Source organism: Pseudomonas sp. LBUM1663 (assembly GCF_059695905.1).
Genome location: NZ_CP166792.1, coordinates 4,174,036 through 4,635,408 on the forward strand (window position 1 = coordinate 4,174,036; position 461,373 = coordinate 4,635,408).

Genomic DNA, 461,373 nt, shown 5'->3' on the forward strand with positions numbered 1-461,373 from the left:
CGATTTCCCTGAGGTTCTCGCAGATGCTCTGGATGTGCGCGATGGCCGCCTTGCGCGCCTGCTCCGGCATGCGGCCGGTCACGGCGTTGTAGAGCCGGGCGTGCTGACGGTCGATCTGACGTTTCTGCGGTGCGCGGTGGTAGAGGTTGTTGACCGAGGCAAACACGGTGTTGAGCAGCAAGTCGGTCAGCGAGCGCAAGGTTTGCACCAGCACCGGGTTGTGCGAAGCCTCGCAGATCGCCAAGTGAAAAGCATGATCGAGCCGGGCGTGTTCGCTCGCTTCCATCGAGAGCGAGTGGGCATCGAGCAACGCTTCATAGCTGCGGGTGATGAGGACAAAATCCGCCTCGGTGCCGCGCAATGCGGCCAGGCGAGCGGACTCTCCCTCATGCAGGCTGCGCACCTCGAACAAATCGTAAAGTGTGCGCGGTTGTGAGCTGAACAAATGCATCAGCGGCGATGCGGCACCGTGGCCCGACAGTTCAGCGACAAAGGATCCCTTGCCCTGCTCCGTCTTGATAATCCCCCGGGCGCGCAACAACTTCAGGCCCTCGCGTAGCGCTGTGCGCGAGACGCCGAGCTTTTCGGTCAGGCGCCGTTCCGAAGGCAACAATTGCCCGGTCTTGAGGACCCCGTCGACGATCAGGCGTTCTATACGCTCACAGACCACGTCTGCGACTTGGGGATTACAGGTCACTTTCGCACGCTCCATCTAACCTCCCACTGGTATGACCAGCCTCACCGATAAAACCCGACACGTTCGAATACAACCCTAAGCTTATGTTTAGACGGTTATTTTTCTCAGAAGCGTGGAAATACCTCCTGAAGAACTGGTTCGACCACTCAAACAACACATGGACAGTAGGACGCGTCAGGCCAATGATGCAAGTGAGCTTTCAACGCAAACAGACCTCTAATAAAAACAACGGAGGGTCGTGAACCGCCTATGAACATCCTCTACGATGAACGCGTCGACGGCGTTCTGCCTGATGTCGACAGAGCGGCCCTGCTCCAGGCACTGCGCGCTCGCTTGCCAGACCTGGAAGTCCTGCATCAGCGCGAAGAACTCAAACCGTATGAATGCGACGGACTTTCCGCCTACCGCACCACGCCGATGCTGGTAGTGCTGCCGCGCCATATCGACGAAGTCCAAGGCGTGCTCAAACTTTGCCATGAGTTTCATGTGCCGGTGGTCGCTCGCGGTGCCGGCACCGGTTTGTCCGGCGGTGCATTACCACTGGAGAAAGGCGTGCTGCTGGTGATGGCGCGTTTCAACAACATTCTGCACATCGACCCCGCCGCACGCACGGCGCGGGTTCAGCCGGGCGTGCGCAACCTGGCGATTTCCCAGGCAGCAGCGCCGTTCGGCTTGTATTACGCGCCGGACCCTTCCTCGCAGATCGCCTGTTCCATCGGCGGCAACGTGGCCGAAAACGCCGGTGGCGTGCATTGCCTGAAATATGGGCTGACCGTGCACAACCTGCTCAAGGTCGACATCCTCACCGTTGATGGCGAACACCTGACCCTTGGCTCCGAAGCGCTCGACTCGCCCGGGTTTGATCTGCTGGCGTTGTTTACCGGTTCCGAAGGCATGCTGGGGGTGATCACCGAAGTCACGGTCAAACTCCTGCCGAAACCGCAGACGACCAAGGTGCTGCTGGCGGCGTTCGACTCCGTCGAAAAGGCGGGTCGTGCAGTCGGCGACATTATTGCCGCCGGCATCATTCCGGGTGGCCTGGAAATGATGGACAACCTGGCCATTCGCGCCGCCGAAGACTTTATCCACGCCGGTTATCCGGTCGACGCCGAAGCCATTCTGCTCTGCGAACTCGATGGCGTTGAAGCCGACGTCCACGATGACTGCGACCGTGTGCGTCAGGTGCTGGAACAGGCCGGAGCGACCGAAGTCCGCCAGGCTAAGGATGAGGCGGAACGCGTGCGTTTCTGGGCCGGGCGCAAGAATGCGTTCCCGGCGGTAGGCCGCCTCTCGCCGGATTATTACTGCATGGACGGGACGATCCCGCGCCGCGAGCTGCCCGGCGTGCTGCACGCGATTGCTGCGCTGTCGGCCGAATACGACCTGCGGGTGGCCAACGTTTTCCATGCCGGTGACGGCAACATGCACCCGCTGATTCTGTTCGACGCCAACCAACCCGGCGAACTCGATCGCGCCGAAGCCCTGGGCGGCAAGATCCTCGAATTGTGCGTGAAAGTCGGCGGCAGCATCACCGGCGAACACGGAGTCGGCCGCGAGAAAATCAATCAGATGTGCGCGCAGTTCAACAGCGATGAGCTGACCCTGTTTCATGCGGTCAAAGCCGCGTTCGATCCGGGCGGCCTGCTCAATCCGGGCAAGAATATTCCAACCTTGCATCGCTGCGCCGAATTCGGCGCGATGCACGTTCACATGGGTCAGATGCCCTTCCCTGAACTGGAGCGTTTCTGATGCGCAGCGAACACGATATCGATGACAGCGGCGCGCTACTGGACCAGGTTAACCAGGCCCTGCAAAACGCCACGCCGCTGCGCATCCAGGGCGCCAACAGCAAAGCGTTTCTGGGCCGTATCGCGGCGGGTGAAGTGCTCGACACTCGCAGCCACCGCGGCATCGTCAGCTACGACCCGACCGAGCTGGTGATTACCGCACGCTGCGGCACGCCGTTGGCAGAACTGGCCGACGTATTGGACGCGGCGCAGCAGATGCTGCCGTGCGAACCGCCCTCCTTCGGTGACGGCGCCACCGTGGGCGGGATGATTGCCAGTGGGCTGTCCGGGCCGCGACGTCCGTGGTCAGGCTCGGTCAGGGACTTCGTCCTGGGGACACGGGTCATCACCGGCCACGGCAAGCATTTGCGCTTCGGCGGCGAAGTCATGAAAAACGTCGCCGGCTACGACTTGTCGCGCTTGATGGCCGGCAGTTATGGCTCGCTTGGCGTGATCACCGAAGTCTCGCTGAAAGTGCTGCCGAAACCTCGGCAAGCGTTAAGCATCAGCCTGGAAATGGACAGCGATCGCGCCTTGCTGCGCCTCGCCGAATGGGGGCAGCAACCGCTGCCGATCAGCGCCGCGTGTCACGACGGTCAGCGCCTGCACTTGCGCCTTGAAGGAGGCGAAGGCTCGGTGGCGGCGGCGCACGACCGCTTGGGTGGCGAAGTGCTGGAGGCTTCGTACTGGGCGGATCTCAACGAACATCGATTGAGCTTCTTTGATGAAGACCAGCCGCTCTGGCGCCTGTCCGTCCCGCACAACACGCCTCGACTGTCCCTGCCCGGCCTGCAAATGATCGACTGGGGCGGCGCCCAGCGCTGGCTCAAATCCGATGCCGAAGCGGCGTTCATCCGCTCGATCGTCGCGGAAGTCGGCGGGCATGTGACCTGCTATAGCCACGGCCTGATCGACAGCCCGTTCCATCCGCTGCCCGCAGCACTGATGCGCTACCACCGCAACTTGAAGGACCAACTCGATCCACGGGGCCTCTTCAACCCCGGCCGCCTGTACGCGGAGCTTTGACTCATGCAGACCACCTTGAGCGAACAGGCCCGCCAACTGCCCCGCGCCGAAGAAGCCGAAAGCATCCTGCGCACGTGCGTGCACTGCGGTTTCTGCAACGCCACCTGCCCGACCTATCAACTGCTCGGCGACGAACTGGACGGGCCGCGTGGGCGTATCTACCTGATCAAGCAAGTGCTGGAAGGCAACGAAGTCACCCAAAAGACCCAACAGCATTTGGATCGCTGCCTGTCCTGCCGTAATTGTGAAACCACTTGCCCCTCGGGCGTCGACTATCACAACTTGCTCGACATTGGCCGCGCGGTGGTCGATGCGGCCGTGCCGCGCTCGCTGGACCAGCGCTTGTTGCGTGAAGGCTTGCGCAGCGTGGTGCCCAGTCCGGGGTTGTTCAAAGCGCTGGTCAGCAGCGGTCAGGTGTTCCGTGCGCTGCTGCCCAACTCGCTGCAAGCCAAGTTGCCTCGCCACGTGTACCCGGCCAGACAACGCCCGGTCGCCCGCCACGCCCGGCAGGTGCTGATGCTCGAAGGCTGCGTGCAGCCGAGCCTGTCGCCGAACACTAACGCGGCCGCCGCGCGCGTCCTGGATAGACTGGGGATCAGCGTGACACCGGCGCGCGAGGCCGGTTGCTGCGGCGCGGTCGATTACCATCTGGACGCGCAGGCGGCCGGCCTTGATCGCGCCCGCCGCAACATCGACGCGTGGTGGCCGCGCATTGAGCAAGGGGCCGAAGCCATTGTGCAAACCGCCAGCGGTTGCGGCGCCTTTATCAAAGACTACGGCCACCTGCTCAGCACCGATCCGGCGTATGCCGAGAAGGCCAGAAAGGTCAGCGCACTGGCCAGGGATCTGGTTGAAGTGTTGCGCGAGGAGCCGCTGGACACGCTCGGCATTCACAGCGACCAGCGCCTGGCCTTCCATTGTCCCTGCACCTTGCAGCACGCACAGAAACTAGGCGGTGCGGTTGAAGCGCTGCTGACGCGACTGGGTTTCAACCTCACGTTCGTTCCCGACGGTCACCTGTGTTGCGGCTCTGCGGGCACCTATTCGCTGACCCAACCGGAGCTGTCCCGGCAACTGCGCGACAACAAACTCAATGCGCTGGAAAGCGGTCATCCCGAAGTCATTGTCACGGCCAATATCGGCTGTCAGTCCCACCTCGACGGTGCCGGTCGAACCCCTGTCCGGCACTGGATCGAACTGGTCGAAGCCGCGTTGCCCTCATCGAGCCCTGGAGTATTCCCATGAAAAGCAAAGCCGTCCTCAGCCAGATCGAAGTCAGCCGGATTCTCAGCGCCGCACGCAACGAAGCCCAGAACAATCAATGGGCCGTGACCATCGTGATTGTCGACGACGGCGGCCATCCCCTGGCGCTGGAGCGCCTCGACGGGTGCGCCCCGATCGGCGCCTACATCGCCACCGAAAAGGCCCGCACCTCGGCCCTTGGCCGGCGTGAATCGAAAGGCTATGAAGATATGGTCAACGGGGGACGGCACGCGTTTTTGTCTGCGCCGTTGCTGACCTCGCTTGAGGGGGGTGTGCCGATCATTGTCGATGGCCAGGTGATCGGCGCGGTCGGCGTGTCCGGCGTGAAGGCCGAGCAGGATGCACAAGTGGCCAAGGCCGGTGCGCAGTGCCTGAACTGAGCTTCAATGCCGCAGAACCTGCAGGAGCGAGCTTGCTCGCGATAGCGATCTATATCCAACACAAATGTTGTCTGACAGTCCGCTATCGCGAGCAAGGAACTGCGGTGGCCGAGGCTGGCTGGCAGCAGGCTTCACCCTGTTTTTTCACTTACGCGCCAACTTGTACCGCACACACTCTTCATAAAAACTCTGCCGGACGTCCGCCGGCTTGTAGCGCGACTTGCTGTCGTAGGTCTGCTCGGTGATGCCCATCGCCATCATGCGCATCCACGCCTTGCTGAATTTGTAGGCCTGTATCTTCTGCCGGGCGGCATACAGGGAGACTCCGGCCAGCTTGAGTTCCTGGGCCCTCGCCGCCGTGCCCGCCCCCCAGCTGCACATGTACCGTTCATTGGACGCCAGCTCCTTGGCATGGGCAGAGGCCGCAACGCTGGCCAGGGCAAACGAGATCATCGTGACAAATACACTTCGCAATTGCATTCCGCCTAACCACCTGAAAATGAAGTGATTTTGGCGACAACCTGAACGCTTCGGGGCCAGCAAAATGCCTCTTTTTCACCCCCTGCGACAGCATCGCGGTCGCCTTTGCGCTTTCCGTGGTAATGCCTGCACCCAGACATGAATCAGCCAGACACTGGCGGTCATGGTTTAAGATCCGTTTGAAGCGTCCTCCGGACTCGACATCCACTTCATGCGCTTAAACCTGAAGGTTCGTATGCCCTCCTCGCTACCATTGCCGGTTCTATGCCCCCGCCTGCCCGCCCGCACGTGGCTGCGGTCACTGCTGTTACTGAGCGCCATCCTGCCAGGCATCGCCAGTGCTGAGCCAAGACCCGACAACATGGTCTACCTGCACACGATTGATCCGACCATCGAGCAAGACATTCGCTACGCCAGCGCCCACAACTTCACCGGACACTCGCTCGACGGATACGCCGCTGCCGAGTGCCTGCTGTCGCTGGACACCGCCCAGGCCCTCGCCCGGGTGCAACAGGCACTTCAAAAGCAAGGCTACGGCTTGAAGGTGTTCGATTGCTATCGACCCAGCCGGGCGGTGGCCGATATGGGCCGCTTCGCGACTGAGCCGGGTGATCCGCGCAAAGCCGAGTTCTATCCGCGCGTGGACAAACAGGACTTCTGGCGCCTGGGTTATGTGGCGCGGGTGTCGAATCACTCCAGAGGCTCAACCGTGGACCTGACGCTCATCGGTCCCAAGTCACTGCCCGCCGACACCTGGACACCCAAGGCCGCGCAAGTCGATTGCACCGCGCCTTATGCCCAGCGCTGGCACGACGGCGCACTCGACATGGGCACCGGGTACGATTGCTTCGATGAGCGTGCGCATACCGCCAACCCGACGATCAATGCCACTGCAAAAGAAAACCGTCAGCGACTTAGCAGCGCCATGGAGAAAGAGGGATTTGCCGGTTACTCGAAAGAGTGGTGGCACTTCACTTTCGGTGGAGACGGAACGCCCAAGAACGTGATGGATTTTCCCATCACGCCGCTGAGTCCCAGCGAGGTGCTGGACACCAGCCGCCAACTGATTGTGGTCACCACAAAAAACTGGGGCGACATTCAGGGCATCGCCCAGCGCTATGAACGCGACGGGGCAAACTTTCGAAAAGTCGGTGGCGGGTTTTCGGTGGTGGTCGGCAAGAACGGGTTGGCGTGGGGTAAGGGTTTGGGCAACGTTGAGCATGGTGAAGGACCGGTCAAACGTGAAGGTGATGGGAAAGCACCTGCGGGGATCTTCAAACTCGGCACTGCGTTTGGCTACGACAAGACCGCCGAGACAAAGCTGCCTTATCTCGCGCTGAACTCGACCACTGAATGCGTGGATGACAGCAAATCCGAACGTTACAACGAACTGGTCGACGGCGCGGCGATAGCCAAGGACTGGAACAGCTCCGAGCAGATGCGCAAAGAGGATGGGTATCGCAAAGGGATCTTTATCGAGCACAACACGCCAGCGTCACCGGGTGACGGCTCATGCATCTTTTTCCATATCTGGCGGGGGCCTGCCTCGCCTACGTTGGGGTGTACGGCAATGGATCAGGGGGATATTTCGCAGTTGTTCGAGTGGCTGGATCCTCGTGAATCTCCGGTGTTGGTGCAGATGCCTGAGGGGGAATATGAGCAATGGCGCGAGCGATGGGAGTTGCCGCCGCGTTGATCGAATGCGGGATAACCACGTTCCAGCGGGGTATCACAGAGGCCCTGTAGCAGCTGCCGAGCCTGCGAGGCTGCGTTCGGCTGCGCAGCAGTCGTAAAATCAGACGACGCGGTGTTTCAGGAAGACCGCAACCTCAGGTTTTACAACTGCTTCGCAGCCGAACGCAGCCTCGCAGGCTTCGCCAGCTGCTACAAGTTCAGCGTTGTTGATGAGGGAGGTTGTTATGCCTTGGTCAGCCCTGCTTCAAATCAAGGCAGTAGGTGTAATACCCCGGATCGCGGACGTAACCCAATGATTCATACAACCGCTGCGCCGCAAAATTATCCGTGGCCGTTTCCAGCACCATGCCCTTGGCGCCGGTCGACAGCGCAAAGGCCCGGGCAGCGTTCATCAGCAACCTGCCCACACCCTGCCCCCGAGCCTCGGGAGCGGTGAACAGGTCGCTGAGCAGCCAGGTGCGGTGGGCGTCAATGGAGGAGAACGTCGGGTACAGCTGGACGAACCCCAGCGCATCACCGGAAAGGTCAGATGCGAAAAAGATCACGGATTCATCCCGATCGATGCGTTCAGCGATGAAATCCCGGGACTGCTGCAAGTTCGAGGGCTGGCCGTAGAAGCCTCGATAAGCGTCGAAGAGGTGGGCGATTGTGTCGATGTGCGTTGCCTCAACACGCAAGACTTGAACGGCCATGCCTGGGGTCTCCGTAGGGGCTACTTTGGTTGCGCCACCGTGCGCAAATAAGGTTTTACCGTCTTGAAACCCTCCGGGTATTTCTTCTTCGCGTCCTCATCGGACACAGAAGTCGGGATGATCACGTCCTCACCCGGACGCCAGTTTACCGGCGTGGCAACGGTGTGCTTGGCGTTCAGTTGCAGTGCATCGAGCAGACGCAGTACCTCATCAAAGTTGCGCCCGGCACTCATCGGGTAGATGAGCATCGCCTTGACCTTTTTGTCCGGCCCGATGATGAACACGGAACGCACGGTGGCGTTGTCCACGGCCGTGCGCGCGCCGCCGCTGGCATTCGGGTGGATCATGTCGTAGAGCTTGGCCACCACCAGGTTTTCGTCGCCGATCATGGGGTAGTTGACTGCATGCCCCTGGGTTTCTTCGATGTCCTTGGCCCAGCTCGCATGGTTACTGACGGGGTCGACGCTGAGCCCGACCACCTTGGTGTTGCGTTTGTCGAATTCCGGCTTGAGCCCAGCCATGTAACCGAGTTCAGTGGTGCACACCGGGGTGAAGTCCTTGGGATGCGAGAACAGGATCGCCCACTTGTCGCCAATCCACTCATGGAAATGCAGCGTGCCCTCGGTGCTTTCGACGGTAAAGTCCGGTGCTTCGTCGCCAATGCGGATGGTCATGATCGTTCTCCTGATTGTGAGTTCTTGGGGAAGCCGTCGGAACGCGAGTCGCTGTTCCAACGGCATTCGGGATCTGTGTTGAACCGGTCAACGCGGATCAGTATAGGAGACGCTTCAAGACCTGCCGGTAACCGGTACATTCACTTTGTAAGTCGTTGATTCAGGCCTTTGAAGGCTGCTCAGGCAACACCGCCAGCGCTGATGTTCTCGCCAGCAGGTAGTAGAGAATGCCCGGCACCACCAGCCCCACGATCCAGGAAATATCCACTCCGCCGAGCTGCGCGACCATTGGCCCGGAGTAGAAATGCGTGTCGACGAAAGGCAACTGGATCAACACGCCGACGACATACACGCTGATCCCACGCACATTCCAGCGACCATAACGACCCGCCGGATCGGACAACGCCGCAATGTCGTAGCGCTCCTTGTTGATGAAGTAGTAATCCACCAGGTTGATCGCGCTCCACGGCGTGAAAAAGGTCAGCAGAAACAGGATGAAGTACTTGAAGGAGTTGAGGAACGAGTACTGCCCGAGCAACGCCAACGTGGTGGACGCCGCGACAATCACCAGCACAAACACCATGCGCTGGCGGGCGGTGATCTCGAGACGGCTGCGAAAGCCACTGATGATTGTGGCCACGCACATGAAGCTGCCATACGCGTTGAGCGTCGACACGGTGACCTTGCCGAACACCACGCTCAGGTACAGCAGCGAGGCCATCACCCCGGTACTGCCCAGGCCGACAATGGTTGCCACCTCATGACCGCGGAAATTCGCGCCCGCCAAGGCGGCGGCGAACACGCCCAGCACCATGGACGCCTGGGCGCCGAGCACAGTGCCCAGGCCCACGGCCGCGAAGGTCTTCCAGGACGAGGTGTTGCTCGGCAAGTAGCGTGAATAGTCGGCCACGTAAGGGCCAAAGGCGATTTGCCAGGACGCGGACAGCGACACGGCCAGCAGGAATGTGCTCCAGCCGAAGTGACGGTTTTCCAGCAACAGGCCGATATCGTTGAGCGTCATCAGCCGGGTAAACAGGTAGGCAAAGGCAATGATGCCCAGCACGCTGGCCACCCGTCCGACCAGGTGAATGACCCGATAGCCGAAGATCGTCAGGAACGCGATGCAGGCGGCGAAAATCAGGATGCCGGCGCTATCGCTGACATGAATCAACTGGGCAATGGCCTGCCCCGACAGGACCGCGCCGGTGGCGCTGAAGCCGAGGTACATCAGGCACACCAGGACAATCGGGATGGCGGCCCCATAGACGCCGAACTGCACACGACTGGAGATCATCTGCGGCAGCCCGAGTTTCGGCCCCTGGGCGGCGTGCAAGGCAACGACCGCACCGCCGAGCAACTGCCCGATCAGCAAGCCGATGAGTGACCAGAACACGTCACCGCCCAGCACCACGGCGAGCGCGCCGGTGACGATGGCCGTGATCTGCAGGTTGGCGCCGAGCCACAGGGTGAACTGGCTGTAGAGGCTGCCGTGACGCTCGGCCTCGGGGATGTAATCGATTGAACGGGTCTCGATCAGGGGACTTCGTTGTTGGGTCATTGCGGTGTTCTCTTGTTATGGGTAGACGCCAATGTCCGGCGGTTAAACGCGATCCCCATGTGGGAGGGAGCCTTTGTGGCGAGGGGGCTTGCCCCCGCTGGGTCGCAAAGCGGCCCCAAAGATGGGACTGCTGCGCAGTCCAACGGGGGCAAGCCCCCTCGCCACAAAGGCTCACTCCCACAAGGATTGGGGCAGTCAGTTGCTTTTATTGTTGTTGAGTCATGGCGACTTGAGCCGGCCGCTGTTCAAGCCCCACAAACGGCGCCTTCGCCCACACGACCTTGCCTCCGACCATCGTCAGCACCACGTTATTGCGCGCCAATTCTTCCTCGGGCACTTGCATGAAGTTTTTGTCCAGCACGATGAGGTCAGCAAACTTGCCCACTTCCACCGAGCCGACCACCGCGTCCAGTTTCAGCTGTTCGGCGGCGTTGATGGTGATGGTGCGCAGCACCTCCGTGCGCGACAGCGCCGGGTCGGCATTCAGCCGGCCAGCGTACTTGGGGCCGTAGCTGTGGGGGTTTTGCGGGTCGCCTGAGCGGGTGACGCCCACCTTCAGCGCGAGGAACTCGTCGAGCGGGTCGACGGGCCAGTCGCTGCCATATGCCACTCGACCGCCAGCACGGGCGATGCTGCCCGACGGCTCCATGCGGGCGAAACGCTGGACGCCCAGGTGATCGCTGGTGCCATCGACCGTGGATGGCGCCTGCTGGGCCCACTGGAAGGACATGTTGGCGGTCACGTCGAGTGCCTTGAAGCGTGAGTAATCGGCAGGGTCCACGGACTCGTTGTGAGTAATGGCCGGGCGAAAACCATTGCCGGGTAATTGCTGGCGCACGTATTCGATGCCGTTCAGTGAGTCGCGCACTGCCCGGTCGCCGGTGGCGTGCAGGTGCGGGTCGAGGCCGGCCTGCACGGCTTGCAACAGCAACGGCTTGAGCACTTGCGGCGGGAAGTACAGCTCACCGACGTTGGTGCCGGGAGTCCATTTCGGCGCCTTTTCGGTGCCGGCATTGCGCAGGTACGGCGTCAGCATGGCCCCCGTATCTGCCGGCGCATTGATGATGCCGTCCATGAACAATTTGACGTGGCGCATGCTCACGCCCGGCGCGGGTTTGGCTTCTCCCTGATCGTAAGTCGTGGCCAATGCCTTGGCGTCGGCGATGGTTTTTGTCGGATCCGCAGCAGCGGCGGCCGGGTCCAGTTTGATCGCCAGCAAGGCCCGGGCGGTCAGCTCGCCCGACTGTTGCAGGCTGGTGAATGCCTTGCCATTTTCGGGCCCGGACAAGGCATCGAAGAAACTGGTGATGCCTTGCTGGCGCATCGCGTCGAGTGCCGCGCGGGTCTGGTTGAGTTTCTCTGCATCGGTGGCGGGCGGCACCACGGCGGCCATGGTATCGGCCGCGCCGTCTTCGCAGATGCCGTTGGGGTTGCCGGCGCTGTCGCGCACGTATTTGCCATCGCTCGGATTGGCGGTGTGCTTGTTGATGCCGGCCACGGCCAGGCCGCGGGAATTGGTCAGCACGGTATGGAAGTCGGTGGAGCGGACCTGGATCGGACGCTGGGTCTTGAGCGCATCCAGCGTCGATTTGTCCGGGTCGCCGTCGAGTCCGTCCATGCCCATGCGGTCCCAGCTGCCCACTTCGAGCCAGACATCGGGGCCTTTGTCCTTGTCGGCGTCCAGGCACGCTTGAATGGTTTCCTGGAACACCTTGCGCGTCATTGTCTGGTATTTCAGGTCGCACAAGGTCATGGCGCGGCCACCGTCCCCCGGGTGCATGTGCGCATCGATGAAGCCCGGCATCAGCATGCGCCCGGCCAGATCGATCAATTGGGTCTGCTTGCCGATGTACGAGGCCACCCCTTCATCGCTGCCGACATAGACGATCTTCCCGCCCGTCACGGCAATCGCCTGCTGCACGGAGTTCTGGCCATCGACGGTGTAGATGTAGCCGTTGCGCATCACCATTTCAGCGGGCGTCGAGCCCTGGGTCTGACACCCCACCAGCGCCATGGAAGAAAGTGCCGTAGTGGTCGCAATCGCGATAAACAGCCTGGAAAATTTCAACTGCCTTACCTCTGTTTTTATAGTTTTGGAAGTGGCCCGGGCAGACTGCCGTTCAAGCCCCTGATATGCAGGGCCTACCCTATAGAGCGCGGCAGTCGGAGGGACCTCCACAAATGAGGAGGGGCAACACAAATAGCCCAGCAACAAATCCCCCCTGTGGGAGCGAGCCTTTAGTTGGGGAGATTTGTGGAGTTAATCGCGGCGCGTTGCGTCTCGCAGGACGGAGCCCAGCTCCACCTTGCTTTTCACGCCAAGCTGCAAGTAGCAATTGCGCAGATACGTGCGCACGGTCGCCGGGCTCAAGGTCAGGATTTTCGCGATCTCTTTGTAGGAATGACCGGCCGCAAACAGCATCGCCGCCGTCCGCTCCCGTGGCGCGAGCACTGCTGCGCGTGACTGCGCTTCGAGCGAGAGAATCACATGCTCCGCGTTCGGGCTCAGTGTCAGCGCACAGCGGCCCAGACGCATCACACACGGGGCTTTTTGCAGTTGGGTAATCACCTCGGCCGGCAGCATCGAACCGCTCCACCCGGGCAACTCGCGCTGAATGGCGGCGCACAGGCTTGCGCCGACGTACAACAGACTGCCGTCCAAACGCGCCACGCCGAAGTCGGTCGCGCCGTTGCCGGTGTCGATGCGGATCATGTCTTGCACCTGGAACCGCCACAGTTGCAACAGGTGGTCGCAGAAGGCTGAAAACAACGCGGCCTCGCTGTCGTTGAACGCCGGAGCATCAATGCCGCGGTAGAGACAGACGAAAAACATCAAACCGCTTTCCGGCAACTCGAAGGTGATGCACATCGGGTGGTAGAGGTCGTGGCGCCGAGCGAAGGCGTCCACGGCTTCATCGGGGTCGGTGAACCCGCTGTCGCGCACGACCGCACCGGGTTGACTCAAAGTGTCATGGGAGAACTTGTCGCGACCTGCGCTCTTGTGCCATTCGGCGGCGAACGATTCGGGCAGGTTGATACGCCCGTGCATCCAGCTTTTAGGCGGTGCGTTGGCTGCTGATGCGGACATCTCGCCCCACCACGCCGACGCAAAGGGCACCAGTTGGCGGAACGCTTGCAGGCCTTCGGCGATGAACTGCGAGGCGCCCCGTTCCCGAGCCAGCCGCCCCAGATGGAGCACGCAACGATTGAACGCCTTGAGCGTCGCCATCGACGGCGTTGCGCCGACTTCATCACCCTCCTCCATCGTTTTGATCCTGTTCGCTGTACGACGTATTTTTTCGAAGATGCCATAGGTGCAGGTGCAGCGCCATTGGCTTCTTCCAAGCCTGCCATTGATGCCTGATCCGGCAACAGTGTTTGTCCAGCGGGCCGCTATTTGAGGGCGCGTTAACCCCCTAGCATCGTCTCTACCCGGTGAGCCAATGGAGTCCGTCTCCATCGGCTCACGCCGGGTCAATCAAGACGAAGAGGTGAACGACATGAAAGGTTTAAAAATTGCGCTGTTCCTGGCGCTGGGCGGTATAGGCGCACAGGCCTTTGCAGACGACAGCTCGTCTACGGCCGAAGCCAGTAAAACGCCGGTTGAAAGCTACTCCTACGGCACCAAACTGGACATCAAGAAAATCATCACCGTGACAGAGATTGCGGACGAGTGCGGACCGGTCCCGGCCCGAATGACCTATGAAGATTCCCAAGGTCAACGCCATGTCCTTCAGTACCAGGTCATGGGTACCGGATGTTCAAATGGTTGATGCCTGCGCAGATGATGGAGGGTCGACACTCCACACCTGCAACGTCATCTTTTTTTCGCTGAGCCGACGATTTTTTCATCCGCAGCCAGTACGTCCGGAATGGAGTGTTTGAGAAACTCCACCCAGGTCTTTATTTTTGCATCGACGAACTTTCGTGACGGATAGATCGCATACAGATTCAGCGCTTCAAGGTGGTGCCCGGGCAATACGCGCACCAAAGTGCCGGCTCGCAGGCCATCGACTGCGGACGCGATGGGTTGGATACCAATCCCCATGCCATTGGTAATCGCGACAGTCATGCCATCGGCGGTGTTGATGTGAAAGGGCGAAAGCGGAACGTTGATGGTCTCCACGCCGTCCGGCCCCTCCAATACCCAGTTCTCAACCGGCATCACCGTATTCACGATTTTCAGACAGTCATGTGTGGCGAGCTCGGCCGGGGATTCCGGTTGTCCGCGTTTTTTCAAGTACGCCGGCGAGGCGCAGAGAATGCTGTAGGTGATGCCGAGTCGCTGCGCGACAAAACCTGAATCGGGCAAGTCCCTGGCTAGCACAATCGACATGTCGTAGCCCTCCTCCAGCAAATCCGGCAATCGATTGGTCAGGGTCAAATCAAACATGACCGTCGGGTGCAGCTCTCTGTACTTGGCAACGGCATCGATCACGTAGTGATTGCCGATGGCAGCCATCGCATGAATCTTCAGGCGGCCCACAGGCTGGGTGTTCGCGGTGCCCGCTTCCTCGTCGGCCTCCCGCACCTCTTCAAGAATCCTCTCGCAACGTTCCAGGTAACGCAGGCCGGCTTCGGTCAGCGCCAGGCGGCGGGTCGTGCGGTTGATCAGCCGTATGCGAAGCCTGGCTTCCAGGCTGGAAACCGCTTTGGAAACGTTGGTCGTGGTGGTGTCCAATACCTCCGCCGCCGCCGTAAAGCTGCCGCTCTGGGCCACCGCCACGAAAAACCGCAGGGTCTGGAACACGTCCATCGTTTTCACCTCGGGGGATGGAAAAGGGGCGGCCTTGGAGGGTAATGCCGATCAGTTAAGGCGCGAGACCTGTGGGAGCGAGCTTGCTCGCTCCCACAAGGATTGCGGCGTTCAACGCCTCGTTTGATCGGCACTACTCGACAAGAGCGCCCCGTCATCATCGGTTACTTCTTGCGCGGAATAAATCCTGGGACACCGGTTTCCACCACTGAGTTGAATCGAATCCTGGTGGTGATGTCGTTCTGAATTTCAACCATGGCCCGTTGCGGCAAGGTCGAAATATCGAAGTTTTCCCGGATATGACTCGGTGTCGCAGACGTGGTCAGGAACGCCACTCCACGCTGCACCGACCAGGCCAACGCCACTTGCGCGGGGGTCTTCTGCACACGCTGGGCAATCTGGGTGATCACCGGGTCTTGCAGGACATTAGGCTCCATGCCGTGGCCCAGCGGCGCAAACGCAAGCACGATAATCCCATGCTGTTTGCAGAACTCGAGCAGTTCCCATTCCGGCAGATACGGGTGGGCCTCGACTTGCACCACGGCCGGTTTGATCCGCGCCACTTCGACTATTTCCTGCAGTTTTTCCAGGGTGATATCCGACAAGCCGATGGCCTTGCAGCGGCCTTCATCCACCAGGCGCTCCATTGCCCTCCAAGTCTCGATGAGCGTGACGCCGTCGTCGTAGATCACGTGCCCTTCGGCATCCCTTGGGTCCTGGTTATCGCCGGGTTGAAAGGCAAAAGGCGTATGGATCAGGTAGCAATCGATGTAGTCCACCTGGAGGCGCCGGCAACTGGCCTCGAACGCCGGTTCGACGCGCTCGGGACGGTGGTTGGTGTTCCACAGTTTGGTGGTGACGAAGAGGTCTTCGCGGCGGACTTTTCCGGCGTCCAGCATTTCCTTGAAGGCCACGCCGACCTGTTCTTCATTTCGATAACGCTCGGCGCAATCGAAATGGCGAAAGCCCGCTTCCAGCGCGTCCTTGACCGCTTGGGTGGTGACGCTGAGGTCGCGAAACAGGGTGCCAAATCCCACGGCCGGCATTTCAACGGAGCCGTGGTTCAGCGCAAATTTCGTGTCGCGAAGGTCATCGGTAAAGTGTTCGTAAGTCATGTCTGTACTCCAATCTCTGGCTATTGATACGAAGGTTTCGCTGCTTCGCGACTGGCAACGCGCTGCTCGAACGCGCCGACAGAATTACCGCCAAGCGCCACGTACAGCTGCACGGTGTCGAGGTATTGCGCGGTCTTCACGCGGATCTGGCCGAGTAACGCCTGCTCGTAGGCACGCTCGGCTTCCAGCACCTGGAGGATGCTGTTCTCGCCTTGCGCATAGGCTTGCTGGTTCAAGCGCAAACTGGTGTCAGCGGCGCGCAACGCGTCTTCCTGCGCCCGATTTTGCTCAGCGCCGTGGTTGATCGCTTGCAACGAGTCCGCGACCTGACCGAACGACTGAATGACGGTCTGCTGGTAGCCGGCGAGCGTCGCCTTGTAGCCGTCGACCGCCGCCTGACGTTCAGCCTTGAGCGTTCCGCCATCGAACAGCGGCCCTGCAATCCCCGCCGCGAAGCCCCAAAGCGCGGCGCCGCCATTGCCTGATGCGGCTTGCGCCAGCGACGCGGACAGCGTGACGCGGGGGTAAAGATTGGCGGTGGCGATGCCGACTGCCGCGCTGGCCATGTGCAGTTCGGCCTCGGCTTGCAGGACGTCCGGTCGACCGTGGGCCATTTCCGACGGCAAGCTGACGGGCACGTTCGCCGGCAATACGAACTCGGCAAAATCGAAGTCCGGCGCGCTCCAGTCACCCGGGCCTTTGCCCGTCAGAATCGACAACGCGTGACGTGCGGCATCGCGCTGCTGAGCGAGGGGCGGCAGCAGCGTGCGGTCCTGGGCAAGCCGGGTTTCGGCCAGGGAAACGTCGATCTGCGTGGTGGTGCCGCTGGTGTGGGCCATGCGCACGAGGTCGAGGTTCTTCGCGTCATTGGCCAGCAGCTTCTCGACGGCCGCGATCTGCGCGTTGGCGGAAGCCACCAACAACGCCTGGCTGGCGACATCGCCGGTCAGGGTCAGGTACGCCGCTTCGTAACGATGTTTCTGCAGCGCGGTGAACGCTTCTTGCTGTTCGATCACACGTTTGTTGCCGCCGAATACATCAAGGTCAAAACCGACCCGCGGCCCGATGGCATAGAAGTTAGAAGTGGCAGGCTCCTTGGCGTTGTGTACCCGTTGGCGACCTGCCGTCGCGCCAAAATCGACTTGCGGATACAGCGCCCCTTCCGCCGCGGCCACTGAAGACGCGGCTTGCCGGATCGTTGCGTCCGCCGCCACGAGTTCAAGATTGCCCTCGATGGCGCGACGCACCACGTTATTGAGCTTCTGCGACTGGAAGGCTGTCCACCAGTCACCGCGGACCTTTTTACCCAAGTCGATGCGTTGTTCGCCGGGCGTGTTGCCGCCCTGGCCGAGGCGTTGCTCGGCCTGTTGATCGTAATGCTGCGACAGGCTCGGTGGCTGCATTTGATAGTCAGGGCCGACGGTGCAGGCAGTCAGGAACGCCAACGCCGATACCGCACCGAAGGTGGTTTTGAACAGTTGTCTGTTGATGAAGCGTGCAGAGGATTTCATTGGGCAAACTCCACGAAAACTAGTTAGTCGGAACGGGCTTGCGAAGAAAGACAACCAGTGGGCTCACCACCAGCATCGCCACCATCAGAATCTTGAATTGGTCGACCACCGCGATAAACGCCGCCTGGTGGGTGATCATTTCGTTGAGCCCCGCCAGTGCTGGCAGGGACATCGGCCCGACGCGGTACGGCGTCAGGTTGCTGACCAGCGCCAGGTGCATCGCTTGCGTGTTGTTGAAGAAATACAACTGCACAATCGCCACGCCCAACGTGCTGCCGTACACACGGGACAGATTGAACAAACCGGTGCCTTCGGGGCGTAACGTCGGGTCAAGCGTGCTGAACGCGACCTTGGTCAGCGACGGCATCAGGATGCCGATGCCAATGCCCTGGACCGCACCGGCCACCGCCACCGGCGACCAATCCATCAACGGCGAATAACCGAGCATCAGCCAGTTGGCATAAATCACCACGCCAACGCCTGCCGCCACGAACAGCCGACGGTCGAAACGCTCGGGCACACGGTTCATCAGCAGGAACGCGCCGACCAGCCCGATACCACGGGGGATGGTCAGGGAACCGGTGGTGTCCGGCGGATAGCCGAGAATCTCGTCGAGCATTGGCGAGGTCAGGGCCATGGTCGACAGCAGCACGAAGCCGACGGCGAAAAAGATGATCGTCGACAGCACGAAGTTGCGGTCGCTGAACAAGCGCTTGTTGAGGAAATGCACTTTCGCGGTCAGCACGTGCACCGCAAAAAGGTAGAACCCCAATGCGCAGCCGATTGCTTCCAGCCAGATTTCGGTCGAGGCAAACCAGTCCAGGCGTTCACCGCGGTCGAGCAGCATTTGCAGGCTGATCAACCCCAGCGTGAAGCTGCCGAAGCCGAAGAAATCGAACGTCGGCCGCTTTTCGGCTTTCTTCTCATTCAGCAACAGCGCCATCACGAGGAAGATGAAGGCCGACAGCGGAAGGCTGATGTAGAAGATCGGGCGCCAGTCGTAATGCTCGCCGATCCACCCGCCGATGCTCGGGCCGCTGACGATGCCGAACAGCACGATGGCCGTCCAGGTGGCGCCAAATTTTGCACGTTTCTCAAGGGGCAATGTCTCCAGAGAAATCGCCATCGACAGCGGCGCCAACACGCCACTCGCCAGGCCCTGGATAATGCGCGCTCCGACGAATTCCAGCGGGGTCGTTGCCTGGGTGGCAAGCAGCAAGCCAAGGACAAAGAAAGCCAACGCCGTTTGATAAACCCGCTTCAGGCCAAAACGCCCGGCGAGCCATTGCGCAACCGGCATGGTGATGGCGCTCGCCGCCAGGTACGAGGTGAAGATCCAGCCCGCCTGGTCGTCGGTCATCGACAAGCTGCCCTGAATCAACCTGAGTACGGCATTCGGAAGCGGCAGGTTTGCCGACTGCATATACGTCGCGAGCAGCGCGGCGAACCTTAACGTTCCCGCACCTTGAGGTCCGGCAAGGTTGGCGTTCATCAGAAGTTACCTGCGGTCAACAGCGCCTTGAGCGGATGCCACCACGGCGTGCGGTAGCCGGTATCGACCTTGACTGTGGCGCTGGTGCCCGAGAACAGCGGCAATGCAGGATCGGTCTCATCGAGTTCGAGCCGCACCGGTACGCGCTGCACCACCTTGACCCAATTGCCGGTCGCATTTTCCGGCGGCAGCAGGGCGAAGTCCGACCCGGCACCCGGGCTCATGCTGGTCACGTGGGCTTTGAAAACGTGGTCGGGATACGTATCGATACTGACCGTCGCTGCCTGGCCGGGGCGCATGTGGGTGACGTCAGTTTCGCGGAAGTTGGCTTCCACCCAGATCTCGCGATCCGAAAGCAGGGCAAAGGCTGGCGCGCCGTTGTTGACGTAATTGCCGACCTGCAAATCGTCGACCTTGGCGACGATGCCGTCATCCGGCGCATACACCGTCGCGTAGGAAAGGTAGAGCTGCGCTTCGTCGAGCTGAGCCTTGGCTTCACGAACCGTCGGGTGGGTATCGGCGTCGATGTTCGGATTGCCATTCAGCGCAACAACGGTACTGGCGATCTGTTGTTCAACCGACGCAATCCGTTGCCGGGCCACTTTGAGGTCGGTGTCGGCGCGTTCATAAATGGCGCGCGAGACGAACTCGGTCGCGACCAGCGCCTTCTTGCGGGCGAACTCCCGTTGATCGAAATCGGCCGACTCTTTGGCCGATTGCAGCTCCGCCTGCTGCTGCCGGTAGCTGGCCTTGAGCCCATCGATACGCAGGCGCGCCACGCTCAGCTGCGCTTCTGCACGGTTGACGGCGATCTGCAACGGTTTCGGATCAATGCGGAACAGCACCTGGCCCTTGTGAACCTGCTGATTGTCTTCGACCGCAATCTCGACCACTTGCCCGGAAATCCGTGCGTTGATCGATGCTTTCGCCACCCGGGCGTAGGCGTTATCGGTGGAGATAATGGCGGCGCCGGCCTGATAACGAGCGAAGCCGACCGCGGCGAAAATCAGCGGCAAACCGACAATAAGGAACGGCCGCAGTTTCTGTTTGAACGGTTTTTTGATGGGCGTTTCGCCAAGGTTCGGTGCGGGGTGCTCGAAGCTCTGCGAAGCCGGGATGTCGAACTGTTTAGTCATGATCGAATACACCTTTAACCGGGACATCGGGCCGGCGAAAAGTGCGGCGGCCCCGACGTCAATAGTTGCTGTGAGGAATCAAGCCCGAGCACGGACGGGAGGATCGCTCCGCCGCACCTGTTTCGTCGCCGCAACACTCAGTTCGAGTTCCGCTTCAACAAACCGTAAACCAAGGAATTTCTGGTTCCTTAATTTTGTGCGATGGTGTAAGAATATCCCCACACAAACCCTCCATCAAGGTTTTTATACGACATGGCACAAAAAAAAATCACCGAAGGAAAAGGCCGCGGCCGCCCCCGCGCCTACGACCCGCAAACAGCCCTGCAGCAAGCGCTTGGTGTGTTTTGGAGCACCGGCTATTCCGGCGCGTCGCTGGACAGCATCGCCACCGCAGCGGGCATGAATCGCCCCAGCCTCTATGCGGCATTCGGCGACAAACACGCGCTCTACATAAAAGCGCTTGAGCAATATTGGGAATTTGCCGCCGCGGCGATGCACGAGGCGCTGACGGACAACACCCTGCCCTTGCGCGATGCATTGATGCGTTTTTACGAAGGGCAGTTGTCGATTTACTTCTCGGGCGACGGCCAACCGCGCGGCTGCTTCGCGATCGGCACGGCGACCACCGAAGCGGTCGAGGATCCGGAAATTCGCGAAGTACTGTCGGACCGGCTCAGCAGACTCGATGCCGATCTGGAAACGCGTCTGCGCACGGCCATCGATTCCGGCGAGCTCAAAGGCGATGTCGACGCCGCCGCCCTCGCCGTCCTCGCGTCCTCTCTGCTGCACAGCATTTCGATCCGCGCGCGGGCAGGCAAATCCCGAGAGGAATTGACGGAGCTGGCACGCAATGCGGTCGGTGTGATGTGCGGTGCGTGACGGACTCGAAGACATTCTGGCTGAACAGCTGGCGGTGATTTTTTGCGGCATTAACCCGGGCATGACGGCCGCCGCTCAAGGCCACCATTTTGCCGGAAGAGGCAATCGTTTCTGGCGCACGCTGCATCTTGCGGGCTTCACGCCTGAGGAGGTGCGCCCGGAAAACGACCGGACGATCTTGAACTTTCACTGCGGACTGACGGCCGTGGTGGATAGGCCCACGGCGCGTGCGGATCAGTTGTCCCTGGATGAATTCACCGCCGCCGCGGCGAGTTTTGAACAGAAGATCGCTCGTTATGCGCCGCGTTACGTCGCGTTTCTCGGTAAAGCGGCGTATGCCGCGTTATCCGGCCAGCGCGACATTGCCTGGGGGCTTCAATCAAAAACCTTTGGCAATGCCCAGGTCTGGGTCCTGCCTAACCCGAGTGGGCGAAATCTCGCGTTCAGCCTGGATCAACTGGTTGTCGCGTACCGCCAACTTTGGTCGGCAGTGAATTAGCCGGCACCGAGGGCTCCCTCGGCAAGGCCCGGCCTGATTCACCCGGCGTCGATCAACAAAACTTGCGTTCGGCGGCCGTAGGCTAAGCTTAGAGCAGCTTATTGCACACGATGCTCGCGTCTGCAGGTTTGGGGTTGTTCTGGAGAGCGTCTGCAACAGCTATTTCAGACAGGCCCAACCTATTCACGCAGGACTACGTGATGACCGAGCCCCTTCTCAGTTTTGATCAACTCAAGCGTGCTGCCGCCTCCGGCGAAATTGATACTGTTCTTGTTTGCATGGTCGATATGCAAGGCCGACTGGTCGGCAAGCGATTCCAGGTCGAGTTTTTCATCGACAGCGGCCACGAAGAAACCCACTGCTGCAACTACCTGCTGGCCGACGACATCGACATGGAACCCGTGCCGGGTTACGCCGCCGCCAGTTGGAGCAAAGGCTACGGCGACTTCGTCCTCAAACCCGACATGTCCACTTTGCGGCGGGTGCCTTGGCTGGAATGCACGGCGCTGGTGCTGTGTGATGTGCTCGATCATCACCATCGGCGCGACCTGCCGCACAGCCCGCGGGCGATTCTGAAAAAGCAGATCGAGCGACTTCGCGAACGCGGCTACACCGGCATGTTCGCCTCGGAACTTGAGTTCTATCTGTTCGACGAAAGCTACGAGGCCATCCACGAGCGCAACTACCACAAGCCAAAAACCGCCGGCCATTACATTGAGGATTACAACATCCTCCAGACCACCCGCGAAGAGCCAGTGCTGCGGGCGATTCGCAAGCATCTGCAGGCGTCCGGCATTCCCGTGGAAAACTCCAAGGGTGAATGGGGCCCGGGCCAGGAAGAAATCAACATTCGTTACGCCGATGCGCTGACCATGGCCGACCACCACGTCATCATCAAGCACGCCTGCAAAGAGATCGCGCAGCTACAAGGCAAGGCGATCACGTTCATGGCCAAGTGGCGGTATGACGCCGCCGGGTCCAGCAGCCACATTCACAATTCGCTGTGGGACAAGAACGCGAAGAAGCCGCTGTTCTTTGACGCCAAGGCCGAGTTCGGCATGTCGAAACTGATGCGCGCCTGGGTGGCCGGGCAGCTTAAATATGCCAACGACATCACCTGCTTTCTCGCGCCTTACATCAACTCCTACAAGCGTTTTCAGGCCGGCACCTTTGCGCCGACGCGGGCGGTCTGGAGTCGCGACAATCGCACCGCAGGCTTTCGACTGTGCGCGGAAAGCAGCAAATCCATCCGCATCGAATGCCGCATCGGCGGTGCCGACCTCAACCCTTATCTGGCCTTCGCCGCACTGATCGCCGCGGGCCTGGCCGGTATCGACGAAAAGCTTACCCTCACCCCACCCTTTGAAGGCGATGCCTACGTCGACGAGCACTTGCCTGAAGTATCGAAGACCTTGCGTGAAGCCTGCGCCGCGCTCCAGGGGTCGACGATGTTGCGCGAAGCCTTCGGTGATGAAGTGATCGATCACTACGTGCACACCGCCGAATGGGAGCAGAAAGAGTACGACCGGCGGATCACCGACTGGGAATTACAGCGCGGTTTCGAGCGCTATTGAGACCGCCATCATGACAGCAACGATTCAACTCATTTCACCGGTCGATGGCCGGGTCTATGCCGAACGTCGCTGTGCCGATCCTGCGCAGATCGAGCAGGCGCTGGCGGCTGCCGCAACGGCCCAGGCGTCATGGAAACGCCGACCGCTGAGCGAGCGTGCCGCTTTTTGCAATGCTGCGGTGGACGCGATGCTGGCCATGAAGGACGAAATCGTCCCGGAACTGGCCTGGCAGATGGGCCGCCCAGTACGCTTCGGCGCAGGCGAACTGCGCGGTTTCGAAGAGCGTGCCCGGCACATGATCGCCATTGCGCCTGAAGCGTTGGCAGCGGTTGAACCCACGCCTGTCGACGGTTTCCGCCGCTGTATCAAGCGCGAGCCGATGGGTACGGTGCTGGTCGTCGCACCGTGGAATTACCCCTATCTGACAGCCGTGAACACGATCATTCCGGCACTGATGGCCGGCAACAGCGTTATCCTCAAACACGCTTCGCAAACGCTGCTGGTGGGTGAACGGTTCGCCGAAGCGTTTCGCCGCGCCCATCTGCCCGAAGGCCTGTTTCATAACCTGCTGCTCAATCATGACCAGACCGCCGCAATCATTGCCTCTGGCCGTGTGCAACAGGTGAACTTCACTGGTTCGGTCGGCGGTGGCAGAACGATGGAAAGCGCAGCGTCAGGCCACTTCCTCGGCCTGGGCCTGGAACTCGGCGGCAAAGACCCGGCCTACGTTCGCGCAGACGCCAACCTCGACCACGCGGTGGAAAACCTGGTGGACGGCAGCTTCTTCAACTCCGGGCAAAGCTGCTGCGCCATCGAGCGCATCTATGTCGATGAAAAAATCTACCCGGCGTTTGTCGAGCGATTCGTCGCGCTGACGAATCAATACGTGCTGGGTAGTCCACTGGACGAAGCCACCACACTCGGCCCGATGGTGAACCCGGGCGCCGCTGAATTCGTGCGCGGACAGATCGCCGATGCGCTGGCCAAGGGCGCAAAGGCCCTGATCGATCCGAAGGCCTTTCCCTTCGACGCACCGGGCAGCGCCTACCTCGCGCCCCAAGTGCTGGTCGATGTCAGCCATCAGATGTCGGTGATGCGCGAAGAAAGTTTTGGCCCAGTGGTCGGCATCATGCCGGTGACCGGCGATGACCACGCCATTACCTTGATGAACGACAGCGAGTTCGGCCTCAGCGCGTCCATCTGGACCCAAGACCTCGCCGCCGCTGAACGCCTGGGCAACGTGATCGACACCGGCACCGTGTTCATGAACCGTTGCGATTACCTCGACCCGGCCCTCGCCTGGACCGGCGTGAAAAACAGCGGTCGCGGCGTGACACTTTCGCGCCTGGGTTACGAGCATCTGACCCGAGCAAAATCCTTCCATTTGCGCCATGAGATCTGAGCCATGAGCCTGACCGGGAACTGGAACTACCCCACGAGCATTCGCTTCGGTGTCGGCCGCATCAGCGAGCTGGCCGAGGTCTGTCGCAGCCAGGGTATCCAGCGACCGCTGCTGGTCACCGACAGCGGCCTGGGGCGCGCGCCGATCACCACGGCGGCTTTGGATTCCTTGCGTGATGCCGGCCTTGGCGTCGCGCTGTTTTGCGACCTCAAGCCCAATCCCGTCGAAGCCAACCTCGCGGGCGGGCTCGATGCCTGGCGCGCCGGCAAACACGATGGCGTGGTCGCCTTCGGCGGTGGCAGCGGCCTGGACATGGGCAAGTTGATCGCCTTCATGAGCGGCCAGACCCGGCCGGTCTGGGATTTCGAAGACATCGGCGACTACTGGACACGCGCTGACGAAAGCCAAATCGCCCCGGTCATCGCGGTGCCGACAACGGCAGGCACCGGTTCAGAAGTCGGCCGCGCGGCGGTGATTATCGATGAACGCACCCACACCAAACGCATCATCTTCCACCCGAAGATGATGCCGCGCGTGGTCATCAGCGACCCGGCCCTGACCGTCGGCATGCCGGCAAAAGTCACCGCTGGCACGGGCATGGATGCGTTGGCGCATTGCCTGGAATCCTACTGTGCCCCAGGTTTTCACCCCATGGCCGACGGCATCGCGGTGGAAGGCATGCGCCTGGTGGCCAACGCCTTGGTGCGGGCCGTCCACACCCCGTCTGACCTCGATGCGCGCGCGCAAATGCTAGCCGCCGCCGCGATGGGCGCCACGGCATTCCAGAAAGGCCTGGGCGGCATGCACGCCCTCTCACATCCGGTGGGCGCGCTGTACGACACCCATCACGGCATGACCAACGCCACCTTCATGCCTTACGTATTGCAATTCAATCGCTCGGCCATCGAAGAACGCATCACGCGCCTGGCGGCTTATTTGCGTCTGCCGTCGCCCGGCTTCGACAGCTTCCTGGCCTTCATCCTCAAACTGCGCAAGGACATCGGCGTGCCGCACACATTGGAGGACCTGGGCGTGGATGATCGCCAGGCCGATCTGATTGCGGACATGGCCATTGTCGACCCCTCTGCCGGCGGCAACCCGCTGCCATTGACCCGGGAAGGCGCGGCAAACATTTTCGCGGCGGCGTATCACGGCCGCATTTAGAGCAGTTGTCTGTCCAGACATAGGGCATGGACAGGGTGTACCGGTTGGAAAAGGAGCAGTACGACAAGGGGTTGAAAGCCAGCCCATCCGGGACCCGGATGGATGCGTATCAAAACCTGAAGGGGCACACAACATGAATCCAGCAAGTCAGCCCGGCACAAGCGCGCCGCACGACGATGACGTCAAGGTGCTGCACAGCATGGGCTACGCCCAGCAGCTCTCGCGACGCATGGGCGTTTTCTCCAACTTTGCCATCTCCTTTTCGATCATCTGCATCCTCTCGGGTGGCATCAACTCACTCGCCCAAGGCACTTCGGGTGCGGGCGGCGCGTCCATCGGCATCGGCTGGCCGATCGGTTGCCTGATCTCCGGGGTGTTTGCCATGGCCATGGCGCAGATTTCCTCAGCCTACCCCACCGCTGGCGGCCTCTATCATTGGGGCTCGATACTCGGTAACCGCTTCACCGGCTGGCTGACGGCCTGGTTCAACCTGTTGGGGCTGGTGACCGTGCTCGGCGCGATCAACGTCGGCACCTACTACTTCTTTTTCGGCGCCTTCGGACCGGCACTGGGCATGGAAGACACCATCACGACACGGATGATTTTCCTGGCGATCCTCACCGGTCTGCAGGCCTTGTGTAACCACCTGGGCATTGGCCTGACCGCGAAACTCACCGACTTCTCGGGGTACCTGATCTTCGCCACGGCACTGGCGCTGACCATCGTCTGCCTGATCTCGGCGCCCAGTTATGAATTCGCCCGGTTATGGACCTTCGGCAACTACTCCGGCGAAGCGGGCGGCAGCGTCTGGCCGCAGGTTTCCAACGGCTGGATCTTCATGCTCGGCCTGCTCTTGCCGATCTATACCATCACCGGCTATGACGCCTCCGCGCACACCTCCGAAGAAACCCGCAATGCCGCCATGTCCGTGCCGCGCGGCATGGTCATGTCGGTGGTCTGGTCGCTGCTGTTCGGCTGGGTCATGCTCTGCTCGTTTGTGCTGATGCTGCCGAGCATGGACGAAGCGGCGAAGCATGGCTGGACCGTGTTCTTCTGGGCGATGGACACGCAAGTGAACCCGACTGTAAAAACGGCGCTGTACGTGGCCATTTTCATCTCGCAATTCCTCTGCGGACTGGCGACCGTGACCTCGGTGTCACGCATGATCTTCGCCTTCTCCCGCGACGGCGGCCTGCCCTTCTCCAAAGCGCTGGCCTCAGTCTCGCCAACCCTGCGCAGCCCGGTGGCCGCAATCTGGACCGGCGCCACCCTCGCGGTATTGTTCGTCTGGGGATCGTCGGTGATCTCGGTCGGTGAAACGCCGGTCTATACGATCGTGGTCTCCTGCACGGTGATCTTCCTGTTCTTCTCTTTCATCATTCCCATCGTGCTCGGCCTGTTTGCCTACGGCACGTCGAAATGGCCGACCATGGGACCGTGGAACATGGGACGCTTCTGGTACACCGTGTTCGCCCTCCTCTCAATCCTTTCGATGGTCATCATCTTCGTCATCGGCATCCAGCCACCGAACGATTGGGCGCTGTACATCACCATCGGTTTTCTGGTGCTGACGGCCATCGTCTGGTTCGGTTTTGAAGCCCGACGTTTCCAGGGACCGCCGATAGGCGACGTGATCATCAGGCGTCAGGCTGAAATTGCTGCAGCGGAAGAGGCGCTAAACAAACGCGCCGGAGGCTGACCCAGCGCCATAAAAAAACGGGACGCCAAGCGTCCCGTTCTTGTGAAAACAAATAGCACAAACAACAAACAACCTGTGGCGAGGGAGCTCGCTCCCGCTGGCCTGCGCAGCAGGCCCATCTTTTGGGGCCGCTTCGCTGCCCAACGGGAGCAAGCTCCCTCGCCACATGACAGCGGTTAAACAGAAGGCTCAACCTTATCCAACACCCGATTCGCCGCAACCTCCGCCACCATGATGCTGTTTGAAATGCCCAGCAAGGCATAACGCGACTCACCCTCCAAATGATCCACCAACTGATGGACCATCACATCGACCGACGCCAGCGTCTCGACCAAAAAAACCGCCAGAGTTTCGGCCGTGGCTTCTGGGTCCACGGTAAACAGCTTGCTGGATGTACGCGGGGTGGCTTTGATATCGGCGTTTGATGGGAAGTGAAAATCGAGGGCGCGTTCGGCGGCGTCGTTGAGTTTTTTTGAATCGGGTTCGTAGGGGGAAACTGGATCGGTGTCTGGTGGGTTTGGTGTGGCCTTAAACATATTTCTGTCTCCATATGGAGCCATCACCGAACGCTGCTAAACGTAAGGTGGCAGCTGTGTGCAGGTTAGCAGACCGGCGGAGACGAAATCCGGCGCGCCCGAGGGCGCCCTGCGCACAGCTACCATAAAGTGCAGGCATGAAATGACCCGACTGTCTGGATGCAGATACGCTTCGTCACGACGGGCTGCTAAACCCGATCACTGAAGGGCAGTGACACGAACCAAGTTACCGAGCGGCCCAAAAGCGCACAAGCCGGCGGATTCTGGTGCAGTCGTAGGCAACGGCGCAAGGTTTTGTAGCTTTCAGGACGTAACGTTCAGGGTGTTTAAACATGCGCCCTCAAGAGTTGTTGAAAAAGCTGATGCGCGTTTCCTACAGGCGGTGAAAGCTTCGAAAAAACTCAGGAAGCCATTGCCGTATTTACAAGATGACCGTCGCAAGTGTGATAGCAACGTGGTCTCTTGAATCAGTCTGCTATCGGCCCAGAGTGTGTAAAAACGCAGGTGCCGTTTTGAAGTCTGCGTTGCTACGTAAAATCTGCCAGTGCTGGGTTAATCAGCAGACCTGAAATTTGCGTAGGAACGCGATTTTCGTTCTGGTTCTGGCCGTTAAACTTGCTCTAAAACGTTTTTACACAGCCTCGGCCAAAAGCAGACTGTCGTTACGGGCCCTTGGGACGGAGATTTTGAGCTACTCTCTCCGACACTAGCTTTAGGTAAGCTTGAACACTGCCAGAGAAGGCATCTCCAGGAGTGGCGCATTTAATCAATTCTTTCACCGCGCCCTCTTCTTCCAAAGCAGTCCACTGGCAGCAACACATCATGTTAGCGGGCTCGATATGACGTACTGCATAAGTTCACAGGAAGTGGTAAATGCGATCCGCACAATGAGCACAACGCGTATCGGCATTGATGGAATAGATGGCGCGGGCAAGTCAACGCTGGCCCGAGAAGTCTCTGAAGCCCTTGGACTTCCTTGTATAAGCCTCGACTCCTTCCTTGAGAAAGATATGAAAGGGTATGTTGAGCACATCGACTACCTGAAGCTTAAGGCTACGCTGGAGAAGTTTGAAGGCTATGTAGTGGAAGGTGTTTGCCTGCGCCAGGTGTTGCGGCGAATTCAACTGGCACCCGCAGCAAACATCTATATCAAGCGAGTGCAGCATGGAGTCTGGTCAGATGAGGCCAATCTAGATATCAGCGAACCAGTCGATGTCGTTCTGGCTAGAGAAAGAGAACTCGCCAGTCTGTTTTCGATTAGTCTGGTAAGTAATCTCGGGTTGGCAGAAGAGGTCATTCGGTATCACGCTGAATTTCGTCCGCATAATCACGCTGACGTAACCTATGCTGCCGCGCATTAGCAATTCACTGCTGGGACGACGATTCGGAAAGGAAACAGAATTTTATACTCCTTGGTTTAAACGTCTGTTTTTTGACCTATTGCTGGCCGTAACGAGAGGCAGAAAGCGCCCCGTAGCTGCCGGCAACCGGCAAAAAACAGCCGCAGTGCCGTATGCTAAGAGGCAAATGGTGCAAGCGCTTTGACTTCAGCAGGACGTTGATGGGATATAGCCCTCCGGCGGGTAACCCCTCCCAATCTGTCTGCACGTCTCAGTTCGATCATCCCGGTGGCGTCGCTGATACACTATTCCTACAGCAGCCCTTTGGGCAGCCAATGAGTTGGGCCGAGAAATGGATATCAAAGAGTTTTGCCTCGCTCATCGATTCGATATGAGCAAATGCGCAGTAGCATCAGGTGGTGGCAGCTTCGAGTTGACGGATCTGAAAACTTCGCCTGTCGAATTCTTGAGCTTGGCGGAAGACGATTTTGAACGTGGCGGTTTGTCAGCCCTTGTCAATGCAACGACTAATATTAAACGTGCGATTGTCTGTCAGCTTGACCAGTTGTTGATCTCGTTTGGTTATCCGTCATTCAGATGGAATGTGCCGAAAAAAATAGAGAAGTTGAGAGCACTCGGCTTATTGGCGCCGAGTCTTTTGCGTAAAGCAGTTAGCATGCGGAATATTCTTGAACACGAATACGAAACTCCTGAGCTTAAAATAGTTGAGGAGGCGTTGGATATCGCGAGTCTATTTGTAATGTCTGCTTCTGCTATGTTCATTCCTTTTGAAGATGTGTTGGAGTTTTCGCTGCCAAACGGTCCTGCCGAGGGTAGCCCTGTAACGCATATCACGGCTGGATTAAACCGAGAGTCTCGAGGTGTTTTCTATATTGTCTATGCATATGAGCCCGGCGGATATGGTGGACTATGCGTTGGTCAATGTGAAATTCAATCAGGTCACGTGCTTTTCGAGTCAATGGTCAAGCTTTCCGCATCTCTGATGCTTCGATACAAGGTCAATCAAGCTCTTAAGGATTTTGACGCCGCCTACGCTAAGCTATGAATATTCGTTAACTTTTATTAGCGAAGGGATAAATTATTTGCCGTAAAACTAACGGCTGTGAGGGGCAGAAAACGACCCTTAGCTGCCGCTCATGAAGTCGTGTCCCAATAGAAATGGATGTACTCATCTTCATACTCCGCGAACAGCGAAACGATGAATTCCGTTTTCATTGAGTACATCAATAGGGCTCCCACGAAGCCCGTCGACTCATGCAGCGGTTGTTGGAGCGGGGCGATCAATTCGATCGCCTGATCTGCAACCATCTGATTGAAAACTGCTTCAGAGATTTCCTCAAACTGAGCGTCGGAAACGTATCCTGGGAAATAACTTTCTCCTCCCAGCCGCCAATCCATCCATTCCGCGAAAAGCCAGAAACTTAATCCGTTCTCCCCTTGCCGCTTGGGGGCACGAGTTATCCTGATGCACTGCTGAGATTCCTCAATTCGAAAAGCCATTCCTGGATAAACGACGTAATAGAGACCGGGACAACGATTGTGCGCTGTCCAAAAAGTCAGTTGTTCACTGGAGAGCTGATCAAAGTCGTTTCTGTCGAACATGGAAGAACCTAATGTTTACACCGTGCCAATGGCAAGAGCGCCAAATAGTAGCAAAAAGCTAGCGATAGTGTTTTTTGGGAACTGTCCGCTTTTGGCCGGTAGCAGCTGGTCGCGCTGACCGCTTGTTGTTGACGGAGACAGGCATTGACGTAAAATCGCAACCCCCAAAAAACGGCGTGCATGGCGAGAAGGAGCTTCGATGCAACGGGTGATGATTGTTGGTCAGCCTGGGTCGGGCAAAAGCACTTTGGCTCGTCAGCTTGGCCAGCGCACGGGTTTGCCGGTCGTTCATATCGACACTATCCACTGGCAGCCAGGGTGGGTCGAACGAAGCTGGGACGAGAAGACGCACCTTTGTCGCGAGGTTGAGGCCCGTGATCGCTGGATATTCGAAGGTGGCCATTCAGCCACTTGGGATAATAGGATCGCCCGCGCAGATCTCTTGATATGGATTGATCGTTCTGCGACGCTTCGATTCTGGCGCGTACTGCTCAGAACGCTGCTCCAGCGCGGTCGGTCTCGGCCTGACTTGCCGGAGAACTGCCCCGAACTGCTGGCGAATCTGCCAGAGTTTTTTAGATTCATGTGGCGGACGAACAAATCAGCGCGAGTAAAGATGCAGCAACTCGTGGCGACTGCGCCATCAGCTTGCCGCGTCGTCTTTCTGCGGTCTAATCGGGATTCCAGGGTTTTTCTCACGAACATTGGATATTTGACTGACCATGCTCCGCGTGATTGATCGACGGTTTAATGCTGCAATACGGAAACTGCCGGTTGCGAGCGGCTGCTATTGGCCCAGAGTGTGTAAAAACGCTTCGCCAAAATTGAAGTGTGCGCGTCTACGTTAAATCTGAAATTTATCGGCACGTCAGCAGATGTGGATTTCGCGTAGAAGCGCGATTTTCACTCCGGTTTTGAGTACCTGTCGCGCTCAAAAACGTTTTTACACAGCCTCGGCCGATTGCAGCCTGTCGCTCCATGCAAGGAGCGGCACGCAGCGGATGGCGAAGCTAGTCGTTGTGAGGGCGTTCGATGGAAGGGTAAGCATACTGCGCGTAATCAAAGTTCTGAAATGGGTCTTCCGACGCGCTGATTTGCTCCCAGTTGAACTCATATCTCTGCTCCTGCGGCCAGTCCGATGGAAAACCAACCCGAAGCAGTCCTCCAATGGCGGGCTCCATTCCATCATCTCCGTCGTATGTGTAGCACGCACCATCTAGCCCGAGAGTCTTGCCACCAGGAGAATAGTCTTCGTCGTGAAATTGTGCAGAGAGTAGAGCGCTCAAGCCACAGAATGCATCGATCAGTGCGTCAAAGGTTGCAAGCTTGAAGTTCTCGTGCCGATTGTGCTTGGACTTGTTGTAAGCCTGATACCAAGGCAGCGGTGCACCTTGGCTCCAACCATGAAATGGCTTTCTAACTCCCATAGAGCCTTGCCATGTGGGAACCCGAATTTCGTACGAGGACAAGCGGTGTGAGAAATCTATGAGGCGGTACTGTTGCATTGTCAGGTTGCCCTGAGCAGCTGCGTACTCGTTGTCTAGGAAGATCGCTGTCAGGTTCGCCTCAACCTCCACACAAGCTCTCATCAGCAGTTGCTGAATTCGGTGAGAATACGTTTCTATATTTTTGTCACTCGGCTCAACGTAGGCGAAGAGATTAAGTACATCCTCTTGGAGAAGCAGGAAGGCTCGGACGTAGTGGCGCGGATCGGTGGCATAGCGTTTGTGCAACAGATACATCCATCGCCCACCTTCAGAATAACTTCCATCGGCGAACTGCCGAGATGTGCGGCGGTACGGTTTCGTGATTGCCATTCGTTATACCTGTCTACTATTAGGCGACATGCCATGTCGCGTTGGCTTGTCGTATAACGCTCCTTGTCGTCCTACTTGTCTAGTGACGCTACCCATTTGCCATTTTTCTGTGCATCGTCCGCTTCTGGCCGATTTTTGTCGTTCGTATCAGGCAGAAAAATCGGCCAGAAGCAGTGTGGCCAGTCAGGCAGATCCCGCCCCTGAACAGTACGTCGCTAAAAAACTCATGGGCGGTTTACACAAAAAAGTAGAAGTCGCCCCTTCCCTACCTCGGCATCTGGTAGAAAAAAGAGGAACGGGATACCGCTTCACTCCTCAACCCATCCATACAACCCCAACCGCCGATCCCGATGCAAATCATTACGCGCACTAATCCGCTTATTCCGCGCCTCAGCGAGGTTAAGTGTCGCCAGCAAAATCTGCTCTCCCCCCTGCTCCGCCGGCCCAGCCAACGGGTAACCATCCGCATCAACAATCACCGACCCCTGCACCCAACCAACCCCACGCTCATGCCCATGCCGATCACACGCGGCAATGAACATCCGGTTCACCGACGCATTGGCCTGAACCCGCACTACCTCGGCCGGGCGCTCGGTTGGCGGCCTCGGCCCATCGGGCCAATTGACGGGAGCGCAAAGCAACTCTGCGCCGGCCAGTGCGGGCAGGCGCACCCATTCCGGAAACTCCAGGTCGTAGCAGATCAGCATGCCGATCCGTCCATGGACCGTTTCGACCACCGGTGGCGCGTCGTTGCCGGGGCTGAAGATTTCGCTTTCCGCGTCCCACAGGTGTGCCTTGCGATACACGGCGCGCAGGCCTTGGGGATCGATCATCGCCGCGCTGTTGGCCAGTTCATCGCCTTGCAGTCGCTCGCAGAATCCGCCCACTACAACGACGTTCAATTCCTTCGCCAACGCCGTCCACAGGCGCAGGGTTGGCCCGTCGGTTGTTTCGGACAAACACAACGCTTCGTCACGGTCAGCAAACAGGTAACCGCTCTGCACCAGTTCGGGCAGCACCACCACTTGCGCGCCTTGCAACGCCGCCGAGCGAATCGCACGTTCTGTCAGCGTCCGGTTGTAAGCGGGGTCGCCTATTTTCGGTGCCACCTGGCAGCAGGCGACCACAGTGTTTTTTGCGTTGTTCAACGTCCCTCCTCCACTGGCTGATGAGCCATGGCAACAATGTCGCTCTCGGTGATCGAGTCGATGATTCGGCGTTCGTATTCAAGGTCGATCGAACGGCTGAGGAGGTAGTACGTTAGGCCGGAAACCACCAAGCCGACCAGCCAGGCGATGTCCACGCCTTCGAGCATGCGCGCCAGCGGGCCGACGAACACCTCTTTGCCAGCGGCGGCATCGAAGATGTAGAAGAACGGCACCATCGCGGCAAATCCGATCAGGTACGAGACGATCCCGCGGAATTGCCAAGCGCCGTAGATGCCCTTCGGTGTGAAGAAATGCGGGATCGCATAGCGGCCTTTGCGCACGAAAAAGTAGTCGACCAGATTGACCGCGGTCCAGGGCACGAGGAAGTACAACAGCAGCACGAGGAAGGTGTTCAACAACGCGATGCCATCGCCTTTGATCGAGAGCACGCAGGTCAACAGGATGAGGCTGATCGCGGAGATCGACATGACCCGGGCGCGAGGTGTTGGCGTGATCTTTTTGATCGAGTCGACGCCTGTCAAAAGCGTCAGCATGGCGCTGTAGGTGTTGAGCGCGATGATTGGCAGAAAACCGGCCACCGAGACGATGACCAGCACATTGCCCAGGCCCGGGATCATCGATGATCCGACCTGGTTAAGCGCCACCAGCGCATCCGCCGCTTTCAACTGCTGTGCGAGCCAGGCGCCGAGGCCAATCATCCAGCCGCCCGACAACGATGCGCCGATGAACACGGCGGCGATCAGTTTTGGCCGGCTGGTGTTTTTCGGAAGGTAACGGGAATAGTCGGAGACATACGGCGCGTAGGAGATGTTGTAGCTCGCGCCGATGGCAAACAGCGTGGCGAAGGCAACCCAGCTGAAACCCAGATCGGTCGCCGGTGCCCCGCCTTCCTGGCCTGCGCCGAACATCAGGGCGATGGTGACCAGCGCATACAGCGGCAAGGTCGCCAGCAATGCCCATTTGAAGGCTTTGTGCATCAGGTCGTGGCCGTAAATCGACAGCAGCGCGCCGATCAACACCACGGCAATGGCGACGATGGTCGGGTCGACGCCGAAGACGTGTTCGAGGCCGTTCATGATCAGCGAGATGTTCACCACGTTGAAGCCGACGAACACAAACATCGTCGCCATCAAGGCCAGGATCACTCCGCGATACCCGAACTGGGCACGGGACTGGATCATTTGCGGCAGGCCCATTTCGGGGCCTTGCGAACCGTGGAAGGCCATGAAGATGGTGCCGAACATGATCCCGAGCGCACCGGCCAGCATCGTCCACAGCGCCGACAAGCCGAGGCTTGGGCCGACAAAACCGATGGAGATGGTAAAGAAGTGGAAGTTGCCTAAAAACCAGAAAGGCCCCTGGCTGCTGAGCTTGGCGTGACGTTCGTTTTCCGGAATGTAATCGATCGAGTGGCCTTCGATGGCCAACCCGCCATTCGCCTCAAGGGCGTGCGCAGAATGAGGAGACCCAGACATACGATTGTTCCTATGCGGTTGATTGTTGTTTTTATGGGCAAAGCGCCGGTTTCATTGCAATGTAGGGCCTGGATCAGGGCTATAAAATATCGCAGGCACACTGTTTACATAGATCTGCGTCTATGTGAGTGAACATTGAGGGGCACCCATGCTGGGCACTGTATCGGAACTGGATCTGCGCTTGATCCGGGTCTTCTTGACCGTCGTTGAGGCGGGCGGCATCTCGGCTGCGCAAACCGCGCTTAACACCACTCAGCCGACCATCAGTGCGCAACTGGCGACGCTGGAAGCGAGGGTGGGATTTCGCCTGTGCGAGCGCGGGCGCGGTGGATTTTCGGTGACGCCCAAGGGCGGCCAGTTTGTCGAGGCGGCCCGCCGATTGCTGGCGGCGGCCGAAGGTTTCCGGGTTGAGGTCCAGCACATCAACCGTAAAGTGTCGGGCAACATCAACATCGGTTTGCTCGGCCAGATCGATCCCGTTGCCAACAAGAAAATTGCCCTCGCCATTGCGCGGTTAAGGGCCCGCCATGAAGGTCTGTATTTCCACTTCACGGAACTGTCGTCGTCGCTGCTGGAAGAGAAAATCATCAATAGCCATATCGATCTGGCGATCGGTTACTTCTGGCACCGCTTGCCCAACATCGATTACTTCCCGTTGTTCCAGGAAACCCAGATCGCCTATTGCGCCCCTGCTCACCCGCTGTTTGAGCACGTGGGCGAGCTGACCCGGGATGACGTCCGCGATTACGACTGGGTATGGCCCAGCCACCCCTTGCCGGAAATGCCCGCGCCCACTTCGATCGAACGCCTGACCGTGCTCACCGACAGCATGGACGGCGCCGCACTGCTCATTCTGTCAGGCCAGCACCTGGGCTTTCTGCCGCAGCACTATGCGGCGAAGCATGAACAGCTGGGGCAGTTGCATCCGCTGAATCCCGAGCTGCTGCGCTATGAGGTGGGGTTTCATGCGGCGGTTCGGCATTCGGCGCGGCAACGGGATTTGGTGAGCGCGTTCCTGAACGAGCTGATCGATGTTTTCGGTTCTTAGAGGTGTATTTTGCTGGCCGGGATAACGTCGATCCGCGCCACAGACCCGGTCAGGTGGGCCAGATCCTTGTTGTGCTCGGCGATGATGTCGTCGGCAGTCATATTGCCGTTGTCGACAGTGGAATGAGCGTCGGCAGCAAGCACCACGTCGTAGCCCAATGTCAGGGCCTGGCGAACGGTGGCGTTGACGCAATAGTCGGTTTGCAGGCCGCAGATAATCAGGCGATCAACCTCCCGCTTTTGCAGCAATTGACGCAGGCTGGTCTGGTAGAACGAATCAGGTGTGGTTTTGCGCACCCGCAGGTCTTGCGATGACGTTTCCAGTCCGTCGGCCAGTTGCCAGCCTTTGGAGTCGTGTTTCAGCAGGTCGCCCTCCTCGTGCTGGATGAAGATGACCGGTATCTCGGCTTCTCGGGCCTTGGCGCTCAGGCCGTTGATGTTCTCAATGACGCGTTTGATCTCAAAGCATTCGTACTCGCCAGCGCACAGGGCGTGCTGGACGTCGATGATCAGCAGTGCAGTCGGCATGATTCCTTCCTTGAAAAGTCGGTGGGCCAGGGGACAGAAAATAGATCTGTCCCCTTTGAAAAACAACCCTCAATAACCGAGCGACAACCCGGTGTTACGCCGTGGGTCGTTTGCGCCGTAGAAGCGGTTCTTGCCCACCGGTTTGCCTTCCAGCGAAGGCGCGCCCACCAGGATCGCCGCCACATGGTTGGCATCCTGCGGCCCGGCAAACTTGTGGCCCCAGCTTTCGAGCATCTTCACCGTGTCTGGACTGGTGGTGAAGGTCTCCAGGTTGGTCTCTTCCGGCAGCCATTGCTGGTGGAAACGCGGTGCATCAACGGCTTCCTGGATGTTCATGCCGTAGTCGATCACGTTGAGCATGGTCAGCAAGGTGGCGGTGATGATGCGACTGCCGCCCGGAGTGCCGACGACCATGACCACTTTGCCGTCCTTGGTGACGATGGTCGGGCTCATGGACGACAGCGGTGCCTTGCCGGGCGCGATGGCGTTGGCTTCGCCTTGCACCAGGCCGTACATATTGGGCACGCCGATTTTCGAGGTGAAATCGTCCATTTCGTCGTTGAGGATGACCCCGGTTTTGCTGGCCATTACACCGGCGCCGAACCAGTCGTTGAGGGTGTAGGTCACCGACACCGCGTTGCCCCATTTATCGACGATGGAGTAATGCGTGGTGTTGCTGCCTTCATGGGGCGCTACGCCGGGTTTGAGTTCGCTCGAGATGGCGGCCTTCTTCGGATCAATCGCGGCACGGATTTTGGTCGCGTAGTTTTTATCCAGCAGGTGGGCGATCGGATTTTTCACGAAGTCCGGGTCGCCGAGGTAGCTGTTGCGGTCCACATAGGCATGGCGCATCGCTTCGATCTGGTAATGCATACCCTGGGCCGAGTGGTAGCCCAGGTCTTTCATCGGGTAGCCTTCGAGAATGTTCATGATCTCGCAGATCACCACACCACCGGAGCTGGGCGGCGGTGCCGACACTACGTGATAACCCCGGTAGTCACACTCGATCGGCGCCAGTTCGCGGGTCTTGTATTTGTCGAGGTCGGCCTGGGTGATGATGCCCTTGTTGGCCTGGCTGGAGGTGACGATGGCGTCGGCCACCCAGCCTTTGTAGAAACCGTCTTCACCCTTCTCAGAAATTTCCCGCAGGGTTTTGGCCAGATCCTTCTGCACCAGTTTTTGCCCGACCTGCATCGGCTCGCCATTACTCAGGAAGATCGAGCCGGAATCCTTGATGTCCTTCTTGAACACGTCGGTGGCGTATTCCAGCAATTCGACATCGCCCTGCTCCAGCACAAAACCGTCTTCGGCGAGCTTGATTGCCGGGGCGATCACTTCCTTACGGGGCTTGGTCCCGTATTTCTTCAGTGCCAGTTCCATACCGGACACGGTACCGGGCACACCAACGGCCAGGTGGCCACGGGTGCTCAGGTCCGGTACGACGTTGCCCTCTTTGTCGAGGTACATATCTGCTGTCGCGGCCAGCGGCGCTTTTTCGCGGAAATCGAGGAAGGTCTTGCGCCCGTCCGCCAGTTGAACGGTCATGAATCCACCGCCCCCCAGGTTACCCGCAGCGGGATAAACCACCGCCAGCGCATAACCCACGGCAACAGCGGCATCGACGGCGTTGCCACCGTTCTTGAGCACATCGACGCCCACATGGGAGGCCAGATGCTGGGCCGTGACGACCATGCCGTTTTCGGCCGCGACCGGGGCCACGGAGGCAGCGTAAGCACTGAGGCAGCTGAGCGCCAATGAGGTCGCAATCAGCGATTTGGCAAAAGGTTCGAACTTCATGAGTCGGTCTCTTTTTGTTTTTAGGCTGTGTTTAAAAACGGAGAAAACGCTTCAAAGCAGACGCAAGTATGGCCGGGATTGCGTTTTGCGCCTCCTCGCCGAGGCAGTATGCTTGGCCACTGTTCAGCCCTTCTGCGGAGTTCGCCGGCATGACTCACACCTTCACCACCCTGGCGTCTCCGGTCGGCGAGTTGAAGCTGGTTGCGAAAGATTCAAGACTGGCTGCCATCCTCTGGGAAAACGACAAACCGAACCGCGTAAGGCTCGGGCCGATGAGCGAAGCCCCGGACAATCCGATCCTCATACGCGCCGTTCAACAGTTGCAGGAATACTTTGCCGGCACGCGTAATCGCTTCGAGCTCGAATTGGATTTTACCGGGACGGACTTTCAGAAAAAGGTGTGGCAGGCACTGCTGAGCATTCCGTTTGGGGAGACGCGCAGTTACAGCCAGATCGCCGAGCAGATTGGCAACCCGAGTGCGGTGCGGGCGGTGGGCGCGGCGAATGGCAAGAACCCGATTTCGATTGTTGCGCCGTGCCATCGGGTGATTGGGGCGTCGGGGAAGTTAACGGGGTTCGCGGGTGGGCTTGAGGCGAAGGAACGGTTGTTGACGCTGGAGGGTTGCGAGTGGTCCGGGGCTAGCCGGACGGGCGAGCTGTTTTAAGCTGACTGCCCCCCGATCTCTGTGGCGAGGGAGCTTGCTCCCGCTCCAGTGCGCAGCGCTGGCAAAAATGTGCGATGAAGCCAATATTTTGGGGCCGCTTCGCAGCCCAGCGCGAGCAAGCTCGCTCGCCACAGGGTTCCAGGGGGGTGCAGGGTGCAGGGTTCAGATCTCAGGCCGCGGCGAAGATGTTTTTCATCGCCGCATATTGCAGCAGCATGACGGTCTTCGCATCGCAGATCTCACCGCGATAAAACGCATCGAGCGCCTCGTCGAAGCTCCACTCCAGCACTTCCAGTTCTTCAGTCTCTTCTTCCAGCCCACCGCCCTCGCTGACTTTCGACGCCGCGTCATATTCTGCGATGAAGAAGTGCAGTTTTTCGGTGACCGAGCCTGGGCTCATGTAGGCCTCGAACACCTTTTGCACGTGGTGAACGCGATAACCGGTCTCCTCTTCGGCTTCAGCGCGGATGCGTTCTTCAGGATCAGCGCCCTCAAGCAATCCGGCCGCGACCTCGATCAGCAAACCATCATGGCCGTTGACGAACACCGGCAGCCGAAACTGACGCGTCAGCACGACAGTTCTTTTCTCGCGATTGAACAACAGAATGGCCGCGCCATTGCCACGGTCGTACACCTCGCGCGTCTGACGCTGCCAGTCGCCGTTGTTACGCTGATAGTCGAAGGTGATTTTCTTCAGCAGATACCAGTCGTGGGACAACACCTGGGTTTCGATGATGTTGACCCGTTCGGCTGTGTTCGCCATCACAACGCATCCTTTTTTCGTCAGAGATCGCCATGGTAGGCGAAAACGGAAAAGCCCGGCATCTCTGCCGGGCTTCTTTTTACGGCTGGCTGGCGACTTCAGGCGCCGCGAGCCCTTCCCCGTGGGACGAGAGCCGCGTGCCGTTGATCAACGGTCCATAACGACGGCTGAACTCCCAGTTGTAGGGCACTCGGTCTTTGTTTACACCATTGTCCCAGTTCACCGACCAAGTCATCAGGCCCTTGATCGAAAGCCCCTTGGCGTCGAGACGCTTGAAGGCATTCACCACTGCCACCGGGTCGACCACATAACCGGTGGCAGCCGCGTCGACGTTGGCGGGCAGGCCGATCACGAACTTGTCCGCAGGGATCCTGGTGAACCCGCGAGTGCCGCTCACCAGGCTTTCGGTCAGGTAAAACAGGAAGTCCTCTTTCATTGCGTCGTTGTTCTGGGCAATCCACGCGCCATTGCCGTTATTGGCTTCCGGCACCCAGATTCCGTCGCCGCCCTGGTTGTAATACTGCGGGGCGATGAAGTCGTAATAGCCTTCCAGGGCCTGGAGGTAGCCGACGTACTTGCCGGCAGTGGTCAGGTACGGGAACTCCGGCGCCATGCTGATGATGAAGTGTTTGCCTTCACCAGCGTAATGGTTTTTGACCAGTTTCAGCGCGGCAGGCAGGACGGTCTTGTTGTCGGCGAAATCAATCGCACTCTGTTCAAGATCGATGTCCAGTCCATCGAAGCCGTAGGTTTCCACCAGACGGATGATTTCGTTGGCCAGCGGCTGTTCGTTGCCTTTGTGCAGCTCGATGTGCGCATCGGCGCCCCCGAGGGAAATCAGCACCGCCCGGCCCTGGCTGTTCAGCACGCCGACCTGGCGACGGAACTCGGCGTCGGACAGGTTGTACGGCTTGAAGGTCGGGATGCCGTTGCCCTTCATGAAGGCCACGGCCACCACGTTGTAATCCTTGGGCACATCCTGCAGCGCGATGTTGCCGAACTGGCCGCGCTGGTAACCGTCGCTCGGGCCGGCAGGCCAGTTGTGCCAGAAGCCCATGAGGATCTTTTTGCCGGCAATGCTTGGCATCAACGAAGCGGCGTCGGCGAGTGGCGATTTCAGTAGCGTAAAGTCGAAAGTAGACATGTTCTATTCCTTGAACGTGTGGGGTTTGAACACCGCAGGCTTACTTGAAGTCCACGTCGAACGCTTGGTAGAAGGCATTGCCGGTGTTGGCCACGATCCACATCAGCACGATGACGTGATGGCCTTTTTTGTTGCCCGGCAATTTCACTTCGTGGTTGACCTTGGCCTTCATTTCGGCGGAATGGCTGTAGTACGGGACCTGGGTATAGAAGTCGTCGAAGAACGATTTCGGCTCCAGTTGCGCACGGTTGATGCGCTGTTTGGGGTTCCAGCCATCCTTGGTGATGAACCAGCTGTAGCCACGGGTGACATGGGGCGCGGTGTATTCCCAGGTGACCTTGAAGGTCTGGCCCGGATCGACGTTCAACAAAGGCCAGGTGAATGGGCGGCCGAGCTTGAGGCTCATTTCCTCGTTGGTGAAGTTGATGCAGTCACGGGCATCCGTCTTGCCACCACTGAGGATGTAGCCATCGGCGGGAGGCGTGACACTGTCGCTGTCGGTTTGATACGGCGCCGCAAACGGCCCCGCCGCCAGCGACGGGAAGTTCTTGCCGCCTTCCATTTCATTGAGTTGCCAGTTACCCAGCAACCCCAGCTCTACGGCGACCGCACCGCGGCTGGAGGGGGATGTGACACGACCGTGTCGAAGTTGAGGTTGAGTCTGTGGTTGGTTCATTTTTTTCACTCCGTTGATTTGAGACCTCTCCTTCCTGAGGAGAGGCCTCCAACCTAACGGAGCTGTTTTTTTTGTCCATCTGCCCATTTGTGCCCCGAATGAACCTGCCTTCGCGGATCACTCGCAAATACTGGATATAAAACCAGTATTCTGATTCAAGTCCTACGTCCTGTGTAGCAAAAGGATTACAACGCAAGGCAGCAATCGGGGCCATCGCGCCCTCTAAGGAAGCTGCGCCTTATATTCCTTTTGGTATTGGTCGGCCAGGGCCTCTTTCTGCTTGTCGTCGAGCAGCTTGCCGGCCATCTGGAAGAACTTCTGCTCTTCCTCCTTCAAGTGGTGATGGACCTTGTCGGACAGCTTCTTGGCGATCGCCAGCCAGGCCGGGCTGGACATGTCCGTCTCATCCAGTTCTTCCATCATTTCGTCCATCTCATGGTGTTCGGAGATGGCGTGGCGACTGAGATCGACACCGTTGTCGAACTCCATCAGCGGGATGTAGAAATGGCGCTCTTCGGCGGTTTCGTGGGCCTGGAGTTCGGCCTTGAGCTGTTTGTAAGCCTCGACCCGCTCCGGGGTGTCGCCGCTGGTCTTGATGAGCGCTTTGGCATAGGTGCGCTGGCGGTCGTGACTTTCACGCAGGGCTTCAAAAATATTCACGGGTGATCCTCATTGGCCGCGTTCTGGAAGGACGCTATTCAAGCTAGACATCCGGGCGCGAGCGAGGGTTCCACTCAAGGGGCTGGAACAACCGCCGGGGCACAGGTTAGGCTTGCGGGCGTTGTTCCCTCATGGCCATAAGGATTGAGCTGATGAAACTGCGAATCGAAGAGTCACAAAACCCCACCGAAGACGAGGAACAGGCGATCTTGCTGCCTTTGCGCCTCTATAACGCCTCAAAAGCCGGCGCCTCGAAGCCGGAGCCTATTGCCTGGCTGGTCCGCGACGAACACGACGAGATTCTCGGCGGTCTGTATGGCCGGTTTTTTTATCAGTGGTTGCACCTTGAGTTGTTGTCGGTGCCGGAGCAAGCCCGGGGACAGGACATAGGCACGAAGTTGATGCAAATGGCCGAAGACCTGGCGCGGAAGAAGGAATGCGCGGGGATCTGGCTCGACACCTTCGATTTCCAGGCGCCGGAGTTCTACAAGAAACTGGGCTATAGCGAGTTTGGGCAGATTGTCGACTACCCGCCGGGGCATAAGCGTTTCTTTTTCCAGAAGCGCCTGATCAACGACGTATAACCTGCTCATATGATCCACACCCTCCACCTGTGGGAGCTAGCCTGCTAGCGATAACGTTGGGTCAGTCGACATCTCTGTTGAATGATTAACCGCTATCGCCAGCAGGCTAGCTCCCACAGGTGGACGGTGTGGGTCAACGCCTCAGATCAGAGGCAGGTTGCCAGCGCCGCCAGGCGGCGCTTGGCCACAAAGTCATCTTGCTGCGCGTAGTAACTCAGCACGGTGCCTGACGCATCGGTGGTCACGTCGACAAAGGACTCCGCAGAACGCGTGTAAACAGTGGACCCACCCTTCTCGCCCGGCTGCAAATACGCGCCGGCATCGACACCGAACACCGCCTCGTCCTGCCAGGAAAACTGCACGCACTGGGCGACTACTTTTTCCGGTTTGTCCGAGTTCAGGGTTTTGTAAGGGGCTTTGGTGCGGGCATCGTTCATCACCGAGCCGGCGCATCCCGCCAGCAACGTCACGGCCAGCGCCACCATCAGAATTCGCATTGTGTTCGCTCATCAAGAAAAAGCGGACTGTATCACCGTGGCACGGCGTATCGTTCTGCTTTACTTCATTTAAACCGCGACACCGCGTGACGATTCGCGCACCCTGTCGCGCCATTAACGTCGCATCGCCCGTTTTTTCCGGGCTCATTTTTCTGGAAAGGTCATGACACCCAACGCCGAGTATTACAAACCGACCGCCGAATACGCTGACAAGCTGATCAGCCAGATCGGCCAGACGCCGTCCTGGATCGCCAAGCGCATTGGCGTCACCGACAAACGAATCCGGTACATCCTCGACGGCGAACGCACCGTCAAAGGCGAAACCACGCCGATCCAGATGACCTACCCCGAGCAGTTTGCCCTCGAGTGCCTGGCCGCTGCGGCCAAAGCCAGCAAGAAGCAATCTTCGTAACCCCAGCCTCAAGGAGCGACCATGGCGGCAACCGAACAGCAACACGAGCAGGCGCTGAAGAAGTTTCTCGATGAGCGCCCCGAACTGCGCCACGAACTCGACAACCTCAATCCGCTGTTGGCTCAGGCCAAGGGCGAGACCGCGGCGCAATACCGTGACGAGCGCTTGCATGAGGCCTTCGAAGCCGAGGCCGAGCGTCTGGGTCTGTTTGCCTGGGAGCTGACATTGCAATTGACCGCCGCGACGGCCGAGGACTATCAGGCCCAACGCATGGAAGTGCACAAGGAAGTGGCAGAGATGGCCGGTATGGACTGGCTGGAGTATTGCGAGTTATATGGATTGAGCAAGTGACCCTGACGGTCGCTGCCTGAGGACGACTACCGCCGATGCTGCCATCCCTCTCGACTTCTCGCGCCAGTCCGGGCCATCTTCAAATCCAGAAATGGCGCGGACGCATCGGCATGGTGCTGGTGGCCGCGCTCTCGGTGCTCGCCGGCATGACCGACGCCATCGGTTTCATGGCCAGCGGCGACTTTGTCTCCTTCATGAGCGGCAACACCACCCGCCTCGCCGTTGCGATCAGTGACGGTGATTTCGGACTGACCCTGCGTCTGTTGATCCTCGTCACCACGTTTATCGTCGGCAACGCCTTGGGCATTGTCGTCAGCCGCCTCGGTGGCCGCCGGGCGCTGCCCTTGCTGCTGTGCATCGCGATGCTGCTCTGCGGCGCCGCGGCCTGGCCTTATGACGAACAATTGCCGGCGCTGCTGGCGGCAATCATCGCCATGGGCATGCTCAACGCGGCAGTGGAAGAAGTGAACGGCCTGCCGGTCGGCCTCACTTACGTCACCGGCGCCTTGTCGCGCTTCGGGCGCGGGCTGGGGCGCTGGATGCTTGGTGAGCGGCGTAATGGCTGGCGCGTTCAGTTGATTCCCTGGACCGGAATGTTTGCCGGTGCCGTGCTGGGCGCGGCGCTGGAACATCACCTTGGGCTCAAGGCGTTGTTTGTCAGTGGGTTGCTGGCGGGCGCGATTGGATTGCTGTCGCTGAAGATTCCGCGGCGGTGGCAGTTGGGCTATATGCCTCGTTAAGTCTTGTATTGACTGTTGGGGCCCCATCGCGGGCAAGCCCGCTCCCACAGGTTATCTGGTGACGCACAGATCCCTGTGGGAGCGGCCTTGCCCGCGATGGGGCCGGCACAGATAACATCGATTTAGCCGCCCCGCCGATAAAGCTTTATCATGACCGCAGTTCTGCTGATCGAGTCCGTCATGAAGTTCGCCATCGCGCTGTTTTCCGCCGCCCATGCGCCCTCCTCGCGCCGTGCCTTGCTGTTTGCCCAGGCAGCGCTGGCCGGCGGGCATGAGATTGTCCGGTTGTTTTTCTATCAGGACGGCGTCTACAACGCTTCCAGCAGCGTGGTCACGCCCCAGGATGAGCAGGACCTGCCCAAGCAATGGCGCGCCTTCGTCTCCGAGCATCAACTGGATGGCGTCGTATGCATCGCCGCCGCCCTGCGCCGTGGTGTGTTGAACGAAGAAGAAGCAGGACGCTATCAGCGTGACGCCGTTGCCGTGGGCGCGCCGTGGGAATTGTCCGGCCTCGGCCAGTTGCATGACGCGGTGCAAGACGCTGACCGCCTGATCTGTTTCGGAGGCGCGTGAGATGGCTAAATCCTTGTTGATTATCAGCCGTCAGGCCCCGTGGTCCGGGCCGAGCGCTCGGGAAGCGCTGGACATCGTGCTGGCCGGCGGCGCGTTCGACCTGCCGATCGGCCTGCTGTTTCTCGATGACGGGGTGTTCCAGCTCGCCGCGAAACAGGACGCCAAAGCTCTGCAACAGAAAGACCTGAGCGCCAACCTGCAAGCGTTGCCGATGTTCGGTGTGGAAGACCTGTTTGTCTGTGGCGACAGCGCTGCCGAACGGGGCCTGGACCTCGACGGTCGGTCGCTTGAAGAAGCCCGGGTGGTGACCGCCCAGGAAATCACAGCGCTTATTGACCGTTACGACCAGGTGATTACCCTCTGATGTCGACTTTGCATGTGTTGTCTCACTCCCCATTCGGCGATGACCGCCTGACCAGTTGCCTGCGCGTGATCGGCACGAACGATGCGCTGTTGCTGACCGGTGACGCGGTGTATGCGTTGCAGCCAGGCACCGCGCCGTTCAACGCGCTGAACGCTCGCCCGTTGAATCTGTTCGTACTGGCCGAAGACGCCCAGGCTCGTGCGCTGGCGATTCCTGACGCGGCCAGGGCCATTGATTACCCCGCCTTTGTCGAGCTGTCGATTCACTACGACAAGGTGAACAGTTGGCTATGAATTCCATGACGGTCGGCGCACGCGCCATCGAGCTGGACAAGGACGGTTTCCTGGTCGAACTGAGTGACTGGTCGAACGAGGTGGCCACCGCCCTCGCCGCCGCCGAAGACATCGAGTTGAGCCCCGAGCACTGGGAAATCCTCGAATTGCTGCGCAGCTTCTACGCCGAATTTCAGCTGTCCCCGGCCACCCGTCCGCTGATCAAATACACCGCGTTGAAGCTTGGCCCGGAAAAAGGCAACAGCCTGCACCTCAACCGACTGTTCAAAGGCACCCCTGCCAAACTCGCCGCGAAACTGGCGGGCCTGCCCAAACCGACGAATTGCTTATGACCGATTACCCAGCGCTGACCCTCCAAACGCCCGCCGAACACCCGTTCGCCCAGTTCGTGCGGATCCTCGGCAAGGGCAAGCGTGGCGCCCGAGACCTGACCCGGGCCGAAGCGCGAGAAGCCATGGGCATGGTGCTCGACGACAAGGTCGAGGACACCCAACTCGGCGCGTTTCTGATGCTGTTGCGGCACAAGGAAGAAAGCGCCGAGGAAATGGCCGGCTTCACCGAAGCCCTGCGTGAACGTTTGAACCCGCCAGCCCTGGCGGTGGACCTGGATTGGCCGACGTATGCCGGCAAGAAGCGTCACCTGCCGTGGTACCTGCTGGCGGCCAAATGCCTGGCGCAGAACGGTGTGCGCATCTTCATGCATGGCGGCGGCGCGCACACGGCCGGCCGGCTGTATAGCGAGCAATTGCTGGACGGCATGAACATACCGTTGTGCCGCGATTGGCAACAGGTCGGCTCGGCGCTGGATAACGGTGGCCTGGCGTTCATGCCGCTGGTGGATTGGGCACCGCAGCTGCAGCGCATGATCGACCTGCGCAACACCTTGGGTCTGCGCTCGCCGATTCACTCCCTCACCCGCATCCTCAACCCGCTGGGCGCTCGCTGCGGCCTGCAAAGCATTTTCCATCCCGGCTATCAGGCGGTGCATCGCGATGCCAGCGGCTTGCTCGGCGACACCGCGATTGTGGTCAAGGGCGACGGTGGTGAAATCGAGATCAACCCAGACGCCGACAGTCACCTGTACGGTACCACCGGCGGCGAAAGCTGGGACGAGGAATGGCCGCAGCTATCGAGCCAACGCCATGTCAAACCCGCCGCGCTCGATCCTGAACATTTGAAAGCTGTCTGGCGCGGTGACGTAGTCGACAGCTACCCGCAAATGGCCTTGATCTCGACCATGGCCCTCGCGCTGCGTGGCCTCGGTCAGACCCGCGAACAGGCCTTCGAAACGGCTCAGCAGTATTGGGACGCACGGGACAGATCGATTTAACCGATCATAACCCTCGAACCTTTGCGCTATTTTATCGAACCTATGCGAATAGACTCCTCTCCAACGCTTATCGGTTGAGGAGTCTTGAACATGGGTTTGTTAGTTGAAGGTCGCTGGCACGACCAGTGGTACGAAAGCAGCAAGGACGGTGCGTTCCAGCGCGAACAGGCGCAACGTCGCAACTGGCTGACCGCCGACGGCAAGCCCGGCCCGACAGGCGTCGGTGGGTTTGCAGCCGAGGCTGGCCGCTATCACCTTTATGTGTCCCTCGCCTGCCCATGGGCGCATCGCACGCTGATCCTGCGCAAACTCAAAGGCCTTGAAAGCCTGATCGACGTCTCGGTGGTCAGCTGGTTGATGCTGGAAAACGGCTGGACCTTCGACCAGAACCTGGGCTCGACCGGCGACAAGCTCGATCATTTCGATTTCATGCACCAGCGCTACACCGCCGATACCGCCGATTACACCGGTCGTGTCACCGTTCCGGTGCTCTGGGACAAACAGCAAAACCGCATCGTCAACAATGAATCGGCGGAGATCATCCGCATGTTCAACGGCGCCTTCGATGACCTGACCGGCAATGACCTGGATTTCTACCCGGCGCCACTGCGCGGCGAGATCGATGCGTTGAATGAGCGAATTTATCCGGCAGTGAACAACGGCGTTTATCGCGCCGGGTTTGCCACGTCACAGCAAGCTTATGAAGAAGCGTTTGATGATGTGTTTGCCGAACTGGATCGATTGGAGCAGTTGCTGGGCGCCAATCGCTACCTGGCCGGCGAGTACCTGACCGAAGCGGATATTCGGCTGTTCACCACGTTGATTCGCTTTGATGCGGTGTATCACGGCCACTTCAAGTGCAACCTGCGGCGGATTGCCGATTATCCGAATCTGTCGAACTGGCTGCGGGAGATTTATCAGTGGCCGGGGATTGCCGAGACGGTGGATTTTCAGCACATCAAGCATCACTACTACGGCAGTCACAAGACCATCAACCCGACGGGCGTTGTGCCGAAAGGACCGGTGCAGGATTTCACAGCAACCCATGATCGGGCGCGGTTGAACGGGAAAGGGGTTTGGCGCAGGGCCTGAGGTTTGTGCCGTTTTTGAGGCCCCCAATCGCTAGCAGGCTAGCTCCCACACTGGATTTGTGTGGTTCTCAAATCCCCTGTGGGAGCTAGCCTGCTAGCGATGGGAACGACTCGGTCTGATTAGACCTGCGCCTGAGCCCCTTCAAACCACGCCAGTTTCTCGCGCAATTGCACCACTTCCCCAACGATCACCAGCGTCGGCGCATGCACTTCATGCTCCGCCACCAGTCGAGGAAGATCAGCCAGCGTGCCGGTAAACACCCGCTGATTGACCGTGGTGCCCTGCTGGATCAACGCCGCCGGGGTATCGGCCCCGCGACCGTGCTTGATCAACTGCTCGCAGATGATCGGCAAGCCCACCAGCCCCATGTAAAACACCAGGGTTTGTGCCGGCGCGACCAGATCGGCCCACGGCAAATCGGTGGAGCCGTCCTTCAAGTGGCCGGTGACAAATCGCACCGACTGCGCGTAATCGCGATGAGTCAGCGGAATCCCGGCATACGCCGCGCACCCGCTGGCGGCGGTGATACCCGGCACGACCTGGAACGGGATGCCATGGGCCGCCAGTTCTTCGATCTCTTCACCGCCGCGACCGAAGATGAACGGATCACCGCCCTTCAATCGCACAACCCGTTTGCCTTGCTTGGCCAGGTCCACCAATTGCTGATTGATCTGGTCCTGCGGCACGGCGTGATCGGCGCGACGCTTGCCGACGTAGACCCGCTCGGCATCGCGACGGCACAAATCGAGAATCGCCGGGGCGACCAGGCGGTCGTAGAGCACCACATCGGCTTGCTGCATCAGGCGCAAGGCACGGAAGGTCAGCAAGTCGGGATCACCGGGGCCCGCGCCCACCAAATACACTTCACCGGTGGCGACCGGCGCTTCGCCATTGATCTTTGCCAGCATCAAGCGTTCGGCTTCAGCGCCCTGCCCGGCCAGTTGCCGGTCGGCAATCGGGCCCTGGAACACATCTTCCCAGAATGCCCGACGCTGCTGCACATCCGGGAACAGGCGTTTGACCTGGCTGCGAAAACGCGCCGCCAGACCGGCCAGTTGACCGTAGGTGGAAGGAATCCAGGTTTCCAGTTTGGCGCGGATCAGCCGCGCCAGCACCGGCGCGTCGCCGCCGCTGGACACCGCAATAATCAACGGAGAACGATCGACGATCGCCGGGAAGATCACGCTGCACAAGGCGGGCGCATCCACCACATTGACCGGCACGCAACGCCGATGGGCGTCGGCGGAGACTTGCGCGTTCAGCGGTTCGTCGTCGGTGGCGGCAATGATCAGCCCGCAACCGTCCATGTCCGCTTCGACGTAACCCCGTACCAGGCACTCACCACCGCTGCCGACAACCAGTTCGCGCAGTTGCGGTTCGATTTCAGGTGCGACCACCCGCAGCAGCGCACCGGCTTCGGCCAGCAGGCGGGATTTGCGCAACGCAATCTCCCCCCCACCAACGACCAACACACGACTGCCGCGAAGGTTATGAAACAGCGGCAGATAGTCCATTTAGCCGATGACCTCGAGGCCACCCATGTACGGTTTCAGCACTTCAGGCACACGGATCGAGCCGTCGGCCTGCTGGTAGTTTTCCAGCACTGCCACCAGGGTACGACCGACCGCAAGACCCGAACCGTTCAGGGTGTGAACCAGTTCAGGCTTGCCGGTTTCCGGGTTGCGGAAACGCGCTTGCATACGACGGGCCTGGAAGTCGCCGCAGTTGGAGCACGACGAAATCTCGCGGTACTTGTCCTGGCTCGGGATCCACACTTCCAGGTCGTAAGTCTTGACCGCGCTGAAACCCATGTCGCCGGTGCACAGTGCAATCGTGCGATAAGGCAGTTCCAGCAGTTGCAGAACTTTCTCGGCGTTGGCCGTCAGGCCTTCCAGCGCGTCCATCGAGGTCGACGGCTCAACGATCTGGACCATCTCGACTTTGTCGAACTGGTGCTGACGGATCATCCCGCGGGTATCGCGACCCGAAGCACCGGCTTCACTGCGGAAGCACGGGGTGTGGGCGACGAACTTGATCGGCAGCAGTTTCGAATCGACGATTTCGCCAGCGACGATGTTGGTCAGCGACACTTCAGCGGTCGGGATCAGGTACAGATCGGCTTCGCCTTCACGGCTGATCTTGAACAGGTCTTCTTCGAACTTCGGCAGCTGACCGGTGCCTTGCAGCGCTGGAGCCTGGACCAGGTACGGCGTGTAAGCCTCTTCGTAACCGTGTTCGCTGGTGTGCAGGTTGATCATGAACTGCGCCAGGGCGCGGTGCATGCGAGCGATCGGGCCGCGCAACAGGGCGAAACGGGCGCCGGACAGCTTGGCGGCGGTTTCGAAGTCCAGCCAGCCGAACTTCTCGCCCAGGGCCACGTGGTCCTGAACCGGGAAATCGAACGCGGTCGGGTTGCCCCAGCGACGCACTTCAACGTTGCCGTCTTCATCGGCGCCGATCGGCACGGATTCGTGTGGCAGGTTCGGGATGCCGAGCAGGATCGAGTCCAGGTCAGTCTGGATCTGGTCCAGTTCAACCTTGCCGGCACTCAATTCGTTCGCCATGCGCTCGACGTCAGCCATCAACGGCGCGATGTCTTCGCCGCGCTGCTTGGCCTGACCGATGGATTTGGAGCGCGCATTACGTTCAGCCTGCAGTGCTTCGGTGCGGGTCTGGACGGTCTTGCGCTGTTCTTCCAGCGCTTCGATGCGCGCAACATCCAGCGTGTAGCCACGGGATGCCAGGCGGTCCGCTACGTCCTGAAGGTTGCTACGTAACAGTTTGGAATCGAGCATGTCGGTCTCTCGTTATCAAAGTTTGGTCAAGGACAGGCCAGCCCAGGTCGCGAGCAGCCCGCCGAATACGCTGATGGCAGCATAGCCCAGGGCCAGCGGCATTTGCCCGGTTTCGAGCAGGCGCACCGTATCCAGTGAAAAGGATGAAAAAGTCGTCAGCCCCCCGAGGAAGCCGACCATCAACCCGGCGCGCACCTCGATCGGCACCTCCGGGCGTATCAAAAACAGACCGTATAGAACGCCGATCAGCAAACAGCCGACGATATTAACGGCCAGCGTCGCGGTATAGAAGTGCCGCGGCCAATTAGCGTTGACCCAATTACCGGTGGCAAAACGCAACAGAGTCCCGGCGACACCGCCAACGGAGACCGCAATGACTAAAGGAATCACTTATTTTCTCCGCTGCCGGGGACTTAGACGGTCAAGTTGTGCGAGGTGATTGAGCTTTTCGCCGATCTTCAGCTCCAGGCCACGGGGCACGGGCTGATAGAACGGTTGCGGCTCGAGCTCTTCCGGGAAATAGTCTTCGCCGGCGGCGTAAGCATCCGGCTCATCGTGGGCGTAACGGTATTCATCGCCGTAACCCAATTGCTTCATCAGCTTGGTCGGTGCGTTGCGCAAGTGCAGCGGCACTTCCAGCGAACCGTGTTCGGTGGCGCTGCGCATGGCAGCCTTGAACCCCATGTACACCGCGTTGCTTTTCGGCGCGCAAGCCAGATAGGTGATGGCCTGGGCCACCGCCAATTCACCTTCGGGACTGCCGAGGCGCTCCTGCACTTCCCACGCCGCCAGGCACAGGCTCAGGGCACGCGGGTCGGCGTTACCGATGTCTTCGCTGGCCATGCGCACCACGCGCCGGGCCAGGTACAGCGGATCGCAACCACCGTCGATCATCCGCGCGAACCAGTACAACGCGCCGTCGGGATTGGAGCCGCGCACCGATTTATGCAGTGCGGAAATCTGGTCGTAGAACGCTTCGCCGCCCTTGTCGAAACGCCGACGGGTATCACCGAGCAGACTTTGCAGCAGATCGACACCGATCTCGCTGTTGTCTTCCGCCAGGTCCGAGGCGTTTTCCAACAGATTCAGCAGACGCCGGCCATCGCCATCCGCGGCGGACAAGAGCATCTCGAAGCCTTCATCGCTGAGGGTCAACTGCCGCTTGCCCAGGCCACGCTCTTCGGTCAGCGCCCGGTGCACCAGTTTGCGCAGGGCCGCTTCGTCGAGGCTCTTGAGCACGTAAACGCGTGCCCGGGAGAGCAACGCGTTGTTGAGTTCGAACGAAGGGTTTTCCGTAGTCGCGCCGATGAAAATCAGCGTGCCGTCTTCGACGTATGGCAGGAACGCATCCTGCTGAGACTTGTTGAAGCGATGCACTTCATCGACGAACAGGATGGTCCGCTTGCCGTACTGCCCGGCTTGCTGCTTGGCGATTTCCACCGCCTGACGGATTTCCTTCACGCCAGCCAGTACCGCCGAGACCGTTTCGAAGTGCGCATCCGAGACTTCCGCCAGCAACCGCGCCAGGGTGGTCTTGCCCACGCCCGGCGGGCCCCAGAAAATCATCGAGTGCAGGGCACCCTGCTCCAGGGCTTCGCGCAAAGGCTTGCCGCGAGCGAGCAGGTGTTCCTGACCGACGTACTCGTCCAGATTGGCAGCGCGCAAACGGGCGGCCAAGGGCTGAGCTATCGGGGCACTGCGAAACAGGTCCATCACGTATTGTTAAAACCTCACTTATTGCGCAGTACTCATGCCTGGCGAAAATCCTGTGGCAAGAGCGGCTAACTGTGGCGAGGGGGCTTGCCCCGTTGGGTCGCGAAGCGGCCCCAAAATCAGCATCGCGGTCTATCAGTTACACCGCATGCAATATTTTACGACTGCTTCGCAGCCGAACGGGGGCAAGCCCCCTCGCCACACAAGCCCGTTCCCACGGGTTTTAGTCTTACTCTTGGATCACGTCGGCACCCTTGGGGATGTCGAACTTGAACTTGGACGCCGGGATCGGCTCGTTGGCCTTCACGCCGGTGAACAGGATGTTGGTGCGCTGACCGACGCTGTCGATCAGTTGCATGTCATTGACCAAGCCATTGCGGAACGACAGACGCAGGCTGTCGAACAGGGTGTCCTTGGTTTTCGGCTTCAAGGTGAAGTCGATCACGCCGCCAGCTTCCTTGGCGCTGATGTCGAAGCTCTGGCTGATCTTGGACACGTCGCCGGACAGCAGCAGCGCCGGGGTCTGGGTCAGGCGCTGGTCAAGGGTCTTGATGGTGACCTGCTCCAGGTCCGGGTCCCACAGGGACACCTTCTTGCCATCGGAAACCATCAATTGCTCTTGCGGTGCGTCGGTATGCCAGTAGAACAGGCCAGGACGCTGCAGGGACATTTGCCCGGCCGTTTCCTGCAACTGAGTACCGCTGCCATCCAGCGTCAGCTGAGAGAAACGCGCAGTCAGCGTCTTGGATGTTTCCAGCAATTGGGTCAGACGCGCCACGTCCTTGTCATCGGCGTGGGCCGAGAGCGTGGTCAAAGCCAGTACCGGCAGCAACAGCATGCGGATAAGACGCATGGGAGTCCTCATAACATTCGTGGGAGTTCGGGCGGCGCCTGTCGCGACGCCCTTTCAAATCAAATCAGTCGCGTACCGGGCCAGGCGCCAGGACTTCACGCGAACCGTTGGTATTCATGGACGTCACGACCCCGGCCATTTCCATGGCTTCGATCATGCGTGCGGCGCGGTTGTAACCGATTTTCAGCTTGCGCTGGACCGCAGAGATGGACGCACGACGGCTTTCCAGTACGAACTGCACCGCTTCGTCGTAGAGCGCATCGGATTCGCTGTCTTCGTCGCCACCGCCACTGCCGCCGTCGAAACCGCTACCGGCCTCTTCTACACCGGCCAGGATCTCGTCGTTGTATTCCGGTGCACCGCGCAGTTTCCAGGCTTCAACCACCCGGTGAACCTCGTCATCGGACACGAACGCACCGTGGACACGGATCGGCAGGCTGGTGCCCGGCGGCATGTAGAGCATGTCACCGTGGCCCAGCAGTTGTTCGGCACCGCCCTGGTCGATGATGGTCCGGGAGTCGATCTTGCTCGACACCTGGAACGCCATGCGCGTCGGAATGTTGGCCTTGATCAGACCGGTGATCACGTCAACCGACGGACGCTGGGTCGCGAGGATCAAGTGGATACCGGCCGCACGGGCCTTCTGCGCGATACGGGCGATCAGTTCTTCAACCTTCTTGCCGACGATCATCATCATGTCGGCGAATTCGTCGACGACCACGACGATAGTCGGCAGCTTGGTCAGCAGCGGCGCTTCGTCGTGAATGCTTTCGCGCTTGTACAAAGGGTCGGTCAGCGGCGTGCCGGCGTCTTGGGCTTCCTTGACCTTGGCGTTGAAGCCCGACAGGTTTCGAACGCCCATCTTCGCCATCAATTTGTAGCGACGCTCCATTTCCGCCACGCTCCAGCGCAAGGCGTTGGCCGCGTCCTTCATGTCGGTCACGACCGGGCACAGCAAGTGCGGAATGCCTTCGTAGATCGACAGCTCGAGCATTTTCGGGTCGATCATGATCAGCTTGGCGTCTTCCGGGCCGGACTTGAACAGGATCGACAGGATCATCGCGTTCACGCCCACCGACTTACCGGAGCCGGTCGTACCGGCCACCAGCAAGTGCGGCATTTTCGCCAGGTCGGTGATGACCGGCTTGCCGCCGATGTCGTGGCCCAGGGCCAAAGTAACCGGCGACTTGAAGTTGTCGTACTCGGGGGTCGACAGCACTTCGGAGAAGCGCACGATCTGGCGGTCTTCGTTGGGAATCTCGATACCGACGGTGGTCTTGCCCGGAATCACTTCCACCACGCGCACGCTGGTAACGGCCAGGGAACGTGCCAGGTCTTTCGCCAGGTTGGAGATGCGGCTGACCTTGACGCCGGCCGCAGGCTGGATTTCGTAACGGGTAATCACCGGGCCCGGGTGGATCGAATCCACCGAGACTTCGACGCCGAATTCCTTGAGCTTGATTTCCAGCAAGTGGCCAACCGCAGCCAGGGATTCAGGCGAGTAATTGAGTTGTTTCTTTTCTGCCGGGTCGAGAATCGAGATCGGCGGCAAGGTGCCTTCGACGGCACTGTCGACGAACAACGGCGCCTGTTTCTCTTTTTCCACGCGTTTGCTGGGCGCCGATGGCTTCGGCGGCGCAGGGGCAATCACCGGCGGCACCTGCTTCTCGCGGTCCGACATGTGTTTGCTCAGGGCCTGCTCACGTTCGATCAGGCGTTCCTTGACCTTGGCTTGCTCGCGTTTGTCGGTGACGGTCGGCGCGACCACGTCATGCACGCGGTCGTCGACTTCACGCAGCTGCGCCACCAGTTGTTTGCGCTCGACACGGGCGCTCCACCAGCGATTGGCCGCGCCCTGGAACAGTTCGAACAGGTCGAGGGTGATCTTGCCGGTAACGTCCATCACCTTGAACCACGACAGGTCGGTGAACACCGTCAGGCCGAACAGGAACAGCGCGATGAACAACAGCGTGCTGCCCTGGATGTTCAGCGCGTTCCTGGCCAGGTCGCCAAGGCTTTCGCCCAACGCACCGCCAGCACCGGCCGGCAGACCGGTCGCCGCATGGAAATGGATATGCGCGAGGGCCGCGCCCGACAGCACCAGAAACACCAGGCCGATCAGGCGCCAGGAGAACAGCCAGCCGCTCCACTGCCACTGTTCGTGGCGCTGACGGAAGATCTGATAGGCCTTGATCGCCAGCAACAGCGGGAAGATGTAGGCGAAGTAACCCAGCACCATGAACAGGATATCGGCGCTGTAGGAGCCGACCGGCCCGCCGAAGTTCTGTACGTCGTCGATCTTGCTGTTATGGCTCCAGCCCGGATCGTCCTTGCCATAGGTCAACAAGGCCATCATCAGGAACAGGCACAGGCCGCCGATGGCGATCAATGCACCTTCCTTGAGCCGGTAGTGCAAGTGCTGGCGCCAGAGTGGAACGACGACTGTTTTGGGTGCTGCGGTGGATTTCTTCAAAACGCTTCTTTTCCTGCGCCCTGGGCGCGTCCATCTGTTGAATGACTATAAAAAACTGCCCAATCCAGGCAGGTAAAAAAGTTAACACGCGCAACTGGGACTACTTTTAACATTGCGCCCCGGTTTTTTTAAACACGGTACGCACAGCTTATTTTGTTTCAACCACTGTTACAGACGGCATTGTACGGGTTTGTTCGCCCGATGCCATGCTTGAAGCCCTTCGGTGTAGCATAGCCAAAAGCACGTTACGCGCGTTTCAATTTGAGCATGCATTCTCTTTTGTGACAAAGGCTTATGAGGTGTTTTTATGAGCGAACCGAAGCATTCCCGCCTGATCATTCTGGGTTCCGGCCCTGCCGGATACAGCGCAGCCGTTTATGCCGCCCGCGCCAACCTCAAACCCGTTGTCATTACCGGCATACAGGCAGGTGGCCAGCTGACCACGACCGTCGAAGTCGATAACTGGCCCGGCGACGTTGAAGGCCTCACCGGCCCGGTGCTGATGGAACGCATGCAAAAACACGCCGAGCGCTTTGCCACCGAGATCGTTTACGACCACATCCATACCGCCAAGTTGCAACAACGCCCGTTCGAGCTGATCGGTGATGGCGACACTTACACCTGCGACGCCCTGATTATCGCGACCGGCGCTTCCGCGCAGTACCTGGGGTTGCCTTCGGAAGAAGCCTTTGCCGGCCGAGGGGTTTCGGCCTGCGCCACGTGCGACGGATTTTTTTATCGCAATCAAGTGGTCGCGGTGGTCGGCGGCGGCAACACCGCGGTTGAAGAAGCGCTGTACTTGTCGAACATCGCCAAGGAAGTCCACCTGATTCACCGGCGCGACAAGTTGCGCTCGGAGAAGATGCTCCAGGACAAACTCTTCGAAAAGGCCGCCAACGGAAATATCCGCCTGCACTGGAACCAGAATCTCGATGAAGTGATGGGTGATGCCAGTGGCGTGACCGGCGCCCGCCTGCGCGACAGCCACACGGGCGAAACCCGTGAATTGGCGCTGGCCGGCGTGTTCATCGCCATCGGCCACAAGCCCAACACCGACCTGTTCGAAGGCCAGCTGAAAATGCGTGACGGCTATCTGCTGGTCAGGGGCGGCAGCGAAGGCGATGCCACGGCCACCGAGATCCCGGGGGTGTTCGCCGCCGGCGACGTGGCCGATCACGTCTACCGCCAGGCCGTAACCTCCGCCGGGGCTGGCTGCATGGCCGCGCTGGACGCCGAGAAATACCTCGACGACATTCCCACCGTTTGACGGCACACTTACGGCGGGCCCTCCAGCCCGCCACCGCCCTCCCCTTCTGCAAGCCCGGATGCCATGCTGACTTGGTTACAACGCAACACCCTGACGTTTCCGCCGTTGGAAAAAGCCATGCGCGACCCCAACGGTTTGTTGGCCGCGGGCGGCGATCTATCCGCCGATCGTCTGATTCAGGCTTATCGCCACGGCTGCTTTCCATGGTTCTCTGAGGGACAGCCGATTCTGTGGTGGTCGCCGGATCCACGCACCGTATTATTTCCCGACGAACTGCATGTTTCGCGAAGCCTGAATAAATTGCTGCGCCAGCAACGCTATCAAGTGACTTTCGATCAGGATTTTGCCTCCGTCATCAGCGCCTGCGCCGCCCCTCGCGATTACGCCGACGGCACCTGGATCACTGACGCGATGCAGACGGCTTACCTCGAACTGCATCGACGTGGCTACGCGCATTCCGTGGAGGTTTGGGATGATGGCGTGCTGGTCGGCGGGCTCTATGGTCTGGCGATGGGTCAGCTGTTTTTCGGCGAGTCCATGTTCAGCCGCGCCGACAATGCCTCGAAATATGGCTTTGCCACGCTGGTGCGACACCTGAAAGACTCAGGCTTTGTGCTGATCGACTGCCAGATGCCGACCGACCATCTGCACAGCCTCGGCGCCCGAGCGATTCCTCGGCGCAATTTCGCCAACTTTCTCGCGCAACATCTCGATCAACCCAGCAGCGCCACCTGGGTTTGCTGAGCGACTTTTGCCCGTGTGGCTTACACTTAATCCAAAGCTTATTCCCGAGGGTTGATCATGACCGAGTTGGCGCGTTTGAAGTTTTATGCCACTCAGCCCCACTCTTGCAGCTATCTGCCCGAGGAGCAGGCCACGACCCTGTTCCTCGACCCTAGTCAGCCCATGGATGTGCATGTCTACGCAGACCTGTCTGAAATGGGTTTCCGTCGCAGCGGCGATCATCTTTACCGGCCTCATTGCCAGAATTGCAATGCGTGCGTCCCGGCGCGCATCCCTGTGGCGCAATTTACGCCCAACCGTCAGCAGAAACGCATTTTCAAACGTAACACCGACCTGCAAGTGCGCCCGGCCCGGCCGAAGTTCAGCGAAGAGTATTTCGATCTCTATCAGCGTTACATCGAACAGCGTCATGCTGATGGCGACATGTACCCACCGAGTCGCGACCAGTTTTCGACGTTCCTGGTGCGTGACCTGCCGTTCTCGCGATTCTACGAATTTCGACTCGAGGGCCGGCTACTGGCAGTAGCCGTTACCGACTTGCTGCCGAACGGTCTGTCGGCGGTCTACACCTTCTACGAGCCCGATGAAGAACGTCGCAGCCTGGGTCGCTACGCGATCCTCTGGCAAATCGCCGAGGCCAAGCGCCTTGGATTGGAAGCGGTCTACCTCGGCTACTGGATCAAAAACTGCAAAAAGATGAGCTACAAGACGCAATATCGCCCCATCGAACTGCTGATTAATCAGCGCTGGGTCATCCTGAACTAGAACCCCTTGGCTTAAACCCCATTTTTCGGGCACAATGCACGCCGCTTTTGCCTGGCGCAGTTGCACCGGGCCATTCATTGGACACCGAGGGCTTTACTGCATGTCGAAAGAAGACAGCTTCGAAATGGAAGGCACTGTCGTCGACACCCTGCCCAACACCATGTTTCGTGTGGAGTTGGAAAATGGGCACGTCGTAACCGCGCATATCTCCGGCAAGATGCGCAAGAACTACATTCGTATTCTTACCGGTGACAAAGTGCGCGTCGAGCTGACGCCCTATGACTTGAGCAAAGGGCGCATCACTTACCGCGCTCGCTAATCAAGTCAATACAAAACGCCCGGTTTATGCCGGGCGTTTTTGTTTGTCTGCGATTTGGTGGGTTTTTGGGTTTTGGGTGTATATCCGTTGCTGCGGTAACGGCTGAATATGGTTTCGCTCTTACAGCGAGTCCCTTTTTCAAACGCCGGAGTGCCGGCCCAGCAAAAAGGAACAAAAAGGCTTTGCCCCGGCGTACGGCACTTCGCTAAAGCTCAGTGTTCCCTCACTACGGTCTCCATCAGGGGACATCGCCTACGGTCTGCTTCGCTACGACCTCCTCTCGATGTGTTCGGCTTCGCCGAACGGCGATACGCGCCTAATCCCCTGATGAACACCTACGCTCGGCCTGCCGAAGGGGCAAAAGGTCAAAAACAAGATCAACGGCGTTTTTCAAGGGCCAAAGCCAAAGCAACCTGACACCTGTAGGAGCGAGCCTCCTCGCGATGGCGACGTGTCAGACAAAGCAATGTCGATTGAAGGCTCACTCCCAAAAAAACAGATCGGCATACGGCTTTTGCTTTTCACCACTCATCAGGCCGAGCGTTAGCTCGCCTTCAGCTTTTGATCTTGATCCACCCGCCCCTTCGGGAGGCTGAGTGGAGGTGTTCATCCGGGGAGTGGCGCGCAGCGCCGTTCGACGCAGTCGAACACGCTGCATGTAGGTCGTTGCGAAGCAGACCGGAGGGCAGTGTGCCCGGATGGATACCGGAGTGAAGGTACGCCGAGCCTAGGCGAGGGGCTGGACGTTCGGGGCGAGCCTTTTTTTGCTTACTTTTTTGGCGTTTGAAAAAAAAGTGGGTCGCCGTAAGGGCGAAACCCTAAGTCGCCGTTACCGCAGAAACGGATATGTACAAAAACACAAAAACCCAGACAGCAAAAAGGCGCCCGAGGGCGCCTTTCGCTTTACAACAGATCAACAACCGTCAGGCCATTTCAGCCGTGGTTTCGAACTCGAAGGTCAGCTCGCCGTCCTTGAGGTCGATGTGTACCACACCGCCATGGTCGGCCAGTTCGCCAAAGAGGATCTCTTCCGCCAGCGGACGCTTGATCTTGTCCTGGATCAAACGCGCCATTGGCCGAGCACCCATTGCCGAGTCGTAGCCACCGGCTGCCAGCCAGCTTCGCGCAGCGTCGGTCACTTCCAGCTGCACGCGCTTGTCTTCCAGCTGCGCCTGAAGCTCGGTAAGGAACTTGTCCACCACGCTTTTGATGACCTCATGGCTGAGGCGACCAAACTGGATAATGGTGTCCAGACGGTTGCGGAACTCCGGCGTGAAGCTTTTCTTGATCACTTCCATCGCATCGGACGAATGGTCCTGATGGGTGAAACCGATCGAAGCACGCGCCGCTGTTTCGGCACCGGCGTTGGTCGTCATGATGACGATCACGTTACGGAAATCCGCCTTGCGCCCGTTGTTATCGGTCAGCGTACCGTGGTCCATGACCTGCAACAGCAGGTTGAAGACTTCCGGATGCGCCTTCTCGATCTCATCGAGCAACAGCACGCAGTGAGGCTGCTTGGTGATGGCTTCGGTCAGCAGGCCGCCCTGATCGAACCCGACATAGCCTGGAGGCGCACCGATCAGACGCGAGACAGTGTGGCGCTCCATGTACTCGGACATGTCGAAACGAACCAGTTCGATGCCCAACGCCTTGGCCAGCTGACGCGCCGCTTCGGTTTTACCGACACCGGTCGGCCCTGCAAACAGGAACGAACCGACTGGCTTGTCAGGCGACTTGAGCCCGGCACGGGACAGTTTGATCGCGGTCGACAGCGAGTCGATCGCAGCATCCTGGCCAAATACCGTCAGCTTCAGGTCACGCTCAAGGTTACGCAGCAGCTCTTTGTCGGAGCTGGTGACGTGCTTAGGCGGAATCCGCGCGATTTTCGCGACGATGTCCTCGACTTGAGGCACTTCGATGCGTTTCACGCGCTTCTCGATTGGCTGCAGACGCTGATAGGCGCCCGCCTCGTCGATGACGTCGATGGCCTTGTCCGGCATGTGCCGGTCATTGATATAACGCGAGGCCAGCTCAGCGGCGGCACGCAACGCTTCATCGCTGTATTCAATGTTGTGGTGCGCTTCGAAACGCCCTTTCAGGCCGCGCAGGATGCCAATGGTGTCTTCCACCGAAGGCTCCGACACATCGACCTTCTGGAAGCGCCGGGCCAAGGCACGGTCCTTCTCGAAGATCCCGCGGAATTCCTGGAACGTGGTCGATCCGATGCAACGGATATCGCCCGACGACAGCAACGGCTTGAGCAGGTTCGAGGCATCCATGACGCCACCGGACGCGGCACCCGCACCAATGATGGTGTGAATCTCGTCGATGAACAGGATCGCCTGCGGACGTTTTTTCAGCTCATTGAGCAACGCCTTGAAGCGCTTCTCGAAATCGCCACGGTATTTGGTCCCCGCCAGCAAGGCCCCCAGATCGAGGGAATAGACCACGCTGTTGGCCAGTAAGTCCGGCACCTGGTTGTCGACAATGCGTTTGGCCAGGCCTTCGGCAATCGCGGTTTTACCCACGCCCGCCTCGCCCACCAGCAGCGGATTGTTTTTGCGACGACGCGCCAGGATCTGCGCGACACGCTCGACTTCCAGCTCACGGCCTACCAACGGATCGATACGACCCTGACGCGCGAGTTCGTTGAGGTTACTGGCATAAGCATCCAGAGGATTGCCTGAAGAAGAAGACTCACCGCCCTCGTCGTCCTGCATATCTTGCTCACCTTCAGAGTGATCGCCATGCCCCGGCACTTTGGAAATACCATGGGCGATGTAGTTGACGACATCGATGCGCGCAACGCTCTGCTGTTTCAGCAGGAACACTGCCTGACTCTCTTGCTCACTGAAGATGGCGACCAGCACGTTAGCACCAGTCACTTCGCGTTTGCCCGAGCTCTGTACGTGGAAAACAGCACGTTGCAGGACACGCTGGAAGCCCAGGGTTGGCTGGGTTTCGCGATCCTCGTCATGAACGGGGATCAAGGGCGTGGTGGAGTCGATGAACTCCTGCAGATCGTGCTTGAGTTTGTCGAGGTTTGCGCCGCAGGCACGCAAAACGGTGGCGGCAGCCTCATTGTCCAATAGGGCCAGCAGGAGGTGTTCGACGGTCATGAATTCATGACGCTTCGATCTAGCCTCCTTGAAGGCAAGATTGAGGGTGACTTCGAGCTCGCGGTTTAACATAGCTTCACCTCATACCCAAGTGGTCGGCGATTAACCGTCCTTCTCGATTTCACAGAGTAGCGGATGCTGGCTTTCCCTGGCGTACTGGTTGACCTGCATGGCCTTAGTCTCGGCGATGTCGCGGGTAAACACTCCACATACTGCCCGTCCTTCTGTGTGGACGGCCAGCATGACCTTGGTCGCCAACTCTCGATTCAGGTTAAAAAACACCTCGAGCACTTCGACGACGAAATCCATCGGTGTGTAGTCATCATTGAACAAAACCACCTTGTACATCGGTGGCGCCTGTAAAGCAGGCTTTGCTTCCTGAACAGCAATGCCTGCGGAATCGTCCTCGTGTGTCCCCGGGTGATCTTTTTGGAGAGCCGGGCGATCCTGATTGAATGTTAGTCGAATCTGGCTGATTGCATGCATGGAAAGAAAGGTTCGTCAGTTGTGCAAATACAGTGGTGGGGGCGGCTATGGACGATTTCAACTCCGACCGCCCGGTCACCTTGACTATCGGCAAAACGGTGTTACAACCAATAGAGCCCACAGTGGGTAAAAAAGGTCCGCGGAGTCAATCTTATTTCGAGATTCGACTGCGGATGTACTGGATGATACTCCAGTGATGGAGTCTGTTGCAGAGGGATATGGGTATGTCAGTCGGTAAGGTGAAATGGTTCAACAATGCCAAGGGGTTCGGTTTCATTAACACCGATGCCAGAGAAGGTCGCGACGAAGACGGTCATCTTATTGATTTCTTTGCCCACTATTCGGCCATTGAAATGGACGGATACAAGACTCTCAAGGCCGGGCAAATTGTAAGCTTCGATATTGTCCAGGGCCCGAAAGGGTTGCACGCAGTGAAGATTGGCTCTGTCGCTTCCGTTGACGAACAGACCGCGCCTGCTACCAAACAAGAAACAGTGTCGAGCTGACACGACCGATCATCCAGTCATAAAAAAACCGCCCGACTCAATCACTGAATCGGGCGGTTTTTGTCGTGCGTGAACTCGTTTACATGTGCGAGATGAGCGCATCACCAAACGCCGAAGAAGACAGCAGTTTCGCGCCTTCCATCAGACGGTGGAAATCATAGGTCACAGTCTTGGCGGAAATCGCGCCGTTGGTGCCCTTGATGATCAGGTCTGCCGCTTCGGTCCAGCCCATGTGACGCAGCATCATCTCTGCGGACAGGATCAGGGAACCCGGGTTGACCTGGTCCTTGCCGGCGTACTTCGGCGCAGTACCGTGGGTCGCCTCGAACATGGCAATGGTGTCGGACAGGTTGGCACCCGGTGCGATACCGATACCACCCACTTCTGCCGCCAGGGCATCAGAGAGATAGTCGCCGTTCAGGTTCAGGGTCGCGATCACATCGTATTCGGCCGGGCGCAGCAGGATCTGCTGGAGCATGGCGTCGGCGATGGCGTCCTTGACGATGACGTTCTTGCCGGTTTTCGGGTTCTTGAACTGCATCCACGGACCGCCGTCGAGCAGGGTCGCGCCGAATTCTTCAGCGGCCACTTCGTAGGCCCATTCCTTGAAGGCACCTTCGGTGAACTTCATGATGTTGCCTTTGTGCACGATGGTCAGCGAGTCGCGGTCGTTGTCGACCACATACTGCAACGCCTTGCGCGCCAGACGCTTGGTGCCTTGCAGGGAAACCGGCTTGATGCCGATACCGCAGTTTTCGTCGAAACGAATCTTGGTGACGCCCATTTCATCTTTGAGGAACTTGATGACCTTGGTCGCTTCCGGCGAACCGGCTTTCCATTCGATACCGGCGTAGATGTCTTCCGAGTTCTCGCGGAAGATCGTCATATCAACGTCGCCTGGCTTCTTGACCGGGCTAGGCACGCCTTCGAACCAGCGCACCGGGCGCAGGCACACATAAAGGTCGAGTTGCTGACGCAGGGCCACGTTCAGGGAACGGATGCCGCCACCGACCGGGGTGGTCAGAGGGCCCTTGATGGAAACCACGTAATCCTTGACCGCGTCCAGGGTTTCCTGAGGCAGCCAGGTGTCCTGATCGTAAACCTGAGTCGCTTTTTCCCCGGCGTAGACTTCCATCCAGGAAATTTTGCGCTCGCCGCCGTAAGCCTTCTTAACAGCAGCATCGACAACCTTGATCATGACCGGGCTGATATCAACGCCAATACCATCGCCTTCGATGAAGGGGATGATCGGGTTGTTAGGAACATTGAGAGAATGGTCCGCGTTGACGGTGATTTTGTCGCCGACTGCTGGAACCTGAATCTTCTTGTATCCCATGCTGAACTCCATTGTTTGGATTGAACATCTGGCTTCGTTCGAGCGTACCCCAGTTAAATCGGCACGCAAACCCTATGTTCCAACCATCTGCCGCAAAGCTGCACAGTTCGCGACGTACAAGCCTGAAAGCAAAGGGAAAAGCGCCAAACTCAAGCACGGTGCAAGACTCTACGCCCCCCTCGCCCCTGCGACCTTTAGACCAATGGACGAGAATCGTTGCATATGAACCATCGGCAGATTGCCAGCTACCTATGTATAATGCCGCCCGCTGACCACAGAGTCACGACGGCCAACCTTTCTACTACAAGGCTTTGGGCCCGAAAAAGCAGGACTGTTACCGCAGTCCACCCGCTTGACGCTCGACCGATGCACCCAACATCACCGCAAAGAAACCTCGACATTCGGCTCATGGATGACTTTGAACGAACGCGCTTACCCGGCGCCCCTCGAGTTTCTGCGCACGCTTTAGCAAAGAAGAGAGAGTTAATCCGAATATGCCCACCCGCTCGAAGATCATCTATACCTTCACCGACGAAGCTCCCGCCCTCGCCACCTATTCACTGTTGCCTATCGTAGAAGCGTTCACCGCTTCGGCTGATATCGCCGTGGAAACCCGCGATATCTCTCTTGCAGGGCGCATCCTGGCCAGCTTCCCCGAGCAATTGGGTGACAAAGCCGTAGCCGACCACCTCGCCGAACTGGGCGACCTGGCCGTTACGCCTGAAGCCAACATCATCAAATTGCCGAACATCAGCGCCTCGGTTCCGCAACTGCAAGCCGCGATCAAAGAGCTGCAGGCCCAGGGCTTCGCCCTGCCGGACTACCCGGAAACCGTGACCACCGACGCCGACAAGCTTGCCAAGTCGCGTTACGACAAGATCAAGGGCAGCGCCGTGAACCCGGTTCTGCGCGAAGGCAACTCCGATCGTCGTGCACCGCTGTCGGTCAAGAACTACGCGCGCAAGCACCCGCACAAAATGGGCGCCTGGGCTGCGGACTCCAAATCCCACGTCGCGCACATGAGCACCGGCGATTTCTACGGCAGCGAAAAAGCTGCCCTGATCGACGCCGCTGACGCCGTCAAAATCGAACTGATCGCTCAAGACGGCACCACCACCGTCCTGAAAGAAAAAACCACCGTGCAAGCCGGTGAGATCCTCGATTGCGCGGTCATGAGCAAAAACGCTCTGCGCAGCTTCATTGCTGCCGAGATCGAAGACGCTAAAGCCAAAGGCGTGCTGCTGTCGGTTCACCTCAAAGCCACCATGATGAAGGTCTCCGACCCGATCATGTTCGGCCAGATCGTTGCCGAGTTCTATAAAGACGCACTGGCCAAGCACGCTGACGTGCTGGCACAGATCGGCTTCAACCTGAACAACGGCATCGGCGACCTGTACGCTCGCATCAAAGCCCTGCCAGCTGAGCAGCAAGCTGCGATTGAAGCGGACATCCAGGCGGTCTACGCCGCTCGTCCGTCGTTGGCCATGGTCAACTCCGACAAAGGCATCACCAACCTGCACGTGCCGAGCGACGTTATCGTCGACGCCTCGATGCCGGCCATGATCCGTGACTCCGGCAAGATGTGGGGCACCGACGGCCAGCTGCACGACACCAAGGCAGTGATCCCGGATCGCTGCTACGCCACCATCTACCAGGCGGTGATCGAAGACTGCAAGCTGCACGGCGCTTTCGATCCAACCACCATGGGCAGCGTGCCAAACGTTGGTCTGATGGCGAAAAAAGCCGAAGAGTACGGGTCCCACGACAAGACCTTCCAGATCAAGGCAAACGGCGTAGTTCGGGTTTCCGACGGCGCTGGCCGCACCCTGCTGGAACAGTCTGTTGAAGCCGGCGACATCTTCCGCATGTGCCAGACCAAAGACGCGCCGATCCAGGACTGGGTCAAACTGGCTGTCAACCGTGCCCGTGCAAGCGCAACCCCGGCTATTTTCTGGCTGGACCCGATGCGCGCCCACGACGGCGTGGTGATCGAGAAAGTTCAGGCCTACCTGAAGGATCACGACACCGCCGGCCTGGACATCCAGATCATGGCGCCTGTCGACGCGATGAAGTTCACCCTGCAGCGCACCCGCGAAGGCAAGGACACCATCTCGGTGACCGGCAACGTACTGCGCGACTACCTGACCGACCTGTTCCCGATCATGGAACTGGGCACCAGCGCCAAGATGCTGTCGATCGTCCCGCTGATGAATGGCGGCGGTCTGTTCGAAACCGGCGCTGGTGGTTCGGCACCGAAACACGTTCAGCAGCTGCTGGAAGAAAACTTCCTGCGCTGGGACTCACTGGGCGAGTTCCTGGCCCTGGCCGCCTCCCTCGAGCATCTGGGTGTTACTTACAACAACCCGAAAGCGCTGGTGCTGGCCAAGACCCTGGATCAGGCCACTGGCCAGTTCCTGGACAACAACAAGTCGCCATCGCGCAAAGTCGGCAACATCGACAACCGCGGCAGCCACTTCTACCTGGCGCTGTACTGGGCTCAGGCCCTGGCCGCCCAGACCGAAGACGCTGCACTGCAAGCGCAGTTCGGCCAACTGGCCAAGACCTTGACCGAGAACGAAGCAACCATCGTTGCCGAGCTCAACGCCGTTCAGGGCAAGCCAGTGGACATCGGCGGTTACTACCACGCCAATGCCGAGCTGATCAGCAAGGCCATGCGCCCAAGCAACACCTTCAACGCCGCGATCGCTGCGCTGGTTTAAGGTTGTAAGGATGCAAAGCAGCCCCGGCCCCGTGCCGGGGTTTCTGCTTTTGAAGACAATGCAAAAACCCTGTGGGAGCTGGCCTGCCGGCGATTGCGATTAGTCAGTCACCATCAGTGTTGAATGATAAGCCGCTATCGCTGGCAGGCCAGCTCCCACAGGGATAGAGTTTCAACCTTTGGGATTTGAGGAACCTTCATGGACTGGAAACCCCACATCACCGTCGCCACCATCGTCGAAGACAACGGCCGCTTCCTGATGGTCGAAGAATCCAAGGGCGGACGAACGGTGCTCAACCAGCCCGCCGGCCACCTCGACCCGGACGAAACCCTGATCGAAGCCGCCGTACGTGAAACTCTGGAAGAAACCGGCTGGGACGTCGAACCGACCGGCGTGGTGGGTATTTACCTTTACACCGCCCCGAGCAACGGCGTGACTTACCAGCGCGTCTGCTTCACCGCCAAACCGCTCAAACATCACCCCGATTATCAGCTGGACGACGGTATTGTCGGCGCCAAATGGCTAACCCGTGACGAACTGCTGGCACAGCGCGCAAACTGGCGCAGTGAGCTGATCATCCGCTGTATCGATGATTATCTGGACGGCAAACACTTCGGTCTCGAACTGATCCGCCCTTCTCTTTAGCCTTGCGGGCTTCGGCCTGTTAGAATCGCGTCCTTTTTCAAGACACTCATTGAATCCCTATGCGTGATCCAGCCCCTTCTGACACACAAAAGAAGCGCGTCATTGTCGGCATGTCCGGCGGCGTGGACTCTTCCGTTTCCGCTCTCCTGCTGATCGAGCAGGGTTATGAGGTGGAAGGCCTGTTCATGAAGAACTGGGAAGAAGACGATGGAACGGAATACTGCACCGCCATGGACGACCTGGCGGACGCTCAGGCCGTGTGCGACAAGATTGGCATCAAGCTGCACACCGCCAACTTCGCCGCCGAGTACTGGGACAACGTGTTCGAGCACTTCCTGGCCGAATACAAGGCCGGTCGCACGCCGAACCCGGACATCCTCTGCAACCGCGAGATCAAGTTCAAGGCGTTCCTTGACTACGCCATGGTGCTCGGCGCCGACCTGATTGCCACCGGCCATTACGTGCGCCGCCGCGACATCGATGGCCGTACCGAACTGCTCAAGGGCCTGGATCCGAACAAGGACCAGAGTTACTTCCTGCACGCCGTCGGCGGTGAACAGATCGCCAAGACCCTGTTCCCGGTCGGCGAGCTGGAAAAACCCGAAGTACGCGCGATTGCCGAGAAACACGAACTCGCCACCGCGAAGAAAAAGGATTCCACGGGGATCTGCTTTATCGGCGAACGCCGCTTTAGCGATTTCCTCAAGCAGTATCTGCCGGCCCAACCGGGCGAGATCAAGACCACCGAAGGTGAAGTCATCGGCCGTCACCACGGCTTGATGTACCACACCATCGGCCAGCGTCAGGGCCTGGGCATCGGTGGCTTGAAAGACGCCGGCGATGAGCCGTGGTACGTGCTGATCAAGGACCTTGAACACAACGAGCTGATCGTCGGCCAGGGCAATGACCATCCGTACCTGTTCTCCCGCGCCCTGCTCGCCTCGGACATCTATTGGGTCAACCCGATCGATCTGACCGAGCCGCGCAAGTTGACCGCCAAGGTTCGTTATCGCCAAAGCGATCAACCCTGCACGCTGGAAAAAACCGCCACTGGCTATCGCGCAACCTTCGATGACCCGCAGCGCGCGGTCACCCCGGGCCAGTCCGTGGTGTTCTATGACGGTGAAATCTGCCTGGGCGGCGGCGTGATTGAAGTCGCAGAGCCATGGAGCAGCAAGGCATGAACCCCACTCAGGAGCAACTGACGGCGCTGGGCGGCGTGTTTCTCGCCGCCGTCCTCGTCGACAAGATTGCCAAGACCGGCCAGACCACCGAAGCCGGCCTGACCTGCATGCTCGGCAGCCTGCTGATCCGCGACCCTAAGGACACCCTGGAAGTGTACGGCGGCGACGACCTCAATCTGCGTGAAGGCTATCGCGCATTGATCGGCGCTCTGGAACGCGACCCGAGCACCCTGCAGCGCGAACCGCTGCGCTACGCCCTGGCCATGCTGGGCCTGGAGCGTCAGCTAGCCAAGCGCAACGACATGCTCGATGTGATCGGCAAGCGTTTGCCGCAGATTCAATCCCAGGTCGAACACTTCGGCCCGGCCCACGAAAACGTGATTGCGGCCTGCGGTGCGTTGTACCAAGACACCCTGAGCACCTTGCGCCAACGGATTCAGGTCCACGGCGACATGCGCAACCTGCAGCAACCAAGCAACGCCTCGAAAATCCGCGCCCTGTTGCTGGCCGGGATTCGTTCGGCGCGCCTGTGGCGGCAGTTGGGCGGTCATCGCTGGCAGCTGGTGATCAGCCGTCGCAAGTTGCTCAAAGAGCTTTACCCGCTGATGCGCAGCAGCTGAACCGCGCCCGCAACACTGATTCAGATCTGTAACGCGTAATACGCCGGTCAGTTGGCAACGGACCGGCGGATTTTTTCATGTATGATACGCGCCCCATTTCGTTGCCCGACTGTCCGAGAACACCCCATGCAGCTTTCTTCGCTCACTGCGGTTTCCCCTGTTGACGGCCGCTACGCCGGCAAAACCCAGGCCCTGCGCCCAATTTTCAGCGAGTACGGCCTGATCCGTGCTCGCGTTCTGGTTGAAGTGCGCTGGCTCCAGCGCCTGGCCGCTCACCCAGGCATCAGCGAAGTGCCGGCGTTCTCTGCCGAAGCCAACGCGGTGCTGAACACGCTGGCGGACAACTTCGCTCTGGAGCACGCCGAGCGTGTCAAAGAGATCGAGCGCACCACCAACCACGACGTCAAAGCCATTGAGTACCTGCTCAAGGAACAAGCGGCCAAGCTGCCGGAACTGGCCAAAGTCAGCGAGTTCATCCACTTTGCCTGCACCAGCGAGGACATCAACAACCTGTCCCACGCCCTGATGCTGCGCGAAGGCCGTGATGACGTGATGCTGCCGCTGATGCGCCAGACCTGCGACGCCATCCGCGAACTGGCCATCCGCTTCGCTGACGTTCCAATGCTGTCGCGCACCCACGGTCAACCGGCCTCGCCGACCACCCTGGGCAAAGAACTGGCGAACGTGGTTTACCGTCTTGAGCGTCAAATTGCTCAGGTCGCTGCCGTTCCGCTGCTGGGCAAGATCAACGGTGCTGTCGGCAACTACAACGCTCACATCTCTGCCTACCCGGAAATCGACTGGGAAGAAAACGCCCGCGCCTTCATCGAAGACGAGTTGGGCCTGGGCTTCAACCCGTACACCACGCAGATCGAACCGCACGACTACATCGCCGAGCTGTTCGACGCGATCGCGCGCTTCAACACCATCCTGATCGACTTCGACCGCGACATCTGGGGCTACATCTCCCTGGGTTATTTCAAGCAGCGCACTATCGCTGGCGAAATCGGTTCGTCGACCATGCCGCACAAGGTCAACCCGATCGACTTCGAAAACTCCGAAGGCAACCTCGGTATCGCCAACGCATTGTTCCAGCACCTGGCGAGCAAACTGCCGATCTCCCGCTGGCAGCGCGACCTGACCGACTCCACCGTTCTGCGCAACCTCGGTGTCGGCTTCGCCCACAGCGTGATCGCTTACGAAGCCAGCCTCAAGGGCATCAGCAAACTGGAGCTCAACGCCCAGAAGATTGCGGCTGACCTGGACGCGTGCTGGGAAGTGTTGGCCGAGCCGATCCAGACCGTGATGCGCCGCTACAACATCGAAAACCCGTATGAAAAGCTGAAAGAGTTGACGCGTGGCAAGGGCATCAGCCCTGAAGCACTGCAAACTTTCATCGACGGTCTGGACATGCCAGCCGCCGCCAAGGCCGAGCTGAAATTGCTCACCCCGGCGAACTACATCGGTAACGCTGTAGAGCAAGCCAAACGCATCTGATCGACCGCTTTACCCTTTTGAGACGCCCGGCAGCGCCGGGCGTTTTTATTCCCGTCTGAAAAGTACTTTTTTTCAATAGGTTACACATGAATCCTGACATTCCTCTTCAACTTCTGGGCGGCATCACGGCGCGCGAATTCCTGCGTGACTACTGGCAGAAAAAGCCGCTGCTGATCCGCCAGGCGATCCCTGATTTCGAAAGCCCGATCGATCCAGACGAACTGGCCGGCCTGGCGCTGGAAGAAGAAGTTGAATCGCGCCTGGTGATCGAGCACGGCGAGCGTCCTTGGGAAATGCGCCGCGGCCCGTTCGCCGAAGACGAATTCAGCAAGTTGCCGGAAACCGAGTGGACTCTGCTGGTTCAAGCGGTCGACCAGTTCGTGCCGGAAGTCGGCGAGTTGCTGGAGCAATTCCGCTTCCTGCCGAGCTGGCGCGTCGACGACGTGATGATCAGCTTCGCCGCCCCGGGTGGCAGCGTCGGTCCGCACTTCGATAACTACGATGTGTTCCTGCTGCAAGGTCACGGCAAGCGCAACTGGAAGATCGGCCAGATGTGCGACTCCGAGAGCAAGCTGCTGCCACACGCGGATCTGCGCATCCTCGCCGACTTCGAAGCCACTGATGAGTGGATTCTGGAACCGGGCGACATGCTCTACCTGCCGCCGCGCCTGGCCCATTGTGGCGTTGCGGTTGATGACTGCATGACCTATTCGGTCGGCTTCCGCGCCCCGAGCGCCTCTGAAGTGCTGACTCACTTCACCGACTTCCTCAGCCAGTTCCTGACCGATGAAGAGCGCTACACCGATGCCGACGCCCTGCCGGCGGTCGATCCACACCAGATTCAGCACGACGCCCTCGATCGCCTGAAAGCGTTGCTGGCCGAGCACATGAGCGATGAGCGCCTGCTGCTGACCTGGTTCGGCCAGTACATGACCGAGCCGCGCTACCCGGAACTGGTGGTCGGCCCGGAAGAAGTCGAAGAAGAAGACTTCCTCGCCAGCCTCGAACAAGGCGCTGTGCTGATCCGCAACCCGAGCGCGCGCATAGCCTGGTCTGAAGTCGATGATGACCTGCTGCTGTTCGCCAGCGGCCAGAGCCGTTACCTGCCGGGCAAACTGCGGGAGCTGCTGAAATTGATCTGCGCCGCCGACGCCCTGCACACCGACAACCTCGGTGACTGGCTGAACGACGAAGACGGCCGCGGCCTGCTGTGCGAGCTGGTCAAGCAGGGCAGCCTGGGGTTTGCTGATGAATAAAATCCACGTTCGTGTCGCAGACTGGCAAAAGGACAACGCCGAGATCCGGCGCATTCGTGAGACGGTGTTCATTGCCGAGCAATCCGTTCCGCCTGAGCTGGAATGGGATGCCGATGACGCAACGGCGGTGCATTTCCTGGCCTTCGAAGGCGACTTTCCGATTGGCACCGCCCGCCTGCTGCCCGATGGGCATATCGGCCGGGTATCAGTGCTCAAAGACTGGCGCGGTTTGAAAGTCGGCGATGCGCTGATGCAAGCGGTGATCGGTGAAGCCGAGAAGCGTGGGTTGAAGCAGCAGATGCTGAGCGCACAGGTCCAGGCCACGGCGTTCTATCAGCGCCTGGGCTTCAGCCTGGTCAGTGAGGAGTTCCTGGAAGCCGGGATTCCGCATGTGGACATGGTGCGTCACTCGGCCTGACACCTGTGGCGAGGGAGCTTGCTCCCGCTGGGCTGCGCAGCAGACCCAAAATTTTGGGGCCGCTTCGCGCCCCAGCGGGAGCAAGCTCCCTCGCCACAAAGGCTCACAATACCACCACAAAACGCCCCGCCATCCCCGGATGCCGGGGCGTTTTGCTGTCTACGATTCAACTTGCCCCACGCCGGGCCGACAAACTGGCAATATCAACACTTCAAGATGTCGGAGATAACGGATATGTCCCTACGCACCCTGCTCACCACGCTGCTGCTGACGTGCAGTTTTTCGTCCATGGCGGCCACCGAGATCGTGCCCCTGAACTACCGTACCAGTGCCGATATGTTGCCGATGGCACAGGATTTCATCGGCAAGGATGGCCAGGTCAGTGCTTACGGCAACCAGCTGATCGTCAATGCGGATCAACGCAAGATCGACGAACTTAAGGCTCTTGTTACCCAACTCGACGTGGCTGCCAAGCGCCTGCTGATCACCGTCGACACCAACGAAAATAACTTCCAGGGCGACCAGGGTTATTCGGTGAACGGCGCCAAGCCAAGCCAGACGCGCATCATCAATCGCAGCACCGACAGCCGCGATGGCGGCATCCAGCAAATTCAGGCCAGCGAAGGCGCACCGGCGCTGATTCAAGTCGGCCAGAGCGTGCCGCTCACCAGCAGCCAGACCGATTCCTACGGCGATCTGCGCAGCCAGACTGAATACCGCAACGTCACCCAGGGGTTCTACGTCACCGCCAGCGTCACCGGCGACATCGTCCACCTGTCGATCAGTACTAACCGTGACCGTATGAGCCAGGAACGTCCCGATGTAGTGAATGTGCAAAGTACCGACACAACTGTCACGGGGCGTCTGGGCGAGTGGATCACCCTGGCGGGCGTGAACCGCCAGACTCAGGCCGATAAACAGGGCCTGACCCGCAGCTACTCGACTCAGGGCCGGGATGACATGACGTTGCGGGTGAAAGTCGATACTTTGGACTAAACCACCGAAAACTGACTGATTAGTCGTATTAGACCAAAGATGTAGTGCCTGAAAAAAAGCACTACAAAACGTTTGACGATCGAAAAAAGCAAGGGCATGATGGCCTCGCTCCCGCTAATCAGGGGCCCTGGCAAGGGCCTTCGAGGCGCTGCTCGCAGCTACCCCGCGAGCCGCTTCGTGTCTGTACCGCCCACAAGGTGTGTTTGACGAGGTTGCCGACTGGAACGAAGTTGTCCCGAGGGACGGAAGCGTAATTAGGTAACCCGGCTCCACACTGAAGTTCGTACCAAGGCCCACGACGCCCGAATGCGCTCGCCAGTTCGCCCTTACCTGCTCACTTCCCCTCGAGCCCATCGTTCATCCCGTCGCCATCCCCGCCGAATCCGACTTGACCACCTAAGCTTCTGGTCAGCGAGCAGCCTTTTACGCACCTTTGAATTGCGTAACCGGCATGAGCAGGAATTTTCCACCCCAGACCTATGCGACGAGGTTTATCTCCATGGCACTGACACGCGAACAGCAAATTGCAGCCCTCGAAAAAGATTGGGCTGAAAACCCACGCTGGAAAGGCGTGACACGCGCTTACTCCGCTGCTGACGTCGTCCGCCTGCGTGGCTCGGTTCAACCTGAGCACACCTTTGCAAAACTGGGCGCCGAGAAGCTGTGGAACCTGGTCACCCAGGGCGCCAAGCCATCCTTCCGTCCTGATAAAGATTTCGTCAACTGCATGGGCGCCCTGACCGGCGGCCAGGCTGTACAACAAGTCAAAGCCGGTATCCAGGCAATCTACCTGTCGGGCTGGCAAGTGGCTGCGGACAACAACTCCGCCGAATCGATGTACCCGGACCAGTCGCTGTACCCGGTGGACTCGGTTCCAACCGTGGTCAAGCGCATCAACAACTCGTTCCGTCGTGCCGACCAGATCCAGTGGAAAGCCGGCAAAGGCCCGGGCGACGAAGGCTACATCGACTACTTCGCTCCAATCGTAGCTGACGCTGAAGCCGGTTTCGGTGGCGTTCTGAACGCTTACGAGCTGATGAAGAGCATGATCGAAGCAGGCGCCGCCGGCGTTCACTTCGAAGACCAACTGGCTTCCGTGAAAAAATGCGGCCACATGGGCGGCAAGGTACTGGTTCCTACCCAGGAAGCTGTACAGAAGCTGACCGCTGCCCGTCTGGCAGCTGACGTTGCCGGCACACCGACCATCATTTTGGCTCGTACCGACGCTAACGCGGCTGACCTGCTGACTTCCGATTGCGACCCATACGACCAGCCGTTCGTGACTGGCGAACGTACCCAGGAAGGCTTCTACAAAGTACGCGCAGGCTTGGACCAGGCGATCGCTCGCGGCCTGGCTTACGCTCCGTATGCCGACCTGATCTGGTGCGAAACCGCCAAGCCGGATCTGGACGAAGCTCGTCGCTTCGCTGAAGCGATCAAAAAGGAATACCCGGACCAACTGCTGTCGTACAACTGCTCGCCTTCCTTCAACTGGAAGAAAAACCTGGACGACGCGACCATTGCCAAGTTCCAGCGCGAACTGTCCGCCATGGGTTACAAGCACCAGTTCATCACCCTGGCCGGCATTCACAACATGTGGCACAGCATGTTCAACTTGGCGCACGACTACGCCCGCAACGACATGACTGCCTACGTGAAACTGCAAGAGCAAGAGTTCGCTGACGCTTCGAAAGGCTACACCTTCGTGGCTCACCAGCAGGAAGTGGGCACCGGCTACTTCGACGACATGACCACCGTGATTCAAGGTGGCTCGTCTTCGGTGACCGCGCTGACCGGTTCGACTGAAGAAGAACAGTTCCACTGATACTGAGTACACGGCCGTTGCGGATCGAGTAAAAAGCTAACCGCAACGTCGCACATCTGACGCCCCGACTGGTTCGGGGCGTTTTTTTGCCCGCGATTTCATCCCCACCACAGAACCCTGTGGGAGCCGGGCTTGCCCGCGATGACGGTGTGCCAGCCAACATCTGTGAACCTGACACACCGCCATCGCGGGCAAGCGCGGCTCCCACAGGGAACGAGTCAACCCAAAAATTGTGGGAAAAACATTGATCCAGAGCGGTACCGCGAGCAAAAAACCGAGGTAAAACGTGAATCGCCGCTACTTGCAGTAACAGCTATATAAGGCAACTTCCCACTCCTCTACCCGTTAAACAGTTTAAAAACCGCGCCAAATAATATTGATTATCATTTAGCCGCAACTATGTTCGTTACATCACCGACAAAACAATATTGATGAAAACCCGGCTAATGCCCGCAACGCATGGGCTGCGGGCCTTGGGAGGTGCGCCATGTCCTTATTCCTATAAATAATTTCGCTATAGGAATTTTACTTGCTGAGTGTTGTGCCATAAAATCAGCGGGATTGATTGCTGCGACATATCGTCACTGCTTTGTTTCTTTTCAAGCTCAGAGACCTTTGCTCTCTGTTAAGGATTACCAGCATGCCCGAAGCGACAGGACTCATGGCCCACAACTGGGGCTTTGCCATTTTCCTTCTGGGCGTCGTCGGCCTTTGCGCCTTCATGCTCGGCGTCTCCAGCCTCCTCGGGTCAAAAGCCTGGGGTCGCAGCAAAAACGAACCGTTCGAGTCCGGCATGCTACCTACAGGTGGCGCCCGCTTGCGGCTCTCAGCCAAATTCTATCTGGTCGCGATGCTCTTCGTGATCTTCGATATCGAAGCCCTCTTTCTCTTTGCCTGGTCTGTGTCCGTCCGCGAAAGCGGCTGGACCGGATTCGTCGAAGCTCTCGTTTTCATAGCAATTCTGTTGGCAGGTCTTGTCTACCTGTTCCGAGTGGGCGCCCTTGACTGGGCTCCGGAAGCTCGTCGCAAGCGGCAGGCGAAGCTGAAACAATGAGGCTTTGGCAATGCAATACAATCTCACCAGGATCGACCCCGATGCTCCTAACGAGCAGTATCCGATTGGCGAACGGGAAACCGTTTCCGATCCGTTAGAAGATCAAGTCCACAAAAACATCTTCATGGGCAAGCTCGAAGACGTGCTTAACGGCACAGTCAACTGGGGGCGGAAGAACTCCCTGTGGCCGTATAACTTCGGTCTTTCGTGCTGCTACGTGGAAATGACCACCGCCTTCACGGCGCCCCACGACATCGCACGCTTCGGCGCCGAGGTTATCCGGGCATCGCCGCGCCAGGCGGATTTCATGGTTATCGCCGGTACCTGCTTCATCAAGATGGCGCCGATCATTCAGCGTCTCTACGAGCAAATGCTCGAACCTAAATGGGTTATCTCCATGGGTTCGTGCGCCAACTCCGGTGGCATGTACGACATCTACTCCGTCGTTCAAGGGGTGGACAAGTTCCTCCCCGTGGACGTCTACGTGCCTGGCTGCCCGCCCCGCCCTGAAGCTTTTCTGCAAGGCTTGATGCTCTTGCAAGAGTCGATTGGACAGGAGCGTCGCCCACTTTCCTGGGTCGTCGGCGATCAAGGCGTATACCGCGCCGAGATGCCTTCGCAAAAGGAACAGCGCCGCGAACAGCGAATCGCAGTCACCAACCTGCGCAGCCCCGACGAAGTCTGATCCAGATCTGCTTCTTTTATAGAACGAGAAACTGGCTTCATTCTTTACGTTGACCGAAAGCGATAAATAACCATGACTACAGGCAGTGCTCTGTACATCCCGCCTTATAAGGCAGACGACCAGGATGTGGTCGTCGAACTGAACAACCGTTTTGGCCCCGAGGCGTTCACCGCCCAGCCTACCCGCACCGGCATGCCGGTGCTTTGGGTTGCCCGCGCCAAACTCGTCGAAGTCCTGACCTTCCTGCGCAACCTGCCCAAGCCGTACGTCATGCTCTATGACCTGCACGGCGTGGACGAGCGTCTGCGCACCAAACGTCAAGGGCTGCCAAGCGGCGCCGACTTCACTGTGTTCTATCACTTGATGTCGATCGAACGTAATAGTGACGTCATGATCAAGGTCGCCTTGTCCGAGAGCGACCTTAGCGTGCCGACCGTGACCGGTATCTGGCCAAACGCCAACTGGTACGAGCGTGAAGTGTGGGACATGTACGGCATCAATTTCGCCGGCCACCCGCACCTGACCCGCATCATGATGCCGCCGACCTGGGAAGGTCACCCGCTGCGCAAGGACTTCCCGGCCCGAGCCACCGAGTTCGACCCGTTCAGCCTGACGCTGGCCAAGCAACAGCTTGAGGAAGAAGCCGCGCGCTTCAAGCCTGAAGACTGGGGCATGAAGCGTTCCGGTGCGAACGAGGACTACATGTTCCTCAACCTCGGTCCCAACCACCCTTCCGCACACGGTGCGTTCCGCATCATCCTGCAGCTGGACGGTGAAGAGATCGTCGACTGCGTGCCGGACGTCGGTTACCACCACCGTGGTGCCGAGAAAATGGCCGAGCGTCAGTCCTGGCACAGTTTCATCCCGTACACCGATCGTATCGACTACCTCGGCGGCGTGATGAACAACCTGCCCTACGTGCTCTCGGTCGAGAAGCTGGCCGGCATCAAGGTGCCCGAGAAAGTCGACGTCATCCGCATCATGATGGCCGAGTTCTTCCGGATCACCAGCCACCTGCTGTTCCTGGGGACTTACATCCAGGACGTCGGCGCCATGACCCCGGTGTTCTTCACGTTCACCGACCGTCAGAAGGCGTACACGGTGATCGAAGCCATTACCGGTTTCCGTCTGCACCCGGCCTGGTACCGCATCGGCGGCGTCGCGCACGACCTGCCGCGCGGCTGGGAAAAACTGGTGAAAGATTTCGTCGAGTGGATGCCAAAGCGTCTGGACGAATACCAGAAAGCCGCCCTGGACAACAGCATCCTCAAAGGCCGGACCATCGGCGTCGCCTCCTACAACACCAAGGAAGCCTTCGAATGGGGCGTCACCGGTGCAGGCTTGCGTTCGACCGGTTGCGACTTCGACCTGCGTAAAGCGCGCCCATACTCCGGTTACGAAAACTTCGAATTCGAAGTGCCGCTGGCCGTCAATGGCGATGCCTACGATCGTTGCATCGTGCGCGTCGAAGAAATGCGCCAGAGCATCAAGATCATCGAGCAGTGCATGCGCAACATGCCGGAAGGCCCGTACAAGGCGGATCACCCGCTGACCACGCCGCCGCCGAAAGAGCGCACGCTGCAGCACATCGAGACCCTGATCACGCACTTCCTGCAAGTTTCGTGGGGCCCGGTCATGCCGGCCAACGAATCCTTCCAGATGATCGAAGCGACCAAGGGCATCAACAGTTATTACCTGACGAGCGATGGCGGCACCATGAGCTACCGCACCCGGATTCGCACCCCAAGCTTCCCGCACCTGCAGCAGATCCCTTCGGTGATCAAAGGCAGCATGGTCGCGGACTTGATCGCGTACCTGGGTAGTATCGATTTCGTTATGGCCGACGTGGACCGCTAAGCATGAATAGCACGCTTATCCAGACAGACCGTTTCACCTTGAGTGAAACCGAGCGCTCGGCCATCGAGCACGAGCTGCATCACTACGAAGACCCGCGCGCGGCGTCGATCGAAGCCCTGAAGATCGTCCAGAAGGAACGTGGCTGGGTGCCTGACGGCGCGCTCTACGCCATCGGCGAAATCCTCGGCATCCCGGCGAGTGACGTTGAAGGGGTGGCGACGTTCTATAGCCAGATCTTCCGTCAGCCGGTTGGCCGCCACATCATTCGCGTCTGCGACAGCATGGTCTGCTACATCGGCGGCCATGAATCGGTCGTCAGCGAAATCCAGAGCAATCTGGGCATCGGCGTGGGTCAGACCACCGCCGACGGTCGTTTCACCCTGCTGCCGGTCTGCTGCCTCGGCAACTGCGACAAGGCGCCGGCGTTGATGATCGACGACGACACTTTCGGTGATGTGCAGCCTGCCAGCGTTGCCAAATTGCTCGAGGGCTACGTATGACCCTGACTTCCTTCGGTCCTGCCAACCGCATCAAGCGTTCGGCCGAGACTCACCCGCTGACCTGGCGTCTGCGTGACGACGGCGAAGCTGTCTGGCTCGACGAATACCAGGCCAAGAACGGCTACGCGGCTGCGCGCAAAGCGTTCGCCGACATGGCTCAGGACGACATCGTCCAGACCGTGAAAGACGCCGGCCTCAAAGGTCGCGGCGGTGCAGGCTTCCCCACGGGCGTTAAGTGGGGCCTGATGCCCAAAGACGAATCCATCAACATCCGCTACCTGCTGTGCAACGCGGACGAGATGGAACCGAACACCTGGAAAGACCGCATGCTGATGGAGCAACTGCCCCATCTGCTGATCGAAGGCATGCTAATCAGTGCTCGCGCGCTGAAAACCTACCGTGGCTACATCTTCCTGCGTGGCGAATACACCACCGCCGCCAAGCACCTGAACCGTGCCGTGGAAGAAGCCAAGGCAGCGGGCCTGCTGGGCAAGAACATCCTGGGCAGCGGCTTCGATTTCGAGCTGTTCGTCCACACCGGTGCCGGGCGTTACATCTGCGGTGAAGAAACCGCACTGATCAACTCCCTCGAAGGTCGTCGCGCCAACCCGCGCTCCAAGCCGCCCTTCCCTGCCGCCGTTGGCGTATGGGGCAAGCCGACGTGCGTGAACAACGTTGAAACCCTGTGCAACGTGCCGGCGATCATTGCCGACGGCGTGGACTGGTACAAATCGTTGGCGCGCGAAGGCAGCGAAGACATGGGCACCAAGCTCATGGGCTTCTCCGGCAAGGTCAAGAACCCGGGCCTGTGGGAATTGCCGTTCGGCGTCACCGGCCGCGAGTTGTTCGAAGACTACGCCGGCGGCATGCGCGACGGTTACACGCTCAAGTGCTGGCAGCCAGGTGGCGCCGGTACCGGCTTCCTGTTGCCGGAACACCTCGACGCACAAATGTATGCCGGCGGCATCGCCAAAGTGGGCACCCGCATGGGTACCGGACTGGCTATGGCGGTGGACGACAGCGTCAACATGGTGTCCCTGCTGCGCAACATGGAAGAGTTCTTCTCCCGTGAGTCGTGCGGTTTCTGCACCCCGTGCCGTGATGGTCTGCCGTGGAGCGTCAAGCTGCTGCGTGCGATCGAGAACGGTGAAGGGCAAGCCGGCGATATCGAGACCCTGCTGGGTCTGGTCGGTTTCCTCGGCCCGGGCAAGACCTTCTGTGCTCACGCACCGGGCGCCGTGGAGCCGTTGGGCAGCGCAATCAAATACTTCCGCCATGAGTTCGAAGCCGGCATCGCGCCTACCAGCGCCGTCGTCCCGCCTCTGGCAAGGCCGATCGTAGTCGGCGCGTAAACGCTTAAAGAAGCGAAGGGTCCGTGCCCTTCGCTTTGTCGTGTGATGACGCCGTAAACGGCTGTGTTGATTCACGCGAATAACAAGATTCCATTAGCCACGCCCGCTGACACCGGGCCAACGAAGAACTTTGAACCATGGCCACTATCCACGTAGACGGCAAAGAGCTCGAAGTCGATGGGGCAGACAACCTGTTACAGGCATGTCTGTCGCTAGGCCTCGATATCCCTTATTTCTGCTGGCACCCCGCCCTTGGCAGCGTTGGCGCTTGCCGCCAGTGCGCGGTCAAGCAGTACACCGACGCCAACGACACCCGTGGTCGGATCGTCATGTCCTGCATGACCCCCGCCACCGACGGCAGCTGGATCTCCATCGAAGACGAAGAAGCGAAAGTGTTTCGCGCCAGCGTCGTCGAATGGCTGATGACCAACCACCCTCACGACTGCCCGGTCTGTGAAGAAGGCGGTCACTGCCACCTGCAAGACATGACGGTAATGACCGGCCACAACGAGCGCCGTTATCGCTTCACCAAGCGCACTCACCAAAACCAGCAACTGGGCCCGTTCATTTCCCACGAAATGAACCGCTGCATCGCTTGCTACCGTTGCGTGCGTTTCTATAAGGACTACGCCGGCGGCACCGACCTCGGTGTATTCGGCGCCCACGACAACGTGTACTTCGGTCGCGTTGAAGACGGCACCCTGGAAAGCGAGTTCTCCGGCAACCTCACCGAGGTCTGCCCGACCGGTGTGTTCACCGACAAGACTCACTCCGAGCGCTACAACCGCAAGTGGGACATGCAGTTCTCGCCGAGCATCTGCCATGGCTGCTCCAGCGGTTGCAACATCTCCCCGGGCGAGCGTTATGGTGAACTGCGTCGTATCGAAAACCGTTTCAACGGTTCGGTAAACCAGTACTTCCTGTGCGACCGTGGCCGTTTCGGCTACGGCTACGTCAACCGCGAAGATCGCCCGCGTCAGCCTTTGCTGGCCAACGGCGCCAAGCTGAGCGTCGACGAAGCGCTGGATAAAGCCGCTGACCTGCTGCGCGGTCGCAACATTGTCGGTATCGGTTCGCCCCGTGCCAGCCTTGAAAGCAACTATGCGTTGCGCGAACTGGTCGGCGCCGAGCACTTCTACTCCGGTATCGAAGCCGCCGAGCTGGAACGCATTCGTCTGGTCATGCAGGTGTTGAAAGACAGCCCGCTGCCGATCCCGAACATGCGCGACATCGAAGACCACGATGCGATCTTCGTCTTGGGTGAAGACCTGACCCAGACCGCGGCCCGTATGGCGCTGTCCCTGCGTCAATCGGTCAAAGGCAAGGCCGAAGACATGGCCGATGCCATGCGCGTTCAGCCTTGGCTCGACGCTGCAGTGAAGAACATCGGTCAGCACGCGCTGAACCCGCTGTTCATCGCCAGCCTGGCTGAAACCAAGCTCGACGATATCGCTGAAGAATGCGTTCACGCAGCACCGGACGACCTGGCCCGCATCGGTTTCGCCGTGGCCCACGCGCTCGACGCCAGCGCCCCAGCGGTTGAAGGCCTCGACGCTGAAGCCCTCGAACTGGCCAAGCGCATTGCCGACGCCCTGCTCGCCGCCAAGCGTCCGCTGATCATTGCCGGCACTTCCCTGGGCTCCAAAGCCCTGATCGAAGCCGCCGCCAACATCGCCAAAGCGTTGAAGCTGCGCGAGAAGAACGGTTCCATCAGCCTGATCGTGCCAGAGGCCAACAGCCTTGGCCTGGCCATGCTCGGTGGCAATTCGGTCGACGAAGCGCTGCAAGCGGTGATCGACGGTAAAGCCGACGCCATCGTCGTGCTGGAAAACGATCTGTACACCCGCACCGACAAAGCCAAGGTCGATGCCGCACTGAACGCCGCGAAAGTGGTGATCGTGGCGGACCATCAGAAGACCTCCACCAGCGATCGCGCGCACCTGGTTCTGCCAGCCGCCAGCTTCGCTGAAGGCGACGGCACGTTGGTCAGCCAGGAAGGCCGTGCTCAACGCTTCTTTCAGGTCTTCGACCCGACTTACCTCGACGCTAGCATCCTGGTTCACGAAGGCTGGCGCTGGCTGCATGCCCTGCGCTCCACCCTGTTGAACCAGCCGATCGACTGGACCCAACTGGACCACGTCACCGCAGCCGTCGCCGCCAGCACGCCGCAACTGGCGCGCATCGTCGACGCTGCGCCGTCCGCCGCGTTCCGTATCAAAGGCCTGAAACTGGCGCGCGAACCGCTGCGTTACTCCGGTCGTACCGCCATGCGCGCTGACATCAGCGTGCACGAACCGCGTACTTCCCAGGATAACGACACCGCGTTCTCGTTCTCCATGGAAGGTTACTCGGGTTCGGTCGAACCGCGTCAGCAAGTGCCATTCGCCTGGTCTCCGGGCTGGAACTCGCCGCAAGCCTGGAACAAGTTCCAGGACGAAGTCGGTGGTCACATCCGCGCTGGCGACCCGGGCACCCGCCTGATCGAAAGCACCGGTGACTCGCTGAACTGGTTCGCTGCTGTTCCGCGTGCGTTCAACCCGGCACCTGGCACCTGGCAGGTCGTGCCGTTCTTCCACCTGTTCGGCAGCGAAGAGAACTCTTCGAAAGCCGCTCCGGTTCAGGAACGCATTCCGGCCGCTTACGTCGCTTTGGCCAAATCCGAAGCCGATCGCCTGGGCGTCAATGACGGCGCCCTGCTGAGCTTGAGCGTTGCTGGCCAGACCTTGCATCTGCCGTTGCGCATCAGCGAAGAGCTGGGTGCCGGTCTGGTCGCATTGCCGGCCGGTATCGCCGGCATTCCGCCAGCGATCTTTGGCAAATCCGTTGACGGTCTGCAGGAGGCAGCTCAATGACCTGGTTCACGCCTGAAGTGATTGACGTGATCATCGCGGTCCTCAAGGCCATCGTGATTCTGCTCGCCGTGGTGGTGTGCGGCGCGCTGCTGAGCTGGGTCGAGCGTCGTCTGCTCGCCCTCTGGCAGGACCGTTACGGTCCGAACCGCGTCGGCCCGTTCGGCGCGTTCCAGATCGCGGCCGACATGATCAAGATGTTCTTCAAGGAAGACTGGACCCCGCCGTTCGCCGACAAGGTGATCTTCACCCTGGCACCGGTCGTGGCCATGAGCGCCTTGCTGATTGCCTTCGCGATCATCCCGATCACCCCGACCTGGGGTGTGGCGGACATCAACATCGGCATCCTGTTCTTCTTCGCCATGGCCGGTCTGTCGGTCTACGCGGTGCTGTTCGCCGGCTGGTCCAGTAACAACAAGTTCGCCTTGCTGGGCAGCTTGCGGGCCTCGGCACAAACCGTGTCATACGAAGTGTTCATGGGCCTGTCGCTGATGGGCATCGTGATCCAGGTCGGCTCGTTCAACATGCGTGACATCGTTGAATATCAGGCGCAGAACCTGTGGTTCGTGATTCCGCAGATCTTCGGCTTCCTGACCTTCTTCATTGCCGGCGTCGCCGTGACTCACCGTCACCCGTTCGACCAGCCGGAAGCGGAGCAGGAACTGGCCGACGGTTACCACATTGAATACGCCGGCATGAAATGGGGCATGTTCTTCGTCGGCGAGTACATCGGCATCGTGTTGATTTCGGCGCTGCTGGTGACCTTGTTCTTCGGTGGCTGGCACGGCCCGTTCGGCATTCTGCCGCAGATCCCGTTCATCTGGTTCGCGCTCAAAACCGCGTTCTTCATCATGTTCTTCATCCTGCTGCGCGCCTCGATCCCGCGCCCACGGTATGACCAAGTGATGGATTTCAGCTGGAAGTTCTGCCTGCCGCTGACCCTCGTCAACATGCTGGTGACCGCTGCGATCGTGTTGCTCAACACGCCCGCCGTCGCGGCTCAGTGAGGATAGAGAATCATGAAGTACATTTTTGACATCGTGCATGGCTTCTTCACCCAGCTTCGCAGCCTGGTGATGATCTTCGGCCATGCCTTCCGCAAGCGCGACACGCTGCAGTACCCGGAAGAAGCCGTGTACCTGCCGCCGCGCTTCCGTGGCCGTATCGTCCTGACCCGTGACCCGGATGGCGAAGAGCGTTGTGTAGCCTGCAACCTGTGCGCCGTGGCGTGCCCGGTTGGCTGCATCTCGCTGCAGAAAGCTGAAACCGAAGACGGTCGCTGGTACCCGGACTTCTTCCGCATCAACTTCTCGCGCTGCATTTTCTGCGGCCTCTGCGAGGAAGCCTGCCCGACCACCGCGATCCAGCTGACACCGGATTTCGAGATGGCCGAGTTCAAACGTCAGGACCTGGTGTACGAGAAAGAAGATCTGCTGATCTCCGGCCCCGGCAAAAACCCTGATTACAACTTCTATCGTGTTGCAGGTATGGCGATTGCCGGGAAGCCCAAAGGCTCCGCGCAGAATGAAGCCCAGCCGATCAACGTGAAGAGCTTGCTGCCTTAAGGAAGAAAGATGGAATTCGCTTTCTATTTCGCATCGGGTATCGCTGTGGTGTCCACGCTTCGCGTGATCACCAACACCAACCCTGTGCACGCCCTGCTCTACCTGATTATTTCGCTGATCGCCGTGGCCATGACGTTCTTCGCCCTCGGCGCACCGTTTGCCGGTGTGCTGGAAGTGATCGCCTACGCTGGCGCCATCATGGTGCTGTTCGTGTTCGTGGTGATGATGCTGAACCTGGGCCCGGCCTCGGTTCAGCAAGAGCGCGTCTGGCTCAAGCCCGGCATCTGGCTCGGCCCCGTCGCCCTCGGCACCCTGCTGCTGGTTGAACTGCTGTACGTACTGTTCAGCCACTCCAGCGGTCAGGCCATCGGCCACACCACCGTAGACGCCAAGGCCGTGGGCATCAGCCTGTTCGGCCCGTACCTGCTGGTGGTCGAACTCGCCTCGATGCTGCTGCTCGCCGCAGCCGTCACGGCGTTCCACTTGGGCCGCAACGAAGCCAAGGAGCAATGACGATGCCTGCTATCCCTCTGGAGCATGGTCTGGCGGTCGCCGGCATCCTGTTCTGCCTCGGTCTGGTCGGCCTGATGGTCCGCCGCAACATTCTCTTCGTGCTGATGAGCCTGGAGATCATGATGAATGCCTCCGCTTTGGCCTTCATCGTCGCCGGTAGCCGCTGGGGTCAGCCGGATGGACAGATCATGTTCATCCTGGTGATCAGCCTGGCAGCCGCCGAGGCCAGTATTGGCCTGGCGATTCTGTTGCAGCTGTATCGCCGCTTCCACACTCTCGATATCGACGCTGCCAGCGAGATGCGCGGATGAATCTTCTCTATCTGACTTTCGTATTCCCTCTCATAGGTTTCCTGCTGCTGTCGTTCTCACGCGGCCGCTTTTCGGAAAACCTGTCGGCGCTGATTGGCGTCGGTTCCATCGGCTTGTCTGCCATCGTCACGGCCTACGTGATCTGGCAATTCAACGTCGCCCCGCCTGAAGGCGGTCACTACACGCAAGTGTTGTGGCAGTGGATGGCGGTGGAAGGCTTCACGCCGAACTTCGCGCTGTACCTGGATGGTCTGTCCGTGACCATGCTCGGCGTGGTCGTCGGCGTCGGCTTCCTGATCCACCTGTTCGCGTCCTGGTACATGCGCGGTGAAGCCGGTTACTCGCGCTTCTTCGCCTACACCAACCTGTTTATCGCCAGCATGCTGTTCCTGGTCCTGGGCGATAACCTGTTGTTCCTGTACTTCGGCTGGGAAGGCGTGGGCCTGTGCTCGTACCTGTTGATCGGTTTCTACTACAGCAACCGCAACAACGGTAACGCGGCACTCAAAGCCTTTATCGTCACCCGTATCGGCGACGTGTTCATGGCGATCGGCCTGTTCATCCTGTTCCAACAGTTGGGCACGCTGAACATCCAGGAACTGCTGGTGCTGGCACCGCAGAAATTCCAGGCCGGCGACTTCTGGATGGTCATGGCCACCCTGATGCTGCTGGGCGGCGCTGTCGGTAAATCCGCGCAACTGCCGCTGCAAACCTGGCTTGCGGACGCGATGGCCGGTCCTACACCGGTTTCGGCACTGATCCACGCCGCGACCATGGTGACCGCCGGTGTCTACCTGATTGCCCGTACCCACGGCCTGTTTGCGTTGGCGCCGGACATCCTGCACCTCGTTGGCATTGTCGGCGGCGTGACCCTGGTACTCGCCGGTTTTGCCGCACTGGTTCAGACCGACATCAAACGTATCCTCGCCTACTCGACCATGAGCCAGATTGGCTACATGTTCCTGGCATTGGGCGTTGGTGCATGGGATGGCGCGATCTTCCACCTGATGACCCACGCCTTCTTCAAGGCACTGCTGTTCCTTGCGTCTGGTGCGGTGATCGTTGCCTGCCACCACGAGCAGAACATCTTCAAGATGGGCGGCCTGTGGAAGAAACTGCCGCTGGCCTACGCCAGCTTCATCGTAGGCGGTGCGGCCCTGTCGGCCCTGCCATTGGTGACCGCTGGCTTCTACTCCAAGGACGAAATCCTCTGGGAAGCGTTCGCCAGCGGCAACCACGGTCTGCTCTACGCCGGCCTGGTCGGTGCGTTCATGACGTCGCTGTACACCTTCCGCCTGATCTTCATCGCGTTCCACGGTGAAGCGAAGACCGAAGCCCACGCCGGTCACGGCATCGCTCACTGGCTGCCACTGTCGGTGCTGATCGTACTGTCGACCTTCGTCGGCGCAATGATCGTTCCTCCGCTGCACGGCGTGCTGCCGCAAAGCGTTGGTCATGCCGGCGGCGAAGCCAAGCACAGTCTGGAAATCGCTTCGGGCGCCATCGCCCTGGCCGGTATCCTGCTGGCCGCGATGCTGTTCCTCGGCAAGCGTCGTTTCGTCACTGCAATCGCCAACAGCGGCATCGGCCGCTTCCTTTCGGCCTGGTGGTTCGCTGCCTGGGGCTTCGACTGGATCTACGACAAACTGTTCGTCAAGCCATACCTTGCGATCAGCCACGCACTGCGCAGAGACCCGCTCGACCAGACCATCGGTCTGATCCCGCGTATGGCCAAAGGCGGTCATACCGCCCTGAGCCGTACCGAAACCGGTCAACTGCGTTGGTACGCGGCATCGATGGCAGCCGGCTCCGTGCTGGTCATCGGCGCCATCGTGCTGGTAGCGGTCTGATATGAACCTTGCGAACTTGCGAAAGGAATTGAGCCCGTCATGATTCTGCCTTGGCTAATCCTGATCCCCTTCATCGGCGGCCTGCTGTGCTGGATGGGTGAGCGCTTCGGCGCTACCCTCCCCCGCTGGATTGCGCTGTTGACCATGACCCTGGAACTCGCGCTCGGCCTCTGGCTGTGGGCCCACGGTAATTATTCATTTGCTCCGGCGCCTGGCGCCGATCCGACCTGGGCGCTTGAGTTCAAGCACATCTGGATCGAGCGCTTCGGCATCAGCGTGCACCTGGCCCTCGATGGCCTGTCGCTGCTGATGATCCTGCTGACCGGTCTGCTGGGTATCCTCTCGGTACTCTGCTCGTGGAAAGAGATCCAGCGTCACGTTGGCTTCTTCCACTTGAACCTGATGTGGATCCTGGGCGGTGTCGTCGGCGTGTTCCTCGCCCTCGACCTGTTCATGTTCTTCTTCTTCTGGGAAATGATGCTGGTGCCGATGTACTTCCTCATCGCGCTCTGGGGTCACAGTTCTTCGGACGGCAAGAAGACCCGGATCTACGCGGCGACCAAGTTCTTCATCTTCACTCAGGCGTCCGGCCTGATCATGCTGGTGGCGATCCTAGGCCTGGTACTGGTCAACTTCAACAGCACCGGCGTGATCACGTTCAACTACGCCGACCTGCTGAAAACCAAGATGTCGCTCACCACCGAGTACATCCTGATGCTCGGCTTCTTCATCGCCTTCGCGGTGAAGCTGCCTGTCGTACCGTTCCACTCCTGGTTGCCTGATGCTCACGCCCAGGCGCCAACAGCGGGTTCGGTCGACCTGGCCGGTATCTTGTTGAAGACGGCGGCTTACGGTCTGCTGCGTTTCGCCCTGCCGCTGTTCCCGAATGCCTCGGCCGAGTTTGCGCCGATCGCCATGACCCTCGGTTTGATCGGGATCTTCTACGGTGCGTTCCTGGCCTTTGCACAAACCGACATCAAGCGTCTGATCGCCTACTCCTCCGTTTCCCACATGGGTTTCGTGTTGATCGGCATCTACTCCGGCAGCCAACTGGCGCTGCAGGGTGCAGTGATGCAGATGCTGGCGCACGGTCTGTCGGCCGCGGCACTCTTTATCCTCAGCGGTCAGCTGTACGAACGCACCCACACCCGCGACATGCGTGAAATGGGTGGCCTGTGGTCGAAGATCGCTTACCTGCCGGCCATCAGCCTGTTCTTTGCCGCCGCGTCCCTGGGCTTGCCGGGCACCGGTAACTTCGTCGGTGAGTTCCTGATCCTGATCGGCACGTTCCCGGCCGCCCCATGGATCACCATCATCGCTACGTCCGGTCTGGTGTTCGGTTCGGTCTACTCGCTGATCATGATCCACCGTGCCTACTTCGGCCCGTCCAAATCGGACGCGGTGCTGCATGGCATGGATGGTCGCGAACTGATCATGGTGGTCGGTCTGGCGGCACTGCTGATTTACATCGGCGTGTACCCGCAACCGTTCCTCGACACCTCTGCCGCGACGATGCATGGCGTGCAGCAGTGGCTCGGCACCGCCTTCACTCAACTCGCTTCGGCCCGGTAAGAGCGCTATGGAATTCACGACTCAACACTTTATCGCGCTTGCGCCGTTGTTGATCACCAGCGCCACGATCATCGTGGTGATGCTGGCGATTGCCTGGCGCCGCAACCACTCGCAGACCTTCCTGATTTCCGTGGCGGGTCTGAACCTGGCGTTGCTGTCGATCCTGCCAGCCCTGAAAGTCGCGCCTCTGGCCGTGACTCCGTTGCTGCAGATCGACACCTTCGCCTGCTTGTACATGGCGCTGATCCTGGTCGCCACCCTCGCCTGTGTGACCCTCGCCCACGCCTACCTCGGCGATGGCGGTTCGGGTTACCCGGGCAACCGTGAAGAACTTTACCTGCTGATCCTGATGGCCGCCGCCGGTGGCCTGGTGCTGGTCAGCGCGCAGCACCTGGCCGGGTTGTTCATCGGTCTGGAACTGCTCTCGGTACCGGTCTACGGTCTGGTGGCTTATGCCTTCTTCAACAAGCGTTCGCTGGAAGCCGGTATCAAGTACATGGTGCTGTCGGCCGCCGGTTCCGCGTTCCTGTTGTTTGGTATGGCCCTGCTCTACGCCGACTCCGGCAGCCTGAGCTTCGTCGGTATCGGCCAGGCGCTGGCGGCCACCGGTCTGCCAAGCTCGCTGGCGCAACTGGGCCTGGGCATGATGCTGATCGGTCTGGCGTTCAAGCTGTCGCTGGTACCGTTCCACCTCTGGACCCCGGACGTTTACGAAGGTGCTCCGGCACCGGTGGCCGCGTTCCTGGCCACCGCGTCGAAAGTCGCTGTGTTTGCGGTGATGGTGCGTCTGTTCCAGATCTCGCCTGCGGCAAGCAGCGGTGTCCTGAGCGACGTACTGACCATCATCGCAATCGCGTCGATCCTGTTCGGTAACCTGCTGGCACTGACCCAGAGCAACCTCAAGCGTCTGCTGGGCTACTCGTCCATCGCTCACTTCGGTTACCTGCTGATCGCCCTGGTGGCGAGCAAGGGTCTGGCCGTGGAAGCCATCGGCGTGTACCTGGTCACCTACGTCATCACCAGCCTCGGCGCGTTCGGCGTGATCACGCTGATGTCCTCGCCGTACAACGGCCGTGACGCCGATGCCCTGTACGAATACCGCGGCCTGTTCTGGCGCCGTCCGTACCTGACCGCCGTGCTGACCGTGATGATGCTGTCCCTGGCCGGTATCCCGCTCACCGCCGGCTTCATCGGCAAGTTCTACATCATCGCCACCGGTGTCGAGTCGCACCAATGGTGGCTGGTCGGTTCCCTGGTACTGGGCAGCGCCATCGGCGTCTTCTACTACCTGCGCGTGATGGTCACCCTGTACCTGATCGAACCGAACCTGCGTCGCCACGATGCGCAACTGCACTGGGAACAACGTGCAGGCGGCGTAATGCTGCTGGCGATCGCGCTGGTCGCGTTCTTCCTTGGCGTCTACCCACAACCGCTGCTGACTCTGGTTCAGCAGGCAGGTCTGGCGGGCTGATCGCTTAGCGATACTCGGTAGAAAACAGAAACGGCACCTTCGGGTGCCGTTTTTGCGTTTTGGGGTACAAAGTCAAAAGATCGCAGCCTCGTTTCACTCGACAGCTCCTACATTGGAATGCGTTCCTGTAGGAGCTGTCGAGTGAAACGAGGCTGCGATCTTTTGATCTTCAATGCCCCTCTCCTCCCCAACATCCAGAATCCCCTCGCGGACAAATCAGCCGCGTCCTACATCCCTATCCTGCTTCCGACCTTAATGTAATGACTTGACCGAATTGGCAGGCACAGACGCCTTGACCGATTCGATTATCGAGACAAAACTATACGTAGGTAGCGTACAGAACATGGATGCTCTTTTTATCGAATTACGTATGTTTCAGAAACATCGAGAGGAGTACCTGGATGACGATCTGTTTCGCAGCTTTCAGCTGGAGTTGTTGAGGAATCCGGAAGCGGGCGATCTCATTGAGGGCACCGGTAGGCTGCGCAAAATCCGCTTCTGCGATCAACGACGAGGCAAGGGCAAGCGCAGCGGATTGCGGGTGATTTATTACTGGTGGTCAGGCTTCGATCAATTCTGGCTGTTCACCGTGTACGACAAAAATGAGCTAGATGACCTGTCGCCCTATCAGAAAAAAATGTTCAGACAAGCGCTGGAAAGAGAAATCAATACGAGATCCCACTATGAAACGTGACATTTTTTCCGAACTAATGGATGGCCTCGAAGCCCTTGCGGATGAGCGCCAAGGCAAAATCACTTTGCGAACCCACAAGGTTCAGTTGCCAAAACTGGTGCCCATCACTGCCGAGGAAGTGGTAGCCATCCGCCAACAGCTCAACCTCTCCCGGTCTGTGTTCGCCATGTATCTGCGCACCAACACTCGAACCCTCGAGAACTGGGAACAGGGACGGGCGACGCCCAATGCTCAAGCCACGACACTGATCCGTCTGGTTGAGCGTTTTCCGCAGACGATCGAACAGCTCGCGGCCCTGACCTGAATGCTCAGGGCTGTTACTCCAACCACATAACGAAATTGTAATTCCCGCATCACCTTGGCGTTATCCGCAGCTTGCAACGATGTCACCCGGCGACCATGCCGGCGGGCCTTCTCCGCCGAACAATAAAACCCACGCCGAAGCACGTTCCCGTTCTGCCGAACCCAAGGAGTGATTGATGGTTAACAATACAAAAATGTCGATGGCCGCTTTAGCGGTGGTGGTCGGCTCCGTGCCGTCCATGGTGATGGCGGATGATAAAGCCGAAGGGTTTATCGAGGGCAGCAGCCTGACGGTGCTCAACCGGAACTTCTACTTCAACCGTGATTACCGCAACGGCCAGTCCAGCCCCACCGGCAATGGTTATTCCGAAGCCTGGGCCCATGCGGTGATCAGCAAGTTCGAATCCGGGTTTACCCAAGGCACCGTCGGCGTCGGTGTCGATGCGTTTGCGATGATCGGCTTGAAGCTCGACACCGGTGACGGGCGCAACGGTGGCCGTAGTTCGTTTGATGTGCTGCCAGTCAACAGTGATGGCGAGGCGCGGGACGAGTACACCAAGGTGGGTGGCGCAGCCAAAGTGCGAGCCTTCGATACGGTCGTCAAGGTCGGTGACGTGTTCCCGGCCAACCCGGTGGTGGCGGCAGGTGACTCACGATTGCTGCCGGAGAGCTTTCGCGGTGTAACGGCAGTCAACACCAGCATCGACGGTCTGTCGGTTCAGGGCGGCCGGTTGCATGCGATGAGCCAGCCAGTGTCCAGCGACATGCGCGAGAACTTCGCCACGTTTTATGCCGGCCCAGTCAATTCGCCATGGATCGCTTACGGAGGCGGCGACTATGTACTGAACAAAAATCTCAGTTTCAGCCTGTACTCCAGCCGCCTCAAGGATGCCTGGAATCAGTACTACGCCGGCACTGCCTGGACCTATCCGCTATCGGATGACCTGTCGCTGTTTGGCGGCCTGAACTATTACAAGGCTGTCGACGAAGGCAAACAATTGCTCGGCGAGTTCGACAACAACATCTGGAGCGGCCGGGTCGGGGTGAAACTCGGCGCGCACTCTGTTGCTCTTTCGCACCAGCGCAACAACGGCAACGACGACTTCGATTACCTGCGTCAATCCGACTCGATCTTCCTCGACAACTCCATCCAGTACAGCGACTTCAACTCGCCCCAGGAACGTTCGTGGATGGTCCGATACGACCTCGACATGACCACTTACGGCGTGCCGGGGCTTTCGTTCATGACTCGTTACGCCCGAGGCACCGACGCCGATTACTCCAACGCCAACGCCGTGTACATGCGCCGCGATGCTGACGGTAACCCACTGACCGACCAAAAGCGCTGGGAGCGTGATGTCGAAGTCAAATACGTGGTGCAGAGCGGCTCGTTGAAAGACATGTCGCTGCGTTTGCGCCAGGCCACGACGCGCGCCACAGCGTTTGAATCGGATCTGGATGAAGTGCGGGTGATTGTCGAGTACCCGTTGGCGATTCTCTGAGTTAATTCTTCATACCCATTCACCTTTAGAAGCTCCTTGCTCCTTTGGTAAGAGGTGAATCCTTTGGCGTCCTTCGGGGCGCCTTTTTTCGCCCGCTGATTAACCGATTTTATGGCGAGGGAGCTTGGTCCCGCTCGGCGGCGCAGCCATCGCAAAACCGGCCAACCGAATCATTCAGGTTTCAGAACTGCTGCGCAACCCAGCGGGAGTCATCCGCACTCGACTCTATCAGCAAATAGTGCCTCGCCGGCTGGGCCAGGGCGTACTCAAACCCCTGCTTTGCACGTTGTTCCTGCTGTACGTGCTTGGCGCGATTGCCATACAACTGATAGCCACGCCGATTATCGTCGGCATGGTCGCCATCGCCTCGGTCATCACAACGTCGCCGCTTGCGCAATGCCAAGCAGCGTATTGCGGTTTGCGACGACTACGCCGCAGTGGGCTTTGCAGATGCGCGATATTAGAATGTCATCACTTTAGAGCTGTAAATCAAAAGGAATGAATCGTGGTCGTACTGATAGGACTGGTGGCGTTGCTTGGATTGCTGTCTTTGGTGGTGGCGGTTGTCGGGCTGATAGCGCCGACTGTTTTCAAGAGCAAAAAAACCGGCAAGGTCCCGACACGATGGACCTTGTTCATGGGTGGGTTGGGCTTCATGCTTCTTGCCTCTGCTCTTGTTGATTACCTCAACTCCAAAACTCAAGGCTTCGAGTACGTGGCAACTGTTGAAGCAGACGCCAACCGTTCCGCGAACTCCATGGGTTTGACCGTCAATGAGTTCCATGACGCGTTCAACGACGCTATAGGCCGATACAACAAGGAATTCAAAACTGCCGACTTTGAAGTTCAAACGGGTGGGGCCACCGACACGTTCTCGCATGTATTCAGCCAGGACCTGACGATGATGGGAACCTTCGATAAAAATGACGGCAACGTGGACATGGTGATCCTTAACATCTCACCAAATGAGGAGCAATTACTTCAGATATTTTCTGTTCTTCTTGCGGCCACTGAAGCACTCAACCCTGGCATCCCAGTGGATCAGAACAAAAAAATGGTCATGGACGTTTTCCATGAGTCTGTTACGAATTTCGACGCTAAAGAACCAGCCGAGCGCAAGGTAGGCGACCTTAATTACTCAGCGACGACGACTCGTTACACAGGAATGATGTTTTCTATCGTAAAGAGCAGCAAAAACTGAGTCATCTAGAACACTAAACCGCGACCCTCAACAGGTCGCGGTTATTTCGGGTGCTTCAACAGAGGATGTGTGGCGTCAGCTACCACTGTTTCGGCAGACACCCGCCACGCTGTATTTGAGGGTGTTGAGCTGTCCTTTCGAATCTTCATAGGTCATTGCGGAGGGGACGACAGCGCAGGCTGGTTGCGGCTTCACAACGCTGACAACTTTCACGACATCCAGCTTCATGCCGTATTCATAGTCCTTCACTACCGGCGCCGCTTTGCCTTGGCTCGCGGCGTATTGCTCCATGGCTTTGGCGTTGGCGCTGAACGCGCGCCCGAAGGTTCGGTCGCCGCCACCTTCGGCCAGTGCATTCAGAGACACTGCCATGCCCCCGGCAAACGCGAGCAACTTGAAAACGTCCATATCCATATCCTTTCAGTTCGGACTAATGAAAAAGCCCGGCATCGGCGTTCGATGACAGGCTTGGTGTGATGCGGCACGCTTATAGATCTTTGGTTTTTTCGTCTTTCTTTTCGTTGACGACGACTGGATCGCGAGCTTGTTCCTTGGCGACGAACAGCTCAACGGAGCGGTCGTTGGCGGTCATCATTCTGTCGAAGGTGCGGTCACCGCCGCCTTCGGCCATAGCCAGAGAAGACATCACCAGAGCTGCTGCAACGGCACCGATTTGGGCAAGTTTCATGTTTGATTCCTCGTTTAAATAGCTGACGGGATCAAGGTAACAAGCCGAACCTTTCGTGACGGTGGCGTGGAAATTACATATCCGTTATGTGCCAAAAAAACGGTGGGAGCGAGCCTGCTCGCGAAAGCGGAGTCAACATCAGTGTCGGCTGACAGATTTGCTATCGCTAGCAGGCTAGCTCCCACAGGGAGATCACCTATTCTGCTGGCGCTGTGTCTTCGTCTCGGCGATGGGCGAGCTGATACAGTGCCGGCAAGATCAGCAGCGTCAGGATGGTCGAGGACAGGATCCCGCCAATCACCACCGTCGCCAACGGTCTCTGCACTTCCGCGCCAGTACCGGTCGCCAGCGCCATCGGAATGAAGCCCAGGGACGCCACCAGCGCCGTCATCAACACCGGGCGCAGACGTGTCAGCGCGCCTACGTTGATCGCCTCAGACAGCGAACGCCCCTCCTCCCGCAGGTTGCGGATGAACGCGATCATCACCAGCCCGTTGAGCACCGCGACCCCCGACAGTGCGATGAAGCCCACGCCTGCCGAGATCGACAGCGGAATGTCCCGCAGCCACAACGCCATGACACCGCCGGTCAATGCAAACGGAATCCCGGTGAACACCAGCAAGCCGTCCTTGAGGTTGTTGAACATCATGAACAGCAACCCAAACACCAGGAGCAACGCCACCGGCACCACGATCTGCAGGCGCTTGGCCGCCGATTGCAGTTGTTCGAACTGCCCGCCCCAATGGGTCCAGTAACCCGCAGGGACCTGCACCTCTCGCTCGATCACCTCGCCCGCTTCTTCGACGAACGAACCGATATCGCGCCCGCGCACGTTGGCGCTGACGATCACCAGGCGCTTGCCGTTTTCGCGGCTGACCTGATTCGGCCCCAGCACCAGATCAAGGCTGGCGACTTCTTTCAAAGCAATAAAACCAATCTGATCAGCCGCGCCATTGAGCAGTGCCGGTACCGGAATCAACAGCGCCGACAGACCTTCGATGTCCTTGCGCATGGCATCAGACAACCGCACCACCATGTCAAAACGCCGGTCGCCCTCATACAACGTGCCGGCCTGACGCCCACCCACCGCGACGGCAATGGTGTCCTGCACATCGCCGACGTTGAGCCCGTAACGCGCCGCCTTGTCGCGGTCGATGTTGATGGTCAGCACCGGCAGGCCGGTGGTTTGTTCGACTTTGACCTCAGAAGCGCCATTGACCTTCTGCATGGCGGCGGCAATCTTCGCCGCTGTGGCGTTGAGCACGTCCATGTCATCGCCGAACACCTTGACCGCGACGTCGCTGCGCACGCCAGAGATCAGCTCGTTGAAGCGCAATTGAATCGGCTGCGACAGCTCGTAGTTGCTACCCGGCAACGTCGCGGCGGCCTGTTGCAGTTCCGCCATCAGGGTTTCCCGGGACTTGCCCGGGTCCGGCCATTGCTCTTTTGGCTTGAGCATCACGTAGCTGTCGGAGATGTTCGGCGGCATCGGGTCGGAGGCGATTTCCGCAGTGCCGGTGCGGGCGAACACGCGCTCGACTTCCGGCACTTTGCCTAGGATCAGCGTTTCCAGACGCTGCTGCATGTCCACCGATTGCGTGAGGCTGGTGCCCGGCACGCGCAAGGCTTGCAGGGCAAAATCGCCCTCGCTGAGACTCGGCACGAACTCGCTGCCCATGCGGCTGGTCAGCACACCGCTGAGCACAATCACGCCCAACGCCCCCCCCACCGCCACTGCCCGATGGCTCATCACCCACGCCAGCGCCGGCGCATACACCCGGCGCGCACCGCGCATCACCATGCCCTCTTCTTCCTTGACCTTGCCGGTGACGAACAGCGCAATCGCGGCAGGAACAAAGGTCACCGACAGCAGCATTGCGCCGAGCAACGCAATCACCACAGTGAACGCCATCGGGTGGAACATTTTCCCTTCGACGCCGCTCAGGGCAAAGATCGGCAGGTACACGACCATGATGATCAACTGGCCGAAAATAAGCGGTCGCCGAGCCTCTTTGGCCGCCGCAAACACTTCATGGAAACGCTCGGAACGGGTCAGCAAACGCCCGTGATGCTGCTGCGCATGGGCTAGCCGTCGCAGGGTGTTTTCGACAATCACCACCGCGCCGTCGACGATGATGCCGAAGTCGAGTGCGCCCAGGCTCATCAGGTTGGCGCTGACCTTGTTGCTGTACATGCCGGTGAAGGTGAACAGCATCGACAGCGGAATCACCATCGCGGTAATCAATGCCGCGCGGATGTTGCCGAGGAACAGGAACAGGATCGCAATGACCAGAATCGCACCTTCAATCAAGTTCTTCTTCACCGTGGCGATCGCCTTGTCCACCAGGTGCGTGCGGTCATACACGGGAACGGCGATCACGCCTTTGGGCAAGGAGCGGTTGATCTGCTCGAGTTTGACGGCCACTGCCCGGGAAACTGACCGGCTGTTTTCGCCAATCAACATGAACACCGTACCGAGCACGACTTCGCGACCGTTTTCAGTGGCGGCACCGGTACGCAGCTCGCGGCCGATGTCCACGACCGCGACGTCCTTCACCCGGATCGGCGTGCCATCGACGTTGGCCATGACGATATTGGCAATGTCCTCGGTGCTCGCCACCTGACCCGGCGCACGAATCAGCAATTGCTCGCCACTACGTTCGATGTAACCGGCACCGACGTTGGCATTGTTGCGTTCCAGCGCCGTCACCAGATCGGTCAGCGTCAGCTTGTAGGCGGCCAGCCGCTTAGGGTCGGGAGCGATCTGATATTCCTTGGCAAAGCCACCGATGGTGTTGATCTCGGCCACACCGGGGACGTTGCGCAATTGCGGCTTGATGATCCAGTCCTGAATCACCCGCAGGTCGGTCGGCGTATAGGCCGTTCCGTCGTCCTTGAGCGCACCTTCCTGCGCCTCCACCGTCCACAGGAAAATCTCGCCAAGCCCCGTGGAAATCGGCCCCATCAGCGCTTCCGCCCCCTCGGGCAATTGCTCCTTGGCGATCTGCAAACGCTCGTTGACCAATTGCCGGGCGAAGAACAGATCGGTGCCGTCCTTGAAGATCACCGTGACCTGCGACAGCCCCGAACGCGACAGCGAACGGGTCTGCTCCAGCATCGGCAAACCGGCCATCGCGGTTTCAATCGGGAAGGTGATGCGCTGCTCGGTTTCCAGCGGCGAGAACCCGGCCGCGCCGGTGTTGATTTGCACCTGGACGTTAGTGATGTCCGGCACGGCGTCGATCGGCAGCTTTTGGTAACTGGCGATGCCGAGGCCGGCCATGAGGAGAACGGCGAGCAGCACGATGATGCGCTGCTCGATGGCAAACTGAATCAGGCGTTCAAACATGAGAACCTTCCGGTCGAGGGTGACGGATCAGTGGGAGCTTTCAGCGTGCCTCTTCAATGAGAGTGCTCGGCCGAGGCTTTGCCCAATTCCGATTTGAGGACAAAGCTGCCGGCACTGGCGACTTGTACGCCCGGTTCCAGCCCTTGGGTGACTTCCACCAAACCGGCCGCGCGACTGCCCAGTTCCACGGGTTGCGCCTTGAAGCCGTCGTCGGTGCGCACGAATACCGTGGGTTTGTCCTCGACGGTCTGGATCGCGATTTCAGGTACGGCGACCTTGGCCTGGCGACTGTCGGTAGCAACCAGCGCGGTAACGAACAGACCGGGGCGCCACGAGCCTTGCGGATTTTCCAGAGTCACGCGAACAGTTGCAGTGCGGGTCTGTTCACCGAGCAAACTGCCGACGTAGGCCACGGTGCCGACGACTTCGGCATTGAGTTCCGGGGCGCTGACGGTGACCGGTTTGCCCACCTGCACCTTGGTCAGATCCTTGGGCGAAACGCCGAACGTCACCCACACCCGCGACAGGTCGGAGAGTGTAAAAGCCGCCGTGGTTTCATCGACCACCTCCCCCGGCGTCAGGTGTTTCTCCACCACCACGCCGTCGAACGGCGCGCGCAGTTCATAGCGATTGCCGCCGGTGGCGACCACGCTGCCACTGAGCACGCTGATTTTTTGCCGGGCATTGGTCAGGGCTATTTCGGCTTCTTCCAATGCCTGGCGTGCCTGAAGGAAATCCTGCTCGGCGGAGATCTTGTCCTGCCACAGCTTTTTCTCGCGTTCGTAGGTGGTGCGCGCCAGGGTCAGGCGACGCTGTGCGGCAGCCTGTTCGCTGCGCTGATCGGAGATCTGCTGACTGGCGATCACCGCCAGCAACTGGCCTTTCTTAACCGACTGCCCAAGATTGACCGACACCGACTCGACCACGCCGGGGACGCGCGGTACCACGTGCGCGGTGCGGTCTTCGTCAAAGCGCACTTCGCCGGGGAACGGCAAGCCGAGGCTGATGTTCTGCGCCCGCGCTTCAGCCAGTTGAATGCCCGCCGCGGTGATCTGTTCGGCGCTCAGTTCCAAGAGCCCTTCTTCTGTATGTTCACCGTCGGCTGCTGCGCCTTCTTCAGCGTGATTGGCGTGTTCCGCCGCTTCATCGGCGTGAGCGTCGATGGACGCACTGCCCGGCCACATCGAGCCAATACCAATGCCCAGCGCCAATGTCGCCGCAGCAACAACGATCAATTTTTTTTCCATGGAAACTCCTCTGCGCCATGCCATCGCGCAGTGATCTAAAAGATGAAATTCAAGGGCTGACGGTGAGGTCGCCGAAGATGCGTTCGATGCGTACTCGCGCGTCCGTCGCCTCGCTGACGGCCTGGATGTATTGGCTGCGCGCGCTGATCAGGGTGCGCTGGGCATCGAGCACGTCGAGGAATCCGAACTTGCCCATTTCGAAGCCGCGCGTGGCGCTGTCGACCGCACTTTGCGCGGCGGGCAGGATCGTCTGGTTGAACGCTTCGACTTCGCCGTTGGCGGTCTGCCATTGCTCAAGGGTGGTCTGGATTTCCGTGCGCAAACGCAGCTCGGTGGCGTTGCGCAGATCCCGCGCCTGATCGCTGCGCCGGGCTGCCGCCAGCACATTGCCCTGATTGCGGTTGAACAGCGGAATCGGCATCGACAGCCCGACCACATTGACCCGCTCGCGCTCGGTTTCGCTGTATTGGCTGCCAATGCTCACGGTCAGGTCGGGAATGCGTTGCGACTTTTCCAGACCCAATGAGGCTTCGCGCTGATTGATCTGCAATTTGGCCAGACGCAGTTCGGCGGTCTCGTTCAGGCGCTCAAGCAATCGGGTCGGCGGTGGCACGGTGAGCATGCTTTGCGTGGCCGCTTGCACGGTGGTCGAGGCTGGCAACGGTGAACCCATGACCTGCGCCAATTGCTGATAGGCGTTGGCCTGATCGCGTTCGGCGCGGCTCACTTCCAGGCGCACTTCGGATAGTTGCACTTGCGCACGGGTGCCTTCGACCGGCGATGATTTACCGGCCTCGATGCGTCCTTGGGCGACGCGCAAACCGTGTTCGGCGAGTTGCAGCGACTGGCGGGACAACTGCAAACGTTGTTGTGCGGTCCCAGCGCTGTTGAACGCCTGAATCACATCGGCACGCAAGGCATTGCGCTTGCGCTCCCATTCGATCCCGGCGGCGTCCTGCGCACGGCTGGCAACGTCGATCCGTGCGCCACGTTTGCCACCCAGTTCGATCGGTTGGCTGAGCTTCACCGTGGTGGTTCGCGAATTGCGACGGGTGTCTTCGGCCTCCCACGACACTTCGGGGTTGGGGATCAGACCGGCCTGTTTGCGATCACCCTCGGCGATGCCGATTTCCCACTGCGCAGCCGCCAGATCCGGGTTACCGGCGAATGCCGTTTGCAGGGCTTGATCGAGGGTCAGGGTCGATGCATGCACCAGACCCGTGCCGGCCAGCAACACAACGCTGGCCGTCACTCTCCTCGCTGTTTTTTTCAGGCGTGATCGCGCCGTCAGTTCTTTTAAACCGGGCAATGGAAGACTTCCTTTATTCAAGAATCTTTGATGCCGCCACGGTAGGGTTTTGAACTTATCGACAAGGTGACTGGAACATTACAAATCCGTTATCAACGGATCGTGGAAGTTGTTTTGATCTAGGATGCGAAGTGCGCAAGGCGATATAGCAATACATCGAAACAAATACACGGTAGTTATCTGCCGAACAGCACTTGCCTGAATGCGGCGCATGGGCATTCGGGCTTGCCTGCTGCGACAGGCTGTCGCAGATCGCCATTCTCAGGGCTCAAGACCAGGCATTTCAGTTGACTCTGTAGCCACTACAGCCTTTACCTTGCACGCCATCACACAGGGAAAGCTCTGTAGTAAACCAGGAACTCACAACCTCTAGTCGTTATTAAAACCCGTCCGGAAGCCCCTACAAAAACAACAACTTTCCCGACCACATTAATTAAATATCCATTAAATAAAAGTGGTGATAGATCATGCGAATCCTTGTCGTCGAGGACGAGCTTAAAGCTGCCGAATACTTGTATCAGGGACTGACGGAAAGTGGTTATGTCGTTGACCACGCGACCACCGGCGCCGATGGACTGCATCTGGCGCAACAGCAGGTGTATGACCTGGTGATTCTGGATGTGAATCTGCCGAAACTCGATGGCTGGGGCGTGCTGGAACAATTGCGTCGCACCCATTCCACCCGAGTGATGATGCTCACCGCACGCGGGCGTCTGGCCGACAAGATTCGTGGTCTGGATCTGGGCGCCGATGATTATCTGGTCAAGCCATTCGAGTTTCCGGAATTGCTGGCGCGGGTGCGTAGCGTGATGCGGCGCAGCGAAAATATCCCGGTGCCGCAAGTGCTGAGAGTCGCCGATCTGGAACTTGATCCGGGCCGTCACCGCGCGTTTCGAGGCGAGCAGCGCATCGACCTGACCACCAAGGAATTTGCCCTGCTGCATCTGCTGATGCGCCAGTCAGGCGATGTGCTTACCCGCACCCAGATCATTTCGCTGGTGTGGGACATGAATTTCGACTGCGACACCAACGTGGTCGAAGTGTCGATCCGGCGTTTGCGCGCCAAGATCGACGACCCGTTCGACAGCAAACTGATCCATACCCTGCGCGGCGTCGGCTATGTGCTGGAGGCGCGGGAATGAAGCCGGCCAGCCTGTCGATGCGGCTGGGGCTGACGGTCAGTATTCTCGGCGCGCTGCTGGTGGTGTTCCTGGCGATCCTGGCGTACTTCGCCCTGACCCATGAGCTGAACGCGTTATCCAAAGGCAGTCTGGAAAAGAAGATGGAGCAGGTTGAACACAGCCTGACGCTGTACACCGACACCGGGGAAATCAGCACGAAACCGCACATCCTGCTTGATCAGGTCATGGGGCATGACAACCTCACGCTAACGATTTACGACTACAGCAACCTGCGCACACCCCTGCTCAAATCCGGCACCGGCATGGCCGATCCACGACTTGAATTGAAGGCGGTGCGGGCAGTCAGCAACGAGTTGACCTACGCCACCAGCACTGACGCCGAGGGGGCGAAATTCCTCACGGCGTCCAGGCTGATCAGCCTCAAGGACGGCACCCGCGTCCCGGTGCTGCTATCGATGGACAACGCCCACGATGAGGCCTTGCTCAGCGCCTACCTGCGCTCGACCCTGATTGCCTTGCCGTTGCTGTTGATCTTTATCGGACTGACGGCCTGGGGCGCGGTCCAGCGTGGTCTGGCGCCGATGCGTGAATTTCGCAAAGTGGCGGCGATGGTCTCGACCCAGGATCTGGATCATCGGCTGTCGGTGGTGAACATGCCCCAGGAGCTGAGCGAACTGGCGCAGGGCATCAACTTCATGCTGCACCGCCTCGACGCCGGTGTGCAGCAGCTGTCGCAGTTCTCTGATGATCTGGCGCATGAGCTGCGTACCCCGATCAGCAATTTGATGGGCAAGGCGCAAGTGACGTTGTCCCGCGAACGCAGCGTGGATGAGTACAAGGACGTGCTGGTTTGCTGCACTGAAGAGCTGGAGCGCGTGGCGCGGATTGTCTCGGACATGCTGTTTCTGGCACAGGTCAGTCACCCGTCAGCGCTCGCGCCGTTCGAGTCGGTTGCCTTGGAAGAAGAAGCCTGGAAAGTCGCCGAGATGTTTTCCCTGTCGGCGCAGGACAAGCAGATCCAGCTGAACGTGGTCGGCAATGCGCGGGTGATGGGTGACCGGTTGATGATTCAACGGGCGATCTCGAATTTGCTGTCCAACGCGCTGCGCCATTGCCCGGTCGGGAAAACCGTGACGCTGCTGATTGAGCGCGGCGCGAGCCAGGCGTCGTTGCTGGTCAGCAACCCTGGCGCGGGGATTGAGGCACAGCATCTGCCGCACCTGTTTGATCGTTTCTACCGGGTCGACAGCAGCCGCTCGCGTTCGCAAGGCAGCACCGGGCTGGGGTTGGCGATAGTGCGGTCGATCATGAGCCTGCATCAGGGGGTGGCCGAGGTGAAGAGCTTGCCGGGTGCGATGACGGTGTTTCGGTTGGGATTTCCTGCGGTTGAGGGACTGGCGCGCTGAGCCGGTCACACAGGCTGTGAACACCGCAGATCATTGTGGGGGTAAGCCTGTTCGCGATAGCAATGGATCAGGCGCCAAAAAAAAAACGGCACCTCTCGGTGCCGTTCTGACTCACACGATCCAGCTATTTATTTACGCGCCGCCTCCCACGATTTCAGCAGTTCGGCGTAGTTCACGGTTTCGCCTTTAGGCTTCTCGTTCGCCAGTTTCGGCTTCGGTGCACCCGGCTGATCGAACCAGTACTGAGCATCGCGCTCGGGGTTCATTTTCGGTGCGCAGGTGGCTTGCGCCTTCGAGCGTTCCAGGCGCGTCATGATCGCGTCCTGATCCTTGGCCAGGCCATCCAGCGCCTGTTGCGGAGTCTTCTCGCCGCTGGCCGCTTCCGCGATGTGGCTCCACCACAGTTGAGCCAACCGTGGATAGTCCGGCACGTTGGTCCCGGTCGGGGTCCATTGCACGCGGGCCGGGCTGCGATAGAACTCGACCAGACCACCGAGTTTCGGTGCCAGGTCGGTCATGGCTTGCGAGTTGATGTCCGACTCACGAATCGGCGTCAGGCCGACGATGGTTTTCTTCAGCGACACGGTTTTCGACGTGACGAATTGCGCATAGAGCCAGGCCGCCAGTTTCTGCTTCTCAGGCGTGGACTTCATGAACGTCCAGGAACCCACGTCCTGATACCCGAGCTTCATGCCCTCTTCCCAGTACGGTCCGCGGGGTGATGGCGCCATGCGCCATTTCGGCGTGCCGTCAGCGTTCATTACCGGCAAGCCCGGTTTGGTCATGTCGGCGGTGAACGCGGTGTACCAGAAGATCTGCTGGGCGATGTTGCCTTGGGACGGCACCGGGCCGGATTCAGAGAAAGTCATGCCAGCTGCTTCCGGTGGCGCGTAGGCTTTGAGCCAGTCGACGTACTTCTGTGTTGCGTAGACCGCCGCAGGGCCGTTGGTGTCGCCGCCACGGGTCACGCTGGAACCGACTGGGTGGCAGTCCTCGACGCGGATGCCCCACTCGTCCACCGGCAAACCGTTGGGAATACCTTTGTCGCCGGCACCGGCCATGGAGAACCAGGCATCGGTGAAGCGCCAGCCGAGGGACGGGTCTTTCTTGCCGTAGTCCATGTGTCCGTAGACACGCTTGCCGTCGATTTCCTTGACGTCTTCGCTGAAGAACTTGGCGATGTCCTCATAAGCCGACCAGTTCACCGGCACGCCCAACTCATAGCCGTACTTTTCCTTGAACTTGGCTTTGAGCTCCGGCCGTTCGAACCAGTCGGCGCGGAACCAGTACAGGTTGGCGAACTGTTGGTCAGGCAATTGGTAGATCTTGCCGTCCGGTGCGGTGGTGAACGAAATGCCGATGAAGTCCTTGATGTCCAGGGTTGGCGAGGTGAAGTTCTTGCCTTCGTTGGCCATCAGGTCGGTGATCGATTCGGTCTTGCCGTAGCGAAAGTGCGTCCCGATCAGGTCCGAGTCGTTGACCCAGCCGTCATAGATGTTCTTGTCTGATTGCATCTGGGTCTGCAGCTTTTCCACCACGTCGCCTTCCTGCAGCAAGTCGTGGGTCAGCTTGATCCCGGTGATTTCGGTGAAGGCCTTGGCCAGCGTTTTGGATTCATATTCGTGGGTCGCGATGGTTTCTGAAACCACCTTGATGCTCATCCCGCGAAACGGCTCGGCTGCCTTGATGAACCACTTCAGCTCTTCGAGCTGCTGCTCTGGCGTAAGCGTGGACGGTTTGAATTCGCTGCCGATCCATTTCTTCGCGGCGTCTTCGTAGGCATCGGCCCAGGCCGAAGCGCTCAGACCGCTGAGTGCCAGCATGGCTGCCAATGAAATGCTATGTCGCAGCTTATTGTTTTTGTCGAACATAGAGACCTCCTGTTTGGTTTTCGGAGCAACATTGCCGATCGATTTCGACTAGCCCCAACGCATCACAGCCAACAGCCACACCAGGGACAACGCGAACGCAACCCAGATGCTCCAGTCGGTGACGCCGATTACCAGCAAATGCAGGTAGGCGCTGCCGAGAAGACCGATAAACAGCCGATCGCCACGGGTGGTGGCAATCGGCAAGAAACCACGCCGAGGGACACTCGGCGAACGTAACTCCCAGGTCGTCATGCCCGCCAGGATCAGGCCAATGACAATGAAGAATGCCGCAGTGGGGACCGTCCAGCTCATCCATTCCATCATCAGCTCCTCAGACCCGGCCCAGGGCAAAGCCCTTGGCCACGTGGTTGCGAACAAACCAGATCACCAGCATGCCCGGCAGAATGGTCAACACCCCCGCTGCCGCCAGCACGCCCCAGTCGATACCCGACGCCGAGACCGTGCGGGTCATCACCGCCGCAATCGGTTTGGCGTTCACCGATGTCAGCGTCCGCGCCAGCAGCAGTTCGACCCAGGAAAACATGAAGCAGAAGAACGCTGTGACACCGATCCCGGAGCCGATCAGCGGGACAAAAATCTTCACGAAGAACTTGGGGAAACTGTAGCCGTCAATGTAAGCGGTCTCGTCGATTTCTTTCGGAACGCCGGACATGAAGCCTTCCAGAATCCACACCGCCAACGGCACGTTGAACAGGCAATGAGCCAGCGCGACGGCGATGTGCGTGTCGAACAGACCAATCGAGGAATACAGCTGGAAGAACGGCAACAGGAACACCGCCGGCGGCGCCATGCGGTTGGTCAGCAGCCAGAAAAACAGGTGCTTGTCACCGAGAAAGCGGTAGCGCGAGAACGCGTAAGCCGCCGGCAACGCCACGCTTAGGGAAATGATCGTGTTCAGGCTCACGTAATACAGCGAGTTGAGGTAACCGTTGTACCAACTCGGATCGGTGAAGATCACCTTGTAGTTGGCGAAGGTGAAATCCTGGGGAAACAGCGTCAGACCGCCGAGGATTTCGGTGTTGCTCTTGAAGGACATGTTCAGCAGCCAGTAGATCGGCACCAGCAGGAACAGGATGTAGATCAACAAAGGAATCAGCTTTCTCTTGCTCATGGCGGACCTCAGCGGTTGGCGTCAGAGTGAGTCATGGCCGTATAGAACAGCCAGGACACCAACAGGATGATCAGGAAGTACACCAGCGAGAAAGCCGCCGCCGGACCGAGGTCGAATTGCCCTACAGCCATCTGGGTCAAGGTCTGACTCAAGAAGGTCGTGGCATTCCCCGGCCCACCGCCCGTGAGTACGAACGGCTCGGTGTAGATCATGAAACTGTCCATGAAGCGCAGCATCACTGCGATCAACAGCACACTCTTGAGCTTGGGCAACTGGATATGTCGGAAAACCGCCCAGGCCGACGCCCGATCAATCCGCGCCGCCTGGTAGTACACGTCCGGAATCGCTCGCAACCCGGAGAAACACAACAGCGCCACCAGCGAGGTCCAGTGCCAGACATCCATCACCAGCACCGTGACCCAGGCGTCCATGGTGTTGGCCGCGTAGTTGTAGTTGATGCCCATGGCCTTGAGGCTGGCACCGAGCAGACCGATGTCCGCCCGACCGAAAATCTGCCAAATCGTCCCGACCACGTTCCACGGGATCAGCAGCGGAATCGCCAGGATAATCAGCACCAGCGACGACCAGCGGCCCTTGGTCGGCATGGTCAGGGCAATGGCGATGCCCAGCGGGATTTCGATCAGCAGCACGCAGGCGGAATAGATGAATTGCCGCAGCAGCGAGTCGTGCAGGCGTGGATCAAGCAGCACCTGTTTGTACCAGTCGGCACCGACGAAGTAGCGGCTGGACTGATCGAAGATGTCCTGCACCGAGTAGTTGACCACGGTCATCATCGGGATCACCGCACTGAACGCCACCAGCAGAAACACCGGCAACACCAGCCACCAGGCCTTGTTGTTCTGCACCTTGTTCATGGCTGCACCTCCAGCAGGTAGTCGTCGGCATAGACCATCAACCACTGCGCCGGGAAACTGATCCAGGCGGTTCCCTCGGGCACCGGTTTGTCTTCGGCCAGGCGCACTTTCAACGGGGCGCCGTCGAGGTTCAGGGTCATGATCTTGTAGGTGCCAAGGTCTTCGACGTGTATGACGTGTGCCTGCATCGCGTCATCGAACGGCTCGTCCCACACATGCACGAACTCGGGACGGATGCCGACCTTCAGGGTTTTCCACTCGGACTCGGCGATGCGTTTCTGTTGCGCGTCGGACAAAGGCAGGTGCGTCGACGCAAACCCGACACCGCCCGGTTGTGGCTGGACCTCGATCAGGTTCATTCCCGGACTGCCGATGAAGTAACCGACAAAGGTGTGGGTCGGCCGCTCGAACAATTCGCGCGGGGTGCCAAATTGCACGATCTGGCCGCCGTACATCACCGCGATCTTGTCGGCGAAGGTCGATGCTTCGAGCTGATCGTGGGTGACGTAGACCATGGTGATGTTGAACTGCTCGTGGATCTGCTTGAGCTTGCGCCGCAGCTTCCACTTCAGGTGCGGGTCAATCACCGTCAGCGGTTCATCAAAGAGGATGGCCGAGACGTCGTCGCGGACCAGTCCTCGGCCCATGGAGACTTTCTGTTTTTCGTCGGCGGTGAGGTTGCGTGCCTTTTTGCTCAACAGCGCCTGGAGGTCAAGGACCTCGGCAATTTCCTGCACCTTGCTGTGAATTTTCGCCTCGGCCATGCCCTGATTGCGCAGGGGGAAGGCCAGGTTGTCGAACACCGTCATGGTGTCGTACACCACCGGAAACTGGAAAACCTGAGCGATGTTGCGCTTCTCGGGGGTCAAGTCGTTGACCACTTTACTGTCGAACAGCACCTGGCCCTGAGACGGGCTGAGCAACCCGGAAATGATGTTGAGCAATGTCGACTTGCCGCAGCCCGAAGGCCCGAGCAAGGCATAAGCACCGCCCTGCTCCCAAACGTGGTCCATCTCGCGGATCGCGTAATCCTCGGGGCCGGTCGGCGTACTGGTGTAGCTGTGGGCGAGGTTCTGCAAACGGATTTCGGCCATCAGGCAACCCTCGCGATACGGCGACCGGGCGCCTGGACCAACCGTCCCTGCGCATCGAACACAAACAGTTTATGGGTCGGGATATAGATTCGGATCGGCGCGTCGACGTCGTATTCGTGGACGCCAGGCAAGTGCAGCACCAACAGAAAATGTTCATTGCGCACGTGCAGGAAAGTTTCCGAGCCGCTGATCTCGGCCACCTCGACGGTCACCGCGAGTTCGAGGTCATCGTCGTTGCTCGGCACCAGCGAGATATGACTCGGGCGCACGCCGAAGCGGAATTCACCCTCGCCGACCGGGCGCAAATCGACGTTCAACGGAAAGTGCACGAAATTGGCAAAGCTCACTTCGTTGCCGGCAATCCGCCCCGGCATCAGGTTGATTGGCGGTTCAGAGAACAGTTCCGCCGCCAGCACCGTCTGCGGTTGGTGATAGACCTCGGAGGATTTGCCGCTCTGGATCACCCGGCCTTCGTGAAGAATGGTGGTGGTGCCGCCCAGGGCCAGCGCTTCGTTGGGTTCGGTGGTGGCGTAGATGGCGATGGTGTGCCGGGCCTTGAACAGCTCGCGCATTTCCTGGCGCAGCTCTTCGCGCAACTTGTAGTCGAGGTTGACCAGCGGCTCGTCGAACAGGATCAGTTCGGCATCTTTGACCAGCGCCCGGGCCATTGCGGTGCGCTGTTGCTGACCGCCGGAGAGCTCCAGCGGATAGCGCTGAAGAAACTTCTCGATGCGCAGCATCTTCGCGGTTTCCAGCACTTTGCTCTGGATCAGTTCATTGGAGACACCGCCTTGGCGCAAGGGCGAGGCGATGTTCTCGAACACGGTCATGGTCGGGTAATTGATGAACTGCTGATAGACCATCGACACGTTGCGCAAACGCACCGGGCGCTGCGTGACGTCGACACCGTTCATCAGGATCCGGCCACTGTCGGGCTTGTCCAGGCCCGCCATCAGGCGCATGAGACTGGTTTTACCGGATAGCGTGCGCCCGAGTAAAACGTTGAAGGATCCGGGTTCAAAACTAAGGCACGCATCGTCGATCCAGGTCTGGCCCTCGACGGTGCGGCTGACGTGCTCCAGGGTTAATGACATGGCTCGGCCTTTTTTATTATTTGGAGTCAAGCGACCCAGGCAGTAGAGCGAGTTTCATGCCAGAAAATGTAAGCTGTTGAACTGCCTTGAAAATCTTCGCAACCGCGACAAAACCACTTTCGTTGCTGAACAGAAATGAACAACAGCGACTGAACAATTGAACAGTCCAGCCGTTGACAATGAACAATAGTGAACAACACTCTACGGATGCTTTTGTGACACGATTATCCAAATTCACCACGAACCTGTAGCAGCTGGCGTAGCCTGCGTCCGGCGACGCAGTCGTCGTGAAATCAGGCGACGCGGTGTGTCAGGATGACCGCACATGCAGGTTTTACGACGGCTTCGCCGCCGAACGCAGGCTACGCCAGCTGCTACATGAATCGCGCTGCACATAACAAAAATAATAATGCTCAGAGATCGACTGCCATGGCCGTACCCGCCTCGCCGCTCTCCCACGACGCCATCATCCAGGACTCCTGGTCCCGTTGCCGTGCGTTCGGCCTTGATCATCAAAGTGCACCGGCCTTCGATCAGCTGCCCGCCGAAGGCATCGCCCAGTTGCTGGAGAGCCAGCATGCCCTGGTGCAAACCACCCATCAGGAAGTCCTGCCGTATTACGAAAACATCCTGAGCAATTCCAACTGCCTGATCATGCTTGCCGACAATCAGGGCCAGGTGCTGACGTCCTGGGGCACCCAGCGCTTTATCGAGCCGAGCCTGACCCGTGGTTTCAGCGCCGGCGCCAGCTGGATGGAACGTTGCAGCGGCACCAATGCGATCGGCACCGCGCTGGCTTGCGAGCAGGCGGTGCACATCGAACACGATGAACATTTCCTCAAGGCCAACCGCTTCATGACCGGTTCCGCCGCGCCGATTTTCGATGCCGAGCGCAAGGTGATCGCGGTGCTGGACGTATCCAGCGACAGCTACCTGCCGCCGTCTCACACCCTCGGCATGGTCAAGATGATGAGCCAGACCGTGGAAAACCGGCTGATCCTCAACCTCTTTCACGGCCAGCATTTTCAACTGACCTTCAACACCGGCCTGAACAACCTCGACAGCCAATGGGCCGGTTTGCTGATCTTCGATGAAACCGGCCAGGTGCTGTCGGCTAACCGCCGGGCTGACAATCTGCTGGGCATCAGCTTGTCGCGGGTCAGTGTCGAGAGCCTGTTCAAGGTCTCGCTGCTGGAACTGCTGAACCAGCCCGATGGCTTGCCCTTCGCCCTGCAAGCCTCCGGGCGTAACCGTTTTCAGTGCCTGTTGAAACGGCCGAAACAGGTGCCGATTCAGGCTCGCCTGTTTTCTGAAACCAAGCGCGTAGAACCTGCTGTTGCCGCGCCCGCTACGATCAGCCTCAATACCCTGCATTTCGGTGACAGTCGCGTGGAAAAAGCCGTGCGCCAGGCCGAGCGTTTGCTGGAGAAAGACATTCCGCTGTTGATCCACGGTGAAACCGGGGTCGGCAAGGAAGTCTTCGTCAAAGCCCTGCATCAAGCCAGCTCTCGGAGCAAACAGCCGTTCATCGCCGTCAACTGTGCAGCGATCCCCGCCGAACTGGTAGAATCCGAGCTGTTTGGCTACGAGAAAGGAGCGTTCACCGGCGCCAATCAGAAAGGCAGCATCGGACTGATCCGCAAGGCCGACAAAGGCACCCTGTTCCTGGATGAAATCGGCGACATGCCACTTCCGACCCAGGCCCGTCTTTTAAGGGTTTTGCAGGAACGTTGCGTGCAACCGGTGGGCAGTAGTGAATTGTTCCCGGTGGACATCCGCATCATCTCGGCGACCAACCGCTCGTTGCGTGAGCAGGTGCAGTTGGGGCGGTTTCGCGAAGACCTTTATTACCGCATCGGCGGTTTGACCCTGGAGTTGCCGCCGCTGCGGGAACGCAGTGACAAACAGGCGCTGTTCAAACGTTTATGGGAACAGCATCGCGAGCCATCGCAGTGGGCCGGGTTGAGCCGTGAGGTGATGGAGTTGTTCGGCCGTCATCCGTGGCCGGGGAATTTAAGGCAGGTCAGCAGCGTGATGCAGGTGGCGCTGGCCATGGCCGAAGAACAACCGGTGCGGCCGGAGCATTTGCCGGATGATTTTTTTGTCGATCTGGAGCTGGAGCCGGTGGATTCGCCGGAGCCACTGGCGGTGGATTTGAATGACGCCGAGGATTTGAACCGGTTGTTGCAGGCGGCTGGGGGGAATATCTCGCACCTCGCCCGCAGGCTTGGGGTTAGCCGCAATACTCTTTACAAGCGATTGCGCCAATCGGACAGCTGACTGCTGCGCAGTCAATCGCCAGCAAGCCGGCTCCTACAGGATTGTGTCGTTCGACAATTTTGTATACGACGCCATCCTTGTAGGAGCCGGCTTGCTGGCGATGACGTCAACCCAAACACCGCGCCTCTTAAGCCAGCCCCAAGAAACAAAAACCCGCACAAGGCGGGTTTTGTTTTGTAGCAATCACAGCAATCAGTCAGCCAACCGCCAGGTCGTGCCGCCCTTCCCGTCTTCCAGCACCACGCCCATGGCGGTGAGCTGGTCGCGGATACGGTCGGATTCCGCCCAGTCTTTGCCGGCACGTGCCGCCAAACGCGCAGCAATCAGCGCATCAACCTCTGCCGCATCCACACGCCCTTCAGCGCCAGCCTGCAAGAAGTCATCGGCCTCAAGCTGCAACACGCCCAGCACACTTGCCAGTTCTTTCAAGCGAGCCGCCAGACCCGCCGCTGCATCGAGATCGCTCTCGCGCAGACGGTTGATCTCGCGCACCATCTCGAACAGCACCGCGCAGGCTTCCGGCGTGCCGAAGTCGTCGTTCATCACCTGGGTGAAACGCTCGACAAAGGCTTCGCCGCCGGCCGGCGCCACGTTCGGCAGGCCTTTCAACGCATGGTAGAAACGTTCGAGTGCGCCCTTGGCGTCCTTGAGGTTGTCTTCCGAGTAGTTGATCGCGCTGCGGTAGTGGCTCGATACCAGCAGGTAACGCACGACTTCCGGGTGGTACTTTTCCAGCACGTCGCGGATGGTGAAGAAGTTGTTCAAGGACTTGGACATCTTCTCGCCATTGATGCGAATCATGCCGCAATGCATCCACGCGTTGGCGTAGGTCTTGCCGGTGGCCGCTTCGCTCTGGGCGATTTCGTTTTCGTGGTGCGGGAACTCGAGGTCGCTGCCGCCGCCATGAATATCGAAGGTCTCGCCCAGGCAGCAGGTCGACATCACCGAGCATTCGATGTGCCAGCCCGGACGACCGTCGCCCCACGGCGAAGGCCAGCTCGGCTCGCCCGGCTTGGCGCCCTTCCACAGCACGAAGTCCAGCGGGTCCTGTTTCGACTCGTCGACTTCGATCCGCGCGCCAATGCGCAGGTCTTCGATTTTCTTGCGCGACAGCTTGCCGTAGCCCATGAACTTGGCGACGCGGTAGTACACGTCGCCATTGCCCGGGGCGTAGGCGTAGCCCTTGTCGATCAGGGTCTGGATCATGCTCTGCATGCCAGCGATGTGATCGGTGGCCCGCGGTTCCATGTCCGGCTTGAGGATGTTGAGGCGTGCCTCGTCCTCGTGCATCGCGGTGATCATGCGCTCGGTCAGCACGTCGAACGGCTCGCCGTTCTCCTTCGCCCGATTGATGATCTTGTCTTCAATGTCGGTGATGTTGCGTACATACGTCAGGTTATAACCGCTGAACCGCAACCAGCGGGTCACCAGGTCAAACGCGACCATGCTGCGGCCGTGGCCAATGTGGCAGTAGTCGTACACGGTCATCCCGCAGACGTACATGCGCACATTGTTGCCATCCAGCGGCTTGAAGACTTCTTTGCTCTTGGTGAGCGTGTTGTAGATCGATAGCACTTTAGATTCCTTGAATCACTGGCCCCACGAATCACGCAAGGTCACGGTACGGTTGAATACCGGATGACCGGGTTTCGAGTCCTTGATATCCGCGCAGAAGTAACCTTCGCGCTCGAACTGGAAACGGTCTTCCGGCTGTGCATTGCCAAGCGAAGGCTCAGCACGACAACCGGTGAGGACTTGCAGCGAGTCAGGGTTGATGTTGTCCAGGAAGCTGGCGCTGTCTTCGGCCTTTTCAGGGTTCGCAGAGCGGAACAGGCGATCGTACAGACGCACTTCACACTCGACGCTGGCCGCGGCCGGCACCCAGTGCACCACGCCTTTGACCTTGCGGCCTTCAGGGTTCTTGCCCAGGGTTTCCGGGTCGTAGGAGCAACGCAGTTCGACGATGTTGCCATCGGCGTCCTTGATCGCTTCGTCGGCACGGATCACGTAGCTGCCGCGCAGACGCACTTCACCGTTCGGCTCCAGGCGCTTGTAGCCTTTTGGCGGCTCTTCCATGAAGTCATCGTGGTCGATGTAGATTTCACGGGCGAACGGCAGCTTGCGCACGCCCAGTTCTTCTTTCTGCGGATGACGCGGCAGTTCGAGGTTCTCGACCTGGTCTTCCGGGTAGTTGGTGATCACCACCTTCAACGGACGCAGCACGCACATGGCGCGCGGAGCGTTCTGGTCCAGATCCTGACGGATGCTGAACTCGAGCATGCCGAAATCGACGACGCCGTCAGAACGGTTGGTGCCGACCATGTCGCAGAAATTGCGGATCGACGCCGGGGTGTAGCCGCGACGGCGGAAGCCCGACAGTGTCGACATGCGCGGGTCATCCCAGCCAAACACGTGCTTTTCGTCGACCAGTTGCTTGAGCTTGCGCTTGCTGGTGATGGTGTAGTTCAGGTTCAGGCGGCTGAATTCGTACTGACGCGGGTGCGCCGGTACCGGCAGGCTGTCGAGGAACCATTCGTACAGCGGACGGTGGCTTTCGAACTCCAGGGTGCAGATGGAGTGGGTGATGCCTTCGATGGCGTCCGACTGACCGTGGGTGAAGTCGTAGTTCGGGTAGATGCACCACTTGTCACCGGTCTGGTGGTGGTGGGCATGGCGGATGCGGTACATGATCGGGTCGCGCAGGTTCATGTTCGGCGAGGCCATGTCGATCTTGGCTCGCAGCACACGTGCGCCGTCCGGGAACTCGCCGGCACGCATGCGGGCGAACCAGTCGAGGTTTTCTTCCACGGAGCGATCACGGAACGGGCTGTTCTTGCCCGGCTCGGTCAGGGTGCCGCGGTATTCCTTGGCCTGTTCCGGGCTCAGGTCATCGACGTAAGCCTTGCCGGCCTTGATCAGCTCGACGGCCCAGTCGTGCAACTGGTCGAAATACTGCGAGGCATAGCGCACTTCGCCGGACCATTCAAAGCCCAGCCATTTGACGTCGCTTTCGATCGCGTCGATGTATTCCTGGTCTTCCTTGGCCGGGTTGGTGTCGTCGAAACGCAGGTGCGTGACGCCGCCAAATTCCTGGGCCAGGCCGAAGTTCACGCAAATCGACTTGGCGTGACCGATGTGCAGGTAACCGTTGGGCTCAGGCGGGAAACGGGTGACGATCTGCGTGTGCTTACCCGAGTCCAGGTCCGCCTGGATGATCGGGCGCAGGAAATTGACCGGCACGGCAGGGCCGGTCTTGGAATTCGAGGTAGGGTCGACAGTGGGCTTGCTCATAGGATCCTTGAACGTACAAGTGCGCGGCCAGTTGGCCAAATCAAAGCGGCTGTTAAAACAAAGGGGCTTATCATAGCCGATGCCGTCAAGTCGCTGACAGAGCAGGCCCGAAAACGGCTGCATTTAATCGGATGCAAATGAAAAACAGCCTCGAAATTCGCGCCCGGCACGCTAAACTGCGCACCTTGGCCGAATTTGGCCGGACCGGTTGAGGGCTTCAACGCCCCGAAACCCACGAATTATTAGAAAGAGTACCGATCATGACCCAAGTCAAACTGACCACCAACCATGGCGACATCGTCCTGGAACTGAACGCCGAGAAAGCCCCGACTACCGTGGCCAACTTCATCGAGTACGTCAAAGCCGGTCACTACGAAAACACCGTTTTCCACCGCGTCATCGGTAACTTCATGATCCAGGGCGGCGGTTTCGAGCCAGGCATGAAAGAAAAGAAAGACAAGCGCCCAAGCATCCAGAACGAAGCCGACAACGGCCTGCCGAACGACAAGTACACCGTCGCCATGGCCCGCACCATGGAACCGCATTCGGCTTCCGCCCAGTTCTTTATCAACGTGGCTGACAACAGCTTCCTGAACCACAGCGCCAAGACCACTCAGGGCTGGGGCTACGCCGTGTTCGCCAAAGTGGTTGAAGGCACCGACGTGGTCGACAAGATCAAAGGTGTTTCCACCACCATGAAAGGCGGCCACCAGGACGTACCGGCAGAAGACGTGATCATCGAGAAAGCCGAGATCATCGAAGCGTGATACTGCTGATTTCAGACTTGCATCTGGAAGAGGAGCGCCCGGACATCACCCGGGCGTTTCTGGATTTGCTCGCCGGACGCGCCCGCTCGGCGAGTGCGCTGTACATTCTGGGCGACTTTTTCGAGGCGTGGATTGGCGACGATGCCATGACGCCTTTCCAGCGTTCCATCTGCCAGGCCCTGCGCGCCCTTAGCGACAGAGGCACGGCCATATTTCTGATGCACGGCAATCGCGACTTCATGCTCGGCCAGGCCTTTTGCAAACAGGCCGGCTGCACGTTATTGAAGGACCCGAGTGTCGTGCAGTTCAACGGCGAACCGGTGCTATTAATGCACGGCGACAGCCTCTGCACCCGCGACGAGGCTTATATGAAGCTGCGTCGCTACCTGCGCAACCCGATCACCCTGTTCATCCTGCGGCACCTGCCCTTGCGCACGCGCCATAAACTGGCGCGCAAGCTGCGCAGCGAAAGCCGGGCGCAGACGCGGATGAAGGCCAATGACATTGTCGATGTCACGCCGGAAGAAGTGCCGCGGATCATGCAGGAATACGGCGTGAAGACCTTGATCCATGGGCACACCCATCGCCCGGCTATTCACAAATTGCAGATTGGCGAACAAGCAGCCAAACGCATTGTGCTGGGGGATTGGGACCGTCAGGGCTGGGCGTTGCAGGTGGATGAGCAAGGGTTTGCCCTCGCCCCCTTCGACTTCGCCCCGCCGCCACAACTCGCAGCCCCCACGATCTAACTGCCGGACACAAGAACCTGTGGGAGCGGGCTTGCCCGCTCCCACAGGGTTTTGTGGTTGGCTTAATGGCCGGAGGCCGCCGGCCCCGCCTTCGCCGCAAACGGCGGTTTTGCCAGCCACACAATCACGATCAAGCCCATGAATGCCCACCCCAGCAACGTGAAGTAATCCACGGTGGACAGCATGTAGGCCTGACTGGTCAGCACATGATCCAGCTGCGCATACGCCGGATTGCTCGGTCCACCCAGCGCATTCAGTGCCTCGCGGGTCGCGGGCTCATAAGTGCTGATGCTTTCACTCATATAGGCATGGTGCTGATCCGCCCGACGAATCCAGATCCACGTGGTCAGCGATGCCGCAAAACTACCGCCCAAGGTCCGCAGAAACGTTGCCAGGCCCGCGCCATCGGCGATCTGGCTCGGTGGCAGGTCGGACATCAGGATGCTCAAGGTCGGCATAAAGAACAGCGCCACGCCAATGCCCATGAACAGCTGCACCAGCGCGATGTGCTGGAAGTCCACTTCGTTGGTGAACCCGGCGCGCATGAAGCAGCTCAGGCCAATTGCCAGAAACGCCAGGCCGGCCAACAGCCGCAGGTCGAACTTGTGCGCATACTTGCCGACAAACGGCGACATCAGCACCGGCAGAATCCCGATTGGCGCCACCGCCAGCCCCGCCCACGTCGCCGTATACCCCATCTGGGTTTGCAGCCATTGCGGCAGGATCAGGTTGATGCCGAAGAACCCGGCGTAACCCAACACCAGCACAATGGTGCCGATGCGGAAGTTGCGGTAAGCGAACAGCCGCAGGTTGACCACCGGGTGCTTGTCGGTCATTTCCCAGATCACGAACACCGCCAGCGCGATCACTGAAATCGCCGCGCCGATGAGGATGAAGTTCGACTCGAACCAATCAAGGTCATTGCCCTTGTCGAGGATCACCTGCAACGCCCCGACACCAATGATCAGCGTGATCAAACCCACGTAATCCATCGGCTGGCGGCTGGTTTCCACCGGACGCGCCTTGAGTTGCTGGCGTACCACCATCACCGCAAAGATGCCGATCGGCACGTTGATAAAGAAGATCCATGGCCAGCTATAACTGTCGGTAATCCAGCCTCCGAGGATCGGGCCGGCAATCGGCGCCACCACCGTGACCATCGCCAGCAACGCCAGCGCCATGCCGCGCCTGGCGGGTGGATAGACCGCGATCAGCAGCGTCTGGGTCATTGGGTACAACGGCCCCGCCACCAGGCCTTGCAACACCCGGAAGCCAATCAGCTCGGGCATCGAGGTCGAGATACCGCAAAGAAACGAGGCGATCACGAACAGGATGGTCGCCCAGAGAAACAGCTTTACCTCACCGAAACGGCGGCTGAGCCAGCCGGTCAGTGGCAGCGCAATCGCATTGCTTACTGCAAACGAAGTGATCACCCAGGTGCCCTGCTCCGAACTCACGCCCAGGTTGCCGGAAATCGTCGGCAGCGCCACGTTGGCGATGGTGGTGTCGAGCACCTGCATAAAGGTCGCCAGCGACAGGCCGATGGTGCTGAGCAGCAGGCTGGGCGGCGTGAAAGACGCGTTATTGCTCATTGTGAATCCCTTGAAGCCTGATTGGCGCGGCGCCTGTTACAGACGCAGCTGACCTTGTGTGCGAGCCTTGTGGCGAGGGAGCTTGCTCCCGCTCGGCTGCGAAGCAGTCGTAAAGCTTTTGGGGTCGCTTCGCGACCCAGCGGGAGCAAGCTCCCTCGCCGCAAAGGCTCGCTCCCACAGGGTCGGTGTCAGCGCTGCACGGTTTTGCTGACCGCCGCGCTGTTGTCGTGGATCAACTGAGTGATCATCGCGTCGGCCTCGGCCAACTGACGGTCGTAGACGTTGGTGCTGAACGAAGCCTTCTGCGGCGGCTGTTGCGCCAGCACCGGGCCGCTCTGGTCGTGCAGGTTCACATCGACCTGAGTCGACAGGCCAACCCGCAACGGGTGCTTGGCCAGTTCTTCGGCGTTGATGTGAATCCGCACGGGCACCCGTTGCACGATCTTGATCCAGTTACCGGTGGCGTTCTGCGCCGGCAGCAAGGCAAACGCGCTGCCGGTACCGGCGCCGAGGCTGTCGATGGTGCCGCTGAATTTAACGTCGCTGCCGTACAAGTCGGCCTCGATGTCCACCGGTTGACCGATGCGCATGTCACGCAGCTGGGTTTCCTTGAAGTTGGCATCAATCCACAGCTGATCCAGCGGAATAACCGCCATCAACGCGGTGCCCGGCTGGACGCGCTGGCCCAGTTGCACGGAACGTTTGGCGACATACCCGGTGACCGGCGCGATCAAGGTGCTGCGGGAATTGTTCAGATAGGCCTGACGCAACTGCGCGGCTGCCGCCATCACGTCCGGGTGCGACGAGACCACGGTGTCATCCACCAGCGCGCTGGTAGTTTTCAGTTGCTGTTTGGCGTTGGCCAAGGCGTTTTGCGCCGAGGTCAGGTCGTCGCGGGCGTGGGACAGTTCTTCCTGGGAGATCGCGCCGCCAGCGGCGAGGTTTTTCCGACGATTGAAGTTGTCCTGAGCCTTTTGTACTTCAGCCTGCTGGGCGTTTACCTGGGCTTTCATGCCATCGACGTTGCTGTACAAGCCACGCACCTGGCGCACAGTGCGGGCCAGGTTGGCCTGGGCACTTTGCAGACCGACCTGGGCGTCGTTCGGGTCGAAGTTGATCAGCACCTGGCCTTCATGGACCAGGTCGCCATCATCCGCGCCAATGCTGACCACGGTGCCGGTGACCAGCGGAGTGATTTCCACCACGTTGCCGTTCACATAAGCGTCGTCGGTGCTTTCGTTCCAGCGCCCGTAGAACTCGTGATACCCCCAGACGCCGACACCGGCGAGGATCACCACGATCGCGAGCACCACCAGCATGATTTTGCGTTTGCGCGGGTTGCTGGTGTCTTGAGCGTTGTCAGGGGTTTGTGTGTTTTCTGCAGTGGCCATGACCAATACCTTGAATTAATTGTGCTGCGTGGCTGGGAGTGCGTTGGCTGCGGTCAGGGTTTCGCCCTGGAAGCCGCCGCCCAGCGCCTGCATCAGTTGGATCGACAGGTCGATCTGCTCGGCATTCAAGTTGGCCAGCTGACGCTGGGCCTGGAGCAATTGCTGCTCGATGCTGAGCACGTCCAGGTAGTTACCGATGCCGGAACCGTACCGCTGGACCACGGTGTTGTAAGAATCCTGGGCAATGTCGGTGGCGTGTTGCTGCGCCCCGATCTGCCGGCCGATGTCGCGCAACTGGTTGATGGTGTCACTGACATCACCCAGGGCTTTCACCAGGCTTTTGTTGTACTGCGCCACCGCCAGGTCGTAATCGGCGTCGCGGGAATCGAGGTCGGCGCGCAGGCGGCCGCCGTCGAAAATCGGCACGGAGATCGTCGGCGCCACGTTGAAGAAGCGGCTCGCCGAACCGAACATCGCATCCCCCAGCAACGACTCGGCACCGGCTGCTGCGCTCAGGTTGAGGTTGGGGTAGAACTGGGTCTTGCCGGCGGCGATGTTCTTGCTCGCGGCCTCGACCCGCCAGCGTGCAGCCACCAGGTCTGGGCGGCGACCGAGCAACTCGGCGGGCAACACCGATGGCAACGCCACGGCGCTGGCTTGCAGGATCTTCGGCCGGGCGATTTCATTGCCGCGATCCGGGCCTTTGCCGAGCAACACCGCCAAAGCGATTTTTGCGCTTTGCAGGCGTTTTTCGGCGTCGATCAGGCTCGCTTCGGAACTGGCTTCCAGGCTTTCGGTTTGCTGGAATTGGTATTGGCTGTCGATCCCCGAGCTCAGGCGACGTTGGCTCAGGTCGAGCATTTGCTGGGTGCGTTTGAGGTCTTCATTGGCCAAGTCATAGACGATGTGCGCCTGACCCAGGTCGCTGTAGGCCCGGGCGACGTCGGCGGACAAGGTCAACTGCGCGGCCTGCTGATCGACTTCCGCCGCACGGGCCTCGCCCAATGCCGCCTCCCACGCATCACGCTGACCGCCCCAGAGGTCGAAGTTGTAATTGAAACTGGCACCGATATTACGCACGGTTGAGTACGCATCACCCTCGCCCCTCGGATCTTGATCGCGGGCCAGGCGCGAACGGCTGACACCGGCGCTGGCATCGAGGGTCGGCATCCGCGCGGCATCGGCGGCGTAGGCGGCGGCGCTGGCCTGGTGGGCGCGAGCGTCGGCGATCTGCATGTCAGGGCTGTCGTGCAGCGCTTCGCGGATCAAGCCGTCGAGTTGCGGATCGCCAAGGCTTTTCCACCAATCGCTTTTTGGCCAGGCCGCAGGCGACAAGGTCACGCCGCTCAGGGATTGCCCGGCCTTGAGGGATTTCGCATCGAGGCTTTTACCTTCAGTGGTCAGGCCGCTGTAACTGGCGCAACCGGCCAAGGTCATGGCCGCCAGCAGCAGGCTCAGGCCGGCACGCAGGGTTTTACTGCTCATTGGTCACCTACCCGCAGCAAGGTGATCGAGTCACCGGCCGCTACCAGCATTTTCTTGAGGATCTGTTCCAGGGTTTTCAGTTCTTCCGGGGTAATCGCGCCGGCCAGTTCATTCATGGCGTCGGCGCCGATTTCCGGCAGGCGGTCAGTCAATTGCTGGCCTTGCTCGGTGAGCACCAGTTGCACCTGACGGCGATCGGCTTCGGAACGTTGGCGGGCGAGAAAACCTTTCTGTTCCAGACGGTCGAGCATGCGGGTCATCGAACCGCTGTCCAGCGACAGATGCCGGCACAGCTCGGCCGGCGTATCGACACCGAACTGGGCCATGATGATCAGCACTTTGAACTGCGCGGCGGTGATGCCGTGAGGTTCCATGTGCGTGTCGATGATCCGGTCCTTGAGCAGCGCAGCGCGCCCAAGCAGGAGGCCGAGATGGCAAGTGTGGAATGCGTCTGGGGTGAAATGTTTCATCTGACCACCAATTAGCTGCCTAGGCAGAGAATGTATGACGAGATGTTACTGCCTAGGCAGCGAATGTCAACGTAATAGTTAGGTTGCTTGCTATTTGGCTGATAAATGGCGATGGATTTGCGGTGACGCATCTGACGCCATCGCGAGCAAGCTCGCTCCCACAGGGATCACACTGAACCTTGTGGGAGCGAGCTTGCTCGCGATTGGGCCGACTCGGTCTTTTTGAAGGAACGCGGGCTTAGAAATCCCGCTTGTAGAAGATGTCCAGCGAACTGGCCACGCCGCCGGCGGCTTCGAGGTAGACCTTCTTGCTCAGTTTGTAGCGCAAGGCGATGGTGTTGGCCGGCTCGAACACGCCCACGCCATAACGCAGGCTGAGCTTCTCGGAGATATTGCCGCTGGCCACGACGCTGGTGGTGTTGCCGCTGCCCTGGGTGTCGAGCTGGAAGTCCTGAATCCCCAGATCGTTGGCCAGTTTGCCGGTCACCCCGGAACTGCCCATCAAACCCAACCCGAGCGCCGCCTGGGCCAGCATGTTGTTGTCTTCGCCGTTGCTGCTCAGCGGACGCCCCAGCACCAGATAGGACAAGGCCTGCTCCTGGCTCATGGCCGGCTCGGAGAAGATCTGCGTGGTCGGCTGTTCGGCGCTGCCGCTGAGGCGAATGCCGGCGATCACGTCGTCGGTCTGGCGAATGGCTTCGATGTCCAGGTACGGCTGGTCAATCGGCCCGGCGAACAGCAGCCGCGCACGGCGCACCGTCAGCCGCTGACCATAAGCCCGGTAGCGCCCGTCGTTGAGCCAGAGCTCGCCGCGGGTGTCCATGTTGTCGCCGATGTGCACGTGCCCTTGCAGGTTGGCGGTCAGGCCAAACCCGGCAAAGCTGAGTTTGTCTTCACCCACCACCACATCGATGTCCATTTTCATGGCCAGCGGCGGTTTGCCCTCTTCGGTCTGCTGGCCGACGATCACCGTGTCATCGGAGACCTTGACCGTCGACGGCGGCAACTCGCGCACGGTGATCTCGCCCTTGGGCACCTGCACTTTACCGGCGATCGCCAGTTGGTCGTCCTTCATCGAGATCTTCAGGTCCGGCGCCACTTCCAGCTTGGCGTAGGGTTCGACAGTGACGGGCAATTGCGAGCCCTTGAGCGTCAGGTCCACCACCAGCGCCTGACCCCAGGCGATGTGGCCGTTGAGACTGCCCTGCCCGCTCTTGCCGCTTTTCCAGCCGCCGCTCAACTGAACCGTTTCGCCGGCGATCTGCGCTTGTAGCTGCAAGCCCTGCAACTCCATCGGCAATTCAGGTCCGGACACTTCGCCATCGCTGAGCAGCAGATTGCCGTTCACCTGCGGCGCCAGCAGATCGCCGGAGAGCGTGCCGCTGCCGTTCAAACGTCCGGTGAGTTTCTCGACCATCGGCACAAACGGCCGCGCCACCGACAGATCCAGGCCACTGAGACGGAACGAGCCAGTGAGCGGTTTGTTTTTCGGCAGTGGATTGATTTGTGCCTGCAGCATCAGCTCGCCGAGTTTGCCGCCGACGAAATTGAGGTCGGTGTCGATGCGTTTGGGCGTGAGTTTGCTGGTGAGTTTCAGGGTCTGGTACGGGAAGTCCAGCCACTGATCCTTTTCCTTCATGCGCAACGTGCCGCCGCTGGCATCGACGCTGATCTGGCCGTTCGGGCCGCTAGCCGGCAGGTCCAGTTGCAGGTCGGCGTTGAGTTTTCCCTTCCAGGCAAAATCCTTCGGCAACCATTGCGCGAGGCTTTCAATCGGGAATTGCTTGAGGTGATAACGCAGCTTCGGTTCCGGCATCAGACGCTGGTCTTCGCCGCACAGACTGGCAGCGCCGGACATCCAGCAATGGGCGCCGAAATTGATCTTACCGTCCGCCAGCCGTTCAAGCTTCGCCGGGCCTTGCAGCTTCCAGTCCTGGCCGCCGGCCTGGATATCACCGCTGGCCAGTCGTCCGCGCCAGTTGCCCTTGTCCAGCGCACCGTCAAGGCCGAGCGCCAGTTTCAGCTTCGGTCCTTGCAGGTCGAGGGCGAGTTTCTGGTTCTTGATATCGCCCTGGCCGCTGGCAGTCAGCGTGCCCAGTGACGTATCTCCGGCCTGGATGCCGCTGCCCTTGAGGTCGATTTTCGCCCGTTGCGCGCCGTCGAGGGTCGCGTCCAGGTTCAGGCTTTGCAGGCGATTGTCTTCGAAGGCCAGTTGCGTGCCTTGCAGCCCGAGCTTGCCTTGCGGTGCCTTGAGCGTGCCGGCGACATCGATGCGACCGTTGAGCTGCCCGCGCAGTTGCGGCCAGAGCTGGGCTAGGCGTGGCAGCTTGATGTCGATCTGGCCGGCGAGCTTCTGTTGCAGGCTGCCCTTGCCGTTGATGATGTTGTCACCAAGGCGGATTTGCAGCGCGTTGAGGTTCCATTGCTCGCCGCCGCCGTCGGCCTTGGCCTGGATCACCGCCGGTTGCCCGCGCAGTTTGCCTTTCAGGTCCAGGTCGGCACTCAGGCTGAGCTTCTCATTCTTCATTTCGCCTGTGCTGCGCAACGGCCCGGCCAACGTGCCCGGCAACTCCGCGACCCAATACGCCGGGTTGATCGCCGAGAGGTCGAGCGCGGTGTCCCAGGCAATGCCATCAGCAAACTGCAGGTTCAGATGCCCCACGGCCTTGCCCTGCCCGGCTTCGAGTTGAATCTGTTGCAGATAGATTTTCGTCAGGTCGCCGCTGAACGGGCTTTCGAGGCTGAACGCACCGGCGGGACCGTCGAGTGCCGATGTGAAGTGACCGATGTATTTTCCATCGGTGTAGGAAACTTCACCGTTGAAGCTGCGTAACGCCACTTCGGGTTCGTCGATCATTGGATAAAGGCTATGCCACGGAAAATCCAGCCAGTCGATCTTCGCATCGGCGCTCAGGCCTTTGCGCCAGTCGAGGTTGCCGGTGAGTTTCAGGCTTTGCTTGTCGTTGGCGGTCAGGTCGAGGGCGGCAATCTGCGCGCCGTTGAGGTCGACCTTGCCTTGCAGCAACAACGCAATCGGGCCTTTTTCCGCGGGCAGCGTGGCTTTGCCGAGCAACTGGTAACCGCTTTTCAGGTCGCCGTCGCCGGTGAGTTCCAGCTGATTGAGTTGCAAGGTGTCCGGCAGGTCGGCGCTGGGTTTGAAACTGTCGGCGGTGATCCGTACTTTCGCCGGAAGGTTGTCCACCAACGGTTGCAATTCGCCGGTCAGTTGCCCGTTCAAGTAACCGCTGCTGTCGGCTTTCAGGTTCAGGGTTTTCAGCAGGTCGCCGTCCACCTTCAGCGCCAGGCTCCAAGGCTCGGGGGCCGGCAGGGTCAACGTGCCTTGGGCCTTGAGCGGCCAGTTGCCGCTGGGTTGCAGCAGGCCTGAAAGGTTCAAGCTCAAATCGTCACGCTGCAACTTCACCGAGTCGAGCTGCATGCCCTGTGCGGTCCAGTGCGCGGCCAGTTGCAAGCCTTTGAGTTCTTCGCTTCCGTTAAACAGCAGGCTGCCGACCTGGACGTCGCCCAACTCGATGGCCAACGGTAACTTCAGCTCCGGGAGCTCGATATCGCCGCTGCTGTCTTCATCGCTACCCGGTGGAAATTGCAGGCTGACTTGATCGACCTTCAATTGCTCGATGCACAAGGTCATTCGCGTCAGGCACAGCGGCGACCAGGCGAATATCGGTTGGCTCAGCTCAACCCGACTGGTGTCCTGCTGCCACAACAGATGATCGGCACTCCACTGCCCGCCCAATCGACCCTGGAAATTCTCCACGGTCAGGCCCGGCACCAGGCCGAGCGCCCAACGGCTGCCCGTCGCTGTGCCCAGCACCGTGGTCACAGCCAGTACAACCAGCATCAGCAGCGCCAGAATCGTCAGCAGCGTTATTTTCAAACCACGCTTCACAGCTCGGGCCCCATGGAAAAGTGCAGTCGAATGCCGCCGTCGTCGTCCATCGCGTGGGCCAGGTCGAGGCGAATCGGCCCCACCGGGGAAACCCAGCGCACGCCGATGCCCACGCCGGTCTTGAGGTTCGGCAGTTCGAGTGTATTAAAGGAGTTGCCCTGGTCAACGAAGGTCGCAACCCGCCATTTTTCGGCGACGGAGTACTGATATTCGACGCTGCCGGCAACCATGTAGCGGCCACCGATGCGGTCGCCCTCGGAGTTCTCCGGGGACAGGCTTTGATAGTCATAGCCGCGCACGCTCTGATCGCCACCGGCGAAAAAGCGCAACGACGGCGGTATTGAATTGTAGCCGTTGGTGGCGCTGCCGCCGACCTGCACCCGACCGAGGAAACGGTGCTTGTCGAAGACCGTGGTCAAGCCTTTGACCAGCGCGGTGCCGTAGACGAGGTTGTTGTCCGAACCCAAGCCTTCCTTGGCCACTTTGGTCTCGAATTCCAGACGATAGCCGTTGTGCGGGTCGATGCGGTTGTCGCTTTTCAAGTAGGAATAATTGACGCCGGGCATCAGCAATGTGCTGAGTCCCGAATCATCGCCGAGCCGGTATTCCTCGCGTTGCCACTTGAGCGACACCACCCGCTGCCAACCGCTGGGCAACTTGCTGTGCCATTCGGGGCCGAGGGTCAGGAGTTTGCTGAGAGAGTCCTTATCGGCGATTTCTTCGTTTTGATAACCGCCGGCGAAGCGCAATTTGTCGGTCAGCGGCGGGTCCAGAGGGATGTCGTAGAACACCCCGACGTTCTGCCGTGGCGCCGAGATTTCGGTCTCCCAGCCATAGCTGTGCCCCTGCGGATTGACCCAGTGCCGTGTCCAGTTGGCCTTGATCCGGGGGCCGACGTCGGTGGAATACCCCAGCCCCAGGCCCATGGTCCGTGGCTTGCGGGTTTCGAGCTTGACGTCGACCGGGATCACATCGTTCTTCGACGCCGTGGGTGCCGCATCCACCCGCACGCTTTCGAAATAGCCGCTCGATTGCATCGCCTGATTAAGCTCGGCGATCAGTTCGGAGTCGTAGGGTGCGCCTTCCTTGAACGGCACCATGCGCCGCAGCAAGTCTTCGTCGAATGGCGTGTCGCCCTCGAAACTGACCTTGCCCAGGGCGTAACGCGGGCCGCTTTCATAGACCAGGTCGATGTCGGCGACGCCGGCGCGGGGGTCCACCGACAACGTCTGATGAGTAAAGTGGCCGCTGAAGAAGCCATAGCGCGAGGCCTGGTTCTGGATCAGTTTCTTGGCGTCTTCATACCGGCCATGGTTCAGCACCGCGCCGGTTGTCAGCGCAGCGCTTTTGGGGACACGAAACGCTTTGAGGGAGGCCGCCTGGCCGTCGATGCGAATTGTGACGTTGCGCAAATGCACCGGCTCGCCGGGATCAATGTTGAGTATCAGGCGCGGCGCCTTGCCGCCCTTCACGTCGCTGTCGATCTGCGGCTGGTAGTAGCCCAAGGCCTGGGCGGCCTTGCGCGCCTGTTCTTCGGCGCCACGACTGAAGCGCAGCAAGGCTTCTTCGTCACGGTCGCCGAGGCTGCCGATATAGCCCTCTATATTGGCTTTCAGTTCATCGTTGGACGGTTTGATCCGCACATCCAATTCACTTTGCGCCAGTGCCGCGCAGCTGGTAAACAGCATCAGCACGCCACTGGTAAATCTTCCTGGAAACTTCATAGGCGCGGATGCTATCACGAGCTTGGGAGCGTGATAGAGCCTGGCGTGGCGTGAAAGTTCTACGGTTATGCCGTTGCTGTTTGTAACACCTGGGGATTGGCGTGGAAAAACACGTGTTCGCGGATCGGTCCGACGGCGACCTCCCCAATTTCCTCATAGCCCTGACGCTTGTAAAACTCCAGATAACGCGGATTCCCGGTATCAAGGATCACGCCCTGGGAGGTTTCATCCACGGCGCACCAGTTATGCACCGCTTGCAGCAGTTGCTCGCCGAAGTGCTTGCCCTGGAACTGCGGATGAATCCCCAACAAAGGCAGGACGTGCACCGAATCGGACGGCACGCAGGCCGCAACAGCGGCGTGGTAATCGAGGTAACGGCGGGTGCAACGAAAACCGGTGCTGAGCACCATGCGCAAACGCCAGGCCCAGCTTTCAGTGATGCCCAGGCGACGTTGTGGCGGGGCGATCAACGCGATGCCGATCAGGCGGTCATTGACCAGCAGGCCGATGGCCGGCAGATCCTGAAGAAAGTGTTGCTTGACCAGTTCGCGCACCGTCGCCCGCACACGGTGTTCATAGCCGGGACGTTCGGCCTCGAACAGATAGCCGAAGGTCGGTTCGTGCCTGTAAGCGTGGTAAAGCAGGGAGCGCGCTTCATGGGCGTAGCCGCTGTCGAGCATGTGGATATCGGCAATGGCGGTCGAGGTTTCGGGCATAACGATAGATCTCCCCGGGGCGCCACTCAAAATGGCGGCGCTCTTATTGGTACGAGCCTTTGGGTGGTAATACAGTTCCCCCACAGGTATAGACCAAGGCGGGCTCTTCATCGACTGCATGGGCCTCTTCGCGGGCAAGCCCGCTCCCACAGGGTTCTTGAGCGAACACAAAATTTGTGAACGCCACTGAACCTGTGGGAGCGTGGCTTGCCCGCGAAGATGCCCCTGACTGCCAATACAGATCTGACAGAACACAGCGAATCCCCTGCCTCAACACTGGCCCGATTCCTACAGGTCAGCTAGCATCGCCCTTTTGCCAGGACTGCCGACCATGAAGATCGTCTCCTTCAACATCAACGGGCTGCGCGCTCGCCCGCATCAGCTGGCGGCGCTGATCGACAAGCACCAGCCAGACGTGATCGGGCTGCAGGAAACCAAGGTTCACGACGACCAATTCCCGCTGGCCGAGGTTCAGGCGCTGGGTTATCACGTGTATTTCCACGGGCAGAAAGGTCATTACGGCGTCGCCCTGCTCTCGCGCAAAGAACCGATTGCATTGCATAAAGGGTTCGCCACCGACGACGAAGACGCCCAGCGGCGCTTTATCTGGGGCACGTTCGCCGACGCCAATGGCGTGCCGGTGACCATCATGAACGGCTATTTCCCACAGGGCGAAAGCCGCGATCACCCGACCAAGTTCCCGGCCAAGGAGCGTTTCTACGGCGACCTGCAGCAGTTGCTGGAAAGCCAGTTCAGCAATGAACAGCCGGTGGTGGTGATGGGCGACGTGAACATTTCCCCGGAGGACTGCGACATCGGCATCGGCCCGGACAACATGAAACGCTGGCTGAAAACCGGCAAATGCAGCTTCCTGCCGGAAGAACGCGAGTGGATGGCCCGCTTGAAGAACTGGGGTCTGGTGGACAGTTTCCGTCACTTGAACCCGGACGTGGCCGACCGTTTCAGCTGGTTTGACTACCGCAGCCGCGGCTTCGAAGACGAACCCAAGCGTGGGCTGCGGATTGACTTGATCATGGCATCCCATGGGTTGTTGCCGCGGGTGAAGGATGCAGGCGTGGATTACGAACTGCGCGGGATGGAAAAACCGTCGGATCACGCGCCGATCTGGCTTGAGTTGAGCTGATCCTCTCGACTTCGACATAAATAAACTGTGGGAGCGAGACTGTGGTGAGGGGATTTAGCGAAACGTCGCACCGCCCCGTTCGGCTGCGAAGCGGCCCTGAACCTGTAATTACGGTCTCTCAGAAGAACCGCATTCACCGGTTTTACGACTGCTTCGCAGCCGAACGGGGCGGTGCGACGTTTCGATAAATCCCCTCGCCACAGTTCGCTCCCACATTTGGTAACTGTCATCTTTTAGAAATCTTACTGACTTATTCTCCCGGCACTTCCTTTGGCCAAACAAGGTGCCGGCATGACGCTGCGCATATCGTTTCTGTTGATGCTGTGCGCCTGTTTGCCGTTGACGGCGTCGGCGGGCGATTTGCCGACACCCGAAAACGGTCCGGTCCTGCGCATCCAGGGTTCCAACACCATCGGCGCCGCATTGGGCCCGGCGCTGGTCGAAGGCCTGATGCGTGAGCAGGGCCTGCTCAAGGTCCACAGTGAAATCCCGGATACAGCCAACGAACAACGCATCGTCGGTGAAACCATACAGGGACGCCGGGTAGTGGTGGAAGTCGCGGCCCATGGTTCCAGCACCGGTTTCAGCGCCCTGAAAACCGCGTCCGCCGATCTCGCCGCCTCCTCGCGCCCGATCAAGGACAGCGAACGGGCAGACCTCAAGTCGTTGGGTGACCTCAAAAGCCCCGGCGCCGAGCAGGTCATTGCCATCGATGGACTGGCGATCATCCTTCATCCGCAAAATCCGCTGAACCAACTCGACACCGAACAACTGGCGCGAATTTTCAGCGGTGAGGCAAAAACCTGGGAAGAACTCGGCGGCAGTGGCGGGACGATTCACCTGTATGCGCGGGATGATCAATCGGGCACCTACGACACCTTCAAGGAATTGGTCCTCAGTCGCCGTGGGAAAACACTCCATAGCGCCGCGAAACGCTTCGAATCCAGCGAGCAATTGTCCGACGCCGTCAGCCAGGATCCGCAAGGTATCGGCTTTATCGGCTTGCCTTACGTGCGCCAGGCCAAAGCCGTGGCGATTGCTGATGGCCAATCCCAGGCCATGTTGCCGCTCAACAGCCTGATTGCCACGGAGGATTACCCGCTGTCCCGGCGGCTGTTCTTTTACCTGCCGCCCACCGGGAAAAATCCATGGGCGCAAGCGCTGGTGGCCTTCGCGCAAAGCAGCAAAGGCCAGACGATTGTCGCGGGCAACGGTTTTGTCGCGCAGACCGTGCAGGCCATGAGCGTCACGCCGAACGCCTTGATGCCCGAGGGTTATCAGGCCCTCAGCCGCCACGCCCAGCGGTTGTCGGTGAATTTCCGTTTCGAGGAAGGCAGCGCGACGCTGGACAACAAGGCCCGACAAGACTTGTCACGGGTGCTCGACTATATAAAGCAGCGCGGCAAAACCAATCGGCAGGTGACGCTGGTGGGGTTTGGTGATGCCAAGAGCGATCCGGCGCGTGCCGATCTGTTATCGAAGCTGCGGGCCATGGCGGTGCGGCGGGAACTGGTGAAAAGCGGCGTGGTGTTTCGCGAGATCCGCGGCTTTGGCGCCGAGATGCCGGTGGCGGCGAATAGCGCGGATGAGGGGCGGATCAAGAATCGGCGGGTTGAGGTTTGGGTGTATTGAGTCAGATGTTGCGGTGTTGAATGAGTCGACGCCTTCGCGGGCAAGCCCGGCTCCCACAGGATCGCACTGAACCTGTGGGAGCGGGCTTGCCCGCGAAGAACGATGACGCAGTCTTACTGCCCGCTACGCATCATCTCTTTCGGCACGTACTTGCCGATCTCGAATTTACCGATCGCCGCGCGGTGCACTTCGTCCGGGCCGTCGGCCAGGCGCAAGGTGCGTTGCATGGCGTACATGTAGGCCAGCGGGAAATCGTTGGAAACCCCTGCCCCGCCATGCATCTGGATGGCCCGGTCGATCACCCGCAACGCCACGTTCGGCGCGACGACTTTGATCTGCGCAATCTCGCTCTTCGCCACCTTGTTACCGACGGTGTCCATCATGTACGCCGCTTTCAGCGTCAGCAGGCGTGCCATGTCGATTTCCATCCGCGAGTCGGCGATCTTGTCGATGTTGCCGCCCAGGCGCGCCAGCGGTTTACCGAACGCGGTACGGTTCACCGCACGTTTGCACATCAACTCCAGCGCACGTTCGGCCATGCCGATCGAGCGCATGCAGTGGTGAATCCGGCCTGGGCCAAGGCGACCCTGGGCGATTTCAAAGCCGCGTCCTTCGCCCAGCAGGACGTTTTCATACGGCACGCGAACGTTTTCAAACAGCACTTCGGCGTGGCCGTGAGGCGCGTCGTCGTAGCCGAACACCGGCAGCGGACGAACGATCTTCACGCCAGGGGCATCCACCGGCACCAGGATCATCGAGTGCTGGGCGTGGCGCGGCGCGTCAGGATTGCTCAGGCCCATGAAGATCAGAATCTTGCAGCGCGGGTCGCAGGCGCCTGAGGTCCACCATTTCTTGCCGTTGATCACCCACTCATCGCCGTCACGCACAGCGCGGGCAGCCATGTTGGTGGCGTCGGACGAAGCGACGTCCGGTTCGGTCATGGCGAACGCCGAGCGGATCTCCCCACGCAGCAGCGGTTCGAGCCAGCGTTGCTTTTGCTCTTCGTTGGCGTAACGCACCAGCACTTCCATGTTGCCGGTGTCCGGTGCGGAGCAGTTGAAGGGCTCAGGGCCGAGCAGCGAGCGGCCCATGATTTCCGCCAATGGCGCGTATTCGAGGTTGGTCAGGCCGGCACCGAGCTCGGACTCAGGCAGAAACAGATTCCACAGCCCTTCAGCCTTGGCCTTGAGTTTGAGCTCTTCCATGATCGCGGTCGGCTGCCAGCGATCGCCTTCGGCGACCTGGCGCTCGAACACCGCTTCGGCGGGGTAAACGTAGGTGTCCATGAACGCGGTCACGCGCTCACGCAGTTCCTGAACCTTGGGCGAATAAGCGAAATCCATGAGCAGATACCTTCTTGTGGAGAGGTTGTTTAGGTCATGCAATCGATGCTAGAACAGCGTTGATAATTTACCTAGCCTATTCTCGGCGTGTATTAACATTCATCACCGATATATGATCGGCTGATTGAGAACCAACAATAAGAGTGCAGCGCAATGAATCTGAGCAAGGTCGACCTCAACCTTTTCATCGTCTTCGACGCGATCTACACCGAAGCCAACCTGACCCGTGCCGGGCAGATTGTCGGCATTACTCAGCCAGCCGTCTCGAACGCTCTGGCCCGCCTGCGCGAGACCTTCAACGACCCGTTGTTCGTGCGCACCGCGCAAGGCATGGTGCCGACGCCGATGGCGCAGAACATCATCGGGCCGGTGCGTAACGCCCTCTCTCTACTGCGAGTGTCGGTGCAGGAAAGCCGGATTTTCAACCCGCTGCAAGCGGTCAAGACGTATCGCATCAGCATGACCGACCTGACCGAAGCGGTAATCCTGCCGCCGCTGTTCCAGCGCCTGCGCCGCCTGGCGCCGACGGTGATCATCGAAAGTTTTCTGTCCAAGCGACGCGAGACCACCAAGGAACTGGCGGCCGGGCGTCTGGACTTCGCAGTGGATGCGCCGCTCAACACCGACCCTCAGGTGCGTCACGTCAAGTTGATGGAAGACCGTTACGTCTGTGCGATGCGCAAGGGCCATCCGCTGGCGGGCAAAGAGAAATTCACCCTCGATGATTATCTGTCGCTGACCCACATCCATATCTCCAGCCGCCGCAGCGGTCTGGGGCATGTCGACCTGGCCCTGGGAAAAATGGGCATCCAGCGCAAGATCGCCCTGCGCTCCCAGCATTACCTGATGGCGTCCCAGGTGTTGCAGCAGACCGACATGGTCATGACCGTGCCGGAACGCTTCGCCCGTCGTCATGACCTATATTCGGTGAACCTGCCGGTCAACGACGTGCCGCCGGTGGAAACTCACCTCTACTGGCACGAAAGCACTGACCAGGACCCGGCCAACCGCTGGATGCGCGAACAGATGATCGAGTTGTGCCAGCAAGTGACGGCGCATGAGAAGAAGCTCGATAAGGTGTAAGACTTGCTACCGCGTTATCGTTCATCGCGAGCAGGCTCGCTCCCACAGGGATCTGCGCCGTACTGTAGGAGCGAGGCTTGCCCGCGAAGAGGCCGGTGATATCAATGAAGATCCATGCCCCTTGACGTAAACGTCAACCTGCCATTAGCTTAGCGCCATGACCTTCTTCGAGCGCTTCCATGAGCAGCCAGACCTATAGCATTTCCGACCTCGCCCGCGAGCTCGACATCACCACGCGAGCCATTCGTTTTTATGAAGAGCAAGGCTTGCTCAGTCCTGAACGCCGTGGCCAGGAACGCGTGTATACGCCCCGTGACAAGGTCAGCCTGAAGCTGATCCTGCGGGGCAAGCGCATTGGCTTCTCCCTGGCCGAGTGCCGCGAGCTGATCGAGCTCTACGACCCCACCGGCGGCAATCAGAAACAGCTGCAAACCATGTTGAACAAGATCGCCGAGCGCCGCGAACAGCTGGAGCAGCAGATGCTCGACATCGAGCAGATGAAGCTTGAACTGGACACGGCGCAGGAGCGCTGCACCCAGGCGCTGGAGCAGACGATCAAGAGCCAGGAAGTGGTTCAGTAAGTCAACACAGTCCCCTATGGGAGCAACTGTGGCGAGGGGATTTATCCCCGTTCGGCTGCGAAGCAGTCGTAAAAATCTATGTTGCAGCAGAAATTTCCAGGGCCGCTTCGCAGCCCAACGGGGATAAATCCCCTCGCCACAGCCCGCTCCCACAGGGTTTTCTGAACACTCAGACAATCAGCACAGGTCGATTCCCATGTCCCTACCCTCTCATGTACGCCTGGTCGAAGTCGGCCCTCGCGACGGTCTGCAAAACGAAGCCCAACCCATCAGCGTTGCGGACAAGGTGCAACTGGTCGACGCGCTGACCGCTGCGGGCCTTGGCTATATAGAAGTCGGCAGTTTCGTTTCGCCCAAGTGGGTGCCGCAAATGGCTGGCTCCGCCGACGTCTTTGCGCAGATCCAGCGCAAACCGGGTGTGACCTATGGCGCACTCGCCCCCAACCTGCGCGGGTTTGAGGATGCAATCGCGGCCGGGGTCAAGGAAGTTGCGGTGTTCGCTGCGGCCTCCGAAGCGTTTTCCCAACGCAACATCAATTGCTCGATCAGCGAAAGCCTGGCGCGCTTCGTGCCGATCATGGATGCCGCCAGACAACACGGCGTCAGCGTGCGCGGTTACGTGTCCTGCGTGTTGGGTTGCCCTTACGAAGGTCACGTCGCGCCCGAACAAGTCGCCCGCGTCGCCCGCGAGCTCTACGCCATGGGCTGCTACGAAGTCTCCCTGGGCGACACCATCGGCACGGGCACCGCCGGCGCGACCCGCAAGATGTTCGACGTGGTTTCAGCCTTGGTGCCGCGTGAAAAACTGGCCGGGCACTTCCACGACACCTATGGCCAGGCCATGGCCAACATCTACGCCAGCCTGCTGGAAGGTATCGCGGTTTTCGACAGCTCCATCGCCGGCCTCGGGGGCTGCCCTTACGCCAAGGGCGCCAGCGGTAACGTCGCCACCGAAGACGTGGTTTACCTGCTCAACGGCCTGGGTATAGAGACCGGCATTGACCTGGACGCTCTGATTTTGGCCGGCCAGCAGATTTGCTCCGTGCTGGGGCGACCGACCGGCTCGCGCGTGGCCAAGGCTCGCAGCGCGCAGTGACGCGTGCGGGTGTTACCGCTGTGTCTGAAACGTGGGGCACAAGCGAGTAACACGGAAACAAATTGTCTGGTTTTGTCTGAAAGAAAAATCCGGTGAAAACATAAATATTTGATTTATAAGGATTTTTTAAAGTTGGCACGGCTTCTGCTATCTCTACTGCATAACAAGAACAAAAAAAGCGGCAAACCTAATAAAAATAAGACGTAACGACTCTGACATAACAAAAACAACACGGCAGAGACGCAGCTAACAGATTTTTTTGGAGAGGATGTGCTTTTCAGGGTGCTTTTCGGAGCAACCCGCAACCGGGCAGAGAATAATAAAACTACCTTCAGGTAGCTCCCGAACTGGTTGGATCGCTCAGCGAAAAAGCAGATCAGCGCTCAAAAAAATACGTTTGCTCTTGATCCCGGATGGGGATCGACAAAAAACAGCGGTAAAGGGTCACGGTCACTAAAAACAACAACAGACCGCCCCTCAATAATAAAAAAAGAGCACGCGCAACGACAAAATTAAAGGGGAGCTTCGGCTCCCCTTTGTGCTTTCTGCGATTCAGGTTTTCACCACCGCCCTTGTGGGAGCCAGCCTGCTGGCGATTGCGGTGGTTCAGACACTCCGCTATCGCCAGCAGGCTGGCTCCTACAAGGGAAATTTGTCAGACCTGCTTTTCTCGCAGCTCCTCGATACTGATCTCGCGCATCCGGAATTTCTGGATCTTGCCGGTCACGGTCATCGGAAACTCTTCCACGAACTTGAAGTAACGCGGCGTCTTGAAGTGCGCGATGCGTTCCTTGCACCAGGTTTGCAGCTCTTGTTCGGTGGCGCTGTGGCCCGGGTGGAATTTGATCCAGGCGACAATCTCTTCGCCATAGCGCGAACACGGGATCCCGATGACTTGTACGTCTGCCACCGCCGGATGGGTAAAGAAGAACTCTTCCAACTCACGCGGGTAAACGTTCTCACCGCCGCGGATGATCATGTCCTTGTTGCGCCCGGCAATGCACACGTAGCCCTCGTCGTTCATGCTCGCCAGATCGCCGGTATGCATCCAGCCCGCCTGATCGATGGCTTCTGCGGTGCCTTGCGGGTTGTTCCAGTAACCGAGCATCACGCTGTAACCGCGGGTGCAGAGTTCGCCGATTGTGCCACGCGGCGCCAGGTTGCCCGATTCGTCGATGATCTTGCTTTCCAGCTGCGGCTGAGTCCGGCCGACGGTGGTGACGCGCAGTTCCAGCTCGTCTGAAGGACCGGTCTGCAACGACACCGGACTGGTTTCCGTCATGCCGTAGGCAATCTGTACTTCGCTCATGTGCATTTCACTGATGACCCGGCGCATGACCTCGATCGGACAGGTCGCCCCGGCCATGATCCCGGTGCGCAGGCTCGACAGGTCGAACTCGGCGCGTTTGGGTTGATCGAGCATGGCGATGAACATGGTCGGCACGCCGTAGAGCGCGGTGGCTTTTTCTTCAGCCACCGTGGTCAGGGTCAGGAGCGGATCGAACGCATCGTTGGGGTAAATCATGGCGCTGCCGTGGGTGATGCAGCCAAGGTTGCCCATGACCATGCCGAAGCAGTGATACAACGGCACCGGGATCACCAGGCGGTCATTGGCCGTCAGCCCGAGGCTTTCGCCGACCATGTAACCATTGTTGAGAATGTTGTAGTGACTGAGGGTCGCGCCTTTCGGGAAACCGGTGGTGCCGGAGGTGTACTGGATATTTACCGCCTGATCGAAATGCAGGCTGTCCTGGCGTTCACGCAATTGTTCGGCGGACACGCTGGCGGCGAGATCGCCCAGTTGCGACCACGGCAGAAAGCCCGACGGGGGTTGTGCATCCAGACTGATGACGCCGCGCAAATCTGGCAGGCGTTCGCTCTGCAGCTTTCCGATGGATTGCTCCGCCAGCTCCGGCACCATGCCTTGCAGCATCCCGTGGTAGTCGGAGGTCTTGAAAGCGCCGGCGCAGACCAGCCATTGGCAGCCTGATTGCTTCAACACGTATTCGAGTTCGGAGCTGCGGTAGGCCGGGTTGATGTTGACCAGGATCACACCGATTTTGGCGCTGGCAAACTGGCTGATGCACCACTGCGCGCAATTCGGTGCCCAGATACCGAGGCGATCACCGGCCTGCAAGCCGAGCGCCAACAGGGCTCTGGCGTGCAGGTCAACGGCGTCGGCGAGTTGCTGCCAGGTGTAGCGCAACTGCTGATGGCGCACGACCAGCGCCTCCCCGTTCGGATATTGCGCGACCGTGTTGTCGAAAGCCTGACCGATGGTGATCGCCAGCAAGGCTTTGTCCTGGGAACCACGGGTATAGCTGCGCTGCGGGCTTGCACTGGGTTGATCCATGACGACCCCTATTGTCTTTATTAGTGGGTGTTACGGCGGCTCCCACCGCGGTGGTTCGCCTTCTATGAACTGGCTCTACTCTCGCTCAAGTTGACGTTAACGTAAAGGGTGATTGACAGCCATTCGTCACAGGCTTACGTTAACGTAAAGGTGAGAGCTGAACCGCTGCCCTCCCCGCCCTACAAAAAAGCCAAAAGGTGACCCATGAGCTACCCATCCCTGAACTTTGCCCTCGGTGAAACCATCGACATGCTGCGCGATCAGGTTCAGTCCTTCGTCGCCAAAGAGATCGCCCCGCGCGCTGCTCAGATCGACATCGACAACCTGTTCCCGGCTGACCTGTGGCGCAAATTCGGCGACATGGGCCTGCTGGGCATTACTGTCGCGGAAGAATACGGCGGTGCTGGCCTGGGCTACCTGGCCCACGTGGTCGCCATGGAAGAAATCAGCCGTGGCTCCGCGTCGGTCGCCTTGTCCTACGGCGCGCACTCCAACCTCTGCGTCAACCAGATCAACCGCAACGGCAATCACGAACAAAAAACCAAGTACCTGCCGAAGCTGATCAGCGGCGAACACATCGGTGCCCTGGCCATGAGCGAACCGAATGCCGGTTCCGACGTGGTCTCGATGAAGCTACGTGCCGACAAACGTGGCGATCACTACGTGCTCAACGGCAGCAAAACCTGGATCACCAACGGTCCCGACGCCAACACATACGTGATCTACGCCAAGACCGACCTGGAAAAAGGCCCCCACGGCATTACCGCGTTCATCGTCGAACGTGATTCGAAAGGCTTCAGCCGCAGCAACAAATTCGACAAGCTCGGCATGCGCGGCTCCAACACCTGCGAGCTGTTCTTCGATGACGTCGAAGTGCCGGAAGAAAATATCCTCGGCGTGCTCAACGGCGGCGTGAAAGTGCTGATGAGCGGCCTCGACTATGAACGCGTCGTGCTGTCCGGCGGCCCGACCGGGATCATGCAGGCCTGCATGGACCTGATCGTTCCCTACATCCACGACCGCAAGCAGTTCGGCCAAAGTATCGGTGAGTTCCAGCTGATCCAGGGCAAAGTCGCCGACATGTACACCCAACTCAACGCCAGCCGCGCTTATCTGTATGCCGTGGCCCAGGCCTGCGAACGTGGCGAGACTACGCGCAAGGACGCCGCCGGCGTGATCCTCTACAGCGCCGAACGCGCCACGCAAATGGCCCTCGACGCGATCCAGATTCTCGGTGGCAACGGCTACATCAACGAATTTCCGGCCGGCCGCCTGCTGCGTGACGCCAAGCTGTACGAAATCGGCGCCGGCACCAGTGAGATCCGTCGCATGCTGATCGGTCGCGAACTGTTCAACGAAACCCGCTAAACGGAGCTGTCCATGGCTATCCTGCATACCCAGCTCAACCCCCGTTCGGCGGAGTTCGCGGCCAACAGCGCGGCGATGCTCAAACAAGTCGACGCGTTGCACACCCTGCTCACCCAAGTGCAGCAAGGTGGCGGCCCGAAGGCGCAAGAGCGCCACACCTCGCGGGGCAAACTGCTGCCTCGTGAACGGATCAATCGCCTGCTCGATCCGGGCTCACCGTTTCTGGAAATCAGCCAACTGGCGGCCTACGCGGTCTACGGCGAAGACGTTCCGGCGGCGGGCGTGATTGCCGGGATCGGCCGTGTCGAAGGCGTCGAGTGCATGATCGTCGCCAACGACGCCACCGTGAAAGGTGGCTCGTATTACCCGCTGACGGTGAAAAAACACCTGCGTGCCCAGACCATCGCCCAGCAGAATCGCCTGCCGTGCATCTATCTGGTGGATTCGGGCGGCGCCAACTTGCCGCGTCAGGATGAAGTGTTTCCAGACCGCGAGCACTTTGGACGGATCTTCTTCAACCAGGCCAACATGAGCGCCATGGGCATCCCGCAGATTGCCGTGGTGATGGGTTCCTGCACCGCCGGTGGCGCTTATGTGCCAGCGATGGCCGACGAAGCGATCATGGTGCGCCAGCAGGCCACCATTTTCCTCGCTGGCCCGCCGTTGGTGAAAGCCGCGACGGGTGAAGTGGTCAGCGCCGAAGACCTCGGCGGGGCCGATGTGCATTGCAAGATTTCCGGTGTTGCCGACCACTACGCCGAGAGCGACGAACACGCGCTGGCCATTGCGCGGCGCAGCGTCGCCAACCTCAATTGGCGCAAGCTCGGCGAACTGCAGCAGCGCACACCCATCGCCCCGCTCTACGCCAGCGATGAGCTGTACGGCGTGGTCTCGGCCGACGCGAAGCAACCGTTCGATGTGCGCGAGGTGATCTCGCGGCTGGTGGACGGTTCGGTGTTCGACGAATTCAAGGCGCTGTTCGGGACCACGCTGGTGTGCGGCTTCGCGCATCTGCACGGTTACCCGATTGCGATCCTCGCCAACAACGGCATCCTGTTCGCCGAAGCCGCGCAAAAAGGCGCGCACTTTATCGAACTGGCCTGCCAGCGCGGCATCCCGCTGCTGTTCCTGCAAAACATCACCGGTTTCATGGTCGGCCAGAAATACGAGGCCGGCGGCATCGCCAAGCACGGCGCGAAACTGGTGACCGCCGTGGCGTGTGCCAAGGTGCCGAAATTCACCGTGATCATTGGCGGCAGTTTTGGCGCCGGCAACTACGGCATGTGCGGTCGGGCCTACGATCCGCGCTTCCTGTGGATGTGGCCGAACGCACGCATCGGCGTGATGGGCGCCGAGCAAGCGGCAGGCGTGTTGGTGCAGGTCAAGCGCGAGCAGGCCGAGCGCAGTGGCCAGGGTTTCAGCGCCGAGCAGGAAGCCGAGATCAAGCAGCCGATCCTCGATCAATACGAAGAACAGGGCCACCCTTATTACTCCAGCGCACGGCTGTGGGACGACGGCGTTATCGACCCGGCGCAGACCCGCGACGTGCTCGCCCTGGCCTTGTCCGCGTCGCTGAACGCGCCAATCGAACCGAGCCGCTTCGGCGTGTTCCGGATGTGATCGGGAGAAAACCATGAGCGACTTCAACACCCTCGAACTGCTGACCGACCCACGAGGTTTTGCGACCCTGTGGCTCAGCCGTGAAGAAAAGAACAACGCGTTCAACGCCGAGATGATCCGCGAATTGATCCTCGCCCTGGACAAGGTGTCGACCGATGCCAGCCTGCGGTTTCTGCTAGTGCGCGGTCGCGGCAAGCATTTCAGCGCCGGAGCAGACCTGGCATGGATGCAGCAATCGGCCGAGCTCGATTACCACACCAACCTCGACGACGCCCGTGAACTGGCGGAATTGATGTACAACCTCGCCAAGCTGAAAATCCCGACCCTGGCCGTGGTGCAGGGCGCGGCCTATGGTGGCGCGCTGGGCCTGATCAGTTGCTGCGACATGGCGATTGGCGCCGATGACGCGCAGTTCTGCCTGTCGGAAGTGCGCATCGGCCTGGCGCCGGCGGTGATCAGCCCGTTTGTAGTGCAAGCCATCGGCGAGCGCGCGGCACGCCGTTATGCCCTGACGGCTGAACGTTTCGGCGGGCAACGGGCGCGGGAAATCGGCCTGTTGTCGGAGAGCTATCCGGTCGCTGAGCTGGAACAGAACGTGGAGAAGTGGATCGACAACCTGCTGCTCAACAGCCCGGCCGCCATGCGCGTCAGCAAGGACTTGCTGCGTGAAGTCGGCAACGGTGCGCTGACCCCGGCGCTTCGCCGTTACACCGAGAATGCCATCGCACGCATCCGCGTCAGCCCCGAAGGCCAGGAAGGTCTGCGGGCCTTTCTGCAAAAACGTCCGCCGAGCTGGCAAGCACCGACCACCCCCAAGGAGCCGCGTTGATGAGCGCACCTGTGATTACCTCTCTGCTGGTGGCCAACCGCGGCGAAATCGCCTGCCGGGTGATGCGCACCGCCAAGGCGTTGGGCCTGACCACCGTGGCCGTGCACAGCGCCACTGACCGTGACGCCCGGCACAGCCGCGAAGCGGATATCCGCGTCGACCTCGGCGGCAGCAAAGCCGCTGACAGCTATCTGCAAATCGATAAATTGATCGCAGCGGCCAAGGCCAGCGGCGCCCAGGCGATTCACCCCGGTTATGGCTTTTTGTCCGAGAACGCCGGGTTCGCCCGCGCCATTGAAGACGCCGGCCTGATCTTCCTCGGCCCGCCCGCCTCGGCCATTGACGCGATGGGCAGCAAGTCCGCCGCCAAAGCCTTGATGGAAACCGCCGGCGTGCCCCTGGTGCCCGGTTATCACGGCGAAGCCCAGGATTTCGACACCTTCCGCGACGCCTGCGAACGCATCGGTTATCCGGTGTTGCTCAAGGCGACAGCAGGCGGCGGTGGCAAAGGCATGAAAGTGGTTGAGGACGTCAGCCAGTTGGCCGAAGCCCTCGCCTCGGCGCAACGTGAAGCGAAATCCTCGTTTGGCGATTCGCGGATGCTGGTGGAGAAATACCTGCTCAAACCGCGTCATGTGGAAATTCAGGTATTCGCCGATCAGCACGGCAACTGCCTGTACCTCAACGAACGTGACTGCTCGATACAGCGTCGCCATCAGAAAGTCGTCGAAGAGGCGCCCGCTCCCGGTTTGAGTCCGGAACTGCGCCGTGCCATGGGCGAAGCCGCCGTGCGTTCGGCACAGGCCATCGGCTATGTCGGCGCCGGCACCGTGGAGTTTTTGCTGGATTCGCGCGGCGAATTTTTCTTCATGGAGATGAACACGCGTCTGCAGGTCGAACACCCGGTCACCGAAGCGACCACTGGCCTCGACCTGGTGGCCTGGCAGATTCGCGTGGCGCGCGGTGAAGCGCTGCCGATGACCCAGGCCGAAGTCCCGCTGATCGGCCATGCGATTGAAGTGCGGCTGTATGCCGAGGACCCGAGCCATGACTTCCTGCCGGCCACCGGGCGCCTGGCGTTGTATCGCGAATCGGCCGAAGGTCCGGGACGTCGGGTCGACAGCGGTGTGGAAGAAGGCGATGAGATTTCGCCGTTCTACGACCCGATGCTCGGCAAGTTGATTGCCTGGGGCGAGGACCGTGAACAAGCGCGGCTGCGCTTGTTGAGCATGCTGGATGAGTTTGCGATCGGCGGACTCAAGACCAACATCAACTTCCTGCGTCGGATCATCGGCCATCCGGCGTTTGCGGCGGCAGAACTGGATACCGGGTTTATTCCGCGATATCAGGAGCAATTACTGCCAGCGCCTTCGGACCTCAGTGATGAGTTCTGGCAAGCCGCCGCTCAGGCGTTTGCACAGGGCCAGCCGGGTTCTCCGCGCGCTGATGACCTGAGCTCGCCTTGGGCTGTGGGCAATGGTTTCCGTGCGGGATTGCCGAGGGAAATCACCCTTCACCTCAGTTGCGAAGGACAGGACCGGGCGCTGACGTTGGGTAACATTGACGCCCATACCGCACAGCTCAAGGGCGAACAGTTACTGACCGAGCACAACGGCGTGCGCCGCCAGCACCGGGTCATTCGCCGAGGCGAGGTTGTGTATCTGCAGTGGGAAGGGGAATTGCGCCGCCTAGAGGCCTACGACCCGATCAGCGCCGTCGAAGCCAGTCACAGCCATCAGGGTGGGCTCACTGCCCCCATGAACGGCAGCATCGTGCGCGTATTGGTCGAGGCAGGGCAAACGGTTGAAGCTGGCGCGCAACTGGTGGTGCTGGAAGCGATGAAGATGGAACACAGCATTCGCGCGCCCCATGCCGGGGTGATCAAGGCGTTGTACTGCCAGGAAGGCGAGATGGTCAGCGAAGGCAGTGCGTTGGTCGAACTGGAAGAGGCGTGAAATGAAGATCGGTCCTACGCGTTGCGAGGACCGATCTGATTAGAATTTGGCCGTTGCCTGAACCACCACGCCGAGGATTCGACACTCTTCGGTGAAAAGGGCTTTCGGATATGTCGGATTGAGCGGGACCAGGTAACGCTGCCCGCCCTCTTCGATCAGCTTGCGAAAAATCGCTTCAACGCTGTCCGCCCATTGCGCGATCACCAGCTTTCCGGGTTCCGGCACAATGGCCGGGTCCACCAGGATCATCATGCCTTCGGCAATACTGATTCCGCTGGGCGCGGTCATCGCGTCGCCGACCACCTCGAGCCAGAACGCCTCGCCCTGAGCGTGGTAATCGGTCAGTTCGAAACGCGGCTTGCCGTAGACCGTTAGCTCGCCTTCACGCACTTGCGCAGGCTCGCGCCAGTCACTGACCGGGTAACGGAAGTACGGGTTGTACTTTTGCGTCAGGGACATCTCGTCGTCCTGCAGCAGTAAGGGCTCCCGAATCACCATCGCCACTTCCAGAAAATCCATCCCGAGCGCCCGCAAGACACGATTCATGTCTTCGATGCTCGGCTGACGGCGTTTATTCAGCCAGTGACCTACGCCACCCTGGGACATCCCGAGGCGATCGGCGAGTACTTCCTGAGTGACTTTCAGCTCACTCATCTTGGCTTTGACCAACTCAATCCATTTATCCATAGGCGGCACGATACGTGGCGGACTCCGGGCAACAAAACACAAATTGTAGTATTTAAATTCTCGTCACAAATACAGTTCGTACTAGGATTGGTTCACGGATCTGAATCTATCACGGAGCTTGCCATCGCCATGACGTTACCCCGCAATGACCTGTCGGATATGCAAATGGACACCACCCTCACCTCGCCCAAAGGCAACGCCGCCGCGCAAAAAGCCTTGGACTATTACTTGAAACCAACTGTGTCAGAAGCGGTGGTCGAGGAGCGATTTTTTGATGTGAACCCTGCGGTCAGCGGTGAAGAAGCGCTGGTGCATGCGTCGGATCTGTTGCGCTGTGCTGCAGCAACCGCTTTCGAGTCGGCCAGCAACCTGCACGGCGCAAGTCGGGACCTGGCCTTTTCGACGGTGCATATGATCGACATGGCCAAGGCGATGATTGATCGCTCTTTACAGGGGCAGCGCGTTTGAGTCGTACGCACTTTCGAGGAAGACGGGAAAGAATTTTCCAATCGAGCAGATAAAATCATTTGACTTGCAAACGAGAATGATTATTATTGCATGCAGCTGGTCGCGAGATCAGTCGATGGACCAAGAGACCTTAGGTCGGTCTCCTGGACTATCTCCTCATCAGGCTAATCACGGTTTTTGACCCGGCTTTTTGCCGGGTCTTTTTTTGCCAGTTATTCTGGCTTTGGCTTCAGGCTAATGAAGTCTTTAGTGTTGCGAATTCGATTGGCGCGGATGATATCAAAAGAATATCCATTGGCAAGAGAAGCCCGGCAGCATTGGCCCAAACTAATGAAAAATAGCACTTGAGAATCAATCACACAGTCTCTAAGCTGCGTCTGCGTCAAGGAAGACGCCCCCCCTTTTGCCCCACAATTTCCCCCGGTTTTTCCCTTCCCAGCGTGTAAAGTAGCAGCCATAAAAATCATATTCAGGAATCGACTATGACCGTGGCTAAATCCTCTTTCGACATCAGCGCAAATTTCGACAGCGGCAACATTGAAGTGCTGGACATCAGCAATCCACTTCAAGCCCTGCTGGCCATCAAACCCGACACCCGCAGCCAACATTTCCAGTGGTTCCATTTCAAGGCCAGCGGTCTGCACGTCGGCCAGGAGCACTGGTTTCGTCTGAACAATGCCAGCAAATCCTCGTACAACAAGGCCTGGGACGGTTATCAGGCGGTGGCGTCCTACGACCACGTCAACTGGTTCCGCGTACCGACCATCTTCGAAGGCGACTGCCTGCGCTTCAGCCTCGAAGCCACGGCCACCCACGCTTGGTTTGCCTACTTCGAACCCTACAGCCGTGGCCGTCACGACTGGTTGATCGAACAGGCGCTGACCAAGGCTGGCACCGAACTGCTCGCCACCGGCAAAAGCGTGGAAGGTCGTGACATCCAGTTACTGCGTAAAGGCAGCGGCGCCGAAGGTCAGCGCAAAGTCTGGATGATTGCCCAGCAACACCCCGGCGAACACATGGCTGAGTGGTTCATGGAAGGCGTGATCGAACGCCTGGAAAAGCACGACGACCCGGTACTGAACAAACTGCTGGCCAGCGCCGACCTGTATTTGGTGCCAAACATGAACCCGGACGGCGCCTTCCACGGTCACCTGCGCACCAACGCCATGGGTCAGGACCTGAATCGCGCCTGGCAGAGCGCCAGCCAGGACATCAGCCCGGAAGTGCTGTTCGTTCAGCAGCAAATGGAAAAGCACGGTGTCGACTTGTTCCTCGACATCCATGGCGATGAAGAAATCCCCTACGTGTTCACCGCCGGTTGCGAAGGCAATCCAGGCTATACGCCGCGGATCGAAAAACTCGAGACTCACTTCCGCGATCATCTGAAACATCTGACCAAGGACTTCCAGACCAAGCATGGCTACACCCGCGACGAACCGGGCAAAGCCAACATGACGCTGGCCTGCAACAGTGTCGGTCAGAAATTCGACTGCCTGTCGCTGACCCTGGAGATGCCCTTCAAGGACAACAACGACGCGCCGAATGCCTTGACCGGTTGGTCAGGCAAGCGCTCCAAGCAGTTGGGCAAGGACGTGCTGACGACCGTTGCCGATATGATCGATACCCTGCGCTGATCACCTCGATGGCTGCATGCCCGGCATGCAGCCATGACGCCTTCAGCCGCGATCCTTCCCGCGCAACATGCTGTCCAGCACCTCATCGCGCCGCACCCAACCGTGAAACAACGCTGCCGCCAGATGCAGCAACACGGTCAGAAACAGCAAGTACGCCAGATACCCGTGAGCCTTGCGCAAAAATGCAAACATCTGCGCATTCGCGGGCAGGATCGATGGCAACTGAAACGAATTGCTGAGCATCACCGGATCCCCGGCCGCTGAAATCATCGCCCAGCCCAGCAGCGGCAAAATGAACATCAAGACGTACAACAAGACATGCGAAGCCTTCACCGCCAGTGCCTGCCAACCGGGCAAATCCGCCGGCAACGGTGGTTGCCGAGTGGAAAAGCGAACGACCAGGCGCACGATCACCAGTAGCAGAATCGCAATCCCCAACGGTTTGTGCAGATGGATCAGCCATTCGTGCCGCTCGGACACCGAGGCCACCATGCCCGCGCCGATAAACAACATCGCGATGATCATCAACGCCATCAGCCAATGCAGCAGCCGCGCCAATGGCGCGAAATGGTTCGGTTGAGCACTCATTGATGAGCCTCCTGTTTAGCGTTGGCGGCAGGCAACTGTTTGACTTCACTGGTGCGACGCAGATAGGAACTGGCGTACCCCGCCGAGCGAGCGGCGAGCAATGGGTCGTCGGAGCCTTCGATACCGGCCGGCAACACGAGCGGGTCGTAGTTGATGTCACGGCACTCGCCATCGAGTTGCGGTTGCGTGCGTTCAAGCACCAAGGTGCCGGCATTCACCACTTTGCGCCCGTCAGGCCAGGCCTTGCTGGCGTCGTTGACCGGATCACCGGTGTTCGCCAGGGTGATGTTCAACTGCCAACGCAGCGGCCCGGCAGACAAACGCTGAACCAGGTCTTTTTCAAGGAAGTCAGCCCCTTCAGGCGCCGTGGCACCTGCCGCATCCTGGGCAATCGGCGTCATGCTCCAACGCGCCGCTTGGCGCTGACCGGCCGCGTTCACCAGGTAAAACGCGTTGACGCTGTTGTACGTCTCCGTCGCATAGCTGGCCGAAGGCTTGGCCGTCTTGATCCAGGCCAGGAATGGCGCGGCTTCCGGGTGAGCACCAAAGAACGCCGGTACCGCCGCCGGATTGGGCTTGCCGGTGGCCGGATCCGGCGATTGCGCTTGCTGCAATTGATAGAACGCTTCAGGCGTACCCACCGGGAACACCGGCATGCTGTTCATCCCGGTGCGCCATTGCTGGCCGTTAGCCTGAGTAAAACGCAACGCCATGCTGCGGATCGGCACGCTAATGTCAGGCGCATAAGGACTGCCCGCAGGCAAGGCAAAACGCCCGACCACCGGAGTCTGTGGCTCATTGAAGACCTGGGCACTGGAATAAGTGCGCGCCTCGCCACTGCTTTCAAAATGCCCGATCACGCACACGCCCTTGGCATGGTTACGGCGAAACCCCGGGTGCACCCCGTTGTTTTTTTCCAGCACATTGATCAATGCTTTCGGCGTCAGGCGTTGTGGGTCGAGTGTTCCGTTGACGTAGGCAAAGGCACCGGCCAGCGCCGCGACGACCACGGCAATACCGCCGAGGCGCAACGTCAGGCTTGCGGCACTCAGCGGTGGCCGGGTGGGCGGTGATGAGCGATCTACCATGAATGACTCCAGGGCCATCGGCCACAAGTGAGAGGAACCAAGCAGACGTACCCCACGACGCTTTATTCCATCACCCGGTATTTATTTTTCCGGGCGTGGAATAACCTCAAGTGCCGGGCGTCTCCCTAGTCCACAGCGTAGTGACTAGTCAGAACTTCATGAACGATATCGACGAACAACTCAGAGAAATCATTCCCAGGTTGCGACGGTTTGCCGTGTCGTTGACGCGCAATCCCAGCAGCGCGGACGATCTGGTGCAATCGAGCCTGGAGCGCGCCCTGTCGAGTTGGGGCGACAAACGCCCCGAGGGCGACTTGCGCGCCTGGCTGTTTTCGATCCTTTACCGGCAGTTTCTCGACGCTCATCGACGTTCCCGGCGTTATGCGCGGATGCTCGAATTCTTTACCGGCCGTGACGATGCCCAGCCCTCGGTAGAGCGCACCGTGATTGCTCAATCCACCCTGCAAGCCTTCGATCAGCTCACCACCGAACAGCGCGCGCTGCTGCTCTGGGTGTCGGTGGAAGGTTTGAGTTATAAAGAGGTCGCCGAGATTCTCGACGTCCCGACCGGCACCGTGATGTCCCGCCTGTCCCGCGCCCGTCAGGCCCTGCGCCAACTCAGCGACGGCGAAATCACCAGCCCTTCTCTGCGGATACTCAAATGATCAGCATGCCCCCGAGCGAACGCGACCTGCACGCCTACGTCGATCATCAACTCAATGACGCCGACCGACGCCTGGTCGAGACTTACCTGGCCAGCAACCCTCAAGCCGCCGCGCAAGCGCGCGCCTGGCAGCAAGACGCCCAGCAACTGCGCGCGGCCATGAGCGGCGCGTTGCACTATACGGCCAACCCCGACCTCGACCCGGCGCTGATTCGCCAGCGGGTCAAACGCCAGTCCCGCCGCCATCTAGCCAGCGCGGCGGTGCTCTTGATTGCGGTCAGCGTCGGCGGATTGAGCGGCTGGCAGGCGAGGGAAATGACGCTGGTCGGCGCGCCACCACCAATGACTGATGCGATGCAGGCTTACCGTTTGATCGCCCAGCAAGGCATCCTGCCGGCGGACTACAAGGTCAGCGACGACGGCGACATGCAGGGTTGGCTCGACCGTTATTTCTCTCACGCCAATCGCCTGCCGGACTTGTCGGACTCGGGATACAAACCGGTCAGCGGCCGCTTGCTCAGCACCGAGCAAGGGCCGGCGGCGATGGTGGTTTACGAAGACCAGGGCGGGCACAAGATCAGCTTCTACGTGCGACCACCAGGACCGAAAAACAACCTGCTGCCTCGGGGCAGTCGCAGCGATGGCGAGTTGCAGGCCGAGTATTGGTCCGGCGCCGGCTACAACTATGCGATGGTCAGCCCGAGCGAAACGCCAGCGGCGCAGATGCTCAAGCAGACCACCCAGTTCTGATCACACTAACCATCCCCTGTGGGAGCGGGCTTGCCCGCGATAGCGGTTGCACATTCAACAATGATGGTGACTGATCCAACGCTATCGCGGGCAAGCCCGCTCCCACAGGGACATGCGGTGGAGTGTGGGTTGTGGTCAGCCCTGCCCGAATACTTGCGAAGGCCTTCGCAGCAGCGGATCAAACGGATTGATCCGCGGCCCGATCAGCGCCGCCTCGCGCTTGAGCATCTCCACCACCGTCGGCAAACGATCTGGTCCCAGGCGATCACTCACCGTGGCCACGCTCAATGCCGCCACCGCTCGTCCTTCCCGATCCAGAATCGGCACCGCGACACCGGCCATGCCTTGCAGCACACCGGTGTTGCGCCCGGCGTAACCCAACATGCGCACATTCTCGACTTCCGAACGCAGGAACACTTCGTCGTACAGGTGGAAATCCTTGAGCCGCGGCAAGTTGTAATGGATCACCGTATCGCGCTCCTCCTCCGGCAAAAACGCCAGAATCGCCAGACTGCCCTGGCCGACGCCAAGCGCCACCCGCCCACCGATATCGCCAGTAAAGGTGCGGATTGGAAACGGCCCTTCACTGCGGTCCAGGCAGATCGCATCAAACCCGCTGCGCGCCAGTAAAAACAACGAATCCCCCAACGAAGCCGAGAGTCGCAGCAACGACGGTCGCACCAGTTCGCGTAGATTTCCGGTGTTGCCGGCCCGAGCCGCCAACGCAAAAAAATCCAGGCTCAGACGATAGCGTTTGCTGCGAGCGTCCTGCTCGACCATGCCTTCGTCCATCAGGCTGCGCAACAAACGGTGCGTGGTCGGTTGCGACAGGCCGATACGCTGCGCCAGTTGGGTCACACGCTCCCCACCCTCGACGGTGTCGCCCAGGCTTCGCAACACGGCAAACAGTCTGGACACAGCCCCGACACCGACTTCATTTTTGTTTTCATTCCGCTCAGTGGAATCAGGCATGTAGTTTCTCGATAATAAATTTACTCACCGAATGAAATTCAAAATAGTCATCGCTTCAGTGAAATTGGCCATTGAGCCCATCCTATTCTTCGTCCTACTCTGCGTCCAGACAGGGGCGATTCGAACAACAGCGGCAGCCGACTGAAGTCGAGCGCCAACGCACCCAGCAACACCTTTCGTATCTGCCCATACAAAAAAGCGCGCCTTCGGGCGACGCATAACAATCTCAGGTGGAGCGCAGTCATGGCTTTTGTGCAACTTGAAGGACTCGGCAAACGTTACGGCGAGATCGACGCCGTCGTCGCCACCGACCTCTCGGTCGAAAAAGGCGAATTCGTGTCCCTGCTCGGCCCCTCCGGCTGCGGCAAAACCACCACCCTGCAAATGATCGCCGGCTTCGTTGAAGTCAGCAGCGGACGCATCCTGCTCGACGGTCGCGACATCACCCACGCCAAACCCGCCAGCCGAGGCTTGGGCGTGGTGTTCCAGAGTTACGCGCTGTTCCCGCACATGACCGTCAAAGACAACGTCGCCTTCGGCCTGCGGATGCGCAAAGTGCCCGGTGCCGAGTTGCAGCAACGGGTGGATCGGGTGTTGAAGCTGGTGCGCCTCAATCAGCACGCCGAACGGTACCCACGAGAACTCTCCGGCGGCCAGCGTCAGCGCGTCGCGCTGGCCCGAGCCCTGGTGATCGAGCCGCCCGTGCTGCTGCTCGATGAGCCGCTGTCCAACCTCGACGCCAACCTGCGCGAAGAGATGCAATTCGAGATCCGCCGCATCCAGCGTGAAGTCGGGATTACCACGCTGATGGTCACCCACGATCAGTCCGAAGCGCTGTCCATCAGCGACCGCGTAGTGGTGATGCAAGCCGGGCGCATCACCCAGATCGACGCGCCTTACACCCTTTATGAACACCCGCGCACCGAGTTCATTTCCGGGTTCGTCGGCAAAGCCAATTTGCTGCCCGGCGAGCGTGATGGCGCGGGCGTGGTCCAGGTGCAAAGGAGCGGTGAACTGACCCTGAGTCTGCGCCCGGAAAAAATTGATCTGCGGGAGCAAGGCCAAGGTCGGCTGCAAGGTCAGATAGTCAGCCGTTTCTTCCTCGGCAGCCAATGGTTGTACGGCGTCTCAACGACCTTGGGCGAACTCAGTGTGGTGCGCCGCAACGACGGCTCGGCACCACTGACAGAAGGCACGGCGGTCGGCCTCGATTGGGACGCGACGTTGCTGCGGATACTGACCGTGGATGAGGTGCCAGCATGAGTACGCTTGCCGCCATTCGCCAGGGACGTCAGGGTTACTGGCTGTCAGCGCCGGCCCTGGCGTTGTACCTCGGGCTGCTGATCATCCCGCTGCTGTTGACCCTGGTGCTGTCGTTCAACGTCTTCGACTACAGCTCGGGGATCAACGGCGATGCCTTCACCCTCGACCATTACAGCAGCTTGCTGGGCGATCCGTACTTCTACGAAATCTTCCTGCGCACGATGTGGATCAGCGCCCTGACCACCCTGCTCTGCGTGGTGATCGGCGTGCCCGAGGCCTACATCCTCAGCCGCATGGGCGCACCCTGGCGCTCGATCTTCCTGATTCTGATCCTCACGCCGCTGCTGATTTCAGTGGTGGTGCGTGCCTTCGGCTGGAGCCTGCTGCTGGGTGCTGACGGGCTGGTCAACCAGACCCTGCAAGCCTTCGGTGGCTCGCCGATGAAGTTGCTGTACACACCGTTCGCGGTGGTGATTGCGCTGGTCCACGTGATGCTGCCGTTCATGATCATCCCGGTCTGGACCTCGCTGCAGAAACTCGACCCCGCCGCCGAACAGGCTGCGCTGTCGCTGGGCGCCAGCCACTTCACCGTGATGCGCCAAGTGGTGTTGCCGCAGATCATGCCCGGCGTGCTCTCGGGCACCTTGATTGTGTTTGGTCTGGCCGCCAGTTCGTTCGCCATTCCCGGCCTACTCGGCGGACGTCGCTTGAAGATGGTCGCGACGTTGATCTACGACCAGTACCTGTCGGAGCTCAACTGGCCGATGGGCGCAGCCATCGCGGTCGCGCTGCTGTTGCTCAACCTGCTGATCATGCTGTCGTGGAACCGGATGATCGAAGGCCGCTACAAGAAGTCATTGGGATAACTCGTCATGTCCAAGAACGGTCCTTTCGCCCTGCTGTTCCATGCCCTGGTGGTGCTGTTCATGCTCGCGCCGCTGGTGGTGGTGTGCCTCGTGGCTTTCACCCCGGAAAACACCCTGAGCCTGCCGACCACCGAGTTTTCATTGCGCTGGTTCCGTGCGGTGTTCGAGCGTGCCGACTTTGTCGATGCGTTCTACAACAGCCTGATCCTGGCGTTCTGCGCGGCCAGTATTGCCACGCTGATTGCGGTGCCGGCGGCGCTGGCGATTACGCGCTTCGAGTTCCCCGGACGGGACTTTCTCAATGGCCTGTTTCTGTCGCCGATCATCATTCCGCACTTGGTACTGGGCGTGGCATTACTGCGGTTGTTTGCGTTGATGGGCGTCAACGGCAGCTTCGCCTGGCTGATCTTCGCCCACGTGCTGGTGATCACGCCGTATGTGTTGCGCCTGGTATTGGCGTCGGCCATTGGCCTGGACCGCAGCGCCGAACACGCTGCGCAGTCGTTGGGTGCCGGGCGCTTCACGCTGTTTCGGGAAATCACCTTGCCGATGATTCTGCCGGGGGTCGCCGGGGGTTGGCTGCTGGCGTTCATCAACAGTTTTGACGAGGTCACGCTGTCGATCTTCGTCACCTCGCCGGCCACGCAAACCCTGCCGGTGCGCATGTACGTCTACGCCACCGAATCCATCGACCCGATGATGGCGGCGGTGTCGGCACTGGTGATCGGGCTGACTGCGCTGACCATGATTCTGCTCGATCGGGTGTATGGCCTGGATCGGGTTCTGGTGGGTAAACAATGAGGGCGCCATGGCTGTGCTGAAACGACTGGCCGAAGGCGATCGCCCGGCTGTGGAATTTACCCTGGACGGCGAACCGGCCAGCGGCCTGCTCGGCGATACCTTGCTGACCGCCGTGCTGACTTGCAGCGAACACCTGCGTGGCAGCGACTTCAGCGCCGAACCCCGCGCCGGCTTCTGCCTGATGGGCGCCTGTCAGGACTGTTGGGTCCGCCTGGGCGACGGCCGCCGCGTGCGGGCCTGCTCGACGCTGCTCGAAGCTGGCCAACAAATAAGCCGCGAACCGGGACGCACCCTATGAACACACATTCCACCTGCAAAAACCGTATTCCCTGTGGGAGCGAGCCTGCTCGCGATAGCGGTCTGTCAGTCAACCTCTCTGCTGAATGGGCCGCCGTCCTCGCGAGCAGGCCCGCTCCCACAGGGGGATGGGTATGAAGGCTGTGGTCATTATCGGCGCAGGGCCGGCCGGGATTCGTGCGGCGCAGACGTTGGTGGCGCATGGTGTTCGTCCGGTGCTGCTGGACGAAGCGGCGCGCGGTGGCGGGCAGATTTATCGGCGCCAGCCGGAGAATTTCAAGCGCTCGGCGGTCAAGCTCTATGGCTTCGAAGCGCGCAAGGCCAGTGGGTTGCATCAAACGATCGACGCGCTGCGCGGGCAGCTCGACTACCGGCCCGAGACCCTGGTGTGGAACGCCGAAGACGATGCGCTGGACACCTTGCATGAGGGCCGTGCCGCGCGACTGGAATTCTCCCGCGTGATCGTCGCCACAGGTGCCACCGACCGGATTCTGCCGGTGTCAGGCTGGACGCTGCCGGGTGTCTACAGCCTCGGCGCGGCGCAGATCGCGCTCAAATTCCAGGGCTGCGCCATCGGTGAGCGCGTGGTGTTCGCCGGCAGCGGCCCGTTGCTGTACTTGGTGGCGTTCCAATACGCCAAGGCCGGCGCGAAGGTCGTCGCGGTGCTCGACAGTTCGCCCTTCAGCGCTCAGGCCCGCGCCCTGCCCGGCCTGCTGTCGCAACCGGCCACACTCGCCAAAGGCATTTATTACCGCAGCTGGCTGACCGCCCACGGCATCCCGGTGCATCAGGGCGCAACCCTGAAACGCGTCAACGGAGAACAGCGCGTGCAATCAGTGGAGTGGTCCAACGCCAAAGGCGAACATCTGCTCGATTGCGACGCCGTTGCCTTCGCCCATGGCCTGCGCAGTGAAACCCAACTCGCCGATTTGCTCGGCTGTGAATTCGCCTGGAACCCACTCAACCGCACCTGGCTACCGCAACGTGACCACACCGGTCGCAGCAGTGTCGCCGAGGTTTATCTGGCCGGTGACGGTGCCGGCATCATGGGCGCCGACGCCGCTGAAATGGCGGGTGAACGCGCGGCGTTGGCGTTGCTCGAAGACATCGGCTACCTGATTCCGCCACAACGTCCCGACCACCTTGAACGATCCCTGCAACGCATCGGCGAATTCCGCAACGGACTGGAACGAGCCTTCGCCTTTCCCGAGCACTGGGCCAGCGAAACCGCCGATGAGGTGGTCGTCTGCCGCTGCGAAGAAGTGCTGGCCGGCGACATCCGCCAGGTGGTGCGCGAAGGTCACTGGGAAATCAATCGGGTCAAGGCGCATTGCCGCATTGGCATGGGTCGCTGCCAGGGCCGGATGTGCGGCGCCGCCGCAGCGGAAATCATCGCCTGCGAAAGCCGGCGCCCGGTCTCGGAAATCGGTCGCTTGCGGGCGCAGGCGCCGATCAAGCCACTGCCGTTTGGCCTGGAGGTCGAGCCATGATCGAAGTCGATGCAGTGATCATTGGCGGCGGCATTGTCGGGGCCTCGGCCGCGCTGTTCCTGAGCAAGGCCGGCCGTCGTGTTGCACTGCTGGAGCGCGACTTTTGCGGCTCGCACTCCAGCGGCGTGAACTACGGCGGCGTGCGGCGCCAGGGGCGTCCGCTGTCGCAATTACCGCTGTCGCAACGGGCCCACGAACTCTGGGCACAGTTGCCGCAACTGATCGGCATCGACGGCGAATATCAACGCAGCGGTCATTTGAAACTGGCCCGCAGCCTCAACGATCTGCACGCCTTGCAGCACTACGCCGTCAGCAGCCAGGGCTTCGGACTCGATTTGCAGCTGCTCGACCGCAGTGAGTTGCGCGCGCGTTTTCCATGGGTCGGCGACGTCGCGGCCGGTGCATCGTTTTGCCCCGACGACGGCCACGCCAACCCGCGCCTGGTGTCCCCCGCCTTCGCTCAAACGGCCCGGCGGCACGGCGCCCAGGTCCACGAACAATGTGCCGTAACGGGGGTGGAACACGACGGTCAGCGCTTTCGCGTCAGCACGCAAACAGGCCTCGAATTGCACGCGCCCTGGCTGCTGAACTGCGCCGGGGCCTGGGCCGGAACCCTGGCCGCACAGTTTGGCGAAGCGGTGCCGATGCACGCCGGCCACCCGGCGATGCTGGTCACCGAGCCGTTGCCATTGGTGATGAATGCCAGCACCGGCGTCGAGGGGGGCGGCATCTATGCGCGTCAGGTTGCACGCGGCAATTGCGTGCTCGGCGGCGGCCAGGGTTTTGCCCTCGATGGCGCTCGCGCCCGCCCCGGCCAACACGCCGTGATCGAGATCCTGCGCCAGGCCGTCGAGCTCTACCCGTTTCTTGAAGGCGCCCAGGCGATTCGTACCTGGAGCGGCACCGAAGGTTATCTGCCCGACCGCCAACCGGTGATCGGTCATAGCAGCACTCAACCCGGTCTGTTGCACGCCTTCGGCTTTGCCGGTGCGGGTTTCCAGATCGGCCCGGCGGTGGGCCAGGCGCTCACCGAGATCATCTGCAGCGGCGCCTCAAAGACGCCGCTGGATGCGTTTTCCATCACCCGGTTTCACTCCATCTCCGTTGCTTGATAGAGGAAGGTCGCGCCAATGAATAACGTCAAACGCACTACACTGCTTGGTTTTTCCTGCCTGGGAGCCCTGCTCGCCACCGCCCAGGCCCAAGCTGAACCGACGCTTTATCTGGGCATGAACGGCGGGACCATGGAGCGGCTCTACGCCGACAAGGTGCTGCCGGTTTTCGAGAAAGCCAACAACGTCAAAGTGGTGATCGTGCCGGGGACTTCCGCCGATATCCTGGCCAAGGTCCAGGCCAGCAAAGGCAACCCGCAGATGCACGTGATGTTCCTCGATGACGGCATCATGTACCGCGCCATCGCCATGGGGTTGTGCGACAAGCTCGAAGTCAGCGCACCGCTGGCGCAGATTCCGGCCAAGGGCCGCATCAAGGATCAAGCGGTGGCGGTCAGCCTTGGCGTGACCGGGCTGGCGTACAACACGCGGCTGTTCAAGGAGAAAGGCTGGGCTGCGCCGACCTCGTGGATGGACATGGCCGACCCGCGCTTCAAGGACAAACTGGTGTTCCAGTCGATGGCCTCGTCAACGTTCGGCCTGCATGGATTCTTGATGTTCAACCGGATTCAGGGCGGCAGTGAAACCGACGTCGAGCCGGGCTTCAAGGCCTGGCCGAACACCGTCGGACGCAACGTGCTGGAATACATTCCGAGTTCGGCGAAGATTTCCGAAATGCTCCAGACCGACGAAGCCGCGCTGTTCCCGCTGACACCGACCCAAGTCACCGCGCTGAAACTCAAAGGCATGCCGGTGGAATATGCACAGCCCAAGGAAGGCTCCGTGGTGCTCAACGTTGCCGAGTGCGCCATTGCCAACAACACTCAACCGGAACTGGCGCAGAAACTCGCTGCGTTTTTGCTGACGCCTGAAGCTCAGGCCGCCGCACTTGAGGATGGCGACCAGATCCCGTCCAACCCGAATACGCCGACCACCGACAAGACGCGCGGTCAGGTCGAGGCGATGAAGCAGTACCTGACCACCGCAATTGCCATTGACTGGGATCAGGTCAACGAACAGCGCCCGGCGTGGAATGCGCGGTGGAATCGGAGTATCGAGCGGTAGTCACTGCCCCCTTATATCGAACAAGCACCGCAAAAACTGTGGCGAGGGAGCTTGCTCCCGCTCGACTGCGAAGCAGTCCCAAAACCATTCACCTCGGTGTTTCAGATAAACCGTGGTGAATGGTTTTGGGACTGCTTCGCAGCCCAGCGGGAGCAAGCTCCCTCGCCACAATAGATGGGCATGCCCCTTAGAACCCGACATCGAGGATCACGTTGTCCAGATAAGTCCCGGCCGGCGGTGTGGTCTGGTCGGTGTAGATTTTTGCGTTGTAGTTGAACACCTGACTGCCTGTGCCCAAGCCATTGCCAGGGTTTACTTCCGCGTCGGAACTGGCCCGGCGCGCGCTGCCGACACTGCCCCAGCGGGTGGTGCCGGCACTTTTAAAAATGTCGTAGGCCAGGTAATTGGCGCCGGAGATCATCCGTCGGCGCCCGCCGACACCCGCCGCATGCTGGCCGTCGTCCAGCCCCACGGTATAGGCGCTGCCCTTGGTGCAAGCCAGGTTGATGGTCTGGCCGGTGACAGCGGTGAAGGCGCTGACCACCGGCGCACTGCCGAAACTGATGTTCGGTGCGGTGATGGTGCAGTCGCTGGCCACGGTCATGTTGACGGTTAACGTCGCGGTGCCACTGCCAATGTCGCGCCCCAGACAGATGCTGCCAGCACCGATGCCGGCGCAATAATTCCAGTTCCAGAAAATACTCAGGGTCTCGCTGTAGACGCCCGCCGCCACGTTGCTGCCGAGGGTTGTTCGTAAATAAACAGGCACGGTTTTCGGCACCACACTGCCCAGCAGACCCAGCGCATCGATGATGCCATTGCGGGCGAAATCGAATGCCACGGCCCGGGTGATCGGATAGCTGGTGCTGTTGTCGGCGTACAACGTGTAGCCAATAACGTCCCCGGTGGGCCCCAGCAAGCCGGATTGCGTCGACGTGACGGTCGCGTAGAAATGGTCATTATTGGTCAACAACGAAAGCAGTGAGCCGGAGCAACTCAACCCAGCATTGACGGTGGAACTGGATTGAGCGGTGGTGCGCACCGCAATCGAACTCTGAGATCCGAACCCCGCCGCTGTGGTGCTGACCACGGAGCACAGCGCCCACGCGCAACCCGGCAGCCAGAGCGCCAGCAACATCAGCCATTTCATTGGCACACCAACGGACCGATCAATGGGATCTGATCCTGATTCAAGTCCACGGCGAACTGCACCTGGCAGGTCTTTCCATCCGCCAGTGTCACCTGCAAGCTGTTTTGCTTCTGAAGGTTTTCCAGGTACACCAGGCCGTCCCAACCGACCACAGTTTGTGCGCCGCTCTGCGCGTGCACAACGTTGCTGCCCAAGGGCAATTCCTGTTGCTGCGCATCCACCAGCACGAGGCTCGCAGCGATCACCTTGGTGAGTGGAAACTCCAGCAGATAACCGCTGCCCCGGCGTACCGCGATCCGCTGCTCGACATTGGGGCTGCGCACGTTGGCCGGCAAATTCAGCGGATCGATTTCGTATTTGCCACGGTAATAGGCGCTGCTCCACGGCACCAGCAAGTGACCGTTGCGATCCGTCTGGCCCACCTGCTGGTTTTCGTAGCGCACGGGAATGTCCGCGTAACCCTCGGTGCTGACCACCACAAAAGCGTCGTCGATACGGTTGGCTGCGAATACCTGACGGTCCATCCAGACCAGCGAACCACTGGCATCGGCCCATCGGGTTTCGGCGTCACTGTTGCCGTAGACACCCGCCTGCAACTGCACCGATTGCAGGCGCCAGGTCAGGTCGGCTTGACGATAATCCGGGCCGTCACCCTGGGCGTAACCGAGGTTGAAGCCCACCCCGCCTTCGGTGGGAACCGCGCGACTGTAGTTGACCCGCTGCTGGTGTTGCCCGGTCTTGCTGCGTTCGCTGCTGATGGCCAGGCTGCCACGCAGATCGAACGGGATCACCAGTTGCGCCTGCACCGCCCAGTTGCTGTCACCGATTTCGCGGTTCGCCGACAAGTAGAAACTGCTGTTGCGCCACAAGGGTTTGCTCCAGGTCAGATTGAGCAGCCGGGTGCGCGAATCATCCGCCGCACGCACGTCGAAATAGCCGACACCGAGGCTGCCCCAGGTGTCGAGGTTGAGGCTCAGGGTCGCTTGCTCGCTGCGTGTGCTCAGGGTTGTGTAAGGGCTGTCGACCACGGTCAGGTCGGCGTAGTGGTCGCGACGTTGCAGACGTTGCCAGGAAAAGCTGTAGCGCTGGCTGCTGTACTGATAGCCGAGGCTCAATTGCCGGCCGCTTTCGCCTTCGAAACGGCTTTGGCTGAGCGCGGTATTGAGCACCCCGAAATTGCCCAGTCGCAGGTTGCCGCCCACGCCGCCAAGGCTCAGGGAATCCGAAGCTTCGGCGTGGCTTTCCAGGGTGAGGTTATCGCTCAAGCCATAACGCAGGCTGCCGGACGTGACACCGGGACCGTAGCTGAAATCCCGTATCCCGTAGTCCCGACGCAAAGTGCCCGCCGCCACGGAATAATCACTCAAGCCTTTTTGCAGCAAGCTGCTGGTGACGTAGAACGGCACCGTGGTCGAGACCTGTCGACCCAGTGCATCCGTCGTCACCACGACCGCTTCACCGGCGCCGTTGATGAACGGGATGTTGGTCAATGTGTAGGGCCCGGGTTGCAGTTCGGCGCTGCTGGATTTGTAGCCGTTGATGAACAGGTCCACCGAGGACGGCACCGCCGCTTCGCCGGCAAATTGCGGCAACGGATAGGTCACCAGGTCCGGGCGCACGCCGAAGTCGCGGGACACCTGCACGCCGCCCAGGCGCACCGAATTGCTCCAGGGCAAGGCACCGCTGACCAGGTCGCCGGCCTCATAGGTCAGCAATCGCTCGTCATCGGAGTAACGCCAGGTGGTGTCGTAACGCAGGTAACCATTGTTCAGCGTACTCACCGCCGTCCCCGACAATGTGCGGCGGTATTGCCCGGTGTTGGACAGCGTGCCCCAACTGTCGAACAGCCGCACTTCGTTCCACGCCGCGAGGTAGTTGCCGGCGTCATCGGTGTCGTTGAGGTACAGGTCATAGTTGAGCAAGGCACCGAAACTGCTCAGGGCCGGGGTTCGCGGATAGGCCTGGCGGTTGCCGACGAACTGCTCCGGCAGCCAGTCCGGCGGCACTTCGAGCAGCAGCCGTTGAGCGCCACTGTCGTACTCGCTGCGCAGGCCCTTGAGGCTGTCGAGGTCGACTTCGGTGCCGGTGTTTTCAGGCAACCTGATGCCGCTGTCGCGCAATGCGCTGGCCGGTAGAAACAACCGTCCGCCCCGCTGTTCCACCGCTACGACTCGTCCGGTATTCATCTGATTGACCACCAATTCCAGGAACAACTGTGCATCGGCCACAGCCTCCATGCCACTGGGCGGGGGCGGTAGATCACCCGCCTCGGCTTGCGGGGCGAGCACCAGCCAGTACGCGCAGCTCACTGCCCACAACGGCCGCTGGAAACTGCGAGCCAGGCGTTGGCTCATTCGCGCATTAGGTCCGTCTATGGACAGATCCCTCCATTGCCCCAACACCTGTGGCGAGGGGGCTTGCCCCCGTTGGAGTGCGAAGCGCTCCTGGAACTGCCACCGTGATCAGTCAGGGAAAAACTATTGGCTGTTTTGGGGCTGCTACGCAGCCCAACGGGGCGATGCGGCGGTCCGACAAGCCCCCTCGCCACAACAGCCCATGATGACCATCCTCAACGTGCGGGCGTGATGCTCTGAACCTGCGGTGCGCCATTGATCCGCACCTGCAACGCCGGATTGGCGGCCATCGGTCCCGGTGCCGGCCAGCGCATGATTGCGCCGGGCAGCACGTAACCCAGCAGGCCGTCCACCAGCGGTTGGGTCTGGCTGCCTTGCTTGAGCGCCACGTCGGTCAACCGCGCATGCACCGCGCCCTGATTGCGCACTTCGACATAGGGCCGACCGTCCACCGCCACCGTGCGCCAGCTCAGATCGGGCAAGCCGACGCCTTTGGGATCACGTTGGCGGCTGGTGTCTTCCTTGCTCCACAGCCCGGCGCCATAGGCGAACAACGGCACCGAATACCGCATCTGAAAACGAATCGCCGCAGCGGTCTTGCCGTCTTCGGAAGCGGGGGTTTTAGCCGAGGGAATTTCATCGATGATGATGCGGTAAGCCAGTTCCTGTCCCGGTGGAATCTCCCGGGTGCGGGTCAGGCGCACGAGTTGTTTCTGACCGGGTTCAATCTTCGCCACGGGCGGACTGCCGATCACATCGCGCTGATTCTGATACTGATCGTTGAAGCCGCTCTGGCTCCAGGCGAACACCCGGATTTGCAGGTTGGCCGTCTCATTGCCCCGATTTTCCAGCCACAAGGCACTGGCCTGTTGATCGGCTTCCAGCACCGGGTCGATCGGCCAGATCAGCACCGAACTGGCGGCCTGCACCTTGACCACCCCCAGCAACACCATCGCCAACACCGCACAACGCATGACCGAATGCCGCTGCGAAGGTGAACTCATAGGCCTGCTCCTTATTCATAAAGACGCGTTACCACGACAGCTGCACTTGCAGCACATCGCTGTACGTCCCACCAGGCTGATTGCCCGGTAATTGCAACCGTCCATAAATCGGCAGGCTGATGTTGTTGGCATCGGTGTAAGCCACGGCGACACTCTGGCCGATCCCCAGACTCTGGCTGAATGCCGCATCGCGAAACAGCTGGTACGCCACGCGGTTACTGCCGGTCGTGAGCTGCATATGCCGCCCGCTGCTGTTGTACTGGCCGCCATCGACACTCATGTTCATCGTCACCCCCGGTGTGCATTGCAACTGCACACCAGCGCTCAAGGCCACCTGCACCGTGTCGGTGGCCAGGGCTGACTGGCTGCCGAAGTTCAGGCTGCCGTAATTCGATACGCCACCCACCACCAGGCAACCGGCCGTGACCGTAGCGCTGACCTGAAAGCTCTGGCTGGTCACCGCCGCCAGCGGCAACGGCACGCTTCCCGCACACAGCAGGATCAGCGCTACATAGCCGTGTTTTTGGGTCATCGCTCTAGAACGTCAGTTCGACGGCAACGGTGTCGGTGTACGTCCCGGCCGGCAGCCCGGCCTTGCCGACGGCTTTACCGTAGAGGTTCACGGTCTGCGCCACACCGGTGCTGGTCGCGAGATTGATCACCCCGTCGATGGCCAGAATCTGCGAATGCCCGGAGTCGGTGTACAGGTCATACGGCACGAAGTTGCCACTGCCGTCCGCCAGGGCCCGGGTACCGCCGGCAGACAGACCGTCATGGGCGCCCGCCCGGACCTTCACCGCCGGCGTGGTGCCGCTGGAACACAGGATCGACAACGCCCCGCCACCGCCGCCCAGCACTTGCGCATTGGCGGTGGTGAACAGACTGTTGTCAGTGCCGAAATTCAGTGCACCGAAGTTCAGGCCGCTGGTACCGCCGGCACCGTTGACCTGACAGCTGTTGGTCAGGATCAGGCTGGACGTGATCTGGCCAGTGACCGTGGTGGCGGCATGGGCACTGGACGCCAGTGTCAGGCCGAGCAGCGACAAACCTATCCTTGATACAAACATGTGCATGGTGTCCGTCCTCTACGGGGTTACCAATCGAGCGTCACCGTCAGGGTGTCGGTATAGACGCCGGTCGGTAGCGCACGGGTATTCGCCACCACCGAGCCAAATACCGGGATCGGTATCCGGGCCCCGCTGGTGACAGCGAAATTGTGTTGCTGGCCGATGCTGTAGCGCTGGTTTCCGGAAGCATCGATGAACAACTGATAAGGGATGGTCTGGCTGCCGTTGCTCAGGCGTCGGGTCGTACCATCGCCATGGGCGCCGCCATCGATGGTGACGGTGAACCCGGTCACCGAAGGATTGCAGACGACGTTCAGCCTGCCGGTGCCGTCGTTGCCCAGGCTGGCGTTGATCGGGCGATTCCAGGTCGGACCTTGCTGGCCGAAATCAAGCGTGCCGAAATCGCTGGCCGCACTGCCCGGGTCGGCACCATTGGTGACTTCACAACCGGAGGTAATGGTCAGGCGCGCATGAATCTGCCCGCCGACCGCCGCTTGCGCGTCTTCGACCAGCAGAACCAGCAAGCTCGCGGCGATCACCGTCCAGTGCCTGTTTGTCATGGCGCCAACCCACTCCTCGCTACCAAATCACCGTCACTTTCACCACGTCTGAATAGCGGCTGACACGGGGAATCTCCGCCAGCGGTTCGATACGGGCAAACAAGGGCAAATCCACGGAGCCGGAATCCGGTACACGGCCACTCACCGGGACATTCACCGCCAGCGGGATCAAACGCGCAGGGTCCTGATAGAGCCGATAAGGAATGGGTTTGCTGCCGGCGGAACCCGCCATGTAACGCACGTCACCGACGCCACCGTGCAGGCCGCCGTCGACGCGTAATTGATAAGGGGTGTCGGGGTTGCATTCGAGCCTTGGCAGTCGCTCATTCATCAGCGCCGCGCCCAGTGGTCCGGCGGGATCATCCAGCCGCGCCGTGCTGCCGAAGTCGAGCACGCCCAGTTGCTCGATCCCGGCGCTGTGTTGCTGCCCGACCACTCGGCAACCACGCTGCACGTCGATGCGCACGTCGACCTGAAAGTCTGCAGCGAACACTTGCGCACTGAGCGCCACACCCGTAACAGCCAACACCAGAATTCCTTTCACGGCCCCATTCCTTGTGTGGGGTGGCTACTAGACATCAGGGTAGCAATGCAACGGAATTTCGCCAGCCGCTCATCGCCAATGAACACCCTCCACGTGCGCTTTTTACAGGAATGTGTAAGAAAATCACCGATATAACCGGCTTAAAAAGCTCTACAAGCCGCAGAATCATGTCGAGATTTGGCCGTCAGGGTGCCGTGGTTTTTATGTTGCCGCACCGGCCTCTTCGCGAGCAGGCTGGCTCCCACATTGTCCAGGCATCCGGTCATCTGTGGGAGCGGGCTTGCTCGCGAAGGCGGTCTCACAGGCAACCTGCCTTTCCCGCTATCATGTCGCCCATTTCCAGGCGCCCGCGCCCTCCCCTCGATCAATAGCGAACCCGCCCATGGATACCCTCGCCCAACTGCGCGCCGGCCAACTGACAGGCATCACCCGTCTGGATCTGGCCTGCGGCCTGACTGAATTTCCGCGAGAAATCTTCGACCTGGCGGACTCGCTGGAAGTGCTCAACCTCAGCGGCAACGCCTTGAGCCGCCTGCCCGATGACCTGCATCGCCTGACCCGTTTGCGCGTGCTGTTTTGCTCGGACAACCGGTTCACCGAATTGCCCGCGTGCCTCGGCCGATGCACCGCATTGACGATGATCGGTTTCAAGGCCAATGCCATCGAGACGGTACCCGCCGCTGCCCTACCGCCGTTGCTGCGTTGGCTGATCCTGACCGATAACCGCCTGCGTGAACTGCCCGCCGAGTTGGGTCAACGCCCACATCTACAAAAACTCATGCTCGCCGGCAATCGCTTGCAGCGCCTGCCCGAAAGCCTGAGCCAATGCCATCGACTCGAACTGATCCGCATCGCCGCCAATCAACTGACCGAACTGCCCGAGTGGCTGCTGACCCTGCCAAGCCTGACCTGGCTAGCGTATTCCGGTAACCCGCTGGAAACTGAGGCCGATGCGGCAGCCCTGGATGCCACGGCGAGTATTGCGTGGTCCGGGCTGCGCCTGGAGCAACAACTGGGCGAAGGTGCTTCGGGAGTGATTCATCGGGCGGCGTGGGAGCGACCGGGCCAACCGGCCACCCAGGTTGCGGTCAAACTCTACAAAGGCGAAATGACCAGCGACGGTTCACCGCTGCACGAGATGAACGCCTGCATCACCGCCGGTCTTCATCCCAATCTGATCCGGGTCGAAGGCCCAATCGTCGGGCATCCCGAACAGCAGGCCGGGCTGGTGATGCAGTTGATAGACCCAAGTTATCGCAACCTGGCCGGGCTGCCGAGCCTGGCGTCCTGTACCCGTGACGTCTATGCCGATGGCACCCATTTCAGTGCGGACGTAGCACTGCGCATGGCCCGCGGCATCGCCTCGGTGGCCGAGCATCTGCACCACCAGGGCATCACCCACGGTGATCTCTACGGCCACAATATTTTGTGCAACGAACACGGTGATTGCCTGTTGGGGGACTTTGGCGCGGCGTCTTTCCATGCGACGTGCGACAGCCTTGAAAGCCGTGCGCTGCAACGGATCGAAGTGCGCGCTTTCGGGGTGTTGCTGGGGGAATTGCTGGAGCGGATCGACTCGGGGTTGAGTGATGAGAGGCGTGTGCAGCTGGAGGCATTGCAACAGCGCTGCGGCCAGCCACAGGTGCTGGCGCGGCCGGGGTTCAGTGAGATAGGACAGGCGTTAGCCGCGTTCAACTGAGCTAAAGGCAAGTACAAAACCTGTGGCGAGGGAGCTTGCTCCCGCTGGACGGCGCAGCCGTCCCAAAAACGACGGATGCTGCGCACCCGAGCGGGAGCAAGCTCCCTCGCCACAAATAGACTCACAACCGGTTCGGCTTAACCCGCCAACCCAACAAACATATCCTGCACATCATCATGGTTATCGAGGCCTTCCAGGAACGCCTCGACTTCAGCCATCTGCTCGTCGCTCAAACCGCTCACCGGGTTTTTCGGCTGGTAACCCAACTTGGCCGACAACACGGTAAAACCTTGTTCAGGCAGCGCCTTCTGAACGGCGTCCAGGTCCGCAGGCTCGGTCAGGAACAGGGTGGTGCCCTCTTCCTCACCAGGTTCGAAATCCTGGGCACCGGCTTCGATCGCGGCCATTTCCGGATCGGCGTCAGGGCTGTCCGGGGAGGCTTCGATCATGCCCACATGGTTGAAGTCCCACGATACCGACCCGGAAGCGCCCAATTGGCCCTTGCGGAAGGCCACGCGGATTTCAGCGACGGTACGGTTGATGTTGTCGGTCACGCATTCAACGATCAGCGGCACCTGATGCGGCGCGAAGCCTTCGTAGGTCACGCGATGGTACTGCACGGTTTCGCCCAACAGGCCCGCGCCTTTCTTGATCGCGCGATCCAGGGTTTCCTTGGGCATCGAGGCTTTTTTCGCTTGTTCGACCACCAGACGCAGGTGTGCGTTAGTGGCGGTATCGGCACCGTTTCGGGCAGCAATGGTGATTTCTTTCACCAGTTTGCCGAAGATCTTGCCCTTGGCGTTAGATGCCGCTTCTTTGTGTTTAACCTTCCACTGTGCGCCCATTACTCACTCTCTTATCTGTGGCGCCGAGACATCTATTGGCCGACGCTTTGCGCAAGTTTATACGGCCTAAAGTTGGCAATCGACCAAAAATTCCACCCCGGCTCTCCGGCATGACCAATCGACATATTCACCAGCAGTTGTAGGGCGATTCTGAAAAGTCGATTTGCGGTGACTATAAAGGGCCGTGGTTTCGTACCCTCTGCGCCCATATTCCATGGCAGAAGCGCGTTCGATGCACAACGACAAGGAAAGTCCCTACACCCTGACCCTCCTGGACAGTGGATTGACTCTGCAAGTGTTGCAGTTCAGTGGCCGAGAAAGTCTCAACCAGCCCTATCGTTTCGAGATCGAAGTAATCGGCCTGGCACCCGCCATGAACCTCGAGCGGTTGCTGCATCAACCGGCGTTCCTGAGCCTGATGGATGACACCGGCATTCACGGCCTCTTGCACAGCGCCAGTCGCGAGTATCGTGGCCCGCACCGAATCGACTACCACCTGGTGCTGGTGCCTTGGCTGCAACAACTGGACCGGCACCCTTGCCGTAGGGTCTTTCATCAACTCGGCGTGCCCGCCCTCCTGCGCCAGTTGCTCACCGAAAACGCGATCCCCGATGACAGCTTCCGTTTTGAACTGCCCAGCGGACGCTATCCGGTGCGACCGTTCTGCATTCAGTTTGATGAGAGCGACTTGGCGTTCCTGCAACGGCTCTGCGAAGAAGAAGGCATCCACTATCACTTCGAACATCAGCGCGACGGCCATGTGCTGGTGTTGGCGGATGACAGCCTGAGCTTTCCCCAGGAACCGCTGCTGATGCCTTTTCACAGCGAGACGGCCGATCCCGCCAACGTGCCGGTGATCACTGAGTTGTTCCAGCGCCACGCCTCGCCTGCGCCGCAACAGCTCCAGCGTGAGCAATCGAGTCGTCGATCACTGGAACGGCTGCGCTGCCGGCATCGGCAGATTCAGGGGCAAAGCAATCACAGTGATTTGCGCGGCGGATGCATCGTGCAAGTGTCGGAACATCCCATCGCGAACTTCAACGATCAATGGCTGCTGACCGAGATCCGGCATCAGGGCCGACAGCCGTCGATTCTCGCCGAGGACTCCACCGACAAGGTCCGCCGTTACAGCAATCAATTCAGCGCCATCCCGTGGTCCACGGTGTTCCGGCCAGCGCTCACACAGGCAAGACCGAGCATTGCGGGTTATCAGAAGGCGCGAGTGCTGGGCCCTGTCGGGCAACCGGCGGTGCTGGATACTCAAGGGCGGATTGAGGTCCGGTTGTGGCCCACGGAGCAAGCCGACGACGAGGAGTCCACCGGCCTCTGGCTACCCGTGGCCCTCGCCGCGCCTGACGGTCGGATCGATCCGTCCAGGCTGCCGCTCGCTGGCACCGACGTGCTCATCAGTTTTCTCGACAGCGACCCGGATCGCCCGGTGTTGTGTGCGACGGCGAGCAACCCGCCAGCGCCTCGACTCGCTCGACAGCCACGCAGCGATGGCCGCCTGTTGCTGGACTGGCTGGTCAATCGTCCAGACTGATCAGCCCTTGTCAGCCTTGCCAGCCGCCGCCGCGAACCTGGCCAGGCGCACATCCAGGTGGCCTCGACCTTGACCTCGGCAAACGCCGGAAAGAACTCGTCGAGGCTGTGTTTCAACAAACCGGCATAGGGTGACGGTTGATCGAACACCGGCAACATTCGTCCGCCGTAGGCAAAGGTGTAGCCACCCTTGCCGAGCATGATTCGACCGTCCGGGGTGTTGTGGTAGTAGTGCACGAAAATCCGCGAGTCGAGCACCGTGACGCCGCTGGTCAAACCGATTTCGTCGAGCAGATCGGGCCGGGGTTCGGTGATCAGCATGTCGCTGGAAACGATCGCCACGCTGCGCTCGAACTGTGAGAAACCGCGGGCCATCCAGGCGTTCATGGCCAGCACCACCCGGTCGGCGAGAATGGTGCCATTGCTGCCGCAGATTGCACGCTTCTGTGAGCGCTACCCCGGCATCAGCGTAACAATCGAAACCGGCAACACCGACGAATCGCTGTTTCGCCTGTTCAACTATCAGGCCGACCTGGCGTTGCTCGGCCGGGATGTGAGTGACGAGCGTCTGATCTCACTGCCGCTGCGCAATGAACCGATGGTGGCTTTCGTTTCACGCAATCATCCGTGGGCGGATCGCGACTCGATTTGCCTGGCGGATTTGCACAAGATACCGCTGGTGCTGCGGGAGATCGGTTCGGTGACGCGCCAGACACTAGAAGAGGAAATGGCCCGGGCCGGGTTTTCCATTCGCCCGGCGATTCAGGTTGAAGGTCGGGAAGCGGCGCGTGAGGCGGTGGTCGTGGGGATGGGGGTGGGCGTGGTGTCCGCCGCCGAGTTTGGCGCGGATTCGCGGGTGTGTGCGTAGCCGATTACCGACTGCACACGGCGATTGACCGAGACGCTGGTGTGCCTGTGCGAGCAGAGTTCGCGGCGGGTGGTGGCGACGTTTCTGGAGATGGTTCGCGAGAATCTGGTGTAGACAGGGCCGGCCCTTTCGCGGGCAAGCCACGCTCCCACACTGGATCTCCAGCGTTCAAAAAACCCTGTGGGAGCGTGCGGTGCGGCGGTCCGACTTGCCCGCGATAGCCGCCCCGCGGTCTACCTGACCGGCGCCAACTCGAAAAACGCCCGAATCAAACGCAAATCCCGCCGCCGTTCCATGCACCCGATCATGTGCCGGTTAACCAACCCTTCACCCAGAATCGGTACCGCCGCCACCCTCGGGTCATGACTGACCTCCACCGACGACACCACGCCAACCCCCAACTCGGCCGCCACGGCCTCGGTCACCGCCTCGCGACTGTCCAGCTCCAGCAACACCCTGGGATTGACCGACGCCGTTGCGCACGCCTCATCGAACGTCCGTCGAGTAATCGAACTCGGTTCACGCAACACCATGATCACTTGGTCCAGCTCCTTGAGCTTCACGCCCTTGGAGCCCTTGGCCCAAGGATGGCTTTGCGGCACCAGCGCGCAAATCCGTGATTCACTCAACGCTTGCAGATGCAGGCCTTTGCGCGGCTCTACCTCGGTCAACACTGCTACGTCGGCATGCTCGGACAACAACGCCGCGAGCGTCTCCTGAGCATTGCCCAAGCGCAAGTTCACCGTGATCCCCGGATACAGCGCCCGCAGGCTGGCAAGCATCGGCATGACCATGTGCGGGCCGTCCGCCGCCACTTCCAGGCGCCCGGTCAGCAATTGACGATTCGCTTCCAGCAGCACTTTCGCTTCTTCGGCCAGGCCGAACATTGCCCGGGTGATCGCCGCCAGTTTGGTGCCCTCCTCTGTCAGCTCCACTCGTCGCGCAGTGCGGCGCAGCAAGGTGATTTGGTAGTGCTCCTCCAAAGACTTGATGTGCCCGGTGACCGCCGGCTGGCTGATGAACAACCGCTCGGCCGCACGGGTGAAGCTGCCTTCGCGGGCCACGGCGTCGAAGGCCCGAAGCTGGAACAGGTTCATGAATAACTCTCACTGATGGCTGGCATAACAACAAACAATTTGATTGATAGAACCCGAAATTGCAATTTATGTCCCGTAGCTTCATCCCACAGAGAGCTTTTGCGAGGACACAAGAATGAGCACTGCCGAGCCAATCCTGCTCACCCCCGGCCCACTGACCACATCGGCCCGCACCCGTCAGGCGATGATGGCCGACTGGGGTTCATGGGATGACCGCTTCAATCAACTGACCGCCAGCCTGCGCGAGCAATTGCTGGCAATCCTCAACGGCGGCGACAGCCACCACTGCGTGCCCTTGCAAGGCAGCGGCACGTTCGCGGTTGAAGCGGCCATCGGCACGCTGGTGCCCCGCGACGGCAAAGTGCTGGTGCTGATCAACGGCGCCTACGGCAAACGCCTGGCGAAAATCTGCGAAGTGCTCGGGCGCTCCTTCAGCACCTTCGAAACCGCCGAAGACGAACCGACCACCACCGCCGACGTCGACCGTCTGCTGCACGCCGACGCCAGCATTACCCACGTTGCGCTGATTCACTGCGAAACCAGCACCGGCATCCTCAACCCGCTGCCGGAAATTGCCCATGTGATTGCGCAGCACGGCAAACGCCTGATCATCGACGCCATGAGTTCCTTCGGCGCACTGCCGATCGACGCACAACAGGTGCCGTTTGACGCACTGATCGCCGCCTCGGGTAAATGCCTGGAAGGCGTGCCGGGCATGGGTTTTGTCTTCGCTCGCAAAGACGCCCTGGCCAACGCGGCCGGCAACTCGCACTCCCTGGCGATGGATTTGTACGACCAGCACACCTACATGGCCAAGACCGGACAATGGCGCTTCACGCCGCCGACCCATGTGGTCGCCGCGCTGCACGAAGCCCTGCTGCAATACAACGAAGAAGGTGGTTTGCCGGCGCGGCATCAGCGCTATGCCGACAACTGCCAGGTGCTGCTCGATGACATGGCCAAACTCGGCTTGCGCAGCTTCCTGCCCGCCGCGATCCAGGCGCCGATCATCGTGACGTTCCACGCGCCGAAAGATCCGCGCTACCAGTTCAAGGAGTTCTACGAACGCGTCAAGGCCAAGGGTTTCATCCTCTACCCCGGCAAATTGACCCAGGTCGAAACCTTCCGCGTCGGCTGCATCGGGCACGTCAACCAGGCCGAGATGCACGCAGCGGTAGCGGCAGTCGCCGAAGTACTGCGCGAGATGGAAGTGTTAGAGATCTGACCCACACCGCATTCCCCTGTGGGAGCGAGCCTGCTCGCGATGAGGCCCGACCAGTCGACATCGATATTGAATGACAGTCCGCTATCGCGAGCAGGCTCACTCCCACAAAGAGCCGATTTCCTAAATTGCCAGCTATCACAGGATTCTGATCACCATGAACTACAGCAACCCAACCAAACTCCAGGCCGCCATCCTCGACTGGGCCGGCACCGTGGTCGACTTCGGCTCTTTCGCACCGACGCAGATTTTTGTCGAGGCCTTCGCCGAGTTCGACGTCCAGGTCTCCATCGAAGAGGCCCGCGGGCCGATGGGCATGGGCAAGTGGGACCACATTCGCACCCTGTGCGATCAGCCGGAAGTCGCCGAGCGTTATCGTGCCGTGTTCGGTCGCACGCCGACTGACGATGACGTCACCGCCATCTACAAGCGTTTCATGCCGCTGCAGATCGAGAAAATCGCCGAGCACTCGGCGCTTATTCCGGGCGCACTGGACACCATTGCCAACCTGCGTCAGCAAGGGATCAAGATCGGTTCCTGCTCCGGCTACCCGAAACAGGTCATGGACAAGGTGGTCGAACTGGCCGCCACCAACGGCTACGTCGCCGATCACGTGGTCGCCACCGACGAAGTGCCTAACGGCCGCCCATGGCCGGCCCAGGCGCTGGCCAACGTGATAGCGCTGGGCATCGACGACGTCGCGGCCTGCGTGAAGATCGATGACACCGTGCCGGGCATTCTCGAAGGGCGTCGTGCCGGCATGTGGACCGTGGCGCTGATCTGCTCAGGCAACGCGTTGGGTCTGGACTACGAAGGTTTCCGCGCCCTGGGCAGCGAGCAACTCGACAGTGAACGCCAACGTATCCACGCGATGTTCGAAGGTTCGCGGCCGCACTACATGATCGACACCATCACCGACTTGCCGGAAGTGATCGCCGACATCAACAAGCGTCTGGCCAAGGGGGAAATGCCGCAAAGCAGTTAATAACGTTTCTTGCTCCATAAAAAAGCGCCAGCTCCGTTTCGGAACTAGTGCTTTTTTTTGAGCGATCACTTGAGCCAGAGCATTGAACGTCCAAATAGCCACAGGCAAATCCACCAAAGCGGATTACAGTTAAAGAACACCGTCGAACAAGAACGGTGGGCTTTAGACCAGACCTGTGAGGAACACCGTATGCCCTGGAAGAACTCCGAATCACGCTACAGCACTGTATCGATTACGCTGCATTGGTTGATGCTGGTTTTGCTGGCACTGGTTTACGCCTGTATCGAATTTCGTGGGGTCTTTCCCAAAGGCAGCGGTGGCCGGACGCTGATCACCGAATCGCACTTCATGCTCGGCTTGACGGTGTTTGTCTTGGTTTGGCTGCGGCTGTTCGCTCGCAGCCTGGGCCCGGCTCCACAGATCTTCCCGGCCTCACCCCGCTGGCAGACCGCACTGGCCAGACTGATGCACTGGGCGCTGTACATTTTCATGATCGCGATGCCGATACTCGGCTGGCTGGTGACCAGCGCCAAGGGGCATCAGGTGATGTTTTATGGCTTTGACCTACCGTTGCTGATCCCGGAGAACAAGACGCTGGCCAAGCAAATCGAGGGCTGGCATGAGCTCGGTGGCACTATCGGTTACTGGCTGATCGGCCTGCACGCGGTGGCGGGGATTTATCACCACTATGTGGTGCGCGATAACACGCTGCTGCGGATGATGCCCAAGCGTGGGTGAACGGTAAGCAACCTTGTGGCGAGGGAGCTTGCTCCCGCTGGGCTGCGAAGCGGCCCCAATACCTGCGCCCGCATCCGGCCTGGCACAGCGCGTTCAACGGTTTTACGCCTGCTTCGCAGTCGAGCGGGAGCAAGCTCCCTCGCCACAAAAGCATTCGGTGTGTTTTATAGTGTTGAACTGAACCCCCGACGGCCCTGCAAGCCGCCAGTGTGGACGAAGATCAGGCGCGAGCCCTTTTCAAATGTTCCAGCCTCGACCTGCTGCTTGAGCATCAGTAAAGCCTTGCCGGTGTACAACGGTTCGAGGGGAATATCCGAAGCCTGTTCGACCTGGTCGATGAAACTGAGCAGCAGCGGATCGACCTTGGCAAAGCCGCCTCGACTGGCGTCGAACAGTTCGTAAGCCGCTTCCTGCACACCTGCCTCTCGGACAATCGATTCAACCTGCTGCGCCACACCATGATCGTCGGGCACTGCGAGCGCGCCATAGACCGGGTGTTCGCCCGCCTCCGCCAGCGCCAGGCCGGCCAGGGTCGTGCCGGTTCCGCAAGCCAGCCACCAACCGTCGTAATCACTCCAGCCCAAGTCGCCGAGCTGATCGAGGACCATCGCCTTCAACTGCCTGCAACCCCGCGCCCCCCGCAGACCGCCGCCCCCTTCAGGCACCGGATACAGGTCGGGATATTGCGCCTGCCAGGGCAGCCAGAAATCCGCTTCGTGCCGCGCTCGATAACCGCCATAACCCAACCAGTGCACCTGCATACCGAACGCTTGCAAGTCCCTCACCGTCGGCGTTTCCTGCGGATGACCGCGCAGCAGGCCGACCGTTTTGAAATCGAAACGCTTGCCGGCGGCGGCCAGTGCATGCAGATGATTGGAGTGGGCACCGCCGAGGCTGATGATGCCTTGGGCGCCGATCCGGTCAGCGGCGTTGAGGTGTTCGATGAGTTTGAACCACTTGTTGCCGCTGATCAGCGGGTCGATCTGGTCGAGACGCAGGATGGCGACTTCAATGCCGGCGGAGGTGAGCCAGTCGAGGTGAAGGAGTTGAAGCGGGGCCTGGAGTAGCCAGTCGTTGGGAGGGAGAAGCATCGATGCCAGCTCAGGGTGAAGAGTCGGCATCTTAGCAGCCAATTTGTGGCGAGGGAGCTTGCTCCCGTTCGGCGGCGCAGCCGTCGTAAACCCATTCAACGCAGTGATCCTGGAAAACTGCGGCGTTTGGGAGGGGCTGCTACGCAGCCCAGCGGGAGCAAGCTCCCTCGCCACAGGAATTGAGTTGCTTACAACTCAGCAGCCAACCGCGATCCTTGGTTGATCGCCCGCTTGGCATCCAGTTCCGCCGCCACGTCCGCGCCACCAATCAAATGCACGTTCTGCCCAGCAGCCACCAAACCATCCTGCAATTCACGCAGCGGATCCTGCCCGGCGCAAATCACGATGTTGTCCACCGGCAGCACCTGCGGCTCACCGGTTTCGCCGATGCGAATGTGCAGGCCTTCATCATCAATCTTCAAGTATTCGACACTGTTGAGCATCTGCACCTGCTTGTTCTTCAGACCGGTGCGATGAATCCAGCCCGTGGTTTTGCCCAAGCCGTCGCCGACCTTGGATTTCTTGCGTTGCAGCAGAAACACCTCACGCGCCGGTGCATGGGGTTCAGCCTTGATGCCGGCGACACCGCCGCGCGCTTCCAGATGTGTGTCGATGCCCCACTCTTTCCAGAACGCTTCACGGTCCAGACTGGTGGCCACGCCTTGGTGAACCAGGAATTCCGATACGTCGAAACCGATCCCGCCCGCGCCAATCACCGCCACACGCTTGCCTACCGGTTTGCGCTCGAGAATCACGTCCAGATAGCTCAGCACCTTGGCGTTTTCAACGCCCGGAATCGCCGGGGTTCTCGGGGCGATGCCGGTGGCCAGGATGATTTCGTCGTAACCGCCCTCAACCAGTTTCGCCACGTCGACACGGGTGTTCAGGCACACCTCGACGTTGGTGGTTTGCAGTTTGCGGTTGAAATAGCGCAGGGTTTCGAAAAACTCTTCCTTGCCCGGTACACGCTTGGCAATGTTGAACTGGCCGCCAATCTCGCTGGCCGAATCAAATAGCGTCACCGAGTGCCCACGCTCGGCCGCCACAGTGGCTGCGGACAGGCCCGCAGGACCGGCACCGACCACCGCGATTTTCTTGATCTGCTGCACCGGCAGGTAGTTGAGCTCGGTTTCATGGCAAGCACGCGGGTTCACCAGGCAACTGGTCAACTTGCCGCCGAAGGTGTGGTCCAGGCACGCCTGATTGCAACCGATGCAGGTGTTGATTTCGTCGCCACGACCGGCGGCCGCCTTGTTGACGAAGTCCGGGTCGGCGAGGAATGGCCGCGCCATGGACACCATGTCGGCATCGCCTTCGGCCAGAATCTGCTCGGCCACTTCCGGGGTGTTGATGCGGTTGGTGGTGATCAACGGAATGCTCACCGAACCACGCAGCTTGGCCGTGACTTTGCTGAACGCGGCACGCGGCACTTTGGTGGCGATGGTCGGGATCCGCGCTTCGTGCCAGCCGATGCCGGTGTTGATGATGGTCGCGCCGGCCTGCTCGATGGCTTTGGCCAGGGTCACGATTTCTTCCCAGCTGCTGCCGCCTTCCACCAGATCGAGCATCGACAGGCGGAAGATGATGATGAAGTTCGGGCCTACCGCTTCACGAACACGGCGGACGATTTCCACCGGCAGGCGCATACGGTTTTCGTAGCTGCCACCCCATCGGTCAGTGCGATGGTTGGTGTGGGCGGCGAGGAACTGGTTAATGAAATAACCTTCCGAACCCATGATCTCGACGCCGTCGTACTCGGCTTTTTGCGCCAGTGTCGAGCAAGTGACGAAATCGCTGATCTGCTTCTCGATGCCTTCCTCGTCCAGCTCTTTAGGCTTGAACGGGTTGATCGGCGCCTGAATGGCACTCGGCGCGACCTGTTTCGGGCTGTAGGCATAACGACCGGCGTGGAGGATCTGCATGCAGATCTTGCCGCCCGCCTCGTGCACCGCGCGGGTCACGATCTGGTGCTTGAGCGCTTCTTCCTCGGTGGTCAGTTTGGCCGCGCCGGAATACACCCCACCCTCATCGTTCGGGCCAATGCCACCGGTGACCATCAGGCCAACGCCGCCGCGAGCACGCTCGGCGAAGTACGCCGCCATGCGTTCGAAACCGCCGGGCTTTTCCTCAAGACCGGTGTGCATCGAACCCATCAGGGTGCGGTTGCGCAGCGTGGTAAAACCCAGGTCCAGCGGGGCCAACAGGTGCGGGTAATGAGCGGCGGCCATTTGTAACTCCACATCGAGCGATCACGGAAAATATGCAGGAGCTCTTCGGCCCCCGTCAGTCATGTTGGACAGACTAAGAGTCGCGCCCTTGTCACTCAATGACCGAAACTGACAACTTATTGATCCAAATGTGCACCGCCCCTTGGCAAGCGTCGGCATGGGCCCTACCCTAGGCGCGAACCCTGCACACGGCCGTTGACTGTTTTCCATGCGCAAACTTCTGTACCTGACTTTCTCCATGGCATTGATTGCCGCCCTCACGACCTACGCCATGTGGGCCGCGGACCGTCCGGTGGGTCATTACCTGTCGGACCTGCGCATCCATCTCGCGGTCGATCAAGGCACACCCGCCGATCGCGGCAATCTGCTGGGCATCCAGCCCGAACTGTTTCCCACCGACTATCAAAGCCCCGAACGCCTGCACCGCAAGCTCGCCGCCTATTTGCAGCAGGCTCAGGACCAGGGCTTGCTGAATGAAAAGACCATCGTCGTGCTGCCCGAACATATCGGCACCTGGCTGATGGTCAGCGGCGAGAAAGATGAGCTGTACCAGGCGACCACTCTCGAAGAAGCCATGAACTGGCTGGCGGTGAGCAATCCTGTGCAGTTCGTCCGTGCGTTGATCAGCGCCAAGGGCGGCAGTCGTCTCGACGACGCTCACTTGCGGATGAAGGCCAAAGGCATGGCCAAGGATTATCAGGCATTGTTCGGGGGGCTGGCGAAGGCGTTCAACGTGACCCTGGTGGCAGGCACTATCGTGTTGCCCGAACCGAGCATCATCGACGGCACGCTGAAAGTCGGCCGCGGTGCGTTGTACAACAGCAGCGTGGTGTTCGGTCGCGACGGTTTGCCGATCGGCCAGCCGCAACGCCAGATGCATCCGGTGTTTGCTGACCATGACGTCATCGAGGCCAATGGCGAGCATACGCTCAACGTTGTCGACACACCGGCCGGACGCTTGGGCGTACTGATCGGCAGCGACAGCTGGTACCCGGACAACTACCGCAAACTCGACGCTCAGGGCGCCCATTTGGTGGCTGTTCCCGCGTATGTCGCCGGCCGCGACACCTGGGACAAACCGTGGCGGGGTTACAAGGGGCTGTCGACGCCCAGCTCGGTCAGCCTCAAGGCCGGTGAACTCAGTGAAGGCCAAGCCTGGCATCGTTTGACACTGACCGGCCAGCCGCCCAGCAGCCAGGCCATTGCCGGCATGAGCGTGTTCCTGCGCGGCCAGTTCTGGGACAAGGGCAGCGCGGGTCAGAGTTTTCTCAGCAACAACGGGCAGCAGTTCGCCGACGGCAACGCCCGTGGCGCGCGTTTACTGAACCTCTGGTTGTAACCCATGAAACCGCTGCCGATGCGCCTTGGGGATCTGTCGGTGGGCTTTGTTCACAGCCTGGCCGACGCCGTGCGCAGCCATGGTGTGGACCCGCAACCGCTGCTTGAGCAATACGGCCTCGATGCCGCGCGCCTGGCCGAAGCGGGGGCCCGGCTGTCGATCCCGCGCTACATGCGCCTGGGCCACGGAGCCATTCAACTGACCGATGACCCGGCACTGGGTTTGCGTATGGGCCAGCTCAGTCGACTGAGTCAGGCCGGTCTGGCCGGAGTCACCGCCGCCCAGGCGCCGACAGTTCGAGAAGCGGCGCGCTGCCTGATTCGTTTTGAAGCCTTGTATGGCTCCAACTACCGTGGTCAATCGAGCTTTCAGGAAGACGCTCAGGGCGCATGGCTGCGGTTCTATTCCATCAGCCCTTACAACGCCTACAACCGCTTCGTGGTGGATTCGATCATCGCCGGGTGGCTGCAGCAATTGTCCAGCGTGAGCCCTGCCCCGCTTCGCGCCGAACGGATCGAGATTGAGTTTGCCGAACCGGATTATCGTGAAGCGTATGCCGCGCTGGGTGACTGTCCGATTCAGTTCGGCGCCGAACAGAATCAACTGCGCCTGAGTCTGGCCAGCCTCGCCCAACGCAACCCGGAACACTGCCCGAGTACCTGGCGACACTTGCTGCAACTCTGTGAACGGGAACTGGAGCAACTGACACGCACCCGCAGCCTGCGTGAACGCATCACTCAGTTGCTGGGGCCGTTACTCAATGGTGGCCGGGAACCCGACCTGGAAGAAGTGGCGGCACGCCTGAAGCTGCCGACCTGGACCTTGCGTCGTAAACTCGCCGAAGAAGGAACGCAATTTCGCGCCATTCTCAATGACACGCGCCGCGACCTGGCCATGACCTACATTCGCGACACGGAACTGGCGTTCGGTGAAATCGCCTACCTGCTGGGTTTTGCCTCAGCCGAAGCTTTTCAACGCGCCTTCAAACGCTGGAACGGCCAGACACCCGGCGAGTTTCGCCGCAGCCATCGCCAATCCGCGTGAAGCTTAAAGCTCTGTAGCGTCTTCCGCTGGCTCCAATGGGTCCAGTTCAAACGCCTGATACTCGAGCAGCTCTTCTTGATAATCGTCCATCGTGAAATCCCCCTACCGCTCGTTTAAAAAATGCCTGAATAAATGACCAACGCCCCGAGCATAAAGTGCCCGTGTGAAAGAAAAATGACGCGGGCGTACCGCTCAGCGGCTACTTATAAAACGTAGCAGGCGGTCAGGAATCTATCACAGGATTTTTTCGATAGTGGCTGCAGGACTACAGCTCGGGTTGACGCGGATCAATCTAAAAGCCATTTCGGGAACGGTGTCATCTGACACGGTCCCGAAATGTATACCGATTACTGGCTGGCAGCAGGCATGGCCGGAATAGGCTCGCTCGGTGGCGGCAGGCTGGATTGCGGCGGTGGCGTAACGGTTTCCGGGGACGGAGCCGGTTCCGGGTTTTCAACCGGGGTGATCGGCGCTGTTTCAGGTGGCGGTGCGACGGGCTCCGAGGCAGCGGGGGCTGGAGCAGGTTCAGCCGCAGGCGCTGGCGCGGGCTCCGCAGCCGGTGCCGGCGTTGGGGCCAAAGGCGCCGGAGCAGCCTTGGCTTCAGGCATGCCCAGGTCGGTCTTGGGTTTCTCGGGGATGTGTGCAGCTTTTTTCGCTTCCGGCGGCAGGAACAACTCCACCAGCGCAAAGAAACGCTCGTAGAACTTGGCCGACGAGACGGTTTCACTGGCAACCTTGACCATCGAATCGTCGGAGGAACCGATCGGCATCGACACCGAACCCAGCACACCCACGCCCACACTGGCAGAGTTGTTGGTTTTCTTCAGCGCATAACGGTCCTGCAGGGCGTTGGCGAACATGGTCGCATGATGGCCCTCACTGCCATCATCGGCACAGACCACACTGAAGCTGATCTCCATGTGGGTCTCGCCGGTCTGCTGGAAGCTTTTGTGTCCGCTGACCAGTTTCGGGTCGGCGCTGGTGATGATATAGCCCTGGCTCAGCAACGCCCGACGGGCGGCTTCGCAGGTCTGCGCATCCGTCACCGGGTAATTGCGCGAAAACGTCCCGGAGTCATCGAAGTTCTCATGCTCGTAGATGGGGGCTTTCTTCGACGAGCAGCCGGCAACTGCGGCCAGCAACAGCACCAGCCCGGCAACACGCATGGGAATTGATTTAAACATTGAACATCCTGAGGGAAACGGTCCGGGGCGTATTGTGCAACAGATCGATGCTTAGCGGAGCATCGATTAGTGTCTTAAAACATTTACAAGTCTACTGACTGTCAGTTACGGGAAAAAGTCCCGTTCCGGGCAAGGTTTAAAGACCCGTGTGGAAGTGGATCCAGCCTCGAAATCCCACGCATAAAAAAACCCCGGCCTTTCGGCCGGGGTCTTTGTGGGGCGGGCAACTCAGTCAAGCATCAGAAACGCTTGATCTCGGCCTGGCTTTCCAGCTGTTTGCGGTAGGCCGCAAAGTCCTGCTGGCCAATGCGCGAGGCGAGGAAGCGACGGTACTGGGCCTTCTCTTCTTCGGTCGGCGCGGCGGCTTCGTTCACGCCGTTCAGGCGCACGATCACCAGGCTACCATCAGCCAAGGTCACGCTGCTGAAGGTCGGCTTGTCCTTGGCGACAGGTTTTGGCATGCGGAACAGCGCTTGTAGCACGGTTGGGTCAATCCCTTCCTGAGCGCGAGTAGCCGCTTCAGTCACTTTCCAGTTCTGACCGTCGATCGCCTTGTTCAGCGGGGTCTTGCCATCGCGCAGGCTGGCGATCAACTCCTCAGCCTTGGTCTTGGCGGCAGCACTGGCGTGTTCCTTGGCCAACTGCGCACGAATGCTGGCATTGACGCTTTCCAGCGGAAGTTGCGCAGGCTTCAAGTGTTCCTTGGCGCGCAGCACGATCACGGTTTCCGGGTCCAGCTCGATGGCGGTGCTGTTGGCACCTTCATCCAGCACTTCAGGACTGAATGCCGCGGTGACCACGGCACGGTTAGCCGACACACCTTCGCCACCCTCGCGGCCGAACGGCTTGGAGGTGTGGACAGTCAGCTTCAGGTCTTGCGCCGGCTGGGCCAGATCGGAGGACTCGAACGAGGAGTCTTCCAGTTGCTTGGTCGCCTCGACAAAGCGCTGCTCGACCTGCTGGGTTTTCAGCTCGCGGGTCAGCTTGTCTTTCAGGCTGGCCAGTGTCGGCACTTCCGGTGCTTCAACGCCCAACAGTTTGATCAGGTGGAAACCGAAGTCAGTGCGAACCGGTGCCGACACTTGATCCTTGGCCAACGCATACAGCGCGGTTTCGAATGCCGGGTCGTAGACGCCAGGGCCTGCGTAGCCCAGGTCACCGCCGTTGTTCGCCGAACCCGGGTCCTGGGAGAATTCCTTGGCCAGCGCCTCGAATTTCTCGCCTTTGGCCAGACGCGCCTGAATGTCTTCGATCTTGGCCTTGGCTTGCGCCTCGGTCACTTTATCGTTCACTTCGATCAGAATGTGCGCAGCCCGACGTTGCTCGGACAGGTTCGCGATTTCTTTCTGATACGCCGCCTGCAGGTCTTCGTCCTTGACAGCAACCTGATCAAAGAAGGAAGACTTCTTCAATTCAAGGTAATCGATAATCACCTGATCCGGCGTCATGAATTCCTTGGCATGTTCGTCGTAGTAGGCCTTGACCTCATCGTCGGTCAGCTTCACCGCTGCCGGGTCAACCTTGACGTTCAGGGAAGCGAAATCGCGGGTCTGTTTTTCCAGACGGGCAAACGCCAGAACCTGTGCGTCGGTGACGAAACCGCTACCCGCCAGACCAGCGCGCAGCTGACCGATCAGCATTTCCTGAGCCAGCATCTGGCGGAATTGCATGCGGCTGTAGCCGAGTTGACGAATCACCTGATCGAAGCGCTCAGGACTGAACTTGCCATCCACCTGGAATTCAGGCGTTTGCAAGATCACTTGGTCCAATGCCGCTTCGGAGAAAGCGAATTTCGAGTTTTCTGCGCCTTGCAGCAGCAACTTGCGGTCGATCAGGCCTTTGAGGGCCGATTCGCGCAGCATTTTTTCATCGAGCAAGGAAGCATCGAAATCCTTGCCCAGCTGTTGCATGAGCTGACGGCGTTGCATATCGACCGCCTGGCTCAGCTCGTTCTGGCTGATTTCTTCGCCGTTGACCTTGGCCGCATCATTACGATGGGTAGTGGCCTGAAAAATGGCGTCGAAACCGGTCAAAGCCATCAGTGCAACGATGACCCCGATAATAGTCTTGGCAATCCAGCCTTGTGAATTGTCCCTGATATTCTGCAGCATGCGTCCCCCAGAAACGGTTGAACTTCAAAATTAGGCAACCGTGGAGCGTGGGTAGAATCCGGATAGAAGAAAGGCGCATCCGAGGATGCGCCTTCTCGTAACTGGCGGAGCGGACCAAGGGTTCGAACTTGCGACCCTCGGTGTCTCGGACCGGCAACTTGCCGACTGGACTACCGCTCCGCTGCCAGGTCAGGCATGACCCCGACCCGGATAGGCAAAAACCTGAAATGAACTTAGTTGACAGCTTCTTTCAGTGCTTTGCCGGCTTTAAAACCTGGTTTTTTGGCTGCTGCGATTTCCAGCGTCTTACCGGTCTGTGGGTTACGACCAATGCGAGCTGGACGATCGGTAACGGAGAAGGTACCGAAACCAACCAGAACAACAGAGTCGCCAGCCTTGAGAGCGCCAGTGACGGATTCGATTACAGCGTCCAGCGCACGGCCAGCAGCAGCTTTCGGGATATCAGCGGATGCAGCGATAGCATCAATCAGTTCCGACTTGTTCACTCTAAGTCCCCTTATATCTATTTGAGTATGATTCTAAGTTTTTTGGTGAAAGCAAAAACGAGTGCTGAATGGCCTACAGACACTTAAGAGCCGCTTTATAACAAGGGCTCTAAAAAGCTGTCAACAAGCCACTCAGGTAAATGCGTACTAATGCGTGCTAATTCTTTCCTTAGAGTCAGACTCGCGTTTTTCATCCTTTGCAACTATCTCTGGAACCACATCAGGCAGCGGCTCCGGCGCGTATTGCAGCGCAATTTGCAGGACCTCGTCAATCCATTTAACCGGTTTAATCTGCAGATCTTGCTTGATATTGTCAGGAATTTCCTTCAGATCGCGCACGTTCTCTTCAGGAATGATCACGGTCTTGATCCCGCCACGGTGAGCAGCCAGCAGTTTTTCCTTCAAACCACCAATCGCCAACACCTGGCCACGCAGGGTGATTTCGCCTGTCATGGCGACGTCCGCACGCACTGGAATCCCGGTCAATGCCGACACCAGGGCCGTGCACATGCCTACGCCGGCGCTAGGGCCGTCTTTCGGGGTCGCCCCTTCCGGCATGTGGATGTGCGTGTCGCGCTTCTCGTGGAAGTCCAGGGGAATCCCCAGGCTCTTCGCACGGCTGCGCACTACGGTCAGCGCGGCAGTGATCGATTCGACCATCACATCCCCCAGCGAACCGGTCTTGATCAATTGGCCTTTACCCGGCACGACAGCGGCTTCGATGGTCAGCAATTCGCCACCCACCTGAGTCCAGGCCAACCCGGTGACCTGACCGATCTGATCCTGCGATTCGGCCAGACCGTAGCGGAATTTGCGCACACCCAGGAAGTGTTCCAGCATCTCGGCAGTAACCTTCACCGAGAAACGTTTTTCCATCGCGTGCTCTTTGACCGCCTTGCGGCAAACCTTGGCAATCTGGCGTTCCAGCCCACGCACACCGGCTTCGCGGGTGTAGTAGCGGATGATGTCGCGGATCGCTTCGGCGTCGAATTCCAGCTCGCCTTTCTTCAAGCCGTTGGCTGTAATCTGCTTTGGCGAGAGGTATTTGACGGCGATGTTGATCTTTTCGTCTTCGGTGTAGCCCGGCAGACGAATCACTTCCATCCGGTCGAGCAGCGCCGGCGGAATGTTCATGGAGTTCGAGGTGCAAAGGAACATCACATCGGACAAGTCGTAGTCGACTTCCAGATAGTGATCGTTGAAGTTGTGGTTCTGCTCGGGATCGAGCACTTCCAGCAACGCCGACGCCGGATCGCCACGCATGTCGCTGCCCATTTTGTCGATTTCATCGAGCAGGAACAGCGGGTTGCGGACGCCCACCTTTGTCATCTTTTGAATCAATCTTCCTGGCATCGAACCGATGTAAGTCCGGCGATGACCACGGATTTCCGCTTCGTCACGCACGCCACCGAGGGCCATACGGACGAATTTGCGGTTGGTGGCGTGAGCGATCGACTCTGCCAGAGAGGTTTTACCCACCCCTGGAGGACCGACCAGGCACAACACCGGACCGCGAATTTTCTTCACGCGCTTTTGTACGGCGAGGTATTCGAGGATCCGCTCTTTGACTTCTTCCAGACCGTAGTGGTCTGCATCGAGAATGTCTTCTGCGCGCGCAAGGTCCAGGCGCACTTTGCTCTGGGCCTTCCACGGCACCTGAACCAGCCAGTCGATGTACGAACGCACCACGGTTGCTTCCGCAGACATTGGCGACATTTGTTTCAGCTTGTTCAGTTCACCCTGGGCCTTGGCCAACGCATCTTTCGGCAGGCCGGCGGCATCGATGCGCTTTTTCAGCTCTTCGATTTCGTTGTGGCCTTCGTCGCTGTCGCCGAGCTCTTTCTGAATGGCCTTCATCTGCTCATTCAGGTAGTACTCGCGCTGGCTGCGCTCCATTTGTTTCTTGACGCGACCGCGAATGCGTTTTTCGACTTGCAGCAGGTCGATCTCGGCATCCAGCAACGCCAGAACGTGCTCGACCCGGGCCGACAAATCAATGATTTCGAGGATTTCCTGCTTCTGCTCGATCTTCAGGGCCATGTGGGCGGCCATGGTGTCGACCAGGCGACCTGGCTCGTCGATGCTGTTGAGCGACGAGAGGACTTCCGCCGGGACTTTCTTGCCCAGCTGCACATATTGCTCGAACTGAGCCAGCAGGCTGCGGACGAACACTTCCGACTCGCGCTCAGGCGCGTCGACTTCGTCGATCAGCGAGACTTCGGCACGGCAGTGGCCGTCCACTTCGCTGAAGCGCTCTACGGCGCCCCGCTGCTCGCCTTCGACCAAAACCTTGACCGTGCCATCAGGCAGCTTGAGCAGCTGCAGAACGGTCGCAATTGTACCTACGCGATAAAGTGCATCTTCACCGGGATCGTCATCAGCAGGGTTTCTCTGAGCCAGCAGAAGGATCTGCTTGTCGCCCGTCATCGCAGCCTCGAGGGCTTCGATGGATTTCTCGCGCCCCACGAACAGCGGGATAACCATGTGCGGATAAACCACAACATCACGCAATGGCAGGAGAGGCAATTCGATGGTTGTTTTCATGATTTCGCCTCTACGGCGGCCATATGGCCGTAAACAGATGGAAGTAAGCTTGAAACCAAGATGGGGGCTGCTTTGAAAAAAAACAAGCGCAAAGAGGGTGTTAAAAACGCTTTAAAAGAAAAGGGGCCCGAAGGCCCCTTCTTTATTCCAGCTGCCTGACGCTTAAGCGTCTGGCGCAGCTTTGGCAGCCGGCTCACTGTTTTCGTAGATATACAGTGGCTTGGACTTGCCTTCTATAACGCTTTCGTCGATCACTACTTTACTCACCTCGGACTGCGAGGGGATTTCATACATCGTGTCGAGCAATACACCTTCGAGAATCGAACGCAGTCCACGGGCACCGGTCTTGCGTTCCAGGGCACGTTTGGCGACCGATTTCAGCGCGTCGGCCCGGAATTCCAGGTCCACACCTTCCATCTCGAACAGCTTGGCATACTGCTTGGTCAGCGCATTTTTCGGCTCGGTGAGAATCTGCATCAATGCAGCTTCATCAAGCTCGTCCAGCGTGGCAAGTACCGGAAGACGACCGACGAACTCCGGAATCAGACCGAACTTGACCAGATCGTCAGGCTCGACTTCACGCAGGGATTCACCGACTTTCTTGCCTTCTTCCTTGCTGCGCACTTCTGCGTTGAAGCCGATGCCGCCCTTGGTGGAACGGTTTTGAATAACCTTTTCCAGACCGGAGAACGCACCACCGCAGATGAACAGGATGTTACGGGTGTCGACCTGAAGGAATTCCTGCTGCGGATGCTTGCGGCCACCTTGCGGCGGAACGGAAGCGACCGTGCCTTCGATCAACTTGAGCAGGGCCTGCTGCACGCCTTCACCGGAAACGTCCCGGGTGATCGACGGGTTATCAGACTTGCGCGAGATCTTGTCGATCTCATCGATATAGACAATGCCCATCTGGGCTTTTTCTACATCGTAATCGCATTTCTGCAGCAGCTTCTGAATGATGTTCTCGACATCTTCACCCACGTAACCCGCCTCAGTGAGGGTGGTTGCGTCGGCGATGGTGAACGGAACGTTCAGCAAGCGGGCCAGTGTTTCGGCAAGCAGGGTTTTACCCGAGCCTGTCGGGCCGATCAGCAAGATGTTGCTCTTGCCGAGTTCGACGTCGTCATTCTTTTTGTCACGCTGGTTCAGACGCTTGTAGTGGTTGTACACCGCTACGGCCAGAACCTTTTTCGCACGCTCCTGACCAATCACGTACTGATCAAGGATGCCGCTGATTTCTTTAGGCGAAGGCAATTTATGCGCGCTGCTTTCGGCCTGGGCTTCCTGCACCTCCTCTCGGATGATGTCATTGCACAGGTCGACGCACTCGTCGCAGATAAAGACCGAGGGGCCGGCAATCAATTTGCGCACTTCATGCTGGCTTTTGCCACAGAAGGAGCAATAGAGCAGCTTGCCGTTGTCCTCGCCGTTGCGGGTGTCAGTCATTCGTTCGATCCAAATCCGATAGGCTTGCAACACAAGATGAAGGCTATTGCGGGCTTTTTCAAGCCCGCTAGTGATCAGACCAGCCGACCAAGCCTATTTTGAGCTGCTTATTTTAAGCTGGGCGCTGGGCGATCACTTCATCGATCAACCCGTACTCACGCGCGGCTTCTGCACTCATGAAGTTATCGCGGTTGGTGTCGCGCTCGATTTCTTCAAGAGTGTGGCCGCTGTGCTTGGCCATCAGCGTGTTGAGACGCTCACGAATGAAGAGAATTTCCTTGGCATGGATTTCGATATCCGACGCCTGCCCCTGGAAACCGCCCAGTGGCTGGTGAATCATCACGCGCGAATTCGGCAGGCAATAACGCTTGCCGGCAGCACCGGCGGTTAGAAGAAACGCGCCCATGCTGCACGCCTGACCGATGCAGGTGGTCGATACGTTGGGTTTGATGAACTGCATGGTGTCGTAGATCGACATGCCCGCTGTCACCGAACCGCCCGGGGAGTTGATATAGAGATGGATGTCCTTGTCCGGGTTTTCCGCTTCAAGGAACAGCAGTTGCGCACAAATCAGGTTGGCCATGTAGTCCTCTACCGGGCCAACCAGAAAAATCACTCGTTCCTTGAGAAGGCGCGAGTAGATGTCATAGGCGCGCTCGCCACGAGCAGACTGCTCGACAACCATCGGGACCAGGCCGCCAGCGGCCTGGATATCAGAGTTCTGCTGAATATACGAATTACGGAACATGCTCTGCAGTCACTCCCAAATAGTTATGTCTTGAATACGCATAAGCCAGCACGAAGGCTGGCTTATGGTGTGTGCTTCTTACCGCAAAAACGATCAGTCGGCTTGTGGAGCTTCTACCGGCTTGACTGCTTCTTCGTAAGAGACCGATTTGTCGGTCACGCTAGCTTTCTGCAGAACAGTATCCACAACTTGTTCTTCCAGCACAACCGAACGAACTTCGTTCAGTTGCTGGTCGTTCTTGTAGTACCAGGACACAACCTGCTCAGGCTCTTGGTAGGCCGAAGCCATTTCCTGAATCATTTCACGAACACGGGCTTCGTCAGGCTTGAGGTCGAATTGCTTGACCACTTCAGCCACGATCAGACCCAGTACAACGCGGCGCTTGGCTTGTTCTTCGAACAGCTCGGCCGGCAGTTGGTCAGGCTTGATGTTGCCGCCGAACTGCTGAACAGCCTGCACGCGCAGACGGTCAACTTCGTTGGACAGCAGCGCCTTAGGCACTTCGATCGGGTTGGTGGCCAGCAGACCGTCCATTACCTGATTCTTGACCTTGGATTTGATCGCCTGACGCAGTTCGCGCTCCATGTTCTTGCGAACTTCGGTGCGGAAGCCTTCCAGGCCCGATTCCTTGATGCCGAATTGAGCGAAGAATTCTTCGTTCAGCTCTGGCAGTTTTGGCTCGGAAACAGTGTTCACGGTCACGGTGAACTCAGCGGTTTTGCCAGCCAGGTCGAGGTTCTGATAGTCCTCTGGGAAGGTCAGGTTCAGAACGCGTTCTTCGCCGGCTTTAGCGCCAACCAGACCGTCTTCGAAACCAGGGATCATGCGGCCGGAACCCAGCACCAGCTGAGTACCTTTGGCAGAACCGCCAGCGAACACTTCACCGTCAACCTTGCCAACAAAATCGATGTTCAGCTGGTCGTCGTTCTGAGCAGCGCGATCGGCCACTTCGAAACGGGTGTTCTGCTTGCGCAGCACGTCCAGCATCTTGTCCAGATCGGCGTCAGCCACGTCAGCGCTCAGGCGCTCTACGGTGATGCCGTCGAAGCCAGCAACGGTGAACTCAGGGAACACTTCGAAAACTGCAACGTATTCCAGATCTTTGCCAGCTTCCATCGATTTAGGCTCGATCGAAGGAGCGCCAGCCGGGTTCAGCTTCTGCTCGACAACAGCTTCGTAGAACGAAGACTGGATCACATCACCTACAGCTTCCTGACGCGCATCAGCACCGAAACGGCGCTTGATTTCGCTCATTGGCACTTTGCCTGGACGGAAGCCAGCAATCTTGGCCTTTTGGGCAGTCTGCTGCAGACGCTTGTTGACCTGAGTCTCGATGCGCTCAGCCGGCACGGTGATGCTCATGCGGCGCTCAAGAGCAGAAGTATTTTCAACAGAAACTTGCATGGATATTCCTCGTTGCACAGACGTTAGCCGGCCGTTTCCGACCCCAGAATCAAGGGCATGCATTCTAGTGGGTCAAACTCAAGAAGTCACCCTACTGAAAACGGGTAAAAAAGCAGCAGGCAATTTATAGGCGGGGACAAACGGTTGTGCCTCGCCCTGTTAGCAAATACAGCCAGTCACGCCAAGGCTCTGCACCAATCCTTCTATATAGAAGAAGTGGCCAATCATCTCCCTGACAGCCGGTCTTGCGAGCAAGGCCGGCGGGCGGCGCGGCATCATCGAGAAACATAAATACGACGAAACACCCCACCCCTGCGACCCAGGACATGCAGCCGCTTAACACTCGAACCGCTAAAACAAAAAAGGCGCCAGACTGTTAAATCTGGCGCCTCTCGAAATATGGGGTGGACGAAGGGGATCGAACCCTCGACAACGGGAGTCACAATCCCGTGCTCTACCAACTGAGCTACGCCCACCATATTGCTTTGCAAAGAAGCCAATCAACTCCCCTGCTGTGCCCCAACCAGGCCAACCGGCTTGAGTGAAGCTTTATTTGGTGCGGATGAAGAGACTCGAACTCTTACACCTTGCGGCGCTGGAACCTAAATCCAGTGTGTCTACCAATTCCACCACATCCGCGTTTGAAGCTGTTAAAGCAAAGGCGCCAGACTGTTAATCTGGCGCCTTTCGAAATATGGGGTGGACGAAGGGGATCGAACCCTCGACAACGGGAGTCACAATCCCGTGCTCTACCAACTGAGCTACGCCCACCATATTGCGCTACTTGTGCCAAAGCTGCCTAATGGCGCACCCGGCAGGACTCGAACCTGCGACCATCCGCTTAGAAGGCGGATGCTCTATCCAGCTGAGCTACGGGCGCCTTATTAATCTGTACTCTTGGAGGACTACAAACTAAGAGCTTTCCAGTCTCACAGAACCGTAATTCCGCTTGACCTTCTCATCCAGTGCTAGGCTGTGCCCGACAAGTGCGACGAATAGTATAGAGCGCCCCTAAGGCCGTCAAATGCTTTTTATAAAAAATTCATTTAATTAAAGGGCTTAGAGGAATTTGCAGACCAAGCGCCTTTGCCCTCACCTCATGACATGCGAGAATGCGTTCTCTTTTTTCCCCCTCTCGATGGTTAATCACGCGCAATGACTGCACAACTAATCGACGGCAAATCGATCGCCGCCAGCCTGCGCCAGCAGATCGCCAAACGAGTCACCGAGCGTCGCGAGCAAGGCCTGCGCACACCGGGCCTCGCGGTGATCCTGGTCGGCAGCGATCCCGCCTCTCAGGTTTATGTCTCGCACAAGCGTAAAGACTGTGAAGAGGTCGGCTTCATTTCCCAAGCCTACGACCTGCCTTCCGAAACCACTCAAGAAGCACTGACCGACCTGATCGATCGCCTGAACGACGACCCGGCGATTGACGGCGTTCTGCTTCAGCTTCCTTTACCTGAACACCTGGATGCCTCCAAGTTGCTGGAGCGCATTCGTCCAGATAAAGACGTCGACGGTTTTCACCCTTATAACGTCGGCCGCCTGGCCCAGCGCATCCCGTTGCTGCGTCCGTGCACCCCGAAAGGCATCATGACCCTGCTGGAAAGCACCGGTGCCGACCTTTACGGGATGGACGCCGTGGTCGTCGGAGCCTCCAACATTGTTGGCCGTCCGATGGCGATGGAATTGCTGCTCGCCGGCTGCACCGTGACCGTCACCCACCGCTTCACCAAGGATCTGGCCGGCCACGTCGGCCGCGCCGACCTGGTCGTCGTCGCCGCCGGCAAGCCGGGCCTGGTCAAAGGTGAGTGGATCAAGGAAGGCGCGATCGTGATCGACGTCGGCATCAATCGCCAGGAAGACGGCAAACTGGTCGGTGACGTGATCTACGAAACCGCCCTGCCCCGCGCTGGCTGGATCACACCGGTACCGGGTGGTGTCGGCCCGATGACGCGTGCCTGCCTGCTGGAAAACACGCTGTACGCGGCAGAAACACTGCACAGCTGAGTGCCTGCTTCGACATAAGCGATGAACAAAAAAACCCCGCCAATGGCGGGGTTCTTTTTGCCTGAAGTGAAAGATCGACCATCCGCCGGAAAATGACTTTTTTTTCACGTTCCCACGGACTTTTACCTCCTCCCTGAACAACCATCGACAGTTATTCAGCCATACTCCAGAATGTCGCGCTTTTACGAAATAACCCGTTACATAACGGCTTATCAACACCATATGAGTCTGCCAGCGTGAAAATCCGTCTTTCCATCCTGAGCCTATTTTTTGCATTTACAGGGACGTTCCTCACGCCAACGGTCAATGCCGCTGAAACCACCGCGGCACCCCGAGACACGAAACAACTCAAGCTCGCTTCCGGCAGTTCTTTGCTGCTGGATATGCAGACCAACAAAGTCATTTATGCCAGCAACCCCGATGTGGTTGTCCCCATCGCGTCGGTCAGCAAATTGATGACCGGTCTGATTGTGGTCGAAGCCAGGCAGAACATGGACGAGTACATCAATATCAACATCAGCGACACGCCAGAAATGAAAGGCGTGTTTTCCCGGGTCAAACTCAAAAGTGAATTGCCGCGCAGGGAAATGCTGCTGATCGCCCTGATGTCCTCGGAAAACCGTGCAGCCGCGAGCCTGGCCCATCATTATCCGGGTGGCTACGTCGCATTCATTGCCGCGATGAACGCCAAGGCCAAGGCATTGGGCATGACCAGCACCCACTTCGTCGAGCCGACGGGCCTGTCCCCTCGAAACGTCTCCACGGCCCGCGACCTGAGCAAATTGCTGATCGCCGCCCACAAATACCCGTTGCTGACCGAGCTGAGCACCACCAAGGAAAAAACCGTTACGTTCCGCAAACCCAACTACAGCCTGGGTTTCCGCAATACCGATCATTTGGTCGGCAAGCCGAACTGGGACATCAAGCTGACCAAGACCGGGTTCACCAACGAAGCCGGTCACTGCCTGGTATTGGTGACCAGCATGGGCAATCGCCAGGTGGCGCTGGTAATCCTCGACGCCTTCGGCAAGTACACGCATTTTGCCGATGCCACCCGCATTCGCAGCTGGGTCGAAACCGGCAAAGGCGCAGATGTACCTTCAGTAGCCTTGCAGTACAAGTCGGACAAGAACCTCAAGCACCGTCAGAGCGGTGTTGTTGAAGCTTCAAAATAAGTCAGTGGCAACAAAAACAAAGCCCCGATCATTCGGGGCTTTTTTTCGTGTGGCATTAATCGTTCGGCAAAGGCATCTGATCATCATCGGGAATGCCATCCCCAGCGCTTGGATCTCTCATGCCGTGGGGATGCTCCGTCGGCACCACCATTGGACGCGCCAATGGATCCCTTAACGGATCGTTCGGATCCATCACCGGATCAATGCCCTCTTCGGGCGTTGTGGGGACACTGTCCGGACGTTTGTCGTTGAAACTCGAATCAGTAGACATACGCACCTCACCAAGGGTTAGGGTTTCAGATCAGCGAGTGGGTCGTAGGGCTTCGCCGGAACCTTGGGATTGTCGCCCGGCTTTACATCCCTGGGCGCCTTGGCAGGTCCGATGGGATCGACCTGAGGATCGGCGAGGTCCGGCGAATCGGGGTCGAAACCCAACTCGTCGCCCGAAGAATGTTCGGTTGAATGCGGGCCGTCAGGGGTATTGGACTGTGCCATGTGGCGCCTCCTGGAATCTGGCCCGGAGAAACCAGGCCTTATCCCTTAGAGGCCAAGTGTGCCCCGCGGTGCCGGGCACATGACGAACGGAAACCTATTGCGCGGTCAGCGCTTTCTTCGCACGTGCAGCGGCCTGTTCCTGACCGGCCTGGCCAAGATCGCTCGCCGCCTTCAGCCAACGCGGCTGATCGACGTTGGCAGGTATCTGATTAGGCTTCTGAATCAATACAGCCCAGCCGCCGGCATCTTTGAAAGAGGACTCAAACGAACTGAAGCTCATCAAATTCCGGCGGTTCATGCCGGCGCGCAGCAACACCGTCTGCTTCTGACGGTTGTACCCGGCAAGAATGGCGTAACGTGGTTCAGCCCAGAGCGCCGTGCCTTCAGTGAAGCGCACCATCACCGGATAGCCGGCCGCGACCTGGGTTAACAGTGCCGGCAAATGGCTGTCGAGGGGATAAACCACCATCCCGTACTCACGAGCAAGGTTTTGCATGTTCTGCTGCAACTGAGCTTCGGCGCCCGGCAAGTGCAAGGGTTTTTCGAGCAGCCCGGGCGTAATCACGACGCCCTGCTGTGCCAGCATGCTGGCCAGTACCTGTGGTCCGCTCTGATAGTCCTGGCCACGGTAGAACGTGCCGCTGAGTTCGACACGTTCCGGCAGCCGCTTGATCTCCGGTGCCACACTCCCCGCGCATCCTGCCAAAACTGCGACGCAACCCACCATCAGCGCCGCCGCTCGAATCCGAGAAAATACCCGCACGATCATCACTCTCTTGTTAAGACGCCAGGCAATACGCTCCCGGCTTGGCCGTCGATCATAGGACGCCACGCTACGTCGGTATAGCCTTAACCCGCAGTTGAGTGCATTCAATAGAGCGAACTGGTTGATGACAGCCGACCTTTGGTCAATAGCCTGAAACACAGCAACGACTAGACTGTCATTTGCAAAGAGTGTGCGCCCGATGCAGGGCAAAGAGGAGGCACTGATGAGCCTGACAATGACAATCGTGATGCTGATTTCCGGCTGGCTGGCCGTGGCCGCCGCCATGTTGTGGGGCGTTTTGCGGATAACCCGTCGGCACCATCACCACCCCGCTCAATCGTCGCCTGTGGCCAAGACCGATAAACCACCGGTACGTCACGCGACCGCGCACTGATCTTTTCGGATTCGCAAACAAAAACGGCCGCCTGGGCTCTTTTGAGCGCAGGCGGCCGTTTCGTTTTTGCGGGTTAAGCTTCAGCCGCTATTTTCTTCTGCTTGGCCCGACGCGACATCATGTTCAAGCCCTCGATGGTCGCCGAGAAGGCCATAGCCGCATAGACGTAGCCTTTAGGCACGTGAGCACCGAAACCTTCAGCGATCAGCGTCATGCCGATCATGATCAGGAAGCCCAGCGCCAGCATCACCACCGTCGGGTTGTCGTTGATGAACTTGGCCAGAGGATCAGCCGCCAGCAACATCACCAGCACCGACACCACCACGGCGATGATCATGATCGGCAAATGCTCGGTCATGCCCACAGCGGTAATGATGCTGTCGATGGAAAACACCATGTCCAGCATCAGGATCTGACCGATCGCAGCGGCGAAGCCCAGGGTCACGGTCGAGGTGGCCGACATCGGATCATTCGGTGCCGGGTCCATGCTGTGATGGATCTCGGTGGTCGCCTTCCACAACAGGAACAGGCCACCGGCGATCAGGATCATGTCCTTCCAGGAGAACGCGTGGCCGAGAATATCAATCACCGGCTCCGTCAACTGGACGATGAACGCGATGGTGCTCAGCAGGCCCAGTCGCAGAATCAGCGCCATGCCGATACCGATGCGGCGTGCTTTCTGCCGATGCTGCTCGGGCAGCTTGTTGGTCAAGATCGAAATGAAGATCAGGTTATCGATGCCGAGCACGATTTCCATGACGATCAACGTGGCCAGGGCGACCCAGGCGGTGGGGCTTGCAGCGAGTTCTAAAAGGTATTCCATGGGTCAGTCCTGACTCGTTTGAACGGTTTAGATGTCCTGGGACGAAGATTCGGTTTTCTTCTTATCTTCGGCCGATGGTTCTTTTTTGCTGATCAGGCCGCCGGTGGCATCGCTGATCGCCGCTTCGGCGGCTTTGTGGGTGTCGTCGATCGCCTGTTTGGCGGTTTCGGCAGCCTTGCCCATCAATTGCTGAGCGCTTTTCTCGGCCTGGTCGCAACCGGCCAGTACCAGTAAAGACGCAATCAGCAGTGCCGTGGTTTTAAGCTTCATGATGCTTTCCTCGATAGAACAAAACGGGTCGAAACGGTGGCCCGTTGATAGCGAGGCATTCTAGGGAGGCAAACACTTCAGGAAAATTCGTATTTTTAGCGGTTATACTTCGGTTTTTACGAACTGTAGGCCGTCATGCTTAATTATCGGCAATTGCATTACTTCTGGGTGGTGGCCAAGACAGGCAGCATCGTGCGCGCCTGCGAGCAGCTGAACCTGACACCCCAAACCATCAGCGGGCAGATTTCCCTACTCGAACACACCTATGGCATCGAGCTGTTCCGGCGGGTCGGTCGGCAGCTTGAGCTGACGGAGGCCGGGCGTCAGACCCTGCCCTACGCCGAGCAGATGTTTCAACTGGGCGGCGAACTGGAATTGATGCTGCGGGCGCAACCCAACGAACAGCAGATCCTGTTCCGGGTGGGCGTCGCCGATGTGGTGCCCAAATCCATCGTCTATCGCCTGATCGCGCCGACCATGGAATTGAGCGAGCCGCTGCGCATCACCTGCCGCGAAGACAAACTCGAACGGCTTCTCGCCGATCTGGCGATCCAGCGTCTAGACCTGGTGATCTCCGACAGCCCGATGCCTTCGCACCTGGACATAAAGGGTTACAGCCAGAAACTCGGAGAATGCGGGATCAGCTTCTTCGCCACCGCCGAACTGGCAGCGCAGTACGGCCAGGATTTCCCACGCAGCCTGCACGGCGCACCGCTATTGATTCCCGGGCCGGAGACCGTGGTGCGCAGCCGCTTGCAGCGCTGGTTTGCCGAGCAGCAGATCCAGCCGCGCATTGTCGGTGAGTTCGACGACAGCGCGCTGATGCAGGCTTTCGGTCAATCGGGCAGCGGGATTTTCATCGGCCCGAGCGTGATTGCCGACGAGGTGAAACGCCAATACGGCGTGGAGTTGATTGGCCAGACCGACGCCGTGACGGAGTCGTTCTACGCCATTTCAGTGGAACGCAAGGTCAAGCACCCCGGCATTGTGGCGATTACCGAAGGTGCCCGACGCGAGCTGTTCACCGAGGTGTGAAGGGTCAGGCGCAGATTTCGCGCGGCTTCATGGTCATCAGCGCCATGGCCAGGAGAATCGAAACCAGGATAAACGCGGCTGCGGCAAAACCCAGCCCGCCCAGGCCAACGCTGTCGATCACGCGTCCGCCGACCATCGCACCCAGGCCGATGCCGAGGTTGGCGCCGGCGATGTTCAGCGACGCGGCAAAGGCCGGTGCCTCGGGCGCAGCCTTCATCAATCGCACATGGCTGACCAGGAACAACGCCGCCTGAGTCACGCCCCAGATCCCCATCGCCGCCGCCAGACCGAGTGGCGAATGAATGTTCGGCACCAACGCCACCATGCCGGCGATCATGAACGTGCAGAACATCATCGAAGCCATCAGCGGATGACGATCCACCGCGCGGCCGCCCAACGAGTTGCCGATCAGACCGACCGCGCCGAAGCCCATCAGGCACCAGCCGACCACCGTGCCGTTGAAACCGGCGAGACGCTCAAGGATGTCCGCCAGGTAGGTGTAAGCGGTGAACATGCCGCTGAACACCAGGATCGACAGCAGCACATGGCCCAGCATCAACGGGCTGCGCAGGATCTTGAACTGCGAACGGAAGCTCACCTGATGCTGATGCAGATTGGTTTTCGGCAGGTAGATAAACAGCAGCAACGCCTTCGCAAACGCGATCACCGCCAGAATGCCAAAGGCACTGCGCCAGCCGAACGCATCAGAGATCAGCGTGCCGACCGGAATGCCGAACACCGTGGCGCAGACAATACCGAAACCGATCTTGGCGATCGCCCGCCCCGCGTAATCCGGCCCGACGATGTCCACGGCGGTTTCACTGGCCAGCGCCCAGAACACCGGCAGCCCCAACGCGGGGATCAGCCGGGCAATGGCCATCACCCAGATGTTCGGCGCAAACGCCGCGAGGGTGTTGGCCAGGCCGAACATGATCAGCACCGAGATGAACAGCTTGCGCCGCTCGAACCTTGCGAAGTACGCGGTCAGAAACGGCCCGAACGCGGCGACGGTGAAGGCGAACAGGGTCACCAGCAAACCCGCTTGGGGGATGCTGACTTCAAGGTCTCGGGCAATCGCCGGCAACAGGCCGACGATGATGAACTCCGTGGTCAGCACGGTAAATCCGGCGGCCGACAACAGAAGGATGGGCAACAGCATGCAGAACTCCAGAAAACGACGACACCAGCGATAGCCCGAAGGCCCACTGGCATGACTTGAAAATGAGGATGCGCAATCTTAACAGAGTGTTTCCGATGAGGGTTGCACGAACCTGCCGATCTCGTTGATCACGCGGGCGGCAGATCGTCACAGGTCTGAAGGATGAAGACCACGCTGTGATAAAGTCCGCGCCCTGCGATACGTACACCCTGTTCATCGGCCATTCGCTGGCATTGATGTCGCGACACCCCGCACCTAATAATCAGAGATGCCGTTTTATGACTGCTCCATCCCCCTCGCTATTGCAACGCTTGAAAAGCCTGAGCCTGGTCTCGCAAATCATCATCGGCCTGATCGCCGGGATTGCCCTGGCGCTGATCGCGCCGGACGTGGCGAAGTCCACAGCATTTATCGGCAAGGTCTTCGTCTCGGCACTCAAAGCCGTCGCGCCGATTCTGGTGTTCGTGCTGGTCATGGCCTCGATCGCCAACCACAAGCACGGCCAGGAAACCCACATCCGGCCGATTCTGTTTTTGTACCTGCTGGGCACGTTTGCCGCTGCGGTGGTCGCGGTCGTTGCCAGCATGATGTTTCCGTCCAGTCTGGTGCTGTCCACCCATGACGTCGCTGTCACCGCACCGGGCGGCATCAGCGAAGTGTTGCAAAGTCTGCTGCTCAGCGTGGTCGACAACCCGGTCAGCGCGCTGATGAACGCCAACTTCATCGGCATTCTGGCCTGGGCGATTGGCATGGGCGTTGCGATTCGCCATGCCGGTGATACCACTCGCGAGGTACTCGGCGACCTGTCCAATGGCGTGACCCTGATCGTGCGCCTGGTGATTCGTTTCGCGCCGCTGGGGATCTTCGGCCTCGTCGCGTCGACCCTGGCCACGTCCGGCTTCGGTGCATTGATCGGCTACGTGCATCTGCTGGCCGTGCTGCTGGGCTGCATGCTGTTTGTGGCGCTGGTGATGAACCCGGTGATTGTGTTCTGGAAACTGCGACGCAACCCGTATCCGCTGGTGCTGACCTGCCTGCGGGAAAGCGGCATCACGGCGTTTTTCACCCGCAGTTCGGCGGCGAATATTCCGGTGAATCTGGAATTGAGCAAGCGCCTGGGCCTGCATGAGGACACTTACTCGGTATCGATTCCGCTCGGCGCCACCATCAACATGGCCGGCGCGGCGATCACCATCACCGTGCTGACCCTGGCGGCCGTGCATACCTTGGGCATCGCCGTGGACATCCCGACGGCCATTCTGCTCAGTGTGGTGGCGGCAATTTGTGCGTGTGGCGCTTCGGGCGTGGCCGGCGGTTCGTTGTTGCTGATTCCGCTGGCGTGCAGCCTGTTCGGCATTCCAAGTGAAATCGCCATGCAGGTGGTGGCGGTGGGCTTCATTATTGGGGTGTTGCAGGATTCTGCGGAGACTGCGCTGAACTCGTCTACGGACGTGCTGTTCACCGCCGCGGCTTGCCTGGGTGAAGAAGAGAAAGCCCAACGTCTGGCATAACACTTCACCCTGTGGGAGCGAGCCTGCTCGCGATGAGGCCATACCAGTCGACATCAATGTCGAATGTAGGATCGCCATCGCGAGCAGGCTCGCTCACACAGGATTTGTGGTGTAGTCGCACAATGTTTACGCATGAAAAAGCCCCCGCAACCTCAGGCTGCGGGGGCTTTTTTGTACCTAAGCGGTTTAGAACGCGCCCATGTAGTCGCGCTTGCCCACTTCCACGCCGTTGTGACGCAGCAGTGCGTAAGCGGTGGTGACGTGGAAGAAGAACTGCGGCAGGCCGTAGGTCAGCAAGTAAGCCTGGCCACTGAAGCGCTTCTCTTTAGGGGTGCCTGGACGCGTCACGATCTCGATGCCTTCCTTGCCATCGATCTGCTCAGGCTTGATCTCGCCGATGTAAGCCAGAACCTTGGCGATCAAGGCTTGCAGTTCAGCGAAGGTGGTTTCGGTGTCGTCGTACTTCGGCACTTCGATTTCGGCCAGGCGCGAGGAAACGCCTTTGGCGAAATCAACGGCGATCTGCACCTGACGCACCAGCGGGAACATGTCCGGGTACAGCCGGGCTTGCAGGAACGCGTTGGGGTCGATGTTCTTGGCGGAGGCGTGGGCTTCGGCCTTGTTCAGAACGTCGCTCAGGGCGTTGAGCATTTGTTGGAAAACAGGAACCGAAGCGGCATACAGGGAAATAGTCATGGCAGTCTCGTGTGGTGACAGGGGGAAACGTGGGGCGATTATAGCGATGCGCGGTCCCAGGTGAAGCGATAGATAGTGTCGGGCGGGCCAGGATGACAACGACCGTTATCGGCATCGGCACCGACGATCGACCACTGTGCACGCGAGGTCTCACCCAGCTCATGGGCAGCCTGGGGATTGAAGCACTGGCTGAGCAATTCATCCGGCACCAACGCGTATGACTGACGGTGTTCGCGCAACCATTGCGCCGCTTGCTCGACCGTGGAACGGGTCATTCCGAAATGAACGATCGGCTGTCGGGCAAACAACCAATGGCCCTCGCGCCAGTTGACCAACACCAGGTCCGCGCCTTGGGTCATCTGCGCTGCTTGCACCATCAGTGCCTTGTGAGGATTGGGTCCGTCCTTGACCGGCTCGATAAAACCGCGGGCGAACCACAGCGTGAACCAGGCCACGGCCACCACCTGAAATACCCGCCAACCGCGTGGGCGCTGGCTGAACCAGCGCTTTAACAGCCACGGAATCAGCGGCGCAGCGATCAGCACCAGCCCCGGCAGCGCCGGATAGATGTACAACTTGCGCTTGCCGCTGCTCAGGCAGAAAAACAGCACGACCAGCACGACCCACCCCAGCAACACCAGCACTCGTCCATCGCGCTTGCGCAGTTGCCGGCTCCAGGCGGGCACCAGCCATGGCAACGCGAGCACCAGCGGCAGCCAATATTGCGGGATGACGTTGACGAAGAAATACCAGAACGGTTCTCGATGATCCCAGGCTGCCGCATAGCGCCCCGCTGTCTGGCGCAGAAGAATTTCCCGCGCATAGGCGACTTCGTCAGCGGCGCCATTGAATACGATGGACACCGCCAAGGGCAGCAACCAGATCGCGATGGCGCCAAGCACCACCAAAAAACCCAGGCACCACTTGCGCGCCGCGCCCGGCATGGCCACCACACCGGGCCAGCCTTTGCGCACTGCGTAGGCATACGGAATCAACATCAATGCCGGGACGAAGCCGACCCCTTTGGTGATCACACCAATCCCCATGGCCGCGCACCCAACGTAAAACCAACGCCAGGCCGGCCCAAGCAGCAGATGACGCACCAGGCCGTACAGCCCCAGCGAGGTAAACAGAATCAGAAAACTGTCGATCTGACCGGTCCGCAAAATGCTGTACGTCTGATACGTCGCCAGGTACAGGAGCGCTGCCGTCCTCCCGGCACGCTGATTCCATAGCCTTCGGCCCAAGTCGTAGAGCATGGCCGTGACCGATGTGGCAGACAAAAGCCCCGGAATATATAGGGCAAGGGCGGGGATGCCGGTGATCCAGGTGAAAAGCGCAACCGTCCACATGAAAATCGGTGGTTTATCGCCGTATATCTCTGCGGCACGGTGGGGAATTAACCATGAACCGTTGTTGAGCATCTCCAGCGCAACGCCGAGGAATCGCTCCTCATCGACATTCTGCGGCTGACGCAGGCCGAGTCCTGCGCCGACCAGTAAAAGAGCAAGCAACATCAGTCCCAGACATTCAACGCTGGGTGACAGGGTTCGGCGCACGGGTCAGTCCTTCAAGGTTTTGCTGCGGGCAATCAATTGCAGGTTGCGCAAATACACGATGGAGCCAAATGCCTGACCGGCGATGAACACCGGATCCTGTCGGTAAATGGCATAAGCGAACAACAGCGCACTGCCGACGATGCTCAGATACCAGAAGCTCACCGGTATCACGCTGCGTTTTTTGTATTCGCTGTACAGCCACTGCAGGACAAAGCGTCCGGTAAAGGCGATCTGGCCACTGAAACCGACCACCAGCCACAGGGTCTCGCGGGACAGGTTCATCCTTCCATCTCCTGCGCATGGGTGTTCAGTCGCGTGCGCTTGATCAGCCACCAGACGCCGACCAGATCGAGAATTCCCACCAAGGCGCGGTCGATGTTGCCGTATTTGGAGACCCCGGCTGTGCGCGGTCGATGATTGACCGGGTGGGTGATCATGCGGCCGTTGTGGCGCTGGATCAGCGCAGGAATGAAGCGGTGCATATGGTCGAAGTACGGCAAGCGCAGAAACGCGGCCCGCTGGATCAGTTTCAACCCGCAACCCGTGTCGGGTGTCTGGTCCTTGAGCATGCGGCTGCGCAGCCCGTTGGCAAACCGCGAGGCCCAGCGCTTGCTAGCACTATCGCGGCGGTTGACCCGGTGCCCGGCGACCAATTGAAGGTCGACGATGCCCAGCTCACTGCGCACCAACGCCAGCATGCCGGGAATATCCGCGGGGTCGTTTTGACCGTCGCCATCGAGCGTGGCCAGCCATTGGCCCCGGGCGGCGAGCGCCGCATGGTAGAGCGAAGTGCTCTGCCCCAGCGAACGCTCATGGCGCAGGATGCGCAACGTGCTCAAGCCACTGTATTTGCTCTGTCGCAGTTCCTGCAAAGTGGCGTCAGTACTGCCGTCGTCCACGACGATGATTTCATACGCCTCATCGGCCAGTGCGATACGGATTTCTTCGAGCAGCGATTTGAGATTGTTCGCTTCGTTCTTTGCCGGGATCAGCACGGATACAAATATGTCTTGGTTCATAGAGGCCCCTATTACCCTTGATTTTTATGATCGAGGGCCAACATTTCATCTCTGATAAAAGTGGCGATACCACTTCACGAATTCCGCGACGCCGGTTTCAACCGTCACTTGCGGACGGAAATCGACCCACTGTGCCAATGCCGACACGTCCGCCCAGGTCTTGACCACGTCGCCCGCCTGGAGCGGCAGAAAGTTGCGCCGGGCCTGAATCCCTAACGTCGACTCAAGGCAGCCGACGAAGTCCAGCAGCGCCACCGGCATGCCGCGGCCGATGTTGTAAATCCGGTTGACACCCTCGCCAGGGCGGTCCGGCAACGGCGGTCGTGGGCGCAGGCGCGCAATGCTTTCGACGATGTCGTCGATGTAGGTGAAGTCGCGCGACATCTGGCCCTGGTTGTAAAGGTCGACTGGTTTGTCGTTGAGGATCGCGTGGGTGAATTTGAACAGCGCCATGTCGGGGCGCCCCCAAGGTCCGTAAACGGTAAAAAACCGCAGGCCGCTGGCCTTGAGTCCATACAGGTGGCAATAGCTGTGAGCCATCAGCTCATTCGCGCGTTTGCTGGCGGCATACAGCGAAATCGGGTGATCGACGGCATCTTCCACGCTAAAAGGCATTTTGCTGTTGGTGCCGTACACCGAGCTGCTCGACGCATAAATCAGATGCTTGGGGCGATAATGTCGGCAGGCTTCCAGCACATTCAGAAAACCCACCAGGTTCGATTGCGCATAAACGTCCGGGCTGTCCAGCGAGTAGCGAACGCCGGCCTGGGCAGCCAGATGGATGACCTCGGTGAAAGCGTGATCCTTGAACAAGGTTATCAAGGCTGGCTTGTCGACAATGTCCAGCACCTTGAAATGAAAACCGGACAAGGCGCTCAGCTCCTTGAGCCGTGCGTGCTTGAGTTCCACGCTGTAGTAGTCGTTGAGATTATCGATGCCGACCACATCAATACCTTGCTCACACAGGCGCTTGACCGTGTGAAAGCCGATGAATCCTGCGGCGCCGGTGACTAGAACGGTCATAGCGGGGCCACGCCGATGAGCGCATTATTGCGGGTCGATACCAACATCAGCTTCATGCCTTGCTCCAGGGTGAAATCGTTAAGGCCAGGGACGTCGTCGGTACGCCATGGCGTTGCGCCGGCCATGTGCGACAGTGGTCCGCAGCCATGCACACGGTGCCCGCCAGATTGTAAAAATAGCGTTATGGTTTGATGTTGGTTTTATGACCATTTCATAGCTGGAGCGACGAATTCAGTTGCCATTGGCGCACGCCGATTTAAAGTGCATGCCGGCAGGAGAAGAATATGAAACCGGGAAAGGACGCAGAACAATGAGCATTGAGCAAGAGACGACCTTCGACGAGCCGCGCCTCAACAGCACGGAAATCCGCATTCTGGGCTCGTTGATCGAGAAGCAGGCCACCAGCCCGGAAACCTATCCGTTGACCCTCAATGCGCTGGTGATTGCCTGCAATCAGAAAACCAGTCGCGAACCGGTGATGAACCTGACACAAGGCCAGGTAGGCCAAAGCCTGCGCGCCCTTGAAGGTCGCGGCTTTACCAAACTGGTGATGGGCAGCCGTGCCGATCGCTGGGAGCATAAGGTCGACAAGGCGCTTGAACTGGTGCCGGCCCAGGTGATTCTGGCGGGATTGCTGTTTCTGCGAGGCCCGCAGACGGTCAATGAACTGCTGACCCGCAGCGGCCGCATGCATGATTTTGAAGACGCCGAACAGGTGGTGCATCAACTGGAACGGTTGATTGCTCGCGGACTGGCGCTGCTGATTCCCCGTCAAGCCGGGCAGCGCGAAGACCGTTATATGCATGCGTTGGGTGATCCGGCGGATATCGAAGTCATCCTCGCTGCCCGGCAAAACCCGCCCGAACGCGGTGCCGGTAGCGGCGTATCCGTAGAGCGGATCGAAGAGCTTGAGGCGCGAATTGCCGCACTCGAAGAACGACTGGCACGCCTCGAGTAACCAATACGATCCCTGTAGCAGCTGTCGAGCCTTCCACATGGCAAGCTCGGCAGCTGCTACAACATCTGCGCCATGCCTGTAAGGTTATTCGCCATCCCAGTAATCCACGCCGTCGCCGGGTCGGGCGATGGCGACGAAGCCTGAGGCATTGCCTTCGGCGTCGACCTTGAAGTCGTCCATCACCACGTATTTGCCGGAATCCGGGTACTCGCAAATCTCCGGCGATTGCTGGGTGCTGACCGCCAGGTAGCGAAGTTCGCCCTTGCTGTTGTTGATGATCTGGTGCGCCGCTTCAGGACCGCCCGGCGGGCAGGCGATCACGTCACCGGCGCGGATCGGAAAACGCTCGGCACCGAGGCGCACCTCCCCTTCCCCGGCCACGACGTAAAACATCTCCTCGTTGACCCGATGACTGTGAAAAGGGCTGCCACGCATGCCTGGTTCGAGCACGTACAACCGATAACCGAGCTTTTTCGACCCCAACTGCTGGCCGACGCGGGCCATTCTCTGTTGGTAGCGGCCGGCTGTTTCACCGGTGGGCGCCAGGGCTTCGGGCAACGGTTCGAGTTCGACCTGATTCAGGTTGAGAATGGGGGGATGCATGGGACCTCGGGCAGGGTTTATTGGTTGGGGCGGCAAGTCTTTGCTTGTTGGCGGGGAGTATAGGCAGGGAAATGTGCGGCAACTGATCGGGCTTGCCTGGGGACTGAGTTGCGCCCATCGCGCGCAGGCTCGCTCCCACAGTTTTTTTTGTCGGACATAAAATGTATGTACGACACCGACCCACTGTAGGAGCGAGCCTGCTCGCGATGAGGCCAGTACAGCCAACCAATAACTTGAAGGATCAACCGCGAGCAAACTCCACCGCTTTCTTGAACTGCTCATCCGTCGGCCGCACGCCTGTGTACAGGACAAACTGCTCCAGCGCCTGGATCGCGATCACTTCCAGCCCGGTAATAACGCGTTTGCCCTCGGCGCGGCCGCGCACGATCAGCGGTGTTTCCGAGGGAATTGCCACCACATCGAAGACAGTCTCGGCAGCAGCGATGGTTTCAGCGTCGAACGCCAGTTGATCGGCCTCAGGGCCGCCGCTCATGCCGATCGGCGTGACGTTGATCAACATCTGCGGACGCTGAGTGCCCAGTTCCGCTTGCCACTGGTAGCCCAGTGATTCAGCCAACACCCGACCCGCGCGCTCGTTACGGGCCACGATCAAGCCGTTTTGATAGCCGCCATCGCGCAAGGCACTGGCCACGGCTTTCGCCATGCCGCCGCTGCCGCGCAGGGCAAAGGTCGATTCCTTAGGCACCTGATGGGTTTCAAGCAGCTGGGCGATGGCGATGTAATCGGTGTTGTAGGCCTTGAGGTGGCCATGGGTGTTGACGATGGTATTGATCGATTGAATGGCCGCCGCCGACGCGTCCAGCTCATCGACCAGCGCAATGCAGGCCTCCTTGAACGGCATCGACACGCCGCAGCCACGAATGCCCAGTGCACGAATGCCGCCAACGGCACCCGGCAGATCCTGACTGCTGAACGCCTTGTAGTAAAAATTCAGGCCTAACTGTTCATACAGATGATTGTGAAACCGCAGGCCGAAGTTGCCGGGGCGCCCGGAAAGCGACATGCACAGCTGGGTGTCTCGGTTGGGGTTCATCTGCATGAAACATCTCCTTCATAAGCACTTTCAGATGGACGGGATTAGCCATTCCATCGTGGTCTGATCGATTATTACGGCGTGCCTGAGCAGGTTCGCCGGGGCCGTAAAGAAGTCGGTACAGACCTTACACAAAATTTACCCAGCGGCTGTGCTGATTTTCAAAAAAACGCTGTCTTAGAGGTATCCCCGCGACAATCCTTGGGTCTATTGCAGACACAAGCGCCGGGTCGAAGAACCGAGGAATTATCATGATCCGTAAAATCCCCACAGTTGCCTTGCTGCTCGGAGCTCTTGCTATCACAGGGCAGGCAGAGGCTGGCGGCGGTCACGGTTGGCAGGGTCCAGCGGTATTTGGCGCGATCGTTGGTTCGGCAATCGTCGGCTCGGCCATCATCAACAGCAACCGGCCTGTCTACGTACAGCAACCGGTCTACGCCCAGCCGCAGCCGGTTTACATACAACAGCCGCCACCGGTTTATTACCAGCCTGCGCCGGTCTACGTGCAGCAACCGGTCTACTACGCGCCACCGCCGGTTTACTATGGTCCGCCTCGTGGTTATTACGGTCCACCACGCGGCTACTACGGCCCTCCCCACGGTTATGGCCGCTGGTAACAGACTCATCAGGCCCCGCCTTATCAGCGGGGCTTTTTTGTGACCGTTCGTCGGCTAAGGTCTGGGAAAATCGCGTCAAGGTCGCTGTCGGGACAGTGTGGGCGGTTCAAGTTGGCAAGATTGACTCGCCCGCCCTTCCCCCGTATCGGGAAAAACGGTCATATTTATGTCATGCCAGGTCCGCAAGCTTGGACCTGTCCGTAAACAACAGGTTGATAAAAACAAGGACGACCTCATGCCCACGCAAAACCCGCACCGCATTGTCGGCTTGTGCACTTCCAGCAAGGTGTACAACGCTTTGACCGAACTCAAGCACCTGGAAGGCCATCGCAGCGCCAAGTTTCTTTCGCTGCTGGCAGAAAACCTGGTGCGCAAAGGCCTGCTCAACGAGCAGGAAGTGGTCCATATGCTTGACCTGGTGGTCGACTAGCCCAACCCTCACTGGTGTCAATGACGACTATCGAAAGCGTTGATTGTCCGTTCGAGTGGCAGGTCCGTAAGGTAGCTCCATCGATTGATGGAGGTATTTATGTCCCAGGTTCAAATCATGTCTGTAATCGGCAGCGCCGTTCCCGCACCGCTCAGAGAGCTAGGATTGCTCGCCTGTTGGTATCTGGTGCAGGACGGCGAACCGATCAGCGGACCGCTCACCTCGCTACCGGCCGCCAAGGCACTGTCGCAAAAAATCGGCCAGGGGCAGTTCAGCGCTTAAGGCAGCTGAACCCTTGGTTTGGTTTCGATGAAGATCGCCCAGCTCGACATGAATAGCGCCGCGATCAGCGGCCCGATGACAAAGCCGTTGAGGCCGAAAATCGCCAGGCCGCCCAGGGTCGAGATGAGGATCAGATAGTCCGGCATCTTCGTGTCTTTGCCCACCAGGATCGGGCGCAGCACGTTATCCACCAGGCCGATAACAAAAACCCCGAACAACCCCAGCACCACGCCCTGCCAGATTGACCCGGTGAACAGGAAGAATGCAGCCACCGGCGCCCAGACAATCCCCGCCCCCACCGCTGGCAAAAGCGATAGAAACGCCATCAAGACTGCCCAGAGCAACGCGCTCGGGATGTCCAGAAACCAGAAAATCAAACCACCCAATGCGCCCTGTGTGATCGCCACCAGCAGGTTGCCCTTTACGGTCGCCCGAACCACGCGGTTGAACTTGAGCTGCAAGCGGCGTTTCTGGTGTTCCTGCAGCGGTATGGCAGAGCGAACTTTACGGGCCAGTTCCGCGCCGTCTCGCAGGAAGAAGAACAGCAGGTAGAGCATGATGAAGAAGCCGACTACAAAGTCGAACGTGCCCTGACCGAAACTGAAGACCTGCGTGGCGACAAATTCATTGCCCGTCACCGCACTCTTGATGATTTTCTCCCGCAGCCCGTCCAGCTCGCCAAGCCCGGCCCGATCCAGCAAATGCTGGAAGTACGGCGGCAGGCTGTGTTTGAAATGCGTCACATACCCCGCGATGTCCAGTTCGCCGCTTTCGATGCTTTTGTAAAGCGAGGCCCCTTCCTGGACCAGCAAGATACTGAGGATGATCACCGGCAGGATCGCGATCACCAGGCAGATGCTCAGGGTGAGCAGTGACGTCAGGTTGCGCTGCCAGCCGAACTTCAATTGAATCCGGCGTTGCAGCGGCGCGAACAGAATCCCGAGGATCACCGCCCAGAACACCGCGCCGTAGAACGGCAGCAAAATCCAGATAAACGCAGCGGTGACCACCCCGAGTAAAATCACCAGCGATTTGTTGTGTACCGTCTCTTCGTTCATGTCCGATCCATGTCAGTGCTCAGGGGTGATGCTCTTGTATTGAAGAGCCGTGCTGATGCTTAGTCCGCCAAGGTTCGCGCGAGTGCCATCCGTTTGTTCATCAAGCATAGATCCAGATCAATTAACCCCGCGGGCAAGGCGATTACTCTCTCGGACTTTTGCGATCGACACCGCCATGACGCTCCTTGCTCCAGAACTGCTCGCCCCTGCCGGCACCTTGAAAAACATGCGATACGCCTTCGCCTACGGTGCCGATGCGGTCTACGCCGGCCAGCCGCGTTACAGCCTGCGGGTGCGCAACAACGAATTCGATCACGCCAATCTCGCGCTCGGCATCAAAGAGGCTCAGGCGCAGGGCAAACGTTTCTACGTGGTGGTAAACATTGCGCCGCACAACGCCAAGCTCAAGACCTTCCTCAACGACCTGGCACCGGTGATTGCGATGGCGCCGGACGCGCTGATCATGTCCGACCCGGGCCTGATCATGCTGGTTCGCCGGCACTTCCCGCAGATGCCGATCCACTTGTCGGTGCAGGCCAATACGGTGAACTGGGCCAGTGTCGAGTTCTGGCAGCTACAGGGCTTGAGCCGGATCATCCTTTCTCGGGAACTGTCGCTGGAAGAAATCGCCGAGATCCGCCAGCAAGTCCCGGCGATGGAGCTGGAAGTGTTCGTCCATGGTGCGTTGTGCATGGCCTATTCCGGCCGCTGCCTGTTATCGGGTTACATGAACAAGCGCGATGCCAATCAGGGCAGCTGCACCAACGCCTGTCGCTGGAAATACTCGGCCATTCAGGCCACGGAGAATCAGCTTGGTGAAATCGTTCAGCAATTCCAGCCTCAACCGACCCTGGGCATCGGCGCGCCGACCGATCAGGTTCTCCTGTTGCAGGAAGCCAATCGCCCGGACGAATTGATGCCGGCCTTCGAAGACGAGCACGGCACCTACATCATGAACGCCAAGGACCTGCGCGCCGTGCAGCACGTCGGGCGACTGACACAGATGGGCGTGCACTCACTGAAGATCGAAGGCCGGACCAAATCGCACTTCTATTGCGCACGTACCACGCAGGTCTATCGCCGCGCGATTGATGATGCCGTGGCCGGTCGCGAGTTTGATCGCGGCTTGATGACGGATCTGGAATCCCTGGCCCAGCGCGGCTACACGGAAGGTTTCCTGCGTCGGCATGTGCATGACGAATACCAGAACTATCAGCACGGCAGCTCGGTATCAGAGCGCCAGCAGTTTGTTGGCGAGTTGACCGGTGAACGTCGTGATCGCCTGGCGCAAGTGAAGGTAAAGAACCGGTTTAGCCTGGGCGATCACATGGAACTGATGACGCCCCAGGGTAATTTCCACTTCGATCTGCATCAGTTGCAGAATGGCAAAGGCGAGCCGATCGACGTGGCGCCGGGTGACGGGCACACGGTGTATGTGCCGATCCCGGATGCGGTGGATTTGCGGTTCGGGTTGTTGATGCGGGATGTGGGCCTTACACAATAACCAGGATTTCTGTGGAAGCGAGCCTGCTCGCGATGACGGACTTTCAGCCAACTGCATCGTTCAGTGTGGAACGGCTATCGTGAGCAAGCTCGCTCCCACCGGTAATCGGTTAAGCGAACTCCTCACGCAACATCGCCACAAACGCTTCCCGCGCCGGGTGAACCCCGGCGTTTTCATGCCAGTAAAACAGGTTGTCGATAGCCGTCAGCTCAGGGAACTCAAACCCCGCGCACCCCGCCCCTTTGGCGTACTGGTCAAACACCCCTTTAGGCACCAGCGCGACGCCGGCCCCGGCGCTGACACACCCGACTATCGCACCATAACTGGCCAGGCTGACAATCGGCAGCGCCTGTCCCTGCCGTAACAACCAATGCTCCAGCGCCGCCCGGTAAGGACAGCCTTGGGGCCACATGAACACGGTCTTGTCCTGCAAATCCGCGATATCGCGTACCGGCCCCAGGGATGTCGAGGCAATCAGCAGCAGTTCTTCGCGGTACATGGGCGTGCGCTTTAGCTGCGAGCGCTCGACATCCACCGCGACGATGGCGCCATCGAGCCGATGATTGAGCGTGTCATCGAGCAGCTGGCTCCAGGTGCCGGTGGTCAACTCAAGCGCGACGCCGGGATAACGTTTGTGAAACTTGGCCAGCAGACGCGGCAGACGACCGGTGGCCGAGGACTCGATGGCGCCGATACGCAGCGGGCCGGACGGTTCGGCCGAAGGGTCCACCGCCCGTTTGGCTTCAACAGTCAGCGCCAGGATCTTCGAGGCGTAAGTCAGAAACGTCTGCCCCGCCGGGCTGATGCGCAAACCTCGCCCCTCGCGTAGAAACAGCGCCACACCCAACTCCGCTTCCAGCGCCTTGATGCGTGCCGTGATGTTAGACGGCACGCAATGCAACAGCTCCGCCGCCCGGGCGATGCTGCCGACCTCGGCAACGGTCTTGAACATGCGAATCTGCGCCAACTCCATACATCACCCAAAGTGAACAGTTGTCGCAGTATAAGTCAGTTGTGGCGAATGGTCAGGCTTCCGATACTCGGTGCATCAACCCACCGGTGATCGACCATGAAGCCCTCAACGCACACCGTCAAAATTCTCCTGTCCATGGCGTTTGTCGTCGCCTGCTGGGGCTTCTCACCGACCGGCATCCACATCGGATTGCAGGCGTACGACCCCGGCCACCTGGCGCTGCTGCGCTTTCTGATCGCATCGGTGTTCATGGCGGTCGTCGCCGCATTCAAAGGCATCAGTCTGCCGAAGCTTGGCGATCTGCCGTTGCTGTTCGTCCTTGGTTTTTTTGCCGTGAGCCTGCACCACGTCGCTTTGAACATCGGCCAGCAAAATGTCAGCGCCGGCGCTTCCAGTGTGCTGGCTCAATCGACGCCGTTATTCAGCACCCTGCTGGCGCGTTTCGTGTTCAAGGACCAGGTCAGCGCCTGGCGCTGGGGGTGTGTCTTGTTGGGATTGATGGGCGTGGTGATTGTGGTGGCCGGTGATCGAGGGCTGGGCAGCATTGATGTGCACGGATTGCTGATCTTGCTGGCGGCGGTGTCGTGGAGTTTTTACTTCGCATTGCAAAAGCATCATTGCGCTCGCTACGACGGGTTGACGCTGGTCTGCTACACGGTCTGGTCGGGCACTGCGCTGTTGCTGATTTATCTGCCGGGGTTGGCCGGCAAGGTCGCCAGCGCGCCGATGCAGGTGCAAATGGCCGTGGTTGTCTTGGGCGTGTTTCCCAGCGCCCTCGCCTACCTGGCGTGGGCGTTTGTGCTGGCCCACATCGATTTGAGTCGGGCAACCATGACGCTGTATCTGATTCCGCCCACCGCCATGGCCATTGCGGCGTTTGCCTTGGGCGAGCAGCCAACGTTGATGATCGGGATCGGTGCAGTGGTGGTGCTGATCAGCGTGCTGGCGTTGAATCTGGAGCGGCGCCCTGCGGTCATCGCGGCGCAGCCTGCCCGGCCATGACTGCGCGCCATGCACAATTAAAGAATCGCCTTGCGATGCCGACGTCCTCTGTTCACATGAACGTGACGCCATCGTCTGGAAATGCTTATGAACCGTTTCGCTGCTGCCTGTGTGCTAGGGATGTTGTCCGGTTGCGCCAGCCCGCCACCCGCGACGCCCGCCCCACCTCCCTACCGGCAGCCGGTTCTGACAGTGCAAGAAGTGTTCAAGAAAACGCCACTGGAAAACTCAGTGATGCGTAACGGCGATGCGCTCAGCTATCAGGTCCACACCCCGGCTTACACTCGCGATGGTTTACCGAGCGTTGTACAGCTGCAAGCGGACTGCAAGGTGCCCGATGTCAAACTGTTATTCCTCGACAACTTCCCGATCGCGACGACGGATGGCAGCCACCAGCACACACCGTTGACGGTTCTGATTCCCAAGGAACTGGCAGCCGAACTGGCAAACAAGCCGAACTTCAGCGAAGCCTGTACGCGCACCGCAGCGTCGGACTGGCGCATTGTCCATCGCACTGAAGCCGCTCGCTGGGTGATGATCGACGTCAACAGCCTGAAAACCGAGGGCAACGTCAGGCGGTTCTGGGGCGGATTCGACGAACCCGCGCTGCTCACCGACAAGCCCAACCTGCAACTGTTCGGACAGACTCGCGAGCGCTACGAAGTCGATTGCGCACGCAAAACCTATCAAGTATTGAGCTCATTCCAGCTCGGCCCGAATGATCGGGTGTCCATGGGCGGGGTACTGAACAACCCGTCGCAGGCCTTCGTCCAAGGCAGCGCGGACACCCAGACCTTGCTGAACGCTGCGTGCGCCGCACCCTCGCAGCGCTCGACACTGCCTGCGTATGTCGCCCGCGCCAAACTTGCGCTGAGCTACCAGATAGAACCTGTGTCCGCTTCGGTATTGAAAGCCATCACCGATTTAAAGCTTGCGCCGCCCACCCGGACACTCAAGCGCACGGTATCGAAGATCAATAACACACTCTTATATTTTTCAAACTCAAGCACGGAATATGCGCTGGTGTTCGACACCGACGCTCAGAGCGGACAATTGCGCGAGCGCCGGGAAAAGGCTCCCGTCGACCGTTACATCGTCAGTTTCAGGGGCTTGTTGCCACTGGCAGAACACTATTCGCTGACAGAGAGCACGCGAAACAGACCACCGTTATCCACCGTCACCGATACTCAGCAATTGAGTTTCACCGGCGACTGGCAACGCATGCCGGTGGGTGCAACACTGGAAATGCGCGCCAGCAAACGGGAACGAAGCACCCTCGACGGCGAAACAATGAAACGGGAAAGTGTGCAGTGCACGGTGCAGCGTGTGCTCGACGCAGCCCAGATCAACAGCGAGCTGAAAGGCCCCGCCAAAGAACTGCGCTGTCAGTTTGACCTTGGCCAGAAACTCAAACGTGACAGCAAGATTTTCTACCTTGAAGACTACGCTTACTTCTTTCTGTCCTCGTCCATGTTAGGGGGCACCGAGAGTCGAGTCAGGCTGGTCAAGGTCGAACAGTAAAGAAAAACCCGGCACAGTGGCCGGGTTCTTTTTATCGCCTGTCATCGGATAAGGGGGTTGGCTCATCCGCCGGGGGTACGTCCTCGTCAGCGGCCGGATCCTTCCAGTCTTCAGGTCGATCGGCGTCTGCGGCAGCCGGGTCCAGCGAAGGGTCCCTGCCGGGTGGAGCATCGCGATCCAACGTCGGCTCGTCGGTGCCGGGCATCGGTCTGGTCGGGGCGGTATCGGGTGTTCCACCTTGGAACATTGAGTCGTTAGCCATGACGCACCTCACTGATGAGGTCCAGCAAATCTGGGCCGTACTCGTTGGAAGCGGGCGCGGGAATGGCGTGCTATCGACTGGACAAACGGTCGTCAGGCGCCGGCCGAAAACCGGTCGCGGCTGTTGGTCAGGTGCAGCCACATGGCGGCGCGTGCGGCGTCCGGGTCCTGTCGTTTGATCGCGTTGAGAATCGCCTCGTGCTCAAGGTTGGCCAGTTGCCCCAACTTGCTCAGGTCCGCCGCACCGCGCTCAGCAGCATTGACCCGGGTCCGCGGAATCATGGCGCTGCCCAGGTGCTGCATGATTTCGGTGAAGCACACGTTGCCGGTGGCTTCGGCGATCAGCAGGTGGAAGCGCTTGTCGGCCTCGACGCAGCTGTCGTGGTTGGCGAGCAGGCTTTGATAGTCGTCGAGCGCTTCGCGCATCTGCATCAACTGCTGATCGGTGCGACGGCTCGCCGCCAGCGCGGCAGCCTGGGTTTCCAGGCCCATGCGCAACTCCAGAATGCTGCGCACCCCCAGCGCGGTATCGACATTCAATCGAAGCCCCTGCTCCGGCGCGCGCTCCAACACAAAGGTGCCGATGCCGTGACGGGTTTCCACCAGGCCTGAGGCCTGTAACTTCGAGATCGCCTCACGCACCACGGTGCGGCTGACCCCGTGCTCCTGAACAATCGTGTTCTCCGACGGCAGCTTGTCTCCCGGCAACATTTGCCCGAGCAAGATGCTCTGGCTCAGCTTGGCCACCAGGTCATGGGCCAGGTTGTGGGTGCGCTTGCGCGCGGGCGCGTCGAGGTCTTCTTGCATGTCGATCATCCGGAAGCAGGGCTAACCGAATCGTAGCACTGCGCTCGGCTGGAATCCCCAAAAATACAACCCTCAACTTGTATGACAACATTCAACAACCGGACGTAAACGGCCTTCAAAAAGACGCAACAAAACCGCAAAAAAATAAAAAACCTGAACAAAAGCACCATTCAGCTGGACATGAGTGCTTGCGAAACAAAAAAACCTAGTTGTATGATGTCTATCAACACAGCAACAGCCAGCCACACCCCGCATAAAAATAATCAGTGGGAGAAAACCAAGTGAATACCTCCATATCCGGGATGCACGAAGGCGCCGATTCGGTCCTGAAGTCCGCCATCTCGAAAGTCAAACGCCATGTCCTGCCGCTGTTCGTCATCATGTTCATCGTCAACTACATTGACCGCGTGAACATCGGCTTCGTCCGCGCCCACATGGAGCAGGACCTGGGGATCGGCGCTGCCGCCTACGGCCTCGGCGCCGGCCTGTTCTTCATCGGCTACGCGCTGTTCGAAGTCCCCTCCAACATGCTTCTGCAAAAAGTCGGCGCACGCATCTGGCTGACCCGCATCATGCTGACCTGGGGCCTGGTCGCCGCCGGCATGGCCTTCATCCAGAACGAAACCCACTTTTACATCCTGCGATTCCTGCTGGGCGTGGCTGAAGCCGGGTTCTTTCCCGGGGTGATCTATTACTTCACACGCTGGTTGCCAGGCGTCGAGCGTGGCAAGGCGATTGCCATTTTCCTCAGTGGTTCGGCTATTGCCTCGCTGATCTCCGGCCCGCTGTCCGGGTTGCTGTTGCAGATCAGCGGATTCGGGATGCACGGCTGGCAGTGGATGTATTTCATTGAGGGGATATTTTCAGTCGGGCTCTGCGTGTTCGTGTGGTTCTGGCTGGACTCCAAACCCCACGACGCCCAATGGCTGACCCGCGCCGAGCAAGATGCGCTGGTCAAAGCCATCGATGACGAACAACTGGCCCGGGAAGCGGCGACTCCGATCAAGCCGTCGCTGGGCACGCTGCTCAAGGATCGCCAGATCATCCTGTTCTGCCTGATCTACTTCTTCATCCAGCTGACCATCTATGCCGCGACTTTCTGGCTGCCGAGCATCATCAAGAAAATGGGCGATCTGAACGACATTCAGGTCGGGCTGTTCAACTCGATCCCGTGGTTGCTGTCGATTGTCGGCATGTACGCCTTCGCAACTTTATCCGCCAAATGGAAACACCAGCAAGCCTGGGTCGCCGCTGCCCTGCTGATCGCGGCGGCCGGGATGTTCATGTCCACCACGGGCGGGCCGATCTTTGCCTTCGTGGCGATCTGCTTCGCGGCGTTGGGCTTCAAGTCGGCGTCGTCGCTGTTCTGGCCGATTCCTCAGGCATACCTGGATGCGCGAATCGCGGCGGGCGTGATCGCGCTGATCAACTCGGTGGGCAATCTGGGCGGCTTCGTTGCGCCGACCACGTTTGGCCTGCTGGAAGAACATACCGGTTCCATTCAGGGCGGGCTGTATGGCCTGGCCGCGACATCGATCATCGCCGCGATCATCGTCTTCGCCGCGCGCAACACACCAAAAACCGCACCCGCCGTTGCCCTGGGCAAACCAGCGCCCAATCACGCCTGAACCTCTGTGTTGAAGGACAAGACAATGAACCCACAAGACACCGCCAAAGCCCCGATCATCACCAGCATGCAAGTGGTGCCGGTGGCGGGTCACGACGGCATGCTGCTCAATTTGAGCGGCGCCCACGGCCCTTTTTTCACCCGCAATATCGTGATTCTCAAGGACAACGCCGGTCACACCGGCGTCGGCGAAGTGCCGGGGGGCGAGCGCATTCGCCAGACGCTGGAAGATGCACGTTCGCTGGTGGTCGGCAGTCCGATCGGCACGTATCAGAAGATCCTCAATCAGGTGCGCCAGACCTTTTCTGACCGTGATGCTGGCGGTCGCGGTTTGCAGACGTTTGACCTGCGCATCACCATTCACGCAGTCACGGGCCTGGAAGCCGCCCTCCTCGACTTGCTCGGCCAGCATCTGGACGTACCGGTTGCGGCCCTGCTCGGTGAAGGCCAGCAGCGTGACGAGGTGAAGATGCTCGGTTACCTGTTTTATGTCGGTGATCGCAATGAAACCGATCTGGCCTATCGCAGCGAACCGCAGGCCGACAACGACTGGTTCCGCGTGCGTCACGACAAAGCCATGACCGCCGACGCCGTGGTGCGCCTGGCCGAGGCCGCGCACGCTCGCTACGGTTTCAAGGACTTCAAACTCAAGGGCGGCGTGCTCAGCGGCGACGAGGAGATCGAAGCCGTCACCGCGCTGGCCGAACGCTTTCCCGATGCACGCATTACCCTCGATCCGAATGGAGCATGGTCACTCAAGGAAGCCATTCGACTGTGCCGCGATCAGCATCAAGTACTCGCTTATGCCGAAGACCCGTGCGGGGCGGAAAACGGTTATTCGGGCCGTGAAGTCATGGCTGAGTTCCGCCGGGCCACGGGCCTGAAAACCGCAACCAACATGATCGCCACCGACTGGCGGGAAATGGGCCACGCGATCCAGCTGCAATCGGTGGATATCCCCCTGGCCGACCCGCATTTCTGGACGATGCAGGGTTCGGTTCGCGTGGCGCAGATGTGCCACGAATGGGGGCTGACCTGGGGTTCGCATTCCAACAACCACTTTGATATTTCCCTGGCCATGTTCACCCATGTCGCGGCGGCTGCGCCGGGGGAAATCACTGCAATCGACACGCACTGGATCTGGCAGGACGGCCAGCGCCTGACCAAGGCTCCGTTGCAAATCGTCGGGGGTTGCGTGCAGGTGCCGAAGAAGCCCGGGCTAGGGGTTGAACTGGATCTGGATCAACTGGCCAAGGCCCATGAGTTGTACAAAGGCATGGGACTGGGCGCGCGGGATGACAGCGTGGCGATGCAGTTTCTGATTCCGGGGTGGAAATTCGATAACAAGCGACCGTGCCTGGTGCGCTGACCCCTCGCCACACAGAAACCCTGTGGGAGTGAGCCTGCTCGCGATGAGGCCATAACATTCAACATCATCATTGACTGTTACACCGCCATCGCGAGCAAGCTCGCTCCCACAGGGGGAGGATATTTGTCAGTTCATCCTGGCGGCTTGCAACAACCACTCCTTGAACATCGCCATCGCCGACGTTTCAGGGCGCGACTGCAAGCGGGTCAGCCAATAGCTGCCGGTGGTGATGCCGATGTCGAATGGTTGCTCGATCGCCCCCGCCGCCAGTTGCCGGGCGAACATCAGCGGCGGCGCCAAGGCAATGCCGGCGCCTTGTAGCGCCGCCTCCATCATGGCCAGCGAGGAGTCGAAGACGATGCTCCTGGGCGGCGGCGTATTGGCCGGTAACCCGGCGGCCAGAAACCACTCGGGCCACTCGTCCGTGCGATAGGAACGCAACAGCGTCTGCTTGAGCAAGTCCGCAGGTTGTTGCAACTGCCCGGCTATTTCCGGGACGCAGAGCACCGATAACGGCGCGTCGATCAGCTTTGACGCCTCGATCCCGTGCCAGGCTCCAGCGCCAAACCGGATGGCGTAATCCAGGCCTTCGGCAGCCACATCCACCCGGTTGTTGTTGGTCGACAGGCGCAAATCTATGAACGGATGTTTCGACTGGAAGTCCGTCAGACGCGGCAACAGCCATCCCACCGCAAAGGTCCCCACGGCGCCCACGGTCAACACTTCACGAAAATGCCCGCCCTCGAAACGCTCAAGGGTTTCGGCAATCCGGTCGAAGGACTCGCGCAATACCGGCAGCAAGGTTTCGCCTTCACTGGTCAGCATCAGGCCGCGGGGCAAGCGTTTGAACAGCGTTACGTTAAGCTGGGCTTCGAGGCTTTTGACTTGATGACTGACGGCCGCCGGCGTGACGAACAACTCCACCGCTGCCCGAGTGAAGCTCAAATGGCGCGCGGAAGCCTCGAAGGCACGCAATGCATTCAGCGGCAGATGAGGACGAATCATGCCCACTCCAAATTTTTCTAATGGCTAACCCGAAATATCGTCGTTTGTCGATTGCAGCCCGACTGCCTAGATTTGGCGCGCCCGTCAGCCGTCCGGTGTTGGATCCGGTCGGAGTGTAGCGGTTAAAGTAATGGCAACTCATGGAGAGTGGTTCCAATCATGTTCAAATTTCATCTGCCAAGACTGGCGTCCCTCAGCGCTTTCGCCCTGTTGCTCGGCGCAAGTCACTGTATGGCCGCAACAAAATCCGACGATCAACTCGACGCCTTGGTGAAAAACGCCATCGGGCCGGTCATGCAACAACAGAATATCCCTGGCGTCGCGGTCGCGATCACCTTGAAGGGTCAGCAGCATTACTTTAACTACGGCGTGGCATCGAAAGAGGACGGTAAACCCGTCAGCAAAGACACGCTGTTCGAAATCGGCTCGGTGAGTAAAACCTTCGCCACCACGTTGGCTGCCTACGCCCAGGCGAGCGGCAAACTGTCTTTGTCTGACCGGGCCAGCCAGGTGTGGCCTGAGCTGCGCGGCAGTGCATTCGACACCATCAGCGTGTTGCAACTCGCCACTTACACTGCTGGCGGGTTGCCGCTGCAGTTCCCTGACGAGGCCGATCATCCAGACAAAATGCTCGCCTACTTCAAACAGTGGAAGCCCGTTTATGCCGCAGGCACCCACCGTCAGTATTCGAACCCCAGCCTTGGGCTGTCCGGTTATCTGGCGGCCAAAAGCATGGGCCAGCCGTTCGATGAGTTGATGGAAAAAACCCTGCTGCCCAAACTCGGCCTCAAGCACACCTACCTCAAGGTGCCGCAGGATCAGATGGGGCTTTACGCCCAGGGTTACGGCAAGGAGGGAAAACCGGTGCGGGTCAGCCCGGGAGCGCTGGATTCGGAGGCGTATGGGGTGAAAACCAGCGCGACGGATTTGCTTCGGTATGTTGAAGCGAACCTGAAACCGGCGACGCTGGAGAAACCAATGCAGCAAGCGATTGCCCTCACTCACAGTGGTTACTACACCGTGGGCGAGATGACGCAGGGCTTGGGTTGGGAGCACTACCACTATCCGGCCAGCCTCGAAACGTTGCTGAGCGGCAACTCGACGGAGATGGCGATGGAGGCGCACAAAGTCCAGTGGCTGAACCCACCACAACCTGCGCAAGACGCGGCATGGTTTAACAAGACCGGGTCGACAGGTGGCTTCGGCGCTTATGTCGCGTTCGTACCTTCGGAAGACATCGGTATCGTTATTCTGGCCAACAAGAATTACCCGAACTCGGAGCGAATCAAGCTGGCTCACAATATATTGAGTGCCCTGACTGAATAACCCACGCCGCTTAACTGTGGCGAGGGAGCTTGCTCCCGTTGGGTGGCGCAGCCACCCCAAAAACCATTCAGTACGTTTTATCAGATACACCTAGGTGGATGGTCTTGGGGCCGCTTCGCAGCCCAACGGGAGCAAGCTCCCTCGCCACAGGGGGTCAATGCTGGCAATAAAAATGGGCGACCTCTTGAGGTCGCCCATTGTCGTTTTTACGTCAGCTCAATGCCGGGTCGGCGTCTGAGGGTCAGGCGCATCGTTCCTCGGATCGAGATTGTCCCGGGCTTGATTCACCAACAACTCCGCAATCCCCGCCAACTGCTGAATCGCCCCCAGCATCATCCGGTTCGAGCCATCCAGCTTGACGGCAAAACTCACAAGCACCGCATTCAGGGACGCAAGGGTTTCGCTGGCCTGATGCAAGAGAGTGAGGGTGTCGATGCCCGGAGCAATCGTGAGGATCTGGTTGATCGGGACGGAACGCCTGGGCTTGCGCACACGAATGGGGGTGTCGCGCTCGGCCGTTTCGCCCAGCCGGACAAGCTTCAGGTGAGTGGCATCGGTTGGGCGTTGCGGATCATTTTTGCCGAACTTCTTCATAGACGAGGCTCCTTTCTGGCCATTGGTTATTTCGTCCCTGGATCCCTCAGTGTTGCGGACTCCCACGTCCGACCGCGATGGTTGCGGTGGCTGACAAAGGCTAACGGCGCGCTCTGACAGAAACCAGTTCATGAAGTCCGACAGGACTTGCAGGAAATTTCCGAGACCAATGAAAGCAATACCTCCCCGCCCGGAACACGCGCCTTTTTTAGCCGCAGCCGAGCAAAAAAAATGGGCGTCCCCTTGAGGTCGCCCATTGTCGTTGCCCGCCACCTGTGGGAGCGGGCTTGCCCGCGAAGGGGCCAGTACATTCAACATCAATATTGCCTGTCAGATCGCTTTCGCGAGCAAGCCCGCTCCCACAAGGGTGATGGCGGCGTACACAAAGACCGAATCCTGCCGGGGTCAGTCAGTGTTCAATCATCCGGCATTTCAGGGGGCTTGGCCGGTTTGGCGGGCTTACCCGGTTTTTCTCCCTTGGCACCCTTGGCACCTTTGGCGGCCGGTTCGGCAACCACGGGGGTCGCGACTGTCGGCGGTGCGGCTTCTTTCTCGGTCGCCGGCAAGGCGTCGATGGTTTCAAATATCTTCTTCAAATCGACCGACTTTGATTCATCCCCCGAACTCTCGAACTTCTTCTCGCCGTCCTTGCCCACCAAGATGACTTTGGGCAACGCCCCCGCGCCGAGTTTCAGCGAGCGGATCAGTGCCATGGTGTCCTGCTGGCCGAGGTCCTTGCCGTCGAGCTGACCGAACATATTCAGCACGGTGTATACCCTGATATTGCGCTGGGCGACACCTTCCTTGTTGGCCGGATCGTTCAGCGAATTCTTAAGGCTCACCCAGACCGGGTCAACAGTGCTGGGAGCAATCACAATCAGTGGCCGGGCCCTGCCCTTGTCGATGTCCAGCGGTGAGCCGTCTTCGGCGGCGAGCAAGGGGCCGGCGAAAGCCAGCAAGGTAGTCAGGGTCAAAGACCTGATGAGCATGCGCATCTCCTTTTGATATCCACGCTCTAATGATTGCGCATCGCGGCGATCGTTCCGGGTGACGCACCGCAATTGTGTTCCGCCTTGACCCAAGCTTAGGTCAGGGCGGTCATTGCGCAACAGGCTGAGCTAATCTCATCACTCATAACGAACCACCTGATCCGCCGTGAGGCCCTCGCCATGAGCGCTCAGTTGAACCACACCATCGTCTGGTGCCGAGACAAGCAGATTTCGGCCCATTACCTCGCTGAGATCCTCGGCCTGCCCGCTCCCGAGCCGTTCGGGCCGATGCTGGTCGTCAAGTTCGACAATGGCGTGTCGCTGGATTTCTATGACAACGACCCGCCGATCGCTTCGCAGCACTATGCGTTTTTGATCGACGAGGAGGATTTCGATGCCGCCTTCGCGCGCCTGCAAGCGCGCCAGCAGCCCTGGTGGGCCGATCCCGGCAAGCAACGGCCCAACGAGATCAACGATTACGGCGGTGGCCGGCGGGTTTACTTCGATGACCCGGACGGGCATCTGCTGGAGATTCTCACGCGTCCCTGATGCTGGAAACCGTGCCGGTTCAGAACGCCAGTTTGTAGCCGATCAACACCAGCATCGTGGCCAGGCAAGGACGCAATACCTCGTCGGAGATGCGACCGGTCAAGTGACTGCCCAGGTAAATCCCTGGCAGCGAACCCACCAGCAAATAACCCAGCACCTGCCAATCCATGTTGCCCATGCTCGCGTGGCCCAGGCCGGCGACCAGGGTCAGGGGCACGGCATGGGCGATTTCGGTACCGACGAGGCGGCGTGTCGGCAGCAGCGGATAGAGGATGAACAGCGCCACGGTGCCGAGGGCGCCGGCACCAATCGAGGTCAGCGCGACCATGGTGCCCAGGACCAGACCGGTGATGACCGTCAACACATTCAGGCGTGAACCGCTGGGGTTGTACTGGCCGCCCGCCCGCTTGTGGGCGAAGTCGAGCAGGCGTTTCTTGAAGAAAATCGCCAGTGCCGTGGCAAACAAAACGAAGCCCAGCGCTTGTTTGATAACGGCGTTCATCGCGTCGGGCGAGGTCTGCAAACTGCTCAGGAACCACAGCGTCAGTGCCACCGCCGGCACACTGCCGAGGGTCAGCCAACCGGTGATTGCCCAGTCGATGTTGTTGTTCTTGCGGTGAACCAGCACACCACTGGATTTGGTAATGGCCGCGTACAGCAAGTCGGTGCCCACCGCCGTGGCCGGGTTGATACCGAACCAGAGCAGAATCGGGGTCATCAACGACCCACCGCCGACGCCGGTCATACCGACGATAAAGCCGACGACCAACCCTGCCACTACCAACCCGAAGTTAACGAAATCCATTAACACGCCCGCAAAAAACGCATGAAAAAACTGGCCCGCAGCATAGCGATTTTTCTTATAACCACTTATATCGATGCGGACTATAGTTATTCCACAACATAACACTCCCCTATGTACCCAATCCCCCCTGTGGGTGCGAGCCTGCTCGCGATTGCGGTCCAACATTCAACAGGAGCGGTGACTGACAGTTCGCTATCGCGAGCAGGCTCGCTCCCACAGGGGATTGGTGGTGGTGAGAGTTGTCCGCAATATCACTGCACCGGCAAAAAATTCAAAAACAGCAAGCTCTGCGCGTAGTTCAGGCCGATCCGCCGATAACGCTCGTCCAGCATCTGCGTGAGCAGGTCCAGCCGCGCAACGATCTTTCCGAACTCCACGGCAAAACTCAGGTTGCTGCCCTCCTCCGAAATTTCGTTGGAGAACAGCAAGGGCTCACCGCTTTTACTTTGCCGCTGACTCAAGATCCAGGTGGCTTTCTCGATGTTGCGTGCGGCGTTGCTGACGAAGGTCGGGTTGATCGCATCGGTCATGTAGAACTCGAGACGATTGCCGTGGGCGGTGACCAGCATGCTGCCAATGGCGTAAATGAAAGCGCCGACCCGGTCGCCGAGAAACTCCGGGCTCATGGCGTAGCTCAACGCCGCGAGGTCTTTCTTGCCACCGAGGGTCGGCAGCGGCTGTTGTTGTTCGATGGCCAGGCGCACTTCTTTACCGGCGGTGCGGGCGTCGAGGAAGCCGGATTTTTTCAACTCATCCGGGTTACGCAGGTAGAGCTTGCTCATCAGCAAGTAGAGGCTGTCAAGGTTGTCGCGCATCGTCAGGGTCGCCATGCGGTCGACGCTGGTCTGGAGGAATTCCTGGGGCGTGCCTTCGCGGAACTGGCTGACGATGTCGCTACCCTGTTGCTGGCTGCAACCGCTGGCGAAGAGCATCGACAGGCTGGCCAGCAGCAGGCATCGGCGACGTAGAGGTGAAGCAAAGCAGGGTAAAACTCGAGCCATGAGTGCTTGAACTTGGGCATTGGCCGACGGTGGGGATCGCCGCAGGCTGGCCAAGGATAGAGCCGCCAAAGCTGAAAAAGTGCAGTGCCGATGGTCCGTAAACGCTGGCCCCCAGAACGATTACCGCCATATTAGTCATACTTTTTTATTGCAGCGCGCTTCATATAGACTATAAATCCCTCCTTGATCGCCTGTTAAGTCGATCATTAGTATGACTACATACCAAAAACAACAAGAAGGAAGGTCAACCATGCTGCAATCCCGACACCTGCTTTCCGGCCTCGGACTGTCCCTGATGATCGCCACCCTCACCGCTCAAGCGGCTGGCCTGTCCAGCGAACACAAAGCCTTCGGCAAGACCAACGACGGCACGCCCGTCGAGCAATACGTCTTGCGCAACAGCCATGGCCTGCAAGCCACGGTCATCACCTACGGCGGCATCTTGCAGTCGCTGAAAGTGCCGGACAAAAACGGCAAGCTCGACGACGTGGTGCTGGGTTTCGACGACGTTCAGGGCTATCAGAGCGGCACAGCGTACTTTGGTGCGACCATCGGGCGTTTCGGCAATCGCCTGGCCAACGGCGCGTTCGAACTGGACGGCAAACGCTATCAGGTGCCGCTCAACGACGGTTCCAACTCGCTGCACGGCGGCCCGCTGGGGTTTGACAAGCACGTGTGGAAAGCCCAGCCGAGCAAAGGCAAGGACTCGGTGGGCGTGACCCTGACGTATCTGTCGGCGGACGGTGAAATGGGCTTCCCCGGCAACCTCAAAACCGAGGTCACTTACAGCCTCACCGAGAACAATGAGTTGCGCATCGACTACAAGGCCGGCACTGACAAACCCACCGTGCTGAACCTGACCAACCACAGCTACTTCAACCTCGCCGGCGCGGGCAACGGGGATGTGCTGAAACAGCTCGTCACCCTGCATTCGACCCATTACACGCCAGTCACCGCCAAGCTGATTCCGACCGGCGAACTGGCCCCGGTCGCCGGTACGCCGATGGACTTCACACAGCCCACCGCCATCGGCAAAAACATCAAGGCCGATCACCCGCAACTGAAATTCGCCGAGCCGAAACGGGGTGGATTCGATTTCAACTGGGCCTTGGACGCCAAGGGCGATGTGGGCAAACTGGCCGCCGATGTCAGCGACCCACTCTCCGGGCGCCGCTTGCAGCTCTACACCACTGAACCCGGCGTGCAGTTCTACACCAGCAACTTCCTCGACGGCACGGTCAAGGGCAAGGGCGGCAAGGTTTATCCGCATTGGGGCGCGTTTACCCTGGAGACCCAGCACTACCCGGACTCGCCGAATCAGCCGAATTTCCCGTCCACCCGGCTTGACCCAGGCAAGGTCTATACCCAGCAAACTGTGCTGAAGTTCTCGGCCCACTAAACATCCCCCCCCCCCCGCAATCATGTAGCAGCTGCCGAGCAGCGCGAGGCTGCGTTCGGCGGCGAAGCCGTCGTTAAATCAGACAATGCAGAGTGTCAGTTGCACAGTGCATACAGGGTTTACGACGGCTGCGCCGCCGAACGCAGCCTCGCGCTGCTCGGCAGCTGCTACACGTCTACGGAACCACCGGGGTATTCTGCTGCCAACCGGAGAGTATTTATCGATTCGAAAAAGGAGGTTTTCATGCGGACCCTCGAACTGGCCGGCGTCAACGTACCGGTCATCGGCCAAGGCACCTGGCGCATGGGCGAAGATCCCTCGCAACACAACAAGGAAGTCGCCGCGCTGCGCCTGGGCATCGAGTTGGGCATGACCCTGATCGACACCGCCGAGATGTACGCCGAAGGCGGCGCGGAGGAAGTGGTGGGTGAAGCCATTACGGGCCTGCGCGACAAGGTCTTTCTGGTCAGCAAGGTCTACCCGCACAACGCCAGTCGCAAAGGCATCCCCCAGGCCTGCGAACGCAGCCTGCGACGTTTGAACACCGATTACATCGATTTATACCTGCTGCATTGGCGCGGCCAGTATCCGCTCGAGGAAACCGTAGCAGCCTTCGAACGCCTGCGTGAAGACGGCAAGATCGGGCGTTGGGGCGTGTCCAATTTTGACGTCGACGATCTGCAGGAGTTGAACTCTGCGGACTGCGCCACCAACCAGGTGCTGTACAACCTGGAAGAGCGCGGCATCGAATTTGATCTGCTGCCCTGGTGCCAACGGCATCAGCAGCCGTTGATGGCATACTGTCCCATCGGTCAGGGAGGAACGATGCTGGCCCACCCGGCGCTCAAGCAGATTGCCACCCGTCACACGGTGACGCCGGCTCAGGTAGCACTGGCATGGATTCTGCGACAGACAGGCGTGATCGCCATTCCCAAAGCGGTCAGACCTGAACATGTGCAACTGAATGCGCAGGCCGCGCAATTGCGGCTCGGAGACGAGGACCTGAAGGCGCTGGACCACGCGTTTCACGCGCCACAACGCAAGCACCGGTTGGCCATGGTCTAAGCCATCGCGGTTCTGTCAGAGGGCTTCTGCATGAGAAGCACTGATCAGCTCGACGACTTTAATTTGCCACGCTTTATCCAGGCTCAAGACCCGGTGTTCAATCGGGTTCAAGAAGAACTGCGTGCGGGCCACAAACGCAGTCACTGGATGTGGTTCGTCTTTCCGCAGTTCGCCGGGTTAGGCGGTAGCGAGATGTCCCGGCACTTTGCCATTCGCTCCGTCGAGGAAGCCGTGGCTTACCTGAATCATCCGCTGCTGGGTTCACGACTGCGTAGCTGCACAGAACTGGTGCTGAGCATTAAAAAAAGCTCGATTGCCGGCATATTCGGCCATCCCGATGACCTCAAGTTTCACTCGTCCATGACACTGTTCGCCCAGATTGCGCCCCAGGGCAGTGTCTTCCACAAGGCACTGGATCAACACTTCCACGGCATACGGGATGACTGGACGCTGCAGCTGCTGGACTCAAAACAGGCCCAGTTGCCCACCAATCAAGGTTGAGAAGTCGTCGTCCACGAAGGGCAGAATCGCGTCCGCCACTGGTTGCAATTGCCGGGTGACGTAATGGTCGTAGTCGATGGGCGCGCTGCGAATCTCCAGCGGCTCGGGCCCGGCAACGGTGATCACGTAGCTGATCCAGCCGCCGTTCTGGTATTGCCGAGGTCGGCGCTGCTGATCGTTATAGTCATCGGCGATCCGCGCCGCACGGACGTGGGGCGGCACGTTGCGTTCATAGTCATCCAGGGTACGGCGCAGGCGCTTGCGGTAGATCAGGCGGTCGTCGAACTCGCCGGCCAGGGTTTTGCGCACGTAGTCGCGCACGTAATCCTGATAGGGCTGGCGATGGAAAATCCGTGAGTACAGCTCCTGCTGAAATTGCCGGGCCAGCGGCGACCAGTCGGTGCGCACGGTTTCCAGGCCCTTATAGACCATTTCGTCAGTGCCATCGGCGCGGGTGACCAGCCCTGCGTAACGTTTCTTGCTGCCCTCCTCTGCGCCGCGAATGGTCGGCATCAGAAAGCGTTTGTAGTGGGTCTCGAACTGCAATTCCAGGGCGCTTTCCAGCCCGTATTCCTGTTGCACATGCTCGCGCCACCATTGGTTGACGTGGTCCACCAGCGCGCGGCCGATCTGCGCGGCCTCTTCCTGGCCGTGGGCGCGACGCAGCCAGACGAAGGTCGAGTCGGTGTCGCCGTAAATCACCGTTTGCCCCTGGGCTTCGATCAACTGCCGGGTGCGCAGCATGATCTCGTGGCCGCGCAAGGTGATGGACGACGCCAGGCGTGTATCGAAGAAGCGGCAGCCGCTGGAACCGAGCACACCATAGAAAGCGTTCATGATGATCTTCAGCGCTTGCGACAGCGGCGCGTTGTGCTCGCGCTTGGCAGTCTCGCGACCTTCGGCTACCCGCGCGACAATCGCTGGCAGGCAATGCCGGGTCCTGGAAAAACGCGCACCGCGGAAACCCGGCACGGACTCGCTGTCATCGGGATGCTGCAAGCCCTCGATCAGCCCGACCGGATCAATCAGGAAGGTGCGAATAATCGACGGATAGAGGCTTTTGTAGTCGAGCACCAGCACCGACTCGTACAAACCGGGTTGCGAGTCCATGACAAAACCGCCGGGGCTGGCTTGCGCAGGCTTGTTGCCCAGATTCGGCGCCACGAAACCCTGGCGGTGCATCAGCGGCATGTAAAGGTGGGTGAACGCCGCCACCGAACCACCGCTGCGGTCCGCCGGCAAACCGGTAACGCTGGCCCGTTCCAGCAGGAAGGTCAGCAGCTCGGTCTTGGCGAAAATCCGCGTCACCAACTCGCAGTCCTTGAGGTTGTACGTGGCGAGCGCCGGCTTGTCCTCGGCGAACATGCGGTTGATTTCGTCCATGCGCTGGTATGGCGTGCTGATCGCCTTGCCCTCGCCGAGCAGGGTTTGCGCGACGTTTTCCAGGCTGAACGAGGGGAAGCTCCAGGTCGCCGAGCGCAGGGATTCGATGCCGTCGATGATCAACCGGCCGGCGGCCGAGGCGAAGTAATGGTTGCGACTGCCGTGTTCGCGCCACTGCATTTCTTCGCCGCCACGCCCCAGTTTCAGCGGCACGCCGAGCTGACGGGCGTGTTGGTGCAGCACGCGCAGGTCGAACTGCACGACGTTCCAGCCGATGATCGCGTCGGGGTCATGGCGGGCGAACCATTCGTTGAGCTTTTTCAGCAGCGCGGTTCGCGAGTCGCAGTAGTCGAGCTGGAAATCCACCGCGCTGTCGTCGCCATTCGGCGGGCCAAGCATGTAGACCTGACGCTCGCCGCAGCCTTCCAGGGCAATGGAATACAACTCGCCCTGAGCCGTGGTTTCGATGTCCAGGGACACCAGTCTGAGGTTGGGCCGGTAATCGGGAGCGGGTTTCATCTGCGCGTCGAGCCACAGGCCTTCGGTCCCTGGCGTGCCACCAAACAGGACAGGCGCGGTGATGAAGCGCTCCATCATGTAGCGTTCCGGCGGGCGCACGTCGGCTTCGAACATCTCGACGCCTGCTTTGCGCAGCGCGGTTTCCAGGCGAATTAGCTGACCGTGTTGCTGGCAATACAGGCCTAGCACCGGGCGGTGCTCGAAATCCTGAAGGGCCAATGGCTTGAGCTCGACATTTTTTTCGCCGCGCAAAACAGCCTCGGCCTGCTCGCGCCGAGCCGCCGGGATAAATGCCACCGACGGTTGATGAGGCAGACGGATACGTTGGGGACCGGTATCGGTCGCCAGCCAGAACTCGACTTGCGTACCGGCCGGGGTGTCGCGCCAATGCCGGGTCAGGACGAAGCCCTGCTGTAAATCCACCACTGCAACCTCAAGATTTGATTCAGGCGGCAATTCTACGCGTCATCGCGGGGGATAGCCCGCCCGCTCCGACCTCACAGACAGACATAAAACCTGTGGGAGCGAGCTTGCTCGCGATGACGGATTCACAGCCAACATCATCACTGAATGTTAAACCGCTATCGCGAGCAAGCTCGCTCCCACAGGGGTTGGTTGAGGCCATAGATCAGTGAACAACGGCGGAATACTTCCGGTTTACCGAATAAAAACCGCCGAATGACGTTTTTTGCGCATTATCTGCCGCTTTCCGCCTTGCCCTCGGCGCCTGGGTCTACGATTCTTCAATAACAACGACAACACCTGAGAAACCGCCATGAAAACCGTTGCCCAACTGCTGAAGTTAAAGGCTGAACAGAATCATGAAGTCCACATCATTGCGCCTCATCAAATGGTGCTGGAAGCGCTGATGGTCATGGCCGCGAAAAACGTCGGCGCCTTGCCGGTCGTGAAGAATGGCGAGGTCGTGGGCATCATCAGCGAGCGTGACTACGCGCGCAAACTCGTGCTCAAGGGCCGCTCCTCCGTCGGTACGCCGGTCGAAGACATCATGGTGTCGCCGGTCATCACCGTGGACACCCATCAAACCGTGGAAACCTGCATGAGCATCATGTCCGACAAACGCCTGCGCCACTTGCCGGTGGTGGAAAACGGAAAGTTGATCGGTTTGCTGTCGATCGGCGACCTGGTCAAGGAAGCCATCGCCGAACAAGCTGAATTGATTCGCCAGTTGGAGCAGTACATTCGCGGCGAATAGTTCCGAAATCCCAAAATCCCCCCTGTGGGAGCGACCTGTGGCGAGGGGATTTATCCCCGTTGGGTCGCGAAGCGGCCCCAAAACCTGCAGCTGCGGTCATTCAGGTAAACCACTTGCATAGGTTTTACGACTGCTTCGCAGCCGAACGGGGATAAATCCCCTCGCCACAGGTCGCTCCCACATTGGGTTGGTGGTGTTTTCAGGTGGGCCAATGGCGGGCGAAGACCGGTGCCAGGGTCGGGTGGCGGTCGATCCGTGTCAGCCAGGCATAAAAACCGGGTCGGGCATTGCGCAGATGCTCGCGACTGCCCGCCCATCGCGTCACCACCGCCGCCAGCACATCCAGTGCCCCTGGCGTTTCGTCGTCCAGGTACAACTCGCCCGAGAACTGATCGGCAAACACCTCCCAACTCCAGTGCAACCGTCGACGGGCGCCGGCCATGAGGTTTTCAATGGTTGATTGATTCGCCTCGATCAGCCAGCGCTCGGGGTAATCGATGATGCCGATGGCCGCGTAGCAATTGCTGACGATATACACCAGGCCCCGGATCGCCTGATCACGCTCGGCGGGCGTGTTCGACAGCAGGTTCGACTCGGGAAACGCGAGCCCCAGATGAATCAGGATCGCCGCGCTTTCGGTGAGGATGCTGCCGTCGGGCAGTTGCAAGGTGGGAATCTGCTTGAGCGGGTTGAGTTTCTCCAGGGCTTTGGCAGCCTCCGCAGACGACTCGACGTCGATGAAGCGATAAGGGATTTCGCAGAGTTCGAGGGCAGCCTCTATCGCGGCGGCGCCGGAGTTCTGGTGTCCGTATAGCTGGTACATAAGCACCCCCCTTCAAGAGTGTCTCTTTGTAGCATCTGATACTGACCCTGCTGGAAAATTTCTTTTTATGCCACTGCATCCAAATCGCTTTCCGATGGGTAGTACCCGTAGCAGCCCCTGAGGCTGCCGAGCAGATTACTCATTTACGGAGCACTATTCATGAACGCCAAACAGCTGATTTGCCTTGCCGGTTTGTTCGTCGCGGGCCCCATGGCCTACGCCCAGTCAGGTCTGCCCGACAGCATCAAGGTCCCGGACGGGCACAAGGTCGCCCTGGAAACCACCGGTGTCGGCGAGATCACTTACGAATGCCGTGACAAGGTCAATGCCGCCGGCCAGACCGAATGGTTCTTTGTCGGGCCCAAAGCGGTACTCAATGATCACAACGGCAAACAGGTCGGCACCTACTTCGGGCCACCTGCCACCTGGCAGGCGAAAGATGGCTCGAAAGTCACCGGCACCCAGCTGGCTGTCGCGCCTTCGAGTCCGGGCAACCTGCCCTATCAATTGGTCAAGGCCAACCCGGCCGAAGGCAAAGGCGCGATGACGGGCGTCAGCTACATCCAGCGCGTCGCCCTAAAAGGTGGCGTGGCCCCGAGCACTGAATGTTCGACGGCCAATAAGGGCAAGCAAGAAGTGGTGAAGTACCAGGCGGATTACATTTTCTGGGCAGCCAACTGAAACCAGGCCTGCAGGAATTTGGTCTACGCTGCTCAGCACTGGCCCCGGTCCAATGGCCCGGGGCTGCTGCCCATTATTGACGGCTGAGATCAGTGTCCTTGCCCGAAACTCTTTTCGATTACGAAGCCCACATCGCCGCCTGCGCTCGCGGTGAACGTCAGGCCCTGCGTGATTTGTACATGCAGGAGAGTCCGCGCCTGCTGGGCGTTGCCAAACGCCTGGTGCGTGACACTGCGCTGGCGGAAGACATTGTCCACGACGCCTTCATCAAGATTTGGAATGGCGCCGCGCAGTTCGACCCGGCGCGAGGGTCGGCGCGGGGTTGGATGTTCAGTTTGACGCGGCATCTGGCACTGAACTTCATCCGTGACAACAGCCGCGAAATTCAAGGCGATTTCGATGGGGTGGCCGACACGGCAACATTCGATGCTCAGGCTCATTCCGGGCGCATTCATCAATGCCTGGAACAACTGGAGCCTGCAAGGCGCGCCTGTATCCTGCATGCCTACGTCGACGGATATTCTCACGCTGAAATCTCACACAAACTCGGCACCCCGCTGGGCACCGTCAAAGCCTGGATCAAGCGGAGCCTGACGGCATTGCGGGAGTGCATGGGATGATCAGCAAACCGACGAATGAAACCCCGGAAGAACTCGACGAACTGGCCAGCGAATATGTGTTGGGCACGCTGTCGGCAGAGCTTCGCACCCTGGTCCAGCAGCGCCTGCGCGACGAATCTGAGTTGCAGGCAGCCGTGGACGCCTGGGAGCGTCGCCTGCTCGGCCTGACCGATCTGGCCGAGCCTCACCCGCCGTCACCCCACCTTTGGCAGCGTATCGAGCGCAGCGTGAATAACGTGAATCGGCCAGCTTCGCCTATCGCGGCTCAGTCTTCATCCTGGTGGAATCTATTGCCGCTCTGGCGCGGGCTCGCCGGTGCGGGGTTGGCCGCCACGTTACTGCTCGGCGCATTGATGTTGACGCAAACCACCGTCAAGCCGACTTACCTGGTGGTGTTGGTCGGCCCCCAGGACAAGGCACCGGGCTGGGTGATCCAGGCCAGCAACCCGCGGGAAATCCAGCTGATTCCGCTAGGTGTCATTGAGGTTCCGGCCGACAAGGCGCTCGAGTTCTGGACCAAGGCCGACGGCTGGCAAGGACCGGTGTCTCTGGGGTTGGTCAAACCGGGACAGACATTGTCCATTCCGCTCGACAAATTGCCGCCACTGCAACCCAACCAGCTGTTCGAACTGACCCTGGAAAATCCGCAGGGCTCACCGATCGGCAAGCCGACCGGGCCGATTCAATTCATCGGTCGGGCAGTGAAAGTCATCTGACCGCGATCAACCGAGCGCCGCGATCAATTCCGCCGTCGTGACAATCGAGTGGGCATAGGCCGGTCCATTGATCTCGTGCGCAGCGTGCATGGCCTCGGCGCTGAACGCGGCCGTGGCGTCGCGCACCAGCGTCACGTGATAGCCCAGTTCAGCGGCGAATCTGGCGGTGCTTTCGATACACGTATTGGCGAGCATTCCCACCACCACGACCTTGTCGATCCCGTGTTGTTTGAGCAGGTAATCTAGATCGGTGTTGGCGAAACCACTGCCGCCCCAGTGTTCCTTGACGATCACGTCACCAGCCTTGGGCTGAAAGTCTGGGTGCCACTCACCGCCCCAGGTTCCGGCGGCAAATACCTGCGCGCGGCTGGCACCTTGTTGATAGGGACTGGGGTGTTTCCAGCGTGCCAGTTCATCAGGTTCGGCGCGGTGATGCGGAACGTAGAAAACCTGGAAGCCGGCCTTGCGAACGGCCGCCACCACCGTCTTCAAGTTGGCCAGCGTGCCTACGCTGTCAGCCACCGGTTGAGCGCGGCCATGCAGTTTGCCGCCTTCGCTGAGGAAGTCGTTGTAAGGATCTACCAGCAGCAGGCCGGTGTGGGCCGCAACGTAGGAACTGGCATTCATGATTGACTCCTCCAGAACAAAGACACGCGCCAGCTATCCAGTGTAGAAGCGCCGCACAACCCAATCGCGGTCATCCGTCGACTGAACCATCACGCTGACGTGAGGAGCATCGCGCCACCTATCATTGCCGTCGATGTTCACCATCACCTCAATGAAGTTCTCATAAAAAATCCGCGGCGTAAGATCGGCCCCATATCAAAACAACTACACCCCGGAGCACAAAATCATGAAACGCCAAATCCTTCTCAGCATCGCTTTCTCGGTTTTTGCAGTTAACGCTTTCGCCGCTTCCTCTACTCACCCGGTTGTCGCAGAAGGCGGCTCGGATCGTCTGATTGAAAGCCGTGTGGCTGAAGGTGGGTCGGATCGTCTGATCGAAAACCGCGTCGCTGAAGGTGGTTCGGATCGTCTGATCGAAAACCGCGTTGCTGAAGGTGGTTCGGATCGTTTGATCGAGAAACGCGTTGCCGAAGGTGGTTCGGATCGTTTGATCGAGAATCGTGTGGCTGAAGGTGGTTCGGATCGTTTGATCGAGAACCGTGTGGCTGAAGGTGGTTCCGACCGTTTGATCGAGAGCCGTGTGGCTGAAGGTGGTTCCGACCGTTTGATCGAGAATCGCGTTGCTGAAGGTGGTTCCGACCGTTTGATCGAGAATCGCGTTGCTGAAGGTGGTTCCGACCGTTTGATCGAGAATCGCGTTGCTGAAGGTGGTTCGGACCGTCTGATCGAAAGCCGCGCTGTATAAATGAATGGCTTTACCGAAGTACTCAATAAAAAACCCGGCCTCATCAGCCGGGTTTTTTTACGCCTGCTTTTTGCGGCCGGTCATTTGCCCGCTCGCGCCATGCATCGCTGATAACGCTCATCGACCCGCTTGGCGAACCACGCCGTCGTGAGTTTGCGGGTGATTTTCGGGCTTTGCAGCACGATGCCCGGCAACACTGCTCGAGGCAACGGCCGACCTTCCGCCTTCTCGGCCAGGTCGAACACCCGCGCATAGAGTTGGGTGTCCTCGAACTGAAGGTTTTTGCCCTCCTCCAATTGATCGCGAATGGTCGTGTTGCGCATGCCCAATTGCTTGCCCAAGGTACGCACCGCCAATTCCGTAGTGCCCGGCATGATCGCGTCGTAGCGCACCAGATCGCCATCCAGCGCCAAAGGGATGCCTGATGCTCGACTCACCGCGTTCTGAAACGCCGCATTGCGGCTGGCGTACCAACCGGCATTGAAATCGGCGAAGCGATACAGCGGTTGCTTGTAGCTCACCGGGTACCCAAGCAAGTGGGCAATGCCGAAGTACATGCCGCCGCGACGGCTGAACACTTCACGACGGATCGAGCCGTCCACCGGATACGGATAATCCCGTGCCTGTTGCTCGGCGAAGTCGATGCTGACCTGCATCGGCCCACCGGTGCGCACCGGGTTGAGCCCTCCAAACAAGGTCCGCCCCATGGGCACAATGCCGATGAAGTCATCGAAAATCGCGCTGAGTTCTTTTTCGCTGCGCGCCGCATTCAGCCGGTCGCTGTAGCTTTTACCGTTGGATGAACTGACCTGCAGTGCACCGCTGACCAGCAGGCTGGGGATATGGACTTTAGCGGCACGACGGTCGATCTCTTCGCGGGCGATCTTGCCCAGACCCGGCACGGGTGGGTCGACCTGGAAGGTCGACTCTTGCTCGGTGACCGCGAGCACCGAGCACAGGTTTTGCGTGGAGGGATCGATGTTCTGCGCGGCAAAGGCGGCGTAGATGTCCGTGGCCCAGCCTTGGCGGTCAACGGTTTTCGCCGGCAGCAGGCGCACGATCTCGGCCTTGACCTCGGCGGGTTTGCGGGCCGGCAACTCCTGAGTGCGCTGGGTACCGCAACCAGCCAGCACCAGCAGCGCCGCGAGACTCATGATCAATCGATTGGCTTGCATGGTGCTCCATCAAATCCGCTGAACCGGGTTAACCATACGATCAATGACATGGCGCAGGCTATGACTCCTGCCGCAACGCCCCGTTCCCCTTGCCTTGCATCCGCCGCCACTTCACGGTTGCGGGGCCTTTTCCGTTGGGCGGCCAGCCTTTTCATATCCACGGGCTGGACCATACTTGAGCCACACACCGAGGAGGACAGGCTCATGAACCGTAGCGACGTGCTGATCATCGGCGCCGGCCCGACCGGGCTGGTACTGGCGCTGTGGCTGAGCAAACAGGGAATTCGGGTACGGATTATCGACAAGACGTCGGCCCCCGGCACCACGTCCCGGGCGCTGGCAGTCCAGGCGCGGACGCTGGAGCTTTATCGCCAGCTCGACCTCAGCAATGCAGTGGTGAAAAAAGGCCACCGGGTGGACGCTGCGAATTTCTGGGTCAAGGGCGAGCCCGTTGCGCGCTTGCCATTGACCGGTATCGGCGAGGGGCTGACGCCTTACGCGTTTCTCGAAATGTTCCCTCAAGACGAACACGAACAGCTGCTGATTGAACGCCTCGAAGGGTTCGGTATCAAGGTCGAACGCAGCACCGAACTGGAGGGTTTTGAGGAAACCGGCGATGGCATCAGCGCAAGGCTGCGCTTGCCCGATGGCCAGCAGGAATTCTGCCAGGCGTGTTATCTGGCGGGTTGCGACGGAGCCCGGTCAATCGTGCGCAAGACCCTCGACACCGGTTTCCCCGGCGGCACCTACCAGCAGATTTTCTATGTCGCCGATGTGCAGGCCCAAGGCCCGACGTTCAACGGTGAACTGCACCTGGACCTGGATGAAGCGGACTTTCTCGCGGTGTTTCCGTTAGCAGGTAAAGGCCGCGCCCGCTTGATCGGCACCGTGCGCGACGAGCGCGCCGACCGTGTTGAAACCCTCGGGTTTGCCGATGTCAGTAGCCAGGCCATCGAACATCTGAAGGTGCAGATTGATCAGGTGAACTGGTTCTCGACCTATCGTGTGCATCATCGGGTGGCGGATCACTTTCGCAGCGGTCGCGCATTTTTGTTGGGCGACGCGGCCCACGTCCACAGCCCCGCGGGCGGCCAGGGCATGAACACCGGGATCGGCGATGCCATCAACCTGGCCTGGAAACTGGCGGCCGTCTTGAGCGGCGCCGCCACCGCCACGTTGCTCGACACCTACGAAACCGAACGCATCGCCTTTGCCCGCAAACTGGTGGCCACCACCGACCGGGTCTTCACGTTTGTCACCGCCGAAGGGCGCATGGCCGATTTGTTGCGCACCCGTCTGGCGCCTTTCCTGATCCCCAAAATGGCCTCATTCGAAACGTCCCGGGAATTTCTGTTTCGCACGGTGTCGCAGATCACCCTTAACTATCGTGGGACGGCGTTGAGCACGGGTATCGCCGGCCACGTTCATGGCGGCGACCGCCTGCCCTGGGCTCACGACGGTGAGGGAAACAATTTCGAATCGCTGAAGTGTCTGACCTGGCAGGTGCATGTGTATGGCGACACCAGTGACGAAATGATCGCCTGGTGCCACGAGCATCACCTGCCGTTGCATGTGTTCGACTGGCGGCCGGCGTTTGAAACGGCGGGGTTGGGGCGTAACGGCTTTTATCTGTTGCGGCCGGATACCTATGTGGCGATTGCCGACACCTCGGCTGATCCGAAGGTGATTGAGCGCTATTTCAAGGAGCACGAAATCCGGCCGTTTTTTGGCAGCCCCTGAGACCACCACAAATCAAATGTGGAAGCGGGCTTTTGTGGCGAGGGGGCTTGCCCCCGTTGGACTGCGTAGCAGTCCCATAACCTTAAAGCGCGGAGTGTCAAATATGCCCCGAGCTCAGATATTGGGGCCGCTTCGCGACCCAACGGGGCGGTACGGCGGTCCGACAAGCCCCCTCGCCACAAAGGCTCGCTCCTACAGGGGTTCTGTGGTGTTCATTAGATCCCGGCCAGCGCCAGGTCCATCGCGAAGTAGGTGAAGATCAGATCCGCCCCCGCCCGCTTGATCGCGCCAAGGCTTTCACGCACCACACGGTCCTCATCAATCGCCCCGGCCTGCGCGGCGAATTTGATCATCGCGTACTCGCCGCTGACCTGATACGCCGACAGCGGCAAACGCGACACTTCGCGAATGTCGCGGATGATGTCCAGGTACGCACCGGCCGGTTTGACCATCAATGCGTCGGCGCCTTCCTGCTCGTCCATCAGGGACTCGCGCACCGCTTCGCGGCGGTTCATCGGGTTCATCTGGTAGCTTTTGCGGTCGCCTTTCAGCGCACTGCCGCCGGCTTCGCGGAACGGGCCGTAGAGCGCGGAGGCGAATTTGGTCGAATAGGCCATGATCGCGGTCTGGGTGAAACCAGCTTCGTCGAGGGCCCGGCGAATGGCCTGGACCTGCCCGTCCATGGCCGCTGACGGGGCAATCACATCCGCACCGGCACGGGCCGCCGCCACGGCTTGTTTGCCAAGGTTGATCAGGGTCTGGTCGTTGTCGACTTCATGGTTGTGCATCACGCCACAATGGCCGTGGTCGGTGTATTCGCAGAAACAGGTGTCGGACATCACGATCATCTCCGGCACCGCATCCTTGGCAATGCGCGACATGCGCGACACCAAGCCGTTGTCGCTCCAGGTATCGCTGCCGCTGCTGTCCAGGTGATGGGACACGCCGAATGTCATCACCGCCTTGACCCCGGCGCGGGCGTAACGCTCGATCTCACCGGCCAGTTTCGATTCCGGAATGCGCATCACGCCCGGCATGCTTTTGATCGGCACGAAATCATCGATTTCTTCCTCGACGAAAATCGGCAGCACCAGGTCGTTCAGGCTGAACTCGGTTTCCTGGAACAGGCTGCGCAGGCTCGCATTGCGGCGCAGACGGCGTGGACGTGCTTCGGGGAACTGACTGGACATGAGGGGGTTCCTGAAAAACGGAGGTCGAGGCGAAAGTCGTAGGGGGCGAAGCTTATGCCCTGCGAGGGGCGGGGCACAAACCTCAGACGCATAACAAACCGTTACCGGTCCGGCAATAATCCCTTGCAACGCAAAGCTCCGTAGCAGCTGTCGAGCAGCGCGAGGCTGCGTCGGCAGTCTGTCAGGCAGAACGCGTTTGCAGGTTCTACGGCTGCTACGCAGCCGAACGCTGCCTCGCGGTGCTCGACAGCTGCTACAGGGGGTTTTGCTTCCGATTAAAGCGTCAGGGTGCCGCTGATGCAGGTCACCACCGAACCGCCAATCCAGATCTCATCGCCCACCTGCTCCACCTGAATGCGCCCGGCGCGGCCCATGGTCAGGCCCTGGCTGACCACGTAGGTCGCCGGCGCCAGCCCTTCCGCCAGCAACCACTGCGCGATCCCGGCGTTCAAACTGCCAGTGGCCGGGTCTTCCGGCATGCCGTCGCCGGAGATGAACGCGCGCACTTCAAACTGCGCATCATCGCCATCGCGCTCGGGGTGCCATGGCGCGATCACGCCGACGGCCAGGCCCAGCATTTGTGAATGATCCGGCTGCAAATCCAGTACCTGCTGGCGGTCCTCGACCATCACTGCCAACCAGCCGGCACCGTTATCGACCCATTGAGCCCGGACAATCGCCCCTGGCTCCAGTCGCAGCCCACGGCGCACTCGCTCGACCACATCGGCGTCCACCGGCCCGGTCTTGATCAGCGGCGGCGCGAGAAAGGCCAGCTCCGCGCCTTGCTTGCGCACCCGCACCAGACCGACGCCGCACTCCTGAATGATCTCCTCGCCCTTAGGCACGCCACCGGCTTCCAGCCATGCGTGGCAGGTGCCCAAGGTCGGGTGACCGGCGAACGGCAACTCGTTGAGGGTGGTGAAGATCCGTACCCGATAGTCCGCGCGAGGGTCGCGCGGTTCGAGGATGAACGTGGTTTCGCTGAGGTTGGTCCAGGTCGCGAACGCCGCCATGCGTTCATCGCTGAGCCTGTCTGCACCGAACACGACTGCCAACGGATTGCCCTTGAGCGCAACCCGGCTAAAGACATCCACTTGCTTGAAATCGAATGAGCTCATTGCCTGCCTTGGTCTTGAGAAAGTCGAAGAGGTTTACTTGGGAATTTCCAGCCCACGGATCACCGCCGGCCGCGCCAGGAAACGCTCCAGCACGCGAGTGACGTTGGGGAAATCCTTGATGCCCACCAGATCGCCGGCTTCATAGAAGCCGATCAGGTTGCGCACCCACGGAAAGGTTGCAATGTCGGCGATCGTGTAGCGTTCGCCCATGATCCAGTCGCGCCCTTGCAGACGGCCATCCAGCACTTTCAGCAGGCGTTTGCTTTCGTCGACGTAGCGATCACGCGGACGTTTGTCCTCGTAATCCTTGCCGGCGAACTTGTTAAAGAACCCGAGCTGGCCAAACATCGGCCCGATGCCGCCCATCTGGAACATCAGCCACTGGATCGTCTCGTAACGCGCCGCCGATTCCTGCGCCAGCAACTGGCCACTCTTGTCGGCGAGGTAAATCAGGATCGCGCCGGATTCGAATAACGGCAGGGGTTTGTCTTCGGGACCGTGGGGATCGAGGATCGCCGGGATCTTGTTGTTGGGGTTCAGCGACAGAAATTCGGGGGACATCTGATCGTTGGTGTCGAAGCCCACGCGATGGGGCTCGTAAGGCAGACCGATCTCTTCGAGCATGATCGAGACCTTGACGCCGTTGGGGGTCGGCAAGGAGTACAGCTGGATCCAGTCCGGGTATTGAGCCGGCCATTTTTGGGTAATCGGGAACGCGGACAGATCGGTCATGGGGAGCATCCACAGGGAACAGTAAGCGCTGATCATAATGGAGGAGCCGGTTTTTTTCGTATCAATCTTGCTGATGAACAAGATCAAAACATTGCAGTCTTTCTGCGGCGCCTCTACGTGTACCGTGTCCATAAATCCGCAACATCCTGTCGATAACCTCTGCTCCAACCCATGCAAGGTTACCGGTACATTGCGGCGCACTCGCTGGAATCGAACCAAATGGGCGTCAGAGGACTCTGAGAACTGCCCTTTCGGAAACGGACCGGCCCAACGACATGGAAAACATCCGATGCTGGGAGCTCGTGGTGTAAAGGTTTGTCAGCCTTAACCGAATACGCTGAAGATCACCTATTCAAATGATGAACCTTTTGAAATTTGCCAAACGCTTCAAGCAACGTGCGTATGTCGTCCTGCCCTCCCTGCTGGCGGTGAGCGCGTTGTTCCTTTCCCTGGAGTCCAGCGAGAGCCGCGCCCAACCGGCAGACGGCACGCAGACCCTGGTCTTCCTGCGTCACGCGGAAAAACCCGAGGGCGGCCTGGGCCAGCTCAACTGCCAGGGCTTGAACCGCGCCATCGATCTGGCCACCTTGCTGCCGGAAAAATTCGGCAAGGCTAACTACGTCTTTGCCGCCAACCCGACACGTAACGTCGAGGAAGGCGAACAGGACAACTCCTACAGCTACATCCGCCCCCTGATGACCATCAGCCCCAGCGCCATCAAGCTCGGTTTGCCGGTGAACATCAACTTTTCGGCCAACGACACCAGCGACCTGGCCGATGAATTACTCCACGACAAGTACCACAACTCGGTCATCTACACCGCCTGGTCCCACGGTTACCTGCCGGAGCTGATCAACAAGGTCGCGGGAGATGCGGTCGGCAAGAAACAGAAGATCACCGAAGACTGGGAATCCAATGACTACGACTCGCTGTTTGTGCTCACGCTGACCTGGCACAACGGCAAGGCGAGCCTGCAGAGCCATAGCTACAAGCAAGGGCTGGATAATGGGCGGGAGACGTGTCCGACTTAAGCTGTCGGGCCCCTTCCCGGCATTAAAGTCTATAGCGCCTGTTTGGGCCTCTTCGCGGGCAAGCCCGCTCCCACAGGGATCTGTGGTGAACACAAACCCTGTGGGAGCGGGCTTGCCCGCGATGAGGCCGGCAAAAACAACATTATCCTCGCTGCGTAGCACGCTCGCGCAGGTACTCAAGAACCGCGCCCTTCTCCCCGGAAAACTCAATTCGCGCGCCCTTCTTCTCGCGCTGAAACGCATACATCGGATCGTAATACTCACGCAGCAACCCTTCGATCCAGCCCCGATGCAAATCCACCACCCCGCTGTTCGCCTGCTCCGCCAGCGCGTCTTCCATCAAGATCAACATCCGCCGGTGCCGTTCACCGCCCAGGCGCTTCTGAACGTTGTTCAAGCTTTCCAGCAGACGCTCGGAAAACAGCGCAAAGCCTTCATCGCCGTGCACGCGGATGAACTCGGCACACAAGTCCACGACGTAATCACGCAAGATCCGTTCGACCCGCCCTTCCAGGCTGTCTTCCAACCAGACCATCGGATACTGCTGCATGCCCTGAAACAGCGGCAATGGCAACGCGCAGCTGCCGATCGCCCGGCTTTCGTCTTCCAGCACAAACTGCTCGATGCCGTGGGCGCGCTTCTTCAGCACGTCCGCCGCCAGGCGGTTTTCAAAGTCGATATTGGACGGCTGGACGGTGGCGCGCTTGCCGAAGCTGGAACCGCGGTGATTGGCGTGGCCTTCGAGGTCCAGGCCGTTGCGCAACTGCGTGAGCACCTCGGTCTTGCCGGTGCCGGTCATGCCGCCCAGCAATACAAAATCACACTGGGCAACGGCCTGATCGACCGTGTCCAGCAAGAAGCTGCGCATGGCCTTGTAGCCGCCACCGACACGCGGATAGTCGATGCCAGCCTCGTCCTTGAGCCACTGCTGGACGATCTGCGAACGCAAGCCGCCGCGAAAACAATACAAATAGCCTTCAGGGTGCGCCCGGGCAAAATCGGCCCAGGCCTGGATGCGTTCGGCCTTGATCTCGCCGGACACCAGTTGATGCCCCAGGGTGATCGCCGCTTGCTGGCCGTGCTGCTTGTAGCAGGTGCCGACCCGCTGCCGCTCGTGGTCGTTCATCAGCGGCAGATTGACCACACCGGGGAATGCGCCCTTGTGGAATTCGACCGGCGCGCGGGCATCCAGCATCGGCCGGTCGTTGAGAAAGATGTCGCGGTAATCGGTGAAGTCGATTGACATCAAAACACCTCGACCGCGTTGATCTGTCGCTCGACCAGTTCACCGATTGGCTCAAGGGACAGGCCCAATTCGCTGGCCACTTTCAGGAATTGCTCGTTGCCTTCGGGCGTGACCGCCACCAGCAGGCCGCCGCTGGTCTGCGGATCGCACAGCACTCGCTTATGCAATTCCTGCACGCGCCCGACCTTGCTGACGTAACTGTCGAAATTGCGCAGGGTGCCGCCGGGCACGCAGCCTTGGTCGAGGTAATACTCGACACCCGGCAGACGCGGCACACGGTTGTATTCGATGCGAGCGGTGACGTTGCTGCCATCGGCCATTTCCACCAAGTGCCCCAGTAAACCGAAGCCGGTGACGTCGGTCATCGCCGTCACGCCATCGAGCTTGCCGAAACGGCTGCCGGGTTTGTTCAAGGTGCACATCCAGTCGCGGGCCAGGCCGATGTCGGACGTGCGCAACTTGCCCTTCTTCTCGGCGGTGGTGAGGATGCCGATGCCCAGGGGTTTGGTGAGGTAAAGCAGGCAACCGGCGGTGGCGGTGTCATTGCGCTTCATGTGGCGCTTTTCCACCAGCCCGGTCACCGCCAGGCCGAAGATCGGCTCCGGTGCGTCGATGGAATGCCCACCGGCCAACGGAATGCCCGCCTCGTCACACACTGAACGTCCGCCGCGAATCACTTCCCGGGCAATCTCCGGCGCCAGCACATTCACCGGCCAGCCGAGGATCGCAATCGCCATCAGCGGATCTCCGCCCATGGCGTAGATATCGCTGATGGCGTTGGTGGCGGCGATGCGGCCGAAATCGAACGGGTCGTCGACGATCGGCATGAAGAAGTCGGTGGTCGAGACCACGCCGCGTTCTTCGTCGATCGCGTACACCGCCGCGTCATCGCGCGAGGCGTTGCCGACCCAGAGCTTGGGGTCAAGATTCTGCGCCCCGCTGCCGGCCAGAATCACCTCCAGCACTTGCGGTGAAATCTTGCAGCCACAGCCTGCGCCGTGGCTGTATTGGGTCAGACGAATCGGCTCGCTCATGGGGGGAATAACCTCGTGAAGACAATGCGGGCGAGTCTAGCATTGACGGTCAATCCAAGGCGCAACACCACACGCTTTGTAGCAGCTGCCGAGCGTCAGTCCGCGTACTTGACCAAACCGACAATAAAAACGCTTATTTCGTCGATTTTTCATGTAATTGAAATAATTGGCATCTCTTGTGCAAACGTTTGCGAGTCGCCGATACAGACGTTTTCGCGACATAACCGCGCAAGCCCGAAGAACCGGGCTTTTGATCCGCACGAAAAGGGACTTTTAATGCACCGCACGTCCAGCCGCGTGACTTGCTCGCGCACTCTTGCTGTTTCCTTGCTGCTGGCCAGCGTTACAGGACTACTCAGCAGCACCGTTTTGGCGCAACCCGCGCCCGCCGAAGAATCCGCCCAGGGCGAAACCCTGAGTCCCGAAGCCAGCCCGCCGAAAAAAGGCGTCTACCTGTCGGACTGGTTCAACCAGGATTTGACCGTCATCGGCAGCAAAGACATCAGTTTCGGCCCGCAACCTGCCGACGATATTTACCTGGAGTACGAGTACTTCGGGCGCAAAGGGCCGTTCGAGTTGTACGGCTACATCGACATCCCGAAAATTTTCGACATCGGCAACAGTCACGACAAAGGCGTGTGGGACCATGGCTCGCCGGTGTTCATGGAGCACGAGCCGCGGATCTCCATCGACTACCTCGCCGGCCGCAGCCTGGCCATCGGGCCGTTCAAAGAATGGTACGTGGCGTTCGACTGGATCTACGACCACGGCAGCAACAGCGCCAACCGCGCCAATACGCTGTACAGCGGCCTGGGCACCGACATCGACACCCACTCGCGAGTCAACTTGTCGGCGAACTTCTACGGGCGTTATCAATGGGAAAACTACGGCGCCAGCAACGAGTATTCGTGGGACGGCTACCGCGCCCAGCTCAAATACATCGTGCCGATCAGCAGCTTCAGCAACGGCGCGTCACTGACGTACATCGGCTTCACCAACTTCGATTTCGGCTCGGACCTGCACAAGGACAACCCGGCCCGCACCGCCAACGCCACTGTCGCCACCAACGTGTTGCTGTACTCATTCACGCACCTGCGTTTCACCCTGGTCGGCCGTTACTTCCACAACGGCGGCAACTGGGAGGATGGCAGCGAGTTGAATTTCGGCGACGGCGACTTCCGCGCTCGCTCCAATGGCTGGGGTTACTACGCCGGCATCGGTTATCAGTTCTGAGGCTTGATTGAACCTGGAGGTTTTATGAATGCAATGACGCGTATTTCCCTGGCCTGTGCCGCCCTGCTCTCTTCCACTGCCTGGGCGAGCGAAGCACCGATCCAGCCGAAAGTGATGCTGATCACCATGTTCGCCCCCGAGGCGAAAAACTGGATCGATCGTCTGGAGCTCAAGCAGGAAGTTCGAGTGCCGGGCCTGTCCGCCGAGTACCCGACCATTCGCTGCAACGCGGCGCAGGTGTGCCTGATGGTCACCGGCATGGGCCAGACCAACGCCGCGGCTTCGACACTGGCCCTGGCCCTGTCGCCGAAATTCGATCTGCGTAAAAGCTACTTCCTGATCGCCGGGATTGCCGGCATCAGCCCGAAACACGGGACCATCGGCACCACCGCGTGGGCGCATTACCTGGTGGAGTTCGGCACTCAGTGGGAACTGGATTCACGAGACGCACCGAAAGACTGGCCGACCGGGTACATCGGCATCAACACCCAAGGCCCGAACCAAAAACCGCCGCTGGACTACAAGACCGAAGTGTTCGAGCTCAATCCGAAGTTGCAGGCCAAGGCTTTTGCCCTGACGCACAAAGTCGAGCTGAGCGAGAGCAAGGAATCGGCGGCATGGCGCCTGAAGTACCCCTCGGCCCCGGCCAATCAGCCTCCGGTGGTGACGCAGTGCGATACGTTAGCGGGCAACACGTGGTTTTCCGGGACGCGCTTGAGTGAACGTGCCGAGGTCTGGACCAGGCTATTGACCGACGACAAAGGCGAGTACTGCACGACGCAACAGGAAGACAACTCCACCTACGAAGCGCTGCTGCGGGCGAGTCGCGAGGGCTTGGTGGATGTGCAACGTCTGGCGGCGGTGCGCGCGGGCTCCGATTTTGATCGACCGGCACCGGGCCAGAGCGAAGTGGACAACTTGCTCAAGTACGCGGATCAGGGCGGGTTTGTGCCGGCACTGGAAAATCTGTACCGGACGGGGAACCCGTTGGTGCAGGAGATCTTGAACAATTGGTCGGCGTGGGAGAATGGTGTTCCCGAGGCTTGATCTGACAATGCAAAACCCTGAGGGAGCGAGCCTGCTCGCGATAGCGGTGTATCAGGCAACTAAAATGTCGACTGACACTCCGCTATCGCGAGCAGGCTCACTCCCACATTTTGATTGGGGTTACGGTAACAAAATCACCTTATCCCCGGCACCTTGGTTCACTTCTTCATACCGCTCCAACCCCTCCGCCAGCGGCGATTCAAACAACCCTTCCGGCAACGGCAACAACCCTTGGTCAAAGAACTTGCCAAACTGATCGAGCATCGCCGCACACGCCTGGACGCCGTACAGCAACGAATTGATCCCCACCACCGAACCGCCCTTGCGATACAACGCCAGTGCCGGCAGTTGCACCAGGCCGTCTACCGGCGCCGCGATGATCGCGATGCGGCCGAACGCCGCGAGCGCCGGGACCGAGGCCGGTAGCCAGAAGCCGGTGGTGTCGAAAATCACGTCGGCGCCGCCGGTATACACGGCCTGCACCTGCGCCCCCAGGTCGTCCGGTTTATCCAGTTGCAGCGTCTGATACCCCTGCGCCTGCAGATCCTTGACCTGCTCGGGCCGCCGCGCCGCCGCCAGGACTTGAGCGCCACGCACCTTGGCCAGCGCCAGCGCGGCACTGCCGACCGCCCCGCCGCCGATCACCAACAGCCGCGTTCCGGCCGTCACCAGACTGCGTTCCAGCGCATCCCACGCCGTGGTGTACGGCACACCGAGGCTGGCGGCCTGGGCGAAGCTCAGATGGGTGGGCTTGAGCGCCACGCCATTGGCCGGCAGTTTGACGAATTGCGCATGGGAGCCGTCGGCAAAAAAACCCAGTTCACGACCGGTGCCCCAGACTTCCTGACCGATCAGTGCCTGCGGCCCTTCAACCACCACACCGGCGAAATCCCGGCCGGGAATCCGTGGCAAGGTGGTGTAGGGAAACCGTCCCAGCACGTTCTTCACATCGCTGGGGTTGAGGCCGGCCGCCTTGATCTGCACCAGCACTTCATCGGCGCCGGGAACGGGGGTCGGGACATCGACATAACGCAAGGCCGAGAGGTCGCCGGTCTGGTCGAATTGCAGTGCTTTCATGGGAGTGTCCATCGCATAAAGGAAAGGGTTTCAGGAGACCCAGCCAGCCACCAGTTGCCGGCCCATGGGCCACAACTTTTCGCCGACGAGCATGCCCAGCAGGCCCACCAGGGCAACGGCCGGTGGGGCGGGAGAACGAAAATCCAGTGCGCCGTAGAGCAGGCCGACGCCCAGACCAATGACCAGCGAGATGAGGTAGCTCATGGCAGACTCCGTGGGCAATCAAGGTATGCCCAAAGTCTAGAGCGAGGTTTCGGCGGGCATCGGCCAAGTGCTTCTGAATATCGGCCAAAGCGCTGATGCACGATGCAATGCGAACTGTGTAGCAGCTGGCGAAGCCTGCTGCTACACAGGTTTTGCTTATGGCTGGACTTGATGTTGGCTCGCGCAGAACTGCGAAGGCGCGACACCCAGCGCCCGGCGGAACATGTCGCTAAAGCTGCTCGGCGAATAGCCCAGTTCGCGGGCAATCGTGCTGACCGGCACGCCCTGAATCAACTCCGCCGCCGCCGTCGCCAATTGCACCTGCCGCCGCCATTCGGCGAAGCCCATGCCCAGGCGTTCCTTGAACAGCCGCGCCAGGGTGCGCACGCTGGCACCGGCATTTTCCGCGTGCTGCTCAAAGGGAATGTCCAGCGAGGGCGCGGCCATGACGGCCTGACACAGGTGCATCAGGCGTCGGTCGGAATCATCCGGCAACGGGATTTTCAACAGCGAACGCCTGGCTCGCCTAAGCTCCAACAGCGCCAGGCCGACCAGCGCTTCGTAATACTCCGGCGCACCATCATCGCCCTGCTCCACCAGCCCGACGATCAGCTCTCGCAGCAGCCCGCCGACTTCAATCACCTGAACACTGTCATCCAGCGTGGCCGCCAATGAGGGCCGCAGGTAGATGTTGCGCATCTGCAGGTCCGAGACCACGCGGATGCCATGCGGCACGCCCGGCGGCAGCCACACCGCCCGTTGCGGCGGCACCACCAACGCCTCATGGGGCGTTTCGACCCACATGACCCCGCTCATCGCGTACAGCAATTGGCCCCATTCATGCTCGTGGGGCTCGATGTACAAGCCGCGCGAGTAAGTGCGTGCCAGCGGTTGCACGGGCACATCGGTGTCACTCAGGTCTGGCGGGGCGGCAAGGGCCATGGGCAATGATCATTGGGGTTTTCAGGTCTTGCATGGTAACGACCCATCCACTTTGTTGCCACCGGCGGCGGCCGTCTGACAATCCGAATGAATTTTCCGTTACCCAAACGATCCTTGTATTACCACAGGGAGGAATACGGGCTTTATGAACAACGCAAAACTTTTCGTCATTGAATACACCCTTCATGGCGCGCCGAAGTCTTTCATTATCCGCCTGGACAAAATGGACAACGCGGAGGCTTGGCACTGGGCCAGTTGTGATGCCGGGGTCGGACGAATCCCGCGCTTTGGCCGAGAGAAGGTGCAAAAAACCAGCAAGCCGCTGGCGGAAAAATTCGGCATCGAAAATGTGACGTGGCGACCGGCGGGTTGAGCATCACAGGGGGAAGTCACCCGACATTAAAAGTGGAGCCCGAGTGGCTCCACTTCATGTTGATGAGCTATTTGGCGCACTTGCAGCCCTTGCTCGCACACGCCTCGCCATGTTCGTGGTGCTTGGCGCACGCTTCACAGCAATAGTGTTTGCCGTGACGCGCTATCGGGTGCTCGCCCAGTTTGCAAGAGCATTTGGGGCAGTCGCATTTACTGTCACTGTCGATCATGAGTCTGACTCCATGGGTGTGGTCGTCGCGTGCGGCAAATCCGCACCTCACTCATCAGTGTAGGAGTTACAAATGTCTCGGGGTTACTCGCTTCGAGTGCTGCTTCGATACATGAACAGCAACGCCAGCGCCAGGCACACCATCGCCAGCATCCGGCTGCTCGACAACTTGATCGCCGGGTTACCCAGCCAGCCGAAGTTGTCGATCAACATCCCCATGCCCAACTGCCCGACGATCACGGCCACGGTCGCCACCGCCGTGCCGACCCGTGGCACCGCGCCAACCATGACCATCATGTAGACCACGCCGAACAAGGCGCCGCTGAGCTGCCATTTCGGCACATCCATCAGGCTCACGGCATGGGCCGGCTCGAAAAACAGGATCAACAACCCGGTGACCACCGCGCCCACTGCGAAGGTCAGCAGACTGCTGCGCAACACGCCGACGGTTTCGCCCAGACGCCCGTTAATCGCCGCCTGGATACTCAACACCGCACCGGCAGCCACCACCACGGCCAACAAAATAATCAGATTCATCATCAACCCCGAGCAATCAGAACAAGTGCCGCGACAATCAGCAGCAACGCCAGCCAACGTTCACCGTTGACCTTTTTGCGGGCGGCGCCGAACCAGCCGAAGTGGTCGATCAACACGCTTTTGCCGACCTGCCCGGAGAGGATCGCGATCATCGTCATCGCGATACCAATGTGCGGCGTGGCCAGGGTCAGCACCACCACGTAGATCGGCCCGAGGAAGCCGCCGATCAACTGCCAGCGCGGCAAGGTGTTCAACGCCGGACCTTGTTGCTTGCCGCTGAACAACAGCAGTAGAAACAGAATCGCCGAGCCGACGCCGAAGATGCTCAACGTCGCCCATAAATGCCCGACCTGAACCCCGAGCGGCCCGAGCAAACCGGCCTCCACGGAAAGGCCCATGCCGGCGAGAATCACCAGAGGCAGCAGCAACAGCCGCAGCCCTGGTTTTGCCGCTGGCGCTGCAGCGATGTCGATTGAAGAAGATTGCATTGGGGGATCCCTACCAGTTACCAGATAGAACACGCCCCCCTTGTGGGAGCGAGCCTGCTCGCGATAGCGATATGTCGGTCACATTGATGTTGGATGTTCCGGCGCTATCGCGAGCAGGCTCGCTCCCACAGGGTTTGTGTTCTGAGTGCGTGCATTATCGGCTGGCGATCCTTTGCGATAAATGGGAGGATCCCGACAACACTTTTGCGCAACTTGCACAGCAGGGTCGACCATGCATGGCCTCAACGAGCTCGGATTCAAGGCACTTCGGCTGTTTGTCGCGGTGCTCGACCATGGCAGCTTCTCCGAAGTCGCCCGCCGCGAGGGTCTGGCGCCCTCTTCGATTTCCCGGCAGATCCAGTTGATGGAACAAGCCTTGAACCAGCAATTGCTCTACCGCCACACACGCGCCGTCACGCCCACCGAAGCGGGACGCATGCTCGGCCATCACGCGCGGCTGGTGCTGGTGCAACTGGAGGAAGCCGAACAGGCCTTGCAGGAACAGCAAAGCGAACCCAGCGGGCTGGTGCGGATCAATGCGCCGGTGGTCTTCGGGCAGCGGCATCTGACGCCGTGGCTGGGGCTGTTGTGCGAGCGCTATCCGAAACTGCAACTGGATATCCAGCAAACCGACAGCTACGTCGACCCGTTGCAGGAAGGCGCCGATTTGCTGTTTCGCATCGGCCCGCTGCCCGACTCGAGCATGCAGGCGCGAATCCTGGCGCCCCATCGCTTTCAAGTCGCGGCCAGCCCGGCCTACCTCAAACGTCGTGGCACGCCGCAACATCCTGAAGAACTGGCGGCGCATCAGTGCCTGGCCTACAAGGGCGTGGCCGGGCAGCAGCGCTGGTTTTTCCGCAAGGACCCGCAGGACTGGACGCCCTACTCCGTCAAAGGGCCGATCACCGGCAACCACGCCGACACCCTCACGCAAGCCGCCGAACAGGGCCTGGGGCTGGTGATGTTTCCGTCATGGTTGATTGGTGAGGCGGTGCGCAACGGCACACTGGTGCCGGTGCTGGGGGAGTATCAGGTGTCCAACAGCCTTGAGCCGCAGCAGATTGCGGTGCTGTGGCCAGGTAGCCGACGGTTGTCGGTGAAGGTGCGCACGGTGATTGATTTCTTCGTTGAATGCTTCGGCACGGTGCCTTACTGGGACCGACCATAGAGCTTGAGCAGCACACAGTCACTGTGGCGAGGGGGCTTGCCCCCGTTCGGCTGCGAAGCAGCCGTAAATCCGGTAAACGCGTTATGCCTGATTTCCGCGTTGCCTTGTTTGGGGGGCGCGCGCACCCCAACGGGGGGCAAGCCCCCTCGCCACAAAAGCCACTGTCAGATACGGAATTGGCCGACCAGCTTGCCCAGTCGCTGACCGAGGTCGGCGAGGCTGCGTGAGGTCTGGGCACCGAGTTGGGTTTCGTCGGCGACGTTGTCCACCGCCACGGCGATCTGATGCACGCTGCGGTTGATCTCTTCGGCCACCGCAGTCTGCTCTTCAGCCGCGCTGGCGATTTGCGCGTTCATCGAGTTGATGGTGCCGATCAGCTGGGCCATGGTGTCCAGCGATGCACCGGCCTCATTGGCCTGAGCCGACGTGCCGTCACCCGCTTCGCTGGAGCGACGCATCGCTTCCACTGCCGATTGGGTTCCGGCCTGCAAGCGATCGATCATGCCCTGGATTTCCTGGGTGCTGATCTGCGTGCGGCTGGCCAGCGCCCGCACTTCGTCGGCCACCACCGCAAAACCACGACCTGCTTCACCGGCACGCGCGGCTTCAATGGCAGCGTTCAGCGCCAGCAAGTTGGTCTGCTCGGCAATCGAACGAATCACCCCGAGCACGCTGACAATCGACGACACGTCTTTTTGCAGGCTGTCGAGGGACACGCCGCTGCTGCGAATGTCGTCCACCAACGCATGAATCTTCACGATGCTGCCGGCCACCACGCGCTTGGCGGCCTGGCCTTCTTCGTCGGTTTGCTGGGCAGCCACCGCAGCGTTTTGCGCGCTTTTCGCTACTTCCTGGGCCGCCGCCGACATTTCATTGATCGCCGTGGCGACCTGATCGGTCTCGTGACGCTGACGCTCCATCGCCTGATCCGAGCGCTGGGCCTGGTCGGAAACCTGATTCACCAGCCCGGTCAGTTGCGAGGTCATTTCGGTGATCTGGCGTACCAGGCTGTGGATCTTGTCGACGAAGCGGTTGAACGAGCCGGCCAGTTCGCCGAGTTCGTCCTGGCTGGTGATGGTCAGGCGCCGGGTCAGGTCGCCCTCGCCCGCCGCGATGTCATCGAGGTTGGCTTTCATCAGGTTCAGCGGACGCAGAATGGTATTGGCCAGCAGCATCCCGACCGCCGCGATCACCAGCAGCATCACCACGGCGATACCGGCGATGGTCAGCACCACGCCTTCCATCCGCTCCTGCACCTTGGCCTGGACCAGCGCGACTTGCGCTTCGATACCATCGAGGTTCACCGACGTACCGACCGCCATGTCCCATTTCGACAGGTATTCGGTGTAGCCGAGTTTCGGCACCAGCACCTGGGTGTTACCGGGCAATGGCGAGCTGTATTGCAGGTAGTGGGTGCCGTCTTTGGCGACTTTGACCAGGTCGCGGTTGACGTAGACACCGTTCGGGTCACGGTTGTCCTTGAAGCTCTGGCCCACGCCGTCCGGGCTGTTGGCCTTGAACAGGCGCACCGTGTTGGAGTCGTAGCCGAAGAAGTAGCCGTCCTTGCCATAGGTGATGCTCGACAGCAGCTTGATCACGTGCGCCCGCGCCGCGTCATCGCCAGGGGCGGCCGCGTCGTAAAGCGGTTTGATCGTGGTCATGGCCACGGCCACGTAGCTTTGCAGGGTGGCCTTGGCATCGCTGAGCAGGCGCTGGCGGGTTTCCTCGACTTCCTTGCGCGCCTGTTCCTGCAGAATGAACAGCGTGGTCAGGCTGATGACCAGCGCAAAGAGCAACACCGGGAGTACGGCAAGGGACAGGACTTTAGCCTTCAGGCTCATGCGCATGACGGTTCACTCTTTTGATTTTGTTGGCGTGGTTTAAGGCTTTAACGGCACGCCGGACCAAAAGTTGAATGAGGGTATTGCAATCCCCCCTGTGGGAGCGGGCCTTTGTGGTGAGGGGATTTATCCCCGTTGGGCTGCGAAGCAGTCCCATTTTTGGGGCCGCTTCGCGACCCAACGGGGATAAATCCCCTCGCCACAGGTCGCTCCCACAGGGGATAGGGGGTTACAGCACCATCGCGGCGACCCAGCCGAACGCCAGCAGCGGCAGGTTGTAGTGCAGGAACGTCGGGACCACGGTGTCCCAGATGTGGTGATGCTGGCCGTCGATGTTCAGGCCGGAGGTCGGGCCAAGGGTTGAGTCCGAGGCTGGCGAACCGGCGTCGCCCAACGCACCGGCCGTGCCGACGATGCACACGATCGCGATCGGGCTGAACCCCAGTTGCACGCACAACGGCACGAAAATCGCCGCCAGGATCGGCACGGTGGAAAACGACGAGCCAATGCCCATGGTCACCAGCAGGCCGACCAGCAACATCAACAGCGCGCCGATGCCTTTGCTGTGGCCAATCCACGCCGCCGACGCCTCAACCAGCGTTTGCACCTCACCGGTGGCTTTCATCACTTCGGCGAAACCCGAGGCGGCGATCATGATGAAGCCGATCATAGCCATCATCTTCATGCCTTCGGTGAACAGGTCATCGGTGTCGCGCCACTTCACAATGCCCGACACCGAGAAGATCAAGAACCCCGCCAGCGCACCAATGATCATCGAGTCCAGCAGCAGCTGAATGATGAACGCCGCCGCGATCGCCACGCCGGCGACCATCAGGCTCAGCGGGTTGTACTCCACCGCGACCTGCTCGACTTTCTCGATCTTTTCCAGGTCGTAAACGCGTTTCTTGCGGTAGCTGATAAACGCTACCGCAAGGCCCACGACCATGCCCAACGCCGGAATGCCCATGGCATGGGTGACGTTGATGCCGCTGATGTCGACGCCGCTGCGCGCAACGTTGGCCAGCAGGATTTCATTCAGGAAGATGTTGCCGAAGCCCACCGGCAAGAACATATACGGTGTGATCAGGCCGAAGGTCATGACGCAGGCGATCAAGCGGCGATCCAGTTGCAGTTTGGTCAGTACATATAAAAGCGGCGGCACCAGCAGCGGAATGAAGGCGATATGTATCGGCAGAATGTTCTGCGAAGCGATGGCCACCACCCACAGCAAGCCGATCAGCAGCCACTTGACCTGACCGCCACCGCTGGCGTGTTGGCGATCCACCATCAGCAGGGCTTTGTCCGCCAAGGCATGGGCCAGCCCGGACTTGGCAATCGCCACAGCGAACGCGCCGAGCAAGGCGTAGGACAACGCGACCGTCGCCCCGCCGCCGAGGCCGCTATTAAAGGCTTTCAGGGTAGCGTCGATGCCCAGGCCACCGGTCAAGCCTCCGACCAGGGCGCCGACAATCAGCGCGATCACTACGTGCACGCGGGACAGGCTGAGGACCAGCATGACGCCGACCGCGGCAATTACAGCATTAATCATCGTTACCTCAGGGCAAGCGAAATGAGCTCAGCCGACAGTCTGCGAAGAGCCGCCAGCGGATTTAAGAATGGGTTTTATTAGAGGGCGCGCACTGTGCCGCAGAGTCGGCCCGGTGTCAAAGCGCATGGGCCTGGCGGATGTGTCACGGGTGGTGATGAACCCTGTGGCGAGGGGGCTTGCCCCCGTTCGGCTGCGAAGCAGTCGCAAAACCTGACGATGTGGTGCGACTGACGGAATGCAGGGGGTCGCTTCGCAACCCAACGGGGGCAAGCCCCCTCGCCACAGGTAAGTGCTATTGCCACAAAATCAGCGGTGAGTCTTCGGATGGCGGCATAAAGAAAGCGGATTCACAGCCGTTACAGTGCAAAGTCTCAGATAAATATCGAATAAGGACGTCTCTCCATGTCGCTCAGACAACTTTCCATCCAATGGAAAATCACCCTGCTGGCCGGGCTGTGCCTCGCTGGCATCGTGACCCTGCTGGTGGGTCTTTCGCTGTATCGCATGGAGCACAGCTCCGAGATGGTGAAAGCCTCGAGCATGGAGATGCTCACCGAAGCCGCCCAGGCCCGGATCGAATCCCAGGGTGAAAACCAGGCACTGGGGATTCGCCAGCAGTTCATGGATGCCTATCAATACGGCCACGGCTTTTCGCGTCAGGTGCTGTTCCTGCGCGATCAGGCGGAAAAACGCTTTCTGGATGCCTTCGACCTGCGTGAAGACCTGACTCGCCAGGTCAAGTCGGCGCTGCAAGCCAACCCGGAATTGCTCGGCCTCTCGCTGGTGTTCGAAGCCAACGCACTGGACGGCAAGGACGATCTGTTCGCCGGCCAGGCCGAGCTGGGCAGCAACGACAAGGGCCGATTTGCCCTGTACTGGTCGCAACCGACATCGGGCAAAGTGACGTCGATGGCGCTGCCGGAAAGCGACATGGCCGACACCAACGCCGGCCCTAGCGGCGAGCCGGCCAACGCCTGGTTCACCTGCCCGCGCACTACGCTCAAGCCGTGCGTGATCGAACCGTACTTCTATGTGATCGACGGCCAGAACGTGCTGATGACCAGCATCGTGTTCCCGCTGATGGTCAACGGCAAAGTCATCGCCTCGCTGTCGGTGGACATCAACCTCAACAGCCTGCAGGCCATGAGTCAGGGCGCGAGCAAAAAGCTCTATGACGGCCAGACCAGTGTCAGCATCATCAGCCCGGTCGGTTTGCTCGCTGGCTACAGCCCGGACGCCAGCAAACTCAGCCAGCGCCTGGACACCGTAGACAAGACCAACGGCGCCGAGCTGATTCGCATGCTCGCCGCCAGCAGCAAAACCGAAAGCCTGCACAGCAATCAGCAACTGAAAGTGCTGTCGCCGTTCCAGCCGATTCCCGGCGGAAAATCCTGGGGCGTGCTGCTCGACGTGCCGGAAAAAGTTCTGGTCGGCCCCGCCGAAGCCCTGAAAAACCAACTCGATGACAGCAACCGAAGCGGCACCCTGGTCGAACTCGGCCTCGGTGTACTGGCCGCCCTGATTGGCTTGCTGCTGGTGTGGCTGATGGCGCGCAGCGTGACCAAACCGATCCTCGGCGTGGCGCACATGCTCGAAGACATCGCCAGCGGCGAAGGCGACCTGACCCGGCGCCTGGCTTACGACAAGCAGGATGAACTGGGCCAGTTGGCCGGCTGGTTCAACCGCTTCCTCGACAAGCTGCAACCAATCATCGCCGAAGTGAAACGATCGGTGCAGGACGCCCGCAGCACCGCGGACCAATCCTCCGCCATCGCCACGCAGACCAGCGCCGGCATGGAGCAGCAATACCGTCAGGTCGACCAGGTCGCCACTGCGTCCCACGAAATGAGCGCCACCGCCCAGGACGTCGCCCGCAGTGCCGCACAAGCCGCCCAGGCCGCGAAGGATGCCGACCAGGCGACTCGCCGGGGCCTGACCGTCATCGACCAGACCACCACCAGCATCGACAACCTCGCCGCCGACATGAGCGCGGCCATGGTGCAAGTCGAAGGCCTGGCGGCCAACAGCGAGAAAATCGGCTCGGTATTGGAAGTGATTCGCGCCATCGCCGAACAGACCAACCTGCTGGCCCTCAACGCCGCGATCGAAGCGGCCCGTGCCGGTGAGGCCGGACGGGGTTTTGCTGTGGTCGCCGATGAAGTGCGCAACCTGGCGCGCCGCACCCAGGAGTCGGTTGAAGAAACCCGTCTGGTGATCGAGCAGTTACAGAGCGGCACGCAGGACGTGGTCGGCTCGATGAACAACAGCCATCGCCAGGCACAAGGCAGCGTCGAGCAAGTGGGCCAAGCGGTGACGGCGCTGCGCCAGATTGGCGAGGCGGTGACGGTGATCAGCGACATGAACCTGCAGATTGCGTCTGCGGCCGAAGAGCAGAGCGCGGTGGCCGAGGAGATCAACAGCAACGTGGCGACGATTCGCGATGTCACGGAGTCGCTGTCGGGACAGGCGAATGAATCGGCGCGGGTGAGTCAGTCGCTCAATAGCCTGGCGAATCAGCAGCAGAGTTTGATGGATCAGTTTCGCGTGTAATGCAAATACCTGTGGGAGCGGGCTTGCCCGCGATGAGGCCATAACATCCAACATCAATGTTGACTGTTAGATCGCCATCGCGGGCAAGCCCGCTCCCACAAGTTGATCAGCGAGCCTCAGGCCCGCGTCAGCGTTTGGGGAGTTTGATGAGGACCTTCAGGCCGCCCCACTCGCTCTCCTCCAACCGCATCACCCCGCCCCACGTATCGACGATGTCGCGCACAATCCCCAGCCCCAACCCATGCCCATCCGTCTGTTCATCCAGCCGTGTCCCCCGGTTCAGCACCTGATCGCGCTGCGCCTCGGGAATCCCCGGCCCATCATCTTCCACGCTTAACTCAAACCCCTCAGTCGTCTCGACCACGCTCAACCGAACCTCGGCATCCGCCCATTTGCAGGCGTTATCCAAGAGATTGCCCAGCAGTTCGAGCAAATCCTCGCGATCCCACGGCAGCTGCAAACCGGTCGGTGCGCGGTAGCTCAGGTTCAGGTGTTCGCCATGAATCATGTTCAACGTCGCCAACAGCCCCGGCAGTTCCCCATCGCAATCAAACAGTGCCCCCGGCAGCGCATCGCCGGACAAGCGGGCGCGATTGAGTTCGCGATTGAGCCGCTGCTGCACCTGCTCAAGCTGCGCCTTGAGGAGCTTGCGCAGTTCGGGATGAGCGTCGAGTTTCTCGCTGGAAGCCACGCTCAGCAACACCGCCAACGGTGTTTTCAGCGCATGCCCAAGGTTGCCCAAGGCGTTGCGCGAACGCTTGAGGCTGTCTTCGGTATGGGCGAGCAAATGGTTGATCTGCGCCACCAGCGGCTCCAGTTCCACCGGCACCTGGTCATCGAGTTGCGAGCGCTGGCCCTGCTGCAACTGGGCGATTTGCTCACGGGCCTTTTCCAGTGGACGCAAGGCGCGGCGCACGGTGATCCGTTGCAGCAGCAGAATCAGCAGCAACCCCGCCAGCCCGAGGCCCAGGCCGACCTGCTGCATGCGCCGGAAACTCTCGCGCACCGGCGTGTAGTCCTGCGCCACGCTGATCGAAATCGATTGCCCGAGCCGTCGATAATCTGATCGCAACACCAGTAATTGCTGGCCTTCCGGCCCCAGTTGCAGGTTGCTGTGCAGGCCAGGATGGTCGAGCGGCGGCAGCTCCTGATCCCACAACGAGCGGGAACGCCAATGCTTGTCGGCAAAATCGATACGGAAGTAGTGCCCGGAGAACGGCCGTTGATAGGCCGGCGACAAGTGCCGCTCATCCAGTTGCAACCCTTGCGGCCCGCGCACCAACGCCGCCAGCAGGTTTTCACTGTCGTTGCGCAAACCGTCTTCGAGGTAGCGCTGCAACCCCATTTCGAACAGCCACAGGCTGGTTTGCGCCAGCACCAGACCGACAACCACCATCACGCTGATCAGCCCCAGACTCAAGCGGCGCTGAATCGACCTCACTGGGCTTGTCCGCCGAACAGGTAACCCTGGCCGCGACGGGTTTCGATCACGCTACGCCCGAGCTTGCGTCGCAGGTGGTTGACGTGAACTTCCAGCACATTGGAGTCGCGCTCGGTTTCACCGTCGTAGAGGTGTTCGGCGAGGTGGCTTTTGGAAAGGATCTGCTCGGGGTGCAGCATGAAATAGCGCAGCAGGCGGAATTCGGCGGCGGTGAGTTGAATGTCGGCACCGTCGCGGGTCACGCACTGACGACCTTCATCCAGGTGCAGCCCCGCCGCCTTGAGCGTCGGCTGATTGGCCTGACCGTGGGAGCGACGCAACAACGCCTGAACCCGCAGGTGCAGCTCTTCGGGGTGGAACGGTTTGGTCAGGTAATCGTCGGCACCGGCCTTGAGGCCTTCGATGCGCTCGGCCCATGAGCCGCGTGCCGTGAGGATCAGCACCGGCGTCGCCAGACCACCGGCCCGCCATTGCGCCAGCACCTCAAGACCCGGCAACCCCGGCAGGCCGAGGTCGAGGATGATCAGGTCATACGGCTCGCTGCTGCCCTGATACACCGCGTCGCGGCCATCGGCCAGCCAGTCCACGGCATACCCCTGCCGGTTGAGGCCGGCCATCAATTCGTCGGCCAGCGGCACGTGGTCTTCCACCAGAAGCAAACGCATCGATCAATCTTCCTTGTCTTTCAGTAAACGGCCAGTGGCGGCTTCGATATCCAGTTCACGGACCACCCCTTCGGTGGTCAGCAGCTCGACTTCATAAATGTAGACGTCGTGTTTTTCTTCAAGCTCGGCTTCCAGCAGTTTGGCGCCGGGGTAGCGGTCCAGTGCCTGTTTCAACAGTTGCTCAAGCGGCAGGATCACGCCTTGCTGGCGCAGGCGCAGGGCTTCGTCCTGATCGAGGTCGCGGGCCATGACGACCGAGCAAAACGCCAGCAGCACCAGCGCCATGCGTGAAAATGAACACACCTTCATTACGTATCCTGATGATCCTTGAGAACCTGCCCGCTGACAGCGTCTAATTCCAGATCCCACTCAATGCCTTGTGGGTCGCGCATCTCAACCTGGTAGATGTACTTGCCGTACTCTTCTTCCAGCTCGGTTTCGGTGATTTTGGCACCGGGATGTTTGGCCAGAGCGGTGGCGTTGAGCTTCTCGAAAGACACAATGGTACCAGCGTCGCGCAGGCGAAGGGCTTCGTCGGGGCCCAAGTCACGGGCGTGGGCGAGGCTGGCGGTCAGGGTGATGATGGTCGCGGCGAACAGGGCAGTCAGGGTTTTCATGGGGTGTCTCCGTATTTTTTATGTGTTGCCTACGGGGAGCACCTTAGCGGGCTGAACTTAACTGAAACTGAATTGCCATCATTGGAAGTGGCACCTCGATATCGCAGAGCTGCACAAAACCTGTGGGAGTGAGCTTTGGTGGCGAGGGGATTTATCACGTTCGGCTGCGAAGCAGTCGTAAATTCTGTGCTGTCGCCTAAATTTTTGGGGTCGCTTCGCGACCCAACGGGGATAAATCCCCTCGCCACAGGTCACTCCCACAGTGGATTTGTGGTGATGCCTGAGCTGTTTATAATCCCCCGCTTGCCCGACATCGAGACCGGTATGACCGCCATCCACATCAAGTTCCCTTCCCTGACCCTCAAGGCCGGCACGCGTGCCTTGGCGCGCATCCGTGAAAACGGTTTGAGCGCCGCCGATGTCGGCACGCTGCCGGGGGCCGCCGGTGGTCCCAAGGCGCTGGGGATTCAAGGTCTGGACCTGGCGTTGTTCGGCGCATGGCTGCCGGCGGTTCCGCGGGAGCGTTCTTTGATTGGCGCATCGGTCGGTTCCTGGCGCTTCGCCAGCGCCTGTCTGCCGGACGCCGCCGAAGGCATCCGGCGCCTCGGTCAGCTGTACACCGAGCAGAATTTCGCCAAGGGCGTGACCATGACGCAGATCAGCCAGAGCTCCCGGCGCATGCTCGATGAACTGCTCGACGGTCGCGATGCGTCGATTCTGAACAACGCCCATTACCGCCTGAACATCATGGTGGTCAAAAGCCACGGCCTGCTCGCGGACGATCATCGCGGCCGCCTCGGGCTGGGCTTGTCGTCGGTGATCGCCGACAACCTGCGGGGTCGCGCGCGGCTGTCGCGGCACTTCGAACGGCTGATCATCCACGACCCGCGCCTGGCGCCGCCGGTCCATGCACTCAACGATTTCCCGTCGCGCTTCGTCGCGCTGAATGCCGGCAACCTGCGTCAGGCCCTGCTCGCGTCGGGCTCGATCCCGATGGTAATGGAAGGCGTGCGCGACCTGCCGGGCGCAGGCGCGGGGACGTTTCGCGATGGCGGCCTGCTCGACTATCACCTCGACCTGCCCTACAGCGGCACCGACATCGTGCTCTATCCGCACTTCACCGACCGGGTCATTCCCGGCTGGTTCGACAAGACCCTGCCGTGGCGCCGAGCCTGCCCAGCGCGGTTGCAGGATGTGCTGCTGCTGGCGCCGTCGAAGGACTACCTGGCGCGCCTGCCCTACGGCAAACTGCCGGACCGCAACGACTTCAAGCGCTTCATGGGCGACGCCCCGAGCCGGCAGAAATACTGGCGTACAACGATGGACGAAAGCCGTCGCCTGGGTGACGAGTTTCTCGAACTGGCCGCCAATGGTCGCCTCGGCGAACGCTTGCTGACCCTTTAGTCAGTGTTTTGCCCGGCGCTCTGGTAAACTCGCCGCCTGCCCACATCGCCGCGGCGATCGCCACCTGACAGAGCTGAAATCACTGTGGAAATCTTCAAAGAGTTTACGTTCGAATCCGCCCACCGCCTGCCTCACGTACCGGAAGGCCATAAATGCGGCCGCTTGCACGGTCACTCGTTCAAAGTGGCGATTCACTTGAGCGGCGACCTCGATCCGCACACTGGCTGGATCCGCGACTTCTCGGAAATCAAGGCGATCTTCAAGCCGCTGTACGAGCGCCTCGACCACAACTACCTGAACGACATTCCCGGCCTGGAAAACCCGACCAGCGAAGTGCTGGCCAAGTTCATCTGGAAGGAACTCAAGCCCCTGCTGCCGGAACTCAGTGCGATCCGCATCCACGAGACGTGCACCAGCGGCTGCATCTATCACGGCGAGTAACCCGCTCTAAAGGACAATGCAAACCCCTGTGTGGGAGCCTTTGTGGTGAGGGGATTTATCCCCGTTGGGCTGCGAAGCGGCCCCCTGCATTCCGACAGTCACACCGAATTGTCAGGTTTTACGACTGCTTCGCAGCCGAATGGGGATAAATCCCCTCGCCACAAAAGCCCGCTCCCACGAGGGGCACTGCGTTTCGTCAGTGATACAAAAAACAGCCTTCATTGGCTGTTTTTTTATGCCTATGCTCTTTGGCTCGAACACGCCAAGAGGACATCCCCATGAGGACTGACTGGCCGCTGGCTCAGACCTACCGCTTCAACGGGCACTCCGTAAGCTACGCCGTGCGTGGCGACGGCCCGCCGCTGGTGTTTGTGCACGGCACGCCCTTTTCGTCTTACGTGTGGCACCGCATCGCTCCGCACTTCATCAGCACCCATCAGGTGTATTACTTCGACCTGCTGGGTTATGGGCAATCCGAGAAAATCGCCGGCGACGTGTCGCTGGGGGTGCAGAACGATCTGTTGGTGAACTTGCTCGATCACTGGGGCCTGGAGCGGCCGGACGTGGTCGCCCACGACTTCGGCGGCGCCACCGCGCTGCGCGCGCACCTGCTGAACGGCAAGGATTACCGCAGCCTGACATTGATTGATCCGGTGGCGATGACGCCCTGGGGTTCACCGTTCGTGCAGCATGTGCGCCAGCATGAAGCAGCGTTCAGCGGACTGCCCGACTACATTCAGCGGGCGATCGTGCCGGCCTATATTCGCGGGGCGATCAAGCGCGACATCCCCGATGAAGAGCTCGACCCGTATGTCCAACCGTGGCTGGGCGATCCCGGGCAAGCGGCGTTCTATCGGCAGATTGCGCAGATGGATGAGCGGTACACCCGCGAGGCCGAAGGGTTGTACCCGACAGTGCGTTGCCCGGTGCAGATTCTGTGGGGCGAGGAGGATCAGTGGATTCCCATTGAGCGCGGGCAGGCGTTACATCAGATGATTGCCGGGTCGCAGTTTTATCCCGTCCCCAATGCCGGGCACCTGGTTCAGGAAGATGCGCCAGAAGCCATCGTCGCGGCGCTGCTGAAGTTTTTGCCCCTGATCCAATCTCCCTGAAAAACCACTCTCCCTGTGGGAGCGACCTGTGGCGAGGGGGCTTGCCCCCGTTCGGCTGCGCAGCAGTCGTAAAATCTGTGCTGTTGCCTAACATTTTTGGGGCCGCTGCGCGACCCAACGGGGTGATGCGGCATTCCGACAAGCCCCCTCGCCACAGGTCGCTCCCACATGGGTTCTGTGTCCTTTCAGGTGCACCGCTTTTGTGCCCTCCCCGCGTCAATCCCGCCGGCTCGGCTATACATAACAACAGCCACACCGCTTGGCACGACCACTGCAACCCCTCCCGCGTCACCCATTCAGCAAGGAACGCCACATGACGCAAAAAGATCCGGGCAACGATTACCCCCTCAGCGAAGTGCCGATGCATGCCCGCAAGGGCCTCGCCTCCACGGCCATGGTGCTGCTGGGTTTCACTTTCTTCACCGCCACCATGTTCGCCGGCGGCAAGCTCGGCGTGGCGTTCAGTTTTGGCGAGATGATGGCGGTGATTGTCGTCGGCAATTTGCTGCTGGGGATCTACGCCGCAGGCCTGGGTTACATCGCCTTCAAGAGCGGCCTCAATTCGGTGCTGATGGGGCGTTTTTGCTTCGGCGAGGTCGGCAGCAAGCTCAGCGACTTGATCCTCGGCTTCACCCAAATCGGCTGGTACGCCTGGGGCACGGCCACGGCCGCCGTGGTGCTGGGCAAGTATTTCGAACTGAGCGAGGGCACCGTTCTGGGCCTGATGGTGCTGTTCGGCCTGGCATTTTGCGCCACCGCGTATGTCGGGTATCGAGGGCTGGAGATCCTTTCGTACATCGCGGTGCCGGCCATGATGTTGCTGCTGATGCTGTCGATGTGGGTCGCCACGGTGAAGGTCGGCGGGCTCGATGGGCTGCTCGCGGTGGTCCCGACGGGAACGCTGGACTGGTCGACCGCGATCACCCTGGTCTTCGGCACCTTCGTCAGCGGCGCCACCCAGGCGACCAACTGGACGCGCTTCTCCCGTTCCGCCAGGGTCGCGGTGCTGGCGAGCCTGATCGGCTTCTTTATCGGCAACGGCCTGATGGTGTTGATCGGCGCCTACGGGGCCATCGTCTACCAGCAACCGGACGTGGTTGAAGTGCTGCTGTTGCAAGGTTTCGCCATGGCCGCGATGGCCATGTTGCTGCTCAACATCTGGAGCACCCAGGACAACACCATCTACAACTTCGCCGTCGCCGGCTGCAACCTGCTGCGCACCGGTCGTCGCAAAACCGTGACCCTGGCCGGCGCGGTGATCGGCACCTTGCTCGCGCTGCTGGGCATGTACGACCTGCTGGTGCCTTATCTGATCCTGCTGGGCACGGTGATCCCGCCGATAGGCGGCGTGATCATGGCGGATTTCTTCTTCCGCTATCGTGGTCAATATCCTCGTCTGGCCGATGCTCGATTGCCGGCGTTCAACTGGCCCGGTTTGACCGCCTATGCCATCGGCACTGTCGCCGCGTTCAGCTCGCCCTGGATCGCGCCACTGGTAGGGATTGCCGCTGCCGCGCTAACGTATGTGCTATTGACCAGCGTACTGGGTGCCCGTGCCGCTGAAGCTCCCTTACAAGATCTATAAAAGGATTCGCCTGATGCACATCATCAACGCCCGCCTGCGCAACCAAGAAGGCCTGCATGAGTTGCACCTGGAAAACGGCCTGATCCGCACCATCGCCCGTCAGACCGAAGCCCCGACCCTGGGCCCCGACGACCTCGACGCCGGCGGCAACCTGGTGGTGCCGCCCTTCGTCGAGCCGCACATCCACCTTGACGCCACCCTCACCGCCGGCGAGCCGCGCTGGAACATGAGCGGCACGCTGTTCGAAGGCATCGAGTGCTGGGGCGAACGCAAGGTCACCATCACTGAAGAAGACACCAAGACCCGCGCCAAGAAAACCATCCAGACCCTCGCCGCCCACGGCATCCAGCACGTGCGCACCCACGTCGATGTCACCGACCCGCAACTGACCGCGCTCAAGGCGATGCTCGAGGTGCGTGAGGAAAGCCGTCACCTGATCGACCTGCAAATTGTTGCGTTCCCGCAGGAAGGCATCGAGTCCTATCGCAACGGTCGGGAGCTGATGGAGGAAGCGATCCGCATGGGCGCCGATGTGGTCGGGGGCATTCCGCATTTCGAATACACCCGCGATCAGGGCGTCAGCTCGGTGAAGTTTCTGATGGACCTGGCCGAGCGCACCGGTTGCCTGGTGGACGTGCATTGCGACGAAACCGACGACCCGCATTCACGCTTTCTGGAAGTGCTGGCCGAAGAAGCCCGCAGCCGTGGCATGGGTTCGCGGGTGACCGCCAGCCACACCACTGCGATGGGTTCTTACGACAACGCGTACTGCGCCAAACTCTTCCGTCTGCTCGGGCATTCGGGGATCAGTTTTGTCTCCTGCCCCACCGAAAGCATCCACCTGCAAGGGCGCTTCGACACCTTCCCGAAACGCCGCGGCGTGACCCGGGTCAATGAGTTGCTGGAAGCGGGGATGAACGTGTGCTTCGGCCAGGATTCGATCGTTGACCCGTGGTATCCGCTGGGTAACGGCAACATTCTGCGGGTGCTGGAAGCGGGGCTGCATATCTGCCACATGCTGGGGTATCGCAACCTGCAAAGTGCACTGGACCTGGTCACCGATAACAGTGCCAAGGCGATGAACCTCGGGGACCGCTATGGGCTGGAGGCCGGACGGCCGGCGAATTTGCTGATTCTGTCGGCGGACAGCGACTACGAGGTGATTCGCAGCCAGGGGTTGCCGTTGTATTCGGTGCGCGATGGCAAGGTGTTGATGAAGCGGACGATGCCGGTGGTGGAGTTCAGTGACGGTTTGAGCTGAGAATTTCGTTGAATTTGCAGGCCCCATCGCGGGCAAGCCCGCTCCCACATGATCGCTGGCGTATACAGAATCTGTGTTCACTGAAGATCCCTGTGGGAGCGGGCTTGCCCGCGATGACGGCTTTCAATTCAACCTATCAACCGAGCCGTACCAAATAGCCTGACCCGACTCAATTCGCCCCCCGATGCCTCCAACAAAACTGGCGCCGTGCCGCCCGGCATGACGACTTTCACTTCTCCCGCCGTCACCCAACCCACCCGCCACGCCGCACACGCCACCGCACTGGCGCTGGTGCCTGACGACGCCGTTGGCCCTTCCCCACGCTCAAACACCCGCGCCACCACGCGCCCCTCGGACTCAAGCATCGCCCATTGCAAGTTCACCCCCGCCGGGCACGGCACCCCGGCCCCGGTCGGCGCGGCATAGGCAATACGCATCAAGCCTTGGGCCAAGGGCGGTTCCCGCATCTGCTCATTGCTCGGCAACGCCTCGGCATTCGTCAGCAGCGTCACGCAATGGGGATTACCGATGCGCACAAACTGGCTGCGGTTCCAGGCCGGATCAAGCGCCGACAATGACTGCACATGACTGACTTCGCGCTCATTCAGCGTCCCACGCTCAACCTCGTGCGCGCCCACCGCTTGCGGCCCGAACAAAGGCTTGCCCAAATCCAGCCAGAACCCTTGCACGCCATCGACTTCAGCGGGTTTCACCGAGGTTTCCACCGGCGAGACCGCATCACGCTTGTCGTGATGAACCCGCAGCAGGCACGCCTCCACTTTGGGCATCAACCCTTGCTCACTGAGCGCCTGGGAAAAAATCGTCAGTCCGTTGCCACTGCGCTCGGCCAGGGTGCCGTCGGTATTGACGATCAACAGATCAAAGGGCGGCGACGATTGGAACGGTCCCACCAACAGACCGTCGCAGCGATGATCTTTGCTGCCCGGCGGTTGGGTACCGGGCGCCCAACTGCAGAACGCCTCGATGGCCGCGCATGCCCAATCTTCGCGGATTTGCGCCGCGTGGCTGGCCTGGTCCGGCAAATCGATACCGCGACCGCGCACCTCGTCGGGCGGCACCACCGCGTAGATATTGCCTCGAGCATCGTAGAACGGCGTCATGGGTCGGTCCTGAAATCAGCCTGAAAAGAGCCTGAAAAGAGCCTGTACTGTAGGCGTCAACGTGCTGCGATGAAATACCGCCCCGGCGTCACGCCAATCGCATCGGAACAGTTATAAATCCATCGCTGCTTATTGCGAAGAAGTCTGCAAGACCTGTCAGTTATGACAGGAGACAAGCCTTCACCGGCGGGTCAGAGTGAAGCTCTTGATTCACGTTCGGAGGAAGGTCATGAATCGGACTTCCCTGCTGGCACTGCTGGTTACCCTGGTATTGGGCGCAGTGGTCATCGCCGATCCAAAAGTCGCCCTTCGCAATGGCACAGGGGAAGATACGCCGAACCCCATGTCGAAAATCAATCACGATGAACCCCTGTTCCTCAGAGGCCGTAACGGTGTGCTTCGCGAAAATGGCCGCGTCGTTCCTGATGGCGAAGCCGATCTGCGGGTGCTCGACACCTTCGATGCCCGGTTTATGAATCTGCGCGACCATTAAGGCGAAGGCCCAGCCGTAATACGGACGCTTGAATCGTCGGTCAGGCAGTCAACCGGGCAAGCCCGTTGAGCGCCAAGCCCTGTCATCAACGGCAAACTGTCGGAACTAACAGGTAGGCCGCGTATACCGGTCGGAGGACGGCCGCACCTGCGCTCGCGGCAAAGGGTCACGCTGTGCAACGATGGCGCCCTGCCTGACTGCAAATCCTCGTGGACGTGATGATCGAACCCTCACCGGTCGATCACTGTCCCTTGGAGACGCGACGTGTTTTGCCAAGGATTGATATGACCAGCCTCAATACCCAAACCACCTTAGTTCCCGGACGCCTGGAGCAGATGTCCACCCGCATCGCCTTTTTCATCGCCGGCCTCGGCATTGCCGCATGGGCGCCGCTGGTGCCGTATGCCAAGGTGCGCGCCGGGCTCGACGAAGGGACGCTCGGTTTGTTGTTGTTGTGCCTGGGGGTGGGCTCGATTCTGGCGATGCCGATGGCTGGCATGTTGTCGACGCGTTTCGGCTGCCGTCGGGTCGCGACCGGGGGAACGTTGTTGATCTGCGTGGCGCTGCCGTTGTTGGCAACGGTATCGTCGATACCGGCATTGATCGCCACGCTATTTCTGTTCGGTGCGGGCCTGGGCACGGTGGATTCGACGGTGAACCTGCAGGCGGTGATCGTCGAACGCGCCAGCGGCAAGAACATGATGTCGGGGTTTCACGGGATGTTCAGCCTCGGCGGGATTGTCGGCGCGGCGGGTGTCAGCGCCCTGCTTGGCTTGGGCCTGTCGCCGCTGGGGGCGATGGCGGTGGTGATTGTCGTACTGGTGCTGGCCTTGCTTAAAGCGGCGCCGCACCTGTTGCCTTATGGCAGCGAAAGCTCAGGACCGGCGTTTGCCGTGCCCCATGGCATCGTGCTGTTTATCGGTGGAATGTGTTTCATCGTGTTCCTGGCCGAAGGCGCGGCGCTCGACTGGAGCGCGGTGTTCCTGGCGCAGGAGCGCGGGATCGACACGGCGTATGCGGGACTGGGTTATGCGGCGTTTGCGCTGACCATGACCGCCGGACGGCTGACCGGGGACCGGATTGTCCGGCGCCTGGGCGCGACACGGGTGATGGTATTCGGCGGCCTGATGGCGGCGGCGGGTTTGGCATTGGCAACGTTTGCGCCGGCCTGGGAGGCGGCGCTGGTCGGGTATGCGTTATTGGGTGCGGGCTGCTCGAACATCGTGCCGGTGTTGTACACCGCGGTCGGGAAACAGACAGTCATGCCTGAGCACATTGCAGTGCCGGCGATTACCACATTGGGTTACGCGGGAATTCTCGCGGGCCCGGCGGTGATCGGCTTTATCGCCCATGGCAGCAGCTTGAGTTTTGCCTTCGGGTTGATGGCGGTGTTGCTGGTGGCGGTGGCCATTGGCGGGAAAGTGTTGAAAGTGTTGAAAGTCTGATAAAGCTATCGCCAGCAGGCTGGCTCCCACAGGGGATCTTCAGTGAACACAAATTCTGTGTTGAGCAGAGATCAATGTGGGAGCCAGCCTGCTGGCGATGGGGTCACCCCGGTCGATCAGAACCCGACGCTGGCCTGCACAAAGAACGTGCGCGGAGCACCGACGTACATCCCCGAGTTGTTGTCGCTGGATCGGGTGAAGTACTGCTTGTCGAAGACGTTCTTCACCCCGGCCCCGAGCTTCAGATTCGACAGTTGCGCGCCGAAGTCATACCCACCGCGCACGTTCCAGGTCACGTAACCCGGAATGTCGCCGTACTGCCCATCGGCGGAGCCTTCGGTGATGTAGTTGTTGGTGAAGCTGCCATCGGCATTCACCGCAACACCCGGTGAGCGCTGCTTGGACTGGGCAAACGCGTCGAGATTGTAGGTCCAGCGGTTGATGTCGTAACGCAGGCCGGCGGTCGCCACCTGGCGCGAATAGAACGGCAGGTCACGGCCCTTGAAGCCTGGAATTTCGCCTTCATACACGGCACGGGTGTAGGTGAACCCCGCGTTGGCGGTCAGGCCGTCTAGCCGTGGATCGAGTGCCGCCATGTTGTAGTGCACCGATGCCTCGATGCCCTGGTGCGTGGTCGCGCCGAGGTTGGTCCAGCCCGCGTCGTTGCTGATGTATTGCAACTCTTTATCGAAGTCGATGTAGAACGCCGTCAACTCGCCGCCCCACACCTCATTGTTATAGCGCGTGCCGACCTCATAGGTCTTGGCCTTTTCCGGCTCCAGGCCATTGGCGGTTTCATCCCCCGTGCCACCCTGACCCAACTGGAAATACTGCAGGCTGCCGAACGAGGTTTCGTAGTTGGCGAACAGCTTCCACTCTTCCGACAGGTGATACATCACGCTCAGGGCCGGCAGCGGCTCGTTGCTTTCGATGCTGCGGTTTTTCTCCGGTACACGCCTGCCAGCGGTGTCGAGCACGGCGCGGTCGTGCCAGTCGGTGCTGATGTGTTCGAAGCGGATGCCGGGCGTAATCGTCCAGTTACCGACATCGATCTTGTTGTCGACGTACACCGAGTTGGCTTCAGTGCCGCCGGTACGATCCTGGTACACATGGCCGTCCGAACCGGGACGGATTACCGGCTCGTTGTTGACCAGCGCCAGGCGGCTCGCCTGCTCGTGCATGCCTTCCTTGAGGTAGCGATAACCGACACTGACTTCCTGGGTGGTCGGGCCGACGTCAAACACACGGGAGACCCGCGGTTCAATGCCGAAGGTGTAGTAAGTGCGCGGGAACGAGCCCAGGGTTCTCTGATCGCGGGCGGCGATGTTGCTGCCACGGAAGCTGTCGGTGTAGTAGGTCAGCACTTCGGCCTGGGTGCGGTCGTCGAGCTGCCGCGTCCACTTGAACGAGACATCCTTGCGGCGCCCGCTGAAGTTGTCGTTATTGCGATCGGACTGAAACGGATTGGCGTCGTACTGCGCCTGGTTCAGGCCGCCGGGCATGTCGGCGCTGGCGTCGTAGTAGTGAAAATTGAGGCTGAAATCGTCGACATCGGTGGGCGCCCAGTGCGTCTTGAGCATCACGTCGTCGATGTCATTGCCGTTGTTGCGCTCGCGGTAACCGTTGCCGTTCACACCGGAATACAACAGCGCCATGCCGATGCCGTTGTCGGCGGTTCCGCCGAGGAATGCCGTGTCGATGTGCTTCCAGCCGCCGTGCTGGGACGTTTCCAGGGTGGTGCCGATTTCACCGGTGGCTTTTTCCGGGATCGCACGCGTCACGAAGTTGATCACGCCACCAACGTTCTGCGGTCCATAACGCACGGAACCAGCGCCGCGAACCACGTCGATGCTGTCGAGGTTGCCGGAGGAAATCGGTGCCATGGACAGTTGCGGCTGGCCGTAGGGCGCGAAGGCTGCCGGGATGCCGTCGATCAGCACGGTGGAGCGTGGCGACAGCCGCGAGGTCAGGCCGCGCACGCCGACGTTCAGGGAAATGTCGCTGCCGCCGGTGCCGTTGGCGTCCTGCACTTGCACGCCGGGCACGCGCTTCAACACGTCGCCGACGTTCATGGCGCCCTGCTCGACCATCGCTTCGCGGCGGATCACGGTACGTGCGCCGGGATGGTTCTGCACCACCGCAGCGTCGGCATCACCGAGCCAGTCGCCGACCACTTTGATGTCGGTCATGCCCAGTTCGATCGGGCCTGCCCCAGCGGAAGTCGGCGCCGGTGTCAGGGTCACCGAGCCTTGATCGATCTGGTATTGCAAGCCGCTGCCTTGCAGCAATTGGCGCAACGCCTGCTCCGGCGAGAGGTCGCCGTCGACGGCTGGCGCCTGTTTGCCGGCCACCAGCTCAGGACTGAAGAAAACCTGCAGCGACGTTTGCTGACCCAGCTCACTCAAGGCTTGGCCCAACGGTTGCGCGGGAATATGAATGCCGTCGGCGGCGAATGCCTGGGGAAGCGCGGCACTGACGGCCAGGGCGAGCGCGAGCCGCAGCCAGCGTGAATTGTTGTTTTTAGCGGTGGTTTTCTTCACGTCGAACGTTGTCCTGTAGATCGCAAGAGTGTGCGGCTGTTAATGCAAACCAGTTGCAGTTGGACAAGAAGACGAAGAACTCAAAAAAAACCTGAATCTATTTTGAAATTATTTCCTGACTGCCGTCATCGAGGGTCCGCACGGCCACCGGCAGAATGCTCGGCAAGGCCTTGAGCAGCGCGTCGGTATTGTCGGATTTGAATACGCTGGTCAGGCGCAGGTTGCCCACTTTGTCGTTGCCGACCGTCAGTGGCTTCTCGCGGTAGCGCGAGACTTCTGCGGCGACATCGGCAAGGCTGGCGTTGTTGAACACCAGTTTGCCGCTGCGCCAGGCGGTCAGTTCCGCCGGATTGACCGCATAAGCGGCGGCAACCACGCCTTTGGCATCGACGCGAGTGCCGAGGCCGGCGGTGAGGCTGATCACATCAGGCCCCTGGCCTTGAACCTTGACCGTGCCTTGCTCCACCGCCACCCGGGTTTCTGTCAGGTCGCGGCGCACATCGAAACGCGTGCCGGTGACCGTCACCTTGCCGCTGCCCGCCTCGACCACGAACGGTCGGCTGGTGTCGTGCTCGACGCTGAACAGGGCTTCGCCTTCCATCAGCTCGATGCCGCGACGGTCCTTTTCATAGCGCACCTGAACGCGGCTGCGGCTGTTCAGATCGATCACCGAACCGTCGGGCAACGCCACATGACGATGCTCGCCCAATGCCGTGGAATATTCAGCCGTGTAGGTCGCCGGGTGATTCAAACCGCTGAACAGCCCCAAGCCGAGCGCCACGGCCAGCACACTGGCCGCCATCGCGTAACGCACCAGCGGCTGACGTTTGCGACGTGCCGGCGGCGTTTCGCACAGGGCTTGCAGGCGCTTGGCAGGCAGCAGATCGGCGGCCGTCCACAGGCCCTGCAACATTTGGAATTCGTCGCGATGCTGAGGGTGTTCAGCCAGCCAGGCTTCGAAACGCCGGTACTCTTCGACGTCCACGGCCGGTTCCTGCAAACGCACAAACCACCGCACCGCGTCGTCGCGAACCGTTGCTTGCCCGCACGCACAATCACGAGTATCCGTCATGGAAGTTCCTGTTTGGCTGGGGATGAGAAAGCGCGGCCGATCATGGGTGCAGTCCATCGAGGCGGTCGCGCAGATGCCGCAAGGTGCGGATCATATACTTTTCCACCATGTTCTTGGACAGACCCAGGCGTTCGGCGATTTCCGCCTGGGTCAGGCCTTCGATCTTCTGCCAGACGAACACCTTGCGGCAGTTGACGGGCAGTTCAGTGAGTGCCCGTTCGATCGAATCCGCCAACTGGATCGCCTGCATGACATGCTCCGGGTCGCCAGACGGCGACGCACTGTGATCAACCACCTCTGACTCCATGGCGCCCCGCCGATCCTCACGCCGATAACCATCCACCGCGATGTTACGCGCGGTCTGGTGCAAATAGGCCCGAGGTTGCTCCACCGCCGACGAATCGGACTCAAGCACCCGCACAAAGGTGTCGTGCGCCAGGTCCTCAGCCTGCTGACGATTTCTCAGGCGACGGGTCCAGGTGCCAACCAACTCTTCGTAATGCTCGAAAAAGCCTTGTCTGCGGGGCAACTTGGGGGTCATTGCGGTGTGCTGTGGAGACGGGGCGTGAATAGTAATGCTTCCTATTAAGGGGAAGCAATGGATTCCACATCGGTGGGGTTGCCGTTAGTCAGCCTGGAATGATGTCGCCAGACACACCGCTATCGCGAGCAGGCTCTCACAGTTGACCGAGTGGTCCGGGCGGACGAGGTTTGATGTGTGAGCGAGCCTGCTCGCGACGAACGATGACGCGACGCATCAATGAATACGCGAGTAGGTTAGTTTTAGGCTTTGGGCAGATCCATTCGATAACCAGCCCCCGGCGCCCCTTCATGCATCGCCGCCTGAATGTCCGCATACAATGCGTTCGCCTCAGCAGTAGTGATCGATCGCGAACAATCGCGCAGCACTACGCGCAGAAGCACATTCTCCTGACCCGGCAGCAGTCCTAACCGTTCAATCGCCTGCGCGGGTAAATCCAAGAACGTCCAACGACCCTTGATCTGCATCTCCTCGATCCAGTCAGAACAGTTCCCCGCCGCCTGCAACATTCTCTCGGTCAACACCTCTTCGCTCAATCCGGGCGTAACGGCCAACGAAATATCACGAGCAATTGACGGTAAACGTGACACTGGGGCCCACGGATTCAGATCATGCATCTGCGCCTGCACTCGCACGTTCTGATCTCGTAGCAAGCGAATATCCGGGATACCTTTGCGCAACATCGTCAGCCGATCCAGCCCCATCCCAAGCGCCAACCCTCCATGACGCAGCGGATCAATCTTCAAGCGCTCCAACAAAGACCTGGCTATACGGCCGCACTCCAGTACTTCAACCGGAGCACCGTCATTCACCACATTCACTTCGATTCCACCCTCCGTGTAGTGATGCGGACTGTCGCTGTAGACCCAGGATTTTTCAGGAACAGCGGACTTGAGGATGTCGCCGACCAGACGCAACAGTTGTTCATGCGTCGACAGTTCCGGATCACCCAAGACCCAGACATCCATCTGATGTGGCTCCGCGCAATGCCAACGATCCCGGCTATCACGACGAAAAGTTATGCCCGGCGCGGCCAGCAAGATCGTTTGCCCCTTTTGCCGCACCTGAGCCGCTCGCTGGAGCGCTGCCGGAATCTGGCTGGTGGTTTGTGTTCTCAATAGCGAGTACTCGTCGACCCAACGGGTGTGCTCACTCCCTAGCGTGACCTCTGCCGGGTCATAGCCGAGTAATCCGTAATTTTCCTCGGCGGAGACAATTCGCGGCCCCGTTTGCAGTTGAGCCTGAGGCCAACCTTTTTCGGCAAGTCCTTGGAGTATTTCAGTTAGCAGAAGCCGGACGGAATGGTCGGGATTGTTTGATTCGGTTAGATCAACCATTAACAGGGCTTGTTCCAGAACGCTGTCCGTAACGGTTTTCCTTGAAGACGTTTCCATGCTGTTTCTCTCAAAATTGAGTCCTTGCCGACAAGGTACACAGCCGTTGGTGTGTATAGCCGACGAACAGGAAAAATCAGAAGGAGCTGACAGCACAGTCTTACTTCAAGGACGTGCAAACCCTGGATGAGTTGATGTGTAGATATCGGCTCACTTGAGACCGAGGTGATGCCATCGCGAGCAGGCTCACTCCCACAGTTGACCGAGTTGTCCGGGCGGACGCGGTTTAATGTGGGAGTGAGCCTGCTCGCGATGAACGATGACGCGGTCTCAGCGTATTACTTGGGCACTTCGACGTTATCCATCATCCGGTTCACCGCCAGTTCCGCTTGCATGATGATCTGTTGGATCCCCAGCGCCGTATGCCGATGCGGTCCTTCCAGGTAGGCCGCGAAATCGGCAGTCATGACGCTGGCCGAGGCCAGTGATTCGCAGGTGTGTGCCAGCAGGTCTTCGTCTTTGATGTCCGGTGCGATCATGAACATGGTGCTCGGTTTTCGGACGACCGGGATTTTGAGAGCGGCGGGGTTGAGGTAATGGTCGAGGGCGCGTTCGGCGGCTTCGTGGAGCTTCTTTGAATCGAGTGATTCGTAGGGGGATGCCGGATCGGTGTCTGGCGGGTTTGGCGTTACTTTGCACATATTTATACTTTCCTGATTGGGCAGCCACGCCTCGCTACTAATACGAAGGGTGGCGGCTGTACGCAGGTTAGTAGACCGGGGAAAGTAGAGAAAGCCGGCGCGCCCGAGGGCGCCCTACGCACAGCCACCATCAGATACAGGCATGGAAATACCTGTCTGACAGACGCCTGTCGCATTCTACAAACCTCGGGCTACTAAACCCGATCACTGGGAATCAGTGACGGGGACCAAGTTACCGAGGGGGTCAAAAGCGCACAAGCCGGCGGATTCTGGCGTAGTCGTAGGCAATGGCGCAAGGCGCTGTAGCTTTCAGGAAGTAACCTTAAACGCCTTTAAACATGCACTCCAAACAGGCAGCAGGTTCACTCCCACAGTTGACCAAGTTGTCCGGACGAACGCTGTTGCCGGTGATGTCACCAGAAGCAGTAAACCAGGGCCACGGCAGCGGCAATACCAAACGCTCCCAACGCCTTTGCGGGCAAGTATCCGGTCAATCGTTGCAAGGAGGCGTCCGACAGCACTGCTTGGTCATCGCGGTGGCGCATGGTCGCCCGGTAGGTGAATCGAAAGCCAATCAACAAAAACAGCAAGATCACGCCAAAGGCTAAACCGCGAGTGATCGCCGGCTTGATCAAAGGCGCAGGGGTATCTTCCAGGCAAGCGGCGCTGTCAACTTCCACCACGGTGATTCGCCCGAAATCGGTGGCGGGTCGCCGCTCACCTTTAAGGATCGACGCCTGCTGTTCCAGATCCAGCGCCTGATATTTCCAGAGCGTTGATGACCCTTCACGGCAGTAGGTGAACGCTGCAGGGTTGGAGGCGGCGATAATACATGCGTCATTGATGCCGATTTTTTTCAGGGTCTCGACAGCCGGTCGTGTGAAGTCCAGGTCGAGGACAGGAATAATCCCGGTAGCAGACGTCGCCGTCGAAACCAACAGGCTCCCAGTAGCGCAGAGGGCTGAAATTTTCAAGGTTGAATGCCCCTTGTTTTGCACTATTTTTTTGTTGTTGTTTGAGCGCGGCTGCAACCTGCCTGCCGAAGTCTAGAATTCTAGTTGAACCTCGACGACCTATGACCAATCGACCCTCAATATCGGCAGAAAAAAACCTGACTCCCGGCCATGCGAACGCCTGCGACTACTTTCAGAGTGCATGGATGACGATTGAGAAATTCAACGAAGACCTGCGCCAGGCCCGCCTGGAACTGACCGCCGCAACGGCTGCGGTCATGAAACTGGTTCGTTCGGGCAAGGCGTTCGGGGATGAATGGGACGCGGCGATCGCGCGCGAGCGCAAAGCCTTTCGGAAAATGCTTTGGGTGCTGGATAGCGCCTTGGCTCCCCGGGTAGTTGTGGGATCTGGTCTGGCGGTTGGATCAGTGTTTGCGCAGCCACTCGATAAACAGCGCAAACAACTCCGACTGTGAACCGATTTCCAACTTCAGGTATAGATTCTTACGGTGCATGCGCACCGTCTCCGGCGAGATGCTCATCTGGCTGGCCGTGGATTTCACGGAGTGCCCGCGCAGCACCATGTGCGCCACTTCCCGCTCACGCTCAGTCAGCAAGTCGCAGCCGAACTGCTCGAAGGCGGACTGCACGCGTTGCTTGAGATCATCACGCACACCCTCGTTGACGGCGCTGAGCTGCAAGCCCCGGCGTCCAAACTCGTTGATGAATTCGCGCACCAGCGGCTCAACCGCTCGCAGCAGATTCAGCTGTTCAAGCCGCAGACTTTCCCCGCCGAAGCCTTGAAAGAGGCTCACCGACACCTGGGTGTCATGGCCGGTATCGACAATGTAAAAACTGTCTTCCGAACTCCCGGCCTTCAAGTAATAAGTCTTGTAGTACTCGCTGTCGAAGAAGTTGTCCGGGGCAATGTCCTCCAGGTGATAAAACCCTTCGGCCAGCCCCTGCTCCACCGCCAGGCAAAACGGGTCGAGCAGGTAGCCCCCGGAAAAATAGCGGTCGATGATCGACTCCCGGTATTTTTCCGGAATGCCGCGCTGATACAACAATTGTGGCGGGCGGTCCTTGTGTTCCAGGCTGATCATCACCGATTCGATGGACACCAGATGCCCGAAGGCCGACGCCAGGAAGCTCAGCGCATCGGGCTCATCGATATGGGCGAAGGCTTGGCCCAGGTCGCCGTGCCATTTACGCAAGGCGCCGAAGGACATGGCGATCAATGTGTCATCGTTGGGTTTGCTCATGCCCCGCAGTCTAGCGGGTGAACCGGCCCCGGGTAACCGCAGATTCGCCGACCTCATTGGCCGAAATACAGGCCGTTCTGCTCAAGTTCGCCCGCCACCTCAAGAATGCACACCCGCAGGGTCTCGACGATTTCATCCACCTGGGCGCACGACAGGATCAGCGGCGGCGACATGACATTGAGGTGCATGATTGGCCGTACCAGCAGCCCTCGGGCCTGCGCCCGGGAGTGAATCATTTCGCCAATGTTGATCTCGTCGGCGAACAACGCCTTGGTGCGTTTATCGGCCACGAATTCCACGCAGGCCATGAATTTCTGGCAGCGCACATCGCCCACCAGCGGCAAGTCGCTGAGTGTGGCCAGACGCTGTTCCAGATACGCGCCGACGACGTCGACATGTTCCAGCAGGTTTTCCCGCTCAATGATTTCAATGTTCTTCAACGCCGCCGTGCAGCAGACCGGGTGGCCGCTGTAGGTGAAACCGTGGGTGAAGCAACGGCCCTTGCCAGGCTCGGCGATCACCTTCCAGATGCGCTCGGAAAAAATGCACGCACCCAACGGCAGATAGGCCGATGTCAGTCCCTTGGCGGTGGTGATGATGTCCGGCTGGACATCGAACACATCCAGGGAGGCAAAGAACTTGCCCAGGCGCCCGAACGACGTCACCACCTCGTCGGCGACAAACAGAATGTCGTAGTGCTGGCAGACTTCCCACATGCGCTTCAGGTAACCCTTGGGCGGAATGATAACGCCGCCGGAGCCCATGATCGGCTCGGCAAAAAAGCCCGCGACCTTGTCCGCGCCGATGGACAGAATCTTGTCTTCGAACTCCTTGATCAGAAACTCGAGAAACTGCGCCTCGTCCATGCCGTCCGGCGCCCGGTAAGGATTGGGGTTGGAGACGTGGTGAATCTTGTCGTTGGCGTAATCGAATTCCGGCACGCGGTCGGCGGGCTTGTTGCCGATCGACATGGTCAGGGTGGTGGAGCCGTGATACGCGTTGAAACGGGCAATGACGTGCTTCTTTTCCGGTTTGCCACGGCAGTTCTGATAGTACTGAATCAACCGGTAAGCGGTGTCCACGGCGGTGGAGCCGCCGGTGGTCAGGAACACGTGATCGAGGTCGCCGGGGGCCAGGCTGGCGAGTTTCTCGCACAACTGGATGGCGACGTTGTTGGACATGTCGGAAAACGGGTTCGAGTACGCCAGTTGACGGACCTGGTCGGCAATCGCCAGTGCCATTTCCTCCCGGCCCAAGCCAATGTTCGTGCACCACATGCCGCCGACCGCATCGAGAAAACGGTTGCCCTGGGTGTCGTAGATGTAGGCGCCGTCACCGGCAACGATATTCAGCGCGCCCTGTTCGGCGTGTTCGTCGAACATGTGATAGCCGTGCATGTAGTGCGCTTTATCGGCTTTGACCAAATGAGCGTTATCGACGCTCGACAGCACTTTCTGAGTTGGAGTAGCCATACAAAAACCTCAAACCAAAGGGGTAAACGATCAAATCCCGCTCTTCACCGTGCTCCAGACGCGGGTCATGGCACGCATTTCTTTCGCATCCTGGGTTTTCTGCGGAAACAGGCGCTGGCGGGTTTCGTCATCGGGATAAATCGCCGGGTTGTTGCGCACATCGGCGTGCACTAACGGTGTGGCCGCCGCGTTGCTGTTGGCGTAGTGAATAAAGTCCGTCACGTCGGCCATGACTTGTGGCTGCATCAAGTAATCGAGGAACTTGTGGGCGTTGGCCACGTGGGGCGCATCGGCGGGGATGTACAGGTTATCGAACCAGATCAGCGAACCTTCCTTGGGAATGAAATAGGCCAGCTTGATTTTCAATTTGGCTTCTTCGGCGCGGGCCATGGCGGTCGCGTAGTCGCCGGACCAGGTCATGGCCATGCACACATCGCCATTGGGCAGGCTGGTCAGGTAGTTGACCGAGTCGAACTTGCGGATGTACGGCCTGACCGACAGCAGCAGATCCTGGGCGGCCTTGAGGTCCTCGGGCGCGGCGCTTCGCGGATCTCGCCCCAGGTACTTCAGGGCCAGTGGAATGACTTCAGTGGGCGCATCGACCAGGGTCACGCCGCAATCGGCGAAGCGCGAGACGATTTTCGGGTCGAAGATCATCGCCAAGGAGCCAATCGGCGCGTCCGGCATGCGCTCCCTGATTTTGTCGACGTTGTACGTGATGCCATTGCTGCCCCAGGTATAGGGCGCCGAGTACAGCGTGCCGGCATCAAACCCCTGCAAGTCCTGCAGGACTTTCGGGTCCAGGTTGGCCCAGCCCGGCAGCAACTTTTTATCGAGCGGCTGGAATACTTTGGCTTTGATCAGCGGTGGCGCGAGGGAGGCGTTCAACACCACCAGGTCATAACCGGAGTGGCCGGTGAGCAACTTGGCCTGAACCGTTTCATAGGCATCAAAGGTGTCGTAGATCACCCGGATGCCGGTGGCTTTCTGAAAGTCGGCAATGGTTTTTTCGCCGATGTAATCCGCCCAGTTATACAGCCGCAGCGTATGGCTATCGTCCACTTCGGCGCCGTGGACGCCTGCCGACAGCGGCACAATCAACGCACCAAGCATCACCAAGAAGGCCTTGCGCATAGCAAATTCACCTTATCAAGCGAGTTCCGATCTGGATGAGCGGATGAAGCCACTATTGGTCGATTCAGCCAACTGCGCCATACCCCGAATGGGTGTGTGAGCCTTGCGACGGCCATACATGGCAAAAAGCAGCAGTTTCGTTGACGGGTTTTGTCATAGATCCAGTGCCGGTCCCGCGCTTAGAGTGCCGCTCATAGCGATCACCCAGGGCACGTACATGAGCGACCTGATCAAACAAGAACGAAACGAAGGTGTCCTGACGCTCACCTTTGACCGCCCCGACAAGCTCAACGCGCTGAATAACCGCATGTACACGCAGTTGGCCGACCTGTTGCTGGCCGCTGATGAAGACGCTGAAATCGGCGTGATCATTGTCACCGGTGGCGACACGTGCTTTACCAGTGGCAACGACCTGGCGGATTTTCTCCAGCATCCGCCGACCGATCTGGACAGCCCGGCGTTTCGCCTGATGCGCGTGGTCATCCACCTGCAAAAACCGTTGATCGCGGCGGTCTGCGGAGCGGCCATCGGGATCGGCACCACCCTGCTGCTGCATTGCGATCAGGTGCTGGTCACGCGCAATGCCCGGTTGCGCATGCCGTTCGTTAACCTGGGACTGTGCCCGGAGTTCGGCGCAAGCCTGCTGCTGCCGCGCCTGCTCGGTCATGCCCGGGCGGCGCGTTTGCTGCTGTGGGGCGACAGCCTGGACGGCGGCGCCGCCGTCGCGTGTGGATTGGCCAACGAACTGTTCGACGACGGACCACAGTGCCTGGCGGCCGCCGAGCATATGGCTCGTCGACTGCTGGCACTCCCCCGGGAAGCCCTGCGTCAGACCCGGCAACTGCTCAAGCAGACATCAATGCCGGAACTGCAAGCCACCATTCGCCAGGAGAACTTGCTGTTTATCAAGCGCCTGACCACCCCTGAAGCGCAGGCAGCATTGAACGCACTGGTTAATCGCAGCACTGAAAAGAACCCATCCACAGGAAAGCCTTCATGAACACCCCAGACGTATTTGTTGTCAGCGCCGCACGCACCGCCATCGGCACCTTTGGTGGCTCGCTCAAAGAGGTTCCGCTGGCCGATCTGGCGACCACGGCCGTCAAGGCTGCCCTGGAGCGCTCCGGCGTAGACCCGGCGCAGATCGGCCATCTGGTGATGGGCAACGTGATCCCGACCGAAACCCGCGACGCATACATTTCCCGGGTGGCCGCGATGAACGCCGGCATCCCCAAGGAAACCCCCGCCTACAACGTCAATCGCCTCTGCGGTTCCGGCCTGCAAGCCATCATCAGCGCAGCCCAGACCTTGCTGCTGGGCGACGCCGAGATTGCCATCGGCGCCGGTGCCGAGTCCATGAGCCGCGGTCCGTACCTGATGCCGTCCGCCCGTTGGGGCGCGCGCATGGGTAACGTCCAGGCCATCGACTACATGCTGGGCATCCTGCACGACCCGTTCCATGGCATCCACATGGGCATCACCGCCGAGAACGTCGCCGCGCGCAACGGCATCACCCGTGACATGCAGGACGCCCTGGCCCTGGAAGATCAAAAACGCGCCGCGTTCGCGATCGCCAATGGCTATTTCAGTGAGCAGATCGCCGCAGTCGAGATCCGGGGTCGCAAGGAAACGACGCTGTTCAGCATCGACGAACACCCCCGTTCCACCTCCCTGGAACAGTTGGCGCAGATGAAGCCGGCGTTCAAGAAGGATGGTTCGGTGACGGCGGGCAATGCCTCGGGCCTGAACGACGGTGCCGCCGCACTGGTCATGGCCACCGGCAATGCGGTTCAGGTCAACAACCTGCGCCCGCTCGCCCGTCTGGTCAGCTATGCCCACGCCGGCGTTGAACCGGAATTGATGGGCCTGGGCCCGATTCCCGCCACGCGCCTGGCGCTCAAACGCGCAGGTCTGACGGTGGCTGACCTGGACGTGATCGAAGCCAACATCGCCTTCGCCGCACAGGCCTGTGCCGTCAGCCAGGAACTGGAACTCGACCCGGCCAAGGTCAACCCGAACGGCTCGGGTATTTCCCTCGGTCACCCGGTGGGCGCGACCGGGGCGATGATTGCGACCAAAGCCATCCACGAATTGCAGCGCATTAATGGGCGATATGCGCTGGTGACCATGTGCATTGGTGGTGGGCAGGGGATTGCGGCGATTTTTGAGCGGGTTTGATTGTCAGAACGACAGTGATTGAGTGTGGGAGCGAGCCTGCTCGCTCCCACAGGGGCTTGCGTTTAGATGTTTTTTTCGTCAATCCCGGCCTGTAGCGACTGGCTGTCGTAATGACCCCCAAGGGTGACAGGACCGAGTTTGACGCTGTGCTCACCTGGGGTTGAAACGACCGGTTTACCGCCTTCACCTTCTGCCTTTTCAGGCAAATCCAGACCGGCATTGACCCCGTAATCACGGTTGCTCACGGTCGCCGTGCTGACCTTGGAACCACCCAAATCAACGCGACCTTCAGTGGACGATATCCGCGCACCGGTCAGTTGCGTTGCACCGCCTACTTTCAGGTTCACACCTTCGGAGCCGCTGATACCAGAAGCCTGGCCGACGCTGTCCTTATGCGCGTAACCGCCCTCCAGTTTCAATGTCGGCTTGTAGTCGGTCCCGCCCAGCCCGGTGCTCTCGGCGACTTGGTCTTTGTCGGCCGGTGCAGCCTTCTTGCCTGTCAGGCCGAGGTCAACATCAAGCTTGAAGCGGGTCTGGCTGTCCTGGCGACTTTCCACGTTCAGGTCACCGCCGACCTTGCCGCTGACGGTCGTCGCCTCAATCCGCACACCCGCTAGATGAGTATCACCCGCACTGTTCAGCACCACGTTGTCAGCCTTGATGTGGCTGTTCTGCTGGGTCGTGCCTTGTTGGTAATCCACGCCGACCTTGGCTCCGGCATTAAAGCCGTGATCGCTCGTGGCGACGTTCTTTTCATCCGCGACGACCGGCGTGCTGTTGCTCAGATTACCGCCGGCATTCAGTGCCACGTTCCAGTTTGTGCGGTTCTGTGTGGACTCGGCCGACTCCTGGAGGATGCCGCCGCGCTGCGCATCGAGGCTGACGCTCGGCGCGTTGACCTGGGTGCCTTGCAGGTGGATCGCGTTACCGTTGAGGGCGATGTTGCCCTGGCTGTTGAGCTGGCCACCGGTCAAAGTCCGGGTCGTTTCATTGACCCGACCGATGTTGAAATTGCCGCTCACGTTGCCGCCCTGGTCAGCACTTTTCTCCGTGCTGGTTTTGCTGCCGCCCACCTTGAGGCCGCCGCCGAGGTTGCTCCCGGTTGCGGTGTGGGTATCGGTTGCCGCTTGCAGATCGAGTTTGCCGCCAGCCTTAAGGTCAATGCCGCCGAGCGTGTCGACCTTCGTCCCTTGCAGAATCTGATCGCCACCGCTGCTCAACAGCACCGGACCTTTGCCCTGAATACTCGCCACCTGAGCCTGGCTGTCCTGAGTCTGTTTGCCCGTGTGATCAAGCTGGAAACCGGCACCCAGATCGACATTAGTGCCGTTGGTGCCCGGCGCAGTGCCGACGCTCAACGAGCCGTTGCCGCGCAGGCTGGAGGTGTCGCTGCTCTGGCGGTCAGTGGCCTGATTCAGCGCCAGTTCACCGCCGGTCTTGATCGCAACACCGCCCTGCCCGCCATCGAAATGGCTGCCTTCGAACTGGCCATCGCCACGCAGGTTGATGGTCACCCCTTCGCTGCCGACATAGCTGCCGACTACAGCGGTGGACGTGTCCTTGCGCGTCTGGCTGCTGCCGCCCGCGCCGTTGCCGGCGACGTTCACGTCCTCACCGGTCTTGGTGTAGACCCGCACGTCAGCCTTGGCGTCCAGCGCCTGATCGGTGCTGCTGTGGGTGTTACTCGCGGCGGTTGCCACCAAGGTCTCGGCGTTGATGTTGACCTTGCCCGCGCTCGCCTGGTACTGAGTGCCCTGGTCCTGCAACGTCCCGGCCACCTTCACGTCCACGTTGCCGCCCTTGAACTGGCTGACCACGGCGGTGCTGGTTTGCTCGGTGTGGCTGGCGTTCTGATGACCGATCGCAACGTCGATGCCGACGTTGGGTTGACCGAGGTTGGCCAGCGCATCCTTGTCCGGCACCTTGCCGGCCAGTACGTCCTTGACCGCTCCGGCGATCGGCCGGGCGATGTCCTTGTACTCGACGTTGGCGCCGATGTCCGCCGACCAGTTGCTGTCTTTATGGGTGCTGCTGTCGGTGTTGTTGGCGGCGCGGTTGTCGACTTCTGCCGCAGCGACATTCAGGCCTTTGCCGGCATCCAGACGCGCGCCTTCGGTGGTGAGTGTGCCGGTGTTGATGTTCAGATTGCCGCTGCTCTGCACGCCGGTGGTTTGCGCAGTGGTTTTGCCCGTGGTGTCTTGCGAGGTGGTGTGCGCGAAATCGATGCCACTGCCGGCGCGGTCCAGACCGCCGGTGTAGTAGAAGCCACCGCCGGTGCTGGTTTTATCGGTCGAGGTGTTGTGGCTGTCCTGCTCGGCCAGTAGCGAGACGTTTTTACCGGTCAGCGTCGCATCGCCGTGGGTGGCGTTGACCTCGGCGCCTTTGAGCGTCAAGTCGCCACCCGCCGCCAGTTGCACAGTGCCGCCGCTGAGGCTTGAGCCCTGCTGCTTGATGTCGTCGCCGGTCACGGTTTGCTGCTTGTCTTCGTAATGCACACCGGCACGATACTGCCCGGCGTCCGGGCCGTTTTCTCTGGCGTAGGCATCGAAGCCGCGCGTCTCGGTGGTCGTGCTGCTGTCGCGAGTGTCTTGCGCGGAATGCACCTTCACATCCCCCGCTGCTTGCGCGCTCAGGGTGCCGCCGGCCTTGACCGTGGAGCCGGCCACCTCAATGTCCTTGGCGCTCTTGAGCGTAAGGTTGCTGTCCGACGTCAGCTCGCTGCGCACCGTGCTGCTGTCCTTGGCGTTCTGCCGGGTTTCGTCCTTGGTGATGCCGAAAAACTTGCTGTCCTTGTCGTGGCTGTTGGTGTGAGAGGTGTCCTGCACGCCATCGATCACCAGCGAACCCTTGTCGCTGATGACGCTGGATTCGGTGCCGCCGCGCACCTGGCTGCCGCTGATCCGCACGTCGTCCGCCTTGACGATCAGCTTGCCGGCCGCGTTGATTTTGCTGCCCTGGTTCTGGGTCTTGCCTTGATCGGCGTCGCCGGTCTTGCCAAAGAAACCACCGCCCACCAGATCGCCCGAGTAACGGTTGTCGCTGGTGCGCTGAGTGCGGCTGGCGCTGGTGATTTCCACCTGTTTGCCCGCGAGGTGGATGTCAGCGGCGCTGCTCAACTCAGCCCCTTCGGAACGCAACAACGCGGCGGTTTGCAGGGCGATGTTGCCGCCCTTCAAGTGGCTGGTGATGCTGCGCTGCTCTTCACTGCTGGTGTTCCAATCGGCTTTCCACAAGTGTTTGCGGTGGTTGCCCTGATCGGTCTGGGTGTGGCTTTCGGTGGCGGCGTTCAGGCGTAAATCGCCGCCGCTTTGCACGCTCAGATTGTTCGCCGCTTCGACCTTGGCCGCTTTCAGCTCGGTGTCGCCAGCGGACGACAATTTCGCATCTCGGCTGGCGAGAATCTGGCTGCCGTGCTGGCGTGAGTCGCTGTCGGTCTGCGTGCGGTCGTAGGTTTCCCAGGTGATGCCGATGGTGCTGTTGTTCCAGTTTTCGCGCTTCTCCTGGAGACGGCGACTTTCGACGGTGGTCAGGGTCAGGTTGCGTCCGGCGTCGAGTTTGACGTCGCGACCGCTGACGTCAGCGGCGGCCAGGGTCAGGTCCTTGCCGCTGTGCAAGCCGACGTCACCCTGGCTGCTGCGAACGCCTGCCCGGACCACTTCGAGGCTGTCGGGAACGGCTTGGCCGCTGATGCTCAAATCGCCTGCCGAGCGAATCTGCACGCCCTCGCGACCCGCGACCTGTACCGGCCCGACCCGCACACCCGCGCCTTCGGCGGTGCTGACGATGTTGATGCGCCCGGCCTGCATGGCACCAAACAGGCTGGCGTCGATGCGTTGATCGGTGGTGTTGCCGGCCGGGTCCACGGTTTTCACTTGGCCCGAGGCGTAATCCACCTGATTGCGGCCGACGGTGAGGTTCAGTTGATCCCGAGCGTTGAGGCTGCCCTGGCTGTCGATGCGCGGGGCGATCAGGTTGATCGAGCCCTCACGGTTTTGCAGGCCCGCGCCCTGAATCTGCAACGTCCCGGTGGCCTCACGGGTGCTCAGGGCTTGCAGCTTGCCATTGTTCAATTCGGGACGGCCGACCACCAGATTGGCGTTCGGTGTGTTGATGAAACTGCCGCCGTTCACCGAGATGCCGTTGGGGTTGGCCAACACATAATCGGCGGCGCGGCCGAAGATTTCCTGGGCACCGTTGATGGCCGACGCGTTGCGGCTGACCACTTCGTTGAGGATCACGCTCGCGGCCTGGCCCTGGAGCTGCGGGTTGGCGGCCAGTTGCCCGGCGAGCTGGGACTGCCCGGCCTGCAAGGCGTTGTTCAACACCAGGCCCTGTCGATCGACGTTGTAATCGAGGAACTGGTTATGCGACAGGCCCGAGCCATTGGGCGCAACGATGTTGACGATCGGCACGCCGCCCTGGGTTTGCAGTTGCGCGGTGCCGCCGGGGCCCGGCGCGACTACAACGCCACCCGCGAGGGCGTTTGGCAGATGGGCAATCAGGAACAGGCTGGCAATCGCCCAGCGCAGTTTTCCCCGAGGGGAAAGATGGAACGCAAATGTTTGTTCAGGCATAGGAACCTCTCAATAAAAGTGCGGCATCACGTTGCGCGTTGGGATGATTGCCGAGGCTGTCGCGCACAGGTCCGACGGCTGAGTGTGTGTCGGGTAAGTCGGTGGTCATATCTGCAACCCCACGCGCATCAGCCAGGTCTCTGGCTCATGCCTTAAACCGCTGGGGGTGTTGAGGCTGCGTTGGTAATCGACGTCCACTTGGAGGTTTTTCCAGCTCAGGTTGACCCCGGCGCTGGCCCCGCTCAAGCGTTGGCCCTCGGCGCCGTGGTCGGCCTTGACCCAGCCGTTGTCCAGCCCCAGGCGCGGGGTGACGCGCACCGGCCAATCGCTGCGCAGCGGCAGGCGCAAGGTGTTGCGCCAGATCGCGCCGCTGGCACCGGACGCACTGTTGACCCGGTAACCGCGCACGGCGGAATCGTCGGTGCCGAGCAGTTGTTCGATGGCCGGCAGCGGATCGGGGCTGTACTGCACGTTCAACTGGCTTTGCCACTGCCACGTCTGCTGACCGAACCGACCGTTGCGCCATTGGCTGAGGCCCGCGCGGTACTTGCGAAACTGCGCCTTGGGCTGATTGTTGACCTGGCGCTGGGCATCATCATCGGCACCGAACCAGCGCAGGCCCTGGGCGTAATTGACATCCAGGTTCCACACGGCGCTGTTGAGCCAGAACAGGTTCAAACCGGCTTCGGCCACGGTCAGGGTCGGGCTCTGGATGCCGAGGCGAATGTTCTCCAGATAACTGTCGACGTCTTTGTGGGCCAGTTGCAGGTTGGCGCTGAGCTGACGGCTTTGATCGCGCCACAACACCCGGTCCGCACGCACGCTGAACTGGTCGGTGATGCCGCTGCTGTGGAATTTCAGGGTGCTGAGTTTGAACGGTGCGCGGTATTCGGCATGGCTGGCGAATACGCTGTAGGTCCAGTAACCGTAGGGAATGGCGTAGTAAAGGCTGGCGTTGCGGCTGTAGCGATCACCGCGATTGAGGGTGTCGCTGACGCTCAGGTTGAGGGCGTCATTGAGCTCCAGCGGACTGTCGAGGCTCAGGCTCAGGGTGTCGCGATCACGCCCGGTGCTGGCGCTGCCGAGGTTGTCGACACCCAGGCCCAACGCCCATCGAGACTGGCCGCTGGTGCGCGAACGCAGGATGATCCGCGAGGCGCCGGGCTGCGTGCCGGGGGTGATGTCGGCCGTCAGGTCAAGCGAACGCAAGCGGTTCAACTGATCCAGACCTTGCTCAAGATCGCGCAGGTACAGCGGCTTGCCGAGCATTCCAGGGAAGGCGCCGCCAAGGGACACCGGCAGGCTCTGGTCGGCCAGTTCGATGGACTCGACGTAACCTTCATCGACCACGATATCCAGCGATTGCCCAGCGGCCGGAGCGCTGCGCAGGTAGGGCCGACTGGCGATGTACCCCGCGTCCACATACAGGCCGGTGATGGTCGCCAGCAGATGGTTGATCTGGCCGACACCCATGCACGACGACAGTTGCGGCTTGATCCGCTCGTTGAGGGTCTGGCTGCTGATCAGGGTGACGCCACCGACGCGCGTGCCACTTAGGGGCCAGCAGCGTTCATCGGCGGGCACACTGGCGGGGACGGCGGGCGCGACCGGCGCAGAACCAAAGCTGCCGCGCTCCAGTTGCCGACGGCGCTGGTCCAGTTGCAGTTGTTGCAGGTCGCGCTGTTGCTGTTGTTGCTGGCGCAGCACTTCCTGGCCTGGGGCGGAAGGCTCTGCCGCCTGGAGTGCAGAAGCACTCAGGCTCAACAACGAAGCCAACAACAGCGTGCAAGGCGAGGAACTACGACGAGGCACAACGCGAAACGAATACGGCACTCAACATCCCTGTCATCATCAAATGGCTTAATGCCATCCCATCAATGCGAGTGATAGTCAGATCGTTCCTACACAAATGCAAGACGTGTCCTACAACGCTTACATTTCTTAAACAATTGGTTTCCTTGCTGTTAACGCCACCAACAAAGACAACCCGCCGCACAGCAGCAACGTTTCCCCCAACGCCTGGCCCCAGGCCGCGAGCATCAACCCACCGCCGATCAGCAGGTAATACAGCAAACCAAACAGCGCACCGGCCGTGCCCAATCGATCGCCGTAGTGGGCCAAAGCTGAACCGAGGATGTTCGGGATCGCCATACCGAACCCCAGTACCACCAGCAGCATCGGCAGTACAAACAGCGCGCTTTCTTCCAGCAGCCATACGCCGCTGGCACCTATACACATCAGCGCACCCGCCAACTGGATCAGCTGCGGACCTCTCGCGCCGCGACGCAGCAATCGTTTGTTGAGCCACGCGCCGAGTCCGGAGCCCAGGGCCAGAATCACCCCACTGTAACCAAACCATTGCGCACTCAAACCCAGCCGCTGAAACAGGAACGGGCCGAGGCTGTAGTAGCTGAACAAGGCAATATTGAACAGCGCCACCAACAGCGTCGAGCGCCAGATATCGCGGTCTTGCAGCATTCTCCACAGCGTCTCGAACAGCGCGGGTGTCGTGACATTTTGCGGGCGGGTTTCCGGCAAGGTCCGCAGGCACCACAGCCACAACGCCGAGGACAACAGCAACAGGCCTCCCAGCACGCCTCGATAGCCGCACGCTTGCACCAGGCTCGCCCCGGTGAACAAGCCTATCGCGGGGCTGGCCGCCAGCGCGATGCCCATCACCGAAAACACCTGCGCCAGTTCTGCACCCTTGAAGCGGTCACGCAACAAGGTTTGCGTGACGACCGAACCCACCGCGGCACCAAACGCGGCCAGTGCCTGGGCCATCAGCAACGCATCGAATGTGCGGGCGTTCAGCGCCAGCACCGAGGCACCGGCATACAACGCCAGCCCGGTCAGCATCGAGGGGCGACGGCCCATGCGGTCGCACATCCGCCCCCACACCACCACGCCGAATGCAAATGCCAGGAAATACACCGACAGGGTTTGCGCCGCTTGTTGCGGGGAGACGGCAAAGGCCTGGCCGATATCCGCCAGTGCCGGGCTGTAAAGGGTTTGGGCGATCTGCGGGAACATCAGCAACGCAATCGCCAGAATCAACAGGCTTTTGGAATTCATCACGACTTCACTCTTCAAGAAAAACTGGCGAGCAGCTTAATGAGCGTTGACTGACGTATTATCCAAACCCTGACATTTAATCGTTGAAATCGGACAACCAATGGCCTGGATTGATGCACACACACGGTTCAATCCTGATCGTTACTCGGCGTCGGTGGTCGGCATCGCCGCGACCTTAGGCGATCACGATTCTGGACTGCATCGGCATCAGCGCGGGCAGTTGCTGTTCACCCGCCAGGGCTGCACGCGCATCACCCTCGCGCAGCAGTTGTGCCTGTTGCCGCCCTCCCGTGCGGCGTGGATTCCACCTGGGGTTGAACACCGCGCCGTGATGCAGCAGAGCGTCGACTACCGCTCCATCTACCTGACAGCGGATGTGTGCGCCGTACTGCCTCGGCAAGTCTGCGTAATTGAAGTCAGCCCGTTGTTGCGGGCGGTGCTGGAACCAATCGCCCTCGCCGACTTCGACACCGATTGGCAGCAGGGCAAATTCATTCACTTGCTGGGTCTTTGCCTGAGCGAAATCCGCGATGCGAAGCAGCAATCGATGCTGTTGCCTTTGCCGACGGACAAACGCCTGGCGCCACTCTTGGCAACGCCCGAGCACCTGCCGCCGGAACTTCAGGTGCTGGAAAAACAGATCGGTGCCAGCGGTCGCACCATCGGGCGAATCTTCCAGCGCGAAACCGGCATGAGTTATCAGCAATGGCGCCAACAGTGGCGGCTGATGCGCGCCATGGAGCTGCTCGCCACCGGACGCAGCATCAGCTACAGCGCATTCGAAACCGGGTTCGCCAGTGACAGCGCGTTTATCGCGTTCTTCAAGGACATGACTGGCATCACTCCCGGTAACTGGCTCAAGTAAGCACCTGACGACCGGAAGCAGAAATCATTTGCCACAAAATATTACATACGTCATATTACATGCGTAATAAAGACCCGCTTCCCATAGGTATTCACTCAATGACCAGCATGCCCAGCCTCGAACCCGACGTTGCTGTCCCGGTGAGCACACCCAAGCCTCCCCTGCTCAAACGGTTGATCCTGCTGACGGCGGCCATCGCTGCTCTGGTGTTTGCCGGGCTGTACGCGACGCATTGGTGGACGGCCGGGCGTTACATCGAAGAAACCGACGACGCCTATATCGGCGGCGACGTGACAGTGATCGGCCCGAAAGTCGCAGGGTATATCGAAGAAGTGCTGGTCACTGACAATCAGAAGGTCAAGGCCGGCGACGTGCTGATCCGCCTCGACTCCCGTGACTACCGCGCCAACCTGGCCAAGGCAGAAGGCGCGGTGGCCGCCGAAGAAGCGTTGCTGGCCAACCTCGACGCCACCGAACAACTGCAACACGCGGTGATCGGCCAGGCCCGCGCCGGCATCGATGCCGCCGGCGCCGAAACCGCACGCTCTCGGGACGACAATGCACGCTACAAAAAACTGGTCGGCAGCAATGCGGTCTCGGTGGAAAGCGCCCAACGCGCCGACGCCACGTTCAAGACGGCTCAGGCCCTCAGTTCGCGGGCCCAGGCCGAACTGCTGGCGGCGCAGCGGCAACTGAACGTGATCGCAACCCAGAAACAGCAGGCCCGTGCCGCGCTGATGCAGGCCCACGCCGAACGTGATCTGGCGCAACTGAACGTGGGTTACACCGAACTGAAGGCCCCGGTAGACGGCGTGATCGGCAATCGTCGGGCGCGGGTCGGCGCTTATGCCCAGGCGGGTTCGCAACTGCTGTCGGTGGTACCGTCCAGTGGTCTGTGGGTTGATGCCAACTTCAAGGAAGATCAACTGGCGCGCATGATTCCGGGGCAGCGGGTGGTCATTCATGCCGACGTGCTTTCCGGGCAGGAATTCCACGGCCATTTGGGCAGCCTCGCGCCGGCCAGTGGCTCACAGTTCAGCGTGCTGCCACCGGAAAACGCCACCGGCAACTTCACCAAAATCGTTCAGCGCGTGCCGGTAAGAATCATCCTTGATCCGGCCGATGGCGTGCTCGGTCACCTGCGTCCGGGCCTGTCGGTTACCGCCGAAGTGGACACCCGCAAAGAACCCGAATCCCCGGCCGTGGCCAGCGCGCCATGAGTCGCGCCCTCGCCGCCTCCGCGCAACCGTTCAATGCCGCGAACATGGCGACGGCGACCAAGGTCTTCGCCTTTGCCTCCATGTGTATCGGCATGTTCATCGCGCTGCTGGATATCCAGATCGTCTCCGCTTCGCTGCGCGACATCGGCGGCGGGCTCTCGGCGGGCACCGATGAAACGGCGTGGGTGCAAACCAGCTACCTGATCGCCGAGATCATCGTGATTCCGTTGTCGGGCTGGCTGTCGCGGGTGTTTTCGACGCGTTGGCTGTTTTGCGCTTCAGCGGTGGGTTTCACCCTGGCCAGCCTGCTCTGCGGCGCGGCCTGGAACATTCAGAGCATGATCGCCTTCCGTGCCCTGCAAGGCTTTCTCGGTGGCTCGATGATCCCACTGGTGTTCACCACCGCGTTCTTTTTCTTCACTGGCAAACAACGGGTGATCGCGGCCGCGACCATCGGCGCAGTGGCTTCGCTGGCACCGACCCTGGGCCCGGTGATCGGTGGCTGGATTACCGACATTTCCTCCTGGCACTGGCTGTTCTACATCAACCTGGTACCGGGGATTTTCGTCGCGGTGGCGGTGCCGATGCTGGTGAAAATCGACCAGCCGGAGCTGTCGCTGCTCAAGGGCGCCGACTACCTGAGCATGGTGTTCATGGCGCTGTTTCTCGGCTGCCTGGAATACACCCTCGAAGAAGGCCCGCGCTGGAACTGGTTCAGCGACAGCACAATATTGACCACGGCATGGATCAGTGGCCTGGCCGGCCTGGCGTTCATCGGCCGAACCTTGCAGGTGGCCAACCCGATCGTCGATTTGCGCGCCTTGAAGGATCGCAACTTCGCCCTTGGCTGTTTCTTCTCGTTCGTCACCGGGATCGGCCTGTTCGCGACCATTTACCTGACGCCGCTGTTCCTCGGCCGGGTGCGAGGCTACGGTGCGCTGGACATTGGTCTGGCGGTTTTCTCCACCGGGGTGTTCCAGATCATGGCGATTCCGCTGTACGCCTTTCTGGCCAATCGCATCGACCTGCGCTGGATCATGATGACCGGCCTTGGGCTGTTCGCGCTGTCGATGTGGGATTTCAGCCCGATCACCCATGACTGGGGGGCCAAAGAATTGATGCTGCCGCAAGCCTTGCGCGGAATCGCCCAGCAGCTGGCGGTGCCGCCGGCGGTGACACTGACCCTCGGCGGACTGGCGCCGGCACGGCTCAAACATGCCTCAGGGCTGTTCAACCTAATGCGAAACCTGGGGGGCGCCATCGGCATCGCCGTGTGTGCGACCATTCTCAACGACCGCACCAACCTGCACTTCACCCGGTTGGCCGAGCACCTGAACAGCAGCAACGAAGCCCTGAACCAATGGCTGTCCCAGGTCGGCAACAACTTCGCCGCCCTCGGCCAGAGCGGCGACGCCGGCGTCACCGCCAGCCTGCATCAACTCTGGCTGCTGACCTACCGCGAAGCCCAGACCCAGACCTACGGCGACGCCTTTCTGATGATCATGGTCTGCTTCATCATTGCCACGGCGATGGTGCCCTTGATGCGCAAGGTGCAACCACCGGCCGCGCCGTCAGCAGACGCTCACTGATTAGGCTTGAGGCATTTTGCGGAAACCCACCGCCAGGCGATTCCAGGCGTTGATGGTGGTAATGGCCACGGTCAGGTCGACCATTTCCTTGGGGCTGAACTCGGACACCGCCAGTTCGTAGTCCTCATCCGGCGCGTAAGTCTGGCTCAGCAGCGTCAGGGACTCGGTCCACGCCAGCGCCGCACGTTCACGCGGGGTGAAGAACGGCGTTTCACGCCAGGCCGACAATGTGTACAGACGGCGCTCGTCTTCACCGCCCTTGCGGGCATCGGCGCTGTGCATGTCCAGGCAGAAGGCGCAGCCGTTGATTTGCGAAGTGCGCAGCTTGACCAGTTCGATCAGGGTCTTTTCCAGCGGCAGCTTCGAAACAGCGGTTTCCAGCGCGATCATGGCTTTGAGGGCGTCTGGGGATGCGGTGTAGAAATCGATGCGAGGTTTCATGATGGGCTCCAGGAGCAAGTGGGGGTGGAGCTAAGTTAATCCCCCCCACGCCTCTCACAAATAGCCAATATCGCAGAAGTCGAGGAGGCCATTGGCTGTGTCGATGGCGGGTTGGCGATCGGTAAGCGGTGAGCCTGCTCCCGAACCGCGCAGCGCTCATCCCCCAAAAATCGCTACGCCCGATTCCGCAACCATTGCAAAAACCCTTTCTTCGCCACCACCTTCGGCACTTCCTGGGTCAGGGTCTGCGCCTTGTGCAAGCGGAAATCCAGTAACGCCTTCATCGCTTCGCTGATGTCATGGCGCGCATCCAGGCATGGTTTGAGGTAATCCTTCTCGATCCGGTACAAGCTGCACGCAGTTTTGGCACTGAAATCGGCCGGCATCGCGGTATCGGACAAGATCCCGCCCTCGCCGATCACCTCGCCCGGCCCCATGCGCCCGGATTCGAACTTGACCCCGCCCCGGCTCAACTGCACCGAAACCACGCCCGATTCGATGATGAACAGGTGGTCGCTGACCTCCCCCGCCGGCAGGATCATGTCACCGGCGCGGAAGGTTTGCAGGGTCATGTTCTGGCTGAAGGTGTCTTTCTCTTCCTGACGCAGGGTCGAGAAAATGTTCGAGCTGTCCAGCAACGCCCGTGGCCGTGACAGGCCGGCAGGTGCGTTGGATTCGACGTTCGACAACAGGCTGACACCGGACGCCTGCAAGTGCCGGTACGCCAGGTCGAACAGCAGATTGCGGACCATGCGCTTCTGATCCATCGAGACCACGAAGCCACTGATTTCGTACTCCACGCCACTGGCGTTGGAGCCTTTCAACGCGACACATGGCGCCGGTTTGTTCAGCAGATAACGGCAACCCTGCATCGCCCGTTCCAGCGCGTCGAGCACCGTTTGCGGGCGCGCGTGCGGGCTCAGTTGCAGGCTGATCGAGACGCCGAACATATCGCTCGGCCGACTGAAATTGATGATCTTGGCCTTGGCCGCCAGCGAGTTGGGAATCACCGCCATGCTGCCCTGGGACGTTTGCAGGCGCGTGGCGCGCCAGTCGATGTCGGTGACCCGGCCTTCGGTGCCGTCGATGGAGATCCAGTCATCCAGTTGATAGGGTTTGGTGGTGTTGAGGACGATCCCGGAGAACACGTCGCTGAGGGTGCTTTGCAAGGCCAGGCCGACGATGATCGCCAACGCACCGGAGGTGGCGAGCACGCCTTTGACCGGCAGTTCGAGCACATAGGCCAGGGCGGCGATGACGGCGATCAGAAAGATCACCGCACCGAGCAGATCCTGCAGCAACCGCCCGGTGTGCCCGACCCGTTGCATCATCAGCGCACCGATCAATACCGTCAAAGTGCGCGCCGCGAACAGCCACCAGCCAATCTGCAACCCCGTGGCCGCAAGGTGCAGCGGCACGTTATCGGCCCAGGGTGCCGGCTCCAGCGGGTTCATGCCTTCGTTGAACAACAGGACGCTGAACAACGCAAAAATCACCAGCCGCACGACCAGTTTCCAGTTGCTGCCGTTGGCACTGATCAAGCGCCACAAGCCGAGATCGATCAGGATCAGGACCAGTGCGCAGATCAAGGGGTGATTGGTAAGCAGTGACAGCATCAAGCAACTCCAGCGAAGGCCAATGGCGCGAAGATCTCACAGATTGGGCACAGTGTAGGAGTGTTTGATGCAGGGTTCTGGCAGCACACCAATAATTTCAATCGCCCATCTGACCGAACCGTCCGGACTGGAAGTCAGCAAACGCCTGATGAATCTCTTGCTCGCTGTTCATCACGAACGGGCCGTGGCCGACAATCGGTTCGTCGATCGGCTCGCCGCTGAGGAGCAACACCACGGCGTCGTCATTGGCTTCCAGGCTGAGCTGATGCCCCTCGCGTTCGAACAACGCCAACTGCCCTTCGCGCACAAGTTCCAGGCCGTTGACCTGAACCGTGCCGCGCAGCACCACCAGCGCGGTGTTGCGACCTTCGTGCAGGTCGAGGGTCAACAATTTGCCGCCGTTGAGGCGCAGGTCCCAGACATCGATAGGCGTGAACGTGCGCGCCGGACCGGTGTGCCCCTCAAACTCACCCGCGATCAAGCGCAGGTTGCCGGCCTTGTCCTTGAGCGGGAGGCTCGGAATGTCGCCATCGAGAATCGTCTGGTAACCGGCATCGGCCATTTTGTCCTTGGCCGGCAGGTTGACCCACAGCTGCACCATTTCCAGGGTGCCGCCGCTCTTGGCGAACCCTTCGGAATGGAACTCCTCGTGGAGGATCCCCGACGCCGCGGTCATCCATTGCACATCACCGGGGCCAATCCTGCCGCCGCTGCCGGTGGAGTCGCGGTGCTCCACTTCGCCCTTGTAAACGATGGTCACGGTTTCGAAACCGCGGTGCGGATGCTGACCCACGCCACGACGCTCGGTGGTCGGGGTGAATTGCGCAGGGCCGGCATGATCGAGCAGCAAAAACGGGCTGATGTGTTTGGCCAGGTTGTCGTAGGAAAACAGCGTGCGAACCGGGAAACCGTCGCCGACCCAGTGGGTCCGCGGGCTGGTGTAAATACCGATGATGTTTTTCATCCTGCCTCCAAATTCGTTGTGTAACGCAATGGCCTCAGCTTAAGACCGAACGCTTTGATCCACTAGACGGCAAAAATCAGCTTGAGCGTTCTATCTGGAGAACGATGGTGAAGGTTCCGACAGGGCTGCCATCGGCGAGGAATTGAGCCTTGGCGAATGCGTGTGACGACTCGACACACGGGGCTGGCGGAGTTTTTATTTCGGACATAATATTGGCCAGGATTACAACCATAATATCCGCTCCCGCCTGAGGACCTCATCATGCAAAGCCCCAACCGTGACGCCACCCTCGCCCAATGGATCGCCCAGGAACAGGCCATGCGCTCGCGTCTGGCCGGACCGGGCAGCCTGTCCATGGCCGAGGTCAGTGCGCTGTCGCCCGCCGAGTTTTTCGAGGGTATCGGCGACGGCGCACTGCCTTCACCGCCCATCGGCGCCTTGATGGACTTCATCCCCATCGAATGGTCGGCCGGGCTGTTCATTTTCCAGGGCACGCCGGATTCGCGGCACTACAACCCACTGGGCAGCGTGCATGGCGGCTATGCGGCGACCTTGCTGGATTCGTGCATGGGCTGCGCGATTCATACACAGCTGAAGAAGGGCCAGGGGTATACGACGCTGGACTTGCGCATCAGCTACGTCCGGGCGTTGACCGGTGCGAGCGGACCGGTCCGGGCCGAAGGGAAAATTGTGCATTTGGGGCGCTCCACCGCGCTGGCCGAGGGGCGGATTTATGATGTGGATGGGCGGTTGTATGCGACCGGGTCGACGACTTGCATGATTCTTGAGGCTCGGGGATAAGTCTCTAGACCGAGTTGCTTGCCCGCGAAGGCGCCAGATTCACCACCACACATCCTTCTGCCAACCCCGATTCATGACTTGCGGTAAACATTGCTTTGCCCATCCAGCGGTTTTTCCCGGGGAGGCAGGCGGGGATACTCCTGCCCATTCCCACTGCAACCCCTGGAGTCATTGATGTCTATTCCCGCATTCGGTCTCGGTACCTTTCGCTTGCAAGGCCAGGTGGTCATCGATTCGGTGAGCACCGGCCTCGCGCTGGGCTACCGGGTGATCGACACCGCGCAAATCTACGAAAACGAAGCCGAGGTCGGCGAGGCCATCGCCGCCAGCGGTATCGCCCGTGAAGAATTGTTCATCACCAGCAAAATCTGGGTTGCCAACTTTGCCAAAGACCGGTTGATCGACAGCCTCAAAGAAAGCCTGCGCAAACTGCAGACCGACTACCTGGACCTGACGCTGATCCACTGGCCGTCCCCGGACGATCAGGTGCCGGTCGAAGAATTCATGGGCGCCTTGCTCGAAGCCAAGCGACTGGGCCTGACCCGGCAGATCGGCGTCTCCAACTTCACCGTCGAGCTGATGCAAAAAGCGATTGCAGCGGTCGGTGCCGAGAACATTGCAACTAACCAGATCGAGCTGCACCCGTACCTGCAAAACCGCAAGGTCGTCGAGTTTGCTCAGCGTCAGGGCATCCAGATCACCTCCTACATGACCCTGGCCTACGGCGAAGTGTTGAAAGACCCGGTGATCCAGCAAATCGCCGAGCGCTTGCAGGCCACCCCGGCGCAAGTCACGCTGGCCTGGGCCATGCAACTGGGTTACGCGGTCATTCCGTCTTCCACCAAACGCGCCAACCTGCAAAGCAATCTGCAAGCCTGTGCCCTGCAATTGAGCGAAGCCGACATGGCGCTCATCGCAGGTCTTGATCGCGGCCATCGATTGACCAGCCCCAAAGGCATCGCGCCGCATTGGGATTAAGCGTCAGCCCGGCTCAAGGCTCTGATCGAGACTTGACATGGCGTGCTGCAATTTATCGACGGCCTCGTCGATCAATGCCGCGCGCCCTTCGCCGCAGGCGCGTTCCAGCGCCTCACAACACTCGATCAACCGCTGGGCCCGGACCATGCGCGCACCGCCCTTGATGCGGTGCGCCAGGATTCGCAGATCAGCGAGATGGTTGCCAGCGTGTGCTTCAAGCAGATGTTCACGGTCATCCCGATTGGTCACGGCCAGTTCGCGCAGCAATTGATTAATCAACGTCCGGTCTTCACCGACGTATTGCTCCAACTCGCTCAAGTCGATCGGCGACGACGAAGGGGGTTCACTCCTGGCCTCTTCAAACCGGTCAGCCAGCCATCCACTCAGATCCGCCAGCCCAATGGGTTTGAAAAGGCAGTCATCCATGCCCGCCTCAAGGCACCGGACCTTTTCCTCGCGCTGCGCATTGGCGGTAAAACCCAGGATCAGTGTCGGCGGCAGGCCTTGCATGCGCTCTTCATCGCGTATCGCACCGGTCAACTCATAACCGCTGCGGTTCGGCATATTGCAGTCAGTGATGACCACATCAAACTCGTGGACACGCCACAGCTCCAGCCCTTGCTCGCCATCCTCGGCCTCCATCACGCGATGCCCCAGATAGCCCAGCTGACTTGAAAGCAACAGGCGATTGGCCGGGTAATCGTCAACCACCAGAATGGTCAGTGGCCGCGTGGGTTTCGGCGATCCGCTGTCCACTGATTCACAGGGTGGCAACGCTTTCAACACCATCAGCGAAAGACTGATGTCGACGTGCGAGCCCTGGCCGAGGACGCTGTGCAGCACCAGCCGTCCGCCCATCATTTCGCACAACGTGCGGCTGATCACCAATCCCAGGCCGGAACCCTGGCGGGCGGATTGCTGGCTGTTACCGGCCTGAACGAACGGACTGAACAACCGCTGCTGGTCGGCTGCGCTGATGCCGATGCCACTGTCTGCAATGCGCAGATTGACCGCCAGATGCCCCGATACACCGGACACCACGCGCAACGTCAAACTCACCTCCCCGTCACGGGTGAACTTGATCGCGTTGCTCAACAGGTTGGACAGCACCTGCTTGAAGCGCGTGGGGTCGACCAGCACGTCGTGGTCGCTGCGCGGGTCCAGATCAACTCGCCATCCCAGGTTTTTCTCCCGCGCCAGCCCTTCAAACACCCGGCAAACTGACGCCACCAGGTCACGCAGATTGACGCGCTCGGGTGTCAGGGATAAATGCCCGGATTCGATGCGTGCGATGTCCAGGATATCGCCGATCAATGCCAGCAACTGCTGCGCGGCAGTGGACGCGACGTCTATGGCAAAACGGTCGACGATGCCCTCTTGCGCCTGCTTCTCAGCCATTTCAAGCATGCCGATCAAGGCATTCATCGGTGTGCGGATTTCATGGCTCATGGTCGCCAGAAACGTGGTTTTGGCACGGTTGGCATCGTCCGCCGCGTCCTTGGCCTCCTGCAATTGCTGCATCCACTGCTGGCGCTGGCGGATCTGCCGACGCTGCCAGGCAATCCAGCCCAGCGCCAGCAACAACAACGCCACGGCGGCGGCAAATGCCTGCAAGATGTTTTGCCGATGACGCAGCCAATAACTGTCCTCGACCACCGCATCATTGCTCCAGCGAGCGACCAACGCGTCCATCTCTTCGGGCGAAATACTCAGCAACGCCTTGTTCAAAATCGAGTACAACTCCGGCTGATCACGACCGGTTGCCATGGCGATACGCGCCGGCTCGTCGCCCACGGTGCTGCTGATCCGTAAACGCCCCTGGTAGTACCGGGCGATCAGGTAACGGGTGATGAACAATGAGCTGAGCGCGGCATCGGCCTGTCCTTTCGCCACCAATTCCAGACCTTCGGCCGGGTTTTGTACGCCCACCATCTGCACCTGCGGCGCCCGCGCCTGAATGAACGCACGCATCGGGTGACGGGGATATATCGCCAAGCGCTTGCCGGCCAAATCGCCCAGTGTCTTAGGGCTATCGGCGGTTGCTGCACTGACCAGCGTGTACGGATTGGTCACATAGGACCGGGTAAAGTGCAGCCCGGCGACGTCTTCGGTCGTGGGGATGATGGCGGGCAAGACGTCGATCTCGCCGGCTTTGAGCCGCAGGATCTGCTGGTCCAGGGTCTGGCCTCGCACCACGTTGAAGTTCAAGCCGCTACGCTGGCTGATCAGCGTCAGCAATTGCGCCGTCAACCCACTGAAGCTTCCATTGGCGTTGTAAAACGTCAACGGCGCAAAGTCCTCGATCGCCGCCACCCTCACCGTCGGATGCTGATCCAGCCAGCGCTGTTCACTCACACTCAGATCCACACGTTGCTGTCCCGCCACTTTGGCCCTGCCGGCGCTCCAGCGCTGCTCGATGATTGAGCGCTGCTCCATGGGGATCGCCGCCAGCGCCTTGTCGAGGAGGTCCTTCAGCGGCAGGTTGTGCCGGGGCAGTGCGAAGCCGAACGGGTTAGCGTCGAGGCCCGACGGCCCTACCAGATGAACGGAATTGAAGTAGTTGTTGTTGATCAGGTAATTGCCGCTGATGAGGTCGCTGAGGTACACATCATCCTGCCCATACGCCACCGCCCCGAGCGCATCGAGCGCCGACGGATAACGTTGCAGGTGGGCCTCGGGATAGAACGATTCAACGGTCTGCGCCGGCAGGTAATCATCGGCCATGGCAATGCGTTTACCCGCCAGATCCTCGGGCATGCGCTCGTCCCGTCGGGTGACCAGCATCGGCTGATCTTCAGCGTAAGCACTGGACAGGATCAGCTCGGGGTCGGCCAGTTCGAAGTTGTTTGAGGTCCCGAGCAGATCCAGTTCGCCGTATTTAAGGGCTTCCATGGCCGCTTCACGCGTGACGTAGCGCAGCACCTCGATCTTCACGTCCAGCAGTTGCGCCACCAGCGCGGCGTAATCGGCGGTGATGCCTTCCAGCTCGTCGTGATTGCGCGTTACTTCGAACGGCGGGTAGTCCGGCCCGCTCACCCCGAGGCGCAACACACGCTTGTTGCGCAGCCATTGCCGGTCCTGTTCATCCAGATGGACCGCGTAGCCCTCCACCGTGGAACGCCCCAGCAACTGCAAGCGCTCAGGCTCGCCGGTGGTCCGGGCCGAGGCTGGCAGCACCAGGCACATCATCAGGATCAGTAGAATGCACCGCACGGTCTGGCGCACTCAGATCAGGTGATTGCGTATGGCGAAGTCCCGCAGATGCACCGCCGCCACAACCCCCAGTTTTATGATCAGGCGCGTTTTGTAAGTGCTGACGGTTTTGTGGCTCAGGTTCATGGCTTCGGCGATCGCTTTGTTGGAGAAGCCTCGGGCAAGGTATTGCAAGATGGTTAACTCGCGGTTGGACAGTGTATCGATCAACTTTTTTTCGCTGTGTTGCAGCGGGTTCATCGGCCTGGACAGCAACTGCGAAAAATAGGTGTAGCCCGCCATCATTGCGTGCACAGCCTTGTGCAATTGCTCCAGGCTGTTGGTTTTTGAGACATACGCCAACGCGCCGCCGCGCATGCACCGCTCCTGGAAAAACAGCGGATCGAGCGAGGTGAACACCAGCACCACGCATTTCCAGTCGCTGGCCTTGATTCGCTCCAGCAGGTCCAGGCCGTTGCCGCCGGGCATCACCAGATCCAGGATCAGCAGATCCACCCGTTGCTCACGAAGTGTGGTCAACGCGTCCCCAACGCTGGCCGCCTCATGAATCTGCTTGAAACCTTCCCGCCCCAGTACAAGCTTCACTGCGGCGCGAACCACCGGATGATCGTCCACAATCATCGCTGACTTCATGGCAACTCCCTGTGCAAAGACTCAACGAATGCCCGTCGGATAACGCCGGGGCAGACGCAACGGCTGCGCCAGGACTGTTGCATGGGAGAAAGGCAGAATCTACCTGTCAGAAATGACAGTGCCGACGAACGGTATGTCGCAATCACCCGGCGTACCGCTGATGACGCTCCTGCGACGATGGATCAATGATCGCCATCAACATCTGGATACACCGCAGATCAGGCAGCGCCGCATGGCTCACTTGAACCTTCGGTTGCCGGCTGGCCGGGATCGCCGGCAACTGCGCCCGTTGGCCGTCGAAAATCAGTGCGTGGCGAACCTGCCGGTTATCAAGGACATAGCTGAGCAAATCCAGTTCGCCGGCCGCCAGCGCGGCATTGACGACCACCACGTCGAACGGCTCACAACCGTACTCGACCAGGGTCAGCATTGAAGCAAGATCCTGCACCGGCGCCACGCGGTAATAATCGAGCTGATTGAACAGCCGCTCGATCAGCATACGGTGAAAGTGTTGCTCGTCGGCGATCAGGATGCGCAAGGCTTTATTCGGCATCGTAGCCTCATGTGTGAATAGCTGATTTTTGAAGCGGCGAGGCTACGGGAGGCGCACAGATGTTTCTGTAGGACTTTTCTGAAATAACCAAAGACCCGGCAATTACTGCCATCCAAACCGCCGAATGTAGAAACCCTTCACCGCTTGAGTCAGCCCCATGTACGCCAGCAGAATCAGCGGCAGGAACACAAAATACAGCGACGGCAGCGCCTGCAGTTTGAAGTAGTGCGCCAACGGCCCCATCGGCAGGAAAATCCCCACGGCCATGATGATCCCGGTCATGACCATCAACGGCATGGCTGCGCGGCTTTGCAGGAACGGGATTTTCGGTGTGCGGATCATGTGCACGATCAAGGTCTGGGTCAGCAGCCCGACCACGAACCAGCCGGACTGGAACAGCGTTTGATGGTCCGGGGTATTGGCGTCGAACACGTACCACATCAGGGCAAACGTGGTGATGTCGAAGATCGAACTGATCGGGCCGAAGAAGAGCATGAAGCGCCCGACGTCAGCCGGCTGCCAGCGCTGCGGCTTGCTGAGCATTTCTTCATCGACGTGATCGAACGGGATGGCGATCTGCGAGATGTCGTAGAGCAGGTTTTGCACCAGCAGGTGCATCGGCAACATCGGCAGGAACGGAATGAACGCGCTGGCCACCAGCACCGAGAACACGTTGCCGAAGTTCGAGCTGGCGGTCATTTTGATGTACTTGAGCATGTTGGCGAAGGTCCGGCGCCCTTCCAGCACGCCCTCCTCCAGCACCATCAGGCTCTTTTCCAGGAGGATGATGTCGGCCGCTTCCTTGGCGATGTCGACGGCGCTGTCCACCGAAATACCGATGTCGGCGGTGCGCAGTGCCGGTGCGTCGTTGATGCCGTCGCCCATGAAACCGACGACGTGGCCGTTGCCTTTGAGCAGACGCACGATGCGTTCCTTGTGCGACGGCGTGAGCCTGGCAAAGACGTTGGTGGTCTCGACCGCCACCGCCAATTGGGCGTCGCTCATGCGCTCGATGTCATTGCCCATCAGCAGGCCTTGTTGCTCCAGGCCAACTTCGCGGCAGATCTTCGCGGTCACCAGTTCGTTGTCGCCGGTCAGCACCTTCACCGCGACGCCATGAGCGGCCAGCGCCTTCAGGGCCGGGGCGGTGCTTTCTTTCGGTGGATCGAGGAAGGCGACGTAGCCGATCAGCGTCAGCGCCTGTTCATCCGCCAGGCTGTAAGTGTCGCGTCCTTCGATCATAGGCCGCGCAGCCACGGCGACTACCCGCAGACCTTCGGCGTTGAACGCGGCAGTGACCTGGCGAATCCGCGCCAGCAATTCATCGGTCAGTGCTTCATCAACCATGCCGTGGCGCACGCGCGTGCAGACCGCCAGCACTTCTTCCACCGCACCTTTGCAGATCAGCAAGTGCGGTTGATCGCGCCCGGCGACCACCACCGACATACGCCGGCGAGTGAAGTCGAACGGAATTTCATCGACCTTGCGAAACGCCGTGCCGACCTTCAGTTCACGGTGGATTTCCACGTGTTCCAGCACCGCCACGTCCAGCAGGTTTTTCAGGCCGGTCTGGTAGTAGCTGTTGAGGTAGGCCATTTCCAGCACGTCGTCGGAGTCGTTGCCCCAGACGTCGACGTTTCGGGCGAGGAAGATCTTGTCCTGGGTCAGGGTGCCGGTCTTGTCGGTGCACAGCACGTCCATGGCGCCGAAGTTCTGGATCGCGTCGAGGCGTTTGACGATGACTTTTTTACGCGACAGGAACACCGCGCCTTTGGCCAGGGTCGAGGTAACGATCATCGGCAGCATTTCCGGGGTCAGGCCCACGGCAATCGACAGCGCGAACAGCAGCGCTTCGGTCCAGTCGCCCTTGGTGAAACCGTTGATGAACAGCACCAGCGGCGCCATGACAAACATGAAGCGGATCAACAGCCAACTGATTTTGTTGACCCCGGTCTGGAACGAGGTCGGCGCGCGATCGGTGGCGCCGACACGCTGGGCCAAGGCGCCGAAATAGGTGTTGTTGCCGGTGGTGAGAATCACCGCCATTGCCGTGCCGGACACCACATTGGTGCCCATGAACAGGATGTTGTCCAGGTCCAGCGGGTTGCCGGTGTTGCTGTCCTGCTGGCGGGGAAACTTTTCCACCGGCATCGATTCGCCGGTCATCGCCGCCTGGCTGACGAACAGGTCCTTGGCGCTGAGCACCCGGCAATCGGCCGGGATCATGTCGCCGGCCGAAAGCACGATCAGATCGCCCGGCACCAATTGCTTGATCGGCACCTCGGTGCGTGATGCCTCCCGGCGCAGCACCGTGGCGGTGTTGCTGACCATGGCCTTGAGCGCGTCGGCGGCCTGGTTGGATTTGCTCTCCTGCCAGAAGCGCAACAAGGTCGAGAGCACCACCATTGAGAAAATCACGATGGCGGCTTTCATGTCCTCGGTCAGCCAGGAGATCACCGCGAGCAAGGTCAGCAGCAGGTTGAACGGGTTTTTGTAGCAGTGCCACAGATGGGTCCACCGGGGCAATGGTTGTTCGTGCTCGACTTCGTTGAGGCCGAATTGCTCGCGCAGGGTGTCGGCTTCCTGTTCACTCAAGCCGTCGGTGTGGCTGCCAAGTTTTTTCAGCAAGGAGCCGGTGTCGCTATTGGCGGCGGTGACCAGGGTTTGCGCCAGGGTTGGCGGCACTTCACGGCTGACCGTGGTGTCGGCGAAGCTTTCCAGCAGCGCCAGTCGGCGAAAGTGCCGACTGATGTGACGGGTGCGCAGGAAACCGGCGAAGAATTCCTTGAGCAGGGTAAGGTTCATGGCGTTGCCCCCAGGGTCAGCCGGGAGACCTTCGAGCAGGCGTGTCGAGTCGCTGCGATGACGACAGGCACGTCGAACATCACACACGGTCAGGCGTCGATGAGAGGGAGGTCGGGACACGGTCCAGGGCTGGCCGCGATCGGGATTTCCGCTGCTCGCTTTACGGCGAGACAACGGCAACAGGCTGCGCGTTATCTTGCCGGAAAGGTGCCGGTTATCGAAACCGGCCGACTACTGTCACTCGAACAAGTACCCACTGAGGGTCTCCGCTATTGATGAAAACGCGCGAAGCTTACGCCCCGATTTCTGGAGAGTAAACGAAGGAACGGTGGGTGGTGGGGGAATTGCGGGGTTCTTCAGGAAGGGTTCAGCTTTCAATATTTGTGGTGCCTTTCAGGACCCCATCGCGGGCAAGCCCGCTCCCACAGAGATCTCTAGTGAACACGGATTTTGTGTCGATAGATCAAACTGTGGGAGCGGGCTTGCCCGCGATGACGGCCTCACAGCCACCACACATTTTAGCTGGCAGTGGCCAACAACAAATCCACCACCGACCGGCTATGCCCACGGTGCTTGCCATGGTCATACAAGGAACCGGCAATCTCATCCGCGCGAATCGGCAGGATCGACAACAGCGTGTCGCTCAAACCGTGGCTCGCCTGGCAGAAGCCCTGCATATAGATGCCGGCCTTGCAGCGCTCGTCAGTGATCAGTTTGTAGTTGCGATCCACCTCGAAATCACCCAGGTATTGCTCCAGTGGCGCCAGCAGTTTGCGGTGCATCTGGCGCTCGTAACCGGTGGCCAGTACCACGGCATCGTACAGGCGAACCGTGACTTCACCGGTGGCATTGTTGCGCACCGCCAGTTCGATACCGCGCTCGGTGGCGGTGGCTTTCTCGATGGTGGTCAGGGTGCGGAACGCGTGGCGCGCGATGCCTGAGACTTTCTGGCGATAGAAGATGCCGTAGATGCGTTCGATCAGGTCGATGTCCACCACCGAATAGTTGGTGTTGTGGTACTCGTTGACCAGACGCTCGCGCTCGCTGCTCGCCTGCTGGAACACCAAGTCGGTGAACTCCGGCGAGAACACTTCGTTGACGAACGGGCTGTCATCCGCCGGCTTCAGCGCCGAGCCACGCAGGATCATGTCCACCTGCACCGACGGGAAGCTGTCGTTCAAATCGATGAAGGCTTCCGCCGCGCTCTGCCCGCCACCGATGATCGCGATGCTCATCGGCTGATTATTCACGCAGGGCTGCTTGGCCATCTGCGCCAGGTACTGCGAGTGGTGGAACACGCGGCCGTCATCTTTCAGCGCCTTGAACGCTTCGGGAATGCGCGGTGTACCGCCGGTACTGACCACCACCGAACGGGTGGTGCGTACCTGTTGATGACCCGTGGCGTCACGGGAGATCACCCGCAGCGCCTCGACCTGCTGATTGTGCAGCACCGGCTCGATGGTCAGCACTTCTTCGCCATAGCGGCTCTGGGCTTCAAACTGGCCGGCGACCCAGCGCAGGTAGTCGTTGTACTCCATGCGGCACGGGTAGAAGGTGCCGAGGTTGATGAAGTCCACCAGACGGCCGTGATGCTTGAGGTAGTTGACGAACGAATACGGGCTGGTCGGATTGCGCAGGGTCACCAGGTCCTTGAGGAAGGAAATCTGCAGCTCGCTCTGGGTCGACAGGGTATTGCCGTGCCAGCTGTAGTTGGGCTGCTTGTCGAGAAACAGAATATCCAGCTCGCCCTGGCTCGGCCCGCGCTCTTGCAGAGCGATGGCCAGCGCCAGGTTCGAAGGGCCGAATCCGACGCCGATCAGGTCGTGAACGATGGGCGATGCAATTGCCTGTGTCATTTCCAGTGTCCTCTGGATGAACCCCTCAACAAGGGGAATAAGCCTAAGTGACCTGATGCAGGACAGCAGGTCGTCTGTTGAGTAGGAACGAGGACAATGAAAAAAAATTTAGAGAGAAGGGATCAATGGGCGTCCCACTGGCGCATCCGTATGCGGCAGTGCTTCATGGCATTGACGATGTGCTTCTCCACCAGCGCGCGGGAGATACCGAGGTGCTCGGCGATTTCCGGGTGCGACAGGCCATCGATCTTGCGCAAAAGAAAACTTTCGCGACACAGCCGCGGCAACTCCGCCAGGGCACGCTGGAGCATCTCCAGGCGCTGGCCATGATCGAGGCAGGTGTGCGGGGATGGGGTGAAGTAGCGCTCTTCGTTGTCGAGCACATCCAGCGATTCGACCTGGCGCAAGGCATTGCGGCGATGATCGTCGATCACCAGGTTCAGCGCGGTGCGATAAAGGAAGGCCCGGGGCTGCTCGATCGGCGTGTCACTGGAACGCTCCAGCACCCGCAGATAAGCGTCATGCACCACATCTTCGGCCACCTGACGGTTGCCTAGCTTGGCGTTCAGGAAACACACCAGCTCGCGATAGTAGTTTTCCAACATGACTCCCGGCCGCACAGGGTGCGGTTTCTATCCTTGAGCCACTTCTGCGACCGCACAAATGGGCAGTGGCAAGATGGTGGCAGTTCGAGCCGCGTAATTTATAGTAATTCTCATATAGATTTAAAGTGTTGCTTTGACTTACCCGATAAATAGTCATGTGCTACACCTGTGTGGCGAAGGGATTTATCCCCGTTTGTATCGACCTGTGTCCGCGCCTAAATTCCCCATCACTTTCCTCGTTTACAGGACAGCTCCCCGTGTCTGTCGGCTCCCCGACAGCGTTCGCCTGCCGCCGTTTTTCATGCGCAGGCTGAACGACGGGCCGATACCCATTGGCCGGAACCCTGCATGAAACGTCCCCGACAGACCCGACGCGCCCTGCTTGTAGCACTATGTCTGATCCCCGTTATCGCCATCGCCGCCTGGCAAGTGATCCCGCCGGGCCGGGATAAATTCGCCACCGTGCAAGTCAGTCGTGGCGACATTGAAAGCAGTGTCACGGCGCTGGGCACCCTGCAACCGCGGCGTTACGTCGACGTTGGCGCCCAGGCGTCCGGGCAGATCCAGAAGATTCACGTGGAAGTCGGCGACGTGGTCAAGGAAGGCCAGTTGCTGCTGGAGATCGATCCATCCACTCAGCAGGCCAAGCTCGACGCCGGACGCTTCTCCATCGAGAACCTCAAGGCGCAGCTCCAGGAACAGCGGGCGCAGCACGAACTGGCCCGGCAGAAGTTCCAGCGCCAGCAGAACCTCAAGGCCGGCGGCGCGACCCGCGAAGAAGACGTGCAAACCGCCCAGGCCGAACTGCACGCCACCCAAGCCCGCATCGACATGTTCCAGGCGCAGATCCGCCAGGCCCAGGCCAGCCTGCGCAGCGATCAGGCAGAACTCGGTTACACGCGGATCTACGCGCCGATGGCCGGCACCGTGGTCGCCCTCGACGCCCGGGTTGGCCAGACCCTCAATGCTCAGCAGCAAACACCGTTGATTCTGCGCATCGCCAAGTTGTCGCCGATGACCGTGTGGGCCGAAGTCTCGGAAGCCGACATCGGCCACGTCAAACCCGGCATGACCGCGTGGTTCACCACCCTCAGCGGCGGCAACCGACGCTGGATCAGCACCGTGCGGCAGATTCTGCCGGTGCCGCCCAAGCCGCTGGACCAGACCAGCCAGGGCGGCGGCAGCCCGGCCAGTTCGAGCAAAAGCGGCAGTGCCCGCGTGGTGCTGTATACGGTGTTGCTGGACGTCGATAACGCCGACAACGCGTTGATGGCGGAAATGACCACCCAGGTGTTCTTTGTTTCCGATCAGGCGAAAAACACCCTCACCGCGCCGGTCGCGGCGCTGCACGCCGGCACTGAGGCGAACATGCAAATCGCCCAGGTCGTCGCTGAAAACGGCAGCATCCAGCAGCGCGACGTGCGCACCGGCATCAGCGATCGTCTGCGGGTGCAGATCCTCGACGGCTTGCAGGAAGGCGATCACCTGCTGATCGGCCCGGGCGACGGGAGTGGCGGCTGAATGCAGACGCCTCTGATCGACCTGCAGGACATCCGCAAAGCCTACGGCGGCGGCGATTCACCGGAAGTTCACGTGCTGCGCGGCATCGACCTGTCGATCCATGCCGGGGAATTCGTGGCGATTGTCGGCGCGTCCGGTTCCGGCAAGTCGACGCTGATGAACATCCTCGGTTGCCTCGACCGTCCGACCTCGGGCGAATACCGTTTCGCCGGGCAAAACGTCGCCGCCCTCGACAGCGACGAGCTGGCCTGGCTGCGTCGCGAGGCGTTTGGTTTTGTGTTCCAGGGTTATCACTTGATCCCATCCGGCTCGGCTCAGGAAAATGTCGAGATGCCGGCCATCTACGCAGGCCTGCCCGCCGTCGAACGCCATGCCCGCGCCGCCGCCCTGCTCGACCGCCTCGGCCTGGCTTCGCGCACCGGCAACCGTCCGCACCAGCTCTCCGGCGGCCAGCAACAACGGGTGTCGATTGCCCGCGCCTTGATGAACGGCGGCCACATCATCCTCGCCGACGAACCCACCGGCGCCCTCGACAGCCACAGCGGCGCCGAGGTCATGACCCTGCTCGACGAACTGGCGAGCCAGGGCCACGTGGTGATCCTTATCACCCACGACCGCGAAGTCGCGGCCCGGGCCAAGCGCATCATCGAAATCCGCGACGGGCTGATCATCAGCGACAGCGCGGTGGACAACCCTCAAGCACAAACCTCGGCCAACCCCGGTGCGCTGCAAGCGGTGGATCTGCGCAAGCGCCTGACCGAAGGCGCCGAAGCCACCGGGGCCTGGAAAGGCGAGCTGATCGACGCCGTACAAGCGGCGTGGCGGGTGATGTGGATCAACCGCTTTCGCACGGCGCTGACGCTGCTCGGCATCATCATCGGCGTGGCGTCGGTGGTGGTCATGCTGGCCGTCGGCGAAGGCAGCAAGCGCCAGGTCATGGCGCAAATGGGCGCCTTCGGCTCGAACATCATTTACCTCAGCGGCTCATCACCCAACCCACGAACGCCGCTGGGTATCGTCACCCTGGATGACGTCGCGGCGGTGGGAAGCCTGCCGCAAGTGACGCGGATCATGCCGGTCAACGGCCAGGAAGCCGGGGTGCGTTTCGGCAACCTCGACCACTTGAGCTACGTCGGCGGCAACGACACCCATTTCCCGGCCATCTTCAACTGGCCGGTGGTGCAAGGCAGCTATTTCACCCAGGACGATGAACGCAACGCCGCGGCGGTCGCAGTGATCGGCCACAAGGTGCGGACCAAGTTGCTCAAGGACGTGGCCAACCCGATCGGCCAGTACATCCTGATCGAGAACGTACCGTTCCAAGTGGTCGGCGTGCTTGCGGAAAAAGGCGCCAGCTCCGGCGACTCCGACAGCGACGACCGCATCGCCATCCCCTACTCCGCCGCCAGTGTGCGACTGTTCGGCACCCACAACCCCGAGTACGTGGCCATCGCCGCCGCCGACGCTCGCAAGGTCAAGGAGACCGAAATCGCCATCGAGCAATTGATGCTGCGCCTGCACAACGGCAAGAAGGATTTCGAACTGACCAACAACGCCGCGATGATCCAGGCCGAAGCGCGCACGCAAAACACCTTGTCGCTGATGCTGGGCTCGATTGCCGCCATCTCGCTGCTGGTCGGCGGCATCGGCGTGATGAACATCATGCTGATGACCGTGCGCGAGCGGACGCGGGAGATCGGTATCCGCATGGCTACCGGCGCCCGTCAGCGCGACATCCTGCGCCAGTTTCTGACCGAAGCGGTGATGCTTTCGGTGGTCGGCGGACTCGCCGGGATTGCCCTGGCGCTGATCGTCGGCGGCGTGCTGATCCTCAGCGAAGTCGCCGTCGCGTTCTCTTTGATAGCGGTGCTCGGCGCCTTCGGCTGCGCCCTGGTCACCGGTGTTGTCTTCGGCTTCATGCCGGCCCGCAAAGCTGCCCGACTCGACCCGGTCACGGCCCTTACCAGTGAATGATCTCTCCATGAAGCCGCAACTGAGTTTACTGACTCTCTGCCTGCTGCTCGGCGCCTGCGGCACGCCCGCCCAGCGCCCGGACAGCGGCCTCCAGCCGCCCTCTTCCTGGCAATCGCCGCACACGCAAAACGCCACCCGAAGCAACCTGCAATGGTGGACGCAATTTGGCAGCCCGCAGCTGGATCAACTGATCGAACAGGCGCGGGCCGGCAGTTACGACCTAGCCGCCGCCATCGCGCGGGTGCGCCAGGCGCAGGCCGAAACGGTGGTTGCCGGTGGCTCGCTGCTGCCGGAGGTCAAGGCCGGCCTCAACGCCAATCGGCAAAAACTGTTGCGCGGCAACGGTTACAGCCAGCTCGATGCCGACAGCAGCAACAAGGCTGTGGATTATTTCGATGCCAATCTCAGCGCCACTTATGAAATCGATTTCTGGGGCGGTCAGCGGGCTTCCCGTGACAGCGCGCAATTCGCTTTGCAGGCCAGCGAGTTCGATCAGGCCACCGTGGAATTGACGCTGCTCAGCGGCGTCGCCAACACCTACGCGCAGGCCTTGTCGCTGCGGGAGCAAAGCCGCATCGCCGAGCTGAACCTGGCGAACGCGCAGAACGTGTTGAAACTGGTGCAGACACGTTTTGATTCTGGCTCGGCAACGGCCCTGGAACTGGCGCAGCAAAAGAGCCTGGTGGCGGCGCAACAACGGCAATTGCCGCTGGTGCAGCAACAGGCGCAGGACGCATTGATCGGCCTTGCCGCCCTGCTCGGCCGGCCGATTCAGGAACTGGCGCTGGGTCAGGAACGCTTCGACCAATTGTCATGGCCGACCATCGCGGCGGGCGTGCCCAGCGAATTGCTCACCCGCCGCCCGGACATCGCCCGCGCCGAAGCGCAACTGGCCGCCGCGCAGGCCAACGTCACCGTCGCCCGCGCGGCGATGTTGCCGAAGGTGACCTTGAGCGCAGAATTGGGATCGGGGGCGAACCGGGTGGCAGACATTCTGCGCAGTCCGTTCTACAACCTCACTGCCGGATTGCTTGCGCCGGTGTTCAACAATGGTCGCTTGAGTGCCGAACGCGATAAAGCCACGGCCCGCCAGGAAGAACTGCTGGAGACTTATCGCGGGGCGATCATCAACGGCTTCGCCGACGTGGAAAAAGCCCTCAACAGCATTCGCGGGCTGGATGCACAGCGACAGTGGCAAAGCGAGGAACTGAGCCAGGCGCAGACCGCCTTCGATATTGCGCAAAGCCGTTATCAGGCCGGGGCCGAGGATTTGCTGACCGTACTGGAAACCCAGCGCACGTTATATGCCGCGCAGGATCTGAATGTGCAGCTGCGGTTGTCGCGTTTGCAGGCGAGTATTGCGCTGTACAAGGCGTTGGGCGGTGGGTGGCAGATTCTGTGATTTGAGTTTCCAGTGAGGGCCTCTTCGCGGGCAAGCCTCGCTCCTACAGGTATAAATGATGCCCTTGCAGGAGCGAGGCTTGCCCGCGAAGAACGATAACTCGGTCTATCGGTTTAACTGGTAATCGGCTTGGCCTTCAAATGCCTTGCATACCATGGCCGCTGCGGCACTTTGCGGAACAGGTCCGCCAGTTTCTTCTCGTCTTCACCAAAGGTGATGCGCAGCGCCAGCTTCATGGTTTCCGGGTCCATCTCGACCGACTTGCCCGTCTGCAACCCCGGCGTCGTGCTGCAACCATGGGTGCTCGGCCCAAGCCACGGATCAGCCACCTCGACCCAGCGCCCCGGCGCAAACCACGCCACGCCGTTGACCTCCAGACGACTCACCTCCCCCGGATGAAAACGCTCGTGCGCACGGAACCAGTCTTCCAGACGATCATCGATCCAGCCGTGGAAATGCCAGAACACCGGGTTCACATGGGAGGAAAACGGGTCGCCGAGAAAGTCGTTTTCCGGCGCATACCAGCGCGCGGAAAAGTCTGCCGGATCCCGGGCAAACGGCACTGGCTGGCCATTGGACGGATCACGCGGCACCGAGGCCCAGCGCATGTGCAGCCAGTCATGCAGCCCCAACTCGACCTCTGAACCGAACTGCCCCAGGGTGAGCTTCGACAGATAACGCGGATCGCGGTAGCGCGACTCCCAGACCTGGAAGTTGCTGTGATACGTCTCGGCGGTCTTGATGTCGCTGACCCATTGCGAGTATTCGGCATCGTCGTCGGCCTGCCAGGTCGGCGGCAGCGCGGTGCCGTCGTGGTTGTCGCAATAATTGGCGAAGCCGATGCGATCCCGGGCCAGTTCTGGCTGCGGCAGTGGGAAATGCTGCCACGACGGCAAGTCCTGCATCGAACGCGCCGTGCCCAGCATGTGCCGGTGCATGAAGAAAAAGTCCACGCCCGAGCCATTGCGATCCTTGCGCGCGCCACGGGCATCACGTTCGTTGTCCCGCGGGCCGGGCTGCCAGCCGATACCCCGCAGGGCGTTACGCTTGTCTTCGGTCAGGGTATGCCACTTGTCCCGCGAGGCGTGCCAGAGCTGGTGAAACAGCCGATGTTCGGCGGACACCAGCCACGCCAGCAGCGGTGCATTGAGACCGGCTCGCTCGCGGGCCTCGGGGAAAACCCGTTTGACGGCGATGAAGCGATTGTCCTGGGCGGTCATCATCAACGGACGATCGAGGTTCAGCACCCGGCCACTGAGGGTACCGCTGCCGGCGTTGCCGAAACCGGCCCAGACTTCGTCCAGCGACATGCTGAATTCGTAATCCGGCGTGCCGTGGGCGGCGTCGGCACTGACCAGCCGCCAGCTCAACTCAGCCGGCTTGGCTTCTGCCAGATCGCCCAGCACCCGGTAGCGCGGTTCATCGCCGGAGCGCAAACGCTGGGCGGTGTCGAGGAATCCGATCAGACCGCGACCTTTGTGGCCGACGTCGAGAAACACTTCCAGCCCGTCCCGTGGCAAGCCTTCGATACCGGCGTCACGCCCTTCGAAACGAATCTGCCAGACGCCACGCAAGGTGTTCGCCAAATGCTGGCCGGCGACATCCGCCACATCGAAGGAAGCTTCGCCGGGGGTGATCGTCGGATCCGGTTTCGTCCATTCGCGATGCCCATAAAAAGCCGCAGGCACGGCGGCACCGGTCAGCGCCAGGCCTGCCATGAACCATCGTCGAGAAATCGTCATTGCCCTACCTGTGTCAGCCATGAAGCAGGCTTTATCCAAGCTAGAACGTTTGTTGCCTGCAAAAATTTAAGAGCATCGCCAGCAGGCTGGCTCCCACAAGGATTGGGTGAACACCGAAGATTCCCTGTGGGAGCGAGCCTGCTCGCGATGGGGTCATCAGCCCCACTAAATTTCCAACCGGGCCACTCGTTCTTCCCAGATAGCAAAGGCCCCTGCGCCCGCACCGGGGCGGCGAACCTGACTGAGATGGCAATGACAAAACCACGTTCGAAAAAGGCTCTCTACATCGGCCTGCCGCTGGCCCTGGCGATCAGTGCCGGGGCAGGCTTTGCGGCCTGGGATTACGGGTTCAAGGACAATCCCGGTTACCCGGCCAAGGTGATGAAACAGGCCGATGAGCTGCAAGAGCGCATCCTCTCGTTCGACAGCCACGTCACCGTGCCGCTGGACTTCGGCACCGCCGGCAATGAAGCGGACAAGGACGGCACCGGCCAATTCGACCTGGTCAAGACCGGCCGCGGTCGCCTGTCCGGCGCGGCCCTGACGATTTTCGGCTGGCCGGAAATCTGGAACGGCGCCAACGCCCCGCATCGCCCCACCGCCGGCTTCGTCGACGAAGCCCGGTTCGAGCAGGAAACCCGCTACAAAATCATCAGCACGATGGTTCGCGACTTCCCCAACCAGGTCGCCATCGCTTATACCCCGGACGATTTCCGCCGCCTGCACGGCGAAGGCAAGTTCGCGATCTTCATGAGCATGCTCAACGCCTACCCGCTGGGCAACGACCTGAACGCGCTGGACACGTGGGCCGCTCGCGGCATGCGCATGTTCGGTTTCAGTTACGTGGGCAACAACGCCTGGGCTGATTCGTCCCGACCGCTGCCGTTCTTCAATGATTCGCGCGACGCCCTCGGTGGCCTGTCGGAGATCGGCAAACAAGCGGTGCATCGTCTCAACGATCTGGGCGTGATCATCGACGTGTCGCAGATGTCGACCAAGGCCCTGGAGCAAGTCGCCCAGTTGAGCCGCACGCCGATGGTCGCCTCGCACTCGGCACCGCGCGCCTTGGTGGACATCCCGCGCAACCTCAGCGATCAGGAAATGCAACTGATCAAGAACAGCGGCGGCGTGGTGCAGATTGTCGGCTTCCCGACCTACATCCGCCCGCTGAGCCAAGCCACCCAGGACAAACTCAACGCCCTGCGCGCACGCTTCGACCTGCAGCCGTTGCAAGGCCTGGAGATGGCGCTGATGCCGGGCGACCCGATCATCACCGTTTGGTCCGAACAACGTTTCGGCGAGTACGCCAGCCAGCTCTACGCCATCGTCGACGAAGAACCGAAAGCCACCCTCAAGGACTACGGCGACGCGATTTATTACGCGGTGAAAAAAATCGGTATCGACCACGTCGGCATCAGTTCCGACTTCAACGACGGCGGCGGTCTGGATGGCTGGAAGGATGTCAGCGAAGCCCGCAACGTGACGGCCGAGCTGATCAGTCGCGGCTACAGCGAGGCCGATATCGCCAAGCTTTGGGGCGGGAATTTCCTGCGGGTCTGGGACCAGGTGCAGAAGTCGTCCAGACCGGTGGCGAAAAACTGATGCCCACTTTTGCAAAAGCGAACCGAGCTCATGACTAACCGCCGTTCATTCCTCAAGCAGGCCGGTATTATCGCGGCTGGCCTGCCCCTGAGTGCTGCCGTGAATCTGCCGGCGCTGGCTGCCAATCCACCGCCGCTGTCCAAGGACAAATGGGCGCAATTGCGTTCGTTGTTCGACCAGGATCCGAACTACCTGCACTTCGCCAATTTTCTGGTGACGTCCCACCCACGGCCGGTGCGTGAGGCGATTGAACGCCACCGCGCCAACCTCGACCGCAACCCGGGCCTGGCGATGGACTGGGACCTGGGCGAAACGGAAAAACGCGAGCAAGCGGTGCGCGTCTGGGCCGGTCGCTACCTCAAGGCCAAGCCTGAGCAAATCGCGCTGACCGGCAGCACCACCGAAGGCCTGTCGCTGATCTACGGCGGCATCCATGTGCGCCCGGACCAGGAAATCCTCACCAGCGAACACGAACATTACGCCACCAATTACACCCTGGGTTACCGCCAGCAGAAGGACGGGGTCAAGGTGCGCAAGCTCAAGCTGTTCGAGAACAGCCACAAGGTGTCGGCAGATGAGGTGCTGGATTCGATCGCCAAAGGCATCCGCCCCGAAACCCGCGTACTGGGCATGACCTGGGTGCAGTCCGGCAGCGGTGTGAAACTGCCAATCGGTGAAATCGGCAAACTGGTGGAGGAGCGGAATCGCAATCGCGAGGAAAAGGACCGCATCCTGTATGTGGTCGATGGCGTGCACGGTTTCGGCGTCGACGACCTCGACTTCCCCGACATGCACTGCGACTTTTTCATCGCCGGCACCCACAAATGGATGTTCGGCCCGCGCGGCACCGGGATCATCTGCGCCCGTTCGGCCGAGCTCAAGGATGTGACGCCGACGATTCCGACCTTCTCCGAAGCGACCACGTTCTCGACCATCATGACCCCTGGCGGTTATCACAGCTTCGAACATCGCTGGGCCTTGGACGAGGCGTTCAAGCTGCACCTGGAACTGGGCAAGGCCGAGGTGCAGGCGCGCATCCACGCCCTTAACACCTATGCGAAAAACCGGCTGTTGGAACACCCGCAGATTGAGTTGGTCACGCCCAAGAGCCCGGACCTGTCGGCCGGGTTCACCTTCTTCCGGATCAAGGACCGCGACTGCGAAAAAATCGCCGTGCAGTTGATGGAAAACCGCGTGGTCTGCGACTCGGTGGACCGCGACGTCGGCCCGGTGATCCGCATCGCACCCGGCCTGCTCAACACCGAAAACCAAATCGACCGCTTCATGGCCTTGCTGAGCAAGATCGCCTGATGCGGCCCCTTGTGGCGAGGGAGCTTGCTCCCGCTGGACTGCGCAGCAGTCCCTTTCTTTGGGGCCGCTTCGCTGCTCAGCGGGAGCAAGCTCCCTCGCCACAGAGACGCCAGTTTTCTTTTAAATCGAGACGACAAATGAACCGAGATCTATTAACTGTGCCTCTAAAGGCACTCGCCTTGTCCGCCCTCCTCGCCGGCCTACTGCCAACCACCGCTCAGGCGGCCACCGCCCCGCAACCCGGCAAAGTATTCAAGGACTGCCGCGACTGCCCGGAAATGGTCGTACTGCCTGCCGGTACTTTCACCATGGGCACGCCGGACGATGAAGTCGGTCGCGAGCCCGACGAAAGTCCGATGCACGAAGTGACCTTCGCCAAACCCTTCGCCATGAGCCGCTTCCAGGTCACCGCAGGCGAATGGGACAGCTACGTGCGTGAGAGTGGCGTGACCATCGCCAATGGCGATACCCGGCCGGGTCGTGAATGTGTCGCCAGCAAACCACGTTACCCGCAAGGCCCGCGTCAGCCGGCGGTGTGCATGAACTTCGATGACGTGAAGCAATACGTCGCCTGGCTCTCGAAAAAGACCGGGCAGAAATACCACATGGTCAGCGAAGCCCAACGCGAATACGCCGCACGCGGCGGCACCAAAGGCCCGTTCCCCTTCCCGTTCGATGAAGGCAAGGAATACAGCATCAGCCAACACGCCAACACCTACGGGCCGGCGGACGGTTATAGCTACAGCTCGCCGGTGGGCAGCTATGCACCGAACGCGTTCGGCCTGTACGACATGCACGGCAATGTCTACGAATGGGTCGAAGACTGCGAACACCCGAATTACGTCGGCGCGCCCACCGATGGCAGCGCGTGGTTAGAACCCAACTGCGAAGCCGTGCGCATTCGCGGCAACGACTGGGGTGAAGCGCCAGTGTTCTCCCGCTCCGGCAACCGCAACAGCCAGTACCCGCAAGAGCGTGGCGACTGGATAGGCTTGCGTATCGTGCGTGAGCTCTAAACCTACACTTTCGTGCATCACCAAAATCCCCTGTGGGAGCGAGCCTGCTCGCGATGGCGGCGTAACAGTCAACGTATATGTTGAATGTAAGACCGCTATCGCGAGCAGGCTCGCTCCCACAGGGGGTGTGGGGTGTCAGTCATGTTGCTGACTACTCACCACCAGTCGGCCGGGTTGTAAATTAACCCCTCGATCAGACGTTCTACTGGGTATCTGCCTTTATACCCAAGGAACTGTCTTCCATGACCCAGCCTCCCCGTGGCGCCATCGGCGAGTTGTTCGCCCTGTTGAAACCGTTTCGACTCATCGTCACCGCGTCCATTTTCCTGGGCATGGTCGGCGGTTTGAGCGTCACGGTGCTGCTGGCGACCATCAACAACGCCCTGCATTCGGACACCGGCCTGACCCAGGGCGTGGTCGCCTTGTTCGCCGGTCTGTGCCTGCTGGCGCTACTGAGCTCGATCTGCTCGGACATCGGCACCAACTACGTCGGCCAGCACATCATTGCCAGGCTGCGCAAACAGCTCGGTGAAAAGGTCCTGTCAGCACCGATCGAACAGATCGAACGCTATCGCAGCCACCGCTTGATTCCGGTGCTGACCCACGACGTCGACACCATCAGCGACTTCGCCTTCGCCTTCGCCCCGCTGGCGATTTCCCTCACCGTGACCCTGGGTTGCATGGGTTACCTGGCCATCCTGTCGTGGCCGATGTTCCTGATCATGGTCGCCGCGATCCTGATTGGCACCGCGATCCAGGCTTACGCCCAGAGCAAAGGTGTGCAGGGGTTCATGGCCGCCCGTGACGCTGAAGACGAATTGCAGAAGCACTACAACGCGATTGCCGATGGCGCCAAGGAACTGCGAATCCACCGCCCGCGTCGCCAGCGCATGTTCGTGTCGGGGATCAAGGCGACAGCCGATTTCATCTGCAAGACCCAGGTGCGCTCGGTCAACACCTTCGTGATCGCCAAGACCTTCGGCTCGATGCTGTTCTTCGTGGTCATCGGCCTGGTGCTGGCGCTGCAATCCTTCTGGCCAAGCGCCGACAAGACCGTGATGAGCGGCTTCGTGCTGGTGCTGTTGTATATGAAAGGCCCGCTGGAGCATTTGATCAGCACGTTGCCGATTGTCAGCCGCGCGCAGATCGCCTTCCGCCGGATCGCCGAGTTGTCCGAGCAGTTTTCCACCCCTGAGCCGCACTTGCTGCTCAGCGATCAGGGCAACGTCAAACAAGCCGTGCACGAACTGAAACTGGCCGATGTGCGGTTCGCCTTCCCCGCTGCCGAAGGCGCTGCGCCCTTCCAGTTGGGCCCGGTTAACTTGACGATCAAACAAGGCGACATCACGTTTATTGTCGGCGAGAACGGTTGCGGCAAGACCACGCTGATCAAGTTGCTGCTGGGCTTGTACACGCCGCAACAGGGCGAGATCCGGGTCAACGGCGAGGCCATCGATGCGCAAAATCGTGATGACTATCGCCAGTTGTTCACCACGATCTTCGCTGACTATTACCTCTTTGATGACGTGGTCCAGGGCGACACGCATATCCCCGAAGACGCCAACAAATACCTGCAACGCCTGGAAATCGCGCACAAGGTCAGCGTCAAGGACGGCAATTTCACCACCACCGACCTCTCCACCGGCCAGCGCAAGCGCCTGGCGCTGGTCAATGCCTGGCTCGAAGAACGCCCGGTGCTGGTGTTCGATGAATGGGCGGCCGACCAGGACCCGACCTTCCGCCGGATTTTCTACACCGAGCTGCTGCCGGACCTTAAGCGCCTGGGCAAAACCATCATCGTGATCTCCCACGATGACCGTTACTTCGACGTCGCAGACCAGTTGGTGCGCATGGAAAGCGGCCGGGTTGTCACCGAACTGGCACCGGCCTGATCACTGCACACACCTGTGTGGTGAGGAGATTACCTGTGGCGAGGGGGCTTGCCCCCGTTGGGTGGCGCAGCCGCCCCAAGCACTCCTTCAGATATACCGTGCCAGCAGGTTTTGCGACTGCTGCGCAGCCGAACGGGGCGATGCGGCGTTCCGACATGCCCCCTCGCCACAGGAATCACCCTCACCACAAAACGGCGTTATTTCTTCTTTCTGAAAATTAATTGACGGCTTTCTTTCCGGTTTTTGGTTTGTGCCGCGTCTAATAATCATTCTTATTAACAAAAACTCTGCACAACACTTTTCAGGAGCTCAGGTAAGTAATGCGACCTCAACCACGCCGCACACCTCTCGCGCTGGCCGTACAGCGCCCGACATTGCATCGCACCCTGTTCACCAGCGTACTGCTGACCGCCACCTTGCTGGGGAGCTCGATGGCCAACGCTGCACCTGTAAAAGTGAACATTGCCGTCCAGCCGCTTTCCAACGCGCTGACCGAGCTGGGCATGCAGACCAACCTGCAGATCCTCTACAGCCCGGATCAGGTTGCAGGTATCAAGTCCCGTGCAGTGTCCGGTTCGCTGGAGCCGTCCGAAGCCCTGAGCGCCCTGCTCAAAGGCACCGGCATTTCGTTCCAGATCAATGGCAACAGCGTCACGCTGGTCTCCGGCGGCGGTTCGGGCCTGCAACTGGGCGCGACTACGATTTCCGGCCAGGCCCTGGGCCTGACCACTGAAGACACCGGCTCCTACACTACCGGCGCCACCACCACCGCGACCAAGCTGCCGCTGACCCTTCGCGAAACGCCGCAATCGGTGACCGTGGTGACGCGTCAGCAAATGGACGATCGTGGCGTCACCAGCGTTGCCGATGCCTTGCGCAACACGCCAGGCGTCACGTCGCAGAAGTACGACAGTGACCGTACCGAGTTTTCCGCGCGTGGCTTTGCCATCACCAACTTCCAGTACGACGGCGTCAACATTCCTTACGACGGCGTTTACGGCGAGAACCCGAACAACAGCGACGACGCAGCCAGCCTCGACCACATCGAAGTCATCAAAGGCGCTACTGGCCTCATGACAGGCGCAGGCGATCCATCCGCCACCGTCAACCTGATCCGCAAGAAGCCGACCAAGGAGTTCAAGGCTTCGGTCAGCGCAACCGCCGGCTCCTGGGATAACTATCGCACCGAAGGCGACATCTCCGGTTCACTGACCGATTCGGGCAACGTGCGCGGTCGCTTCGTGGGTGCCTACCAGGACAAAGGCTCGTACATCGACCACTACACCCAGAAAAAAGACATCTACTACGGCATCCTTGAAGCCGACCTGACAGACGACACTCTGCTGACCTTTGGCGTCGACAAGTCCAGCGCAACGCCACGCGGCAGTTCGTGGACCGGTAACGCGCCGTACTTCACCGACGGCAGCCGCACCGATTTTTCTCGCAGTTTCAACCCGGGTGCCAACTGGAGCCGTCGTGATTTCGACAGCGTCACCTATTTCTCGTCGCTGGAACAGGCACTGGCCAATGACTGGAAATTCAAGGCCAGCTTCGACCAGAAAACCACCGATCACGATACCCAACTGGCCTCGGCCAGCGGTGGCTCCGCCGACCCGGTTACTGGCGTAGGCAACTTCCTGTACTGGGGTCGCTGGGAAGGCCATCGCGTACAGAACAGCGCGGACGTAAACGTCTCCGGTCCGTTTTCGCTGGGCGGTCGCGAGCATGAATTGGTGGCGGGCTTCATGGCTTCCCACTCGCGCCAGACCGGTTCGACTTACGACACCAGTGCGTCCGGCCAAGTGCCGGGTAGCATCTTTGACTGGAACGGTCACCTGCCGAAACAGGAATTTCCGAAAAACGGCAAGTACGAACGTACTCAGAGCCAGAACGGTCTTTACCTGGCCACACGCCTGCGTCCGACCGACGACCTGTCGTTCATCCTCGGCAGCCGTCTGAGCACCTTCAAGTACAACGAAGACTACACCTACTATCCAGGCGCCACCCAGACCGACACCCACGCCAGCTACAAGGAACACGGCGTCGTTACACCATACGCCGGTGTGGTCTATGACCTGAACGATGTGTACTCGGTCTACGCCAGCTATACCAAGATCTACCAGCCGCAAATCTACAAGGACGTGACCGGTTCGACCCTCAAGCCTGTTGAAGGCGACAGCTACGAAACCGGCATCAAGGCGGCGTATTTCGAAGGCAAACTGAACGCCAGCTTCGCCCTGTTCCAGATCGAGCAGGACAACGTCGCGCAATACGTCACCACCGACGTAGGCACCGGCCAGGACGTTTACAAAGCCATCTCCGGCGCCACCACCAAAGGTGTGGAAATGGAACTGGCTGGCGAACTGGCGGATGGCTGGAACGTGACCGCCGGCTATACCTACGCCCGTACCCGCGACGAAGACGAACAACGTATCTTCGGTTTCCCGCTGGCTTCCAGCAAACCGGAACACGTGGTGCGTACCTTCACCACCTACCGTCTGCCTGGCGCGCTGGACCAGGTCACCATCGGTGGCGGTGTCAGCTGGCAGAGCGCGTTCTACGGCCAGAGCTTCAGCCCGAACGTGGGTAACGGCGAAGGCGGCAGCACCATGCTCAAACAAGGTGGCTACACCCTCGTGGACCTGATGACCCGTTATCAGTACGACGAACACCTGAGCTTCACCGCCAATGCCTACAACGTCTTCGACAAGAAGTACATGTCGGGCTTGGGCAACTTCGGCACCACCTTCTACGGCGAGCCACGCAACCTGCAGATCACCGCGAAGTATGATTTCTGAGTCGTGAGCTGAAATGAAAAATGCCCGTGTCGTGAGATGCGGGTATTTTTTTGGGCCAGGGATTTGTGGTGAATGTGAGTCCGCCCTCGCGGGCAAGCCCGCTCCCACAGTTTTTGCGGCGTTCACAAATCCCTGTGGGAGCGGGCTTGCCCGCGATGGCAATTGCCGGGAAAACAAAATGCCCTGACCCGGACACAAAAAAACCGCCACCCCTGATCCAGGCATGGCGGTTTTTTTCATGGCAAATCAGATCCGCGAACGCACCCACCCCGCCACTTCCGAGTGAATCCCTTCCACTTCGCCCAGCAACCCCGCCATGCGCATGAAGTCATGGGTCATCCCCGGCTGCTCCAGCAACGTCACCTCATTCCCCGCCGCACGCAACAGCTCGGCATACGCCAGCCCTTCGTCACGCAGCGGATCATACCCGGCCAGGTACACCAGCGCCGGAGCCACGCCTGACAGATCCGCTGCCAGTAAAGGCGAGCAACGCCAATCCGCCAGGTCATCCGGCGTGCGCCCGTAATGCGCGTAGAACCAGTCCAGCGTTGGCGTCTCCAGCAAATAGCCCTCGGCGAAATCGCGGTGCGAGGCACGCTGGGTGGTCGCATCCGTCACCGGGTACAGCAACACCTGGGCCTTGGGTTTCAACGCCAGTTCTTCAGGCTCACGCACTGCCATGATTGACAACACCGAGGCCAATGTTGCGCCCACGCTGTCACCGACCAGCGCCACCCGATTCGCGTCCAGCCCCCGCGCTGCGCCTTCGCGCACCAGCCAGTTGCCGGCATCGCAGGCGTCCTGCACCGGCGTCGGGAAACGCCATTCCGGCGCCAGTCGGTAATCCACGGTCAACAACGCAAACCCGCCTTGCGAGGCCAGTCGCCGGCACAGCGCATCATGGGAATCCAGGCTGCCGACCACATAGCCGCCGCCATGGAAATACAACACCACCGGCTGCAAGCCGTCGGCCGCTCGCCCATCGCGATACACCCTTGCCGACAGACTGTGGCCATCCCGCGCGGCAATGGTGAAGTCCTCGCAGGTCACGCTGTCCAGCGGCACATCGAGAAACCCTGACGACGCTTCAAAATCGATCCGCGCCTGTTGCGGAGTCTGTTCATGCATCGCGCGACTTTTACCGGTCATCCGGCCGAACTCGGCGAGTTCGAGAAATGCTTCAAGTTCTGGCAACACGGCCATGGGACGAATCCTTCTACACAAATAGGTCAATAATCGAGCAATACAAAATATTCTGATCAACGCGAACCCTGTGGCGAGGGAGCTTGCTCCCGCTGGGCGGCGAAGCGGCCCCCTTATCCCTAAGAAGAAGGGGACTGCTGCGCAGTCCAGCGGGAGCAAGCTCCCTCGCCACAATTGTTTTTATGCAGTGACCATGCGTCGTTCCAACAAATCTTCCAGCTCATCAAGCAACTCATCACCACGCAACAGCTCGTAGTGCCCGCCAGCCAACAAGCGATCAACCCCATGACCACCAACCTGAGCCTCGAACACCCGGCGCTCATCGTCGCGTTCGGCCACCCACCAACGATGGGCCGAGGCCTTAATCGCCGGCAGTTGCCGATGCGCCAGCGCCAGTTGCTTGAGGCGCGAGCCGGTGGCGAAGATCTGCGTGAGCTCCCCCGCGCCCAATGCGGCTTGTTCATTGGAACCGTGCAAGGCGGCTTCAATCACGGCAGTGGAGCCCTCGCGTTCACTCAAGCCAGCGGCTTTCAGCGCGATCAGCACCTGAGCCTCATCGGCGGGCAAACCGAGCACAAACTTCAGGAAATCACCGAGGTCCTCGCGCCAGTCCCCCGCTTCTGCGGTGCCGGCTACATAGCTGTCGACCAACCCGGCAAACGCCACGGTTTCACCTTGGCTTTCCAATTCGTGGGCTACCAACTGCGTCAACGCGCCGCCCAACGACCAGCCCAGCAAGTAATACGGCCCCTTGGCCTGCTGACTGCGAATCCGTTGCGCATAGGCTTGCGCCATGGCCAGCAGCGATTCGTCCTGCCAGTGTGGGTCAAGCAACATGCGGCATTGCACGCCGTACACCGTGCGCCGTCCTTCCAGTCGGCGGGCCAGCGGTTCGTAGTCGAACACCGTGCCGAAACCGGCGTGCAGGCAGAACAGCGCCGGCACATTGGGGATCCGCGCATTCAGCGCCAGCAGTGGGTCCGGCGCCGCTGCAACCGGTTCGGCCGCCTGATAGCCACTGAGTTCGGCGATGCACGGTTTCTGCATCAGGTCTCGCAGCTTCAACTCGAAGCCCAGTTGCGGCTGACTGCGCACCCGCGAGATGACTTTCAGCACCTGCAACGAGTCGCCACCCAGTTCAAAGAAGTTGTCGTCGATGCCCACTTGCGGCACGCCCAGCACCTCTTGCCAGATTGCGGTCAACGCGGTTTCCAGATCGCTGCGCGGGGCGCGATAGCCGCCAAGCGCCCATTCAGGCGTCGGCAGTGCGCGACGATCCAGCTTGCCGTTGGCCGACAGCGGGAAGCGCTCCAGCACCATGATCCGCGCCGGCACCATGTAATCGGGCAGCTGCGCTTGCAGTTCAGACTTCAAGCGACGATCCAGCCCGACCGCACCGGTCGCCACCACATAACCGACCAATTGCTTGCCGGTCGGCGTGTCGTGCACCACCACGGCCGCATCCTGAACGCCGACGCAATCGCGCAGACGCGCTTCGATTTCGCCCAACTCAATGCGGAAACCACGGATCTTCACTTGCTGGTCAAGCCGCCCCAGGTAGTCGATCAACCCGCACTCGCGCTGGCGCACCAGGTCGCCGGTGCGGTACATGCGACCACCAGCCTCGAACGGATCTGGAATGAAACGCTCGCCGCTCATGCCTGGACGCTGGTGGTAACCGCGCGCCAGGCATTCGCCGCCCAAATACAACTCGCCACTGACACCGACCGGCAACGGATTGAGGTCGGCGTCCAGCACATACAAACCCCGCCCGGCCACACCACGACCAATCGGTGCATACGCCGCGTCGCAGGTTTCGCTGGCCTCGGCGCGCCACAACAAAGGCGTGACCACGGTTTCGGTCGGCCCGTAACCGTTGACCAGACGCTGCGGACGCAAGGCGCGCTTGACCTGTTCGAAGCTGGCCTCCGGCACCGCGTCGCCGCCAAAGCAATAAACCTCGACGGCTGGCGGATTACCCAGGCGCTCAGCCACTTCGGCCATCTGTTGCAGGTACGCCGGCGGGAAGCAGGCCACGGTGACGCCGTGACGCTGCATCACTTCGAGGGTTTGCTCCGGGGTCCACAAACTGTCCTCGCGGATCACCAGGCTGCCACCGGCCAGCATCACACTCAGCCAACGCTCCTGCGCACCATCGAAGGCGAACGACATGAAGTGCAACTCACGGCTGCGCGGTGCCAACTCGTAGAGTTCGATGATGCCGCGGCAATGCCGGGCAATCGGCCCCCGCGCCACGGCCACGCCTTTCGGCTGGCCCGTGGAACCGGAGGTGTAAATCAGGTACGCCAGGTGCCCCGGCAACGGATGGGAAACCGGGCACGCAACGTTGTCGGCAACGCTCAATTGATCCAGCAGCAGACGTGGCGGGCTGTCGGCCAGGGTCAGTCGACCACCCAGATTGCTGTCGCAGAGCAACAGGCTGGCTGCCGAATCGCTCAGCATGTAGGCCAGTCGCTCGGCCGGGTACGCCAGGTCCAAAGGCAGGTAAGCCGCCCCCGCCTTGAGCACCGCAAGGAACGCGACGATGGTGCGCTCGGAACGCGGCAACGCTACCGCCACCAGACTCTCAGGGCCAATACCGCGAGTGATCAACTGCTGCGCCAGCCCATTGGCCTGCGCCTCAAGCTCGGCGTAACTGACTTCGCGATCTTCACAGATCAAGGCGATTTTCTGCGGCTGCGCTTTGACGTGTTGATTGAACGCGTGAAGTAAATCAGCGCTGTTGTCAGACGCCTGCGGCAGACTCAAACGCGCTTGCGGCAAGCCGATATTGCCGAGCAGGCAGGAAGCATCCTCCGGCAACGCACGCAACAACCCTTCCAGCTGCGCACGAATCCGCTCGACTTCAACGTCACTGAAGCGATCACGCAGGAACAGGTATTCGACTTCCAGGCCTTCTTCGTTGGCGCTGACCATCAAGTCCATCGGGAAGTTGGTCACCCCGCCGCTGCCGACTTCGGCAAAGCGCAGCTCACCTTCCTCGCCCCCTTTCAAGGCACGGTCCACCGGATGGTTTTCAAAGACGATGATGCTGTCGAACAAGCCCTGGCCACCCTGCCCGGCCCAGCGCTGAATGTCCGACAACGGCGTGTGTTCGTAGTCGCGCACCATCAGGTTGTAATCCTGCAAGTCGCGCAGCCACTCGCCCAACGGCTGTTGCGGGTCGAGGGTCTGAATCACCGGCAAGGTGTTTATGAACAGGCCGAGCATGTCCTGCGCCCCGGCCAGCCCGGTCGGGCGCCCCGCCACCGTGGCGCCGAACGCGACACTGCGCTGACCGCTGTGGCGTTGCAGCAACAGCAGCCATGCGCCTTGTACCAGCGTGTTCAGTGTCACGCGTTGACGCTTGGCGAAGCTGTGCAGTTTGCGCGTCGCCTCGGCGTCGAGGTTGCTGTACATCACGCCGTGACCGGAACCTGCGGCACCGGAAGCCTTGGCCAGAATGGTCGGTTCTTCAAGCAGCGCCAGGCGCTCACGCCAGAAGCCTTCGGCTTGCGCACCGTCCTGGCGTTGCAGCCAGGCGATGTAGTCGGCGTAGCGACCGGTCAGGGTCGGCAGGCTGTCGTTGTGGTACAGGCGCAGCATGTCGCCCAACAGGCGCGAAGCACTCCAGCCGTCCAGCAACAGGTGATGGTAGATCCAGATCATCTGGTAACGGTCATCGCCCAGACGCACCAGGATGAAACGCATCAACGGCGGGCAGCTCAGGTCGAAGCCCTTGGCCTGTTCCGCAGCCGCCAGTTCGCTCAGCGCCTGCTCGGTGTCGGTACGGTCGCGCCAGTCGAGTTCTTCGATCGGCAATTCAACATCGGCGAACACCGCTTGCAGCGGATCGGCCAACCCATCGCGCCAGCGGAAAGCGGCGCGCAGCACTTCATGACGCTCGACCAGCGTCTGCCAGGCCGCACGGAAACGCGGCACCTGCAAGCCATCGACCGCCACGCTCAGCTGGTTGACGTAGGGGTTGAGCTCCGGTGAATCGAGGCAATGGAACAGCATGCCTTGCTGCATCGGCGACAGCGGATACAGGTCTTGCAGACCTTCACGGGCAGCGATGTCGATGTGCGGCACCAGCGAGAAAGCTTCGACTTTGTACGCTTCGATCAGCGTTGCTTCACGGCGGCTGGCGACGGCGGCGAGTGCACGGATGGTCTGCTGCTCGAACAGTTGTTTGGGGCTGAACACCAGCCCGCGCTGCCCGGCACGGCTCACCGCTTGCAGCGAGATGATCGAATCACCGCCCAGCTCGAAGAAGTTCTCGGTGACGCCCACCGACTCCAGCCCCAGCAGTTCCTGCCAGATTTCCACCAGCAAGGCTTCGGCGGGCGACGCGGCGGCCACGTGATCGTGATTCTGCCGCGTGGCTTCCGGCGCCGGCAGGCCTTGGCGATCGAGCTTGCCGTTCGGCGTCAGCGGCAACGCGGCCAGGCACATCAAATGCGCCGGCAGCATGTGCGCCGGCAGACGGCTGCGCAGGTGAGCCGTCAGCGCTTCACGCAGATCCTGCTCATCGGCAAGCGGATCGCGTGGCACCACGTAACCGACCAACTGGCGGCTCACCGGCCCTTCGCGGTCGATCACGAAGGCTTCACGCACGCCTTCGTGTTCCAGCAGGCAGGCTTCGATTTCGCCGAGTTCGATACGGAAGCCGCGAATCTTCACTTGCTGGTCGATACGCCCAAGGTATTCAACGACGCCGTCGGCACGGAACCGCGCGAGGTCGCCGCTACGGTACAAACGCGCACCCGGCACGAAGGGATCCGGCACGAAGCGTTCAGCGGTCAGGTCCGGACGTTGATGGTAACCACGGGCAACGCCTTCGCCACCCAGGTACAACTCGCCCGCGACGCCCACCGGCAACGGTTGCAAACCGCCGTCCAGAATGTAAGCGCTGCGGTTCCCCACCGGCCGGCCAATCGGCATGAACGCCGAGTCGAATTCGGTATCCGGGTACGCCAGCCAGATCAGCGGCGTAATCACCGTTTCGGTCGGACCGTAGCCGTTGATCAGACGCTTGGGTTGCAGCACTCGCTGGACTTCATCGAACGCGTGCTTCGCCATGCCTTCGCCGCACGGGGTGTAGGAACGGATCGGCAAATCACGCCCCGCTTCGCCCATGAAATCGGCGATTTGCGACAGGTAGGTCGGGGTGAAACAGGCAATGGTGATGCCGTGTTTTTCGATCTCCGCGCAGGTGCGCTCCACGCTCCACAACTCGTCGTCGCGTGGCATGACTGCCGAACCGAACACCAGCGGCGTCAGCCAGCGTTCGTGGGCACCGTCGAAGCTGATCGAGGCGAATTGCAACTCGCGGTCGTCCGGGGTCATGCCGTACAACTCGCCGATCGACAGGCAATGCATGGCCAGCGGACCGTGGGCCACGCTGACGCCTTTTGGCCGCCCGGTGGAGCCCGAGGTGTAAATCAGGTACGCGAGGTTTTCGCCGCAGGTCAGGTTGACCGGATTGCTGTCCGCCATGGACTCCAGCGGCTCGCGGTCGATTTCCAGCACCGGCAGGCCTTCGGGCAACGGCAGTTTTTCCCGCAGCCACGACTGGCTGATCATTAGCGAAATGCCGCTGTCTTCCATCAGGTAACGCAGGCGTTCCGTCGGGTAAGCCGGGTCCAGCGGCACGTAGGCGCCGCCGGCCTTGAGGATCGCCAGCAGGCCAACGATCATTTCCGGCGAACGCTGCATCGCCAGGCCAACCCGCACTTCCGGGCCAATGCCCAGTGCGCGAAGACGATGGGCCAATTGGTTGGCGCGGCGGTTGAGCTGGTCGAAGCTCAATTCCAGATCGTTGAAGATCAGCGCTGTGGCGTCCGGGCGTATGTCCGCTTGAGCCTCGATCAACTGATGCACGCAGAGCGGGTTTTGCGCGGCCGTGAATGCCGGGTTCCACTCCACCAGTTGTTGTGCGCGCTCCGGCGCGGTCAGCAGGTCCAGTTCACTCAACGCAGCGTTTGGTGCGGCGACCATCGCCGCCAGCAGCGCGGCCAGATGCTCGCTCATGCGAACAATCGCTTCGTTGCTGAAATGCGCGCACTGGAAGCTCCAGTTCAGGCTCAACTGACGTTCGGCGGTGGCCGCCAGGGTCAGCGGAAAGTTGGTGCGCTCATGGTTCTGCGGAATCGAGAAGCTCAAGCCGGCCGGCGCGCCTTGTTGCAGCGCTTCGGCGACCGGGAAGTTTTCGAACACCAGCAGGCTGTCGAACAGCGGCTCACCGGCACGCCCGGCCCAGCGCTGAATGTCGCCGAGGGCGGTGAATTCATGCTCACGCAATTCGAGGTTCTGCGCCTGCAAGCGGATCAACCATTGGCCGACGCTTTCGACCGCGTCCGGGCTGCTGATCACCGGCAAGGTGTTGATGAACAGACCGAGCTGGCTTTCGGCACCCGGCAAGTCCACCGGACGCCCCGCCACGGTCGCGCCGAACGCGACACTGCGCTGGCCGCTGTAGCGTTGCAGCAACAGCGCCCACGCCCCTTGCACCAACGTGTTGAGGGTGACTTTTTGCTGACGGGCAAACTCGCTGAAGCGTTGGCTGGTAGCGACGTCGAAGGTCTGGCGATGGTCGGCAAACTCCATCGTCGACAGATGTTTACCGTCGCCATGGGCCAGGCTCTGCGCCAGTAACGTCGGGTTGTCGAGGGTCGCCAGCTGCTCGCGCCAGAAGATCTCGTCGGCGTGCGCATCCTGACGTTGCAGCCAGCCAATGTAATCGGCGAAACGCCCGGTCGGTGCCTGCACATCCTGCCCGGCATAACGCTGCAAGACCTCGCTCAGCAGCAGCGAGTTGCTCCAGCCATCCAGCAACAGGTGATGGTGGGTGTAGATCAGTTGCTGACGGTCATCGTCCAGCCGCACCAGCGTCAGGCGCATCAATGGCGCCCGGGTCGAATCGAGTTGCAGGCGCTCATTGTCGATCAGCTCAATCAATGCGTCGGCCTGATCGCTGCGGCCACGCCAGTCGAGGCACGTCATCGGCAGTTGCAGATGACGATGGACCAATTGCACCGGCGCCTCAAAGCCCTCCGGGAAGTGGAAACTGCTGCGCAGGATCGGATGGGTGTCGAGCACCGCTTGCCAGGCGCGGCCAAGACGTTCGGCGTCGAGGCCACGGGCTTCGACGCTGAGCTGATTGACGTACGCGCCGGACTCCGACTCGTACAGGCTGTGGAACAGCAAACCGGCCTGCATCGGCGACAGCGGGTACAGGTCTTCGATCTGTGCCGGCGGCACCGGCAATCCATCGAGTTGCGCCTGGGTCAGGCGTGCCAGCGGGAAGTCCGCCGGGGTTACGCCGCCCGCACCGTCGCTCAGGCAATGGGCGATCAGCGCCAGCAATTCGCGTTGATAATCTGCGGCCAGTGCTTCGATTTCACGTTGGTCAAAGCATTCGAGGCTGAAGGTCCAGTCGAGTTTCAGTTCGCCGCCATACACCTGACCGTCCACCGACAACCAGTTCGGCAACGGTGCATCCGCCGATTGCGCAGCACCGCTGGATTCCGTGGCCGGTTTGAACAGGGCGTCTTCGGCGAAGCTCTGGTCGAACTGCCCGAGGTAGTTGAAGGTCACGCGCGCTTGCGGCAACGCCGCCAACGCCGCTTGGGTCGAGGCATCGCCCATGTAGCGCAGCAGGCCGTAGCCCATGCCTTTGCCGGGGATTTCGCGCAGTTGCTGCTTGATCGCCTTGATCGAGCCCGCCAGGTCGGCGGTCGGCGTCAGGCGTACCGGAAACAGGCTGGAGAACCAGCCGACGGTGCGGGTCAGGTCGATGTCGTCGAACAGCTCTTCGCGACCGTGGCCTTCAAGCTGAATCAGCGCCGAGGCGTCGCCGGTCCAGCGGCTGAGGGTGCGGGCCAGTGCGGTCAGGAGCAAATCGTTGACCTGCGTGCGGTAAATCGCTGGCGCCTGTTGAAGCAACTGGCGGGTTTGCTCGCGGTCCAGGCCGATACTCACGCCCTGGCGCAGATGCCCGGCCTGACTGGCTTGGGCATTGGCAGCGGGCAGCGAATCATTGGCGCCGCTCAGTTGCGCCTGCCACCAGTTCAGTTCACCGGCAGCCGCTTCGGAGCGTGCGTACACCTCGAGTTTGTCGGCCCAGGCCTGGAAAGCGCTGGTCTTCGGTGGCAGTTCTTGCCCTTGGTAAGCGGCTTGCAAATCTTCCAGCAACACCCGCCACGACACACCGTCTACCGCCAGGTGATGGATCACCAACAGCAACCGCTGCGAGCCATCGGCCTGAGCAATCAACGCGACGCGCAGCAACGGCCCGTCTTGCAGGCTGAGGCTGCGTTGCGCTTCGTCGCACACCGATTCCAGTGAGGCCTCATTGGCGACGCGAGCGGTCCAGAGCATGTCGATGACATCGGCGCTGTCCGAGCCGACATAACGCGCCGACCATTGACCATCGACCTGACTGAAACGCAAACGCAAACGCAGGGCATCGTGCTGCTTGAGCAAGCGTTGCAGCGCCGCTTGCAGGCGCGGCAATTCGAGGGTTTCGCGGGTTGTCAGCAACACCGCCTGGTTCCAGTGCGCGCGTTGCGGGATCGGCTCGTCGAAGAACCAACGCTGAATCGGCGTGAGTTTTTGCACGCCGTCGACCGGCCCTTGTTGCGCCAGCGGTGCCGCTTGTTCTTTGACCACGGCGGCCAGCGCTTGCAAGGTTTGCTGCTGGAACAGGTCACGGGGTTGCAGGCTCAGGCCGGCGCGACGGGCGCGGCTGACCACCTGGATGGAAATGATCGAGTCGCCGCCCAGTTCAAAGAAGTTGTCCTGACGCCCGACCTGCTCCACGCCCAACACGTCCTGCCAGATCTGCGCCAGCACCTGCTCATGTTCGCTGCGTGGCGCTTCGAAGGCACGTTGGCTGATCTGCGCGGTCGGCGCGGGCAGGCGTTTGCGGTCGAGTTTGCCGTTGGGGCTCAGGGGCATTTGCTCGATCAGCACGGTCTGCGCCGGCACCATGTAGTCCGGCAGGCTCGCCAGCAGATGGCTTTTCAGGGTTTCACGCCAGGCGCCTTGTTGCTCGGCATCGACGCTGACCAAGGCTCGATCTTGCGGCACGATATACGCAACCAGTTGCTTCCCGCTCGGGCCATCGAGGGCCAGCACCACGGCTTCCTGCACCTCGGTATGTTCTTGCAGGCGCGCTTCGATTTCGCCCAGCTCGATACGCAAACCGCGAATCTTCACTTGGTGGTCGATGCGCCCGCAGTAGTCGATGGCACCGTCAGCGCGATAGCGTGCCAGGTCACCGGTGCGGTACAGGCGCTCGCCGCTGCCAAACGGGTCGACCACGAAACGCTCGGCGGTCAGCGCACCACGACGGTGGTAACCGCGCGCCAGGCCGACGCCGCCCAGGTACAACTCGCCCACCGCACCCAGCGGTAACGGTTGCAGTTCGCTGTCGAGGATGCAGGTGCGCAGGTTGGCGATCGGACGGCCAATCGGCACGCTGTCGCGGCCTTCTTCCACGCAGGTCCAGTGGGTCACGTCGATGGCCGCTTCGGTTGGGCCATAGAGGTTGTAGAGCCTGGCTTGCGGCAGACTGCGCAACGTCTGGCGTTGCAGCTCCATCGGCAGCGCTTCACCGCTGCAAATGATCCGCTGCAACGAGGTGCAGGCCAGCGCCTCGTCGGCACCGATGAATGCGGAGAGCATCGACGGCACGAAGTGCAGCGTTGTGATCGACTGCTCGACGATCAACGCGGCCAGGCGTTGTGGATCGCGGTGCTCGCCGGGGGCGGCAATGACCAGGGTGGCGCCTTTCATCAGCGGCCAGAAGAACTCCCACACCGACACGTCGAAACTGAACGGCGTCTTTTGCAGCACGCGGTCGCTCGGCTGCAAGTTGTAGGCTTCCTGCATCCACTCCAGACGGTTATGCAGCGCCACATGGCGGTTGCCGGCGCCTTTCGGTTTGCCGGTGGAGCCGGAGGTGTAAATCACGTAGGCGAGGTTTTCTGCGACCGCAAGGTTCGGCAGATCGGTGCCCGGCAAATCGCTCAGCCAATCGGCCTCGGCGTGCAGGCACAGGGTGCGTACGTTGTCCGGGGTCGGCAGTTGCGCCAGCAAATGTTCCTGGGTCAGCAACAAGGAGATGCCGCTGTCTTCGATCATGTAGCTCAGACGATCAACCGGGTATTCCGGGTCCAGCGGCACATACGCGCCGCCCGCCTTGAGAATCGCCAACAGGCCGACGACCATTTCGAACGAACGGTCGCAGGCAATCCCTACGATTACTTCCGCGCCGACGCCCTGGGCACGCAAGTGATGGGCCAAGCGGTTGGCGCGCAGGTTCAGCTCGGCGTAACTCAGGGACTGGCCCTGGAACACCAACGCCGTCGTTTCACCGTTTTCAACCACGCGTTCTTCGAAATGCCGCTGCACGCAGGCTTCGCCCGGATAGGCCTGAGCGGTGTCGTTTAGGTCATCGAGAATGCGCAGACGCTCATCGGCGTCCAACAATGGCAGCTCCGCGAGCGGGCATTGCGGATTGGCGAGTACACCGGCCAACAGGTTGCGCCAGTGACGTGCGAGGTGCTCGATGCGTTCAGCGTCGAACAGATCGGTGGCGTAAGTCAGGCTGGCGAACAGCTTGTCGCCCTCCTCCTGGGTGTCCAGTTGCAGGTCGAATTGGGTGGTGTGCGCCGTGGCGTTCAATGCCTCGACGCGCAGTCCGGCGAGCAAGCCGCTGACCGCCGCCGGTTTGGCTTGCTGGTGGTTGAACATCACCTGGAACAGCGGGCTGTGGCTCAGGCTGCGTTCACCTTGCAGCGCCTGCACCAGTCGCTCGAACGGCAAGTCCTGATAATCCTGGGCATCCAGCGACGCCGCGCGGGTCTGGTCGAGCAATTGGCTGAACGGCAGACGTCCATCGAGCTCGGCACGCATCACCTGGGTGTTGACGAAGAAGCCGATCAGGCCACGGGTTTCCGCACGATTGCGGTTGGCAATCGGCACACCAACGCGCAGATCGGACTGGCCGCTGTAGCGATAGAGCAGCGCCTGGAAACTCGCCAGCAACAGCATGAACGGCGTGACGCCGCGCTGTTTGGCCAGGCTCATCAGGCCGTGGGCCAAGGTCGCGTCGAGGGCGAAATCCAGACGCGCACCGCGCTGGCTCGGTTGCGCCGGGCGTGGACGGTCAGTCGGCAATTCCAGCAGTGGTTGTTCGCTGCTCAGGGTTTCACGCCACCAGTTGAGTTGACGCTCCAGCTCCCCCGCTTCCATCCAGCGGCGTTGCCACATCGCGTAGTCGGAATACTGGATCGGCAAGGCTTCCAGCGCAGCGTTCCGGCCTTGGCAATGCGCGGCGTAGAGCCGGGAAAACTCTTCAACCAGCACGCCCATCGACCAGCCATCGGTGACGATGTGGTGCAGGGTCAGCAACAGCACGTGGTCTTCGGTGTCGAGCTGCAACAAGGTGACCCGCAACAACGGACCGTGCTGCAGATCAAACGGCCGGGCGACGTCCTGTTCGACGCTGTTCATCGCCTGATCGAGGCGCTGATCCTGAGGTTCGCCGCGCAGGTCAATTTGTTCGATGGGCAGCGAGGTGAACTCGGCCAGCGTCTGCACGACCTTCCCGTCGTCTTCGACGAAACGGCTGCGCAGGCTCTGATGCCGCTCCAGCAGCCCATCGAAACTCTGCTGCAACGCCGCGACATTCAGCGGCCCGTGCAAACGCAAGGCGGCCGGAATGTTGTACGCCGAGCTCTGTGGATCAAGTTGCCAGAGGAACCATTGGCGTTGCTGCGCGTACGACAGTTCGAAGGTGGTTTGCGGCTCGGCGGCAGGCGGAATCGGCAGTTGGCCGAAGCTCACGCCCTGCTCTTGCATTCGGGCCAAAAATTCGCGGCGTTTGTCGGCAGGCAGGCCGACAAAGCGGCTGGCGATGCGCTGGGCAGTGGTGCGTTCCATCAATTGATCTCCATCTCGTCGAGAAGCGACTCAAGCGCATCAAGACGTGCATCGTTGTCAGCCGGGGCGTGTTGCCCAGCCATGGCGGCATAAGCTTGAAGGTCGGTGGATTCGAACAGCGCGCGCAGCGGCAGCTCGATGCCCAGTTCCAGTTCCACACGGGCACTGGCCTGGGCGGCGAGCAGCGAATGCCCGCCCAATTCAAAGAAGTTGTCGCGTCGGCCGATCTGCGCCACGCCCAGCACGTCGGCCCAGATCGCGGCCAGTTGCTGTTCGAGGTCGCCCTCGGGGGCTTCGAATGGACGTTGCCATTCCTGGGCATCCGGCACCGGCAGCGCCTTGCGGTCGAGCTTGCCGTTGCCGGTCAGTGGCAAGGCGTCGAGCAGCAGCCAATGGCTCGGCACCATGTAATCCGGCAGATCCACCTTGAGCGCGGCGCGCAGGTTGTCGCGCCAGGCGATCGGGTCAGTCGGGGTCTGCTCGGCGACAACGTAGGCGCAGAGCTGCGGCCCGCCGTCGCTCGAATGCACGCTCAACACCGCTTGACGCACGCCCGGCTGGGCCAGCAGCGCGGCTTCGATTTCGCCCAGCTCGATGCGGAAACCACGGATCTTCACTTGCTGGTCGATGCGCCCGAGGTAATCGATGCTGCCGTCGGCACGCTGACGCGCCAGGTCGCCGCTGCGATAGAGCCGCTGCGAGGCGTCGAACGGGCTCGGCACAAAACGCTCGGCGGTGAGGCCGAAACGCCCGTGATAACCCCGCGCAAGACCGGCGCCAGCGATGTACAACTCGCCCGCCACGCCCACCGGCACTGGCTGCAACTGGCTGTCGAGCAAGTACCAGCGCAGGTCGCGGATCGGCAGGCCGATCGGGCTCTGGGCCTTGCCGTCGAGATCCGCCAGACGGATGGCGCGGTAGGTCACGTGCACCGTGGTTTCGGTGATGCCGTACATGTTGACCAGGGTTGGCTGCTGATCGCCGAAGCGTTCGAACCAGGGACGCAGGCTCGCGACTTCGAGGGCTTCGCCGCCGAAAATCACCTGGCGCAGCGCCATGTTTCGTGGGCTGGTGCAGGCAACCGGCAGCAATTGGCGGAACGCGGTCGGGGTCTGGTTCAACACCGTCACGCCCTCATCACAGAGCAACCGATGGAATTCTTGCGGCTCGCGGCTGATGTAATACGGCACGATCACCAGACGCCCACCGGTGCACAACGAACCAAACAGCTCCCACACCGAGAAGTCGAAGGCATAGGAATGGAACAGCGTCCAGACATCGTCCGGACCGAAGTTGAACTCGCCAGCAGTGGCCGTGAGCAGACGCCCGACGTTGCCATGGCTGAGCAATGCGCCCTTTGGCCGACCGGTGGAACCGGAGGTGTAGATCACGTAGGCGAGGTTGTCCGGGGTTGCCAGCGCTGGCAGGTTGGCGTCACTGAACCCATCCAGCTGCAACGATTCCAGGCTCAGCACCTGCACGCCGTCGCGGGCTGGCAAACCGTCGATCAAGTGTTGTTGAGTCAGCAGCAGCGTGATGCCGCTGTCTTCGATCATGTAGCTCAGGCGCTCGGCCGGGTATTGCGGGTCGAGCGGCACGTAGGCGCCGCCGGCCTTGAGAATCGCCAGCAAGCCGATCACCAGCGGCATCGCCCGCTCGGTGGCGATGCCAACCCGCACTTCGGGGACGACGCCCTGCTCGCGCAGTTTGCGCGCCAGTCGGTTGGCCTGGGCGTTGAGCGCGGCGTAGGTCAGTTGCTCGCCTTCGTAAGTCAGTGCAACAGCGTTCGGCCGTTGTGCGGCTTGCGCTTCGAACAATTGATGCAAGGTCGGCGACGTCGGTTGTGCCTGGAACGCAGGATTCCAGTGCTGCACCAGGGCAGCTTGCTGCGCCCCATCAATGATCGGCAGTTCGGCGACGCGTTGCTGTGGATCGCTGACCACCGCGCGCAGCAGGTTCAACCACTGCTCGGCGAGGCGCTGCATCGACGCTTCGTCGTACAGATCGGTGGCGTAGGTCAGGCTGGCATCGAGTGTTTCGCCCTGCTCCTGAGTGTCGAGCACCAGGTCGAATTGCGTGGTGTGTTGCTGCCAGTGCAGGCGCTCGACCTGCAAATCTGCAACCGTGCGCTCGACACTCGCGCCCAACTGCTGCTGGTGGTTGTAGAGCACCTGGAACAACGGGCTGTGATTGAGGCTGCGATCTGGCTGCAAGGCATCGACCAACTGCTCGAACGGCAAGTCTTGATTAGCCTGCGCGCCCAATGCAACTTGTTTGACGTGTTGCAGCAAGGTGCTGAAGGGCTGCTGCCCGTCGATCTCGGCACGCAACACCTGGGTGTTGATGAAGAAGCCGATCAGGCCTTCGGTTTCGAGGCGCGAACGACCGGCGCTCGGCACGCCGACGCTGATGCTCGACTGCCCGCTCTGGCGATGCAGCAAGGTCTGGAAACTCGCCAGCAACAACATGAACAAGGTCACTTGTTGTTCCTGGGCGCGTTGACGCAAACCGCCGAGCAACTCGCGATCCACGTTGAGCATCAGGCTGGCACCGCGCTCGGTGCGACGGGCCGGACGGGTCAGTTCGCTCGGTAATTCCAGCGGTGCCTGGCTGCCGGCCAGTTGCTCGCGCCACCACGTCAGTTGACGTGCGCCCTCGCCTGCCTCCAGCCAGTCGCGCTGCCAGCGGGCGTAGTCGCTGTAGTTCACTGGCAAGCTATTCAGATCGGCAGCACGATCTTCTACGGCTGCCTGATACAACGCGCTGAATTCATCGACCATGACCTGCATCGACCAGCCATCGGCGGCGATGTGGTGCACGGTCAGCACCAGCACGTGTTCGTCGGTGTTCGCTTGCAGCAGCAGCACGCGCCACAGCGGACCGTTGCGCAGGTCGAACGGGCGGGCGATTTCTTCGGCCACCGCCGTATCGACCGAAGACTGATCGAGCGTGCGGTGTTCCAGTTGCAGCGCCAGGTAGTCGTGCAGCACCGGGCGCGCCTGCTGACCATCCTGTTCGAACGTCGTGCGCAGGGTCTGGTGACGGGCCTGCAACCGGGCGAAGGCTTCGCGCAAGGCGTCGCGGTTCAGCGGGCCTTTGAGGCGCAGCGCGGCGGGAATGTTGTAGGCCGGGCTTTGTGGGTCCAGCTGCCAGAGAATCCATTGGCGCTGTTGAGCGTAAGACAGGATCGGCAGCTGATCGACCGCAGCTTGTTGCAGCAAAGGTTGACCGCTGACATTCACCAGTGCAGCCCGCTCGGCAAACTCCGCCAGATTCGCGGCCGAGAACAGGCTGCCCACCGACAGTTCGAGCTGCAACTGCTGACGCACCCGCGAGATCACTTGCAGCACCAGCAACGAGTGCCCGCCCAGTTCGAAGAAGTTGTCGTCGCGACCGACTTGCTCGACCTGCAACACGTCCTGCCAGATCAGCGCCAGTTGCGTTTCCAGCCCTTCGGCCGGAACCACGAAGTCGCGCTGGGCATCGCTGGCCTCGGCACGCGGCAAGGCTCGGCGATCCAGTTTGCCGTTGTTGTTGAGCGGCAGTTTCGGCAGCAGGATCAGGTGATTCGGCACCATGTATTCCGGCAGCGACTGACGCAGAGCGGCTTTTAGGCTTTCCAGATATTCAGCTTCAGAAGCCATCGCGCCGTTGGCCACGATGTACGCCACCAGTTGCGTGCCGTCCTGAGCGATGACCGCCGCTTCGCGCACGTCTTCACGGGCTTGCAGGCAGGCTTCGATTTCACCCGTTTCGATGCGGAAACCACGGATCTTCACCTGATGGTCGATGCGGCCGACGTATTCCAGATGCCCTTCGGCGTTGTAACGCGCCAGATCGCCGCTGCGGTACAGCCGCGCGCCCGGCTCACGGGCAAACGGGTCCGGCAGGAAACGTTCGGCAGTCAGCGCCGGGCGGTCAAAGTAGCTTTGAGCTAGGCAGGCCGAAGCGCCGATGCACAGTTCACCGACACCGCCGGACGGCAGCAATTGACCCGCCGCGTCCAGCACATACAGCGCACGTCCGGTGATGGCGCGACCGATCGGAATGCCGAACGCATCGCTGGCATCGTCGAGACGGCATTCATGCACGCTGGACACCACGGTCGCCTCGGTCGGACCGTAGGTGTTGAGCAATCGCACAGGACTCAAACCGGCCTGATGCCACAAGCGCAGACCTTCAACCGACATCGCTTCGCCGCCGACGTGAACCTGGCGTAAAGCACCGAGACCGCTGACCACGCCGCTCGCGCTTTCGCGGGCCAGCAAATACCAGTAAGCGGCCGGCAAGTCCGCCACGGTTACGCCGTGCTGAACGATTTCGGCAGAGAGACGACCGGCGTCCCACACCTCATCACCGCGCATGATCAACGCCGCGCCGACGCACAGCGCCGGAAAGCACTGCTCGACGAAACCGTCGAAGCTGAAGGTCGCGAACTGCAACACGCGATCCGACGCCGACAACAGCGAATAGTCGGCGGCGCTCTGGCAGAACTCGCGCAGCGCGGCATGGGCGATGGCCACGCCTTTGGGTTGGCCGGTGGAGCCGGAGGTGTAGATGATGTAAGCCAGATCGTCGGCGACCGCGTGGTTGTGCGGATTGCTGTCGGGGTAGTCGGTGCCGTCCTCAAGGCTGAGACGGCGCACGCCCGGCACGTCTTCCAGCAGACCGGGTTCGCACAGCAGCACGTCGAGACGGCTGTCGTCGATCATGTAGGCCATGCGTTCGTTCGGGTATTTCGGGTCGAGCGGCACGTAGGCGGCGCTACTTTTGAGCACCGCCAACAGGCTGACAATCAGCTGCGGGCCACGGTGCAGCGCCAGGCCGACACGCTTGCCCGGACCGGCACCGTTGGCCATCAGACGATGGGCCAGACGGTTGGCCTGAGTGTTCAATTGCGCGTAGCTCAGGCACTGGCCGTCAACCTGCAACGCTAGCGCGTCCGGGGTCGCGGCGGCCTGCGCGGCGATCTGCTCGTGGGCCAAAAGTGCGGTGGACAACTCGATTGTCGGCGGTTGGCTGATCGCGAGCAGCGCATTTTTGCCATCGACGTCGAGCAGTTCCAGCGCGCCCAGTGCCGCGTCCGGCTGCGCCACCAGTTGCGTCAGCAGGTGCTGCAAATTGGCCGACAACTCAGCGACCTGAGCAGCACTGAACCGCGCCGCGTCGTAGCTGAAATCCAGGCTCAGGCCTTCGCCCAATTCGATGCCCAACGTCAGCGGATAGTGGGTGCGTTCGTGATTGTGCAGGTTGCCGAACGACAACCCGGCCGGTGCGCCCTGTTTCAATGCTTCGGCCACCGGGAAGTTCTCGAACACCAGCAGGCTGTCGAACAACGCCGAACCCTGCTGCCCCGCCCAACCCTGAATGTCGTAAAGCGGCACATGCTCGAATTCGCGCATGGCCAGGTTCAGCCCTTGCAACTCGCCCAGCCATTGGCTGACGGTGCAGTCCGGCTGCATCGCGCAGACTAGCGGCAGCGTGTTGATGAACAGCCCGAGTTGCTCTTCGATCCCCGGCAGCGGCGCCGAACGCCCGGCGACCGTGGCCCCGAACACCACGCAATCCTGACCGGTGTAGCGATGCAGCAACAGACTCCACGCCCCTTGCAGCACGGTGTTGAGGGTGACTTTCTGCTGGCGGGCAAACTCGGCCAGACGCTGGGTGGCGCGGCTGTCGAGGGCGACGCGGTATTCCTCGCTGCCTTCGGCGCCTACCGGTGGGCGCAGCGCTTCGGCCAACAACGTTGGCGCTTCCAGCGGTGCCAATGCCGCTTTCCAGAATTGCTCGCCAGCGATGGCGGATTGCTGCTGCAACCAGCCCAGGTAATCGCGGTACTGCCCGGTCGGCGCCGGCAGCGACTGACCGGCGGCATAGTGCTGGATCACTTCGGCGAGCAACTGCGCGTTGCTCCAGCCGTCCATCAAAATGTGGTGACTGGTGTAGATCAGGTGCCAGTTATTGGGCCCCATACGTACCAGCTTCAAGCGAAACAGCGGCGCGCTGCCCAATTCAAAACCTTGTGCACGTTCGGCGTCGGCCAGCGCATCGGTGTCGGTGGCGTCCAGCACTTCAAGCGGCAACGCGACCTGACGGACAATCGCCTGATGCGCGGTGTCGAGGCCTTGCCAGTGGAAGCGGCTGCGCAGGATGTCGTGACGCTCCAGCGCGGTTTGCCAAGCGTGGGCAAAACGCTGCGGGTCGAGGCCTTGAATGTCCAGACGCAACTGGCTGATATAGGCGCCGACTTCGGGCTCGTACAGGGTGTGGAACAGCATGCCCTGCTGCATTGGCGACAGGGGATAAAGGTCTTCAAGAGTCGCGACCGACAATTCGTCGAGTTGCGTCTGGCTGATGCGCGCCAACGGGAAATCCGACGGCGTGGCCTGGGCGATCTCGAGGGCGCAGCAATGATCGATCAGCGCAGTGAGCTCCCGGGCGTAATCGTCCGCCAGACGCTGGATGGTCGCCGTGTCGAACATCTCGCGGATGAAACCCCAGCTCAGCGCCAACTCGCCGCCGTAGACCTGGCCTTCGACCGTCAGCCAGTTGCCCAACGGTGCCGAAGGATCCTGGGCCACACCGCTGCCTTCGGTGGACGGCACGAACAGCGCGGCATCGTCGAACTGACGGTCGAACTGCCCCAGGTAGTTGAAGGTAATGCGCGGTTGCGGCAACGCGGCCAGTTCGGCGCGCATCGCCGGCGTGCCGAGGTAACGCAGCGCGCCGTAGCCGAGGCCTTTGTCCGGCACGGCGCGCAATTGTTCCTTGATGGTCTTGATCGACGCGCCGAGGTCACTCGACGGCATCAGGTTGACCGGGAACAGGCTGGTGAACCAGCCGACGGTGCGGGTCAGGTCGATGTCGTCGAACAGGTCTTCACGACCATGGCCTTCGAGCTGAATCAACGTGCTGCCCTGCCCGCTCCAGCGGCACACCGCCCGTGCCAGCGCAGTCAGCAGCAGGTCGTTGACCTGGGTGCGATACGCCGCCGGAGCCTGTTGCAGCAGTTTGCGGGTTTGCTCGGCGTCGAGTTTGATCTCGAGTTTGTGCTCGAAGCGGTTTTGCAGCGCGCCGTTCGGACGGTCACACGGCAAATCGGTCGGTGCGTCGCGCAGCCGGGCCTGCCAGTGACCGAGGCTGTTTTCAAACGCTGGCAAATGATCTTGCAGACGGGCAACCCAGCGTTGATAAGTGCTGGTTTTCGCCCTCTTCACGGCGCTGCCGCTGTAGAACTGCTGCAGATCCTCCAGCAGCACGCGCCAGGAAACACCGTCCACCGCCAGGTGATGGACGACCAGCAGCAGACGCTGAGAACCGTCCGCCATCGCCACCAGCAGCGCCCGGATCAACGGGCCATTTTGCAGATCGAGGCTGCGTTGGGCTTCATCGCACACCGCGTTGAGCGCTTCGACCGATTGCGCCTGACGCTGCCACAACACCGACTCGGTGGTCGGCGCCGCATAGACCTGCTGCCAGCCTTCAGCGGTCTGCTCGTAACGCAGGCGCAAGCTGTCGTGATGGGTCAACAGTTGCTCAAACGCGCGATCCAGCATCTCGACGTTCAATGCCTCGCGCGGCACCAGCAGCAGCGACTGGTTCCAGTGCTGACGCTCGGGGATCGATTGTTCGAAGAACCACTGTTGTACCGGCGCCAATGCCACCGCGCCAACGGCCGGGCCTTGATCGATCAGCGGTTGTTCGCCGCTGCGGGCAGCCTGGGCCAGGCTGCGGACGGTCTGGTGCTGGAACAGGTCCTTGGGGCTCAACACGATCCCGGCCTGACGCGCACGGCTGACCACTTGCATCGAGACGATGGAGTCGCCGCCCAACTCGAAGAAGTTGTCTTCAAGGCCGACGTTGTCGATGGCCAACACTTCCTGCCAGATCGCGGCGAGGGCTTTTTCCATCGCCGTGCGCGGTGCGACGTGTTCGCGCTGTTGCTGCGAACCATCAATTGCCGGCAAGGCCTTGCGGTCGAGTTTGCCGTTGGGGGTCAGCGGCAGCTGCGCGAGGAACAGCAGGAACGCCGGGACCATGTAGTCCGGCAAGTGCAGACGCAATGCCGCTTTCAGGGATTCACGCAGGGTTGCTTGCGCATCCGCGTCGTCCAGCAACGCCGGATCGGTCGGCACAATGTACGCCACCAGTTGCTGACCGTTGACGCCGTCCTGCGCCAACACCGCCAGCTCGCGCACGGCCGCTTGCTGCAACAGCCGCGCTTCGATTTCACCCAGCTCGATGCGGAAGCCACGAACCTTGACCTGATGGTCGATGCGTCCGACATATTGCAGCGAGCCGTCGGCCTGATAACGGGTCAGGTCGCCGGTGCGGTACAGGCGTTCACCGTTGCTGGCGAACGGGTTCGGCACGTATTTTTCGGCGGTCATGCCCGGACGTGCGAGGTAACCACGGGTGATGCCCGCGCCCGACAGGTACAGCTCGGCGGACACGCCTTGTGGCACGGGTTGCAGGTCGGCATCCAGCAAATAGCTGGCGGTGTGCTTGAGCGGGCGGCCGATGTTCGCGCGACCGCCCGCCTCGCGGCGAGTCCAGGTCGAGTAGGTGGTGTCTTCCGACGGACCGTACAGGTCGTAGACGTGCTCGACGGTTGGCTGCTGATACAGCGCCTCAACGAGGCTTTGCTTCAGCGGCTCGCCAGCGAGGTTGATGATGCGCACGCTCGGCGGAATCTGCCCGTCGCGCTGCAAGGCGTTGATTGCCGACGGCACGGTGTTGATCAGGCGCACCTGATCCCGGGCCGGCAGTTGCGGCAGTTCCAGGGCGTTGCGGGCGATGATCACCGAGCCGCCGTTGGCCAGGGTCACAAACAGCTCCCACACCGACAGGTCGAAGCACACCGAGGTCGAGGCCAGCACGCCCTGGATGTCTTCGCGGCTGTACACCGATTTAGACCAGTCGATCAGCGCCAGCACGTTGCGATGGGCGATGGCCACGCCTTTGGGTTTGCCGGTGGAGCCGGAGGTGTAGATCACGTAGGCCAGGTTGTCCGGCGTGACGCGGGCGACCGGCGCGCTGGTTGGGTAAGCGGCCCACGTCATATCGTCCATCAGCAACACTTGGGTATCGGCTGCCACCGACAATGTCGCGGCAACCGATTGCTCGGTCAGCAGCACCAGGGCGCGGCTGTCTTCGAGCATGTAGGCGACGCGTTCGGCCGGGTAATCCGGGTCCAGCGGCACGTAGGCGCCACCGGCCTTGAGCACGGCGAGCAGCGCGACCAGCAAGTTGTCGGAACGCTGCATGGCCACGCCGACCCTGACTTCCGGGCCGACGCCCAGTTCGATCAGCTTGTGGGCCAGGCGATTGGCCTGACCGTCGAGTTCGGCGTAGGTCAGATGCTGGGTGGCGAAAGTCACCGCCAACGCGTCCGGGCTGGCCGCGACTTGCTGGCTGATCAGTTCATGAATGCACAGGTCCTGCGGGAAGCTTTCATCGGCACGATTCCAGTCATGCACGATGCGCTGGTATTCGGTGCTTTCCAACAACGGCAAATCGCTGATGCGTTGCTGTGAATCGCTGACCATGCCCTGCAACAGATGCGTCCAGTGCTGCGCCATGCGCGCGATGGTCGCGGCGTCGAACAGGTCGTTGGCGTAGGTCAGCGCGGCGTGCAACTTACCGCCCTTTTCATAGGTGTCGAGGGTCAGGTCGAACTGCGTGGTGCGCCCTTCCCACTCGATCACGCCCAGCGCCAGGCCGGAGGCGGTGCTGACCGTGGAAATGTCCGCGACCTGCGGCTGGTGGTTGTACATCACCTGGAACAGCGGCGTGTGGCTGAGGCTGCGTTCGAGTTTCAGCGCCTCGACCAGGCGCTCGAATGGCAGATCTTGATGGGCCTGGGCGCCGAGGGCGGTTTCCTTGATGGTGCGTAGCAATTCGTCGACGCGGGTCTGGCCGTCGAGCTTCGTGCGCAGCACCTGAGTGTTGACGAAGAAGCCGATCAGACCTTCGATTTCGCCGCGGTTGCGGTTGGCAATCGGCACGCCGACGCGGATGTCGGTCTGCCCGGTGTAGCGATGCAGCAGCGCATTGAAGGCGCCGAGCAACAGCATGAACAGGGTGATGTTGTGCTTCTGCGCCGTAGCCCGCAGCTGCTCGGCCAGTTGCGCGTCGACCGCGAATTCGTAACGGGTGCCGCGATAGCTCGGCATCGCCGGGCGCGGGTGATCGGTGGGCAGTTCCAGCACCGGGTGCTCGTCGCCCAGTTGCGCCTGCCAGTAATCGAGCTGGCGCGCCTGTTCGCCCGCCTCCAGCCAGCGGCGCTGCCACAAGGCGTAGTCGCTGTACTGGATCGGCAACGCTGCGAGTTGCGGTTGCGTGCCCGCCTCGAAGGCGTCGTAGCAGCGGATGAATTCATCGATCAGCACGTTCATCGACCAGCCGTCGGAAACGATGTGGTGCAGGGTCAGCAGCAGGACGTGTTCTTCGTCGGCGAGCTTGAGCAAGGTGACGCGCAACAGCGGGCCGACCGACAGATCAAACGGCAACACCGATTGCTGCTCGGCCGCCTTGGCGACGGCCACTTCGCGCTCAGCGGCCGGTAACGCACTGAAATCCACCTGATCGATGACCAGCGGCGCGCTGGCCGGCACTTGCAGCAACGTGTCGTCGGCCTGGCGCTGGAACACCGTGCGCAGGGTTTCGTGACGCGCCACCAGGCTGGCGAAGGCCTGTTCCAGCGCCGGCAGGCTCAAACGCCCAGTCAGACGCACCGCGCCGGGCAGGTTGTAGGCGCCACTTTGCGGGTCCAGATGCCAGAGAAACCACATGCGTTGCTGGGCATACGACAGCGCCTGGCGATCCTCGGCTTCGACGCCGGCAGGAATGGGGAACCGGGCGAAATCAACGCCTTCCTTTTGCAAGGCCGCAAGGAACATCTGGCGCTTTTCCAGGGGCAACCCGATAAACCGGCGAGCAAGTTTCAAGGAGTCTTCAGCATTCATTTCTAAGCATCCGGATCAGTGGCGGGAAGCACAAAGGCACGTCGTCCCTATAAAACGAATGCAGGCCGGAAAAATTAGCGAATGAGAACAAGTATCAGGAAGGAGGTTGAAACGAAGTCTGTGAGCACGCTGACGATCATTGTGGGAGCGAGCTTGCCCGCGATGGGGGCATATCAGTCAACACTGATGCCGAATGTTCGACCGCTATCGCGGGCAAGTCGAATCGTCGCACCGCCGCTCCCACAGGTATTGAGTGAAGCTTGAGATCTGTTAGCTGACGGCCATCAAGCCATGTCGGCGATGGTGCACGTCGAGCTGATCCTTGATCACCCGCAGTACCTTGGCCTCGTGCTCATGGATAAAGAAGTGACCGCCGGCCAGCATGTCCACGGAAAAACTGCCGTGGGTTTCCTTGCGCCAGCCGATCAACTGCTCGGTGGTGGCCCGATCATCTTTGCCGCCGAGCACGTGCACCGGGCACTTGAGCAAAGGACGCTGCTGCGGTTCGAAGCGCCCGCACAGCAGGAAGTCCGCACGCAGGACCGGCAGTGTCAGGCTCATCAGCTCTTCATTGGCCAACACTTCTTCGCTGGTGCCATTGAGGGTGCGCAGTTGATCGATCAACTCGGCATCGGTCCTGGGCTCTGCGAAACCTCGATCGTAGTCCGCCCGCATCGTCGGCGCGGCCGTGCCCGAGGCGAACAGCGCCACTGGCTCCGGGCAGCCCAGCGAGCGAAACGCATGGGCCATTTCAAAGGCCAGCAACGCGCCCAGGCTATGACCGAACAATGCGTATGGCGCCCTGAGCGTGGCTTTTTGTTCCTGGGCGAGCTGCAGCGCCAGGCGTCGCATGTCGGTGTGCAACGGCTCGCCATACCGCGCGCCACGGCCCGGCAGTTCCACCGGCTGCAGCGTGAGCCATTCCGGCAGTTTGCGCCGCCAGCGGCTGTAGACCATGGCGCTCGCGCCTGAATAGGGCAGGCACAGCAATGTCAGCTGGGTCACCGGGCTTACCTCGAAAAGTTGTCTACCAAGAGAACGGATGAGGCCGGCCTTGAATTAGTCCCAAGGTTGTAGAAGTGCCGAACACTGACATTGTGGCGAGGGAGCTTGCTCCCGCTCGGCTGCGCAGCAGTCGTAAAACGGGTGGATGCGGTGTATCTGAAAAATCTCAGTGAATGGTTTTGGGGCCGCTTCGCGACCCAGCGGGAGCAAGCTCCCTCACCACAGGTTCTGTGGTTCGCTTATCTCAGGTGACGATAGCTTTGGACTGCAGAACCGAGGACCACCGCACCGGCAGCAATCGCCACCCAGAATCCGCTACGGGCCCCAAACGCATCGATCAGCCAACCCGAGCCGGCCGCACCGATTGCCACGCCAATACTCAGCCCGGTGACCAGCCAGGTCAGGCCTTCAGTCAGTTTGGCCGGCGGCACGATGCGCTCCACCAACGCCATCGCCACAATCAGCGTCGGCGCAAAGAACAGCCCGGCGACAAACACCGCCAGCGACAGCCCGAGAATGTTCGTCGCCAGCAGCAACGGCAACGTGGTGACCGCCGTCGCCACCCCGCCATACAAGAACAATCGCGGCAGCGGCACTTTCGAGCGCAACACCCCGAACGCCAATCCCGCCAGGCAGGAACCGATGGCATACACCGACAACACAATGCTCGCCGCTGCCGGCTGGCCCTGCTGCTGGGCGAAGGCCACGCTGACCACGTCCACCACGCCAACGATGGTGCCCATGGCGACCATCAACAGCATCAGCAGTTGAATGTCGAGCGAACGGATGATCGAGCCTTGATGGTGTTCTTCATGGGGATGCACCGTCGGCTCGGTGTCCCGTTGCAGGACAAACGCCGTCACCCCGATCGCCAGCATCAGCAACGCCGCCAACGGACCGGCCTCGGGAAACGCTACCACGCACAACCCCACCGACAGCGGCGGCCCGACAATAAAGCAGAATTCGTCCAGCACTGACTCCAATGCGTAAGCGGTTTGCAGCTCGGGCTGGCCGCGATACACCTCGGTCCAGCGCGCACGGACCATCGCCGACATGCTCGGCATGCAACCGGACAGCGCGGCGAACACAAACAACGTCCAGTTCGGCGCCTGCAAGCGGGTGCACAGCAACACCAGCAACAACGCCCCACCACCGATCAACGCCGAAACCGGCAGCACCCGACCTTGGCCAAAGCGATCCACCAGCCGCGAGACCTGGGGCGCACAAAACGCCGTGGCCAGGGCAAACGTGGCGGCCACCGCACCGGCCAAACCGTAGCCGCCTTGCAGTTGCGAAAGCATGGTGATCAGGCCGATGCCGGTCATGGAAATCGGCATGCGCGCGATCATCCCGGCCAGCACGAACGCTCGGCTGCCAGGGGCTTTGAACAGGTCGCGGTAGGGGTTGGCCATGGGGTCACGTCTCAGCTGGGGCGAGCAAGTTGCCATAAGAATGATCGAGGGCAAAGCCCGGATTTGTTGGTTGAATGTGAACGTCGCTCAAACCGTCCCGGCAAGTACTGACGCTCAAACCTTGTACAAAACACTTAGGTCGGCAGACCCTCAGGCGCTTTAACGAGACATTGAAAACGGTCTAATGGAAATTTGCAGTTGGTAAACGCCTTGACTAGATTTCGATTTATACAAGTACACGTCTGAATTTCCCTACGTCGTCTGGTCAGCAGTAAAGGTCCGGTAGCGAAGACACCATGGAGTCTGGCTATGGACGAATTTCTTATCCTGGTTGACCGACAGGATCGTAAAAAAGGTATCGCCGAGAAGTTGCAAGCCCATCAACAGGGCCTCTTGCACCGCGCCTTTTCAATCCTCATTTTTGACAGCGACGGCCGCCTGCTGCTGCAACAGCGTGCGTTCGGCAAATACCATTCCCAAGGCTTGTGGAGCAATACCTGCTGCGGTCATCCCCGCCCGGGCGAACGGACCGCTGCCGCAGCGAAACGGCGCTTGTTTGAAGAAATGGGCATCACGTGTCCGTTGCGTAAAGTCTTTACCCTTCTCTACCGTGAGCCGGTTTCAAACCAGCTCATCGAGTACGAGTACGGCCACATATACATCGGGGTCACCGATTGCGAGCCCGTCGCCAATCCCGAAGAAGCCAATGACTGGCAACGGCAAACGCTGCCCGAGCTTGCGCAGCGTATTGCCGCCGCGCCCGAGACCTTCACTATCTGGTTCCGCAGGGTGCTCGAAATCATCGGACCTACCGGGCTAAACGCCTGGAAAGACCAAGCCCTAGCCGGCCAGCAAGCGGTTGCCGAGCGAAAAGGAGCACCCGCTCATGAATGACCGCTCGCGGACGGTTTCAACCACACCCTTGGCGGAAAAGCAGCCGTCTCCGGTTTTGTTTACGTTCGAAGCCTGGAAGCAAGAGGTTGTGCAGCGCATCCAGTCAGCACTGAAACACGCGTTGCCTGCCAGCGACAAGCATCCGACGCGCCTGCATGAAGCAATGAGATACGCCGCGTTGGGCGCTGGAAAACGCTTGCGTCCACTGCTGTGCCATGCCGCCGGTGAAGCCGCCGCGGCCTCACTCGAAGCGCTGGATGTGGTGGGCGCCGCGCTGGAATTGATTCACGTCAGCTCCCTCATACACGACGATCTCCCTGCCCTAGACAACGATTCCCTGAGGCGTGGCGTGGCCACGGTACACGTGCAATACGACGAAGCGACCGCGATTCTGGCGGGCGACGCCTTACTGGCCCACGCGTTTGAGGTTTTGAGTCGGGCGCCGGTACCGGAAAACACAATAGCCCGATTGATGGGCGAAGCGGCCACGGCGTGCGGCTCCAGTGGCATCGCTGGCGGCCAGATGATCGACATCTCCAGCATCGATACCGAAATCGACCTGGCGCAGCTGGAACAGATGCACCGGATGAAGACCGGCGCCCTGATCCAGGCCAGCGTGCGCATGGGCGCGCTGTGTGCAGAACATACCGTACTGAACCTCGAAAGCCTGGATCGCTATTCGGCCGCCCTCGGCCTGGCGTTTCAGATTGTCGACGACATTCTCGATGCGACTTCGGACACGCAAACCCTGGGAAAAACCGCCGGCAAGGATGCCGCAGCCCATAAGCCGACCTATGTCTCGGTACTCGGACTGGAGCGCTCCACAGAGCTTGCGCACCAACTGGGTGAGCAAGCACATGACGCATTGAAAACCCTGGCAGGCAGAACCGACCGCCTTCATGGACTGGCCGACCTGATCATCAAACGCTTGCGCTGAATGCACGAAGATTAAGATCTTTTCATGGTCTGCCCTGAACTCTCGCCAGCCCCCGCCAGTCAGCTAATTAAGCCCTCAATTCAAGGCGCTAACGCTGATGCAGATTTCCCTCGACCAACAAGTCGCCCTCGTCACCGGTGCCAGTTCCGGCATCGGCGCAGGCGCTGCCAAGGCTTTGGCTGCCGCTGGGGCTGCTGTGGTGATCAACTACAATTCCCAGGCTGAACCCGCCGAAGCACTGGCCCGGCAGATCAACGCTGATGGCGGTCGCGCCCTGGCCCTCGGTGCCGATGTCTCCAACGAAACAGACGTCGAACGGCTGTTCGCGCAAACCCTCGAAGCGTTCGGTTCGCTGGACATTCTGGTGGCCAATTCGGGTATGCAAAAAGACGCCAACGCCGTGGACATGACCCTCGCCGACTGGAACCAGGTGATCGGCGTCAACCTCACCGGCCAATTCCTTTGCGCCCGCGCCGCCCTGCGGATTTTCAACAAGCAAGGCATCCGCAAAGGCGTGTCCAGGGCTGCCGGCAAGATTATTCATATGAGTTCGGTACACCAGCGAATTCCCTGGGCCGGGCACGTCAATTACGCCGCGTCCAAGGGCGGCGTGGACATGCTGATGCAAACCCTCGCCCAGGAAGTCAGCCACCAACGCATCCGCATCAATGGCATCGCACCGGGGGCAATTCGCACGGCGATCAATCGCGATGCCACTTCGGGCGACCACCTGCAGGATCTACTCAAACTCATTCCTTATGGCCGGGTCGGTGAAGTCGAGGACATCGCCAATGCGGTGGTCTTCCTCGCTTCCGATGCCTCCGACTACATCGTTGGCACGACCCTGTTCATCGACGGCGGCATGAGCCTCTATCCGGAGTTTCGCGGCAATGGCTGATCATCATCCCGAACGACAAAGCGCCATCGACGCCCACGGCATCATCGGCGACATGCGCAGCGCGGCGCTGGTCAATGACAAGGGCAGCGTCGACTTCTTCTGCTGGCCGGAATTCGACAGCCCGTCGATCTTCTGCTCGCTGCTGGACACCCCCGAGGCCGGAATTTTCCAGCTGTCGCCGGACTTGCCTGATGCCCGTCGTGAGCAGATTTACCTGCCCGACACCAACGTGCTGCAAACCCGCTGGCTCAGCGACCGCGCCGTGGTTGAAGTCACCGACCTGCTACCGATTGGCGACAGCGAAGATGATTTTCCGGTGCTGATGCGCCAGGTTCGCGTGGTCAGCGGCCAGGCGACGTTTCACATGCGCTGCGCCGTGCGGCATGACTACGCTCGCGCCAAGACCCGCGCGCGCATGGATGAAAAAGACGTGGCTTTCGAGGCCGACGATCAGCCCTCTCTGCGCCTGTCATCGGATCAGACCTTGCGTATCGACGGCAACGCGGCCGTCGCCGAATTCACCCTCAAACAGGACCAGAACGCGGAATTCCTGCTCGGCGGCATCGACGACCCGCGTTTCAAGGAAGGCGCCGCCGGGTTGTGCCTGGAGCGCACGCTGAAGTTCTGGCGCGACTGGAGCGGCCAGTCCAACTACCGCGGTCGCTGGCGGGAAATGGTCAACCGTTCTGCCCTGGCCCTGAAGCTGCTGACCTCGCGCAAACACGGGGCGATCCTTGCCGCGGCGACGTTCGGCCTGCCGGAAACGCCCGGCGGCGAACGCAACTGGGACTACCGCTACACCTGGATCCGCGACGCCTCGTTCACCGTCTACGCGTTCATGCGTCTGGGCTTCGTTCAGGAAGCCAACGATTACATGCGCTGGCTGCGCGGGCGGGTCAGCGATTGCCAGGGCAAACCGAAGAAACTCAACATCCTCTATGCCATCGACGGTCGCCAGAAACTGCCGGAAACCGAGCTCTCGCACCTGTCCGGCCACGGCGGCGCGACGCCGGTGCGCATTGGCAATCAGGCTTACGATCAGGTCCAGCTCGACATCTTCGGCGAGCTGATGGATGCGGTGTATCTGGTCAACAAATACGGCGACGCCATCTCCCACGAAGGCTGGCAACACGCGGTGGAAGTCGTGGATCAAGTCTGTGAAACCTGGCAGCAAGAGGATGTGGGCATCTGGGAAATGCGCGGCGAACAGCATCACTTCCTGCACTCGCGGCTGATGTGCTGGGTGGCCTTGGACCGGGCCATTCGCCTGGCCTCCAAACGCTCCCTGCCCGCGCCTTTCGCCCGCTGGGACCAGACCCGCCAGGCGATTTACGCCGACATTTGGGACAACTTCTGGAACGAAGAACGCGGGCATTTCGTGCAGCACATCGGCGGCACCGCGCTGGATGGCTCGATGTTATTGATGCCACTGGTGCGCTTCGTCAGCGCCAAGGACCCGCGCTGGTTGTCGACCCTCGAAGCCATCCAGAAAACCCTGGTCCGCGACGGCATGGTTTATCGCTACCGCAACGAAGACAACCAGATCGACGGTCTCGCCGGCACCGAAGGCGCCTTCGCCGCGTGTTCGTTCTGGTACGTCGAATGCCTGGCCCGGGCGGGTCAAGTGGAAAAGGCGCACCTGGAGTTTGAACAGTTGCTCAGGTACGCCAATCCGCTGGGGTTGTACGCCGAAGAGTTCGACAGCCATGCGCGGCATCTGGGCAACACACCGCAAGCGCTGACGCACCTGGCGCTGATCAGTGCGGCGAGTTTTCTGGATCGGAAATTGAGTGGGGAGAAGAATTACTGGCAGCCTTGAGACCGCGTTGCCGCCTTCGCGGGCAAGCCTCGCTCCTACAGGGTAGCGTCGCACCAAATAGTGCGATCACTCCGAACCTGTAGGAGCGAGGCTTGCCCGCGAAGAGGCCATCAGCCATACACAAGACTTACTACCTGCCTGCAAAACCAGTGGCCGATGCAGGGCAAGCACCTACAACCATTAAACAAACCTGCCCAATCACCCGAAATCACTCATTCCAACAGCCCGAAATCGTTTGTTGCCAGCCGTTACATCCCCCCCTACCATCCACAGTCAACGGGTGCAGCGGAGCTGCCCGATAAAACCCGAATTCAAGGAACCAGAATGAGCCAGCGTATCCACCGCCCCATCGACACCCCTCTCCGTTCAGGCCTGAACCGCGATGAATTGTGGGAGGCCCACGACAAAGGCCTGATTAAATGCTGGGAAATCGGCCGCCAACGCGCCGCCCGTTTCCCCGAACTCGCCCAACGCTGCCTCGTCGGTGAGTTGCCGGTGCTGGGCTGGAAAGGTGGCGTCAGCCGCAGCCTGAAGAAACTCGAAAAGTACGGATCCTTGAAATACCTGGCCCAGTGGCAGGGTTTGCGTGGGGAAGATCTGGATGTTGATCTGGGTGAAGAGAGGCCTCTGACGTGTTCGCGGACCAGGATGGTGGTGACGTTTACGCCGGACCGGTCGAAGTACTTCAACCAGGTGGCGGAAGTCGAGGCCTGAGTCGGCGGCACTCTAGTCGATTTGCATCATTCGTTTCAAAAAAACACCTCTGGAGCGTCCCATGAACAATGAAGCGTTGATCCAGTACACCAAAACCTCGGTGTTGATGGTCGCCTACGAAGAACACGGCCCTGCCACCGGCGACCCTATCATCCTCCTCCACGGCTTCCCTTACTCCCCACGCGGCTACGACGAAATCGCCCCGGCCCTCGCCGTTCGGGGCTACCGCGTTATCGTCCCGTACCTGCGTGGCTACGGCCCAACCCGCTTTAATAGCCCCGACACCCTGCGCTCCGGCCAGCAAGCCGCCCTCGCCCAGGATCTGTTGGACTTGATGGACGCGCTGGCCATCTCCAAGGCCACGCTCTGCGGCTACGACTGGGGCGGTCGGGCGGCGTGCATCGTGGCGGCGCTTTGGCCGGAGCGGGTTCATTGCCTGGTGACCGGAGACGGCTACAACCTGCAGAATATCCCCGGCTCCACGCTGCCACAGGCCCCGGAAACCGAGCATCGCCTCTGGTATCAGTATTACTTTCACACCCCGCGCGGGATCGAGGGCCTGACGAAAAATCGTCGGGACTTGTGCGAATTGCTCTGGAAATTATGGTCACCGACCTGGGCGAAAGGCCCTGAGCGCTACCCACTGAGCGCGCCGGCCTTCGACAACCCGGATTTCGTCGAGGTGGTGATTCACTCGTACCGTCACCGATTCATGTACACGCCAGGGGACCCGGCACTGGAGTGGATGGAAAAAGCGCTGACCAAGCAACCGCCGATCAGCGTCCCGACGATTTCCCTGTGTGGTGCCGACGATGGCGTCGGACCGGCCGAGGAGATCGATGAGGACATCGAACATTTCACTGGGTTTTATGAGCGACGAGTGCTGGCGGGCGTTGGCCACAACATTCCCGAAGAAGCGCCCGAAGCGACACTCAAGGCAATACTGGATCTGCTTCAGCGCTGACAGAAAACCGCTCGCGATACGCTTGCGGCGTTACGCCCATGGCCCGCAGAAAACTGCGGCGAAGCGTTTCTTCACTGCCGAACCCGCACTGCACCGCCACCCGTTTGATTGGCAGACCGGTATCACTGAGCAAGCGGCGCGCGGTCTCGACCCGGATCAGTTCGATGGCCCGCGCCGGCGTCTGGCCGGTGTCGGCGCGGTAATGGCGAACGAAGCTGCGTTCGCTCATGCCGGCCTGCAAGGCGAGTGTCGGAATGCCGAGATCCATGGTGAGATTTTCGCTGATCCAGGCATGAAGTTCATCGAACCGGCTGCCTTCCTTTTGCAGACACAAGGTCACGCTGAACTGCGATTGACCGCCCGGACGCTTGAGGAACACCACCAGTTGCCGGGCGACTTCCAGGGCCATCGTGCGCCCGAGATCCTCCTCGACCATCGCCAATGAAAGGTCGATGCCGGCCGTGACACCGGCCGAGGTCCAGACCGGGCCGTCGTTGATAAAGATCGGATTGGGTTCGACCCGCAACAGGGGATGCTGCTGCGCCAATTGTTCGCAACGGGTCCAGTGAGTCACCACCCGCCGACCATCGAGCCAACCACTGGCCGCCAGTAAAAACGCCCCGGTGCACACCGATGACACCCGCCGACACGCCGTCGCATGCTCACGCACCCAGGCCACCAGCGACTCATCTTCCGCCGCCGCGTAAACACCCCAGCCGCCGGCGATGATCAAGGTGTCGCTGCCTTGCTCGGGCAACGGCTCGGCCAACAGAGCCAGTCCCGCCGACGACATCACCACTGCGCCACCGCTGGCAATTACTGTCGGCGCGTAGGGCGCCGGCAAGCCTTGTTGAAGGGCGATGTCGTTGGCCGAAGCGAACACCTGCAACGGCCCGGTGACGTCGAGCAATTGCACGTTGGCGAACGCGAGCACATGAATGGTTTTCGGCATGATTGGCGTAATTCGTGGGGTAATTGGCGTATACGCCAGATCCTACGAGCCTAGAGTAAGGCCGTCCACCCACTTCATGAGAAAAACACCATGACGTTGCAGATCGGTTTTCTGTTGTTTCCACAGGTTCAACAACTGGACCTCACCGGCCCTTACGACGTGCTGGCCTCGCTGCCGGACGTGAAGGTGCATCTGATCTGGAAAGACCTGGTGCCGGTTGCTTCGAGCACCGGGCTGGTGCTGAAGCCGACCACCACCTTCGACGATTGCCCGCCGCTGGATGTGATCTGCATTCCCGGGGGCAGCGGTGTCGGGCCGTTGATGGAGGATGAGCAGACATTGGCCTTCATTAAGGCTCAAGCTGACAACGCGAAATACGTTACGTCGGTGTGCACCGGCGCGCTGGTGCTCGGCGCGGCCGGTCTGCTCAAGGGCAAACGCGCGACCACGCACTGGGCTTATCACGAACTGTTGGCGCCTTTGGGGGCGATACCGGTGAAAGATCGCGTTGTGCGCGACGGCAATCTGCTGACCGGCGGCGGGATTACCGCAGGGATCGATTTTGCCCTGACCCTGGCGGCCGAGTTGTTCGATAAGGACACGGCCGAGCTGGTGCAGTTGCAGCTGGAATACGCCCCGGCACCGCCGTTCCAGGCAGGCAGCCCCGAAACAGCGCCGCCGAGCGTATTGGCAGAAGCGCATCGGCGTGCGGCGCCATCCCTGCAGCAAAGGGCGCGGATCACTGAGCGGGCGGCGGCCAGGCTGTAGCGGTACTTTTCGACAGGCGAAAAAAAACCCGCTTCGGCGGGTTTCTCAAGACCATTTTCGACATCCTGTCGGCAGCCATCCTGGCCAATGGTCGATCATCCCTGATCCTGAGCACTCCCTGTGCTTCAGTTGATGGATCCAGAATAAGCGTATCGGTGAAGCAAAAAAAGACGACATACCCGTTAGCCGGTGTAAGCCTTTGACCATAAGATCAAAAATCCACACAGTTTTCAAAAGGCGAAAAAAAACCCGCCGAAGCGGGTTTTCCCAAGACCATTTCGACTCCCTGTCGGAAGCGAATCCTTGCTAATGGTCGATCATCCGTGATCCTGGAGCACTTCCTGTGCTTCAGTTGATGAGGCTAGATTACGCTTCGGATCCAATGTGCAATAGACGACATAGCTACCATCGCGTGTAAGACATTCGCTATACCCGCCCTTCCGAAAACCCTTAGACGCGTCAGCCAATCAGCATGGAAGCCGCGAGTTCAGCGGCCTGCAGCTGAACGTGCGCCGCAAGCTCATCGTTATCCTCGAGAAACCAGGCCGCCGACAACCCGGCAAACGCCAACACCCATTGCAACAGCCGTTGACGTTCAAGCCCCGCTGCCTGGGCCACGACCTCGATCTGTTTTTTGAAGCGCTGCGGATCAGTCGCCGTCGGCAATTCGGGATTGCAGATCAGGTTGGCGTAATCGAACCCGCGTTCGCCGATCACCCGCTTGGGATCGATAGCGAGCCAGCCTCGCGGACCGAAATCCAGAACATTGTCGTGATGCATATCGCCGTGCAAAACCACCACATCCTGCGGCTCGGCGAGCAACGCTTCGGCGGTTTTCAGACTGAGTACGTAAATGCCGCCCTGCTGTTCGGCGGCCATGCGCAAGGAAGAGAACCATGACGATAAGGGAATCAGCGGCGGCGGCGATGATGGACGCGCTGCGTGTAAACGAGCCAGCGCCGCACACAGGATCCGGCTGGCCTCGTCATCCTGGCCGTTGAGCGCCATGTGCATCAGCCATCGCTCGCCCTCGGCACGTTCCAGCACCAGCGCATCGCCATGATGAGCGTAAACCCGCGCGGCGCCCTCGCCGTCCCACCAGGTCATCAGCAGATTGCCGAACTTTTCCTCGGCATCGACGGCGACCTTCAACATGGCCGGCAAATCACCCATCCGTACCGGCAGCAAACGACTGCCGGGCGTGATGATCGGTTCGCCGTCCGGCACCAGGGCCCAGCGTTTCAACCAAGGTTCAAACATGCAGCGTTTACTCTGACTGACTCTCGCGAGCCTTGGCGCTGGTTTTCAGAAACTCTTCGATATTGCTCATCTGCTCATCCCAGCCACGGCTGTCCATGCGGAACGCCTTGAGCCTGCGCGTCTGCGGGATGTGATCAAAACCGGACTCGGTGACCTTCAACAAAGTGCCTTCATCCATGTCTTCGAGCTCGAACTTCACCAGCGTGGTGGGCTCCTGGGAGTAATCGACTTCAGGCTCCACGGCATACGGGTGCCAGCGAAACGAAAACACCCGCTCCGGCTCGACCCGCTCCACCAGCACATTCCACAGCAGGTGCTCATAACCCGGGTAAGTAATCTGCCCTTGCGTCCATTCACCGGCGACAAAGCGCTTGCCCTCCAGCGCCACGCCAAACCATTGCCCGAAGGCCTCGGCATTGGCCAGCACGCGCCACACGTGCGAGCGCGGTACTTTGAGCAGGATTTTCCTTTCGATGCGATCTGATGCTGGGTTCATAAGTCACCTCCTGTACTGAACAGTAGGCCTGTAAGACCACAAGACCAACCTTAAAGTTGTATCAATGGGTAGTTGTTATCAAGAATGTCTGAAATATTCGGCTGCATTTCCAGTGGCAAGTTCTGGCTCGCAGACGAATGCCTGGCAAAGTATGTGCTCCGTTGACGCAGGCAAGCTCCTTGGCTAAAGGGGTTGCAACTGACTTCGTTATTGGTTGACCACCTCTTCGCTACACTGCATCTCAACGTTTACCCATCACAGCGAGAATCACGATGCACCCACGCTTCCTCCTGGCCCTGACGCCTTTGCTGTTCACCACCGTTGCCCACGCGGCGGACTGCGACAACGCCACTGACCAGGCCACGATGAATCAGTGCGCGGCGCAGCAGAACAAGGCGGCGGACAAGGAGTTGAATGCGCTTTACCAGCAGATCACCCAGCGTTTGAAGAACAACCCGGACAGCAAAAAGCTGCTGCTCGGGGCACAGCGTTCGTGGATTGCGTTTCGGGATGCCGAGTGCAAGTTCGCGAGTGCCGGGGTGGAAGGCGGGAGTGTGTATCCGCTGATCTACAGCAACTGCGTGACTGAATTGACCAAGGCACGGGTGGAGACTTTCAAGAATTATTTGAAGTGTCAGGAAGGGGATATGGGTTGCCCGGTGCCTGGGGCGTAATACTTCGGTGATGCTGAGGGCCTCTTCGCGGGCAAGCCTCGCTCCTACAGGTTCGGAGTGATCGCACCATTTGGTACGACGCGACCCTGTAGGAGCGAGGCTTGCCCGCGAAGGCGTCAGTTCAGACGCCACAAGTTACCGGACAAATATCTGCGCCGTCGTGATCGCCATATCCCCACCCGGCAACTTGATGCTGCCAATCTGTTTCATGCTCTCGGGGTCAAAGATCGCCACGTCATTAAACGTCCCTGCCAGGTAGATCTTGCTGCCCTCCTTGTTGAAGGAAATGCAGTAGTAGGAATGATCCAGCGTCGCCGCCTGGAGCATTTTCTTCTCCTTGATATCGTATTTGGCCAAGCGGTTGAGCACGCCAAACATCAGGTTCGGATCCTTGGGCGAGCGCATGCCACTGAAGTAGATTTCCGTCAGCGGGCCGAAGTCGGTGGTTTCGGTCTTGCCGGTTTTCAGGTCGATGCTGAACAGCCCGTAGAGGTACTCAGCGGCGGCAGGATCCTGCTTCTTGTCCTTGAATTTCGCCGCGGTGTAGAGCAGCGAGAAATCATGGCGATAGGTCTGCTGGTTCCACACGTAAAGAACGTCTGGCGCGCTGTAGTTCGGGCGCTTCCAGTGACGACTGGGGATCAGTACGTCGAACTTGCCGGTCTTCACATCGACCTTGTAGACGTCCGCCCCCGCCACATACAGCGTACCGTCGTCACCGCTCTGCATGATGGTCAACTGCCGTGGCGCCGGGAAACTGCGCACGGGTTTGGCGTCCATACCTGCGTCGGTGGCGTACACATCGAGCCGCGGTTGCTGCACTTCATAGCGGTCGTTGAGCATCAACGTCGGATTGGCGATGGCAAACAGCTCCTTGCCGTCGTGGCTGAGGGTGAAGGCGAACATCGACTTCGCTTTCTCCCCCGGTTTCTGGGTAATGCTGGCGTGGAACACCTGCTTGCAGCTGTCCAGCTCGACGCCGTAGACATCCGCGTAGTGGTTATTCAGCACATAAGCGGTCTTGCGATCCGGCGATAATTGCACGGTGCCGGGACCGAAGGCGTCCGGCATCTTGCAGGACTTGAACAAGGTGTCCGTCGCCAGGTCGAGCACGTGCAGGTTGTTCGGGTAATTGGTGGTCACCATGTACTCGTGACCGTCTTGCAGAGCGGTGTTTTCATCCGCCCAAACGTTGAACGAACAGACGCTCAGGACGGCGAACGCGGCCAGGCCGCAGGCTTTGATGCGATGCATGCTGGAATCCTTCTTCATGTCCGATCACTTGTCTTTTGGGAAGACAGTGCCGAGGTTGCGCCAGTTGTCATTGGACGCCTGGGCATCCTTGTTCCAGTCCGGGTAGGTGCTCATCATGTCGGGCACCTGGGCCGGCCACCAGCAAGGGTCGGAGCAGCCATACAGGTCAGCTTCCATCGGCTGGCACAGCGACGACACCCCGCCAAACGCATCGATTTCCCAACCCGGGTCAGTGGTCGAGGCGCAGCCCGCAACGGAACTCATCGCCACCACTTCTTCGATACGGTTTTCGGCCGCGGCCTCATCGAGTTTCAACGCTTTATTATTGATTGCCTTGAGATGTTTCATATCAGTGAGCCTTGCGCGGAGTGATGTAGCTGCTGATAAACGCAGGGTTGTGGGCCATGATCCGGGTATAGACCTCGATGCCGAAGTCGACCCAGTCACGCATCAGTTCGCAGTAGTGATAGGTCGGATGGGTCGGGTCGCCGTAACGGGCGTAGCTCTCGTGGTAACAGCCGCCGGAGCAGAGATTGCGGATCTGGCAGTCTTCGCAACCGGTGTTGGTGCGGTCCAGGCGCTGGGACAGGAAGTCATTCAACTCCACCTGTTTCACACCGCTGTGAACGTTGCCGAAGGTCGGCAGTGATGAACCGGTAAACCGGTGGCAAAGGTTCAGTTCACCCTTGTGATCCACCGCCAGCATCTTCAGGCCCGCGCCGCAAGGCAGGGCTTTTTTATGGCCTTCATGGATGTCAGTGATCAACTGGTGCAGGTTGGAAAAACCGATGTTGCGGTGCTCCAGCGCGGCTTCCAGATAACGACGACCCAGCCTCTTCATGCTGGCAAAGACTTCGATCAGTTCGTCGCTGGACAAGTTGAAGGTGCTGATGTCGCCGGAGGTCACCGGGGCAAAGCCGACCTCGGCAAAACCCAGTTCGTTGAACAGGTGATCCCAGATGGTTTCCACATCGGTCACGCCGGTGGTCAACGTGACCCGCGCGCCCACCGGACGGCTGTTGTAGCGCGACAGCAGCATCTCGGCCTTGCGCCGCACCACGTCATACGTGCCCTGCCCGCCCACGGTAATGCGGTTGCGGTCGTGCACGGTTTTTGGTCCGTCGATACTCACCGAAAGCCCGAAGCGGTGAGCATTGAGGTAGTCCACGGTCTCTTCGGTGAGCAGCGTCGCGTTGGTGGTCATGACGAACTCGACGAACTTGCCCGCCTCGCGAAAACGCTTCTCGCAATAATCGACCATGTACTCGATCAGCTTGCGATTGCTCAGCGGCTCGCCACCGAAAAACACCACAGTGAAACGCTCTTCATCGGGCGATTCGCGCAGCAGCATTTCCACCGAGGCGACCGCGGTTTCGACGTCCATTTTCTTGCCCGCCGAGGGCTTGTCGAGGTCTTCCTTGTAGCAGTAGGTGCAGCTCAGATTGCAGCCGGTGTTGACGTTGAGCACCACGGTATTGATCGCGGTGCGCTCGACCCGTTTGGTGCCGATGTCCGGGGTCAGCGGCGAGCCGTCGCTGACCAGTTCCAGGGACATCAACTCGCGCAGGGTCTCGGTAATTTCCTCGCCGTTGAAACGCGATGCCAGGCGCCGGACCAGGTCCTCCGACGAACAGCCGGGACCGCGCAAGGTATCGATTATGGTGCCCGTCAGCTCATCGCTGGCGAACAGCGAACTGCTGGGGATGTGGAACAGCATGCGGTCGGCATCGACGTGCACTTCGTGCAGATTCCGTTCGACCAGATTCAAAATAGCGCCCATTGCAACCTCCTGTGCAAACCCCGTTTGACGGGGCTCACGGTCATTCCAAAAAAATGTCTGAAGCCGTTTAAGTCAGCCAGCTCACGTTTTCAAAATCATGGAATGGGTGGATTGTTCCAGCGTTGCACGGTAACGATCATATGGCCTTCGCCGGTCAGGGATTTCCCTGCGTCGTCGACGGCGGCGATCACCTTGAGGTTGCCGGCATTGTTGGTGGACATCTTGCGTTGCGGGTTCGGCCCGGCATCGCCCGGTGTGAACACGCCACTGTCGGCCTGCATGGTGCCGGCGAACTTGACGTCTTCGTCTTCCTTGGCGCGATCGTCGAAAGCTTCGACCGACCACTGCGCCGGGAACACGCCGATGCGATACGGCTTGCCATCAGCGCCCTTGCCCCAGGCTTCGGCATCGAAACGGCCCTGGACTTTTGGTGTCGAACCACCGCCCTCGCCGATCCGCGCCACCGAGAACTCGGGCACGACTTTGACTTCGTTGATCTTGCTGTAAACCGACAGGGTCGGGCCTTTAAGCGTACCGACGGTGACGTTGCGCAGCCCCGGCTGGGCGTTGGCAGCGGCCTTGAGTTTGACCTTGATGCGATCAGGGCTTTGCTCGACGACTTCAACCACTTCCACGCCTTTGCCGAAGTTCGGTTTGCCGGTGAGACCGCTGCCGATCAGGGTCACTTCAGTCTCGGCACCTACCTTCAGATAACCCGGTTGAACGGCCAGCAAACGACTGCTGCCCTGTTTGGCGGCAACGAAGTCCAGACCGCGCTCATCGTGCTCGGCCTCGAACATCCGGCCCTGCATGGCATTGCCTTGGGCGGCGAACACCTGACGCATGGTCACGCCGTCGATGGTCACGTTGCCGCGCCATTCGTAACCGGTGTAGAGAATCGCGCTGCCTTCGCCGTTGAACGGGCTGCCATCGGCGTATTGGCCTTTGACGCTGACCTTGAACGTGTCGCTGCCATCGGCCGTGACGCTCATCACGCCGGCCAGTTCACCTTTGCCCGGCAAGTGGCCGCTGAAGCTCCAGTCCCCCACCAGCGCTTCGGCTTTGGGAGCCGTGCTCAGCCATTTTTTCCAGGCCGGGTTGTCCAGCGGATAACGCTTGGCCAACAGCGGCACCATGTCTTTTCGAGCCAGGTCGAACCAGTCGCGGTCACGAGACAGCGCCTGGTACTCCAGAGACGGCCATTGGCCGAGGTGGAAGTTGACCAGGCGCTCCCATTCCTGGGCCGGACGCCGTTGCAGGGCGACTCGCGCACCGGAGTGGCAGCGGCCGCACATCTGGCTGGTCTGGTCGTCGAACTTCTCGACGGTATTGAGTCGACGCTCCAGCGCATAGCGCACGCCGTCGGTCTCGCTTGGCGCCAGGCCCTGGGTGTCGGCCAGGTATTTGACCAGGGTCCGGCGGTCATCATCGCTGATCTGCAAACCGTGCATGGTCTGCATCCGGGCGATGCTCATCAGCCAGCCTTCCGGGGTCTTGCGCTGGTGGCTGATGCGGCTCAGGGCGTTATCGGCTTCGGGGGTGTGACAGCCCTGACAGGTTTCCTTGAGGATGGTCTGGGCGTCGCGGGCTGCCAGGCTGTCGGGCGAATGCAGCGCCACACAAGCGGCCACGGCCAGCAGACTGGCGCTCAGGCCTGATCGGAGTCTTCTCTTCATCAACGTCGAACCTCGCACGGTGCTTTCTTATTTTTGTGGCTTATCGTTTTTATGGTTTCTGCCGTCGGCGGCGCACCGCTGACGGAGGCAAGAGAAACGTCTGCAATGAGCAATACACGGAGCGTGCCAGCTTGCCGATAGCCTTTTTTATCAAGCAGTTACACGAAGACAAGGCCCGCGAATCGCGGTTGGGCGGGTTCGCCTGCGTCTAATATCGCGACAGGTGTTGCAACCTGAGACAAGCATAGATGCCCCGGCCGGAACAGTTCATCGCCCGACGATTGACGGACGCTGCAGGCGGGCGCGAAATAGTTGTTCACCGATTGCCAGTCCGAGGAAGACAAAATGGCAAGCATCACTGTCCTGGCGGGGGACTTTTTGCAGGGTGATGGAGAGTACAGAGACGGCGTTTTTACCCTTAGAACGTCGCTTCACCCGTGGCCCGGCATCGCCCTCCCGCTCTCATTGTTCAAACGCGTGGAAGTCGCTAACCAGGAATCGATCAACAACATCAAGGACGCCATCGGTTTCGGCGTGGCGGGCGCGATGTTCCTGGGCCCTATCGGCGCAATTGCCGGGTTCATGCTGGCCAGAAAAGAAACCGAAGTGACCTTCCTGGCGACGCTCAAAGATGACAAAAAACTGTTGGCTGCCGTAGATAGGGACTCGTTCGAAGAGATTGCACGGAAAATTTCCTCCTGAACAGTCAGCGTGAGCCGCACCACCTCGGTGGTGCGGCGTGTCGCCCTTTCAGCTGAAGAACGTCGGCTGAGTGCCTTTGTGAGCTTCGATTTCCTGACGCATATCCGCCACCAGCGAGGCGATTGCGTGGGGACTGTCCAGTGCCCATAGCGGTACATGGGTCGCCACCAGTTCCACTTTGCCCGTCATGCAATCGCAGACCCGGATCGTCAGGGATTGGTCCGCCTCCATGCTGCACGTGCACACGGCGGGCAGCATGCTGTGCTCAATGATGTTTTGAATTTCCAGGGTTGAAAGGAACATCGTTACCTCCCTCACGCCAGATGTATTACGGGATGAACGGTCCGTTGCGTCACCCACCGACGCCCAAAAATTCTAGTCCTGAATAATCAGAGCCTCAAGGCCGCGACAGGGTCGCTCGTCGTCTCATGCCTGTCGCAATTTGCAACAGCCACGCTGTGTCCGCAACGCCCTTGAGCGCCTGAAAACCCCGCAAGCCAAGGGCGCCCTTGCCTTTGCAGAGACTTGGCACAGCCATTGCCAACCGTTAAGAAAGCCACGTTTCACGAACAACAAGAGGTCTCGACAAATGCCCCTCCCTTATTTGCTTCCCACCACTTCAGCGTTTATCCAGCGCGCTCCGCGCATGCTGATCGGCGGCGACTGGGTCGAAGCCGCCGACGGCCAGACCATGCCCCTGCACAACCCGGCCACCGGCGAAGTGCTGTGCGTGGTGCCACGGGCCACGCCCGAGGACGTCGACCGCGCCGTGCTGGCCGCTCGTCAAGCATTCGATGACTCGGCCTGGACCCGCACCCGCCCAAGGGAGCGGCAGAACCTGTTGTGGAAACTCGCCGACCTGATGGAACGCGACGCCGAACTGCTGGCGCAACTGGAATGCCTGAACAACGGCAAAAGTGCGGCGGTGGCCCAAGTGATGGATGTGCAACTGTCCATCGACTTTCTGCGCTACATGGCCGGTTGGGCGACCAAGATCGAAGGTTCCAGCGTTGAAGTGTCGTTGCCGTTGATGCCCAACGATCAGTTCCACAGCTTCATCCGTCGCGAAGCGGTGGGCGTGGTCGGCGCCATCGTCGCCTGGAACTTCCCGCTGCTGCTGGCCTGCTGGAAACTCGGCCCAGCCCTGGCCACCGGTTGCACCGTGGTGCTCAAACCCGCCGACGAAACCCCGCTGACCGCGCTGAAACTGGCCGAACTGGTGCTGGAAGCAGGGTACCCCGAGGGCGTGTTCAACGTGGTCACCGGCACCGGGATCACCGCTGGCTCCGCGCTGACCCACAACCCGTTGGTGGACAAGCTGACCTTCACCGGCTCCACAGCCGTGGGCAAGCAGATCGGCAAGATTGCCATGGAGTCCATGACCCGGGTCACCTTGGAACTGGGCGGAAAATCGCCGACCATTGTCATGGCCGATGCCGACCTGAAGTCCGCTGCCGCCGGCGCCGCCAGCGCGATTTTCTTCAATCAGGGCCAGGTGTGCTGCGCCGGTTCCAGGCTGTATGTGCAGCGCAAGCATTTCGACAATGTAGTGGCGGACATCGCCGACATCGCCAACGCCATGAAGCTCGGCAACGGACTGGACCCGAGTGTCGAGATGGGGCCGCTGATCTCGGCACGGCAGCAGGAACGGGTGTACGGCTACATCGAAAAGGGCCGGGAAAGTGGCGCGACCATCGCCTGCGGCGGTGAGCAGTTCGGGCCGGGGTTCTTCGTCAAACCGACGGTGATTGTCGATGTCGATCAGAAGCACTCGCTGGTGCAGGAAGAGATCTTCGGCCCGGTGCTGGTGGCGATTCCGTTCGATGATGAAGCCGATGCATTGCGCATGGCCAATGACAGTCCTTATGGGCTGGGCGCGAGTATCTGGTCGAACGACCTGGCGGCGGTGCACCGGATGATTCCGCGGATCAAGTCGGGGTCGGTGTGGGTCAATTGCCACAGTGCGCTCGATCCGGCGCTGCCGTTTGGCGGGTACAAAATGTCCGGGGTCGGGCGGGAGATGGGGTATGCGGCGATTGAGCATTACACCGAGTTGAAATCCGTGTTGATCAAGCTCTGATCGGCGGCGACTTTCAGGCCGCCTTCGCGGGCAAGCCTCGCTCCTACAGAGGGCTGCGTACCCCTGTAGGAGCGAGGCTTGCCCGCGAAGAGGTCAGCTCAGGCCCCAAAAATCTCAGGGCTTGAACCCCTGAGCCAACAACCAGCCCCGGACCATCCGCCCCTGCTCCACCGTCAACCCGGCCAACGCCTGCTCGGCCGGTTCGGTCCGCAACCGCCGCACCAACGGCGCCAGTTCAACCCCTTGCACATGCCAGATCCCCAACGGCTGATCTGCCGTGATCACCACTTCGGCTTCATCGACAAAACCCTCACGCAGCACCGGCGCTCGCTCGATTCTCAACGAGGAAAAATCTGCCTCGGCATGGGCCACTTCTGCATCTGGCCAGCACCGTCGCGCCTGCCAGAACGGCTGTTCCAGCCACCGCTGCTCATCGGCATAAAAATCCCGGCCGATCCGCGCAAAGCGCATAAACAGTTGCTCCACCCGCTGCTGATGAAACCGCTGTGCCAGCCCTGCCCGCTCCGGTTTACGCAATAACGTGTTGATCACCGTGGGCGCCTGCAACGCTGAAGACAAGGACTGGAAAATGCCATTGCCCGACAGCGGGTCCACCGCCATCGCCGCGTCGCCGACCCGAATCCAGCGATCACCACAGACCTGCGGACTCAAAATCGCCGTGCTGCTGCGCGCATGCAGTTGGAGATCGGTCTCAGGCCCGGCACCGAAAAACTCACGCGCCCAGGCCGAGCCCTGGCGCCGTGCGCGGCAGTAATCCAGCAACGTCGCCTTGCCCGGCAATTGCGCGCTAGCCACGTCCACCGTCCACTGCCAATAACACTGACCGTCGGCCCGCCGCGCCATCCAGGCCCAGCCGTCCTCAAGGCTTTCCACCGCACTGGCGGTGCTGCCCGGCATGCCTTGCCAGCGATTGAGCAGGCTGACCGTCTCCGGCCCGCGCAGGCCTTTGCCCAGTGCCGGCGCCTGACGCCCACGGGCTTCCACCAGAAAATCCGCAAGCAGCGCCTCGCGCCCTTCAATCTCGACCCGATGCCCCACCGCCGAGGCCTGAACGCTCAGCACCCGCCCTTCGATCAGTTCGACACCCGCCAGACGCAGGTCTTCGCGCAAGCCTCGGTCGAAACTCGGACGATCCAACAGAAATTCGATGTTTTGCGCATGTTGCTGACCGTTCCAAGACACCTGCCGCTGGGAAGGCAACGCCGCATCCGCCAGCGCCTGATGCAGGCCCGCGCCGCGCAAGGCTTCCAGCACCCGAAGCGAAACGCCTTCCAGTGCCGCAAACCGGCGCCACTCGCTGACCAGGGTCACCGCATAACCAAGACGCCGCAAACCCAGGGCGACCGCCGCCCCGGCGGGACCGGCACCCAGAATCAGAATCATGCGCCGAAGCGCCGTTCAGGGCCGCGATAGCGGGCGTTCTCGCGCAGCCACTCGATGACGTGTTCGTTACTCGCGTCGGGATGGGCCACCAGGAAACCCGCAATGTGCCCGCTCAACGCCGCACACCCAAGGCTCGCACCGGACTGTCCCGGATAGGTCCCATGCACGCATGCCGCGAAATCGGCCTGGGCACTGTTGAGCCACGACCATTCATGCTCGGCGCAACGCGCATCGCCGGTGACGCGTAACACTTGGGGATAATTCGCTGGAAACACGCCCTCGCCCTGCGCCGGGCTGGAGGCACACAACAAAATGCCCCGCGCCACCGCCGCTGCGCAGGCTTCTCGCAACAGGCTGCGATCCTGGCGTAATCCAAGGCTCAAATTGATCAGCCGAACATCCTGCGCCACCAGCCAGTCAATCGCGGTGGCGATCTGCAAGGCGCTGGTAACGCCACGCTGGTCAAACACCTGCCCCACGCAAAACACCGCCGCCGGCGCCCGTCGTCCGATGGCCTCGATCACCGCGCTGCCGTGGCCGAGCGGGTCGTCGCGCAAGTCGCTTTCGGCCAGACCGTCCTCCAGCAGCGAAAAACGCCGTCCGGCGATCACCTGCACCCGTTGCACCGCCGAATGTCCGCTGTCGACTACGCCAATCCTTAGCTCAGGCTTCATGCAGCACCGTTTTTGAAGTGAGCACGCCGTCGAGCAATTCAAAGCGCAAATCAGCATCGGCCAGCGTGGAAGGACGATGGCTGATCAGGATCCGCGTGCGCCCGGCAAACAGTCGGTCGATGGCCTCGATGACTTCGCGCTCGGTGGCTTCGTCCACCGCCGAAGTGGCTTCGTCCAGCACCAGAATCAGCGGATCCTGCAACAACGCCCGGGCGATGGCGATGCGCTGTTTCTGCCCGCCGGACAGCTGCTGGCCGCGTTCGCCCAACGGACTGTCGAGACCTTCGGGCAACGATTCGATCAGGCTGTCGAGTTGCGCCAGCCGCGCGACTTCTGCAATCGCTTCACGGCTGGCGTCCGGCACCGCATAAGCGAGGTTGTCGGCCAGGCTGCCGCGAAACAGCACGATGTCCTGACTGACCACGGCGATCCGCCGACGCAGTTGGAACAGGTCCAGTTCTCGCAAATCGACTTCTCCCAGCAGCACGCGACCGGACTGTGGATCGTGATGGCGTTGCAGCAGATCGATGAGCGTTGATTTACCGACGCCGGAGCCGCCGCTCAGGGCGACTTTCAAGCCATAGGGAATTCGCGCTTCGATGCCGCGCAAGGTCGTCGGGCGACCGGGATGGCTGAAGTGCACGTCTTCAAATCGCAGTTCACCGGAGGCCGGCATCGGCTTGGGTTCAACCGGTGTGAACACGGTCGGTTCTTCACCACGCAACTCCATGACCCGACCGAGGCTGACGGTCATTCGTTGAATCGCAACGTAAAGTCCGAGCAGGCTCTGCACCGGCCCGACCGCCATCCCCAAGTACGTGGAAAACGCGATCAGCGCGCCCAGTTGCCAGGTCCCCTGCACCACCCAATAACCGCCAATCAAAAACGCACAGGCCCGGGACAATGACGTCAGCGTGCCGGGCACCGCCTGGGTGAAAAACTCGGTGACTTGCAGGCGCAGCAGCTGGCTCATATAGCCTTGACCAAGCGACTCCAGACGACGCGATTCACGTTGTTGCTGGCCGGCAGACTGGATGAATTTCATCACCGGCAAGGTCTCGACCATGAACGAGGACATGTCCGCCGAGCGCTCGCGCAACTGCCGAACATCGCGCTCGACCTTGCGCCGCATCCAGCGCAGCCAGAGGATGTCGAGGGGAATCAGCACCAGCGCCAGCAGCGAGAGTTTCCACGACAGGGTCAACAGCATCGCCACCGCAACCACCAGGCCAACCACGCTCGATACCGCCGAGAACAGCGAATCCACAGCGAAGCGCTGGATCTCCGCAACGTCGCCATCCAGGCGCGACATCAGATCACCGATGCGCCGCTGCCCATAGAAGCTCGGCGATAACTTCTGTAAATGCCGATAGAGGTCATCACGCAGGCTAAACAGAATCCGCCCGGACAGTCGCGTGTGCAGGTAGCGATTGATCCCCGACAGCGCCGTGCCGAGCAGCCCGGCGAGAATCATCAACCCGGCAATCAACACCAGCATCGGAAAGTTTTTCGCCAGCAAGCCATCGTCGATCAGCAGCTTGGTCAGCCACGGCTGCACCAGCACCAGCGACGAGGCGCAGACCGACAAACCGAGCAGCCCGGCAATCGCCAATCGATGCGGGCGCACAAAACTGTAGAGCCAACGCAACGCCGCTTGCAGGGCTTCGGGGTTCTGGCTGTCGATCAGCCGAACGATCAAGCGCTGCATCACGAACGCAACTGTTTGAGCTTGCGATACAGTGTCGCGCGGCTGATGCCCAAGGCGTCGGCGGCGGCCGAGACGTTGCCCTGATGGCTATCCAGGGACTGGCGGATCAGCTCCAGTTCATTTTCGCGAATGCTGCCCGACGCCGGGCGTTCAGTGGCGGTGAGTTCGTCGAGCATGCTGTCGGGCAAGTGGTCGAGGGTAAGCACCGTGTCCCCGGGTTCGCGCATGGCCAGCGCGGTGCGTAGGACCATTTCCAGTTGGCGAATGTTGCCCGGCCAAGGGTAGCCGTCGAGCAAGCGGCTCAGATCGTCATGCAGGACGACAGCGGGGGCATCAAGTTTGGCCAGCAGACGAGCGACCAAAGCACTGAAATCATCACGTTCGCGCAGGGCCGGGAGCACCACGTTGATGCCGTTGACCCGGTAGAACAGGTCTTCACGGAAATGCTTTTCTTCGACCAGTCTCTTGAGGTCGCGGTGGGTGGCGCAGATCAGCGCGACGTCGATGTCTTGTTCCTCGCCAGCGCCCAGCGGCGCCACTTTACGGTCCTGCAACACCCGCAGCAGACGGGCCTGCAAGGCCAGCGGCATGTCGCCGATTTCGTCGAGGAACAAGGTGCCGCCGTGGGCCTGTTGCAGTCGTCCGATCATGCCACCACGGCGAGAGCCGGTGAAGGCGCCTTCGCGGTAGCCGAACAGTTCCGACTCGATCAGGCCTTCAGGGATGGCCGCGCAGTTCACCGCAACGAAAGGTTTGTCACAGCGGGCTCCGGCCATGTGTAGCGCGCGGGCGATGACTTCTTTACCGGTGCCGGTTTCACCGAGCAGCAACACCGGCAATTCATTGGCCAGCCCTTGGCGGGCCATGCGCAAGGCCCGGGCATAACGGACGTTGCTGCCGGCCAGGGATTCGAGATCCGGTTGCGGCTTGGCGGTTTTCGCGGGGCTGCGCGGCGGTGTGCTGACGTTGATGGAACGTTGCGGCGCCCGCAGGGTTTTGTAGAAGAATTCACCTTTGGCGGTCTGCAAACTGCCGACGCCACCTTGATGCAGACGCGATAGCAATTGCAGGCCATCGACACCGAGAAATTCCTCGCAACGCCGACCGACCAGTGCCGAACGCTCGGCACGCAGCAACTGACAGGCTTGCGCGCTGACCGCGAGGATCTGTCCGCCGAGGCTCACCGCCAGCAGGCCCTGCCAAGGGGATTCAAGGTATTGCCGACGGCTGTGGAACGCGAGGACGATTTCGTCTGGATAACTGGCGTTGAATACCCGGCTTTCGATCTGGCTGACGGCCATGGCCAGTAACGCGGTGCTGTCATGAACGCGGCCGAGGGGGCCTTCGCGGGTCAGGTCGAGGACGCCGAGGATGTCGCCTTGCGGGCAATGGATCGGCACCGATGTGCAGGAGAAATCGGTTAGACGATCAAGGTAATGTTCACCGCAATCGATCATCGTTGGCCGGGCCTCCACCAGTGCGGTGCCCAATGCGTTGGTGCCGCGAGCGGCTTCGCTCCAGCAAGCGCCCAGGGTGATGTCTTGCAGGCCGCTGCCCCTGAAGCGGTCGGCGCGACCTTCGGCAGCGAGGATAGTGGCGTCGGAATTGGCGAGGATGATCAGGCCTTCCTTGCCTTGGCGTTCGGCCAGGTAATCGATGGCCGGCAATGCCGCATCGATCAGCAGGCGATTGCTCGCCAACAGCAAGTCCAGGCTCGCGCTCGATTCCAGCGCCAGTTCGTGTTTGGCGTTGAAATGCACGCCATGGCTGAGGCTGCGCCGCCACGACGCATCGATTTCTGCCCGCAGCACGCCATCGGGGACTTCACCCTCCAGATGGAGTTTTTCCCGGGCCAGCCGGGCTTCGCGATGCAGCTTGGGAGAAGTTGTTTTTATTAGCGTCATCAAGCGCTCCGGATCGGTCCGCTTTGCGCCTTTTCAAGTTCAGCGCCCTGCCGCAATCTTTACGTTAACGTCAGGGCGATGGCAAGTGCCTTGCGGCACTTGGGTACTGTCAGGTGGAGCGAGTCATCGTTCTGCGCGGGCAAGCCACGCGCCTACAGTGATCTGACGGCGCCTGGGGAGCTTCCAGCACAGGCTGAATTTTCTTGAGCATGTGCTGTGAAGCCTTGGGTGCTTAGACGTGAGGGTCACCCGGTACTTTGCTCGGCGTGGCGTATTGCGGCTTGAGATGGCCGTCCTGATCGAGTAACCAGGCGTCCATGATCTGCCGCACCACTGGGCCGGCGACGCGACCACCGGCCTCGCCGTTTTCAATCATCACCGAGATGACTATCTTCGGGTGCTCGGCCGGGGCGAAACCGACGAACAAGGCATTGTCGCGGTTGCGTTCCAGGGTTTTCGCCCGGTTGTAGCGCTCGCCTTGCTTGATCGCTACGACTTGCGCGGTACCACTCTTGCCGGCAATGCGGTACTGAGCGCCCTGCGCGGCCGCTCGGGCAATCCCGCGAGCGTCGTGCATCACCATCTGCATGCCATGGTTGACCTGCTCCCAGTCGCGCGGATCCTTGAGCAGGATGTTCGGCATCGGGTGCTCGTCCACCGGCGCTACGCCATCCACGGTCTTGGCCAGGCGCGGTCGGTTCCACACACCTTTGTTGGCGATCAGCGCGGTGGCCTGGGCCAGCTGCAGCGGCGTGACCTGCATGTAACCCTGGCCGATGCCAAGGATCACGGTTTCGCCCGGAAACCAGGCCTGACGGCGCGTGGCACGCTTCCACGTTTGCGATGGCATCAGGCCGGCAGACTCTTCGAACATGTCCAGCGAGACTTTCTCGCCGAGCCCGAACATGGCCATGTAGTCGTGCAGGCGATCGATGCCCAGCTTGTGGGCCAGATCATAGAAGTAGGTGTCGTTGGAACGCATGATCGCCGCGTCCATGTCGACCCAACCGTCGCCGCTGTGGTTCCAGTTACGGTATTTGTGATCAAAGTCCGGGAGCTGGTAATAACCAGGGTCGAAGACACGGGTCTGAGGGGTGACGACGCCGGCATCGAGGCCTGCAATGGCCACCTCGGGTTTGATGGTCGAACCCGGCGCGTAGAGGCCGCGCAGAACGCGGTTGAACAGCGGCCGATCGATGGAGTCGTGCAGCGCCGCGTATTCCTTGAAGCTGATGCCGGTGACGAACAGGTTCGGGTCGAAACTGGGCTTGCTGACCATGGCCAGCACTTCACCGGTCGACGGATCAAGCGCCACCACCGAACCACGACGATCGCCCAAGGCTTCCTCGGCCGCTTCCTGGAGTTTGACATCCAGGCTCAGGACAATGTTTTTGCCGGGGATCGGATCGGTGTGCTTGAGCACTCGCAGTACGCGGCCCTGGGCATTGGTTTCGACTTCTTCGTAGCCCACCTGGCCGTGCAATTGCGACTCGTAGAATTTTTCGATGCCGGTCTTGCCGATGGATTGGGTGCCGCGGTACTCCACCGTGTCGAGGGCCTTGGATTCTTTTTCATTGATACGGCCGACGTAGCCGATCGAATGCGCGAAGTGTGCACCCAACGGGTAATGGCGGACGAACTGCGGCTCGACATCGATCCCCGGCAGACGGAACTCGTTGACCGCGAGAACCGCGATTTGCTGTTCACTGAGCTCGTAGAACAGGGTGACCGGCACGAACGGGTGGCGCGCCTGTTTCATGGCCTTGTCGAACAGTGTCCGGTCTTCGGCTGGCAAGTGCAGGAGGTTGACCACCTCATCGAGCTCCTCTTTGACATCGGAGGCGCGTTCGCGGGTGATGGTGAGGTTGAAGCTGGGACGGTTGTCAGCCAGAACCACGCCGTTTCGGTCGTAGATCAGTCCGCGTGTCGGGGTGATCGGCAGGACATGGACGCGGTTGTTTTCGGAGATTGTCGAGTGATAGTCGTACTCGACCACTTGCAGGACATACATGCGCACCACAAGTGCGCAGGAAATGGCGGCGACGAACAAGGCGCAGGCGATCAGCCGCTTGTTGACCAGACGCGTCTCTTTTTCGTGGTCCTTGATGGGTATCGGTTCGGGCATTTCTGTAGCAGCTCTATGACTATAAAAGGGGCGCCGATCCGTAGGCCTGAAAATCAATCCGTTAAAAAAACGAGCTGCACCATACCAAAAACTGTGCGGTCACTTTAGTGGGATTTTCTCGAATGGTTGTCCTTGAGGGCCAAAACGACAGTCGGCTTTTTCTTCGACTCGTGCGTTTTGCTCAAGATTGATATTCCGATTCATGCATTTTTCTTGTAGGTAGGCCTGTAGATACTGGGTGCATGTCATTGCATTTTGTTGTCTGGGAGTCTTTTCATGCATCCACGATTTCAACGATTACTTGGCTCCAATGGATTTTCCATCGGACTGGAACTGCCGCTGGATAACGATTGGTCCAGTGTTGGACAGCGGCTGCGGATTGCTCAGAATCGGCCTTTTGGTGTCCCCGATTTGAAGCAGCACGCGGCGATGGCGCGCCTGGCTGATAACACCGGTTTTCGCGCACTTTGGGTACGTGATGTGCCGGTTTATGACCCCAACTTTGGCGATGCCGCACAGGTCTTTGAAGCCTTTTCTTACCTTGGGTATTTGGCCGGGATTACTGAGAACATCATGCTCGGTACGGCGGCAGTTGTGCTGCCATTGCGTCAGCCGTGGCTAACGCTCAAGGCCGCCAACAGTGTTGATGAACTGAGTGACGGGCGTCTGCTCCTTGGGGTGGCCAGTGGTGACCGGTCGATGGAGTATCCGTTGTTTGGGGTGGATTACGATCAGCGCGGAGAGATCTTTCGCGATACGGTTGAGTTGATCCGCAGCCAGGGTGAAGGTCGTTTGCCTGAAGGCGCTCGCCTGTTGCCGGAGCGAGATAAGCCTATGCCACTGCTGGTTGCAGGTCTGGGTCAACAATCACCGGCCTGGATTGGTGAGCACATGGATGGTTGGCTCGCCTATCCTGGTACGCCGGATGAGCATCGACGTCGAGTGGGGCTGTGGCGGGAAGTTGGAGACGATAAGCCCTATATCAGCTTCGTACACCTGGACTTGGCCGCTAATCCTCATGCCCCCATGCGACGTGTGCGCTTCGGTGGCAGTTGTGGACGGCTGGCCTTGATTGATGAGCTTCAGGCGTTGCGCGACGCGGGTGTTCAGCATGTTGGCTTACACCTGCGCCGTAGTGAGCGAGCGGCAGTTGAAGTTATCGAAGAGATCGCAGAATACGTTCTGCCGAAGTTTCACTAACGATGCTGCTGAAACCTGGGATAGCCCGTCGGGTTATCCTTTTTTGTCCCGCCACTTTCCTGCGGACAAAACAAAACCCCTACCTGCATACGCAGATAGGGGTTTCGGAATTTAATCTTGACGATGACCTACTCTCACATGGGGAAACCCCACACTACCATCGGCGATGCATCGTTTCACTGCTGAGTTCGGGATGGGATCAGGTGGTTCCAATGCTCTATGGTCGTCAAGAAATTCGGTAGCCAGGTCGTTTGCCTTACGGCGCACGCTCCAGCGAATGGGTATGTGATAGATCTTCGGTGTTTGTGAACAATTCGAACTTTCGGTTCATTTCGTCTTCACACACCGCAATCTGGTGCTCTTTCGCTTTTGGGCTCGAAGCAAGCAAATTGCTTGGGTGTTATATGGTCAAGCCTCACGGGCAATTAGTATTGGTTAGCTCAACGCCTCACAGCGCTTACACACCCAACCTATCAACGTCGTAGTCTTCGACGGCCCTTCAGGGGACTCAAGGTCCCAGTGAGATCTCATCTTGAGGCTAGTTTCCCGCTTAGATGCTTTCAGCGGTTATCTATTCCGAACATAGCTACCCGGCAATGCCACTGGCGTGACAACCGGAACACCAGAGGTTCGTCCACTCCGGTCCTCTCGTACTAGGAGCAGCCCCTCTCAAATCTCAAACGTCCACGGCAGATAGGGACCGAACTGTCTCACGACGTTCTAAACCCAGCTCGCGTACCACTTTAAATGGCGAACAGCCATACCCTTGGGACCGGCTTCAGCCCCAGGATGTGATGAGCCGACATCGAGGTGCCAAACACCGCCGTCGATATGAACTCTTGGGCGGTATCAGCCTGTTATCCCCGGAGTACCTTTTATCCGTTGAGCGATGGCCCTTCCATACAGAACCACCGGATCACTAAGACCTACTTTCGTACCTGCTCGACGTGTCTGTCTCGCAGTCAAGCGCGCTTTTGCCTTTATACTCTACGACCGATTTCCGACCGGTCTGAGCGCACCTTCGTACTCCTCCGTTACTCTTTAGGAGGAGACCGCCCCAGTCAAACTACCCACCATACACTGTCCTCGATCCGGATAACGGACCTGAGTTAGAACCTCAAAGTTGCCAGGGTGGTATTTCAAGGTTGGCTCCACGCGAACTGGCGTCCACGCTTCAAAGCCTCCCACCTATCCTACACAAGCAAATTCAAAGTCCAGTGCAAAGCTATAGTAAAGGTTCACGGGGTCTTTCCGTCTAGCCGCGGATACACTGCATCTTCACAGCGATTTCAATTTCACTGAGTCTCGGGTGGAGACAGCGCCGCCATCGTTACGCCATTCGTGCAGGTCGGAACTTACCCGACAAGGAATTTCGCTACCTTAGGACCGTTATAGTTACGGCCGCCGTTTACCGGGGCTTCGATCAAGAGCTTCGCGTTAGCTAACCCCATCAATTAACCTTCCGGCACCGGGCAGGCGTCACACCCTATACGTCCACTTTCGTGTTTGCAGAGTGCTGTGTTTTTAATAAACAGTCGCAGCGGCCTGGTATCTTCGACCGGCATGGGCTTACGCAGTAAATGCTTCACCCTCACCGGCGCACCTTCTCCCGAAGTTACGGTGCCATTTTGCCTAGTTCCTTCACCCGAGTTCTCTCAAGCGCCTTGGTATTCTCTACCCAACCACCTGTGTCGGTTTGGGGTACGGTTCCTGGTTACCTGAAGCTTAGAAGCTTTTCTTGGAAGCATGGCATCAACCACTTCGTGTTCTAAAAGAACACTCGTCATCAGCTCTCGGCCTTAGAATCCCGGATTTACCTAAGATTCCAGCCTACCACCTTAAACTTGGACAACCAACGCCAAGCTGGCCTAGCCTTCTCCGTCCCTCCATCGCAATAACCAGAAGTACAGGAATATTAACCTGTTTTCCATCGACTACGCTTTTCAGCCTCGCCTTAGGGACCGACTAACCCTGCGTCGATTAACGTTGCGCAGGAAACCTTGGTCTTTCGGCGTGGGTGTTTTTCACACCCATTGTCGTTACTCATGTCAGCATTCGCACTTCTGATACCTCCAGCAAGCTTCTCAACTCACCTTCACAGGCTTACAGAACGCTCCTCTACCGCATCACCTAAGTGATACCCGTAGCTTCGGTGTATGGTTTGAGCCCCGTTACATCTTCCGCGCAGGCCGACTCGACTAGTGAGCTATTACGCTTTCTTTAAAGGGTGGCTGCTTCTAAGCCAACCTCCTAGCTGTCTAAGCCTTCCCACATCGTTTCCCACTTAACCATAACTTTGGGACCTTAGCTGACGGTCTGGGTTGTTTCCCTTTTCACGACGGACGTTAGCACCCGCCGTGTGTCTCCCATGCTCGGCACTTGTAGGTATTCGGAGTTTGCATCGGTTTGGTAAGTCGGGATGACCCCCTAGCCGAAACAGTGCTCTACCCCCTACAGTGATACATGAGGCGCTACCTAAATAGCTTTCGAGGAGAACCAGCTATCTCCGAGCTTGATTAGCCTTTCACTCCGATCCACAGGTCATCCGCTAACTTTTCAACGGTAGTCGGTTCGGTCCTCCAGTTAGTGTTACCCAACCTTCAACCTGCCCATGGATAGATCGCCCGGTTTCGGGTCTATTCCCAGCGACTAGACGCCCTATTAAGACTCGCTTTCGCTACGCCTCCCCTATTCGGTTAAGCTCGCCACTGAAAATAAGTCGCTGACCCATTATACAAAAGGTACGCAGTCACCCAACAAAGTGGGCTCCCACTGCTTGTACGCATACGGTTTCAGGATCTATTTCACTCCCCTCTCCGGGGTTCTTTTCGCCTTTCCCTCACGGTACTAGTTCACTATCGGTCAGTCAGTAGTATTTAGCCTTGGAGGATGGTCCCCCCATATTCAGACAAAGTTTCTCGTGCTCCGTCCTACTCGATTTCATGACTAAGAGATTTTCGCGTACAGGGCTATCACCCACTATGGCCGTACTTTCCAGAACGTTCCGCTAATCTCAAAGCCACTTAAGGGCTAGTCCCCGTTCGCTCGCCACTACTAAGGGAATCTCGGTTGATTTCTTTTCCTCAGGGTACTTAGATGTTTCAGTTCCCCTGGTTCGCCTCTTAAGCCTATGTATTCAGCTTAAGATAACCATCTTATGATGGCTGGGTTCCCCCATTCAGACATCTCCGGATCAAAGTCTGTTTGCCGACTCCCCGAAGCTTTTCGCAGGCTACCACGTCTTTCATCGCCTCTGACTGCCAAGGCATCCACCGTATGCGCTTCTTCACTTGACCATATAACCCCAAGCAATCTGGTTATACTGTGAAGACGACATTCGCCGAAAATTCGATAATACTCAATTAAGAGCAACTCACAAATTTTACCTTAGCCTGATCCGTTACCAGTGAAAGTAACGTTCAGTCTATCTTTCTATCACATACCCAAATTTTTAAAGAACGATCTAGCCAAAGACTAGAAATCAACATTCACCATCATCACAATGGAATGCTCATTTCTAAGCTTTCAACAAACAGAAGCAGTAGTGGTGGAGCCAAACGGGATCGAACCGTTGACCTCCTGCGTGCAAGGCAGGCGCTCTCCCAGCTGAGCTATGGCCCCGTATTTCTACAGGTTCCCACACAAAATTGGTGGGTCTGGGCAGATTCGAACTGCCGACCTCACCCTTATCAGGGGTGCGCTCTAACCAACTGAGCTACAGACCCAATTTCGAGCTTTAAGGCCGACCTCACCCTGCTCTTTACCACAGAGCATGGGGTGCGCTCCAACCAACTAAGCTACAACCTGTTAGGGCTGCTTCTTATCGTCTTCTTCAATGAATCAAGCAATTCGTGTGGGAACTTATGGAGCAGCTGATGTCGTCGATTAAGGAGGTGATCCAGCCGCAGGTTCCCCTACGGCTACCTTGTTACGACTTCACCCCAGTCATGAATCACACCGTGGTAACCGTCCTCCCGAAGGTTAGACTAGCTACTTCTGGTGCAACCCACTCCCATGGTGTGACGGGCGGTGTGTACAAGGCCCGGGAACGTATTCACCGCGACATTCTGATTCGCGATTACTAGCGATTCCGACTTCACGCAGTCGAGTTGCAGACTGCGATCCGGACTACGATCGGTTTTCTGGGATTAGCTCCACCTCGCGGCTTGGCAACCCTCTGTACCGACCATTGTAGCACGTGTGTAGCCCAGGCCGTAAGGGCCATGATGACTTGACGTCATCCCCACCTTCCTCCGGTTTGTCACCGGCAGTCTCCTTAGAGTGCCCACCATTACGTGCTGGTAACTAAGGACAAGGGTTGCGCTCGTTACGGGACTTAACCCAACATCTCACGACACGAGCTGACGACAGCCATGCAGCACCTGTCTCAATGTTCCCGAAGGCACCAATCCATCTCTGGAAAGTTCATTGGATGTCAAGGCCTGGTAAGGTTCTTCGCGTTGCTTCGAATTAAACCACATGCTCCACCGCTTGTGCGGGCCCCCGTCAATTCATTTGAGTTTTAACCTTGCGGCCGTACTCCCCAGGCGGTCAACTTAATGCGTTAGCTGCGCCACTAAGAGCTCAAGGCTCCCAACGGCTAGTTGACATCGTTTACGGCGTGGACTACCAGGGTATCTAATCCTGTTTGCTCCCCACGCTTTCGCACCTCAGTGTCAGTATCAGTCCAGGTGGTCGCCTTCGCCACTGGTGTTCCTTCCTATATCTACGCATTTCACCGCTACACAGGAAATTCCACCACCCTCTACCATACTCTAGCTTGTCAGTTTTGAATGCAGTTCCCAGGTTGAGCCCGGGGATTTCACATCCAACTTAACAAACCACCTACGCGCGCTTTACGCCCAGTAATTCCGATTAACGCTTGCACCCTCTGTATTACCGCGGCTGCTGGCACAGAGTTAGCCGGTGCTTATTCTGTCGGTAACGTCAAAACACTTACGTATTAGGTAAATGCCCTTCCTCCCAACTTAAAGTGCTTTACAATCCGAAGACCTTCTTCACACACGCGGCATGGCTGGATCAGGCTTTCGCCCATTGTCCAATATTCCCCACTGCTGCCTCCCGTAGGAGTCTGGACCGTGTCTCAGTTCCAGTGTGACTGATCATCCTCTCAGACCAGTTACGGATCGTCGCCTTGGTGAGCCATTACCTCACCAACTAGCTAATCCGACCTAGGCTCATCTGATAGCGCAAGGCCCGAAGGTCCCCTGCTTTCTCCCGTAGGACGTATGCGGTATTAGCGTCCGTTTCCGAGCGTTATCCCCCACTACCAGGCAGATTCCTAGGCATTACTCACCCGTCCGCCGCTCGCCACCAGGTACAAGTACCCGTGTTGCCGCTCGACTTGCATGTGTTAGGCCTGCCGCCAGCGTTCAATCTGAGCCATGATCAAACTCTTCAGTTCAAACATCTTTGGGTTTTTAAGAAACCCTAAACTTGGCTCAGCAATCGTTGGTTACATCTTTGATTTCTCGCGGAGTAACTTGTGATGCTGATAATCTTGTTGACTATCAGTCTGACTCCACAAGCACCCACACGAATTGCTTGATTCAGTTGTTAAAGAGCGGTTGGTTAAGATCTTTCGTCTCAACCGAGGCGCGCATTCTACAGCAGCCTCTGTTGCTGTCAAGCGGTTATTTTCAGAAGTTTTCAAAGTTTCCTTTGCAACTTCAACCACTTGCGCTTCCGATCTCTCGTTAGCGGGAGGCGAATTTTACAGCGTTACTCGCTGCTGTCAACACCTCTTTTTCTCCGCTTTCGACCGAGAAGATCGAATCGTCAATCAAGCCAAACAACCCTGCCTGATCAACTCCTTCTGGGCTTCGATGACCTGAAGCAACTCGCTGTCGAAAACTGCGTAACTCTTTGTTTACCAAGGAGTTTTCCGTTTCGACTGCGCCGGAAGTGGGGCGAATTATAGACTTCCAGAATCTGCCGTCAACCCCTGATTTGGCTTTTCTATCACGACGTACAAAATCATTGCTTATATATAGACGCAACCGTGACGAATGCGCAGTATATTGCCCAACACACAGAGCAACACTCTCGCTTCCCACTTCGGACGATGCCACGTTATGAATGACCATCCCCGCAGTCTCGCCTCGACCCTGTTCTCGGTGGGCCTGCTATTAATAGCCATGGCGTCGATCCAGTCCGGAGCCTCATTGGCCAAAAGCATGTTCCCGATAATCGGCGCTCAGGGAACGACCACCCTACGGCTGCTCTTCGCCAGCGTGATCATGCTGATCCTGTTGCGCCCATGGCGAGCGAAGCTCAACGCAAAGTCCTTGCGTACCGTCATCGTCTACGGGATGGCACTGGGCGGCATGAACTTCCTCTTCTATATGTCTTTGCGCACAGTTCCCCTGGGTATTGCCGTCGCACTGGAATTCACCGGGCCGCTGGCGGTGGCTATCTATGCCTCACGCCGCGCGATCGACTTTTTGTGGATAGCCCTGGCGGCTATCGGCTTGCTGCTATTGATACCGACAGGTGCGACAACTGCAGGAATCGACCTGGCAGGTGCCGGTTATGCCTTGGGGGCGGGTGTGTGCTGGGCGCTGTACATCCTGTTCGGCCAGAAGGCCGGCGCCGACAATGGCGTGCAGACCGCAGCACTGGGAGTGATGATTGCCGCACTGTTCGTCGCGCCTATCGGCATCGTCCACGCCGGTGCCGCCCTGCTGACTCCGTCACTGATCCCCGTGGCCATCGGTGTTGCCCTTCTGTCCACAGCCGTGCCCTACACGCTGGAGATGATCGCGCTCACCCGAATGCCGACCCGGACCTTCGGCACATTGATGAGCATTGAACCGGCAATTGGCGCGCTGTCTGGCCTGCTGTTTCTCCACGAGTACCTCACGCTGTCACAGTGGATGGCGATCATGTGCATCATTCTGGCTTCCGTCGGGGCGACCATGACCATGGGAAGTGCTGCCAAGCCTGCGGTCGCGGCGGATTGATACAGGATTTGACGCAGGTCTGGTATTTGCCGCTCATTTAGGCCATGTTTAGGCCCGCAACTCAGTGCCATAAATGGATTTTTCAGGATAGGGATATCAGAACGCTTCAAGCGAAAGCGAATGCAGCCACACCCGGGCACGAGATCCGGGAACGCTATAAGGACAGTAATGAAACGAATTTTGCTACTGATCGCCGTACTCGCAATTGCGGGCTGCGCGGCGACATCGAAAACACAAGTCAAACATGGCAAGAAAGGGCTGCATATCAACTGTTCAGGGCTTTCGTCGTCCTGGGACAAGTGCTACACCAGCGCCGCCAACTCGTGCGCGCCCAAGGGTTACAAGGTCATCGCCAAATCGGGGGATACCGTGGAAGAGCCAGGTGATTATCCATTTGGTCTCAACCCTGCCGGTTATACCAGCCGAAGCATGATCGTCATCTGCAAATAGATTGATGCCGCCCGGCAATCTGGCGGCCAATCTCATCGTAACTGGACTTCAACACGGTGCGCTGAATGTCGGGAGTGGCCAGCATACGCGCCACTACCAAAGCACCGATGCATTGCGACAGAATCGCCCAGGCCAGGCTGTCGCTTTCCAGAATCCTCGCCCAACTCTCCTGCAGCCGGCAAATCCAGACTTCGGCCTCTTGGCGAATAGCGATATCTGAACGAGCAATTTCGGCCCCCAATACCGGTAATGCACAACCGGACTCCGGGTGCTCGACATGGGCCATGCTCAGATAATGCTTCAGGCAACGCTCGAGCCTGTCGCAATCCTGATCAGCACCCAATCGCTCCAGGCTCTGGCACAACTCGCGTTCGACGATCGAAGCGAACAGTTCGTCCTTCGACGAAAAGTGACTGTAGAAAGCAGCGCCACTCAATCCGATCGCCTTCATCAGCCCGTCGACGCCTACCGTGGAAAAACCGGACCTTTTGGCCGACACCGCGCTGCTTGTCAGCAGTTTCTCTCTTGTTTCCAGCTTGTGATTAGCCGAGTAACGCATTGCCTTGCCCTCAGGATTGACCGACTTGACGCATGCCAAATCCTAGCATAACGTTCGTTCAGTTAACGATCGTTCATCAAAGGGATCCACCCATGAATAATAAAAAGGTCGTACTGGTTGTCGGCGCCGGTGATGCAACCGGCGGCGCGATTGCCAAGCGTTTTGCACAGGAAGGTTTCATTGCCTGCGTCACTCGTCGCAGCGCGGACAAACTTCAACCCTTGGTTGATGCAATCAAGGCCAATGGCGGTGACGCCCACGGATTTGCCTGTGATGCACGCAAGGAAGAGGATGTGATTGCGCTGGTCGAGCAGATTGAGACCGAGATCGGCTCGATCGAAGCGTTTGTTTTCAACATCGGCGCCAATGTGCCGTGCAGCATTCTCGAAGAAACTGCCCGCAAGTATTTCAAGATCTGGGAAATGGCCTGTTTCTCGGGTTTTCTCAATGCCCGTGAAGTGGCCAAGCGGATGGCCAAGCGCCAACGCGGCACGATTCTGTTCACCGGCGCCACCGCTGGCTTGCGCGGTGCGGCAGGATTTTCAGCCTTCGCCGGCGCCAAGCACGGGATTCGTGCACTGGCTCAAAGCATGGCCCGCGAACTGGGGCCGATGAATATTCACGTTGCCCATGTCGTCGTCGACGGCGCCATCGATACTGACTTCATTCGCAACAGTTTTCCGGAAAAGTACGCGACCAAGGACGAGGACGGCATCCTCAATCCCGAGCACATCGCCGAGAATTATTGGTACTTGCACAGCCAGCCCCGGGACGCCTGGACTTTCGAGCTGGATCTGCGCCCCTGGAACGAACGCTGGTAAGCCCTCCTCCCCTACAACAATAAGCAGAGCACACCGACCATGAGCAAAACCGTGGAGTTCTTTTTCGATCTTGGCAGCCCCGCCACCTACCTGGCGTATACCCAACTGCCGAAGATCTGCGAGCAGACCGACAGCCAGTTGGTCTACAAACCGATGCTGCTGGGCGGGGTCTTCAAAGCCACCGGCAACGCTTCACCGGCAACCGTCCCGGCCAAAGGCCGCTACATGTTTCAGGACCTGGACCGCTACGCCAAACGATACGGCGTGCCACTGAAGTTCAACCCGCACTTCCCTATCAATACCCTGATGCTGATGCGTGCCGTCACCGGCATGCAATTGCGTCATCCCGAACGCTTCCACGCGTTTATCGATTGCCTGTTCCACGCACTCTGGGTCGAGGGACGCAACCTCGATGATCCAGCGACCGTTGCCGCCGTGCTGACGCAAAACGGTTTCGATCCGAACGAAGTACTGGCCTTCACCGCCGATGAGGACGTCAAAGCCGCTCTCAAGGACAACACCGAGAAAGCGGTCCAACGCGGTGTGTTCGGCGCACCGAGCATGTTTGTCGGCGATCAGTTGTACTTCGGCCAGGATCGACTGGACTTCGTCCTTGAGGCACTGCGTTAAATCTCGATGACCAAACGACCTTGAGCCGATCCAGCAGCGAGCAGTTCATAGGCGGCCTCGGCGGTTTGCAATGTGAACTGCCGCGGATCGAGCAACGGTTTCAGCTTACCGGCCTCAATCAACTGCGCAGATTCCCGAAGGATCTGCCCGTGATGCTCGCCTCCCTTGCCAGTCAACAGAGGTAACAAGGTAAACACCCCGGAGTAGGTCGCGGCCCGAAACGACAACGGCGCCAGACTGTGCTGCCCCCAGCCGAGGCAGCTCACCACATGCCCCTCGTAGACCCGAGCGGCCTTGAAGGAAGCGTCCAGCGTTTCACCGCCCACCGTGTCATAGACAATATCGAACCCCTCTCCCCCCGTGTGCTCCGCCACATAGTCCTCGACCGAAGACTTGCGGTAATCGATAAACGTCGCACCGAAACCTTCGATGATCGCCTGTTGCCCTGCCGAGCCAGTGGAGAACACGTCGGCACCGAAAGCCCGGGCTATTTGTACAGCCACATGCCCGACACCACCGGCACCGCCGTGAATGAGCACTTTGTGACCTGCACGCACCCGAGCCCGGTCCACCAATCCCTCCCACGCCGTGATGAGTACCAAGGGCAACCCCGCGGCCTCACGCATACTCAGATTGTCCGGCTTGTGCGCCAGCAAACGCGCATCGACCACCGCGAACTGCGCAAGCGAACCTTGCGCACCGCCGATTCCGGTCGCCATCGCGTAGACCTCATCACCCGCCAGCCATCCGCTGACGCCCTCTCCCAACGCCTCAATCGTCCCGGCCAGATCCATGCCCAGCACCGCCGGCAATGGCTGACGCGCATGAGCTGCCTGACCCGAACGAATTTTTCCATCCAGCGGATTCACTCCACTGGCTTTGATCCTGACCAACATGTGACCCGGCCCTGGCACAGGTCGCGGGATGGAAACCAAGCGTAAGGGCCCGTTAGCCGATTCAACAATCAGAGCACGCATTTCAAGTGAGTCAGTCATTTCGCAAATTCCTGTCAGAGGTGGCTGTAGGACCGATCTTCCTCTCACTCACTCATGCCCATAAGACGCTGTATCGCTATAGTGACCATGCCCATTTGGCATCAATGAGAAACCCCATGGACAAACTCAATGCAATGGCCATCTTCGTCCGGGTCGTCGAACGTGGCAGCTTTTCTGCCGTTGCCAGGGAGATGCAGACCAGCCAGCCGACCATCAGCAAAGTGTTAAGGGCGCTGGAAACCGAACTGGGCGGGAAGCTGATTTCCCGCAGCACGCGCCAACTCTCGCTGACTGACGAAGGTCAGCGGTACTACAGCGAATGCCGACATATCCTCGCGGCCGTGGACGCGGCGGAACACAGTTTTCATTCAGGACGCGAAACCGTTGCCGGCAACCTGAAGATCGGCTCCTCGGTCAGTTTCGGGCGTTTGCAGATTGCACCGCGGCTTCCTGAGTTTTTGAAACAACACCCCCAGTTGCAGATAGACCTGCAGCTCAGTGACCAGAATCAGGACCTGGTCAGCGAAGGCCTCGACGTTACAATCAGAATCGGCGAATTGACCGACAGTGGCCTCATCGCCCGCCGCATCGGCACCACCCACCGGGTGACCGTCGCAGCGCCGGACTACCTCAAGCAATTCGGCCAGCCGCAAACACCGGAAGAACTGCGCGGACACAATTGCCTGCAATTCAACCTGCTGAACAGTCAGAACCTATGGGTTTACGAAAGGGGCGCCCAGCGTCAGGAGGTGCGAATCAAGGGCAATGCGCAAAGCAACAACTCCGAGGCGATCCGCGAGATGGTGCTGGGAGGACTGGGGATTGCGTTGTCGCCGGTGTGGTTGTTCAGCGAGGATCTGAACGCCGGGCGAGTGACTGCGATTTTGCAGGACTACACCGCGCAGTCGCTGCCCATTCATGCCGTGTCCCCGTCGAATCGTCGCCAATCCGCCAGGGTCAAAGCCTTTGTCGACTACATGAGTCAGGCGCTCGAAACAGCGCCTGAGCTCCAACCGGTCAAATAGCCGCAGTGCGGGTGTTCAACCACTCAAGTGCCGCACCATCCAGCAACGGGCTCAAGCGCTCGCGCACCTCGGCGTGATAGGCGTTAAACCATTGCTTCTCGTCCAGAGTCAGCAGCGACGGTTCGAGGCAGCGGGTATCGATCGGGCACAGGGTCAGGGTTTCGAATTTCAGGAACTCGCCGAATTCACTCTTGCCCGCTTCGGTGTTCAACACCAGGTTTTCGATTCGCACACCCCAACGGCCCGGGCGATAAGTGCCCGGCTCGATCGACGTAATCATGCCCGGCTGCATCGCGGTTTGCGGGGCGGCGGCGGCCTGATAGGCGATGACCTGTGGGCCTTCGTGAACGTTGAGGAAGTAGCCGACGCCATGACCGGTGCCGTGTCCGTAATCAACGTTTTCAGCCCAGATCGGCGCGCGGGCAATCGAGTCGAGCAACGGCGAGAGAATGCCGCGAGGGAATTGAGCGCGGGACAGCGCAATGACGCCTTTGAGTACCCGCGTACAATCGCGTTTCTGCTCATCCGTCGGCGTACCGACCGGCACCATGCGCGTGATGTCGGTGGTGCCGCCCAGGTATTGACCGCCGGAGTCGATCAGCAACAGACCGTCACCTTCAATCACCGCGTGCTCTTCTTCGGTAGCGTGGTAGTGCGGCATCGCGCCATTGGCGTTGAACGCGGCAATGGTGTTGAAGCTCAGCGACACATAACCCGGGCGTCGGGTACGCGCAGCCGTCAGGTGTTCGTCGATGGTCAGTTCGGTGATGCGCTCACGACCCAGCGCCGAGTCCAGCCAGGTAAAGAACTCGCACAGCGCCGCGCCGTCCTGCTCCATGGCCTGACGAATGTGCTCGGCATCGGCCAGGCTCTTCTGTGATTTGGCCAAAGTGGTCGGGTTCAGACCTTCGACCAGTTTCACGCCGCTGTTCAGGTTCTCCAGCAAACCGGCCGTCACGCGCGCCGGATCGACTTGCAGGCTCGCGCCGCTCGGCACGGCGCTCAAGGCGGCGGCCACTTCGCTGTAATCGCGCAAGGTCACGCCGTCTTGCTCGAGGACTGCACGCAACTCTGCATCGACCTTGCTCAGGGCCACGAACAGAGTGGCCTGCTCTTGACTGATCAGGGCGAAGGACACGAATACCGGGTTGAACGACACGTCGCCGCCACGCAGGTTGAACAGCCAGGCGATGTCATCCAGGGTGGCAATGAAGTGCCAGTCAGCACCACGATCTTTCAACACCTCACGCAACTTCGCGAGTTTTTCACCCCGGCTGACCGTCGCCTGAGGCGGCAAGTGCTGATAGATCGGCTCATTCGGCAGCGTCGGACGGTCGCTCCAGACTTCGCTCAACAGATCGATGTCGGTGCGCAGACGTGCACCGCGTTCTTCGAGTTTGCCGCCCAGCGTCCGCGCCGACGCCACGGCCATCACCGCGCCATCCACCGCGACCACGCCGCCTTCAGGGGTTTGCTCGGCCAGCCAGTCCAGCGGGCCAGCCTGGCCCGGTTGCAGCTTGACCAGTTCGATGCCGCTGCCGTTGAGTTCCTTGCTCGCTTGTTCCCAGTAACGGCTGTCGGCCCAGACGCCGGCAAAGTCCGGGGTCACGATCAGCGTGCCGACCGAACCATGAAAGCCCGACAACCACTGCCGCCCTTGCCAGTAACCTGGCAGGTATTCCGACAAGTGCGGATCGGCGGACGGCACCAGCAGGGCATGAATGCCCTCCCGGCTCATCAGCTCGCGGGTTTGCGCCAAACGTTGGGGCACCGATCCATTGATCGAAGGCTGCGTACTCATCATGTCTCCTGCAAATCACTTCATCATTATTGTTGAGTGCCGATCAATGCCGACACTTTCAGGCCTTATTGCCAAAATGCCGGAGCACTGGCGCAGGCCGCTTTAATCAGTTGTGCCGCTTGGTCGACATCCTGTTCGGTGGTGAACCGGCCGAGGCTCAAGCGAATCGTGCGACCCGCCGAGCGGGCGTCATGCCCCAGGGCCAGCAGCACATGGGAGGGGGCATTGCTGGCGGAGTTACAGGCCGAGGTCGCAGAAAACGCGATCGAGCTGCTTAGCGCCGCAGAATTGAACTCGCCTTCGTTGAAGGTCAGGCTCAGGGTATGAGGAATGCGTTGGGTCGGGCTGCCATTGAGCCGCACGCCGGGGATGCCCAGCAGTTGCTCGAGCAAGCGTTCGCGGAGCCGCACGATGGTGGCTTTTTCTTCGTCGAATGCGGCGGCCGCCAAGGCGAAGGCCACACCCATCGCGGCGATCTGGTGCGTCGCCAGGGTGCCCGAACGCAAACCGCCCTCGTGACCGCCGCCGTGAATCTGCGCCAGCAAACGCTGTTGCGCGCGCGGGCCGACGTATAGGGCGCCGATGCCTTTAGGGCCGTAGATCTTGTGCGCCGAAAACGACATAAGGTCCACCGGCAAGCGGGCAAGATCGATTGCCACTTTGCCCGCGCCCTGGGCGGCGTCGACATGGAACAGCGCATCACGATCACGCACCACCTGGCCGATGGCCGCGATGTCATTGACCGTGCCCAGTTCATTGTTGACCAGCATCAGCGACACCAGAAAGGTGTCCTCGCGCATCGCCTCGCTGACCGCTTGCGGGGTAATCAGGCCCTCGGCGTCAGGCACCAGATAAGTCACGGCAACGCCGGCGTCCTGCAACTGCTTCGCCGTGTCGAGAATTGCCTTGTGTTCGATCTGGCTGGTAATGATGTGGCCGCCGGACACCCCACGGGCCTGGGCCACGCCCTTGAGGGCAAGGTTGTTCGATTCGGTGGCGCCGGAGGTCCAGACGATCTGGTCCGCCTGAGCGCCGACCAGCTCGGCGACCTGGCGCCGCGCCTGCTCGACCGTTTGCCGGGCCTGCTGGCCGAACGCATGGGAGCTGGACGCCGGGTTGCCAAAGTTTCCGTTGAAACCCAGACACTCGACCATGACCTTGATGACCCGCTCATCCACCGGCGTGGTGGCGGCGTAGTCAAAATACAGAGGACGCTTATTCATAGAAAACTCGCAGAGCATGTTCCGGGATCAGGAGGCTCGTCACTGAACGCTCAAAGCGCAACCTCGTGAGTTGCGCCGACCGTTCAGAGCGTTAGAAATACCTGATCGGAGGCCGTTAAAGAAGAACAACTTCATTTAAAAGTGCGTAGGAACGCTCCTGAAGTCGAGCTTAACAGGCATCGGCCAACCGGTTGAAGCGATGTGTCAGCTAAAGCTCTCGAGCAACAACGGATACAGCGAAGCCACTAACAGCAAGGCCATGCCCCAGTTGAACAGCCGCAACCAGCGACGATCCTTCAACACATTGCGCAACAATGTGCCGCAACCGGCCCAGACGCCGACGCTCGGCAGGTTGATCAAGGCAAAGACCGCAGCAATCACGATCACATTGGTGAAATAGCCCTGCATCGGCGTGTAGGTGCTGATGGCACCGATGGCCATGATCCACGCCTTGGGATTGACCCACTGAAACGCCGCCGCGCCGAGATAGCTGATGGGTTTGCTGTCGCCCTTTTCACTCTCGGAGACCGGACCGGAATGGGCGATTTTCCACGCCAGGTACAGCAAGTACGCCGCGCCCACATAGCGCAAAACCGTATAGAGCAAAGGATAGGTTTGAAACACGGCACCGAGGCCGAAACCGACCGCGAGGACGAGCACAAAGAAGCCGCAAGTAATGCCCAGCATGTGCGGAATGGTGCGGTGAAAGCCGAAGTTCACGCCCGATGCCAGCAACATGGTGTTGTTGGGGCCCGGGGTAATCGAGGTGACGAGGGCAAACAGGGCGAAGCCCAGCAGCAGATCGAGCGAGAGCGTCATGAGCGGCAGTCCAATCAGGGTCAGTCAGGTATTGACCCTATCGCAAGCCCCGGGGGAAACCCATGGACAGTTACGTGAAACTTCGAACGGTACAGTTTTAGATCAGCTTGGACGACCGTGAAGCTGTACAGCACGTTCGGCGTTCATCTCGCCTTGTTTGTCGAAACTGAACGATTTTTGCGGCTGGCCGAGCAATTCGGCTTTTTTCGCATGGTATTCCTCGAAGGACAAACCACGACGATTCAAGGCTTCCAACGCCAGTTCCCGACTTTCTTCAGCGGTGTAGGGCCGCAATTCGGGCGAAACATGGCTGGCACATCCGGCGAGAACGGAGACCGCAAGCAGCAAGAAAGTGGCGATTAGAGGTTTCATCTGTGGCGTCCTGGCATCTGGGTTCGGGGCAATGAACACAGGCTACTCGCGCCCTTCGACGGGCAGAAATCAACGCTCTCGATAGTGGCTATCGAATTTGACTAATGCCGTTCAGCCAGCCTTCGCATATTTCTAAAAGATCTATAAATATTAATTTAATGTCTTTTACGGAATAACAGACAACCCTTATAACAACTCCATCGCCTCACGCACTGTTGCCCACGCAACTGTTTGCCAGGCAACAGTCATTCAACAAACAGCCCTCGAAATCGCACAGCGCCCACTGATCGATACGCTGCAAGCCCCGTAAAACGGGGCCTGCAAGGATTGGTACAGCTCTTGCTCAAGTCAGTGACTTCCCACTGCTCGCTGAGCAACTGTTTAAAAAGGAACTGATCATGTCGCGTCCATTGAAAGTCGTTGCCCTCTCCGGCGGTACCTGGCGTCCGTCTCGCACGCTGGTGCTGACCCAGGCGCTATTGGCCGAGTTGGCCGAACAATTGCCGATCGAGAGCAAGCTGATCGAACTGGGCGACATCGCCCGGCCACTGGGCGCGGCGTTGTCCCGCCAGGAATTGAGTGCCGAGATCGAAGCCGAGCTGCAAGCGATCGAGAACGCCGACCTGCTGATCGTCGCCGCGCCGGTTTATCGCGGTTCCTACCCTGGCCTGCTCAAGCACCTGTTCGACCTGATCGACCTCAACGCGCTGATCGACACGCCAGTGTTGCTGGCCGCCACCGGTGGCAGCGAACGGCATGCGCTGGTGCTCGATCATCAGCTGCGGCCGCTGTTCAGTTTCTTCCAGGCCCTCACCTTGCCGATTGGCGTCTACGCCACCGAAGCCGATTTCGCCAATTACCAAATAACCAGTGAGCCCTTGAAGGCCCGCATTCGTCTTGCTGCAGAACGCGCCGCGCCGCTGTTTGGCGTGCACCCCAAAAATCTGCTGAAAATCGCTTAAGGATTGCTTCATGGATGTTTTCTGGTTCCTGCCGACCCACGGCGACGGCCACTACCTGGGCACCACTCAGGGCGCCCGCCCGGTGACCCTCAACTATTTGAAACAAGTGGCGCAAGCCGCTGACAGCCTCGGCTACCACGGCGTACTGATCCCTACCGGGCGCTCCTGCGAAGATTCGTGGGTGATTGCCTCGGCGCTGGTGCCACTGACTGAACGCCTGCGTTACCTGGTGGCAATCCGTCCCGGGATTATCTCGCCCACGGTTTCGGCACGCATGGCCGCCACGCTGGATCGACTGTCCAATGGCCGCTTGCTGATTAACGTGGTGACCGGTGGTGATCCGGATGAAAACCGCGGTGATGGCATCTTCCTCGATCACAGCGAGCGCTACGAAGTCACCGACGAATTCCTGAAGATCTGGCGCCGAGTGCTGCAAGGCGAGTCGGTGGATTTCGAAGGCAAACATCTGCAAGTGCAGAACGCCAAGGCGCTGTATCCGCCGGTGCAGAAACCGTATCCGCCGCTGTACTTCGGCGGTTCCTCCGAAGCTGCCCATGAACTCGCCGCCGAGCAGGTGGATGTCTACCTGACCTGGGGCGAACCACCGGCTGCCGTCGCGGAAAAACTCGCCGATGTGCGTGAGCGTGCAGCGCGAAACGGGCGCACGGTGAAGTTCGGGATTCGCTTGCATGTGATTGTCCGCGAGACGGCCGAAGAAGCCTGGAAAGCAGCGGACAAACTGATCGAGCACATCAGCGACGAGACCATCGCCGCGGCGCAGAAGTCGTTCTCGCGTTTCGACTCCGAAGGTCAGCGGCGCATGGCCGCGTTGCATGACGGACGCCGCGACAACCTGGAAATTTTCCCCAACCTGTGGGCCGGTGTCGGCCTGGTGCGCGGCGGTGCCGGGACGGCACTGGTCGGTGACCCGCAGCAAGTGGCGGCGCGGATCAAGGAGTACGCGGATCTGGGCATCGAGAGTTTCATCTTCTCCGGCTACCCGCACCTCGAAGAGGCTTATCGCTTTGCCGAGCTGGTGTTCCCGCTATTGCCCGAGCCGTATGCGAGCCTCGCGGGGCGCGGTGTCACCAACCTCACCGGGCCGTTTGGCGAAATGATCGCCAATGATGTACTGCCCACCAAAGCCACGGCTTGAAAACCGTTCTCCTGTGGATCAAGAAACTTCTGGCGAGGGAGCTTGCTCCCGCTGGACTGCGAAGCAGTCCCTTACCGGTAAGCGCGGATCTCTGAAAGACCGTGCAAGCCAATTTACGACTGCTTCGCAGCCGAGCGGGAGCAAGCTCCCTCGCCACAAAAGCCCCAGTCCCCCAGGAAACTTGAGATGAGTCCTATGAGGAACCCCGTGTGACTGCCAAGCCGCAAAGCGCCCTGTTGTCTCCCTTGCAGACCGCCCGCCAGTTGGCCGCCGGTTTTGCCCTGACTGCCGTCGAGCGCGACGAGCGTGGCGGTACGCCCAAGGTAGAACGTGACGCGTTGCGCCGCAGTGGGCTGCTCGCGTTAAGCATTCCCGTGCAGTACGGCGGCCTCGGCGCCAGCTGGAGTGACACCCTGGGCATCGTGCGCGAGTTCGCCAAGGTCGACAGTTCGATCGCGCATGTCTTCGGTTTCCATCACTTGATGCTCGCCACCGTCCGCCTGTTCGCCAGGCCTGAGCAGTGGCAACCGTGGTTCGAACAAACCGCGCGCAAGAACTGGTTCTGGGGCAATGCCCTCAACCCGCTGGACACCCGCACCGTGGTGAAAAACCTCGGTGGCTGGCGCGAGTTTTCCGGCAAGAAAAGTTTCTGCTCCGGCGCCAGCGACTCGGAAATGCTGATCGCCTCGGCCGTTGATGAAAGCGCCGGCGGCAAACTGTTGATCGCCGCGATTCCCAGCGGCCGCAGCGGCATCACCCTGCACAACGACTGGAACAACATGGGCCAGCGCCAGACCGACAGCGGCAGCGCGACGTTCGAACGGGTGCGGGTCGAGGAATCGGAACTGCTGCTCAATCCCGGTCCGCTGAGCACACCGTTCGCCTGCCTGCGGCCATTGATTGCGCAACTGACCTTCACGCACATGTTCCTCGGCATTGCCGAGGGGGCTTTCGAAGAAGCGCGGCAATACACGCTCACTGAAACCCGGCCGTGGCACAAATCCAGTGCGCAGGATGTGCGTCAGGACCCCTATGTGCTCGGCCATTACGGTGAATTCTGGGTCGCCCTCGAAGGTGTCCGGTTGCTGGTGGAACGCGCCGCCGAGTTGCTCGACAAGGCTTGGGCTAGAGGCCCGAACCTCAGCGCCGAAGAACGCGGACACCTCGCCACCGCCATCGCAACGGCGAAAGTCGCCGCCACACGCAATGGCCTGGACATCTGTAGCCGACTGTTCGAAGTCACCGGCGCGCGTTCGACCCATGCCTCGCTGCGACTGGACCGTCACTGGCGCAACCTGCGCACGCAGACTCTGCACGACCCGGTGGATTACAAACTCCATGAACTGGGCGACTGGGCGTTGAACCAGTCCCTGCCGATCCCGACTTTCTATTCATAGCCTTCTATTCAGGGAGCCTGCCTGATGCAACTTCTGACCCTACCGCCCTCGCCCGCCCTGGCCACGTCGATCCGCGCCACCGCGCAGGTGTTCGAAGACCCGAAATCCCAGGCCTTGCTCGCGCACATTCAACAAGTCGCACCGAGTGAAGCCAGCGTGCTGATCATCGGCGAAACCGGCACCGGCAAGGAGTTGGTGGCGCGGCATATCCACAACCTGAGTGCCCGGCGCAACCGGCCGTTCGTGGCAGTGAACTGCGGTGCGTTCTCCGAGTCCCTGGTCGAGGCCGAGTTGTTCGGCCACGAAAAAGGCGCGTTTACCGGCGCCTTGAGCGCCAAGGCCGGCTGGTTCGAAGAGGCCAATGGCGGCACCTTGTTCCTCGACGAAATCGGCGATCTGCCGATGGCGATTCAGGTCAAGTTGCTGCGCGTTTTGCAGGAGCGCGAAGTGGTGCGCCTCGGTTCGCGCAAGAGCATTCCCATCGACGTGCGAGTGCTGGCCGCGACCAACGTGCAGCTGGAGAAAGCCATCAACGCCGGGCATTTCCGCGAGGATTTGTACTATCGCCTCGACGTGGTCAGTCTGGAGCTGAGCCCGTTGCGCGACCGTCCCGGCGACATCCTGCCGCTGACCCGACATTTCGTCGAAGCCTACAGCCAGCGCCTCGGTTACGGCACCATCACCATCAGCAAAGAGGCTGAACTGAAACTGCGCAGCTACAGCTGGCCGGGCAACATCCGCGAACTGGAAAACGTGATTCACCACACCCTGCTGATCTGCCGCAACGGCGTGATTGAACGCGATGACCTGCGCCTGTCGAACATGCGCATCGAGCGTCAGGACGATTACCACGCCAACGTCGATGATTCACCGGAAGCCTTGCTCGACCGGGCCTTTCAAAAACTCTTCGAGGAACAGGCCGGTGCGCTCCACGAGAAAGTCGAAGACGCCTTGTTGCGCGCGGCGTATCGCTTCAGCCATTACAACCAGGTGCACACCGCTGCCCTGCTGGGCTTGAGCCGCAACGTCACGCGAACACGACTGATCAAGATCGGCGAACTGGCGGTGAACAAGCGCCGACCCACGGAAAACGTGCAAGGCGAGCGCCTGATGCAACTGTCGATCTAAGCACTTACCTCAAATGCACCAGATTGCAGTGCAACGCGTCGTCGTGGCTACGTTCCAGACTGTGCAGCACCTGGAACGAGCCGAAGGTCACGGTTTTCGCCTGATGCGCGCGAATCAGCTGCCAGAAATCCTGCTCGCCGCTTTCAAAGCTCTGAAACGCGGCTTCCCCCGCCTCGCGAGTTTGCCATTGCAAGTAATTGAGCACCCGCCGGCCGTCGTCGCTGGCCTGGATGCTCGCACTCAAAAACCCGCTGTAGCCTTGGGCCAGGCGCTCGGTCTGCTTTGACAAGGCCGACACCAACGCAGGTTGCTGATGGGGTTCGATCTCGAATTCGATCAACTGGGTGAAGCTGCGATTTTTCTCTGGCGCTTGCATGAAGAGTCCCCACTGACGTGTAAGCCGGACCTTGCGATCCGAAGGCCTGCAGGGTAAAACCTCTAGTTAACTAGAGGTCAAGAGGCATTTTTTAAATGATCAGCTCGGAACATCTAAACAAGGAACTCACCGTCGGCCAATTGGCCGCGCGCAGCGGCTTGGCGGTCACGGCGCTGCACTTTTACGAGTCCAAGGGTTTGATCAAAAGCAACCGCAACCAGGGCAACCAGCGGCGTTATCCGCGGGAGGTGCTGAGGCGGGTGGCGTTGATCAAAGTCGCGCAGCGGCTGGGGATTCCGTTGGCGGAGATTGGCGAGGCACTGAAAGCCTTGCCGGATAACCGAGCGCCGACGGCGGCGGACTGGAAGGTGATGTCGGCGCAGTGGAGCCGGGATCTGGATGAGCGGATCAGTCAATTGACCTTGCTGCGGGACAAGCTCAATGGCTGTATCGGCTGTGGGTGTTTGTCGATGGAGGCGTGTCCGTTGCGTAATTCTGGCGATGTGCTGGGGGAACAGGGTCCGGGGGCGCAGCTGTTGGAATCTGGGGCTGATCCGAAATAGCGGCGTAGCCTTCGCGGGCAAGCCACGCTCCCACAGGTTTTGTGTCGTTCTCAATTTTTATAAACGACACAAACTCTGTGGGAGCGTGGCTTGCCCGCGATGGCGTCCTCACGGTCAACCGAAGCTTAGAACCCCGGCGCAATTTTCCCTTTGTAGCGGGTCAGGATGAACTGCCGAACCTCATCCAAGCTCAACGCCTTGGCCAGTTTCTGCAAACAGTGACGCTGCTGCTCGTCGGGCACTCGGTTGAGCAAAAGGCGCTGACCTATAGTTATCCGACCGGAAATCGGCGAAGGAACACCTTCAATTCACAACAACAAGGGAGAACCGTCATGAGCGTCAAACCCATTCCAGAGGGTTATCACAGCATCACGCCTTATCTGGGCATTCAGAAAGCGGCCGAAGCGATCGAGTTCTACAAGAAGGCCTTTGGCGCCACCGAAGTCATGCGCCTGTCCATGCCGGATGGCGGGATTGGACATGCCGAGCTAAGGATTGGCGATTGCCCGATCATGCTCGGCACGCCGTGCGATCAGGGGCCATTGAGCAATCCCGACAAATCGCCGTCCGTGGGGCTGCATTTGTATGTGACCGATGTGGACAAGTCCTATAAACAGGCGATTGCGGCGGGTGGCACGGTGGTGTCCGAGGTCAAGGATCAGTTTTATGGCGACCGTTCGGGGACGTTGAAAGATCCCTATGGGCATCTTTGGTTTCTGGCGACGCGCAAGGAGGATTTGACGCAGGAGCAGATTGAGCAGCGGGCCAGGGAGATGTTTCAGCAGGGTTGAATCCTTCGGTGTCTGAGCGTGCCTCTTCGCGGGCAAGCCCGCTCCCACAGGGTTTTGTGTCGTTCACAAATGCCAGAAACAACACAAAACCCTGTGGGAGCGAGGCTTGCCCGCGAAGGGCGCATCCCTGACACCACACATCCCCCGAACACACTTCATGAACAAGCGCACCACACTTTGCGCCTTGCCCCCGGCGCGCAACACTTTCAGGATGCAGGCAACTACAACAAGGACTCGCCCCATGTTCGCCGGATTCCTGAAAGACCAGCGCCACGTCAACGGAGTGGACATTGCCTACCGCATCGGCGGCAGCGGGCCAGGCCTGCTGTTGCTGCACGGTCACCCGCAGACCCACGTCATCTGGCACAAGGTCGCCGAGCAACTGGCCGAGCACTTCACCGTAATCGCCGCCGACTTGCGCGGTTACGGTGACAGCGGCAAACCGCCGGCCAACGACCACCACACAAATTACTCCAAACGACAAATGGCCAAGGACAGCGTCGAGCTGATGAAAGCCCTGGGCTTCGAACAGTTCTCGGTGCTCGCCCATGACCGTGGCGCCCGCGTGGCCCATCGCCTGGCACTGGATCATTCCGACACCGTGCAACGCATGGTGCTGCTGGACATCGCCCCCACCCTGTCGATGTACGCGCAAACCAACGAAGCCTTTGCCCGCGCCTACTGGCACTGGTTTTTCCTGATCCGTCCCGCGCCGTTGCCGGAAACCCTGATCGAAGCCGACCCCGAAGCCTATCTGCGCAGCGTGATGGGCAGTCGCAGCGCCGGACTCAAACCATTCACCCCCGAGGCCTTCGGCGAATACCTGCGCTGCCTGACACTGCCGGGCACCGCGCGCGGCATCTGCGAGGACTACCGCGCCAGCGCCGGCATCGACCTGGAACATGATCGCGCCGACATCAAGGCCGGTCATTCTCTGCACCTGCCCTTGCTGGTGCTGTGGGGCGCCGAAGGCACGGTCGGGCGCTGTTTCGAGCCGCTCGAGGAATGGCAACACGTGGCCACCGACGTGCGTGGCAAGGCCCTGCCCGCCGGCCATTACATAGCCGAAGAGGCTCCCGGATTGCTGCTCGCCGAAGCGCTGGGTTTCCTGCGCTGATCACGGCGCACCACCGGGGTCCGGCATCGCGGCGATATACAACAGGACGTGGCCCTGATCATCGAGGCGACACACCGTGTGGGAATCGATGTGTTTGTCGTAGAGGGTTCTTGCTGGAGTCATGGAGGTGCTCGCTCAGGCTCGCGGGTGAAAGGCGTCCGGGCTCCATCTTAGGGAGTCGGCCATCGCCATCAATGGCCGGACAGTGATCCCGTGAACCATGGTTCGTGTTGGATCGGTTCCCCCGCTACCTCAAGTGAATGCAAATCCCCTTGTAGGAGTGAGCCTGTGTGGTGACTGGAACGCGAAACATTTACTTTCACATCGCCGTTCGGGATTTCCGTTCCTCATCCGTCCTATAGAGATGCAGTCAGTCCGCGTAGGCAAAAGCCACGGGCCGGCCTTTCATGGACCTCATCGCTGGGAAGCCCGCAGCAGAGGCCCTCCCATCGATACAAGACCTTTAATCATGTCGAAGAAATCCCGCTCCAAACTCTGGTTTCTGGTCCATAGCTGGCTGGCCTTGCCGATCTGGTTTTTCGTGCTGATTGTCTGTGTCACCGGCACGCTGGCGGTGGTCAGTCAGGAAATCGTCTGGCTGGCCAACCCGCAGATGCGCGCCAGTCAACCCACGGACGACGCACCGCTGCTCAGTTATGACCAGATTATCGCCGCCATCAAGAAGGCGGAACCGAACACCCTGGTCGAGGGCATCAGCCGGCCCGACGAGTCGCACTTCGCGCTCGATGTCGATGTCAGCTACCCCGACGGGCGCTCGGTGAAGGTTTACGTCAACCCGTACAGCGGCGTGATTCAGGGCACCGCCCCACAATTCAATTTCCAGGCCTTCACCCGTGCGTTGCATGGCTGGTGGCTGGTGCCGTTCACCAACGGATACAGCTGGGGCTGGTATCTGGTGTCGTTTTTGAGCCTGCCTTTGCTGGCGTCTCTGGTGACCGGGCTGGTGGTGTACAAGCGTTTCTGGAAAGGCTTCTTCCGGCCGACGCTGCGCATTCGTCATGGCGCGCGGATTTTCTGGGGCGACTTTCACCGCCTCAGCGGCATCTGGTCGATCTGGTTCATCGCGGTGATTTCCATCACCAGCACCTGGTTCCTCATTCAAGCGTTCATGTTCGATAACCAGGTGTCGATCTCCACCGCGCCGGTGGCCTTGGTTGTTCCGCGCGAGAGCGAGCCGGTGAGCACCGATGGCTCGCCAGCGCCGATGATCAGCCTGGAAGCCGCGATTGCCCAGGCCAAGGAACGCATTCCCGGTCTGGAAGACAGCTTCGTCAGCATGCCCGCCAATGCCTACAGCTACCTCACGGTGGGCGGTCGCAGTTGGTATCCGTTGATGTTCCAGACTGCCGAGATCAACCCATACACCGGCGATATCGCCGCCACACGCCTGCTGTCGGACCGTTCCGGCCTGGAACTGGTGACCGAATCCATGCGGCCGCTGCACACCGGTGATTTCGGCGGCATCTGGATCAAGCTGATCTGGTTTTTCTTCGGTTTGATCCTGAGCATGATGGTGCTCAGCGGCCTGCTGATCTGGACCAAGCGCACCGCCCTGGCCACGGCCAACGCCCTCAAGCGCAAGGACAAACGTCCGCGCACCGCCGCTGTCGATCACCGCGAAACCACGGAGGTCAGCCAATGAGCCTGTTCGCCGCTGAAAAACCAGCCTCGAAACTGAGCCGCTTCTGGCACAAATGGCGCTTCCACATCAACATTCTGCTGTTGCTGGTGCCGCTGGGATTCATGCCCAAATACTTTGCCGACGCTGCGCTGTTTCGCGGCGACACCGGCTTGGGTGAGCGGGAAATCGGTGAAGTACAGGTCGGGCCCTGGAGCCTGCGCCTCGCCGAGTTGCGCAACGAAGCACCGACCCTCGATGGCCCGGCCGGCCACATGAAGAGCTTCAACGCGGCGCTGTGCGACAGCTGCCGCGATCAGGTCAAGGCGACGTACCTGCGCATCGGCAAACCCCGCAGCCTGCGCGCCGCCGGGGTGATTTTCTTCGGCACGCCGTACCGCATGGGCGCGATGCTGCCGATCCCCGACAAGACCAAAGCCGACGCCGAACTGTGGATCACCATGGAAGGCTGGGACGGCGCGATGCACCAAGCGTCGATCCCCCTGAGCCAGGCATCCCCCGCCACCCTCGCGTGGCTGAACAAACAAGGAGGCAAACCATGACGCTACGTTCTTTAAACGCGGCTTTGCTGGTGCTCTGCGCCGGTTTCAGCGCCAGCGCCCTGGCCCACAACCCGATGTGCGAATGCAAAGCCATCGACGCCGAACAAATCAAATGCACCGGTGGTTTCTCCGACGGCAGCGGTGCGCCGGGCGTGACGCTGGACGTGATCGGCTACGACGAAACCATCCTGGTGCCGGGCAAGCTCGGTGCCGATTCGACCCTGACCTTCAAGAAGCCCGGCGCCGAGTTCTACGTGCTGTTCGACGCCGGCCCCGGCCACGTCGTCGAGATCGACCAAGCGGACATCGAAGCCCCATGAGTACGCCTACCACGCACGTCGTGCGCCCCGCCGGTGCCGGCCATGAAACCCTGTATGTGTTGCTGTTGTGCCTGATGATCCTGGCGGTGGCCGGTTCGGTGGTCGCCTGGCGCCATGAGTCTCAGGAAGTCAGCAGCGTAGGCAGCCATCAGTTGGATGCCCGTCGCGATCTGAGTGCGTCCGAGCAAGGCATCTATGCCGACCTGCGGGTGACGCTGGACGAGATTCATCTGCTGCGTCAGGAACAGCAAGCGCTGCCGACTCCCGCAACGCTTGCCGATGAAGGTTTTGCACCGTTTGCCCAGGACGCCAGTTCCGTCACTCGGGGCGGCCATGCCTGGCAGTTGCTCGACGCCAAGGCTTACTTCGGTCAGAGCCAGACGCCTGCCGTGGCCGGTTCATTTCTGATGCGTTTGACCGCGGACGACGATGCACCTGACGTCTGGCTCAACCGCGGCAAAGCCCTCGCGGCCCCGACCGATCTCACTGACGCCGCGTTGGAAAGCGCCGGCTGGCAGCAGATCGTCGCGCAATTCGATGCTGGCGTGACCCGCCAGCACCGGCACTGAACCCTCGCCTTTACCCGAGAGAAGACCGCTTTCCCATGCCTATTTCATCTCAACGCTCATTCCTGCGCCCACTGCTGGTCGGCCTGCTCGCCTTGTTGCTGACGCCACTGGCCAGCGCCGAGGACGCCAAGCGCCTGCGCATCGGCATCACCCTGCACCCTTATTACAGCTACGTGGCCAATATCGTCGGTGACAAGGCTGAGGTGGTGCCGCTGATTCCGGCCGGCTTCAACCCGCATGCCTACGAGCCCCGCGCCGAAGACATCAAGCGCATTAGCGGGCTCGACGTGGTCGTGCTCAATGGCGTCGGTCATGACGACTTCGCCGACCGCATGATCGCCGCCAGCGAAACGCCGAACGTCCCGGTGATCGAAGCCAACGAAAACGTGCCGCTGCTGGCCGCCACCGGCACCGCCGCCCGCGGGGCCGGCAAGGTGGTGAACCCGCACACGTTCCTGTCGATCAGCGCCTCCATTGCCCAGGTCAACAACATCGCCCGGGAACTGGGCAAGCTCGACCCGGCCAATGCCAAGACCTACACCCAGAACGCCCGCGCCTACGGCAAGCGCTTGCGGCAGATGCGCGCTGACGCCCTGGCGAAACTGACCCAGGCGCCGAACGCCGAACTGCGAGTGGCCACGGTGCATGCGGCTTATGACTACCTGCTGCGCGAATTCGGCCTGGAAGTGACCGCCGTGGTCGAACCGGCCCACGGCATCGAGCCGAGCCCGAGCCAGCTGAAAAAGACCATCGATCAACTGCGGGAACTGGACGTGAAGGTGATCTTTTCGGAGATGGATTTCCCGTCCTCCTATGTCGACACCATCCAGCGTGAATCCGGGGTCAAGCTGTACCCGCTGTCGCACATTTCCTATGGTGAATACACCGCCGACAAGTACGAGAAGGAAATGACCGGCAACCTCAACACCGTGGTTCGGGCGATTCAGGAGTCGGGGAAATGACGGTTAAAGAAACCATCAGTGCATCCCCTGTGGGAGCGGGCTTGCTCGCGAAGGCGTCCAGTCAGCCAACATCACCGTTAAATGACACACCACAATCGCGAGCAGGCTCACTCCTACAGGGTTCGGGGCCGATGCTGGATTTTGCGCAGGTCAGTTTGACCCTTGGGCGCACAACGATCCTCGACAACGTGACCTTCCAGGTCCAGCCCGGCAGCATACATGCGCTGGTGGGCCCGAACGGTGGCGGCAAGAGTTCGTTGATCAAGACCCTGCTCGGGCAGATGCCGCATCAGGGCCGTTTGAGCCTGCAATGGCCGGGCACTCCCGGGACCATCGGTTATGTGCCTCAGGCGCTGGAATTCGACCGCGGCCTGCCCATGACCGTCGACGATTTCATGGCCGCGATGTGTCAGCGCCGCCCGGCGTTCCTCGGTTTGAGCCAGCATTACGCGGCCGCAATTGGTGAAGCGCTGGAACGGGTCGGCATGCAGGACAAGCGCAAGCGGCGCATGGGCGCGTTGTCTGGTGGCGAGCGTCAGCGCGTGTTGCTCGCTCAGGGCTTGATTCCGGCGCCGCAGTTGCTGGTGCTCGACGAGCCGATGTCGGCCCTTGATGAGGCCGGTATCCAGGTGTTCGAACGGCTGCTCGGCGACTGGCGCCAGAGCGGCATTACCGTGTTGTGGATCGAGCACGATCTGGAAGCCGTCGGGCGTCTGGCCGACCGTGTGACCGGACTCAATCGCCGGGTGCTGTTCGATGCCACGCCGAAACAGGCGCTGACCCCGGAACGCCTGCTGACCCTGTTCTCGACCCATCCACGGAGCGCTGTCTGATGAGTTATGAAGCCTTTCGTTTGATGGTCCAGGGTTGGGCGTCTTCGGGTTATCTGCCTGAAGCGCTGGCTTATGGGTTTGTGGTCAACGCGCTCCTCGCCGGTTTGCTGATCGGCCCGGTGCTGGGCGGTCTGGGCACGCTGGTGGTGGTCAAGCGCTTCGCGTTTTTCTCCGAAGCGGTGGGTCACGCGGCATTGACCGGCGTGGCCGTCGGCATCCTGCTCGGCGAACCTTACACCGGGCCTTACGGCAGCCTGTTCGGTTACTGCCTGCTGTTCGGCATCCTGCTCAACTACCTGCGCAACCGCACGGGGCTGGCGCCGGATACATTGATCGGCGTGTTTCTCTCGGTGTCGTTGGCCCTGGGCGCGAGCCTGCTGCTGATTCTGGCGGGCAAGATCAACGTGCACATCCTCGAAAACGTGCTGTTCGGGTCGGTGCTGACGGTCAACGGTAACGATCTGCTGGTGCTGGCCATCGTCGGCTCACTGGTCATGGCGCTGGCCTTGCCGCTGTACAACCGCATCATGCTCGCCAGTTTCAACCCGCAACTGGCGGCGGTTCGCGGTGTGGCAGTGAAGACCCTGGATTATCTGTTTGTGATTCTGGTGACCCTGATCACCGTGGCTGCAGTGAAAGTCATCGGCGCGATTCTGGTCGGGGCGCTGCTGGTGATTCCGGCCGCGGCGGCACGCTTGCTCAGCCAGTCGCTGAAGGGCTTCTTCTGGTGCTCGGTGCTGATCGCCACGGTCAGCACGCTGTGCGGGATCCTCGCGCCGATCGTCTTCGACCTGCCTATTCCGTCCGGTGCCGCGATCATTCTGGTCGCCGGTATCGCCTTCGCCCTCGCCGCCATCGCCCGTGGCGTTGTCCCAAGCCTGAAAGGGAATATCGGATAAATGTCTTTTTCTCTGCGTCAACTGACCCTGGCCGTCGCCCTGTACGGGCTGGTCAACACAAGCTTTGCGGCGGACCCAAAACCCCTGCGCGTGCTGGCGTCCTTGCCGATCACTTACGGCCTGGGCGAAGTCCTGCTCAAGGGCACCGACGTCACCCTTGAACGTGCCGCGCCGGCGAACCTGCCGAGCAGCCGCCAGACGGCGTACTTCACTGGTCGTGGCGCTCCGGCGCTGGCCAAACTGGCGACCGACGCCGATGCGGTGATTGGTCTGCGCTCACTGTGGGCGGACGATCCGCTGTACCCGAACGCTCGTCGCAGCAACATCCGCATCATTGAAATCGACGCGGCCCGCCCCGTGGACGGCGCCCTGCCCGGCATCGCCGTGCAGCCAGGCAACAAGGTCGACGGGCTGAACAGTCAGCCGTGGTTTTCCAGCAACAATATGGGGCGGATGGCGGATGTGATGGCGGCCGACCTGGTGCGTCTGGCACCCGAGGCCAAGCCTGCGATCGAGGCTAACCTGGCGGCGCTCAAGCAGCGCTTGCTCAAGCTCAGTGCCGACAGCGAAGCGCGATTGGCCAGTGCCGATAACCTCAGTGTGATGAGCCTGAGCGATCACATTGGCTACTTGATCGGCGGGCTGAACCTGGAGCTGATCGACCTCGATACACGACCGGATGCCGAGTGGACACCTGAAGCGCTGAAGCATTTGGGCGCGACGCTGAAGGACAATGATGTGGCGGTGGTGTTGCATCATCGCCAGCCGTCTGATGCGGTGAAAGCGGTGATCGCAGAGGCAGGCAGTCGGTTGGTGGTGTTGAGCGTGGACGCGGCGGATCCGGTGGCTGAGTTGGAAGGGAATGTGGATCTGGTGATCAAAGGGTTGAGCGGGGCTTAACGTCAGTTGGACCGTGTTATCGTTCATCGCGGGCAAGCCCGCTCCCACAGGATTTGTAGTGGTCGCAAGGGTACATTGAACCTGTGGGAGCGGGCTTGCCCGCGAAGGCGGCCTGACAGACGACACGAATACAAGACATGAAAAAGCCCGCTGACTGTCACCAGTCCAGCGGGCTTCTTTTTGCGTCGTGCCTTAATTAGCCACTGCCGCCTGCTCGTCCATCTTCTGACGCAAGCTCAACGGGCGCATATCGGTCCAGGTTTCTTCGATGTAGGCCAGGCATTCCTTTTTCAGGCCGCTCTTGCCCACGGTGCGCCAGCCGGCGGGCACGGCTTTGTAGTCGGGCCAGATCGAGTATTGCTCTTCGTGGTTGACCACGACCTGAAAGAGGATGTCCTCGCGGTCGAATACTGACGTCATGCTGTGTCTCCATCGCTGTAGGGTGGGCTGCACTGCGAGTGCAGCCGTTATGTAGAAGGAACGTTGCGCGGCGCGAAAAATTTAGAGGTTGATGATGGCCGCAGCCATGGCCCGGCCGAAAATCTCCGCTACCCGATCGATTTCCGCGGCGGTAATCACCAGCGGCGGCAGGAAACGCACCACGCCGCCATGACGCCCGCCCAACTCAAGAATCAGTCCGCGCTTGAGGCATTCACGCTGCACCAAGGGCGCCAGGCGACCGAAGATCGGCGGGTGACCCAATGCATCGGGCGTGCCCGTCGGATCGACCAGCTCAACGCCGAGCATCAAGCCGCGCCCGCGAATGTCACCCAGTTGCGGGAAGTCCCGCTGCAGGATGCGCAGGTGTTCGCTCAGGCGCTCGCCCATGGCGGCAGCGTGCTCGCAGACCTTGTGTTCGGTCAGGTAACGCATCACCGCGGTACCCGCCGCCATGGCCATCTGATTACCGCGGAAGGTCCCGGCATGGGCGCCCGGCAGCCAGGTGTCGAGCCAGTCGCGGTAAACCACGACGGCGAGCGGCAGACTCCCGCCGATGGCTTTGGACATCACCACCACGTCCGGAATGATCCCGGCGTGCTCGAAGGCGAACATCTTGCCGGTGCGAGCGAAACCGCTCTGGATTTCATCGACGATCAGCGCCACGCCGGCCTGTTCGGTGATGCGTCGCAGGCCGCGCAACCAATCGAGATCGGCCGGAATCACCCCACCCTCGCCCTGCACCGCTTCGACGATCACCGCCGCCGGCAATTGCACGCCAGCCTCTGGATCATTGAGCAGGTTTTCCAGGTAGCTGAGGTTGACCTTCACCCCTTGCGCGCCGCCGAGGCCGAACGGGCAACGATAGTCGTAGGGATACGGCATGAACTGCACGCCGTTGCTGAGTAAGGCGCCCAGCGGCTTTTTCGGCCCCAGGCTGCCCATCAGGCTCAACGCGCCCTGGCTCATGCCGTGATAACCGCCCTGGAACGACAACACGGTGCTGCGTCCGGTGGCGGTGCGCACCAGTTTCAGCGCGGCTTCCACCGCGTCGGTGCCGGTGGGGCCGCAGAACTGGATCTTCGCTTCAGCGGCCAAAGCCGGCGGCAGCAGCCCGAACAGGTCCTGGACGAATTGATCCTTGACCGGCGTGGTCAGGTCGAGGGTGTGCAGCGGCAACTCATCGGTCAGCACTTGCTGGATCGCTTCGATCACCACCGCATGGTTATGCCCCAGGGCCAATGTCCCGGCACCCGCCAGGCAGTCGATGAAACGGCGGCCTTCGACGTCTTCGACATAAATGCCCTTGGCGCGTTTAAGCGCCAGGGGAATGCGCCGCGGGTAGCTGCGGGCATTCGATTCCTGCTGGTTTTGACGGGCCAGCAGCGGCGATTCGTTGAACTGATACAGCGTCTCGGCCGGCGCCGGAGTGATCCGGGCCGACTGATCTTCCATAAGGCTGGTAGCGACTGACATCTCTCGACCCCTCAATAAGGTTTTCCTGTTCTGGAAACGCATCAGGGCGCCGAGGATTTAGACCCTCGATCAGCTTTCTATGAAGGTGGTGTCAGTGCCTTGTGCATGGGAATGGCGTGGAGCCCGGCCACGGTGAAGATTTCAGCGCAGGGCCGGTAACCCAAATGACGGTAAAAAGCCTCGCTGGTGCGGGTGCTGTTGAGTCGTGCCTGGGCCAGCCCCTGATCGATCAACCAGCCTTCGAGGTCGTGAACCAGCGCCTCTCCGGCACCGCGACGAAACCATTCCGGTTGCACATAGCAGAACGCGACCTTGCCACTGATCGCCGCCATGGCGACACCGACGGGCTTGTCCTGCAACAGGGCGATGTTCAGGTACAACCGTTGGTCGGTCAGCCAGGGTTGCACGTGATCGATGGTTTTGTTGTGGGTCCAGGTGGCGACGGTTCGCGGGTCGTTGCGGTGGTCGAGCGCACAACCGACACGAATGGAGCGCTCGACGATCCGGCTGATGATGCCGGCGTCAGCGGGGGTTGCCTTGCAGATGTGAATCGATGCATCCATGGCGCTGTTACCTCAATCCATTGAGAAAAAGCTGCCGGGGACGATAGCGCTGTGGCGAGTCGCTGACTAATGGAGAGAAGTTACATTTGATGTGCAACACAGCCTCCCTATGGGAGTGAGCCTGCTCGCGATGGCGGTGTAACAGTCAACAGGGATGTTGGATGTTATGGCCTCATCGCGAGCAGGCTCGCTCCCGCAGGGAAAGTTGCGGTGTTGGTTAGAGCGGTTGCAATGGCATCGTCAGTTCAACCCGCAACCCATCCGGCCGGCTGTCGAAATGCAGGGTGCAGCCGCACCTTTGGACAATCGCCTGGACAATCGCCAGGCCCAATCCGCAGCCGGTGCTCTGGCCGTTGCGCCAGAAGCGTTGGGTCAGGTGTTGCAGATCGTCTTCGGCAATGCCCGGGCCGTGGTCGCGGACCAGAAAGCGCGCACGACTGCCGCTGGTTTCCAGGCTCAGTTCCACCGATCCGTCGCCCGGGGTATGGCGCAGGGCGTTGTCCAGCAAGTTGCGCAATGCGGCGATCGACAGCACCGCGGGCATCTGCACCGGGGCATCGGAGAACTTCGCCGGCATGTGCAGCTTGATCCGCCGACGATCACCGCTGGCCGCATCCTGAATCGCCAATTTCGCCACTTGCTCGGCGTTGCATTGCACCCCGTCATCGAACGACAGACTGCCCTCGACCCGCGCCAGCAGCAGCAATTGCTCCAGCGTGCGGTGCATGCGGTCGGCGCCCTCTTCTGCCCGTGCCAGGGACTGATCCCGCGCCGCGCCCTCGGTCATGCGCGCCACTTGCAGATGGGTTTTGATCGCTGTCAGCGGGCTGCGTAATTCGTGGGCCGCATCGCCGGTCAGGCGGCGTTCGCGCTCAATGGTCTTGCCGATGCGCTGGAACAGCTGATTCTGGGTGTCCAGCAAGGGTTGCAGTTCGCTGGGCAGCGGCTGGATTTGCAGGGGCTCGAGCGAATCGGCGCTGCGGCGCATCAAGGCATCGCGCATCCGGTTGAGCGGCGCCAGTCCCTGGCCAATCCCCAGCCACAACAGGCACAGGCAGCCAAGCAACGCCACGCCCACCGGCACCGAAGCCGCCAGCAGGATCGACATGTTCAGCGCCTCACGCTCGATCTGCCGATCCGCCGTGGTAATGCGCAGATCGCCGCGGGCCAGGGTGAAACTGCGCCACGGCGCGCCGTCGATCATCTGATCGTGGAAGCCCATTTTCTCGGCTTCCAGGGTTTGTTGCGGGTCGGTGTGACTGCGGGCGAGGATTTCGCCGCGCAACGAGCTGACTTGGCAGGCCATGCCACCAGGAATATTAAGCTGTTCAGCGCTGAAATGGGTGCCCTCGCCCTTGCTCGGCAACGCGGGCAATTGTTCCATCAGGCCGGCGACCATGCGCGCCGACGCCACCAGCCGCTGGTCGAGGGAAAACATCATTTGGTTGCGCAGGTCGCTGAGCATCCAGGCCGCCGCCAGGGCCCAGATCAGCGCAAAAGCGGCGCCGAGCGTCAGGCTCAGGCGCAAACGCAGGCTCATCACTTTTTCAATTCCTCTCCACCATCGGCCGGCCCCAGGCGATAACCCAGGCCGCGCACGGTCTCGACAATGCCATTGCCGAGTTTGCGCCGCAGGTGATGGATATGCACGTTGAGGGCGTTGCTCTCCAGCTCGTCGTTGAAACCGTAGACGCTGTCCTTCAGTTGCTCGGTGGACAGCACCCGGCCACGGTTATGCAACAAGGCCTGCAACAGCGACTGTTCACGCCGCGAAAGGTCGACGGACTGACCGCCGAGCATGGTTTCACGGCTGCTCGGGTCGTAGGTCAGACGGCCATGTTCGATCAGGTTGACGCTGCGCCCCGCCACGCGTCGCAACAAGGTGTGCAGGCGCGCGGCGAGTTCACGCAGGTCGAACGGCTTGAGCAGGTAATCGTCGGCGCCGGCCTGCAAGCCGTCGACGCGGTCGGTGACCGAATCCCGCGCCGTGAGAATCAGCACCGGAATCTCCAGGCCACTGTGGCGCAACTGCTGCAACAGCTTCAGGCCATCTTCATCGGGAAGGCCTAGGTCGAGCACCATGACGTCGAACTCAGCCACCTTGAGCATCGCCCGGGCAGCCGATGCGGTGGCGACGTGCTCGACGGTCAGGCCTTGCGCGGTCAGGCCGGCAACAATGCCGCTGGCAATCAGCTCATCGTCTTCGCAAACCAGTACATGCATGGGAGCTCCCGGAGCAAAAAAAGCCAGTGAAGCAGCTGAGGATTAAGCCGCAATTATGGCAAGGCCTGCCGCTGACGAGAAGCGAAGGCTTTTACTGGCCGTCGTACTGGTTTAAACCAGGCCGTGTTTGATAAAAACCGCAGATTTAAAACAGACACATACAGCCTCATAAAAGACTGATGAGAACCTGTTTACTCAAGATATTCTGATTCGGCAATCAAACCTCGAAATAACATTTCGAAAGATATGACCCCATTATTTAAAGCAACTTTAACTTGACTGAAAGGATTCAGATCATGCCAACACTCGAACGTTGTATTGCCGTCGATTGGCGCGCAGGAAAAGACAGAATTTATTTCTTCTTCAAAGACACCGACACTTACTCCCGCTTCAACATCGGCGACCAGGAAGTCCCTGCCGGATACCCTGCCCCTGTAAGTGGAAGTTGGGGAACATTCGATAACCACGTCAACAACCTGCGATTTGGCTTTGCCACGACCGGGCTGACACTGGATAAACCGATGGATACCTCTGACCTGGATATCCTGTGGTTATTCTATTATGACGGCGACACACCGATGGTATGCGCCTACAACCAGGACACTGATTCGGTCATGCAAACAAGCGCCGTCCGGTCTTCCAAATGGCGTCTGTTGCTGCCTTACTTTGACCGGATCGTTGCGGGGACATGGTGGCAAGTCAATCGCAGCTCATTGTTCCGATTCATCATGAATGACGGCAATTCTCTTTATCTGGACTGGGATGAAGTGCCCCGCGCCCCTCAGCGTGACTACGCAGACGACAAATATGACGACAACCTCTTTAACCCTGTTGAGACACCCACTCAAACGATAAGACTCGAACCCATCACAGAATCCACGTGGCCAGGTCTGGCGCTTTACAAAGACCGGATTATGACGGCGGCGCAAAACGATCGAACCTTTGCCGACAACTATTTGTATGTTTTTCTGAGCCGCAATCAGTACCTGATCTATAACATCGCGCAAAACCGTCTGGTATCCGGCCCGCATGCAGTAGACAACCAATCCTGGCCAGGCCTGATTTAAACAGTAGCGGCGGTCCTCTGATCAGCTCAGCGGGCAGCAACGGCGGCGGTTAATCATCGGTTAATCGCCGCCTCCCATTGTGCACCTCACTTGCACAGGGATAAGGCTTACCCATGCGTCGACTGTTTTTGTTTTTTGTTCTCTTGATCTCGGGTATGGCCCAGGCAGGGAACAATCCGTTCGAAACCAAACCCGAATTTCTCCCTGTGGAAAAGGCGTTCGTCTTTACATCCGAACGCCTTGAATCCGGCGAAACACAGCTCTTTTGGCAAATTACCGACGGTTACTACCTTTACCAGAAACGCCTGAAATTCGAGGGATTGCCCCCGGAGCAGCAGCCGGCATTACCGGTAGGTGAAGCGCACAGTGACGAGTTCTTTGGCGAACAACAGGTCTATCGCCAGGGCCTGGAGCTGAAGATTCCAGCGGGCGCTACCGGTCAGATCAAGGTGGGCTTCCAGGGCTGTGCCGATGCCGGTTTGTGCTATCCGCCGCAGACTCAGGTTGTGGATCTGGGCGGCAATGTTGCGGGCGCAACCAACGAAGCACCGGATCAGGCCCTGGCCAGCGGCCTGCAACAAAGGGCGCTGGGCTGGAGTTTGCTGGTGTTCTTCGGTCTGGGCCTGTTGCTGGCCTTCACCCCTTGCTCGTTGCCGATGCTGCCGATTCTGGCCGGGTTGATTGTCGGCAGCGGGGCTGCGCCCAAACGCGGCTTCGCCCTGGCGACCAGTTATGTGGTGAGCATGGCGCTGGTGTATGCGGCGATGGGCGTGCTGGCCGCGCTGCTGGGTGCGAACCTTCAGGCCCTGTTGCAGAACCCATGGCTGCTTGGCAGCTTCGCGGCGATATTTGTCCTGCTGGCGTTGCCGATGTTCGGTTTTTTCGAGCTGCAACTGCCGGTGGCGGTGCGTGATCGGCTGGAAAATGTGTCGCGAAATCAGCGTGGCGGCAGTTTGATCGGTGCCGGTGTGCTCGGGGCCTTGTCGGGGCTGCTGGTCGGCCCGTGCATGACCGCGCCACTGGCCGGCGCCCTGCTCTACATCGCGCAAAGCGGCAATGCGCTGCATGGCGGGCTGATTCTGTTCGCCATGGGCATCGGCATCGGCGTGCCGCTGCTGTTGCTGGTGACCGTGGGCAATCGCTTCCTGCCCAAACCCGGCGCCTGGATGAACCTGCTCAAAGGCGTGTTCGGTTTCCTGTTCCTCGCCACTGCCCTGCTGATGCTGCGCCCGGTGCTGGATCAATCGCTGTGGATCGGTTTGTGCGGCGCCTTGCTGCTGATTGCCGCCTACAGCGCCTGGAAACAGTCGGAAGGCTTCGGCCGTGTCGCCCATCTGTTCGGCGCCAGTGCGCTGTTGCTCGGGATGTGGGGCGGTCTGCTGCTGATCGGCGCCGCCGGGGGCAGTGATGATCTGCTCAAACCGTTGCAGGTCTACAGCGCCTCAGCCTCTTCCAGTAATGCCGCTCGCCCGACGGGCCATGAGGCGTTCACCACGATCAACAGTCCGCAAGCGCTGCAACAGGAACTGGACGCCGCCCGGGCCCAGGGCCAATGGGTGCTGCTGGACTACTACGCCGATTGGTGTGTGTCGTGCAAGGTCATGGAAAAACAGGTCTTCGGCAAAGCCCATGTGATGGAAGCGCTGAGCGATGTGCGCTTGCTACGGCTGGACGTCACCGCCGACAATGCCGCCAGCCGCGAACTGCTCGGCCGCTATAAAGTGCCGGGACCACCAAGTTTTCTGTGGATCGGCGCAGACGGCCAGGAGCGCCGCAGTCAGCGCATCACCGGTGAGGTCGATGCCGACACCTTCCTGCAACGCTGGACCACCACCCGAGACGCCCGTTAATGCTGACCTTTACCCTCGGCACCTTTGCCATCGCGCTTAACCATCTGCTGCTGATCAGTGCCCTCGCGCTGGCGACGTTTGTCGGCTGGCGGGTGGCCAAGCGCGGAGGCGAAAATCCCGAGTCGGCGCTGTTCAGCCTGTTTTTACTGGGCATGCTGGCGGCGCGGGTCGGTTTCGTTGGCGTCTACTGGACACACTATCGCAACGATCCGTGGCAAATCATCGACCTGCGCGATGGCGGTTTCCTCGCCTGGCCCGGGGTGATTGTGCTGCTGCTCACCGCGCTGTATCGCGGTTGGCGCCGACCGGGTTTGCGCCGCCCGCTGGGTTTCGGCGTGGCCAGCGGTCTGGCGTTCTGGCTGCTGGCGACCTTCTCCCTGAGTATTTACGAACAAGGCACGCGCCTGCCGGAGATTGCCCTGCGCAATGCCGCCGGCGAAACTGTACAACTGGCGGACTACAAGGGTGGGCCGCTGGTCATCAACCTCTGGGCCACCTGGTGCCCGCCGTGTCGCCGAGAAATGCCGGTGCTGGAAAACGCCCAGCAACAGCGCCCGGACCTGACCTTCCTGTTCGTCAATCAGGCCGAAAGCATGCAAAGCGTCAGCACCTTCCTCGAAACCCAGGGCCTGAGCCTGACCAACGTGCTGTTCGACGGCAGCGGTCGATTGGGTCAGGCCGTGGGTTCCATGGCATTGCCGACTACGCTGTTCTATAGCCCCGACGGTCGATTGCTGGACAGCCATTTGGGTGAACTCTCGGATGCCAGCCTGGCCCGCGCCCTGGAAAACTTCGACACCCCTTCTCCTGCCGTACCGGCCACCTCTTCAAGGAAACTGCCATGCCCCGCCTCCGCCACCTGCTGACGCTGACCCTGGGCGCAGCGTTGCTGCACCTGCCGTCGGTGCAGGCCGCCGAAGAATTGCCTGAAGCGATCAAGAAGATCGAAGCCAAGGGCGCGAAAATCGTCGGCCAGTTCGATGCGCCGGACGGTTTGCGTGGGTATGCCGCGCAGTACCAGAACCGAGGCATGGCGCTGTACCTGACCCCGGACGGCAAACATGTGTTGCTCGGCAATCTGTACGACGCCGAGGGCAATGACCTGAGCAGCGCGCCGTTGCAGAAACTGGTCTACGCGCCGATGTCCAAGGAAGTCTGGGCCAAGATGGAAGCCAGTAACTGGATCGCCGACGGCAAAAAAGATGCGCCACGCATCGTGTACCTGTTCAGCGACCCGAACTGCCCCTACTGCAACCTGTTCTGGGAACAGGCACGGCCGTGGGTCAAGGCCGGCAAGGTACAGCTGCGGCACATCATGGTCGGGATCATTCGCGAAGACAGCCCGGGCAAATCCGCGGCACTGCTGGCCGCGAAGGACCCGAGCAAGGCGCTGGAAGATCACGAAAAATCCGGCAAGGGCAGTTCGCTGAAAGCCTTGAAAGACGTGCCGCCGGCGATTCAGGCGAAACTGGCGGCGAACATGCAGTTGATGGAAGACCTGGAACTGCAGGCCACCCCGGCGATTTTCTACATGGACGACAAGGGCGAGCTGCAACAACAGCAAGGCGCGCCTTCGCCGGATAAATTGGTGAAGATTCTCGGGCCTAAGTAGTTTGCTGCAGAGACTTGGTGACCACACCGGCCCCATCGTCGGATCGCCGCCCGGAGCCGACGATGGGGCCAGCAAGATCGACTAATTTCTCTCAGCTAAAAACTTCAACAACACCTCAGTCACAAACGGCGGATTCTCCAAATTGGAGATATGCCCCGCCTCGGGCACCAGCACATACGGGCAGCCAATCAACCCGGCCATTTCCTTCGTTTCCGACGGCGGCCGCGGTTTGTCCTGATCGCCACACATCACCAGCGTGGTGTCGGGATTCAGCTCGCCCAGACGCGGCAACAGATCATCCCGGCCAAACGTGATACGCCCCATCGGCACAATGCTTTCACGCAGACGCTCAGACGGCAACGCCGCCAGTTTCGCGCGGAAATCCTGATACAGCGCCGACTGCGGATCGATCCCCGGACGGAAAAAAATCGGCACCACGATGTCGAGCAGCTGCGGCGCGATCACGCCGGTCTCTTCGATCTGCTTGAACAGCGAGAAATAGTATTGCCGAGTCGGTTCCGGCTCGACACCGACGTAGGTGTCCATCAGCACCAGACCGTTGATCCGTTGTGGCGCCGACAGCGCCAGTCGCACGCCCCACATGCCACCGACCGACAGACCGACCAGCGTGACACGATCAACGTCCAGATGATCGAGCAGCGCCAAGGCCTGGCGGGCGATGTCATCCAGAGACTTCGTGCCTTCGGGAAGTGGGCCGGATTCACCGTGGCCCCACAGGTCCAGCGCAATGACCTGATAGTGTTGCGACAACGCAGCAATCTGCGGTGCCCACATGGCCTGGTCCCACAGGTAGCTGCCGGCCAGCAATACGGCCGGGCCGGTGCCTTGATCGATGTAGTGAAGGGCTTGTCCGTCAATCGTTACGAAGGGCATTGACTGTCTCCGTTGTGAAGGGAATTCAACAAAAAAAGCAGAGGCAGCCTGAGCCGGTCCACAGCGGCAGTCAACGCGCAAATTCGCGCAAATTTCGATGACGCCATCGCGAGCAGGCTCGCTCCCACAGGTTTGGTGTCGATCATAAAAATTGCGAACGACACAAATCCTGTAGGAGCGAGGCTTGCCCGCGAAGAGGCCCGCACAAACGCTAGAAAATCAAAGCCCCTCCAGCTCCGCCATCAAGTCATTGAGGCGATCCACCTTCTCCTCGGTGATGTCACTCGCCGCCAACCCGTCGATGTATTCGGCCAACTCCGCCACCGTGCTGCACTCGAACATCGCCCGCAACGGCACATCGCGTTGCAGGGCTTTCTGCACCCGCGAAGCGATCTGCGTCGCCAGCAACGAATGCCCGCCCAGTTCGAAGAAGTTGTCTTGCACGCCGACCTTCTCGACCTTCAGCACCTCGGCCCAGATAGCGGCCAATGTCTGCTCCAGCTCAGTGCGCGGCGCTTGGTAATCCTGGCTCTGCAACTGGCCGATCTCCAGCGCCGGCAGTGCCTTGCGGTCGAGTTTGCCGTTGGCATTGAGCGGCATCCGCGCCAGCCACAGCCAGTGCAGCGGCACCATGTATTCCGGGAGCTCGGCGCGCAGACGTTGCTTGATGCGCTCCAGTCGTTCGGTCGGGTTCATCGCCGAGTCAGCCGTAACCAGGTAGCCGACCAGATGCTTGCCGTTCAAGCCTTCCTGCACGCCGACCGCCGCTTCGCGCACTTCCGGTTGCTCATGCAGACGGGCTTCGATTTCACCCAGCTCGATGCGGTAACCACGGATCTTCACTTGATGGTCGATACGCCCGACGTATTCCAGCACCCCGTCGCTGCGACGTCGGGCGAGGTCGCCGGTGCGATACAGACGATCCCCCGGCGCACCGAACGGGTTCGGCACAAACACCTGCGCCGTGCGCAGCGGATCGCTGACATAACCGCGCCCGACGCCGGTGCCGGCCACGCACAACTCGCCCACCGCACCCAACGGCACCAGTTCCAGCGCGCCATCGAGCAGGTACAAACGGTTGTTGTCGGTCGGCGTACCGATCGGCAGGTAACTGCCACGGGTCGAAGCCATGTCCACGCGGAAGAACGCCACGTCGTCGGAACACTCCGCCGGGCCATAAGCGTTCACCAATCCGATATCCGGGTAACGCAGCAACCACTGATGCGCCAGCTCCGGCGGCATCGCTTCACCCGTCGGCAACATCCAGCGCAGGCCGTCGAGGCTCATGCGCTCCTGGGCGAGCATGCCCTGAATGAGCGACGGCACGCTTTCCAGCACGGTGATGCCCTGGGCCGACACATGCGCCAGCAACCCTTGCGGATCATGGGCGATGGTGTTCGGCACAATGTCCACCCGCGCCCCGAACAGCGGTGCGGCGAGGAACTGCCACACCGAGATGTCGAAGCTTTGCGAAGCGGTCTGGGCGATCACGTCGGCATCACTGAGATTAAGGTACGGCACCTTGCTCAATTGGTTGTTGAGCATGCCGCGCTGCTCGACCATCACACCTTTGGGCAAACCGGTGGAACCCGAGGTGTAGATCACATAAGCGAGGTTGTCCGGGCCGCTGTAAATCTGAGGATTCGCCACCGATGCAGCGCTCGTCTGGACCTCTTCCCACACCAGCAATTTCGGCCGATTGGCGCAACTGAACTCCTCCAGCAGCGCGACCGCCTGTTCACGGCAGGCCTGCGTGCAGACCAGCAACGGCGTGCGGCTCAGGTCGATGATCCGGCTCAGACGCTGACTCGGCAGCCCCGGGTCCAGCGGCAGATAACCCGCGCCCGCCTTGAAGCTGCCGATGATCATGCCGAGCAGATTGAGGTTGCGTTCGGCCAGCAACGCCACCGGTTGATCCAGCCCGACCCCGGCCGAGATCAACGCATGACCGAGGCGGTTGCTGCGCTGGTTCAGTTCGACATAACTGTGTTGCTGATTCAGGCAACTCGCGGCAATCCGCTGCGGATGCCGGGCGACCTGCGCTTCGAACAACGCGACATAGCTTTGTTCCAGCGGGTAATCGTGCTCACTCTGGTTGCAGCCGTGGATCAGGAAGTCCTGCTCCTCGGCGCCCAGCAAAGGCAAGTCCGCCATGTCGCCATGGAAACCGTCGACCAGCGCCAGCAGCAAACGTTTGAACTCGCCGAGCATGCGCTCGACGGTCGATTCGTCGAAATAACGCTGGTCGTAAGACAGGTGCAGCCCCAGGTCATCGCCCGGGTAGCAGACCGCCGTCAGCGGGAAGTTGGTATGGGTGCGGCCCGAATCCGACGTGGCATTGAGGCTCTGCGCACGGTCCAGCACCGAGACTTCCACCGGGGCGTTTTCGAACACGAACAGGCTGTCGAACAGCGGTTGGCCCTTGGGCAGTTCGCTGTTTTCCTGAATGCTCACCAGCGGCAGGTATTCGTACTCACGCAGCTGCATGTTGCTGTCGAGCAAACCGCTCAACCACTGGCGCACACTGCAACGCTGATCGTCCTCGGGCATTTTCACCCGCAACGCGATGCTGTTGATGAACAGCCCGACGGTGCGCTGCATCTGCGGCATGTCCACCGGACGCCCGGCCACCGTGACGCCGAACAGCACGTCGCGATCACCGCTCAAACGCCGCAGCACCAAGGCCCACGCCGCTTGGGCGAAGGTGTTGATGGTCAGCTGATGCGCTTGCGCCAGTTCGCGCAGCTGCGCACCGTCGCGAGCATCAAGCCTTGTGTAGCGGTCGCCGACGATCATGCCGCCGCTTTCACCGGCATGTTCACGCAGGAACGGTCGGTCGCTCGGAATCGGCGTGGTCCGTTCGAAACCTTGCAAGTTGGTTTTCCACCACTGCCGCGCCTCGGCCAGGCTCTGGCGTTGCAGCCAGCCAATGTAGTCGCGATAACGCGGGGGCACGGCCAGTTGCGCTTCCCGGCCTTCACCGAGGGCGGTGTAGATCTCGAAGAAATCGTTCATCAGCAGCGAGCGGCACCAGGCATCGATGAGGAGGTGGTGGTTGCTCATCATGAACCAGTAACGCGCCGCGCCGACCTTGATCAAGCGCAGGTGGAACGGCGCCTGATTGAGCAAATCGAACCCGGCTTCGCGCTCGCTTTTGAGCAGCGCTTGCAGTTTCGGCTCCTGCTCGGCTTCGGCAATCGCCGTCCAGTCGAGGATCTCGATCGGTGTGCTGCCGGGCTTGTGGATCACTTGCAGCATGTCTTCGCCGACGTTCCAGCAGAACGAGGCGCGCAGGGCTTCGTGACGGGCGATCACCGCTTGCCAGGCCTGGGCGAATCGCTGCGGATCGAGTTCGCTGCTGATGCGGTAGCGGTCCTGCATGTAGTAGAGGCCGGTGCCCGGTTCCAGCAAGGTGTGCAGCAGCATGCCTTCCTGCATCGGGGTCAACGGGTAGACGTCCTCGATGACGGCGGCCGGAATCGGCAGCGCATCCAACTGCAGCTGAGTCAGTCTGGCCAGCGGGAAATCCGACGGCGTGAGGCCGCCGGCATCGTCTTGCAGGCAATGTTCGATCAGGCTTTGCAGCTCGCCCAGGTAGGCATCCGCCAGATCGCTGATGGTCTGCGGATTGTGGCGTTCGGCGCTGAAGGTCCAGCGCAGCACCAGTTCACCGCCGTACACCTGACTGTCGACGCTCAGTTCATTGGGCAGCGGCGCCTGCGGGTCGTGGGCCGCACCGACAGGCTCGTCCAGCGGACGGAACAAAGCGTCCGCGCCGAAGCTCTGGTCGAACTGACCAAGGTAGTTGAAGGTGATCGGCGCCACCGGCAACCCGGCCAGGGTCTGGCGACTCAGATCATCGGCCAGGTAACGCAGCACGCCATAACCCAGGCCTTTGTGCGGCACGCCACGCAGTTGTTCCTTGATCGCCTTGATCGAGGCGCCCTGCCCGTTCGCCGGCACAAGGCGTAACGGATAAGCGCTGGTGAACCAGCCGACGGTGCGGGTCAGGTCAATTTCGTCGAACAGGGTTTCGCGGCCGTGGCCTTCGAGTTGAATCAGCGCCGATTCCTCTCCGCTCCAGTGGCACAGCACACGGGCCAACGCGGTCAGCAGCAGGTCGTTGACTTGCGTGCGATAGGCACTCGGCGCCTGTTGCAGCAACTGGCGAGTACGCTCGGCATCGAGCCGCACGCTGACGGTTTGCGCATGCCGGTTCTGCCGCCCGCCCTTGGGACGATCACACGGCAGCTCAGCACTCGGCCCGGCCAGTTGCGCCTGCCACCAGCACAGTTCTTCACGCAGGGATTCGCTGCCGGCATAGGCCTGTAAACGGGCGGACCAATCCTTGAACGCACTGGTTTTCGCCGGCAGTTTGACCGACTGCTGAGCGTCCAGTTGACGGTAAACGGTTTGCAGATCGTCCAGCAGCACCCGCCATGAAACACCGTCCACCACCAGGTGGTGAATGGCGATGAACAGCCGTTGTTCGCCCTCGGGACCATCGACCAGCAACACGCGCATCAGCGGGCCGTGTTCGAGGTCAAGGCTGCGCTGGGCATCGGCGAACAGCGCGGCGCATTTGTCCATGGACGAAACCCGCACTTGCCACAGCACCGGCACGTCGGACATCGTCTGATGCTCGGCGCGCCATTGCGCGCCGGTTTGAGTGAATCGCAGACGCAAGGCGTCGTGCTGTTCGATCACCGCCAGCAGCGCTTGCTCCAGGCGATGGGGTTCCAGCGCGGCGGTCGGTTCCAGCAGCAACGCCTGGTTCCAGTGCTGACGCTCGGGAATGTCAGTGTCGAAGAACCAGTGCTGAATCGGCGTCAGACGCGATTCACCTGTGAGCAGGCCCTGCTCGGCGGTGATCTGCTCGGTACGGGTGGCCACGGCGGCCAGGGTCTGCACCGTCTGGTGCTGGAACAGATCACGCGGACTGAAATGAATGCCCTGTTGCCGCGCACGGCTGACCACCTGGATCGACAGAATCGAATCGCCGCCCAGTTCAAAGAAGTTGTCGTTGAGGCCCACTTGCTCGACGTTCAGCACCTCGCACCAAATGCCGGCCAAGGTCAGTTCCAACTCGTTGCTCGGCGCCACGTAGTGCTGACGATTTAGTTCCGGGTCCGGCGCTGGCAAGGCGCGGCGGTCGAGTTTGCCGTTGGCGGTCAGCGGCATGCTGGAAAGCAGGATCAGGTGCGTCGGCACCATGTAATCCGGCAGTTGCGACTTGAGGTGATGCTTCAAGGCTTCGCGCAGTGCCGTCTGCTGTGTGTCGTCCTGCTCGGCAACGTCGGTCACCAGATAGCCGACCAGTTGTTTGCCGCTCGGCGCGTCGAGGGCCAGGACCACGGCTTCGCGGATCGATTCATGTTCCAGCAGACGGGTTTCGATTTCGCCCAGTTCGATGCGGAAACCGCGAATCTTCACTTGATGGTCGATGCGCCCCAGGTACTCCACCAAGCCATCGGCACGCTGGCGTACCAGGTCGCCGGTGCGGTACAGACGTCCGCCATCGGCGGCGAACGGATCCGCCACAAATCGTTCGGCGGTCATGCCCGGACGTTGGTGATAACCCTGCGCCAGACCGGCACCGCCGACGAACAACTCGCCGGTCGCGCCTTGCGGTACCAGGGCCAGGTCGGCGTCGAGGATGTAGGCGACCCGCGCGCCGATCACGCTGCCGATCGGCACGCTGCCCAAGCCTTCTTCCAGCTGTTCGGGTGCCAGACTCGCCAACGGCATGACCACGGTTTCGGTCGGGCCATAGGCATTGAAAAACAGGCTCGGTTTGAACGCCGCACGAATTCGCGTCAGGTGTTCACCGGTCAGGGCTTCGCCGCCGGTGATGCACATGCGCACCGGCAAGGTTTCGCCCTGGGTCGCCAGCCACTGCGCCAATTGGCTGCCGTAGCTTGGGGTGAAGCCGAGGATGTTGATGTGGTGGCGACGAATGAGCCCACAGATTTCTTCCGCGTCCCATTGGCCTTGGGCGCGCAGCACAACGTGCGCGCCACTCAACAACGGCACCAGCAAACGCTCGGTCGCAGCGTCGAAGTTGATCGAATAAAAATGCAGCTCGCAATCGTCCGGGCGCATGCCGAAGCGCTCAATGACCGCTTGGCAATGCATGGCGATTTCACCGTGGGACACCACCACGCCTTTCGGTTTGCCGGTCGAACCCGAGGTGTAAATCAGGTACGCCTGATGTTGCGGCAGGCTGATAAACGGCAGCTCTGTGGCCGGATAATTGGCCAACGCGGCGGTGTCCTCTTCGAGGCACCAACGGCCGACGGAGGCCGGCAATTCGCCGAGCGCGTCGAACATTGCCGCATCGCTGAGCAGCAAACCAATGCCACTGTCCTCGATCATGTAATGCAGGCGATCGAGCGGGTATTCCGGGTCCAGCGGCACATAAGCGCCGCCGGCCTTGAGGATCGCCAGCAGGCCGACGACCATTTCCAGCGAACGCTCAAGCGCCAGACCAACGCGAACCTGCGGGCCGACACCGCGTTCGCGAAGCATCCAGGCCAGGCGATTGGCGCGGCTGTCGAGTTCGGCGTAGCTCAGGGTTTCACCCGCAAACGTCAACGCCGGTGCGTCTTTGCGGGTAAGGGCCTGCTCGCTGAACAGGTGATGAATGCACTGGTCGAGGCGATGCTCGCCCGGTTCGACGCCAAGGCTGTCCAACAGCTTTTGCTGCTCGCCGGCGTCGAGCAACGGCAGCTCGCTGAGGCGCTGTTGCTGATCGCTCAGCAGCGCTTCCAGCAGATTGCGCCAGTGCCCGGCCATGCGTGCAATGCGCGGTTCATCGAACAAATCGGTGCTGTAGGTCAGGCAGCAACCCAGTCGATGATCGAGGTCGGTGACTTCCAGGTTGAGGTCGAACTTGGTCGCCCGGGCATCGTTGGCCAGGTACTCGACGGTCATGCCGGCCAGGGTGCGGCTCTGCTGGAATTCCCAGCGCTGTACGTTGCACATCACCTGGAAAAGCGGGTTGTAAGCGGCGCTGCGCGGTGGCTGCAACGCTTCTACCAAGTGATCGAATGGCAAGTCCTGATGGGACTGGCCTTCGATCACCGTGTGGCGCACCTGCTCGAACAATTCACCCACGGACATCTGCCCGTCGAGCTGGCAACGCAACACCTGGGTGTTGAGGAACGCACCGATCAGCCCTTCGCTTTCCGGGCGAATCCGGTTGGCCACCGGCGCGCCAATGCGCAGGTCGTTCTGGCCGCTGTAGCGGTAAAGCAGCACGGCCAGCGCGGCGGTCATGGTCATGAACAGGGTCAGGCCGTTTTGTGCGTTGAAGGCGCGGACCCGTGCGGCGAGGTCATCGCTCAGGTCGAAACGGAACAATTCACCCTGATGGCTTTGTACCGGCGGACGCGGACGGTCGGCCGGCAATTCCAGCAACGGATGTTCGCGGCCCAGTTGCGCGGTCCAGTAGTCGAGCTGGCGTTGGCGCTCGCCGGACTCCAGCCACTGGCGCTGCCAGACGCTGTAATCCAGGTATTGCACCGGCAGCGGTGCCAGCGGCGATTCGCGGTCGTCGACGAACGCTTCGTACAGCGCGCTGAGTTCCCGGGCGAAGATGTCCATCGCCCAGCCTTCGGTGACGATGTGGTGCAAAGTCAGCACCAGGTAGTGTTCGTGCTCGGCGGTCTTGACCAGACACGCGCGCAGCAGCGGACCGGTTTCCAGGTCGAACGGTTTATGCGCCTCATCGTCAGCCAGTTGCTGCACCCGTTGCTCACGGCTGTCGGCCTCCAGCGCCGAGAAGTCCTTCCAGTCCATGCGCATGCCGGTTTGCGCATGCACCTGTTGCCGGGCCACGCCGTCGATGCTCGGGAACGTGGTGCGCAGGGTTTCGTGACGCATGATCAGCGCTTGCAACGCCGCTTCGAAACGCCCGACATCGAGTACACCGCGCAGCCGCGCCATACCGCCGACGTTATAGGCAGGGCTGTCCGGCTCCATTTGCCAGAGGAACCACATGCGTTGCTGGGAATACGACAGCGGCACCGGTTGGTTGCGGTCGACTTTCTCGATGGGCGGTTGCTGGTTGGTCTTGCCGCTGGCCTGGATCCGTTGAACCTGTTCGGCAAACCCGCCCAGCTCACTGTTTTCGAACAGCGCCCGCAGCGGCAACTCGACGTCGCAGGCCTGACGGGTACGGGAAATGATTTGCGTGGCCAGCAACGAATGACCGCCGAGGGCGAAGAAATCGTCGCGCAGGCCGATCTGCGCAAGGCCCAGCACTTCGCGCCAGATGCCGGCGATTTGCTGCTCCAGCGCCGTGACCGGCTCGACGTGTTCGCGCACTTGCCGTTGCGGTTCGGGCAAGGCACGACGGTCGAGTTTGCCGCTTGGGCTCAAGGGCATTTCGTCCAGCCGCATCAGCTGCGCCGGGACCATGTATTCCGGCAGTTCGGCCGCCAGCGCGGCTTTCAGACGCGCGCTTTGAGCATCAACCGCTTCGATGCAATCGGTGGCGGTGTAGTAACCGATCAACTGACCACCGGCTGCCGTTTCGCGCACCAGCACCACGGCTTGGGCAACGCCCTCCTGGGCCAGCAAACGGGCTTCGATTTCTTCGGGCTCGACACGGAAGCCGCGCAGCTTGACCTGCTGATCGAGACGGCCGAGGTATTCGATCACGCCATCCGCCGTCCAGCGCGCACGGTCGCCGGTGCGGTACAGACGCGCGCCCTGCTCGCCCAGTGGATCGACGACAAAACGTTCAGCGGTCAGACCCGGACGGCCCAGATAGCCACGGGCCGGGCCGATGCCGCTGATGCACAGCTCACCCGGCACACCGGCCGGCACCAGATTGAGGTCGCTGTCGAGTACGCGGCACACCACGTTGCCCAACGGCCGGCCAATCGGCGAGCGCTCGCCATCGGCGCGGGTGCAGTGCCAATGGGTGACGTTGATAGCGGTTTCGGTCGGGCCGTAGCGGTTGTGCAGTTGCACGGCCGGCAACTGTTGCAGCACGCGGTTGCGCAGCTCGGCGGGCAAGGCTTCGCCACCGGAGAAAACCCGACGCAGGCTAGTGCATTCGGCGGTCAGCGGCTCATCAATGAACAACGAAAGCAGTGGCGGTACGAAGTGCAACGTGGTCACGCCGTATTGCTGGACCAGCTGCGCGATGCGATGCGGGTCGCGGTGCTCACCGGGGCCGGCGATCAGCAAGCGTGCGCCGGTGATCAGCGGCCAGAAGCACTCCCACACCGACACGTCGAAACTGATCGGGGCTTTTTGCATCAGCACGTCGGTGTCGTTCAAACCGTAGGTGTTCTGCATCCATTGCAGGCGCTCGGCGAGCGCCGCGTGGGTGTTGCCGACACCCTTCGGCTGGCCGGTGGAACCGGAGGTGTAAATCACGTAGGCGAGGTTGTCGCCATGCAGATGCAGCCCTGGCGCTTGGCTTGGCCAGTTCTCCAGATGCAGCGCATCCATGGCGATCACGCTGACGCCGTCGGTGGCCGGCAGGCGTTCGAGCAACTGGGTCTGGGTCAGCAGCAACTCGACGCCGCTGTCGCTGAGCATGTAGGCCAGGCGCTCGGCCGGGTAATCCGGGTCCAGCGGCACATAGGCGCCACCGGCCTTGATGATCGCCAGCAGACCGATCAGCAATTGCGGCGAACGCTCGGCGGCGATGGCCACGCAAACGTCCGGGCCAACGCCTTTGTCGCGCAGGTAATGGGCCAGGCGGTTGGCCTGGGTGTGCAGTTCGGCGAAATCGAGGGCGCCGCCGTCCCACATCAGCGCGGTGCGTTCCGAGGTCTGGCGCGCTTGCTCATTGAGCATTTCCGGCAACCATTGGCTGGCCGGTGTGCACGGTGCGGCGCTCCAGGACGTTTGTTGGCCGTGTTCGCTTGCGCTCAGCAGTGGCAGGTCGCCAATGGCGGTGGACGGTTGCTCGCAAATGGCCCGCAGCAGGTTGCTGAAATGCTCGGCCAGACGTTCGATGGTCGTCGCGTCGAACAGCTCGCTGGCGTAGTCGAAGGACAGGCTCAGGCGACCCTTCTGGTCTTCTTCGCTGTGCAGTTGCAGGTCGAACTTGGCTTCGCGGCTGTGCCACGGCAGTTCTTCTGCGAGCAATCCAGGCAGGCGACGCAACGCGCTCAAATCCCGTTGCTGGTGGTTGAACATCACCTGGAACAAGCCTTGTTCGCGGGCTTGCGGGAAGGCTTCGAGCAGTTGTTCGAACGGCAGATCCTGATGCGCTTGTGCGCCCAGCGCAGCCTGGCGGGTTTGCGCCAACAGCTCCAAGAATGACAGGCGCGAATCCACCTCGGCACGCAGCACTTGGGTGTTGATGAAGAAGCCGATCAGCCCTTGGGTTTCCAGGCGCGGGCGGTTGGCATTCGGCACGCCGATGCGGATGTCGCGCTGGCCGCTGTAGCGGTGCAACAGGCTCTGGAACGCGGCGAGCAACAGCATGAAGGGCGTCGATTCATGCGCCTGGGCGGTCTGGCGAATGGCATCGCTCAAGGTCGCATTTAAACGCACGGTATGGCGGGCGGCGCTGTGAACGTGATGCGCCGAGCGCGGGTGATCGGTGGCCAAGGTCAGGGTCGGATGCTCGTCACCCAACTGTGCTTTCCAGTAGGCGAGTTGCCGTTCGCCCTCCCCTTGCGCCAGCCATTGACGCTGCCAGCTGCCGTAATCGGCGTATTGGGTCGGCAATGCGGGAAGCGAGGCCTTTTGTCCTTGGGAGGCCGCAGCGTACACGCGCGAGAACTCGTCGATCAGCACGTTCAGCGACCAGCCATCGGCGATGATGTGGTGCATCGTGACCAGCAGTTGATGGTCCTCGTCGTCGAGGCGCACCAGCGTCACCCACAGCAGCGGGCCTTTTTCCAGATCGAACTGGGTGCGGGCTTCGTCCTCACGGATTTGCAGCGCGCGGGCTTCACGCTCGGCGGCGGGCAGGTCGCTGATGTCGATCAATTGCAGGTTGAATTCGCCCGCCGCATCGACCTGTTGCAGCGCCACGCCGTCCCGTTCGAAGAACCGTGTGCGCAGGGATTCATGACGCTCGATCAGTTGCTGGAAACTGGCGCGCAAGGCGTCTTCGTCCAGCTCGCCACGCAGGCGCAAGGCCCCGGGAATGTTGTAGGCGCTGCTGTGCGGGTCGAGTTGCCAGGTGATCCAGAGGCGGTTTTGCGCCAAGGATTGTGGCATCGGTTCGTTGCGCGACAGCGGTGTGATCGCGCCCTGGGCCAGGCCGCCGTCCTGCTGCAACTGAGCGACAGCGGCGGTGAACGCGCCAAGGGTTGGCGCTTCGAACAGCAGGCGCAGGTTCAGCTCCAGACTGAGTGCTTCACGCAGCCGCGCCACCACTTGAGTGGCGGCGATGGAATTGCCGCCGTGCAGGAAGAAGTGATCGTCGGCGTTGACCTGTTTGACCTGCAGTTGCTCGCTCCAGATCTGGCCGATCAAGGCTTCTAGCTCAGAACTTGTTTCGGCTTTGGCGTCGCTCTGAACATCTGCCGACGGGAACAGCGCATAGCTGTCGAGGCTGCCGTCCGCCAGACGATTGCGGCAGGCCGAACGTTGCAGTTTGCCGCTGGAGGTCTTGGGTAATGTGCCCGGATTGAGCAGCACCACCACGCTCGGCGCTTCCTGATACGCCTCGGCCACCGCCTGGCGGATGGCTTTGATCAATGCGTCGGGCGGGAGGATTTTCTGCACGCTGCGGCTGATTTCCGCGGCAATGCCGATGCCTTCCTGACCGTCGATATTGACCGCGAAAGCGGCGACGCGACCTTTTCGCACCACTTCCACTTCGCGTTCGATGGTCTGTTCGATGTCTTGCGGGTACAGGTTCTGGCCGCGAACGATCAGCATGTCTTTCAGGCGACCGGTGATGAACAGTTCACCGTCACGCATGAAGCCCAGGTCGCCCGTGCGCAGCCAGGTCCGATTGTTGTGCTGGACGAAGGTCTTGGCGCTGGCCTCGGGGTTGCGCCAGTAGCCATGGGCGATGCTTGGCCCGGCGGCCCAGACTTCGCCGATGGCGTTATCGGCGAGTTCATTGAGCGCGACGGGGTCGACAATCAACACCGCATGATCCGGCTGACTGATGCCACAACTCATGATCGCGCTGCCTTCGCCAATCTCCGCTCGGTTCCGGGCCAAGGCTTGGTCGTCTACGCGCAGGTTGCCGATGCCCTGACCGCGCGGGGTTCCGGCGACGAACAAGGTGGCTTCGGCCAACCCGTAAGACGCCATGAAGCTGTCGGTGGTGAAACCGCACGCCGCGAACTTTTCGCCGAAGCGATCGAGGGTGTCGAGACGAATCGGTTCGGAGCCGGAATACGCCACGCGCCAGCCGCTCAGGTCGAGGCGCTCCAGCGCTGATTCGCTGACGCGCTCGCTGCACAGGCGATAGGCGAAATCCGGGCCGCCGCTGATGGTGCCGCCGTATTCGCTGATCGCTTCCAGCCAGCGCAATGGCCGACCAAGGAAGTACGCCGGCGACATCAACACGCACGGCACGCCGCTGAAAATCGGCTGCAACAGACCGCCGATCAGGCCCATGTCGTGGTACAGCGGCAGCCAGCTGACGATCACGTCGTCCGGGTTCAGGTCGATACCGAAGCCATGACGGATCAGCAGTTCATTGGCCACCAAGTTGCCGTGACTGACTTGCACCCCTTTGGGCAACGCGGTGGAACCGGAGGTGTATTGCAGGAAGGCGATGTGGTCGCCGGCCAGGTTCGGCGCGATCCAGCTGTCGGCCAAGGCACCGTCCAGGGTGTCGACGCACAGCAGCGGCGGCGCACCTTCAATCTGCAGCAAGGCGTCGCGCAGGCCGGCGCTGGTCAGCAGCAGGCGCGGCTCGGCATCGCTGATGATCGACTGCAAACGTTCCTGGTGATGACGTTTAGCCGACTCCGGCGGATAAGCCGGCACCGCGATCACACCGGCGTACAGGCAGCCAAAAAAAGCCGCGACGTAATCCGGGCCGCTCGGGAACAGCAGCACGGCGCGATCGCCAAATTCAGCCTCGGCCTGCAACGCACCGGCAATGGTTCGCGCCCGCTGATCCAGCTCGCGATAACTGAGCACCACGGCCTGATTCGGGGTGTCGGCGAGAAAACGCAAGGCCACCCGATCCGGCGTCAGGGCCGCACGGCGCTGGAGGGCTTGGACCAGATTGCTTGGGAGTTCGAACGCGTCGGTCATGAGGTTTCCTGCCTGAATTCGGCTTGCAAATGGAATCGGTTTTCTTACGTCACGCCCACTAAAGGGCATGCAGGACGCGGTCTTCGCCGACTGCGCAAGGCATTGGGAATGCTGTTTTGGCCCGGATTGACCCGGCACCTTTCACCAATGAGAACGGATGGGGTGTTGAAATAATTAGTCGGCAGGCTTGATCGCCAGCGGGGCCAAGTGCTGCAAGCGAGTGCGACAGCGTGTCGCAGTTCTCACTCTGCACCGTTGAGGAGCATTAATTCTCTTTCTCAATTGACAATCATTATCATTCAGCATAATTTGTCGCTCGATGTGTAGGACGGCTCCCCCCTCGGCCTCCCACCCAACCTATTGGCAGCAAGGTGATTTCCATGACGGAACAAGTATCCACAAGCAGGTGCGATTCACCGCTACTTCAGGCCTTTGTCGACAACCGACTGATTCTGGTCAAGATTGCAGCGCGGATTACCGGCTGCCGGTCGCGTGCTGAAGACGTGGTCCAGGATGCGTTTTTCCGGCTGCAATCGGCGCCGCAAATCACGTCATCCTTCAAGGCTCAGCTCAGTTATCTGTTCCAGATCGTGCGCAATCTGGCGATCGACCACTATCGCAAGCAGGCGCTGGAGCAGAAGTACTCCGGGCCGGAAGAGGAAGGTCTGAACGTGGTGATTCAGGGTGCTTCGCCGGAAACCTCGCACATCAATTTCTCGACCCTGGAAAACATTGCCGATGCGCTGACGGAGCTGCCGAGCCGCACCCGCTACGCCTTCGAGATGTACCGCCTGCACGGCGTGCCGCAAAAGGACATCGCCAAGGAACTCGGCGTCTCGCCGACCCTGGTGAACTTCATGATTCGCGATGCGCTGGTGCACTGCCGCAAGGTGTCGGGCAATCGTGTGGATACCTTTGCCCGTCGCTAAGATCTGATTTCTGCGGTGACCCCAATCGCGAGCAGGCTCGCTCCTACATTGGATCTCTGGTGAACACAAAATCTGTGAACACCGAAGATCAAATGTAGGAGCGAGCCTGCTCGCGATGGGGCACTCAAGGTCAGTGCAGACCTTGAGTCATAAGCATCAAGCCAACGCACACCGATCAAAAAACCGCTCCCGCCCCAGCATCATCAACGCCGCGCGCTTGTGGGGGAAGTCGAACTCTTTCTCGCAGTGGTAACCCTGGTTCTGCATGTACCCGATCATCTTCCCGTTGTCGGCGCGAGGCTCGGCGACCACTCGCTGGGTGCGCGGATCGTCGAGAAACAGGAAATGCGTCAGCGCCGATAACCAGCTCGCCACCTTGTGCGGGCCACGGTGATTTTCTTCGCCCACCAGCATGTGGATACCACGGTCGTAATCGCCGGCGTCACAGAACGGCGCGATGCGATCTTCCTTGGCCCAATAGGCCTCGAAATAGGCAAACGGCTGATCATCGAAACAACCGATCAGGGTCAGGGTGTGAGGGTCGGCTTCGAGTTTGCTCAGGTACTCGCGGTGCTGCTCGAGGCTGCCCTCTTCCTGCCAGAAACTCGCGACACGCGGACTGTTCTGCCAGCGATTGAAACGTGCCAGGTCCAGGTCGATATCCAGCGTGCGCAGGGAAATCCAGGCACCGAGCCGCGCATCGAAGCGCCGATAGACTTCACCCCGTGGTTTTAGCGGGCGCAGCGGATGACGTTTGCCGACACTGATGACCATTTGCTGCGGATAAGTGTCGGTCTGCGCCTGGCTGAGCCACGGCTGGGGCAACTGCCAGAACAGCCTGCGTTCGCAGCGGTATTGGCCGGCGGTGTCGGTGGGAATCAACAAACCGCTCGCCAAGGCGTCGGCGGGCAACTGCTGCAGTTGAAAAGTCAGGTGTTGGCACGCCGGATCACGGGCAAACAGCCAATAGCAGGCGGCCCAGAGCGCCTGACTTTCAGGCGTGTCGAAGCGCTTTTCGACCTGTACCTGCAAGTCGGGCTCGCGGGTCAGGCGCAGCGCGATCAGCGGCTGCCCTTCCAGGCTGAGATTCAGGCGACTCTGGGTTTCATCAGCTACAAGACGGCTTCCGTTGGGCAAGGCCAGGGCAGTCAGGTCATTTAGATTGGGCATGGGTCGGGCTCACGATAATCGTCGACAGTTCAACCATGTGACGTGAGCCGGGGCAGGAAATTTAAGTGAAGTTGCGAATGACGCGACCTGCGGCGTCATTAGGGTTTGGGCACCGGCACCACCGCAATCTTGTACGGATCGAAAATCTTCAGCATCTGCCCATTGTCCCGCAACCCTTGCAGTAACTTGCCGAACGCCTCGCCGCTGATGGGCGCGGACGGACGCAGGATCGCGTAGTGGTGATACACCTGATCGATGCGCTGCGACACCAGCAACTGATCGGCCACCTGCTCGTTGCGTAGCAGGTAATCGCTCAGGTAGGAACGCGTCACCAAGGCAATGTCTGCCCGCCCGCGCAGCACCATCAGCAGGTTGCTGTCATGGGAATAGGTCAGCGTGGCGTCGTAGTTCTGCGCGAGGAATTTCGGGTCGGCATTGAAGTTGGCAAACTCGTAGTGATAGCCGCTGAACAGCGCCAGACGCTTGCCGGTGAGGTCGGAAAAATAGCTTTGCTGACGATCGGGCTCGCGTTGCGCGACGAAAATCTCGGCGTCTTCAAGCCCCATGTCGACGCTGGTGTGGGGAATGTCCTTCCAGCCCCAGTCCGGGTTCTCGAAAATGGCCATGTCGACCCGACCTTGCTTGAAATCACCGAATCGCCGGGGAATCGAAGTCGGCACCAGAACGAACTGATAGTCGCTCTGCAATTGATTCAAGGCTTCTACCAATTGCGGCAGCAGGCCAGTGTCGGCACCGGACTCCGGGCGCACGGTATAAGGCGGGAAATGCGCGGCACCGACCCGCACCAGTTGCGCAGCCTGGGACGGCAACACCCAAACCGTCGCGAGCGACGCCAGCAAAAGCCGCGTGGCCGTCCTAATTGGCGAAGACATCAAAACAACCCACTCCCCAAAAAATATCCATCAATTCATTCAAGCTAGGCGGTTTCAGCCACTTAGCCAGTTTCCTGCTGGCTCATGACAACTTATTACTTTTCTTCGAGGACAAGAATCAATGCTTCATCGGCCAATTGATCGAGGCTCATGCTGCCGCCGGCACGAAACCAGGTGGTGGTCCAAGACAACGCCCCCGTCAGAAAACGACGCGTGATGAACACATCGCCACGGATAAAACCGGCGTCCTTGGCTTCACCCAACACCTGCAGCCAAAGCGCTTCGTAAATATCGCGCAGCGCCAGCACCTGCGCCTGCCCGTCGTCGGACAGCGAACGCCATTCGTACACCAACACCGCCATGGCCTCGCCGCTGCCGCCCATGATCGACTGCAATTCGCAGCGAATCAGCGCCAGCACCCGCTCGCGCACATTGCCGGCCTCGGCCAGGGCGGCGTGCATCAACGCCGTGTTGTAGCGGATGGTCTCTTCCATCACCGCCCGCAGGATCTCGTCCTTGCTTTTGAAGTGATGAAAAATGCTGCCCGACTGAATGCCCACGGCGCCAGCCAGATCGCGCACTGTGGTGCGTTCATAACCTTTGTTGCGGAACAGGTGAGCCGCCACTTGCAGCAGTTTGCCGCGGGCGCTGTCGGGGTCGGTCAATTGGCCGTTGTCGACCAATTCGCGCATGACCCCCAGGGCTTTTTGCTCGTCCACCCGTTCTCTCCTACAGTCGATCAATCAAATGCGCCGCCCGCCGCTAAAACAGCGGGGTTGCGCGGGCAATTTAAGCTGGCGACGGCAACCAAGCAAGCGCTCGGGCAGAAGATATTTCAGCCGTTTACAAACCAAGCGCTTGCTTGGTAGTCTCGATGCACTTCTCTCGGAGGTGGTTATGGAAAGGACTGCGCCAGAAACGATTCGCATCGGATGCGCCAGCGCGTTCTGGGGCGATACCTCAACCGCTGCTGCGCAACTGGTGCACGGTGGGCGTCTGGACTATCTGGTCTTCGACTATTTGGCCGAAATCACCATGTCGATCATGGCCGGCGCACGGATGAAAGATACGCAGGCAGGCTATGCGGGCGACTTCATCGAAGTCCTCAGCCCATTGCTGGGGCAACTCGCCGAACAAAACATCCGCGTCATCAGCAATGCCGGCGGGGTCAATCCACAGGCTTGCGCCGCTGTCTTGCAAGCGGCCTGTGACAAGGCCGGGGTGGCACTGAAAATCGCCGTACTGCTGGGCGACGACCTGCAACCGCAGTTCAAACAGCTGAGCAGTCGTGGCCTGCATGAAATGTTCAGCGGCGCGCCCTTGCCGCCGATGTGCGTCTCGACCAACGCCTACCTCGGCGCCCCGGGCATTGTCGAAGCCCTTCGTTTGGGTGCCGACATCGTCATTACCGGGCGCGTCGTCGACAGCGCGGTAGTCAGTGCCGCGCTGGTGCATGAATTCGGCTGGTCCTGGCATGACTACGACAAACTGGCCCAGGCCGCATTGGCCGGGCACATCATCGAATGTGGCGCCCAGTGCACCGGCGGTAATTTCACCGATTGGCGCGACGTGCCCGATTACGAACACATTGGCTTCCCCATCGTCGAAGTCAGCGCCGACAGCCAGTTCATCGTCAGCAAACCCGAGGGTTCTGGCGGCCTGGTCACGCCGCTGACCGTCGGCGAACAGATGCTCTATGAAATCGGCAACCCCCAAGCCTATCTGCTGCCCGACGTGGTCTGCGATTTCACCCAGGTCAAACTCGTGCAACAAGGTAAAAACGCGGTCCAGGTGCATGGTGCCAAAGGCTTGCCGCCCACCGATCAGTACAAAGTCAGCGCCACGTACCCGGACGGTTTCCGCTGCACCGCCAGTTGCCTGATCGCCGGGATCGATGCGGTGGCCAAGGCCGAGCGGGTCAGTCAGGCAATCATCAACAAGACGTCCGATATCTTCAGCCAGCGCGGCTGGGCGCCCTACAGCGAAGTGAACATCGAACTCCTGGGCAGCGAGGCGACTTACGGCCCCCACGGCCAACGTCAGGACAGCCGTGAAGTGGTGATCAAACTCGCGGTGCGTCATCCGAACAAACAGGCATTGATTGTGTTCTCCCGGGAAATCGCCCAAGCCGCCACCGGCATGGCGCCGGGGCTGACCGGGATTGTCGGCGGACGGCCGACGGTGTATCCGCTGATCCGGCTGTTCTCGTTCCTCATCGACAAAACCGCCTGCACGCTGGAAATTGATCTAAAGGGCCAGCGCCAGCCGTGCGCCCTGCCCGCCGTCGATGTGCTCGACCCGGATGACTTGCCCGTTCCGTTCGACCCGCCGCAACCCACAGGCCGCGCCGATGCCAGCGTGGCCCTGATCAAGCTCGCCGTGGCGCGCTCCGGCGACAAGGGCAATCACAGCAACATCGGCGTCATGGCCCGTGCGCCCGAATACCTGCCATGGATCGCCGAAGCCCTGACGCCCGAGGTGATGGTCGACTGGATGAGCCATGTCCTTGACCCGGTACACGGACGTGTCGAGCGTTGGTATCTGCCCGGCACCCACAGTTTCAATTTTCTTCTGGAGAACGCCCTCGGCGGCGGCGGTGTGGCCAGCTTGCGGATCGATCCGCAAGGCAAGGCCTTCGCCCAGCAGTTGCTGGACATCCAGATTCCGGTGCCCCAGCGCATCGCCGACCAGGTCAACTAGAGGACTGTCGCCATGGCCTACGATTCGATTTTCAAAGCCAGTTTGTTTGCAGGCCAAACCATCATCGTCACCGGTGGCGGCAGCGGCATCGGCCGGTGCACCGCCCATGAGCTGGCGGCACTCGGCGCCCATGTGCTGCTGGTCGGGCGCAAGGCCGACAAGTTGAAAAACGTCGCCGCCGAGATTGCCGAAGACGGCGGCAAGGCGGACTGGGCCACCTGCGACATTCGTGAAGAAGAAGCGGTCAAGCATCTGGTTAGCGAGTTGATTCGCAAGCACGGCCCGATTCATGGGCTGGTCAACAATGCCGGTGGCCAATACCCGTCGCCGCTGGCCTCGATCAATCAAAAGGGTTTCGAAACCGTGATGCGCACCAACCTGGTGGGCGGTTTCCTGATGGCTCGGGAGGTGTTCAACCAGTCGATGAGCAAACACGGCGGCGCCATCGTCAACATGCTCGCCGACATGTGGGGCGGCATGCCCGGCATGGGTCACTCGGGCGCAGCGCGCTCGGGCATGGACAACCTCACCAAGACCGCTGCCTTCGAATGGGGTTATGCCGGGGTGCGGGTCAACGCGGTGGCGCCGGGTTGGGTGGCCTCGAGCGGCATGGACACCTACGAAGGTGCGTTCAAAGCGGTGATTCCGACTTTGCGCGAGCACGTGCCGCTCAAGCGCATCGGCACCGAATCGGAAGTCAGCGCGGCGATTGTTTTCCTGCTCAGCCCGGCGGCGGGATTCATCAGCGGCAGCACCCTGCGCATCGACGGCGCGGCGAGCCTTGGCGGGCGGGCATGGCCGATTCACAAAGCGCAAAACAGTGAGTCGTACAACGGTTTTCACCGCGCCTACCTTCCTGATGTGCTCAAGGACAAGGAATAAGCCATGCCGGTGATCCAGTCTCAAATCGACCCGTTCAGCGAACGGTTCGCCCAGAACCGCACCGCAATGCTGGTCGGCATCGAGCAGGTCCGCCAGCTCGAACACAACCTGCTGAACAAGGCGGCCGAAGCCAAGCCAAAATTCGACAAGCGCTGCCAATTGCTGCCCCGTGAACGCCTCAATCTGCTACTCGACCCCGGTGCGCCGTTCCTCGAACTGGCGAGCCTGGCCGGCTACAAGCTGCACGACGACAAGGACGGCAGCTCGGCCGGTGGTGGCTTGATCGCCGGGATCGGCTACGTGTCCGGCGTGCGCGTGCTGGTGGTGGCGAACAACAGCGCGATCAAGGGCGGGACCATTTCCCCCAGCGGCCTGAAAAAGTCCCTGCGCCTGCAACAGATCGCCATGGAGAACAAACTGCCGGTGATCACCCTCGCCGAAAGCGGCGGCGCCAACCTCAATTACGCCGCAGAGATTTTCGTCGAAGGCGCGCGCAGCTTTGCCAATCAGGCGCGGATGTCGGCCATGGGGTTGCCGCAAATCACCGTGGTTCATGGTTCGGCCACGGCGGGTGGCGCCTATCAGCCAGGGTTGTCGGATTACGTGGTGGTGGTGCGTGGCAAGGCGAAGCTGTTTCTGGCCGGCCCGCCCCTGCTCAAGGCCGCGACCGGAGAAGTCGCCACCGATGAAGAACTGGGCGGCGCCGAGATGCACGCGCAAACCGCCGGCACCGCCGAATACCTGGCTGAGAATGATGCCGATGGCGTGCGCCAGGTGCGCGAGATTGTCAGTCTGCTGTCGTGGAATGCACGGCTGCCGGTGGCGCCCGCCCGGTACTGGGAAGACCCGCTCTACCCGATCGAGGAGCTGCTCGGTCTGATTCCCGACGACCCGAAAAAACCCTATGACGTGCGCGAAATCATCGCGCGGATTGCCGACGGTTCGAGCTTCCTCGAGTTCAAGGGTGAGTTCGATCAGCAGACCATCTGCGGCCATTTGCACATTCAGGGCCGCGCCTGTGGATTCATCGGCAACAACGGCCCGATCACGCCCAAAGGGGCGAGCAAGGCGGCGCAATTTATTCAGTTATGTGACCAGAGCCGGACGCCGTTGCTGTTTTTCCACAACACCACCGGGTTCATGGTCGGCACCGAATCGGAACAGCAAGGCGTGATCAAGCACGGCGCGAAGATGATTCAAGCGGTGGCCAACGCCCGAGTGCCTAAACTGACCATCGTCGTCGGCGGCTCCTACGGCGCCGGCAACTACGCGATGTGCGGCCGCGGCCTCGACCCGCGGTTCATCTTCGCCTGGCCCAACAGTCGCACCGCCGTCATGGGCGGCGCCCAGGCTGGCAAGGTGCTGCGTATCGTCACCGAGGCCAAACAGCTCAAGGACGGCCTGGTGCCTGACCCGAAAATGCTCGACATGCTCGAACAGGTCACCGCGCAGAAACTCGACAGCCAGTCCACCGCGCTGTATGGCAGCGCCAGCCTGTGGGACGACGGACTGATCGACCCGCGGGATACCCGGACCTTGCTCGGTTACTTGCTGGACATCTGTCATGAGGCCGAAGTGCGGCCGCTACAAACCAACAGTTTTGGCGTCGCGAGATTCTGATCGCGGATCACAGGAGAACAATAAAAATGATCTTCACCCAGGAACACGAAGCACTGCGTCGCACGGTCCGCCAATTCGTCGATCACGAGATCAATCCCCATGTCGAGGAATGGGAGAAGGCCGGGCGCTTCCCGATTCACGAGATTTTCCGCAAGGCCGGCGACCTCGGCTTGCTGGGGATTTCCAAACCGGAAAAATTCGGTGGGATGGGGCTCGACTACAGCTATTCGATCGTCGCGGCCGAAGAGTTCGGCACGATTCACTGCGGCGGGATCCCGATGTCCATCGGCGTGCAGACCGACATGTGTACACCTGCCCTCGCCCGTTTCGGTTCCGATGAACTGCGCGAAGAATTCCTCCGTCCCTCGATTACCGGCGAACAGGTCGGTTGCATCGGCGTCTCCGAAGTCGGCGCCGGGTCCGACGTCGCCGGGTTGAAAACCACCGCCCGCAAGGACGGCGACGACTACGTAATCAACGGCAGCAAAATGTGGATCACCAACTCGCCGAGCGCCGACTTCATCTGCCTGCTGGCCAACACCTCCGACGACAAACCGCACGTTAACAAATCGCTGATCATGGTGCCGATGAACACACCGGGCATCAGCCTCAGTTCGCACCTGGACAAGCTGGGCATGCGCAGTTCGGAAACCGCCCAGGTGTTTTTCGACAACGTGCGCGTGCCGCAACGCAACCGCATCGGCCATGAAGGCGCCGGCTTCATGATGCAGATGCTGCAATTCCAGGAAGAACGTCTGTTCGGCGCGGCGAACATGATCAAGGGCCTGGAATACTGCGTCGACAGCACCATCGAGTATTGCAAGGAACGCAAAACCTTTGGCAGCGCGCTGATCGACAATCAGGTCATTCACTTCCGCCTGGCCGAACTGCAGACCGAAATCGAATGCTTGCGGGCGCTGGTCTATCAGGCCACCGAGCAGTACATCAAAGGTCAGGACGTCACGCGCCTGGCGTCGATGGCCAAACTCAAGGCCGGGCGCCTGGGCCGCGAAGTCAGCGACAGCTGTCTGCAATATTGGGGCGGCATGGGCTTCATGTGGGACAACCCGGTGGCCCGCGCTTACCGTGACGTGCGGCTGGTGTCGATCGGCGGCGGGGCCGACGAAATCATGCTGGGCATCATCTGCAAACTCATGGGCATCCTGCCGGGGAAAAAGAAATGAGCGCCCTGCCGATTTGCCAGACATTGCTGCTCGAATCCCATAACGGCGTGCTGCACATCACGCTCAACCGCCCGGAAAGCCGCAACGCCATGAGCTTGCAGATGGTCGCCGAACTGCGTGCGGTACTGGCGACGGTGCGTGATGATCGAGCCGTTCGAGCGTTGGTGATCGGCGGCGCCGGCGGGCATTTTTGTGCCGGCGGCGACATCAAGGACATGGCCAGTGCCCGGGCTCAAGGCCCGGACGCCTATCGCGATTTGAACCGAGCGTTCGGCGCGCTGCTGCAAGAGGTGCAACACGCGCCGCAAGTGGTCATCACGGTGCTGCAAGGCGCAGTGCTCGGCGGTGGATTGGGGCTGGCGTGCGTCAGCGACGTCGCCCTGGCCGATCACAATGCGCAGTTCGGTCTGCCGGAAACCAGCCTCGGTCTGTTGCCCGCGCAGATCGCGCCGTTCGTGGTCCAGCGCATCGGCCTGACCCAGGCACGTCGACTGGCGCTGACCGCGGCACGTTTCGATGGCACCCAGGCGCGGCGCATGGGGTTGGTGCATTTTGTCGAGCATGACGCGCAAGCGTTGGCCGAGCGCCTCGATGAAGTCCTCGCCCATGTGTTGTGCTGCGCGCCGGGGGCGAATGCCACGACCAAAAAACTGTTGCTGGCGAGTGCGGGGCAGCCTTCGGACGCTTTGCTGGATGAAGCGGCCGGGTGGTTCAGCGAAGCGGTGACTGGGGCTGAAGGAGTCGAGGGGACGATGGCCTTCGTGCAAAAACGCAAACCGGGGTGGGCCCTCTAAAAGCATCGCGGGCAAGCCTCGCTCCTACGGGTTTTGTGCCGAGCCCAAATCCCGCGGTAATCGTTGTACCTGTAGGAGCGAGGCTTGCCCGCGAAGAGGCCATCACATTCACCGCACACTCAAGGGAAGAACCCATGCCCGGACTCAGCAAAATCCTCATCGCCAACCGCGGTGAAATCGCCTGCCGCATCCAGCGCACCGCCCACGCCTTGGGCTACCGCACCGTCGCCGTATTCAGCGATGCCGACGCCGACGCCCTGCACGTCCAAATGGCCGACGAAGCCGTCAACATCGGCCCGGCCCCGGTGCAGCAGTCCTACCTGAACATTCCGGCGATCATCGACGCCGCCCGGCGCAGCGGTGCCGACGCGATCCACCCCGGCTACGGCTTCCTCTCGGAAAACGCCGAATTCGCCCTCGCCTGCCAACACGCCGGCATCACCTTCATCGGCCCGAGCCCCGAAGCGATCGAGTTGATGGGCAGCAAGCGCCTGTCGAAACTCGCCATGCTCAAAGCCGGCGTGCCCTGCATCAAAGGCTATCAGGGCGCCGAACAGGACGATGCGACCCTGAGCCGCGAAGCCGAACGCATCGGTTATCCGCTGATGATCAAGGCCAGCGCCGGCGGTGGCGGGCGCGGCATGCGCCTGGTGCGCAGCGCCGATGATTTGCTGGAACAGCTGCGAACCGCGCGCTCCGAAGCCCTGCACGGGTTTGGCAACGACGAATTGATCCTCGAACAAGCGCTGATCGATCCGCGCCATGTCGAAGTTCAGGTGTTCGGCGACCAGCACGGCAACCTGATCTACCTCGGCGAACGCGACTGTTCGATCCAGCGTCGCCACCAGAAAGTCATCGAAGAAGCGCCCTGCCCGGTGATGACCACCGAGTTGCGCCAGGCCATGGGCGAAGCGGCGCTCAAGGCCGGACGCGCGGTGAATTACGTGGGCGCCGGCACCGTGGAATTCCTGCTGGACGCGCGCGGGCAGTTCTACTTCCTGGAAATGAACACCCGGCTGCAAGTGGAACACCCAGTGACCGAGTTGATCACCGGCCTCGATCTGGTGGCCTGGCAGCTGCACGTCGCCGAGGGCCTGCCGCTGCCGTTGAGACAGGAAGACGTGCAGCTCAACGGGCATGCCATGGAAGTGCGCTTGTACGCAGAAGATCCGGCACAGGGCTTTCTGCCGCAAACCGGACGAATCGAGGCGTGGGAACCTGCGTTGCAAGACGGTGTGCGCATCGATCACGGCTTGATCGAGGGTCAGCACATCAGCCCGTTCTACGATCCGCTGCTGGGCAAGATCATCGCCCATGGCGCGACCCGTGAAGAAGCCCGGCGAAAACTGCTGCGGGCGGTGCAGGACAGCGTGCTGCTGGGCGTACAAAGCAATCAACGCTTGCTCGCCAGCCTGCTGCAACACCCGCAATTCATCCGCGGCGAATTCAGCACCGGGTTCATCCCGAGCTGTTTCGCCGACCATCCTTGCCTGCATCCGCCGGTTCCAAGCGCGGAAGAACTGGCGATTGCCGCTGCATTGTTCTATCACGCGTCAGCGCAGGCTCATCCCGCCCCGCTGGCTGGCTGGCGGAACAACGCCAGCGTGCCTCTGCATTACCGCATCGGCCTGGAGGATCGGGACTGGCCGGTGGCATTGAACGCAGCGCCTGAAGCACCGTACCGTTTGCACATCGGCGACCGAACCGTCGAATTAAAGGTCATCCAGTGCGACGGCCATTGGGCCACACTGATAATCGATGGCATTCGCCAACGTCATGCCTACCGCCTCGCGGCCGGACAGCTCTGGCTGTTCACCCGCCCAGGCAGTCTGCGTCTGGTCGATCGGACCCAAGCGTTGGTCAGCAGCCAGGCCAGCGTCAGCTCCGGCACCCTCAAGGCGCCCATGGACGGGGCTATCGTCGACGTACTGGTCAGCGAGGGCAGCCCGGTCAGCAAAGGTCAACTGCTGGTGGTGCTCGAAGCGATGAAAATGGAACACCCGCTCAAATCAGGGATCGACGGCGTGCTTAAACGCTTGCAGGTGCGGGTCGGCGATCAGGTCAAGAATCGTCAGATTTTGTTGGAGGTCGAATAAGCTGCTAGGCGGATCCGCCGGCTTTGGCTACGCTCAAGCCCTATCAGGACGCGGATACCAGGAACCCTGCGATGCCTCACTGGCTGGTGATCGATCTGGAAGCCACCACCGATGACGGTGGCTGGCCAGTTACGGAAATGGAAATCATCGAAATCGGTGCCACCCTCGTGGACCGCAAAGGACGCGAAGTGGATTTTTTCCAGTGCTTCGTGCAGCCGTTGCGGCGCCCGCTGCTGACGCCGTTTTGCCGGGAACTGACGCACATCACCCAGGCCAACGTCGACGCAGCGCAGACGCTGAGTGAGGTCTGGCCGTCATTCGAGCAATGGCTCTTGCAGCATCAACCGGAGCTGGAGGGCTGGGCCAGTTGGGGCGATTACGATCGCAAGCAATTGCTTCAGGAATGGCAGCGACTGCAACTGGACAGCGTTCTTGCCAGCGTACCGCACATGAATCTCAAACAGCGCTTTGCCAAGGCCCGGCGCCTGGAACGCCCACTGGGGCTCAACGGCGCGCTGCAACTGGCGGGCATGCAGTTCAATGGCCAACAACATCGGGCACTGGAAGATGCGCGCAATACAGCGCGTCTGTTGCCACAGGTTCTCCCCCTGGAGAGGTGACGCCGGCGTGGGCCTTGTGCATACTGGCCGGCCCTTTTTAGCCCTTTTCGAGGAATCGCCCATGTTTAAAGTCAACGAGTACTTCGACGGCACCGTCAAGTCGATCGCCTTTGGCACCGCTGAAGGTCCTGCGACCGTCGGCGTCATGGCTCCGGGCGAATACGAATTCGGCACCAGCCAGCGTGAAATCATGCACGTGGTGACCGGCGCCCTGACCGTCAAGCTGCCTGACAGCACTGATTGGGAAACCTTCGCCGCCGGCAGCCAGTTCAACGTGCCAGCCAACAGCAAGTTCCAGCTGAAAGTGGCCGTCGACACCGCTTACCTGTGCGAATACCGCGGCTAAACCCCCGGGTTTTCACAGTAACAAAAAAATGCCCGGGGCCTTTGGGACCCGGGCATTTTTCATTCCGTGTGTTTATTCCAGGATCGTCACTGGCATGCCGACTTCAAGTTGGCCATTGCTGTCGTTGACCAGGTTCTGCCCGAACATCGCGCCGTCCGCCTCGGAGCGGTATTTCTGCAACGAGGCCAAAGGCTCGCGATCACTACTGCGCTCACCGGTTTGCGGGTCGATGGTAGTCAGGATGCAGCGCGAACAGGACTTGACCACGCGGAACTCGACATCGCCGATGCGGATACGCTTCCAGCTGTCTTCAGCAAACGCCTCGCTGCCCTCGATCACCAAATTCGGACGAAAGCGCATCATTTCCAGCGGGCGCCCGACCTTTTGCGAGAGGTCTTCCAGGGACGCCTGGCCGATCAGCAACAGCGGGAAGCCGTCGGCGAACGCCACTTGATCGTCGTCCCGGCCGTAGCCCGCTTGCGTGGTGCGTGCGCGATCCAGAGGAATTTGCACCAGGCGCGTCGGCTTTCCAATGAATTCACTGACCCAGGCGCCGGCCTTATCACCGGCATCGGGTACGCGCAGACTGTCTTTGAAGATCGTCACGCCTCGCAGTCCCGCATCGCTGGCGGGTAATGCGATGTCGATTGGGGCGCGGCCGGGAGCACTGAGAGTCAAGCCACCGTCGGCATTCCACAGCGCCGACAACTGGCTCATCTGCCCCACCGCGCGCTGGGTCAGGAAGCGCCCGCTGGCCTCGTCCACGAGCATCCAGCGTCGATCACCGTCAAGACCGAGTTTGTCGAGGCTGACTTGTTGCAGGGGCTCGCCCTTGCCGGATTTCAACGGATAACGGTAAAGCGCGCTCAGACGCAACATGGCCAGCTCCCTGGTGGGCAAAAAATGCCACCCTATACGAGCTTGGTCGCCGAATCAAAGGCAGAAAATTGATCTCTGTTTACCTTTTGGGGGCGGGCTTGTTCGCGAAGGCGATGTATCAGCCAATATCAATATTGACGGTGATGGCCTCTTCGCGAGCAGGCTCGCTCCTACAGATTGATCGTGTGCAGACTTAGATCGTGATCAGGCCGGCACTTCGTCGAGCATCAGGCGCTGGCGCACCACGTCGACGAGTTTGTCCGGCTGGAACTTGGAGAGGAAATTGTCGCAGCCGACCTTCTTGACCATCGAGTCGTTGAAGCTGCCCGACAACGACGTGTGCAGCACAACGTAGAGGCCGCGCAGGCGCGGGTCGTTGCGGATTTCGGTGGTCAGGCGATAGCCGTCCATTTCCGGCATTTCCGCGTCGGTAAAAACCATCAGCAGTTTGTCAGTCATCGACACGCCCGTATCGGCCCAGGCCTTGAGCATGTTCAGCGCCTTCAAGCCGTCGCTGGCGATGTGCATCTTCACGCCCAACTGGCCCAGGGTATCGCGCAGTTGCGACAGGGCTACGTTGGAGTCGTCCACCAGCAGCACTTCACGACCACGGGCGCTCTCCAGTACCGGGTCGTCGAGTTTCTCGCGCGAAACCTTGGCGTTGTACGGCACGATTTCGGCCAGGACTTTTTCGACGTCGATGATTTCCACCAACTGATCGTCGACCTTGCTGATGGCGGTCAGGTAATGCTGGCGGCCGGCGCTGGTGGGCGGCGGCAGAATGGCTTCCCAGTTCATGTTGACAATGCGGTCTACGCCGCCAACCAGGAACGCCTGCACCGAACGGTTGTACTCGGTGACGATGATCGTACTGGTAGGGCTAGGCACCAGCGGACGCATGCCGATGGCTTGGGACAGATCGATCACCGGCAACGTCTGCCCACGCAAGTTGACCACGCCGCAGACAAACGGATGACGCTGAGGCATCAGGGTCAGCTTCGGCAGTTGCAACACTTCCTGCACTTTAAAAACGTTGATCGCGAACAATTGCCGACCGGCCAGCCGGAACATGAGAATTTCCAGGCGATTCTCACCCACCAGTTGCGTGCGTTGGTCTACCGTGTCGAGAATGCCGGCCATTAATGACTCCTGGGCTTGTACTGATGAATTCACTAAAGAGAGTTATCGGCTGTTTTTGCCAGACCTTGACCCTGGGACAAAATGCCACGACCGGGCATTGATGTCACATTAACATCATGCTTTACTGGCGCAGTGATTTCATCTGCTTCATCCCCTGCGGCGTGACCTCGGTTTGCACGTTAGGTTCCCCTGTGTAAGGGATTCCCCTAGTAACAATCAGGCCCAACCTGATATTCGCAATATCCAATAGCCATTAATGTGACGCCATTCTCATTGCATGAACGGAGTCAGGCTTTTGTGTGCGATCGCAGGTAAGTGGCCATCCACCCTCTCGAGTTCCCCAGCCTGCGCCCAGGTCAGCCGGAGCGCGATCTCATGCCGGCACGGCAGCGTCGGGACGCTGGACGTCTTCGTCGACACACACGACATCCCCTCATTTGACATGACGTTGTGGAGATAAGCATGCCGAACGACCCTAAACAGTGGGCTCAGCGTTTACCGGAATTTCTGGTCGAAGCTGAAACACTCCTGGCCAAATCGGAGGAGTGCCTGAGCCATCTGCAGCTCATCAGCAATGACAAGGACGCAATCGATTGCATGCTCAGCAGTCTGCTAAAACTGGCCAGCAGAGCCGACGCTCTGGCGCTGGAAGCGGTGTCCGAATTTTCGCTGCACATCCACGGCTTGCTGAACCACGCCCAAAGCCACATGGAACTGCACGACCAGGCCTTGGGCGCACTGAAGGACTGCTTTACGTTGATGGCCTGGCAACTCGAACTCATCGATCAGACCACCGGCCAACTCAGTTTGGATAACAGTGAACAGACTTCCCTGATTGAAGCCTTTGCGTTTCAGGTCGGACAAAGTCATTTTCAGTTAGCGGTTAATTCCAAACCGTTCACGCTCGTTTCCTATTCTGAGCGGCAGGCTTAATTCTTCCGACAACTAGGCCGTGTCGCGTATTCTTATTGCCATGATGCCGCTCATTAACTTGGGTGCGCTCATGTCGCAATTGAATATTTCATACCTGTTAACGACAGCTCGATACAAATAATTACCCCTCCCATAAAACTTTTTCCATTGTGGAACTATCGTCCAGAACTTTAATTCCTGACCGAATAGACATATATAGCAAACGCGACCGACGGTATCTTAAGTGGTATTATGCCGACCTTTAGTTGACGCTAATTAATGGCAATGTGATTCCAGATGACAGCAGCCCGATAAGTTGAAGGCTCTGGTTTCAACCCTGGACAGCACTGCTCAAGACGAGTCACTACAGATTTTCAGACAGAGACCCGTCAACCACGATGGCCGGTCTGCCCGCAGCGAACATCCATTGGCTCCATCCGCTATGTACGCCAGTCTCAAGTCAATCACCCTATGGCCACCCTCCCAAACAAACGCGCGACGGTTCACGCTTTTGCTGTGTACCAGTTCGGCACTTGGCAGCTTGCTGGCCTTCAGCCTGTCTGTGCCACTACCGGTCAGCCTGCTGGTTCTCAATCTGGCGGCACTCGCCTGCGTCTGGGTTCAACATTGCCTCTCGCGCAAGTCGATAAAATTTCAGCCGCAAGAGCTGGCCGATCGTCTGCTGGAAGTACAGGAGAACGAACGTCACCGGCTCAGTCGTGAATTGCATGACGACATCGGCCAGTTGCTGACCGCTGCAAAACTTCAAAGTGAATGGCTGAAACGTCGGATGCCTGAAGACATGCAAGGCCAGTGCTCGGTGCTCTGCGACACACTGGACGAAACCCTGGCCAAGGTTCGTGATGTCTCGGCCATTCTCAATCCCAGGCAGTTGGCCAGTCTTGGACTGGAAGCCAGTTTGCGTGCGCATCTGCTCAAGACGCTGGTCAATACATCGATGCACTGGAGCCTGGAATGCCATCAACGCCTGACCGGCATACCGGAAGAAATGGCGGTGGCAGCCTTTCGAATTACCCAGGAAGCGGTCACCAACATTCTGCGCCACGCCGAAGCGAACAACCTGTTGATCCGCCTGCAACGCACGCCCCAGGGTTTGGCGCTGTTGATCAGCGACGACGGCCTGGGGTTCGCGCCAGCCGCGGACCCCGGTCGAGAGGGACAACGCGGGATGGCCGGGATGGTGGAACGGATCGATCAACTGGGCGGTACCTTGAACGTGACCAGCGAGCCGGGCAAAGGCACTCAAATTGAAGCACTCTTTCCCTGGGCGCCCCGTGCGCTCGAACGGGCCAGTACGAATAAGGTTATGCATTGACTTGTAACTTACTTCTGGTGGATGACCACTCGCTTATCAGGGCAGGCGTGCGCGCTCTGGTGCTGGATATTCCCGGCTACGCGGTCATTGGTGAGGCCAATGACGGCTCGCAGCTACTCGAGATGGTCGAGAGGCTATCCCCTGACATCGTTCTGCTGGATATCTCCATGAAGGAGACCGGCGGCCTTGAAGCCTTGCAGCGACTCAAGCGGGTCCGCCCGCAAAGCAAGGTGCTGATCCTGTCGATGCACACCGATCCGGCACTGATCATGCAGGCGCTTGAGTCCGGTGCTCATGGCTATTTGCTCAAGGACACCACGGCCACCGAGCTGGAACATGCCCTGGATGCCTTGCGCAATAACGAACGCTACCTGAGCCCGGCCATTGCCCACACGGTCATCAACCAGGCGCTGATCCGCAATCAGAAGCATCAGCCCGAGCCTGCGGACTCGCACAACCTGACGGCCCGCCAACTGGAAATCCTGCGACTGATTGTTCGCGGCAAATCCACCCGCGAAATCGCCAATGGCCTGGGCCTCAGCATCAAAACCGTTGAAACTCACCGCTCGCAGATCATGAAGCGCTTGCAGATCTACGACGTGGCCGGCCTGGTACTGTTTGCCGTGCGCGAGCAAATCATCAGCCTGGACGACTGACCGTTTTCGAAGCGCTCAGCAGAGGCGAGTTCTGCGGCAAATGCACACGCAATGCTGCAGGACGCGCCGAGAATCGCAGACTCTCGCCTTCGATAGGTTCGCCGTCCAGATTGATGTAGAGGCCTTCCGCAACCTTGATCTCGACCCATGGCAGGCGAGCTCGCACAAACATGTTGTCGATGCCGAAGCCATCGGCCAGCAACGTTTTCAACGTACCGACCACTTCCTGCGGCGCCGGCAAAATGCTGATATCCAGCAGACCATCGTCAGCCAGGGCCTCCGGGCACAGCACATGACCACCGCCAGCCTGCCGGCCATTGCCGATACCCAACGCCAAAAGCTCACCACTCCATTGAAAGTCCGGCCCCTGCAACTCGCCGTAGGCGGCATGCAGTTCGCTGAAGCGCGATAACCCGGTAAACAGATAAGCCGCGCCCCCGAGGACTTTCTTCAAGTCTTCCGAGGTATTCGCCGTGACCTGACTGCCAAAGCCGCCGGTGGCCATGTTCAGAAAGACTTGACCGCCCACCTCGCCCAAATCGATCGCGTGCGGTGCGGCTTCCAGAAGGTCCAGCGCCAGAGCGGGTTCGAGCGGCACCCCGGCAGCTCGCGCAAAATCGTTGGCGGTGCCCAGCGGCATCAGCACCAGGCTGGCCTGCGTCGAATGCGCTGCCATGGCCTCGGCGATATCACGCAAGGTGCCATCACCGCCGCCGGCAATCAGTTGCGTATAGCCCGCGCTCAACGCTTCTTCCACCAACCGCTGCGCGTCACCCGCCTCCCAGGTCAGTCGGACGGCCAACTCCCAACCCTGCTTGCGTTTAACGTCGACGGCCGCTCGGACCTCCTCGTTGAGCGCCTGCTTGCCATGCAGAATCAACAGCGCCTTGCGCTCACTCATTATTGTCGCTCCCATGTTTGGAATCCGTATGGGAGATGTTGACCTCACCAGCGCCTAAAAAAGTCGCACGGATTTGAATTTTTTTGGCGCGTGCAGCCTTACGGTCCTACAGGGCGGGATATTTTCTTACAAGATGTGCGGAATCGGCTCAATTGACCAACCTTGGCGATTGGTACACCTTGGTGTCCGCGGCATCAGTCATCAACATTAAATACACAGGGATGTGCGAACAATGAGCAAACCCGCTTCAAGGGTCACACAAAGCGCAATCAACAAACGTGTCGGCCAGCCAAAGGGCTTTAAAGCAAGGAGTGTTTCTACTCATGCAAAGCCATGACATCAGGTTACCGATCAGTCAGGTCGCGACAATGGCAGACACTCGCGCCAATCATCAGGCTGAATTCAATAACAACGCAAAGCCCGCCGGAGGAGTTGATATGGAACCTCGCGTCATTGAACTCGAGACTCACCTCAAATACATCAGAAGAGACATGGAAGAGGTCCGTGGCGATGTTAAATCCATCAAACACAGGCTGGCCTATTCTGCGGGTGGAACAGCCGTGGTCCTGGGGCTGCTGGGCTGGGTCGCCAACAGCCGCTTTGATCAGGTCGTGTCACTTCTGGTTCGTTAAACGCTAGCCATGCACGCAAGCTCGGGCAAGATCAACCGCGCTTGCGTGGCAAGACTTTCGCCAGAATCAGCCCAGGACTTCGCTCAGCGGAATGAAGTTCACGTAATCGCCTTCGATCAACGTGCGGTCTTCCAGCACTTCAACCAGACCATCAGCCCAGGCCGCACTGCGGAGCACCCCGGAGCTTTGATTCTTGTAGATGATTGCCCGACCATGCTCCAGGCGTCCACGCAAATACTCCCGGCGATTACCCGCCTTCGGCCAGTCGAACCCTGCAGGCACCTGAAACTTTAATGGCTCGACCTCTTTCACACCCTGGCGGCGCAAAAGATAGGGCCTGGCCAACAAGGCAAATGTAACCAGCGTCGACGCCGGGTTGCCGGGCAAACCAATCACAGGGACGCCGCGAAAATGACCGAACGTCAGCGGCTTGCCTGGTTTGATGGCGAGTTTCCACAGGGTCAACTCGCCCTCTTCGCGCAAGGCAATGCCCAGAAAATCGGCCTCTCCCACAGACACGCCGCCGGTAGAAAGGATCAGGTCGACATTCTTCAACTCGCCAAGGCGGGCACGAGTGGTCGCTAAATCATCGGGAAGTATTCCGGCATCGATCACGTCACAGCCCAAGCGCTGCAACCAACTGCACAGCAACACACGATTACTGTTGTAGATCTGTCCCGGCCCAAGGGGCTGGCCCGGCTCTATCAATTCATCTCCGGTTGACAGGACCGCAACACGAACCTTGCGAACCACGTCCAGCTCAGCACATCCCAGCGACGCCGCCAGGCCCTGCTCGATAGGTCCGAGGCGTGTACCAGCCGGCAAAACAAGTTCGCCAACGGTGGTTTCCTGGCCTTGCGGGCGAATATTTTGACCCGGGGTCATCGTCTCGATAAAACGGACGCGCTCGTCCGCCTGGACCTCGGCGTTCTCTTGCATCTCGACGCAATCGGCACCCGCCGGTACAGGCGCTCCGGTAAAGATCCGGGCGCAGGTACCTGGCTTCAACGGCTCGGGTGCCTGGCCGGCAAAAATCTTCTGACTGACCACCAAGGGTTCACCCGCCCAGTCAGCGACGCGCAAGGCATAGCCGTCCATGGCACTGTTCGGCCAGGGCGGCAGATCAAGCATCGAGACCAGGTCATCGGCCAGTATGCGCCCCTGAGCCTGCGCCAACGGCAAGCGCTCACGCTCACGTATCGTTGATGCCTCAGCCATTTCCAGCAAACGCGCCAGCGCCACTTCGACAGCCATCAAGCTGCCGGTTTTGCCGGGCTTACCCACGGGATTCACAGGGTGCCGCCTGTTTCAGGTGAGCGACGAAATTGCAGGGACGGTGCCGCGAATCCAGTTGTTCAGCGAGAATGCCATCCCAGCCAGTGCGCACAGCATTGGTCGAACCCGGCAAACAGCAGACCAGCGTGCCATTGGCCAAACCCGCCAGGGCCCGGGACTGAACAGTCGAAGTGCCGATGTCCGCTACCGAAATTTGCCGGAACAACTCGCCGAAACCGTCGACTTGCTTGTCCAGCAGACAGCTCACCGCTTCCGGCGTGCTGTCGCGCCCCGTGAACCCGGTACCGCCGGTGATCAACACCACTTGCACGACGTCATCAGCAATCCAGTTGGCAACTTGCGCGCGAATTTTGTAGAGATCATCTTTAAGCAAAACCCGAGCAGCCAGGTTATGACCGGCAGCGCTCAAGCGATCGACGAAAAGTTGTCCTGACGTATCGGTTTCCAGGGTGCGGGTATCGCTGACAGTCAACACCGCGATGTTGAGCGGCGCGAAAGGTACATCAGCCTTGGCTTTCATAGGCTCGTCCAGTTGTAGGATAAACAGCCCGGTGTTATATCACAGCGCCCTGTTTTTTCGCCGCCCCCATGGAGACGTGCCATGACCTCGAATACACATTTGCCGCCCTGCTCCATTCTGCTCCTGGCAGGTGGCAGAGGCCAACGCATGGGCGGCCAGGACAAAGGCTTGCTGGATTGGCATGGCGAGCCGCTAATTGCGCATCTGCATCGCAAGACCCGCGAGTTGAGTGATGACCTGATCATCTCCTGCAACAGGAACCTGGAAAAATACGCGCCTTATGCCGACCAGTTGGTCCATGACGATGAAGGCGACTTCCCGGGACCTTTGGCCGGTATTCGCGCCGGGCTCAAGGCCGCCCGCCACCCCTATCTGCTGGTGTTGCCGTGCGATGTGCCGCGCATCGATGCGGCCCTGCTCCAGAGCATGCGCGAAACCGCCCGCCAGCATCCGGACAAACCGCTGATGCTGCGCCATGGCCAGCACTGGGAACCGTTGCTGTGCATCATCCCTGTGGCGCTCTCGGTGGATTTCGAAACGGCTTGGCATGACGGCGAGCGCAGCCCGGGTCGCGTCATGCGTAAACAAGGCGCTACCGCCCTGCAATGCCCGGATAACGATCCTCGCCTGGCCAACCTCAACACGCCAGAGCTGTTAAGTGAACACAACACTGTGTCAGACTGACACGAGAAGGAACTTGCACGCGTTGTATACGTCTCAAGCTCGGTAACCAAAAGAATTCATATTCGGAGACACACTCATGACTCAACGGACCCTCGCCACTCTCATGCTCGCACTGGGCCTCGCGACCCTCGCCGGTTGCGCATCGCCTACAGTGATCACCTTGAATGACGGTCGCGAAATCCAGGCCGTCGACGCGCCAAAATACGATGAAGAATCGGGTTTCTACCAGTTCGAACAACTGGACGGCAAACAAACCCGCATCAACAAGGATCAGGTTCGTACCGTTAAAGAGTTGTAATCTTTACGGCACCACCGGATACAGAAAAGCCCGCTTGATGCGGGCTTTTTCGTGCCTGAAGCAATGTAATCACCATTGCAGGGTGATCGTGCTCTCGAATTCACGTTGCTGGCCGGTGACCGGGTCGACAAACCGCAAACCCTGGGCCAGCAGCTTCAAGGGATTGGCATAGTCGTCCTCGACATCCTTGAGCACCTGCGGGTAGAACGGGTCGTTGCAGATACTGGCGCCTAAAGCGGTCATGTGCACCCGCAACTGATGTTTCTTGCCGGTCACCGGATAAAGTCCATAACGCCAGAGATCGCCGTTCTTCTCACGAACCTCGACTGCCGTCTCGGTGTTGCTGGCACCCGGACCTTCCTGCATGCGAAAGAATGGCTCGCCATCGACCAGCCGACTTTTATGAACCAGTGGAAAGGTGAGTTCAGGCAATGCGCGGGCGATTGCTTCGTAGCGTTTTTCGATATTCCGTGTAGGAAATAATGACTGGTATGCCGAGCGACTCTCAGGGTTCGCCGAAAACAACACCAGTCCTGCCGTATGCCGATCGATACGATGCAAAGGCACAAGATGCGGGTTATCCAGTCGACGGATCAACCGGCGCAACAACGTCTGTTCCACGTATTCGCCAGCCGGCGTCACCGGCAGAAAATGCGGCTTGTCCGCCACCACCAAGTGTTCGTCGGCGTACAGGATCGATTCGACCACGGGGATCGGTTTTTCGTCAGGCACCTCACGGAAGTAATGAATCCGCAGGCCTTCCTTGTAACGCAGATCAAGAGCAATCGGTTGACCGTGCCCGTCAAGCACGCGACCGCGAGCAATTCGGTCCAGCCATTGTTCTCGACCGATAGCGCTGAAATGTTCACACAGGCAATCGAGCACGGTTTGCCAAGGACCCGGCGGCAAGTAGAGCGTGCTGGCCTGGTTGTGTGCAGCAGAAAAAGATGAAGTGGACATACGAACGCTCTGACCCTCAATGCAGGGCAGCATTATCCAACAGCGGCCGGAACGAACCTAGTAGAGAATCCTCACGCCGGTATCTGCGCGCGCGCCGCCGCCTCGGTGAACTCCTTGAGCCAGCGCAGCACATCGACCGCTTCCCAGCGGCCTGGATCATAAAGCGCATACAACAAGCCCTGATAACCCACGACATCGAGCTGGCGGTGATAACCCGCGCGCTGGAACAATGCTTCGATTTCGGCAAAACAGGTGTTGAAGTGCAATTTATTGAAGGGCGTTTTTCCTTCGGTGACAAGACCATCCAGACGCAATTCGAGGACCGCCTCGCGTACCACGTCTGCCGACATCCGGTTCACGCTGTTCTTCAATTGTTCGACATTGACCACGATTTCGCCTCTCACGCCCGGAACCGCCTGCTCGCCCCCGAAAACCAGGGACGCAGGCAGTATTACGAATAACTGTATGCGCATACAGTATCCGAAGAGCGTCGGTTAAGCCAAGGGGATCAATCGCAAAGTTCGACAGACGGGACGTCGCTACCAGTAAAACCACTTAACGCAGAAACGCTACCACCTCGTCGGCACTGAATGGCCAGCCCAGTTCAGCGCCAGTATCAACCCGCCGCAGCACCGGGATACGCAAGCTATAAGCTTCAAACCACGTTTCATCCTTAGCGATATCAACCAGTTCCACCAGCAAACCGCGTTCGACAAACTCCATCAGCATGGCTTCGGCCACGTCACAGAGGTGGCACCCACTGGTGCCGAACAACTGACATTCAGGAAGCATGAGCGCTCAACCTAAAAAATTAAGAACCTATTCTAGGCCTGCCCCGAAAAGCCGTCGAGCCGTTGAATTTTCTGTCCTGAAACAAAAACCGCGATGGCAGCGGCAAAACCCTGATGCATATCAGTCGCTCCAGATGGCAATTACGCAATGCTCAGGTTTTTTTTACCTCTACGCTTGAGTAGCCAACACCCATCACCGGAGTTTTTCGTGTTCGCCAACCTCTTGATCATTCTCGCCTCCTCTTTGGTAGTGATTGCACTGTTCCAGCGCCTGCGTTTGCCGCCGGTGCTGGGCTATCTGTGCGTAGGGCTGATGATCGGGCCGACGGCGTTCAACTGGGTGAATGAAAGCGAAGAGTTGCCAGACCTGGCCGAGCTGGGGGTGGTGTTTCTGCTGTTCTCCCTTGGGCTGGAGTTTTCCCTGTCGAAGATGATCGCATTGCGTCGGGTGGTGTTCGGCCTTGGCAGCCTGCAAGTGTTGGTGTCCGGGATTTTGATGGGGGCATTGCTGATGCTGTTCGGCATGCCGGCGACGCCCGCGTTGTTACTCGGTGCCGGTCTGTCGCTGTCTTCTACGGCCATTGTCAGCAAGGAGCTGAGCAGCCTCGGCGAAATTTTCAGCAGCCATGGCCAGAATGCCATCGCCGTGCTGCTGTTCCAGGATGTGGTGGCGGTGCTGTTGCTGACCCTGGTGCCGGTGTTCGCCGGCAACAGCGATCAAGCCTGGTATTGGGCATTGCCGTTGACGCTGGGCAAGACCCTGGTGCTGTTTGGTGGCTTGCTGCTGGCCAGTCGATGGTTGCTGCCCCGCCTGTTCCATGAAGTCGCCGCCGCCCGCTCCCCGGAGCTGTTCGTGCTGTTGGCGCTGGTCATCGTTTTGCTGACCGCGTGGCTGACTCACTTGCTCGGTCTCTCCCCTGCCCTGGGTGCATTTCTCGCCGGCATGCTGCTGGGGGAAAGCCACTATCGGCACCAGATCGAGGCGGACATCCGGCCGTTCCGCGACATCTTGCTCGGGTTGTTTTTCGTCAGCATCGGCATGCTGATCGACTTGCAGCTGTTTGCCAGCCACGGCCTGCTGGTTCTCGGCCTGACGCTTGGGTTACTGCTCATCAAGGGCGCCGTGGTCGCGCTGCTGGTCAAATGGCGCGGCAGCGACGGCGAAACCGCCTGGCGCAGTGGCCTCGCATTGGCTCAGGGTGGCGAGTTCTGCTTTGCCTTGATGGCGCAGATGCAGCAAAACAAACTGATGCCCGCCGACTTCGGAGGTCTTCTGCTGGCCGCGACATTCTGCTCGATGCTGGTGACACCGTTGCTGCTGCGTGCCGCCCCCCACATTGCGACACGCCTGCATCGCAAGCCCAACGAAGAAGCAAAACTGGCAGAAATCAGCGCGCTCAACGCTGACTTGCACAACCACGTCGTGATCTGTGGCTATGGTCGCGTGGGCCAGTCCATCGGCCGCGCGCTACGCAACGCGTCGCAACCCTACCTTGCACTGGACACCGACCCGGTGCGAGTCCAGGAAGCCGCCGTGGGTGAAACCTGTGTGCATTACGGCGACTCGCGACGCGGTGAATTGTTGCGCGCGGTCGGGCTGGCGCGGGCCAGGCTGCTGGTGATTGCCGTGGACCAGACCGACATCGCGCTACTGATTCTCCAGGAAGCGCGCCGACTGAACTCAACGATTCCGATTCTGGTACGCACTCGGGACGACAGCCAACTGACCGAGTTGAAAGCGGCCGGCGCCAGCGAAGTCGTTCCCGAGCTGCTGGAGTCAAGCCTGATGCTCGCCTCCCATGCCCTGATCATGCTGGGTTTACCCGCGCATCAGGTGCAGGAGCGAGCCGACCAGATACGGCATGACCGCTATCGCCTGCTGCACGGGTTTTATCCCGGGAGTGACGATGAAGAAAATTGAATCAGTCCTGACTGACGGCGCCGATCTTGTGCACCGACAAGTCCGCACCGTAATACTCCTCTTCCTGGCTCAGGCGCAGACCATGCAACGCCTTGATCACGCCATACACCACAAATCCACCGAGCAGCGCCACGATCACACCCAACAAGGTGCCGATCACCTGGCTGATCAGGCTCACCCCACCCAGACCACCCAAGGCGCTCTGGCCGAAGATGCCGCAGGCGATTCCACCCCAGACACCGCACAAGCCATGCAACGGCCAGACACCCAGCACATCATCGATGCGCCATTTGACTTGAGCGGCGGTGAAGCACCAGACAAACAAGGTCCCGGCGATCACGCCCGTGATCAACGCACCCACCGGGTGCATCAAATCGGAACCGGCGCAGATCGCCACCAACCCGGCCAGTGGGCCGTTATGCAGAAACCCCGGGTCATTGCGTCCGACAATCAGTGCCGCCACGGTGCCGCCGACCATGGCCATCAGCGAGTTCACCGCCACCAGGCCACTGACGCCTTGCAGCGTTTGTGCGCTCATGACGTTGAAGCCAAACCAGCCGACGATCAGAATCCACGAACCCAATGCCAGAAAGGGAATGCTCGACGGTGCGAACGCCACCAGCCGCCCTTCGCGATAACGCCCTTGCCTGGGCCCGAGCAGCAACACCGCCGCGAGCGCCAGCCATCCGCCCATGGCGTGGACCACGACCGAGCCCGCGAAGTCATGGAAGCTGGCGCCAAACTGCTCCAGCAACCAGGCCTGCAACCCGAAGTTGCCGTTCCAGATCATGCCTTCAAAGAAGGGATAGATGAACGCCACGATCAGCGCCGTCGCACACAACTGCGGGACGAATCTGGCGCGCTCGGCAATGCCTCCGGAAATGATCGCCGGAATCGCCGCCGCAAAGGTCAGCAGAAAGAAAAACTTCACCAGCCCGTAGCCATGATCGGCATTGATCACCGCCGCCGGTTGCATGAAGGTGACCCCGTAGGAAATCCAATAGCCTATAAAAAAGTAGGCCAGAGTCGAAATGGCGAAGTCGCTGAGGATCTTCGACAAGGCGTTGACCTGATTCTTTTGTCGAACCGTGCCGACTTCAAGAAAGGCAAAACCGGCGTGCATGGCCAAAACCATGACCGCACCGATAAGGATGAACAACGTATTGGAGCTATGGACCAGATTGTCCACAGCGCTTTGCAGATTTTCCATGGGGTTGGCAGACCTGAAGGCTAAAAAAGCACCAAAGCGGTTCACGCAGAGAGCTTGTGCACCAAGTTGCGGCCCGCAGGATCAAGGCATTGATCACGATGAACCGCTTTGGCGCACAAGGCTGAAACCCTGACGCGAGTTTTGATTGTTTGAATCAGGGTTTTCCTGAAATCATGCCCGGCAACAGCGCAACGGCGCGGGCTGATGCACCATGACATAGCAAAAGTTGTACCAGTCATTTGTACTGAACCTTCACACAAGGCTCATACTCGAACGCTTCAGAAGCCTATTACGGAGATCACCAATGGCCAGCATCAAAGCAAAGACTGCTCAAGAAATCCTGATGAACGACTTTCAGACTCTGGTCAGCGACACCGAACGGTTGCTGGAACACACCGCAACCCTGGCTGGCGATCAGGCCGATGAGCTGCGCAGCCAGATCCACGAGAGTCTGCTGCGTGCCCGCGAAACGTTGAAGCTGACCGAAGACTCCCTGCGCGAACGCGGCCAGGCCGCCGTTACCGCTGCCGAAGATTACGTGCAGACCAATCCATGGCAATCGGTCGGAATCGCCGCAGGTGTCGGCTTTCTGATTGGCCTGCTGGCCACTCGGCGCTGATATGTCTATCGGTGAATCCAGCTCGTCCGCGACGGGCACAAGCTCTTCATCGCGGCGCCTGGGTGCCGCTTTTCTTGGACTGTTGCACAGCCATGTCGAACTGTTCGGCATCGAGTTGCAGGAACAAAAAGCGCGCACCGTAAGCCTGTTGCTGTTTGCAGGCCTGGCGCTGGTCTTTGCGTTGCTGTTGCTGGTGGGCTTGTCGACGCTGGTGCTGATCCTGTTTTGGGACACCTACCGTCTGCCGGCGATCATCGGGCTCTGTGTGTTCTACACACTGGCAGCAATATTCTGTGCCATGCGCCTGAAGGCCGCGATTTTCGATGAGTCCTCGCCCTTCCACGGCACCCTGGAAGAATTGGCCAACGATAGGGAGCGCCTGCTGCCATGAGCCTGCCTGAATTGCCCCATAACAGCTCGCGCACCGAAATGCGCAAGGCGTTGATACGCCTGCGCATGGAAATGCATCGCCAGGAAATTCGTCACGAATCCGCGCAACTGCTACAACCCTTGCAGCGGGTGCGCGGCATGACGCAAAACCTGCACGACGGCTTCGGCATTAAGCACGCCCCGCTGTGGGGCATGGCGGCCGTGACACTGCTCGGTTTTCTGACCGGGAAAGGCGCCAAGAGCGGCGGTACCAGCAGCCTGACCCGGCTGGTTCGCCTGGGCACAACGCTGGGGCCCTTGATCAAACTGGTCATGCAGGGTTCTTCGCGCAAAGACTGAATAGCCACTACCTGGCTGCATTCTTGCAACACCACCGGGATTAACCTCTTTATCGAGAGGTTCAATCCTGTGTGCCTACCCGGCGTACAGGTCAACCCAAAAACAAGACCTTACTAAGGAGGCCTCGTGATCGACGGGCAACCGCTCGCCTGCTTTCAACCATTTATCGATACCGCCACGGGCCGTATCGCGGGTGTGGAAGCGCTGGGTCGACTGCGACAGGCCGAAGGTCAACTGGCTTCGGTGGGGCCGTTGTTCGCCGACCCGCGAACACCCGCCATCGCCCTTCGTCGCCTTGACCGGCAGATCCGCGCTCACGCTCTGAGCCGTTTGCATGAAGCGCCATCGGACTGGTTTTTGAGCCTGAACATATCACCGCGATGGATCAACCGCTTACGGCCGGACCAGGCTCTACCGAGCCTCAAGCAATTGAGCCGACACAACGTTGATCCGCAACGCATCGTCTTCGAGATCACCGAACTGGGGGGCGACATCCAGCGCCTGGCCGACGTCGTGGCACGCTATCGAAACGCCGGGGCACGGATCGCGATCGATGATTTTGGTGCCGGTTATTCGCAACTTGATCGCGTCCTGGCCCTGCAACCGGACATTCTCAAGCTCGATATGCGACTGTTCCAAGCCGCAGCATTGGGCGGCCCCAGTAGCGACGTGGTGAAAGCCCTGGCGCAAATGGCCGAGAAAACCGGGTGCTGGATCATTGCCGAAGGGGTGGAAACCGAAGATCAGCTGAATTTCGCCCTGGAGTGCGGCTCGCGCTACGTACAGGGGTTTCTGTTCGCCCGGGCGCAGGAGGACTTCTTCGCCACCGACGCCTTTGTCGAACGTTTCGCGCAACTACGCCAGCGTTATGTTCAGCGTAAACTGGGCGAACGCGGTCGACTGATGATCATGCGCCAGCAACTCTGCGAGTTGATGGCCATCTTGCAAGCCTGGGCCCTGGCCCGTGCGCCACTGAACGCCTTACCACAACTGCAGGCGTTTCCCTGGCTGTTGCGCTTCTATCAATGCGACCGTCACGGCACCCAGTTGACGCCCAATCTGGAATGGCGCAACAACGGCTGGGAGGCCGATAACCGCTACTTGGGTCATAACTGGTCGTGGCGGCCCTATTTCTATCATTTGTTGGCCGAAGGCTGGGAAGAGCGGCGCCTGACACTGTCCACGACCTACCGCGATGCCACCAGCAATCAGTACTGCCTGACTGCCGGGCAATTTTTCGACAACGGCGAGCGACTGCTGCTCATCGACATCGACGCCGCCGGGCTCTAGTTCCGCTTGCAGGGTCAGGCACGAACCCGGAAGCTAGAGGCTCAGTCACCTGACGGAGAGTCCAGCCTTGGATTGGCAAACCCTGCTTACCCGCGAACGCCTCGGAAAGCCTCTGCACAGCCCGGAAGAACTCGGCCGCAGCCCTTTTCACAAAGACCACGACCGCATCATTTTCTCGGGTGCATTTCGCCGCCTCGGGCGCAAGACTCAGGTCCATCCGGTCACCAGCAACGATCACATCCACACGCGCCTGACCCATTCGCTGGAAGTCAGTTGCGTGGGTCGATCCCTGGGCATGCGCGTCGGTGAAACCATTCGCAGTGCCCTGCCCGACTGGTGCGAACCGAGCGATCTGGGGATGGTGGTGCAATCGGCTTGCCTGGCCCATGACATCGGTAATCCACCCTTCGGGCATTCCGGCGAAGACGCGATCCGTCACTGGTTCCAGCAGGCCGCCGGCCGTGGCTGGCTGGACGCCATGAGCGAAGTCGAACGCAATGACTTCCTGAATTTCGAAGGTAACGCCCAAGGCTTCCGAGTGCTCACCCAGCTCGAATACCATCAATTCGACGGCGGCACCCGGCTGACCTACGCCACACTGGGCACCTATCTGAAATACCCGTGGACGGCAAAACACGCCGATTCATTGGGCTACAAGAAGCACAAGTTCGGCTGCTATCAGAGCGAACTCCCGCTGCTGGAGCAGATCGCCCTTAAACTCGGCCTGCCGCAACTGGAGGAACAGCGCTGGGCGCGCCATCCACTGGTGTACCTGATGGAGGCCGCCGACGACATCTGTTACGCGCTGATCGATCTGGAAGATGGCCTGGAAATGGACCTGCTGGAGTACGCCGAAGTCGAGTCTTTGCTGCTCGACCTGGTGGGCGATGATCTCCCGGAAACCTATCGCCAACTGGGCCCACTGGATTCGCGTCGGCGTAAACTGGCGATCCTGCGGGGCAAAGCCATCGAGCACCTGACCAATGCCGCCGCCCGGGCATTCGTCGAGCAACAGGACTCGCTGCTGGCCGGCACGCTGCCCGGCGATCTGGTGGAGCACATGCATGGTCCGGCCAAGCGCTGCGTCTTGAATGCCAAAGACATGGCGCGCAAAAAGATCTTCCAGGACAAGCGCAAGACGCTGCACGAAATCGGCGCTTATACCACCCTCGAAATCCTGCTCAACGCGTTCTGCGGCGCGGCACTGGAACAACACAACGGTCGGGCACCGTCCTTCAAGAGCCGGCGCATTCTCGACCTGCTAGGCAACAATGCGCCGGATCCTCACGGTCCTTTACACACTTCGTTCCTGAGAATGATCGACTTCATCGCCGGCATGACCGACAGCTATGCCAGTCAAATGGCACTGGAAATGACCGGTCGCTCAAGCCACGGATGACCGTGCATCGTTCAGCCGCGTCAGGGCCTCCTGACCGGCTGATCGACGTTCTGCGCATTTCTCGTTTCAATCCGCGCGTCAACAGAATCGCCCTACACCCAGTGCAGAGCCGACTGATCGAACGAACGGTCCGATCGCGAAATAATCACGCTCCCTCTGCTCGACAGATGAAGCATGAAAAATCCCATGTCTGAACACGATTGGCGCATCTTGCTGGTGGAAGACCACCCCTTCCAGCTTAGGGCAACCCAATGCTTGCTGGAGAGTTACGGCTTCACTCAACTGACCGCCACTGATAGCGCCGAAGCCGCCTTGCAGCAAATGCTCAAGGCGTCGCAACCCTTCGACATCCTTCTGTGCGATCAATGCCTGCCCGGCCTTCCCGGTCTGGATCTGATCGAATACGCCAGCCAGCGGGGAATGATCAGACAGGCCATCCTGCTGAGTAGTCTGACATCCATTGAACTGGACGGTCTTGAAAGAATAGCCGTCGAACACGGACTGCCCTTGTTGGGCTATTTGATAAAACCCCTGAAACAATCAGCCCTTAGACACTTATTAACCTTGGCCTCACTATAAAAACGCTGCCAAAAAAAGACACACTAAAAAACATTTAAACACTCCTCTGATATATTTCAAATCAACCTGTCCGAGCCGCCAAACACACATACAACACCTTGACTGATCCTCATGCAAAACCTAGTTGATCCGTAGTCCGATTCTTCTTCGACTGTAGGAATTATCTTATATTGCCACTACAGGCCTGTCAGTTCATGCCCCCCTCAACTATCTGAGCTAAGGTGCGCGCTTTATTTGAGCGCGTATGGGATTTGATTATGAACTCCGTTTTTATTGTCGACGATCACCCCGTCATCCGTCTTGCCGTCCGAATGTTGCTCGAACATGAGGGTTACAAAGTCGTCGGCGAAACTGATAATGGGGTCGATGCCATGCAGATGGTTCGTGAATGCATGCCAGACCTGGTCATTCTTGACATCAGCATCCCCAAACTGGATGGGCTGGAAGTTCTCTCCCGTTTCAACGCAATGAGTACCCC

Annotated in this window: 388 protein-coding genes, 7 tRNA genes, 3 rRNA genes and 7 pseudogenes (2 of these 405 cut by a window edge); 205 read left to right on the forward strand and 200 right to left on the reverse strand. The window is 60.2% G+C overall.

Annotated features, from left to right (window positions below):
• A protein-coding gene (gene glcC, locus ACA075_RS19170) for a transcriptional regulator GlcC (protein ID WP_497294643.1) crosses the window boundary here: on the reverse strand, positions 1-712 show its 5' portion. Its footprint begins 56 nt before the window's first position; the window shows 712 of its 768 coding nt (coding positions 1-712); it begins with the start codon at positions 710-712; the stop codon falls past the left edge of the window.
• 234 nt (positions 713-946) lie between these two features.
• Between glcC and glcD the strand changes: the two genes are divergently transcribed.
• Genes glcD through ACA075_RS19190 form a run of 4 tightly spaced genes read left to right on the forward strand, consistent with a single transcriptional unit; the run spans position 947 to position 5,153 of the window.
• The gene (glcD, locus tag ACA075_RS19175; protein WP_497294644.1) at positions 947-2,446 is read left to right on the forward strand and encodes a glycolate oxidase subunit GlcD; all 1,500 of its coding nucleotides are present in this window, start codon (positions 947-949) and stop codon (positions 2,444-2,446) included.
• Positions 2,446-3,510, forward strand: coding sequence for a glycolate oxidase subunit GlcE (gene glcE / locus ACA075_RS19180; RefSeq protein WP_497294645.1), 1,065 nt, complete (start codon positions 2,446-2,448; stop codon positions 3,508-3,510). Before glcD ends, glcE begins: the two co-directional genes overlap by 1 nt.
• A gap of 3 nt (positions 3,511-3,513) precedes the next feature.
• Positions 3,514-4,755, forward strand: a complete 1,242-nt coding sequence (glcF, locus tag ACA075_RS19185) for a glycolate oxidase subunit GlcF (protein ID WP_497294646.1) — start codon at positions 3,514-3,516, stop codon at positions 4,753-4,755.
• Positions 4,752-5,153, forward strand: coding sequence for a heme-binding protein (locus ACA075_RS19190; RefSeq protein ID WP_497294648.1), 402 nt, complete (start codon positions 4,752-4,754; stop codon positions 5,151-5,153). The genes glcF and ACA075_RS19190 overlap by 4 nt, the downstream gene beginning before the upstream one ends.
• A gap of 144 nt (positions 5,154-5,297) precedes the next feature.
• On the opposite strand, the gene ACA075_RS19195 is transcribed toward ACA075_RS19190, so the two are convergent.
• The gene (locus ACA075_RS19195) at positions 5,298-5,633 is read right to left on the reverse strand and encodes a hypothetical protein (protein ID WP_497294650.1); all 336 of its coding nucleotides are present in this window, start codon (positions 5,631-5,633) and stop codon (positions 5,298-5,300) included.
• A 235-nt stretch (positions 5,634-5,868) separates the two neighbouring features.
• Between ACA075_RS19195 and ACA075_RS19200 the strand changes: the two genes are divergently transcribed.
• A complete protein-coding gene (locus tag ACA075_RS19200; protein ID WP_497294652.1) occupies positions 5,869-7,329 on the forward strand; it encodes a M15 family metallopeptidase in 1,461 nt (486 codons plus the stop codon).
• 232 nt (positions 7,330-7,561) lie between these two features.
• On the opposite strand, the gene ACA075_RS19205 is transcribed toward ACA075_RS19200, so the two are convergent.
• From ACA075_RS19205 to ACA075_RS19225, 5 genes are all read right to left on the reverse strand, one after another.
• Positions 7,562-8,020 (reverse strand): GNAT family N-acetyltransferase, encoded by a 459-nt coding sequence (locus ACA075_RS19205; protein ID WP_497294653.1) that lies wholly within the window; start codon positions 8,018-8,020, stop codon positions 7,562-7,564.
• A 20-nt stretch (positions 8,021-8,040) separates the two neighbouring features.
• Complete coding sequence (locus ACA075_RS19210; RefSeq protein ID WP_172790649.1) at positions 8,041-8,694, reverse strand: peroxiredoxin; 654 nt, start codon at positions 8,692-8,694, stop codon at positions 8,041-8,043.
• A gap of 160 nt (positions 8,695-8,854) precedes the next feature.
• Positions 8,855-10,252 carry a purine-cytosine permease family protein gene (locus ACA075_RS19215; protein WP_497294654.1) on the reverse strand — a complete coding sequence of 466 codons (1,398 nt, stop codon included), beginning with the start codon at positions 10,250-10,252 and terminating at the stop codon, positions 8,855-8,857.
• A gap of 205 nt (positions 10,253-10,457) precedes the next feature.
• On the reverse strand, positions 10,458-12,320 hold the full coding sequence (locus ACA075_RS19220; RefSeq protein WP_497294656.1) for an amidohydrolase: 1,863 nt from the start codon (positions 12,318-12,320) through the stop codon (positions 10,458-10,460).
• A gap of 192 nt (positions 12,321-12,512) precedes the next feature.
• Entirely contained in the window at positions 12,513-13,517 is a 1,005-nt protein-coding gene (locus ACA075_RS19225; RefSeq protein WP_497294658.1) for a helix-turn-helix transcriptional regulator, read from the reverse strand.
• A 235-nt stretch (positions 13,518-13,752) separates the two neighbouring features.
• Here ACA075_RS19225 and ACA075_RS19230 point away from each other — a divergent pair, with 235 nt between their 5' ends.
• Positions 13,753-14,025, forward strand: a complete 273-nt coding sequence (locus tag ACA075_RS19230) for a DUF2790 domain-containing protein (protein WP_497299297.1) — start codon at positions 13,753-13,755, stop codon at positions 14,023-14,025.
• A 44-nt stretch (positions 14,026-14,069) separates the two neighbouring features.
• Here ACA075_RS19230 and ACA075_RS19235 read toward each other — a convergent pair whose 3' ends face one another.
• The 5 genes from ACA075_RS19235 to ACA075_RS19255 all read right to left on the reverse strand — a co-directional run bounded on the left by ACA075_RS19235 (position 14,070) and on the right by ACA075_RS19255 (position 20,262).
• Complete coding sequence (locus ACA075_RS19235) at positions 14,070-15,008, reverse strand: LysR family transcriptional regulator (RefSeq protein ID WP_497294659.1); 939 nt, start codon at positions 15,006-15,008, stop codon at positions 14,070-14,072.
• Positions 15,009-15,172: 164 nt separating this feature from the next.
• Positions 15,173-16,123, reverse strand: a complete 951-nt coding sequence (locus tag ACA075_RS19240) for an aldo/keto reductase (protein WP_497294661.1) — start codon at positions 16,121-16,123, stop codon at positions 15,173-15,175.
• 20 nt (positions 16,124-16,143) lie between these two features.
• Positions 16,144-17,634, reverse strand: coding sequence for an efflux transporter outer membrane subunit (locus ACA075_RS19245; RefSeq protein ID WP_497294663.1), 1,491 nt, complete (start codon positions 17,632-17,634; stop codon positions 16,144-16,146).
• 19 nt (positions 17,635-17,653) lie between these two features.
• Positions 17,654-19,126, reverse strand: a complete 1,473-nt coding sequence (locus ACA075_RS19250) for a DHA2 family efflux MFS transporter permease subunit (RefSeq protein WP_497294665.1) — start codon at positions 19,124-19,126, stop codon at positions 17,654-17,656.
• Positions 19,126-20,262, reverse strand: coding sequence for an HlyD family secretion protein (locus ACA075_RS19255; RefSeq protein WP_497294666.1), 1,137 nt, complete (start codon positions 20,260-20,262; stop codon positions 19,126-19,128). Before ACA075_RS19255 ends, ACA075_RS19250 begins: the two co-directional genes overlap by 1 nt.
• A gap of 252 nt (positions 20,263-20,514) precedes the next feature.
• Here ACA075_RS19255 and ACA075_RS19260 point away from each other — a divergent pair, with 252 nt between their 5' ends.
• From ACA075_RS19260 to ACA075_RS19285, 6 genes are all read left to right on the forward strand, one after another.
• Positions 20,515-21,141: a TetR/AcrR family transcriptional regulator gene (locus ACA075_RS19260; RefSeq protein WP_497294668.1), complete on the forward strand. Its 627-nt coding sequence runs from the start codon at positions 20,515-20,517 to the stop codon at positions 21,139-21,141.
• Positions 21,134-21,640: a G/U mismatch-specific DNA glycosylase gene (gene mug / locus ACA075_RS19265; RefSeq protein WP_497294670.1), complete on the forward strand. Its 507-nt coding sequence runs from the start codon at positions 21,134-21,136 to the stop codon at positions 21,638-21,640. Before ACA075_RS19260 ends, mug begins: the two co-directional genes overlap by 8 nt.
• 200 nt (positions 21,641-21,840) lie before the next feature.
• Entirely contained in the window at positions 21,841-23,214 is a 1,374-nt protein-coding gene (locus ACA075_RS19270) for a glutamine synthetase family protein (protein ID WP_403104214.1), read from the forward strand.
• 10 nt (positions 23,215-23,224) lie between these two features.
• Positions 23,225-24,616: an aldehyde dehydrogenase family protein gene (locus ACA075_RS19275; protein WP_497294671.1), complete on the forward strand. Its 1,392-nt coding sequence runs from the start codon at positions 23,225-23,227 to the stop codon at positions 24,614-24,616.
• 3 nt (positions 24,617-24,619) lie between these two features.
• Positions 24,620-25,780, forward strand: coding sequence for an iron-containing alcohol dehydrogenase (locus ACA075_RS19280; protein WP_497294673.1), 1,161 nt, complete (start codon positions 24,620-24,622; stop codon positions 25,778-25,780).
• A gap of 133 nt (positions 25,781-25,913) precedes the next feature.
• Positions 25,914-27,479, forward strand: a complete 1,566-nt coding sequence (locus ACA075_RS19285; RefSeq protein WP_497294674.1) for an amino acid permease — start codon at positions 25,914-25,916, stop codon at positions 27,477-27,479.
• 176 nt (positions 27,480-27,655) lie between these two features.
• Here ACA075_RS19285 and ACA075_RS19290 read toward each other — a convergent pair whose 3' ends face one another.
• Complete coding sequence (locus ACA075_RS19290) at positions 27,656-28,015, reverse strand: DUF6124 family protein (RefSeq protein ID WP_497294676.1); 360 nt, start codon at positions 28,013-28,015, stop codon at positions 27,656-27,658.
• Positions 28,016-28,902: 887 nt separating this feature from the next.
• On the opposite strand from ACA075_RS19290, the gene ACA075_RS19295 reads away from it, so the two are divergent.
• Positions 28,903-29,376: a shikimate kinase gene (locus tag ACA075_RS19295; protein WP_497294678.1), complete on the forward strand. Its 474-nt coding sequence runs from the start codon at positions 28,903-28,905 to the stop codon at positions 29,374-29,376.
• Positions 29,377-29,707: 331 nt separating this feature from the next.
• On the forward strand, positions 29,708-30,421 hold the full coding sequence (locus tag ACA075_RS19300; protein WP_497294679.1) for a hypothetical protein: 714 nt from the start codon (positions 29,708-29,710) through the stop codon (positions 30,419-30,421).
• An 89-nt stretch (positions 30,422-30,510) separates the two neighbouring features.
• Here the strand turns inward: ACA075_RS19300 and ACA075_RS19305 are convergent, their stop codons facing one another.
• Positions 30,511-30,978: a hypothetical protein gene (locus ACA075_RS19305; protein ID WP_497294681.1), complete on the reverse strand. Its 468-nt coding sequence runs from the start codon at positions 30,976-30,978 to the stop codon at positions 30,511-30,513.
• Positions 30,979-31,177: 199 nt separating this feature from the next.
• Here ACA075_RS19305 and ACA075_RS19310 point away from each other — a divergent pair, with 199 nt between their 5' ends.
• The gene (locus ACA075_RS19310) at positions 31,178-31,717 is read left to right on the forward strand and encodes a P-loop NTPase family protein (protein WP_497294683.1); all 540 of its coding nucleotides are present in this window, start codon (positions 31,178-31,180) and stop codon (positions 31,715-31,717) included.
• A gap of 271 nt (positions 31,718-31,988) precedes the next feature.
• On the opposite strand, the gene ACA075_RS19315 is transcribed toward ACA075_RS19310, so the two are convergent.
• From ACA075_RS19315 to ACA075_RS19325, 3 genes are all read right to left on the reverse strand, one after another.
• Positions 31,989-32,795, reverse strand: a complete 807-nt coding sequence (locus tag ACA075_RS19315) for a hypothetical protein (protein WP_497294685.1) — start codon at positions 32,793-32,795, stop codon at positions 31,989-31,991.
• A gap of 308 nt (positions 32,796-33,103) precedes the next feature.
• Positions 33,104-33,943, reverse strand: a complete 840-nt coding sequence (locus ACA075_RS19320) for a nitrilase family protein (RefSeq protein WP_497294687.1) — start codon at positions 33,941-33,943, stop codon at positions 33,104-33,106.
• On the reverse strand, positions 33,940-35,439 hold the full coding sequence (locus ACA075_RS19325; protein WP_497294689.1) for a purine-cytosine permease family protein: 1,500 nt from the start codon (positions 35,437-35,439) through the stop codon (positions 33,940-33,942). Before ACA075_RS19325 ends, ACA075_RS19320 begins: the two co-directional genes overlap by 4 nt.
• Before the next feature lie 148 nt (positions 35,440-35,587).
• Here ACA075_RS19325 and ACA075_RS19330 point away from each other — a divergent pair, with 148 nt between their 5' ends.
• Positions 35,588-36,487: a LysR family transcriptional regulator gene (locus ACA075_RS19330; RefSeq protein WP_094468011.1), complete on the forward strand. Its 900-nt coding sequence runs from the start codon at positions 35,588-35,590 to the stop codon at positions 36,485-36,487.
• Here ACA075_RS19330 and ACA075_RS19335 read toward each other — a convergent pair.
• A complete protein-coding gene (locus tag ACA075_RS19335; RefSeq protein WP_497294691.1) occupies positions 36,484-37,014 on the reverse strand; it encodes a cysteine hydrolase family protein in 531 nt (176 codons plus the stop codon). The two genes, ACA075_RS19330 and ACA075_RS19335, sit on opposite strands and share 4 nt — an antisense overlap.
• 69 nt (positions 37,015-37,083) lie before the next feature.
• Entirely contained in the window at positions 37,084-38,811 is a 1,728-nt protein-coding gene (gene ggt, locus ACA075_RS19340) for a gamma-glutamyltransferase (protein ID WP_497294693.1), read from the reverse strand.
• A 149-nt stretch (positions 38,812-38,960) separates the two neighbouring features.
• Between ggt and ACA075_RS19345 the strand changes: the two genes are divergently transcribed.
• A complete protein-coding gene (locus ACA075_RS19345) occupies positions 38,961-39,476 on the forward strand; it encodes a methylated-DNA--[protein]-cysteine S-methyltransferase (protein ID WP_497294695.1) in 516 nt (171 codons plus the stop codon).
• A gap of 169 nt (positions 39,477-39,645) precedes the next feature.
• Here the strand turns inward: ACA075_RS19345 and ACA075_RS19350 are convergent, their stop codons facing one another.
• From ACA075_RS19350 to ACA075_RS19365, 4 genes and pseudogenes are all read right to left on the reverse strand, one after another.
• On the reverse strand, positions 39,646-40,239 hold the full coding sequence (locus tag ACA075_RS19350) for an NUDIX domain-containing protein (RefSeq protein ID WP_497294697.1): 594 nt from the start codon (positions 40,237-40,239) through the stop codon (positions 39,646-39,648).
• A gap of 142 nt (positions 40,240-40,381) precedes the next feature.
• Positions 40,382-41,383 (reverse strand): annotated as a pseudogene (locus ACA075_RS19355) (chitinase); the annotation flags it as partial.
• A gap of 40 nt (positions 41,384-41,423) precedes the next feature.
• Positions 41,424-42,059 (reverse strand): lytic polysaccharide monooxygenase auxiliary activity family 9 protein, encoded by a 636-nt coding sequence (locus ACA075_RS19360; protein WP_497294699.1) that lies wholly within the window; start codon positions 42,057-42,059, stop codon positions 41,424-41,426.
• A 222-nt stretch (positions 42,060-42,281) separates the two neighbouring features.
• Positions 42,282-42,719, reverse strand: a complete 438-nt coding sequence (locus tag ACA075_RS19365; protein ID WP_497294701.1) for a hemerythrin domain-containing protein — start codon at positions 42,717-42,719, stop codon at positions 42,282-42,284.
• A gap of 152 nt (positions 42,720-42,871) precedes the next feature.
• Between ACA075_RS19365 and ACA075_RS19370 the strand changes: the two genes are divergently transcribed.
• On the forward strand, positions 42,872-43,303 hold the full coding sequence (locus ACA075_RS19370; protein ID WP_094468018.1) for a GNAT family N-acetyltransferase: 432 nt from the start codon (positions 42,872-42,874) through the stop codon (positions 43,301-43,303).
• A 146-nt stretch (positions 43,304-43,449) separates the two neighbouring features.
• Here ACA075_RS19370 and ACA075_RS19375 read toward each other — a convergent pair whose 3' ends face one another.
• Positions 43,450-43,800: a hypothetical protein gene (locus ACA075_RS19375; RefSeq protein WP_497294703.1), complete on the reverse strand. Its 351-nt coding sequence runs from the start codon at positions 43,798-43,800 to the stop codon at positions 43,450-43,452.
• Positions 43,801-43,963: 163 nt separating this feature from the next.
• Here ACA075_RS19375 and ACA075_RS19380 point away from each other — a divergent pair, with 163 nt between their 5' ends.
• The 9 genes from ACA075_RS19380 (at position 43,964) to ACA075_RS19420 (ending at position 48,955) form a co-directional block, all read left to right on the forward strand.
• Complete coding sequence (locus ACA075_RS19380; protein WP_008154823.1) at positions 43,964-44,212, forward strand: hypothetical protein; 249 nt, start codon at positions 43,964-43,966, stop codon at positions 44,210-44,212.
• Positions 44,213-44,233: 21 nt separating this feature from the next.
• Positions 44,234-44,563: a DUF6388 family protein gene (locus tag ACA075_RS19385; RefSeq protein WP_094468020.1), complete on the forward strand. Its 330-nt coding sequence runs from the start codon at positions 44,234-44,236 to the stop codon at positions 44,561-44,563.
• Between the two features lie 35 nt (positions 44,564-44,598).
• On the forward strand, positions 44,599-45,303 hold the full coding sequence (locus ACA075_RS19390) for a YoaK family protein (RefSeq protein ID WP_497294705.1): 705 nt from the start codon (positions 44,599-44,601) through the stop codon (positions 45,301-45,303).
• Between the two features lie 180 nt (positions 45,304-45,483).
• Positions 45,484-45,876: a sulfurtransferase complex subunit TusD gene (gene tusD, locus ACA075_RS19395; protein WP_497299298.1), complete on the forward strand. Its 393-nt coding sequence runs from the start codon at positions 45,484-45,486 to the stop codon at positions 45,874-45,876.
• A 1-nt stretch (position 45,877) separates the two neighbouring features.
• Positions 45,878-46,240, forward strand: a complete 363-nt coding sequence (tusC, locus tag ACA075_RS19400; RefSeq protein ID WP_497294707.1) for a sulfurtransferase complex subunit TusC — start codon at positions 45,878-45,880, stop codon at positions 46,238-46,240.
• A complete protein-coding gene (gene tusB, locus ACA075_RS19405) occupies positions 46,240-46,533 on the forward strand; it encodes a sulfurtransferase complex subunit TusB (RefSeq protein ID WP_094468024.1) in 294 nt (97 codons plus the stop codon). The genes tusC and tusB overlap by 1 nt, the downstream gene beginning before the upstream one ends.
• A complete protein-coding gene (locus ACA075_RS19410) occupies positions 46,530-46,865 on the forward strand; it encodes a TusE/DsrC/DsvC family sulfur relay protein (protein ID WP_219097029.1) in 336 nt (111 codons plus the stop codon). Before tusB ends, ACA075_RS19410 begins: the two co-directional genes overlap by 4 nt.
• Positions 46,862-47,863 (forward strand): glycosyl transferase family protein, encoded by a 1,002-nt coding sequence (locus tag ACA075_RS19415; RefSeq protein ID WP_497294709.1) that lies wholly within the window; start codon positions 46,862-46,864, stop codon positions 47,861-47,863. The genes ACA075_RS19410 and ACA075_RS19415 overlap by 4 nt, the downstream gene beginning before the upstream one ends.
• 90 nt (positions 47,864-47,953) lie before the next feature.
• Positions 47,954-48,955, forward strand: a complete 1,002-nt coding sequence (locus ACA075_RS19420; protein WP_497294711.1) for a glutathione S-transferase family protein — start codon at positions 47,954-47,956, stop codon at positions 48,953-48,955.
• A 119-nt stretch (positions 48,956-49,074) separates the two neighbouring features.
• Here ACA075_RS19420 and cysG read toward each other — a convergent pair whose 3' ends face one another.
• The 6 genes from cysG to ACA075_RS19450 form a co-directional block, all read right to left on the reverse strand.
• Positions 49,075-50,469: a siroheme synthase CysG gene (gene cysG / locus ACA075_RS19425; RefSeq protein WP_497294712.1), complete on the reverse strand. Its 1,395-nt coding sequence runs from the start codon at positions 50,467-50,469 to the stop codon at positions 49,075-49,077.
• On the reverse strand, positions 50,470-51,750 hold the full coding sequence (gene serS, locus ACA075_RS19430) for a serine--tRNA ligase (RefSeq protein WP_497294714.1): 1,281 nt from the start codon (positions 51,748-51,750) through the stop codon (positions 50,470-50,472).
• Between the two features lie 15 nt (positions 51,751-51,765).
• Positions 51,766-52,140, reverse strand: coding sequence for a fluoride efflux transporter CrcB (crcB, locus tag ACA075_RS19435; protein ID WP_461954768.1), 375 nt, complete (start codon positions 52,138-52,140; stop codon positions 51,766-51,768).
• Entirely contained in the window at positions 52,141-53,463 is a 1,323-nt protein-coding gene (locus ACA075_RS19440; protein WP_497294716.1) for a replication-associated recombination protein A, read from the reverse strand.
• 229 nt (positions 53,464-53,692) lie between these two features.
• Complete coding sequence (gene lolA, locus ACA075_RS19445) at positions 53,693-54,316, reverse strand: outer membrane lipoprotein periplasmic chaperone LolA (protein ID WP_497294718.1); 624 nt, start codon at positions 54,314-54,316, stop codon at positions 53,693-53,695.
• A gap of 64 nt (positions 54,317-54,380) precedes the next feature.
• Positions 54,381-56,789, reverse strand: coding sequence for a DNA translocase FtsK (locus ACA075_RS19450; protein WP_219097035.1), 2,409 nt, complete (start codon positions 56,787-56,789; stop codon positions 54,381-54,383).
• 307 nt (positions 56,790-57,096) lie between these two features.
• Here ACA075_RS19450 and trxB point away from each other — a divergent pair, with 307 nt between their 5' ends.
• From trxB to infA, 4 genes are all read left to right on the forward strand, one after another.
• Positions 57,097-58,056 carry a thioredoxin-disulfide reductase gene (gene trxB / locus ACA075_RS19455; protein WP_497294720.1) on the forward strand — a complete coding sequence of 320 codons (960 nt, stop codon included), beginning with the start codon at positions 57,097-57,099 and terminating at the stop codon, positions 58,054-58,056.
• Positions 58,057-58,119: 63 nt separating this feature from the next.
• Positions 58,120-58,800: a leucyl/phenylalanyl-tRNA--protein transferase gene (gene aat / locus ACA075_RS19460; RefSeq protein WP_497294722.1), complete on the forward strand. Its 681-nt coding sequence runs from the start codon at positions 58,120-58,122 to the stop codon at positions 58,798-58,800.
• 57 nt (positions 58,801-58,857) lie between these two features.
• On the forward strand, positions 58,858-59,565 hold the full coding sequence (locus tag ACA075_RS19465; RefSeq protein ID WP_497294723.1) for an arginyltransferase: 708 nt from the start codon (positions 58,858-58,860) through the stop codon (positions 59,563-59,565).
• Between the two features lie 100 nt (positions 59,566-59,665).
• The gene (gene infA / locus ACA075_RS19470) at positions 59,666-59,884 is read left to right on the forward strand and encodes a translation initiation factor IF-1 (RefSeq protein WP_002553999.1); all 219 of its coding nucleotides are present in this window, start codon (positions 59,666-59,668) and stop codon (positions 59,882-59,884) included.
• Positions 59,885-60,807: 923 nt separating this feature from the next.
• Here the strand turns inward: infA and clpA are convergent.
• Together clpA and clpS are read right to left on the reverse strand one after the other, a co-directional pair.
• Positions 60,808-63,078: an ATP-dependent Clp protease ATP-binding subunit ClpA gene (clpA, locus tag ACA075_RS19475; RefSeq protein WP_007946437.1), complete on the reverse strand. Its 2,271-nt coding sequence runs from the start codon at positions 63,076-63,078 to the stop codon at positions 60,808-60,810.
• 30 nt (positions 63,079-63,108) lie between these two features.
• Positions 63,109-63,492 (reverse strand): ATP-dependent Clp protease adapter ClpS, encoded by a 384-nt coding sequence (clpS, locus tag ACA075_RS19480; RefSeq protein WP_094468037.1) that lies wholly within the window; start codon positions 63,490-63,492, stop codon positions 63,109-63,111.
• A gap of 224 nt (positions 63,493-63,716) precedes the next feature.
• Between clpS and ACA075_RS19485 the strand changes: the two genes are divergently transcribed.
• Positions 63,717-63,998, forward strand: a complete 282-nt coding sequence (locus tag ACA075_RS19485; protein WP_094468044.1) for a cold shock domain-containing protein — start codon at positions 63,717-63,719, stop codon at positions 63,996-63,998.
• A gap of 79 nt (positions 63,999-64,077) precedes the next feature.
• Here ACA075_RS19485 and icd read toward each other — a convergent pair whose 3' ends face one another.
• Positions 64,078-65,334: an NADP-dependent isocitrate dehydrogenase gene (icd, locus tag ACA075_RS19490; RefSeq protein WP_010458895.1), complete on the reverse strand. Its 1,257-nt coding sequence runs from the start codon at positions 65,332-65,334 to the stop codon at positions 64,078-64,080.
• A gap of 494 nt (positions 65,335-65,828) precedes the next feature.
• Between icd and ACA075_RS19495 the strand changes: the two genes are divergently transcribed.
• From ACA075_RS19495 to ACA075_RS19625, 27 genes are all read left to right on the forward strand, one after another.
• The gene (locus tag ACA075_RS19495; protein ID WP_497294725.1) at positions 65,829-68,054 is read left to right on the forward strand and encodes an NADP-dependent isocitrate dehydrogenase; all 2,226 of its coding nucleotides are present in this window, start codon (positions 65,829-65,831) and stop codon (positions 68,052-68,054) included.
• Between the two features lie 198 nt (positions 68,055-68,252).
• Positions 68,253-68,699 (forward strand): NUDIX hydrolase, encoded by a 447-nt coding sequence (locus ACA075_RS19500; RefSeq protein WP_497294727.1) that lies wholly within the window; start codon positions 68,253-68,255, stop codon positions 68,697-68,699.
• Positions 68,700-68,758: 59 nt separating this feature from the next.
• Positions 68,759-69,883 (forward strand): tRNA 2-thiouridine(34) synthase MnmA, encoded by a 1,125-nt coding sequence (gene mnmA / locus ACA075_RS19505; protein WP_010458889.1) that lies wholly within the window; start codon positions 68,759-68,761, stop codon positions 69,881-69,883.
• Positions 69,880-70,503, forward strand: coding sequence for a high frequency lysogenization protein HflD (gene hflD, locus ACA075_RS19510; RefSeq protein ID WP_497294729.1), 624 nt, complete (start codon positions 69,880-69,882; stop codon positions 70,501-70,503). Before mnmA ends, hflD begins: the two co-directional genes overlap by 4 nt.
• A 126-nt stretch (positions 70,504-70,629) precedes the next feature.
• A complete protein-coding gene (gene purB / locus ACA075_RS19515) occupies positions 70,630-72,000 on the forward strand; it encodes an adenylosuccinate lyase (RefSeq protein WP_497294730.1) in 1,371 nt (456 codons plus the stop codon).
• 86 nt (positions 72,001-72,086) lie between these two features.
• Positions 72,087-73,256: a ribosomal protein uL16 3-hydroxylase gene (locus ACA075_RS19520; RefSeq protein WP_497294731.1), complete on the forward strand. Its 1,170-nt coding sequence runs from the start codon at positions 72,087-72,089 to the stop codon at positions 73,254-73,256.
• Entirely contained in the window at positions 73,249-73,674 is a 426-nt protein-coding gene (locus tag ACA075_RS19525; RefSeq protein ID WP_497294733.1) for a GNAT family N-acetyltransferase, read from the forward strand. Before ACA075_RS19520 ends, ACA075_RS19525 begins: the two co-directional genes overlap by 8 nt.
• 234 nt (positions 73,675-73,908) lie before the next feature.
• A complete protein-coding gene (locus tag ACA075_RS19530; RefSeq protein ID WP_497294735.1) occupies positions 73,909-74,670 on the forward strand; it encodes a secretin N-terminal domain-containing protein in 762 nt (253 codons plus the stop codon).
• Between the two features lie 499 nt (positions 74,671-75,169).
• Positions 75,170-76,495, forward strand: a complete 1,326-nt coding sequence (aceA, locus tag ACA075_RS19535) for an isocitrate lyase (RefSeq protein WP_033057066.1) — start codon at positions 75,170-75,172, stop codon at positions 76,493-76,495.
• Between the two features lie 640 nt (positions 76,496-77,135).
• Positions 77,136-77,549, forward strand: a complete 414-nt coding sequence (locus ACA075_RS19540; RefSeq protein WP_003223812.1) for an NADH-quinone oxidoreductase subunit A — start codon at positions 77,136-77,138, stop codon at positions 77,547-77,549.
• Between the two features lie 10 nt (positions 77,550-77,559).
• Entirely contained in the window at positions 77,560-78,234 is a 675-nt protein-coding gene (locus ACA075_RS19545) for a NuoB/complex I 20 kDa subunit family protein (RefSeq protein ID WP_010458867.1), read from the forward strand.
• Between the two features lie 72 nt (positions 78,235-78,306).
• Positions 78,307-80,091, forward strand: a complete 1,785-nt coding sequence (gene nuoC, locus ACA075_RS19550; RefSeq protein ID WP_497294738.1) for an NADH-quinone oxidoreductase subunit C/D — start codon at positions 78,307-78,309, stop codon at positions 80,089-80,091.
• Between the two features lie 2 nt (positions 80,092-80,093).
• Positions 80,094-80,591: an NADH-quinone oxidoreductase subunit NuoE gene (gene nuoE / locus ACA075_RS19555; protein ID WP_497294740.1), complete on the forward strand. Its 498-nt coding sequence runs from the start codon at positions 80,094-80,096 to the stop codon at positions 80,589-80,591.
• Positions 80,588-81,943 (forward strand): NADH-quinone oxidoreductase subunit NuoF, encoded by a 1,356-nt coding sequence (nuoF, locus tag ACA075_RS19560; protein WP_150801504.1) that lies wholly within the window; start codon positions 80,588-80,590, stop codon positions 81,941-81,943. The genes nuoE and nuoF overlap by 4 nt, the downstream gene beginning before the upstream one ends.
• Positions 81,944-82,080: 137 nt before the next feature.
• Positions 82,081-84,795 carry an NADH-quinone oxidoreductase subunit NuoG gene (gene nuoG / locus ACA075_RS19565; RefSeq protein ID WP_497294742.1) on the forward strand — a complete coding sequence of 905 codons (2,715 nt, stop codon included), beginning with the start codon at positions 82,081-82,083 and terminating at the stop codon, positions 84,793-84,795.
• Entirely contained in the window at positions 84,792-85,799 is a 1,008-nt protein-coding gene (nuoH, locus tag ACA075_RS19570) for an NADH-quinone oxidoreductase subunit NuoH (RefSeq protein ID WP_008146046.1), read from the forward strand. Before nuoG ends, nuoH begins: the two co-directional genes overlap by 4 nt.
• Before the next feature lie 12 nt (positions 85,800-85,811).
• The gene (gene nuoI / locus ACA075_RS19575) at positions 85,812-86,357 is read left to right on the forward strand and encodes an NADH-quinone oxidoreductase subunit NuoI (RefSeq protein WP_007905075.1); all 546 of its coding nucleotides are present in this window, start codon (positions 85,812-85,814) and stop codon (positions 86,355-86,357) included.
• Between the two features lie 9 nt (positions 86,358-86,366).
• Positions 86,367-86,870 (forward strand): NADH-quinone oxidoreductase subunit J, encoded by a 504-nt coding sequence (gene nuoJ, locus ACA075_RS19580; protein ID WP_027925107.1) that lies wholly within the window; start codon positions 86,367-86,369, stop codon positions 86,868-86,870.
• Between the two features lie 2 nt (positions 86,871-86,872).
• Entirely contained in the window at positions 86,873-87,181 is a 309-nt protein-coding gene (gene nuoK, locus ACA075_RS19585; RefSeq protein ID WP_010458852.1) for an NADH-quinone oxidoreductase subunit NuoK, read from the forward strand.
• Complete coding sequence (nuoL, locus tag ACA075_RS19590) at positions 87,178-89,031, forward strand: NADH-quinone oxidoreductase subunit L (RefSeq protein WP_497294744.1); 1,854 nt, start codon at positions 87,178-87,180, stop codon at positions 89,029-89,031. Before nuoK ends, nuoL begins: the two co-directional genes overlap by 4 nt.
• Before the next feature lie 39 nt (positions 89,032-89,070).
• Positions 89,071-90,603: an NADH-quinone oxidoreductase subunit M gene (gene nuoM, locus ACA075_RS19595; protein WP_010458848.1), complete on the forward strand. Its 1,533-nt coding sequence runs from the start codon at positions 89,071-89,073 to the stop codon at positions 90,601-90,603.
• Between the two features lie 7 nt (positions 90,604-90,610).
• Complete coding sequence (nuoN, locus tag ACA075_RS19600; RefSeq protein ID WP_461974899.1) at positions 90,611-92,074, forward strand: NADH-quinone oxidoreductase subunit NuoN; 1,464 nt, start codon at positions 90,611-90,613, stop codon at positions 92,072-92,074.
• A gap of 343 nt (positions 92,075-92,417) precedes the next feature.
• Positions 92,418-92,768: a toxin gene (locus ACA075_RS19605; RefSeq protein WP_497299299.1), complete on the forward strand. Its 351-nt coding sequence runs from the start codon at positions 92,418-92,420 to the stop codon at positions 92,766-92,768.
• Positions 92,758-93,072, forward strand: coding sequence for a helix-turn-helix domain-containing protein (locus ACA075_RS19610; RefSeq protein ID WP_497294746.1), 315 nt, complete (start codon positions 92,758-92,760; stop codon positions 93,070-93,072). The genes ACA075_RS19605 and ACA075_RS19610 overlap by 11 nt, the downstream gene beginning before the upstream one ends.
• Positions 93,073-93,247: 175 nt before the next feature.
• The gene (locus ACA075_RS19615) at positions 93,248-94,573 is read left to right on the forward strand and encodes an OprD family porin (protein ID WP_497294747.1); all 1,326 of its coding nucleotides are present in this window, start codon (positions 93,248-93,250) and stop codon (positions 94,571-94,573) included.
• Positions 94,574-94,697: 124 nt separating this feature from the next.
• Complete coding sequence (locus ACA075_RS19620; protein WP_497294748.1) at positions 94,698-95,075, forward strand: hypothetical protein; 378 nt, start codon at positions 94,698-94,700, stop codon at positions 95,073-95,075.
• A 3-nt stretch (positions 95,076-95,078) separates the two neighbouring features.
• Positions 95,079-95,774, forward strand: coding sequence for a hypothetical protein (locus ACA075_RS19625; protein WP_497294749.1), 696 nt, complete (start codon positions 95,079-95,081; stop codon positions 95,772-95,774).
• A 75-nt stretch (positions 95,775-95,849) separates the two neighbouring features.
• On the opposite strand, the gene ACA075_RS19630 is transcribed toward ACA075_RS19625, so the two are convergent.
• From ACA075_RS19630 to ACA075_RS19650, 5 genes are all read right to left on the reverse strand, one after another.
• Positions 95,850-96,182 carry a DUF2790 domain-containing protein gene (locus ACA075_RS19630; protein WP_497294750.1) on the reverse strand — a complete coding sequence of 111 codons (333 nt, stop codon included), beginning with the start codon at positions 96,180-96,182 and terminating at the stop codon, positions 95,850-95,852.
• Between the two features lie 79 nt (positions 96,183-96,261).
• A complete protein-coding gene (locus ACA075_RS19635; protein ID WP_497294752.1) occupies positions 96,262-96,462 on the reverse strand; it encodes a co-regulatory protein PtrA N-terminal domain-containing protein in 201 nt (66 codons plus the stop codon).
• Between the two features lie 196 nt (positions 96,463-96,658).
• Complete coding sequence (locus tag ACA075_RS19640; RefSeq protein ID WP_497294753.1) at positions 96,659-99,811, reverse strand: CusA/CzcA family heavy metal efflux RND transporter; 3,153 nt, start codon at positions 99,809-99,811, stop codon at positions 96,659-96,661.
• A gap of 53 nt (positions 99,812-99,864) precedes the next feature.
• Positions 99,865-101,058: an efflux RND transporter periplasmic adaptor subunit gene (locus tag ACA075_RS19645; RefSeq protein WP_497294755.1), complete on the reverse strand. Its 1,194-nt coding sequence runs from the start codon at positions 101,056-101,058 to the stop codon at positions 99,865-99,867.
• Positions 101,059-101,107: 49 nt separating this feature from the next.
• Complete coding sequence (locus tag ACA075_RS19650) at positions 101,108-102,367, reverse strand: TolC family protein (RefSeq protein ID WP_497294757.1); 1,260 nt, start codon at positions 102,365-102,367, stop codon at positions 101,108-101,110.
• A 467-nt stretch (positions 102,368-102,834) separates the two neighbouring features.
• Between ACA075_RS19650 and ACA075_RS19655 the strand changes: the two genes are divergently transcribed.
• Together ACA075_RS19655 and ACA075_RS19660 are read left to right on the forward strand one after the other, a co-directional pair.
• On the forward strand, positions 102,835-103,509 hold the full coding sequence (locus tag ACA075_RS19655) for a heavy metal response regulator transcription factor (protein WP_497294758.1): 675 nt from the start codon (positions 102,835-102,837) through the stop codon (positions 103,507-103,509).
• Positions 103,506-104,915, forward strand: a complete 1,410-nt coding sequence (locus ACA075_RS19660; RefSeq protein ID WP_497294760.1) for a heavy metal sensor histidine kinase — start codon at positions 103,506-103,508, stop codon at positions 104,913-104,915. Before ACA075_RS19655 ends, ACA075_RS19660 begins: the two co-directional genes overlap by 4 nt.
• 128 nt (positions 104,916-105,043) lie before the next feature.
• Here ACA075_RS19660 and ACA075_RS19665 read toward each other — a convergent pair whose 3' ends face one another.
• Genes ACA075_RS19665 through ACA075_RS19690 form a run of 6 tightly spaced genes read right to left on the reverse strand, consistent with a single transcriptional unit; the run spans position 105,044 to position 110,981 of the window.
• Positions 105,044-106,786 (reverse strand): ABC transporter substrate-binding protein, encoded by a 1,743-nt coding sequence (locus ACA075_RS19665; RefSeq protein WP_497294762.1) that lies wholly within the window; start codon positions 106,784-106,786, stop codon positions 105,044-105,046.
• A 48-nt stretch (positions 106,787-106,834) separates the two neighbouring features.
• The gene (locus ACA075_RS19670; RefSeq protein ID WP_497299300.1) at positions 106,835-107,107 is read right to left on the reverse strand and encodes a DUF2160 domain-containing protein; all 273 of its coding nucleotides are present in this window, start codon (positions 107,105-107,107) and stop codon (positions 106,835-106,837) included.
• Between the two features lie 10 nt (positions 107,108-107,117).
• Positions 107,118-107,918, reverse strand: a complete 801-nt coding sequence (locus tag ACA075_RS19675) for a carbohydrate ABC transporter permease (RefSeq protein ID WP_010458825.1) — start codon at positions 107,916-107,918, stop codon at positions 107,118-107,120.
• An 8-nt stretch (positions 107,919-107,926) separates the two neighbouring features.
• Positions 107,927-108,793 (reverse strand): carbohydrate ABC transporter permease, encoded by an 867-nt coding sequence (locus ACA075_RS19680; RefSeq protein ID WP_102595558.1) that lies wholly within the window; start codon positions 108,791-108,793, stop codon positions 107,927-107,929.
• The gene (locus ACA075_RS19685) at positions 108,790-109,887 is read right to left on the reverse strand and encodes an ABC transporter ATP-binding protein (protein WP_497294765.1); all 1,098 of its coding nucleotides are present in this window, start codon (positions 109,885-109,887) and stop codon (positions 108,790-108,792) included. Before ACA075_RS19685 ends, ACA075_RS19680 begins: the two co-directional genes overlap by 4 nt.
• Positions 109,887-110,981, reverse strand: a complete 1,095-nt coding sequence (locus ACA075_RS19690; RefSeq protein WP_497294767.1) for an ABC transporter ATP-binding protein — start codon at positions 110,979-110,981, stop codon at positions 109,887-109,889. The genes ACA075_RS19685 and ACA075_RS19690 overlap by 1 nt, the downstream gene beginning before the upstream one ends.
• Before the next feature lie 429 nt (positions 110,982-111,410).
• On the opposite strand from ACA075_RS19690, the gene ACA075_RS19695 reads away from it, so the two are divergent.
• The gene (locus ACA075_RS19695) at positions 111,411-113,261 is read left to right on the forward strand and encodes a sigma-54-dependent Fis family transcriptional regulator (protein WP_497294768.1); all 1,851 of its coding nucleotides are present in this window, start codon (positions 111,411-111,413) and stop codon (positions 113,259-113,261) included.
• 192 nt (positions 113,262-113,453) lie between these two features.
• Here the strand turns inward: ACA075_RS19695 and cysS are convergent, their stop codons facing one another.
• Together cysS and ACA075_RS19705 are read right to left on the reverse strand one after the other, a co-directional pair.
• Positions 113,454-114,836: a cysteine--tRNA ligase gene (gene cysS, locus ACA075_RS19700; RefSeq protein WP_497294770.1), complete on the reverse strand. Its 1,383-nt coding sequence runs from the start codon at positions 114,834-114,836 to the stop codon at positions 113,454-113,456.
• Between the two features lie 15 nt (positions 114,837-114,851).
• Positions 114,852-116,552: a glutamine--tRNA ligase/YqeY domain fusion protein gene (locus ACA075_RS19705; RefSeq protein ID WP_497294772.1), complete on the reverse strand. Its 1,701-nt coding sequence runs from the start codon at positions 116,550-116,552 to the stop codon at positions 114,852-114,854.
• 260 nt (positions 116,553-116,812) lie between these two features.
• On the opposite strand from ACA075_RS19705, the gene ACA075_RS19710 reads away from it, so the two are divergent.
• Both ACA075_RS19710 and lpxH read left to right on the forward strand, forming a co-directional pair.
• The gene (locus tag ACA075_RS19710) at positions 116,813-117,319 is read left to right on the forward strand and encodes a peptidylprolyl isomerase (protein ID WP_219097061.1); all 507 of its coding nucleotides are present in this window, start codon (positions 116,813-116,815) and stop codon (positions 117,317-117,319) included.
• Positions 117,316-118,068 (forward strand): UDP-2,3-diacylglucosamine diphosphatase, encoded by a 753-nt coding sequence (gene lpxH, locus ACA075_RS19715; RefSeq protein ID WP_497294773.1) that lies wholly within the window; start codon positions 117,316-117,318, stop codon positions 118,066-118,068. The genes ACA075_RS19710 and lpxH overlap by 4 nt, the downstream gene beginning before the upstream one ends.
• A 62-nt stretch (positions 118,069-118,130) precedes the next feature.
• Here lpxH and ACA075_RS19720 read toward each other — a convergent pair whose 3' ends face one another.
• The 7 genes from ACA075_RS19720 to ACA075_RS19750 all read right to left on the reverse strand — a co-directional run bounded on the left by ACA075_RS19720 (position 118,131) and on the right by ACA075_RS19750 (position 129,353).
• Positions 118,131-119,660 (reverse strand): DHA2 family efflux MFS transporter permease subunit, encoded by a 1,530-nt coding sequence (locus ACA075_RS19720; RefSeq protein ID WP_497294775.1) that lies wholly within the window; start codon positions 119,658-119,660, stop codon positions 118,131-118,133.
• A gap of 188 nt (positions 119,661-119,848) precedes the next feature.
• Positions 119,849-121,051 carry an HlyD family secretion protein gene (locus ACA075_RS19725; protein ID WP_497294777.1) on the reverse strand — a complete coding sequence of 401 codons (1,203 nt, stop codon included), beginning with the start codon at positions 121,049-121,051 and terminating at the stop codon, positions 119,849-119,851.
• 15 nt (positions 121,052-121,066) lie between these two features.
• Complete coding sequence (locus tag ACA075_RS19730) at positions 121,067-122,536, reverse strand: efflux transporter outer membrane subunit (protein WP_497294778.1); 1,470 nt, start codon at positions 122,534-122,536, stop codon at positions 121,067-121,069.
• Complete coding sequence (locus ACA075_RS19735; RefSeq protein WP_219097066.1) at positions 122,533-123,006, reverse strand: MarR family winged helix-turn-helix transcriptional regulator; 474 nt, start codon at positions 123,004-123,006, stop codon at positions 122,533-122,535. Before ACA075_RS19735 ends, ACA075_RS19730 begins: the two co-directional genes overlap by 4 nt.
• A 238-nt stretch (positions 123,007-123,244) precedes the next feature.
• Positions 123,245-126,913 (reverse strand): translocation/assembly module TamB domain-containing protein, encoded by a 3,669-nt coding sequence (locus ACA075_RS19740; RefSeq protein ID WP_497294780.1) that lies wholly within the window; start codon positions 126,911-126,913, stop codon positions 123,245-123,247.
• A complete protein-coding gene (locus ACA075_RS19745) occupies positions 126,910-128,637 on the reverse strand; it encodes an autotransporter assembly complex protein TamA (protein ID WP_497294782.1) in 1,728 nt (575 codons plus the stop codon). The genes ACA075_RS19740 and ACA075_RS19745 overlap by 4 nt, the downstream gene beginning before the upstream one ends.
• A 65-nt stretch (positions 128,638-128,702) precedes the next feature.
• Positions 128,703-129,353, reverse strand: a complete 651-nt coding sequence (locus ACA075_RS19750; protein WP_027925074.1) for a GNAT family N-acetyltransferase — start codon at positions 129,351-129,353, stop codon at positions 128,703-128,705.
• A gap of 331 nt (positions 129,354-129,684) precedes the next feature.
• On the opposite strand from ACA075_RS19750, the gene xthA reads away from it, so the two are divergent.
• Both xthA and ACA075_RS19760 read left to right on the forward strand, forming a co-directional pair.
• A complete protein-coding gene (gene xthA / locus ACA075_RS19755) occupies positions 129,685-130,497 on the forward strand; it encodes an exodeoxyribonuclease III (RefSeq protein WP_497294784.1) in 813 nt (270 codons plus the stop codon).
• A 291-nt stretch (positions 130,498-130,788) separates the two neighbouring features.
• Positions 130,789-132,129 (forward strand): substrate-binding domain-containing protein, encoded by a 1,341-nt coding sequence (locus ACA075_RS19760; protein WP_497294786.1) that lies wholly within the window; start codon positions 130,789-130,791, stop codon positions 132,127-132,129.
• A 113-nt stretch (positions 132,130-132,242) separates the two neighbouring features.
• Here the strand turns inward: ACA075_RS19760 and ACA075_RS19765 are convergent, their stop codons facing one another.
• Positions 132,243-133,472, reverse strand: a complete 1,230-nt coding sequence (locus ACA075_RS19765; protein WP_219097072.1) for an acyl-CoA dehydrogenase — start codon at positions 133,470-133,472, stop codon at positions 132,243-132,245.
• A 153-nt stretch (positions 133,473-133,625) separates the two neighbouring features.
• Between ACA075_RS19765 and ACA075_RS19770 the strand changes: the two genes are divergently transcribed.
• The 3 genes from ACA075_RS19770 to ACA075_RS19780 all read left to right on the forward strand — a co-directional run bounded on the left by ACA075_RS19770 (position 133,626) and on the right by ACA075_RS19780 (position 136,232).
• Positions 133,626-134,555, forward strand: coding sequence for a LysR family transcriptional regulator (locus ACA075_RS19770; protein WP_008148497.1), 930 nt, complete (start codon positions 133,626-133,628; stop codon positions 134,553-134,555).
• Positions 134,556-134,734: 179 nt separating this feature from the next.
• The gene (locus ACA075_RS19775; RefSeq protein WP_219097073.1) at positions 134,735-135,136 is read left to right on the forward strand and encodes a MerR family transcriptional regulator; all 402 of its coding nucleotides are present in this window, start codon (positions 134,735-134,737) and stop codon (positions 135,134-135,136) included.
• A 196-nt stretch (positions 135,137-135,332) separates the two neighbouring features.
• A complete protein-coding gene (locus tag ACA075_RS19780; protein ID WP_497294789.1) occupies positions 135,333-136,232 on the forward strand; it encodes a hydroxymethylglutaryl-CoA lyase in 900 nt (299 codons plus the stop codon).
• Positions 136,233-136,887: 655 nt separating this feature from the next.
• Here the strand turns inward: ACA075_RS19780 and ACA075_RS19785 are convergent.
• Entirely contained in the window at positions 136,888-138,585 is a 1,698-nt protein-coding gene (locus ACA075_RS19785) for an AMP-binding protein (protein ID WP_497294791.1), read from the reverse strand.
• A gap of 204 nt (positions 138,586-138,789) precedes the next feature.
• On the opposite strand from ACA075_RS19785, the gene ACA075_RS19790 reads away from it, so the two are divergent.
• From ACA075_RS19790 to ACA075_RS19805, 4 genes are read left to right on the forward strand one after another with little or no spacing between them, the layout of a single operon-like run.
• A complete protein-coding gene (locus ACA075_RS19790) occupies positions 138,790-139,953 on the forward strand; it encodes an isovaleryl-CoA dehydrogenase (protein ID WP_219097078.1) in 1,164 nt (387 codons plus the stop codon).
• Between the two features lie 12 nt (positions 139,954-139,965).
• A complete protein-coding gene (locus tag ACA075_RS19795) occupies positions 139,966-141,573 on the forward strand; it encodes a carboxyl transferase domain-containing protein (RefSeq protein ID WP_497294793.1) in 1,608 nt (535 codons plus the stop codon).
• 13 nt (positions 141,574-141,586) lie between these two features.
• A complete protein-coding gene (locus ACA075_RS19800) occupies positions 141,587-142,402 on the forward strand; it encodes a gamma-carboxygeranoyl-CoA hydratase (RefSeq protein ID WP_219097081.1) in 816 nt (271 codons plus the stop codon).
• Complete coding sequence (locus ACA075_RS19805) at positions 142,402-144,357, forward strand: acetyl/propionyl/methylcrotonyl-CoA carboxylase subunit alpha (RefSeq protein WP_497294795.1); 1,956 nt, start codon at positions 142,402-142,404, stop codon at positions 144,355-144,357. Before ACA075_RS19800 ends, ACA075_RS19805 begins: the two co-directional genes overlap by 1 nt.
• 39 nt (positions 144,358-144,396) lie before the next feature.
• On the opposite strand, the gene ACA075_RS19810 is transcribed toward ACA075_RS19805, so the two are convergent.
• Positions 144,397-145,044: a LexA family protein gene (locus ACA075_RS19810; protein ID WP_497294797.1), complete on the reverse strand. Its 648-nt coding sequence runs from the start codon at positions 145,042-145,044 to the stop codon at positions 144,397-144,399.
• Positions 145,045-145,173: 129 nt separating this feature from the next.
• Between ACA075_RS19810 and ACA075_RS19815 the strand changes: the two genes are divergently transcribed.
• Entirely contained in the window at positions 145,174-145,512 is a 339-nt protein-coding gene (locus ACA075_RS19815) for a DUF6124 family protein (protein ID WP_094468103.1), read from the forward strand.
• A gap of 482 nt (positions 145,513-145,994) precedes the next feature.
• On the forward strand, positions 145,995-147,146 hold the full coding sequence (locus ACA075_RS19820) for a M14 family metallopeptidase (RefSeq protein ID WP_497294798.1): 1,152 nt from the start codon (positions 145,995-145,997) through the stop codon (positions 147,144-147,146).
• A 42-nt stretch (positions 147,147-147,188) separates the two neighbouring features.
• Here the strand turns inward: ACA075_RS19820 and ACA075_RS19825 are convergent, their stop codons facing one another.
• Both ACA075_RS19825 and ACA075_RS19830 read right to left on the reverse strand, forming a co-directional pair.
• Positions 147,189-147,734 (reverse strand): cytochrome b, encoded by a 546-nt coding sequence (locus ACA075_RS19825; protein WP_497294799.1) that lies wholly within the window; start codon positions 147,732-147,734, stop codon positions 147,189-147,191.
• Positions 147,731-148,822 carry a catalase family peroxidase gene (locus ACA075_RS19830; RefSeq protein WP_497294800.1) on the reverse strand — a complete coding sequence of 364 codons (1,092 nt, stop codon included), beginning with the start codon at positions 148,820-148,822 and terminating at the stop codon, positions 147,731-147,733. The genes ACA075_RS19825 and ACA075_RS19830 overlap by 4 nt, the downstream gene beginning before the upstream one ends.
• Positions 148,823-148,980: 158 nt before the next feature.
• Between ACA075_RS19830 and ACA075_RS19835 the strand changes: the two genes are divergently transcribed.
• Positions 148,981-149,487, forward strand: coding sequence for an RNA polymerase sigma factor (locus ACA075_RS19835; RefSeq protein ID WP_219097086.1), 507 nt, complete (start codon positions 148,981-148,983; stop codon positions 149,485-149,487).
• Positions 149,484-150,236, forward strand: a complete 753-nt coding sequence (locus ACA075_RS19840; RefSeq protein WP_497294801.1) for an anti-sigma factor family protein — start codon at positions 149,484-149,486, stop codon at positions 150,234-150,236. The genes ACA075_RS19835 and ACA075_RS19840 overlap by 4 nt, the downstream gene beginning before the upstream one ends.
• Before the next feature lie 135 nt (positions 150,237-150,371).
• Here ACA075_RS19840 and ACA075_RS19845 read toward each other — a convergent pair whose 3' ends face one another.
• Complete coding sequence (locus ACA075_RS19845) at positions 150,372-151,208, reverse strand: IclR family transcriptional regulator (RefSeq protein WP_497294802.1); 837 nt, start codon at positions 151,206-151,208, stop codon at positions 150,372-150,374.
• A 243-nt stretch (positions 151,209-151,451) separates the two neighbouring features.
• Here ACA075_RS19845 and ACA075_RS19850 point away from each other — a divergent pair, with 243 nt between their 5' ends.
• The 7 genes from ACA075_RS19850 (at position 151,452) to ACA075_RS19880 (ending at position 158,102) form a co-directional block, all read left to right on the forward strand.
• Positions 151,452-152,471: an ABC transporter ATP-binding protein gene (locus ACA075_RS19850; protein ID WP_497294803.1), complete on the forward strand. Its 1,020-nt coding sequence runs from the start codon at positions 151,452-151,454 to the stop codon at positions 152,469-152,471.
• Entirely contained in the window at positions 152,468-153,337 is an 870-nt protein-coding gene (locus ACA075_RS19855) for an ABC transporter permease (protein ID WP_010458758.1), read from the forward strand. Before ACA075_RS19850 ends, ACA075_RS19855 begins: the two co-directional genes overlap by 4 nt.
• Positions 153,338-153,343: 6 nt before the next feature.
• Positions 153,344-154,138: an ABC transporter permease gene (locus ACA075_RS19860; protein WP_077749753.1), complete on the forward strand. Its 795-nt coding sequence runs from the start codon at positions 153,344-153,346 to the stop codon at positions 154,136-154,138.
• Positions 154,139-154,145: 7 nt separating this feature from the next.
• Positions 154,146-154,436, forward strand: a complete 291-nt coding sequence (locus tag ACA075_RS19865; RefSeq protein ID WP_094468113.1) for a (2Fe-2S)-binding protein — start codon at positions 154,146-154,148, stop codon at positions 154,434-154,436.
• A 133-nt stretch (positions 154,437-154,569) separates the two neighbouring features.
• Positions 154,570-155,925, forward strand: a complete 1,356-nt coding sequence (locus tag ACA075_RS19870) for an FAD/NAD(P)-dependent oxidoreductase (protein ID WP_497294805.1) — start codon at positions 154,570-154,572, stop codon at positions 155,923-155,925.
• Positions 155,922-157,037, forward strand: coding sequence for an NAD(P)/FAD-dependent oxidoreductase (locus ACA075_RS19875; protein ID WP_497294806.1), 1,116 nt, complete (start codon positions 155,922-155,924; stop codon positions 157,035-157,037). Before ACA075_RS19870 ends, ACA075_RS19875 begins: the two co-directional genes overlap by 4 nt.
• An 18-nt stretch (positions 157,038-157,055) precedes the next feature.
• Positions 157,056-158,102: an ABC transporter substrate-binding protein gene (locus ACA075_RS19880; RefSeq protein WP_497294808.1), complete on the forward strand. Its 1,047-nt coding sequence runs from the start codon at positions 157,056-157,058 to the stop codon at positions 158,100-158,102.
• Between the two features lie 187 nt (positions 158,103-158,289).
• Here the strand turns inward: ACA075_RS19880 and ACA075_RS19885 are convergent, their stop codons facing one another.
• From ACA075_RS19885 to ACA075_RS19915, 7 genes are all read right to left on the reverse strand, one after another.
• Entirely contained in the window at positions 158,290-159,252 is a 963-nt protein-coding gene (locus tag ACA075_RS19885; RefSeq protein WP_497294810.1) for a Csu type fimbrial protein, read from the reverse strand.
• Positions 159,249-161,606 (reverse strand): fimbria/pilus outer membrane usher protein, encoded by a 2,358-nt coding sequence (locus tag ACA075_RS19890; protein ID WP_497294812.1) that lies wholly within the window; start codon positions 161,604-161,606, stop codon positions 159,249-159,251. The genes ACA075_RS19885 and ACA075_RS19890 overlap by 4 nt, the downstream gene beginning before the upstream one ends.
• A gap of 215 nt (positions 161,607-161,821) precedes the next feature.
• The gene (locus ACA075_RS19895) at positions 161,822-162,610 is read right to left on the reverse strand and encodes a fimbrial biogenesis chaperone (protein ID WP_497294814.1); all 789 of its coding nucleotides are present in this window, start codon (positions 162,608-162,610) and stop codon (positions 161,822-161,824) included.
• Positions 162,611-162,638: 28 nt separating this feature from the next.
• Positions 162,639-163,142: a Csu type fimbrial protein gene (locus tag ACA075_RS19900; protein WP_219097096.1), complete on the reverse strand. Its 504-nt coding sequence runs from the start codon at positions 163,140-163,142 to the stop codon at positions 162,639-162,641.
• 4 nt (positions 163,143-163,146) lie between these two features.
• A complete protein-coding gene (locus ACA075_RS19905) occupies positions 163,147-163,683 on the reverse strand; it encodes a Csu type fimbrial protein (protein ID WP_497294815.1) in 537 nt (178 codons plus the stop codon).
• 20 nt (positions 163,684-163,703) lie between these two features.
• Entirely contained in the window at positions 163,704-164,237 is a 534-nt protein-coding gene (locus tag ACA075_RS19910) for a Csu type fimbrial protein (RefSeq protein WP_497294816.1), read from the reverse strand.
• Between the two features lie 19 nt (positions 164,238-164,256).
• Positions 164,257-164,781 (reverse strand): Csu type fimbrial protein, encoded by a 525-nt coding sequence (locus ACA075_RS19915; RefSeq protein WP_497294818.1) that lies wholly within the window; start codon positions 164,779-164,781, stop codon positions 164,257-164,259.
• A gap of 382 nt (positions 164,782-165,163) precedes the next feature.
• Between ACA075_RS19915 and ACA075_RS19920 the strand changes: the two genes are divergently transcribed.
• A complete protein-coding gene (locus ACA075_RS19920; RefSeq protein ID WP_497294820.1) occupies positions 165,164-166,480 on the forward strand; it encodes a leucine-rich repeat-containing protein kinase family protein in 1,317 nt (438 codons plus the stop codon).
• 137 nt (positions 166,481-166,617) lie between these two features.
• On the opposite strand, the gene ACA075_RS19925 is transcribed toward ACA075_RS19920, so the two are convergent.
• A complete protein-coding gene (locus ACA075_RS19925; protein ID WP_090185851.1) occupies positions 166,618-167,325 on the reverse strand; it encodes a YebC/PmpR family DNA-binding transcriptional regulator in 708 nt (235 codons plus the stop codon).
• A gap of 232 nt (positions 167,326-167,557) precedes the next feature.
• On the opposite strand from ACA075_RS19925, the gene ACA075_RS19930 reads away from it, so the two are divergent.
• A complete protein-coding gene (locus tag ACA075_RS19930) occupies positions 167,558-168,868 on the forward strand; it encodes a type VI secretion system Vgr family protein (RefSeq protein ID WP_497294822.1) in 1,311 nt (436 codons plus the stop codon).
• Between the two features lie 53 nt (positions 168,869-168,921).
• Here ACA075_RS19930 and ACA075_RS19935 read toward each other — a convergent pair.
• A pseudogene (locus tag ACA075_RS19935) lies at positions 168,922-169,278 on the reverse strand (FAD-dependent oxidoreductase); the annotation flags it as partial.
• Positions 169,279-169,282: 4 nt separating this feature from the next.
• On the opposite strand from ACA075_RS19935, the pseudogene ACA075_RS19940 reads away from it, so the two are divergent.
• Positions 169,283-169,849 (forward strand): annotated as a pseudogene (locus tag ACA075_RS19940) (LysR substrate-binding domain-containing protein); the annotation flags it as partial.
• A 119-nt stretch (positions 169,850-169,968) separates the two neighbouring features.
• On the opposite strand, the gene ACA075_RS19945 reads toward ACA075_RS19940, so the two are convergent.
• A complete protein-coding gene (locus tag ACA075_RS19945) occupies positions 169,969-170,832 on the reverse strand; it encodes a LysR substrate-binding domain-containing protein (RefSeq protein ID WP_497294824.1) in 864 nt (287 codons plus the stop codon).
• Between the two features lie 115 nt (positions 170,833-170,947).
• On the opposite strand from ACA075_RS19945, the gene ACA075_RS19950 reads away from it, so the two are divergent.
• The 3 genes from ACA075_RS19950 (at position 170,948) to ACA075_RS19960 (ending at position 173,777) form a co-directional block, all read left to right on the forward strand.
• The gene (locus ACA075_RS19950) at positions 170,948-172,057 is read left to right on the forward strand and encodes a 2-aminoethylphosphonate--pyruvate transaminase (RefSeq protein ID WP_497294826.1); all 1,110 of its coding nucleotides are present in this window, start codon (positions 170,948-170,950) and stop codon (positions 172,055-172,057) included.
• A 154-nt stretch (positions 172,058-172,211) separates the two neighbouring features.
• Positions 172,212-173,039 (forward strand): phosphonoacetaldehyde hydrolase, encoded by an 828-nt coding sequence (gene phnX / locus ACA075_RS19955; protein ID WP_497294828.1) that lies wholly within the window; start codon positions 172,212-172,214, stop codon positions 173,037-173,039.
• Between the two features lie 189 nt (positions 173,040-173,228).
• Entirely contained in the window at positions 173,229-173,777 is a 549-nt protein-coding gene (locus tag ACA075_RS19960) for a cytochrome b (RefSeq protein WP_497294830.1), read from the forward strand.
• A gap of 164 nt (positions 173,778-173,941) precedes the next feature.
• Here ACA075_RS19960 and ACA075_RS19965 read toward each other — a convergent pair whose 3' ends face one another.
• Together ACA075_RS19965 and ACA075_RS19970 are read right to left on the reverse strand one after the other, a co-directional pair.
• Complete coding sequence (locus tag ACA075_RS19965) at positions 173,942-174,868, reverse strand: 1-aminocyclopropane-1-carboxylate deaminase/D-cysteine desulfhydrase (protein WP_497294832.1); 927 nt, start codon at positions 174,866-174,868, stop codon at positions 173,942-173,944.
• A 188-nt stretch (positions 174,869-175,056) separates the two neighbouring features.
• Complete coding sequence (locus ACA075_RS19970) at positions 175,057-177,096, reverse strand: oxidoreductase (RefSeq protein ID WP_497294833.1); 2,040 nt, start codon at positions 177,094-177,096, stop codon at positions 175,057-175,059.
• A 208-nt stretch (positions 177,097-177,304) separates the two neighbouring features.
• On the opposite strand from ACA075_RS19970, the gene ACA075_RS19975 reads away from it, so the two are divergent.
• Positions 177,305-178,435 (forward strand): carbon-nitrogen hydrolase family protein, encoded by a 1,131-nt coding sequence (locus ACA075_RS19975; protein ID WP_497294835.1) that lies wholly within the window; start codon positions 177,305-177,307, stop codon positions 178,433-178,435.
• A 3-nt stretch (positions 178,436-178,438) separates the two neighbouring features.
• Entirely contained in the window at positions 178,439-179,479 is a 1,041-nt protein-coding gene (locus tag ACA075_RS19980; protein ID WP_497294836.1) for an AraC family transcriptional regulator, read from the forward strand.
• 347 nt (positions 179,480-179,826) lie between these two features.
• Here the strand turns inward: ACA075_RS19980 and ACA075_RS19985 are convergent, their stop codons facing one another.
• From ACA075_RS19985 to ACA075_RS20040, 12 genes are all read right to left on the reverse strand, one after another.
• Complete coding sequence (locus tag ACA075_RS19985) at positions 179,827-180,663, reverse strand: DUF2242 domain-containing protein (RefSeq protein WP_497294837.1); 837 nt, start codon at positions 180,661-180,663, stop codon at positions 179,827-179,829.
• A gap of 239 nt (positions 180,664-180,902) precedes the next feature.
• Entirely contained in the window at positions 180,903-182,774 is a 1,872-nt protein-coding gene (locus ACA075_RS19990) for a SurA N-terminal domain-containing protein (RefSeq protein ID WP_497294839.1), read from the reverse strand.
• A 102-nt stretch (positions 182,775-182,876) separates the two neighbouring features.
• Positions 182,877-182,954: transfer RNA gene (locus ACA075_RS19995), tRNA-Leu, on the reverse strand.
• 53 nt (positions 182,955-183,007) lie between these two features.
• On the reverse strand, positions 183,008-183,280 hold the full coding sequence (locus tag ACA075_RS20000; protein WP_002552737.1) for an HU family DNA-binding protein: 273 nt from the start codon (positions 183,278-183,280) through the stop codon (positions 183,008-183,010).
• A 147-nt stretch (positions 183,281-183,427) separates the two neighbouring features.
• The gene (gene lon, locus ACA075_RS20005; RefSeq protein ID WP_007946894.1) at positions 183,428-185,824 is read right to left on the reverse strand and encodes an endopeptidase La; all 2,397 of its coding nucleotides are present in this window, start codon (positions 185,822-185,824) and stop codon (positions 183,428-183,430) included.
• A 162-nt stretch (positions 185,825-185,986) separates the two neighbouring features.
• Complete coding sequence (gene clpX / locus ACA075_RS20010) at positions 185,987-187,270, reverse strand: ATP-dependent Clp protease ATP-binding subunit ClpX (protein WP_007946893.1); 1,284 nt, start codon at positions 187,268-187,270, stop codon at positions 185,987-185,989.
• 112 nt (positions 187,271-187,382) lie between these two features.
• Entirely contained in the window at positions 187,383-188,018 is a 636-nt protein-coding gene (gene clpP, locus ACA075_RS20015; RefSeq protein WP_095167796.1) for an ATP-dependent Clp endopeptidase proteolytic subunit ClpP, read from the reverse strand.
• A gap of 93 nt (positions 188,019-188,111) precedes the next feature.
• A complete protein-coding gene (tig, locus tag ACA075_RS20020; protein WP_497294841.1) occupies positions 188,112-189,422 on the reverse strand; it encodes a trigger factor in 1,311 nt (436 codons plus the stop codon).
• Positions 189,423-189,822: 400 nt separating this feature from the next.
• Positions 189,823-189,898, reverse strand: a tRNA-His gene (locus ACA075_RS20025).
• Positions 189,899-189,976: 78 nt separating this feature from the next.
• Positions 189,977-190,061: transfer RNA gene (locus ACA075_RS20030), tRNA-Leu, on the reverse strand.
• Positions 190,062-190,117: 56 nt separating this feature from the next.
• Positions 190,118-190,193 (reverse strand) — tRNA-His (locus ACA075_RS20035).
• 32 nt (positions 190,194-190,225) lie between these two features.
• Positions 190,226-190,302 (reverse strand) — tRNA-Arg (locus tag ACA075_RS20040).
• 275 nt (positions 190,303-190,577) lie between these two features.
• Between ACA075_RS20040 and folD the strand changes: the two genes are divergently transcribed.
• A complete protein-coding gene (gene folD, locus ACA075_RS20045) occupies positions 190,578-191,432 on the forward strand; it encodes a bifunctional methylenetetrahydrofolate dehydrogenase/methenyltetrahydrofolate cyclohydrolase FolD (RefSeq protein WP_403104728.1) in 855 nt (284 codons plus the stop codon).
• Positions 191,433-191,668: 236 nt separating this feature from the next.
• Positions 191,669-192,607 carry a D-alanyl-D-alanine endopeptidase gene (gene pbpG / locus ACA075_RS20050; protein ID WP_497294843.1) on the forward strand — a complete coding sequence of 313 codons (939 nt, stop codon included), beginning with the start codon at positions 191,669-191,671 and terminating at the stop codon, positions 192,605-192,607.
• A 55-nt stretch (positions 192,608-192,662) separates the two neighbouring features.
• Here pbpG and ACA075_RS20055 read toward each other — a convergent pair whose 3' ends face one another.
• The 3 genes from ACA075_RS20055 to ACA075_RS20065 form a co-directional block, all read right to left on the reverse strand.
• Complete coding sequence (locus ACA075_RS20055) at positions 192,663-192,878, reverse strand: hypothetical protein (RefSeq protein WP_094468139.1); 216 nt, start codon at positions 192,876-192,878, stop codon at positions 192,663-192,665.
• Between the two features lie 17 nt (positions 192,879-192,895).
• The gene (locus tag ACA075_RS20060; RefSeq protein ID WP_497294845.1) at positions 192,896-193,102 is read right to left on the reverse strand and encodes a DUF6021 family protein; all 207 of its coding nucleotides are present in this window, start codon (positions 193,100-193,102) and stop codon (positions 192,896-192,898) included.
• 94 nt (positions 193,103-193,196) lie between these two features.
• On the reverse strand, positions 193,197-193,868 hold the full coding sequence (locus ACA075_RS20065; protein ID WP_497299301.1) for a cysteine peptidase family C39 domain-containing protein: 672 nt from the start codon (positions 193,866-193,868) through the stop codon (positions 193,197-193,199).
• A 223-nt stretch (positions 193,869-194,091) separates the two neighbouring features.
• On the opposite strand from ACA075_RS20065, the gene ACA075_RS20070 reads away from it, so the two are divergent.
• On the forward strand, positions 194,092-194,262 hold the full coding sequence (locus ACA075_RS20070; protein ID WP_497294846.1) for a hypothetical protein: 171 nt from the start codon (positions 194,092-194,094) through the stop codon (positions 194,260-194,262).
• Between the two features lie 73 nt (positions 194,263-194,335).
• Here the strand turns inward: ACA075_RS20070 and ACA075_RS20075 are convergent, their stop codons facing one another.
• Entirely contained in the window at positions 194,336-195,085 is a 750-nt protein-coding gene (locus ACA075_RS20075) for a TerC family protein (protein ID WP_219097677.1), read from the reverse strand.
• 27 nt (positions 195,086-195,112) lie between these two features.
• Entirely contained in the window at positions 195,113-195,355 is a 243-nt protein-coding gene (locus ACA075_RS20080; RefSeq protein ID WP_497294847.1) for a hypothetical protein, read from the reverse strand.
• Positions 195,356-195,490: 135 nt separating this feature from the next.
• Between ACA075_RS20080 and nhaR the strand changes: the two genes are divergently transcribed.
• Positions 195,491-196,390: a transcriptional activator NhaR gene (gene nhaR, locus ACA075_RS20085; RefSeq protein ID WP_497294848.1), complete on the forward strand. Its 900-nt coding sequence runs from the start codon at positions 195,491-195,493 to the stop codon at positions 196,388-196,390.
• A gap of 4 nt (positions 196,391-196,394) precedes the next feature.
• Here the strand turns inward: nhaR and ACA075_RS20090 are convergent, their stop codons facing one another.
• Entirely contained in the window at positions 196,395-197,549 is a 1,155-nt protein-coding gene (locus ACA075_RS20090; protein WP_497294849.1) for an MFS transporter, read from the reverse strand.
• A gap of 278 nt (positions 197,550-197,827) precedes the next feature.
• On the opposite strand from ACA075_RS20090, the gene sstT reads away from it, so the two are divergent.
• Positions 197,828-199,060, forward strand: coding sequence for a serine/threonine transporter SstT (gene sstT / locus ACA075_RS20095; protein WP_497294851.1), 1,233 nt, complete (start codon positions 197,828-197,830; stop codon positions 199,058-199,060).
• Between the two features lie 186 nt (positions 199,061-199,246).
• Here sstT and ACA075_RS20100 read toward each other — a convergent pair whose 3' ends face one another.
• The 5 genes from ACA075_RS20100 to ACA075_RS20120 are packed head-to-tail and all read right to left on the reverse strand — an operon-like array spanning position 199,247 to position 203,357.
• Positions 199,247-199,756: a DUF1993 domain-containing protein gene (locus tag ACA075_RS20100; RefSeq protein WP_497294853.1), complete on the reverse strand. Its 510-nt coding sequence runs from the start codon at positions 199,754-199,756 to the stop codon at positions 199,247-199,249.
• Positions 199,757-199,794: 38 nt separating this feature from the next.
• The gene (locus tag ACA075_RS20105) at positions 199,795-201,315 is read right to left on the reverse strand and encodes an ArnT family glycosyltransferase (RefSeq protein WP_497294854.1); all 1,521 of its coding nucleotides are present in this window, start codon (positions 201,313-201,315) and stop codon (positions 199,795-199,797) included.
• A gap of 3 nt (positions 201,316-201,318) precedes the next feature.
• Positions 201,319-201,597 (reverse strand): lipid-A-disaccharide synthase N-terminal domain-containing protein, encoded by a 279-nt coding sequence (locus tag ACA075_RS20110; protein ID WP_076028031.1) that lies wholly within the window; start codon positions 201,595-201,597, stop codon positions 201,319-201,321.
• Positions 201,594-202,334, reverse strand: coding sequence for a glycosyltransferase family 2 protein (locus tag ACA075_RS20115; RefSeq protein WP_497294856.1), 741 nt, complete (start codon positions 202,332-202,334; stop codon positions 201,594-201,596). The genes ACA075_RS20110 and ACA075_RS20115 overlap by 4 nt, the downstream gene beginning before the upstream one ends.
• Positions 202,335-202,379: 45 nt before the next feature.
• Entirely contained in the window at positions 202,380-203,357 is a 978-nt protein-coding gene (locus ACA075_RS20120) for an NAD-dependent epimerase/dehydratase family protein (RefSeq protein WP_497294857.1), read from the reverse strand.
• A 310-nt stretch (positions 203,358-203,667) separates the two neighbouring features.
• Between ACA075_RS20120 and ACA075_RS20125 the strand changes: the two genes are divergently transcribed.
• On the forward strand, positions 203,668-204,315 hold the full coding sequence (locus tag ACA075_RS20125; RefSeq protein WP_497294859.1) for a YceH family protein: 648 nt from the start codon (positions 203,668-203,670) through the stop codon (positions 204,313-204,315).
• An 84-nt stretch (positions 204,316-204,399) separates the two neighbouring features.
• Here the strand turns inward: ACA075_RS20125 and ACA075_RS20130 are convergent, their stop codons facing one another.
• Positions 204,400-204,918: a cupin domain-containing protein gene (locus tag ACA075_RS20130; protein ID WP_497294861.1), complete on the reverse strand. Its 519-nt coding sequence runs from the start codon at positions 204,916-204,918 to the stop codon at positions 204,400-204,402.
• Positions 204,919-205,159: 241 nt separating this feature from the next.
• Positions 205,160-205,978 (reverse strand): shikimate 5-dehydrogenase, encoded by an 819-nt coding sequence (locus tag ACA075_RS20135; protein WP_497294862.1) that lies wholly within the window; start codon positions 205,976-205,978, stop codon positions 205,160-205,162.
• 245 nt (positions 205,979-206,223) lie between these two features.
• Between ACA075_RS20135 and ACA075_RS20140 the strand changes: the two genes are divergently transcribed.
• From ACA075_RS20140 to ACA075_RS20150, 3 genes are all read left to right on the forward strand, one after another.
• On the forward strand, positions 206,224-206,589 hold the full coding sequence (locus ACA075_RS20140) for a hypothetical protein (protein WP_094468152.1): 366 nt from the start codon (positions 206,224-206,226) through the stop codon (positions 206,587-206,589).
• A gap of 235 nt (positions 206,590-206,824) precedes the next feature.
• The gene (locus ACA075_RS20145) at positions 206,825-207,019 is read left to right on the forward strand and encodes a hypothetical protein (RefSeq protein WP_003179723.1); all 195 of its coding nucleotides are present in this window, start codon (positions 206,825-206,827) and stop codon (positions 207,017-207,019) included.
• A gap of 99 nt (positions 207,020-207,118) precedes the next feature.
• Complete coding sequence (locus ACA075_RS20150) at positions 207,119-207,301, forward strand: hypothetical protein (RefSeq protein ID WP_497294864.1); 183 nt, start codon at positions 207,119-207,121, stop codon at positions 207,299-207,301.
• Here ACA075_RS20150 and ACA075_RS20155 read toward each other — a convergent pair.
• Positions 207,298-208,359, reverse strand: coding sequence for an AI-2E family transporter (locus ACA075_RS20155; protein WP_497294866.1), 1,062 nt, complete (start codon positions 208,357-208,359; stop codon positions 207,298-207,300). The two genes, ACA075_RS20150 and ACA075_RS20155, sit on opposite strands and share 4 nt — an antisense overlap.
• 175 nt (positions 208,360-208,534) lie before the next feature.
• Between ACA075_RS20155 and trhP the strand changes: the two genes are divergently transcribed.
• Positions 208,535-209,863: a prephenate-dependent tRNA uridine(34) hydroxylase TrhP gene (trhP, locus tag ACA075_RS20160; RefSeq protein WP_497294867.1), complete on the forward strand. Its 1,329-nt coding sequence runs from the start codon at positions 208,535-208,537 to the stop codon at positions 209,861-209,863.
• Between the two features lie 109 nt (positions 209,864-209,972).
• On the opposite strand, the gene ACA075_RS20165 is transcribed toward trhP, so the two are convergent.
• Positions 209,973-210,836, reverse strand: a complete 864-nt coding sequence (locus ACA075_RS20165; protein WP_497294869.1) for a LysR substrate-binding domain-containing protein — start codon at positions 210,834-210,836, stop codon at positions 209,973-209,975.
• Positions 210,837-210,932: 96 nt separating this feature from the next.
• On the opposite strand from ACA075_RS20165, the gene ACA075_RS20170 reads away from it, so the two are divergent.
• Together ACA075_RS20170 and ACA075_RS20175 are read left to right on the forward strand one after the other, a co-directional pair.
• Positions 210,933-211,838 (forward strand): DMT family transporter, encoded by a 906-nt coding sequence (locus ACA075_RS20170; RefSeq protein WP_497294871.1) that lies wholly within the window; start codon positions 210,933-210,935, stop codon positions 211,836-211,838.
• Between the two features lie 87 nt (positions 211,839-211,925).
• Positions 211,926-213,359: a hypothetical protein gene (locus ACA075_RS20175; RefSeq protein WP_497294872.1), complete on the forward strand. Its 1,434-nt coding sequence runs from the start codon at positions 211,926-211,928 to the stop codon at positions 213,357-213,359.
• Positions 213,360-213,390: 31 nt separating this feature from the next.
• Here the strand turns inward: ACA075_RS20175 and ACA075_RS20180 are convergent, their stop codons facing one another.
• Positions 213,391-213,621, reverse strand: coding sequence for a hypothetical protein (locus ACA075_RS20180; RefSeq protein ID WP_497294874.1), 231 nt, complete (start codon positions 213,619-213,621; stop codon positions 213,391-213,393).
• Between the two features lie 92 nt (positions 213,622-213,713).
• Positions 213,714-214,427, reverse strand: a complete 714-nt coding sequence (locus ACA075_RS20185; RefSeq protein ID WP_497294876.1) for a FadR/GntR family transcriptional regulator — start codon at positions 214,425-214,427, stop codon at positions 213,714-213,716.
• Between the two features lie 281 nt (positions 214,428-214,708).
• Between ACA075_RS20185 and ACA075_RS20190 the strand changes: the two genes are divergently transcribed.
• Together ACA075_RS20190 and gudD are read left to right on the forward strand one after the other, a co-directional pair.
• Positions 214,709-216,055, forward strand: coding sequence for an MFS transporter (locus ACA075_RS20190; RefSeq protein WP_497294878.1), 1,347 nt, complete (start codon positions 214,709-214,711; stop codon positions 216,053-216,055).
• A 24-nt stretch (positions 216,056-216,079) separates the two neighbouring features.
• The gene (gene gudD / locus ACA075_RS20195; protein ID WP_497294880.1) at positions 216,080-217,423 is read left to right on the forward strand and encodes a glucarate dehydratase; all 1,344 of its coding nucleotides are present in this window, start codon (positions 216,080-216,082) and stop codon (positions 217,421-217,423) included.
• Between the two features lie 126 nt (positions 217,424-217,549).
• Here gudD and ACA075_RS20200 read toward each other — a convergent pair whose 3' ends face one another.
• Positions 217,550-218,428: a LysR family transcriptional regulator gene (locus tag ACA075_RS20200; RefSeq protein WP_497294882.1), complete on the reverse strand. Its 879-nt coding sequence runs from the start codon at positions 218,426-218,428 to the stop codon at positions 217,550-217,552.
• Between the two features lie 159 nt (positions 218,429-218,587).
• On the opposite strand from ACA075_RS20200, the gene ampC reads away from it, so the two are divergent.
• Entirely contained in the window at positions 218,588-219,754 is a 1,167-nt protein-coding gene (gene ampC / locus ACA075_RS20205; RefSeq protein WP_497294884.1) for a class C beta-lactamase, read from the forward strand.
• Positions 219,755-219,970: 216 nt separating this feature from the next.
• Here the strand turns inward: ampC and ACA075_RS20210 are convergent, their stop codons facing one another.
• Both ACA075_RS20210 and ACA075_RS20215 read right to left on the reverse strand, forming a co-directional pair.
• Entirely contained in the window at positions 219,971-220,348 is a 378-nt protein-coding gene (locus ACA075_RS20210; RefSeq protein ID WP_497294885.1) for a DUF6124 family protein, read from the reverse strand.
• Between the two features lie 416 nt (positions 220,349-220,764).
• A complete protein-coding gene (locus tag ACA075_RS20215; RefSeq protein ID WP_497294887.1) occupies positions 220,765-221,337 on the reverse strand; it encodes a DUF4174 domain-containing protein in 573 nt (190 codons plus the stop codon).
• Between the two features lie 180 nt (positions 221,338-221,517).
• On the opposite strand from ACA075_RS20215, the gene ACA075_RS20220 reads away from it, so the two are divergent.
• Positions 221,518-221,886, forward strand: a complete 369-nt coding sequence (locus ACA075_RS20220; RefSeq protein WP_497294889.1) for a VOC family protein — start codon at positions 221,518-221,520, stop codon at positions 221,884-221,886.
• 19 nt (positions 221,887-221,905) lie between these two features.
• Here the strand turns inward: ACA075_RS20220 and ACA075_RS20225 are convergent, their stop codons facing one another.
• Both ACA075_RS20225 and ACA075_RS20230 read right to left on the reverse strand, forming a co-directional pair.
• Entirely contained in the window at positions 221,906-222,691 is a 786-nt protein-coding gene (locus tag ACA075_RS20225; protein WP_219096479.1) for a sulfite exporter TauE/SafE family protein, read from the reverse strand.
• A gap of 251 nt (positions 222,692-222,942) precedes the next feature.
• A complete protein-coding gene (locus tag ACA075_RS20230; protein WP_497294891.1) occupies positions 222,943-223,692 on the reverse strand; it encodes a hypothetical protein in 750 nt (249 codons plus the stop codon).
• Positions 223,693-223,942: 250 nt separating this feature from the next.
• Here ACA075_RS20230 and ACA075_RS20235 point away from each other — a divergent pair, with 250 nt between their 5' ends.
• The 3 genes from ACA075_RS20235 (at position 223,943) to ACA075_RS20245 (ending at position 226,657) form a co-directional block, all read left to right on the forward strand.
• The gene (locus ACA075_RS20235; RefSeq protein ID WP_497294893.1) at positions 223,943-225,091 is read left to right on the forward strand and encodes an aldose epimerase family protein; all 1,149 of its coding nucleotides are present in this window, start codon (positions 223,943-223,945) and stop codon (positions 225,089-225,091) included.
• Between the two features lie 243 nt (positions 225,092-225,334).
• Positions 225,335-226,156 (forward strand): aldo/keto reductase, encoded by an 822-nt coding sequence (locus ACA075_RS20240; protein ID WP_497294895.1) that lies wholly within the window; start codon positions 225,335-225,337, stop codon positions 226,154-226,156.
• Between the two features lie 30 nt (positions 226,157-226,186).
• Positions 226,187-226,657 (forward strand): DUF1810 domain-containing protein, encoded by a 471-nt coding sequence (locus tag ACA075_RS20245; RefSeq protein ID WP_497294897.1) that lies wholly within the window; start codon positions 226,187-226,189, stop codon positions 226,655-226,657.
• Here ACA075_RS20245 and ACA075_RS20250 read toward each other — a convergent pair.
• Positions 226,622-228,982, reverse strand: coding sequence for a DNA polymerase II (locus ACA075_RS20250; RefSeq protein WP_497294899.1), 2,361 nt, complete (start codon positions 228,980-228,982; stop codon positions 226,622-226,624). The genes ACA075_RS20245 and ACA075_RS20250 overlap by 36 nt on opposite strands.
• A 352-nt stretch (positions 228,983-229,334) precedes the next feature.
• Between ACA075_RS20250 and ACA075_RS20255 the strand changes: the two genes are divergently transcribed.
• Positions 229,335-229,775: a CBS domain-containing protein gene (locus tag ACA075_RS20255; RefSeq protein WP_497294901.1), complete on the forward strand. Its 441-nt coding sequence runs from the start codon at positions 229,335-229,337 to the stop codon at positions 229,773-229,775.
• A 199-nt stretch (positions 229,776-229,974) separates the two neighbouring features.
• Here the strand turns inward: ACA075_RS20255 and ACA075_RS20260 are convergent, their stop codons facing one another.
• A complete protein-coding gene (locus tag ACA075_RS20260; protein ID WP_497294902.1) occupies positions 229,975-230,598 on the reverse strand; it encodes a glutathione S-transferase in 624 nt (207 codons plus the stop codon).
• Between the two features lie 159 nt (positions 230,599-230,757).
• On the opposite strand from ACA075_RS20260, the gene ACA075_RS20265 reads away from it, so the two are divergent.
• The 3 genes from ACA075_RS20265 (at position 230,758) to ACA075_RS20275 (ending at position 232,615) form a co-directional block, all read left to right on the forward strand.
• Positions 230,758-231,279, forward strand: coding sequence for a DUF3455 domain-containing protein (locus tag ACA075_RS20265; RefSeq protein ID WP_219096483.1), 522 nt, complete (start codon positions 230,758-230,760; stop codon positions 231,277-231,279).
• Between the two features lie 98 nt (positions 231,280-231,377).
• Entirely contained in the window at positions 231,378-231,899 is a 522-nt protein-coding gene (locus ACA075_RS20270) for a sigma-70 family RNA polymerase sigma factor (protein WP_497294904.1), read from the forward strand.
• Positions 231,896-232,615, forward strand: a complete 720-nt coding sequence (locus tag ACA075_RS20275; protein WP_497294906.1) for an anti-sigma factor — start codon at positions 231,896-231,898, stop codon at positions 232,613-232,615. Before ACA075_RS20270 ends, ACA075_RS20275 begins: the two co-directional genes overlap by 4 nt.
• Before the next feature lie 6 nt (positions 232,616-232,621).
• Here the strand turns inward: ACA075_RS20275 and ACA075_RS20280 are convergent, their stop codons facing one another.
• Complete coding sequence (locus ACA075_RS20280; RefSeq protein ID WP_497294907.1) at positions 232,622-233,242, reverse strand: cysteine hydrolase family protein; 621 nt, start codon at positions 233,240-233,242, stop codon at positions 232,622-232,624.
• Positions 233,243-233,468: 226 nt separating this feature from the next.
• Between ACA075_RS20280 and ACA075_RS20285 the strand changes: the two genes are divergently transcribed.
• A complete protein-coding gene (locus ACA075_RS20285) occupies positions 233,469-233,987 on the forward strand; it encodes a phage infection protein (RefSeq protein ID WP_497294909.1) in 519 nt (172 codons plus the stop codon).
• Between the two features lie 80 nt (positions 233,988-234,067).
• On the opposite strand, the gene ACA075_RS20290 is transcribed toward ACA075_RS20285, so the two are convergent.
• Positions 234,068-235,162 carry a DUF1615 domain-containing protein gene (locus ACA075_RS20290; RefSeq protein WP_497294911.1) on the reverse strand — a complete coding sequence of 365 codons (1,095 nt, stop codon included), beginning with the start codon at positions 235,160-235,162 and terminating at the stop codon, positions 234,068-234,070.
• A gap of 204 nt (positions 235,163-235,366) precedes the next feature.
• Here ACA075_RS20290 and ACA075_RS20295 point away from each other — a divergent pair, with 204 nt between their 5' ends.
• Positions 235,367-236,902 carry an FAD-dependent oxidoreductase gene (locus tag ACA075_RS20295; RefSeq protein WP_497294913.1) on the forward strand — a complete coding sequence of 512 codons (1,536 nt, stop codon included), beginning with the start codon at positions 235,367-235,369 and terminating at the stop codon, positions 236,900-236,902.
• 215 nt (positions 236,903-237,117) lie between these two features.
• Here the strand turns inward: ACA075_RS20295 and hemB are convergent, their stop codons facing one another.
• The 3 genes from hemB to ACA075_RS20310 form a co-directional block, all read right to left on the reverse strand.
• A complete protein-coding gene (gene hemB / locus ACA075_RS20300; protein ID WP_497294915.1) occupies positions 237,118-238,092 on the reverse strand; it encodes a porphobilinogen synthase in 975 nt (324 codons plus the stop codon).
• A gap of 275 nt (positions 238,093-238,367) precedes the next feature.
• Positions 238,368-239,210 carry a PhzF family phenazine biosynthesis protein gene (locus ACA075_RS20305; RefSeq protein ID WP_497294917.1) on the reverse strand — a complete coding sequence of 281 codons (843 nt, stop codon included), beginning with the start codon at positions 239,208-239,210 and terminating at the stop codon, positions 238,368-238,370.
• Positions 239,211-239,243: 33 nt separating this feature from the next.
• Positions 239,244-239,942 (reverse strand): glutathione S-transferase family protein, encoded by a 699-nt coding sequence (locus tag ACA075_RS20310; RefSeq protein ID WP_497294918.1) that lies wholly within the window; start codon positions 239,940-239,942, stop codon positions 239,244-239,246.
• Positions 239,943-240,298: 356 nt separating this feature from the next.
• Here ACA075_RS20310 and ACA075_RS20315 point away from each other — a divergent pair, with 356 nt between their 5' ends.
• Complete coding sequence (locus tag ACA075_RS20315) at positions 240,299-240,973, forward strand: histidine phosphatase family protein (RefSeq protein ID WP_497294920.1); 675 nt, start codon at positions 240,299-240,301, stop codon at positions 240,971-240,973.
• A gap of 142 nt (positions 240,974-241,115) precedes the next feature.
• On the opposite strand, the gene mnmH is transcribed toward ACA075_RS20315, so the two are convergent.
• Together mnmH and selD are read right to left on the reverse strand one after the other, a co-directional pair.
• Entirely contained in the window at positions 241,116-242,219 is a 1,104-nt protein-coding gene (gene mnmH, locus ACA075_RS20320) for a tRNA 2-selenouridine(34) synthase MnmH (RefSeq protein WP_497294922.1), read from the reverse strand.
• The gene (gene selD / locus ACA075_RS20325; RefSeq protein WP_497294924.1) at positions 242,219-243,253 is read right to left on the reverse strand and encodes a selenide, water dikinase SelD; all 1,035 of its coding nucleotides are present in this window, start codon (positions 243,251-243,253) and stop codon (positions 242,219-242,221) included. The genes mnmH and selD overlap by 1 nt, the downstream gene beginning before the upstream one ends.
• Before the next feature lie 276 nt (positions 243,254-243,529).
• Here selD and ACA075_RS20330 point away from each other — a divergent pair, with 276 nt between their 5' ends.
• On the forward strand, positions 243,530-244,486 hold the full coding sequence (locus ACA075_RS20330) for a nucleoside-specific channel-forming protein Tsx (RefSeq protein ID WP_497294926.1): 957 nt from the start codon (positions 243,530-243,532) through the stop codon (positions 244,484-244,486).
• A 24-nt stretch (positions 244,487-244,510) separates the two neighbouring features.
• Positions 244,511-245,533 (forward strand): purine-nucleoside phosphorylase, encoded by a 1,023-nt coding sequence (locus ACA075_RS20335; RefSeq protein ID WP_497294927.1) that lies wholly within the window; start codon positions 244,511-244,513, stop codon positions 245,531-245,533.
• A gap of 120 nt (positions 245,534-245,653) precedes the next feature.
• Here the strand turns inward: ACA075_RS20335 and ACA075_RS20340 are convergent, their stop codons facing one another.
• The 3 genes from ACA075_RS20340 to ACA075_RS20350 form a co-directional block, all read right to left on the reverse strand.
• Positions 245,654-246,610: a quinone oxidoreductase family protein gene (locus tag ACA075_RS20340; RefSeq protein WP_497294929.1), complete on the reverse strand. Its 957-nt coding sequence runs from the start codon at positions 246,608-246,610 to the stop codon at positions 245,654-245,656.
• Between the two features lie 30 nt (positions 246,611-246,640).
• Positions 246,641-246,814, reverse strand: a complete 174-nt coding sequence (locus ACA075_RS20345) for a DUF1427 family protein (protein WP_497294931.1) — start codon at positions 246,812-246,814, stop codon at positions 246,641-246,643.
• A 156-nt stretch (positions 246,815-246,970) separates the two neighbouring features.
• On the reverse strand, positions 246,971-247,756 hold the full coding sequence (locus ACA075_RS20350) for an AraC family transcriptional regulator (RefSeq protein ID WP_497294933.1): 786 nt from the start codon (positions 247,754-247,756) through the stop codon (positions 246,971-246,973).
• Between the two features lie 145 nt (positions 247,757-247,901).
• Here ACA075_RS20350 and ACA075_RS20355 point away from each other — a divergent pair, with 145 nt between their 5' ends.
• On the forward strand, positions 247,902-248,129 hold the full coding sequence (locus ACA075_RS20355) for a DUF6555 family protein (protein ID WP_010458578.1): 228 nt from the start codon (positions 247,902-247,904) through the stop codon (positions 248,127-248,129).
• A 67-nt stretch (positions 248,130-248,196) separates the two neighbouring features.
• Here the strand turns inward: ACA075_RS20355 and ACA075_RS20360 are convergent, their stop codons facing one another.
• The 3 genes from ACA075_RS20360 to ACA075_RS20370 form a co-directional block, all read right to left on the reverse strand.
• Positions 248,197-248,358 carry a metallothionein gene (locus tag ACA075_RS20360; RefSeq protein WP_497294935.1) on the reverse strand — a complete coding sequence of 54 codons (162 nt, stop codon included), beginning with the start codon at positions 248,356-248,358 and terminating at the stop codon, positions 248,197-248,199.
• An 83-nt stretch (positions 248,359-248,441) separates the two neighbouring features.
• Positions 248,442-248,897: a DMT family transporter gene (locus ACA075_RS20365; RefSeq protein WP_497294937.1), complete on the reverse strand. Its 456-nt coding sequence runs from the start codon at positions 248,895-248,897 to the stop codon at positions 248,442-248,444.
• Positions 248,897-249,382, reverse strand: a complete 486-nt coding sequence (locus tag ACA075_RS20370) for a DMT family transporter (RefSeq protein WP_497294939.1) — start codon at positions 249,380-249,382, stop codon at positions 248,897-248,899. Before ACA075_RS20370 ends, ACA075_RS20365 begins: the two co-directional genes overlap by 1 nt.
• A gap of 232 nt (positions 249,383-249,614) precedes the next feature.
• Here ACA075_RS20370 and ACA075_RS20375 point away from each other — a divergent pair, with 232 nt between their 5' ends.
• Positions 249,615-250,550 carry a LysR family transcriptional regulator gene (locus ACA075_RS20375; protein ID WP_497294941.1) on the forward strand — a complete coding sequence of 312 codons (936 nt, stop codon included), beginning with the start codon at positions 249,615-249,617 and terminating at the stop codon, positions 250,548-250,550.
• 164 nt (positions 250,551-250,714) lie between these two features.
• Here the strand turns inward: ACA075_RS20375 and ctpM are convergent, their stop codons facing one another.
• Positions 250,715-252,397 (reverse strand): methyl-accepting chemotaxis protein CtpM, encoded by a 1,683-nt coding sequence (ctpM, locus tag ACA075_RS20380; protein WP_497294943.1) that lies wholly within the window; start codon positions 252,395-252,397, stop codon positions 250,715-250,717.
• Positions 252,398-252,620: 223 nt separating this feature from the next.
• Positions 252,621-253,937 carry a Na+/H+ antiporter family protein gene (locus tag ACA075_RS20385; protein WP_497299302.1) on the reverse strand — a complete coding sequence of 439 codons (1,317 nt, stop codon included), beginning with the start codon at positions 253,935-253,937 and terminating at the stop codon, positions 252,621-252,623.
• Between the two features lie 624 nt (positions 253,938-254,561).
• Here ACA075_RS20385 and ACA075_RS20390 point away from each other — a divergent pair.
• Together ACA075_RS20390 and ACA075_RS20395 are read left to right on the forward strand one after the other, a co-directional pair.
• Positions 254,562-255,632: pseudogene (locus tag ACA075_RS20390) on the forward strand (methyl-accepting chemotaxis protein); the annotation flags it as partial.
• A gap of 267 nt (positions 255,633-255,899) precedes the next feature.
• A pseudogene (locus ACA075_RS20395) lies at positions 255,900-256,490 on the forward strand (methyl-accepting chemotaxis protein); the annotation flags it as partial.
• Positions 256,491-256,617: 127 nt separating this feature from the next.
• Here the strand turns inward: ACA075_RS20395 and ACA075_RS20400 are convergent.
• The 4 genes from ACA075_RS20400 to ACA075_RS20415 are packed head-to-tail and all read right to left on the reverse strand — an operon-like array spanning position 256,618 to position 259,213.
• Positions 256,618-257,931 (reverse strand): sensor histidine kinase, encoded by a 1,314-nt coding sequence (locus ACA075_RS20400; protein ID WP_497294945.1) that lies wholly within the window; start codon positions 257,929-257,931, stop codon positions 256,618-256,620.
• Positions 257,928-258,596 (reverse strand): response regulator transcription factor, encoded by a 669-nt coding sequence (locus tag ACA075_RS20405; protein ID WP_109633283.1) that lies wholly within the window; start codon positions 258,594-258,596, stop codon positions 257,928-257,930. Before ACA075_RS20405 ends, ACA075_RS20400 begins: the two co-directional genes overlap by 4 nt.
• 3 nt (positions 258,597-258,599) lie before the next feature.
• Positions 258,600-258,905, reverse strand: coding sequence for a PepSY domain-containing protein (locus ACA075_RS20410; RefSeq protein WP_497294946.1), 306 nt, complete (start codon positions 258,903-258,905; stop codon positions 258,600-258,602).
• Positions 258,905-259,213 (reverse strand): PepSY domain-containing protein, encoded by a 309-nt coding sequence (locus ACA075_RS20415; RefSeq protein WP_497294948.1) that lies wholly within the window; start codon positions 259,211-259,213, stop codon positions 258,905-258,907. Before ACA075_RS20415 ends, ACA075_RS20410 begins: the two co-directional genes overlap by 1 nt.
• 324 nt (positions 259,214-259,537) lie before the next feature.
• Between ACA075_RS20415 and ACA075_RS20420 the strand changes: the two genes are divergently transcribed.
• From ACA075_RS20420 to codA, 5 genes are all read left to right on the forward strand, one after another.
• Positions 259,538-260,617 carry a patatin-like phospholipase family protein gene (locus ACA075_RS20420; protein ID WP_497294950.1) on the forward strand — a complete coding sequence of 360 codons (1,080 nt, stop codon included), beginning with the start codon at positions 259,538-259,540 and terminating at the stop codon, positions 260,615-260,617.
• A gap of 84 nt (positions 260,618-260,701) precedes the next feature.
• Positions 260,702-261,058 (forward strand): 6-carboxytetrahydropterin synthase QueD, encoded by a 357-nt coding sequence (gene queD / locus ACA075_RS20425; RefSeq protein ID WP_008152165.1) that lies wholly within the window; start codon positions 260,702-260,704, stop codon positions 261,056-261,058.
• A 278-nt stretch (positions 261,059-261,336) separates the two neighbouring features.
• Positions 261,337-262,170, forward strand: coding sequence for an alpha/beta fold hydrolase (locus ACA075_RS20430; protein WP_497294952.1), 834 nt, complete (start codon positions 261,337-261,339; stop codon positions 262,168-262,170).
• Positions 262,171-262,483: 313 nt separating this feature from the next.
• Complete coding sequence (codB, locus tag ACA075_RS20435; protein WP_497294954.1) at positions 262,484-263,755, forward strand: cytosine permease; 1,272 nt, start codon at positions 262,484-262,486, stop codon at positions 263,753-263,755.
• A gap of 13 nt (positions 263,756-263,768) precedes the next feature.
• A complete protein-coding gene (gene codA / locus ACA075_RS20440) occupies positions 263,769-265,016 on the forward strand; it encodes a cytosine deaminase (RefSeq protein ID WP_497294956.1) in 1,248 nt (415 codons plus the stop codon).
• 128 nt (positions 265,017-265,144) lie between these two features.
• Here codA and ACA075_RS20445 read toward each other — a convergent pair whose 3' ends face one another.
• The gene (locus ACA075_RS20445) at positions 265,145-266,137 is read right to left on the reverse strand and encodes a diaminopimelate epimerase (protein ID WP_497294957.1); all 993 of its coding nucleotides are present in this window, start codon (positions 266,135-266,137) and stop codon (positions 265,145-265,147) included.
• A 229-nt stretch (positions 266,138-266,366) separates the two neighbouring features.
• On the opposite strand from ACA075_RS20445, the gene ACA075_RS20450 reads away from it, so the two are divergent.
• Complete coding sequence (locus tag ACA075_RS20450; RefSeq protein WP_497294959.1) at positions 266,367-266,630, forward strand: hypothetical protein; 264 nt, start codon at positions 266,367-266,369, stop codon at positions 266,628-266,630.
• Positions 266,631-266,914: 284 nt separating this feature from the next.
• Positions 266,915-268,075, forward strand: a complete 1,161-nt coding sequence (locus ACA075_RS20455) for an MFS transporter (protein WP_497294961.1) — start codon at positions 266,915-266,917, stop codon at positions 268,073-268,075.
• Between the two features lie 116 nt (positions 268,076-268,191).
• Here ACA075_RS20455 and ACA075_RS20460 read toward each other — a convergent pair whose 3' ends face one another.
• The 6 genes from ACA075_RS20460 to ACA075_RS20485 all read right to left on the reverse strand — a co-directional run bounded on the left by ACA075_RS20460 (position 268,192) and on the right by ACA075_RS20485 (position 275,237).
• Positions 268,192-270,615: a TonB-dependent siderophore receptor gene (locus ACA075_RS20460; protein ID WP_497294963.1), complete on the reverse strand. Its 2,424-nt coding sequence runs from the start codon at positions 270,613-270,615 to the stop codon at positions 268,192-268,194.
• Positions 270,616-270,712: 97 nt separating this feature from the next.
• The gene (locus ACA075_RS20465) at positions 270,713-271,687 is read right to left on the reverse strand and encodes a FecR family protein (protein WP_497294964.1); all 975 of its coding nucleotides are present in this window, start codon (positions 271,685-271,687) and stop codon (positions 270,713-270,715) included.
• A gap of 40 nt (positions 271,688-271,727) precedes the next feature.
• Positions 271,728-272,228, reverse strand: coding sequence for a sigma-70 family RNA polymerase sigma factor (locus ACA075_RS20470; protein ID WP_497294966.1), 501 nt, complete (start codon positions 272,226-272,228; stop codon positions 271,728-271,730).
• Positions 272,229-272,470: 242 nt separating this feature from the next.
• A complete protein-coding gene (gene srmL, locus ACA075_RS20475; protein WP_497294967.1) occupies positions 272,471-273,622 on the reverse strand; it encodes a PheS-related mystery ligase SrmL in 1,152 nt (383 codons plus the stop codon).
• A 278-nt stretch (positions 273,623-273,900) separates the two neighbouring features.
• Positions 273,901-274,263: a DUF6124 family protein gene (locus ACA075_RS20480; protein ID WP_497294968.1), complete on the reverse strand. Its 363-nt coding sequence runs from the start codon at positions 274,261-274,263 to the stop codon at positions 273,901-273,903.
• Positions 274,264-274,676: 413 nt separating this feature from the next.
• On the reverse strand, positions 274,677-275,237 hold the full coding sequence (locus tag ACA075_RS20485; RefSeq protein WP_497294970.1) for a hypothetical protein: 561 nt from the start codon (positions 275,235-275,237) through the stop codon (positions 274,677-274,679).
• 101 nt (positions 275,238-275,338) lie between these two features.
• On the opposite strand from ACA075_RS20485, the gene ACA075_RS20490 reads away from it, so the two are divergent.
• Positions 275,339-275,692: a hypothetical protein gene (locus ACA075_RS20490; RefSeq protein WP_497294972.1), complete on the forward strand. Its 354-nt coding sequence runs from the start codon at positions 275,339-275,341 to the stop codon at positions 275,690-275,692.
• Here the strand turns inward: ACA075_RS20490 and ACA075_RS20495 are convergent.
• Genes ACA075_RS20495 through ACA075_RS20505 form a run of 3 tightly spaced genes read right to left on the reverse strand, consistent with a single transcriptional unit; the run spans position 275,642 to position 279,084 of the window.
• On the reverse strand, positions 275,642-276,535 hold the full coding sequence (locus ACA075_RS20495) for a helix-turn-helix transcriptional regulator (protein ID WP_497294974.1): 894 nt from the start codon (positions 276,533-276,535) through the stop codon (positions 275,642-275,644). The genes ACA075_RS20490 and ACA075_RS20495 overlap by 51 nt on opposite strands.
• The gene (locus ACA075_RS20500) at positions 276,532-277,950 is read right to left on the reverse strand and encodes an aminotransferase (RefSeq protein ID WP_497294976.1); all 1,419 of its coding nucleotides are present in this window, start codon (positions 277,948-277,950) and stop codon (positions 276,532-276,534) included. The genes ACA075_RS20495 and ACA075_RS20500 overlap by 4 nt, the downstream gene beginning before the upstream one ends.
• A 30-nt stretch (positions 277,951-277,980) precedes the next feature.
• Positions 277,981-279,084 carry a polyamine ABC transporter substrate-binding protein gene (locus ACA075_RS20505; RefSeq protein ID WP_094468227.1) on the reverse strand — a complete coding sequence of 368 codons (1,104 nt, stop codon included), beginning with the start codon at positions 279,082-279,084 and terminating at the stop codon, positions 277,981-277,983.
• 217 nt (positions 279,085-279,301) lie between these two features.
• Here ACA075_RS20505 and ACA075_RS20510 point away from each other — a divergent pair, with 217 nt between their 5' ends.
• Positions 279,302-280,084: an enoyl-CoA hydratase gene (locus tag ACA075_RS20510; protein WP_497294978.1), complete on the forward strand. Its 783-nt coding sequence runs from the start codon at positions 279,302-279,304 to the stop codon at positions 280,082-280,084.
• Positions 280,081-281,262: an acetyl-CoA C-acyltransferase family protein gene (locus tag ACA075_RS20515; protein WP_497294980.1), complete on the forward strand. Its 1,182-nt coding sequence runs from the start codon at positions 280,081-280,083 to the stop codon at positions 281,260-281,262. Before ACA075_RS20510 ends, ACA075_RS20515 begins: the two co-directional genes overlap by 4 nt.
• 62 nt (positions 281,263-281,324) lie before the next feature.
• Here ACA075_RS20515 and ACA075_RS20520 read toward each other — a convergent pair whose 3' ends face one another.
• The 3 genes from ACA075_RS20520 to ACA075_RS20530 all read right to left on the reverse strand — a co-directional run bounded on the left by ACA075_RS20520 (position 281,325) and on the right by ACA075_RS20530 (position 288,911).
• Positions 281,325-285,836, reverse strand: a complete 4,512-nt coding sequence (locus ACA075_RS20520; protein WP_497294982.1) for a hemagglutinin repeat-containing protein — start codon at positions 285,834-285,836, stop codon at positions 281,325-281,327.
• Between the two features lie 105 nt (positions 285,837-285,941).
• Positions 285,942-287,669, reverse strand: a complete 1,728-nt coding sequence (locus ACA075_RS20525; protein ID WP_497294984.1) for a ShlB/FhaC/HecB family hemolysin secretion/activation protein — start codon at positions 287,667-287,669, stop codon at positions 285,942-285,944.
• A 108-nt stretch (positions 287,670-287,777) separates the two neighbouring features.
• Entirely contained in the window at positions 287,778-288,911 is a 1,134-nt protein-coding gene (locus tag ACA075_RS20530) for an MFS transporter (RefSeq protein ID WP_497299303.1), read from the reverse strand.
• 100 nt (positions 288,912-289,011) lie between these two features.
• On the opposite strand from ACA075_RS20530, the gene ACA075_RS20535 reads away from it, so the two are divergent.
• The 3 genes from ACA075_RS20535 (at position 289,012) to ACA075_RS20545 (ending at position 292,585) form a co-directional block, all read left to right on the forward strand.
• On the forward strand, positions 289,012-289,776 hold the full coding sequence (locus ACA075_RS20535; protein WP_497294985.1) for an AraC family transcriptional regulator: 765 nt from the start codon (positions 289,012-289,014) through the stop codon (positions 289,774-289,776).
• A 98-nt stretch (positions 289,777-289,874) separates the two neighbouring features.
• Positions 289,875-290,996, forward strand: coding sequence for an HlyD family secretion protein (locus tag ACA075_RS20540; RefSeq protein WP_497294986.1), 1,122 nt, complete (start codon positions 289,875-289,877; stop codon positions 290,994-290,996).
• Complete coding sequence (locus tag ACA075_RS20545) at positions 290,993-292,585, forward strand: DHA2 family efflux MFS transporter permease subunit (protein WP_497294988.1); 1,593 nt, start codon at positions 290,993-290,995, stop codon at positions 292,583-292,585. The genes ACA075_RS20540 and ACA075_RS20545 overlap by 4 nt, the downstream gene beginning before the upstream one ends.
• Here the strand turns inward: ACA075_RS20545 and ACA075_RS20550 are convergent, their stop codons facing one another.
• From ACA075_RS20550 to ACA075_RS20560, 3 genes are all read right to left on the reverse strand, one after another.
• The gene (locus ACA075_RS20550; protein WP_497294990.1) at positions 292,586-293,026 is read right to left on the reverse strand and encodes a carboxymuconolactone decarboxylase family protein; all 441 of its coding nucleotides are present in this window, start codon (positions 293,024-293,026) and stop codon (positions 292,586-292,588) included.
• Between the two features lie 173 nt (positions 293,027-293,199).
• Positions 293,200-294,642, reverse strand: coding sequence for a mechanosensitive ion channel domain-containing protein (locus tag ACA075_RS20555; protein ID WP_497294992.1), 1,443 nt, complete (start codon positions 294,640-294,642; stop codon positions 293,200-293,202).
• A gap of 97 nt (positions 294,643-294,739) precedes the next feature.
• Entirely contained in the window at positions 294,740-295,606 is an 867-nt protein-coding gene (locus ACA075_RS20560) for a pirin family protein (RefSeq protein ID WP_497294993.1), read from the reverse strand.
• 261 nt (positions 295,607-295,867) lie between these two features.
• Between ACA075_RS20560 and ACA075_RS20565 the strand changes: the two genes are divergently transcribed.
• A complete protein-coding gene (locus tag ACA075_RS20565) occupies positions 295,868-296,407 on the forward strand; it encodes a PaaI family thioesterase (RefSeq protein WP_094468238.1) in 540 nt (179 codons plus the stop codon).
• Positions 296,408-296,581: 174 nt separating this feature from the next.
• A complete protein-coding gene (gene dkgB, locus ACA075_RS20570) occupies positions 296,582-297,385 on the forward strand; it encodes a 2,5-didehydrogluconate reductase DkgB (protein ID WP_497294995.1) in 804 nt (267 codons plus the stop codon).
• A 3-nt stretch (positions 297,386-297,388) separates the two neighbouring features.
• Here dkgB and ACA075_RS20575 read toward each other — a convergent pair whose 3' ends face one another.
• The 6 genes from ACA075_RS20575 to ACA075_RS20600 all read right to left on the reverse strand — a co-directional run bounded on the left by ACA075_RS20575 (position 297,389) and on the right by ACA075_RS20600 (position 307,050).
• Positions 297,389-300,610 (reverse strand): transporter substrate-binding domain-containing protein, encoded by a 3,222-nt coding sequence (locus ACA075_RS20575; protein WP_497294996.1) that lies wholly within the window; start codon positions 300,608-300,610, stop codon positions 297,389-297,391.
• Positions 300,611-301,231: a response regulator gene (locus ACA075_RS20580; protein WP_497294998.1), complete on the reverse strand. Its 621-nt coding sequence runs from the start codon at positions 301,229-301,231 to the stop codon at positions 300,611-300,613.
• 142 nt (positions 301,232-301,373) lie between these two features.
• Positions 301,374-301,784 carry a response regulator gene (locus ACA075_RS20585; RefSeq protein WP_497295000.1) on the reverse strand — a complete coding sequence of 137 codons (411 nt, stop codon included), beginning with the start codon at positions 301,782-301,784 and terminating at the stop codon, positions 301,374-301,376.
• Positions 301,785-301,886: 102 nt separating this feature from the next.
• Positions 301,887-304,589 carry a magnesium-translocating P-type ATPase gene (gene mgtA, locus ACA075_RS20590; protein ID WP_497295002.1) on the reverse strand — a complete coding sequence of 901 codons (2,703 nt, stop codon included), beginning with the start codon at positions 304,587-304,589 and terminating at the stop codon, positions 301,887-301,889.
• Between the two features lie 518 nt (positions 304,590-305,107).
• Positions 305,108-306,445 carry a lysine N(6)-hydroxylase/L-ornithine N(5)-oxygenase family protein gene (locus ACA075_RS20595; protein ID WP_497295003.1) on the reverse strand — a complete coding sequence of 446 codons (1,338 nt, stop codon included), beginning with the start codon at positions 306,443-306,445 and terminating at the stop codon, positions 305,108-305,110.
• Positions 306,446-306,567: 122 nt separating this feature from the next.
• The gene (locus ACA075_RS20600; RefSeq protein ID WP_497295005.1) at positions 306,568-307,050 is read right to left on the reverse strand and encodes a sigma-70 family RNA polymerase sigma factor; all 483 of its coding nucleotides are present in this window, start codon (positions 307,048-307,050) and stop codon (positions 306,568-306,570) included.
• 348 nt (positions 307,051-307,398) lie between these two features.
• On the opposite strand from ACA075_RS20600, the gene ACA075_RS20605 reads away from it, so the two are divergent.
• The 3 genes from ACA075_RS20605 to ACA075_RS20615 are packed head-to-tail and all read left to right on the forward strand — an operon-like array spanning position 307,399 to position 311,947.
• Positions 307,399-308,571 carry an efflux RND transporter periplasmic adaptor subunit gene (locus tag ACA075_RS20605; RefSeq protein ID WP_497295007.1) on the forward strand — a complete coding sequence of 391 codons (1,173 nt, stop codon included), beginning with the start codon at positions 307,399-307,401 and terminating at the stop codon, positions 308,569-308,571.
• Positions 308,572-310,545: a MacB family efflux pump subunit gene (locus tag ACA075_RS20610; protein ID WP_497295009.1), complete on the forward strand. Its 1,974-nt coding sequence runs from the start codon at positions 308,572-308,574 to the stop codon at positions 310,543-310,545.
• A gap of 7 nt (positions 310,546-310,552) precedes the next feature.
• Complete coding sequence (locus tag ACA075_RS20615; RefSeq protein WP_497295011.1) at positions 310,553-311,947, forward strand: efflux transporter outer membrane subunit; 1,395 nt, start codon at positions 310,553-310,555, stop codon at positions 311,945-311,947.
• Positions 311,948-312,060: 113 nt separating this feature from the next.
• Here ACA075_RS20615 and pvdP read toward each other — a convergent pair whose 3' ends face one another.
• Positions 312,061-313,689 (reverse strand): pyoverdine maturation tyrosinase PvdP, encoded by a 1,629-nt coding sequence (gene pvdP, locus ACA075_RS20620; RefSeq protein ID WP_497295013.1) that lies wholly within the window; start codon positions 313,687-313,689, stop codon positions 312,061-312,063.
• Positions 313,690-313,941: 252 nt separating this feature from the next.
• Between pvdP and pvdM the strand changes: the two genes are divergently transcribed.
• The 5 genes from pvdM to ACA075_RS20645 all read left to right on the forward strand — a co-directional run bounded on the left by pvdM (position 313,942) and on the right by ACA075_RS20645 (position 322,308).
• Positions 313,942-315,291: a pyoverdine-tailoring dipeptidase-like protein PvdM gene (gene pvdM, locus ACA075_RS20625; RefSeq protein WP_497295014.1), complete on the forward strand. Its 1,350-nt coding sequence runs from the start codon at positions 313,942-313,944 to the stop codon at positions 315,289-315,291.
• A 30-nt stretch (positions 315,292-315,321) separates the two neighbouring features.
• Entirely contained in the window at positions 315,322-316,602 is a 1,281-nt protein-coding gene (gene pvdN, locus ACA075_RS20630; protein WP_497295016.1) for a pyoverdine-tailoring periplasmic protein PvdN, read from the forward strand.
• Between the two features lie 137 nt (positions 316,603-316,739).
• Positions 316,740-317,618: a dihydropyoverdine dehydrogenase gene (gene pvdO / locus ACA075_RS20635; RefSeq protein ID WP_497295018.1), complete on the forward strand. Its 879-nt coding sequence runs from the start codon at positions 316,740-316,742 to the stop codon at positions 317,616-317,618.
• 242 nt (positions 317,619-317,860) lie between these two features.
• The gene (locus ACA075_RS20640; protein ID WP_497295020.1) at positions 317,861-319,510 is read left to right on the forward strand and encodes a cyclic peptide export ABC transporter; all 1,650 of its coding nucleotides are present in this window, start codon (positions 317,861-317,863) and stop codon (positions 319,508-319,510) included.
• A gap of 320 nt (positions 319,511-319,830) precedes the next feature.
• Positions 319,831-322,308, forward strand: coding sequence for a TonB-dependent siderophore receptor (locus ACA075_RS20645; protein WP_497295021.1), 2,478 nt, complete (start codon positions 319,831-319,833; stop codon positions 322,306-322,308).
• 246 nt (positions 322,309-322,554) lie between these two features.
• Here ACA075_RS20645 and ACA075_RS20650 read toward each other — a convergent pair whose 3' ends face one another.
• The 5 genes from ACA075_RS20650 to ACA075_RS20670 all read right to left on the reverse strand — a co-directional run bounded on the left by ACA075_RS20650 (position 322,555) and on the right by ACA075_RS20670 (position 348,847).
• Positions 322,555-323,511 (reverse strand): alpha/beta hydrolase, encoded by a 957-nt coding sequence (locus ACA075_RS20650; protein WP_497295023.1) that lies wholly within the window; start codon positions 323,509-323,511, stop codon positions 322,555-322,557.
• A gap of 180 nt (positions 323,512-323,691) precedes the next feature.
• Complete coding sequence (locus ACA075_RS20655) at positions 323,692-335,463, reverse strand: non-ribosomal peptide synthase/polyketide synthase (protein ID WP_497295024.1); 11,772 nt, start codon at positions 335,461-335,463, stop codon at positions 323,692-323,694.
• Positions 335,463-346,430: an amino acid adenylation domain-containing protein gene (locus ACA075_RS20660; protein ID WP_497295026.1), complete on the reverse strand. Its 10,968-nt coding sequence runs from the start codon at positions 346,428-346,430 to the stop codon at positions 335,463-335,465. Before ACA075_RS20660 ends, ACA075_RS20655 begins: the two co-directional genes overlap by 1 nt.
• Positions 346,431-346,700: 270 nt before the next feature.
• Positions 346,701-347,435, reverse strand: coding sequence for a thioesterase II family protein (locus ACA075_RS20665; protein ID WP_497295028.1), 735 nt, complete (start codon positions 347,433-347,435; stop codon positions 346,701-346,703).
• 239 nt (positions 347,436-347,674) lie between these two features.
• The gene (locus tag ACA075_RS20670; RefSeq protein WP_497295030.1) at positions 347,675-348,847 is read right to left on the reverse strand and encodes an MFS transporter; all 1,173 of its coding nucleotides are present in this window, start codon (positions 348,845-348,847) and stop codon (positions 347,675-347,677) included.
• Positions 348,848-349,156: 309 nt separating this feature from the next.
• Here ACA075_RS20670 and idi point away from each other — a divergent pair, with 309 nt between their 5' ends.
• From idi to ACA075_RS20700, 6 genes are all read left to right on the forward strand, one after another.
• Entirely contained in the window at positions 349,157-349,741 is a 585-nt protein-coding gene (gene idi / locus ACA075_RS20675) for an isopentenyl-diphosphate Delta-isomerase (RefSeq protein WP_497295031.1), read from the forward strand.
• Positions 349,734-350,678 (forward strand): polyprenyl synthetase family protein, encoded by a 945-nt coding sequence (locus ACA075_RS20680; RefSeq protein ID WP_497295033.1) that lies wholly within the window; start codon positions 349,734-349,736, stop codon positions 350,676-350,678. The genes idi and ACA075_RS20680 overlap by 8 nt, the downstream gene beginning before the upstream one ends.
• Before the next feature lie 97 nt (positions 350,679-350,775).
• Positions 350,776-351,576: a glucose 1-dehydrogenase gene (locus tag ACA075_RS20685; protein WP_497295034.1), complete on the forward strand. Its 801-nt coding sequence runs from the start codon at positions 350,776-350,778 to the stop codon at positions 351,574-351,576.
• Positions 351,569-353,395 carry a glycoside hydrolase family 15 protein gene (locus ACA075_RS20690; RefSeq protein ID WP_497295036.1) on the forward strand — a complete coding sequence of 609 codons (1,827 nt, stop codon included), beginning with the start codon at positions 351,569-351,571 and terminating at the stop codon, positions 353,393-353,395. The genes ACA075_RS20685 and ACA075_RS20690 overlap by 8 nt, the downstream gene beginning before the upstream one ends.
• Positions 353,396-353,719: 324 nt before the next feature.
• On the forward strand, positions 353,720-354,109 hold the full coding sequence (locus ACA075_RS20695; RefSeq protein ID WP_497295037.1) for a hypothetical protein: 390 nt from the start codon (positions 353,720-353,722) through the stop codon (positions 354,107-354,109).
• A 61-nt stretch (positions 354,110-354,170) separates the two neighbouring features.
• Positions 354,171-355,073, forward strand: a complete 903-nt coding sequence (locus tag ACA075_RS20700) for an alpha/beta fold hydrolase (protein ID WP_497295039.1) — start codon at positions 354,171-354,173, stop codon at positions 355,071-355,073.
• Here the strand turns inward: ACA075_RS20700 and ACA075_RS20705 are convergent.
• Positions 355,042-356,025 (reverse strand): GlxA family transcriptional regulator, encoded by a 984-nt coding sequence (locus tag ACA075_RS20705; RefSeq protein ID WP_497295040.1) that lies wholly within the window; start codon positions 356,023-356,025, stop codon positions 355,042-355,044. The genes ACA075_RS20700 and ACA075_RS20705 overlap by 32 nt on opposite strands.
• 90 nt (positions 356,026-356,115) lie before the next feature.
• On the opposite strand from ACA075_RS20705, the gene inhA reads away from it, so the two are divergent.
• On the forward strand, positions 356,116-356,793 hold the full coding sequence (gene inhA / locus ACA075_RS20710; RefSeq protein WP_497295042.1) for an isonitrile hydratase: 678 nt from the start codon (positions 356,116-356,118) through the stop codon (positions 356,791-356,793).
• A gap of 459 nt (positions 356,794-357,252) precedes the next feature.
• Here the strand turns inward: inhA and ACA075_RS20715 are convergent, their stop codons facing one another.
• Both ACA075_RS20715 and ACA075_RS20720 read right to left on the reverse strand, forming a co-directional pair.
• Positions 357,253-358,053, reverse strand: a complete 801-nt coding sequence (locus ACA075_RS20715) for an aminoglycoside phosphotransferase family protein (protein ID WP_497295043.1) — start codon at positions 358,051-358,053, stop codon at positions 357,253-357,255.
• Between the two features lie 7 nt (positions 358,054-358,060).
• Positions 358,061-358,549, reverse strand: a complete 489-nt coding sequence (locus ACA075_RS20720; protein WP_497295045.1) for an SRPBCC family protein — start codon at positions 358,547-358,549, stop codon at positions 358,061-358,063.
• Between the two features lie 272 nt (positions 358,550-358,821).
• Between ACA075_RS20720 and ACA075_RS20725 the strand changes: the two genes are divergently transcribed.
• On the forward strand, positions 358,822-359,223 hold the full coding sequence (locus ACA075_RS20725; RefSeq protein WP_497295047.1) for a lysozyme inhibitor LprI family protein: 402 nt from the start codon (positions 358,822-358,824) through the stop codon (positions 359,221-359,223).
• Between the two features lie 135 nt (positions 359,224-359,358).
• Here the strand turns inward: ACA075_RS20725 and peaD are convergent, their stop codons facing one another.
• The 4 genes from peaD to peaA all read right to left on the reverse strand — a co-directional run bounded on the left by peaD (position 359,359) and on the right by peaA (position 363,933).
• Positions 359,359-360,477, reverse strand: coding sequence for a quinohemoprotein amine dehydrogenase subunit beta (peaD, locus tag ACA075_RS20730; RefSeq protein ID WP_497295048.1), 1,119 nt, complete (start codon positions 360,475-360,477; stop codon positions 359,359-359,361).
• A gap of 24 nt (positions 360,478-360,501) precedes the next feature.
• The gene (gene qhpC, locus ACA075_RS20735) at positions 360,502-360,825 is read right to left on the reverse strand and encodes a quinohemoprotein amine dehydrogenase subunit gamma (RefSeq protein ID WP_008027961.1); all 324 of its coding nucleotides are present in this window, start codon (positions 360,823-360,825) and stop codon (positions 360,502-360,504) included.
• 1 nt (position 360,826) lies between these two features.
• A complete protein-coding gene (gene peaB / locus ACA075_RS20740; protein ID WP_497295050.1) occupies positions 360,827-362,257 on the reverse strand; it encodes a quinohemoprotein amine dehydrogenase maturation protein in 1,431 nt (476 codons plus the stop codon).
• A 95-nt stretch (positions 362,258-362,352) separates the two neighbouring features.
• A complete protein-coding gene (peaA, locus tag ACA075_RS20745; protein WP_497295052.1) occupies positions 362,353-363,933 on the reverse strand; it encodes a quinohemoprotein amine dehydrogenase subunit alpha in 1,581 nt (526 codons plus the stop codon).
• A 345-nt stretch (positions 363,934-364,278) separates the two neighbouring features.
• Here peaA and ACA075_RS20750 point away from each other — a divergent pair, with 345 nt between their 5' ends.
• Positions 364,279-364,635, forward strand: a complete 357-nt coding sequence (locus ACA075_RS20750; protein WP_497295054.1) for a hypothetical protein — start codon at positions 364,279-364,281, stop codon at positions 364,633-364,635.
• 48 nt (positions 364,636-364,683) lie between these two features.
• Here the strand turns inward: ACA075_RS20750 and ACA075_RS20755 are convergent, their stop codons facing one another.
• Positions 364,684-364,938 (reverse strand): DUF1652 domain-containing protein, encoded by a 255-nt coding sequence (locus ACA075_RS20755; protein WP_497295055.1) that lies wholly within the window; start codon positions 364,936-364,938, stop codon positions 364,684-364,686.
• A 286-nt stretch (positions 364,939-365,224) separates the two neighbouring features.
• Here ACA075_RS20755 and ACA075_RS20760 point away from each other — a divergent pair, with 286 nt between their 5' ends.
• Positions 365,225-366,715 (forward strand): aldehyde dehydrogenase family protein, encoded by a 1,491-nt coding sequence (locus tag ACA075_RS20760; RefSeq protein WP_497295057.1) that lies wholly within the window; start codon positions 365,225-365,227, stop codon positions 366,713-366,715.
• Between the two features lie 114 nt (positions 366,716-366,829).
• Here ACA075_RS20760 and qhpG read toward each other — a convergent pair whose 3' ends face one another.
• The 5 genes from qhpG to mrdA form a co-directional block, all read right to left on the reverse strand.
• A complete protein-coding gene (qhpG, locus tag ACA075_RS20765) occupies positions 366,830-368,119 on the reverse strand; it encodes a flavin-dependent monooxygenase QhpG (RefSeq protein WP_497295059.1) in 1,290 nt (429 codons plus the stop codon).
• A complete protein-coding gene (qhpE, locus tag ACA075_RS20770; RefSeq protein WP_497295060.1) occupies positions 368,116-368,793 on the reverse strand; it encodes a subtilisin-like serine protease QhpE in 678 nt (225 codons plus the stop codon). The genes qhpG and qhpE overlap by 4 nt, the downstream gene beginning before the upstream one ends.
• Positions 368,783-370,501 carry an ABC transporter ATP-binding protein gene (locus ACA075_RS20775; RefSeq protein WP_497295061.1) on the reverse strand — a complete coding sequence of 573 codons (1,719 nt, stop codon included), beginning with the start codon at positions 370,499-370,501 and terminating at the stop codon, positions 368,783-368,785. The genes qhpE and ACA075_RS20775 overlap by 11 nt, the downstream gene beginning before the upstream one ends.
• A complete protein-coding gene (locus tag ACA075_RS20780) occupies positions 370,501-372,405 on the reverse strand; it encodes a sigma-54-dependent Fis family transcriptional regulator (protein ID WP_497295063.1) in 1,905 nt (634 codons plus the stop codon). Before ACA075_RS20780 ends, ACA075_RS20775 begins: the two co-directional genes overlap by 1 nt.
• A 232-nt stretch (positions 372,406-372,637) precedes the next feature.
• Positions 372,638-374,530 carry a penicillin-binding protein 2 gene (mrdA, locus tag ACA075_RS20785; RefSeq protein ID WP_497295065.1) on the reverse strand — a complete coding sequence of 631 codons (1,893 nt, stop codon included), beginning with the start codon at positions 374,528-374,530 and terminating at the stop codon, positions 372,638-372,640.
• A 276-nt stretch (positions 374,531-374,806) separates the two neighbouring features.
• Between mrdA and ACA075_RS20790 the strand changes: the two genes are divergently transcribed.
• The gene (locus ACA075_RS20790) at positions 374,807-375,730 is read left to right on the forward strand and encodes a TIGR03571 family LLM class oxidoreductase (RefSeq protein ID WP_497295067.1); all 924 of its coding nucleotides are present in this window, start codon (positions 374,807-374,809) and stop codon (positions 375,728-375,730) included.
• A 115-nt stretch (positions 375,731-375,845) separates the two neighbouring features.
• Here ACA075_RS20790 and rrf read toward each other — a convergent pair.
• The 5 genes from rrf to ACA075_RS20815 all read right to left on the reverse strand — a co-directional run bounded on the left by rrf (position 375,846) and on the right by ACA075_RS20815 (position 381,155).
• A 5S ribosomal RNA gene (rrf, locus tag ACA075_RS20795) occupies positions 375,846-375,961 on the reverse strand.
• Positions 375,962-376,134: 173 nt separating this feature from the next.
• A 23S ribosomal RNA gene (locus ACA075_RS20800) occupies positions 376,135-379,026 on the reverse strand.
• 249 nt (positions 379,027-379,275) lie between these two features.
• Positions 379,276-379,351: transfer RNA gene (locus ACA075_RS20805), tRNA-Ala, on the reverse strand.
• A gap of 27 nt (positions 379,352-379,378) precedes the next feature.
• Positions 379,379-379,455: transfer RNA gene (locus tag ACA075_RS20810), tRNA-Ile, on the reverse strand.
• A 161-nt stretch (positions 379,456-379,616) separates the two neighbouring features.
• Positions 379,617-381,155: ribosomal RNA gene (locus tag ACA075_RS20815) — 16S ribosomal RNA — on the reverse strand.
• Together the 16S, 23S and 5S rRNA genes with 2 tRNA genes alongside form the textbook arrangement of a ribosomal RNA operon.
• A 670-nt stretch (positions 381,156-381,825) precedes the next feature.
• Between ACA075_RS20815 and rhtA the strand changes: the two genes are divergently transcribed.
• Together rhtA and ACA075_RS20825 are read left to right on the forward strand one after the other, a co-directional pair.
• Positions 381,826-382,713: a threonine/homoserine exporter RhtA gene (gene rhtA, locus ACA075_RS20820; RefSeq protein ID WP_497295069.1), complete on the forward strand. Its 888-nt coding sequence runs from the start codon at positions 381,826-381,828 to the stop codon at positions 382,711-382,713.
• A 168-nt stretch (positions 382,714-382,881) separates the two neighbouring features.
• Positions 382,882-383,163, forward strand: a complete 282-nt coding sequence (locus ACA075_RS20825; RefSeq protein WP_094468281.1) for a hypothetical protein — start codon at positions 382,882-382,884, stop codon at positions 383,161-383,163.
• On the opposite strand, the gene ACA075_RS20830 is transcribed toward ACA075_RS20825, so the two are convergent.
• Entirely contained in the window at positions 383,150-383,722 is a 573-nt protein-coding gene (locus ACA075_RS20830; RefSeq protein ID WP_497295070.1) for a TetR/AcrR family transcriptional regulator, read from the reverse strand. The two genes, ACA075_RS20825 and ACA075_RS20830, sit on opposite strands and share 14 nt — an antisense overlap.
• Positions 383,723-383,814: 92 nt before the next feature.
• Here ACA075_RS20830 and ACA075_RS20835 point away from each other — a divergent pair, with 92 nt between their 5' ends.
• Positions 383,815-384,543, forward strand: coding sequence for an SDR family oxidoreductase (locus ACA075_RS20835; protein ID WP_497295071.1), 729 nt, complete (start codon positions 383,815-383,817; stop codon positions 384,541-384,543).
• A gap of 39 nt (positions 384,544-384,582) precedes the next feature.
• Positions 384,583-385,173 carry a 2-hydroxychromene-2-carboxylate isomerase gene (locus ACA075_RS20840; RefSeq protein WP_497295073.1) on the forward strand — a complete coding sequence of 197 codons (591 nt, stop codon included), beginning with the start codon at positions 384,583-384,585 and terminating at the stop codon, positions 385,171-385,173.
• Here the strand turns inward: ACA075_RS20840 and ACA075_RS20845 are convergent.
• A complete protein-coding gene (locus ACA075_RS20845; RefSeq protein ID WP_497295074.1) occupies positions 385,170-386,168 on the reverse strand; it encodes a zinc-dependent alcohol dehydrogenase family protein in 999 nt (332 codons plus the stop codon). The genes ACA075_RS20840 and ACA075_RS20845 overlap by 4 nt on opposite strands.
• Before the next feature lie 116 nt (positions 386,169-386,284).
• Here ACA075_RS20845 and ACA075_RS20850 point away from each other — a divergent pair, with 116 nt between their 5' ends.
• The gene (locus ACA075_RS20850; protein ID WP_497295076.1) at positions 386,285-387,193 is read left to right on the forward strand and encodes a LysR family transcriptional regulator; all 909 of its coding nucleotides are present in this window, start codon (positions 386,285-386,287) and stop codon (positions 387,191-387,193) included.
• On the opposite strand, the gene ACA075_RS20855 is transcribed toward ACA075_RS20850, so the two are convergent.
• The 4 genes from ACA075_RS20855 to ACA075_RS20870 form a co-directional block, all read right to left on the reverse strand.
• Positions 387,186-388,994, reverse strand: a complete 1,809-nt coding sequence (locus ACA075_RS20855) for an aminopeptidase P family protein (RefSeq protein WP_497299304.1) — start codon at positions 388,992-388,994, stop codon at positions 387,186-387,188. The two genes, ACA075_RS20850 and ACA075_RS20855, sit on opposite strands and share 8 nt — an antisense overlap.
• 65 nt (positions 388,995-389,059) lie before the next feature.
• Complete coding sequence (locus ACA075_RS20860) at positions 389,060-390,217, reverse strand: cysteine desulfurase family protein (protein WP_497295077.1); 1,158 nt, start codon at positions 390,215-390,217, stop codon at positions 389,060-389,062.
• 204 nt (positions 390,218-390,421) lie between these two features.
• Positions 390,422-391,036, reverse strand: coding sequence for a LysE family translocator (locus ACA075_RS20865; protein ID WP_077747875.1), 615 nt, complete (start codon positions 391,034-391,036; stop codon positions 390,422-390,424).
• A 102-nt stretch (positions 391,037-391,138) separates the two neighbouring features.
• Complete coding sequence (locus tag ACA075_RS20870; RefSeq protein WP_497295078.1) at positions 391,139-391,408, reverse strand: hypothetical protein; 270 nt, start codon at positions 391,406-391,408, stop codon at positions 391,139-391,141.
• 398 nt (positions 391,409-391,806) lie between these two features.
• Here ACA075_RS20870 and msuE point away from each other — a divergent pair, with 398 nt between their 5' ends.
• From msuE to ACA075_RS20890, 4 genes are all read left to right on the forward strand, one after another.
• Positions 391,807-392,370 (forward strand): FMN reductase, encoded by a 564-nt coding sequence (gene msuE / locus ACA075_RS20875; RefSeq protein WP_219095270.1) that lies wholly within the window; start codon positions 391,807-391,809, stop codon positions 392,368-392,370.
• 10 nt (positions 392,371-392,380) lie between these two features.
• Positions 392,381-393,526 carry an FMNH2-dependent alkanesulfonate monooxygenase gene (ssuD, locus tag ACA075_RS20880; protein ID WP_497295079.1) on the forward strand — a complete coding sequence of 382 codons (1,146 nt, stop codon included), beginning with the start codon at positions 392,381-392,383 and terminating at the stop codon, positions 393,524-393,526.
• 209 nt (positions 393,527-393,735) lie between these two features.
• Entirely contained in the window at positions 393,736-394,923 is a 1,188-nt protein-coding gene (locus ACA075_RS20885; RefSeq protein WP_497295080.1) for an acyl-CoA dehydrogenase family protein, read from the forward strand.
• 24 nt (positions 394,924-394,947) lie between these two features.
• Positions 394,948-396,051, forward strand: coding sequence for a sigma-54 interaction domain-containing protein (locus tag ACA075_RS20890; protein ID WP_497295081.1), 1,104 nt, complete (start codon positions 394,948-394,950; stop codon positions 396,049-396,051).
• 4 nt (positions 396,052-396,055) lie between these two features.
• Here the strand turns inward: ACA075_RS20890 and ACA075_RS20895 are convergent, their stop codons facing one another.
• Positions 396,056-396,427 carry an antibiotic biosynthesis monooxygenase gene (locus tag ACA075_RS20895; protein WP_109633496.1) on the reverse strand — a complete coding sequence of 124 codons (372 nt, stop codon included), beginning with the start codon at positions 396,425-396,427 and terminating at the stop codon, positions 396,056-396,058.
• Between the two features lie 95 nt (positions 396,428-396,522).
• Here ACA075_RS20895 and soxR point away from each other — a divergent pair, with 95 nt between their 5' ends.
• Entirely contained in the window at positions 396,523-396,990 is a 468-nt protein-coding gene (soxR, locus tag ACA075_RS20900; RefSeq protein ID WP_497295083.1) for a redox-sensitive transcriptional activator SoxR, read from the forward strand.
• 125 nt (positions 396,991-397,115) lie between these two features.
• Here the strand turns inward: soxR and ACA075_RS20905 are convergent.
• Positions 397,116-397,205 (reverse strand): annotated as a pseudogene (locus tag ACA075_RS20905) (MetQ/NlpA family ABC transporter substrate-binding protein); the annotation flags it as partial.
• A gap of 117 nt (positions 397,206-397,322) precedes the next feature.
• On the opposite strand from ACA075_RS20905, the gene ACA075_RS20910 reads away from it, so the two are divergent.
• Complete coding sequence (locus ACA075_RS20910) at positions 397,323-397,781, forward strand: VOC family protein (RefSeq protein WP_497295085.1); 459 nt, start codon at positions 397,323-397,325, stop codon at positions 397,779-397,781.
• Positions 397,782-398,022: 241 nt separating this feature from the next.
• Complete coding sequence (locus ACA075_RS20915; RefSeq protein WP_497295087.1) at positions 398,023-398,898, forward strand: alpha/beta fold hydrolase; 876 nt, start codon at positions 398,023-398,025, stop codon at positions 398,896-398,898.
• Here the strand turns inward: ACA075_RS20915 and ACA075_RS20920 are convergent, their stop codons facing one another.
• Positions 398,899-399,021 (reverse strand): hypothetical protein, encoded by a 123-nt coding sequence (locus ACA075_RS20920; RefSeq protein WP_497299360.1) that lies wholly within the window; start codon positions 399,019-399,021, stop codon positions 398,899-398,901. It lies immediately after the preceding gene.
• A gap of 346 nt (positions 399,022-399,367) precedes the next feature.
• On the opposite strand from ACA075_RS20920, the gene ACA075_RS20925 reads away from it, so the two are divergent.
• The 8 genes and pseudogenes from ACA075_RS20925 to ACA075_RS20960 all read left to right on the forward strand — a co-directional run bounded on the left by ACA075_RS20925 (position 399,368) and on the right by ACA075_RS20960 (position 405,583).
• Complete coding sequence (locus ACA075_RS20925) at positions 399,368-400,561, forward strand: PepSY-associated TM helix domain-containing protein (RefSeq protein WP_497295089.1); 1,194 nt, start codon at positions 399,368-399,370, stop codon at positions 400,559-400,561.
• Entirely contained in the window at positions 400,558-401,100 is a 543-nt protein-coding gene (locus ACA075_RS20930) for a PA2404 family protein (protein WP_497295091.1), read from the forward strand. The genes ACA075_RS20925 and ACA075_RS20930 overlap by 4 nt, the downstream gene beginning before the upstream one ends.
• Positions 401,097-401,420, forward strand: coding sequence for a hypothetical protein (locus tag ACA075_RS20935; protein ID WP_109633514.1), 324 nt, complete (start codon positions 401,097-401,099; stop codon positions 401,418-401,420). The genes ACA075_RS20930 and ACA075_RS20935 overlap by 4 nt, the downstream gene beginning before the upstream one ends.
• Complete coding sequence (locus tag ACA075_RS20940; RefSeq protein ID WP_497295093.1) at positions 401,417-401,989, forward strand: DUF6162 family protein; 573 nt, start codon at positions 401,417-401,419, stop codon at positions 401,987-401,989. Before ACA075_RS20935 ends, ACA075_RS20940 begins: the two co-directional genes overlap by 4 nt.
• Before the next feature lie 35 nt (positions 401,990-402,024).
• The gene (locus tag ACA075_RS20945) at positions 402,025-402,951 is read left to right on the forward strand and encodes a metal ABC transporter substrate-binding protein (RefSeq protein ID WP_102594885.1); all 927 of its coding nucleotides are present in this window, start codon (positions 402,025-402,027) and stop codon (positions 402,949-402,951) included.
• A gap of 94 nt (positions 402,952-403,045) precedes the next feature.
• A pseudogene (locus ACA075_RS20950) lies at positions 403,046-403,784 on the forward strand (metal ABC transporter ATP-binding protein).
• The gene (locus tag ACA075_RS20955) at positions 403,784-404,683 is read left to right on the forward strand and encodes a metal ABC transporter permease (RefSeq protein ID WP_010461179.1); all 900 of its coding nucleotides are present in this window, start codon (positions 403,784-403,786) and stop codon (positions 404,681-404,683) included. Before ACA075_RS20950 ends, ACA075_RS20955 begins: the two are co-directional and overlap by 1 nt.
• Positions 404,684-405,583, forward strand: coding sequence for a metal ABC transporter substrate-binding protein (locus ACA075_RS20960; protein WP_497295096.1), 900 nt, complete (start codon positions 404,684-404,686; stop codon positions 405,581-405,583).
• 192 nt (positions 405,584-405,775) lie between these two features.
• On the opposite strand, the gene ACA075_RS20965 is transcribed toward ACA075_RS20960, so the two are convergent.
• From ACA075_RS20965 to ACA075_RS20985, 5 genes are all read right to left on the reverse strand, one after another.
• Positions 405,776-406,003 carry an MbtH family protein gene (locus ACA075_RS20965; RefSeq protein ID WP_010461182.1) on the reverse strand — a complete coding sequence of 76 codons (228 nt, stop codon included), beginning with the start codon at positions 406,001-406,003 and terminating at the stop codon, positions 405,776-405,778.
• Between the two features lie 81 nt (positions 406,004-406,084).
• Positions 406,085-407,497 (reverse strand): aspartate aminotransferase family protein, encoded by a 1,413-nt coding sequence (locus ACA075_RS20970; protein ID WP_497295098.1) that lies wholly within the window; start codon positions 407,495-407,497, stop codon positions 406,085-406,087.
• Between the two features lie 77 nt (positions 407,498-407,574).
• The gene (locus ACA075_RS20975; protein WP_497295099.1) at positions 407,575-408,060 is read right to left on the reverse strand and encodes a GNAT family N-acetyltransferase; all 486 of its coding nucleotides are present in this window, start codon (positions 408,058-408,060) and stop codon (positions 407,575-407,577) included.
• Between the two features lie 217 nt (positions 408,061-408,277).
• Positions 408,278-409,603 (reverse strand): ATP-binding protein, encoded by a 1,326-nt coding sequence (locus ACA075_RS20980; RefSeq protein ID WP_497295101.1) that lies wholly within the window; start codon positions 409,601-409,603, stop codon positions 408,278-408,280.
• Positions 409,600-410,283 carry a response regulator gene (locus tag ACA075_RS20985; protein ID WP_094468309.1) on the reverse strand — a complete coding sequence of 228 codons (684 nt, stop codon included), beginning with the start codon at positions 410,281-410,283 and terminating at the stop codon, positions 409,600-409,602. The genes ACA075_RS20980 and ACA075_RS20985 overlap by 4 nt, the downstream gene beginning before the upstream one ends.
• A 296-nt stretch (positions 410,284-410,579) precedes the next feature.
• Here ACA075_RS20985 and ACA075_RS20990 point away from each other — a divergent pair, with 296 nt between their 5' ends.
• From ACA075_RS20990 to dsbG, 4 genes are all read left to right on the forward strand, one after another.
• On the forward strand, positions 410,580-411,350 hold the full coding sequence (locus tag ACA075_RS20990) for a hypothetical protein (protein WP_497295103.1): 771 nt from the start codon (positions 410,580-410,582) through the stop codon (positions 411,348-411,350).
• 113 nt (positions 411,351-411,463) lie between these two features.
• Positions 411,464-413,200: a protein-disulfide reductase DsbD gene (gene dsbD, locus ACA075_RS20995; RefSeq protein WP_497295105.1), complete on the forward strand. Its 1,737-nt coding sequence runs from the start codon at positions 411,464-411,466 to the stop codon at positions 413,198-413,200.
• Positions 413,200-414,066 carry a prolipoprotein diacylglyceryl transferase family protein gene (locus tag ACA075_RS21000; RefSeq protein WP_497295107.1) on the forward strand — a complete coding sequence of 289 codons (867 nt, stop codon included), beginning with the start codon at positions 413,200-413,202 and terminating at the stop codon, positions 414,064-414,066. Before dsbD ends, ACA075_RS21000 begins: the two co-directional genes overlap by 1 nt.
• Positions 414,042-414,812, forward strand: coding sequence for a thiol:disulfide interchange protein DsbG (gene dsbG / locus ACA075_RS21005; RefSeq protein WP_497295109.1), 771 nt, complete (start codon positions 414,042-414,044; stop codon positions 414,810-414,812). The genes ACA075_RS21000 and dsbG overlap by 25 nt, the downstream gene beginning before the upstream one ends.
• 81 nt (positions 414,813-414,893) lie before the next feature.
• Here dsbG and ACA075_RS21010 read toward each other — a convergent pair whose 3' ends face one another.
• Both ACA075_RS21010 and ACA075_RS21015 read right to left on the reverse strand, forming a co-directional pair.
• Entirely contained in the window at positions 414,894-415,706 is an 813-nt protein-coding gene (locus tag ACA075_RS21010) for an alpha/beta fold hydrolase (protein WP_497295111.1), read from the reverse strand.
• A 219-nt stretch (positions 415,707-415,925) separates the two neighbouring features.
• Positions 415,926-428,909 (reverse strand): non-ribosomal peptide synthetase, encoded by a 12,984-nt coding sequence (locus ACA075_RS21015; protein WP_497295112.1) that lies wholly within the window; start codon positions 428,907-428,909, stop codon positions 415,926-415,928.
• A gap of 380 nt (positions 428,910-429,289) precedes the next feature.
• Here ACA075_RS21015 and ACA075_RS21020 point away from each other — a divergent pair, with 380 nt between their 5' ends.
• Positions 429,290-429,838: an RNA polymerase factor sigma-70 gene (locus ACA075_RS21020; protein WP_010461205.1), complete on the forward strand. Its 549-nt coding sequence runs from the start codon at positions 429,290-429,292 to the stop codon at positions 429,836-429,838.
• A 156-nt stretch (positions 429,839-429,994) separates the two neighbouring features.
• Here ACA075_RS21020 and ACA075_RS21025 read toward each other — a convergent pair whose 3' ends face one another.
• From ACA075_RS21025 to ACA075_RS21035, 3 genes are all read right to left on the reverse strand, one after another.
• A complete protein-coding gene (locus ACA075_RS21025) occupies positions 429,995-431,008 on the reverse strand; it encodes a GNAT family N-acetyltransferase (RefSeq protein ID WP_497295114.1) in 1,014 nt (337 codons plus the stop codon).
• Positions 431,009-431,106: 98 nt separating this feature from the next.
• Entirely contained in the window at positions 431,107-431,901 is a 795-nt protein-coding gene (locus tag ACA075_RS21030; RefSeq protein WP_497295115.1) for a substrate-binding periplasmic protein, read from the reverse strand.
• Between the two features lie 95 nt (positions 431,902-431,996).
• Positions 431,997-432,620, reverse strand: a complete 624-nt coding sequence (locus ACA075_RS21035; protein WP_497295117.1) for a TetR/AcrR family transcriptional regulator — start codon at positions 432,618-432,620, stop codon at positions 431,997-431,999.
• Between the two features lie 178 nt (positions 432,621-432,798).
• Between ACA075_RS21035 and ACA075_RS21040 the strand changes: the two genes are divergently transcribed.
• From ACA075_RS21040 to ppnP, 8 genes are all read left to right on the forward strand, one after another.
• Positions 432,799-434,601 (forward strand): acyclic terpene utilization AtuA family protein, encoded by a 1,803-nt coding sequence (locus ACA075_RS21040; RefSeq protein WP_497295118.1) that lies wholly within the window; start codon positions 432,799-432,801, stop codon positions 434,599-434,601.
• 12 nt (positions 434,602-434,613) lie between these two features.
• Complete coding sequence (locus ACA075_RS21045) at positions 434,614-435,483, forward strand: SDR family oxidoreductase (RefSeq protein WP_497295120.1); 870 nt, start codon at positions 434,614-434,616, stop codon at positions 435,481-435,483.
• Positions 435,484-435,486: 3 nt separating this feature from the next.
• Positions 435,487-437,103: a geranyl-CoA carboxylase subunit beta gene (atuC, locus tag ACA075_RS21050; protein WP_497295121.1), complete on the forward strand. Its 1,617-nt coding sequence runs from the start codon at positions 435,487-435,489 to the stop codon at positions 437,101-437,103.
• A gap of 26 nt (positions 437,104-437,129) precedes the next feature.
• A complete protein-coding gene (gene atuD / locus ACA075_RS21055) occupies positions 437,130-438,287 on the forward strand; it encodes a citronellyl-CoA dehydrogenase (protein WP_497295123.1) in 1,158 nt (385 codons plus the stop codon).
• Positions 438,284-439,081: an enoyl-CoA hydratase/isomerase family protein gene (locus ACA075_RS21060; RefSeq protein ID WP_497295124.1), complete on the forward strand. Its 798-nt coding sequence runs from the start codon at positions 438,284-438,286 to the stop codon at positions 439,079-439,081. The genes atuD and ACA075_RS21060 overlap by 4 nt, the downstream gene beginning before the upstream one ends.
• A gap of 134 nt (positions 439,082-439,215) precedes the next feature.
• Positions 439,216-441,177 (forward strand): acetyl/propionyl/methylcrotonyl-CoA carboxylase subunit alpha, encoded by a 1,962-nt coding sequence (locus tag ACA075_RS21065; protein ID WP_497295126.1) that lies wholly within the window; start codon positions 439,216-439,218, stop codon positions 441,175-441,177.
• Positions 441,178-441,248: 71 nt separating this feature from the next.
• Complete coding sequence (locus ACA075_RS21070) at positions 441,249-441,797, forward strand: 3'-5' exonuclease (RefSeq protein ID WP_497295127.1); 549 nt, start codon at positions 441,249-441,251, stop codon at positions 441,795-441,797.
• Positions 441,798-441,858: 61 nt separating this feature from the next.
• Complete coding sequence (ppnP, locus tag ACA075_RS21075; protein ID WP_497295129.1) at positions 441,859-442,143, forward strand: pyrimidine/purine nucleoside phosphorylase; 285 nt, start codon at positions 441,859-441,861, stop codon at positions 442,141-442,143.
• Positions 442,144-442,215: 72 nt separating this feature from the next.
• Here the strand turns inward: ppnP and ACA075_RS21080 are convergent, their stop codons facing one another.
• Both ACA075_RS21080 and ACA075_RS21085 read right to left on the reverse strand, forming a co-directional pair.
• The gene (locus tag ACA075_RS21080; protein WP_497295131.1) at positions 442,216-443,022 is read right to left on the reverse strand and encodes an MOSC domain-containing protein; all 807 of its coding nucleotides are present in this window, start codon (positions 443,020-443,022) and stop codon (positions 442,216-442,218) included.
• 204 nt (positions 443,023-443,226) lie between these two features.
• Positions 443,227-444,162, reverse strand: a complete 936-nt coding sequence (locus ACA075_RS21085; RefSeq protein ID WP_497295132.1) for a chemotaxis protein CheV — start codon at positions 444,160-444,162, stop codon at positions 443,227-443,229.
• A 462-nt stretch (positions 444,163-444,624) separates the two neighbouring features.
• On the opposite strand from ACA075_RS21085, the gene ACA075_RS21090 reads away from it, so the two are divergent.
• The 3 genes from ACA075_RS21090 (at position 444,625) to ACA075_RS21100 (ending at position 447,066) form a co-directional block, all read left to right on the forward strand.
• Complete coding sequence (locus ACA075_RS21090; protein WP_094468329.1) at positions 444,625-445,095, forward strand: hypothetical protein; 471 nt, start codon at positions 444,625-444,627, stop codon at positions 445,093-445,095.
• A 421-nt stretch (positions 445,096-445,516) separates the two neighbouring features.
• Positions 445,517-446,410 carry a sensor histidine kinase gene (locus tag ACA075_RS21095; protein WP_497299305.1) on the forward strand — a complete coding sequence of 298 codons (894 nt, stop codon included), beginning with the start codon at positions 445,517-445,519 and terminating at the stop codon, positions 446,408-446,410.
• Entirely contained in the window at positions 446,407-447,066 is a 660-nt protein-coding gene (locus ACA075_RS21100; RefSeq protein WP_497295134.1) for a response regulator, read from the forward strand. The genes ACA075_RS21095 and ACA075_RS21100 overlap by 4 nt, the downstream gene beginning before the upstream one ends.
• Here the strand turns inward: ACA075_RS21100 and yegS are convergent.
• On the reverse strand, positions 447,050-447,967 hold the full coding sequence (gene yegS / locus ACA075_RS21105; RefSeq protein WP_497295135.1) for a lipid kinase YegS: 918 nt from the start codon (positions 447,965-447,967) through the stop codon (positions 447,050-447,052). The genes ACA075_RS21100 and yegS overlap by 17 nt on opposite strands.
• A 323-nt stretch (positions 447,968-448,290) precedes the next feature.
• Here yegS and ACA075_RS21110 point away from each other — a divergent pair, with 323 nt between their 5' ends.
• The gene (locus ACA075_RS21110) at positions 448,291-448,599 is read left to right on the forward strand and encodes a hypothetical protein (RefSeq protein WP_094468333.1); all 309 of its coding nucleotides are present in this window, start codon (positions 448,291-448,293) and stop codon (positions 448,597-448,599) included.
• 66 nt (positions 448,600-448,665) lie between these two features.
• On the opposite strand, the gene ACA075_RS21115 is transcribed toward ACA075_RS21110, so the two are convergent.
• Both ACA075_RS21115 and moaB read right to left on the reverse strand, forming a co-directional pair.
• Positions 448,666-449,853: a molybdopterin molybdotransferase MoeA gene (locus ACA075_RS21115; RefSeq protein ID WP_497299306.1), complete on the reverse strand. Its 1,188-nt coding sequence runs from the start codon at positions 449,851-449,853 to the stop codon at positions 448,666-448,668.
• A 22-nt stretch (positions 449,854-449,875) separates the two neighbouring features.
• Positions 449,876-450,415 (reverse strand): molybdenum cofactor biosynthesis protein B, encoded by a 540-nt coding sequence (gene moaB, locus ACA075_RS21120; protein WP_497295137.1) that lies wholly within the window; start codon positions 450,413-450,415, stop codon positions 449,876-449,878.
• Between the two features lie 81 nt (positions 450,416-450,496).
• On the opposite strand from moaB, the gene mobA reads away from it, so the two are divergent.
• Positions 450,497-451,099 (forward strand): molybdenum cofactor guanylyltransferase MobA, encoded by a 603-nt coding sequence (gene mobA / locus ACA075_RS21125; RefSeq protein ID WP_497295139.1) that lies wholly within the window; start codon positions 450,497-450,499, stop codon positions 451,097-451,099.
• Positions 451,100-451,175: 76 nt separating this feature from the next.
• Entirely contained in the window at positions 451,176-451,397 is a 222-nt protein-coding gene (locus ACA075_RS21130) for a YgdI/YgdR family lipoprotein (protein ID WP_219095297.1), read from the forward strand.
• A gap of 69 nt (positions 451,398-451,466) precedes the next feature.
• On the opposite strand, the gene ACA075_RS21135 is transcribed toward ACA075_RS21130, so the two are convergent.
• The 3 genes from ACA075_RS21135 to ACA075_RS21145 form a co-directional block, all read right to left on the reverse strand.
• Positions 451,467-452,357 (reverse strand): pseudouridine synthase, encoded by an 891-nt coding sequence (locus ACA075_RS21135; RefSeq protein ID WP_497295141.1) that lies wholly within the window; start codon positions 452,355-452,357, stop codon positions 451,467-451,469.
• A 71-nt stretch (positions 452,358-452,428) separates the two neighbouring features.
• Positions 452,429-452,746 carry a hypothetical protein gene (locus tag ACA075_RS21140; RefSeq protein WP_046049178.1) on the reverse strand — a complete coding sequence of 106 codons (318 nt, stop codon included), beginning with the start codon at positions 452,744-452,746 and terminating at the stop codon, positions 452,429-452,431.
• Between the two features lie 166 nt (positions 452,747-452,912).
• Positions 452,913-453,149 carry a glutaredoxin family protein gene (locus tag ACA075_RS21145; RefSeq protein WP_497295143.1) on the reverse strand — a complete coding sequence of 79 codons (237 nt, stop codon included), beginning with the start codon at positions 453,147-453,149 and terminating at the stop codon, positions 452,913-452,915.
• 207 nt (positions 453,150-453,356) lie between these two features.
• Between ACA075_RS21145 and ACA075_RS21150 the strand changes: the two genes are divergently transcribed.
• The gene (locus ACA075_RS21150; RefSeq protein ID WP_497295145.1) at positions 453,357-455,069 is read left to right on the forward strand and encodes a cation:proton antiporter; all 1,713 of its coding nucleotides are present in this window, start codon (positions 453,357-453,359) and stop codon (positions 455,067-455,069) included.
• A 1-nt stretch (position 455,070) separates the two neighbouring features.
• Here the strand turns inward: ACA075_RS21150 and ACA075_RS21155 are convergent, their stop codons facing one another.
• On the reverse strand, positions 455,071-456,279 hold the full coding sequence (locus ACA075_RS21155) for an ammonium transporter (protein ID WP_497295147.1): 1,209 nt from the start codon (positions 456,277-456,279) through the stop codon (positions 455,071-455,073).
• A gap of 304 nt (positions 456,280-456,583) precedes the next feature.
• Here ACA075_RS21155 and ACA075_RS21160 point away from each other — a divergent pair, with 304 nt between their 5' ends.
• The 7 genes from ACA075_RS21160 to ACA075_RS21190 form a co-directional block, all read left to right on the forward strand.
• Complete coding sequence (locus tag ACA075_RS21160; RefSeq protein WP_090186370.1) at positions 456,584-456,898, forward strand: ElaB/YgaM/YqjD family protein; 315 nt, start codon at positions 456,584-456,586, stop codon at positions 456,896-456,898.
• A gap of 1 nt (position 456,899) precedes the next feature.
• Entirely contained in the window at positions 456,900-457,289 is a 390-nt protein-coding gene (locus tag ACA075_RS21165) for a phage holin family protein (RefSeq protein WP_094468343.1), read from the forward strand.
• Positions 457,286-457,627 (forward strand): hypothetical protein, encoded by a 342-nt coding sequence (locus ACA075_RS21170; protein WP_497295149.1) that lies wholly within the window; start codon positions 457,286-457,288, stop codon positions 457,625-457,627. The genes ACA075_RS21165 and ACA075_RS21170 overlap by 4 nt, the downstream gene beginning before the upstream one ends.
• A 126-nt stretch (positions 457,628-457,753) precedes the next feature.
• Positions 457,754-458,917, forward strand: coding sequence for an EAL domain-containing protein (locus ACA075_RS21175; protein WP_497295150.1), 1,164 nt, complete (start codon positions 457,754-457,756; stop codon positions 458,915-458,917).
• 67 nt (positions 458,918-458,984) lie between these two features.
• On the forward strand, positions 458,985-460,316 hold the full coding sequence (locus tag ACA075_RS21180; protein WP_497295152.1) for a deoxyguanosinetriphosphate triphosphohydrolase: 1,332 nt from the start codon (positions 458,985-458,987) through the stop codon (positions 460,314-460,316).
• Between the two features lie 174 nt (positions 460,317-460,490).
• A complete protein-coding gene (locus ACA075_RS21185) occupies positions 460,491-460,895 on the forward strand; it encodes a response regulator (protein WP_497295154.1) in 405 nt (134 codons plus the stop codon).
• A 257-nt stretch (positions 460,896-461,152) separates the two neighbouring features.
• Positions 461,153-461,373 carry the beginning of a response regulator transcription factor gene (locus tag ACA075_RS21190; protein WP_094468347.1) on the forward strand. Its footprint extends 406 nt past the window's final position, so 221 of the gene's 627 nt are visible here — the first part of the coding sequence; the start codon lies at positions 461,153-461,155; the stop codon falls past the right edge of the window.

What these genes read in the sequence shown, in the direction of transcription:
- glcD (WP_497294644.1), top strand. Translation starts at nt 947, where the DNA reads ATGAACATCCTCTACGATGAACGCGTCGACGGCGTTCTGCCTGATGTC.
- glcE (WP_497294645.1), top strand. Translation starts at nt 2,446, where the DNA reads ATGCGCAGCGAACACGATATCGATGACAGCGGCGCGCTACTGGACCAG.
- glcF (WP_497294646.1), top strand. Translation starts at nt 3,514, where the DNA reads ATGCAGACCACCTTGAGCGAACAGGCCCGCCAACTGCCCCGCGCCGAA.
- ACA075_RS19190 (WP_497294648.1), top strand. Translation starts at nt 4,752, where the DNA reads ATGAAAAGCAAAGCCGTCCTCAGCCAGATCGAAGTCAGCCGGATTCTC.
- ACA075_RS19195 (WP_497294650.1), bottom strand. Translation starts at nt 5,633, where the DNA reads ATGCAATTGCGAAGTGTATTTGTCACGATGATCTCGTTTGCCCTGGCC.
- ACA075_RS19200 (WP_497294652.1), top strand. Translation starts at nt 5,869, where the DNA reads ATGCCCTCCTCGCTACCATTGCCGGTTCTATGCCCCCGCCTGCCCGCC.
- ACA075_RS19205 (WP_497294653.1), bottom strand. Translation starts at nt 8,020, where the DNA reads ATGGCCGTTCAAGTCTTGCGTGTTGAGGCAACGCACATCGACACAATC.
- ACA075_RS19210 (WP_172790649.1), bottom strand. Translation starts at nt 8,694, where the DNA reads ATGACCATCCGCATTGGCGACGAAGCACCGGACTTTACCGTCGAAAGC.
- ACA075_RS19215 (WP_497294654.1), bottom strand. Translation starts at nt 10,252, where the DNA reads ATGACCCAACAACGAAGTCCCCTGATCGAGACCCGTTCAATCGATTAC.
- ACA075_RS19225 (WP_497294658.1), bottom strand. Translation starts at nt 13,517, where the DNA reads ATGGAGGAGGGTGATGAAGTCGGCGCAACGCCGTCGATGGCGACGCTC.
- ACA075_RS19230 (WP_497299297.1), top strand. Translation starts at nt 13,753, where the DNA reads ATGAAAGGTTTAAAAATTGCGCTGTTCCTGGCGCTGGGCGGTATAGGC.
- ACA075_RS19235 (WP_497294659.1), bottom strand. Translation starts at nt 15,008, where the DNA reads ATGGACGTGTTCCAGACCCTGCGGTTTTTCGTGGCGGTGGCCCAGAGC.
- ACA075_RS19240 (WP_497294661.1), bottom strand. Translation starts at nt 16,123, where the DNA reads ATGACTTACGAACACTTTACCGATGACCTTCGCGACACGAAATTTGCG.
- ACA075_RS19245 (WP_497294663.1), bottom strand. Translation starts at nt 17,634, where the DNA reads ATGAAATCCTCTGCACGCTTCATCAACAGACAACTGTTCAAAACCACC.
- ACA075_RS19250 (WP_497294665.1), bottom strand. Translation starts at nt 19,126, where the DNA reads ATGAACGCCAACCTTGCCGGACCTCAAGGTGCGGGAACGTTAAGGTTC.
- ACA075_RS19255 (WP_497294666.1), bottom strand. Translation starts at nt 20,262, where the DNA reads ATGACTAAACAGTTCGACATCCCGGCTTCGCAGAGCTTCGAGCACCCC.
- ACA075_RS19260 (WP_497294668.1), top strand. Translation starts at nt 20,515, where the DNA reads ATGGCACAAAAAAAAATCACCGAAGGAAAAGGCCGCGGCCGCCCCCGC.
- ACA075_RS19270 (WP_403104214.1), top strand. Translation starts at nt 21,841, where the DNA reads ATGACCGAGCCCCTTCTCAGTTTTGATCAACTCAAGCGTGCTGCCGCC.
- ACA075_RS19275 (WP_497294671.1), top strand. Translation starts at nt 23,225, where the DNA reads ATGACAGCAACGATTCAACTCATTTCACCGGTCGATGGCCGGGTCTAT.
- ACA075_RS19280 (WP_497294673.1), top strand. Translation starts at nt 24,620, where the DNA reads ATGAGCCTGACCGGGAACTGGAACTACCCCACGAGCATTCGCTTCGGT.
- ACA075_RS19285 (WP_497294674.1), top strand. Translation starts at nt 25,914, where the DNA reads ATGAATCCAGCAAGTCAGCCCGGCACAAGCGCGCCGCACGACGATGAC.
- ACA075_RS19290 (WP_497294676.1), bottom strand. Translation starts at nt 28,015, where the DNA reads ATGTTTAAGGCCACACCAAACCCACCAGACACCGATCCAGTTTCCCCC.
- ACA075_RS19295 (WP_497294678.1), top strand. Translation starts at nt 28,903, where the DNA reads ATGAGCACAACGCGTATCGGCATTGATGGAATAGATGGCGCGGGCAAG.
- ACA075_RS19300 (WP_497294679.1), top strand. Translation starts at nt 29,708, where the DNA reads ATGGATATCAAAGAGTTTTGCCTCGCTCATCGATTCGATATGAGCAAA.
- ACA075_RS19305 (WP_497294681.1), bottom strand. Translation starts at nt 30,978, where the DNA reads ATGTTCGACAGAAACGACTTTGATCAGCTCTCCAGTGAACAACTGACT.
- ACA075_RS19310 (WP_497294683.1), top strand. Translation starts at nt 31,178, where the DNA reads ATGCAACGGGTGATGATTGTTGGTCAGCCTGGGTCGGGCAAAAGCACT.
- ACA075_RS19315 (WP_497294685.1), bottom strand. Translation starts at nt 32,795, where the DNA reads ATGGCAATCACGAAACCGTACCGCCGCACATCTCGGCAGTTCGCCGAT.
- ACA075_RS19325 (WP_497294689.1), bottom strand. Translation starts at nt 35,439, where the DNA reads ATGTCTGGGTCTCCTCATTCTGCGCACGCCCTTGAGGCGAATGGCGGG.
- ACA075_RS19330 (WP_094468011.1), top strand. Translation starts at nt 35,588, where the DNA reads ATGCTGGGCACTGTATCGGAACTGGATCTGCGCTTGATCCGGGTCTTC.
- ACA075_RS19335 (WP_497294691.1), bottom strand. Translation starts at nt 37,014, where the DNA reads ATGCCGACTGCACTGCTGATCATCGACGTCCAGCACGCCCTGTGCGCT.
- ggt (WP_497294693.1), bottom strand. Translation starts at nt 38,811, where the DNA reads ATGAAGTTCGAACCTTTTGCCAAATCGCTGATTGCGACCTCATTGGCG.
- ACA075_RS19345 (WP_497294695.1), top strand. Translation starts at nt 38,961, where the DNA reads ATGACTCACACCTTCACCACCCTGGCGTCTCCGGTCGGCGAGTTGAAG.
- ACA075_RS19350 (WP_497294697.1), bottom strand. Translation starts at nt 40,239, where the DNA reads ATGGCGAACACAGCCGAACGGGTCAACATCATCGAAACCCAGGTGTTG.
- ACA075_RS19360 (WP_497294699.1), bottom strand. Translation starts at nt 42,059, where the DNA reads ATGAACCAACCACAGACTCAACCTCAACTTCGACACGGTCGTGTCACA.
- ACA075_RS19370 (WP_094468018.1), top strand. Translation starts at nt 42,872, where the DNA reads ATGAAACTGCGAATCGAAGAGTCACAAAACCCCACCGAAGACGAGGAA.
- ACA075_RS19375 (WP_497294703.1), bottom strand. Translation starts at nt 43,800, where the DNA reads ATGCGAATTCTGATGGTGGCGCTGGCCGTGACGTTGCTGGCGGGATGC.
- ACA075_RS19380 (WP_008154823.1), top strand. Translation starts at nt 43,964, where the DNA reads ATGACACCCAACGCCGAGTATTACAAACCGACCGCCGAATACGCTGAC.
- ACA075_RS19385 (WP_094468020.1), top strand. Translation starts at nt 44,234, where the DNA reads ATGGCGGCAACCGAACAGCAACACGAGCAGGCGCTGAAGAAGTTTCTC.
- ACA075_RS19390 (WP_497294705.1), top strand. Translation starts at nt 44,599, where the DNA reads ATGCTGCCATCCCTCTCGACTTCTCGCGCCAGTCCGGGCCATCTTCAA.
- tusD (WP_497299298.1), top strand. Translation starts at nt 45,484, where the DNA reads ATGAAGTTCGCCATCGCGCTGTTTTCCGCCGCCCATGCGCCCTCCTCG.
- tusC (WP_497294707.1), top strand. Translation starts at nt 45,878, where the DNA reads ATGGCTAAATCCTTGTTGATTATCAGCCGTCAGGCCCCGTGGTCCGGG.
- tusB (WP_094468024.1), top strand. Translation starts at nt 46,240, where the DNA reads ATGTCGACTTTGCATGTGTTGTCTCACTCCCCATTCGGCGATGACCGC.
- ACA075_RS19410 (WP_219097029.1), top strand. Translation starts at nt 46,530, where the DNA reads ATGAATTCCATGACGGTCGGCGCACGCGCCATCGAGCTGGACAAGGAC.
- ACA075_RS19415 (WP_497294709.1), top strand. Translation starts at nt 46,862, where the DNA reads ATGACCGATTACCCAGCGCTGACCCTCCAAACGCCCGCCGAACACCCG.
- ACA075_RS19420 (WP_497294711.1), top strand. Translation starts at nt 47,954, where the DNA reads ATGGGTTTGTTAGTTGAAGGTCGCTGGCACGACCAGTGGTACGAAAGC.
- cysG (WP_497294712.1), bottom strand. Translation starts at nt 50,469, where the DNA reads ATGGACTATCTGCCGCTGTTTCATAACCTTCGCGGCAGTCGTGTGTTG.
- serS (WP_497294714.1), bottom strand. Translation starts at nt 51,750, where the DNA reads ATGCTCGATTCCAAACTGTTACGTAGCAACCTTCAGGACGTAGCGGAC.
- ACA075_RS19440 (WP_497294716.1), bottom strand. Translation starts at nt 53,463, where the DNA reads ATGGACCTGTTTCGCAGTGCCCCGATAGCTCAGCCCTTGGCCGCCCGT.
- lolA (WP_497294718.1), bottom strand. Translation starts at nt 54,316, where the DNA reads ATGCGTCTTATCCGCATGCTGTTGCTGCCGGTACTGGCTTTGACCACG.
- trxB (WP_497294720.1), top strand. Translation starts at nt 57,097, where the DNA reads ATGAGCGAACCGAAGCATTCCCGCCTGATCATTCTGGGTTCCGGCCCT.
- aat (WP_497294722.1), top strand. Translation starts at nt 58,120, where the DNA reads ATGCTGACTTGGTTACAACGCAACACCCTGACGTTTCCGCCGTTGGAA.
- ACA075_RS19465 (WP_497294723.1), top strand. Translation starts at nt 58,858, where the DNA reads ATGACCGAGTTGGCGCGTTTGAAGTTTTATGCCACTCAGCCCCACTCT.
- infA (WP_002553999.1), top strand. Translation starts at nt 59,666, where the DNA reads ATGTCGAAAGAAGACAGCTTCGAAATGGAAGGCACTGTCGTCGACACC.
- clpA (WP_007946437.1), bottom strand. Translation starts at nt 63,078, where the DNA reads ATGTTAAACCGCGAGCTCGAAGTCACCCTCAATCTTGCCTTCAAGGAG.
- clpS (WP_094468037.1), bottom strand. Translation starts at nt 63,492, where the DNA reads ATGCATGCAATCAGCCAGATTCGACTAACATTCAATCAGGATCGCCCG.
- ACA075_RS19485 (WP_094468044.1), top strand. Translation starts at nt 63,717, where the DNA reads ATGTCAGTCGGTAAGGTGAAATGGTTCAACAATGCCAAGGGGTTCGGT.
- icd (WP_010458895.1), bottom strand. Translation starts at nt 65,334, where the DNA reads ATGGGATACAAGAAGATTCAGGTTCCAGCAGTCGGCGACAAAATCACC.
- ACA075_RS19495 (WP_497294725.1), top strand. Translation starts at nt 65,829, where the DNA reads ATGCCCACCCGCTCGAAGATCATCTATACCTTCACCGACGAAGCTCCC.
- ACA075_RS19500 (WP_497294727.1), top strand. Translation starts at nt 68,253, where the DNA reads ATGGACTGGAAACCCCACATCACCGTCGCCACCATCGTCGAAGACAAC.
- mnmA (WP_010458889.1), top strand. Translation starts at nt 68,759, where the DNA reads ATGCGTGATCCAGCCCCTTCTGACACACAAAAGAAGCGCGTCATTGTC.
- hflD (WP_497294729.1), top strand. Translation starts at nt 69,880, where the DNA reads ATGAACCCCACTCAGGAGCAACTGACGGCGCTGGGCGGCGTGTTTCTC.
- purB (WP_497294730.1), top strand. Translation starts at nt 70,630, where the DNA reads ATGCAGCTTTCTTCGCTCACTGCGGTTTCCCCTGTTGACGGCCGCTAC.
- ACA075_RS19520 (WP_497294731.1), top strand. Translation starts at nt 72,087, where the DNA reads ATGAATCCTGACATTCCTCTTCAACTTCTGGGCGGCATCACGGCGCGC.
- ACA075_RS19525 (WP_497294733.1), top strand. Translation starts at nt 73,249, where the DNA reads ATGAATAAAATCCACGTTCGTGTCGCAGACTGGCAAAAGGACAACGCC.
- ACA075_RS19530 (WP_497294735.1), top strand. Translation starts at nt 73,909, where the DNA reads ATGTCCCTACGCACCCTGCTCACCACGCTGCTGCTGACGTGCAGTTTT.
- aceA (WP_033057066.1), top strand. Translation starts at nt 75,170, where the DNA reads ATGGCACTGACACGCGAACAGCAAATTGCAGCCCTCGAAAAAGATTGG.
- ACA075_RS19540 (WP_003223812.1), top strand. Translation starts at nt 77,136, where the DNA reads ATGCCCGAAGCGACAGGACTCATGGCCCACAACTGGGGCTTTGCCATT.
- ACA075_RS19545 (WP_010458867.1), top strand. Translation starts at nt 77,560, where the DNA reads ATGCAATACAATCTCACCAGGATCGACCCCGATGCTCCTAACGAGCAG.
- nuoC (WP_497294738.1), top strand. Translation starts at nt 78,307, where the DNA reads ATGACTACAGGCAGTGCTCTGTACATCCCGCCTTATAAGGCAGACGAC.
- nuoE (WP_497294740.1), top strand. Translation starts at nt 80,094, where the DNA reads ATGAATAGCACGCTTATCCAGACAGACCGTTTCACCTTGAGTGAAACC.
- nuoF (WP_150801504.1), top strand. Translation starts at nt 80,588, where the DNA reads ATGACCCTGACTTCCTTCGGTCCTGCCAACCGCATCAAGCGTTCGGCC.
- nuoG (WP_497294742.1), top strand. Translation starts at nt 82,081, where the DNA reads ATGGCCACTATCCACGTAGACGGCAAAGAGCTCGAAGTCGATGGGGCA.
- nuoH (WP_008146046.1), top strand. Translation starts at nt 84,792, where the DNA reads ATGACCTGGTTCACGCCTGAAGTGATTGACGTGATCATCGCGGTCCTC.
- nuoI (WP_007905075.1), top strand. Translation starts at nt 85,812, where the DNA reads ATGAAGTACATTTTTGACATCGTGCATGGCTTCTTCACCCAGCTTCGC.
- nuoJ (WP_027925107.1), top strand. Translation starts at nt 86,367, where the DNA reads ATGGAATTCGCTTTCTATTTCGCATCGGGTATCGCTGTGGTGTCCACG.
- nuoK (WP_010458852.1), top strand. Translation starts at nt 86,873, where the DNA reads ATGCCTGCTATCCCTCTGGAGCATGGTCTGGCGGTCGCCGGCATCCTG.
- nuoL (WP_497294744.1), top strand. Translation starts at nt 87,178, where the DNA reads ATGAATCTTCTCTATCTGACTTTCGTATTCCCTCTCATAGGTTTCCTG.
- nuoM (WP_010458848.1), top strand. Translation starts at nt 89,071, where the DNA reads ATGATTCTGCCTTGGCTAATCCTGATCCCCTTCATCGGCGGCCTGCTG.
- nuoN (WP_461974899.1), top strand. Translation starts at nt 90,611, where the DNA reads ATGGAATTCACGACTCAACACTTTATCGCGCTTGCGCCGTTGTTGATC.
- ACA075_RS19605 (WP_497299299.1), top strand. Translation starts at nt 92,418, where the DNA reads ATGGATGCTCTTTTTATCGAATTACGTATGTTTCAGAAACATCGAGAG.
- ACA075_RS19610 (WP_497294746.1), top strand. Translation starts at nt 92,758, where the DNA reads ATGAAACGTGACATTTTTTCCGAACTAATGGATGGCCTCGAAGCCCTT.
- ACA075_RS19615 (WP_497294747.1), top strand. Translation starts at nt 93,248, where the DNA reads ATGGTTAACAATACAAAAATGTCGATGGCCGCTTTAGCGGTGGTGGTC.
- ACA075_RS19630 (WP_497294750.1), bottom strand. Translation starts at nt 96,182, where the DNA reads ATGGACGTTTTCAAGTTGCTCGCGTTTGCCGGGGGCATGGCAGTGTCT.
- ACA075_RS19635 (WP_497294752.1), bottom strand. Translation starts at nt 96,462, where the DNA reads ATGAAACTTGCCCAAATCGGTGCCGTTGCAGCAGCTCTGGTGATGTCT.
- ACA075_RS19640 (WP_497294753.1), bottom strand. Translation starts at nt 99,811, where the DNA reads ATGTTTGAACGCCTGATTCAGTTTGCCATCGAGCAGCGCATCATCGTG.
- ACA075_RS19645 (WP_497294755.1), bottom strand. Translation starts at nt 101,058, where the DNA reads ATGGAAAAAAAATTGATCGTTGTTGCTGCGGCGACATTGGCGCTGGGC.
- ACA075_RS19655 (WP_497294758.1), top strand. Translation starts at nt 102,835, where the DNA reads ATGCGAATCCTTGTCGTCGAGGACGAGCTTAAAGCTGCCGAATACTTG.
- ACA075_RS19660 (WP_497294760.1), top strand. Translation starts at nt 103,506, where the DNA reads ATGAAGCCGGCCAGCCTGTCGATGCGGCTGGGGCTGACGGTCAGTATT.
- ACA075_RS19665 (WP_497294762.1), bottom strand. Translation starts at nt 106,786, where the DNA reads ATGTTCGACAAAAACAATAAGCTGCGACATAGCATTTCATTGGCAGCC.
- ACA075_RS19670 (WP_497299300.1), bottom strand. Translation starts at nt 107,107, where the DNA reads ATGGAATGGATGAGCTGGACGGTCCCCACTGCGGCATTCTTCATTGTC.
- ACA075_RS19675 (WP_010458825.1), bottom strand. Translation starts at nt 107,918, where the DNA reads ATGAGCAAGAGAAAGCTGATTCCTTTGTTGATCTACATCCTGTTCCTG.
- ACA075_RS19680 (WP_102595558.1), bottom strand. Translation starts at nt 108,793, where the DNA reads ATGAACAAGGTGCAGAACAACAAGGCCTGGTGGCTGGTGTTGCCGGTG.
- ACA075_RS19685 (WP_497294765.1), bottom strand. Translation starts at nt 109,887, where the DNA reads ATGGCCGAAATCCGTTTGCAGAACCTCGCCCACAGCTACACCAGTACG.
- ACA075_RS19690 (WP_497294767.1), bottom strand. Translation starts at nt 110,981, where the DNA reads ATGTCATTAACCCTGGAGCACGTCAGCCGCACCGTCGAGGGCCAGACC.
- ACA075_RS19695 (WP_497294768.1), top strand. Translation starts at nt 111,411, where the DNA reads ATGGCCGTACCCGCCTCGCCGCTCTCCCACGACGCCATCATCCAGGAC.
- ACA075_RS19705 (WP_497294772.1), bottom strand. Translation starts at nt 116,552, where the DNA reads ATGAGCAAGCCCACTGTCGACCCTACCTCGAATTCCAAGACCGGCCCT.
- ACA075_RS19710 (WP_219097061.1), top strand. Translation starts at nt 116,813, where the DNA reads ATGACCCAAGTCAAACTGACCACCAACCATGGCGACATCGTCCTGGAA.
- ACA075_RS19720 (WP_497294775.1), bottom strand. Translation starts at nt 119,660, where the DNA reads ATGAGCAATAACGCGTCTTTCACGCCGCCCAGCCTGCTGCTCAGCACC.
- ACA075_RS19725 (WP_497294777.1), bottom strand. Translation starts at nt 121,051, where the DNA reads ATGGCCACTGCAGAAAACACACAAACCCCTGACAACGCTCAAGACACC.
- ACA075_RS19730 (WP_497294778.1), bottom strand. Translation starts at nt 122,536, where the DNA reads ATGAGCAGTAAAACCCTGCGTGCCGGCCTGAGCCTGCTGCTGGCGGCC.
- ACA075_RS19735 (WP_219097066.1), bottom strand. Translation starts at nt 123,006, where the DNA reads ATGAAACATTTCACCCCAGACGCATTCCACACTTGCCATCTCGGCCTC.
- ACA075_RS19745 (WP_497294782.1), bottom strand. Translation starts at nt 128,637, where the DNA reads ATGAAGTTTCCAGGAAGATTTACCAGTGGCGTGCTGATGCTGTTTACC.
- ACA075_RS19750 (WP_027925074.1), bottom strand. Translation starts at nt 129,353, where the DNA reads ATGCCCGAAACCTCGACCGCCATTGCCGATATCCACATGCTCGACAGC.
- xthA (WP_497294784.1), top strand. Translation starts at nt 129,685, where the DNA reads ATGAAGATCGTCTCCTTCAACATCAACGGGCTGCGCGCTCGCCCGCAT.
- ACA075_RS19760 (WP_497294786.1), top strand. Translation starts at nt 130,789, where the DNA reads ATGACGCTGCGCATATCGTTTCTGTTGATGCTGTGCGCCTGTTTGCCG.
- ACA075_RS19765 (WP_219097072.1), bottom strand. Translation starts at nt 133,472, where the DNA reads ATGGATTTCGCTTATTCGCCCAAGGTTCAGGAACTGCGTGAGCGCGTG.
- ACA075_RS19770 (WP_008148497.1), top strand. Translation starts at nt 133,626, where the DNA reads ATGAATCTGAGCAAGGTCGACCTCAACCTTTTCATCGTCTTCGACGCG.
- ACA075_RS19775 (WP_219097073.1), top strand. Translation starts at nt 134,735, where the DNA reads ATGAGCAGCCAGACCTATAGCATTTCCGACCTCGCCCGCGAGCTCGAC.
- ACA075_RS19780 (WP_497294789.1), top strand. Translation starts at nt 135,333, where the DNA reads ATGTCCCTACCCTCTCATGTACGCCTGGTCGAAGTCGGCCCTCGCGAC.
- ACA075_RS19785 (WP_497294791.1), bottom strand. Translation starts at nt 138,585, where the DNA reads ATGGATCAACCCAGTGCAAGCCCGCAGCGCAGCTATACCCGTGGTTCC.
- ACA075_RS19790 (WP_219097078.1), top strand. Translation starts at nt 138,790, where the DNA reads ATGAGCTACCCATCCCTGAACTTTGCCCTCGGTGAAACCATCGACATG.
- ACA075_RS19795 (WP_497294793.1), top strand. Translation starts at nt 139,966, where the DNA reads ATGGCTATCCTGCATACCCAGCTCAACCCCCGTTCGGCGGAGTTCGCG.
- ACA075_RS19800 (WP_219097081.1), top strand. Translation starts at nt 141,587, where the DNA reads ATGAGCGACTTCAACACCCTCGAACTGCTGACCGACCCACGAGGTTTT.
- ACA075_RS19805 (WP_497294795.1), top strand. Translation starts at nt 142,402, where the DNA reads ATGAGCGCACCTGTGATTACCTCTCTGCTGGTGGCCAACCGCGGCGAA.
- ACA075_RS19810 (WP_497294797.1), bottom strand. Translation starts at nt 145,044, where the DNA reads ATGGATAAATGGATTGAGTTGGTCAAAGCCAAGATGAGTGAGCTGAAA.
- ACA075_RS19815 (WP_094468103.1), top strand. Translation starts at nt 145,174, where the DNA reads ATGACGTTACCCCGCAATGACCTGTCGGATATGCAAATGGACACCACC.
- ACA075_RS19820 (WP_497294798.1), top strand. Translation starts at nt 145,995, where the DNA reads ATGACCGTGGCTAAATCCTCTTTCGACATCAGCGCAAATTTCGACAGC.
- ACA075_RS19825 (WP_497294799.1), bottom strand. Translation starts at nt 147,734, where the DNA reads ATGAGTGCTCAACCGAACCATTTCGCGCCATTGGCGCGGCTGCTGCAT.
- ACA075_RS19830 (WP_497294800.1), bottom strand. Translation starts at nt 148,822, where the DNA reads ATGGTAGATCGCTCATCACCGCCCACCCGGCCACCGCTGAGTGCCGCA.
- ACA075_RS19835 (WP_219097086.1), top strand. Translation starts at nt 148,981, where the DNA reads ATGAACGATATCGACGAACAACTCAGAGAAATCATTCCCAGGTTGCGA.
- ACA075_RS19840 (WP_497294801.1), top strand. Translation starts at nt 149,484, where the DNA reads ATGATCAGCATGCCCCCGAGCGAACGCGACCTGCACGCCTACGTCGAT.
- ACA075_RS19845 (WP_497294802.1), bottom strand. Translation starts at nt 151,208, where the DNA reads ATGCCTGATTCCACTGAGCGGAATGAAAACAAAAATGAAGTCGGTGTC.
- ACA075_RS19850 (WP_497294803.1), top strand. Translation starts at nt 151,452, where the DNA reads ATGGCTTTTGTGCAACTTGAAGGACTCGGCAAACGTTACGGCGAGATC.
- ACA075_RS19855 (WP_010458758.1), top strand. Translation starts at nt 152,468, where the DNA reads ATGAGTACGCTTGCCGCCATTCGCCAGGGACGTCAGGGTTACTGGCTG.
- ACA075_RS19860 (WP_077749753.1), top strand. Translation starts at nt 153,344, where the DNA reads ATGTCCAAGAACGGTCCTTTCGCCCTGCTGTTCCATGCCCTGGTGGTG.
- ACA075_RS19865 (WP_094468113.1), top strand. Translation starts at nt 154,146, where the DNA reads ATGGCTGTGCTGAAACGACTGGCCGAAGGCGATCGCCCGGCTGTGGAA.
- ACA075_RS19870 (WP_497294805.1), top strand. Translation starts at nt 154,570, where the DNA reads ATGAAGGCTGTGGTCATTATCGGCGCAGGGCCGGCCGGGATTCGTGCG.
- ACA075_RS19875 (WP_497294806.1), top strand. Translation starts at nt 155,922, where the DNA reads ATGATCGAAGTCGATGCAGTGATCATTGGCGGCGGCATTGTCGGGGCC.
- ACA075_RS19880 (WP_497294808.1), top strand. Translation starts at nt 157,056, where the DNA reads ATGAATAACGTCAAACGCACTACACTGCTTGGTTTTTCCTGCCTGGGA.
- ACA075_RS19885 (WP_497294810.1), bottom strand. Translation starts at nt 159,252, where the DNA reads ATGAAATGGCTGATGTTGCTGGCGCTCTGGCTGCCGGGTTGCGCGTGG.
- ACA075_RS19890 (WP_497294812.1), bottom strand. Translation starts at nt 161,606, where the DNA reads ATGAGCCAACGCCTGGCTCGCAGTTTCCAGCGGCCGTTGTGGGCAGTG.
- ACA075_RS19895 (WP_497294814.1), bottom strand. Translation starts at nt 162,610, where the DNA reads ATGAGTTCACCTTCGCAGCGGCATTCGGTCATGCGTTGTGCGGTGTTG.
- ACA075_RS19900 (WP_219097096.1), bottom strand. Translation starts at nt 163,142, where the DNA reads ATGACCCAAAAACACGGCTATGTAGCGCTGATCCTGCTGTGTGCGGGA.
- ACA075_RS19905 (WP_497294815.1), bottom strand. Translation starts at nt 163,683, where the DNA reads ATGCACATGTTTGTATCAAGGATAGGTTTGTCGCTGCTCGGCCTGACA.
- ACA075_RS19910 (WP_497294816.1), bottom strand. Translation starts at nt 164,237, where the DNA reads ATGACAAACAGGCACTGGACGGTGATCGCCGCGAGCTTGCTGGTTCTG.
- ACA075_RS19920 (WP_497294820.1), top strand. Translation starts at nt 165,164, where the DNA reads ATGGATACCCTCGCCCAACTGCGCGCCGGCCAACTGACAGGCATCACC.
- ACA075_RS19925 (WP_090185851.1), bottom strand. Translation starts at nt 167,325, where the DNA reads ATGGGCGCACAGTGGAAGGTTAAACACAAAGAAGCGGCATCTAACGCC.
- ACA075_RS19930 (WP_497294822.1), top strand. Translation starts at nt 167,558, where the DNA reads ATGCACAACGACAAGGAAAGTCCCTACACCCTGACCCTCCTGGACAGT.
- ACA075_RS19945 (WP_497294824.1), bottom strand. Translation starts at nt 170,832, where the DNA reads ATGAACCTGTTCCAGCTTCGGGCCTTCGACGCCGTGGCCCGCGAAGGC.
- ACA075_RS19950 (WP_497294826.1), top strand. Translation starts at nt 170,948, where the DNA reads ATGAGCACTGCCGAGCCAATCCTGCTCACCCCCGGCCCACTGACCACA.
- phnX (WP_497294828.1), top strand. Translation starts at nt 172,212, where the DNA reads ATGAACTACAGCAACCCAACCAAACTCCAGGCCGCCATCCTCGACTGG.
- ACA075_RS19960 (WP_497294830.1), top strand. Translation starts at nt 173,229, where the DNA reads ATGCCCTGGAAGAACTCCGAATCACGCTACAGCACTGTATCGATTACG.
- ACA075_RS19965 (WP_497294832.1), bottom strand. Translation starts at nt 174,868, where the DNA reads ATGCTTCTCCCTCCCAACGACTGGCTACTCCAGGCCCCGCTTCAACTC.
- ACA075_RS19970 (WP_497294833.1), bottom strand. Translation starts at nt 177,096, where the DNA reads ATGGCCGCCGCTCATTACCCGCACCTGTTGGCCCCGCTGGACCTGGGT.
- ACA075_RS19975 (WP_497294835.1), top strand. Translation starts at nt 177,305, where the DNA reads ATGCGCAAACTTCTGTACCTGACTTTCTCCATGGCATTGATTGCCGCC.
- ACA075_RS19980 (WP_497294836.1), top strand. Translation starts at nt 178,439, where the DNA reads ATGAAACCGCTGCCGATGCGCCTTGGGGATCTGTCGGTGGGCTTTGTT.
- ACA075_RS19985 (WP_497294837.1), bottom strand. Translation starts at nt 180,663, where the DNA reads ATGTTTAAATCAATTCCCATGCGTGTTGCCGGGCTGGTGCTGTTGCTG.
- ACA075_RS19990 (WP_497294839.1), bottom strand. Translation starts at nt 182,774, where the DNA reads ATGCTGCAGAATATCAGGGACAATTCACAAGGCTGGATTGCCAAGACT.
- lon (WP_007946894.1), bottom strand. Translation starts at nt 185,824, where the DNA reads ATGAAAACAACCATCGAATTGCCTCTCCTGCCATTGCGTGATGTTGTG.
- clpX (WP_007946893.1), bottom strand. Translation starts at nt 187,270, where the DNA reads ATGACTGACACCCGCAACGGCGAGGACAACGGCAAGCTGCTCTATTGC.
- clpP (WP_095167796.1), bottom strand. Translation starts at nt 188,018, where the DNA reads ATGTTCCGTAATTCGTATATTCAGCAGAACTCTGATATCCAGGCCGCT.
- tig (WP_497294841.1), bottom strand. Translation starts at nt 189,422, where the DNA reads ATGCAAGTTTCTGTTGAAAATACTTCTGCTCTTGAGCGCCGCATGAGC.
- folD (WP_403104728.1), top strand. Translation starts at nt 190,578, where the DNA reads ATGACTGCACAACTAATCGACGGCAAATCGATCGCCGCCAGCCTGCGC.
- ACA075_RS20055 (WP_094468139.1), bottom strand. Translation starts at nt 192,878, where the DNA reads ATGTCTACTGATTCGAGTTTCAACGACAAACGTCCGGACAGTGTCCCC.
- ACA075_RS20060 (WP_497294845.1), bottom strand. Translation starts at nt 193,102, where the DNA reads ATGGCACAGTCCAATACCCCTGACGGCCCGCATTCAACCGAACATTCT.
- ACA075_RS20070 (WP_497294846.1), top strand. Translation starts at nt 194,092, where the DNA reads ATGAGCCTGACAATGACAATCGTGATGCTGATTTCCGGCTGGCTGGCC.
- ACA075_RS20075 (WP_219097677.1), bottom strand. Translation starts at nt 195,085, where the DNA reads ATGGAATACCTTTTAGAACTCGCTGCAAGCCCCACCGCCTGGGTCGCC.
- ACA075_RS20080 (WP_497294847.1), bottom strand. Translation starts at nt 195,355, where the DNA reads ATGAAGCTTAAAACCACGGCACTGCTGATTGCGTCTTTACTGGTACTG.
- nhaR (WP_497294848.1), top strand. Translation starts at nt 195,491, where the DNA reads ATGCTTAATTATCGGCAATTGCATTACTTCTGGGTGGTGGCCAAGACA.
- ACA075_RS20090 (WP_497294849.1), bottom strand. Translation starts at nt 197,549, where the DNA reads ATGCTGTTGCCCATCCTTCTGTTGTCGGCCGCCGGATTTACCGTGCTG.
- sstT (WP_497294851.1), top strand. Translation starts at nt 197,828, where the DNA reads ATGACTGCTCCATCCCCCTCGCTATTGCAACGCTTGAAAAGCCTGAGC.
- ACA075_RS20100 (WP_497294853.1), bottom strand. Translation starts at nt 199,756, where the DNA reads ATGACTATTTCCCTGTATGCCGCTTCGGTTCCTGTTTTCCAACAAATG.
- ACA075_RS20110 (WP_076028031.1), bottom strand. Translation starts at nt 201,597, where the DNA reads ATGAACCTGTCCCGCGAGACCCTGTGGCTGGTGGTCGGTTTCAGTGGC.
- ACA075_RS20115 (WP_497294856.1), bottom strand. Translation starts at nt 202,334, where the DNA reads ATGAACCAAGACATATTTGTATCCGTGCTGATCCCGGCAAAGAACGAA.
- ACA075_RS20120 (WP_497294857.1), bottom strand. Translation starts at nt 203,357, where the DNA reads ATGACCGTTCTAGTCACCGGCGCCGCAGGATTCATCGGCTTTCACACG.
- ACA075_RS20125 (WP_497294859.1), top strand. Translation starts at nt 203,668, where the DNA reads ATGAGCATTGAGCAAGAGACGACCTTCGACGAGCCGCGCCTCAACAGC.
- ACA075_RS20130 (WP_497294861.1), bottom strand. Translation starts at nt 204,918, where the DNA reads ATGCATCCCCCCATTCTCAACCTGAATCAGGTCGAACTCGAACCGTTG.
- ACA075_RS20135 (WP_497294862.1), bottom strand. Translation starts at nt 205,978, where the DNA reads ATGCAGATGAACCCCAACCGAGACACCCAGCTGTGCATGTCGCTTTCC.
- ACA075_RS20140 (WP_094468152.1), top strand. Translation starts at nt 206,224, where the DNA reads ATGATCCGTAAAATCCCCACAGTTGCCTTGCTGCTCGGAGCTCTTGCT.
- ACA075_RS20145 (WP_003179723.1), top strand. Translation starts at nt 206,825, where the DNA reads ATGCCCACGCAAAACCCGCACCGCATTGTCGGCTTGTGCACTTCCAGC.
- ACA075_RS20150 (WP_497294864.1), top strand. Translation starts at nt 207,119, where the DNA reads ATGTCCCAGGTTCAAATCATGTCTGTAATCGGCAGCGCCGTTCCCGCA.
- ACA075_RS20155 (WP_497294866.1), bottom strand. Translation starts at nt 208,359, where the DNA reads ATGAACGAAGAGACGGTACACAACAAATCGCTGGTGATTTTACTCGGG.
- trhP (WP_497294867.1), top strand. Translation starts at nt 208,535, where the DNA reads ATGACGCTCCTTGCTCCAGAACTGCTCGCCCCTGCCGGCACCTTGAAA.
- ACA075_RS20165 (WP_497294869.1), bottom strand. Translation starts at nt 210,836, where the DNA reads ATGGAGTTGGCGCAGATTCGCATGTTCAAGACCGTTGCCGAGGTCGGC.
- ACA075_RS20170 (WP_497294871.1), top strand. Translation starts at nt 210,933, where the DNA reads ATGAAGCCCTCAACGCACACCGTCAAAATTCTCCTGTCCATGGCGTTT.
- ACA075_RS20175 (WP_497294872.1), top strand. Translation starts at nt 211,926, where the DNA reads ATGAACCGTTTCGCTGCTGCCTGTGTGCTAGGGATGTTGTCCGGTTGC.
- ACA075_RS20180 (WP_497294874.1), bottom strand. Translation starts at nt 213,621, where the DNA reads ATGGCTAACGACTCAATGTTCCAAGGTGGAACACCCGATACCGCCCCG.
- ACA075_RS20185 (WP_497294876.1), bottom strand. Translation starts at nt 214,427, where the DNA reads ATGCAAGAAGACCTCGACGCGCCCGCGCGCAAGCGCACCCACAACCTG.
- gudD (WP_497294880.1), top strand. Translation starts at nt 216,080, where the DNA reads ATGAACCCACAAGACACCGCCAAAGCCCCGATCATCACCAGCATGCAA.
- ACA075_RS20200 (WP_497294882.1), bottom strand. Translation starts at nt 218,428, where the DNA reads ATGATTCGTCCTCATCTGCCGCTGAATGCATTGCGTGCCTTCGAGGCT.
- ampC (WP_497294884.1), top strand. Translation starts at nt 218,588, where the DNA reads ATGTTCAAATTTCATCTGCCAAGACTGGCGTCCCTCAGCGCTTTCGCC.
- ACA075_RS20210 (WP_497294885.1), bottom strand. Translation starts at nt 220,348, where the DNA reads ATGAAGAAGTTCGGCAAAAATGATCCGCAACGCCCAACCGATGCCACT.
- ACA075_RS20215 (WP_497294887.1), bottom strand. Translation starts at nt 221,337, where the DNA reads ATGCTCATCAGGTCTTTGACCCTGACTACCTTGCTGGCTTTCGCCGGC.
- ACA075_RS20220 (WP_497294889.1), top strand. Translation starts at nt 221,518, where the DNA reads ATGAGCGCTCAGTTGAACCACACCATCGTCTGGTGCCGAGACAAGCAG.
- ACA075_RS20225 (WP_219096479.1), bottom strand. Translation starts at nt 222,691, where the DNA reads ATGGATTTCGTTAACTTCGGGTTGGTAGTGGCAGGGTTGGTCGTCGGC.
- ACA075_RS20230 (WP_497294891.1), bottom strand. Translation starts at nt 223,692, where the DNA reads ATGGCTCGAGTTTTACCCTGCTTTGCTTCACCTCTACGTCGCCGATGC.
- ACA075_RS20235 (WP_497294893.1), top strand. Translation starts at nt 223,943, where the DNA reads ATGCTGCAATCCCGACACCTGCTTTCCGGCCTCGGACTGTCCCTGATG.
- ACA075_RS20240 (WP_497294895.1), top strand. Translation starts at nt 225,335, where the DNA reads ATGCGGACCCTCGAACTGGCCGGCGTCAACGTACCGGTCATCGGCCAA.
- ACA075_RS20245 (WP_497294897.1), top strand. Translation starts at nt 226,187, where the DNA reads ATGAGAAGCACTGATCAGCTCGACGACTTTAATTTGCCACGCTTTATC.
- ACA075_RS20255 (WP_497294901.1), top strand. Translation starts at nt 229,335, where the DNA reads ATGAAAACCGTTGCCCAACTGCTGAAGTTAAAGGCTGAACAGAATCAT.
- ACA075_RS20260 (WP_497294902.1), bottom strand. Translation starts at nt 230,598, where the DNA reads ATGTACCAGCTATACGGACACCAGAACTCCGGCGCCGCCGCGATAGAG.
- ACA075_RS20265 (WP_219096483.1), top strand. Translation starts at nt 230,758, where the DNA reads ATGAACGCCAAACAGCTGATTTGCCTTGCCGGTTTGTTCGTCGCGGGC.
- ACA075_RS20275 (WP_497294906.1), top strand. Translation starts at nt 231,896, where the DNA reads ATGATCAGCAAACCGACGAATGAAACCCCGGAAGAACTCGACGAACTG.
- ACA075_RS20280 (WP_497294907.1), bottom strand. Translation starts at nt 233,242, where the DNA reads ATGAATGCCAGTTCCTACGTTGCGGCCCACACCGGCCTGCTGCTGGTA.
- ACA075_RS20285 (WP_497294909.1), top strand. Translation starts at nt 233,469, where the DNA reads ATGAAACGCCAAATCCTTCTCAGCATCGCTTTCTCGGTTTTTGCAGTT.
- ACA075_RS20290 (WP_497294911.1), bottom strand. Translation starts at nt 235,162, where the DNA reads ATGCAAGCCAATCGATTGATCATGAGTCTCGCGGCGCTGCTGGTGCTG.
- ACA075_RS20295 (WP_497294913.1), top strand. Translation starts at nt 235,367, where the DNA reads ATGAACCGTAGCGACGTGCTGATCATCGGCGCCGGCCCGACCGGGCTG.
- hemB (WP_497294915.1), bottom strand. Translation starts at nt 238,092, where the DNA reads ATGTCCAGTCAGTTCCCCGAAGCACGTCCACGCCGTCTGCGCCGCAAT.
- ACA075_RS20305 (WP_497294917.1), bottom strand. Translation starts at nt 239,210, where the DNA reads ATGAGCTCATTCGATTTCAAGCAAGTGGATGTCTTTAGCCGGGTTGCG.
- ACA075_RS20310 (WP_497294918.1), bottom strand. Translation starts at nt 239,942, where the DNA reads ATGACCGATCTGTCCGCGTTCCCGATTACCCAAAAATGGCCGGCTCAA.
- ACA075_RS20315 (WP_497294920.1), top strand. Translation starts at nt 240,299, where the DNA reads ATGATGAACCTTTTGAAATTTGCCAAACGCTTCAAGCAACGTGCGTAT.
- mnmH (WP_497294922.1), bottom strand. Translation starts at nt 242,219, where the DNA reads ATGTCAATCGACTTCACCGATTACCGCGACATCTTTCTCAACGACCGG.
- selD (WP_497294924.1), bottom strand. Translation starts at nt 243,253, where the DNA reads ATGAGCGAGCCGATTCGTCTGACCCAATACAGCCACGGCGCAGGCTGT.
- ACA075_RS20330 (WP_497294926.1), top strand. Translation starts at nt 243,530, where the DNA reads ATGCACCGCACGTCCAGCCGCGTGACTTGCTCGCGCACTCTTGCTGTT.
- ACA075_RS20335 (WP_497294927.1), top strand. Translation starts at nt 244,511, where the DNA reads ATGAATGCAATGACGCGTATTTCCCTGGCCTGTGCCGCCCTGCTCTCT.
- ACA075_RS20340 (WP_497294929.1), bottom strand. Translation starts at nt 246,610, where the DNA reads ATGAAAGCACTGCAATTCGACCAGACCGGCGACCTCTCGGCCTTGCGT.
- ACA075_RS20345 (WP_497294931.1), bottom strand. Translation starts at nt 246,814, where the DNA reads ATGAGCTACCTCATCTCGCTGGTCATTGGTCTGGGCGTCGGCCTGCTC.
- ACA075_RS20350 (WP_497294933.1), bottom strand. Translation starts at nt 247,756, where the DNA reads ATGGCCCTTGCCGCCCCGCCAGACCTGAGTGACACCGATGTGCCCGTG.
- ACA075_RS20355 (WP_010458578.1), top strand. Translation starts at nt 247,902, where the DNA reads ATGAACAACGCAAAACTTTTCGTCATTGAATACACCCTTCATGGCGCG.
- ACA075_RS20360 (WP_497294935.1), bottom strand. Translation starts at nt 248,358, where the DNA reads ATGATCGACAGTGACAGTAAATGCGACTGCCCCAAATGCTCTTGCAAA.
- ACA075_RS20365 (WP_497294937.1), bottom strand. Translation starts at nt 248,897, where the DNA reads ATGATGAATCTGATTATTTTGTTGGCCGTGGTGGTGGCTGCCGGTGCG.
- ACA075_RS20370 (WP_497294939.1), bottom strand. Translation starts at nt 249,382, where the DNA reads ATGCAATCTTCTTCAATCGACATCGCTGCAGCGCCAGCGGCAAAACCA.
- ACA075_RS20375 (WP_497294941.1), top strand. Translation starts at nt 249,615, where the DNA reads ATGCATGGCCTCAACGAGCTCGGATTCAAGGCACTTCGGCTGTTTGTC.
- ctpM (WP_497294943.1), bottom strand. Translation starts at nt 252,397, where the DNA reads ATGCGCATGAGCCTGAAGGCTAAAGTCCTGTCCCTTGCCGTACTCCCG.
- ACA075_RS20405 (WP_109633283.1), bottom strand. Translation starts at nt 258,596, where the DNA reads ATGCGTTTGCTTCTGGTGGAAGACCACGTGCCGCTGGCCGACGAATTG.
- ACA075_RS20410 (WP_497294946.1), bottom strand. Translation starts at nt 258,905, where the DNA reads ATGAAGGTGTGTTCATTTTCACGCATGGCGCTGGTGCTGCTGGCGTTT.
- ACA075_RS20415 (WP_497294948.1), bottom strand. Translation starts at nt 259,213, where the DNA reads ATGAAAACCCTGACTGCCCTGTTCGCCGCGACCATCATCACCCTGACC.
- ACA075_RS20420 (WP_497294950.1), top strand. Translation starts at nt 259,538, where the DNA reads ATGACCGCCATCCACATCAAGTTCCCTTCCCTGACCCTCAAGGCCGGC.
- ACA075_RS20430 (WP_497294952.1), top strand. Translation starts at nt 261,337, where the DNA reads ATGAGGACTGACTGGCCGCTGGCTCAGACCTACCGCTTCAACGGGCAC.
- codB (WP_497294954.1), top strand. Translation starts at nt 262,484, where the DNA reads ATGACGCAAAAAGATCCGGGCAACGATTACCCCCTCAGCGAAGTGCCG.
- codA (WP_497294956.1), top strand. Translation starts at nt 263,769, where the DNA reads ATGCACATCATCAACGCCCGCCTGCGCAACCAAGAAGGCCTGCATGAG.
- ACA075_RS20445 (WP_497294957.1), bottom strand. Translation starts at nt 266,137, where the DNA reads ATGACGCCGTTCTACGATGCTCGAGGCAATATCTACGCGGTGGTGCCG.
- ACA075_RS20450 (WP_497294959.1), top strand. Translation starts at nt 266,367, where the DNA reads ATGAATCGGACTTCCCTGCTGGCACTGCTGGTTACCCTGGTATTGGGC.
- ACA075_RS20455 (WP_497294961.1), top strand. Translation starts at nt 266,915, where the DNA reads ATGACCAGCCTCAATACCCAAACCACCTTAGTTCCCGGACGCCTGGAG.
- ACA075_RS20465 (WP_497294964.1), bottom strand. Translation starts at nt 271,687, where the DNA reads ATGACGGATACTCGTGATTGTGCGTGCGGGCAAGCAACGGTTCGCGAC.
- ACA075_RS20470 (WP_497294966.1), bottom strand. Translation starts at nt 272,228, where the DNA reads ATGACCCCCAAGTTGCCCCGCAGACAAGGCTTTTTCGAGCATTACGAA.
- srmL (WP_497294967.1), bottom strand. Translation starts at nt 273,622, where the DNA reads ATGGAAACGTCTTCAAGGAAAACCGTTACGGACAGCGTTCTGGAACAA.
- ACA075_RS20480 (WP_497294968.1), bottom strand. Translation starts at nt 274,263, where the DNA reads ATGTGCAAAGTAACGCCAAACCCGCCAGACACCGATCCGGCATCCCCC.
- ACA075_RS20490 (WP_497294972.1), top strand. Translation starts at nt 275,339, where the DNA reads ATGACCAATCGACCCTCAATATCGGCAGAAAAAAACCTGACTCCCGGC.
- ACA075_RS20495 (WP_497294974.1), bottom strand. Translation starts at nt 276,535, where the DNA reads ATGAGGTCGGCGAATCTGCGGTTACCCGGGGCCGGTTCACCCGCTAGA.
- ACA075_RS20500 (WP_497294976.1), bottom strand. Translation starts at nt 277,950, where the DNA reads ATGGCTACTCCAACTCAGAAAGTGCTGTCGAGCGTCGATAACGCTCAT.
- ACA075_RS20505 (WP_094468227.1), bottom strand. Translation starts at nt 279,084, where the DNA reads ATGCGCAAGGCCTTCTTGGTGATGCTTGGTGCGTTGATTGTGCCGCTG.
- ACA075_RS20510 (WP_497294978.1), top strand. Translation starts at nt 279,302, where the DNA reads ATGAGCGACCTGATCAAACAAGAACGAAACGAAGGTGTCCTGACGCTC.
- ACA075_RS20515 (WP_497294980.1), top strand. Translation starts at nt 280,081, where the DNA reads ATGAACACCCCAGACGTATTTGTTGTCAGCGCCGCACGCACCGCCATC.
- ACA075_RS20520 (WP_497294982.1), bottom strand. Translation starts at nt 285,836, where the DNA reads ATGCCTGAACAAACATTTGCGTTCCATCTTTCCCCTCGGGGAAAACTG.
- ACA075_RS20530 (WP_497299303.1), bottom strand. Translation starts at nt 288,911, where the DNA reads ATGAATTCCAAAAGCCTGTTGATTCTGGCGATTGCGTTGCTGATGTTC.
- ACA075_RS20535 (WP_497294985.1), top strand. Translation starts at nt 289,012, where the DNA reads ATGGCCTGGATTGATGCACACACACGGTTCAATCCTGATCGTTACTCG.
- ACA075_RS20540 (WP_497294986.1), top strand. Translation starts at nt 289,875, where the DNA reads ATGACCAGCATGCCCAGCCTCGAACCCGACGTTGCTGTCCCGGTGAGC.
- ACA075_RS20545 (WP_497294988.1), top strand. Translation starts at nt 290,993, where the DNA reads ATGAGTCGCGCCCTCGCCGCCTCCGCGCAACCGTTCAATGCCGCGAAC.
- ACA075_RS20550 (WP_497294990.1), bottom strand. Translation starts at nt 293,026, where the DNA reads ATGAAACCTCGCATCGATTTCTACACCGCATCCCCAGACGCCCTCAAA.
- ACA075_RS20555 (WP_497294992.1), bottom strand. Translation starts at nt 294,642, where the DNA reads ATGCTGTCACTGCTTACCAATCACCCCTTGATCTGCGCACTGGTCCTG.
- ACA075_RS20560 (WP_497294993.1), bottom strand. Translation starts at nt 295,606, where the DNA reads ATGAAAAACATCATCGGTATTTACACCAGCCCGCGGACCCACTGGGTC.
- ACA075_RS20565 (WP_094468238.1), top strand. Translation starts at nt 295,868, where the DNA reads ATGCAAAGCCCCAACCGTGACGCCACCCTCGCCCAATGGATCGCCCAG.
- dkgB (WP_497294995.1), top strand. Translation starts at nt 296,582, where the DNA reads ATGTCTATTCCCGCATTCGGTCTCGGTACCTTTCGCTTGCAAGGCCAG.
- ACA075_RS20580 (WP_497294998.1), bottom strand. Translation starts at nt 301,231, where the DNA reads ATGAAGTCAGCGATGATTGTGGACGATCATCCGGTGGTTCGCGCCGCA.
- ACA075_RS20585 (WP_497295000.1), bottom strand. Translation starts at nt 301,784, where the DNA reads ATGCCGAATAAAGCCTTGCGCATCCTGATCGCCGACGAGCAACACTTT.
- mgtA (WP_497295002.1), bottom strand. Translation starts at nt 304,589, where the DNA reads ATGAACCTTACCCTGCTCAAGGAATTCTTCGCCGGTTTCCTGCGCACC.
- ACA075_RS20595 (WP_497295003.1), bottom strand. Translation starts at nt 306,445, where the DNA reads ATGACACAGGCAATTGCATCGCCCATCGTTCACGACCTGATCGGCGTC.
- ACA075_RS20600 (WP_497295005.1), bottom strand. Translation starts at nt 307,050, where the DNA reads ATGTTGGAAAACTACTATCGCGAGCTGGTGTGTTTCCTGAACGCCAAG.
- ACA075_RS20605 (WP_497295007.1), top strand. Translation starts at nt 307,399, where the DNA reads ATGAAACGTCCCCGACAGACCCGACGCGCCCTGCTTGTAGCACTATGT.
- ACA075_RS20610 (WP_497295009.1), top strand. Translation starts at nt 308,572, where the DNA reads ATGCAGACGCCTCTGATCGACCTGCAGGACATCCGCAAAGCCTACGGC.
- ACA075_RS20615 (WP_497295011.1), top strand. Translation starts at nt 310,553, where the DNA reads ATGAAGCCGCAACTGAGTTTACTGACTCTCTGCCTGCTGCTCGGCGCC.
- pvdP (WP_497295013.1), bottom strand. Translation starts at nt 313,689, where the DNA reads ATGACGATTTCTCGACGATGGTTCATGGCAGGCCTGGCGCTGACCGGT.
- pvdM (WP_497295014.1), top strand. Translation starts at nt 313,942, where the DNA reads ATGACAAAACCACGTTCGAAAAAGGCTCTCTACATCGGCCTGCCGCTG.
- pvdN (WP_497295016.1), top strand. Translation starts at nt 315,322, where the DNA reads ATGACTAACCGCCGTTCATTCCTCAAGCAGGCCGGTATTATCGCGGCT.
- pvdO (WP_497295018.1), top strand. Translation starts at nt 316,740, where the DNA reads ATGAACCGAGATCTATTAACTGTGCCTCTAAAGGCACTCGCCTTGTCC.
- ACA075_RS20640 (WP_497295020.1), top strand. Translation starts at nt 317,861, where the DNA reads ATGACCCAGCCTCCCCGTGGCGCCATCGGCGAGTTGTTCGCCCTGTTG.
- ACA075_RS20645 (WP_497295021.1), top strand. Translation starts at nt 319,831, where the DNA reads ATGCGACCTCAACCACGCCGCACACCTCTCGCGCTGGCCGTACAGCGC.
- ACA075_RS20650 (WP_497295023.1), bottom strand. Translation starts at nt 323,511, where the DNA reads ATGGCCGTGTTGCCAGAACTTGAAGCATTTCTCGAACTCGCCGAGTTC.
- ACA075_RS20655 (WP_497295024.1), bottom strand. Translation starts at nt 335,463, where the DNA reads ATGGAACGCACCACTGCCCAGCGCATCGCCAGCCGCTTTGTCGGCCTG.
- ACA075_RS20660 (WP_497295026.1), bottom strand. Translation starts at nt 346,430, where the DNA reads ATGAATGCTGAAGACTCCTTGAAACTTGCTCGCCGGTTTATCGGGTTG.
- ACA075_RS20670 (WP_497295030.1), bottom strand. Translation starts at nt 348,847, where the DNA reads ATGGCCAACCCCTACCGCGACCTGTTCAAAGCCCCTGGCAGCCGAGCG.
- idi (WP_497295031.1), top strand. Translation starts at nt 349,157, where the DNA reads ATGGACGAATTTCTTATCCTGGTTGACCGACAGGATCGTAAAAAAGGT.
- ACA075_RS20680 (WP_497295033.1), top strand. Translation starts at nt 349,734, where the DNA reads ATGAATGACCGCTCGCGGACGGTTTCAACCACACCCTTGGCGGAAAAG.
- ACA075_RS20685 (WP_497295034.1), top strand. Translation starts at nt 350,776, where the DNA reads ATGCAGATTTCCCTCGACCAACAAGTCGCCCTCGTCACCGGTGCCAGT.
- ACA075_RS20690 (WP_497295036.1), top strand. Translation starts at nt 351,569, where the DNA reads ATGGCTGATCATCATCCCGAACGACAAAGCGCCATCGACGCCCACGGC.
- ACA075_RS20695 (WP_497295037.1), top strand. Translation starts at nt 353,720, where the DNA reads ATGAGCCAGCGTATCCACCGCCCCATCGACACCCCTCTCCGTTCAGGC.
- ACA075_RS20700 (WP_497295039.1), top strand. Translation starts at nt 354,171, where the DNA reads ATGAACAATGAAGCGTTGATCCAGTACACCAAAACCTCGGTGTTGATG.
- ACA075_RS20705 (WP_497295040.1), bottom strand. Translation starts at nt 356,025, where the DNA reads ATGCCGAAAACCATTCATGTGCTCGCGTTCGCCAACGTGCAATTGCTC.
- inhA (WP_497295042.1), top strand. Translation starts at nt 356,116, where the DNA reads ATGACGTTGCAGATCGGTTTTCTGTTGTTTCCACAGGTTCAACAACTG.
- ACA075_RS20715 (WP_497295043.1), bottom strand. Translation starts at nt 358,053, where the DNA reads ATGTTTGAACCTTGGTTGAAACGCTGGGCCCTGGTGCCGGACGGCGAA.
- ACA075_RS20720 (WP_497295045.1), bottom strand. Translation starts at nt 358,549, where the DNA reads ATGAACCCAGCATCAGATCGCATCGAAAGGAAAATCCTGCTCAAAGTA.
- ACA075_RS20725 (WP_497295047.1), top strand. Translation starts at nt 358,822, where the DNA reads ATGCACCCACGCTTCCTCCTGGCCCTGACGCCTTTGCTGTTCACCACC.
- peaD (WP_497295048.1), bottom strand. Translation starts at nt 360,477, where the DNA reads ATGCATCGCATCAAAGCCTGCGGCCTGGCCGCGTTCGCCGTCCTGAGC.
- qhpC (WP_008027961.1), bottom strand. Translation starts at nt 360,825, where the DNA reads ATGAAACATCTCAAGGCAATCAATAATAAAGCGTTGAAACTCGATGAG.
- peaB (WP_497295050.1), bottom strand. Translation starts at nt 362,257, where the DNA reads ATGGGCGCTATTTTGAATCTGGTCGAACGGAATCTGCACGAAGTGCAC.
- peaA (WP_497295052.1), bottom strand. Translation starts at nt 363,933, where the DNA reads ATGAAGAGAAGACTCCGATCAGGCCTGAGCGCCAGTCTGCTGGCCGTG.
- ACA075_RS20750 (WP_497295054.1), top strand. Translation starts at nt 364,279, where the DNA reads ATGGCAAGCATCACTGTCCTGGCGGGGGACTTTTTGCAGGGTGATGGA.
- ACA075_RS20755 (WP_497295055.1), bottom strand. Translation starts at nt 364,938, where the DNA reads ATGTTCCTTTCAACCCTGGAAATTCAAAACATCATTGAGCACAGCATG.
- ACA075_RS20760 (WP_497295057.1), top strand. Translation starts at nt 365,225, where the DNA reads ATGCCCCTCCCTTATTTGCTTCCCACCACTTCAGCGTTTATCCAGCGC.
- qhpG (WP_497295059.1), bottom strand. Translation starts at nt 368,119, where the DNA reads ATGATTCTGATTCTGGGTGCCGGTCCCGCCGGGGCGGCGGTCGCCCTG.
- qhpE (WP_497295060.1), bottom strand. Translation starts at nt 368,793, where the DNA reads ATGAAGCCTGAGCTAAGGATTGGCGTAGTCGACAGCGGACATTCGGCG.
- ACA075_RS20775 (WP_497295061.1), bottom strand. Translation starts at nt 370,501, where the DNA reads ATGCAGCGCTTGATCGTTCGGCTGATCGACAGCCAGAACCCCGAAGCC.
- ACA075_RS20780 (WP_497295063.1), bottom strand. Translation starts at nt 372,405, where the DNA reads ATGACGCTAATAAAAACAACTTCTCCCAAGCTGCATCGCGAAGCCCGG.
- mrdA (WP_497295065.1), bottom strand. Translation starts at nt 374,530, where the DNA reads ATGCCCGAACCGATACCCATCAAGGACCACGAAAAAGAGACGCGTCTG.
- ACA075_RS20790 (WP_497295067.1), top strand. Translation starts at nt 374,807, where the DNA reads ATGCATCCACGATTTCAACGATTACTTGGCTCCAATGGATTTTCCATC.
- rhtA (WP_497295069.1), top strand. Translation starts at nt 381,826, where the DNA reads ATGAATGACCATCCCCGCAGTCTCGCCTCGACCCTGTTCTCGGTGGGC.
- ACA075_RS20825 (WP_094468281.1), top strand. Translation starts at nt 382,882, where the DNA reads ATGAAACGAATTTTGCTACTGATCGCCGTACTCGCAATTGCGGGCTGC.
- ACA075_RS20830 (WP_497295070.1), bottom strand. Translation starts at nt 383,722, where the DNA reads ATGCGTTACTCGGCTAATCACAAGCTGGAAACAAGAGAGAAACTGCTG.
- ACA075_RS20835 (WP_497295071.1), top strand. Translation starts at nt 383,815, where the DNA reads ATGAATAATAAAAAGGTCGTACTGGTTGTCGGCGCCGGTGATGCAACC.
- ACA075_RS20840 (WP_497295073.1), top strand. Translation starts at nt 384,583, where the DNA reads ATGAGCAAAACCGTGGAGTTCTTTTTCGATCTTGGCAGCCCCGCCACC.
- ACA075_RS20845 (WP_497295074.1), bottom strand. Translation starts at nt 386,168, where the DNA reads ATGACTGACTCACTTGAAATGCGTGCTCTGATTGTTGAATCGGCTAAC.
- ACA075_RS20850 (WP_497295076.1), top strand. Translation starts at nt 386,285, where the DNA reads ATGGACAAACTCAATGCAATGGCCATCTTCGTCCGGGTCGTCGAACGT.
- ACA075_RS20855 (WP_497299304.1), bottom strand. Translation starts at nt 388,994, where the DNA reads ATGAGTACGCAGCCTTCGATCAATGGATCGGTGCCCCAACGTTTGGCG.
- ACA075_RS20860 (WP_497295077.1), bottom strand. Translation starts at nt 390,217, where the DNA reads ATGAATAAGCGTCCTCTGTATTTTGACTACGCCGCCACCACGCCGGTG.
- ACA075_RS20865 (WP_077747875.1), bottom strand. Translation starts at nt 391,036, where the DNA reads ATGACGCTCTCGCTCGATCTGCTGCTGGGCTTCGCCCTGTTTGCCCTC.
- ACA075_RS20870 (WP_497295078.1), bottom strand. Translation starts at nt 391,408, where the DNA reads ATGAAACCTCTAATCGCCACTTTCTTGCTGCTTGCGGTCTCCGTTCTC.
- msuE (WP_219095270.1), top strand. Translation starts at nt 391,807, where the DNA reads ATGTCGCGTCCATTGAAAGTCGTTGCCCTCTCCGGCGGTACCTGGCGT.
- ssuD (WP_497295079.1), top strand. Translation starts at nt 392,381, where the DNA reads ATGGATGTTTTCTGGTTCCTGCCGACCCACGGCGACGGCCACTACCTG.
- ACA075_RS20890 (WP_497295081.1), top strand. Translation starts at nt 394,948, where the DNA reads ATGCAACTTCTGACCCTACCGCCCTCGCCCGCCCTGGCCACGTCGATC.
- ACA075_RS20895 (WP_109633496.1), bottom strand. Translation starts at nt 396,427, where the DNA reads ATGCAAGCGCCAGAGAAAAATCGCAGCTTCACCCAGTTGATCGAATTC.
- soxR (WP_497295083.1), top strand. Translation starts at nt 396,523, where the DNA reads ATGATCAGCTCGGAACATCTAAACAAGGAACTCACCGTCGGCCAATTG.
- ACA075_RS20910 (WP_497295085.1), top strand. Translation starts at nt 397,323, where the DNA reads ATGAGCGTCAAACCCATTCCAGAGGGTTATCACAGCATCACGCCTTAT.
- ACA075_RS20915 (WP_497295087.1), top strand. Translation starts at nt 398,023, where the DNA reads ATGTTCGCCGGATTCCTGAAAGACCAGCGCCACGTCAACGGAGTGGAC.
- ACA075_RS20920 (WP_497299360.1), bottom strand. Translation starts at nt 399,021, where the DNA reads ATGACTCCAGCAAGAACCCTCTACGACAAACACATCGATTCCCACACG.
- ACA075_RS20925 (WP_497295089.1), top strand. Translation starts at nt 399,368, where the DNA reads ATGTCGAAGAAATCCCGCTCCAAACTCTGGTTTCTGGTCCATAGCTGG.
- ACA075_RS20930 (WP_497295091.1), top strand. Translation starts at nt 400,558, where the DNA reads ATGAGCCTGTTCGCCGCTGAAAAACCAGCCTCGAAACTGAGCCGCTTC.
- ACA075_RS20935 (WP_109633514.1), top strand. Translation starts at nt 401,097, where the DNA reads ATGACGCTACGTTCTTTAAACGCGGCTTTGCTGGTGCTCTGCGCCGGT.
- ACA075_RS20940 (WP_497295093.1), top strand. Translation starts at nt 401,417, where the DNA reads ATGAGTACGCCTACCACGCACGTCGTGCGCCCCGCCGGTGCCGGCCAT.
- ACA075_RS20945 (WP_102594885.1), top strand. Translation starts at nt 402,025, where the DNA reads ATGCCTATTTCATCTCAACGCTCATTCCTGCGCCCACTGCTGGTCGGC.
- ACA075_RS20955 (WP_010461179.1), top strand. Translation starts at nt 403,784, where the DNA reads ATGAGTTATGAAGCCTTTCGTTTGATGGTCCAGGGTTGGGCGTCTTCG.
- ACA075_RS20960 (WP_497295096.1), top strand. Translation starts at nt 404,684, where the DNA reads ATGTCTTTTTCTCTGCGTCAACTGACCCTGGCCGTCGCCCTGTACGGG.
- ACA075_RS20965 (WP_010461182.1), bottom strand. Translation starts at nt 406,003, where the DNA reads ATGACGTCAGTATTCGACCGCGAGGACATCCTCTTTCAGGTCGTGGTC.
- ACA075_RS20970 (WP_497295098.1), bottom strand. Translation starts at nt 407,497, where the DNA reads ATGTCAGTCGCTACCAGCCTTATGGAAGATCAGTCGGCCCGGATCACT.
- ACA075_RS20975 (WP_497295099.1), bottom strand. Translation starts at nt 408,060, where the DNA reads ATGGATGCATCGATTCACATCTGCAAGGCAACCCCCGCTGACGCCGGC.
- ACA075_RS20985 (WP_094468309.1), bottom strand. Translation starts at nt 410,283, where the DNA reads ATGCATGTACTGGTTTGCGAAGACGATGAGCTGATTGCCAGCGGCATT.
- ACA075_RS20990 (WP_497295103.1), top strand. Translation starts at nt 410,580, where the DNA reads ATGCCAACACTCGAACGTTGTATTGCCGTCGATTGGCGCGCAGGAAAA.
- dsbD (WP_497295105.1), top strand. Translation starts at nt 411,464, where the DNA reads ATGCGTCGACTGTTTTTGTTTTTTGTTCTCTTGATCTCGGGTATGGCC.
- ACA075_RS21000 (WP_497295107.1), top strand. Translation starts at nt 413,200, where the DNA reads ATGCTGACCTTTACCCTCGGCACCTTTGCCATCGCGCTTAACCATCTG.
- dsbG (WP_497295109.1), top strand. Translation starts at nt 414,042, where the DNA reads ATGCCCCGCCTCCGCCACCTGCTGACGCTGACCCTGGGCGCAGCGTTG.
- ACA075_RS21010 (WP_497295111.1), bottom strand. Translation starts at nt 415,706, where the DNA reads ATGCCCTTCGTAACGATTGACGGACAAGCCCTTCACTACATCGATCAA.
- ACA075_RS21015 (WP_497295112.1), bottom strand. Translation starts at nt 428,909, where the DNA reads ATGACCGACGCGTTCGAACTCCCAAGCAATCTGGTCCAAGCCCTCCAG.
- ACA075_RS21020 (WP_010461205.1), top strand. Translation starts at nt 429,290, where the DNA reads ATGACGGAACAAGTATCCACAAGCAGGTGCGATTCACCGCTACTTCAG.
- ACA075_RS21025 (WP_497295114.1), bottom strand. Translation starts at nt 431,008, where the DNA reads ATGCCCAATCTAAATGACCTGACTGCCCTGGCCTTGCCCAACGGAAGC.
- ACA075_RS21030 (WP_497295115.1), bottom strand. Translation starts at nt 431,901, where the DNA reads ATGTCTTCGCCAATTAGGACGGCCACGCGGCTTTTGCTGGCGTCGCTC.
- ACA075_RS21040 (WP_497295118.1), top strand. Translation starts at nt 432,799, where the DNA reads ATGGAAAGGACTGCGCCAGAAACGATTCGCATCGGATGCGCCAGCGCG.
- ACA075_RS21045 (WP_497295120.1), top strand. Translation starts at nt 434,614, where the DNA reads ATGGCCTACGATTCGATTTTCAAAGCCAGTTTGTTTGCAGGCCAAACC.
- atuC (WP_497295121.1), top strand. Translation starts at nt 435,487, where the DNA reads ATGCCGGTGATCCAGTCTCAAATCGACCCGTTCAGCGAACGGTTCGCC.
- atuD (WP_497295123.1), top strand. Translation starts at nt 437,130, where the DNA reads ATGATCTTCACCCAGGAACACGAAGCACTGCGTCGCACGGTCCGCCAA.
- ACA075_RS21060 (WP_497295124.1), top strand. Translation starts at nt 438,284, where the DNA reads ATGAGCGCCCTGCCGATTTGCCAGACATTGCTGCTCGAATCCCATAAC.
- ACA075_RS21065 (WP_497295126.1), top strand. Translation starts at nt 439,216, where the DNA reads ATGCCCGGACTCAGCAAAATCCTCATCGCCAACCGCGGTGAAATCGCC.
- ACA075_RS21070 (WP_497295127.1), top strand. Translation starts at nt 441,249, where the DNA reads ATGCCTCACTGGCTGGTGATCGATCTGGAAGCCACCACCGATGACGGT.
- ppnP (WP_497295129.1), top strand. Translation starts at nt 441,859, where the DNA reads ATGTTTAAAGTCAACGAGTACTTCGACGGCACCGTCAAGTCGATCGCC.
- ACA075_RS21080 (WP_497295131.1), bottom strand. Translation starts at nt 443,022, where the DNA reads ATGTTGCGTCTGAGCGCGCTTTACCGTTATCCGTTGAAATCCGGCAAG.
- ACA075_RS21085 (WP_497295132.1), bottom strand. Translation starts at nt 444,162, where the DNA reads ATGGCCGGCATTCTCGACACGGTAGACCAACGCACGCAACTGGTGGGT.
- ACA075_RS21090 (WP_094468329.1), top strand. Translation starts at nt 444,625, where the DNA reads ATGCCGAACGACCCTAAACAGTGGGCTCAGCGTTTACCGGAATTTCTG.
- ACA075_RS21095 (WP_497299305.1), top strand. Translation starts at nt 445,517, where the DNA reads ATGTACGCCAGTCTCAAGTCAATCACCCTATGGCCACCCTCCCAAACA.
- yegS (WP_497295135.1), bottom strand. Translation starts at nt 447,967, where the DNA reads ATGAGTGAGCGCAAGGCGCTGTTGATTCTGCATGGCAAGCAGGCGCTC.
- ACA075_RS21110 (WP_094468333.1), top strand. Translation starts at nt 448,291, where the DNA reads ATGCAAAGCCATGACATCAGGTTACCGATCAGTCAGGTCGCGACAATG.
- ACA075_RS21115 (WP_497299306.1), bottom strand. Translation starts at nt 449,853, where the DNA reads ATGGCTGTCGAAGTGGCGCTGGCGCGTTTGCTGGAAATGGCTGAGGCA.
- moaB (WP_497295137.1), bottom strand. Translation starts at nt 450,415, where the DNA reads ATGAAAGCCAAGGCTGATGTACCTTTCGCGCCGCTCAACATCGCGGTG.
- mobA (WP_497295139.1), top strand. Translation starts at nt 450,497, where the DNA reads ATGACCTCGAATACACATTTGCCGCCCTGCTCCATTCTGCTCCTGGCA.
- ACA075_RS21130 (WP_219095297.1), top strand. Translation starts at nt 451,176, where the DNA reads ATGACTCAACGGACCCTCGCCACTCTCATGCTCGCACTGGGCCTCGCG.
- ACA075_RS21135 (WP_497295141.1), bottom strand. Translation starts at nt 452,357, where the DNA reads ATGTCCACTTCATCTTTTTCTGCTGCACACAACCAGGCCAGCACGCTC.
- ACA075_RS21145 (WP_497295143.1), bottom strand. Translation starts at nt 453,149, where the DNA reads ATGCTTCCTGAATGTCAGTTGTTCGGCACCAGTGGGTGCCACCTCTGT.
- ACA075_RS21155 (WP_497295147.1), bottom strand. Translation starts at nt 456,279, where the DNA reads ATGGAAAATCTGCAAAGCGCTGTGGACAATCTGGTCCATAGCTCCAAT.
- ACA075_RS21160 (WP_090186370.1), top strand. Translation starts at nt 456,584, where the DNA reads ATGGCCAGCATCAAAGCAAAGACTGCTCAAGAAATCCTGATGAACGAC.
- ACA075_RS21165 (WP_094468343.1), top strand. Translation starts at nt 456,900, where the DNA reads ATGTCTATCGGTGAATCCAGCTCGTCCGCGACGGGCACAAGCTCTTCA.
- ACA075_RS21170 (WP_497295149.1), top strand. Translation starts at nt 457,286, where the DNA reads ATGAGCCTGCCTGAATTGCCCCATAACAGCTCGCGCACCGAAATGCGC.
- ACA075_RS21185 (WP_497295154.1), top strand. Translation starts at nt 460,491, where the DNA reads ATGAAAAATCCCATGTCTGAACACGATTGGCGCATCTTGCTGGTGGAA.